The following is a 373108-nucleotide window of genomic DNA, read 5'->3' as shown; positions in this document are numbered from 1 at the left end:
TCGACGACGCCACCCTCTCCATGAGCGCCGCCTTCCAGCAGGCCACCCAGCGCCTCGTCGCCGCGGTCTTCGGCACCGCACCCGCCCAGTAGACGGGCAGGGGCCGGCGACGGGATGCGGCGTGCGAAGGGCGCCGACCAGGGAGAACGCCTTCCATGATTGCTGTGGGTAGTGATAGAACTACTTGACGTAATCATGGTGTGTCGATGGGGACACCCCTGACACCCCTCCCCCCGTCTCCCTGCGAAGGAGAACCACCGATGCGTTCGACCCGTGCGACGATGGCCGCCGGCGGCATGGCCCTGGCCGCCCTCCTGCTGACCGCACAGCCCGGCCTGGCCGCCGCCCCGCTCGGCACCCCCGGCGGCGGCTGCCTGGCCGAGGGGCAGATCGGCAGCTACCTGTCCAAGGAGGGCAGCGCGACGGCCACCTTCTCGGCCGAGTTCCTCGGCGAGCTGAAGCGGGCCGGGATCAGGTTCGAGGCGCTGGCCCCCATCGAGATGGCGGGCGGCGGCGCGACGGTCCGCATGCCGATCGGTGAGCGTTACGACAACATCGAGACGCCCAGCGGGCGCGTCTGCTACCCCGGCGGGTTCCGTTTCGTCCGCGCGGAGGCCGGGGTGACGTACGAGATCGACACCTTCTGGGTGTTGTTCGCGGCCACGGGCGACAGCAAGTTCCTCGCCACGCCGACCGTCAACGGGCGGCCCCGGCCCGGCGGCGAGCTGGCGATGGTCAACTTCAGCGTCCCGCAGGCCCTGATGCCCGGCAACTTCGTCCCGCACAACGGCGGCATCGGCCCGCGCAGGGTCATCCTGTCGATGGACCACGGCTGGGCGGCCGACCTCAACAGGGAGCTCGGCACCCGGTTCCACGGCGGCATGCACTGGGCCGACCTGGACATCGCCTGGCGGGGCGCGCCGAGCCGGCCGATCCCGTCGGGGAGCTCGCTCGGCATGCTGGGGCTGAAGGTCATGGGCGACGCCATCCGCAGCGGCGGCGCGGGGGCCGGCCTCCCCTTCCCGGGCGGCCTGTTCTAGCAGCGCCTTCCAGGCGGCCGTAGGGCCCCGCGTCACGCGGGCGCCCTACGGCCATGCCACGTACGGCCGGCCGCCCGGCGTCCCCCGCCGGGCCCCCGGCCGTCTCCGCATGCCGGAAACGCCTTCTCCGAATTTCTCGGACCAGCCCTTTCCGATCTCTTTACTCAACGTGATCAAGTCACTACGGTTGGCGCGTCATCGCAGGTCAGAGGCTCTAAACGCCTCTCCCCCCCCAGAAAGGTCGCAAGCTGTGCGTGCTCTAGTCAGCATCGCCCGGACGATCGCGGTCGGCGCCGTGGTGTTCGCCGTCGCACCGGCCGCCCCCGCCCAGGCGGGCCCGTTCCCGCCCCTCCCCGGCATCCCGGGGGCCCCGTCCGTCCAGCCCCCGAGCGCCTCGTGTTTCCGGTTCCCCTACTTCGGCCCGAAGGGTCACGCCGACTTCGACTTCGGCGCCGGCATCGTCCGGCTGTTCGACGAGCGCGGCGTGCGGATCGACGGCATCGCGCCCATCGAGGCCAAGCCCGGGAACAAGGGCATCTATATGCCCATCGGGTGGAAACAGGATCACATCGACCCGTGCAAGGGCGTCTACTACCCCGGCGGCTTCACCGTCGACGACGTCAAGAGCGGGCACTCCATCGCCATCCATGACATCTACCTGCGGCCGGACGGCGCCCACGCGCAGGTCGAGATCGACGGGCAGCCGCAGGGCGAGCAGCTCGTGGCGACGTACAGGCTGCACGAGTTCGTGGCCGGCGTGTCCACGCCGCGCCCGCTCGAAGGCGGCATCGGGCCGAAGCGCTGGCCGTTCTACGTCAGCGCGTACCTGAGCCGGACGGTCAAGGAGCTCACCGGCATCCCGCTGAACGAGGGCGACTACCTGGCCAACCTCGACGCGGTCGTCCAGTACGTCCCGTAACCCTCCCCGATCATCCCCGGGCCGCGGCTCCCCCGCGGCCCGGGCCCCGCTCGCGCGAAACGAGAGACAGATGCAACTGACCAGCGTTCGGAGCCGGTGGGCGTGGATCGCCGCCGGCGGCGCCGCCGTCGCCGTGCTGACGACCACGGTGCTGCTCGGCCCCACGATGCGGCCGGGCACCGCCACCAGCCACTGGGACGCCCCCGCCACCACCCTCGACAAACAGATCGACGCGACCGACCTGTACGCCTTCACCAGCCCGGAACGTCCCGACACGGTGACGATCGTGGCCAACTACATCCCCTTCCAGGCGCCGCACAAGCCGTACCAGTTCGACACCGACGCCCGCTACGAGGTGCACATCGACAACGCCGGCACGGGCAGGCCGGCCGTCACCTACCGCTGGACGTTCGCCAACAAGGGCCTGCCCGTGCCGTCCTTCCTGCGCAAGCGCGAGCACCAGGCCGGCCCGTTCGACAAGCTCGTCGAGCAGAGCTACACCCTGACCCGGCTGCGCGACGGCAAGGGGGAGACCCTCGTGCGCGACGGCTACGTGGCGCCCACCGACATGGGCCCGGCCACGCCGGACTATCCCGCGCTGCGGCGCAGAGCCGTCCGCGACCTGCCGGGCGGGGGCAAGGTCTTCACCGGCACCGCCGCCGACCCGTTCTACTCCGACAACCACGCCGTCAGCCTGCTCAGGTTCGGGCTGCCGTTCTTCCCGGTCAAGACCGGCGTGCCGATGAACGTCAGCGCCCTGGCCCTGCAGATCCCCAAGTCGGAGCTGGCGCTGGCGGGCGACCCGGCCCGCAACCCGGTGATCGGCGTCTGGACCACCGCCTCCCGCCGGTCCAGCGGCGTGCTCGGCTCCGGCTCCGACGGCTACAAGCAGGTGTCGCGGCTGGGCAACCCCAACTACAACGAAGTGATCATCCCGCTCAAGGAACGCGACCGCTTCAACGCGCTGCGCCCGGAGAACGACGAGTCCGGCGGCCTCGTCGTGCCGGCCACGCTCGACCCCGACCAGGCCAGGGTCGTCGCCCGGCAGGCCAAGGTGGCGGCGCCGCCGGCCCCCCGCAAGGACCTGGAGGCGATCTACCTCACCGGTCTGAGCGCCGACGGGCCGCTCAAGCTGGACCTCAACTCCCACCGGCTCAACGCCGACGCCTCCCGCCTCGCCAGGGCCGAGGAGCTGCGGCTCAACATGAGCACGCCCGTGACGGCCGCACCCGGCAGGTACGGCCTGCTCAAGGGCGACCACCAGGGCTACCCCAACGGCCGCCGCCTCGTCGACGACGTCGTGACCGTCAACCTCCGGATGCTGCTGGGCGAGCCGGCGGGCCGGGGCGCGCCCGGCCTGGTCGCCGAGGACAGCCCGGCGTTCCTGCTCAAGCCGGTCTCCGGCACCTTCCCCTACCTGGCGCTGCCCGTCACCGCCACCGGCTGAACCACCACCGAGGACATCCGATCAGATGAGTCGCGTACGGCGATTGCTGCCCCTGCTGGGATGCGTGCTGCTGGGCTGCGTCCTGCTGACCCTGTACGCCCCCGGCGGCCTCCTGCGCCGGGACGAGCCGCCGCCGGGCCCGGTGGGGTGGCCGCCGTACGACCTGGCCGGATCCATCGAGGCCGCCCAGCACCGGCTGCGCCGCAACCCGGACGACGCGGCGGTCTGGGCGAGCCTCGGCACCATGTACCTGGAGCAGGCCCGCCGCACCTCCGACGCCGCCTACTACGGCAAGGCCGGGGCGGCGCTGCGGCGCTCCCTGCGGCTGCCCACCGGGGACGGCAAACCGTACATCGACGCCGTGATCGGCATGGGCGCGCTGGCCAACGCCCGGCACGACTTCGCCGCCGCCGTCCGCTGGGCCGAACGGGCCCGCAGGGAGGCGCCGCACCGCTGGGCGCTGTACGGCGTGCTCGCCGACGCCTACCTGGAGCTCGGCCGGTACGAGCAGGCCGAGAGCACGATCCGGCGCATGCTCGACGGCCGGCCCGACCTGGCCTCCTTCACCCGCGCCGCCCGCCTGGAGCAGCTCCACGGCCGCATCGGGCCCGCCCGCGAGCTGCTGCGGCGCGCCTGCCTGATCGCCGGCGACCCCGCCGAGTACGCCTTCTGCCAGTGGCAGCTCGGCGAGCTGGCCTGGAACGACGGTGATCCGCGGGCCGCGCGCACCGCGTACACGCAGGCGCTGGCCGCCGATCCCGGGCACGTGCCGTCGCGGGCGGGCAAGGCCCGCGCCGAGGCCGCGCTCGGCCACGTCAAGCAGGCGTTGCGCGACTACGCCACCGCCGTCGCCGGCTCGCCGTCCTATGTCGTCGAGTACGGGGAGCTCCTGCAGCACCTCGGCCGCCGCGCCACGGCCCGGCGGCAGTACGCCGTCTTCACCGCCCAGCACAAGCTGCTGGCCGCCAAGGGCGACGTCGACCACCTGGCCCTGGGAACGTTCGAGGCCGACCACGGCGATCCGCGCTCCGCCGTGCGGCACCTGCGGGCGGAGTGGAAGCGGCGGCAGAGCGTGGAGGTGGCCGACGCGCTCGGCTGGGCGCTGCACCGGACCGGCCGGCACGCGGCGGCCGCCGCGTACGCCGCCCGCGCCGACCGGCTCGGCGGGCGCAACGCGCTGTTCGCCTACCACAGGGGGGAGATCGAGCGGGCGCTCGGGCACCGCGAGGCCGCCCGCGCCCATCTGAGCAGGGCGCTGGCCATCAACCCGCACTTCTCACCGATCAGAGCCGCCCGGGCCAGGAAACTGCTGGCGGCCACGCCATGATCACCACCCTGCTCGCCGCCGTCCTCGCCGCCGCCCCGCTCACCGCCGCCGTCCCCCTCGCCGCCGTCCCCCTCGCCGCCCCGCTCGCCATCCCGGTCGCCGTCCCGCTCGCGGTTCCGGTCGCCGCCCCGCGCGCTGCCTCGTACGGTGTCGCGCTCGCCGGCGCCGTGCCGGCGGCCGCGCATCCGCTGGGTGATTTCAGCGTCAACCGTTACGACGGGCTGACCGTCTTCCGCGACAGGGTCGAGCTCGTCGCCATCGTGGACAGCGCCGAGATCCCCACCCTGCAGCATCCGGTGCGCGGCTCCCTCGACGCCCACGCCCGGCGGGCCTGCGGCGCGTTGCGCGAGGCCGTCCGGGGTGAGGCCGGCGGCCGGCCGCTGGCCTGGCGGGCCACCGAGACCGCCTTCGGCTACCGGCCGGGGGACGCGGGGCTGCGTACCAGCAGGCTGACCTGCCGGCTGACCGCGCCGTTGCGGGTCGACCGGCCGCTCACCCTGACCTTCGCCAACGCCTACCGCGACGAGACCGCGGGCTGGCGGGAGATCACCGCGAAGGGGGACGGCGTACGCATCGGCTCCTCCACCGTGCCCGCGCACAGCCTGTCGGGCGAGCTGCGCGACTACCCGGCCGACCTGCTCAGCTCGCCGCTCGACGTGCGCAGCGCGCGGATCGAGGTGGAGCCCGGGAACGGGGGGACCGGGGCGGCGACGCCCGTTCCCGGCGTGGACGTCATCACCCGCTACACCGGCCTGCTGGCCGACCGGCTCAACGGGCTGATCGGCGCCGACCGGCTGACCGTGCCGCTCGGACTGCTCGCCCTGCTGCTGTCGCTGGTGCTGGGAGCCGTGCACGCCGCGATGCCCGGTCACGGCAAGACGGTGATGGCCGCGTACCTGGCCGGGCGGCGGCGCCCCTGGGACGTGCTCGCCGTCGCCGCCACGGTCACCGCCACGCACACGGTGGGGGTGCTGGTGCTCGGGGTGCTGGTCACGGTCATGACGTCGCTGGCGGGCGAGGCGGTGCTGGGCTGGCTGGGCGTGGTCAGCGGCCTGCTCATCGCCCTGATCGGCGCCACCCTCCTCCGCACAGCCCTCCGCCACCGCCACCGCCACCACCACCACGGACACGGCCCCCACCACGGACACGGGCATGGTCACGGTCACGGTCACGGTCATGACCACGGCCATTGGCATGGGCACGAACACGGGCACGGGCACGGGAATGAGGATGGGCGTGGGCAGGGCCATGCGGATGGGCAGCGGCGGCGGCGGTGGTCCGGTGGGGTGGTGGCGCTGGCCGTGGCCGGAGGGCTGGTGCCCAGCCCGTCCGCGCTGGTGGTGCTGCTCGGCGCGATGGCGCTCGGCCGCACCCTGTTCGGGGTCATGACCGTGGTCTGCTACGGGCTGGGCATGGCGCTGACGTTGCTGGGCGTGGCCTTCGTCCTGCGCAGGCTGGGCGGCCTCGCCCTGGCGGGCCGGCTGGGACGGCTGCGTCCGTACGGCGCGACCATGACCGCCACGCTCGTCCTGCTGGTCGGATCGGGCGTCACCCTGCGCGCGGTCGCCGCCCTGGCCTGACGCTTCCTCCCACCCTGGACGCCACGCCGCACATCGGTCCGGTATGTGCGATCATGACCGGAATGGACGCTCGTTTCCTTGGCATCACCGATCTCGTCGAGACCCCGCCCGTGGCGGTCGTGGTCGACGTCATGCGGGCCTTCACCGTGGCCGCCTGGGCCTTCGCGCGGGGGGCGGAGAAGATCGTCCTGGCCCCGTCGCTGGAGGAGGCCCTGGCGCTCAAGGCGCGCCATCCGGACTGGGTGACGCTCAAGGACGGCCCGCCCGCGCCCGGATTCGACGCGGTCAACTCGCCGGCCCTGCTGCGCTCCGCCGACCTCGGCGGGCGGACCGTGGTGCAGAAGACCACGGCGGGGACGGTCGGCGCGCTCGCGGTCAAGGAGGCGTCGCTGGTGCTGTGCGCCGGCTTCGTGGTGGCGGAGGCGACGGCCCGGCTCCTGCGGGAGCGCGGGAGTGACCGCGTCACGTTCGTGGTCACCGGCGAGGACGGGCGGGCCGAGGAAGACCTGGCGTGCGCCGAGTACATCGCGCGACGGGTCACCGAGCCCGGGGCGGATGCGGCCGGCTTCCTGCGCCGCGCCGCCGAGTCGCGGGCCGCGGCCGAGCTGGCGCAGGGGGTGCGTCAGGGGGCCCATCCCGATGACGTCGCACTCTGTCTCGAGGTGGACCGGTTCCCCTTCGCCATGGTGGCGACCTCGGAGGACGCACTCATGGTCCTGCGCCCGCACACCACCCCTTCCACCTGATCGCGGGCGACGGTCCGGGGTCTCGTACAGGTCGGGCAGGCCAGGTGAAGGCTTGGCCGGGTGATCCGGCCCAACCGTGTCCGAGCGGAAGCCGTCCATGCGCCGGGAGGTGCTGCGGGAGGGTCAGGCGTTCCTGCCGGACAGGCGGCCGGTGGGGCGCGTCGCCGGGGTTTCCGACTCGCGTCGGGTGAGCACCAGCGGGGCGTCCTCGGTGATGGCGACCGTGTGCTCCGAGTGGGCCGTTCGTGAGCCGTCCGCCGAGCGGATGGTCCAGCCGTCGGGGTCGTAGACGATCCGGTCGGTGGTGCGGGCGAGCCAGGGTTCGAGCGCGAGGGTCAGGCCCGGCCGGAGCATGAGGCCGCGCCCCGCCCGGCCCTTGTTCGCCACGTGGGGCCCCTCGTGCATGGTACGGCCGATGCCGTGCCCGCCGAACTCCGTGTTGACCGGGTAGCCGTAGTCGTGGGCCACCTCCCAGATGGCCGCCGAGATGTCGCCGAGGCGGTTGCCCGGGCGGGCCACCTCGATCGCCGCCTCCAGCGCTTCTTCGGTGGCGCGGATGATCCGCAGGTCCTCCTCGGCGGGGGTGCCGACGATGATCGTACGCGCCGAGTCGGCCACCCAGCCGTCGATGCCGACCGCGATGTCGGCGCTGAGCACGTCGCCGTCACGCAGGGTGTAGTCGTGCGGCAGGCCGTGCAGGACGGCGTCGTTGACCGACAGGCAGATCACGTTACGGAACGGGCCGCGCCCGAAGGACGGCGAGTAGTCCCAGTAGCACGACTCGGCCCCGCGCCGCTCGATCATGCCGCGCACGTGGTGCTCCAGGTCCAGGAGGTTGACGCCCACGTCGGCGATGCGGCCGACCTCGGTGAGCACCTCGGCGACGAAACGCCCGGTCACGTGCATGCGTTCGATCTCGGCGGGGGTCTTCAGCTCGATCATGAGTGCCTCGCATCACAGGATGTCGGTATATTTATACCGGTCACCCTAGCACTTGCCGGTATAATAATACCAACCTATCCTGAGGGCATGGTCCGCCAACCTCTCACCCCTGAGCAGATCGCCGCCGGCAGGCGGCTCGGCACCCTGCTGCGCCACGCGCGGGCGGGACGCGACCTGGCGGAGGTCGCGCACGCGGCCGGCATCTCGCCGGAGACCCTGCGCAAGATCGAGACCGGCCGGCTGCCCTCCCCCGGGTTCGGCACGATCGTCTCCCTCGGCGCGGCGCTCGACGTGCCGGTCGAGGAGCTGGCCGGCGCCTGGCGCGGCGACGACGCACCACTCGAAGCCGCCTCATAGCCGCCGGACTGCTGGGGGTCACCTCGCCCACGGCGACGTGGGAGTAGGCCGCGGTGGCCGCCGAGGTGATCACCGGGGGCAAGGCGGCGTATCGGGGGTCGCGGCTGGTGACGCGGTTGAAGGCCAAGAGCGTGGAGCTGGCCGCGATGGGCGAGACGCAGCTGGGTGAGGAGCAGGCCGAGGTGGTGCGGGGCTGTTGTTCCCCGGGACCGCGGCCCCGGTGGCCGGCAGCCCGGCGCTGATGCCGGACGCGGCCAGGGTGTGCCAGTGCAACAACGTGACCAAGGGGCAGATCAGGGCCTGCTGGGAGGCCGGGGCCAGGGACGTGGCCGCCGTGGCCACCGCCACCAGGGCCACCACCGGATGCGGCACCTGCCGCGACACGGTGGAAGGCATCGTCGGCCTGCTGCGCGAGGAGCTCGGGAACGGCGCGGTGCCCGGACAGGCGCAACCGTACGGCGAGTGGTCGCAGAGATCGGCCTAGCCGCGCGTTCCCGCCGTGGCGGGGGCGCGGCGGGAACGCGCGGCGGAAACGGCGGCCGGAACGCGGCCGGAACGCGGCCCCATGCGTGACCGGGCGTGACCGGGCCTCCCCCGTGCGGGAAATCCGGAACCGGCCGGAATGCGGCCCCAGGGGTGACCGGGCCTGCTCCCATGCCGGAAATTCGGTTGCGGCCCGTCAGGCGGGCCCGATGGGGTGGACCGTATGGGCGGGGCCAGGGAGCGGACACAAGAGGCGGCCACGGAGACCGGTGCGGCGGTCACGGCGCGACCGGCTCCCTGGCGCGCGGTGGCGGTGCTGGCGGCGCTGATGCTGGCCGCCTTCACCTTCAACACGGCGGAGAACCTGCCGGTCGGCCTCCTGGAGCTCATCGCGCAAGACCTGCGGGTGTCGTTGCCGGCCGTCGGCCTCCTGGTCACCGGGTACGCGGTGACGGTGGCCGTGGTGTCGTTGCCGCTCACGCACGCCGTACGCGCGGTGCCGCGCCGGCACGTGCTGGCCGGGCTGCTGGCCGCGCTCGTCGTGTCCAGCCTGGCGGCCGCCGTGGCCGGCGCGTACTGGTCGCTCCTGTCGGCGCGGTTGCTGACCGCGCTCGCCCAGGCGCTGTTCTGGGCCGTGATGGGGCCGGTCGCGGTGGGCCTGTTCCCGCCCGGGGTGCGCGGGCGGGTGGTCGGGGCGCTGTCCGTCGCCGGTTCGCTCGCCCTCGTCCTCGGCGTGCCCGCGGGCACCTGGCTGGGGCAGCGGAGCGACTGGCGGGTGCCCGTCGCCGTGCTCGCGGCCCTGGGGCTCGTCTGCCTGGTGACGATCGCCGTCCTGCTGCCGACCGCGCGGCCGGAAGAGGAGCCCGCGGCCTTCGCGGCGCGTCCCGACCGCCGCCGGTTCGCGACCGTGCTGGCCGCCGGGGCGCTGTCGGCGACGGGGGCGTTCGCGGGCTACACCTACATCGTGACGTTCCTGGGCGACGTGGGCGGCTTCCCGCCGGAAACGGTGAACGTGCTGTTCGCGGCCTTCGGCGTGGCGAGCGTGGCCGGGGTGAGCGTCACCGGAGTGTTCCTGGACCGGTTCCCGCGCGCCGCGTCCGCCGTCGCGGTGGCCACGCAGGCGGCGGGCATGCTCGGCCTGTACGCGGCCGGTTCCCATCCCGTGGCGGCGGTGGCGTTCCTGATGCTGATGGGAGGCGCGCTCGGCCCGGTCTTCATGGCCACCCAGAACGAGATGCTGCGCTGCGCGCCGGGGCGCACCGACATCGCGTTCGCGGCGAACTCCGGCGCCTACAACGCCGGCATGGCGGCGGGCGCCGCGCTCGGCGGCCTGGTCCTGCCGCTGGCCGGCGTGCGGGCCACCTTCCTCGCGGGCGGGCTGACGACCCTCGCGGCCTGTACGGTCCTGCTCGCCGGCGCCCGCCTCGCCCCTCACTGACGGCACGGCCGCCGGTCAGACGCCCGGCGGCCGGGGACGAGAGCGGCGACGAGGTGGAGCGGAGCACCAGGTTTGCCTGCCCGGAAAGTCCGAGGGAGCACTCGCCAAGAGCCGGCCCGGTTTTCCGGGAGCCCTCAGAGGGCCGGGACGGCCTCCGGCTGCGGCAGGCCGCGGGTCGTGACGAGGCGGGCGCTTCCGTCGGCCAGCCGGTAGGACAGGCCCACCACGGCCGTGCGCCCGGCGTCGACCTGCTCGGCGAGCACCCGGGAGCGGTCGAGGAGGAGGTCGACGGTGTGCCGGATGTGCTCGTCGATGATGTCGTCGTCCGAGGTGAGGCCGGCGGCGCGGGCGGCCAGGACGCTGGGCGTGACGCGTTCGATGACGTCGCGCACGTATCCGGTGGTGCCGACGCCGTCGGCCAGGGCGGCGCGGGTGGCCGCGACCGCGCCGCACGAGTCGTGGCCCAGCACGACGACCAGCGGGCAGTCCAGCACGCTCACGCCGTATTCGATGCTTCCCAGTACCTCGGGGCCGGCCACGTGGCCCGCGGTGCGGACGACGAACAGGTCTCCCAGGCCCCGGTCGAAGATGATCTCAGCGGCGAGGCGCGAGTCGGAGCAGCCGAAGAGCACGGCGAACGGGCGCTGACCGGGCGCGGTCTGGGCGCGGCGTTCGGCGTCCTGGTTCGGATGCTCCGGCTCACCTGCGACGAAGCGCTGGTTGCCGGCCAGCAGCAACTCGAAGGCGTCGGCGGGAGTCAGCAGCGAGGCATCAGTCATGATTGCAGGGTACGACGCGGCCCGGCTCGGCACCGTACGGCCCCCCGAAGCAGGCGCGGATGGAGCAAACCAGGACGAGCGTCCTCCTGACGCCTCAGGTCGTGGCGCGGGCGGTGAGGCGTTCCCAGTTGCGGTGGGCGATGTCGGCCTTCTGGTCGTCGGTGAAGGGGGCGTTCTCCAGGAAGGAGCGGGCGGCGCCGCCGCTGGTGTCGACGTAGGGGAAGCCGCCGGGGCGGAAGCCGTAGGTGAAGGGGTAGTCGGTGGAGTACAGCATCCGGTCGGTGCCCATGACCTCGGCGGTCCAGCGCAGGTAGCGGGGGCTGGTGGTGCCGCTGCCGGCGACCCAGAAGTTCTGCCGGAAGTAGTCGGCCAGCGGCCTGCGCAGGCCGCCGGCCTCGGCGAAGAACCCGGTGTGGTCGAGGTAGAACAGCACGACCTCGCCCCAGTGCCCGGCGATCACCTGGAGGCCGGGGAACCGGTCGAAGACGCCCGTGAAGATCATGCGCAGGTACTGGACGCCCAGGTCGTAGTACCAGCCGATCGCCGGCCCGGCCAGCGACGCGCCGATCGGGCCGAGGCCGGAGTAGTAGGCGTCGATCACCGGCTGGGCCGGCGTCTGGGGGTGGAAGTGCAGCGGCACGGCGAGCCGCTCGGCGGTGGCGTACAGCTCGTCGTTGTCCGGGTGGTCGGCGGGCTTGTCGCCGGTGCGGCCGTACAGCATGGCGCCGGGGAAGCCCAGCTCGCGCACCGCGCGCTCCAGCTCGGCCGCGGCCGCGGCCGGCGACTGGGTGGGGATCGCGGCGAAGGCCTGGAAACGGTCGGGGCGCGCGGCGACGATCTCGGCGAGCTGGTCGTTGGCCTCGCGGGCGACCGGGATCGCGTCGGCCTCCGGCAGGTCCTGCACGCCCGGCGACGACAGGGACAGCACGGCGACGTCGATGCCCTGATCGTCCATGTGGGCCAGCCGCCGCTCCCCCGTCTCGCGCAGGTTTCCGGCGATCGGGCCGTCCCCGAAACCGCGGGCGGGGATCTGCGGCGACCCCGCCCGCCGGTACGCCTCGTGCACGGCGGGCACGACGACGGTCTCTTCCACTCCGATGATCCGCAGCCGGTCGGTCATGGCGGCACTCCTCACCACACGGTGTTTCCAATGAAAGCACCGACACGCTATCACCGTTACTAGCGACGTCAACGTGATTTCGTTAACGCTGATAATTCACAGACCTGTGCAGGGCGGGATCCGGGTCCGCGTCTGCGGGGGAGTGCCTGCGGGAACCGGCCCACCCGGGGGGAAGGACCGTGTCCCCGAAGGCGTGGCGGCTAGGGTTCCACGCGGACCGTGCCCGCCGTGCCGTCGATGGTGATCAGCTGTCCGGTCCTGATCTGGTTCGTCGCGTCGCGGACGCAGATGACGGCGGGGATGCCGTACTCGCGGGCGACGGTGGGGCCGTGCGCCACCGGGGAGCCGGTCTCGGTCACCAGGCCGGCCGCGGTCATGAACAGCGGGGTCCATCCGGGGTCGGTGGTGGGCGCGACCAGGATCTCCCCCGGCTCGATGCGCGCGCCGGCCGGGTCGAGGATCACCCGCGCCCTGCCGGTCGCCCGCCCGGCGGCCCCGGACATGCCGGTGAGCACGCCGTCCCGGGCCGGCGGGGCGGGGGCGAGCGCCTCCACGTCGGTCCCGTCGGACAGCAGCGCGCCGGGGACGGCGCGCCGGCGCAGCTCCCGCTCGTGCTCCGCCCGCCGCCTCGCGGCCGGCTCCCGGTGGTCGGCCCGGTCGAGGGCGGCGGCGCGGGCCTCGTCCAGGGTCAGGAACATGATGTCGCCGGCGCGCTCCAGCCGGCCCCGGCCCGCCAGCTCCGCGCCCGCCAGCAGCAGTTGCCGCCGGCACGCCTGGATCACGGGCAGCCAGGCGAACTTCCCGATCTCCCGCAGCCCGGTGAGCTGCCGCGAGCGGCGCAGGAGGAAGGCCGCCAGCCGGCCACGGACGGGCCGCTTGCGCCGGGCCCGCCGCGACAGCGTCTCGACCATCCGCTCCGCCCTGGCCGCCGCCGCCTTGAACCGCAGGTCGGGCGCCTGCTGGGGGTCGTCGATGCGCAGGTAGTTGGCGATGGTGGCGAACAGCGGCGCCGGGTCCTCGTCCCAGCGCGGCACGCCGACGTCGATCTCGGCCGCCGCGCGCATGCCGTACGCGGCCAGGAAGCCGGTCATCCCGATGTCGGGGAGCTCGCCGGCGAAGTATCGGCCGGCCAGCTCCTCCGGCGAGGCGCCGAGGAAGAGGTCGCGGTGCTCGCGGGCCCTGACCGCCAGGTCCCAGAGCTTGAGGTCCATCTCGGTGGTCACGTTGTACGGCATGCCGCCCAGGACCGTGTCGAGCTCCTCGTCCGTGGCGACGCCCTTGAGCAGCGCGGCCGGAGCCGTACCGGCGATCATGCCCGCCGCCAGCGGCCACAGGATCCCGTGCATGTCGATGCTCATGACCGCCTTGTGGGAGTCCTCGACGACCCAGCGCACCCGTTCGGCGGCGGTGGCGGACTCGCCCGGCGGGGTGATCAGCCGCTTGATCTCGGCGACGCCGCGGCGGGCGCGGGCGCGGGCGCGCGCCGGGTCGGACAGGCTCGACACCACCCCGGCCAGCCCGGCGGGCACCATGCGCAGGGCGCCCTTGAGCGCGCTGCCGAGGCGGAAGGGCAGGCCGGGGCGCGGGGCGAACCTCGGGTCGTCGAGCAGACGCAGCACGGCGCCCTGCACCCTCGGCCCGTAGATCTCCAGCGAGGTCCCGATGCGCCCGCGCGTCACCCTGCTGCGGATGAAGTCGGTCGCGTCGAAGTAGATCCGGCCGCCGATGGGCACCAGCCGGGGCAGCGGGTCGCGCCGGTCGACCCTGGCCCCGGCGGCCTCGAACCACACGCGCCCGCCGGTCTTGAGCAGCGACACGCCCATCGGGGTGCACGGGCGCAGCATGCCCTGCATGTGGCCGAACTCCAGGTAGAGCCGCGTGTCGCCGGTGTCGGGCGGCAGCGGGAAGAGCGTGGTGACCGGCCGGGACTGCAGCAGCCACAACACGTCGTCGGCGTCGATCGCCCACTCGATGTCCTGCGGCGAGCCGAAGTGCCGCTGCAGCCGCAGCCCGGCCGCGCGCAGCCGTTCGAGCTGCTCCGCGCTCAGGCAGCCATCCGGGTTCGGTACGGCCGGCGCCCGCCCGCCGAGCACGTGGTGGTCGGGCACGACGGAGCCCTCGACGATGGCGGTGCCCAGGCCGGGGGCCGCGTCGACGACCATCTCCGTACGGCAGCCGGTGACCGGGTTGGCGGTGAACAGCACGCCGGCGGCGACCGGGTCGACCATCCGCTGCACCACCACGGCCATGGACGCCTCGCCGACGCCCGCCGCGGCGCGGTAGGCGACGGCGCGCTCGGTGAACAGGGAGTCCCAGCAGCGGCGCACCGCGTCGATCAGCTCGCCCGGGCCTTCGACGTTGAGGTAGGTGTCCTGCTGGCCGGCGAAGCTGGCCTCCGGCAGGTCCTCGGCGGTGGCGCTGGAGCGGACCGCCACCCGCCCGCCGCCGAGCCGATCGTACGCCTCGATCAGCTCCTTCTCGGGCAGCTCCCCCGACCGGTAGGACTCGACGGTCAGGCAGAAGCCGTCGGGGACGCGCTCCCCCGCCTTGATCAGCTCCCCGAGCCCGGCGGCCTTGCCGCCCACGAGGTCGAGCATGGAGCCGTCGATGTCGGACAGCCGGATCAGTCTCATCGCGCCTTCCTTACCGAAGCCGACACATTTCCCCACGATGCCGACCAGGCTTCCCGGCGCTCCTCCTCGGACGCTAGCACCGCCGAACCTCCCGCACCAGACCGGCCCCGCGCCCACCCGGGATGCTCCCGGCCGGGACGGGCGCGGCGTCAGCGGCCTGCCCGCGCGAGCGTCCTGTCCTCCAAGCGCGGGTAATCGGTGTAGCCGGCGCTGCCGTGCGTGTAGAGGTGGGCCTGGTCGATGGCGTTGAGCGGGGCATCCTGGGCGAAGCGGGCGGGCAGGTCGGGGTTGGCCAGGAAGGCCCTGCCGTAGGAGACCAGGTCGGCCCGCCCGGCTGCGAGAACCGCCTCGCCCGCGGCCTTGCCGGTGGCCGCGCGGTTCTCGCCGACGTTGGCGATGAGCGTCCCGTGCCAGCGGGGCCGCAGGTCGGCCAGAGCCGGGTAGCGGTCGTTGTCGGTGAGGTGCAGGTAGGCCAGACCCAGTCCGTCGATGGCGGTCGCCAGGGAGCGGTAGACGGGGCCGGGATCGGCCTCGGTCATGCCTGCCTGGGGATTGCCCGGCGAGAGCCGCAACGCCGTCCGGTGCGCGCCGATGGCGCCGGCGACCGCGTGCACCACTTCGAGGGGGAAGCGGATGCGGTCCTCGACGGAGCGGGGGCCGTACTCGTCGTCTCTGCGGTTGGTGTTGTCGGCGAGGAACTGGTGGATCAAATAGCTGTTGGCGCCGTGCAGCTCGACACCGTCGAACCCGGCGGCCATCGCGTTGCGCGCGGCGGAGACGTGGTCGTCGACGGCCTGGCGGATGTCGGCCCTGGTCATCGCGCGGGGCACGACGGGGTCGGCCTTGCCTCCGTCGCGTACGTGCACGGGGCCGGGCACCGGCACCGGGGAGGGGCCGGCGGGGATGTCGGCGGCCAGGCGGGACAGGGGGTGGCCGTGCCGCCCGCCGTGCATGAGCTGGGCGAAGATCCGGCCACCCGCGGCGTGCACGGCGTCGGTGACCCGGCGCCAGCCCCGGACGTGCGCGGCGGTCTCCAGGCCGGGCATCCGCCAGCCGGCCTGGCCGCGCCGGCTGGGCCAGATCCCCTCGGTGATGATCAGCCCGGCGCCGGCACGCTGCGCGTAGTAGTCGGCCACGATCGGCAGCGGGGTGCCGTCCTCGTGGGCGCGAAAGCGCGTCATGGGGGCCATCACGATGCGGTTGGGAAGGCGGAGGGTGCCGAGTGCGTACGGTGTGAGCAGGGTGTTCGTCATGTCGGTACGGTAAGAGTTGACATCAGTGTCAGATTCAAGTCGAGGCAGGACATGCGCATCGGGGAGCTGGCGCAGCGGACGGCGGTGAGCGAGCGGTCGCTGCGGTACTACGAGAAACAGGGGTTGCTGACGTCCGAGCGTACGCCGGGGGGCCATCGCGAATACGCCGAGAGCGCCGTGGACAGGGTGATCCGGATTCAGGAGCTGTTCGCGGCCGGGCTGTGCAGTGCGAAGATCGCCCAGCTGCTGCCGTGCCTGCGCGACACCGCCGACGGCGCGGCGCCGGAGACCGCGTCCCCGTGGCTGGTCGAGCAGCTGACCACGGAACGCGAGCGCATCGACCGGATGATCGGCGAACTGATCCGCTCCCGGAACGTCCTGGACGAGGTCATCGAGTCGGCCATCGGCTGAGGCGTCCGCGCAACCCGGGCTGCGGCCACTACCCCGCAGAAGAGGCTCCCGAGGAGATGCCGGCGGCGCTCGGACCGTTTCCGGCCTCCGCCGGGAGCCGGCCGCGGTGAGCAGGCTGTGCGTTCCCCGTAGCGCCACGCCCTTTCCAGGAGAGCCCCGTGCGGCTGTCACCTCCGCCGCCCTGCTCGTCCTCGTCGCGACCGGTCTGACCCGCACCGGCCCAGACCTCCGCTGAGAACCTCCGCTGAGAGCCCAGGTATCGCCGCGATGGACAGGAGTGGCATGGAGGAACGCCTCGAGCAGGCCAGGCTGGCCTATGAGCACGCCGTCTACGCCGGCGACTCCGGTGAGCTGGCGGCGGCCGAGCGGGAGCTGGACAGGGCCGAGCACCTGGCGGGACTCCCGGTCACGACGAGCCCTCTGGACAGGCACCTGGTCAGAGCGCGTCTTGAGCCGCCGGGCAGGCGCTCCAGGCACGCGCTTCCCATGGGGCTGACCAAATGGTTAATATACTGACCATGCGATCAGCCGAGGATGATCTGACGGCGCGGGCCCGGATCAGGAACGCCGCGCTGGAGTTGTTCGGCGCCGAAGGGGTCAGCCGGGTGAGCCTGCGGGCGGTGGCCGAGCGGGCCGGCGTCTCCCATGCCCTGGTGCTGCACCACTTCGCCACGAAGGAGGGCCTGCGCCAGGCGTGTGACGACTACGTCGTGAGCCTGGTGCGGGGCGGCCCCGAGGCCGACCTGGGCGACACGGCGGGGCTGGCGGCGATGCTGGAGGCGGGGGCGGCGGTGCGCCGTTACCTGGCGAGGGCGTTCCTGGACGGCACGCCGCAGGCGGCGGCGCTGTTCGACGAGATCGTCGCCTCCACCGGACAGTGGCTGGAGCAGGGCGTGCGCGAAGGCTGGGCACAGCCGAGCGAGGACCCGCAGGCCCGCGCCGCGATGTACGTGACCTACCTGCTGGCGCCGCTGGCCTTCGGCGAGCACCTGGCACGGGTCGTGGGCGCGGCGGACGTGCACGACATGGAGACGCTGCTGCGCTTCTCCCGCGCCGGCATCGAGATCTTCACCCATGGCGTGTTCGCCGACGAGCGCGCCCTGAACGCCTGGGACGCCGTCCGCCAGGAGCGCCGGTCACGGTGAAGGCACTCGCCTTCCCCTCCCCACGTTCGCGGCGCCTCCCCTCCCCACGTTCGCGGCGCCCTCTCTCCCCCGAAACCCTGGCCGTCGCGACAGCCCTCGCCGGGCGCGGCGCCTCGCAAGCGGCCGGAATCCTGGAGTCGTCATGAACGCCACCCCCTCCCTCGCCGACCTGTTCGCCGCCCGCGACCGCGACGCCTACCTCGCCGGCCTGGCAGGACAGGGACCGGTCAGCCGGGGCCGCTACTTCGACGGCACCCCCATCTGGATCGTCACCGGCCACCCCGAGAGCCTGACCGTGCTCACCGACGCGCGTTTCGGCAGCGACCCCGCCCGGCAGACGGCGATCGACGTGGCCGCCGTGGCCGGGCTGCCCGCCGACGTGGCGCCGTACCTGATGCGTACCTTGGGCGTCTACGACCCGCCGGACCACACGCGGCTGCGCCGGCTGGTGGCGCGCGGGTTCACCGCCCGCCGGGTGGAGCACCTGCGCCCCCGCATCCGGGAGATCACCGACCGGCTGCTGGACGGCCTGCCGCCGCGGTGCGACCTGCTGGCCGAGTTCGCCTGCCCGCTGCCGATCCAGGTCATCTGCGAGCTGCTCGGCGTGCCCGAGGGCGACCGGGCCGTCTGGCGCGGCTGGGCGGCCGAGCTGACCGCGCCCGACCTGGACCGCGTCGCGGCCGGCGCCCGGGGGCTGGTCGGCTACATGACCGCGCTGATCGGGGCCAAGCGGGCGCGAGGGGGCGACGACCTGATCTCGGCCCTCATCCGGGTACGCGAGGAGGACGGCGACCGGCTCACCGACGAGGAGCTGACCGCGTTGTCGATCAGCGTTCTCATCGCCGGCCACGAGACCACCGTCGGCCTCATCAGCCAGAGCGTGCGGCTGCTGCTCACGCGTCCGGAGCTGGCGGACTTCCTGCGTGCCGATCCGTCCCGGGTGCCGGCCGCGGTGGAGGAGTTCCTGCGCTGGACCGGCCCGGCCGAGATCGCCGTCATGCGCTACGCCCGGGCCCCGGTCGAGCTGGCCGGCGTTGCGATCGCGGCGGGCGAGGCGGTGCAGGTCGTCTACGCCGCCGCCAACCGCGACCCGCGCCGCTTCGACGCCCCCGGTCTGCTGGACCCGGCCCGGCCCGACAACGGTCACCTCGGTTTCGGGCACGGCATCCACTACTGCCTGGGCGCCGCCCTGGCACGGGCCGAGACCCAGATCGCGCTGGAGCGCCTGCTGAGCCGCTTCCCGCGCCTCGCCCTCGTGGTGGAGCCGGCCGAGCTCACCTGGCGGCCGGGGCCGCAACGCGCCCTCACGGCCCTGCCCGTCCAGCTCACCGCACCGGCCTGACCTGCGGGAGAACCACCGGCCCCCGGGCAGGTCCGGCGACCCAGGCAGGTTCCGGGCGGGCGGATCCGGGGCTGGCAGGTCCGGGGCTGGCAGGTCCTCCGGGACCTGGAGTCACCGGTCCGGGCGAGCGTCCGGTCCGGTACGCGCGCCGCCGCGCCGGAGGAGGCGGACCGCCAGGGCAGCCGCCACGAGCAGGGCGAGCGCGAGGACGATCCGGCCCGGGCCGACGGCCTCCAGCCACCGGACGACGGCGCCCTGGACGGCGGTGACCGCATCGACGACCAGGTCGCCGGGTGGGGCGCCGGTGAAGACGCGCAGCTCGTACCAGCCGTAGTAGGCGACGTACAGACCGGCCGGCACCAGCAGCGCGCCGCTGATCCGCGACACGTGACGCGACAGCGCCCGGGCCCGGGCCGCCACCGCCGACCGGGCCAGCGCCACCGCCAGCGACAGCACGACCACGACCAGGCCCATGCCGGCCCCGTACGCGACGAAGACCAGGAGGCCGCCCACCAGGCCGCCGGCCGCCAGTGAGGCCGAGGTCACCGCGAGGAACGGGCCGATGGTGCACGACAGGGAGGCCACCGCGTAGCTCAGCCCGTACCCGTACAGGGAGCCGAACGAGGCGACGGGCCGGCCCGTCGCCGGCGTGGGCACGCGGACCAGCAGCTCCCGGCCCGCCAGCAGCCACACCCCCAGCCCGCACAGAGCGACGCCGATCACGATCGTCACCCAGGGCAGGTACCGGCCGGCCGACGCCGCCAGCGGCGTCACCACCAGCCCGAACAGCCCGAACACCGTGACGAACCCCGCCGTCATGGCCGTCCCGAGCAGCACCGCCCGCCGCACCGGCCCGCGCGTCAGCACGCCGCCGCCGTCCGGCCGGTCGTCGGCGACGAGCATCGTGAGGTAGGCGGGCAGCAGCGCGAACCCGCACGGGTTGAACGCCGCCACCAGGCCCGCGGTCAGGGCCAGCGCCAGCGGCAGCTCACCGGTCATGCCCACCGCCCCGGGAACGCGTCACGGCGTGCGCAGCCTCGCGACACCTCACCGTGTGGGGAGCCTGGCGACGCCGCAGCGGGTGCGCGACCCGGCGACGCGTCACGAAGTGTGCAGCCTGGCGACGCGTCACGGTGTGCGCAGCCTGGCGACATGGCGGTCGAGGTCGTCGGCGCCGAGCGGCCCGGACGCCTTCTCCACCGATCCGTCCTTCTTCATGAACACGAACGTGGACTGGCTGCTGACCCCGAGCCGGGTCCACACCGCGCCCTTCTCGTCCGACACCTGGACGAAGCCGCCGGTCCCGGTGCGCCGTACGAAGTCCTTCATCGCCGCCTCCCCGTCCAGCCCGGCGACCCCGACGAACGCGACGTCCTGGTGCTTGGCGGCGGCCGCCTTGACGTTCGGGGCCTCCGACAGGCACTTGGGGCACCACGGCGCCCAGAACCAGAACACCACCGGCCTGCCCGCCAGGCTCGCGCCGTCGAACCGCTGCCCGTCCAGGGTGGCGGCGGTGAAGCGCAGCGCCTCGGGCACGCCCGCCCGGCCGGTGGCCGTCGCCTCGGGCGCGGCGCTCGCCGTCGTCCCGGTCGCCGTCGCCGGCGCGGGCGTCGGCACCGTCGGCGAAGCGGGCGCGGGGGCCGGCGACATCGCCGTCGCCCGCATGTCGCCGCTTCCCATCTCGCCGGCCGCGCCGCAGCCGGCGGCCAGCAATCCCGCCGCGACGGCGGCGGCGGTCACACGAATTCTCAGCACGTCGCGAGCATAGACACGAGCCGCGGGCCCGAATCTTACGAGCCGATGACGCCTCGCGGTCACCGCCACGCCGCCACCCCCGGGGCGGGATGAGGCCTCGTGGTCACCGTCGCGCCGCTCCCCCGGGGGCGAGCGCCGGCCGGGTGTGGCCCTGGACACATGCTTGCACTATGCAATAGATTGCCGGGGCGGCTCGAAGCGGCGAGTCGTCATGCAGGGACAGGGTCAGCGAGCGCGCTTCGGCGCCGGACCGGTTTGAGGACGGGCCGGTCGCATAAGGTGCCCCTGGGGTGCTCGCTCGCCCGCCCGGCCGTGATGTCCCCCTTGCCGGACGGGCGGCCCGCGTTCCACCGCTCACCGCCTCCTGCGGCAACCGGCCGTCGCCGTCGTGCTTCCCGGCATGGGGGCCACTCCCCTCCGCCCACCGTTCCCCGGGATCGGCGCGCGCGAGCGGCCGGGGCCTCGTCACGCGGCCGGGCATGGCAGCACACACGACGGACGGAAGCCGAACACGATGAACCAGCCCGGCAGCGCACCCTCCCGATCGCGGCGGCTGCGGACGTGGGAGCGGAGAACGGGTCCCGCGCTGCTCGGCGTCGGCCTGCTCTTCCTGGTCGCCTGGGCCCTGCCGATCGTGCTGCCCCAGCTCGACGACGGCACGGTGGCCTGGTGCGAACGGGTGCAGGCGGCGGCCTGGGCGACCTTCGCCGCCGACTACCTGATCAGGGTGTGGCTGGCCGAGCAGCGGCGGCACTTCGTCGTCACCCACCTCCCGTCGCTGCTGGTCGTGCTGCTGCCGCTGCTGCGCCCGCTGGCGGTGCTGCGCTCGCTGCTGCTGCTGACCGTGCTGATGCGCCGGGTCACGCTGCCGCTGCGGATGCGCGTCACCGTGTACGTCAGCGGCTGGGCCGTCTTCCTGGCCCTCGTCGGCGGCATCGCCGTGCTCGACGCCGAGCGGCGCTCTCCGGACCCCACCATCCTCACGCTGTCCGACGCCCTCTGGTGGTCGCTGACGACCATGACCACGGTCGGGTACGGCGACCTCTACCCCACCACCCTGGAGGGGCGGCTCATCGCGGCGACGCTGATGTTGTCGGGCATCGCCCTGCTCGGTGTCGTCACGGCCTCGATCGCCGCCTGGTTCGTCGAACGGTTCCAGCAGACCTCGGCGGCCGAGACCCGCAGCCAGGCCGACCTCCAGCTCGTCCTGACCGAGTTGCACGAGCTCCGCGCCCGGCTCGAAGAGATCTCCGAGCGGCACCCCGGGCTCCTGCGGCCGGGCGACGTGCCGCCGTCCGGCGGCTCTGCCGGAACGCCGCCAGGACCGTCCGGCGCGCCCGCGCCGTCCTCGGGCCCATGACCTGAGCGGCCCCGCCGGTGCGGAAACCCCTGAGGTGACGTTCGCGGGGGTTCAGCGGGCGGCGAAGGCGCGGAAGGCGTGGCTGGTGGCGAGGAGTTCGTCGTAGGCGCCCGTGGCCAGCACTCGCCCGTGCCCGAGCACGACGATGTGGCGGGCGGCACGGATGGTGGACAGCCGGTGCGCGATGACCAGCAGCGCGCAGGTCCGGGAGACGGCCGCGGTGGTCGCGGCGAGTGCCGCTTCGGCGGCCGGGTCGAGGTGCGCGGTGGGCTCGTCCATGAGCAGCAGGCGGGGCCGGGTGAGCAGCGCGCGGGCGACGGCCACGCGCTGGCGTTCGCCGCCGGACAGGCGGATCCCGCGCTCGCCGACCGGCGCGGCCAGCCCGCCGGGCAGGCGGTCGATCGTGTCCCGCAGGCCGGCCAGGTCGACGGCGCGCGCGACGCGGCTCTCGTCGGCGTCGGGGGCGGCGTAGGTGAGGTTGTCGAGCAGGGTGCCGTGGAGGAGGGGGGCGTCCTGCTCGACCAGGCCGATGCGGGACCGGCAGTCCTGGCGGGTGAGGCGGTCGGCCGGCACACCGTCGAACAGGATGACGCCCCTGTCGGGGTCGTAGAACCGGCTGATCAGCGCGAAGATCGTGGACTTGCCGGCGCCGGAGGGGCCCACCAGGGCGACATGGGTGCGCTGCGGGACGGTGAAGGACACGCCACGCAGCACCGGCCGGTCCTGGTAAGCGAACCAGACGTCCCGGAAGGCCAGCGCCGGCGGCTCCCCGGCGGAGGTGCACGGCGCCGGCGGTCGGCCGGCGAGGTGTCCGGGGCCCCGCGCCGGGTGCGGCTCGGGCGAGGTGTCGGTTTCGACGGGCAGGTTCAGCACCTCGTGGACGCGTTGCAGGGCGCCCTGCCCGCGGCGGAGCGTGGCGACGGCCTCGAACATGGTGCCGACGGGCATGACGAGATAGAGCGCGTACATCAGGACGGCCACGAGGTCGCCCAGCGTGGTGGCGCCGGTGGCGACCCGTACGCCGCCGATGAACAGCATCAGCAGGAAGGAGCCGTTGGCGGCCAGCTTCATCGCGGGCTGGACGGTCGAGACCAGTTTCGCGGCGCGGACGCCGGCGGCGCACGCGGCCTCGGCCGCCGCGCCGATCCTGGCGGCCTCCCGGGCCTCGGCGCGGCCGGCCCGTACGGTGCGGATCGCGGTCAGGGCGCGCTCCAGGTCCGCGCTCATCGCCCCGACGCTCGCCTGGCCGTGTTCCGCCGCCGTGCGGATGCCCGCCAGCAGGCCGCCCACCAGCGCGGCGGCCACCGCGATGACGGCGAGGATCAGCACGAACAGCACGGGGTCGAGCCAGACCATCAGGCCGATCGCCACCAGCGCGGTCAGGACGCTGGTGGTGAGGTCCACGACGGCGTGCGCGATCACCTCGCGGAGCCGGTCGGTGTCGGTGGTGGCGCGGGAGATGAGGTCCCCGGTGCGCCGGCGGTCGTACTCGGCCATGGGCAGCCGCAGCAGCCGCGCGATCATGGCGGTGCGTACGCGCAGGACGGCGCGTTCGGCCGTGCGGCCCATGAGGTAGGTCGCGAAGGCGTCCGCCGTGGCCTGCGTCGCGAACAGCGCGGCCAGGACGGCGAGGGTGCCGGCGAACGCGCGTCCCGCCCCGGCCGCGTCGATGGCGTTCTTGGCCAGGAGCGGCTGGAGCAGGCCGAGCCCGAGGCCGGCCAGGCTGAGCGCCACCGCCGCCGCGACGGCCGGCCGGTGCGTGCGCAGCAGGCGCAGCAGGTGGCGGGTCCGCGGGCGGTCCGGGAGGCCGGGCTGGAGGGTCACGGTGGGGCGGTGGTCTCGGTCAGGCCGGCGGCGTGCAGGCGTTCCAGCAGGGCGGCGACGTCGGCCGTGGCGGTGGGGGCGGCCCCGGGATGGGCGGTGACGAGCCGGCGGGCGGCCTCCGCGGGTGTCGCGCCGTCGAGCAGGGCCCGCACGACGAGGTAGGCGGTCGGGTTGAGCTGCCGGTAGCGGCCGGTGCGCTCGTCCAGCAGCACCGCGCCGTCCTCGACGGGCGTGCAGATGACCCCGCGGCGCAGCCGGAACCCGCCCGGCTCCGGCGGCGAGGGGGAGGAGGACGCGCGGCCCGCCGTGTCCTGGTGAGAAGACGGGCGTGCCGGGTCCGGCCGGGACGGCGGGCAGCGCGGCGTGTGCGGGTCGGGAGGCGGGGCGAGGCCGGTGGAGGCCTCAGCCGGCGGGGCGAGGCGGGCGGCTGTCTCGGCCGGCACAGCAGGCGGGGCGAGGCTCGGGGGCAGGGCGCGCAGCCAGTTCTCGACGGCGACCAGGCTCATCAGCTCCAGCAGGGCGCTGTCGGCGGGGGTGTGCAGGCAGGCCCGGCGCAGAGCCGCCGGATCGGCCAGGCCGAGCCCGGCCAGGCGGGAGTCGCCGGCCATCGCGATCAGCTCGTCGCGATGGCGGGCCAGCCCGTCGTAGAGGTCGGTGCCGAAGTCGGCCTTGGTGGTGCGGGCCAGGCAGGCGGCCGGCACCCGGCCGGTCATGGCCGCGACGGTGAGGGGTTTGCAGGCGCCGGGCCGGACGAGGTGGTCGATGCGGGTGGCCAGCACGGCGGTCATGACGTGGTCGTCGTAGTAGGGGACGTGCAGGGCGGCGCCGTGGGCGGCGGTGAGGTCGTGCAGCGGCCCGAAGCCGGCGGCGGAGATGCGCAGGTGGGTGATGACCTGGTGCTGGGAGCGCAGGGGGGCGAGCGGGCGGGCGGCCCGGGCGGCCCGGCCGAGCAGCCGGGCGGCGGTGGCAGCGGCCTCGCGGGTGACCCAGGACGGCAGGCGCGGCGCCACCTGCCAGCCCATCTCGGGCCCGCCCGGGGGCGGCGCGGACGCGGCGAGCAGGGCGGCCTGCGCGGCCAGCCAGGTGGGATAGTCGCGCCGGTCGGCCAGCGCGGCCAGGGTGGCGCGGCGGCTCCACCGTTCCAGGACCCGATGGTGGCGCAGGTGCCACCACAGTGCGGAGGGCCGGATGCGCGCCAGGTCGTGCAGGTAGCCGTGGGTGGGGGTGAGCAGCTCGTCGCCGCCGTGCCCGCCCAGGTGGAGGCGTGCGCCGTGCCCGGCCAGCAGGGCGGCGACGGCGGTCATGCGGTGCAGGGCGTGCAGGCCGAGCAGCGGCTCGTCCAGGCCGGTGACGGGGGTGGCGACGCCGGAGAACCAGCCGGGCAGCGTGCCGGGGGCGGCGACGAGGTGCTCGGCGTCCAGGTGCGCGGCGGCGCGGCGGGCCCACGGCTCGTCGTCGTGGTCGGGGTCGCGCTGGCCCATCCGGAAGGTGACCAGCCGGGCGCCACGGGCGCGGGCGGCGGCCTGGGCCAGGAAGCACAGTGGGGTGGAGTCCAGCCCGCCGGACAGGTCGGCGGCCACGGTCGCGCCGGCCGTCACGCGTACGTCCACGGCGCGCCGCAGCGCCTCGGCGAAGGCGGGCGCGGCCTGGGCCAGGGGCAGGTGCGCGGGCGGCGGCCGCCACCAGGGGCGCAGCCGCAGCGGGCCGTCGCCGTCGAGATAGGCGGCTTCACCCGCCGGTACGGGGTGCACGCCGCGCCACAGCGTGCCGGCCAGCTCCGCCGGAGGCCGCAGCGCCGGCAGGTGGAGGGCGAGGCGTTCGGCGTCGAGCTCGGCGCCAGCCGGGCGCAGCCGGGCCAGCAGGGCGGCCCGGTCCCCCACCACGGTCACGTCGCCGAGGCCGGTGTGGAACAGGCGGCGCAGCCCGGAGGCGGTGCCCTGGGCGCGCACCGCGCCGTCGGCGGTGAGGACGAGGTGGTAGCTGCCGGGGATGCGCTCGGCCAGCGCGTCGGCGTGGTCTCGATGCCGCAGGCGGCCCAGGTGGCGCGCCAGCTCGATGGAGGTGATCGCGCTGTGCCCGACGACGGCGGCCGCGGTCGTGCCCGCGCGGGCGCACACGGGCCGGCAGGTGGTGAAGCAGCCGACCAGGCAGGGGCGTCCGGAGGCGTGCCGCAGTGCCACGACCGCCCCCGGCAGCGTGGCCAGGGCGGCGGCCGGCCCGGCCGCCGCGGCGCTGTCGGGCAGCACCACGAACCAGTCCGCGCCGGCCGCCGCTTCGGGCGAGGACGCCGTCACGGCCGGTAGTAACGGCGCGGGAAGGGCCAGTCGCCTCCGTACATGGCATAGGCCTGGGTCTCTTCGGTGAAGTCGCCCAGCTCCCGGACCTCGGGCGGCTCGTAGCCGGCCGGGGCGGCGGTGGTGATGCGGTCGTGACTCATGGGGATTCCCTTCTGGAGGTTGAGGACGCGCATCTCCCACGCGTCCTGACCCTAGAAGCATCCCCAACAGGACTTATAACTTAAAGTAGCGATATAGTTACAGTAGGTAGCCATACATGTAAGATCCACCTTATAGGCTGCGGCTGACCGGCGCCGAGGGCCGCGTCCACGGCGGCGACCAGCGTGGCGCGGCCCGCCGTCCGCGAGCCCCGCGCATCCCGATCCCCGCACCGACGACCCCCTGGGAGTACCGTTCATGACCACCGTGATGCTGGTCCACGGCGCCTGGCACCGGCCGGGCACCTGGGCCAAGCTCGAGACCGAGCTGCGCTCGCTGGGCTACGACACGCTCGCCCCCGCGCTGCCGAGCTCCGGCGACCACCCCACCGCGGGCATGCACGACGACGCCGCCGTGCTGGCCGCCGAGCTGGCGGCGGCCGACGGGCCGGTCGTGCTGCTCGGGCACTCCTACGCGGGCATCCCGATGACCGAGGCCGCCGCCGGCGCGCGCGACGTCGTACGCCTGATCTACCTGGCCGCGTACATGCCGGACGAGGGACAGTCGCTCTACACCCTGCACGGCCTGCCCGAGACCGACGACACCGGCGGCCTGTACCCCCTCCTCGACGACCCCCGCACCTCCCTGTACGGCGACCTGCCCGACGACGAGGCCGAGCGGGAGCTGAGCCGCCTGGTCGGCCAGAGCAGGCTCTCCTTCACGGAGAAGGTCACCGCGGCCGCCTGGCGCGACATCCCCTCCACCTACGTCATCGCCGCGCAGGACCAGGCCCTCCCGCCCGCCCTCCAGGAGCGGATGGCGGCCCAGGCCGCCGAGGTCCGCCGCCTCCCCGGCGGCCACTCCCCGTTCCTGGCGCAGCCGCGCCGCCTGGCCACGCTCATCGACGAGATCGTGCGGCAGGTGTGACCACGCGGTCGAGCGCGGAGATAACGCCGGCCGCTCGCGCGGACTTCATGTCAGTTCCGAGCCCGACGCGTGCATGGCGCTGGTGCCGATGATGTTGAGGAGTTTGAGCCGGTCGGCGGCGGCGCTGCCGGGGGCGGCGGTGAAGGCGACGATGCGCAGGTCGCTGCCCGGGGCGGTGAGGATGTCGCAGTCGAGGGTGAGCGGGCCGGCGTCGGGGTGGTGGATGGTCGTGGTGTGGGGTTCGTGGACGCCTACGGCTCCGGTGTCCCACAGGTGCGCGAAGGTGGGGCTGACGGCCCGTAAGTCCTCGATCAAGGAGCGCAGGCCGGCATCGGCGGGGTAGCGGGCGGTCGCCGCCCGCAGATCGGCGACGACGGCCGTCTCGAACCGGCCCGCCTGCTCGGGAATGTGGCCGACCCCGGTGAAGATCCGCCAGGCGACGTTGCGCTCGCGTCTGGGCCAGGTGGACGCGTCCCCGCACAAGGCAGCCCACAACGGGTTCCACAGGATGATGTTCCAGCTCGCGTCGCACACGTTCAGCGCCGTGCCGTCGAGCTGGTCGAGCAGCCGCCGCACGCTCGGCGGGATGTGGGCCGGCACCTTTCCGGGGGCTGGTGGCGGCTGGCCCGCGAGGAGAAAGAGATGTTCGCGCTCGGCCTCCGACAGCCGCAGCGCGCGGGCCAGCGCGGACAGCACCTGCGCTGAAGGGGAGGTGGCCCGGCCCTGTTCCAGGCGGACGATGTAGTCCACCGACAGGCCGGCCAGCTGCGCCAGTTCCTCGCGCCGTAACCCGGCGGCCCGCCGTACCCCCTTGGCGGTCATTCCTAGTGCGGCGGGAGAGATACGGTCGCGCCAGCCGCGTAGCGCCTTGCCTAGTTCCCTGGATCCGCTCATATACCCGAGTATGTGGCTGCCACGGCATCTGAGACAGCCTGGTACTGACAGTCCATAGGCCGCACAGTGCACTTTCTGTCCCCTGGCGATGCGACGAGGGTGGAGACCAGCACCGATGCACTCGTTTCCACCGCATGAATCTCACCTGCAAAGGAGAAGTCCATGAAACGCATCGCCAAACGCGCGGGCCTGACCGCTCTGGCGTCCGTCGCGGTGACGGCCTCACTTGCCGTCGCCCTCCCGACGGCCGCGTACGCGATCAATGAGGTCCCGTGCGCCGGCCGGACCGACCTCGTGCGCGCCACAATCCACGCAACCGGCAGCTCGTCGGTCGACTACTGTTACGCCAACGCCGGAGAGGATATGTACGCCCTGAACATCTGGTGGGTCACCCGGATCTCGACCGGTAACAACCGCGTCCAGTGGTACGGGGACGGAAGGTGGCAGCCGGCTCAGCCGATCCCGAAGTGGACCGTGTTCACCTGGCCGAACCATCCCGGTGGGGTCCGCATCCAGGGGATCAGGATCGTCTGAACCGCCGGCGATATCGGGGCGGCGGTCCTGCCCGATCGCCGCTCCGGCCGGCAAGGCCCCGGGGCACAGCCCCGGCAGATGTTCGGCCGCGCAAACTTCGACCTTCTACGGGCCCGCGTCCTCCGCTGCTCCTGACCCCCGGCACGCTCTGTCACCGAGATCATCGCGAGTGAGCCAGAGCCCAGAATCTCCGCGCTCCACACACGCGCTAGATTCGCTCCATCCGGAACCGGGATCTTCACCCCCAGCAGGATGGACGGCATGCACCCCCTCATCGTCGCCTTGACCCTCGTCACCGCCGCGCCCGCCACGCTCCACGCCGCAGCCGAGCCCGATCCGATGGCGGGCCTGCGCGCGTTGCTCGCCCGCGGCGCCGGCGCGACGACCGAGTTCCACGGCCAGGTCTCCACCGACCTGTCCAAGGAGGTGGTGCTGAGCAACGGCAGGCGCACCTTCATCGGCAGCGGCATGGGGCTGCGCGGCACCGGCCGGGTCAAGCTGGGCCGGGCCGGGGTGATCGCCTCGGAGCACGTCCGGCAGCTCAGCGTGTCCAACAAGGAGCTGATGGAGGAGGCGGCGCCGGACGACCCCTACTTCGCCGGCGTGCTCCGCACGGTGGGGACGCTGCGCACGGTCAGCGTGGGCGGGCGGCAGTACCAGCTCGCGCCGGGCTCGAAGACCTGGGTGCGCACCGGCCGCGCCAGCGGCGCCGCCGCCGCGTACGGCGATCAGCTCGTCAACGTCCTGGAACCGGCCACGCTGCGCACGCTGCTGTCCCTCAAGAGCCGCAAGAGCGTCGGGCCGTGGACCACGGACCGCACCACGGGCCGCAGGCAGCGGATCCACACCCTGACCGGGACGATCACGCTCAAGGAGCTCCACCGCGTCTCCCCCAGCTTCCGCGAGGCCGCGGGGACGGCGGCCGTGGGGACGGCGGAGGTGACGTGGACGTACATGTACGACGACCGGGGGTGGCCGTACCGGGTCGGGTGGCGGTTCTACGCGCATCCCCGGCCCGCGGTCCCGGGGCTGGGGCACGACCGGATCCTGCGGGGGCACCTGGCCACGCAGTACCGGGGCTGGGACAAGCCGATGACCATCACCGCGCCCCGGGCCCGGCCGGGCCGGGGGCTGCCGGTGGACGACCTCGCCGACGTGCTGAGCGCCCCCGGACGCCGCCGATGAGGGGCCGCTGCCCCGCTGTCCCGCTCCTGTGACGCGTCCTCCGCCGCGAGAGCCCCGGCCCGCCGGCCGGGGGAGCCGGGAGCCCGGTTCCGGGTGGCCTCACCCGGGAGCGACGGCGCGGCGGACGGATTCGCGCAGCAGGGCGCGGCGCCGGTCGTGGACCTCGGAGGGCTCCTCCGCCGTGGCCGCGTAGACGTTGCTGACCGGCGACCAGGCCATGGACATGGCGATCACCATGGCCATCAGGTCGAACGGGTCGCCCTGGCGCACCCGGCCGGCGGTCTGGGCCTCGGCGATGGCGCGCAGCTTGGGGTCGTCGAGGCGGTCGTGCTCCTCCACCAGGTGGCCGGCCGGGCGGCGTTCGAGGCGGGCCCAGGTGGCCAGCCGGATGAGGTCGGGGCGGCGCAGGTATTCGTCGTAGAGGCGCACGGCCCAGTCGGCGAGGTCGTCCGCGTCGATGGGGACGACGTTGACGATCCGCTCCAGCGAGCTGAAGAAGATCGCGTCGAAGAGCTGCTCCTTGTTGCCGAAGTAGGCGTAGAGCTGGGCCTTGTTGGTGCCGGCGGCGGACACGACGCGCTCGATGCGCGCCCCGGCGATGCCGTGCCGGGCGAACTCGCGGGTGGCCACGTCGAGGATGCGCCGGTAGGTCGCGGCTCCGCGCGCGGTCTGGGGCTGATCCGCCATGAGGACGACGCTAGCAGACAGAACAGTTGGTTTGCCAAGCGGCCGGTGACGCCTTACGGTGAAACAGACCGAATAGTCTGTTTAAGGAGTGAAGCCGTGCGGACCACCACCGGATGGCAGGCGAACGCCGCGACGGCGACCCTGCGCCGCACTCGGCTGGAGCGGCGCGACCTGCGCCCCGACGACCTCGCGGTGCGGATCGACTTCTGCGGCGTCTGCCACAGCGACCTGCACGCGCTGCGCGACCACGGCGGCGCGGAAGGGCATCCCCTGGTGCCGGGGCACGAGTTCACCGGCGTGGTGACCGAGACCGGGCCCGCCGTCACCCGCTTCTCCCCCGGCGACCGGGTCGCGGTCGGCAACATCGTCGACTCCTGCGGCGAATGCGGCATGTGCCGGGCCGGTCAGGAGAACTTCTGTCACGCCTTCCCCACCCTGACCTACGGCGGCACGGACCGGCAGGACGGAACGCCCACTCTGGGCGGGTTCTCCCGCGAGTACGTCGTGCGCGACCGGTTCGCCTACCCGCTGCCCGCCGGCCTGGACCCGGCCGCCGCCGCTCCGCTGCTCTGCGCCGGCGTCACCGTCTGGGAGCCCCTGCACGCCCTGGGAGTGGGGCCGGGCAGCCGCGTCGCCGTGGCGGGGCTGGGCGGTCTGGGGCACCTGGCGGTCAAGATGGCCGTGGCCCTCGGCGCCACGACGACGGTCGTCAGCCGCTCGCCCGGCAAGGCCGGAGACGCGCGCCGGCTGGGCGCCCACGACTTCCTCCTGTCCGCCGACGCCGGGTGGCCGGCCCGGGCGCGCGACGGGTTCGACGTCGTCATCGACACCATCGCCGCGCCGCACGACCCCGGCCCGTACCTGCGGCTGGTCGCCATGGACGGCACGCTCAGCCTGCTCGGGCACCTCGGGCCGGTCACCGTGGAGACCACGGACCTGCTCGTGGGGCGCAAGAAGCTCAGCTCCGCGGGCAGCGGCGGCCGTCCCGCGACCGCCGCCATGCTGGACTTCTGCGCCCGTGAGGGCATCGCAGCCGAGGTCGAGGTGCTCCCCTCGGCGCGGGTGAACGAGGCCCTCGCCCGTCTGCGCCGCAACGACGTCCGCTACCGTTTCGTCCTCGACATGTCCGATCTGAGCTGAGGACGGCCACGGGCCCGGAGATCGCCATGCCCTGCGTCCCGCACGTCACCCCCTGACGGCCGGCCAAGAGACAGCGGTTGGCCGTGGAGGTGTCAGAACCGCGTGACGGGCCGCCGATGCCTCATGCTGGGCGTGTCCGCAGCACCGATTCCGTGAGGAGCCCCCTTGACCCGGTACGCCGTCGATCGCAGCCGCAACGTCCTGATCGCCTCCTGGAACACGGGGCTGGGGGACACCGCGGTGGTCGTAGCCGATCTTCCCGCCGGGATCTCCGACCACGACGCCCTGCACCTGGCCAGGACGCTGACCCAGCTCTCCGAAGCCTGCTGGCGCTGCTACACCCATCCGGCCAGCGCCGCCGACGACCATGAGCCCGGCTCCAAGGGCGAGCGCCGCCAGGAGGAGCGCGACGCCTTCGCGCGCGTCCCCGCCGCGTTGACGAGCCCCCACCTGCCCTCCGACGGCTACCTGGCCCACTCCGGCATCCGGGTCGAGGAGGCCGCCCACCAGGTCGGCCGCGCCCTGCACCCGCTGCGCGCCGCCGGGCCGGCCGCCCGCGTCATCGCCGACGTCGCCGCCGAGCTGGCCGCCGTCGAGCAGGCCGAGCTGGGCAACCTGACCGGGCGCGCCCGCCAGGCGGTCGCCCTGACCCGCGAGGACGCCTCCCCGGTGCAGGTGGCCCAGGCCAGCGACCTGCTGCATGACGACCCGTTCGGCCCCGAGGCGCTGTTCACCGAGATCGACCCGGCCGCGGCCGCCGTCGCCGCCGCGCACTGGCTGCACGCCGCGGCCACCGTCACCGCCGAGTACGCCGGCCTGCCCGTCACCCAGGTCGTCGCCGAGGCCGACACCATCGAGGCGCTCCCCCACGAGACGCCCACCCTCGTCCTGGAGTCGATGGCCGAGGGCGCCTCGCCCCGCCAGGCGGTGATGCCGCTGATCCGCGACGCCCTGCGGGTCGCCGAAGGCGAGATCCCCGGCCTCGCGGCGCTCCGGCAGCGCATCGCCGCCGCCGAGCGGCTGCTCGACAAGTGGCGGCAGGACCGGCCCGAGCTGGGCCCGGACGCCCTCGCCCTGCGGATCACGCCGCTCGACCCCGCCCGCCCCGCCCTCGACCTGCTGGAGGACCTGCTCAGCGGCATCCGGGGCTGCTGGCTGCTGTACGCCGAACACACCACCGACCTCGACGAGGACGGGGACCTCGACGAGGACCTTGACGAGGACCTTGACGAGGACCTTGACGACGAGGACGAGGAGGACTGGCAGGAGCGCCGCGTCGCCGCGTTCTTCACCGAGGTCCGCCAGGCGGCGGCCGCCGGCCGCGAACGCCTCCTGTGACGGCAGCCGCACCCTGCCGGCCCCCTGATCACCGTCGGGACGGGAGGATCACGTGCCGGCCGGCTCCGCGTGGAGCCTGACCAGTGATCCGGTGACGGGCTGGGGATTGCGGAGCAGGTTGAGTATCGGGCAGACCCGCTCGACCTCCTCGTGCAGCCTGGCCAGCTCCTCGTCCGAGGCGGGCGAGTCGATCAGCACCTCGTAGCGGAAGCTGTACGGGTGCACCGGGACGTCGTTGCCGCCCGGCTGCTGGGCCCTGGGGTCGTACTCGGCGCGGACGTCCACCTCGATCGCGTCCAGCGGCACCTCCAGCTCGGCCGCCTTGATGAGGAAGATGTGGGTGACGCAGCTCCCGAGCACGCCGGCCTGCAGCTCCGGCGAGCCGGGGCCGAGGTCGTAGCCGGCGAGGTCGGGGCGGCTGTCGCTGATCAGCTGGAAGTCCCTGATCCTGATGCGCCGGACGCCGCTGCGGCCCTCGGCGGTGACGTGGGCGTGCAGCGGGACCGGGCCGGCGCCGGGGGCCGCCCGGCGGGACAGCAGGGCCGTGCGCTTGTGGGACAGGTACTCGCGAAGGGTGGTCATGGTCACCTCAGGGTCACGTGGCCGAGCGGGGTGCCGAGCACGACGCGCAGCGCCGGCTCGGGCCCCGGGGAGACGTCGAGCCGGACGCCGAGCGCGGCCAGGTCGCGGCGCAGCGCGTCGGGGTCGGGGTGGACGGCGGAGAAGGAGGTCAGGCTCAGCAGCGGCAGGTCCCCGGCGGCGGGGTGCGGCGTGCCGCCCCAGTCGATGAGGAACGGCACCGGCCGCACCGCCGCCGGGTCGTCACGCCGGGTGAGCCGCCACTCCAGCAGGTGGCCCGACGGGGTGCGCCGCGACAGGGGCCGGACCTCGCCGGGGTCGTAGCCACGCTCGCGCGCCTGCCGTACGGCCTCGCCGAGGTCCGGCGGGCGCACCGCCCAGGCGACCGGCCGGGGCTCGGTCAGGGTCTCCAGGCCGAACGCCCTGGGCCGGACGGTGGCCCGCGGGTCGGGGCCGATGATCTCCAGGTAGGAGGTGGGGCCGAGGCGTACGAGGTGGTTGGCGGTGCCGCCGGGGTGGCTGCCGCCCGGCACCGGGCGGACCCCGGTGAGCCGCGCGAACTCCTCGACCCCGGCCGCGAGGTCGGGCACCGCGTAGACCAGGTGGTCGAGCAGGGGCTCGCTCATGCGCCGGCCTCCGGGGCGGGCTCGCCGAGCGACAGCATGAGGCGGTTGGCCCAGCTGAAGAACGCGGCGGCGTGGATGGCGTCGCTGATGGCCAGGTCGTCGAGCCCGGCCGCGCGCAGCGCGGCGATGTGCCCGGGGCCCAGCGCGGCCGGGGTGCCGGCGACCGCCACGGCGGCGTCGACGATCGCCCGCCACCTGGCGTCCTGCGGGGCGGTCACCCCCTCGTCGAGCAGCCGCCGCACGTCGTCGGGGCGTCTGGAGTGGTGGGCGGCGAAGCGCGCGTGCACGGAGGCGCAGAACACGCAGCCGTTGTGGCGGGAGGTGGCCGTGGCCGCCAGCTCCCGCTCGGCGCGCGGCAGGCCGCCGTCGGGGTGGTGGAAGATGTCCTGGTCGGTCTTGGTGCGGGCGTGCAGGATCTCCGGGTCGCGGGCGAGCAGCCGGAAGTACGGCGAGGCGGCGCGCGCCCGGTCCACCAGCGCCTCGCGGTGGGCGTCGGTCAGCTCGTCCTCGCTCAGGGGCGTCAGCCACGGCCGCCAGCCGAGACGGTCCAGGGTGAAGCCGGTCATGCCGTCGGTCCTTCCTGGGTGCGGCCGGTCGCGCCGTGACCGCTTTCGAGGCCGGTCACGCCGTGGGCGTCTTGGCGGGTGAAGCCGGTCATGCCGGGAGTCCTTCCTGGTTGAGCAGGCGCAGGCCCGAGATCACCCGTACCTGGAAGCTGAGGAACGCGACGAGCTGCGAGAGCGTGACGATGCCCGTGGTGCTCCAGCCCGCGCGGGCCAGGGCGGCCAGGTCGTCCCTGCCGGCCTCGCGGGGCCGGAAGACGAGCAGGTGGGCGTGCTCGAACGCGGCGGTGAGACGCGCGCCGAGCGCGGCGGGATCGCTCGCCCGGTAGCGCGGCCCCTCGACGCTCTCCGCCGCCAGGGCCCCGTCGTACACGCCGTACGGCCCGGTGGCGCGCCCGGCCTCCACCTCGGCCTCGACCGCCTTGAGCAGGCCGGGCGCGAGCTCGGCGAGGCGGCCGGCGTAGAAGCGGGCGACCGCCGCGTCACGGTGCAGGCCGGTGACGAAGGCCGCGACCGCGTCGCGTTCGACGAGCGTGACCTCGCCCTCGTCGTCGGGGCTGAACAGCGCGTCGTAGCCGCGCTGGGCGTGCTCGCGGGCGTCGGGCCGGCGGTCGCGCAGCCGGTCGAGCGGGGAGCCGGGGGTGATCCCGGCCAGGTGGTCGATGACGTCGGTGATCATGTCGTGCTCGCTTCCGTGGAGGGGAGCTGGCCGAGCGCGGGCGCGACCTCGGTCGCGAGCAGCTCGATGGAGCGCAGGACGAGCGGGTGGGGCGGATCGACGGAGTGGACCTGGAAGACCAGGTCGGTGGCGTGGCGCAGGGTGGGGTCGGCGGCCAGGCTCTCGATGACGTCCTGCGGCGTGCCCAGGTGCACGTCGAAGGCGGTGATCCGGCTGTCGAGGTCGCTGCCGGGCAGCTCGAACGGCAGCCGCCGCCGGCCGAGGCCGATCGCGGCGTGGCGCAGCGCCTCGGCGCGGCTGTCGGCCACGAACGCGGTCCGCGACGCCATGACGCGCGGCGCGACCCCGGGCGGCAGGTTCTCCAGGTACGCCTCGACGATCGGGAGCTGCAGGTCGGCCAGCGTCGCCGCCGGGCGTTCGGCGGGCCGCGGCTGGGTGCGCGACAACATCAGCCCGTGCCCGGCCCGCCCCGCCCTGGCCCCGCCGGCGACGGAGAACGTGGCCTCCCACACGGCGTCGAGCAGCCGGGGCGCGGGCGGGTAGAGCCGGTTGCCGCCGCCGAGGTCCTCCCCGGCCCAGGCGCGGCGCAGCACCCACAGGTGCTCGGCGTACAGGGCGGCGCGGTCGGCCGGGTCGTGGCCGAACGGCGCGAACGCCGACGGCGTGCCGCCCCCGCCGACGCCCACCTCCAGCCGCCCGCCGGTGAGCAGGTCGAGCACGGCGGTGTCCTCGGCCACCCGCAGCGGATGGTCGAGGGGCAGCGTGATGATGCCGGTGCCGAGCCGGATGCGGCCGGTCGTGGCGGCGACGTGGGCCAGGAACACCAGGGGCGCGGGCAGCCCGCCCTCCTCCCCGTCGAAGTGGTGCTGCGCCACCCACGCCGAGTCGAACCCGTACGCCTCGGCGTGCCGGATCTGCTCGGCGGCCAGCCGGTAGCGCTCGCCGGGAGGGACGTCGTCCAGCAGGCGGGTGAAGAAGCCCAGCCGGAAGGCGGGCCTCATCGCACCCGCTCCGGGATCGCGGCCAGCAGTTCGCGGGTGTAGTCGTGCCGGGGCTCGGTGAAGACCTGGCGGGTGGTTCCGGTTTCCACGATGCGTCCTTCGCTCATGACGGAGACGGTGTGCGAGATCTGGCGCACCACGGCCAGATCGTGCGAGATGAACAGGTAGGTGAGCCCCAGGTCGTGCTGGAGCCGTTCGAGCAGGTCGAGGATGCGCGCCTGCACGGTGACGTCGAGCGCCGAGACGGCCTCGTCCAGCACGAGCACCTCGGGCCCGGCGGCCAGCGCGCGGGCGATGGCGACGCGCTGCCGCTGCCCGCCGGACAGCTCGCGCGGCCGGCGCGTGAGCACGTCGCGCGGCAGCGCCACCCGGTCCAGCAGCTCGGCGACGCGGGCGCGGCGGGCGGCGCGGTCGCCCAGCCCGAAGTTGCGCAGCGGCTCCGCCACGATCTCCCCGATGCTCTGCCGCGGGTCGAGCGACCCGTACGGGTTCTGGTGGACGAGTTGCACGTGACGGCGGAAGTCTCGGCCGTCGGGTGCCCCCGCGATGGTGACCTTTCCCGAGGTGGGCCGGGCGAAGCGCACGATCATCCGGGCCGTGGTGGTCTTGCCGGAGCCGGACTCGCCCACGAGCGCGTGCGTGGTGCCGCGCGCCACCTCGAAGGAGACCCCGTCCACGGCCCGGAACGCGCGCCGCCCCACCCGGAACTCCTTGACCAGGTCGCGCACGGTGATCGCGGGCCGGGCCGCCGGGGGCGGGTCGCGGAACGGCCGGGCCGACAGGGCGGGGGCGTCGCCGAGGAGCCGCCGGGTGTAGCCGGCCTCGGGCGCGGCCAGCACTCCGGCGGTGGGCCCCTGCTCCACGACGCGGCCGTCCTTCATCACGACGAGCCGGTCGGACCGGCCCGCGGCCACCCCGAGGTCGTGGGTGACCAGCAGCATGGCGGTGCCGTACTCGGCGCGCAGGTCGTCGATGAGGTCGAGGACGCGGCGTTGCACGGTGACGTCGAGCGCGCTGGTCGGCTCGTCGGCGATGACCAGCTCCGGGCGCAGGGCGACGGCGATCGCGATGAGCACCCGCTGGCGCATGCCGCCGGACAGCTCGTGCGGGTACTGGCGGGCGCGCGTCTCCGGGTCGGGCAGGCCGACGCGGGCGAGCAGGTCGAGCACCCGGCCGCGGATCCTGCGGCGGTCGCGCTGCCCGTGCACGCGCAGCACCTCGCCGATCTGGGCGCCGACGGTCTTGACCGGGTCGAGCGAGTTGGCCGGGTCCTGCGGGACCAGGCCGATCCGGGCGCCGCGCACGGAGCGCAGGCGCCGGTCCGACCAGCCGGTCAGGTCGAGCCGCCGGCCGGGCGGGCCGAAGTGGATCGTGCCGGCGTCGACGGAGGCGTTGCCCGGCAGCAGCCCGATGATCGCGTGCGCGGTGGTGGTCTTGCCTGACCCGGACTCGCCGACGACGGCCACGACCTCGCCCGGCTCGACGGAGAGGGAGACGCCGTGCACCGCGCGCCGGCCGTCGTAGGAGACCGCCACGTCGCGCAGGTCGAGCAGGCTCATGGGCGGTCCTTCCCGATCGAGCGGCTGATGCGGCCGGCGGCCAGCACCACGGCGACCACCACGGCGCCGGGCAGGGTGGTCAGCCACCAGGAGGTGGCCAGGTAGTTGCGTCCTTCGGCGATGAGCAGGCCCCATTCGGGGGTGGGCGGCTCGGCGCCGTAGCCGAGGAAGCCGAGGGTGGAGATGGCCAGGATCGCCGCGCCGAACTGCAGCGCGGCCAGCGCGACGACGGGGCCGAGCGAGTTGGGCAGGATGTGCCGCCACAACACCGCCGGGAACCGGCCGCCGCTGCCGAACGCGGCTTCGACGTAGTCGGCGCGCCGGACGCGTACGACCTCGGCGCGGGCCAGCCGGGCGAAGGCCGCGACGGAGCCGGCGCCCACCGCGATCGCCACGTTCACCGTGCCGGGGCCGAGCAGGATGATCACGGTCAGCGCCAGCAGCAGGCCGGGCACCGACAGCAGCACGTCCACCAGCCGCATGACCGCCGCGTCGGCCACCCCGTCGGCGGCGCCGGCCAGCAGGCCCAGCAGCGTGCCCGCGACCAGGCCCACCGCCACGGCCACCAGCGCCCCCGACAGGGAGTGCACCGAGCCGTGCACCACCCGGGCGAAGACGTCGCGGCCGACGGCGTCGGTGCCGAACAGGTGCTCCGCGCCGGGCGGCCGCAGCTTGTCGGCGGGCACGCCCGCGATCGGGTCGTGACCGGTGAACGCGCCGGGCGCGACCGCCCAGAGCAGCACGAGCGCGACCACGGCCCAGGCGAGCCACGGCGCTCCCCGCATCCTGCGCCGTCCCGTCGTCATGGTCTTCACGCCGCCGCCTTCAGCCGGGGGTCGAGGATCGGGAACAGCACGTCCACGATCAGGCTGACCAGCACGAACACGGCCGCGGCGAGCACGACGACGGCCAGCATCACGGGCGTGTCCTGGGCGTTGACGGCCTGCTCGGTCAGCCGGCCGAGGCCGGCCCGGCCGAAGACGGTCTCGGTGACGACCGAGCCCGCGATCAGCTCGCCGAGCGTCAGCCCGGCCACGGTCAGCGTCGGCAGCACGGCGTTGCGGGCCACGTGCCGCCACAGGACCCACCATCGTGTGGCGCCCTTGGCCTCGACCACGGGGACGAACGGCTGGGCGTACACGTGGTCGATGGCGCGGGCGAGCACCTGGGCGATGGGCGCCGAGATCGGCACGGCCAGCGTCAGCACCGGCAGGACGAGCTGCTGCAGCTCGCTGCCGCCGATGACCGGCACCAGCTTCAGCCGGAACGAGAAGATCTGGATGAGCAGGATGCCGAGCCAGAACGCCGGGACGGAGATGAACAGCGACGGCACCGACAGCAGCGCGCCGCGCAGCCACGACGTCCTGCTGTAGCTCGCCGCGAAGGCGATCGCCACGGCGATCAGCACCGCCAGCAGGAACGCGGCCGAGGCCAGCCGGGCGGTCTCGGGCAGCGCCTCGGCCAGCCGCTCGACGACGGGCGCGCCGGTGTCGATCGAGTAGCCGAGACGCCCGGTCAGGAAGCCGGCCAGGGTGGAGACGTAGTCGGCGAGCGGCGAGCCGGCCGCGTAGTGGGCGCGGATCTCGGCGATCTGCTGGGGCGACAGGCCCAGCTCGGGGTTCTGGAACTTGATCAGGATCGAGTCGCCGGGCAGGAGCTGCAGCAGCACGTAGCTCGCGGTGAAGGCGGCCCACAACACGAGCGCCGCCTGTCCCGCCCGCGACAGCAGGTGCCGGGTCACGGCTGCGACTTCCACACCGAGTAGAACCAGGGCCGGGCGACCGCCTCGAAGGCCACGCCCCGCACGTGCGGCGCGGCGCCGTAGACCTGGGGCTCCTCGAACAGGGGGATGGCGTAGCCCCGGTCGATGACGTACCGCTGGATCTCGGCGACCTTGGCGTCGCGGGCGGCCGGGTCGGGCTCCGCGGACTGCTCCTCCACCAGCCGGTCCAGCTTCGCGTCGTCGGAGAGGATGACGTCGCGGTTGCGGCTGTGGAAGTGGCTCTTGATGACGTCCTGGTCGGCGCGGCCGACCATGCCGTGCTGGATGGCGGTCTTCTCGGCGTCCTTGATGTCCACGGCCTGGGTGCCGGCGTCGGCGGGGCGGATCTCCAGCTTCACGCCGATCTTCGTCCACTGCTGGGCGACGAGTTCGAGGGTCTGCTTCGACAGCGGCTGCGGCCCGGAGACGAAGACGCCGAGCTGGAGCCGCTTGCCGTCCTTGACCCGGACGCCGTCGGGGCCCGGGGTCCAGCCCGCCTTGTCGAGCAGCTCGCCGGCCTTGACCGGGTCGTGGGCGAGCCGCGCGGACAGGTCCACGTAGCCCTGGGCGAGGTGGCTGAGCACGGAGGTGGCGACCGGGTAGCTCTCGGTGAACAGGGTGTCGACGATCTCCTTGGCGTTCGTGCCCAGGCGCAGCGCGGTGCGGACGTCGGGGTCCTTGAGGAGGCTGTTGCCCGGCCGCAGGTAGAGGCCGTTGTTCACGCCCCGGGTGGGCTCGGCGTAGATCTGGAAGCCGGCGTCCTTGACGGTCTGCTCGTCGTAGGCCTGCACGTAGCGGACCATGTCGGCCTGGCCCGAGAGCAGCGCGCCGACGCGGACGTTGTCCTCCGGCGTGAAGATGATCTTGATCTCGTCGAGGTACGCCCGGCCCTGGTGCTTCGACGACGGCGGCGCCCAGTCGTAGTCCTCGCGGGCGGCCAGGTGGACCTCCTTGTCCACCACGTGCTTCTTGAGGATGAAGGGGCCGGAGCCGGCGATGTTCTCGATCCGGCACTGCTCCTCGTACGGCAGGGAGATGGTCTTCTTCGACACCAGCCCGGCGCCGATCACGGAGGTGCCCTGGAGGAAGCCCGGCGAGGACCGGTCGAAGTGGAAGCGCACGGTCCTGGCGTCGATGACCTCGCTGCGCTCGTAGTTGTTGACGAACTCGGCGACGGGCAGCTTGAGCCGGTCGTCGCCGCGGCCGTACACGTCGAAGTTGGCCGCCACGGCGGAGGCGTCGAGCGGGCTGCCGTCGCTGAAGGTGACGCCGTCGCGCAGGTGGAAGGTGAACTCGGTGGCGTCCTCGTTGATCTCCCACTTGGTGGCGATCCATGGCTCGATCTCGAGCGTCTCGGGGTTCTGCCAGGTCAGCTTGTCGGTGAGCTGGTTGAGGATGCCGCCGTTGGGATAGAAGCCGGCTGCGGGCAGGTAGAGGCAGGTCGGCGGCTGATGCTCCAGGTAGGTCAGCGTGCCGCCGTACACGGGCGCGCCGCCCGCCGTGGTGCCCGCGCCGGCTGTGCCGCCTGCGCTGTCACCGCCGCTGCCACCGCCACTGCCACCGCCACTGCCACCGCCGCCGCCACAGGCGCCGAGCAGGCCCACGACGGCGACCATGACGGCGGTGAACAGCGGCCTGGATGGAGACATGGGGGTGCTGCCTTTCATGAGCACTGACGACACAACCAGCATAACCTACCTAAATTGTAGAGATTTACCGCGGGGGTGCCCCCCGGGGCGAACGGAAGAGCCCGGCGCCCCCCTTGGCCGGGGGCGCCGGGCTCGACGCGCGAGGGGTCAGAGCTTGCGGATCGACACGGCGTTGTCGCCGACCCCGCCGCCCCGGGCGTAGACGCACAGGTAGCTGCGCACGACGGAGACGACGGTCCAGCCGGGCGGCGCCGACTGCACGCCGCAGATGACGAGGGTGCGGCCGGAGGGCAGGCCGTTGAGGTTCGTCAGGGTCTGCTGGTTGTTGAGCACCCCGTTGGGCGTCTTGCTGATCTCACAGTCGTAGGAGTAGGACAGCGCGGTGGCGTAGAACCCGGCCGGGGGCGGCGGCGTGATGCAGCCGGTCACCGTGCCGCCGGCGGAGGTGTCGGTCACATCCTTGATGGTCTTCGCGTTGTAGTAGATGGTGCCGGGCTGGCCGCACTGGTACCAGTCGAAATAGGCCGTCGGAATCCAGCCGGTGGGGATGGGGGCGTTCGCGCAGACGTTCTGACTGGGGCCGAGCATCTGCGCCGATGCTCCTGCCTGGGCGGGGGAAAGGCCCACGACGGCCGCCGCCGCGACGACGATGGCGATCAGCAGTCTTCTCATCGGCGCTCCTTGGATTAAGGGGTGTCGGATGGACATCACGGCTCATCGTGACAGGGCGCCTGTTTTCCAGAAATATGCTTTATTGCTCAATTCACGGCTGATTATTCCGGGTGTACGAATATGCAATTGCAGAAGGCCGTAACAAAGGAGGCCCGGTTCGCGATGAGACCGGGCCGATTTCTCCCGGCGCGCCGCACGTACCGCCGGTCAGCGCGGGGCGGTCAGGGTCGCCAGCCCCTCGCGGTAGGACGGGTAGGCCGGGGTCCAGCCCAGCTCGGCCTTGGCGCGCCCGGTGCTCAGCCGGATGCGGGTCGCGACCATGAGGGCGTACATGTACGGGGTCGCGCGCAGCAGCCAGGCCGGCATCCGCAGCGGGGCCGGTCCCCCGGCCGCGGCCGCCAGCGCCCGGACGTAGTCGTCGAAGCGGGCGGGCTCGTCGTCGGCGATGTTGTAGGCCCGCCCGGGCACGCCGCGTTCCAGGGCGGCGACCGTGGCCGAGGCGGCGTCCTCGATGTGGATGAGCGCGACGGTGCCCGCCGGGTCCGGCACGGGCAGCAGCCGTTTGCCGGCCAGGTCCATCAGCTTGCGGGTGCTCGGCTCCGGGCCGTAGAACATGCCGTAGCGCAGGGAGACGCCCTCGACGCCGGGGGCGGAGAAGACCTGCTCCTCGTTGGCGCGCATCGAGCGCATGTGGGGGTCGAAGGCGCCCTGCCCCGGCTCGGCGAACGGGCGGTCCTCGGTGACCGGCTCCTCGCCGTGGTCACGATAGCCGTAGCCGAGGAAGAACGACTGGGTGACGAACCTGCGGGCGCCCACGGCGCCGGCGGCCTCGACGAGGTGGGCGGTGCCGCGCTCGCGCAGCGCGTCGGTGGCGTAGAGGGCGCGATGGAAGAGCGGCAGGCCGGCGATCGCGGTGGCCTGGTGCACGACGGCGTCGGCCCGCACCCCGTCGAGGGCGCGCAGCAGGGCCTGCCGGTCCATGACGTCGGCGACCACCGGGACGGCGCCCAGCGTGGCGAGCCGGGCCGCGCCCGCGCCGGAGCGGGTCAGGCCCGTCACGGCGTGGCCGGCGGCGAGCAGGTGCCGGACCAGCACGGTGCCGAGGGTGCCGGTGGCGCCGGCGAGCAGCACGTTCACGCCCGCGCCCCCTCGTCCGCGCCGCGGCGGGCCGCGACGAGCGCGAGCACCCCGATGGCCAGCACCGGCCAGCCGCCGGTGACGGGGAAGTAGATGGCGCACAACGCCAGGCCGAGGAGCACCAGGTACCACCCCAACTGGGCGGGCAGCCGGCCCGTCGTGCGGACGATGTGGCGGGCCAGCGTGCCCAGGGCGAGCAGCGCGACGCCGGAGACCATGAACCAGACGCTGGCCTCGCGGGCGAAGTAGTCGGCCGCGCCGGTGTCGACGACGCTGCGCACGAACCCGTCGGCGGCGATGGCCGCCCACGCGTTGGGCTGGACGAAGGCCCAGCCGAAGTGCAGCACGGCGGTGGCGATGAGCAGCCGGGGGATCCAGCGGTTCAGGGTGGTCATGCGGGGTCCGCCTCCTCGTTCGGGGCCAGGCGCAGGGCCAGGTGGTAGATGTCGCGCAGCTCGGGCGCGGGGACAGGGGGAATGACCTGCTGGGCGCCGATGAGCACCAGGTAGAGCAGGTGGGCCATGGGGGTGACGTCGGGCTCGGGCCCGCCGAGGTCGCGCCACAGGACGCGCAGGTAGTCGATGCGCGTGCGGTCCACGCGCTCCTGCACGGCGCGCACACCGGCGTCCTGCTGGGCCCAGGCGCGCACGGCGCCCTCCAGGCCCTCGCTGCCCCGCTCGTCGTCCAGCACCAGGTCCACCAGGCGGTCCAGCCGGGCCCTGGCGGGCTCGCCGGTGCCCTCGACGGCGGAGATGAAGCGGGCGGTGTGCTCGGCCTCGAAGTGGGCGAGCAGGTCCTTCTTGAAGCCCGTCATGCCCTTGAAGTGGTGGTAGAAGGAGCCCTTGGTGAGGTCGAGCTCGCCGCACAGCCGCTCGATGGTCAGCGCCCGCGCGCCGTCCTCGGTCAGCACGCGCAGCCCGGTCTCCAGCCAGTCGCGTTTGGACGCCATGGCCGGTCAGCCGATCACCGGGACGGCGGGCCCCGGTGCTCCCGGGGGCGTGCCGGGGCCGTCGTCCCTGCCGCGTGGATGGTCTGTCGTCGTCATGGCGGTTCAGCTCCTTCGATCTTCCGCAAGCCGACCATACCGTACCTTATGGTATGGCCCTCCACCGGGGTCTCCCGGAGGTCGCGGCCTCGGCCGCGCCGGTCGGCGCGCTTCGGACGGGTGCGCCGCAGGTGGCCGGGCGCGGGCCGGGGGTGGATGATGGCAGGGTGGCCCTGCGGGCGGGCCGGGATGCATCTCCCGGGCAGGGGCCGCGCGATCCGCGCGACGAGTCCGGCCCGCCGGGCGAAGTTCTACGCCTCCTGCCCCGCCTGCCCTCCATCCACGAGCGGACGAGCGGGCGAGCGGGCCCGGCGCCGGCGGGCTTTGGCCTCCGAGTCCCTTGAGCCCCTTGCGCGACATGAGCGGACGGGTAAGGCTCTTCGTCGAGAGCCGGCGTGTGATCGCTCTCGAACTCCTCATCCCTTCCGTGAGGGCGACGAGTGATGGAGAACCTGAGTGACGTGCTGCGCCTGCGGCGTGAGCAGGCCGGCCTTACCCAGCAGGAGCTGGCCGCCCAGGCCGGGGTGAGCGTGGCCGTGATCCGCGACGTCGAGCAGGGGCGTACGCGGCGGCCACGCGCCGAGACCGTACGCCGCCTGTCGGACGTCCTTCCGCTCGCCGGGGCACGACCGGACGGCTCCCCCGGCGGCCGGGGGGCGTCCACGGTCTGGCTGCGGATCCTGGGCCCGCTGGAGGTGCGGGCGCGCGGGGCCGTCGTGCCGTTGCGCGGCGAGCGGCAGCGCTGCGTACTGGGGCTGCTGGCGCTGTCGGCCAACCAGGTGGTGCCGATGGAGTCCATCGCCGAGGCGCTGTGGGGGGACGCGGCCGGCGAGGGGCACATCAGGGCGGTGCACGGCCATGTCAGCAAGCTGCGCCGTGCCCTGCACCACCACGGGAGCCCGGCGCGGCGCCAGGAGCTCATCAGCTGCCGCCGGCACGGCTACCAGCTGTCCGTGGCGGACGGCGAGGTGGACACGCTGGCGTTCAGAGGTCTGCTCCGCCAGGCGCGCGAGCACCGTGACCGGGCCGAGCTGGACGCGGCGGCCGCGTCCTACGCGCAGGCGATCGAGTGGTGGCGGGACAGCCCGCTGCTGGACGTCCTGGCGCTGCGCGAGCATCCGAAGGTCTGCGCGTTGAGCGCGGAGCGGGTGACGGCCGTGCTCGAGTTCGCGGACGTGGCCGGCTCGCTCGGCCGGCACGATCTCGTGCTGCCGCCGCTGCGCGAGATCACGCAGGTGGAACGGCTGCACGAGCAGGCGCACGCGCGGTTGATGATCGCCCTTGCCGGGTGCGGACAGCAGGCCGCCGCGCTGGAGGTGTTCCGCGACATCAGCCGGCGGCTGGCCGACGACCTGGGGCTGTCCCCCGGTCCCGAGCTGGTGGAGGCGCAGCTCCACGTGCTCCGGCAGGAAACCCCGCTGACAGTACGGTCGCCGGGCGCGCCGGCGGGAGACGCCGACGGCCGGCCGGGATCGGCGCGAGGCCCGGCCGCCACGCGCGGGCCGGGCTCCGTACAGGATCCGGGCCCCGCACAGGATTCCGCGCAAGGGTCCGGTCCCGCGGCGCCGTCGCCGGGCGCCGGGGCGCCCGCCACGCCACGGGAGCTGCCCCCGGTGGTGCCGGGGTTCGTCGGGCGGTCGGAGCTGATCGAGGCGCTCGTACGCGACGTGGTCGCCGGCCGCCCGCAACCCGTCGTGATCTCCGGCTGCGGCGGCATCGGCAAGTCGGCGCTGGCGGTGAAGGCAGCCTGGGAGGCGGCCGGCCGGTTCCCCGACGGGCAGCTCTACCTCAACCTGCACGGCTCGACGCCGGACCTCGAACCCCTGCGCCCCCTGCAGTCCCTCGGCCGCCTCCTGCGATCGCTCGGCGTGGACCGCGCCGCCATCCCCCCGGACGTCGACGAGGCCGCCGCCCAGTTCCGCTCCCGCACCGCCGGCCGCCGCCTGCTGTTCGTCTTCGACAACGTGCTGGACGCCAGGCAGGTGCGCGCGCTGCTCCCGGCGAGCCCGACCTGCGGCGTCATCGTGACCAGCCGCAGGACGCTGGCCTCGCTGGAGGGCCGGGTCCCGTACGAGCTGGAGGTGCTGTCCGAGGAGGATTCGCGCACCCTGCTGACCCGCCACGCCAGAGGCGGCGTCGCGCCGCCGCCCGCCGACGCCGAGGCCCAGAGCGCCGTCGCGCGGCGGTGCGCCTACCTGCCCCTGGCGCTGTCGATCGCGGCCGCCCGGCTCTCGGTCCGGCCCGCGTGGACCTGGCGGATGCTGGCGGAGCGGCTGGCCGAGGAGGGGCGCCGGCTGACCGAGCTGGAACTGGAGGACCGCGCGGTCAGGGCCAGCTTCATGGTCGGCTACCGGGACCTCGACCCGGCGCAGGCCCGCATGTTCCGGGCCATGAGCCTGCTCAACGTGACGGAGCTCGGCGTGGAGACCGCCGCCGCCCTCGCCGGCGTCTCCCCCGCGACCGCGGAGGACCTGCTCGACCAGCTCACCGAGGCCCACCTGGTGCAGAGCGCCGCCCCGGGACGCTACTGCGTCCACGACCTCACCCGGCTGTTCGCCCGGGAGCTGTCCGGGGCGCACGACCCGCCCGAGGAGCGGCGCCGGGCCGTCGGGCGGGCGCTGCACACCTACCTGGCCGCCGCCAGGCACGCCAGCGGCCAGGTGATCCCCGTCGCCGTCTGGCGCACGACGCTGGGCCCGGCGACGGCGGTCGCGCGGCCGGCTTTCGCCGACCGCCACCAGGTGTACGCGTGGGTCGACGCGGAGGCCCCCCAGCTGCCGGCGGTGCTGGGCAGCGCGGCGGCGCTGGGCAGCGCGGCGGCGCTGGGCGCCGACGACCTGGTCACCGCCCTGTCGGCGGCGCTGTTCTTCCCGCTGTACGAGCGGGGGCGGTGGCGGGAGCTGCGGGAGATCAGCGAGGCGGGCGCCGCGGCCGCGGACCGCCTGGGCGAACCGCACCATCGGGCGGTGACGCACGGCGACCTCGGTTACGTGCTGGCCGACCTCGGCCGGCTCGACGAGGCGCTGGTCCACCTGAAGGTGTCGCTCGCGCAGCACCGGCTGACCGGCAACCGCCGGGGTGAGGCGGCCCAGCTCGACCGCCTGGGCGTGGTGCACAGCAGGCTGGGCCGGTACGCGGAGGCCATCGGCCATTTCCGCCTCTCGGTCGAGCTGGAGATCGGCCAGGGCAACCGGTACGGCGAGGCGATCACGCTGACCAACCTCGGGCTCACGTACCTGCGCGGCGGCGACCCGGAGGCGGCCGTGACGGCGTTCGGCGACGCCCTGGCCATCACCCGCGAGATCGAGGACCTGGTGGGCGCGGCCATCGCGCTGGGCTACATCGCCGAGACGCACCGGCGCATGGGGCACCACGAGGAGTCCGAGCGCTTCTTCCACATGGCGCTCGACGCCGACCGCGCGGCCGACGACCTCGGCAGTTGCACGGAGGCGAGCCACTGGTGGGGGCTGGGCCTGACCCGGCGCGCCCTCGGGGCGGAGCGGGGCGCCCGGGAGTGCCGGCGCAACGCCGCCGCGATCCTGCACGGCCTCGGGCTCATCGGCGCGGACGAGCGGTCCCGCATCGAGAGCAACCCCGACGCGGACACCCCGGAGGTCATCCTCCGGAACCTGTGACCGCCGCGCCGCCCTGTGACCGCCGCGCCGCCCGTACCGGCAAGCCCGCACCTCCGGCCATCTCGGCGTCATCGCCGCAGGTCACCGCCCGGGCGAGGTACGGGAATCGCCGCCACGGAACGGCCAGGGGCGCCGGACACGATGGAGGCGTCCGTTCGTGGTGTGCGCCGTCGAGGCGCGCGGGGCCCCGGACGGCGGTTCGCCCGGGGCCCCGTGCCGGAAGGAGAGCGAAACGATGATCGCGACGATCACGAGGATCAGCGACCGGCTGGTGGAGCGCGTCGTGCCGAAGACGGACGCGTCGGCGACCGCGGCCGCCTGCACCTGGAGGTATCTCTGCTGCACGATGGGCGGCCAGGTCGTCTACGGCAGGAGACTGTACGACCTCGTCCACGGCACGAACTGCGGCCCCTGCTATGTCGTCTCCAGCTGGTGCTAGCCACGGTCCCGTCCGCTGAGCGCTCGCCCGCCCCGTCCGGGCGGGCGGGCGCTCTTGACCTCCGTATCGGGGAGGTCCGATGGAGTACGTCGTCTTCGGCGGCCAATGCCTGATCGGCGCCGTCTTCGCGGTGTCGGCACTGTCCAAGATCCGCGCCCGCACGGCCCGTGACGAGTTCGTCCGGGTGACCGCGACCCTGCTCGCCGCCCTGCTGGGGCGCGCCGCCGGCGCGCGGACCGCCCGCCGGGTCGCGGCGATCGTGGTGGCGGCGGAGGCGGCCGTCCCGGTGTCGATCGCCGCGCGGGCCCTGCACCCCTCCGCCGCGGTCGCGGGCGCGGCCGTCGCCGTCGTGCTGCTCGGCGGGTTCAGCGCGGCCCTGGCCCGCGCGCTGCGGCGCGGGGTGCGCCCGCCGTGCCGCTGCTTCGGCGCGTCGCCGGCCCCCCTGGGAGCCCGCCACCTGGCCCGCAACCTCGTGCTGCTCGCCGTGGCCACGGCCGCCGGGCCGGCCGGCCTGGTGAGCGGAGCCGCCCGCCCGGAGCAGGCGCAGCCGGCGGGTCTGGCGCTGGCGGGCGGGGCGGGGCTGGTGCTGGCCGTGCTCGTCGCCCGCCTCGACGACCTGGTGGAACTGTTCGTGTCCCCGGCGGTGGCGGGTGCCGGGGACACGCCGAGAGGAGAGCGTCATGTCGTTCCTGGTCGCCGGGATGATCCTGGTGGGCGCGTTGTGCCTGCTCGATCTGCTGCTGACGCTGGGGGTGATCAGACGGCTGCGGGAACACGACGCTCACCTGCGGAGCCTGCTCCCCCGCGGTGACCGTCCCCCGGCGGGCCCTCCGGTCCCGGTCGCCAGGGGTGAGCGGGTCGGCGACTTCCTGGCCACCACCGTCGACGGCGAGCCGGTCTCCCGCGACCTGCTGACGGGCGAGACGCTGGTGGCCTTCTTCAGCCCCGGCTGCACGACGTGCAAGGGGAAGCTGCCGGAGTTCGCGGCGTACGTCCGCGACCTGCCGGGCGGGCGTGACCAGGTCATCGCCGTCGTGGCGGACGAGCGGGCGGAGATCGGCGAGATGAGCAGGACGCTCGCGCCGCTGGCCCGCGTGGTCGTGGAGGAGTTCGACGGCGAGCTGAGCCGGGCCTTCGGGGTGGACGCGTTTCCCGCGCACTTCGTGGTGGACGGCAGCGGCACGCTGCTGGCCACCGCCCCCGACCTCGCCCTGTTGCGGAGCGCGAGGAACGCGTGAGCCGGGACCCGGGCGCCCCCTCCGGCGGGCCGGCTGCCGGGCGCGCGTCGGCGGGCGCCCCGGCCGGACCTGCCGCCCGGCCGGGTGCCCGGCGCGCGTCCGCCGGCGGACCTGCTGACCGGCCGGACGCGCGGCGGGCGTCCGCCGGCGGACCTGCTGACCGGGCGGGTGCGCGGCGGGCGTTCGCGGGGGCCGCGGTCCGCGCCGTGGCGCTGACCTTCCGGGCGTCGCCCGGCCACGGCGCGGCCTACCTGGCGTGCACCGTGGCGGTCGCCATGGTCCCCGTCGCGGTGGCCTGGCTGACCAAGCTCGTGCTGGACCGCCTGACCTCCGGGGCGGGGTTGTCGTCCGCGCTGGTGGGCCTCGCGGTGGCGCTGGCCGCTGCCGGGGTGCTGCTCGGGATCGTGCCCCAGATCGTCCAGTACGTGCGCGCGGAGCTGGGCCGCCGGGCCGCGCTGCGCGCCCACGACGAGCTGTTCACGGCGGTCGAGCGGGTGGCGGGGGTGGCCAGGTTCGAGGACCCGCGCTTCCAGGACCGGCTGCGGCTGGCCCAGCAGAGCGCCTCCGCGCCCGCGCAGACCGCCGACTCCGTGCTGGAGGTGATGCGCGGGACGCTCACCCTGATCGGGTTCGTCGTGTCCCTGGCCGTGATCAGCCGGGAGTTCACCGTCATCGTGCTCGCCGCCGCGATCCCGACGGTGCTGCTGGAGCTGCGGCTGTCCCGCCGGCGCGCCGCCATGGTCTGGCGGATCGGGCCGATCGAACGCCGCCAGATGTTGTACGGCGACCTGCTCGCGAGCCCGGCGGCGGCCAAGGAGATCCGGCTGTTCGGGCTCGGCGCCTACCTCCGGGGCCGGATGCTGGCCGAGCGGCGCGCCGCCGACGCCGACCGCCGGCGTACGGACCGGCGCGAGGTCGTCGTCCAGGGAGCCCTGGCGGCCCTGTCGGCGGTCATCTCCGGCGGCGGCCTGGTCTGGGTCGTCGTCGCCGCCGGCCGGGGCCTGGTCACGGTCGGAGACGTCGCGATGTTCGTGGCCGCGGTCGCCGGCCTGCAAGGAGCGCTCGGCGGGCTGATCACCTCGATGGCCGGGGCGCACCACCAGGTGCTGCTGTTCGGCCACTACGTCGCGGTGGTGGACGCCGGCCCGGACCTGCCCCCGCCGGACCGCCCGGCGCCGCTGCCCGCGCTGCGGCGCGGCATCGAGCTGCGCGACGTCTGGTTCCGCTACAGCGACGACCATCCGTGGGCGCTGCGCGGCGTCAGCCTGTTCCTCCCCCACGGCGCGACGATCGGGCTGGTCGGGCAGAACGGCGCGGGCAAGAGCACCCTGGTCAAGCTGCTGTGCCGGTTCTACGACCCGACGCGGGGGGCGATCCTCTGGGACGGGGTGGACCTGCGCGACGTGCCCGTCGAGGAGCTGCGCCGGCGCATCGGCGCGGTGCTGCAGGACTTCGTGACCTACGACTTCAGCGCGGCCGACAACATCGCCATGGGCGATCTGCCGGCGCTCGGCGACCTGGAGCGGATCCGGGGCGCGGCCGTGCGCGCCGGCGTCGACGACACTCTGTCCCGGCTGCCGCGCGGCTACGGGACGCTGCTGACCCGGCTGTTCTTCGGCGACGCCGAGGAGGGCGATCCCGGTCACGGCGTGATGTTGTCGGGCGGGCAGTGGCAGCGGGTGGCGCTGGCGCGCGCGTTCCTCCGCGAGGAGCGGGACCTGATGATCCTCGACGAGCCGAACGCGGGCCTGGACCCCGAGGCCGAGCACGACGTGCACGAGCGGCTGCGCAGGATCCGGGCCGGCCGCACCAGCCTGCTCATCTCGCATCGGCTCGGCACGGTGCGGGACGCCGATCTCATCGTCGTCCTGTCCGGCGGGACGGTCGCCGAGCAGGGACGGCACGCCGACCTGCTCGCGGCGCGGGGCGCGTACGCCCGCCTGTTCACCCTCCAGGCGGCCGGTTACGCGGCGGAGGCCGGCGGGCGGGACGGGCCCGGGACGGCCGGCGGGCGGGACGGGCCCGGGACGGCCGGCGGGGAAGCCCCTGCCCCGCCCGGGGCCATGAGGGGAGTGAGCCGCCGGTGAGCGCCGCCGTGGCCGTGCTCGCCGTGGCGGGGTGCGCGCTCGGGGCGGCGGCCGGGATCGTCCTGCGGCTGCGCCGCCGCTATCTCGTCGTCACCGTGTCGGGCGTGAGCATGGAGCCGGCGTACCGGCACGGTGATCGGGTGCTGGTGCGGCGGGCGGCCCTGGCGGCGGTCCGGCCCGGCCAGGTGGTGCTGCTCGCCGGCGGTGTCACGGAGTTGTGGCCGGAGCTGGCGGCGGAGGCGCCGGACGTGGCCGGACGCTCCCCCGGCGACCGCCCGCGCCCGGAGGGGTCATCCCCGTCCGTGCCGCCTGTCGCGGAGGAGCCGTTCCGGATGATCAAGCGAGTCGCGGCCGTGCCGGGTGACCCGGTCCCCCGTGAGGTGCCCGCCCTGCGGGAGGCGCCCGGCGGCGTGGTGCCCCACGGGTGCCTGGTCGTGCTCGGGGACAACGCCGGCGCGTCGCGCGACTCGCGGCACTTCGGCTTCGCCCCGTCGCCGTGGCTGGTCGGCGTGGTGGTGCGGCGCGTCTCGCCAGGTGACGCCGCGGGCGCGACCCGGCCGGGCGCGCGGTCCGCCTGATCCGCGCGTCGCCGTCACGCGTCCGGGCGGCCGGGTTCCGCGGCCACGGCGCGCGGGTTGCCGGGCGTCCGGGCGGCGGTTCCGCGGCTACGGCGCGCGGGTTGCGGGACGGGTGGGCGGCGGTTCCGTGGCTACGGCGGGCGGGTTGTGGGGCGGGTGGGGACGGGTATGAGGGCTGTGGCCCCCCGGTTCCGCCTCACATGTCCATCGGGGGATCCGTGTCAGACAACAGCCAGAAGCAGCAGCAACTCGACCAGTACCGGGTGGATTCGGCCAACACCCGCTACACCACCGACCAGGGTGTGCGGATCGACGACACCGACAATGCGCTGTCGATCGGCGAGCGCGGCCCCACGATCCTGGAGGACTTCCACTTCCGGGAGAAGATCATGCGCTTCGACCACGAGCGCATCCCGGAGCGGGTGGTGCACGCGCGCGGCTCCGGCGCGCACGGCGTCTTCCAGGTCTACGAGTCGCTGGCCGAGTACACCTGCGCCGACTTCCTGTGCGACCCGTCGCTGGTGACGCCGGTGTTCGTGCGCTTCTCGACGGTGGCCGGCTCGCGCGGCTCGGCCGACACCGTACGCGACGTGCGCGGGTTCGCCACCAAGTTCTTCACCCGGCAGGGCAACTACGACCTGGTCGGCAACAACTTCCCGGTCTTCTTCGTCCAGGACGCCATCAAGTTCGCCGACTTCGTGCACTCGGTCAAACCGGAGCCGCACAACGAGATCCCCCAGGCGCAGTCGGCGCACGACACGCTGTGGGACTTCGTGCAGCTGCAGCCGGAGACGCTGCACACGATCATGTGGCTGATGTCGGACCGGGCGATCCCGCGCAGCTACCGCATGATGCAGGGGTTCGGCGTGCACACCTTCCGGCTGGTCAACGCCGAGGGCCGGGGCACGTTCGTGAAGTTCCACTGGCGGCCCAAGCTCGGCACCCACTCGCTGGTGTGGGACGAGGTGCTGCGCCTCCAGGGCAACGACCCCGACTTCAACCGGCGCGACCTGTGGGAGGCGATCGAGGCCGGCCACCATCCGGAGTGGGAGCTGGGGCTGCAGCTGGTGCCGGAGGAGGACGAGCACAAGTTCGGCTTCGACCTGCTCGACCCCACGAAGATCATTCCGGAGGAGGAGGTGCCGCTGCGGGCGGTGGGCAGGATGACGCTCAACCGCAACCCGGACAACTTCTTCGCCGAGACCGAGCAGATCGCCTTCTGCACCGCCAACGTGGTGCCGGGCATCGACTTCACCAACGACCCGCTGCTGCAGGGCCGCAACTTCTCCTACCTCGACACCCAGCTGCTGCGGCTGGGCGGGCCGAACTTCCAGCAGATCCCGATCAACCGCCCCCTCGCCCCGGTGCACAACGACAACCGCGACGGCTTCCACCAGCACATGATCCACACCAGCCACACCAACTACTCCAAGAACTCCATCAGCGGCGGCTGCCCCGCCACCGGAGTGCTGGCCGGCGACATGAACGGGGTGTTCCGCCACTACGCCGAACGGGTCGAGGGCGAGAAGATCCGCAAGCGCAGCCCCAGCTTCGGCGACCACTACAGCCAGGCCACGCTGTTCTGGAACAGCATGTCGGCCTGGGAGAAGGAGCACATCGTCAAGGCGTTCCTGTTCGAGCTGGGCCACGTGCAGCGCCGCTACATCAAGGAGCAGGTGGTCGAACGGCTGACGAACATCGATGACGGGCTGGCCGCGCACGTGGCGGCCGGGCTCGGCATGCCCGCGCCGGCGGCGAAGGGCGCCAACCACGGCAAGTCCTCCCCCGCGCTCAGCCAGGCCGGCCAGCCGGCCGGCCTGGAGACGCGCAAGATCGCGATCCTGGCCGGCGACGGCACCGACGCGGGCCGGCTCTACCCGGTGATGCAGGAGCTGGAGAGCGGCAAGGCCATCTGCGACGTGATCGCGCCGCACGAGGGCATGGCCGGCACGCTGGCCGTGGACAAGCAGATGAGCGCCGCCTCCTCGGTGCTGTACGACGCGGTGTTGTGCACCGGCGGCGAGGAGCTGACCCGCGACGGTCACGCCGTGCAGTTCGTCCGGGAGGCGTTCAAGCACGGCAAGGCCATCGGCGCGCTGCCGGACGGCGAGCCGCTGCTGCAGGCCGCCGGCCTGCCCGGCCGGCAGGGCGTGGTCGACTCCAGCGCGGGCGACGGCTTCACCGCGCAGTTCATCGCCGCGGTCCTCAAGCACCGCCACTACGACCGGGACGTGGCCGCCTTCCCCGCCTGAGACGCCCTTCCCCGCACCAGCGGTTCAGTCTTGTGCGGAGGATCCGGATCGTCGCCGGCGACGCGATCGAGCGTCGGCGGGCCGGTTCTGGCCTGCCCGTGCCTGCATGCGGCCGATCGGGCGGGCGGCAAAGAGCCGCAGGCCCGGTCTTGACCTTAACCGGATGATGACCTGCGGTATCTCCTGCCGTGGGTGATGTGTCCACCGCCCGCCGCACCGTCTTGTCTCCGGCCGGCGCGGCGGGCAGGCCGGAGCGCTCCGCCGGTGCCACCGCCACGACCACCGACACGACCACCGACACGACCATCGACCACCGACCACTTACTCGGGAAGGTTCACGATGCCTTACATCACGACCCGTGACGACGAGCAGATCTTCTTCTACGACTGGGGCAGCGGCGCGCCGGTGATCTTCATCCACGGCTGGCCGCTCAACGCCGACGCCTGGCACGACCAGATGAAGGCGGTCGCCGACAACGGCTACCGCGCCATCGCGCACGACCGCCGCGGCCACGGCCGCTCCAGCCAGCCCTTCGGCGGCTACGACTTCGACACCTTCGCCGACGACCTCAACGACCTCATCACCGCCCTGGACCTGCGCGAGGTCACGCTGGTGGCGCACTCCATGGGCGGCGGCGAGCTGGCCCGCTACATCGGCAGGCACGGCACGGACCGCCTGGCCAAGGCCGTGCTGCTGTCGGCGGTGCCGCCGCTGATGCTCAAGACGCCCGGCAACCCCGAGGGCACCCCGCAGGAGGTGTTCGACAAGATCAAGGCGGGCATCCTCGCCGAACGCTCCCAGTTCTGGAAGGACACCTCCGAGGGCTTCTTCGGCGCCAACCGGCCCGGCAACAAGGTGACGCAGGGCAACAGGGACGCCTTCTGGCTGATGGCCATGGCCGAGAACATCCAGGCCGGGGTGGCCTGCGTGGACGCCTTCTCCGCCACCGACTTCACCGAGGACCTCAAGAAGTTCGACATCCCCACCCTGATCGTGCACGGCGACGACGACCAGGTGGTGCCGATCGCGGCGTCCGCCGACAAGTCCGCCAAGATCATCCCGAACTGCACGTACAAGGTGTACAAGGGCGGCTCGCACGGCATCGCGCTGGTGCCCGGCGACAAGGAGAAGTTCAACGCCGACCTGCTGGAGTTCCTGCGCGGCTGACCGCTCCACCAGCCGGGGGCGGGCAGCACCGGCCCCGGAAACACAACACGATCACAGCGTCGGAAAGAGCATGACGGCAACACCACCGGCACGCCGGGCAGCCTGGCAGGCGTCCACCGTCACCGGCACCACCGCGGAGAGCCCGCAGACGCTCACCCTGCGGCCTGGTGGCCGGTGACGGCCACGATGCGCTCCAGGTGGCCCAGGCCGGTTCACCCGCTCGCCTCGCGCGTCGCCGGCATCGGCCGGACGCGGTACGGGCCCAGCCCCTGAAGGCCCGAATCCAGCACCACTCCGAGACGGTGTCGATACAGTTACAGCCTGAAATCTCACCTGCTCATCGGCTTCCTGCCGTAACGTCTGTGCTCTGAGCGGCGATGACGCCGGTAGGCGAGGGGGTGCGCATGGGGCTGTCGCGGGCAGAAACCGTCATGACCGTAGGCGTGTTAGTGGTGCTCGCCGGAGCCGGCGGATGCGGCGGCGCCGAATCCCCGTCCACCACGGACACGGTGACCGCCTCGTCATCCCCCAGCGGCGAGACCACTTCGGCGCAGCCCAAGCGGTCCGAGCAGGTCCGCACACCCGATCACCCGCCGGGCCACACGTCGGCCCCGTGCCTGAGCGGCGGCGGAGACCCGGTCAGCGTCCCGTGCCCATCGGTGAAGCGATCACGCACTCCCGGCCCCACCATCACGGCACCGCAGCCGTCGACGTCACCGCCGGCCAACTCGCCGTCGCCCCCGGTGAGCGAACCCGAGCCGGTACCTGAGGTGACCATGTCCGATCTGGCACCGGAGGTGACCATGTCCGATCTGGCACCGGAGGTGGCCGCGTCCGAGCCGGTACCGCAGGCGACCACCTCGCCATGACGGCCTTGCCGCCTGCGGACGATCCCGGTCCCGGCGAGCGGTCCCGGCCGGAGCCGCCCCGGCCGCTCGACGTGGTGGGGCTGATCACCCTGCTGCTCGCCACCTCCGGGGCCGTCCTGATCTACATGGGCTGGGCCTACCTCGACGGCTACCTGCGGCCGTTCTTCCTCAAGCCGACGGATTTGAACTACCGTCCGGACGAGTACGCGCTGTACGGGCTCAACCTGTTCTCCCCGGCGTTCCTGCCCTGGACGGCGGCCCTGCCGCTGCTGCTGGCCGCGGCCACCCGGCGCGCCGCCCTGCTGCCGCGGCTTCCTGCCCGGCTGCGCGCCCTGGCCGCCGCGGCCCGTACGCACCGCGTCGCGCGCCTGCTGGGCGACACCGCTCGGGTGGGCGCCGCCCTGACGGCGGCCGCCCTGGTCCTGGCCCTGGTCTCGCTGCACTTGCTGACCGTCAACACCTACCTGCTGCTGGCGCTGGTCATCGTCGGGCCGCTGCTGCTCACCTGGCCCGCACGCGGCACCCCGCTGGGCCGCATCGCCTTCGCCGCGGCCACCATCGTCGCCGTCTTCTGCCTGCTCTGGACGGCGGCCCTGTACGCCGCCGACCGGGGCGCCCGCTCGGCCCGCGCCCTCATCGCAGGCCTCGACGACCGCCCCCAGGTCGCCCTCTACACCGCGGACACCCTGGCCCTCAGAGCCCCCAACGTGGAGCGCGAGCCCTTCGCCGAAGGCGGATACAAGTACCGCTACATGGGCCTGCGCCTGCTGCTCGCGCGCGGCGACACCTACTACCTGGTCCCCGCCGTCACCCTCGCCGAATGGTCCGCCGGCAACGGCCGCACCGTCGTCGTGAAGGAAGAAGATGACATCCGCGTGGAAATCCTGCCGGGCACCCGCCCGGCCTGATCTCGCGAACGCTACGGACGGCCCGGTGCGGGCGCGCCGGGCCGGGGCCGCGAGGCGGGATGCTTCTCCATGGGAGGAGTGCGCGGTCAGGCCGTAGTCCGAGACCCGCATTTTCGGTTGCCGCAGCCGCGATAATCGAAGCATGCGCTTCCAGATCCTCGGCCCCACGATCGCGCTGGGGGAGGACGGCGAGCCCGTCACGCTCGGCGGTCCTCGGGCGCGGGCGCTGCTCACGTTGCTGGCCCTGCATGCCGGGCGCATCGTAAGCGGGGAGCAGCTGGTGGCGGGCATGTACGGCGCTCGCCCTCCGGAGGGCGTGTCCAACGCGCTGCAGTCGCAGGTGTCCAGACTGCGCCGAGCGCTGGGCAGGGACCTGGTGGAGTTCCACCCGGCTGGATACCGGCTGATCGCCGACCCGCAGGATGTGGACGCGGGGCGATTCGAGCAGCTTGCACGGGCGGGCGGGCAGGCGTTGGCCGGAGGTGACCCGGCTCGGGCGGCTACGCTGCTGCGGGAGGCGCTGGAGCTGTGGCGGAGTGCTCCGCTGGCCGATGCCCCGAATGCTGTGGCCGCCGCGACGGCGCTGGAGGAGCTGCGGCTGACTGCCGTCGAGGACCGGGTGCAGGCCGATCTGGACCTGGGCCGGCACCGGGAGCTGGTCGCCGAGCTGAGCCGCCTGATCGCCGATCACCCGTTGCGGGAGCGGCTGCGGGCCCAGCTCATGCGCGCGCTCTATGGCAGCGGCCGCCAGGTCGAGGCGCTGACCGTCTACGACGAGGCCAGGAAAATCCTGGACGAGGAGCTCGGCGTCGAGCCGGGTCCCGAGCTGGCCGCCGCGCACCTGGCCGTGCTGCGGGCCGACCCGGCGCTGGGCGCGTCCGCGCCACGCCCGGCCGTTCAACGGCACGGGCTGCGGGCACAGCTCACCAGCTTCGTCGGCCGCGCCGAGGAGCTCGCCCAGGTCAGAGCGAGCCTGCGCGCCGCCAGGCTGATCACGCTGATCGGCCCGGGCGGTGCGGGCAAGACACGGCTCGCGATCGAGGCGGCCGAGCAGGAGCCCGGGGACGTCTGCTTCGTGCCGCTCGCGCCGGTCGCCGACGACGCGGACGTGCCCAGCGCCGTGCTGGCCGCACTCGGCATCCGTGGCGCCCTGCGCACTCCGCCGACGGGGCCGGTCGTGGAGCCGGTCGCGCGGCTGGTCACCGTGCTCGCCGACCGCGAGCTCCTGCTGGTGCTGGACAACTGCGAACACCTCATCACGGCCACCGCCGACCTGGCCGACGTGCTCTTGGCCGCCTGCCCGGGGCTGCGGGTGCTGGCGACCGGCCGGGAAGCGCTCGGCATCACCGGCGAGGCGATCCTGCCGGTGGCACCGCTTCAGCTGCCACCGCCCGAGGCGGACGACCCGTTGGACTACCCGGCCGTCCGATTGTTCGCCGACCGGGCGGCGGCGGTCCAACGAGGCTTCGCCGTGGACGCGGGCAACGCGGCGCAGGTCGTGCGCATCTGCCGGGCGCTGGACGGGCTGCCGCTGGCCATCGAGCTGGCGGCGGCGCGGCTGCGTACGCTGTCCCTGCCGGATGTGGCGGCGCGGCTGGACGACCGGTTCCGGTTGCTGGCGCGCGGCAGTCGTACGGCGCTGCCCCGGCACCAGACGTTGCGCGCGGTCGTGGCGTGGAGCTGGGACCTGCTGGACGACGACGAGCAGCGGATGGCCAGGCGGCTGACCGTGTTCGTGGGCGGCGCGCGCCCCGAGGCGGCCGAGCGGGTGTGCGGCCTGCCGGAGGAAGTGCTGTTCTCGCTGGCGGAGAAATCGCTGGTGGAGTTCGTGGGCGGGCGTTACCGGATGCTGGAGACCATTCGGGCATTCTGCGCGGAGCGGCTGGCCGAGTCCGGCGAGGTGGAGGTGATGCGCGACGCTCATGTCGCGTACTACCTGGACCTGGTCGTCGCGGCCGACGCGCGGCTGCGAACCCGCGAGCAGCTGGAATGGCTGGCCAGATTGGACGAGGAGAGCGATGACCTCAGCGCGGCCCTGCGCTGGGCAACCGAATCGGGGCAGTTGCAGACGGCGCTGCGACTGCTGGCGCACAGCGCCTGTTACTGGTGGATGCGAGGCAACCGCACCGCCACCGCCGCTCTGGCCGACGCGCTGCTGACCAGGCTGGGCTCACACCGGTTCGACGGCATGCAGGAGGAGTACGTCATGTGCGTGCTCGTCACCGCCTGGGCCGGCGAGATCGACGACGAACTGCGCGCCCGGCTGCAGGAGGCCTGTGCACTACTTCCGCTGACGTACGTGCCACAGCGCATCGAGTTCCTGGCGATGTTGCTGTCGATGTTCACGGGACCGCCTGGGGACTTCGCGCGAGCATACGAAGAGGTCATGCGGGAGTCCGCCAGGCTTTCCCCCTGGCAGGAGGCGTTGGCCATGGCCGGCTCGGCGTTCGTACTTGACGGGCTCGGCGAGGTGGAGCAGGCCGTGGCCCATTTCGAGCGGAGCCTGACCGCGTTCAGGGCCATCGGTGAGCGCTGGGGCACCGTGCTGGTGCTGTCCGGGCTGGGCTCCCTGCACCAGAAGCAGGGCGACCACCGTAAGGCCCATGTCCTGGCCGGCGAATCGCTGGCGATCGCCCGCGAGCTGGGTGCCGGGACGGAGATCGCCGAGGCGCTGTGCCGGCGGGGTGATGCGCTGCTGAGCCTGGGCGACCCGGCGGGCGCAGGGGCTGACTACGAGCTGGCCGCCGAGTTGTCGCGCAGATGCGGCTCCATGGGCACGATGGCCTGGGCGTATCTAGGGATGGGGGAGGTGAAGCTGTCGTGCGGCGAGGTGGCGGAGGCCCGCGCCCTCCTCACCCGGGCCCGTGAGGAGTGCCCCGCACAGTGGTACAGCGCCGAGGACATCCGCACGCGCATTGACGCCACACTGAACGAGATCAGCCGGAGGATCAGCGAACCGTAGGCGTCCGTGTCGAGGTGCTCCCTCCGGTCTGCGGTGGTGACCGTCTGTAGGCGCGGCGCCGTCGGCCGGCGGCACGTACATTCCGGCCGCAGGCTGACACCGTATGTCGCCGGTAGGTACGTGGTAGGTGAGTGGTCAGCGCCCGAGCCCAAGCTCCAGGCATGACTGATCTCGCGAGACCGGCACATCACGCCGCGTCCCCGCCCGCTGTACAGAAGCCGCGGCTGTGGAAGCGGCCCTGGGTCGTGCCGCTGATGCTGGTGGTGCTCGGCTTCGTCGCGTTCTCCGTTCCGCCCTATACGTCACTCGATCCGGCCTTGTCTCGAGTGCCGCCGCCAGACGGTTTTCCGCTCTACTATCCCTTCCTGGCCGCGCACGTGCTGTTCTCCTCGGTGGCGTTGCTGACCTGCGGGTTGCAGATCTGGCCGTGGTTCCGGGAGCGCCACCCGGTCGCGCACCGCAGGATCGGACGCGTGTATATCTTCGGCGGAGTGCTACCGGGAGGCCTGGCCGGCTTTGTCGTGGGCGCGGCCACCCCGTACGGCGATGGCGCACGAGTCAGCAACATGCTGCTCGCGACGCTGTGGACCCTGTTCACCGTCACCGGCTATCGCATGGCCCGCCAGCACAGGTACGGCGATCACCGTCGGTGGATGCTACGCAGTTTCGCGCTGACCGCCTCGATCATCACCAACCGCATCTGGGGCCTGGTGCTGTTCCTCATCTTCCTGCCCGAGTTCGAGACGACCTACGGCGGGGACATGCAGGAGGTGATCAAGGCGTCCGCCGGCGTGACGACCTGGCTCGGCTGGACCGTCCCCTTGCTGATCGTGGAATGGTGGCTGGTGGAGCGCGGTCGCGCCCGGCGCCGGGCCGACGCCGGGCGGCGCTCTGGGCCGTCGGATCCGCCGATGACTCTGAAGCAGCAATGACCTCGGACAAGGTTTCGACCGAGGACACTTAAGCACCGTAGGGTACGAACCGGCGCACGAGCTGCGCATCTCCCAGCGCTATCGGCTGGTTGGTACGACAAACGCGTCGGCCGCGAAATCGTCTTGCAGGGCCCTCATATGCCGCGAAAGACGGCAGTTTCTTGCGCCCTTAGCGGCGATCTGGTTTTTACAACGCCTGCCTGCTCCACCTTGAAGAGCCTCAATCCGAGCCCCGCGCCGACCGGCGCATATTGGAGGTTGAAACTCATCGTGACGGATGATTCTGATCAGCGCGCCTCAGATTCCGACCGCGACCGCGTGGCCGCGGTGCTGGGCGAGGCCCTCGCCACCGGAAGGCTCACCAGTGTCGAGCACGCCGACCGCCTCGACAGCGCCTACAGGGCCAAGACGGTCGGTGAGCTCGTCCCCATCACCCGAGACCTACCTGACGTGGCCGCGTCCGGCGTCCCCGCCGCCATCGAGCAGCAGGTCATCGCCTCCCAGTTCAGCAAGGTCGTCCGCAAGGGCCGCTGGGTGGCCTCCCGCCATACCAGGCTGACCGCCAGGTTCGGGGCGGTCGTCATCGACCTGTCGGACGCGGTGCTGCCGGGACGCGAGATCACGATCGAAACGAGTGCCTGGTTCAGCAAGCTGATCGTGCGTGTCGCCGGCAACGCCAATGTGATTGACGAGGGCAGCTCGATCTTCGGCAAACGCAATGTAACGGGGGGTTACCAGGACGATGGCCCGCTTATCAGGGTCACCGGGTCGTCGGCCTTCTCCAAGGTCATCGTCACCCGCGGAAAGGACGACTGGAACCTACGCTAGGCGGCGGGAATCCTGCGGTCCTGGTCTGACCGGCCGCCGCCGATGCAGGATGCGCCGATGGCCTTATCGCAGCGCGATCAGCAGGGCGTTGTCCACGGCACGGCAGCGGAGCGAGCCATGGCCGCCCTACACCGCCGACCCACCCGCGACGTTGCCGCTGCGGTGAAGTAGGCGACCGAGGCCGGCCAGATCCACCCGGCGGGCGACCAGCCGGCAAGGTGGTAGACGAAGATCGCGGCGACCGACAACAGCAGCACGAACATGGGCCGGCGCCGCCGGAAGAGCACGAGCACAGCGAGAACCAGAGCGAGCTGGATCGCGCCGTCCCAGGGTGACTGCACGAACGTGGCGAGAGCGGCGGCGACGAACACCACCACGGTGATCGCGGCCAGCGTGAGATCGACGAGCTTGCCGAAGTGACGTACGTAAATCGGTGCGCGTACCGGCAACGATTCGCTCATGACCACCTCCGGGGGGCTTCGATGGCGAGCGCCACGCTATGCCCCGACAGGTGCAGCAGTCCTGCCCCTTTGCCACCAAACGGGGCGGGCGCGGGGAAGGTTTGGCGTACGAGTCGGGACCCCAGGAACGGCCACTGGCAGTTAATGATCTTGTTCAACGTGCGCCCACCGCACTTTCACCGGGCGTGTGGTCGCTGCTGCGCCGAGCCCTGGCCAACTTCGCCGTCGCCATCTGGCCGGCCTGGCGCGGATCATCAAACGCAAGCTCAAGAAGATCCAGTACCGGCCGCACCTGCTCACCGGCTGCCTGGCCCAGACCGGCCCCACCCTCGACACCCCGGCAAAACCATGACCGACTCTACGAATTCAACCGGTGTAGTGCGGCCACAGCTCGGTCAGGCGGTCTCAAGGAGTGACAGCCGCATGCTGACGAAGTCGAACGTGAAGGCCAGTGGTCTGAGGAACTCGTGCGAGATGTTGCCGAGCGAGTCGAATTTGCTGCGCTCCAGTGAGTGGTTCAGCGGCCCGGCGATGCCCGGCACGGTACGCCGGATCTTGCCGACACTCACTCGAGCACCGTGGACGAATGGATAGACGGTCTGGCCGAAGAACTGCCCGCGGTTGTCATAGTCGAGTTCGATGCCCAGATCGTGGGCGGTCGGTTCGGTGACCACCAGGCCGATGCCGGGGCCGCCGGTGTCGATGCTGCACACCTTGGGTCCGGTGCCGTTGACGCTGCCGGGGACGTACAGGAAGTGGTCGGGAGCCATCCAGAAGGGCACTTCAGTGGCTCCCTTCCGGCGTGCGGCGGTGTGGAAGGCGCGCCGCTGCGCCGGCGTCGGCCGCCGCACCACCATCTCGCCGCGCCCGTAGTCGAGTGTGGCGAGCACGTGGTGGAGCAGTGTGGTGCCGATGACCCCGGTCGGTTGCACGTCGGTGCCGGGCACCTTGGGCAGGGCGGCCTTGCCGTCGTTCCACATCACGGGGACGTTACGCAGCACCAGGCCGCCCAGGGCGAAGGAGCGGGCGACGCCGAAGTAGAAGGTGAGCTGGTTGCCGCCCTGGGGGAGTTTGGTCTCGGCCAGCACTTCGATGCCGGTGGACTCCGCGGTCTCCTGGCCGATGATCAGCGTCGCGCCGGTGTCGAAGAAGTAGCGCGCCCGGTGGCCGTTGCAGGAGGCCTCGACGACGGGGAGGGGGTCGAGGTGCAGGAACGGCACACGTGCGTTGTGCTCGCCGCTGGGCTGAAAGGGCCGCACGTTCTGCATGGCGGCGTACTGGGCGGCCTTGGGCTTCTGACCTGCGGCGCGCAGCAGCGGCAGGGCCCGTACGGGGTCGTTCTGGCGGACGTAGCAGTCGGCCAGCCGCGTCTTCGATTCGTTGTCGCCGGGCGCCAGTTCGATCGCACGGGTCAGGAACCGCTCGGTGTCGGCGTACCGGTTGGACAGCAGGGCGATGTACCCGCGCTGTGCGAGCGCGTGGGCGTGGTCGGGGTGCCGGGCGAGGATGCGCCTGTAGCCCGCGTCAGCGGCGGCGAACCGGCCCGCCCTGAACAACTGGTCCGGATCGGCACCGGCCGTCCTCTCGGCGTGTGCGGCATGGGGATCGGCGATGGCCGCGCCGAGCGGACCGGCCACGGCCAATGCAGCGGCAGCGGCGAGGACGGATCGGCGGCTCGGGGGGACGGAAGACGGCAGTTGCTCCGGCATGGTCATGGAGACTCCTTCACGGTGGGGACAGGTCAGGGCTGGGTGATGAGCTGCCGCTGCAGCCGGACGACGTCGGTGATCGGGTCCAGGTAGTTCCCGAGGGTCACCGTGACCCAGCCAAGGTCAGGGAAGATGTCAAGGTTGCTACGGTTGCCGGCGCCGGTGCCCGAGTGTCCGAACAGGCGGTGTCCACCGGCGATCGCCGCCCGGAACCCGTACCCGTAGAACTGGTGCTCGGCCCAGGCCGGCGGCGCGGTGTCGGCGGGCACCGGCACTTTGGCGCCGGTGGTCAGCGTGGCGAAGGCGCGGCTGAGCAGCGTGTCGGTGTCGCGGACCGCCACGGCGAACCGGAGCAGGTCCTCGGCCGTGGCGTAGGCGGCGTCCGCCGGACCGCCGAGGTAGCCGAAGTACGGGCTGGTGGTGAAGTCGATCCGCGCACCGGTCTCCCGGTCGGTGGTGTGGGGATGCGCGATGTCGTCGGCGGCCAGCACCTTCGGCTTGGGAAAGAAGCCGGAACGCGTCATGCCGGCGGCGGCCATGACGTGCTCGTGTACATAGTCGTAGTAGGAACCCTTGGACATGGCCGCCACGATGGCGCCGAGCACGGCGTATCCCGAGTCGCTGTAGCGATGCTCGATGCCGGGATCGGCGGCCTTCGATTCGGTGGCGCGGATGATGCCGAGGATGCCGTCCATCACCTCCGCTTCGCTGGTCCACCTCTGCACGCCTTGGGCGAACGCGTCCGTCCGGCTGTAGCCGCCCATGCCGCTGGTGTGGGTGAGCAGGTGGTGCACGGTGACAGCGTTGGCGACCTCCGGCGCGAACCCGTCCAGGTAGTCGCCGAGCTTGCCGTTCAACTTGACCTTGCGCTGCTCGACGAGCCGCATGACAGCGATCCCGGTGAGGCTTTTGGTCACCGATGCGATATTGAACCGGGTGCTGGCGTGATTGGGCACCGAGCGCGCGCGGTCGGTCAGACCGTAGGCGCGCAGCAGGACTGGTCTGTCCCGATATGCGAGCAGCACCACGCCGGAGAACCGGTCCTGCCCGGCGAGGTGGGCGAGGTAGCGGTCGAACTCCCCGCCGGGCCGCAGCCCTCGGGGAACGCGCCGATTTTCGCGCGACCCGGTCGTGGCGCCGGCCGGCGCCACGGAGGCGGTCGTCGAAGGCGTGGACGCCCCGCGGTCACCCCCATCACTGTTCCGTGGCAGATTGAGGTGGATCTAAGGCGGTATTAAGAGTTTCCGTAGATTCGGGGCGCGGAGCCGGTCTCAGGATCGGGGGTCGGGGACGGGACACAGGTCAGCCTGGGACGGCCGCGGCCCGAGCAGTGATCCCCAAGCACGGACAGCTGTCTCACCACGGCATCAACGGCGCATCCCGGTCTCGTGCTCCACACGCAACAGCTTTTCGGGATTGCGCACGTAGTAGAGCCCGGTGATGAGGCTGTCCTCGACCAGCGCCGCCAGGACGCCGTCGATCTTCCCGTCGATCCGAAAGATCAAGGCCGGGTAACCGTTCACCTGCACCGGCTCCAACGACGCCCCAGCACCGATCATGTCGAGGCCCGCGGTCAACCAGGGGCCCAGCTTGTCGGCTCCCACGATGGGCACCGGGATGGCCCGTTTGACCCCGCCGCCGTCACTCAGGACGACGACGTCCGGCGCGATGATGTCAAGCAGACCCTGCAGATCGCCCGTCTCGACCGCCCGCTGGAACGCCTTGAGCACGCGCCGGGTCTCGGCCTGGGAGACGACCCCGCGCGGCCGGCGTGCCGCGACGTGCGCCCGTGCCCGATGGGCGATCTGACGCACGGCCGCAGGGCTCTTGCCGACCGCTTCCGCGACATCGTCGTAGTCCAGAGCGAACACCTCACGCAGCACGAACACCGCCCGCTCGGTCGGTGCGAGCGTCTCCAGCACCAGCAGCATCGCCATCGAGACACTGTCGGCCAGCTCCACGTCCTCGGCCACGTCGGGCGCGGTCAGCAGCGGCTCGGGCAGCCAGGAACCGACGTAGGACTCCTTGCGCCCCGCCCAGCGTACGCAGCCTGGTCAGCGCCTGGCGGGTGACGATCCGCACCAGGTACGCACGCTGATCCCGTACCGCGCTGAGATCGGCGTCCGCCCACCGCAGCCAGGTCTCCTGCAGGACGTCCTCAGCATCGGCGGCAGAGCCGAGCAGCTCGTAGGCCGCCGTGAAGAGCAGGTTCCGGTGGGCGACGAACGCCTCGATAGCGGGCCCCGGACGGCGGTCCGCGCTCATACGTCAGTCATCCGAAACGCGTCGGCCATGGGGACCTCCTGTCTGCGCGCTCTTCATCGTGTCACCCACAAGACGCCGGACCTCACCATCCTGTGACACCGAGCCGGCCGTCACAGGGTTCGGGTTTCCGGCGTCTTATGCCATCCAGTGAGCAAACAGGAGGCCGACATGAAAGTTGTGGTGATAGGCGCCGGCTACGCGGGCGTGCTCGCGGCGAACCGGGTGGCGAGGAAGGTGAGGTCCGCCGAGGTCACGGTGATCAACCCCCGGCCTGACTTCGTGGAACGCGTACGGCTGCACCAGCAGATCGCGGGGACCGGCGCCGCCGCGACGCCCCTCACCTCCATGCTGCGTGCCGGGATCACGACGCGGACCGGCACCGCCGTCAAGATCGGTAACGGCGCTGTGGCTCTCGAAGACGGCACGCACGTCCCCTTCGACTACTCCTTCCTGGCCGTGGGCAGCGCAGCCATGCCGATGCCCGGAACGATCCCGGTGGGCACGTGGGAGGGTGCCGAACAGGCTCGCGCGGCGTTCGCCGAGCTGCCCGCGGGAGGCACCGTCACGGTCGTCGGGGGCGGCTCGACGGGCATCGAGACGGCGGCCGAGGTAGCCTGCGCCAGGCCGGACGTCCGGGTGCGGCTGGCCGGCTCCTCGGTCGCCGGGACCTTCTCCCACGGAGCGCGACGGCGAGTCCGCGCCGGGCTGGAGCGCCTGAAGGTCGACCTGGTGGACGACAAGGTCACGGAGGTGAGCGCGGGCACGGGGCGGTTCGGCGGCATCGTGCGCCTCCGGTCGGGAACGGCGTTCGCCTCTGACCTGACCCTGTGGGCGGTCATGGGGGGCGTCCCGGACCTTGCGGCACACAGCGGCCTTGACGTCGACACGGACGGGCGTGCCATCGTGGACGAGTTTCTGCGCAGCGTCAACGACGAACGCATCTTCGTGGTGGGCGACTGCGCGGCGGTGCCGAGAGCACGCATGGCCTGCCAGACTGCCCAACCGCAGGCCGCGTACGCGGCCGGAGCCCTTGCCCGGTTGATCGGCGGGCGCACGCCAGAGCCGTACTCCATGGGCTATCTCGCCCAGACGGTCAGCCTCGGACGCCAGGACGCGGTAAGCCAGTTCACCCACCTCGACGACACCCTCCGGCGGGCCTACGTCGCCGGACGCGCCGGGGTCGCGGTCAAGGAGGCGACGTGCCGCACCGCGAAGTACGTCGCCCGCACCGGCTTCGGCGTGTCGATACCGGGCCCGAAGTGACCATGGGCGCAGCCCCGCCGGCTGGTCATCCGTTGGTGGCTGTCACGGAGGACATCGTGACGGTGGACGCGGGCGCCGCGCCAGGTGCGGCTGACGGACCAGTGGCGCGGGTGCGGCGCAACCTGGTGGCATGATCGACCGCGCGATCTCCAGCAGGTCCGCGGGCAGCTCTGCCCGGGGAACATGGCCGGGCGCGTGTTCGCCCTCGCGGATCGACAAGCGTTCCACACCAGTCAGGAGGGACGAGACGACCGCTGCAGCAGGTGCTCGGCGATTCGCGGGGCTCGACCTGCACAGCGCCTCGATCGCCGGGTTCGCCTTCTGCGAGTGCAGGCTTCGTGCCGCTGCCGTGGCTGCAGAACATCGGCTCGGCCTGGCGCCCGGAACCGGCGGGCCGTCCCGACGACCAGATGATCAAACACGTGACGGCCCTGCGACTCCGCACCGCCGAACCGGGTCTCACCGCCGGAGCTTCCGCCATCGCCTCCTTCAACACGCACCTGATCAGATTCGGCCGGCGTGGACGGCTCTCAACAGCCGACCGGCGCGAGCTGAGCGCTGCACTGGAGCCTGTCACCGTGCAGATTGACTTGCCAGAAATTCTTAGTTTTGTGTGGTGTGCTGTGCGTACGTCCCCGACGTCTGTTGCGATTCGATGAACCGCGGGCGCTTGGTTGTCCTCTGTGCCCCGCCCAGGAAGGACCCCTTATGCGTCACCGGATCAGTACACAGATCGACATCCCCGCCGGCATCGATGACGTCTGGCATCACCTGATCGGCATCGAGGCGTACGCGCAGTGGAATCCGTTCATCGTCAGGGCCGGTGGTGACGTCGAGGTCGGTGGCAGGCTCGAAATGCGGATGGAGCCGCCGGGAGGCTCGGCGATGACCTTCCGCCCGCGCATCACCGAACTCACCCACATCGCCGTCCTGGAGTGGCTGGGCCATCTCGGCGTTCCCGGCGTCTTCGACGGACGCCACCGCTTCGAACTGCACGCCGTCGAATCCGGCACCCGGCTGATCCACAGTGAGACTTTCAGCGGCGTCCTCGTCCCGTTCTTGCGCCGCACCTTGGACGGGCCGACGCGCGCCGGATTCCTTGCGATGAACGAAGCCTTGGCGGAACGCGTGGCCAAGGCCTGACACCGGCGACTGCGAGGTGCGCCGCAGTCCTTAGGCCGTTCTTAGGCTCTGTGCGACAGATTTGGCGGATGCAGGTATTGATCGTCGACGACGAGCCGGCTCTGTGCGCATCGCTCGCCCGCTCGCTCCGGTTCGAGGGGTACACGGTCACGACAGTCGCGGACGGTGTGGAGGCGCTGCGCGTCCTGCCGGAGGTGCGGCCCGACCTGATGCTGGTGGACGTCGTGATGCCCCGCATGGACGGCGTGCGCTTGTGCCGTGAATTGCGAGAGAGCGGCGACCGTACGCCCGTCCTCATGCTCACCGCTCGTGACGCGGTTCAGGATCGGGTACGTGGACTCGACGCGGGCGCTGACGATTATCTCGCCAAGCCGTTCGCGTACGAGGAATTGCTGGCCCGGCTGCGCGCGCTGAGCCGGCGCACCAGCCCGGACGAGCTCAGCCCGGGCCCCCCGCTGCTCCTGGGAGACCTCCGCCTCGACCCGTCCACGTGGGCGGTTACTCGCGGAGACCGGGAGATCCTGCTGACGAGGACCGAGTTCGAGCTGCTCAAGCTGTTCATGCGACATCCCCGGCAGGTCCTTACGCGCGCTCAGTTGTACCGCGGCGTCTGGGGTTACGACATCGACGTCGGTACGAACTCCCTCGACGTCTACATCGGGTACCTGCGCCGCAAGCTGGAGGCGGGCGGAGAGCCCCGGATCCTGCGGACCGTGCGCGGCGTCGGCTACACGTTACGTTCCGGTGAGCCGTGACGCTGAGGAGCAGGCTCGCTCTGCTCGTCTGCGGCGCGATGGCCTTCACCGTGCTCTTGGCGTCGGTGGCCGCATGGGTGCTCATCGACCGGTCCCTGCGCGGCGACATCGACGCCCGGCTCCTGGAACGCGTCCCCACGATCGAGCAGCTCGCGCGGACGGCGAAGGCACAGCGGGCGGTCACGGCGCCCGGACCGCTGACGGCGCTGGAGAACGAGCCGATCGGGCTGCAACTGTTCGACCGCGACGGGCAAGCGCTCGTCCAGATCCCGCCGGGCGACGTGCCGCTCGTCATCGCGGAGGAGGAGCGCAAGCTGCTCACCGATGGCGGACGTCCCGCGTTGCACACGGTACGGGTCGACAGCCACGCCTACCGGATCATGACCGTGGCCCTCGGCACGGGCGGCATGGTGCGACTGCTGCAGCCGCTGGAGCACGTGGAACGGACGATGGCGCTGGTGGCGTGGCTGCTGGTGGGCGTCGCCGGGGTGGCGATCGTCGTCGTCGCCGGTCTCGGCTGGTGGACCACGCGCGCCGGGCTGCGGCCCGTGACCAGCCTGGCTGACGCGGCGGAGCAGGTAGCGCGGACGAAAGACCTCGGGCGGCGGCTCGACGTGCCGGGGCCGGAACGGGATGAGCTGACACGCCTGGCCGGCGCGCTGAACGAGATGCTCGCCGCACTGGACGAAGCCCGGGCCCAGCAGCGGCACCTCGTGGAGGACGCGGCGCACGAACTCCGCACCCCGCTCGCGACGCTGCGCAACGACGTGAGCCTGCTCCTGCGGGTCGAACAGGCCGGCCGCCCACTCGCCCTGGAAGAGCGGCTCCAGCTGCTCGACGCCATCGAATCCGAGACGGCGGCACTCGGCGAACTGGTCGGTGAGCTGGTCGATCTGGCCAGGGGAGAGTCGGAGCCCGAGCGGTGGTCGGAGACCGAACTGCGCGCCCTGGTGGAGGCCGCCGTGGAGCGGACGAGACGGGTCAACCCCGCGATCGCCGTCACGGTGCGCGGAGCTGCCATGGAGCGTCGCGTCAAGCCCGCGTCGCTGGGGCGCGCCGTCGCCAACTTGGTGCGCAACGCGATCCAAGTCTCCCCTGACAGAGGCTGTGTCCAGGTGGAGGTCGCGCAGGACGGCACGGATGCCGTCATCACGGTCATGGACCGCGGCCCCGGGATCGCCGCACACGAACAGAGGCGGATCTTCGACAGGTTCTACCGGGGCGAAGTCTCCCGGCATCGCCACGGATCCGGCCTCGGTCTCGCCATCGTCGCGCAGGCCGTTCAGGCGCACCGCGGTGAGGTGACGGTGGACAACCGTCGCGGAGGCGGCGCGCGCTTCACGATCCGGCGGAACAGTGATGGGGGTGACCGCGGGGCGTCCACGCCTTCGACGGTCCGCCCACCATTACCCCAGCCCCGGAGGGCCCGTGACGATCGGATCGAGGCAGCCGGCACCGTCCCGCCGTGCCGTACTCGCCGCTGCAGACCAGCACTGATCCGGCACCCGCAGGTTGCCCGGATCGCAGTCACGCCACCAGGAAAGAGGAAGCAGCATGAAACGGACAATGGCCAAGCTTGGAATCGCCACGCTGATCGCCTCAGCGAGCTTCTCCATCTCGACCGGAACCGCGAATGCCGTGGTCCAGGACGGTATCTGCGAGGCGCGTGAGCTCTGCGTCTACCGGCAGATCAACTACGACTGGGTATCGGATTTCAAGGCATCGGACACCGACTGGTCCAACAACACCTACCCCGATCACCCCAGCTACTCGCTGAACAACAGCGTCAGCTCAGTCTGGAACCGTAATCCGTGCAACGCGGTTCTCTATTCGGGATACGGCATGAGCGGGGTTGGGCTTTACGTCTACAGCGGAGAGAGAATGCCGGACCTCCGCAACACCTACCAAGGCGACTTCAACAATATCGCCAGCGGGCACTCGATCCACTGCACGTGACGACCATGCCACCGTGCCCCGGCTCAGCTGTGCGCCGGGGCACGGCCCCTGCAGGAAAGACTCCGAAATGAAGGCTCGGGCGTTTTTGGCATTGGCGATGCTGATGCTCGTCATGGCCGGCGGTTACGCACTGTGGAGTGTGGGCGACTCGGTGAGGAGTGAGCGCACCACCCCGATTTCAGTCACGCTACCGCTGGACGCCTACCAGCTCACCGGCCGGCGACAAGCCGAGTACGACCGGGCCAAAGGTCTGCTGATCCGTGCCTGCATGGCGAAAGCCGGATTCACCTGGGAATCGCCTACCGGACGAGTTCATGATCCCCATCGCCGCCGCTACGGGGTGATCGACTTGGAGAGCGCCAGCTCTCATGGGTATCACCCGCCGCCCGACCCGACGTCGGAGAGGATTGCCCGGATGCACCTCGCGGTGCTCCGAAACGAACAGGCGAGCCGGGTGTACTTCGGCACCGAAGACGCTCCGGAGGCGGGATGCGCGGCCCGGGCATCCAAGGAGCTCACCCGGGGCGCGGGCAGTCACATGGAAGGGTTGGTCTACAGCCTTTCCTTGCGGTCCTTCACGGCATCGAAAGCCCATCCCGTCGTCGTGGCGGCGCAGCGCGAGTGGAAGGACTGCATGCGTTCTCGGGGACACGCCTACTCCACTCCGGAGGAGGTGCTTGAGGATCCCGCATGGAATCTGAGCATGCCGGGCGCCAGCGCGGCGGAACGTGCGGTCGCCGTGGCCGATGTCGAGTGCAAACAGCGGGTCCGCTTGGTGGAGAGATGGTCAAGAGTCGAGGCGGAGATCCAGCGCGAATTGATCGCGGAGCACGCTGTCCCGCTGGAATCCGTAAGATCGGCACTCGATGCCTCCTTGAAGAACGCGCGGGAAGTGCTGGGGCGCGTGGCCGCGCCCGCCGCCCGGTTACGTCCGGTCGAGTGGTGGAGAACCACCCCTCATCGGCGCGTCGCCTTCAACGGGCAGGGGCGCCGCTGGCTGTATCCGCCCGGCACTTCGGCTCCCGCCGCGTCCCAGAAGGGTCGTGGACCGTGGTATTACGGTAACCACGCATGGGGAATCCACGGCGGCGTTTGCCGCCTCCTTGACGGATGCGGTTTCGATTCCTCCTTCTTCACCCCCGCCTACCTAATTCCCAGCGCGTTCGGCTCGACCTGGAGAGTGTGGACGGCGCCGCCCGGCACGTGACACCTCCACGGGTCCCCGACTACTGTGAATGCCTGGCTCGCGAACGGGCCAGGCATTCCTTCTAAACAGGGATGGTAATGCGGTCCCGCGTTCTGCGCACTCTCTGTGCAGCTGTCCTCATGGTGGCAGGCGGCTGCGCGGCCGATAGCGGCGAAGTGACGCTCATCGACGGTGATCCACGAATCTTGGTCAGGCGCGACAGATCCGGCATGGAGGCGCTGCTGCCTGCGACCCTGCATTACGACACACGCAGCAGATGCCTGGTATTACGCGGCGACAACCAGAACATCATCCCCATTTGGCCGAGCGGCACCAACCCCGTGAACCGCGCCGGCCGGCGGGGCGTGGAGTCCCCTGACGGCACTACGGTCTTGGAGGGCAATGACATCAAAGCCACGGGCGGCTTCCTCAGCAGGCAGGACGCCGCAGCGGACTGCTTGAGCGGCACCGGCCAAACGGCTGTGTTCGCGATCGCCTCGTTCGTTACCTCGTCAGGTTGATCATCTGCCGACACGAGCGCTTCCGGCCAGTGCGTATGAGCGGCGACAAGCGCCAGATGCAGCATTCCCTGATGGAGGCAGCGCTGTGGTATCCCGCCATTCACGTCGTCGTCGAGGATCTCTGAGCCTGGATGCAGGGCCGTGCAGGAGCGTGACCGGGGGTTCGGCAGGTCAGGCCGCGTGTGCTGGTGGAGGATGGCAGGTGGCGGTGAAGGCGTTCGTCCAGGCCTGCTGCCAGGACCAATGCTCGGGCAGGTGAAAGATCACCTGGCCGCGGCCGTGCCGGGCGATCCGAGCGGGAACGGCGATCAACTGGCGGCGCAGGGTCGCGCCGCGCGCTTTGGCATGGAAGGCCGAGGCCAGGCAGCCAGTGGCGCGCAGCAGGTTGTGGGTGAGGGCGGCCAGGGTGAGCCAGGCCGCGTTGGCCGCGAACGAGCCAGAGGGCATATGCGCCAGCGGCCCGTCGATCAGGTCGGCGTTGACCTGCTCTGGCACGGCGTGATCACGATGCTGTTCCTCGGCCTGGAGCATCGCATAGGGGCTGTCGGTGAAGGTCGGGTAGTAGCGCCAGGAGGCGAACAGTTCGTCTTGGCCGCGTCCGGCCTGCTCATTGAGCCGCTTGACCCGGCGGACGATCAGGCGGGCGGTGACAGCTTGGCCTTTCCTGCTGGTGAAGGCGATGTAGCGGGTCTCGGCGACCTCGGCGTCGGACACCCAGCCACTGGCTTGGGGTCGAAGATGGCGCGCGGATAGGCGATCGGTGTCCACGCGTCCTCGTCGATTGCTGCGATCGCGGCCTTGACCTTGGGATCCAGTTTTTGCGGTGACCGAGAAACGGGCCTCATGCCCGCGGCAGGCGGCGATCACCTGCGGGCCGTAGAAGGCGCTGTCCATCCGGACGATCAGGTGGCTCCGGCGCCCGCGTCCCGGGCATTTGGGGGAGCTGACCGCGCTCGTACCGGTCGAGCTCGTCGATGCGGTCCTGGAGGAAACCCGCGGCGTGCAGCGCCGTCTGCGCGCGCTGCCCTCGCGTGTCGGGGTCTACTTCCTGCTGGCGATGTGCCTGTTCCCTGAGGTCGGCTACCTACTGGCCTGGCAGAAGCTGACGGCCTCGCTGACCGCCCTGCCGGTCGTGACGCCCACCGCCAAAGCGCTGCGTGACCTGCGCCGCAGAGTCGGCAGCGCGCCGATGTGGCGCCTGTTCGAGGTGCTGAGCGGACCGCGGGCCCTGGTCGGCGCGGTCTTCGGCCCCACCGGCGAGGGCGAGAGCGGCCATGCCCGGCACCTGCTGCACCTGCTGACGCCCGACATGCTCGTGTCATGGGACAAGGGCTTCGACGGCAACGCCTTCCTAGCCCAGGTCAGCGCCACCGGCGCCCAGGTGCTCGGCCGGCTGCGCAGCAACCGGCGCACTCCCATCCTGGCCCCCTCACCGACGGCTCCCATCTCTCGCTGATCGGTAGCCTGAAGATCCGCGTCATCGAGGCCCGCATCACGGTGACCTGCACCGACGGCACCACCTTCACCGGCACCTACCGCCTGGTCACCACCTTGACCGACGCCCGCCGCCACCCCGCCGCCGCTCTGATCAGGCTCTATCTGCCGGCCTTGAAGGCGTGGCCTGGAGGGTGCCGTGCGACTGCCACGGCGGCAGGTCCAGATGACTTCCGCCGCCCGTGTCACGATGTCCATGCGCGCTGACCTACCGTTCCCGGCACCGGGGCGGGGCGGCGCTTGGCCGAGCGGGCGAGGGTCTGCCTGTCCGGGGCGGCCGGCCGCCGGGCCCAGGCGGGCACGGCGGGGGCGTCGTAGCCGTGCTCGCGGCATCAGGCCAGGCAGGAGGCCACGGCGGCGCGGCGGGCGTTCCAGGTGTTGACCGCCGCGCCGCCCCACAGCGTCTCCAGGGCCTCGCCGATCTCGTCGTCGCCCACCGCGGCGAGCGGGCGGTGCTCGCCGAGCCGGAGCGCGGTCCTGCCGACGCCGGCACCGCCAACGACTCCTGCCAGTCCCGAACACCGACTACGGGGCTGGGGCTGGGGCCGGCTCCGGGAGCGGCGGACCGGAACCCGGGGGACGCAGGAGAACCCGCCGCCCAGGAGGCGGAGCCCGCCGTCGTGACGCGGCGCCGCCCAGTTGTGTTTCAGTCAGTCACCTGCCGCCGGTTCGATGTCCAAGACCGCCTTGCCGGCGATGCGCCGGTTCAGCAATGCCTGGGCGGCCTCGGCGACGCGCTCCCACGGTCCGCGCCAGTCCACCTCCGGGGAAAGCCTCCCCGCGGCCACGAATTCCAGCAGGGTGGCCAGGTCGGGGCCGACCTCATGGACATCTCCGAACGTGCTCATCGTCTTGGACGGGCCGACGAAGAACAGTGAGTACGGCGCGAACACCGCCGGCTCGTTGGACGCCCAGCCGATGTTCTGCACCCCACCGCCCGGAGCGAGGAGTTCCCAGGCTGCGGCCAGCTGTGATCCGCCGACGTTGTCGAGGATGAGGTCGACCGGCCGGTCGATGCCCTCCAGGCCGACCACCACTTCATGGGCGCCCAGTTCGGCCAGGCCGCCGGCGCGGTCCGCCGATCCCACCGAAGCGATGACATGGGCACCGCCCATGGCCGCCAATTGGACGGCGTATCGGCCGACACCGCCGGCCGCGCCGGTGATCAGTACCCGTCGTCCCAGGACAGGCCGGGAGCGCAACGTGCGTAGTGCGGTTATGCCGGCCATCGGCAGCGCGGCAGCGTCGGCGAGGTCGACCTGGGCGGGGACTTCGGCCAGCGCGGTGGTGTCCACGGCCATTCGCTGGGCCCACGCGCCGGGGCCGAATACCGCGACTTTGGCGCCTACGGCTGGTCCGGTGCCGTCCGCTGCGGCACGTATGACAATGCCGGCGGCGTCATAGCCGTGGACGGTTCCGGCCGGACGCCGGCCGGCGAACGCCACTTCGCCTCGGTTGAGTGATATGTGCCGCACCTCGAGCACCGCTTGATGGGGGGCCGGGTGGGGTTCGGCGGCCGTCCCAAGACGCAGGGAGCCGGGGACGCCGGGATCGACGACGAGTGCGCGCATGTTCACGGAGAACTCCTCCATAGGCAACCAATCGGACTCTTAGTCCGGTTAGTCGGCACGGTAGCATATTCGGACTGGCAGTCCACATAGTGGGGAAAACACATGGCTCAACAGCGCACGGAACGTGTCGACGCGGTACGCAACCGCCGTGCGATCCTCCACGCGACCGAGCAGCTTCTGGCCGAAGGCGGCGGGGAGCATGTGTCGCTCGATCGCGTCGCCGCCCTCGCCGGAGTCGGGAAGGGCACCGTGTTCCGTCGTTTCGGCAGCCGTGCCGGACTGCTACAGGCGCTGCTGGAGGAAAGGTCACGCGGTCTACGCGACGCGATCACGAATGGCCCTCCCCCTCTGGGGCACGGAGGGCCTGTCCGCGAGCGGCTGCTCGCCTTCCTGGACGGGCTGGGCGCGATCGCCGAAGGCAACGCAGTGCTCCTGTCCGCGCACGAGCAAGCCTGCGCCGAGGACAAGTACGGCGACCCCAGCTACCAATTCTGGCACCGCCACCTCCGCACCCTGTTCGCCGAGGGAAGCCCCGATCTCGACGCCGATTTCCTGGCCCACGCCGTGCTCGCCGTTTTCGACGGCGAGCTGATCCGCCGGATGACGTCGCCCGACGACCCTCGCCGATTCACCCGCTCCATTCAGCAGATGGCCACGGCACTTCTCGACCGTGACTAATGCCATGACCGGAAACGATGGATCTGTCCAGTAGACGTACAGTCCCTAACCTGCAGAAAACAGGATCGCTCGAAGCTCGATTCACCCACCACGTCCGTGGGCGCGACGGGCGTACGCGCGGATGAAGGCGTGAACTCCGTCGGCCATGATCCGGCGGACCTTTTCCGGATCTGCCGTGGCGGGGACCGGCTGGCGTTCGTAGGCCAGCAGGACGGTCAGGGCGCTGAAGTGGTCGGCCGCCAGGCGTGGGTTGTCGGTGTCCAGGAGACCGGTGTCGGCGAAGTGGGCGAGGCGGTCCGCCAATTCCTGTGAGGCCGCTTCCGTCGCGAGGTCGTCCGTGGTCGTCGGCGTGTGCAGGCGTTGCTGGGCGACAAGGGCGAAGGCGGCGGCGTAGTCGGCGGAACCGACGATCGACGTGCCGAGGTCGATCGCGAATGCCGTGAGCGCCTTCTCCAGTTGCGGCACGGTCGTGATCTGGGCGTCTGTGGGGAGGTGCTCGTCCAGGGCCCGGCGGGTGGTGGCCAGCATCGAATCGGACGCGGCGGTGAGGATGGCCAGGAAGAGCCGCCGCTTGTCACCGAAGTAGTCGTACACGGTGCGCTTCGACACCTGGGCGCGCGCCGCGACGGCGTCCATGCTGACCCGTTCCACTCCTTGCTGCACGAACAGGTCCCGCGCGGCGGCGAGAATCGCCGTCCGCTTCTCCAGGGACCCTTCGCGCACCGGCTTCTCCGTGTTCATGTCCACCTCCACGGCCACCCTACACCGTGCAGTTTACATTGCTGCACTGCACGGTGTAGTGTGCGCTGCCTGGCTGCAACAGCAGCAGTAGACGGGCGCGTCGGCGCGCCACGCAGGACCCACCCAGTGAGAGGAACCAGCCATGCCCCAAGCGCCCGCCCTCATCGGCAACCTCGTCGCGTCCGCTCTCGGACGTCCAGCACACGTGCTGGACCTTCGCGAACCCGCCGCCGGCTTCATCGAACTGGACCTGCGCGCCGCCCCTCCGCCCGGCGGCTGGCACCCCGGTCACGAGGTCCAGTTCCGTGTCGCCCCCACCCTGGGCCGCCGCTATACCGTCCGGACAGTGAACGGCGCGGACGCCGAGCACATCGGCGTCCTCGTCGCTACCGAGGCCACCGGTCCCGGCACCGCCTGGATCCGCCGCCTGCGTGCCGGCGACCAGCTGACGGTGCTGGCCGGCCGGCATCGGCCGCCGAGAGAGAGCGGAACCCGCCGCCTCTACCTCGGTGACGGCTGCGCCCTCGGCACCCTCGACGCCCTCTCCCGGTACGGCGAAGCACCGATCGTGGCGGTCGAGGTGCCGGCGGACGCGGTCGCGGCCCTCGCCGACCGCTGGCCCCGCCACCGCTTCCTGCCCGCGGCACAAGCGCCGGGTGACGCGCTGCAGTCCTGGCTCGAACGCGCCATCACCGAAGGCGAACTGGCGGACGTCGACGCCGCGCTCCTGCTGGGACACGCCCGGTCCATCCAGCGCCAGCGACGACTTCTCATCGACAGTCAGATCCTGACGCGCCGCGCCATCACCACCAGGCCGTACTGGGCGAACGGCAAAGAGGGCCTCTAGCGCTCGGCGGCACGAGCACGACCCGGCGGAAGGCGACGAACGCGGCCCCCGGCAGTACCAGGCCCCGGCTGCGCCTTGACATGGCTCTTGTCGGCGCCGGTCTCCGCCGTTCAGAACCGTGAAGAAGGCCACAACGTCCGACATCCGCCCGGCCGACGCAACGGAGCGGCCAGGAAAGGATCCACCATGACCGAAACCCACCGTCACCTCCTCAAGCGCTCCGCCCTCGTCTCCGGCGCGAGCATCGCCGGCCCCGCCATCGCCTACTGGCTGCACCGCTACGGCTTCGACGTCACCGTCGTCGAGCAGGCGGGCACCGTCCGCGGCGGCGGTTACCCCATCGACATTCGCGGCACCGCCGTCGAGGCGGTCCGCCGCATGGGCCTGCTGCCCCAGTTGCAGAAGGTCCACGTCGACACCCGCCGCATCACCTTCCTCGACGCCGACGGCGGCACCGTCGCCGCGCTCCACCCCGAGAGCATGGCCATCGGCGCCGGCGACGACCTCGAAATACGGCGCGGCGACCTGACACAGATCCTCTACGACGCCGTCCGTGACTCCGTCGCGTTCGAGTTCAACGACTCCATAGCCACCCTGGACGACCGCTCCGACGGCATCGAGGTCACCTTCCGCAGCGGCACCCGGCGCACTTTCGACGTCGTCGTCGGGGCCGACGGGCTCCACTCCAACACCCGGCGGCTGATCCTCGGCCCCGAGGAGGGCTTCCACCACTACCTCGGAGCCTGTTTCGCCGGTTTCACCCTGCCCAACCACCTCGGCCTCACCTCCGAGGGCCTGCTGTGGAACGCCCCGGGCCGGTCCGCCGCCCTCTACGCCGTCGGCTCCGGCCAGAACGTGTTCGGGCTGCTCACCTTCAGGCGCTCCGATCCGCCTTTCGACGCCTTCCGCAACCCCGACGTGCAGCGTGCACTGCTCGCCGCCACCTTCCGGACGACCGCTGGGAACTGCCACGGATCGTCGCCGAGATGCGGGCCGCCGCCGACCTGTTCTTCGACGTCGTCAGCCAGATCCGGATGACGCGCTGGTCCGCGGGCCGGGTCGCGCTCGTCGGCGACGCCGCCTACGCGCCGTCCTTCCTGACGGGGCAGGGCACCAGCCTTGCCCTGGTCGGCGCCTACGTTCTTGCCGGCGAGCTGGCCGCCCACCCCGATCACGCCGAAGCGTTCAGTGCCTACGAGAGGGTGATGCGGCCGTACGTGACCCTCAACCAGGCGCTCGCGGGAGACGGCGACACGGAGCTCTTCCCCGCCACCGACCAGGCCCTCCAGCAGCGCAACGCCGCCCTGCGCACGCTCTCCACCCTCCCCGCCGACCGGGCGCACGCCGAGTACAGCGCTCTGACGCTTCCCGGCTACCCCTGACCCACGGTCCACTTCCAGACGCGCGACCTGGTTCATCATGGGCCGGGAGGGCGGGCGAGTTCCATGAGGCGGCGCCCGAGGAAAGGGGCCGCGGCCAGAGGCCATCGGCAAACAGGCGAGTTCGCCCACAGAACACGATGGCTCTTCCCTTCCCGCCTCTCCGCGCGCGAACGGCCCAACACGCCGCACGCCTCATCACCCGCACATCCCGGGGACCTGGGGATGCCGGGATGTGCCAGGAGCAGAAACGCACGCTTCAGGGCCGTCGGCATGCCCTCCCCTCCGCCGGACCTGCACATGCCCTGTCGGCAGCGCAGGGGAGGCCGGCACAGCGCTGTACGGCGCGAAGAAGATCACCGGTGGTAAACCTGGTCAATCCCTTGAATCTATCTTCGATGGAATCGTACGGGCAAAGCCCGTTCCTTCTTGGGATGGTGAAGGAGTGCAGTGAAAACCGGCCACCGCCTTTACCTTGTAGATTTCCTTTGGTCTTCATCCCAGGACATGATCAGCTGAGTGTGCCGCTTGACATAGATCTTGCCCTGCCGGGGAGGGGACACCGCGGCGTCGGCCGGATAGAGCAGGAAATGAGGATCCGTCCGCGCACGCCAGCCGGCATCCCATCCCAGGACGTGCTGGCGCAGGTCTTCGGCGAGCGCAGGTCCGGCGGGGCCGTGGCCGTGCGTGCCGAGCTCCAGCCGCCGCTCGCCGCTTCCGCTGTCGGCGTCCCGCAAGGTGAGATAGGCGAAGCTGTCCGGGGTGATGAGGACCGGGCAGGACCAGCGCAGCGCAAGGTCGACCAGGTCCGCGCCGCCTCGTTCGTGGTCGGCCCAGATCATGCCGAACCGGTCGTCGGTCGATGCCAGGAACAGGTGCATCGAGTCGAACGGTTCGCCGCGACCGACCGTGACGCCGGTCCACAGCTCGGTGCGCTCGCCGGTCAGTGCTCTTTCGAGCGCGTCGACGTCCAGCGAGGGCCCTGTTTCGCGGGTAAGGCGTACCGCGCCCTTGGCCAGCTCGGCCTCCTGATCCTGGAATGAGCCGGCGCCTTGGACGGGCACAAATCCGCATACCGTCGCCTCCACAGCGGCGAAGTGGTCGCCTTCCGGGACGAGGGTGAGAGCGCGGGTGACCGTGGCGAACCGCAGCGGGACGATCATGCGCCCGCCCGGGGCGAGCAGATCCCCCCACGGCACGTCCCAGACGCCGACCGTCACCACGATGGCGTCGAAACCGCCCTCGGGCGCGTGCGCGTGCGCCGCGTGCTCGGCATCACCCAGCACGACCTGGACGTGCCCGTAACCGGTCTCGGCCAGGAACCGCGCCGCCCGCTCGGTCACGAACGGGTCGATGTCGACGGTGACGACCCGCCCGCTGGGGCCGACGATCTCCGCCAGCAGCGCCGCGTTGTAGCCTCCGCTGCCCACCTCGAGTACCTGGGCTCCCGGGCGCAGGGCGGCGCTTTCCAGCATGGCGGCCTGCAGCCAGGGCGCGCTTATCGAACTCGTCGCCCGGCCGGCGGCATTGCGCTTGGTGATGACCACATCGTCGGCCGCGTAGGCCGCCTGCGCTGACGCCTCCGGCGCGAACCGCTCCCGGGGTACGGCGGCGAAGGCGGCCCGCACCGCGTCGGAGGTGATCCACCCCTGTTCGAGCAGGGTGGACACCATCGCGGTCCGTAGCTGTTCGGGCGTCTGAGCTGGTGCAACGTCGGCGGTCATCGGCCTACGGTATCCCCGCGCCCGTCATGCGGGCACGGGAACCGGCCGGTAGCATGAGGCGATCGCGGATGGGCGGGTGTGGCGCCTGGTGCCGACGGGAACGACCGTTGAACTTCGTGGCGGTAGGGATCGCCCTGGTTTGACAGCAGGATGCTTTCGTTGGGCCAGTCGGGCGTGACGATGTCGATGGACCATCCGTTGATGGCGGCCGTGTGCGGGCCACCACCCAGGAGTCCGGAGATCTGGATGGCAGTACCTGCGAGAGGGCCGGCGAGCCGGCCGATGGCGTCGGCGGCTTTGAGCAGTCAGCGCGGAATGGCGGAATTCGTGCAGGTCTCACCCCGCGCCGGGGCCGTGCAGCGCGGTGTGCTGGTCCAGCAGGGCGCGGGCCTGGCCGTAGGACAGGCGGGCCAGGCCGGTGTCGGGACAGACCTCGCGGGGGCTGACGACCTTGCCGGGGCCAGGACGTCGGTGGGGTGACCAAGACCGGGCCGCGGGTGCGGCCCTTGAGCGGGCGGGAGGCAGCAGCCGGGCGGCGCCGGCGTCCCAGCAGACGGTTTCCAGCACGAAGTCTTCGCGGGCCCGGCCGCGATGGGGGCCGACGTCAGAGCAACTGTGCCACGCGAGGACACAGCTGACGATGCACGCCCTGAACCCTTGACCTCAACATTAGTTGAGGTGTCAGAGTGGACGCAGAGCCCTCGGACCGGAAAGGAACACTGCCATGACCGAGAACCGCGTGATCATCTTCGAGAAGGCCGGCGCGGACCCGCAGGCCGATCTGTTGACGATCAACCACGGCGATGCCCGCACCCGTGTCCGCGCCGTAGCCGAGCCGGCCCAGCTGCTGGAGCTGGTGAGCAGCCTGGAGGTGGACGGGATCGACCGGCTGGAACTGTGCGGCGGGTTTGGCGCAGTCTGGCACGCCCGGGCGCGCGAGATCGTCGGCAACCGGGTCCCCGTGGGGGCGGTCTACTACGGCTTCGAGTCGCTGGCGGGCGTGGCCGCCTACAAGGCGCGCTTCGAGGCCGGCGAGGTGCTGGCCGAGGCGTTCCTCATCGTGCACGAGGGCGCCGACCCCCAAGTGGATCGAGTGACGGATGAGCGCGCGGACGGCGGGTCGACGACGCTCGTCGGCGTGCCCGACCTGGCCACCGCCGCCGAAGTGGCCGCCAAGATGGCGGATGAACTGCAGCTCATCGAGCTGTACGGGGCGCCGGGACCGGAGTCGGCCGCGCCGGTCATCGAGGCCGTGGCGGCCGCCGTGCCCGTCGGGTTCAGCTCCTACAGCCGGTAGGGCTCCCCGCTCGGGTCGGCGCGGCCAGCCCCCAAGCAGCTCTCTGTGATCACCGCTCCGTTCTGTCATCCGGCTTCGGCGCTGAAGCGACCGTTGGCACGTGCCTGGTCTCGTGGTGTGTCATCGTGGCAGGGACAGTTCCGTCTGCAAGACGTCGACATCCGGGAGTCCGCGCCGAGCGGCCTGCCTTTGACCTGGCCGTCCCTCATACGGCTCGTGCTTTCCCACAGGTATGGCCAAGGTGAGCCCAAAACCCGCAATTCGACGGTCTGATCGACAGCTCATCACCGGGCATACAGAGGCTCTACACGCTCCTTCGAGACCGGCAGCGCGAACAGGACTCGGCGCGTCAGCTCTGGCCCTCCTGACCCAGCACGCGACAGACGCCGGCCAGGAACGGGTTGCGGCCCTTGTCGATCCAGGCCCGGATGACCAGCTCGCGAGCGATCTCCAGCACCGGCACGCCGCGCGACCGTCCTGCGCATGCTGCGCGACCACGACCAGCACACCGCGAACTGACGGCCCGCCCGCGAGCAGGCCGTGCTGCTGCCCGTCGAGGCGGGCGCGCCGTCCGTCGCCGAGTTCGCCGCGGCCGGTGCGGGTTCACGTGCTCGGCCTGACGGTACCTCGACGGTGCAGGTTCGAGGTGATCGGAGCAGGCGCCTGCGACGGGGTTTTCACCGCGGCAGCTCGTCCGTCCACTCGGTGGTCACCGAGATGTACGAGCTGCTCATCATCGCGCCCCCTTCGGCGGTCAGCAACATGGTGGCGCGCGCCACCCGGGCGGTCTCGGGGTCGACGACCATCCTGATCTCCAGGCTCCCGGAGAGCGGGATCAGCAGCTCCTGCCCGCCCTCGACCGGCCCCGCGTTCCTGACCCCCGGCGTCGCGGCGAGGGCCTCGAATGCCGCCGAACGGACCTGCGCGGGCGTCGGCAGCTCCGTGATCAGGGTGATCAGCGGGGAGACGAGCTCGCCTTGCCGGTCGACAGACATCATGGCGCTGTCATGGCGGGGTAGCCCGGCGATGCGCTCCTTCAGCTCCTCCGGATCCGATGGAAGCCCTTCGAGCTCCTCGAAACCGATCTCGGCGCCCATGAGCCTGAACGGGACCGGGTCCTCGACGACGGCGCCGGGAGTGGCGTGCGGTGCGTTCCTGGACCAGCGGTGGCCGTCGCGGGTGGTCCAGCTCTCCTGCATCTGGGGGGCGTCCGGGCCCTGCCACGTACGCGTGACGTGCCAATAGGTCCCTGCGCCCTGGGGGATGTGCTCGGCGCTGGCCGCGGCCATGAGCAGGACCTCCTTGCCCGAGACCGGCGTGGCGGCGGGCGAAAGCACGCTGGTGACGATCACGGCCACGGCCGCTGCGGCGGCGACCGCCATGCTCAGCACCGGTAGGAGCCGGCCGCGGCGCCGGCGGGCGCGGCCCCGCGTCATCCTGTCCTGGAGACGTCCCCTGCTGCGGGCGATCGCCTCGGTGGAGGGTTCGGGCTTGGCCAGCAGGCTCGCGACGGCGTTCAGGTCATCCATGGGCGTTCTCCTTGTCGATGAGGGCGAGGATCTTGCTGCGGGCACGGCTGAGCCGGGAGCCCACGGTGCCGACGGCGATGCCGAGCGCCTGAGCCACCTCCTCGTAGCTGAGCTGGCCCAGGGCCACGAGCAGCAGCACGTCGCGCTCGCCACCGGACAGGGCGGCGAGCGCCTTGGCCAGGTGCGGCTGCATGCGCTCGGCCGCGACGGAGGTGACGACCCGGTCCTCGTGGCCTTCCACGACGGGCTCGGGCCCCAGCTTGGCCAGCGCCCTGTAGTGGCGGGTCTCCTTGCGGCGGTGCCTGGCGATCAGATTGGTGGCGATGCCGAACAGCCAGGGCCGCAGGTCTCCGCGTTCCGGTTCGTACCGCTCGCGCCGGTCGAAGGCCAGCAGGAACGTCTCGGCGGCGAGGTCCTCGGCGATCTGCGTGTCCAGGCGGCCGGCGACATACAGGTAGATGTCGCGGTAGTAGCGGTCGTGGACGGCGGTGAACAGGCCGGGGTCGCGCCGGTACCGGGCGGCGAGCTCGGCGTCGGTCACCTGTTCGCTCACTTCGGCGCTCACGTTGTCGTCTTCGGCATAAGGTCGGCCTTCCGGTCGGCGGTCACGATCACCCATCCTTCGCCGCAAGCCGGAATCGTCTTCCCGCGCGCATCCGAGAGGGAAAGGCTGGAGTGGCCGGCCAGGAGGAACCCCGTTGACGCCGTGTCCCGGTCGTGAAGCTGAGTGCCAGTCCACGATCCCGTCACCCAAGTGACGGGGACCGCTCTTCTCGAATCCCTGCTGACAAGTCCCGCTGCATGGGCCTGCACCTGCTGCTCGCGCGCGGCGACACCTACTGCCTGATCCCCGCCGTCACCCTCGCCGAACGGTCCGCCGGCAACGGCCGCACCGTCGTCGTGAAGGAAGAAGATGACATCCGCGTGGAAATCCTGCCGGGCACTTCGCTTCATGGGGCATGTCCTTCCTGGTTTGCGGGATGGTGCCTTGTACGACCTGGTTGTAGTGCTGGCGGGCGTTGTCCGGCACGCTTCTGCGGTCGGAACCGAACAACGCCCAGACAACGCGGCGAGGAGGCACGTGCTCTGGGGCCCACAGCACAGACGCGGGAGAGCGGGCACTGAACAATGGAGTCGGTCCGATCGATCGTGCCTAGGGGGTTCGGCATGCCACGTCCAGAGCGGGTGATCGATCCGGCGGACGGCGTGGTGGCGTGTTTCGCCGTCGAGTTACGCAAGCTGCGTCGCGAGGCGGGTAACCCGGGTTATCGGGAGCTGGCCCGGCGGGCGCATTACGCGGCGACGACGCTGGCCGAGGCGGCGGCGGGCAACCGGCTGCCGACGTTGCCATGGCGCTGGCCTATGTGCGGACTTGCGGCGGGGACGTGGCCGTGTGGGAGGCGCGCTGGCGGGCCGCGGTGGCCGAGTGGGACGCCCATGCCGCAGCCGGCCGATCGCCGTATCTGGGATTGGCGGCGTATGGGCCGAACGACGCCGACCGGTTCTTCGGCCGCGACCGGCTGATCACCGCGCTGGTCGAGCGGGTGGCCCGGCAGCGTCTCGTGGCGGTGGTGGGCGCCTCCGGCTCGGGCAAGTCGTCGCTGCTGCGCGCCGGGCTGATCCCCGCTCTGGCGGCCGGCGGCGACTTCTCCCTCCGGTTCACGCCGGGGGCCCATCCGCTACGGGAGTGCGCGGTGCGGTTGGGTGCGGAGCTGAGGGTGGCTCCCGGCGAGTTGGTCACCGACTTCGCCGCGCGGGAGGGCAGTCTCGGCCTGGCGTTGCGCCAGGTGCTGCTCACCCGCCCCGCCGGCACCGAGGGGGTGCCGATCGTCGATCAGTTCGAAGAGGTGTTCACCCTCTGCGCCGATGAGGACGAGCGTGAGACGTTTATCGCCGCCCTGCTGGCCGCCGCTCATGACTCTGGCTACCCGGTGCGGGTGGTGCTCGGCCTGCGGGCCGACTTCTATGCTCATTGCGCCCGCCCGCCGGCCCTGGTCGACGCTCTGCAGGACGCTCAGGTGCTGGTCGGACCGATGACCGCCGGCGAACTGGCCGAGGTGGTCACCGAGTCGGCCGCCCGGGCCTGGCTCGGTGCCGAAGGTACCGGTCCCCCACCGGCACCACCTGCCAGCCACCGTCCGCACACGCGCGCCCCCAGGGATCGTCCCTCGGCCGCGCACCGTAAACAGCAAGACCCTCCCTGGTGCGGAATGTGATCCGTCGCTTCCCTGCCCGCGAGCCTGCCTGGCCAGGCCACGGGCGGGGCTGCAACCCGCCCGCGATCGGCCGTGGCCGTGACGCTGGTGCCCGATCTCGGCCGGTTGTGTCTCCACGCATGCTAATTGGGCGGCTTCTGCCCGTGGAGAGAGCTCGTCGATCGCGCCGGTGGTTCCGTCCGGGAGGCAGCTTCGCACGGGCGTGTCGAAGCGGCCGGTCACCACGGAGAACACGGTCCAGCCGCACGCTGAACCTCATCGCACCTCCGGCTCCTATCCCCGCCGGACCTGCCCATACGTCCTGGTAAACCGCCTTTGGGCAAGGCTTGACGCGCTACGACCCCGAAACGGTCAGCCTGCACCGTGCGTGCGGTCCACCGGAGGATGGGTGGGAATGTGATTGTGCTGGATGCGCGCTCAGCGCTTCACCAGGGCTCCCGCGGGTCACGGACCTAAGCCGGGTGACAGGCATAGATCGCCTGCCGGCACCGTGTGTTACACAGCTACCAGCCTGCCGCAACTTGACATGGGCACCAGCAGAGAAGAGGGAATAAATCGCCCACAAAGGGGCGGCGAGCGACCCCCGCCCACCAGTCGATCATGAACTCGCCGGCCAGCCTCAACTCTTCTCGATAAGGACGCCGCTTCCGCTGCTCATCACACCCAGACTCGCGGGGAACCGCCCCTGAGCGGCGTCTCGCGGACTGAAAGGCACCCCCCTACAACAGCGGTGAGGGCCTGTCGCGGGGTCGAACCCTGGAATCCGAGTCAAGCCGTTCTCAGGCGCCAGGTCTCGATATGTGTGGGGGCGATTGTGCTCTGCGGATAGTAACCCCACTCCACGCACCTTAATCCGACGTTGAGCGGAGGCGGGTTGTCGCCGACCCACGCCGTGCGCCAAGCCTCAACACCGTAGGACACGTCGTACCCTTCCACACCATACTCGGCGATCAGACGGGTGCGGGGCGGCACGGTCGTCTTCAGCGTGACCCCGAGCTGGGTCTGGCGTTGCATCACGATGTTCTGGCTGACGTTGATCGTGAGAAAGGAGCTGACGTTGACGTTGACTCCGACGGTGTTCGAGACGGTGAAGGTGTTAGAAACCGACGATACGATTGTGTACTCAACCGGTTGATCAGTGTTGTTGTCGAGTTGCCGACCGTCACTGACGAGGAAACGCGGAGTGGCGGACAACAACGTGAACCGGTACGCCTCCCAGCGTGCCAAGCCGTAGTCCTTGTCGAGAAGTCGCCACTGGGTGATGTCGGCCGGGCAAACCACCTCGCCTGCGTGGGCCGCAGTGGGAGTCAGCGCTCCTAGGAGCAGGATGACGACCGAGGTGACGACTCCGAGCCGTGCGCCCAGTCGCCTCCCCGCGGCTAATCGTCTCCGTCCGGTCCGATCGCCCTTCGCTACGTACACATCGACCTCCTGACGGGTGCATTGATGGGCGGTCATGTTCATCATCATCAATCTTTATCGGATTGGCCAGGGCCCCGCCCGGCCGTCGCCGTCATGCCCCCGCCTCGTCGGCGACCAGGCCCCGCTCCACCACCTCGGCCCTGCGCGATCAAGACAGCTCGAGAGCCAGACTGAGGTATGGGACGGAAACGCCAGCGGCCCTCGCCACCGCGAGGCGCCATCTCTCGCTTGTCCGCGCGAGAGACGACGCGGATCGCTTCCCGGCTGCGGCCCACGCCACCAGCGGCCGCCTCGCCATCCCCGGGGCGTGTGACCAAACGTATCGAGTTGCCTGAGCGCTCTCGACGCCGAACCCGCGCCCTCGATGTCCGCTGGAACGTCCAAGCCTGGGCCGCCATCGCGACCGTGCTGGCCGGCCTCATGTCCATCCCGGCATTCGTCATCTCCATGAACGCTCTGAAGATCAGCGAGCAGCAGCGAGCCGACGCGCTGGCTCAGCGCGCCGAGGACAAACGCCAGCGCGAAGAAGAGCGGCGTGAGCAGGAGCGAAAGGAGCAGCAGCGCATCGCTTACGAAAGCGATGCCTTCATAAGGCGATTCACCGCTTGGTTCGGCAGCGCCAGCAGAACCCCGATCATCCGATTCAGGAATGCTAACGCAAGAGGCGGTCATATCTACCTTGAGGTCGCGCCGGGGACCAAAGGTCAGTATTACCGCTATGACGTCGCGCCATGTACTCAAGGGTCGCTGAAACTGCCCGACGTAGGCTCTGAGGGCCTCTTCCTGACAATCAGCGAGGCATGGCCAGGCAACGCCACGTGGGACGCGACCACGTCCAAACGCGTTGATATCGAGCGCATCCGCTGGCTGGAAAGAGATGACCCCACAGTGGTGAAGCAGCCCGGCAACTCCCCCGACCAACGGGAAGTCCAGGACTGTTTTTGATCAGCTACCTGCCTCCTCGGTGATCAGGCCGCGCTCTGAACGCTCGAACCTCCACCCGTTCCACGCCCCGTACGCGAAGGTGCCCACGGACAAGGACCCATACAAGAGCACCACCAACCCTTCCCTTGTGACAGGAACATCGGGTGGCGGGTACGAGCCGTGCATCAACCTGCTGAACCATTCCATGCGGTCCAGCTGCTCCACTCCGAATGCCGTCAGCCATATGCCACCAAGGGTCAGGGTGGTATATGTCATCCCGAAGCAGAACGCGATCACCACGTGTCGATAGAGGCGGCCCTTGGAATCCACCTCATTATTGGACCTCATTCGAGGTCATCCGGACAGACGCCTCCACCGCCCACGTGGGCCGCGCCGATCGTCAGCGAAACCGCCGACAGCTCCTCCCGCCCCGGCCTCGTCCCCCACCAGCTCCATCGCCTCCTGCTCGCTGACGTGGTGGCCGCAGTTCCCGCACACGTAGTCGCCGTGTTCCACCGGCTGATATGCAGGCCACCCTCACCTCCCTCATCGCGGTCCCGGGGACGCTGCTCGGGTCGTTACTGACCTATGCGTTCCAGCGCATGACGAGTCGGCGTACAGAACAGTTCACTCGCGACGAGCGCCTTCGCAAGAAACGCATCGCTATCTACGGCACTTTCGCGAGCGCCGTGCTCGACCTCCAGGAAAAGCATGCAGACCTATGGAAGCTCACGACTGGGAGTCTCAAGGCCGTGCAGGAGTGGCTGCCCAAGCCACAGAGGCCAAAGCCGCCAAGGACCGGAGCCGGACAGCGGCATACCCGGCCCTCGCCCAGGTCATTCTTGTCTCGGACGACGAGAAGCTGGAGGCCCTGGCCCGCCGATCGCACAGCCTCCTCAAGAGCCTGCACGATGTCCCGTCGTAAAAGGATCTACAGACGCGAATCGATGTCTTCGCCGAGGCTGTGGAGGAGTTCATCAAAGGTCGCATCGGCTCATGTGAGGTAAGGCGCTGTCGGGCACCGCGATCATAGGCCGCGCCGCACCATAATGGGTTATGGGACGGAAACCCCCGCGACGCTCCCCACTCCTGAGCAGGCCGCCTCGCGCCATCGTGCGCACCATCGTCCGCCCCCGGCCGCGCCGGCGTCTCAGCCGCAAACTCACATCCGTCCAGCTCTGGGCGGCCGTCGCGGGCATCATCGGCAGCCTCACGGCGGTGCCCGCGCTCATCATCTCCACGAACGCTCTCAAGATCAGCGAAAAGCAACTGGCCGACGCCCGACGACTCAAAGCCGAGACCGACCTAGCCACTCAGCGCGCCTTCGTCCAACGGGTATCGGTGGACACAGAGACCGCGCTTATCAATCGCGGACCGATCGTCATCAGCAACGGCAACACCACCTCGACATCCGTCGAGGTCTACCTCGGATACATCGATGATCCGGACACTCGCCAGAGCCCTGGGGAGTACCAGACGATAGTGCTCGCCGCGCCCGCGTGCAGTCGAGTGTCGTACCGCACCTCGTTCCTCACCGAGGAACAGTTCAAAGGCATCGACGCCGACAACGTGCAGTACAGCCTGGACCTCGCTGTCTTCAACCCCATCGACCAGCGCTGGTGGAGCGTGAGCGAGGCTCCCAGGCTGCTCCGGCAGGATGAAATGGCCGACTACCGCGAGAGGGGCTACACCTCATCCTTTCCTCATCCGCACAAGAGCACCGCTCTCCCGGGATGCGTCTGATCACCCCGCGCCCGCCTCTTCCGTCACCCGGTCCATCGCTTCCGCTTCATTGACGTGGCGGCCGCAGTTTCCACACAGGTAGTAGCCGGCCTGCGGCTCCCACTCCAACCTCCGCAGCCCACAACCAGGGCAGCGCGCGGCCGTGTGGCCGGGCTCGTCGTCCACCAGGCGCCGTGGGCGGGTCTCCCAGGCGAGCGCACACTCCACCGGTCCGAGCTCGACCGGCCGCTCGCCGTTCTGGACGCTCCACAGCACCGTGAGCCCGTCGAGGGCGAGCACCTGATCGAGCTCGTCCACCAGCCACGTCACCGACCTCGACCGCACCACCCCCGACCGGATGGCTGCCGTCGCGTGGCTGCTGCGGCAGGGAGTTGAACCAGTTTTCGGGTACGGCGGTCATCGGCACGCCGCCGTACCCGGCGTCGAACAATTCCAGCGGGCGAACAGTTCGATGTGCCCGCTGCGCAGAAGCGCATCGCCCGGCCGGAGGTCGTGCAGGCTGGCCAGGACGGTCTTGCCGTTGTAGGTGGCGAACTCCCCGGTGACGAGGCTGCGGCTCAAGTGCCAGGCCGTGGAGACGAAGCCGGAGCAGTCGGTCCGGTAGGCGCGGCCGGCGGAGTCGGCTGCCGACGCGGCCGGACGCTGTGCGATCTTCTGGCTCATGATCTTCCCCCTGAAAGGAATCGAGTCGTGCTGCGAAAGCAGCGGGGATGCCCGGCGCCTGGCGTTGTGCCAGCGGCGATCGGGCCGGCACGACCGGGTGTAGGGACGGCGGGAGTTGTCCGGCAGGGCTCGGCCGAGAAGGTGAACAACCCTGGGCAACCGGGCAGCGATGGGCCTGGATGAGGAGGAAGGGGAACGTATAGCGGAAGCCGGGCTGGTGGGCCGAAACAGGACCCGCTCCACGTCCGGGTCCACCTGGTGATCAGGACAGGTGGGCGGTCTTCTCCTCGGCGGTCAGCTCGCGCGTGACGCGTTGGTCGGCCATGACCAGTGGTTGCGATACCCGGCACCCAGACCTGGCATCGCCAGATCCGGATGGTCGCATCGCCGTGGTTCGTCACGACGACGTTCCCGGAAGACAGGCCAATGTCATCGACTGTGCCGCTGAAGCCGCGGCAGACCACGGAGAACACCTACGGGGGCGAGCCTTCGGGGGAGTTGCCGGGACGGAGGCCGCATCCTGGCCGGAGCACCACGCAATTTTTCATCGCCAAAAGCGATGTTTTCGCAGGTCAGATGCCATACATGAACATGTTGTTCGCGTTTGCGCAGGTCACCATCGGCCGTTAAGGATGATGGCCATGAGAGTTTTGATGACGGGGGCGACCGGGCACGTGGGCCGGCTCGTGGTCGACCGGCTGGTCCGCGCCGGCGCCGCCGTACGTGCGCTGAGCAGGAATCCCGACCGCGCCCGGTTCGGCGAGGGCGTCGAGGTGGTCCAGGGCGACCTCGCGCAACCACAGAGCCTCACCCCGGCGATGGACGGGGTCGACAGGATGTACCTCTTCCCTCACGCCGCGACCGCGCCGCAGGTGGTCGCCCTGGCCAAGCAGGCAGGGGTGCGCCGCATCGTCGTCCTGTCCTCCGGCGCGGTGACCGCGGGTTACGACACCGATTTCCATCTGCCGGTCGAGCAGGCGGTCGAGGCGTCCGGGCTGGAATGGACACATGTGCGGCCCGGCGAGTTCATGCTGAACAAGCTGTGGCTGTGGGGGCCGTCCATCCGGGCCGAGCGTGTCGTGCGCGAACCGCTGCCCGACCTGGCCTGGTACCCGGTGCACGAGCAGGACATCGCCGATGTGGCCGCCGCCGCGCTGCTCGAGGACGGGCATCAGGGCGCCGCCTACACCCTCAACGGGCCCGAGCTCATCAGCCGGCGTGCCCAGGTGGCGGCCATTGCCGAGGCCATCGGGCAGGACATACGCCTCGAGGTGGTGACCCCGGCACAGGCTCGGGAACTGTACCTGGCCCAGGGCGGGTTCGCCGCGGAGAACGCCGACTTCCTCACCGGCTTCGAGGACTACTCGGGCGAGGAAGCCGACCCCTCAGCGGCTGCGGAGTTCGATCCTGCCATGCTGGGGCCGATGCCGACCGCCGCGGATGTCACGGGCAAGCCGGCCCGCCCCTTCACCGAGTGGGCGCGCGACCACGCGCCTGACTTCATCTGACCGCCCTCACAAGCGATCAGGTGTCGTTGCACGGCCACGAGGGGTGGAGCGGACCCACCTCGATGGTGACCGTTCGTGCTGCCCGGCGGCGTTGCGGCGGGTGAAGCCGTTGCCCACCTTCGCCATCGTGCCCATCGGCCTCATCCGCATCGACGCCTGGCTGGCGGGCACCCCGCTGGCCAAACCAGGGTCTCATCGTTCGCCCGGTTACGACCGCACTAGATCATCGCCGTATTCGCCAACAGTGTCCATCTCGGACGCGACCCTCCGCCAGGAGAAATCCGACGGTCAACACTCTTCCTGCCCGACCTCGCCCGGGCCGAGTGCTCCCCCGACTACTACTCTGTGGAGATCACATCCAACCGGCCTCCGAGAGGGCGGACCCACTGTTGTCCCCGGGCGAACCGGTCAACGTCCAAGCGCACGCCGGTCATCGCTTCCACGGTCGCCAGCGCGGTCTCCCACTCAGGGTAAGGAGCGGGGGGTGTCACACCGGCCTGGTCGTCTGTCCGCTTCTGATCGGCAAGAGCGCGCAGAGCCCCCAGGTAAGAATCCAGAGCACGGGGATCTGGGCCCCAGCACCCTGAAGGCTCGGGATAAAGGATGTCCACCTCGGTGACGAGCTGCCCATCGGCCGCGTAGAACAACCTGTTCGCAGCGTTGATCAGATACCAGAAGCCCCACGCCTGCGCGTTCTCGGTCAGACGGGCCCATATGTCGGGACCGTCGATATAGACGTCGGCCGCCAGCACGATCACGCCGTGGTCGCTCTGTTCCAACACGGCATGTTCCGCCGGTTCCAGCACCGTTCGGAGAACCGCCGTGTTGGGGTCAGCGCCCAGCCGGCGAGCGACATCGGCGACCGTGAGGGGCTCCTCACGGCCTCGCACGACCATCCAGAACAGCGCGTTGGTGCTGCCATCCTTCACCCGTTCCAGATCCTTAAGGAGCTGTGTGTAGTAGTTGATCATCTCGGGCGTGACCGGGCTCATGCGTCTCCTCCTCGACAAGCGGGGCGACAGGATAGCGACCGATCACGACGTTTTCCGATCATGAGGAGGACCCCGACCCGCCCACCATCGCCACCAGGCATCTCTGTGGTGTCAAGCCCTGGATCTGGCTCACATCGGCGATGGCACGCTGTCATCTGCCCAGGGCCAGGTTCCTCCTGGGGTTGTTCCGCTCGAGCAGGGTGGCCATGGACCTTCAGAAGTGTTGGCCGCCCGCTCACCAGGAGGATTCCTGGCCGTGTACCAGGATGCTCGTGGCCATCCACCAGGAAAGCCTCATGTCCGTCCACAGGCATTCCGCATCTCGCAGGTCTCGCTCGTCATGGTGAATGTCCTCATGCTTGAAGGCGTCCTCGCCGAACCCGGGTGGGCCGCTCTGCTCACCTCGGTCGGCCTGCGCGGCCTGACCTCGCTGTTCTGGCTGCGCGTCCGTCCCACTCCACGGCGAGGTGCGTCTCGGCCTGAGCGTCAGGTTGGGCATTGGCACTCCCGGCTCGCCCGGCGGTGAATGACGGGCGAGCCGGACCGCTGACGTGCCTACCTCATGCTTCCCCCACCGTGACGATCATGCTGTGTACCGAGGCGAGTTCCTGCAGGCATGCCGCGTCGGCGGCGGTGGCGTGGCCTTCCGGGGAGGCGAACACGGCGTGCGGCTCCTTGCCCGGCACCCAGTGAAACAAACTAGTTTGTTGACATGCGTGAAGGGAGGGGGCTACAGTCTGCTAGAGAAACAGACCAGTTTGTTTATTTTCGTTGTGGAGGCATCCCATGCCCGCACCGCTCATGCTCGTCCGAGCCGACCGCCCCTCGCCCGGTTTCCTGAAGGGCGGCCCCAAGAAGCTGCTGATCGGCGGCGGGTGGGTCTCCGCCCGCTCCGGCGAGACCACCGAGACGATCGACCCGACGACCGAGGAGGCGTTGACCAGTGTCGCCGTGGCGGGTCCCGAGGATGTTGAGCTGGCCGTGGCTGCTGCTCGCCGTGCGTTCGAGGACCCGTCGTGGTCGGCCATCGCCCCCTACCAGCGCAGCCGGATCCTTCTGCAGATCGCCGATGTGATCGAGAACAACGCCGAGGAACTCGCCACCTTGGAGTCGCTCGACATGGGCGCGCCGCTTTCCCTGAGTCGCTGGTTCGTCGCGCACTCGGTGGAGGTCGTCCGTCACTACGCGGGCTGGCCCACCAAGATCTACGGGCAGACCGCTCCCTCAGAGCCCGGGCAGTTCCACTACACCATGCGCCAGCCGCTCGGAGTGGTCGCCGGCATCACCGGCTGGAACGGCCCTCTGCTCCAGGCCATCTGGAAGCTCGGCCCGGCGCTGGCCACCGGCAACACCCTCATCCTCAAGCCCGCCCCGCAGACCCCCCTGACCAACCTGAGGCTGGGTGAGCTGCTGCAGGCCACCGACCTGCCCGCCGGTGTCGTCAACATCCTCACCGGCGACGGCCGCACCACAGGCGAGTCCATCATCACCCACCCCGGTGTCGACAAGGTCTCCTTCACCGGATCCACGGCGGTCGGCAAGCACGTCCTGCGGGCCTCCACGGGGAATCTCAAGCGCGTCACCCTGGAGCTCGGGGGCAAGTCCCCGAACATCATCTTCGCCGACGCCGATCTCAAGGCGGCCGCCGCGGGCGCCGCCCTCGGATTCCTGGGCAACACCGGGCAGGGCTGCGTCGCGGGCACCCGGATCTTCGTCGAGGAATCCGTACGAGAGGAGTTCGGCCGCCTGCTCGCCGACGAACTGGCGACCTATACCATCGGTGACCCCTTCCACCCGGACACCCGCATGGGGCCCCTCGCCTCCCGGGACCACTACAACCGCGTCACCTCCTACTTCGAGATCGCCCGAGCGGAAGGAGCACGCTTGCGCCACGGCGGTGAACTGCCCGGCGACCCGGGCCTGTTCGTCCCGCCAACCGTCATCGACAATGTCACCAACGACATGCGCGTCGCGCGCGAGGAGATCTTCGGCCCTGTCGCCGTCCTGATGTCCTTCACCGACGAGGCCGGACTCCTGCGCCTGGCCAACGACTCCGACTACGGCCTTGCCGCCGCCGTGTGGACCACCGACCTCGCCCGCGCCCACCGCGTCGCCGCCGGCCTCCAGGCCGGCACTGTATGGATCAACACCTACGGGCAGATGACCGCCGGCACCGTCCCCTTCGGCGGCTACAAGCAGTCCGGCATCGGCCGCGAACACGGCACGGACGTCCTGGACGCGTTCACCGAAACGAAGACTGTCATGGTCCAGCTCTGATCACGCGCGCTCCGTCCGGCACCCTGCAGGTGCCGGACAAGGGAGAGCTTCGCAAGGGAAGGGACATATCGCCACGGCAGGAGCGCCCGCAGAACGAACCAGTTTGTTTACTATAGGGTCGCGAGAATGGGACAGATCACCAGCGCGGGCCAAGCCTCGCGGCGCCGTCTGCTCGATGCGGCCACGGCCGAGTTCGCCGCCTTCGGCATCGCCGGCGCGCGCATTGACCGCATCTCCGCCAACGCTCAGGTCAACAAGGCGCAGATCTACAAGTACTACCGCAGCAAAGACGAGCTCTTCGACGCCGTTTTCGCTGAGCACCTCGACATGATCGTCGAGACGGTCCCCATAACCGGCGACGATCTGGCCGGCTATGCCGTGCGCCTCTATGACGCCTATCTCGTCCATCCCGAACTCGTTCGGCTCGCCGCCTGGTCCCGTCTGGAACGCACCGCTACCGGCGATCTGTTCAGCTTCATGCCGGGGCACGATGCCGGGAAGCTCCAGTCGATCGCCGACGCGCAGGCCGCGGGCATGGTCGACGCGTCCATCGCCCCTGCCGATGTGCTCGCCATAGTCACCGCCATGTCGCTGACCTGGTCACCGGCCAGCGCCATATACACCGCCAGCAAGGACGAACCCCAGGCCGACCACGATCGGCGCCGCAGGGCGCTTGCCCGGGCCGTCGAACGAGCCTTCGCGCCCTGACCGCCCGGGCCATCGCTCCGGCTACCGGCTGCCCGGCACAGGGGCAAAGCGGAGGACCGGCCACGGCCACTCAGGCCAGACCCACCGGCCGTTCTGGCACACCCAGTACGCATGTCCGGGAATATCCCGGGGGATCGGCAGCCCATGGACGGCGACCTGACCTCCCTCGGGGTAGGTCTTCCCATCGGCCCAGCTGCAGTTCCCCGCGCCGCCGGTGGGGACGGTGATGCCGCCGTGGCGCGATGGGCTGCTCGGCAAACATTGACCGGTCGGTTCACTCGACTGCCGGGTTGACGGTTGCTCCTCATGCCGCCAACCGAAGGGTCCAGGCGCTGGACCCCTGGCCACGAGGTGTTTTCAGGTCTAGGCGTCGCCATTAGGCGATGTTCACCGATGCGGCCGCGGTGAGGAAGGGCGAGCCTGGACACGCGTCCTGCCAACAGCCCCCTTCCCGAGGAGAACGTCTTGAGACGCTTGTTACCCGCGGTCGCTCACGTTCTGATCGTGGTCCTGCTCACCGGCGTCGGGCTCGTGGCCGTCACATCGCCCGCGTGGGCCGAGCCGCCGCCCCCCGAGATCCCGCAGAACGCCAGCGAGGAGAACCTGAAGTACCAGCCCGCCATGGACTACGACGAGGACGGCTGCTACGCGTCGGTGGCCATCGGCAACAACATGGCCGTGGCCGAGGGCCTGTCGCTCGGCGGAGCTCTCAACGGCAACTGCCGCGACGAGTCGGACCTGCACAACAGCAACATGTACGCGCGCTCCCGCTGCAACAACGGGTGGTGCGCCCACATGTACGCGCTGTACTTCCAGAAGGACCAGACCACCCAGCCCGGCTGTAGCGTCTGCGGACACACCCACGACTGGGAGCACATCGTGGTCTGGGTCAAGGACGACAAAGTCGAGTGGGTCTCGGCCTCCGCCCATGGGAACTACGACATCAAGCCGGCCTCCGAGGTCGAGTTCGTGGACGGAACCCACCCGAAGATCGTCTACCACAAGGACGGCGGATCCACCCACGCCTTCCGCTTCGCCGACGCGCAGCAACCGCTCAACAACCACCTGGGGATATGGCATTTCCCTGACCTGATCAGCTGGAACGGCTACCCGTCCCCCGGGCATCGCGACGCGCTGACCTCGCACCGTTGGGGCAGTGCCACGTTGGAGATCAGGGACGACAAGTTCCCCGGAGGTCTCGAAAAGGCCATCCCCAAGGCCGGCGCCACCATTGTGTGCGACGACCCGCCGACCACCACCCCCTCCTGCCATACGGTCTATACGCCGAAGTTCACCTTCGACTACCACCTCGATGTCAACTCCCCCAACGACCCGCCCGACCGCCTGTCCCCGACCGTGCCCGGCAACCTTCGCGTGACCGCCGTCACCGCCGACAGCGTCTCCCTGGCGTGGAACGCCTCCACCGACAACGTGGGGGTCCGCGCCTACGAGATCTTCCGGGGGACCACCCGGCTCGGCTCGACCACCGCCACCACCTACACCGACAGGGGCCTGAACGCCGGCACCACCTACACCTACAGGGTCCGCGCTCAGGACATGGCAGGCAACAACTCCGGCGACAGCGCCCCCATCACGGCCACGACGACGCGCGCGGGCAACAAGGTCATCGGCTACTTCGTCCAGTGGGGCGTCTACGCGCGCAACTATCATGTCAAGAACATCGACACCAGCGGCTCGGCCGCCAAGCTGACGCACATCAACTACGCCTTCGGCAACGTGGTGAACGGGCAGTGCGTGCTCGGCGACGCCTACGCCGACTACGACCGCTTCTACACCGCGGCCGAGAGCGTGGACGGCGTGGCCGACTCCTGGGACGCCGGCGCGTTGCGCGGCAACTTCAACCAGCTGCGCAAGCTCAAGAGGAAGCACCCGCACCTGAAGGTGCTGTTCTCCATCGGCGGCTGGACCTGGTCGGGCGGCTTCGGCCAGGCCGCGCAGAACCCGGCCGCGTTCGCCGAGTCCTGCTACCGCATGGTCGAGGACCCGCGCTGGGCCGACGTGTTCGACGGCATCGACATCGACTGGGAGTACCCCAACGCCTGCGGCTACACCTGCGACACCAGCGGCCCGGCCGCGTTCAGGAACCTCGTGTCGGCGGTTCGCTCCCGCTTCGGTACCGGCGCCCTGGTGACCGCGGCGATCCCCGGCGCCCCCAACAAGATCGACGCGGCCGACTACGCCGGCGCGGCGCAGTACGTCAACTGGTACAACGTGATGAGCTACGACTACTTCGGGGCCTGGGACGCCCAGGGCCCGACCGCCCCGAACGCACCGCTCAACGATTACCCCGGCATCCCGGTCGCCGGCTTCTCCGCCGACGCCGCGATCCGGCAGCTCAAGCGCAACGGCGTCCCGGTGAGCAAGCTGCTGCTCGGCATGGCCTTCTACGGCCGCGGCTGGACCGGCGTCACCCAGGCCACCCCCGGTGGCACGGCCACCGGCCCAGGACCCGGCACCTACGAACCGGGCGTCGAGTACTACAAGGTCCTCAAGACCCGCTGTCCGTCCACCGGCACCATCGCGGGCACCGCGTACGCGTTCTGCGGCAACCAGTGGTGGAGCTACGACACGCCGGGGACGATCGGCGGCAAGATGACGTACTACCGGAACCAAGGCCTCGGCGGCGTGTTCCTGTGGGAGCTCGCCGGCGACACCGCCAACGGTGAGCTGATCACAGCCGTGAAGAACGGCGTGGCCTGACCCGAGTGCCGGCTCCCGCACCGCGGGAGCCGGCGTCTTACGCGCGCTGAACGTATACCGGGAGCTTGGAGCAACTCGCCGGAAGCGGGTGGAGTGCCGGCAGGGCTTGTCTGTTCCCGGACCGATCCGACCATCTGCGGCGCATTGTGCCATGGCACGAAACGGCGGGAGAGGTGATCGGCGCGGGCATCATCTGGTGATGAGGGCAGGTCCTGTTCGGTGACGGAGCTGTGGGAGACAGCGGCGGCCCAGGGTATGGCCGCTGGTTCTGCAGGCGGTGCGGCCGTACCGGTGATCTTCGCGACTGCCTCGGGACGGCCGGTCTCGGCGGCACGGCCCGCATACAGGACTGACCGCCATGGCCGCTCTCACCCGCTTCCGTCCCGTCCGAAGGTCTAGCAGCCGCTGCCGGGGGCCGCGATGACCCGCCCACGTTCGCCTGCCGGCACCTGCCCGGCGTCACCGTGATCTCGGTCGCCGGAGATCTGGACGCCACCGCCGCGGACCGGCTGGACGCCTTCATCAGCCACGCCCGCCGGCGTCCGGCCGGCCACATGGTGCTCGACCTGAGCGTACCGCTGCATGCGCCTGCTGCTCGCGCGCGGCGACACCTGCTGCCTGATCCCCGCCGTCACCCTCGCCGAACGGTCCGCCGGCAACGGCCGCACCGGCGTTTCGGTGGTGGGCAGGCCGGCCTGCCGTGCTCAAGGGAGGTTGCGGAAGACCCCGGAAGCCTTGCCGATCACGCCGGTGGCCAGGAGCGGGCCGCCGGGGACGGCGGACAGCGACGTGAGCTCGCCACCGGCCGGAACCCTCGTCCAGTGGCCGGCGGGATCGCGGTGGGCAAGGGCGGAGTCGATCCCGTTGACGTCCGTGGAGCCCAGAACCCAGTGGCCGCCCCTGCCGTCGGGCACGGGCGGGAGATCGCGGACCAGGCGCCCGGCCTTCGCGGACGTGCTCTCGCCGTGCCAGCCGGAGCCGGTCCGGAAGAGCAGGAACGACGACACCCCGATCTCCCCCGTGATCCAGAGGCCGGACGCGTCGGCGGTGATCGCGCACACCCGGGGGCGGTGCGGGCCGGGCGGGACATCGCCGGACGGGGACGGGGCCTTCGGCACGTACGGGCTCAGGTCGGCCCGGGTCCAGGCCCGTCCGTCGAAGTGATGCACGAAGGGACCGTCGGCGTCCAGGGCCCAGATGTCGGAGGCCGACCGGGCGCCGACCCGCAGGGTGCGGAAGGAGACCTCCGACTCCGACCAGGTCGCACCGTCGTAGCGCCAGGTCCTGCGGTCCCCGAAGATCCACACGTCGTCTCCGGCGACGGCCAGGGCCCAGGCCGTTTCGGGGGCCTTTCGGGCGATTGTCCAGGAGTGCCCATCCCAGTGCAGGACGGAGCCACCCGCCAGGGCCCACACGTTGGACGGGCCGGACGCGGCGACGGAGCCGACGTCACCGCGTTCGACGGGGAAGTCGCTTCTCGTCCAGCGGTCGCCGTCCCAGTGGAACGCCATGGGGCGGTGCGGGCCGTCGGCCATCGGCAGCCAGGCGGCGACGCCGAGGATGCGCCAGCCGAAGGCCCAGGCGTCGCGTTCACCGGTGGCGACGACCTGCCCGTAGGCGACCGACGGCTGCTTGGTCATCAGTTTCCAGCGGTCGTTCCCGTCCGCCCAGGGAGCGCTCCGCCACAGCCACAGGCCCGCGACGGTCACGGCCGCGCCGACCGCCCACCACGGCCACAGGCCGGTGGCGACCAGGTGCAGGGGCATGATGCGTAGCGTAAAGGCCGCCGGAATCGCGCGCGAGCCATCCGGTGACCGGGGCCGTTGCCGCACGTCCGGCGGCGACGTCAGCGGCTCTCGCGGCTGCCGATTCGGCTGAAGATGGCGCTCGACTCCTGATGGGCGGCACCGGCGTGCCCGGCTTCGCCGTTCCGGTGCTCCAGGCGGGCCAGGACGGCGAGGGTGCGGGCGCGCCACAGCGGCAGCTCCAGGGTGTCCCAGAGGGTGAGGGACGCGGAGAGCGCCTGCCTGGCCTCGGCCGTCGCGCCCTGCTCCAGGTGGAGCTCGCCGAGCGTGCGCAGCCCGAGCGCGCGGCCGAAGCGGTCGCCCTGGCCGGCGAAGACGCGCAGGCTCGCGTGGAGCGCCTGCTCGGCCTGCGGGAGGTCACCGACCCGGATCCGGATCTTGGCCAGCGACTGGTCGGCGTAGGCCACGCCGTGCGGGTCGGCCAGCGTGGTGAACAGGTGACGCGACTTCCGCGTCCTGGCCGCGGCCTGCGGGTATTCGCCCCTGGCCCGGTGGACGAGGCCGATGCTGCGCTGGAGCAGAGCCTCGCCGCGCCGATCGCCGATCTTCTGGTAGGCGGCCAGGGCCCGGCCGAGCAGCCACAGGGCCAGCTCGTCGTCGCCGCGCTCGCGTTCCACGAAGCCGAGCATGTACGTGGCGTGCGCGTTCCCGGCCACGTCGCCGAGGGCGGCGAAGATCGACGCCGCCTCCATCAGATCGGCCTGCCCTTCGGCGAACCACCCGCCCTCGGCACGCACGGTGCCCAGACCGGACAGCGCGGCCGCCAGGTGCCTCCGGTCGCCCAGGCGCCGGAAGGCGCGCCTGGCCTCCTCGTAGGCGGCCACGGACTCGGCGAAGCGGTCCTGGGCGAAGCGGATCCTGCCCAGCCCGAGCATCACCAGCCCCTCGCCCTCCAGGTCGCCGACCCGCCCGGCGGCCCCCGAGCGGCCGGACGGGACGCCCAGGTGGCGGGCGCCGCACAGGATGTCCTGGCGCAGCCGTACCAGAGCCGGACCGGGATCGAGGCCGAGCTCCCCGGCCAGCCGGGCCCGTGATCTCTCGAAGACGTCGAGGGCCTCGGCGACGCGGCCGGAGCGGTAGAGCGCGAGCATCAGCAGGCCGGCCAGCCGCTCGCGGGAGGGATCGGCCGCCGCCTCCTCGGCCAGCGCGCCGATGACCTGCCGGTGCCGTCCGAGCCGCAGCGACGCCTCGGCGTGCTCCTCGATCGCCTCGCGCCGCGCCTCCTCCAGCCTGACGCAGAGCGGGTCGCGGCCGGCCCCGACGGCCGCCTCGTCGAGCACCGGGCCGCGCCACAGGTCCAGAGCCTGGCCCAGCAGCGCGGCCTTCTCCTCGTCGTTCCCGCTGGCGTCCGCCCGCTGTTTCAGCACGGCGAAGCGGTGCGCGTCCACCGCCATGGGGTCGATGCGCAACTCGTAGCCCGAACCGGCGGCACGGACCTCCACCTCGCTCGCGGCGGCGCCGGCGAGCAGGCCGCGCAGCCGTGAGATGAGCACCTGGATCTGCCTGCGCCCGCCCTGCGGCGCCCCGTCGGGCCAGAACACCTCGGCCAGGCGCTGCGAGGAGACGACGCGATTGGCCGACAGGGCCAGCACGCCCAGCAGCAGCCGCTGCTGGCGCCTGGGCAGCACCACCGGCGCACCCGCCCACCGGAACTCGACCGGGCCGAGTAGACGAACGCCGTCGCTCGCTGAGTTGATCACGCGTCCATGATTGACCGGGGATCGAGCGATGTGGTCAACCGATATTCAACCGAGACGAATCTCGCGATTCCCCGGAAAAACTTGGCGCACCCGAGGTGTGAATGATGTGTTTTTGCGATGTATCTAATCCGGCGATGAGGCAAGTCACATTCCGCGATGGCGCACCGGCGTTCTGCCGCCCGCAAAAGCTCACGTGATATCCCTGGCCGCAGCCGGGCGCCGCAATTGTGGCGGTGAATATGGCGCCGCTTCGGCGGGCCAAGGTGCCGCCCTGCGTTTCCCGGTCGGCGGAAGCCTCTGACGTCTCTGGCAAACCGGTGGCAACAGCTCCCCCGTAATGTACGCGGGCATCCGCATCCCGCGCCGCGAGGAGAGCCCATGAAGCGATTAACCGTCATGACGGCGGTCACCGCAGCGATCCTGCCACTGCTGGCCGTCGTGCCCGCCCAGACGGCCAGCGCCGAGGCCACGTCGGAGACCGACCAGCCCGTCGGCCCCGGCCAGTACTTCGCCGACGGCAGGACGTTCGAGCTCAACGAGCTGGACACCGCCGCGGCCGTGATCGGCCGCAAGCACGCGGTCGCCGCCGTTGACGGCAGCCTCGCTCAGCCGAAGGCGGTGCCCGCCTCCAGAACGGACCTGTCGGTGTTCGGCCCGGGCTGGCAGGCCGAGTTCCTGGGCGGCACCACCAGCAGGAAACTGGAGATTCTCAGCGACGCCGCGCAGGTCACCGACCTCGACACGGGCGAGAAGACCCAGTACGCGTACAAGAGCGGCGCCGCCTTCCCCGACGGCGGCGAGGTGCGCCGCTACGAGGCCGCCGACGGCTCCAAGCTCACCGAGACCAGCCGGTGGGACGCGACAGCCGGCGTGCTGCGCACCACGGTCAGCGAGACGATCTCCACCGGCCTCGGGACCACGGAGGCGGGCGACGACGGGTTCACCGACGACGCCGGCAACCCGATCAGCTCGGCGGACCTCAACCAGGTCTACGTCTGGGAGAAGGCCGGGGCCTCCCCGAGCGACGCCTGGAGGGTGACGAGCGTCGGCACGAAGGCGTTCGGCACCTCGACCGTGCGATACGACGCCCAGGGCCGGGTCGCCACCGTCACCGAGCCCGCCGCGGGCGAGGAGCCGCAGAGCGTCCTGGCCTTCACCTACGCGACCTCCACCACCGCGACCGGGACGGCCTTCGGCGACTACGCGGGCCGGCTCAAGCAGATCACCCAGACCTCCGGCACCGGCACGCCGCAGAGCGTGGCCGCCTACGGCTACGACAGCGCCGGCCTGCTGCGCACCATGGCCGACCCGAGCCAGACCAGCACGCAGCCCTCGACCTACGCCTACGACGCGGCCGGGCGGCTGACCACCTTCGACTCGCGCCTCAGCGGCGGCTGGCAGCTCGCCTACACCGGCGACTCCGCGCTGCCCACCGCGAGCGCCGCCGCCGGCAACACCCTGCCGGGCGCCTCCGACAGCCCGCCGCCGTCGCTCGACCCGCCCGCTCCCGGCACCACCCCCGGCGGAGGCGAGGTCGCCGGCCCGCTGGCCTACCCGTCCAACTGCTGGGCCGCCGTGCACTGGATGTACTACAGCCGCCCCTGTGCGGCCTGGGCGGCCCACTACGGCTGGCACCGCCCGTACTGGAGGCAGCTGCCCACCAAGCGCTGGGTCGTCGGCATCCTGCACGACCACTGCACCAAGTCGCCGGACAAGCCGTCGGGGTTCAACTTCACCAGCGCCTGTGACATGCACGACTACGGCTACGGCGTGATCGGCAACAACCTCAAGCGGTGGTACTACCCGTACCACCTGGACTGGAGCCGCAAGTCCGACGTGGACAGCCTGTTCTACACCACCCTGCGCGACTGGACCTGCACCGCCTACAGCAAGATCAGGCGGCCTCTGTGCAGGAACCTCGCCTGGACCTACCGGCAGTTCGTCCGCAAGGGCCACCCCAGGAACGGCGCGAACGCGACCAGGGACTGACCCGATCCGGCGGACGCCCGCGGCCCGGCCGTCGTGGCGTCCGCCGCCTTCGTCGAACCCCGGCACCCCGGACGGAGAAGACAGTCATGAACCGACGCCCGATCCGCCGCCTCCTCTCTGTGGCGGCGATCCTGCTCCTCCCCCTGCTCCCCTCAGGGGCTCTCGCCGCCGACGCCACCACCCGGGCCGCGCAGGAGGGGCCGTGGGTGGAGCCCGGCCTGGGAGAGAAGCTGGCGGGCGGCGCCCGTCTCAGGGTGAACGTGGTGACCAGGGCGCGCGGGGACCTGCCGGCGGCGGCGAGCGCCGGCCCGGTGCTCCAGACGCTCTCCCGCCTGCCCGTGGTCACGCTGCGCGCCGACCAGGCGGCGCTGGAGCGGCTGGCCGGCCAGCCGGGCGTGGTCAGCGTGTCGGAGGACCGGCCGGCGCCGCCGGCGCTCGGCCGCAGCATCCCGCTGATCGGCGCCGACCGTACGCGCCAGGCGGGCCTGACCGGTGCGGGCAGCGTGGTGGCGGTGCTGGACACGGGCGTGGCGGTCAACCACCCCTTCCTCGGCGGCCGGGTCGTCGCCGAGGCCTGCTTCTCCCCCAGCGACCCCGACTACTCGGCCACCAGCCTGTGCCCCGACGGCTCGGACGAGCAGGAAGGGCCGGGATCGGCGGACTCCGAGAGCGGCCCGTGCGCGAACAGCGAGCTCAACTGCGACCACGGCACCCACGTGGCCGGCATCGTCGCCGGTGACGGCGAGGGCGTGGAGGCGGCCGAAGGCAGCGGCGTCGCGCCGGAGGCCGGCCTCGTGGCCGTCCAGATCTTCAGCAGGTTCGACACGGACGACTTCTGCGGGCCGGGCGCCTCGCCGTGCGTGCTCAGCTTCACCAGCGCCCAGCTGGCCGGGCTGGAGAAGGTGCTGCAGCTGAGGAGCGAGCTGCCCATCGTGGCGGCCAACCTGAGCCTGGGCGGCGGCAGGAACACCGCGGCCTGCGACAACGACACCCGCAAACCCGTCATCGACGGGCTGCGGGCCGCCGGGGTGGCCACGGTGATCGCGGCGGGCAACGACGGCTTCACCGACGCGATCAGCGCCCCGGCCTGCGTCTCCTCGGCCGTCGCCGTGGGCAGCACCACCGACGGGGACGCCGTCTCCGGCTTCAGCAACCGCAGCCCGCTCCTGGACCTGTTCGCCCCGGGCACGGACATCGTCTCGTCGGTGTCCGGCGACACCTACGACTCCATGAGCGGCACGTCCATGGCCGCGCCGCACGTCGCCGGCGCGTTCGCGGTGATGCGCCAGGCGTTCCCCGGCTCGGGCGTGGCCGAGCTGGAGTCGATGCTGAAGGACAGCGGCCGGAGCATCGCCCATCCCGGCGGGCCCACGCCGCGGATACAGCTCGACGACGCCGCCCTGGGCGCGGCCGTGCGGCCGGGGCCTGACCAGTTCTTCTCCTCGCGCGGCCGGATCCTGGACAACGTGCAGGTCAGCGCGAACTCGACCATGGCGGTACAGGTCGCGGGAACGGCCGGGCTGCCGGCCACGGGGTTGCGCGCTGTCGCGCTCAACGTGGCCGCCAAGGGCGATCTGTTCAACTCGGGCTCGGTGGCGGTGCACGCCTCGGACGAGCAGGAACCCTCCGGCAGCCCGCTCTTCTACGACGCCACGCGCTACGCCTCCACCCTGATCATCGCCAAGGCCGGCGCGGACGGGAGGATCAAGGTGGTGAACAGGAGCACCGGCCCCGTCCGGGTGACGCTCGACGTCCACGGACACACCCTCGCGCAGGCGGCCGGCGTGGTGGGCGGCGCCTACGTGCCGATCACGCCCGTACGGGTCGCGGACCGGACCGTCGTCCCGGCGCTGGGCAACCATGAGCTGGCCACGTCCGGCATGACCGGGCTTCCCGCCACCGGGGTGGACGCGGTCGCGCTCACCGTGATGCTGAAGAGCCCCTCAACCGGGACGATCCGGGTCTACGCCGCCGGGGACGTCTTCCCCGCCGACGCCAACGCCGACTACCCGGCCAACGTCCCGACGCAGTTCTTCACCATCGTCAAGCCCGGCGCCGGCGGGAAGATCAACCTGCACAACCTGGGCTTCGGGACGGTGGAGATCTCCGTCGACGTCATGGGCTACTTCTCCTCCGCCCAGCGGGGATCGCTCCTCAAGGCGATCGGGGCGTCGCCGGTCGCCCGGGGCCTCACCATCGCCGCCGGCGGCACGAAGGCGCTGAACATCACGGGGGTGGCCGGCATCCCCGCGTCCGGCGTCTCCGCGCTGGGCCTGGCCGTCGTCGCCAAGGGCGCGGCGAACGGGGTCGTCTCGGTCGTCCCGCTGGGCGGTCCGAGCACCGCGCGGGTGGTGGCGTACGCGGCGGGCAAGGACACGGCCGGCTTCACCATCGCCGCCGCGCGGCCGGACGGGACGGTCCTGCTGAAGAACGAGGGCACCGCGCAGGTGACCATCTCCGTGGACGCCTACGCCGCGCTCACCGCCCGATGATCACGACGCGCCCGGGCTCCGGGCGGCACAGGTGGAAGGGGTACCCATGCGGCTGATGCGGATGCCGGCCGGGCTGTTGCCGCTCATGGTGGTGGTGGTGCCGCAGGGCCCGGCGCGGGCCGCCGCGTGCCCGGCGACGCTCCCGCACCCCGACGGCCACGGGATCACCTGCGTCAACGTGACGGAGTCCGAGCAGCCCGACCGTTCGAAGCTGCGGGACGTCACGATGACCTCGACCATGATCTTCCAGCCGGCCGGCGGCGCCGCGGTCATCGACCCGCCGGCGTATCCGGTCACCGTCCGCGTCCACCTCCCGCCCGGCTACGACCCGGATCGCGGCACCCCCTACCGGACGCTCTATCTTCTCCACGGCGGCGGCGACACCTTCGACGCCTGGACCGCCAAGGGCGACGTGGTAGCCCGCCTGCGCGCCGCGTCCTTCGACGGCATCGTGGTGATGCCGACCGGCGGGCTGACCGGCTGGTACACGGACTGGGCAGGGCGTACGGACGGATATTTCGCGCCGAAGTGGGAGACGTACCACAACAGCCAGCTCGTCCCGTGGATCGACGCGAACTTCCACACCATCGCCGACCGGACGGGACGCTGGCTCGCGGGGCTGTCCATGGGAGGCTTCGGCGCCCTCAAGTACGCCGCCGCGCACCCCGGCCTCTACTCCGCCGTCGGCGCCTTCTCCCCGGGCATCGACCTGCGCGCCGCGCCCGCCCAGAAGACGATCTCCGACTCGATGTGGCAGTCCGGCGCGGCCATCCGGTGGCAGGACCCAGGCGAGTACCGGGTCAACAAGTACGAACCCGGGAGCATCTTCCCGGTCCCGGACCCCGGCGTGCAGCGCCGCTACCGCCTGGAGACCCTGTTCGGCCCGCGTACCGAGACGGTCTTCCACGGCGTGACGGCCGACGACTGGCCCGCCGCCAACCCCGCCGGCCTGGTCACCCAGGGCAGGTACGCCCCCTACAGCGGAAAACTGGCCCTGTACGCGGGCGCCTGCGACCGGATTCCCCACACCCCGGACGGCACCCGGCCCGCGCCGGCCGACTGCGGCTACGACACCACCGAGACCGACGGGGCCACGGGCGTCAGCGAGACGGTGCTCGGCGCCTACGCCGCCGAGTTCGACCGGACGCTGACGAGCCTGGGCGTCGAGCACCGCTACTGCTACACCAGAGCCGGGCACGACTGGCGCGCCTGGCAGGCCTACCTGTCCGACTTCCTCACGTACGCCTCCGGCGCCGCCCCGGCCCCCTGCCCGGCCCTCTGAGCCGCCCCGGCCCGCTGCCCGGCCCTCTGCCATCTGAGCCGGACCGGTCGTACAACCGGCCGGACGGCTCCCGCAACGATCCGCCGAGCGGCGCGCGTGAGCGCTCGGCCCCGACCGGCGAGGCGGGGAGCACGCGGAACCTTCCCGATGGTGTCAACGTCTTGATCCCCGCCGCGCGCGGGCCCGTCCGCCACGGCGAGCGGCGGACGCGGGGGCCCGGTCTACTGCACCGGCCAGGGGGTCGCGATGCGGACCCACGGCCGCCAGACGGTGCCGGTGGGCGACCGGTACTCCATCTGCTGGGCCCGGTCCGGGTAGCCGTACCCGGTCTCCAGGCGGTCGGCGCCGCCGCGTACCCCCCGCTTGTGCTCCTGGCCGGTGTAGACGGACTTCACCACGACGAGCGCCTTGGGGAACAGCTCCACGCTGAGGTCGTACAGGAAGACCTTGAGCCGGGCCTTGCACCCGTCGCACGGCCCGACGTTGCCGACCAGGAGCACCGTCACCCAGCGGGGCCGGTGGTCCCAGTCCCTGAGCACCTCGTTCGCCGCCGCCTCCCCGCGGTCCACCTCGGCCTGCCAGGCCTTCTCCTGGGCCGGTCCCCAGATCTGGGGAGGCGGCGGCAGCGGCTCCTGCTCCATGCGCAGGCGCTCGTACTCGCGGGCCCGCATGTCGGACGCCCCCGCCTCCATCGCCTCGCGCCAGGCCCGCTGCTGCTGGACCAGATGCTGCCGGTACGCGGCGTGATCCGCCTTCCAGGCGGTCATCCAGCGCCAGGCCTGCTCCAGGCTGACGACCTCGGAGTCGGCCAGGGAGACGTTCGCCTCCTGGTTGCCGACGTAGTACGGCCTGCGCGTGTTCCTGGCCCCGGACCCTGGGTCGACCAGCGCGTAACGCAGTTCCCTGCCGCCCACCTGGTAGCCGTCGTAGCCGCTGTACGGCTGGGTGCGGGCCACCAGCACGTGATCGAACAGGATGAGGATCTCGGTGAAGATCCCGACGTTGTCCTGCCTGATGCGCTGGTCGATGTCGCTCAGGCTCTGCACGATCGCCTCGTACTCGTTCATGGTGCCCCTCCAGGATCCGCCCCGGTTTCACCGTCAGCCGCGGCATCACCGGCGTCAAGCGTTCGTCCTGATGTGGCCATCCGCCGAATGTCGCGAACGGGTGCCCGGTCGCCCCGGCTTGTGGTGACACACCCCGCGTTCCTGGACGGATAGCGGCCCGGCGGTGTTTCGGGCCACGGCCGCCCCGGGCCTGCTCGCCTTCACCGGGACGATCGGGGCGGCCGAGCCGCACGCGCACGCCGCGGTGCAGGTCCTGCTGGTGACGGCCGGTGAGGTGATGCTGACCGACCGGCACGGCCGTCAGCTCCGCGCCGAGGCGGCGATCATCCCGGCCGGTGTCCGGCACGAACTGCACGCCGACCCCGGCGCTCGTGGCCTGCTGGCCTACCTCGACCCGGCCCATCCGGCCGGGCGCGCGGCCGGCGCCCGCGTCGCCGCAACCGGCGCCCCCGACACGGTGGGCACGTGGCAGGCCGCCGCCCGCCCGCCGCCGAACCCGACTACCCCACCGCCTACCTGGCCCAGCTCGCCGAACCTTTCGCGCCTCCGGCGCCTGCCAGGCCGAGCCCGCGGGGCATGAGCCCGCCCTCCCGGAGCAGGCGGTGCGGTGATCCGGCCCCACGCCGGCCTCCCGGGATCGGGCGGTTCGGCGATGGAGCCGGCCACGCAACGTCGCCGACCGTGAGCCACGGCGCGACGGCCAGGGCCGTGGGCGTGAGCCCGGCAACGTCGTGACCTCGCGGTGGAGGTGGGACTGGTCGACGTAGCCGCTCTCTGCGGCAACGCGGGCGGCGGCGTGGCCCGCCGCGAGTAGGCGGGCGGCGTGGTCGAAGCGCACCAGCCGGGCGGCGCGTTGGGGTGTGATGCCGAGCTGGGACCGGAAGCGGGACCACAGGCGCTTGCGGCTCCAGCCGACCTCGTCCGCACCCGATCACTGCGGGTGCGAGGCCCGCTCCGCCGGGCTGGGAAGGGGCGCCCGGCGGCAGGGTGCCCAGCCGGATGTTGCCTCTGGTCAAAGTGCCTGCCACGCACCCTTGGTCGTTGATTGTGTGTGCCGAATGAACGCGCGGTCCGGACAGACCCAGGGCAGCGCGCAGCGGTTCGTGATCCACGCCCGGGACTCGCACCTCGGCCCGCCCAGCACGTGACCGACCTCGACTGCCTACGATCCGTCCGGGCCGTGCCCGCTCGTGGCCACGCCGAAGCTCAGCCCGGACAGGTTGCACACCTCCAGGTGTCCCCTGGGGAAGTCGCGGCGCTCGTCGGGCTTGCCGATGCTCTTGACCTCGATCATGACGTCCCCCTCCGTCAGATCCAGTCTTCCACCGGGCATACCTCCTTGCAAGGCGTCTACCTGCGCAGATACCCCAGCCCTGGGCTGCCTTCGCGCATCGGGCAGGTACCAGGAGATCTGGAAGGACAACGCCGCGGCCGCGGCCGCGGTGAAGCAGGGAGGAGAGCCCCGGACCGCCCAGCACATCCCGATCACCGCCGGCGCCGGCAAGCGCGACGCCTACCGGCATCGGATCCCACCTCGGCCGCGACGCCACGGCTCCGCAGCCGAGTCTTCAGAAACTCCATCTCCGCCAGCGTCCCGGCCAAGCCGGTGTCAGCGAGAGCTCGTCGGCCAGTTCACAAGCCTGGGGAAGCGACACCTCCCAGACCTCCCGCAGAACCTTCAAGACCGGGACCAGGCTCGGCACCGGACCGACCACGCGCAAACGGCTCGGCCCATGTTCCGCCAGCAGGGCACTGCGGACATCCTCCGGCGCCTTGCCCTGGCCTGAGTGCTCGCTTCTTGGCGAGTGCCGTTTCGCCGGGTCAGGAGACCTGACGCTGCTGACGTGCGATCAGGTCTGGCCGGGGGAGGAACCGCGCAGCCTGGGGGACAGCATCACGCCGAGCAGTGCCATGAGTCCGGTGAGCACGAACGTGGCGAGCAGGGCGTCATGGGTGGAGCCGCCCCAATGCCGGGCGATCGCCAGGGCGGCGCCGCCCAGCCCGGCGAGCACGGCCGTGGCGAGGGTCTGGGCGAGTTGCAGAGCCGCGCTGACTTCGCCCTGCCGGTGCGCGGGTGTTTGCTCCAGAGTGCTGGTGGTGGAGGCGTTGAAGGCGCCGCCCATGCCGAGGCCACCGATCGCCCAGCCGACCACGGCCACGTACGCGGGAATGGCCGGCACCAGAATGGCCGATGCGACCAGGACGACACCGGCGAGCAGGATGCCGAATCCCAGCATGACGCCCCAGGTCCGGGCGCCCGGTCCGCGGTCGTCCAGTCTGGACTGCAGCGCGGACCCGATCACCCAGGTGATCGCGCCCGCTGACAGGCCGAGACCCGCCTCGGTGACGCTGAGCCCGCGCAGTTGCTGCAGGCCGAGGGGGAGGAATGCCTCGCTGCCGAAGTAGACGCCGCACAGGAGGGCGCGGATGACGACTCCGGCGGCGATGCCGGCGCGAGCGCTCAGGGTGCCCTCGGGCGTCACCCGGCGCAGGGCGGGCAGCGCGACGGCGAGGCCGGCGAGCACGAGCGCGGCCAGCAGGACGACGTTTGACAGCAGCAGGGCCTGCAACAGCAGGCCGGTGCCGACGGTGAGCTGAGCGGCGGCGACCGTCGGGCCCTTCCACCACGGCGTCGCCGGGGGCGGTGCGGGCGCGACCGCGACGGCCCGCCCACGGAGCGCGGGCAGGGTGAGCCCGGCGGCGACGGCGATGATGGGCAGCATGAGCAGGAACACGGCCTGCCAGCCGGCCTGATGCGCGAGGAGGCCGGCCAGGACCGGCCCGATCAGCGAGGGGGCGGTCCACGCCGAGGAGAGCAAGGCGAACATGCGGGCCCGCAGGCGTGCCGGGTACATCAGCCCGATCACGGTGTAGGCCATGGCCATGATCGCACCGACGCCGAGTCCCTGGACGAAGCGGCCGGCGAGGAACAGTGGCCAGGACGGGGCGGTGCCGGCCACGGCGCAGCCCAGGGCGAAGACCGCCAGGCCGATCGTCATCGGCCACCACGGCCCCGTTCTGTCAGCGGATCGACCGGCGATCACCGTGCCGATGATGTTGGCGAGCATGAGCGCCGACAGCCCCCAGCCGTAGGCGCCCAGGCCGTCCAGGTCGTGGGCGATCTCGGGCAGGACGGTCGCCACGCCGAGCGACTCGAAGGCCACTGAGCCCACGGACACGATCACACCCAGAGTGAGCGCGCGGTAGCGCCGGCCGAAAACACTCGCGGATGTCGCGGGCGCCTCGCCACCGGTGGCAGCCGGTGCGTCGGCCCTGCTGGCGTCTCGGGACACTCATCCTCCTCCATTGATATGTTCCGTTCTGGTACGGAACGTTATTGCCGAGCGTACCTATAATGCCTTGGGTGAGGAAGAGCGCAACCGGATCGCCGGCCCAGAGCGAAAGCGCCGAAGGCCGACGGAGCGGTGGAAGGCCACGCGACCAGCGCATCGACGCGGCGGTGCACCGCGCGGTCATGGACATCCTGAACGAGAAGGGTTATGCGAAGCTGACGATGGAGGAGGTCGCCGCCCGCGCCGACACGAGCAAGCCCGCTCTGCGCCGACGCTGGCGCTCGCGGCAGCATCTGGTCGTCGACGCGCTGGCCACCACCGTCGGCACCACCCCCACGCCCGACACCGGGTGCACGCACTGCGATCTCATCGCCGGAATCAGCACGCTCAGTCAGGCCTTCAACGGTCCCGTGGGGCGGCGTGCCCTACCGGCCCTGGTCGCAGACCTGGCCGACGACCAGGAACTCGCCTCGGAGTTCCTGGACCGATACTTCCACCCGCGCAGGGCCACCACCGCCCGGGCCCTGCGCCGGGGGATCGAACGCGGAGACATCCGCGCGGACGCCGACATCGACCTGCTGCTCGACATGCTGGGCTCGACCACGTACTACCGGCTGCTCTTCGGCCACCTCCCGATCACCCTCGAACTCGCGGAGGATGTCGTCAATGTGGTCCTCGCGGGCGTGGCCACCGGCCAGTGGCGCAGGGCGCACCGTTCGTGAATCCGGCCGGCCACGGCAGCGCTACGCGTACAGGAGCAGGCGTCAAGGCGGATGGGCTCAAGACGGCAGATGCCGCCGCGGGCGTAGGCGGGGTGGCGAGCGATGGTGCCGGGCTGCTGTGGCGTCGCGTTGCCGGTCAGGGCCTCCACGAGCCGGTCTCGTACGGCGCTCGGCTCGGCGATCCTCTCATCCAGGACCGCGCCCCTTCTGCTCACCGCTTCCGCACCGGGCGGGCAAGCCGGTCCCAGCGAGACTTCGCCACCGTCCAAGCAGGGCACGCCACGTTCACGATCCACCAGGCGATCTCACCCGGCTGGGCGACGCGGCTCAGGGCAGCCGCGCGGGCAGGCTCCGCGGGCTGACCTTCGCGACGATCAGCGCCGGGGCGGCGGACTCCTTCGCGTCGGCGAGCGCCTGGTCGAGCTCTGCCGCGGTGTCCACGGAGTAGGTGGTGCGGACGCCGAGGCTGTGGGCGAATTCGGGGAAATCCCATGGGTTGAGCACGACGTACGGCTTCGGCGCCGCGTTGGGGTCGTCGTAGTAGCTCGAGTCGATGATGTACTGCTCCAGGCCGTAGACGCCGTTGTCGATGACCAGGACGACGGGATTGCGACAGTAGTGCGCGAACGTGGACAGCGCCTGGGCGCTCGTGTGGAAGCCGCCGTCCCCGCAGATGACCAGGGGGCGCCGGCTCGACCCGAAGGACGCGCCCACCGCGGCGGCCACGGAATGGCCGATGGAGGCCCACACGGCACCGGACAGATATCCATCGCGGCCTTTGACCGGCAGGCTCGCGGCCGAGGCGCCGCCCAGGAAGGTGTCGGGTATCACGAGCCAGGAGTCGTCCAGCGCAGCGCCGACGCGGTCGAACACCTGGGCGTAGGTCAGCGGGCCCGAAGCGGGGGGCGGGGCCGGGTCGACGGCCGCAGGCACGGGCCGCGGCGCCTGCTTGGCCGCCTCGGCCACGAGCGCGGCCATCAGGGCGACGATGTCGGCGTCCTGCTTGTTCCCGTTCTTGATCTTCACCTTGCCGTCGTAGGCGGTGACGATGTCGTCGGTACGGTCGCGGATGAACCTGGCATAGCTGCCGGGGAAGACGCAGCCGAGCATCACGATCAGGTCCGCCTCCTGGACGGCGGCGGGCTGGGAGCCGGGCGGGGCGAAGATCCCGGCCCAGCCGTCTTCCGTTTCGGACAGCACCGACTTGGCCGGCACCTGGGCCGACCAGCGGATCCCGAGCTTGGCGATCAGGTCGGCCATCGTGTCGGCGAGCCCGTAGCGCTGGATCTCGATGCCCGCGATGAGCACCGGCTTCGCGGCGGCGCGGATGAGCCCGATGATCGTGGTGGCGAGTTGCTGCTCGGTGCCCGCCGCCGGGTTGGTGACGGGCAGCGACCCGTCGGGGGGCGTGCAGTCGGCCGTCCAGATGGCCCGGTTGATCTCTAGGTAGACCGGCCGTTTCCGCCTGATGGCCGTCGAGATCGCGTGGTCGGCCAGTGCGGGCACGTCGGCGGCCTGCTCGGCGCGGGCCGCGCTCGCGGTGACCAGCCGGTAGGCGTTGAGGTCACCGTCCGGCTGGCCGGTCGAGTGCGAGAACAGGACGTCGAGTTCCTTCAGGTTGGTCAGGTTGGCGGCGTTCGGGCCGCCGTTCACGACGACGACCGGACTGCGCTCGACGAACGCGCCGGCGATGGCGTTGATCATGCTGAGCACGCCGACGCCGTTGGCCACCGAGACGACGCCGAGACCCTTGGTACGCGCGTACCCGTCGGCCGCGTATCCCGCTTCGAGGTCGGTGGTGGTCACGACGGGTCTGATGTCGTGCGCGCTCACCGCGTCGAACAGCGGCGCACCGTATGCGGCGGGCACGCCGAACAGGGTGTCGACCTGGTGCTGGCTCAGTCGCTTGAGGATGTAGTCGGCGACGGTGAATGGCACGATGACGCTCCTCGACATGCCCGCCGTACGGCAGATCGGTCGGAAACAGGCAGGCACGGATTGTCCGGCCGCTGGGACGCCTACCCGGGGGCGCGGCCGGGCGAACGCGTGGAATCCGAGGCTTGACCTTACGTTTTCGCAGGTCAGAGGCTTTTGGCCAGCTCCTCGGGTAGGCGTACCAGTGGCCAAGCGTCTGATCATCGGAGCCGGGAATGCTGCTGGACGAGCGTGCTGTGAGCGCCCTCCCCCATCTGCCGACTGCGGATTTCACTTTCGATCCCCATCAGCCGGGCGCGTGCGTCGCGGGCCTGAGGCCCTACCGGGCGAAGTCCTACCGGCTCGACACTCAGGTGCTGGGAGACAAGCTCGTCGTCCACAACTATGGCCACGGCGGCGGAGGCATCACCCTGAGCTGGGGCTGTGCCGCCAAGGTGCGGGACATGGTGCTCAGGCACCGGACCCAGAACGACACCACCGATCGGGAGGTCGCGGTGATCGGCGCCGGTGTCATGGGGCTGACCGCCGCCACGCTGCTGCTCGACCTCGGGCTCAGGGTCACGATCTACTCCGACCGCACGCCGGTCGAGACCACGTCGTACAGGGCCGGCGGCCAATGGGCCGTGTCCCTCCTGGAGTATTCCAAGGACTTCGCCAAGGTGCAGGAGCTCCAGTACATCCTCAGGACCGCCTACACGATGTTCAAGGCCAGTATCGGCAAGGGCTTCGGCGTCTCCGAGGTCGACAACTACAGCGTCAACGCCACCTCGGGCATCGACGTGGTGCACGACCTCGTGCCGGGACTGCTGCCGCAGCGCGAATACCTGCAGCGGCTGCCGTTCGCGGGACACGACACCTCCGGTTACAGGTACCGGACGCTGCTCGTCGAACCGCCGATCTTCATCCCCAGGCTGGAACGCGACCTGAAAGCGCGCGGCGTCACGTTCGTGAACCGGAGATTCGTCAACAGCGCGGACGTGCTCACGTCCCTGACGCAGAAGACCGTCATCAACTGCACCGGGCTCGGCGCGAAGGACCTGTGGAACGACTCCGACATGATCCCGCTCAGAGGACAGCTCGCGATGTTGCGGCCACAGCCGAATCTGGAATATCTCTACGGCCAGAACGGGTACCTGTTCCCGCGCAACGACCATGTCGTCATCGGGGGCACCGTCGAGGAAACCTGCGATGAGACGTTCGATCCGGAGCGGTGCCGGAAGCTGGTGGAGTACATGGCCGGCGCGTTCGGTCAACGGCCGCCGGCGCCGATGCCGGAGTTCCACATCCACCACCCACGCAACGAACTTCTGGTCGATCCGAGGTTGTCGATCTCCTTGTGACCGGGGGCGGTACCCCGCCTCACCTGGTGCCGGCCACCTGGCGCGCGGGCTGTCGCTCGCCCCTTCACCCATGGCGGCACACGGCTCGACGAGTGAGTCTGCGCCGGAGGCGGGACCCTGCGCGATGCCGAAACTGTGACATGGGGGGCGTGGTCCTCCGAACCCGCTGTGCCGCGCGGGGCGCTGTGACAAACTCGCGTCACCGCAGCTCTCTCCTGACACGGGGGTGGCCCATATGAAATGTGGATATCGCCGTATATGTCGTGCATCGCTGATATGGCTGCTTATTTCGGCAGTGCTGGTCGGCTGCGGGCGCAAGGACAGAGACGCGGCGTCCGACCAGCCGGGCACCTCTCAGGACGAGTCCACATCCAGCCCCGAACCCAGCGACGACTCCGGCGGCGACGAGCCCGGGATCACCCTCGAGGTCCCGATCGAGGTGGGCGGCGACTCGGACAGCGGCAAGCAGAACAGCGGCTCGGACAGCGGCTCGGACAGCGGCTCGGACAGCGGCTCGGCCACCAGCGAGCAGGGCAGCGGATCCGAGCAGAAGTCCGAAGCGGAAGAACCGGAACCCGACCCCACCGAGGACGCGTTCCGATCCGTCAGGGCGGGCGATTGCCTGCCCATCTACCGCACTGGCTACGGCGACGACTGGAGCCAGCCGAAGCCACCCGAACCGGTCTCCTGCCGCGGCAACTATGGCGGTCTGTTCTATGTCACCCGGACCGGAGGCAGTGGCCTGATCTGCCCCAACGGCCTCGCCGAGGACTCATGGCGCTACTCCGCCAGGTCGGGACAGACCACGACACTCTGCCTCAAACGAATCTGGGTGAAGAACTACTGCGTACTCGCGATCGATTCCGGGAACCAGCGCCTGTCTTTCGGCCTGTCGACCGCCGTGGGCTGCGACGCCGACCGCGTGCCCAAGCCCTACAACCGGATCATGGTCGTCTCGGACGTCTACCGCGCCCCGGCGGACGCCCACGCCGGCCACTGCAAGAAGAACCCCTACGACACCCGCCCGTACTGGGTGGTCCTGGTGTCCGGCGGCGAGGACATGGTCTGCTTCACCTACCCGAACACCTGACGAACCGCCTGGTCCTGGCTAAGGACCTGCGGAGAGACAACTCGTAGCATCCCGGGTTCGCAGCCGATGGTCTGGTACTAGCGTGTCCGCGGAGGCGGCGAGGTGCCCGCGAGGCCACGGTGTCACAGGGCGTGGATGAGCTGGAGGCGGGCGCCGAACCGCCGGGACGGGTCCGCCGCGGGCGAACCCTGACCGGCACTACAGCAAGCTGTACCCCGCATTGGGCGGTGGGCAGGATTCTCCAGGTCAGGCGGGTTTTCCTAGGGTCTTCCGCATGAACGATCCCTACCGCATCGAACCCGACCACCGCCCGGCCGCCCCCAGGCGCCGATCGCACCGTCCCGTGCTGAAAGCGCTGCTCTGGGTGGTGTTCGTGGTGGGCGTGGCGGTGAACCTGGTCTCCAACATCGCGATGGGCGGCGACCTCACCGTGGTGGGCCTGGCGGGCGGGGTGGTCGGGCTGGCCGCCCTCATCGGCCAGGCCGTGCTCGTCCTCAACGGGCGCCGCTCGTGACGCCGGTGGTCACGCTGAACCGGGTGACGAAACGCTACGGCGACCTGGTGGCGCTCGACGACGTCACGCTGGCCTTCCCCCGGGGGAGGTTCGTGGCGGTGATGGGGCCGTCGGGCTCGGGCAAGAGCACGCTGCTGCAGTGCGCGGCGGCGCTCGACCGGCCGACGTCGGGCACGGTCGTGATGGGCGGCACCGACGTGGGCGGGCTGTCGGAGACCAGCCGCACCGAGCTGCGCAGGAAGCACGCGGGCTTCGTGTTCCAGTCGTACAACCTGCTGCCGGCGCTCAGCGTCCAGGACAACATCACCCTGCCGCTGCGGCTGGCGGGGGTGCGGCCCGACCTGGAGTGGCTGGGCGAGCTGGTGCACCGGGTCGGCCTGCGCGAGCGGCTGCACCACAAGCCCGCCGAGCTGTCGGGCGGGCAGCAGCAGCGGGCGGCGATCGTGCGCGCGCTGGCCGCGCGGCCCGACGTGGTGTTCGCCGACGAGCCCACGGGCGCGCTCGACCTGCACAGCGCCGGTCAGGTGCTGGACCTGCTGCGCGAGCTGGTCGACGAGCTGGGCCAGACCGTGGTCATGGTCACGCACGATCCGGTCGCGGCCACGCGGGCGCACGACACGCTCGTCATGGCCGACGGCAAGGTGATCGACGTGCTCGCCGCGCCGACGTCCGAGGAGCTCGCCGTACGGCTGACGCGCCTGGCCGGGGAGCCGGTCACATGATCAGGACCGCACTGGCGCTGGCCAGGGCCGGCGGGCTCGTCGTGGTCCTCGTGGCCGTGCTCGGCGGCATGGCGCTGGTGACCGCGACCGGGGTGATCGTGGACTCCGGCTTCCGGTCACAGCCGCCGCTGCGGCTGGCCGGCGCGGACGTGGTGGTCTCCGCGCGGCAGTCGATCCCGGTCGAGGAGGACCTGCCGGTGGCGCTGCCGGAGCGGGCGGGCGTGCCCGGCTCCCTGGTCGGCGCCGTCCGCGCGGTCCCCGGCGTGGCGTCCGCGATCGGCGACCTCAGCTTCCCCGCCGCCGTCGTCAACCGCACGAACACCCCCTCCGGCCCCACAACCCTCGGCTCAGCCACCCCCGGCACCCCCACCGCAGCCACCCCCGGCCGACCGGCGGCCGACGCGGCCGGCCAGGACGGGCCGTCGCCCGGGACGGCAGGCCCGGATGAGCCGTCGCCCGGGACGGCGGGGCACGGGTGGGCGTCGCTCGGGTTGAGCGGGCGGCTCACGGCGGGGCGGCCGCCCCGGGCCCCGGACGAGGTCGCACTGCGGGGTGGGCGGCTCGGTGCGCGGGTCCTGGTGGTGGCGGGCGGGCGGCCGGCGGCGTACCGGGTGACGGGGCTGGTGGACGCGCCCGGCCTCTACTTCTCCGACGCCACCGCCGCCGCGCTGGCGGGCCGGACGTCCGGCGCGCGGGCGGGCACCGTGGACCTGGTCGCCGCCCGCGCCGCCGCCGGCGTGACCCCCGGCGACCTGGCCCGCGCGCTGCGGCAGCGGCTCGGCGACCGGTACGAGATCGCGACCGGCCGCTACCGCGCCGACGCGGAGTCCCCGGGCGCGGCGGCCGGGCGTGGCCTGCTGCTGGCGCTGCCCGGCTCGATCGGCGGCATCAGCCTGCTGATCGTGGGGTTCGTGGTGGGGGGCGGGCTGGCGTTGTCGATCAACCGGCAGCGCCGCGACCTGGCCCTGCTGCGGGCGGCGGGCGCGACCCCGCGCCAGGTGCGCCGGGTGGTCGCCGTCCAGGGTCTCGCGGCCGCCGTCCCGGCGCTGGTCCCCGGCGCCGCGCTCGGCTACCTGCTGGCCGCCCGCTTCGGGGAGCTGCTGGTGGAGATCGGGGCGCTGCGGGCCGACCAGCCGCTGGTGTACGGGCCGCTGCCCGCGGTCGCCGCCGCACTGGCGCTGCTCGGGGGGGTGCGGGTGGCGTCGTGGGCCGCCTCGCTCCGGGTCTCGCGCATGCCGGTCGTCCCCGGGGTCGCCGGCCTCGGTGAGCCGTCACGGGCCCGGACGAACGCGGGCCTGCTGCTCATCCTGGCCTGCCTGGTGCTGTCGAGCGCGCCGCTGCTCGTACGGACCGAGGCCGCCGCCATCGGTCCGGCCACGGCGGCGCTGCTCGCGGTGATCGGCCTGGCGCTGGCCGGCCCGTGGCTGGTGCGGCGGGCGGCGGGCGCGCTGGCCCGCTCCCGCTGGGTGGCCCGCCTGCCCGGTCCCGGCTGGCTGGCCGTGCACAACTGTCACGGTCACGCGCTCAGGACGGCGGGCGAGATCGCGGCCCTCGGCATGGTGGTCACGCTGGGCCTCAGCGTCACGCTCACCCAGACCACGATCTCCGAGGCGCGGTCGCGGCAGACGTCCGCGGCCATGCGCGGGCTGGTCACCATCACCGCGCCGGGCCTGGGCGGCATCCCGCACGGCCTGCTGGACGAGGTGCGCCGGCTCACCCCGGCCGCCGGGATGGTGACGACCACGGTGGTGACCGGGCCGCTGGAGTTCGGCGACAATCCGCGGCTGATGGCGCGGCCCGCCCTGGGGCTGGGGCCGGACGCCGAGGGGCTGATCGACCTGGACGTCGTGGACGGCGGCCTGGGCGGGCTCACCGGCGCGGCGGTCGCGCTGGACGAGCGGGCGGGCCGGGTCGGCGAGCGCCTGGAGGTGATCATGGGGGACGGCGCGCGGGTCGAGGCCCGGGTGGTGGCCACCTACCGGCGCGGGCTCGGGTTCGGGCCGATCGTGGTCTCCCGCGACCTGGCCGCCGCGCACACCACGACCGGTCTGGACGGCGCGATCCTGGCCCGGCCCGCGGCGCTGGCCCCGCTGCTGGCCCGCTGGCCCGGCGCCGAGGTCACGGAGGTGACGGAGGGGCCGCAGGCGGGCGCGGCCTCGGCGCAGACGCTGGTGAACCTGGCGGTGCTGGCCGTGCTGCTGGCGTACGTGCTGGTGGCGGTGGCGAACCGGCTGGTGGCCACCACCACGGCGCGGCGCGGCGAGCTGGACGGGCTGCGGCGGCTGGGCGCGACCCCGCGCCAGCTCAGGCGCATGCTGCGCTGGGAGGCGGCGCTGATCGCGGCCGGGGCGTCGGGGTCGGGCATCGTGCTCGCCGCCGTGCCGCTGGGCATGCTCGGCCTCGGCTTCCTCTGGCGTCCGGTGCCGGCCGGGCCGTTGTGGCTGGTGCCCGCGTCCGTGCTGGTGGTGGGCTTGGTAGTGTGGCTGGCCGTTGAGCTGCCCGCCAGAAGGATCCTGTAATTCGTGCGGTTGAGACATCTATGGCGGTATGTCCGCTATCTCCTGCTCGACCTGCCGTCGGCCCTGGCGACGCTGGTCTTCGTGCCGCTGCTCGCGCTGGGGCTGGTGTCCACCGGGCTCGGCCTCGGACTCGTGATGCTGCCCCGCATGCTGCTGGGCCTGCGCCTGTGGGCCGAATGGCACCGGCGGCGGGCGGCGGCGCTCCTGGGCACCACGGTCTCCCCCCGGGAGGCGCGGCTGCGCCAGGGCATCCGCGCGCAGTGGCGGCAGCTCCTGGACGACCCCGAGACCCGGCGCGACCTGCGCTGGCTCTTCCGGCACATCGCCACGGGCCTGCCCGCCGGGCTGGTCGCGCTGGCGATCGCCGGCACGGCGGTGTCGTCCGTGGTCGCGGCGCCGCTGTGGTGGCTGTTCCCGGCCGACGAGCCGCTGACGCTGCTGGCCGTGCCGGTGACCGCGTGGTGGCAGGCGTTCGCGCTGGGCGTGCCGCAGCTCGCGGTGTCGGCGGCGCTGGGCCGGTGGGCGCTGCCGGGGCTGGCCCGGCTGCACGCCCGGGGTTGCCTGGCGGCGCTGGAACCGTCCCCGGCGGAACGGCTCGCCCGGCGCGTCGGCGAGCTGGCCGAGAGCCGGGCGGGCGTGCTGGACGCGCACGGCGCGGAGCTGCGCAGGATCGAACGCGACCTGCACGACGGCACGCAGGCCAGGCTCGTGGCCATCGCCATGCGGCTGGGCGTGGCCAGGGAGGCGCTCCCCGAGGACGGCGGGCTGCTGGCCCGGCTGATCAAGGAGGCCCATGAGGGCACGGAGGAGGCGATGGCCGAGTTGCGCCAGGTGATCCGCACCATGTATCCCCCGATCCTGGCCGACCGGGGGCTGAAGGGGGCGGTGTCGGCGGTGGCCGCCGGCGCGGGCGTGCCCGTCGAGGTGGACCTGGGCGAGCTGGGGCGGGTCCCGGCCGCGGTCGAGGCGGCCGCGTACTTCATCGTGGCCGAGACGATCACCAACGTCACCCGGCACAGCGGCGCGACGCGCGCCACCGTCCGGCTGTCCCGGCGGGACGACGTCCTGCTCATCGAGGTCGGCGACGACGGGCGCGGTGGTGTCGACGAGAGCCGCGGCACCGGGGTCACGGGCATCCGCAGGCGGGCCGCCGCCTTCGACGGCAGCGTACGGGTGCACAGCCCGGCCGGCGGGCCGACCGCCATCACCGTGGAGCTGCCGTGCGCGTCGTGATCGCCGAGGACAACGTCCTGCTCTCCGCCGGGCTCGAACTGCTCCTGGGCACCAAGGGCATCGAGGTCGCCGCCGTCGTCACCGACGGGCCCGCACTGGTGGACGCGGTCGAGGAGCACGGGCCCGACCTCGTGATCGCCGACGTGCGGCTGCCGCCGTCCTTCCGCGACGAGGGCGTCAAGGCGGCCCTGGCCGTGCGCCGGACCCGTCCCGGCCTGCCCGTCCTGGTCCTGTCGCAGTACGTCGAGCGCGTCTACGCCCGCGAGCTGCTCGCCGACGGCTCCGGCGCGGTGGGCTACCTGCTCAAGGACCGGGTCAGCCGGGTCGGGCAGTTCGTCGAGGACCTGCGCAGGGTCGCCGCGGGCGGCACCGTGATGGACCCCGAGGTGATCGCCCAGCTCATGGCGAGCGGCCGGGGGAACGCCCTCGACTCCCTCACGGCCCGGGAGCGGGAGGTGCTGTCGCTCATGGCACGGGGGCTCAGCAACGCGGAGCTGTCGCAGGAGCTGACGATCACCGACAACGCCGTGCACAAGCACGTCGGCAACATCTTCGCCAAGCTCGGCCTGCCCCACTCCGACGGCGGCCACCGCCGCGTGCTGGCCGTGCTCACCTTCCTGGACCACCGCTAGGCGGTCGGCCGCCTCCGGGCCGGAAAGGCCGTCCCTCTCCCCCGGCGGGGGCGACCTGCCGGCGAAGCCCGCACCCTCGGCCCCGACCCGGCGTCCGAGGCGAGAATGGCGGCATGGATGGAGCTGAGCGGGCCGGCCGGGTGGAACGGCTGCTGGACCTCGCCCCGGAGCGGGTCGCCGTCGTGCTGATCGACTTCCAGTGGGACTTCTGCGGGGCGCCCGGCGCGCGGCACCCGGGAAGGTCCGGCAACGCCGCCACGGCGATGCGGGCCAACGCGTTCGCGGCGCGGGCGGCGCGGTTCGGCGCGCGGGTGATCTACTCCCAGCAGGTGCTGGAGCTGGATCGGCTGACGCCACGGCAGCGGCGGTGGGAGGAGACGAGCCGGTTGTGCGTGGCGGGATCGGACGGCGCGAGGCTGTTCCCCGAGCCGGTGCCGGGCTCCCGGGTGGTGCGCAAATACCGGTTCGACGTCTGGCAGAGCCGCGAGTTCCTGGACACGCTGGCGGAGTGGGACATCGACGGCCTGGTGATCGGCGGGGTGGAGCTCCAGTGCTGCGTGCTGTACGCGGTGCTGGGGGTCGAGGAGCGCGGATTCCACTATGCGGTCCCGCAGGATCTGGTGTCGGGGATGGACGCGTGCGAGGCGACCTCCAACCCCGCGGTCCGCGACTACCTCCGGTTCACGCATCCGTCGCCGGACTCGGCGGACGAGCTGCTGGCCGGTTGGCGGCGCCGCGCGGCGTGACCCGGTGACGACGCTCCGAGCGCCTGCCACGCAGCGAGCCGCGGGCGCCGGACGCGGCGTGGGGCCGGGGCTACTGGTCGGTGGTGAGGGTCACCACGTATCCGGTGAATTTCAGGTCGCCCCGGTCGGGGTCCCATCCGTCGGCGGAGGTCGTCGGGGTGAGGACTCCGCCGACCGGGTGATGGATGTTCTCCCCGGGCAGGAGCTCCACGCGGGCGTGCACCGCGGAGATCCCGATGACCCGGGCTTCGACGCGGAGCGCGTCGGGGGACTCGTCGCTGTGGTGCTCCTCGCTCCAGTCGATCGTGGCGGCGGTCTCCTCGCCGAGGACCCGGGTCAGCCAGTCGCGGTCGGCCGGGTGGAGCGTCCAGGAGACGGTCGAGCCGATCTGGAAGGGCTCGCCGCAGCACTGCATCTGCCAGTCGTCGACCCAGACGTTCCCGTTCACCCCGCCCATCTTGCCAGGCGGGCCCGCCCCGCGCCGATCCCGACGGGACGTGGCGAGGCGCGCCCGCCCCGCGCGGGTTCCGAGGCGGGGTGACGACCCCGGCCCCATCGGCTCCCCCAAGACAAGGCGGGAGCCGGGGTGTGGTCAGCGGCCGATGGGGTGCCAGACGGTCTTGATCTCCAGGAAGGGGCGGATGCGGGTCAGCCCCGGGTCGGCGTCGTCCCAGTCGTCTGCGGGCAGGGGTCGCAGGACGCGCTTGAGCGTGGTGGCCGCCAGCTCCTCCAGATCGGCCACCAGGCCGCCCGCGCCCGCCAGGTCCAGGGCGTTGACGTCGGCGTGCCCGGCCAGCGGCGGCGCCAGCTCGGCCAGCCGGCCGGTCAGGATGTTGGCCACGCCGCCCGGCAGGTCGGAGGTGGCCAGCGCCTCGGCGAGCGTGACCGCGGGCAGCGGGGCGCGCTCGTCGGCGACCAGCACCGCCGTGTTCCCCGAAGTGATCACCGGGGCGAGCACCGAGACCAGCCCGAGCAGTGCGGAGCCGGTGGGCGCGAACACCGCCACCACGCCGGTCGGCTCGGGCTCGGACAGGTTGAGGTAGGGGCCCGAGACGGGGTTCGCGCCGCCCACCACCTGGCCGATCTTGTCGGCCCAGCCGGCGTAGTAGACCCAGCGGTCCACGGCGGCCGACACGATCTCCTGCGCCCGCGCCGCGGGCACGCCCTCGGCCGCGGCGACCTCGGCGGCGAACTGGTCGCGCCGCCCCTCCATCATCTCGGCGATCCGGTAGAGGATCTGTCCCCGGTTGTAGGCGGTCCGGCCGGACCAGCCGGGGAACGCCTTGCGCGCCGCCACCACGGCGTCGCGCGCGTCCTTGCGCGAGGCCAGGGCGGCGTTGGCGAGGTGGGTTCCGGCCGCCGACGTCACGGGGTAGGACCTCCCTGATTCCGAGCGCGGGAACGCGCCCCCGACATAGAGCTGCCCCGGTTCGGGCGGCGGCGGGCCGTTCCTGGCCTCGGGCTCACTGACGAGCCGGTCGAGGCGATCTGCGTACGTGGTCACTCCGCGAGGGCGACCCCGCGGATGCGGAAGGGTGCGGGCGGAGGGGGTCGGTGGTCAGGTGAGGTGGATGTAGTCCAGTTCGGCGTAGCCCGTGCCGCCGGCGAAGTGCGGGGAGCCCTTGGCCAGGCGGATCACGTTGTAGCCCGCCTTCAGCGTCACCGTGGTGCTGACCGTGGCGCCGAACTGGCCCCAGGCGGGGGTGGGCGGGTAGCTGACCGTGCTCCAGGCGCCCCCGTTGTACGCCAGCCCCTGCGTCGCCGTGGCCCCGGTGGCGTTGGCGTAGCCGATGGTCATCGTGTAGGCGCGGGCGCTGGGCACGTTCACCACGAAGTCGACGTAGCTGTCGGTGCGCGGCGTGCCGGAGTTGTCGATGCGGCCCACGTACCCGCCGCCCGACGCGCCGGCGGCGGTCAGCCGCTGGGCGCGGAAGACCGAGGCGTTCTCGGCCTCGTAACGCTGCTGGTAGGCCGGCACCCCACTGACCGGTTCGACGACGAGGCGGTAGGCGCTGGTGGCGACCATGTCAGGCACCTGCACGGTGAGCCGGCCGCCGCTGACGGTCCTGGTGGTGACGGAGACGGTGGTGGGTGCGGGGACGGCGGTGAAGCGGCCGCTGGACGGCGTGGACGAGAGCGTGACGCGGACGCTGGAGCCGAGCGCGCCCAGCCCGGTGAGGTCGACGGTGTTGGTGCCCGCCTCGTTGCCGAAGACGACGTCGACGATCCTGCGGGTGCCGTCGTAGGAGGCGAAGCCGTCGAGGCCGGTGCGCGTGGTGGAGGTGGTCGTGACCATGTTGCCGGCCATGTCGCCGTACCACTTGTAGAGCCACCACGTGCCGGTGGGCTGGTTGTTGCCGGTGACGAGGCCGTTCATGGTGCCATACTCGTACCAGAAGGCGCGGTGGGCGGACTCGACGCCGCCGCGTTCCAGCTCGGCCACGTAGTCGGCGACGCGGCCGGGGACGTCCACCTCGGCGGGGGCGGCGTACTCGTTGATGGAGATGCGGCGCGGGCTGATGCCCAGCGACGCCTCCAGGGCACGGTAGTCGGCCAGGTCTGCGGCGATCCGGGCGGGGTTCTGCAGCTCGTGCCAGCAGATGATGTCGGGCAGGGTGCCGGTGTTCCTGGCGTGGGTGAGGAACGACTGCATCCACGACCGGTCGTAGGTGGCGGTGCTCGGGCCGACGATCGGCGTGAGCGGGTCGAGCGCCCGGACCGCCCGGTACGTCCGCACCCACCCGTCGTTGAACGGGCCCGCGGCGGCGGTGTTCCAGGTGTAGTCGGGTTCGTTCCACAACTCCCAGCCCAGCACGTTGGTGACGCTGGTGGCCGCCAGCCGGGCGCGGACCATGGTGTCGACCTTGGCCAGCCAGTCGTTCCAGCTCACCCACCGGTAGGGGAAGTCGGGGTAGATGTCGGGCATCCGGATGAACTGGCCGGCCCCGACGCGGTCGGCCTGCGGGGCGACCAGCAGGGAGTCGCCGCCGGGCGGCTGGCCGTTGGGGCGCTGGCCGACGCCGGGGGCGGGCTGGGTGAGCGAGTTCACCTTGATCGGCAGCAGGGTGGAGTCGGCCGGGCGGGAGTTCTCCGCCAGGCCGTAGAGCCCGCCGGAGGCCGCGTGGGTGACCGGCCGGAACGGCCGCGCGACGTCGACGGTCAGCGTCGCCCCGGCCGCCGCACCCGCACCGGCCACGGCCAGGGATGCGGATGCGGCGGTCAGGTTCGGGCCGGCCGCCGCCGGCAGGGCGGTGGCCGTCACGGTGGCGACCGTGGTGGCCAGGGCTAAGGCGGCCATTCGGATGCGGGACATGGGCGTCACTCTCCTTCGGGGGGTGGGGGGAACGGCTCCTGCCGCGCGGACGGCGCCGTGCTCAGGAGACGGGGAGGAAGATCCGCATGCTGGCGGGCCCGCGCCGCGCCCACGCGTGGTACGGCCGCAGCGGCACGTCGAACCACCCGCCGTCGCCGTCGCCGGCCGGGCCGGCGGGATAGGGCCACGGCCGGTCGGGCCGGGCGGGCGTCCGGCCACGGACGACGGCGCCGCCGGGGACGTCGCGCGGGGCGGTGCCGGCGTCCACGACCAGGAAGTCGAGCGCGCCGGCGGCCGGCAGGTCGTGGGACTCCACGCAGAGCACCTCGGGCCCGCGCTCCACCGCCACGCACCCCCGTACGGCGTCGATGCGCGGGTCGGGCCAGGTGAAGCGGGGCGCCATCGGCAGGTCGAGGACGATCTCGTCGCCGGCGCGGAAGGCGCGCCGCACCCGCGCCAGGCCGGGCTCGACCGGCCGGGTGCGCCCGCCCTCGGTCAGCGTGGCGCCGGCGGCCCAGGCGGGCACGCGCAGGGAGAGCGTCCAGGGCTCGGGCGAGCCGGCGGCGATCCGGACGCGGACGGTCCCGCTCTCCGGGTAGGCGGTCTCGACGTCCACGGCCACCGGCCGCCCGCCGGGCAGCTCGGCGCGGATCTCGCAGGGGGCGTACTGGTGCAGCTGCAGGCCGTCGTCGTCGGTGGTGGCCAGGTAGGCGTGCAGGCCGGCGAGCGTGCGGGCGACGTTCGTCGGGCAGCAGGAGACGTCGAACCAGGCGGCCCTGGCGCCGGCCTCGGCGCGCGGGCTCACCTCGTCCGGGTCGGCGGGCCGGCCGGCGGCGCGCTGGTGGAGGGGGTTGGCGTAGAAGAAGGCCCGGCCGTCCGCGCTCGGGGAGGTGGCGATGACGTTGTACAGCGTGCGCTCGATGAGGTCGGTGTAGCGGACGTCGCCGGTGGCGAGGTGGAGCCGCCAGGAGACCATGATCGAGGCGACCCCGGCGCAGGTCTCGCAGTAGGCGCGGTCGGGGGGCAGCTCCCAGTCCTCGCCGAAGCCCTCGTCCTGGTGGCGCGAGCCCATGCCGCCGGTGAGGTAGGTGCGGCGGGCGACCGAGCGCTCCCACTGCCGTTCCACGGCGCGCAGCAGCTCGTCGTCGCGGTGCTCGACCGCGACGTCCACCGCCGCGGCGGCGAGGTAGAGCGCGCGCACGGCGTGGCCGCGCCACACGTCCGCCTCCCGGATCGGGATGTCGTCCTGGAAGTACGCGCGCCCCAGCGGGATGTCCTTCAGCGTGCCGTGGCCGCGGCGGTCGAGGAACAGGCGGGCCTGGTCGATGTAGCGCGGCTCCCCCAGGGCGCGGCCGAACTCGGCCAGGCCGACCTCGATCTCCGGATGGCCGCAGATCGCGGCGCGCCCCTCGGGGCCGAACGTGCGGCACACGTGGTCGGCGGCCCGGCGCGCGACGCGTACCAGGTCGTCCTCGCCGTGGGTGCGCAGCCGGGCCACGGCGGCCTGGAGCAGGTGGCCGGTGTTGTAGAGCTCGTGGCCGGACTCCAGGTCGCTGTAGCGCGGGGGCCGGCCGGGATGCCCGTAGCAGGTGTTGAGGTAGCCGTCGGGGTCCTGGGCGCGGGCGACGCGGGCGGTGAGCCGCTTGATGGCCGCCTCCGCCGCCGGGTCGCCGGTCCTGGCGCTCTCCCAGGCCAGGGCCTCCAGCAGCTTGTAGACCTCGGAGTCGGAGAACGACCAGCCGGGGCGGTCGGGCCCGGTGGCGCCGTCGGCGACCCGGTCGAAGTTGGCCAGCCAGCCGAGGCGCTCCATCCACGACTCGCAGTGGGCGAGCGTCGCCGTGGCGTTCACGGTCTGGCGGCTCCCCCAGAACCCGCCGGTGAGCGAGACCTGCGCGAGCCCGAGGGGGCGTGCCCGGCCGTGGGACGGCAGCACGGGGCTGGTCATGTGGTGCAACCTTTCTCTGAAGAGCTTCGGACGACGCCGTGCGGGTCCTGGACGTCGTCAGTCCTTAGTGGCGTCAGTCCTGGACGGCGTCAGTCCTTGACGGCGCCCGCGGTGACCCCGGCGGCGATGTAGCGCTGCGCGAGGACGAGCAGGACGGCGGCGGGCAGGGAGGCGATCACGGCGGTCGCCATGATCGAGTTCCACTGCGTGGTGTTGTTGCCGATGTAGCGGAAGATGCCGAGCGTGATCGGGATGACGTCGCTGTTGCGGTTGAGGGTCGAGGCGAAGATGAAGTCCGACCACGCCCACAGGAACGTGAAGAGCGAGACGGTAATCACGGAGTTGCGGCTGAGCGGCAGCACGATCGACCGGAACGTGCGCCAGGTGCTCGCCCCGTCGATCTGCGCCGCGGCCATGACCTCGGCGGGGATGCCCGCCATGAACGCCCGGAACAGCAGCACCCCGAACGGCACGGCCAGCGTCGAGTCGGCCACGATCAGGCCCGCGACGGTGTTGAGCAGCCCGAGCCTGATGTAGATCGCGTAGAAGCCCATGGCCATGACGACGGCCGGGATCATCTGCGCGGCCAGCAGCAGGAAGTCGATCGTCCGGGTGCCACGCGGGCGCAGCTTGGCCAGGGCGAACCCGGCGGGCAGGGACACGGCGAGCGTGAGCGCGACGGTGCCCAGGCCGATGAACAGGCTGGTGGCCAGGGCGGGCAGCTGCTGGCCGAGCGCGGCGGCGTACCCCTCGAAGGTGGGGTCCCACGGGAACCAGTGGGGCGGGTCGGCCCGCATGTCGCTCGTCCTGGTCAGCGAGACGTTGACCATCCAGTAGACCGGGAACAACATCACGGCCACGAGGCAGACGCCCAGCGCCGTCTTCCACCCCTTCATGCCCGGTCCTCCCCTCGTTGCAGGCGCACATGGACGAGCCCGGCGGCGAAGGCGATGAGGATGAGCAGGTTGCCGACGGCCGCCGCCGGGGAGAAGTCGGGCTGGCCGGTGCCGAACGCCTCGCGGTAGGACCAGATGGCCAGCGTGGTGGAGGCGTCGGCGGGGCCGCCCCTGGTCATGATCCAGATGATGTCGACGACCTTGAGCGTGTAGATCAGTCCCAGCAGCAGGGTGATCAGCGACACCGGGCGCAGCAGCGGGAACGTGATGCGGCGGAAGCGCTGCCAGGGGCCGGCCCCGTCGAGCCCGGCGGCCTCGTACAGGTCGGCGGGGATGTTCTGCAGGCCGGCGTAGAGGATCACCAGGTTGAACGGGACGCCGAGCCAGATGTTGGCGATGGTGACCGCGAGCAGCGAGGTGTCCGGTGAGGTCAGCCAGTTGATCTGGCCGATGCCGAACGCCTGGAGCGCCGCGTTGACGATGCCGTTCTCGCTGTTGAGCATCCACGACCAGGTGGAGGCCGAGACGATCAGCGGCAGCAGCCACGGCACGAGGAACATCGCGCGCAGCGCCGCCGACAGGCGGAAGTGGCGGTGGAAGAAGACCGCCAGGGCCAGCCCGATGGCGTACTGCGCGGCGATGGAGGCCAGCGTGAACACGGCCGTGCTGCGCAGCGCCCGCAGGAAGGTGTCGTCGGCCAGGATGTCCAGGTAGTTCTCCAGGCCGGTGAACTCGGGGTTGCCCTGCACGAACGCGCGCGGCGTGTAGTCGTGCACGCTCAGCTCGATGTTGCGGTAGAGCGGGTAGGAGTAGAAGACGACCAGATAGACGATGAGCGGGGCGAGGAAGGCGAAGGCCGTCCACCGCCGGGCCCGCCGCCGGGCCCGCCGCCGGGGCGGGGCCGCGTGCGCCGCGCCGCCCACCGCGACCGTCCCTGTGGTGCGAAGCGAGGTCATGACATCAGTCGCCGACGGCCTGCTTCGCCTGCGCCTGCGCCTGCTTGAGCGCGTCGGCGGGGCTGGCCGCCCCGCTCAGCGCCTTCTGCACCCCGGTCCACAGCGCCTCGGAGATCTTCGGGTAGTCGGTGCCGAGGTTGTCGCTGGTACGGCCCTTGGCGCTGCGCACGGCCTCCACCCACGGCTTCAGGCTCGGCTCCTTGGCCAGGATCGCCTGCTGCCCGTCGGCGGTGGAGGGGATGTAGTACGCGAACGTCGTGCCGGTCTCGACCAGGCCCTCGGGCGTGGTCATGCACTCCAGGACCTTCTTGGTGACGTCGTAGCGCCCGGTGTCCTTCTGCACGGGGACCGTGATGAACTCGCCGCCGGTCGGGGTCGGGGCGACGCCGCCGTCCTTGGCGGGGATCTGCACGACGCCGGTGGGGAAGTCCGCCCCGGCGGCGCTGTTGATCTGCCAGGTGCCGTTCTCGGCGAAGGCGAACTCGCCCGTCAGGAACTCCTCCCAGGTGGTGTTCTGGGAGTTGCTGATGACCGAGTTCGGCGCGAGGCCGTCCTTGAGCCAGGAGCTCCACAGCGTGAGCGCCTCGACGGCCTGCGGCGAGTCGAGCTGCGTGAGCTGCGCGCCGGCGCCCCAGAACCAGGGCAGGAACTGGAAGGAGCCCTCCTCGGTGCCGATGGCCGCGAACGTGATCGGCTTCTTGCCCGCGGCCTTGACCTTCTTCATGGCCGTGGTGAGCGAGGCCCAGTCCTTGATCGAGGCGGGGTCCACGCCGGCGTCGTCGAGGATCTTCTTGTTGTAGTAGAGGGCCAGGGTGTTGGCGCCGATCGGGATGCCGTACGTCTTGCCGTCCAGCTCGCCGGCGGCGACGAGGTTCTTGTCGAACCGGTTCACCTCCAGGCCGAAGTCGGACATCGCGCTCAGCATCCCGGCGTCGGCCAGGGTGGAGACGGCCGGGTTGTCGAGCAGGATCACGTCGGGGGCGTTGCCCTCCTGGCCGGCGAGCAGGGCCTGGTTGGTGAGCGCGGTCGTGTCGTAGGCGGTGCGCTGGATGGTGACGCCGGCCTGCCGGCCGCAGGCGTCCACCCGCTTGGCCCACGCGGAGGACGCGTCGTGCTGCGGGTAGGGGTCCCACCAGGTGTACGACCCGCCGGCGGAGGCGGAGGCGGTGCCGGAGGCGCCCTGGGGGGCGGAGGCGCAGGCGGTCAGTGCGGACAGCGCCAGGGCGGCGGTGGCGAGGACCGCCGTCCTCGTGGACATCGACGAACGGTTCATCGACTCCTCCTGTGTTAGCGCTCACATCAGGGACGTGGCGGGAGATGCGGGGGGTTGGGGGTCAGAGAGGGCGAGGCGCAGGGCGGGAGCACCCTGGCGTCAGGGGGAGCGGGTGCCCGGGGGCGCGGTGCTGCCCCGGGAGACCAGCTCGGGCGAGATGAAGCGCACCACGAACGGCTCGTTCCTGGCCACCGGTGACTCCACGCGCCGCACGAGCTGGCGCACGGCCATGGCGCCGAGGCGGTCGGGCGCGCTCTCGATGAACGAGTAGGGCAGGGAGAAGGTCGCGGCGAACTCCTCGGAGTAGCGCCCGATGACCGACAGGTCGCCGGGCACCCGCAGCCCCCGCTCGTAGGTGACCGAGGGCAGCGCCGCCGCGGCCGCCTCGTTGTTGATCAGCAGGCCGGTCGCCGCCGGGTAGGTGTCGAGCAGGTGGACGAGCAGCCGGCCCACCGCCGGCTGGCGGGACTCGCCGTAGACGGCGTGCAGGGTGAGGCCGAGCTGGCGGGCGCGTTCGAGCGCGGCGTCGCGCAGCCGCCACACGTACGCGCCGCCCCGCTCGACGACGTGCTCCGGCTGCGAGATCAGGATGAGCTCGCGGTGGCCGAGCCGGTGCAGGTGGTCCACCATCACCCGCCCGGCCTCCTCGAAGTCCAGGTCGAACACGTCGAGGCCGGAGCAGTCGCCGGGCAGCCCGACCAGCGCGCCCGGCTGCGGCGCGGCGCGCAGGATGGGCAGCCGGGCGTCGTCCTGGGCGATGTTCATCAGGACGACGCCGTCGACCATGCGGGAGTCGGTGACGCGGCGCAGGGCCCGCACCCCGTCGGCCTCGTTGACCAGCAGGGTGTCGTAACCGAGGTCGCGGGCGGTGTTCGTGACGCCCAGGATGTACTGCATCATCGCGGGCGCGAACTCGTCTTCGTGGAACTGGGCGAGCAGACCGAGGACCTTGGTCTGGGCGGTGGCGAGCGCGCGGGCGCCGGCGTTCGGCGTGTACGCGAGCGCCTCGGCGGCGGCCAGCACCCTGCGCCGCACCTCCTCCGAGATGGGCCGCTTGCCCGACAGCGCGTACGACGCCGTGCTGCGGCTCACCCCGGCCTCCCGGGCCACGTCTCCGATCGTCGCCACTCTCACCTCCAGATTGTCGAACCGGTTCGACGACTACGTTGGACCGCTCCCTCGCATCGTCGCCCCGGACTGCCTCTTCCAGGTAAATGATCAGGAGGCCGCCGCATCGGCGGCACGCCGTGGTCGCCGGAACGGGCGAACCGGTTCAACGATGTGGCTCGACTTTTACTCCCCGCACGCCGGGCGTCAAGAGCGGAGGCCACCGGCGATATCGGATCGTGACCTGCCGGAAACACGCGTGAGGCCGCCCATTGACGCGCCGGGCGCGGCTACGTAACCTACGCGAAACCCTCGGTTGCGTTGCCGCTCCGCTCCCTCAGCCTTGTTAGCGCTCACATCCCAGGGACTTCGCATGGCATTCCCGAGACTCACCAGGGCCTGGTGCGCCGGGCTCCTCCCGGCCGCCCTCGCCCTGTCGTTAACCACGGGGGTGGCGGCGGCCGCCGCCGATCCGGCTCCCGTGCTCGTCTACGAGTTCGACGCCGACGACGTCACCAGCGGCTCCGTCACCGACTCCTCCGGCAACGGCCTGCACGGCGAGCTGGTCAACGCCGCCACGGCGGCGCTGGTGGAGGGCGCGGCGGGCGGGCACGCGCTCAGCCTGCCCGGCGGCGCCCAGGACTCCGGCGGCGCCTACGTCCGGCTGCCGCTGGTCGCGATCAAGGACAGGACCGACCTGACCGTGTCGGCACGGGTGAAGTGGGACGGCACCACGGCCCCGTGGCAATGGATCTACGCGCTGGGCAAGGACAACTCCCGCTACCTGTTCAGCACCCCGTACAACGGGGACGGCCGGCTGCGCACGGCGGTCACCACGTCGGGCGGCGGCGCGGAGGCGCAGGTCACCGGCTACGCGCCACTGCCGGCGAGCGCCTGGAAGACGCTGACCGTCACCCTCGACACGGCGGCGGGACGCCTGACGACCTACCTCGACGGCGCCGCCGTCGCCTCCGCCCCCACGACGATCACGGCGGCGCAGCTCATCGACGCCTCGACGACGTCGGCCGGGTTCATCGGGCGCTCGTTCTACCCGGACCCGCTGTTCGACGGCGCGATCGACGACTTCCGCGTCTACGGCGCGGCGCTGAGCGCCGCCCAGGTGGCCGAGCTGGCCGGCGGCACCCCGCCGGCGCCGTCGGGCCTGAGCAGGGACGCCTTCGACGTGCGCACCACCATCGGCACCGCGCCCGCGCTGCCGCCCGCGGTCCGCGCCGCCTTCTCCGACGGCTACGACCGCGACGTGCCCGTCACCTGGCAGGCGGTGGCCCCGGAGAGGTACGCCGCCGCCGGGACGTTCACCGTCACCGGCACCGCCGCGGGCCGCCCGGTCACCGCCGAGGTCACGGTCATCCGCGAGGGGCAGCTCGTCATCGACCTGGCCGAGGACACCGGCGCCTTCCACGGCGGCGCGTCCGGCACCCTCTACGGCCTGTACGGGCCGGGGGTGCCGACGAACAACCTCATCGAGGGCATGCGGCTGCGCACGGTCTCGACCAAGGCCCAGGACGGCCCGCAGCACCCCGGCGCGGACGCCCTGGAGGTGGTCAAGCCGCTGGCCGACAGCACCGACGGCGACGTGTACATCTACATGACCGACATCCACCGGGGCTTCCCGTACCAGTGGCCGGGCAGCACGCCGGAGGAGAAGCTCGGCCTGTACAAGGAGAAGATCGCCAAGCAGGTGGACCAGGTCCGGCAACTCGACCCGGAATATCGCGACAACATCGTGTTCGTATCGTTCAACGAGCCCGAAGGCAACATGTTCGGCACCGGCGAGTGGAGCTACAACCGGGTGAGCTGGCTGAGCGACCCGCGCGACTACTTCCGGGCCTGGGACGACATTCACGCCCTCATCAAGGGCCGGCTGCCCGGCGCGCGCATCGCCGGCCCGAACACCAGCGTGCTCTACTCCCAGGTCAAGGGCTTCCTGGAGCACACCGTGGCGGCGGGCACCGTGCCCGACGTGATGACCTGGCACGAGCTCAGCCATCCCGAGCAGGTGCGCGCGAGCGTCAAGCGCTACCGCGAGATGGAGGCCGAGGTCTTCGCCGGCACCCGGTACGCGGGCACCGAGCTGCCGATCAACATCAACGAGTACGCCTTCAACTACCACACCTCCGTGCCCGGCCAGATGATCCAGTGGGTGTCGGCCATCGAGGAGTCGAAGGTGGACGCCGACATCGCCTACTGGAACATCGACGGCAACCTGTCCGACTCGGCCGTGCAGGCCAACCGGGGCAACGGCCAGTGGTGGCTGCTGCACGCCTACGGCCAGATGTCGGGGCGCACGGTCCGGGTCACGCCGCCGTACCCGGGGCAGAACTACACGATGCAGGGCGTCGCGACGCTCGACCGGGACAAGCGGCAGGCCCGCGCGATCTTCGGCGGCGCGAACGGCGCCGGGCACCTGCGCTTCGAGAACGTGCCCGCGAAGGTCTTCGGCGACACCGTGCACGCCTGGATCAGGGAGATCCCGTGGACGGGGCAGATCGGCGACTCGCCGCAGCCCGCGATCCTCGCCGAGCGCGACGTCGCCGTCGAGAACGGCGCCGTGGTCCTCGACTTCGGCTCCGGTGACCTGCCGCGCCTGGCGGAGTCCTCGGCGTACGAGATCGTGCTCTCCCCCGCCGGGACCGGCGCCGTGACCGCGCCCAAGACCACGCTGTGGGAGCGGTCGTACGAGGCGGAGGAGGCCAAGTACACCGGCGGCGGCTACAGCCGCAACGGCCCCGAGGGCTCGCCGTCGGACGTGTCGAAGTTCTACACCTCCGGCCGCTACAACGTGGGCGGGCTGCGCACCGGCTCCGACGGCGTGCTCGACTTCACCGTCGAGGTGCCGCGGGCCGGCCGCTACGACCTGAGCGTCTTCGCCAACTCGCTCAACACCTTCGACCGGGTGCGCGAGCAGGGCCCGACGAACGTCTTCGTCCGCGTGGACGGCGGGGCGGAGCAGGAGCTGTTCCTGCCGCTCGGCTACAAGTGGGTGGTGTGGGACCACGCCGACACCAGCGTGGAGCTGACGGCGGGCCGGCACGTCATCTCCCTGGCCGCGCGCAGCCTCGACGGGTCGAAGGCGACCAAGGGCGACGCGATCGTGGACCGGATCCGCCTGTCGCTGGCGAACCCGGCGGCGGCCGCCTCGGTGTACGAGGGTGAGCTGGCCGAGCTGCGCGGGGCCCGGGTCGCGTACGACGTCAAGGGCGCCCGCGTCTCCGGTGCGGGCGCGGCGGAGGTCGCGCGGGGCCGGTCGGTGACGTTCTGGGTGTACGCGGCCAGGGACGAGGCGGCCGTGCTGGACCTCGCGCTGTCCGGCCCCGGCAAGGCGAGGGTGGCCGTCAACGGCCTGGAGGTGCTGGACGACGCGCGGCGCGGCGACGCCACCGCGACGGTCTCGCTGTCCGGCGGCGTCAACAAGGTCACGGTCACCGGCCGCTCGGCCACGACCCTGGTCGACCGTCTCGACGTGCGCCCGGCGCCGGGCGCGCTGCCGGCGACCGTCCACGAGGCGGAGTCGGCCCGGCTGACGGGCGCGGCGACGGTCTCGCCGCTCTCCCTGGCCGGGGGCGGGGCGGCGGTGACCGGGGTCGGCGGCGCGCCGGGCGAGCCCGGCACGCTGACCTTCACGGTACGGGCGCCGCAGGCCGGCACGTACGCGATGCGGGTGCGCTACTCCAACCCCGAGCAGTCGCCCGCCACGCACTACAACCCGGACCCGCTGGCCCGGCACGCCGACATCGCGGTGAACGGCGCCGCGCCGCAGCGGGTGCTGTTCCCGCACACCTTCCACGAGAACAACTTCTGGGAGCTGACCGTGCCGGTGCAGCTCAGGAAGGGGGCGAACACGATCGGGTTCAGCAGCGCCGAGCTGCCGAACTTCGACGGCAAGACGTACGCGTCGGAGACGTTCCCCGGGGTGCTGCTGCGCTCCAGGCACGCCCCGGTCATCGACCGGATCACGCTCGCGCCCTACAACCGCTGACCGACCACCGCCCGCGCCCCATCTGTGGGGCGCGGGCGGCCCCGGTCAGCGGACGGAGGGCTTGACCAGCCCGGCCTCGTAGGACAGCACCACCGCCTGCGCGCGGCTCTGCAGGCCGAGCTTGCCCATGATGCGGTTGAGGTGTGTCTTGACGGTGCCCTCGCTGACCGATAATCGCTCGGAGATCTCCCTGTTGGACAGGGCCCGCCCGACCAGACGCAGCACCTCGATCTCGCGGGTGGTGAGGCAGTCGAGCGCCGCCGGTGGCGGGGTGCGCGGCGGGTCGGTGAAGGCCTCGATCAGCCGCCTGGTGGCCGTGGGCGAGAGCAGCACCTCGCCGCCGGCGGCGGTCTGGACGGCGGCGACGAGCCGCTGCGGCGGCGTGTCCTTGAGCAGGAAGCCGCTCGCGCCCAGACGCAGCGCGTTGTAGATGTACTCGTCGATGTCGAACGTGGTCAGGATGAGGACCTTGGGCACAGGCGGCGGGGCCGCCAGGATGAGCTCGGTGGCGCGCAGGCCGTTCATGCCCGGCATGCGGATGTCCATGAGGATCACGTCGGGCCTGGCGGAGGCGGCCAGCCGGACCGCCTCCTCGCCGTCGGCGGCCTCGCCCGCCACCCGCAGCCCCGCCGCGCGCAGCAGGGCCGCCAAGCCCGCGCGGATGAGCACCTGATCGTCGACCACGAGCACGCTGATCATCGGCTTGGATCACTCGACCTCGTCGGCTGGGGGCAGCGGCAGGGTCGCGAGCACCTCGAACCCGCCGTGGGGCGGCCGACGCGTGGTGATCGTTCCCCGATAGAGCCTGACACGTTCTGTCATACCGATCAACCCGTGCCCGCCGGAGGGCTCGGCACCGGCGCCGGGGCCGTGGTCGGTGACGCGGACCGTCAGCGAGGTGGCGGTATAGGTGAGGCGGACCTCGGTGCGGACGGGCCCCGCGTGCTTGAGCACGTTGGTCAGCGACTCCTGGACGATCCGGAAGGCGCACAGGTCGAGCCCCGGCGGCAGCGGGCGGGCCCGGCCCTCGACGCCCACCTCGACGGGCAGCCCCGCGCCGCGCATGCGCTCCGCCAAGGCGTGCACGTTGCGCAGGCCGGGGGCGGTGGTGTAGAGCGGCCCGTCCTCGTCGTTGGCCTCGATGCGCAGGATCGACAGCAGCCGCCGCAGCTCGTTGAGCGCTTCGTGGCTGGTCTCCTCGATCACGCCGAGCGCGGCCTGCGCCGTGGCGGGATCGGTGGCCGCCACGAAGCGGCCCAGCCCAGCCTGCACCGAGATCACCGACATGTGGTGGGCGACGATGTCGTGCAGTTCGCGGGCGATGCGCACGCGCTCGCGCGTGACGGCGCGCTGCGTGGCCGCCTCCTGCTCCTCGCGCAGCCGCCGCGTCAGCACCGCGAGCTGCCTGGTGCGCTCGACCAGCAGGCGCACGACGACACCGGCCGCCAGCGCGCAGGCCGCCAGCAGCACCGCCGAGCCCAGGGCCGAGCCCAGCACGACGTCAGGCTGGAGCGCCGACGCGTGGGTCCACACCGCCACCGTGATCACCGCGCCCGCCGCGTTCGCGGATAGCGGGCTGTGCACGGCGATCGTGAAGAGCATCAGCAGGAGGCCTACGGTGTTGAGGCCCACGTGGTACCCCAGGTGGTGGTAGGTGAACGAGGCGGCCGCGGCGGTCATCAGCACCGCCAGCGGCGCCCGCCTGCGTAGCGCCAGCGGCCCGTTGACCGCCGCGGTCAACATCATCGCCCGCGGGTCGGCCGGGCGCCCCATGTCCGGCCCGTACCAGTCCCACAGCCAGGTGCCGACGGTCAGGGCGAGCGCCACCGCACCGTCGAAGAGCAGGGGATGCAGCCGGGACAGCCGCCGGAGCAGTGACGCGGCGGTGAAAGGCATCCGCCACCCTAACCAGGCGGGTGAATCCCGCGCATCAACCCCAGGTTGTACTCCTGGGGTTGATGCGCGCCACCATGACAACGGCGCTCGACCATCCCGGTGGCCGGGGCGTACCGGCGCCGGTGGGCGCCGCCGTGACGGCGACGCGCGCCCGCGCCGCTCAGAAGGGCGAGTCGGACGGCAGCTCGGTGTAGCCGGCGAGGGTCTGGAGCTGCTCCTGGCTGAGCACGCCCGAGAAGGCCCAGACGTCGTCGATGGCCCCGGCCCAGTGCTCGCCCCACGCGCCCGCCGTCTTCGCGCGGCCGAGCTGGAGCGGGCCGGTGGCGTCGAAGCCGATCGTGTGCCAGCGGACCGACACCCGCTCCTCGGTCTCCTCCAGCCAGCCGTTGACGTACAGCCGCAGCACGTCGGCGAACGAGTCGTAGACGACGGCGACGTGGTCCCAGTCGAGCTGGTTGCGGTAGGCGGAGTGCTCCGCGCGCTGGGAGGCGGCGCCGGAGGCGTCCGACCCGGGCATCTCCACCTGCCAGCCGCCCGCGCCACCGGCGGCGGCGGGGTCGTAGCGGACCGTGAAGCCGCTGTTGACGGCGCCGGCCTGGGAGAAGACGGCCGCCTTGGCGGTGGGCGCGCCCGCCGCGGTCACCCAGCCCGCCACGGTGAAGCTGCGGCCGGTGGACACGACCGGCCCGGCGGTGGCGGCGTGGTCGCCGGCTCCGTCCAGGACCAGGGCGCCCGCCGGGGTGCCCAGCCAGCCCGCCGCCGGGTCCGCCCGAGCCTCGCCGGCCAGGGTGAGGTGGCGGCCGTGGCCGCTGCCGTCCCGGCCGTCGGTGTTGAGCGTCCAGCGGCCGGAGAGCACGGGGTGGCGGGTGAACAAATCAGCCGCCTCCTCGTCGCTGACCAGGCGGTCGAAGACCTGCACGTCGTCGATCTCGCCGGGGAAGAAGTTCTGTTTGACGCCGCCGTGGACAGCCCGGCCGATGGCCATCGGGCCGGTGGCGTTCCAGGTGACGGTGAAGGGCTTCTCCTCCTGCAGGACGCCGTTGACGTACAGGCGGGCCTTCCTGGCGACGGCGTCGTACACGCCGAGCAGGTGGGTCCACTCCCCCACCTCGGGCGGCGCGGCGGAGCGCACGCGGACGCCGCCCTGCACCGCGTCGGCGTTGGTCAGGCTGAAGGACCAGCGGTCGTCATCCTTGACGTATTGCAGGAAGAAGCCGCTGACCACGTTGCCGTCCTGGTTCACGACCGTGGCGAACTGGTCGGTGTTCGCCATGCGGACCCAGGCGCCGACGGAGTAGGTCTTGGAGGTGTCGATGACGGGGCCGGAGGTCTCGGCGTAGCCGGAGCTGCCGTCGCCACGCAGCGCGGTGCCGACCTGGCCGTCCACGCCCGTCGTGACGCCGCCGACGGTCCGGGTGGTGACCGGGGCCGTGCCGGGCCGGGTGAGCGCCGTCAGGCTGGTGGCGCCAGCGGGCTCGTCGAGGGGCCAGTGGGCACGCGGGGCGCTGCCGGCGCTGACGCGGAACAGGTAGGTGGTCGCCGCGCTGGTGTTGCCGGCGGAGTCGAGCGCCTTGACGTACAGGAAGTTGACCCCGGCCCTGGTGGGGGCCACCTGCACGGTGACCGGGCCGCCGGGGGCGGCGGGACGGTGCTCGCCGGCGGCGGTGGGCGTGGTGTTGACCCCGATCCAGTAGCGGTTCACGTCGCTCTGGGTGGTGCTGACGGAGAAGGAGCCGTAGCGGCCGACGCCGTCGTGCCAGGGATCGTCGGGATTGTCCGGGTCGGACGGCGGATAGTCGGCCGAGGTCAGCGCCGGCGCGGGCGGGGCAGTCGTGTCGTAGGAGAAGTAGCAGCCGGTGGCGTCGCCCGCCGAGCTCCACGGGCTCCACTGGTGGCCGTCCCAGGTGCGGACGATCCAGCTCAGCACCTTGTTCTGCGGGATGGTGGCGGGCGCGGTCACCTGGAAGGTGGAGCCGGTGGTCTTGGCGGCCGTCAGCGGCGCGGTCCAGATGCCGGTGTTGTTGTCCCACAGGATGCGGAACTGGGCCTGCAGCTTGGCGGCCGACCCGGAGTCGGGATCGGTCAGGACGGCGTACATGGTCGGCAGTAGGTTGACCGTGGGCGGCGAGGCGTAGACGCACGGCCCGCCGGGGCTCATGGACAGGTTCTTCATCAGGGGCTGCGGTGGCGGGGTGTTGTACTCAATGCGCAGGTTCGCATCGGCGGTGAACCGTTTCCACCAGGCCATCGTCGACTCGGAGTAGGCGCGCAGCCCGAAGTTGATGTTGGCGTCCTTGCGGCTCACCGCGGCCCGCACCACGTCGCGCAGTGCCGTGCCGCCGAACTCGACGGGCGTGCGGGAGCAGTAGGCGACGTCGCGCGAGGCCAGGTTCTTGACCCAGTTGTCGTCGGTGCTGTTCCAGGTCGAGGTGTTACCGAAGCCGCTGGCGTGCCAGAGCTGGACCACGGTGGGGTTGGAGCACTTGTAGGCGTGGGTCTCGTAGGCGACGAACTCCGCAGAGATCACGTGCTTGCCGGCGATCGAGCCGATCGGCATGCGGTAGAACAGCCGCTTCTTCTGATCCTTGACGCAGGCCCCGTCGTACTGCACGTCGCACAGGCCCACGCCCTCGGTGCCGGACCAGTTGTAGTATGTCGTGCCAGGGTAGCCGCTGGAGACCATCAGCCTGGCCGACTCGCCCACCGTCTTCCAAACCGGGTCGATGTAGACGGGGAAGTGGGTGTCGGGGGCGGTCAGCAGACCACGGTCGGGGGTGAGGGCCAGCTCACCCCGTCCCAGGCCGACGCCCACCCGCGCGACCCTGGACCCTTCGGCGGGCCCGGCCGCCGGCGCCTGCCCGGTCGCTCTCGCAGTGGCACTCGCCGACCCCGAGTCCCACATCAGCGGGGCGGGCGCCTCGAACACCGTGCTGCCGCTCGCCTCGTCGGTGGCGCGTAGCACGCCGCTCTCGTCGGCGGTCAGGGCCAGGTCCCGTGTCTGCGTCCCGAGCCGCAGGCGGGCCAGCGCGGGGTCGCGCGCCGCCTGCGGCGTCTTCACTACCAGCAGGTGGGCGAACCCGTCCACGTCTGCCCGCACGGTCAGGTCCACGCCGGGCAGCACCTCGGGGTAGGTGGCTGTGTCGCCCTGCACCACGGGTGCGGGCAGCCGTCCCGGCCATGACAGGCTGAGCGTGCGGCCCGCCCTGCCCATGGTCACGAACGGCTCGTTGCCGCCCTCGGACAGGCGCAGGTCCACCGTCGAGGCGACCGGGCCGAGCCCGCCGCCGGGTAAGCGGGTCAGCGCCGGGTCCGCGGGGGTCCAGGCGCCGTCCTTCCTGGTGCGGACGGGGCGCTGGTGCTGGACGAGTTCGAAGGAGCCCGACGGCAGGGCGCGCACCTCGCGCGACTCGCCGCGCAGTGCCAGCACTTCGACCGGCTGCCCGGACGAACGCGCCGCCTGCGACGCCTCCTGCTCGGTGACGGCGGTGCCAGCAGGCGGCTCCACGATCGTGCCAGCCGCCGCCGACGGCGGCCCTTGCAGGAAACACAGCACGAATAGGGCGGCGAGCGCGCTCGCCATCCTCCTCCGGGCTCTCCCACCGCGTAACGTTCCCATCCTGTCTGGCTCTCCGATCTGATGAGTTGCAGGTAGGGGTAGTGCCGTGAATGGCGCACCCGTGGTCCGGGGGACGGCGGACGCCCTGTTCACGACGCCCGCCATCGCGGGTTACGGGCAGTAACCCGGATCGGACGTCCGGCTGGGCCAGCCTGGACGGCCCGGCGGGAATGGAATGTGAGGCCCCACACATTTGCCATCCCGCGCCGCGTCGCGCAGGTATCGCTTTACCTGCTCGATGACTTCAGAGATGGAGAATGCGCAGGCAGCAGCGGCCATGATTCCCATGCCTTTGCACAGATACGCACCCGCTATCGCTGCGATCGCGTTGACCAACCGGCTGGCTCGCCAGTCACTGTTGAGCCAGTCGCTGATCTCTTTCACATCGCGCCGTGGCAGCACCACAGTGCAGCCCAAAGGTGTGCATCGGGCACCACCCCACTCCTTCTTGCCCTCCCACTCCACCGGGCCTCCGGACCTCTGGCATCCTGGGAATCGGAGGATTGGCATGGGAAGGGGCAGTCGGTCATCGCAACCGGGAGGCCCTGGTAGGTCCGGAATGCCTGGCAGATCCGGAATGCCAGCGTCTGCTTGCTGATCACCGATCTTGTCCTTGATGGCGCACCAGCCCGAGCAGACGCGGACCGGGCCGATGGGCGGCGGCTTGGGCGGACGATAGCCACCGCCGCCTCCCCCGCGCCAGCCGCCCCCGCCGCCACCGCCACCGCCGGTCCAGCCCCCGCCGCCGCCTCCTCCACCGCCGCCACGACGGGGCGGGTAGAAGTCCTTGTAGTTGTCCTCGCAGTTGGACGCGCTCACCCAGGCGAGCTCAGGACGGCCCCTGCCCGGACAGAGACCGCTGGGGTCGCTGCTGGTGACGGGGGTGTTGTTGGCGTAGCTGTAGCCATGCGCCTGCTGAGGATCGTCCAGCAGGAGCGGGTCGATGGAGATGAAGCGCCCCAGCGCGGGGTCGTACTGGCGAGCGCCGAGATGGGTCAGGCCCGTGCTGGGGTCCATGGTGCCGCCGACGAAGGTTTTCTCGTCCGGCCACGTCCCGGAGGGGGCGCCGCGCATGGCGCCGAATGGGGTGAAGCGGCGCTGAATGAGCGACTGTGTCACGGCGTCCGTGCTGATCTGGATCGTCCCCTGATGGTCCGGGGCAAGGAACCGCACCGACGACGGCGTACGCGTCGCCAGCGTCTCGCCGTTGTGCACGTAGTAGCGAGTGGTCTCGGGCTGCGCGGACCTGAGCCCCGAGGCCGGCGCCGGGGCGTGCAGCTCCATGCCCGGCAGGTACAGGGTACTGCCGTCGGAGTCGCGGCGGATGAGCCGCTCCCCGTTCCCGGTGTAGACGAAGGACGTCTCCGCATTGCCCTTCGCGACCTTGGTGAGGACGCCCTCGGCATCCCAGGTGAGGGTAGTGCTGGCCGTTCCCTCGGTACGGGTGATCAGGTTTCCCGCAGCGTCGTAGGAGAACGCCTCGGTGCTCGTCCCGTCACCGCCGGTACGCGTGACGGAGTTGAGCTGGTGACCCTGGCCCGCCGGACTGTTGGTGTAGGAGTGGGTGGTGGTGGCATGGCCGCCGACTCCGTGCAGGACCTCCTGGGTACGGCTGCCGGTCGCGTCGTAGGCGTAGCTGTGCCAGTACGGTGCCGGCCCGCCGACGATCGTGGTCGACGGGGCGGCCGAGCACTTGGGCGTGGCCTGGCTCCATGCCTGCTTGAGACGCTGGAGGTGGTCGTAGTTGAAGCATTGGGTGTCGGTGCCGGAGCGCGACACGTCAGAGATCGCGGTGATGCCGCCGGCCGGGTCGTAGGTGTAGGCGGCGTTGCGGTCCACGCCTGCCACGCCCTCCCGGTCGACGCGTGAGGTGGCCAGGCGCCGGGTGCCTGGTTCATACGTGCGGGTCTGCCACATCTTTCTGCCGCCGGTGGTCAGCTCGTACTGCAGTGGCTCGCCCGTCGCGGAGTACGCGGTCGCGTTGACGTAGGTGCCGAGGTTGCCGGACAGGCGGATGGCTCGCGACAGGTCGTCGTAGGTGGTCGTCACGTTCTCGGCGGGCAGGCCGCCGGCGGCCGGGTATCCTCGGGTTCGGACCGTGCCGTCCGGGTTGTAGGCGGTGGTGAACGTGTAGCTGCCGGCCAGTGTTCCCTCCGCCTCTGGGATGACGAGGGTGTACTTCACCGGGCGCCCCACGTGGTCGTAGGCGTCGATCCGTTCCGTGTACGGCCGTCCGCCCGAGTAGCGGGTCTGCGAGGTGAGGGCTCCCCGCTTCACGGTGTCGTACGTCCAGGCGGTGACCAGCGTGCCGGAGGAGGAACCTTCGCGGATCTCGATCGGGCGGCCGAGCGGGTCGTAGGCCTGGACGAGCGTGCGACCCCGGGCGTCGGTGATCTTGATCGGCCGGTCCAGGTCGTCGTAAGCCGTGACGGTGGTGCCGGTGTCCGGGTCGACGGCCTTGATCTTGCGGCCCCGCAGGTCGTAGGTGTACGACCAGGTGTTGCCCGCGGGGTCGCGCATCGTGGCCTGCTCGCCCCTGGGCGTGTAGGTGTAGGTAGTCGTCTGATGCGCGCCTGTCGGGGAGGCGCCCTCGTACTGGCGCAGGGCCGTCTTCCTGCCGCGGGCGTCGGTCACCGTGACGGTGGGGGTGGAGCCGTCCGGCGGGTCCACGGCCACCCAGTCACCGCCGTGGCTGGTGACGGTGCGCCACTTCTCCTGGACATCGTTGTTGCCGACGAGGAAGCGGCGCAGGGTCTCCCGGTTGAGGCCGTCGTAGGAGAACGTCATCTGCGATTCGACGTCACCCGGTGTCTCGACGCCGAAGAGGGTGGCCCGCGGCGCGCCGGTCGCGTAGTAGAGGTCGTGGACGCGGGCGAGGTTGCCGCGGCTGTCGTGGAAGGTGTCGGTGATGAGCCGTCCGCCGTCCGGCCCCTCGGTCTGCGTCTGGCGCGGGCGCATCAGCCCGTCGAACAGCTCGTAGGTCGTGCGCTGGTCGCCGGTGGGAGTCAGGGTCTTGGTGGTGACGGCGGCGATCTGTCCCTCGGTGACCTGGTAGGAGTGCTCGGTGTCGGGAGTGGCTGTGGTGGCGCGGCCGGGCAGCCAGACCTTGGTCAGGCGGCCGAGGCCGTCGTAGGCGAGATTGGTGGTGCGGTCGGCCGTGTCGGTCAGCGTGAGCGCATGGCCGTGGGCAGGGTCGAGGGTCTCGGTGGTGACGTGGGCGCTCGCCGCGTTTCCCGGCTGGGCGGGCGGGCCGGTGGTGGTGATCCCGGTGGTCAGCCCGGCCGTCTCCGTGTACGTGGTCGTAGTGGTGTGGCCTGCCGCGTCCGTGACCGTCCTGACCCGGCCGCGGTCGTCGTAGGTGGTGCGGGCGGTGGGCACGTACGTGGCGTTCGTGCCGTCGTGCGCGGCGATCTTCTCCACCCGGGTGACGTCGCCCCTGGTCGGCGTCGCGCCCCCGTCGTAGAAGGTGCGGACGTCGGAGACGATGCCGTCCGGCCGCTCGGGCGTGGCCGAGCAGCGGGCGGCGACCGTCTCGACGCGGGAGGGGAGGCTGCGGATCCACGCGGCGGCGTTGACCGCGTACGTCGTGCGGGTGCACAGGTCGTCGTCCTGGCGGGCGGTGTCGCCCTGGTCGTCGACCTGGGTGGGCAGGCCGGTCACGGTGTCGTGCGTGGTGTCGGTGCGCGTCTGCCGCCAGGCGCCGCCGTCCATGGCGCTCCAGGTGCGGGAGGTGGCCACGCCGGTGAGGACCGCGGCGGAGGTGCCCCAGGAGCGGGTGCGGACGGCGGTCCGGTGACGCCAGGGCGTGTTGACGGTCTTTTCGTGGACGGTTCCGTCCGGCTTGGTGTAGACGGTGTGTTTGAGCATGAACCCGGCCAGATCGTCGTGGTCGGTGTGCACGCCTCCCTCGCCGTCGGGGACGGTGACCTGCTTGGCGCCGCCGGCGGTGTTGAGCCGGTCGCCGTCCATGCCCCGCAGGTACAGGCCCTCCTCCAGGGTGAGCGGCGTGCCGTCCCCGCCGGTCAGCACCTGGACCTGCCCGTAGCCGCGCCACTGCGACCAGGTCTTCTCCTTGGTCCTGGTCAGGCCGTCGTCGTCGGCGAAGTGCCACGCCGCGCCGCCCAGGTAGCGGTATTCGGTGACCATGTCGGGCGAGCGGGCGGTGCGGTCGGCCCTGATCACCTTGGTGACGACGTACTTGTGGAACCAGTCGCGGGTCGGGCTCTCCTTGCCCGCGGGCTGCCAGATGGCGGGGAAGCAGCGTTTGGTGTTGGTTTCGGGGGCGGGCAGGGCGGTGAGGGCGCAGTCCTCGCCGGAGTACTGCACCTCGAGCTGCCCGCCGTACTCGTCGTAGACGGCGCCGAGCCGGTACTTGATGAACGGCGGGACGTCGTCGCCGACGCGATCCAGCCGGTTTCTGAGCTGGACGTGGTTGAAGGTGACCTCGGGCAGCGTCACGGGGGCGTCGGACGCCTTGCCCGTGTGCTTGATGCCCTGCAGGAGCAGCGCGCGGTCGACGTCGGCGTCGCCCCAGCCGTGCCGCAGGCTCCACGTGTCAACGTCGCGGTAGGTCCCGTCCGCCTGCCTGATCTGGGTGGTGACGGCGGTGAGCCGGTGGCGGGACCAGAACGTCGGGGCGATCAGCCCGGCCTTGGTGCACTCGGACGTGCAGTTCTGGTCCCACGGCACGTCGGGCCAGCGATCCGGGGAGGCGCCGATCTTGGCGGGGGCGCAGTCGAACGTCTGGGTCGGCAGGCAGCGCTCGGCGGTGCCGAACACCACCTTGGCCGGCGGCGGCGCGAACAGGTCGCCGGCACGCAGGCCGTACTCGATGCGGCTCAGCCGGCCGCCCCGGTCGTAGTCGGCGTCGCCGGTGAGGGAGACGTTGCGGCCGTAACGGTTGCCCTCCTTGTCGTAGTAGTACGCGATGGCGTTGCCGTGCGTGTCCACCACGTAGTCGAGGTTCCACCGCCAGACCTGCCGGCACGACGACTGGGCGAACCCGGCCGGGTCGTGGCAGGGCTCGCCGGAGTCGTCGCCGAAGACCGGCACCGTCCAGGCCGAGGCGGTCTCGGCCCGGCCGGAGGTCCAGCCGGGCAGCCGGTCGCGGCCGAAGAAGTACTGGGTGCCGTCGGTGCCGGTGGCCTTCCAGTACTCGCCGTCGTCGTCCCCGTTCTGCCCCCCGGTCAGCTTCTCGAAGCGGGTGCCGTCGTCGCCGCGCATGCGCCAGGTGCCGTCGGCGGCCTTGATCAGCTCGCCGCCCTTGCCGTTCCAGGTGACGGTGGCATTGTCGTAGGCCCAGCACTGGTCGCCGGGGTCGACGCCGTTGCTCTTGGGGGCCCCGTCGTCCGCGCACGGCTTGTAACTGCGCTCGACGTAGCCGGGCCACAGGTCGAAGCCCTCGCCCACCCAGGACGGCTGGTTGTTGGTGCTCGCGGTCCGGCCGTCCACCGAGGCCGCGGAGTAGCCGATGGCCAGCTCGGGGGTCAGCCCGCCGGGCACGGGCGGCACCCGCATCGGGTACGACCAGGTGAAGTCGCCGGAGTTGCCGCCGCCGTTCCAGGTCGCGGTCGGGGCCAGCGGGGTCGCCCGGTAGTCGCCGGCGGCGCTCGCGGGGGCGGCGACGGCGGCCAGCACCGCCGCACCGGCGGGGAGGTCGGCGGTGAGGCTGCGGGACTCGGCGTCGTTGCGCGCGGGGATCGGCGTGCCGGTCCGGCATCCGGGCGCGTCGGGGGTGGTCAGCACGCACCGGGGCATCGCGACCAGGCGGAGCCGGGAGCCGTACGAGCCGCCGTAGGCGTGCGTGAACGCTTCGTAGTCCACGCGCAGCTCGGCGGGCGCGGGGTTGTCGACCGCGAGCAGCAGCCCCGCGCCCGCCTTCGCGGCCGCCCCCCTGTCGAGCACGCGCACCCGGGCATTCCCCGTCGCCCGCACGGCGGCGGCGTCACCCGCGGCCGGCCAGCGGGGCCGGGGCGCGTCCTTGCCCGCCGCGGGGTCCGGGGTGCGCGGGCGGACAGGCACGCGTTCGCCCTGGACCTCACGCCGGTCGTCACTGACCTCGGGCGGCCCCTTGACGACGGCTTCCGACTGGACCGGCGGCACGTGGAGAAGGCTCATCACCATGACGGCCACCGTGATGACCGCTGTGACGGCCGATCTCACGGCCGTTGTCACCGCGGCTGACGACGCTTTGCCTGTCCGCACAGGACCTCCTCGGGCCGGCGAGCGAAGACGGGAGGGGATGACGGAGAGAAGAGAACAGCGGCAGCGGGACATGGCCCCACTGCGGCAAAACGGTAAGAGAGCCGACGGGACGGGGCGTCAACCCTCGATCAGATTTCCGCCTCCATCCGCGCGCGTACCTGGGCGCTCGCCTCAACCCTGGGGAGTAGGCGATGTCCAACCAGGGATAGAGCCGATCACGGTGTCCCATGCGCCGGGGCTCGTTCGTCATGAGGATGGGAACGTGGTGTCTCTGGGAGGTTCACGATGCAGTACGCACTTCTGATCTACGCCGAGCCCGGCTACCTGGAGGGGTTGCCGGCCGCCGAGCGGGAGGCGGTCCAGGCGGAGTACGCCGTGCTGGCCGAGGACGACCGCTGCGTCGGCGCGGCGCAGTTGCGGCCGGCGGAGACGGCGACGTGCGTGCGGATGGCCGGCGGCCGGACGTTGCTGACCGACGGCCCGTTCGCCGACACCAAGGAGGTGCTCGGCGGCTTCTGCCTGATCGAGGCGGCCGATCTGGACGAGGCGCTGGAGCTGGCGGAGCGCATCCCGGCGGTGCGGCTCGGCGGCACGGTGGAGGTCAGGCCGCTCGCGCCCGGCCCCGGGCAGGCCGGGCTCCGGAATGCCGAGCGCGGAAGTGCCGGGCGCGGGGAGACTGGGGCCGGAAAGGCCCGGCGCGGGGAGGACCGGCGCGGGGAGGACCAGCGCGGGGAGGACGGGCACGGGGAGGACGGGCACGGGGCGGTGGGGCGGCTCTGAGCGGGATGGAGGAGGTCTTCCGTGCGGAGTGGGGCCGGGTGGTGGCCACGCTGGTCGGGTTCCTCGGCGACTTCGACCGGGCCGAGGATGCCGCGCAGGAGGCGTTCGCGATCGCGGCGCGGCACTGGCCCGGCTCCGGCCTGCCGGACAAGCCGGGGGCGTGGCTGGTCACGACGGCCCGCAACCGGGCGATCGACCGGCTCCGCAGGGAGCGCACCCTGGCCGAGAAGATCCACCTGCTGGCGGCGCCGGAGGCCACCGTGGACGAGGTCGACGACACCGTGATCAAGGACGAACGGCTTGAGCTGATCTTCACCTGCTGCCATCCGGCGCTGCCGCTGGAAGGGCAGGTGGCGCTCACGCTCCGGGCGCTCGGCGGGCTGAGCACCGCCGAGATCGCGCGCGCGTTCCTCGTGCCCGAGGAGACCATGAAGCGCCGCCTGACCCGCGCCAAGGCCAAGATCAAGGCGACCGCGATCCCGTTCGCGGTCCCGGACGCGCGTCGGCTGCCCGAGCGGCTCGACGCGGTGCTGGCCGTGCTCTACCTGATCTTCAACGAGGGGTACGGCGGCCGCATCGACCTCGGCGCCGAGGCCATCCGCCTGGGGCGCGTGCTGGTCGCGCTGCTGCCCGCGCAGCCGGAGGCGTACGGGCTGCTGGCGCTGATGCTGATCCACCACGCGCGGCGGCGGGCGCGGTTCTCCGGCGCGGACGGCGAGGAGCTCGTGCTGCTCGACGACCAGGACCGCTCGCTCTGGGACCTGTCCCAGCTCGCCGAGGGGCGGGCGGTGCTCGACCGGGCGATCGCGCTGGGCGGGCGCGGCGCGTACGTCGTGCAGGCCGCCATCGCCTCGTTGCAGGCGCGCGAGCGGATCGACTGGCCGCAGGTCGCCGCGCTCTACCGGCGGCTGGCCGCTCTGACCGGCTCGCCGGTCGTCGCGCTCAACGGCGCCGCGGCGCTGGCCCAGGCCGGCGAGCCCGCCGCGGCGCTGCGCGCGGTGGACCGGCTCGACCCGGACCTGGACGGCTACCTCTACTTCCACTCCACGCGCGGCGAGCTGCTGCGGCGGCTCGGCCGGGCCGACGAGGCCCGGGCCGCCTACCGCCGCGCGCTCGGCCTGGCCGTCTCGGCCCCCGAGCGGCGCTTCCTCACCCGCCGCCTCGAACAGCTCTGAGCCCGGCCGGGCCGAGACAGGTCACCTTGAGCCCGGCCGGGCCGAGCCCGGTCACATCGAGCCCGGCCAGGCCGGGCCCGGCGGCCGAGGGTACCAGCGCGCCCGGGCCGAGGCGGGCGGTCAGGGCTCCAGGCCGGCCAGGTCGAGGCGGGACAGGCGGTCGGGGTCGGACAGGATGTCGATGGCGGCGATCCGGCCCTCCGAGACGGTGAAGCTCATGACGGAGATCAACCGGCCGTCGATGGTGTTGACCAGGCCGGCCAGGCCGTTGATGAGGGCCGGGTGGGCGGCGGCGCTGGTGGCCATGCGCTGGAAGGTGGCCAGCTGCCCGGCCACGGCCGCGACGCCGCGGATGACCTTCAGGCCGTTGGTGAGCACCCCGCCGTCGGCGCGCAGCACCACGTCGGGGTCGAGGATGGACACCAGCGCCTCGAAGTCGCCGCCGCGCGCGGCGGCCAGGAAGGCGTCCACCACCCGGCGCTGGTCGGCCGGGTCCGGGTCGGGGCTCGGGGCCGCGCCCCTGACCCGCTGGCGGGCCCGGCTGGCGAGCTTCTTGGCCGTGGCCGGGGTGCGGTCCACGATGGGCGCGATCTGCTCGAACGGCAGGCCGAACATGTCGTGCAGCACGAACGCCAGCCGTTCGGCCGGGCTCAGCGACTCCAGCACCACCAGCAGCGCCAGCCCCACCGAGTCGGCCAGCAACACCTCCTGCTCGGGATCGGCGGCGTCCACCCGGCTGACCACCGGGTCCGGCAGGCGATCCTCCAGCGACTCCTCGCGCCGGGTCTTGCGGGCGCGCAACAGGTCCAGGCAGACCCGGCCGACCACGGTGGTCAGCCAGCCGCCCAGGTTGTCGATGTCACCGGAGTCGGAGCGCGCCAGCCGCAGCCACGCCTCCTGGACCGCGTCCTCGGCCTCGCTCAGCGAGCCGAGCATGCGGTACGCGACCGCTCGCAGGTGGGGGCGGTGCCCTTCGAACTCAACGGCCAGCAGGTCGTGGGGGTTCACCATCGTTCCTCTCATCGGTGGACGTCATATCGCTGACGCAGCAAACCGGCGAAAGGTGACCGCGAACGCCTTCCGTCCTGACATGTCGTAGCTTTCATCGATTTCCGGCGAAAGCCTATGGGCAATCCGACGATCTCGCTTTATATTACGGCGCAGAGCAGCGTTACCCTCCTCACGTTCCAGCGAATGAGACCCGGCATCCGCCGAGGGACCCGAGCGTCCCGGCGATGCCGCACCCCACCCCCGCCGGACGCGGCGCCCTCTCCGAGATGGGACAGGCCATGCGGAAAATCTCGCTGTTATCCGTCTTGCTGACCGTCATCCTCGCCTTCCTGGTCGTACCGGCCCACGCGCGCGCGGAGGTGCCGCCGCAGGAGCCGGGCATCACCCTGCGCACCTACGACGTGCAGGTCGAGCTGTCCAAGCTCTGCACGCTCAAGCCGGGCCAGACCCCGAACGTGGACAAGCTGATGCCCACGATCGACTGGACCTCCGACGCCGACTTCGGCCTGACCGACATGTTCGTCACCGAGGCGGTCGGCAACATCCAGATCCCCGCCGCCGGCACGTACGAGTTCCGGCTCACCAGCGACGACGGCTCCCGGCTGCGCATCGGCGACACCGTCGTGATCACCAACGACGGCCGGCACGGGCCGGTCTCCGTGGACGGCACGATCACGCTGACCGCCGGCTACCACCCGCTGCGCGTCGACCACTTCGAGCACCTGTACGGCCAGCAGCTCAGGCTGGAGTGGCGGCCGCCGGGCGCCGCCGGCTTCACCGTCGTGCCGACCTCGGTGCTCAGCACGGACGCGGACGTCGTGAGGGTCACCGCCCCGGGCCGCAAGGAGTGCGAGAGCGGCGCCGACTCCCCTGGCGACGGCCTGCCGCTGAACGCCGTGCACCCCGACTTCACGCTCACCGACCTGCGGCCGGCCGGGTTCGAGCCGCAGGTGTCGGCGATGGACTGGCTGCTCGACGGCCGGCTGGCCATCGCCACCTGGGGCGGCTCGCAGACCCGGCTGGGCGAGGTCTACCTGCTCGGCAACGTCACCGGCCAGACCTCGCCCGAGCGGGTGACCACGAAGAGGATCGCGAGCGGGCTGCAGGAGCCCATGGGCATCACATACGTGGACGGCAAGCTCTACGTCTCGGAGAAGTCCCGCCTGGTGGAGCTGAACGACACCGACGGCGACGAGGTCGCCGACCATCTGCGGACCGTGGCGACCTGGCCGTTCGGCGGCAACTTCCACGAGTTCGCGTTCGGGCTGCTCTACCGCGACGGCCACTTCTACCTCAACCTCTCCGTGGCCATCGACTACGGCGGCGCCACCACCGACCCGCAGCCCGCGCCGGACCGGGGCACGACCGTCAAGGTCAGCAAGGCCACCGGCAAGATCGAGTACCTCGCGGGCGGCCTGCGCACCCCGAACGGGCTCGGCTGGGGCCCGTCGGACGAGCTGTTCGCGATGGACAACCAGGGCGGCTGGCTGCCGGCGTCGAAGCTGGTGCACGTCAAGAAGGACCGCTTCTTCAACCACCACACCAACCCGGACGGCCCGTTCGACGCCCATCCGGTCACGCCGCCGGCGGTGTGGCTGCCGCACAACGAGATCGCCAACTCCCCCAGCACGCCTCTGGTGCTGAAGCGCGGCAGGTTCGCGGGGCAGGTGCTGTTCGGCGACGTCACGTACGGCGGGATCCAGCGCGCCTACCTGGAGAAGGTCGGCGGCGAGTACCAGGGCGCGGTCTTCCGCTTCACCCAGGGGCTGGAGGCCGGGGTCAACCGGATCAGCCTGGGCCCCGACGGCGCGCTCTACGCGGGCGGCCTGGGCGCCGGCGGGAACTGGGGCCAGCCGGGCAAGCTCACCCACGGCCTGCAGAAGCTGACGCCCGGCGACGCCAAGGCGTTCGACATCCTGCGGATGCGGGCGGTGGAGGGCGGCTTCGAGCTGGAGTACACCCAGCCGCTGTCGGCGGAGACCGCCGCGTCGCTGGCCGCCAGGTATCAGGCCACCCAGTGGCGGTACGTCGCCGCCTCCACCTACGGCGGCCCCAAGGTGGACGAGGAGCCGCTGACCGTCACCTCCGCGAAACTGACCGCCGGCGGCCGGAAGGTCACGCTCAAGCTCGCGGGCCTGAAGGCGGGGCGGGTGGTGCACCTGCGCTCGCCGCGCCCGTTCAGCTCGGCGTCGGGGCAGCCGCTGTGGAGCACCGAGGCGTGGTACACGCTCAACACGCTGGCCGGCGGGCCGGTGACGGACAGCACGTACGAGGCGGAGAGCGCGGCCCACAGCGGCGGCGCCAAGCTCGGCACCGACCACCCGAGCCACTCGGGGAGCGGCTTCGTCGACGGCTACTGGAGCGCGGGCGCCGCCACCCGGTTCGCCGTGCGGGTCCCGGAGGCGGGCACGTACCACGTGGGCCTGCGGTACTCCAACGGCCCGCACCCGGCGCCCGGCGTGAAGTCGCTCAGCGTGTACGTCAACGGCGCCAAGGTCAGGCAGGTGCCGTTGCCCAGCACGGAGACGTGGGACCAGTGGGCCGTCCGGGTCGAGCCGCTGGCCCTGCGGGCGGGCGCGAACACCATCGCCTACGTCTATGACGCCGGCGACGCGGGCAACGTCAACCTGGACGCCATCACGGTGGCCGCGCGGCCGGTGCTGGAGGCCGAGCGCGCCGCGCTGCGCGGCGGCGCGAAGGTGAGCACGGAGCACCCGGGCCACACCGGCACGGGCTTCGTCGCCGGGTACACGGCCGAGGGCGCGAGCACCTCGTTCACGGTGCGCGCGGACTCCCCCGGCCGGCACAACGTCGGGCTCCGCTACGCGGCCCCGGCCGGCACGTCGGTGAGCGTGTACGTCAACGGGACCCGGGTCAGGCAGACCCGCCTGGCCGCCACCGGCGGGTGGGGCTCCTGGGCCGTCCAGACCGAGTCGCTCGACCTGAGGCGCGGCGCGAACCATGTCGCCTACCGGTACGACTCCGGCGACTCCGGGCAGGTCGCCCTCGACCACCTCACCGTGTCGAAGGCGGGGCGGATCGCGCTGTTCGACGGGTCGAGCCTGGCGGCGTGGGAGAAACGGGCGGGCGGCGCGGCGGCGTGGCCGGTCGCGAACGGCTCCATGGAGTCCTACGGCGGCGACATCCGCACCCGGCAGACGTTCGGCGACTTCAGGCTGCACGTCGAGTGGTACGAGCCGGACTACCCGCCGGAGGTGACCGGGCAGCAGCGCGGCAACAGCGGCGTCTTCCTCCAGGAGCGCTATGAGGTGCAGGTGCTGGAGTCGTACGGCGACACCACGCCGGCCGCCGACGAGGCGGGCGCGATCTACTCCAAGCGCGCGCCCGACCGCAACGTGGCCACCGCCCCCGGCACGTGGCAGACCTACGACATCACCTTCCGCGCGGCCCGCTACACCGACGCGGGCGTGAAGGCGGACGACGCGCGGGTGACGGTCGTCTGGAACGGCGTGGTGGTGCACGACGACGTGGCCATCGACGGCGGCACCGGCGACCACCTCCCGGAGAGCGCGGCGACGGGCGGGATCCGGCTGCAGGACCACGGCGATCCCGGCGAGAACCCCCGCTTCCGCGACATCTGGATCGAGCCCGTCTCCTGAATTCCGCGGCCCGGCCGGTCAGGGGCCGGCCGGGCCGATCGGCCTCACCCGGCGCGCCCGGCCGGGTGGGAGAGGGTGAGGCGCGTGGAGAGCCTGAGGTCGGCGCTGCTGTGGCCGGCCTCGACCAGGTAGGCGCCCGCGACCGGGCGCCAGCCGCCGTCCCAGCGCTGGAAGGCTCGTTCGGGGAGGTCGATCGTGACGGTCACGGCCTGGCCCGGCTCGGCGGCCACGGCCGCGAACCCGGCCAGCCGGCGCGGCGCCCGCGCCGGGGTGACGTAGACTTGGACGACCTCGCGGCCGGCGCGATCGCCGGTGTTGCGGACCGTGACGGTGACCTTCCGACCCTCGCCCGACAGCGACTCGTACGCCCACGTCGTGTAGCCGAGCCCGTGGCCGAAGGGGTAGAGGGGCCGCCGGCCGGCGCGCTCCCAGGCGCGGTAGCCGATGAGGACGTCCTCGGTGTAGGCCAGCCGGCCGCCGACCGGCGTCGTGCCGAGGACGGGGCAGTCCTCCGCGCGGGCCGGCCAGGTGGTGGGCAGCCGCCCGCCGGGCTCGGCGGCCCCGAGCAGGACGTCGGCGAGGGCGTGCCCGGCCTCCTGGCCGGGGAACCAGGCCAGGAGCACCGCCGCGACGCGACCGGCCCAGGGCAGCTCGACCGGGGAGCCCGCGTTCACCACGACGATCGTCCTGGGGTTGGCGGCGCTGACGCGGGTGACGAGCTCGTCCTGGCGGCCGGGCAGGGCCAGCGTGGCGCGGTCGAGTCCTTCCGACTCGACCTCCTCGGTGGTCCCGACGACGACGATCGCCACCTCGGACTCCGCCGCCGCGCGTTCGGCCCGTTCCAGCAGCGCGTCCTCGCCGTCGACCGGGTCGCCGTGGCCCAGGGTCAGGGAGACGTAGGGCTGGTCGGGGTGGAGGTCGATGGGGTGGTGGACCGTGATCTCGACGGTTTCGCCCGCGCGCAGGCGCAGGTGGTGGCGGTGCTCGGGCGGGGCGGTGGAGAGCAGGGCGAGGTCGGTGGTGCCGGGCTCGATGACGCCGCTCAGCACGGTGCCGCCGACGGTGAGCGTGTAGCGGCCGGTGCAGCGGACGGCGAGGCGGTGCTCCCCGTCCACGCCGGGGGTGAACCGGGCCGCGAGCTCGATCGCGGCCACCCGCGCGGGATCGACCGTGTCGGAGACGTCCGGCCAGATCGCCGCCCCGTCGGGCAGGGTCATGCTCAGCAGCGTCTCCCCCTGGTGGCCGAGGAACGTGGCGCCGATCCCGGCGGCGCCGGCGAGGTCCCGCCAGTGCGGGCCGGCCGCCGGCGGCAGCGTGCTCCTGGGGTCGGCGCCGATCTCGTACGTGATCCGCACGTCGTCGGGCAGCGCGGCGGTCAGGCCGTCCAGCGGCGAGACGACGTGCGGCGGGAAGACCCGGGCGCTGCCGCCGCCGAGCACGCGGGGGTCCCGGGCAGGCGCGCCGATCACGGCGACGCTGCGCAGGCGGGCGGCGTCCAGCGGGAGCAGCCCGCCGGGGTCGCTCGCGAGCACGAACGAGCGTACGGCGATCTCCCGCGCCAGCCGCTCCCCATCGATCACATCCGGCCGGCCGCCCTCCGACCCGTCCGGCCGGGAGTCCGCCGGCGGGCGGTCACCCGGTGCCGCCGGCCGGTCGTCCGGTGCCGCCGGGCGGTCGTGGTCCGGGGCGGGCGGGTGGGCGGCGGTCAGCGCGCCGACGCGGGCGGCCAGGCGGAGCACGCGGCGGGCCTGGTCGTCCACGACCTCGGGCGGCACCGCGCCGGAGCGGACGGCGGCGACCAGCCGCTCGCCCCAGGGGCTTCCCGCCGCGGGCATGGCCACGTCGAGCCCGCCACGCGCGGTGGCCTCGGTGCCGCGGGCGGCGAACCAGTCCGACACGACGCACCCGTCGAAGCCCCACTCGCCTTTCAGCACGCCTCGCTGCAACGCGGCGTGCTCGGTCATGGTCACGCCGTTGACCTTGTTGTACGCGGCCATCACCCCCCACACCCCGGCGGCCACGACGGCCTCGAAGGGCGCGAGGTACACCTCTCGCAGGGCGCGTTCGGAGACCACGACGTCCACGGTGAGGCGGTCGGTCTCGGCGTCGTTGGCCACGAAGTGCTTGACCACGGCGGCGACGCCGTGCTCCTGCACGCCTGCCACGTACGGCGCGGCGATCGCCCCCGTCAGCAGCGGGTCCTCGGAGAATGCCTCGAAGTGCCGGCCGCCGAGGGGGCTGCGGTGCAGGTTGACGGTGGGCGCGAGCAGCACGTCCACGCCCTTGCGGCGCGCCTCCTGCCCGAGCAGCCATCCGGCCAGGCGTGCCAGACCGGGGTCCCAGGTCGCGGCGAGCGCGGTCGGGCTGGGCAGGGTGATCGCGGGGTCGTCGGCGCTCCAGCGCGTGCCGCGCACGCCGACCGGCCCGTCGCTCATCACGATCGGCCGCAGGCCGATCTCCGGCACGGCGGGCAGCGACCACATGTCGCGCCCGGAGAGGATGCGCACCTTGGTCTCCAGGTCGAGCGCCGCCAGCGCCCCCTCGACGATCACGCCCTCCGCACCGCCCCGGCCCCCTTCGCCACCCGCGCCGCTCTCGCCCGCCTTGACGCCCTCCCCGCTCTCCCGGGCCGTGCGGCCCTCTGCCGTGTCCCGGACCGTGACGGCCGTCGTGACCTCGCGGTCCGTGACGGCCTGCGCGACCTCGCGGTCCGTGACGCCCTCGCCGGGCTCGTGGTCCTTGCGCACGCGGGTCACTCCTCGACGAGCTGCGGCACGGCGGGCGCGCGGCCGCAGGCGGTGGTGCGGATGTCGTCCGGCCAGGCCAGCGGGACGCCGAGGGTGCCGGAGAGCAGCCGCCGGAAGTCCTCCAGCAGCCGCGCGTCGGCGCGGATCTTGCGGGGCGGCAGGTCGCTCTGCAGCGCCTGGGCGACGAGCGCGCCGACGGCCTCCCCGATGCTCCATTCGGCCGGGTGCAGCCGGTACGCGCCGTTGGTGATGTGGGTGGTGCCGATGTTCTTGCCGGCCGGCAGCAGGTTGTCCACCCGCTGCGGCAGCAGCGCGCCGAGCGGGATCTGGAACGGGAAGCAGTCGATGTCCACGTAGGTGCGCCCGGCCGTGCTGGGGTGCAGGTCGATGCGGTACGAGCCGATGCCCACCGCGTCGTGGAAGACCTCCGACCCGGCCTCCGCCCCCCGGGCCTCGACGCCGATGTGCTGTTCGAGCACCGTGAACTCGGCCTTGATCCGCCGGGCCTCGCGGATGTACGGTGCCTTGGCCAGCCCGTCGGAGGTGCCCACGATGTCGGGGCGCAGCCGCAGGCCGGGGTAGCCGGTGCCGCCGTCCGGCCGGGGCGCCTCGGTCTGCATCCAGTACAGGAACGACAGCGACAACGAGCGGGCGCCGTCGAGCGCCGCCGCCGGGTCGGCGTCCGGGCCGGCGAAGGGCAGCTCCCAGTAGTCGATCTGCGGCCAGTTGACGAGGGTCACGTCGTGCTCGATGGTGCCGAGCCGGTGCTGGGAGGCGGCGACGATGCGCCGGTAGTGCCACAGGTCGTGGCGGCCCGGCAGGTGCCCGTCGGGCTGGAAGATGAAGCGTTCGCGCCGCGTCAGGTCGATGGGCTCGACGTCCACCCAGGAGAGCTGCGGCCCGGGCCAGAACGGGGAGACGTGGGTGCGCCAGTGCTCGTAGCGGGCGGGCTTGTCGATGGTGTGGTCCTCGCCGGGCCGGTGCTCGACGGGGAAGCACCAGGAGACGGCCTGCTGGTCCAGCGGGTCGGCGACGGCGGGGGCGTGCGGCTCGCCGGTGTCGCCGACGCCCTCGGCCCCGACGACGTGCTCGACGCCGGCCAGCGGCAGCAGGTCGCCCAGCTCGGTGGCGTCGATGACGTAGTCGGCGGCGACGGTCACCCGCGCGCCGTCGGTGAGCCGCAGGAAGGTCACGGCCTCGACCCGGTCACCCGTCACGTCCACGGCGACCGGCCGGTGCTCCGGCAGCACGGTCAGGCGGCCGGACGTGCGGTGCGGCGCGAGCAGCTCGTCGATCGCGGCGAGCGCCGCCCGCGGCTCGTGGCACAGCGGGCTGACGACGCCCAGCCCCGGGTTGAGCAACGGCTGTGCGGCCACCTCCGGGAGCAGCGGGTAGGCGCGGCGGTAGTAGTCGCGGATGGTGCGGCGCAGGCGGCGGTAGGTGGCCGAGGCGTACCTGGACTCGATCCACGGGTGCTCGTCCGGCGGGACGGCCTGGCTGGTGAGCTGGCCGCCGAGCCAGTCGGTCTCCTCGGTGAGGACCACCCGCAGGCCGAGTGTGGCGGCGGTGAGCGCGGCGGCGACGCCGCCCAGGCCGCCGCCGACGACGAGCACCGGGGTGCGCGTTTCAGACATGGATCACCCTTTCACGCCGCCCTCGGACAGGCCGGCGATGAAGCTGCGCTGGTTGAACAGGAAGACTGCGAGGATGGGCAGGATCACCAGGACGGATCCGGCCATGGCGGGCCCGTAGGCGACGTTGCCGCCGGTCAGGAAGCGGCTGAGCGCGAGCTGCACGGTCTGCGTCTCGGCGGAGCTGGTGACCACCAGCGGCCAGAGGAAGTCGTCCCAGACCGCGGTGAAGGCGAACACGGCGACGGTGGCGACCAGGGGCTTGGCCAGCGGCAGGTAGATCCGCCAGAAGACGGTCAGCTCGCTCGCGCCGTCGACCCGGCCGGCCTCGCCCAGCTCGTCGGCGAGGCCGAGGAAGAACTGGCGGGCCAGGAAGACGTTGAGCGGCCCGATCAGATGCGGGAGCGTGAGCCCGGCGAGCGTGTCGATCAGGCCGGCGCCGCCCTGGCCGAACAGGTCGTTGCCGCCGGCCAGCGGGATGCCCTTGGTGATGAGGAAGAGCGGGATCAGGGTCACCGCGACGGGCACCATCGTGGTGGAGACGATGGCCATGAAGATCAGGCCGCTGCCCCGGAACGGCAGTTTGGCGAAGGCGTACCCGGCCAGGAGGGCGAAGACGCAGTTCGCGACCACCACGACGAGCGCCACGACGGTGGAGTTGAGCATCGCGCGGCCGAGGTTGCCGTCGTCGAGGGCGACGGCGAAGTTGCCGAGCGTGGGCTGGGCGGGCAGCAGGCGGGGCTCCTGGGTGAAGACCTCCGCCTCCGGCTTGAACGCCATCGAGGCCATCCACCAGAAGGGCATCAGCACCAGGATCGTCGCGATGCCCAGGGCGATGAGGGTGCCGGGCTTCCTCGTTCCGGGCTGCTTCATGCCTGCTTGCTCCATGCCGGCTCGCTTCATGCCGGGCCGCTTCATGCCGGCTCGCTTCATGACCGCCTGCCGATCCCGCGCATGGACGCGTAGGAGAAGGCGAAGATCAGCGCGAACAGGACGAACGCCATCGCGCTGGCCGAGCCGAACTGGTTGTTCTGGAACGCCTCCTGGTAGATGAGGAAGTTCGTGGTGGTGGTGGAGCCGAGCGGGCCGCCGCCGGTGAGGATGAAGATCTCCGCGAACGACTGCGCCAGGTAGACGATGTTGACGGTGATGACGTAGACCATCACGGGCCGCAGGCCGGGCAGCGTGACGTGCCGGAAGCGGGCCCACGCGCCGGCGCCGTCGAGGGCGGCGGCCTCGTAGAGGGTCTTCGGGATGGCCTGCAGGCCGGCCAGGAACAGCACCATGTTGCCGCCCAGCGCCTTCCACACCCGCATCACGGCCACGGCGTGCAGCGCGGTGTCCTCGTCCAGCAGCCAGTCGTGCGGCTGCAGCCCGACGCCGGCGAGCAGGCTGTTGAACCAGCCGTCGGGCGAGTAGAGCCAGAGCCAGATGAGGCTGACCGCGGTCAGCGGGACGATCCTGGGCAGGAAGAGCCCGGCCCGCCACAGCCCGATGCCGCGCACCTTGCGGTTGGCGAGCAGGGCCAGGCCGAGCGCGATCCCGACGGCGAACGGCAGCACCTCGGCCACGAACTGGGCGGTGACCTTGAGCGACTGCAGGAAGGCGGCGGAGTCCGCCAGGGCCAGGTAGTTGTCGAGGCCGACGAACCGGGGCGCGCCGCGGTCGAGGGGGCTGTAGCCGGTCAGGCTCAGGTACAGCCCGTACAGCACGGGGAAGAGCTGGAAGACGGCCAGGTAGACGATGGCGGGGGCGGCGAAGGCGAGGCCGACGAGCCGCCTGCGCCGGCTGGGCCCGCTCGGGCCCGGCCGCCGGGGGCCGACCCGCGCGGCGGCGGGCCGCGCCAGGGTGATGACGCTCATGTCACTTGCCCGCCAGGAGGGGCGTCGCCTCGGCCGCCGCGGCGGCGAGGGCCTGCGCGGCCGGGGCCTTGCCGGCCAGGGCCTGCTCGATGTGCTTGTCGAGCACGTCGCGGACCTGCACCCAGGCGGGCACGTTGGGGCTGGCGACGTAGGCGGGCGCGGCCTCGATGAACGGCTTGAGCAGCGGCTGCTCGGCCGCGTAGGCGCCGGAGGCGGCGGACGCGCGCACCGGCAGGGCGCCGGCGGCCCGCGCGTAGCGCTCCGACACCTGCTTGGACAGCATGAATTCGATGAACTTCCAGGCCAGCTCCTGGTTCTTGGAGTCGGCGTTGAGGAAGAGGCCGGGGCCGGCGCCGCCGAACGTCTTGGCGGTGGCCGTGGCCAGCGGCGGCAGCACCCCGAGCCGGTCGGCCAGCTCGGGCCGCGCCTTGGCGATCTGGATCACCTGGCCGGAGGTGGCCATGACCATCGCGGCCTTGCCGGTGGCCAGCGGGTTCTGCGCGGCGGGCTGGTTGGCGAAGTCGGCGCCGAGCTGGTTGGCGACCGCGCCCTCCCCCTGGTAGAGGCGGGTGAAGTACTCCAGCGCGCGGGCGCCTTCCGGGCTGTTCCAGGCCGGCTTGTCACCGCCGGCGGTCAGGAGGGAGCCGCCCTCGGAGGCCAGCAGCGTCAGGAAGGTCTGCACGCGCTGGGTCTTGGCCGACTGCAGCAGCAGGCCGGCCCGGCTGACGGCGCCGCCTTCCTTGACGGTCAGCTTCCTGGCGGCCTCGTACGCCTCGGCCCAGGTCTTGGGCGGGGCGGCCGGGTCCAGGCCGGCGGCGGTCAGCAGGTCCTTGCGGTAGGCGATGAGCGTGCCCTGGCCGCTGAGCGGGATCATGTACTGGCCGCCGCCGACCTTGCCGCCCTCCAGGTAGGCCGCGAGGTCCTCGCGGTCGGCGGCCGGCAGCTTGGCGACCCGGTCGTCGAGCTTGGCGATGCGGCCCGTCCGTACGAAGCCGGCCGCCGCCGCGGGGCCGTGGCCGAACAGGTCGGGCGCGGTGCCGGCGGCGAGCGCGGCGTTGAGCTTCGGGGAGATCTGGCCCCAGTCCACGTAGGTGATCTCGACCTTGACGTTGTTGGCCTTCTCGAACTCGGGCACCAGCGTCTTGGTGACCAGGTCGATCTCGGGCGCGGAGTTGCCGGGGAACCACACGGTCAGGCCGCCGGACTTGCCGGAGGTCGCGCCGCCGCCGGTGCCGCAGGCGGCGGCGAGCAGCACGCCGGCGCAGGCCGCCGCGAGCGTCACGCGTCGCGTTGCCGGGATGGGCATGTCCTGGCCTCCTTTCTTTGAGCAGGGGGAAGAAGAGGCCGCGGGGTGGGGGCCGCGCGGCCGGGCGAAGAGGGGTGGGAGGAGGCCGCGCGGTGAAGGTCGCGCGGTCAGATGAAGAGCGGGTGGGAAGGGGCCCGCGGGCGGGTTCGGCGTGGCCGTGGCGGGGGCGGAGTCAGGCCCGGGGCGGGTCAGGTTCTGGGCGGGTCAGGTTCTGGGTGGGTCAGGCCTTGGGCGGGGCGATCGTGAGCTCGTCGAGCTGCTCGCAGGGCAGCAGGACGTGCCTGGCGGGGGTCGCGCCGGGATCGGCGAGCAGGTCGATGAGCAGTTTCACGGCCATGCGCCCCATCTCGTTGCGCGGGATGCGCAGCGAGCTCCAGCGGGGCGCGCCGACCGCGGGGAGGTTGACCAGGACCGCCGCCGACAGGTCGCCGGGCACGGTGAGCCCGCGCGCGTCGAGCAGCGCGGCGACCAGGGTGGCGATCTCGGCGCCTTCCAGCAGCAGCGCGGTCACCCCGGTCGCGAGCACGGCGTCGAGCCAGGGGTCGGTCACCTGGGCGGTGTCCACGACGTACATCAGCTCGGGCAGCCCGGCGGCGGCGCAGCCCGCGCGGTAGCCGGACTCCTTGTCCATGTGCACGTCGACCCGTTCGGTGGAGGTGACGTAGCCGATCCGGCGATGGCCGAGGGCGGCGAGCCTGCCGACGATGCCGGCGGTCGCCGTCGCGTAGTCGGCGCTGACCCAGGAGATCTCCGCGTCGGGCACGGTGCGGCGCCCTATGTGCACGAAGGGGTAGCCCTCGCCCGCCAGGCGGGCGAGGTCGGAGGCGTTGTGCTCGACACCGATGAGCACGCTGCCGTCGGCCAGCGCCAGCCGGTTGGCCCCGTCGCGGTAGATGTGCCGCCGCCCGTCGGCCGACTCGGTGGAGGCGAACAGGACGAGGTCGTAGCCGTCGGCGACGGCCTGCTGCTCGATGCCGATCAGGAACTCGTGGTAGAAGTCGAGCTGGTCGATGGGGAACATCGACTCGAAGGAATGCACGCCGATGAGCCGGTTGCCCTTGCCCTTGAGGCTGCGGGCCGCGGCGTTGGCGACGTAGCCGAGCCGGCGCACCGCGTCCTCGACGCGCCGGACCGTCTGCTCCGGGATGCCCGCCTCGCGTGCCCTCCCGTTGATGACGGCCGAGACCGTCGCCTGCGACACCCCTGCGAGCCGTGCCACGTCGGCCTGCCGCGGCATGCGCCTGCGGACGCCCGTCATAACGTTCTCCTGATTCGTATCAGCAATCGGATTCGGCCAGCGCGGGCCAGTGCTCCGGATGTGCCCTCGATCGTGGCGACGGCAGGGGCGGCTTGTCAAGTGCCCTGCCCATGATCTCCCTGAACTGCGGCGTTGACGGCAGACAATCTGCCGGTAACGGTTGACACGGGATCATCTCGGGGCTCACGATCTGCTGATACGAGCCGGCCGCCGAGCGCCCCTTCTGATACGTATCAGAAGAGTGGGTCCGGGCGCGGCCCGCTCCCCCACCCGCGTTCCCGGAAGGAAGGTGGCCTTGCGATGCCACGTCCCCTGTCGCGCACGCTGACCGCACTCGTGGCGGCGGTCGCGACCCTCCTGACCACCGCCACGACGGCGGCGCACGCGGCCGCGCTGAACGTCGTGCCGGTGCCGGCCACGACCCATCCGACCAGCTCGGGCGCGGGCTGGTGGACGCCGATCGCGCACCTGAACGGCGCCACGTACGTCACCTACCTCGACGCCGGCCTCCGCGTGGTGGTGGCCAGGCAGGGCGCCGACGGCGCGTGGACGTCGGCGGTCGTCGACACCGGCATCGCGGCCGACGCGGGGCACACCCAGCCGTCGATCGCCCTCGACGGAGACGGCTACATCCACGTCTTCTACGGCATGCACGACAACCCGATGCGCTACCGGCGCAGCGACCGGCCAGAGAGCGTCACCGGCGGCTGGACCGACCGCAGCGCCGAGATCGCCGCCGTCGCCCCGGAGAACGTGTTCACCTACCCCATCCCCGCCACGACGCCGAACGGCGACGTGTACCTGCTGATCCGCTCCCGGGGCCGGCACGGCGAGCTCTACCGCTGGCAGGACGCCGCCGACACGTGGTCGCTGGTCAGGCGTTTCGGCAGCGAGAGCGGCTACACCTTCTATCCCGATGCGATGGTCGCCGACGACGCCGGCGACCTGCACATCGCCTTCGAATGGGCCAAGGTGCAGCCGCGCCCCGAGCGGCACCTGGGCTCGTACGTGCGCTACAGCCCCGCCGACGACGCCTTCTACCAGGCCGGCGGCGCCCGGCAGGAGCTGCCGATCACCCGCGCCACCTCCGACGTGCACCAGCCGATGCGCGCCGCGGAGACCTGGGACGAGTGGGGCGTCCAGGGCGCGAAGCTCACCGTCGACGGGCAGAGGCGGCCGCTCATCGCCTTCGACTACTCTCTCGACGGCACCACTTCGGGGATGCGGCACCGCCTCTCCCGCCGGGACGGCGACCGGTGGGCGGTGACCACCATGTCCGCCGGCTACAGCCATCCGGACAAGCCCTGGATCACCCATTCCGGCGGCGTGACCCGCTACTACTTCCCTGACGCGGCGCAGAACGTGCGGTTGCGGGCCTCCCGCGACGGCGGGGCGACCTGGACGGACGAGCAGCAGCTCACCAGCGGGCGGCGGTACAAGAGCCTGGCGGGCCACACCTCCGGCGGCACCGACCGCCTCTACCTGAACGCGCTGTCGGCCGGCGAGCTGTACGTCGGCCTCTCCACGGGCGGGGAGACCCTGCTCGCCGACGACTTCGAGGACGGCGCCGCCCAGGGGTGGGCCCCGGCGGGCGGGAGCTGGTCGGTGGTGACCGACGGCACCGCGCGTTACCGGCAGGCGAGCCTGGCGGGCAACAACCTGGCCACGGCGGGGCAGAGCACGTGGAGCGACTACTCCGTGCGCGTCTCCGTCAAGCGGCTGAGCCACGGGGCCGCCCCGGCCGTCGGCATCAGCGCCCGCTACACCGGCGCCGGCGACCGGTACGGGTTCAACCACTCCGACGGGGTGCTGCACATCATGAAGCGGGTGGGCGGGGTGCCGACGGTGCTGGCGAGCAAGCCGTACCCGCTGGAGACCGGCCGGTCCTACACCTTCACCGCCACCCTCACCGGGCGGGCGCTGGCGTTCGCGGTCGACGGGGTGCAGGAGCTGACCGCCGTGGACGGCAGCCACACCGCCGGCGGGATCGCGCTGGCCACCTACAACGCCACCGCGTCCTTCGACGACGTCAGGGTGACGGCCGGGTGGTGAGCCCCGGACCTGCGCACCATCCCGGCCGAGCGCCCGAATTGTAGCTATTTGTCGGTTTTGCATAAGGTGCAGGCGTGGCATGCTGGCACGGACCCCGCGGAATCCAGGTCGAGGTGATCACCCTCGGCTCCGGGCAGCTCTTCAAGGTCACCCAGCGCACGAACGGCCGGAGATACCTGGTGGGCTACTGTGCCACCGTCGGGCAGCTCGCCCGGCACGTCGACCTCGCCGACCTGGTGGAGGTGCTCGCCTTCCCCGCCAAGAAGCGCCACCCCACCCCGGGCTGACCGGCCGGCCCTCCACCGCCCCACCGGCCAGCCCTGCCGATCAGCCCTGCCGATCAGCCCTGCCGATCAGCCCCGCCGGCCCCCGCCGGCCCCGCCGCGGATCGCCGGGCCGGCCCGGGCTCAGGCGGCGGGCGGGCGGGTGGCGGCCAGCCAGGCTCGCCAGCCGCCGTACCCGGTGATGTCCCGGCCCGCCGACGCCGCCTCCGCCGTGCAGCCGAAGCCCACCGCCCAGCGGCCGTCGGAGAGCTCGACCCGCCCCAGCGACATCGGGGCGGGCAGGCCCGCCAGGAACCGGCCGAGCGCCCCCTCCGGGACCAGCCAGATCTCGCCCTCGATCGGCGCGCCGCCCGCGCCGACCCGGGTCAGGCCCGGCTTCGGCGGGACGGTGTCGAGCACGTGCAGGGTGTAGGCGGAGGAGGTGCGCGCGGGCCCGTGCCACCGCGCGCCGAGCCGCCGCAGCTCGGGTTCGAGCGGCTGGCCGGCGAGGTGGGCGCCGACCACGAAGAGCTCGACGGCCGGCACGCCGCCGTCCGCGATCGCCGCCGGCCACGGCAGCGGCCCGGCCGGGAGCGGCGGGGCGCCGCCGGCGTACTCGGCCGGCGGGTCGGGCAGGCGCTCGATCCGGCGGGCCAGGTCGAGCGCGACCGCGTCGTGGAACGGGCGGGCCAGCACGGTGACGCCGAACTGGGCGATCCCCCGTTCCGGCCCCTCGTCGACCGTGCCGGCCGGCACCGCGACCGCGCACAGGTCGAACAGGTTGCAGAAGTTCGTGTACGTGCCGACCCGCGAGTTGACCGCCACCGGCTCTGCCGCCACCTCGGCCACGGTGGGGTGGCCGGGCGCGGTCGGCACGAGCAGCGCGTCGAAGCCGTCGAGCAGCCCCATGCACTCCTGCCGCAGCTCCTCCAGGCGGGCCAGGTCGCGCGCCAGCGCCGAGGCCGGCAGCGTGCCCGCCCGGCTGATGATCGCGCCGACCGTGGGATCGACCTCGCCGGGGTGGGCGTCCACGAACGCGCCGACGGCGGCGTGCCGCTCGGCGACGAGCGCGCCGTCGTAGAGCAGCCGGGCCGCCGCCAGGAACGGCTCGATCCGGATCGGCGCCACCACCGCCCCCGCCGCCCGCAGCCGCTCCGCGACCGCCGCGAACGCCTCGGCCCAGCCGGGGTCCATGGCCGGCAGATGGTCGGGCACGGCCACGCGGGCCGCCGCGGGCGCGGCGAGGGGGGCGTCGGCGGGCCAGGGTCGCGTCCCCGGCCCGCCCGCCATCGCGGCCATGGCGGCGTCGGCGGTGCCGAGGTCGCGCGCCATGATCGTGACCGCGTCGTACGAGCGGCAGGCCGGCACCACCCCGGACACGGAGACCGTGCCGAGGGTCGGCTTGATCCCGGCGATGCCCTGGTAGGCGGCGGGCACCCGGCCGGAGCCCGCGGTGTCGGTGCCGATCGCGAGGTCGGCCAGGCCGAGCGCCACCGCGACCGCCGAGCCCGAGCTCGAACCGCCCGACACGTGCGACGGCCGGCGCGCGTCGCGCACCCCGCCGTAGGGGCTGCGCTGCCCGACCAGGCCGGTCGCGAACTGGTCGAGGTTCGTCACGCCGACGACGGTCGCGCCCGCGGCCCGCAGCCGCGCCACCGCCGCCGCGTCGGCCGCCGCCGGGCCGGTCGCGAACGCGGGGCACGCGGCCGTGGTCGCGAAACCGGCCACGTCCACGTTGTTCTTGACGGCCAGCCGCAGCCCGGCGAGCGGCCCTGAGGCCCTGGCCAGCTCGGCCGCCACCGCGGCCTCGTCGCGGTGCGCGATGAACACCTCCGGCCGCCGCCCCCGCACCGCCTCCCGCTTCCCCGTCCGGACTCCGGTCCCGCAGGCGCTCATGCGAGCGGTCCCAGGACGACGAGGCAGTCGCCGGGGGCGACCTGGGTGCCGGTGGTGGCGTGGATCGCGGTCACGATCCCGGCGGCGGGCGCCGTCAGTGACGTCTCCATCTTCATGGCCTCGATCGCCACCAGCGTCTGTCCCTCCTCGACCACGTCGCCCACGGCGACCTCCACCTTCCACACGTTCGCCACGAACGGCGCGTCCAGCCGCGTGCCGCCCTCCGGCACGACGACCTCGGCGGGCGCGGCGGTCTCGACGGCCGCCGCCCGCTCGGCCCGGGTGAACTCGCCTGCCTCCTCCCAGGCCCGCCGCTCGGCGGCGAACGCGGCCGCCTGCCTGGCCCGGAAGGCGGCGATCGAATCGGCGTTCTCGGCGAGGAAGCGCTCGTGCTCGGCCAGCGAGAAGGACCCGTCGGCGGCGTCGATGGCCGTCCGGCCGGCCGCCAGGTCGGCCCGCAGGTCGAGCAGTTCCTCGGGCGAGACGGGATACCAGCGGATCCGGTCGAAGAACCGCAGCAGCCACGGGTCCTCGCCGGGCGCGGGATGGGTGCGCCACACCTGCGTCGTACGGCCGACGAACTGGTAGCCGCCGGGCCCCTCCATGCCGTACACGCACAGGTACGCGCCGCCGATGCCGACGGAGTTCTCCGCCGTCCAGGTGCGGGCCGGGTTGTACTTCGTCGTCACCAGCCGGTGCCGCGGGTCGAGCGGCGTCGCCACGGGAGCGCCCAGATAGACGTCACCCAGGCCGAGGACGAGATACTCGGCGTCGAACACCGTGCGGTAGACGTCGTCCACGCTGTCGAGCCCGTTGACGCGGCGGATGAACTCGATGTTCCACGGGCACCACGGGGCGTCGTCGCGCACGCCGGCCATGTACCGCTCGATGGCCTCCCTGGTGGCGGGGTCGTCCCAGCTCAGCGGGAGCCGTACGGTGCGGCTGGGCACGACCAGGTCGGCGGTGCGCGGCAGCGTGGCCTCCAGCTCCACGAGCAGGCCGAGCAGGCGGGGCACCGGCAGCACCCGCGGATCGACGTGCACCTGCAAGGAGCGGATGCCGGGCGTCAGGTCGAGCACGCCGGCCGGGGCCAGCTCTGCCACGGCCGTGTGCAGCGCGTGCACGCGGGCGCGCAGGGCCAGGTCGAGCACCAGGTCGCCGTACTCCACCAGGAGGTTGTCGTCGCCCTGCCGCCGGTAGGTCACCGCCGGCCCGCCGGTCCCGTCGAGCCGGCGCAGCACGCCGTCGTCGCGGTCCCCGCCGGGCACGAGCGCGGGCAGGTCGAGCGAGCGCGGCGGCCCGGCCGCGGCGGCCCGGATCGGGACGAACGAGACCGTGTCGCCGGGCCGGAGCTGGCCCAGCTTCCACCGCTCCCCCGACACCACGGTGACCGGGCAGACGAAGCCGCCGAGGCTGGGGCCGTCCGGGCCGAGCAGGATCGGGGTGTCGCCGGTGAAGTCGAGCGCCCCGACGGAGTAGGCGGTGTCGTGGATGTTGGAGGGGTGCAGGCCGGCCTCGCCGCCGTCGCGCCGGGCCCAGGCGGGCTTCGGGCCGATGAGGCGGACGCCGGTGCGCGCGGAGTTGAAGTGCACGCGGTAGCGGGTGGCGTAGAGCTGCGCGATGTCGGCGCGGGTGAAGAACTCCGGCGCGGCGTGCGGCCCCTCGGTGACGCCCAGCTCCCAGTGCGAGCCGAACCGGGGCCGCCGCTCGACGGGCACGGGCCCGGCGGGAACCGCGCCGGCAGGGGCGGCCCCGGATGGAGCGGCGCCCGCAGGAGCGGGGCTGGGCGGGACCTCAGGTAGGGGGCCCGTCCGCGCGTGCGTGCGGAGGACGTCGCCGGGGCGCAGGGCGCGGCCGCCGTGGCCGCCGAAGCGGCCCAGGGTGAAGGTGGCCGTGCTGCCGAGGTAGGGCGGCACGTCCAGGCCGCCGGCGAAGGCGACGTACGTGCGCAGCCCGGCGGTCGCGTCGCCGACCTGCAGCGTGGCCCCGGCCGGGACGCGGACCGGCTCCCACATCGGCACGGCGGCGCCGTCCACGGTGACGGGCGCGGGCGCCCCGGTGACGCACACGAGCGTGTCGTGGCTGACCGTCAGGGCCGGGCCGCTCGCCGTGCACTCCAGGCCGGCCGCGTTCTCGTCGTTGCCGAGCGCGAGGTTGGCCAGCCGCAGCGAGCGGTCGTCCATCGCGCCGCTCGGCGGCACGCCCACCTGCCAGTACCCGATCCGTCCCGTGGCGTCCTGGACGGTGGTCAGCAGGCCGGGGCGCACGACGGTGATCCGCGGCTCCGGGTCGCCGACGCCGGCCAGGGTGCCGGTGGTGTGCGCCGCGGCGCGGAACTCCGGCAGGCCGGCCGCGGCCCGCAGCAGGCCGAGGTTGACCTCGATGCCGTCGAGGCGGGTCGCGGCCAGGGCCCGCGCGAGGCGGTCCAGCGCCTCCTGCCGGTCACGGCCGGTGGCGATCACCTTGGCGAGCATCGGGTCGTAGGCGGTGGACACCTCGGTGCCGGTCTCGGCCCAGCCGTCCACCCTGACGCCCTCCCCGGACGGCAGCTCGACCCGGGTCAGCACGCCGGCGCTGGGCCGGAAGCCGGCGGCGGGGTCCTCGGCGTAGACGCGGGCCTCGACGGCGTGCCCGGACACCGGCACGGCGCCGGCGGCGAGGTGCGGCTTGAGGAAGGAGGAGTCGCCGGCGGCCAGGCGCAGCATCCACGCGACGAGGTCCACGCCGGTCACCTGCTCGGTGACCGGGTGCTCCACCTGGAGGCGGGCGTTGACCTCCAGGAAGGAGAACTCCTCGCGCTCGGCGTCGTAGACGAACTCGACGGTGCCGGCCGAGCGGTAGGCGATCGAGGCGGCCAGGTCGCGGGAGACGCGGTGGAGCCGTTCGCGCACGTGGGCGGGCAGGGCGGGCGCGGGGGCCTCCTCCACGACCTTCTGGTTGCGGCGTTGCAGCGAGCAGTCGCGGTCGCCGAGGGTGACGACGCCGCCGGCGCCGTCGCCGAAGAGCTGGACCTCGACGTGGCGGGCGCGCTCGACGTACCGCTCGGCGAAGACGCCGGCGGAGCCGAAGCTGCGCAGCGCCAGGCCGCTCACCCGGTCGTAGGCGGCCCGCAGCTCCTCGGGGGTGCGGCAGACGGTCATGCCGATGCCACCGCCGCCGCCGGTGGCCTTGAGCATGACGGGGTAGCCGATGGCCGCCACCTCGGCCACCGCGTGATCGGCGTCCGCCAGCAGGCCGGTGCCGGGGAAGACCGGCACGCCGGCCGCGACCGCCACCGCGCGGGCGGTGTGCTTGTCACCGAAGGTCCGCAGGTGCGCGGGGGTCGGGCCGACGAACGCCAGCCCGGCGCCCTCGACCAGCTCGGCGAAGCCGGCGTCCTCGGCGAGGAAGCCGTAGCCCGGGTGGATCGCGTCGGCGCCGCTCTCCTTGGCGGCGCGCAGGACGGCGTCCGCGTTGAGGTAGGAGTCCGCGGGCGGGGCGGGGCCGAGCAGGACGGCGTCGTCGGCGAGCCGGACGTGCGCGGCGGCGCGGTCGATCTCGGAGAACACCGCGACCGTGCGCAGGCCCAGCTCGCGGGCGGTGCGGATGATCCGGCAGGCGATCTCGCCGCGGTTGGCGATCAGCAGGGTACGCGGCTCAGGCACCGGCGTGCACCACCATCAGGGCCCGGCTCGGGTCGAAGCCGTTGCACGGGTTGTTGATCTGCGGGCAGTTGGAGACGACGACGAGGGTGTCCTTCTCGGCGCGCAGGGCGAGGGAGAGCCCGGGGGCCGAGATGCCGTCCACGATGCCGAGCGCGCCGTCGGGGTCCACGGGGACGTTCATGAACCAGTTGACGTTGGAGACCTGGTCGCGCTTGCCCATGCCGTGCTTCGACAGCTCGGCCAGGAAGTTGTCGGCGCAGGCGTGCTGGGCGTAGGTGTGGTGGCCGTAGCGCAGGGTGTTGGACTCGCGGGAGCAGGCGCCGCCGAGGGTGTCGTGCCGGCCGACCTCGTCGGCGACCACGGTCAGGAGCGGCTCGGACTCGTTGTCGCGCAGGACGCTGCCCGTGGTGAGGAAGATCGTCTCCTGTTCCTGCAGCGTGGCCTGGGCGCTGTAGGCGCGCCAGGGGCGGTGGGCGTCGTAGGCGAGGAAGTCGACGGCCTGGTTGCCGTCGAGGTCGACGATCGTCAGCACCTGGCCCCGCTCCAGCACCCGGGACCAGGGGGCGCGCGGCGGGACGATCTCCCGGTGCAGCTCGGGCCCGAAGGCGTCGGTCATCACAGTCCCCTGCCCTTGCGGTGGTCGGCGGTGTTCTCGAAGGCGCGCCGCCCCTCGGGCGTGGCGCTCCACTGGGGGTCCTCGGGCGTCGTCACCCGGTCCCGCCAGGCGAGGATCTCCAGCGGGGTGACGGTGTAGCCGGGGCGCGGGTCGAGCGGGTGGGCCGCGTTGGCGAGCAGGACGACGACCGGCAGCTCGGTACGCAGGGTGACGCTCGCGCCGGCGCCGGCCGAGCCCTGCCAGGCGGGCCTGCCCCCGGCGTCGATGCGCACGCCCTGGAAGAAGGAGATCGACGGGGGCAGGTCGCGCCGCTCCAGGCCGTTCTTCGCCCCGGCGAGGGCGAGCAGTTCCCGGCCCGCCGGGCTGGGGCCGTGGGGGGAGCCGTCGCCGTAGCGCCGCTCGTTCCTGGCCCGGGTGGAGGCGCCGTACAGGGTGTCGTGGTGGCCCGAGCCGTCGTGCAGCACGGTCGCCAGGACCCGGCCCTGGTCGCTGAGCAGCAGGTACGACGCGCCGGCGTACACCTGCCACTGCACCTTGACCGTGTCGGCGACGTTGAGCCGCTCCCACGGCCGGCCGGCGTGGTGGAGCAGCAGCGACGCGCAGGCGTCGCCGTCGGGGTCGGTGAGCCGGATCGCGGTGCCGGCCGCGAGGACGCGGTGGGCGTAGCCGCCGGCGGGGACGCGGTCGGCCCAGACGAGGTCGCCGGCGGCGACCCCCTCGGGCGGGTGCTCCCATCGGGAGGCCGGCACGGTCGGGGCGGTGTGGACCGCGGTGCCCTCCTGGGCGCGGGCGTGGGCGCGCGCGCCGGCGGTGGTGGCGGTTCCGTTCTGGACTGTGGTCACGACGCTCCTCGTAATTTCTGTCGCTTGACAGAAATGCTGGGCGGCATCGCGAACGGTCATGGGTCGGGCGGGTAAATCCGCTGTTAAGCACCGCTCACGGGGCTGACGGTGTCGATGTGATCCCGCCGGCCTGTGAGTTTTGCGTTACGGCGGATGAACGCCGGCGTCATGGGACGGAAACGACGGGCCCGTACATATCGGTCAACCGACAGAAATTCGAGCGCCCGGAGACCCATGGACGTCACCGCCACTCCCCCGCCTCCCACCGACGAAGCCGGCCTGCGCACCTTCGGCTACCGTCAGGAGCTGCACCGCAGCATGGGGAGGTACGCCTCCTTCGCCGCGGGGTTCTCCTTCATCTCCGTGCTGACCACGGTCTTCCAGTTCTTCGCCATCGGATACTCCTTCGGCGGCCCCGCCTTCTTCTGGACCTGGCCGGTCGTGCTGGCCGGGCAGCTCCTGGTCGCGCTCTGCTTCGCCGAGCTGGCCGCCCGCTACCCGATCTCCGGCTCCATCTACCAGTGGTCCACCCGGCTCAGCACGCCCACGTTCGGCTGGTTCGCCGGCTGGATCATGATCCTGGGGCAGATCGTGGTGATCGCCGCCGCGGCGCTCGCCCTTCAGGTGGTGCTGCCCGCGATCTGGCCGGGCTTCCAGCTCGTCGGCGGCGACCCCGCGCCCACCACGGCCACGGGGGCGGCCAACGCCGCCATCCTCGGCCTGGCGCTGCTCGCGCTCACCACGTTCGTGAACGTCATCGACAACCGCGTGCTGGCCCGGGTCAACAGCGTCGGCGTCACCACGGAGATCATCGGCGCGGTGCTCATCGTCGTGCTGCTGCTCACCCACGCCGAGAACGGCCCCGGCGTCACGTTCAGCACCGGCGGGCAGGGCGGGGCCATCGGGGCGCTGCTGGTCGGCGCGTTCACCGCGGCGTACGTGCTCATCGGGTTCGACAGCGCCGGGGAGCTGAGCGAGGAGACCCGCAACCCGCGCCGGGTGGCCCCGCGCACCATCCTGTCCGCGCTCACCGCGGCCGGGCTGCTCGGCGGCCTGATCATCTTCGCCGGCCTGCTCGCCGCGCCCAGCCTGACCGACGGGAGGCTGGCCGCCGAGGGCCTGTCGTACGTGCTCACCAGCAGCCTGGGCGACTGGGTGGGCAAGCTGCTGCTGGCCGACGTGGCGGTGGCGATCGCGGTGGCCACCATGGCGATCCAGACCGCCGCCACCCGGATGCTGTTCTCCATGGCGCGCGACGGGGTGATGCCCTGCTCCGGCGCGCTGTCCAGGGTCTCGCCCCGCACCGGCATGCCGACCGGCCCCGCGCTGGTCACCGGGGCGCTCGCGGCCGCGATCCTGCTGCTCAACTTCGCCTCGCCGGAGGCGTTCCTGGCCATCGGCACCACCTGCATCGTGCTGCTCTACCTGGCGTACGCGATGGTGACGGGCCCGCTGCTGGTGCAGCGCCTGCGCGGCGGCTGGCGGGGCGGCGCGCCGGCGGGCACGGCCGAGGACGGCAGCCCGCTGTTCAGCATGGGCCGCTGGGGCCTGCCGGTCAACGCGGTGGCCTTCTGCTACGGCGTGGGGATGACGGTCAACCTGGCCTGGCCGAGGGCCGAGGTGTACGCCCCGATCACCGGCCACTGGTTCTTCCAGTGGTTCACCCTGCTCTTCCTCGCGGCGGTCGTGGCCCTCGGCCTGGTCTACCGGCGGCTACGCCTGGCCGGGGTGGCCGGCGGGCCGGTGCCGGTCGGCAACACCGGCCAGGCGTAGCGCCGCGTCGGCCGTGGCGGCCGCCAGCGTCTCCATGGCGGTGGCGGCCGGCTCGCCCGGGGTGTCCCTGCGGATCAGGATGACGCCCTCGACCAGCGCGAACAGCAGGTCGGTGCGCAGCTCCCGGTCGGCGGGGGCCAGCGCCGCCCCGGCGGAGGTGGCGGCCAGCAGCGCGGCGTAGACGCCCTTGAGCTCGTCGCGCATCCGCCGGAACCCGGCGAACCGCTCGGTGCGCACCTCGGGCAGCAGATAGAGCGCGCCCAGGTTGTACGGCCCCGAGCACAGCAGCCGGGCGTCGCGATGGCACAACTCCCAGAGCCGCTGCTCGGGCGTGGCGCCGGTCAGGGCGCGGGCGGCCTCCAGCGAGGGCCGCACCGTGCTCTCCAGCAGCTCGGCGAGGATGTCCTCCTTGCCGCCGAAGTAGTGGTAGATCGACGCCTGCCTGATCCCGGCCCGCTCGGCCAGCGCCCTCGTCGTGGTGGCGGCGTAGCCGTGGGTGGTGAACAGCTCCGCCGCCGCGGCCAGGATCTCCTCGCGCGGGCTCAGCTCGCTGCGCGGCCGGGCCACGGCTCGCGGCCTGCCTACTCTTCGCGCGGTGGACGGGGCACTCACCTCACGATCGTCGCACATCCCGGCAGCGGCCCCGGCGGGTTCGCGGGTGGGATTCCGGTCGTGCCGTCCGCGATTCCCCGCGGCGTCCCGCGCAGGAGCCGCGGGCGGGGGCTCCGCTCGCCCCGCCCGCGGCTCCTGCCTCATGACGGGGCGGTCACCAGAGCCGGGTGCGGCCCATCCAGACGTTGCGGGCCTGGAAGCGGGTGTCACCCGAGGGCCCGGGCTGGGCGGCCCAGTCCGGGTCGTCCGGGCCGTCCAGGTCGGAGGCCCACGAGCCCATCTGGAGGTTGATGATGAGCCACTGCGGGATGCCGACCCAGTCCTTGCCGCGATGGGTGGCCACCCAGTGGCCGTCGAAGTAGTAGTCGCACATCACGTCGTTGCCCTCTTTGGAGAGCCAGACGCGGTACTTGGTGAACTCCTGGTTCGGGTTCGCGACGGGGACGCGCGTCCGGGTGACGAAGGCGCTGCCGTCCTTCACCTCGTCCTTGTGGCCGGTGGCGCTCTTGTTCCAGGTGTTGAAGAGGTTGGTGGAGTCGCCGACGTACTCGAGGATGTCGCTCTCCGGCGGCCAGTTCGGCTCGGTGCCGGTGGTCCAGAAGGCCGGCCAGACGCCCAGCCCGGTCTCCGTCTTGAACTCGCCCTCGATGTCGTACTCGGGGAACTGGTCGTTGATGATGATCTGCTCCTTGGCGTGGATGGCGCCGGAGCGGTACCAGAGCGGGGCGTGGGGCGCGTGCGCGCTCGTCCCGGCGGGCGCGGACAGCCGGGTGGCCGTCAGGGTGAGCACGCCGCCGGACAGGGAGATCTGGTCGGCCTGCATCAGGGCGGCGCCGTTGTGGGTGTCGGTGCCGTTGTTGACGTCGGCGTCGTTCTGCCTCTCCCAGGGGTAGAAGAGGTTCCACTCCCGGTTGAAGGCCGTCCAGCTGTCGAAGGACGACTTCTCGATGAGGTTCTCCCACGTCTCCTCGGCGCGGCGGGGGCGGGCGGCGGCCCGCGCCGCGCCGCCGGGGAGTGCCGCCATCCCCAGGGCGAGGCCGCCGGCGGCCGCGGCGGAGGTCAGGAGTCGACGCCTGTTCATGCCGTGCTCGGACATGCGTTCCTTTCGTCCCGCGTGAGGGGTAGGGGTGCAGGGCTTCGTGGACGGTGCCAGGCTCTGGCGGTGGCGCGGCGGGATCGCTCGACGGCGGGGCGGGCCTCATCCGGGACGCCGTCGATTGCCGGTCACGTGACGGACGGCCCTCGTGCAGGTAATGATCATGGTCAGGCGGCACCAGTATGCCTGACCGGACCATGATCCGCGAGAGGTGATCGACCACTGAGACCGCGCGTCAGCGGTCCGGGCGGGCGGGGGGCACGGCAGGAGGCACGACAGGAGGCACGACAGGGGGCACGGCAGGGGGCACGGCGCGCAGCAGGGCGCGCAGCAGGCGACCGGCGGTGCCGGCGGGCATCTGGCCCGGGGTGTTGACGATCTGGGCGGCGAGCCCGTCGACGAACGTGTGCAGGAGCGCGGCCCACAGCTCGACCTCGGGATCGGGATGCGGGAGCGCGGCCCGGTCCAGATCCTGGGCGGGCTCGTGGCCGCGCAGGAGGGCGACGGCCTGGCGGTGCAGCGCCCGCTGCTCGTTCCAGGTCACCGAGCCGCCCTCGGAGGGATGCTGCCGCTCCCATTCGACGATCGCCGACCACAGCGCGTACTCCTCGCGCCGTCCGGCGTCGAGCGGCAGCATCTCCTCCAGGATCGAGGCGACCCCCTCGACCGCCGAGCTCGCGGTGCGGGGCCGCCGGACGCGCGGCAGGACCCGCCGGCGCAGGGCGTCGGTGGTGGCCTCCACCACGTAGGACTGCAGCTCGTGCTGGTTGCGGAAGTAGTGCCGCAGGGACCCGGTGGACCAGCCGGCCTCGGCGGCCACCCCGCGCACGGTCACGCCGCCCAGCCCCTCGCGCAGGATCACCCGGATGGCCGCCGCGCCCAGTTCGGCCCGGCGCTGGTCATGATCGACGAGTCGTGGCACGCGCACAGATTAACACGGGTGTGCTAGCTTAACTAACACGCATGTGCTATTTCCGCTCGCGGGCTTCCGGAGGGAGACGCGTCATGTCCGTGGAAATCGTCGGGGCGGTGCTCGGGCTGGCCTTACTCGACACGCTCAGTCCCACCGTGATCGGGGTGACCCTCTATCTCCTGCTGGCCCGGCCGCGCCGCGTGGGGGCGCTGCTGGGGGTGTACCTCGGGTCGGTCGCGGTCGCCTACTTCGTGCTGGGCGCGCTGCTCATGCTGGGGCTGGGCGCGGTCGTGCCGCACATCGGCGACGGCGTGTGGCCGTGGGCGCAGGCCGGGGTCGGCGCGGCGCTCGTGGTGGCGAGCTTCGTCATCCCCGCCAAGGGCCCGGACCGCTCCCCCGTCGCGGCCCGCTCCTTCACCCCGGGCGCGATGGTGCTGCTGGGGCTGGGCACCTGGCTGTTCGAGTTCGCCACGGCCGTGCCGTACTTCGCGGCGATCGGCATCATGACCACGGCCGGCCTGCCGGTCGCGCAGTGGTCGCCGCTGCTCGGCGCGTACGTGGCCGTCATGGTCGCCCCGGGCGTCCTGCTCCTCGCCGCGTGGGCGGCGCTGGGCGAGCGGATGCGCGACCGGTTCGAACGGTGGCAGCGCGGGTTCTCCTCCGGCTCCCGCTCGGCGCTGCGCTGGATCATCGGGATCGCGGGGGTCCTGCTCCTCCTGGACGCGGCCCCCGACGAGATCACCATCACGTTGAGCGCGCTACCGCCCTTCACCTGATGCCAGGCCGCCCGCGATCCGGCCGGCGGACCTCGTGCCGGCGGCGGTAGTCGCGCGGAGAGAGGCCGGTGACGCGCTCGCGGCGACGGCCGGCACTGACCGCGCCGCCTCTCCCGGCCGCCGGACCGGGGCACGGCCGTCGCGCCGGGCGGAGGCCCGCCGGTCCGAAGCGTGCCCGCGGGGCCGGGGCCGCCGGTCCCAGGCGGACTCGCCGGGCCGGGACGCGGCCGACACGGAGGGTGTTCGGGCAGGTCGTCGCTCGGGTGATGAGGGGGCGGGTCTTAAGATCCCATTGTCCCCGCGCCGACGAGAGAGTAAGAACGTGATCACTGTGCCGGACCCCGCCCTCCTCGCCACGGTGGAAACCGCCGTCCCCGGCATCACCCGCACCCGGGCGAGCGACCGGCTCGGCATGGCCCACGACGCCTCGCACTACCTGCTCACCCCGCAGGCCGTGGTGGTGCCGGAGAACGCCGGGCAGGTGGCGGCGCTGCTGCGCACGGGGCTGCCGCTGACCTTCCGCTCCGGCGGCACCAGCCTGAGCGGGCAGGCGGTCAGCGCGCACCTCCTGGTCGACACCCGCCGCCACTTCCGCGCGATCGAGGTGCTGGACGGCGGGGCACGGGTGCGGGTGCAGCCCGGCGCGGTGCTGCGCCAGGTCAACGCCCGCCTGGCCGCGTACGGCCGCAAGCTCGGCCCCGACCCGGCCAGCGAGTCGGCGTGCACGATCGGCGGCGTGGTGGCCAACAACTCCAGCGGCATGACCTGCGGCACGCACGCCAACACGTACCAGACCCTGGAGTCGATGACGATCGTGCTGCCCAGCGGCACCGTCCTCGACACCGGCGCGCCCGACGCCGAGGAGCGGCTGCTGGCCCTCGAACCCGAGCTGGCGCGCGGCCTGCTCCGGCTGCGCGACCGCATCCGCGGCAACCCCGGCTCGGTGCGCCGCCTGCGGGCCCAGTTCGCGCTGAAGAACACCATGGGCTACGGCCTGAACAGCTTTCTCGACCACGACACGCCCGCGCAGATCCTCGCCCACCTGGTGATCGGCAGCGAGGGCACGCTCGGCTTCGTCGCCGAGGCGGTCTTCCGCACGGTGCCCGCGCACCGGCTGGCCGCCACCGGCCTGCTCGTCTTCCCCACCCTGCACGCGGCGATGGAGGCGATGCCGCAGCTCGTCGCGGCCGCCCCCGCCGCCGTCGAGCTGCTGGACGCCGAGTCCCTGCGGGTGGCACGCACCGACCCCAAGGCCGGCGACCTGCTGCACGCGCTCGACGTCACCGGCCACGCCGCGCTGCTGGTCGAGTGGCAGGAGTCCGACCCCGAGGCGCTGGCCGAGGCCGAGCGGGCGGCCGAGCGCGCGTTGGCCGGCCTGCATCTGGCGGTCCCGGCCCGGCTGAGCAGGGACGCGGGCGGCCGGGCGGCGTTGTGGCACATCCGCAAGGGCCTGTACGCCGCCGTCGCCGGCGCCCGCCCCAGCGGCACCACCGCGCTGCTGGAGGACGTCGCCGTCCCGGTGCCCGCCCTCGCCGGCCTGTGCGACGACCTCACCGCTCTGTTCGAGGCGCACCGCTACGAGCGCAGCGTCATCTTCGGCCACGCCAAGGACGGCAACCTGCACTTCATGCTCAACGAGCGCTTCGCCACCGAGCTGGCGCGCTACGCCGCCTTCACCGAGGACATGGTCGAGGCCGTCCTGTCCAGGGGCGGCACGCTCAAGGCCGAGCACGGCACCGGCCGGGTCATGGCGCCGTTCGTGCGCCGCCAGTACGGCGACGAGCTGTACGAGGTGATGCGCGAGGTCAAGCGCCTGTGCGACCCGGCGGGCACGCTCAACGCAGGCGTCGTGCTCACCGACCACGACGACGCCCACCTGCGCGACCTCAAGCCCGTCGTCACCGTCGAGCCCGAGGTGGACCGGTGCGTCGAGTGCGGCTACTGCGAGCCCGTCTGCCCCAGCCGCGACCTGACCACCACCCCGCGCCAGCGCATCGTGCTGCGCCGCGAGCTGGCCGCCGCCCACGCCGCCGGCGATCACGCCCTGGCCCGCGAGCTGGAGTCCGAGTACGCCTACGACGCCGTGGACACCTGCGCCGTGGACGGCATGTGCGCCACCGCCTGCCCCGTGCAGATCAACACCGGCGACCTGACCAAGCGCCTGCGCGCCGAACGCCACGGCCGCGCCGCCCAGGCCGGCTGGAAGAGCGCCGCCAGGCACTGGGACGGCGTCACCCGGGCGATGAGCCTGGCCCTCGACACCGCCGCCGCCACCCCGCCCGCCCTGCCGGAGGCCGCCGCCCGCGCCGCCCGCGCCCTCACCTCTGCCGAGGCCGTCCCCGAGTGGAGCCGCGACCTGCCGCGCGGCGGGATGCGCCGCCGCCCGGCGCCGAACGCCGACGCCGACGTGGTCTACCTCCCGTCCTGCCTGAACACCCTGTTCGCGCCCGCCGACGGCGGGACCGGGGTGATGATCGCGTTCGCCCGGCTGGTCGGGCGGGCGGGCCTGCGGCTGCGCGTGCCGGAGGAGATCGGCGGGCTGTGCTGCGGCACCCCGTGGTCGTCCAAGGGCTACACGGGCGGCCACGAGACGATGGCGGGCCGCGTTCGTGAGGCGCTGCTCAAGGCGACCGACGGCGGCCGGCTCCCGGTGGTCAGCGACGCCGCCTCCTGCACCGAGGGCTTCCACCGGCTCGCCGAGGACCGGTCCGGGCTGCGGGTGCTCGACGCGGTCGCCTACGCCTCCGAGTTCCTCCTGCCGCGCCTGACCGTGCGGCGCCGGCTGCCGTCGCTGGCGCTGCACCCGACCTGCTCCTCCACCCGTCTGGGCCTGGACGCGGCCCTCGCCCGCGTCGCGGAGGCCGTCGCGGAGCAGGTGGTGGTCCCCGACGACTGGCAGTGCTGCGCCTTCGCGGGCGACCGGGGCCTGCTGCACCCGGAGCTGACCGCCTCGGCCACCCGCGCCGAGGCCGCCGCCGTGCGGGCCGGCGACTTCGCCGCGCACGCCTCCGTCAACCGCACCTGCGAGCTGGGCATGACGCGCGCCACCGGCGAGCCGTACCGGCACCTGCTCGAACTCCTCGACCAGGCCACCGCCTGAGGACCGTCGCCTGAAAGCCCTCGTGCGCCGGCCGTTCAGTCGTCGCGCACCTGCGCGGCGGTGACGGCGACGGTGGTGACGATGTCGGCGACCGTGGCCCCTCTGGACAGGTCGTTGACCGGCTTGCGCAGCCCCTGGAGCACCGGCCCGACCGCGACGGCCCCGGCGCTGCGCTGGACGGCCTTGTAGAGGTTGTTGCCGGTGTTCAGGTCGGGCACGACGAAGACGGTGGCGTGCCCGGCCACCCGGCTGTCGGGCATCTTGGCGCGCGCCACGGTGGGGTCGACCGCGGCGTCGTACTGGATCGGCCCCTCCACCTGGAGGTCGGGGCGGCGCTCGCGGACCAGCTCGGTGGCGGCGCGGACCTTGTCGACGTCGGCCCCGGCGCCCGAGGCGCCCGTCGAGTACGACAGCATGGCAATTTTCGGGTCCACGCCGAACCGGGCCGCGGTGTGCGCCGAGGAGATCGCGATGTCGGCGAGCTGCTCGGCGGTCGGGTCGGGGTTGACCGCGCAGTCGCCGTACACCAGCACCCGGTCGGCCAGGCACATGAAGAACACGCTGGAGACCAGGCCCAGGCGCAGGATCTCGAACGCCGGCCTGATCGTGTGCGCGGTGGTGTGCGCCGCGCCCGAGACCATGCCGTCGGCCATGCCGGTGTGCACCATCAGCGTGCCGAAGTAGGACACGTCGGTGACGGTGTCGCGGGCCAGCTCGACCGTCATGCCCTTGTGCGCCCGCGCCTCGGCGTAGGCGCGGGCGAAGCGCTCGCGCAGCTCCTCGTCGAACGGGCTGAGCACCCGCGCCCCGTCGAGGTCCAGGCCGAGCTGGGCGGCGCGCGCCTTGACGCGCTCCTCGTCGCCGAGCAGCGTCAGCTCGGCCACGCCCCGCCGGAGCAGGATGTCGGCCGCGCGCAGGATGCGCGGCTCCTCGCCCTCGGGCAGCACGATGTGGCGGGCGCGGGCCCGGTCCAGCAGCTCGTACTCGAACATCAGCGGCGTGACCACGTCGGTCTTGGCGATGGCCAGCCGCTCCAGCAGCAGCCGGCCGTCCACGTGCGCGGCGAACAGCCGCAGCGCCGTGTCGATCTTGCCGCCGGCCTCGGGCGTGAAGCGGCCCTCCACGACCGACAGGCGGGTGGCGGTGTCGAACGTGTCGTGATCGGTGGCGATCACCGGCAGCGGGATGGCCATGCCGCGCAGCAGCCGGTCCACCGGGGCGGGCAGGTCGGTGCCGCCGGTGAGCACCACCGCCGACAGGGAGGGGAAGCCGGGCGAGGCATGGGCGGCGATCAGGCCGGGCAGCAGCGCGGCGGCCCGGTCGGACGGGATGATCACCGCCGCGCCCTCGGTGTAGCGGTCGAGGATGTTGGGCAGCGACATCGCGCCGACCAGCAGCGCGCTCGCCTCCCGGCCGAGCCCGTCGCGCTCGCCCAGGAAGAACGTGCCGTCACAGGCGTCGAGCAGGTCGGCCACCGTCGGCGCGCGCAGCGACGGGGTCTCGGGCAGCACGAACACCGGCGTCACGTGCGAGATCGGGAGCCGCTCGGCGGCCCGCGTCACCACGACCGCCAGCTCGTGCGCGTGATGCTGCGCCAGCTCCCTGGACGACAGCTCGACCGCGGCGGCGACCTGCGCCCCGCTCCGGCCCCGCGCGTTCACCACGTTGATCACCGGCGTGCCCAGGTCGGCGGCCAGGCGGGCGTTGTAGCCGAACTCGGTCGGCGCGCCCACGTCGGTGTAGTCGGTGCCGATCACCACGACCGCGTCGCACCGCCCGGCCAGCGCGCGGAAGCGGGCCACGACGTCCCCCGCCGCCCGCTCGGCGTCGGCGTGCACCTCGTCGTAGGTGACGCCCGCGCACGCCTCGTAGGGCAGGTCGAGCTGGAACCTGGCGCGGATGGTGTTGATGAGGGCGTCCTCGCGGCCCGCCCGCACCACGGGCCGGAACACCCCCACGGTCCCGACCTGCCGTGACAGCAGCTCGACCAGGCCCAGGGCGATGGCCCCCTTGTTGCTTCCCGCCTCACCGGCCGCTACGTACACCGCGCGTGTCATGTCCCTCATTGTCCCCGGCCCCGCCGTGGCCCCGCCGTGGCCCCCTGGGGCGGGGACGCGGAGCCGGTCCGGCCGGGCTCGGCTGACGGTGGTCAGCCCGGAGGAGCTGGAGGCCCGCCGGGACCGTCGCGCGCCGCGGCCATGACCAAGGGCGCGTTCCCGTTCACGACCCGCTGAGGGCCCGGGCGGGGGCCCGGGTTTCAGCCGGCGGGTGCGGTGGGGCGGGTCAGGCGGTCGTCGGCCTCGGCGAGGATGCGGCCGATCGGGGCGCAGGCGTCGCAGGACCACAACCGCACGGTGCCGTCCCCGTGCGCGGTGGCCCGCCGTACGGCGCCGTCCCCCTGGCCGGTCCCGGGGCGGAAGACGACGGCTTCGACGCTGGCGGCGAACCCCGTGACGGTCAGGGGCGTACCGGGCCGGCCGTCGCGCCAGAGTCGCAGAGTGTCGTCGTGCCCGCTCGTCCCCACCCACCGGCCGTCGGGGGCGAACGCCACCTGCCAGACCGCCCCCTGGTGCCCGCGCAGCACGAGCGGCGCGCCCCGGCCGGGGGCGGTGACGTCCCAGACGCGTACGGTGGCGTCGCTGCCGACGCTGGCCAGGCGGCGCCCGTCCGCGCTGAAGGTCACCGCCCACACCATGCCCTCGTGCCCGCGCAGGACGACGGGCTCGCCGAAGGCTTTCGTGTCGTAGAGGCGGACCTGCCCGTCCAGGCCGACGGTGGCCACGTACCTGCCGTCGGGGCTGTAGGCCACGTAGCGCAGCATCTCGGGGCTGACCCGGATCACGCGCGGCGGCCCCGCGCCGCCGACGGGCCAGACGCGCAGGGATCCGTCATTGCCGACACTGGCCACGTGCCGCCGGTCGGGGGCGAACGCCACCGCGCCGACCGGCTGGGTGTGCCCGCGCAGCACGCGGGGTCCGGCCGTGCCGGCGGTGTCCCAGATGCGCACGGTGCCGTCCCCGCTCCCGGTGGCCAGCAGCCGTCCGCCCGGGCCGAAGGCCAGCCCGTACACCTGGCCGGTGTGACCGCGCAGCACGACCGGGCGGTCCTCGTCGGACGCGTGGCCCGACACCTCCCAGACGCGGACGGTGGCGTCAGCACCGCCGCTGGCGAGCTTCGTCCCGTCGGGCGACAGGGCCAGGTTCCACACCTCGTCGCGGTGGCCGCGCAGGACGACGGGCGCGCCCATGCCGGTGGCGTCCCAGATCCGTACGGTGCCGTCGTCGCCGACGCTGACCAGGCGGCGGCCGTCGGCGCTGAACTCGGCGTTCCACACGACCCGGTCGTGCCCCCGCAGCACCAGCGCCTCGCCGCCGCCGGCCGGGCTGAAGACGCGGATCGAGCCGTCGTCGCCGGCGGCGGCCAGGCGGTGCCCGTCCCTGCTGAACGCGACCCCCTCCACGCTGCCCTCGTGCCCGTGCAGCATGACCGGCTCGGCGTCGCGGTCGTCCAGCGCCCACACCCTGGCGGTGCCGTCGATGCCGGCGCTGGCCAGCCTGGTGCCGTCGGCGGTGAAGGCCAGCCGTTTGCCCATGGCCGTGTGGCCCTTCAGCACGACCGGCTCCGCCCTTCCCCGCAGGTCCCAGAGGCGGATGAGGTGGTCCGCGCCGCCGGAGGCCACGTGCCGCCCGTCGGGGCTGTAGGCCACGCCCCAGACCGGGCCCCGGTGCGCCTTCCTGACGACGGGGGCGGCGCGGCCGGTCAGGGGCCACACGCGCAGGGTGCCGTCGTCGCCCGTCGAGGCGACCCCGGTCCCGTCGGGGGCGAAGGCGACCCCCCACACGGGCCCCTTGTGCCCGCGCAGCACGCGCGGAACCCGCGGGGCCGGGCCGCCCGCCAGGTCCCACACCCGTACGGTGCCGTCGAACCCGGCGGTGGCCAGGCGGCGGCCGTCGGGGCTGAACGCGGGGCTCCACGCCTCCCCCTCGTGCCCGCGCAGCACGACGGGCGGCCGCTCCGACAGGCCGCCCCGCCGCCAGCCCCACACCCGTACGAGACCGTCGGCGGTCGTCACGGCGACCCGGTCGCCGCTGGGCGAGAAGGCGACGCCGAGGGTGCGGCCGAAGCCCGGCACCGTGACGACCAGCCGGTCGTCGATCAGCGCCTGCCGCAGCGCCGTGTCCGCCTCCGCCGTGGGCCACGTCGCGTAGGCGCGCCTGGCCAGGCGCAGCCCGCGCTCGGGGTCGAGCGCCAGCTCGCCCCTGGCCTCGGCGGCGAGCTGGCGGGACACGGCGACGTCCCGGTGCTCGGCGACCTGCCTGGCCTGCGTCATGGTGACGCCGGCCAGGGTGCTGACCACGAGCACCACGGCGACCAGCCCGCCCGTCAGGAGCCGCGCCCGCCTGCGCCGCCGCAGGCGGGCGGCCGACTCCTCGTGCCGCGAGGCGTCGAGGAAGGCCCGTTCCAGGGCGTTGAGCCGGTCGCCCGGCCGGCCGTCCCAGGCGCTCAGGCGCGCCCCCCGGTACAGGAAGGCGTCGTCGCGGTCGTGCTGGTCCCACTCGGCGGCGGCCTCGGTGAGCCGGCGGTGGGCCAGGAGCAGCTCGCGGTCCTCCTCCAGCCAGCCGCGCAGCCGGGGCCAGCCGGGGATCAGCGCCTCGTGCGCGATCGTCACGGTGTCCTCGTCCACGGTGACCAGGCGGGCCGCGACCAGCGCGGCCAGGATGCGCGCGGTGCTCTCGTCCTCGGCCAGCTCGGTGCGGGCGGCGCGGCGGCGGGTGTCCTCGGTGCCCTCGCCGGGCACGATCAGGCGTGACAGCAGGTGCCGTACGAGCTCGCGCTCCGCCGGCCGCAGCGCCTGGTACACCCGCTCGGCGGTCTGGGCGACGGCGCCGCGCACCCCGCCGGCCGCCCGGTACGCCGCGACCGTGAGCGTGCCGCCGCGCCGCCGCCGCCAGGTCTCCAGCAGCGCGTGCGAGATCAGCGACAACGCCCCGGGGCGGCCCCGCGACTCGTCCACGACCAGCTCCACCAGCTCGCGCTCGACCTTCAGCCCGGCGCGCTCGGCCGGGACCCTGACCACGCGGCGCATCCCGTCCTCGTCCATCGGGCCGACCAGCACCTGCGCGTCCCGCAGCGCGGCCACCAGGCCGGCGTGGGCGGCGCAGGGGCGGTCGGGGGTGGGGCGGGCGGGGCGGCGAGTGCCTGGGCCATCGCGGTGCGCGCGGACGACGGGCCGGCGCGCAGCGCGTCGAGCACCGGCGCGGCGGCCACGTTCGCCGCGTTGGCCAGATGGACGGCCAGCTCCCGCAGCGGCCGCTCCCCCGGAGTCAGGAACGCCACCCGCCAGCTCCCGCCGCCGGGCGCCCGCTCCGCCCGCAGCGCCGGCAGCAGGCCCGCCCGGAGCAACGACGACTTGCCGACGCCCGAGGGCCCGAACACCGCCAGGAACGACGTGCGGTCCAGCCTGTCGCGCAGCTCCGACACCAGCGTCTCGCGTCCCACGAACAGCCGCGCGTCCTCCGTCCGGTAGGTCCGCAGCCCCAGGTACGGGGCTCCTTCGGGGCCGTCCCGCCCGCCAGGTCCCCCGGGTTCCGCGTGCCCGCCGGGCTCCCCGGGCCGGCCCTCCTGCCCGGCCGCCCCCTTGAGCAGCCCGTTCAGGGCGTGCCAGCGCTCCTCCCACTCCCGGCGGTCCCCGCCGCACGCCTCCACATAGGCGAGGGTGACCGCGAGGCTCGGCAGGACGGCGCCGCCGGCCGCCTCGGCGAGGGCCGTGACCGAGAAATGCGCGCGTTTGGCCAGCTCGCGATAACTCGGTTTACCCGCCTCGACGCGCAACTTCCTGAGCTCTGCGGCGAATCGGTGCAGCGGGTCCTTCTCCGGGTTCAGGTCGCGCTCGGGCCGCCCCATGCGCACACCTTATCCACGGGCCCGCCGCCCGGGCTCCGGCGCCGGCGAAGTTGTTTGTTCAGGAGTTCCGGCCCCGCTGAACAACCTCCGGCGGTGTTAAACCGGTGGGACGAGCTCCGGCCGGGCCTTTCGCGTGACACGGTATCCCGACTCGATCACCGGAGATATTCATGACTTCGCCGAATCGCCTGCATTTCTTGATCGATATTCGCCGCGAATGGCCGCCGACGCGCATCACCACGAGCGGCCACCGCGAAGATCGCGGGCGTCTCTCCTACCCCGGCCGGACAATGGCGGTCGCGCCGGTGCCCCCGCCCGTGCCCGTGGCCCTTTCCGGCGGGCCGCGCGGCGCTTTCCTGGCGCGCGTACGGGTCCGCGACCTCGGGGCGGTGACCGTGACCTCGCTGACGACGCGGACCGGCGCGCCGTACCGGATCGAGGGCGCACCGCACGGGCACGCACCCGACGGGCAGGCGGCGGACGGGCAGGCGGCGGACGGGCAGGCGGCGGGCGGGGGCGGCGAGCCGGCGGCGTACCAGCTGGTGCTGCAGACGAGGGGGCGGCTGCGGGTGGCGCACGCGGGCGGGCGGGCGGTGCTCGGCCCGTCCCGGCTGGCGCTGTACGACGCCTCGCTGCCGTTCCGGGCCGAGCCCGAGCCGGGCGGCGGCCCGGCCGCCTGCGTGCTGGTGGCCGTTCCCCGCGAGCTGATGCCCGTCCCGGCCCGCGCCGTGCGGCGGCTGCTGGGCGTGCCGCTCTCCGCCGAGACCGGGATCGGGGCGCTGGCGGCGGGCACGCTCGCGCGGATCGCCGACGACCTCGACCGTTATCGCCCGCCGGACGCCTTCCGGCTGTCCGGGCTGGTCGTGGACCTCCTGGCGGCGCTGGTCGCGCACGAGCTGGAGACCCGCTCGCCGGCGGCTCCCGGGCGCGCGGACGAGCTCCTGCTGCTGCGGGTGCAGTCGTTCATCCTGCGCCATCTCGGCGACCCCGACCTGTCGCCGCGCGGCATCGCCGCCGCCCACCACATCTCCCTCCGCTCCCTGCACCGGCTGTTCAGCGGGCACGGGGACAGCGTCTGCGGCTGGATCCGCCGCCGGCGGCTGGAGCGCTGCCGCCGGGACCTCGCCGACCCGCTGCTGGCGGGGCATCCGGTGCACGCCATCGCGGCGCGCTGGGGCCTGGGCAACCCGGCGCACTTCAGCCAGTTGTTCCGGGCCGCGTACGAGGTGAATCCCGGCGCCTATCGCGCCGCCGCCCTGCGTCCGCCCGGATCGGCCGTGCGGCACGCAGATGAAAGTCACCTGGCGCCCATCGATAACGACAGGTGAATCCGCCCCACGCCACCATGTCCATAGCCCGGCAGCGGAAAAGCGCTCGGGCCTTTCCCCGGCAATTGCCCAATCCCCCTTCGCGTACCAAGGAGAAGACATGACACCTCGGCTGATCCGTCTCATCGCGTCGGCGGCCGTGGCCGCGATGGCCATTCTGGCCGTGCCGGCCGGGCCCGCGTCGGCGGGCGCGCCGCCGTCCGGCACGCAGAAAGGCGAACCGGCCGTCGTCTATGAGGAGCGGCCGAGCGGCAAGGGCGTGAGTCTGCAGGCGGCGGACTGCCCGGCCGACAACATCTGCCTTTATGACGGCACGAACTACGGATATCCGCGCCTCCGCATTCACGTCTCCGTGTTGTACGACTGCGCGATGCTGGACCTGTCGCCCACGTTCCACGACCGGACCGAATCCACCCACAACAACACCAGGTTCGCGTTCGACCTGCTCAATCACCGGGCCGGCGCCACCGGCCACGGCAGTGACATCCTCGCCGGGCGGGCCGCCGCGCACCGCGCGTACACGAGCCATCTCCAGCACAACAACACGATCGACCACGTGGTGAGCCCCGGCTGCTGGTGACCGAGGAGCACCTCACGAGGACCCCGGCGGCATCCGCCGGGGTCCTGCCCGTCCGGCCGGGGGCAAAGGACGGGTGTGCCCGGTTCCGGTCAGCGCAGGGGGTCGAAGTCGGCGAGGGCGGCGGGCTGCTTGCCGGTGGTGATCTGCTCGGCGAGCAGCCGGCCCGTGATCGGGCCGTGGGCCAGCCCCCACATGCCGTGCCCGCCCGCCACGTACACGCCGGGGGCCTTCGTCGCGCCGATGAGCGGCCGCCCGTCCGGGGTGACGGGACGGGGGCCCACCCAGACGTCGGTGCGCTCCTCCCAGCGCACGCCCCGCAGCAGCGGCCGGGCGGAGGCGATGATGGCCTCCAGCCGGGCCGGGACCTGCGGCGCGTCCGGGTCGCGGAACTCCATGGTGCCCGCCACGCGCAGCCCGTCCCGGTACGGCGTGCACGCCACCCGCACGTCGGGCAGGTAGATCGGGCCGGGGACGGGGTGGTCCACCGGCACCGTGAAGGAGTAGCCGCGCCCGGCCCGCACCGGGACGCGCACGCCCCACTGGCCGGCCAGCCGGGGCAGCCACGCGCCGGTGGCCAGCACCACCGCGTCGGCGGACAGCATCGTGCCCTTGGACGAGCGCACGATGACCTTCCTGTCGTCGGTGCGCACGTCGGACACCTCGAAGGCGTAGATGGTCGCGCCCCGCTCCATGACGGCCTTGCCCAGGGCGTGCACGAAGGCGCCCGGGTCGACGTACCGCTGCCCGTCGATGCGCACGCCCGCGCCCAGCGCCTGGCCGGCGAGCGGGACCTGCTCGGCCAGCCGGCCGCCGTCGAGCACGGTGTGCTCGACGTGCTGCCCGGCCGCCTCCAGCCGGCGCAGCTCGCGCAGCAGGCCCTGGGCCTGGCGGGGCGTGCGGAACCCGGCGGTGATCGGCGCTGAGATGACCGGCGCGGACACGCCGTTGGCGGCGAGCACGTCGTACGCCTCCACGCACTCCTCGTTGAGCGGCAGGTTGGCGCGCACCGCGCGGGTCCACGACGACCAGCGGCAGTTGGCCGCGAACCGGAGCAGGAACGACCACAGCCCCGGGTCGAGCGTCGCCGGCACGTGCAGCGGCGCGGCCGGGTTGAGCAGCGAGCGCAGGCCGTAGCGCAGGACGGCGGGCTCGTTCAGCGGGATGGTCAGGGCCGGTGAGACCCATCCGGCGTTGCCCCAGGACGCGCCCGCGGCCACGCCGCCCCGGTCGACCACGTCGACCTTGACGCCGCGCTCCTGGAGGAACCACGCCGTCGACAGGCCCACGATGCCCGCGCCCACCACGACCACCGATCGCGGCCAGTTGCCGACCATGACCAACCTCCAACGGGGTACGAAATGCCGGTGTCGCCCTAGGATGGCCCCGCCCGGGCCCGGCGACGCTGTACGCGGCCCACAATCGCGCGCCCGCCGTTGTGGCCCCGCCACAACGCCCTGCGCCCACCCGTCCCGGGAGCGCGGGCGTCAGGGGCGGGGCTCGTCCTCCAGGGCGGCCAGCATGATGAGCATGCCCAGGCGCTTGCGGGGGGCGTCGAGGTGCAGTGGGGTCAGCTCGCCCATCTTGCGCAGCCGGTTGCGCACGGTATTCGGGTGCACCTCCAGCCGTTCGGCGGCCAGGGCGAGGTCGCCCTGGCTCTCCAGCCAGGCGCGCAACGTGGCCACGAAGCGGGTGCCGTGCCGGGCGTCGTGCCGCAGCAGCGTGGAGACGGGACCGCGGGCCGGGGTCCGCCCGGCCCGCGCGGCGGTGCGCAGCCGCCGCAGCAGGATGTCGTCCCAGGACTCGTCGTAGGCGGGCGGCGGGGCGCCGGGCCCGGCGCTCTCGTGCAGCGCCAGGCACTCGTCGGCCTCCTGGCGGCCCGCGGGCAGCTCGGTGACCTCGGCCGGCGCGCCGATCCCGGCCGTCACGCCGACCTGGGCGGGCAGTTCGGCGCGCAGCGCGGCGATCCACTGGCGGGCCGCCTGCGCCCCCTCGGCCGGCAGGATCGTGTACAGCGTGTCGCCGAGCAGCGCGCTGCGTCCGGGCCTGGACCAGCCGAACCCGGTGGTGGCCTGCTCGAAGGCCAGCAGCAGCGCGGCGTGACGCTCCCCGTCGGTGCGCGTGCGCACCGCGATGACCCGCATCTCCCGCGGCGACAGCCCCAGCCGGCTGATCATCGTCGTGGCGTCCGCGCTGCCCTCCAGGAGCCGGATGACGAGATCGGACTCCACCTGACGCTCCAGGTCGGCGCTGGCCCGCGAGCGCAGCAGGTGCAGCGCCACCGTGCGGGCGCCGTCGGCCAGCGCGCGGCGGTGCGCGCCCGTGAGCGGCCGGTCGCAGCTCACCCAGACCGAGCCGAGCAGCTCGTGACCGGCTCGCGCCCCGACCGCCATGCGCCCGGTCAGGCCGTGCTCGGGGTCGGCGGGGACGAAGACCGGCTCGTCCGTCGCCGCCAGGTGGGCGAAGACCTCCTGCCGCTGGAACAGCTCGCGCAGGCGGTCGGGGACCCGGCGCACGAGGATCGTCTCCAGGCGGGCCGGGTCGCCCGCCTGCTGGGAGCGGGAGTAGGCGAGCACCCGGGAGTGCCGGTCCTCGATGGTCACCGCGCCGCCGATGACGTCGGCCAGGCTGTCGGCCAGCGCGAACAGGTCGGTCGGGCCGCGTCCCGAGGCGGTCTCGCGGCTCTCCATCACCAGCCCGTACACCAGGCCGGCGAGCTGGCTCCACGAGACGGCGGGGTCGGCCAGCAGCACGGCCACCCCGTGCCGGTCACCGATCTCGGCGGCGTCCCGCTCGACGTCCGCCCCGCTCCCCGCCCTGCTCCCGGCCCCGGCACCGCCGCCCGGGCCCGGGCCGCTCCCGGCCTCGGGGGCGTTGCCGGGGCCGGGGCCGGGTTCGGGTTCGGGGAGGCGGACCAGGACCGCGGTGGCGCGGGCCGCTTCGGCCCAGCGCACCGCCTCGGCGACCGAGCCGGCGCCCATGGCCAGGAGCAGGTCGCCCGCGACGTGCCGGTCGGTGGCGTCCGGCACCGCCACGCTGCGCAGCCACGCCGAGCGCGGCGCGGAGCGGCCGCACAGCCGCACGCCGTAGCCGCCGAGCACGTTCACCAGGCGGTCCAATGTGATCATGGTCAGTCTCCGGTCGCGGAGGGGGCGGGACGAGGCCCGCCCCCTCACGGTGTCACGCGGCTTCGTGCCGCCGCTGGCAGTCGATGCAGGTGCGCGCCAGCGGCCGGACCTTGAGCCGTTCGAACGGGATCGCCGCCGAGCAGTGGGCGCACCGGCCGTACGTGCCGTCCACCAGTCTGTCGAAGGCCTGGGACAGCTCGGCGACGGCGCGCTCGGCGGTGGTGATCGAGACGAGCAGCTCCTGCCAGGTGCCGTCGGCGCCGCTGCTCTCCTGCTCCTGGACGCGCAGGCCCTCCAGGTGCCGCCGGCGCTGGTCGAGCTGCTCCTGGAGGTCCTGCCGCAGCGACTGGAGCTGCACGGTGCTGAGGTGCGAGGTGGTGCGGTCGTTCATGGTCTTGAAGCCCTTTCTGTATGACGGGACGTCCCTGTGGTGAGCGCGGGCCGTGGCCGGCGCGGACTGTGGTCAGTGCGACTGAGGTCAGCGCGACTGAGATGAGCGCCGGCTGTGCGTGAGCGCTGGCTGTGCGTGAGCGCTGGCGTGGTGAGCGGCTGTGGTGAGCGCCGGTCCGGTGAGCACCGGGGCGTCAGCGGGCGGACGGGACGAGGCCGGCGGCCAGGGCCGGACTCAGGCACAGCCGCATGAGGCCGCGTACGGTGGCGTGCTGCGGCTGGGGCGCGGCGCCGGCCGGCAGCCGCAGCGCGGCGCGCAGCCGGTGCAGGAGGAGTTCCTGGTGGGCGCCGCCGCCGGTGACGACCAGCCCCCGGGCGTCGGGCAGGCGGCGGGCCAGCCCCGCCGTCATGTCCACGACGCCCTCCAGCGCGTACGAGACCAGCCCCGTGCCGGTGGTCGCGCTGAGCCGGAGCGCGGCCGCGTCGACGACGGCGCCGTCACGTACGGCGACGGCCTCGACGATGCCCGCCCCGACGTCCAGCACCAGGCACGGCCGGGAGTCGAGGACGTTCAGCCCGACGCCGACGGCGGCGGCCAGCGGCTCGTCCACCAGCGTCACCTCGCACCCGGCGACCTCGGAGACCGCGGCGCGCACCGCTTTGCGGTCGCTCGGCGACGCCGAGAACGGCACCCCGGCCAGCACCCGCTCCGGTGGCCGGTCCTGGTACAGGCGGGTGTCCCGCAGCACCAGGCGCACCAGCCGCAGGCAGGCGCCCGGGTCGGCCACCATGCCGTGCCGGATGGGCCGCACCGGGTCCGCCCGGTCGGAGCCCCCGGCCGGCCGCCCGGCGACGGCCGAGGGCCGGTCGGCGATGGCGTGACCGCCCGTGGCCAGCGACCGGGTACGCGCGGTGCCCAGGTCGAGCGCCACGAAGCGCGGCCCGGCGCTCATCCCTCGCCTCCGCGCGCCGTGCGGCGGCCTCGGACGGGGCCGCGCGGGAGCGCGGACCGCGGATGGGCGCGAACTGTTCTGACAACGACCATGACGATGATCGGCTCCTAGCTGACGTCAAGGAAGGGCGGCATGGAGGACCACGCCAGGTAGCCGGCCCTCCTGCCACGGAAGACGGCGATCAGGGCCGCGCGGGCACGGCGGCCGGACCCGCGTCCGGGCCGGAGCCGGGACGCGGGCCGGTACGCGTGATCACGGAGCCCGGGTACGCCGTCAGGTCCCACGGCACGACCGGCCGCGGAACCCTGGGAGAGGACCCGCATAGGGGAACCCGCGAGGGCACCCCGGAACGGGCACATGAGCCGGGAGACCCCCGGAAGAGGCGGGACCCGAGAGCAGGTGCCCGGAAAGAACCCTCCGCGAAGAAGGTCCCCGGAAAGGGGGGAACGCGAAGAGGGAGGACGTCGGCTAGGCGAGCGGCGGGCTCCGCGAGCCCGCGGTGCGGTGGCCGAGCTGCTGCGGGTCGCGGAACGCGTCGGCGTCGGAACCCGGCGCGGCCGGCAGCGCGGGATGGGCGTGCTCGCTCTGGCGCTCACCGCGCAGCGGCGGCCACAACGACAGCACGTGGTGCTCGCGGGCGCTGTTGGCCTGGGGCGGCAGGCCGGACTGGTCGCCGTCTGACCCGCCCAGGCTCCAGACCGGGACGGAGGACGAGTCGTGGGGGAAGGTCTGCCCGCCGCCGCTCGCGCTCCCGGTGGCCCCGGTCAGCATCAGGGACAGCAGGACCAGGCCCATCACGCCGATGAACGTGATGGACCTGCGTGGTGTCGTCCACGGTCCCCTCATAGGGCCGACCATAGCCCAGACCGCAGGAAAAGGCATGCCCAGAGCGCCGCGCGCCGCCGCCGGGCGAGTCGCCGCCGGGCCGAATCCCGTTCACGGCGGGGTCATTGTCGGCTCACAACAGGCCAGCCCGTAAAGTGAGGACGCTTCTACTGTGACCTGGGAGAGTACGTCTTGCACGAGAAACTGTCGTCGATCTACGACAACGTCCTTCGCCGCAACCCCGGTGAGATCGAGTTCCACCAGGCGGTGCGCGAGGTTCTCGAAAGCATCGGCCCGGTTCTCGGCAAACACCCCGAATACGCCGAGTCGAAGATCATCGAGCGGGTCTGCGAGCCCGAGCGGCAGATCATCTTCCGGGTGCCGTGGGTGGACGACCAGGGGCAGGTGCAGATCAACCGGGGCTTCCGGGTCGAGTTCAACAGCGCGCTGGGCCCGTACAAGGGGGGTCTGCGCTTCCACCCGTCGGTCTATCTGGGGATCGTCAAGTTCCTGGGCTTCGAGCAGATCTTCAAGAACGGCCTGACGGGTCTGCCCATCGGCGGCGGCAAGGGCGGCTCCGACTTCGACCCCAAGGGCCGCTCCGACCGCGAGGTGATGAGCTTCTGCCAGAGCTTCATGACCGAGCTCTACCGGCACATCGGCGAGTACACCGACGTGCCGGCCGGTGACATCGGCGTCGGCGGGCGGGAGATCGGCTACCTGTTCGGCCAGTACAAGCGCATCACCAACCGCTACGAGTCGGGCGTGATCACCGGCAAGGGCCTGGCGTACGGCGGCGCGCAGGTGCGCACGGAGGCCACCGGCTACGGGTGCGCGTTCTTCGTGGAGGAGATGCTGAAGGCGCGCGGCACGTCGTTCGACGGCAAGCGCGTGGTCGTGTCCGGCTCGGGCAACGTGGCGATCTACACCATCGAGAAGATCGAGCAGCTCGGCGGCACCGTCGTGGCGTGCTCCGACTCCTCGGGCTACGTGCTCGACGAGAAGGGCATCGACCTGGCGCTGCTCAAGCAGGTCAAGCAGGACGAGCGCGGCCGGCTGGCCACGTACGCCGAGCGGCGGGGCGGGCACGCCTCCTTCGTGGCGGAGCGCAGCGTGTGGGAGGTCCCCTGCCAGGTGGCGATGCCGTCCGCCACGCAGAACGAGATCACCGGCCGCGACGCCGCGACCCTGGTCGAGAACGGCTGCGTCGCGGTGGGCGAGGGCGCCAACATGCCGACCACCCCCGAGGGCATCAAGGTGTTCCTCGACGCGGGCGTCGCGTTCGGGCCGGGCAAGGCGGCCAACGCGGGCGGCGTGGCGACCAGCGCGCTGGAGATGCAGCAGAACGCCAGCCGCGACTCGTGGACGTTCGAGTTCTCCGAGCGCCGGCTGCAGGACATCATGAGCGACATCCACGGCCGCTGCCTGCAGACCGCCGACGAGTACGGCATGCCGGGCAACTACGTGGCGGGCGCCAACATCGACGGCTTCCGCCGCGTGGCCGACGCGATGCTGGCCCTGGGCCTGATCTGACCGACGACCCCGATCCCTGCGACGGGCCCGTTCCGGAGTGACCGGGCCCGATCCAGGGGTGACGGACCCCGCCCAGGGCGGACCGAGCCCTTCGGGCAGGTGACGCCGGCGCTACGGCTACGGCCGCGGCCGCGGCGCGGTTCAGGCTGTGGGCTATGAGGCGGTTCAGGCTATGAGCAGGCGGAGACCGAGATCGGCCGCGTCGAGGCCGGCGAGGTCGCCGTTGCGCTCGGCCCACCGGCCGGAGTCGAGGTCGGCGCCGAGGCTGCGCACCGCCCGCCGCTCGGCCTCCGGCCCGACCCTCGTCCATACCGACATCGCACGGCGCACGCGATCCTCCAGGTACGCCGCCGGCCGCCGCCAGTACGCCTCGAACAGGCCGTCGGCGCAGTCCCACGGGATGGGCACCGGCTCGGCGCGGCCCCCGATCGCGTCGGCCATCCCGGCGAGCGAGGGAAACCCCGCCAGGACGGCGGCGAACTCCGGCAGGTAGTCGCGGGTGAGCCAGAACCGCTCCTGCCAGCCGGGCTCGTCGGTGTCGAACGTGAGCACCACCACGCGGCGGGCCACGCGCCGCATCTCGCGCAGCCCCGCCATCGGGTCCTCCCAGTGGTGGACGGTGGAGACGGCCATCGCGACGTCGAAGGACCGGTCCTCGAACGGCAGGCTCTCCGCGGCGGCGGCCAGGCACGGGGCCGCCCCGGCGGGCCGCTGCCTCCGCATCACCGCCGACGGCTCCACCGCGATCACGTCGCGATCGGCGGGCTCGTAGGAGCCCGTGCCGGCTCCGACGTTCAGCACCGTCCGCGCGTCCCCGAGCGCGTCCCAGATCTGGGCGGCGATGCGCGGCTCGGTACGCCGCGTCGCGGGGTAGGCGCTGCCGATCGCGTCGTACAGCCGTGCGCCGAGCATCTCCAGTTGCTCCTCAGGCGTCACCTTCAGTCCCTTCGCCCGTGCCTTGAGTTCCCTGTCGATGGCCGCCACCATGGCGTCGGCGCGATCGCGCCGCTCCAGCAGCAGGCCGCGCAGCCGGCGCAGGTGCGCGACCGCGTCGGTGGACGGGTCGCCGACCAGCTCCGCGACCTCCCGCAGCCCGAAGCCCAGCCGCCGGTAGGCCAGCACCTCCCGCAGCCGCTCCACGTCGCCCGCCGAATAGGCGCGGTATCCGGCCGAGGTCCGCGCCGACGGCCGGACGAGCCCGATCTCGTCATAGTGATGCAGCGTGCGGACGCTCACCCCGGCCATCCCGGCCACGCGTCCCACGGTCCAGCGATCCTCCACGCCAGGGACTATGCCGCCTGACGCCACGTGAGGGTCAAGCACCCCACTCGCAGCGAGTGACGAGTGCGGGCGACGAGTGCGGGCGACGAGTGCGGGCGACGAGTGCGGGCGACGAGGGTGGAAGGCGAGGGTGGACGGCATGCTTGTGGTCGTCGGTGGGGGGCAGGGGGGCGGGATGCAGGCTCCACCGTCACCCCATGTCGCCCTGCCCGTGATGCACCACCAGTGGACGCGGATGACGTTCATCCACTGGCGCTACCCCCCGGAGCAGGTGCAGGCGCTGCTTCCGGCCCGGCTCCAGGTCGAGACCTTCGACGGTTCGGCCTGGGTGGGGCTCACGCCGTTCCTCATGCGCGGCGTGCGGCTGCCCGGCGTGCCCGCGCTGCCGTGGCTGTCCACGTTCCCCGAGACGAACCTGCGGACGTACGTGCGGGACGCGCGCGGGCGTACCGGCATCTGGTTCCTGTCCCTGGACGCGGGACGGCTGCCCGCGGCGCTCGGCGGCCGAGGGGGCTACTGGCTGCCCTACTTCTGGTCGGACATGTCCGTGCACGTCAGGAACGGCCGCACCCGCTACCGGTCCCGCCGCCGCCTGCCGGGGCCGGCCGGGGCGCGGTGTGACGTGGACGTGGAGGCCGGGGTGCCGCTGCTGGAGCGCGAGCGCGACGAGCTGGCGCACTTCCTGACCGCCCGGTTCCGGCTGTTCAGCCTGGTGGCCGGCCGGCTGGCCGCCGCGATGGTGGAGCATCCGCCGTGGCCGCTGCACCACGCCCACCTCAACAGCCTGGACCAGGACGTGGTCCAGGCCGCCGGGCTGCCCGCCCCCGAGGGCCCGCCCGTCGTGCACGCCTCCCCGGGGGTGCCGGTGCGGGTCGGGATGTGGAGCTGGTGACGGCGGCCGGCGGGGGACGCCGGATGAGGGCGGGGAAGCGGGCGCTCAGTCGGCGCCGAAGGAGCCTTCGAGCCGGTGCCGGGAGCCCGGGTGCAGGAGGCGGGCCACGCTCACCAGGACGTCGCGGGACCAGGTGCGGCGGCGGACGAGCAGGCACGGCTCGTGGCGGCCGATGCGCAGCAGCCGGCGCTCGGCCGAGTCGGCGAGCACCGCCTCGACGACGTGCTCGCCGCGCGTGAGCGGCGCCACCTCGTTGAGGTAGGCGTGCGGGGTCTGCCGGGTGAAGTCGCGCTCCAGGTAGCGGGGCGCGGCGGCGGGGTTGACCAGGCGGTCTTCGAGCTGGATCGGGGTGTCGTCCTCGAAGTGCACGATGAGCGAGCGGAAGACGGTCGGCCCCGCCGCCGCGCGCAGCGCCGGGTCGGCGGCGTCGGAGGGCTCCTCGCGGACGTGGACGACCTCGGTGCGGTGGCGGTGCCCGTGCCGCCGCACGTCGTCGGCGATGTTCCTGACCTGCAGCAGGGCGGAGGCGGCCTTGGGGGCGGCGACGAACGTGCCCACGCCGGCCCGCCGCTCGATCAGGCCCTCGTGGGTCAGCTCGCGCAGCGCCCGGTTGATCGTCATGCGGGACAGGCCGAGCGCGCCGACGAGCTGGTGCTCCGACGGGAGCTGCTGGCCGTGCGCCCACCGCCCGGAGCGCACGCCGGCCGCGATGAGGATCTTGACCCGTTCGTACGCCGGCGCGGAGGCGGGGCCGACCTGCTGGAACTGGGCGGCGAGCTCGGACTCGACCACCGTGATGGGCACCATGGCCTGGCGATCCTCGGGGGTTGGGGGACGGCGGGACGGGGCGGGGGCCTCCGGAAGGGATGGCCCGAAGTTTATCTTCCTTCCCAGGGTAGCGAGCTGTATATACAGGACTGTACATTTCCCCCAACCCCTAATCCCCCGGAGCGCCTGACGCGCGAGAGGCGGACGCCATGCACCACGACCAACCCCCGGGCGCGGCCCCCGCCGTGGAGCGCCGGACGATCGACGTGATCCCCGACGCCGAGCGGCACGGCACGCCGCGCAGCCAGTTCACCCTCTGGTTCGGCGCCAACATGCAGATCACCGCGATCGTGGACGGCGCGCTCGCCGTCGTCTTCGGCGCCGACGCCCTCTGGGCGATCATCGCCCTGCTCATCGGCAACGTGCTGGGCGGCGTCGTGATGGCGCTGCACTCCGCGCAGGGCCCGCGGCTCGGCCTGCCCCAGATGATCTCCAGCCGGGCGCAGTTCGGCGTCTACGGCGCGGTCGTGCCGCTCGTGCTGGTCGTGCTGATGTACCTGGGCTTCGCCGCCACCGGCAGCGTGCTGGCCGGCCAGGCGCTCGGCCGCATCCTGCACGTGCCCGCGACCGCCGGCATCCTGATCTTCGGCCTGCTGACGGTGATCGTCGCGGTGACCGGCTACCGGCTCATCCACACCGTCGGCAGGATCGCGACCGTCGTCGGCGTGTGCGGCCTGGGCTACCTGCTGGTCGCCGTCTTCACCACGTACGACGTCGGCGCGGTCGTCGGCGTCAAGCCGTTCGAGGCGCCCACGTTCCTGCTGGCCGTGGGGCTCGGCGCGGCCTGGCAGCTCACGTTCGGCCCGTACGTCGCCGACTACTCCCGCTACCTGCCCCGCGGCACCAGCGAGCGCGCCACGTTCTGGAGCACGTTCGCGGGCAGCGTGATCGGCTCGCAGTGGGCGATGACGCTCGGCGCGCTCATCGCGGCCGTCTCCGGCGACGTGTTCGTCGGCGACCAGGTCGGCTTCGTCGGCGCGCTGGCCGGGCCCGCGGCCGTCGCCCTGCTGATCTACATCGTGATCGTGGTCGGCAAGCTGACCGTCAACACGCTCAACGCCTACGGCGGCTTCATGTGCCTGCTGACGACCGTGACCGCGTTCGACGGCCGCTCGCGCGTCTCGCCGGTGGCCCGCGCGCTCTACATCGTCGGCTTCACCGCCGTGTCGGTCGCGGTGGCGATGCTGGCCAGCGCCGACTTCCTGAACAACTTCAAGAACTTCGTGCTCGTGCTGCTCATGGTGTTCACGCCGTGGAGCGCCATCAACCTCACCGACTACTACCTGGTCTCCAAGGAGCGGGTGGACATCCCCGCCCTGTACGACCCGGCCGGCCGCTACGGCCGCTGGAACGCGCCCGCCCTGGTCTGCTACGCCTTCGGCGTGGTGGTCCAGATCCCGTTCCTGGCGCAGAAGCTCTACACCGGGCCGATCACCGAGCTGCTCGGCGGCGCCGACATCTCGTGGATCGTCGGCCTGCTGGCCACTGCCGCGCTCTACTACCCATGGGCCCGGCGCACCGCGAACCCGCCCGCCGAGATGATCTACCCCTCCACCGCGCTCTCACCGACCCGCTGATCGAAAGGAACCGACATCATGGAAGGCGCACGCCCCGTACGGGCCGCCCGCGGCAACGAGCTGACCGCCCTGGGCTGGCAGCAGGAGGCCGCGCTGCGGATGCTGCAGAACAACCTCGACCCCGAGGTGGCCGAGCATCCCGACGAGCTCGTGGTCTACGGCGGCACCGGCCGCGCCGCCCGCGACTGGCGCTCCTTCGACGCGATCGAGCGCACGCTGCGCACCCTCAAGGCCGACGAGACGATGCTCGTGCAGTCGGGCAGGCCGGTCGGCGTCATGACCACCCACGAGTGGGCGCCGCGCGTGCTGATCGCCAACTCCAACCTGGTCGGCGACTGGGCCACCTGGGAGGAGTTCCGGCGGCTGGAGGCGGCCGGGCTCACCATGTACGGCCAGATGACGGCCGGCTCGTGGATCTACATCGGCACGCAGGGCATCCTCCAGGGCACGTACGAGACCTTCGCCGCGGTCGCCGCCAAGCGGTTCGGCGGCTCGCTGGCCGGGACGATCACGCTCACCGCGGGCCTCGGCGGCATGGGCGGCGCCCAGCCGCTGGCCGTCACCATGAACGGCGGCGTGGCCATCTGCGTCGAGTGCGACCCGTCGCGCATCCGGCGCCGCCTGGAGCACGGCTACCTCGACGTGCAGGCCGACGACCCGGCGCACGCGCTGCGGCTGGCCACCGAGGCCAGGGACGCCCGCCGCCCGCTGTCGATCGGGCTGCTCGGCAACGCCGCCGAGGTGCTGCCCCGGCTGCTCGCCGAGGGCGCCCCGATCGACGTCGTGACCGACCAGACCAGCGCGCACGACCCGCTGGCGTACCTGCCGGCCGGGATGGCGTTCGAGGACATGGCGGCCGAGCGGGCCAAGGACCCGGCCGGCTTCACCGAGCGGGCGCGCGCGTCGATGGCGCGGCACGTCGAGGCGATGGTCGGGTTCATGGACGCCGGGGCGGAGGTGTTCGACTACGGCAACTCCATCAGGGGCGAGGCCAAGCTGGCCGGATACGCCAGGGCCTTCGACTTCCCCGGGTTCGTGCCGGCGTACATCAGGCCGCTGTTCTGCGAGGGCAAGGGCCCGTTCCGATGGGCGGCCCTGTCGGGCGACCCGGCCGACATCGCGGCCACCGACCGCGCGATCCTGGAGCTGTTCCCCGACAACGAGCCGCTGGCCCGCTGGATCCGCCTGGCCGGCGAGAAGGTGCACTTCCAGGGCCTGCCGGCGCGGATCTGCTGGCTGGGCTACGGCGAGCGCGACCGGGCGGGCGAGCGCTTCAACGACATGGTGGCCGCCGGTGAGCTGCGCGCCCCGATCGTGATCGGCCGCGACCACCTGGACTGCGGGTCGGTGGCCTCGCCGTACCGCGAGACCGAGGGCATGCTCGACGGCTCCGACGCGATCGCCGACTGGCCGCTGCTCAACGCCATGGTCAACGTGGCCTCGGGGGCCTCCTGGGTGTCGATCCACCACGGCGGCGGGGTCGGCATCGGCCGCTCGCTGCACGCCGGGCAGGTGACGGTGGCCGACGGCACGGCGCTGGCCGGGGAGAAGATCCGCCGGGTGCTCACCAACGACCCCGGCATGGGGGTCATCCGGCACGTCGACGCCGGGTACGAGCAGGCCGAGGAGGTCGCGCTGCGCAGCGGCGTGCGCGTGCCGATGAAGGAGGTCTGATGCCGTCGTCGTTCCAGGAGATGTGGGCGGAGCTGCTGCCGGTCGGCCGGCACGCCGGCTCCGGCGGCTACCGGCGCTTCGCCTGGACCGGGGCCGACGCCGAGTGCCGCGCCTGGTTCCGCGAGCAGGCGGCGGCGCGCGGCCTGACGTGCGAGACCGACCGCAACGGCAACCAGTGGGCCTGGCTCGGCGACCCGGCGGCGGGCGACGCGGTCGTGACCGGCTCGCACCTGGACTCGGTGCCGGACGGCGGCGCGTTCGACGGGCCGCTGGGCGTGGTGTCGGCGTTCGCCGCGCTCGACGGGCTGGCGGCGCGCGGCGCGCGGCCGTCCCGGCCGATCGCGGTGGTGAACTTCGGCGACGAGGAGGGCGCCCGCTTCGGGCTGGCCTGCGCCGGCTCCCGGCTGACCGCGGGCGTGCTCACCCCCGAGCGCGCCGCCGGGCTGCGGGACGCCGACGGGATCTCGCTGCCGGAGGCGATGGAGCGGGCCGGGCACGACCCGGGGGCGATCGGGCCGGACGACGAGCGGCTCGCGCGGGTCGGCGTCTTCGTCGAGCTCCACGTCGAGCAGGGGCGCCACCTGGCGGACACGGCCTCCCCGGTGGGCGTCGCGTCGTCGATCTGGCCGCACGGGCGCTGGCGGTTCGACTTCCGCGGCGTGGCCGACCACGCCGGCACCACCCGCATGGAGGACCGGCACGACCCGATGCCCGCCTACGCCGCCACCGTCCTGGCGGCGCGGGCGCGGGCCGCCGCGGCGGGCGCGCGGGCCACGTTCGGCAAGCTCAGCGTGGAGCCGAACGGCGTCAACGCCATCCCGAGCCTGGTGCGCGCCTGGCTGGACGCGCGCGCCGCCGGCCAGGACGTGCTCGACCGGCTCGTCGGCGAGATCGAGGGTGAGGCCCGCGAGCACGCCGCGCGCGACGGCGTGCGGGTGGAGCTCACCCGCGAGTCCTTCACGCCGGTCGTGGACTTCGCGCCGGCGCTGCGCGACGAGCTGGCCGGGCTGCTGGCCGCGCGCCGGCCGTACGAGGTGCCGGTGCTGCCGACGGGCGCCGGGCACGACGCCGGCATCCTGGCCGCGAAAGTGCCCACCGCCATGCTGTTCGTCCGCAACCCCACCGGCGTGTCCCACTCCCCCGCCGAGCACGCCCGCGAGGACGACTGCGTGGCGGGGGTCGAGGCGCTCACCGACGTCCTGGAGGAGCTGGCATGCCGGTGACGCCCACCGCCTACCACGCCGACACCGCCTACCACGCCGACACCGTCTACTACGCCGAGCACGCCTGGACGGGCGGCGCGGTGGCCTCCGGCGTCGTGATCGAGGTCGCCGGAGGCCGGGTCGCCGGCGTCCGCGCGGGAGCCGCCGCGCCCCCGCCCGGGGCGACGGTGCTGCCGGGGCTGACCCTCCCGGGGCTGGCCAACGCGCACTCGCACGCCTTCCACCGGGCCCTGCGCGGCAGCGCGCAGCGCGGCTCCGGCACGTTCTGGACCTGGCGCGACAGCATGTACGACGTGGCCGCCCGGCTCGACCCCGACACCTACCTGGAGCTGGCGCGGGCGGTCTACGCGGAGATGGCGCTGGCCGGGATCACCTGCGTCGGCGAGTTCCACTACCTGCACCACGCGCCGGGCGGGACCCCGTACGCCGGCCCGAACGCCATGGGCGAGGCCCTCGTCGAGGCGGCGGCCCAGGCCGGGATCAGGATCACGCTGCTGGACACGTGCTACCTGTCCGCCGGCTTCGGCGCGCCGCCGGAGCGGCACCAGCTCCGCTTCACCGACGGCGACGCGGACGCCTGGGCCGCGCGGGCCTCGGCGCTGAAGGAGCGCGGGCACGCCAGGATCGGCGCGGCCGTCCACTCGGTGCGCGCCGTGCCCGCCGGCCAGCTCGCCACCGTCGCGCGGTGGGCCGCCGAGCGGGAGGCGCCGCTGCACGTGCACCTGTCGGAGCAGCCCGCCGAGAACGAGGCGTGCCTGGCCGCCCACGGGTGCACGCCCACCCGGCTGCTGGCCGACCGGGGCGTGCTCGGCCCGCGCACCTCCGCCGTGCACGCCACCCACCTCACCGGCGACGACATCGGCCTGCTCGGCGGCTCGGCCACGACGATCTGCATGTGCCCGACCACCGAACGGGACCTGGCCGACGGCATCGGCCCGGCCTCCGCCCTGGCCGCCGCCGGGTCGCCGATCAGCCTGGGCAGCGACAGCCACGCCGTGATCGACCTGTTCGAGGAGGCGCGGGCGGTGGAGCTGGACGAGCGGCTGCGGACCCTGCGGCGCGGCCACTGGAGCGCCGCCGCGCTGCTGCGCGCCGCGACCTCCGACGGGCACGCCTCGCTCGGCTGGCCGGAGGCGGGCCGGATCGAGCCGGGCGCGCCGGCCGATCTCGTCACGGTCGCGCTCGACTCGGTCCGCACGGCCGGCCCGCCGGCCGCGCTCGGCGCGGAGACCGCGGTGTTCGCCGCCACGGCCGCCGACGTGCGGCACGTCGTGGTGGGCGGCCGGCCGGTGGTCCGCGACGGCGTCCATCTCCTGGTACGGGACGTGCCCGCGGCCCTGACCCGGGCCATCGCCCGCGTCACGGCCCTGTGACCGGGCGGCCCCCCTTCGAAGAAGCGGCCCGGTTGACGGGTGGCCCTGCTGACGGGCGGCCGTTGAAGAGGTGACCCCGCTGACGGGCCGCCTTGCGGAAAGACGGCCCCGTGGAAAGGAAGTGTTGTGTCCGTCGCCATCACCGGCATCGGCAGCCTGCTCACCAACGACCCCGAGCTGGGCACGATCGCCGACGCCGCGATCGTCTTCGAGCAGGGCCGGGTCGCCTGGGCCGGGCCCGCCTCCCGGGTCCCCGACGCCGACGAGCGCGTGGACGCGGGCGGGCGGGCCGCGATCCCCGGTTTCGTCGACTCCCACGCGCACCTGGTGTTCGCCGGGGACCGCACGGCGGAGTTCGACGCCCGCATGTCGGGCCTGCCGTACACGGCGGGCGGCATCCGCACCACCGTGGCCGCCACCCGCGCCGCCTCCGACGCCGAGCTGGAGGCGAACGTCGCACGGTACGTGGCCGAGGCGCTGCGCCAGGGGACGACGACGATCGAGTGCAAGTCCGGCTACGGGCTCACCGTCGCCGACGAGGCCCGCTCGCTGCGCATCGCGGCCGGCCACACCGACGAGGTGACCTACCTGGGGGCGCACGTGGCGCCGCCGGAGTACGCGGCGGACCCGGACGCGTACGTGGAGCTCGTGACCGGGCCCATGCTCGACGCCTGCGCGCCGCACGCGCGGTGGGTGGACGTCTTCTGCGAGCGGGGCGCCTTCGACGGCGACCAGGCCCGCGCGGTGCTCACGGCGGGGATGCGGGCGGGTTTGGCGCCCCGGGTGCACGCCAACCAGCTCGGCCACGGGCCGGGCGTGCGGCTGGCCGTGGAGCTGGGGGCCGCCTCGGCCGACCACTGCACGCATCTCGACGACGCCGACGTGGACGCGCTGGCCGGCGGTACGACGGTGGCGACGCTGCTGCCGGGGGCCGAGTTCTCCACGCGCGGCCCGTACCCGGACGCGCGCCGGCTGCTGGACGCCGGGGTGACGGTGGCGCTGTCCACCGACTGCAACCCGGGGTCGAGCTTCACCAGCTCGATGCCGTTCTGCGTGGCGCTCGCGGTGCGGGAGATGGGCATGACGCCGGAGGAGGCGGTGGTCGCCGCCACGCTGGGCGGGGCCAGGGCGCTGCGCCGCGAGGACGTGGGCCGCCTGTCCCCCGGCGCCCGCGCCGACCTGGTCCTGCTCGACGCGCCGAGCCACGTCCACCTGGCCTACCGCCCGGGCGTCCCCCTGGTCGCGGCCGTCTGGCGGAACGGCCTGCGCGCGACCCCGTGACCCCGGTTCAGCGGAACGCCCTCCGCGCGACCCCGTGACCCCGGGCTCAGCCGAAGGTGCTGAACGTCACCTCGGGGCGGTCGCGCTTGGTGAACAGCTCCCAGGCGGTGTCGGCGATCGCGTCCGGGTCGAGGGTGTGGTCGCCGACGCCGGCGGCGCGGGCCGGGTCGGAGGTGACGTACCGGTGGATGTCGCCCCGTTCGATCAGCCCGCCGATGGTCAGGGTGCCGGCGTAGACGCCCTGGCCGGACAGGGCGGCGTTCAGCGTCAGGGCGTAGTTGCGCAGGGCCGCCGAGGAGAGGGCCAGCGCGCCGAGCGGCGGCATCGGCATGACGGAGCTGAGCCCGCCGGCGAACAGCAGCCCGCCCTCGCCCCGCTCGATCATGCCGGGCAGCACCCTGCCGACGACCTCGACCGCCGAGTACGCCACCTCCATGGCCTCCATGACGTCCGCCGCGGTGGTCTCGGTGATGTCCTTGAGCGGGGCGGTCACGTCGGCGGCCCCGGGGCCGTAGTAGACGACGTCGATCGTGCCGAACCGCCCGGCGATCTCGTCGAGGGCGGCGCCGACGCCGTCGTCGTCGTGCACGTCGGCGGCGAGCGCGACGGCCTCGACCCCCGCCGCGGCCAGGGACGCCACGTAGCCGGCGTGGCGCTCGGCGGTACGGGACACCAGCGCCACGGCGTACCCCTCCCGTCCGAACCGGTGGGCGATGGACATGCCGAGGCCGGGTCCTGCGCCCAGGACGACGGCGGTCTTACGGGTGGTTGCGGGCATGGCGGCACCTTTCTAAATCGAGGGCTCCCTCAACTTGTCGGCTCGACTGTAACACGAACTTGAGGCATCCCTCGATTTCGTATGATGGAAGGCATGGCAGCCGGACCCAAGCCGCTGCGGGCGGATGCCGCGCGCAATCGTGACAAGCTCCTGATCGCGGCCACCGAGATCTTCGCCGAACGCGGCCTCGACGCCCCGCTCGAACACATCGCGCGCCGGGCCGGGGTCAGCATCGGCACCCTCTACAACCACTTCCCGACCCGCGAGGCGCTCCTCGCCGCGATCCTCCCCGAGCGGCTGGCCGCCCTCGACCGGATCTGCGCGGCGGCCCTGGCCGACCCCGACCCGTGGGCCGGGTTCGCCGGGTTCCTGGAGGGGCTGTTCACCTTGCAGGCCCAGGACCAGGCGCTCAACGACGCCCTGGTGCAGGGCTTCACCCTGGCGACCGACGTGAGCCAGGCCTGCCACGCCGGCTTCGTCCAGGCCGAGCGCGTGATCGAACGGGCCAAGGCCGCCGGCCGGCTGCGCGCCGACTTCAGCGCCCAGGACCTGGTCACCCTGGTGTGGGCGATGTCCCAGGTCATCCGCGAGGGCATGGACACCGCGCCGGACGCGTGGCGCCGCTGCCTGTCCTTCTTCCTCGACGGACTGCACGCCGGCGCGCCCCACTCCCTCCCCGGCGCCTTCCCCGCCCCGAGCTGAAGGCCCGGGGTCCGGCGGGGCCCACCGCGGACGGCCGCCACCGGGCTCGGGCCCCGACGGCCCAGCCGCACGCCCGATGAAACGTTCACCGCCCGACGTCCCGGAGCCCGAACATCGCCGCACGGATCACGCGGGCGCGCCCAGCCCTCAGGCCGGACCGTACGAGCAGCGGGAAACACACGGTCCCGGCCCGCCGTCGCCCGCTCCGCCGCCCGGACCGGGCCCCGGGCGGCGGGCGCCACGGCCGCTGACCGGCCTCCTGACGGCCGGCGACGATCCTTGACAGGACCGGGGACCGCCCTGACACTCGTCTGCGCTTTCCCCGCCGGACCGCCCTCGGCGCGGTTCCGCGGTGTTAGCGCTAACAGAATCACGATCTCCGGAGAACCGCAATGAGACGACTGACCTCGGCGTTCCTGGGCGTGCTCACCGCCATCGGGATCTTCCTCCTCCCCTCCGCCCCGGCCGCGGCGGCGGAGGTCAACCTGGCCCCGTCGGCCACCGCCTCCGCCTCCTACACCTCGCCCTGGGAGAGCGTCGCCGCGATCAACGACGGCATCGACCCGCCCCGCTCCAACGACACCGTCAACCGCCGCTGGGGCACCTGGCCGCAGACCGGCGCCCAGTGGGCCGAGCTGACCTGGGCCTCGGCGCAGACCCTGCGTTCGGCGCAGGTGTACTTCTTCGACGACGGCGGCGGCGTGCGCGTCCCCGCCTCCTGGCGGCTCCAGCGCTGGACCGGCAGCGCGTACGCCGACCTGCCGGGCACGTACCCCGTCGCCGCCGACGCCTACAACACGGTCACCTTCGCGCAGGTCAGCACCACCCGGCTGCGCGTGGTGCTGCAGAGCGGGCAGGCGTCCGTCGGCCTGCTGGAGGTCAAGGCCATCGGCGAGAACGGCCGGCAGAGCGGCTGGAACCCGCCGGGCAACCTGGTCACCCCGCTGAACGAGGTGTGGCAGCACCAGGAGAGCACCTACCCCAACCTGTACGGCTTCCGCAACTACGGCTGGGACCAGATCATGGCCAACCGGGGCTCGATCAACTACTGCGTGCGCTGGGACTCCGGCGCGACCGTGTCGGCCGCGCTGCGCGACCAGATCCACGCCGCCCTGGCCCGCCAGTTCAAGAAGTGGATGGACGTCATGAGGGGCCACAACAACTGGCCGTACGCGGACGTGCCGCTGAAGGTCGTGGGCTGGGCCGTGCGCGACCGCGCCCAGCTCCAGTGGAACGACAACTCGGTCGACATCTACGTCGGCGACATCCGGGAGAACGCGCCCCAGTGCGCCCAGGCGTGCGGCCGCTTCTTCAACCAGGGCGGCACCTACCCGAACTGCCCCGGCGGCGCCTCGCACCACTACGACATGTCGTTGTGGCTGACCGCCGGCATGGGCGGCGGCGCGGGCGGCGACTGGGGCCAGCGCCTGGGCAGCGAGTACTTCGTCAACTCGCTCAACGCCGACGACATCCACATCCTGCTGCACGAGATAGGGCACAGCTTCGGCCTGGACGACTTCTACGACTGGACGCCGACCGGGGTGTGCTGCTTCCTGATGAAGGCGGGCAGCGCCGCGCAGATCACGGAGTTCGACGCGTGGATGTTCCGCGACTGGTGGCGTCACCTGAAGAGCCGCTACGGCTACTAGGAGTGTCATGAAGAGCAGCCTGCTCGCCGCCGGCGCCGCCGTGCCGACGCTTCAGGGACGGCGAGGCGGAGACCAGACCCTCGTGGCCGAGGGCGCGCCGGCGCGGCATCGGCTGCCTGACCTGGTTTTGGAACGGCGCCAACGGCGCCCCCGTCCCGTCCTGCACCGCCGCCTGAGGAAGGGCCGGATGAAAGTTTCAGAGCGCACTGCAACTCCTGCCGCCTCGCGCCGGCCGGCCTGACCTGCGCGTACGGCCTCCCTCCTGGAGAGGCGCGCAGCCGGGGCTTCTCTTTCTCCGCCACCGTGTGCTTCACTCCAAGCGCACTTCGGGAAAGCGCTTACCGCTTTGCGGCAAGCGCTTTCCCCTCAGCGTTTCCGCAGGCCGGCCCGCGTGAACCGCACGGAGAAGAACGCGTTCCGCGTCCGAGACGAAGGTGAGACAGCATGAGACGAGCAGTGGCACTGCGGCTCTGGGCCGCGGCGGCCATCGCGGCCGCGGCCGGTGTGGCGTTGCCGCAGATGCAGGCGTCGGCGGCGGCCGGGAGCGCCACCGGCTACGCGACCGGCAACGGCGGGACCACCGGCGGCGCGGGCGGGCAGACGGTGCGGGCCACCACGGGCACCGCGATCCACGCGGCGCTGTGCAACCGGGCCGACAGCAGCACGCCGATCACCATCCAGGTCGAGGGGACCATCAACCACGGCAACACCGCCAAGGTGTCGGGCGAGAGCTGCAACACCGCCGCCGGCGTGATCGAGCTCAAGCAGATCAGCAACGTCACGATCATCGGGGTCGGCGGCGGCGCCGTCTTCGACCAGGTGGGCATCCACATCCGCGAGTCCAGCAACATCATCATCCAGAACGTCACCGTCAGGAACGTCAAGAAGTCGGGCTCGCCCACGTCGAACGGCGGCGACGCCATCTCGATGGAGAGCGACGTGCGCAACGTCTGGGTCGACCACGTGACGCTGGAGGCCTCGGGCGGGGAGTCGGAGGGCTTCGACGGGCTGTTCGACATGAAGGACAACACCCAGTACGTGACCCTGTCCTACAGCATCCTGCGCAACTCCGGCCGGGGCGGGCTCATCGGCTCCAGCGAGAGCGACCGCTCCAACGGCTTCATCACCTTCCACCACAACCTGTACGAGAACATCGACTCCCGCACGCCCCTGCTGCGCGGCGGCATCGCGCACATCTTCAACAACTCCTACGTCAGCCTCAACGAGTCCGGCATCAACTCCCGCGCCGGGGCCCGCGCCAAGGTGGAGAACAACCACTTCAGGAACTCCAAGGACGTCCTGGGCACCTTCTACACCAGCGAGGCCGGCTACTGGCAGGTCAGCGGCAACGTCTTCGACAACGTGACCTGGTCCCAGCCCGGCGAGGACAACAACCCGGCCGGCCCGAACCCGCAGTCCAACACCTCCGTCAGCATCCCGTACTCCTACCGTCTCGACGGGGCCTCCTGCGTGCCGGACATCGTGCGGCAGACGGCCGGCGCCAACAAGGGCATGCAGGTGTCGAACGGCAGCTGCTCGCCCCAGACGCCGACGCCCTCCCCCACGCCGACCGTCACCCCCACCCCGACGGTGAGCCCCACCCCGACGGTCACCCCCACGCCCGGCGGGAACAACCTCAGCCTCGGCGCCGGCTCCGACGGCTCCAGCAAGGCCGGTGGGACGAGCTACGGCAACGTGCGCGACGGCGACCTGAGCACGTACTGGTCGCCGGCCGGCTCGACCGGTGACATCTCGATCAAGTGGGGCTCGGCCACGACGGTGTCCAGGGTCGTCATCCGCGAGGCGGCGGGCTCGGCCGGCGCCATCGGCTCCTGGCAGGTCGTCAACGCCGGCACCGGCGCCGTCCTGGCCTCCGGCACCGGGGCGGGCGCGATCTCCTTCTCCCCGGTCGCGCTGAGCAAGGTCACCTTCCGGATCACCGGTTCGAGCGGCACCCCGAAGGTCGCCGAGTTCGAGACCTACGCCGGATAGCTCCGTCGCCCGCAAGCCCACCCGCCGCGAAAGGTCGCCGGCCTCTTCTCATGAGCGGGTGGGCTCAGGCGTCTCCGGGGCCGGCGCGACCTGCCTCCGGGTCGGCTCGCGGGCAGCCGCGGTCAGGTCGCGGGCCCGGGAACGGCGGTCCTGGTGTCGAGGCCCCTGGCGATCAGGCGCACGGCCAGGGCCAGGCTCTGCAGGGCCAGGGGCGCGTTCATGGCCAGGTAGAGCGGCGCGACGACCTCGGTCAGGCGGAACAGCACCAGGAGGCTCGCCGCCAGGGCCGACCCGGCCCCGAGCAGCCCCCACACCGACAGCCAGCGGGGCACGAGCCGCGAGCGGTGCAGGATCGCGAAGAGCAGGAGGTCGCCGAGGCTCAGCGAGATGATCAGCGCGGCGTGGTTGACCAGGTCGCGCGCCGCCCGCACCACCTCGCCCAGCACCTCGATCCGGGCCGCCTCCGCCGCGCCGGCCCGGGCGAACTCCTCGCCCAGCACCAGGAACAGCGGCAGCAGGATCACCCCGGCGAGATGGAAGGCCACCGCGATCAGCCTGAACCCGAGGAACCCCAGGCTGAGCGGCTCGCTCACCGCTTTCAACGCCGGATACAGGCACAGCGCGAAGCCCGCGTAGGCGGGGATCATGAGGAGCTGGGCCGCCGCGCCGATGATGACCTGGCCCGCGTGGGCGGGGACGAGGCCGAGGTAGTGCGGCTGTTCGAGGACGGGGACCACGCTCAGGACGCCGGCGAGCATCCCCACGATGACCAAGACGCCGGCGACCGAGGCCGCCCGCCTGGTTGCGTTCATGACCGTTTCCCCCTGGATGCCGGCGCGGCCCGGCCGCGCGTTGCCTTACACCTGTAAGGAGGAGGCTATCCTTACGGGCGTAAGGCCGCAAGAGCGACGCCAGAGGGGGAGGTCACGGCCCAGCCCGCGCCTCGGAGGAAGCCCGGCCGCCCTCCGGACCGGGCCGTGCCGCGGCGGCAGGCCGGCCGCCTTCGGGTCAGGCGGTGATCCGGGCCAGCACGATGCCGCCGACGATCAGGGCGAGCGCCGCCAGCCTGCCCACCGAGACGGGGTCGTCGTTGACGACGATCCCCAGGGTGATCGCGCCGGCGGCGCCGATGCCGGTGAAGACGGCGTACGCCGTGCCGACCGGCAGCGTGTTCATGGCCCGCGACAGCAGCCAGACCGCGACGCCCATCAGGACCAGGCAGACCAGCGTGGGCAGCGGCCTGGTGAAGTTCTGCGTCGGCTTGATGCTCTGCGACCAGGCCACCTCGACCAGCCCGGCCAGCAGCAGGATCAGCCAGCTCATCGGGCCGCCTCCTTCAGCGCCGCCGCCAGGGACTCCTCGTGCGCCTGGCGCAGGTGCGCCAGCGCCGGGTCGAGGCGGGCGTTGGCCAGCTCGGCGTGGATGAACGTGACGTCCTCGACCTGGAAGTGACCCTTGAAGAAGTCGCGCAGGTAGCGCTCCTGGTGGTCGTACGGCTCGCGCGGCGTGCCGGGGCCGTACGCGCCGCCGCGCGCGCCGGTCACCACGAACGAGCGCCCCCGCAGCGACATCTTGGGAAAGGTGATCTGGTCGAGCCAGGCCTTGAGCGACGAGGGGATCGAGTAGTTGTACATCGGCGCCCCGATGAGGATCACCTCGGCCGCGACCACCTCGTCGAGCAGCGGCTCCACCACGGCCCACGCCTCCCGCTGGGCGGGGGTGCGCACGGCCTCCCGGTAGCGGCCGATGTCGGTGATCCCGTGCTCCAGGACGTGGTCGCACAGCTCGGTCCAGGCCTCGCCGATGTGCGGCACGGGCTGCGCGGCCAGGTCGCGGTAGACGTAGCCGGCCCGGGGGTGGGCGGCCCGCCAGGTGTCGGCGTACAGGCGGGACAGCCTGCGCGAGAACGACGCCCGGCGGGCGCTGGAGTCAAGGTGCAGCAGCATGATCTCTCCTCAGCGAGATAAATGGACACAACGTCCGCTTCACTATAAGCGGACGAGATGTCCACATACAATGGGCGCATGGAGAGAGCCGACGCCGCGCGCAACCGCGCCCGCATCCTGGAGGCGGCAGCGCGGCTGTTCGCCGAGCGGTCCCCGCAGGACGTGACGATGGACGACATCGCCAGGGCGGCCGGGGTGGGCCGGGGCACGCTCTACCGCCGCTACCCCGACCGGGCCGCCATCGCCGTGGCGCTGCTCGACGAGCACGAGCGGGAGCTGCAGGAGCGCCTGCTGCGCGGCGAGCCGCCCCTGGGGCCGGGAGCGCCGCCCGCCGAGCGGCTGGCCGCCTTCTACGCCGCCATGGTGCGGCTGCTGGAGGATCACTCCCACCTGGTGCTCGGCTCGGAGGTGGGCCGCACCCGCTTCGAGACCGGCGCGTACGGCTTCTGGCGCGCCCACGTGCGCGTGCTGCTGGACGCCGCGGGCACGCCCGGCCCCGACGCGCTGGTCGACGTGCTGCTCGCGCCGCTGGCCCCCGAGGTCTACCGCTACCAGCGCACGGTGCTCGGCCTCACCCCCGCGCAGATCGCCGGGGCGCTGGCCGGGCTCACCAAGGTCCTGGGCTCCTGACCGGTGGCGGGAGCTGGGGCGTCGCGGGCATAGCATGGCCTGGTGGGATCGTTGTGGCCGGTGTGCCGTCCGGCTCGGGCTCGCGCGAGCGGCCCGCCCGCCCCGGCGGCACCGCCGCCCGGCGACGGGCGTCGTCACCGTTGACCGCCCGTCCGGCCGCCGCCAGGCGTCCCGCTCTCGTCCTTGATCCACCGCTGTGCCAGGAGTGCGCATGAGCGACCACCTCACCGCCGCCATGATCAGCCAGGCGGCCGACCGGTTGCGGCCGGTGGTCCGCCGCACCGCGCTGGAGCCCAACGAGCGGCTGTCCGGCCTGCTCGGCGGCGACGTGCTGCTCAAGCGCGAGGACGCGCAGGTCTGCCGCTCCTACAAGGTGCGCGGGGCGTTCAACCTCATCGCCTCCCTCACCGACGACGAGCGGCGGCGCGGCGTGGTCTGCGCCAGCGCCGGCAACCACGGCCAGGGCGTCGCGTTCGCCTGCGCGCGGCTGGGCATCAGCGGCCGCGTCTACGTCCCCTCCGCCACGCCGCGGCAGAAGCGCGAGCGCATCGCGGCGCTCGGCGGCGACCGGGTGGAGATCGTGGTCGCCGGCGGCACCTACGACGAGGCGAGCGGCGCCGCGCACCTCGACAGCGAGCGCACCGGCGCGGTCTACGTGCATCCGTTCGACGACGTCAGGACGATGGCGGGGCAGGGCACGGTCGGCCTGGAGATCCTGGCGCAGTGCGATCGGCCGCCGGGCACGGTGGTCGTCCCGGTCGGCGGCGGCGGCCTGATCAGCGGCATCGCCGTCTGGCTGCGCGAGCACTCCCCCGCCACCCGCATCGTCGGCGCCGAGCCCGCGGGCGCGGCCAGCATGGGCGCCGCCCTCGGCCACGGCGGGCCCCTCGCCCTGCCCGAGCTGGACACCTTCGTCGACGGCGCCGCCGTCGGGCGGGTGGGAGAGGCCACGTTCCCCCTGGTCAAGGAGCTGGTGGACGAGGTCGTCGCGGTCGACGAGGGCGCGGTGTGCACCGAGATGCTCGACCTCTACCAGACCGACGGCATCATCGCCGAGCCCGCGGGCGCACTCGCGGGCGCCGCCGCCCGCGAGTTCCTGCCCCACGCCTCCGCCGGGCCGGTGGTGTGCGTCGTGTCGGGCGGCAACAACGACGTCAGCCGCTACAACGAGGTGCTCGAACGCTCCCTGGTGCACATCGGGCTGCGGCACTACTTCCTGGTGACGTTCCCGCAGCGCCCCGGCGCGCTGCGCCACTTCCTCGACGAGGTGCTGGGCGAGGGCGAGGACATCATCGCCTTCGAGTACGTGAAGAAGAACAACCGCGAGACCGGCCCCGCGCTCGTCGGCATCGAGCTGGAGCGGGCCGGCGACCTCGACGACCTCCTGGTCCGGATGAAGGCCGGCCCGCTCACGGTCGAGCGCATCCCGCCGGGCTCGCCGCTGTTCACGTTCATCCTGTGACACCGGGCATCCTGTGACACCGGGCATCGCGTGACACCGGGCAGCCCGTGACACCGGGCATCGCGTGACACCGGGCAGCCCGTGACACCGGGCAGCCCGTGACGCCGGGGTGCGGCCGGGCCGCCGGCGGTGGTCAGTAGGTGGCGCGCCCGCCGCTGATGTCGTAGACGGCGCCGGTGGAGAAGCTGACCTTGTCGGAGGCGAGCCAGGCGATCAGCTCGGCCACCTCCTCGGGCTTCCCGACGCGGCGCATCGGGATGAGGCCGGTGATGTGGGCCAGCGCCTCGGGGCCGGTGTCGGCGTTCATCGGCGTCTCGATCACGGCGGGCGCGACGGCGTTGACCAGCACGCCGCTGGTGGCCAGCTCCTTGCCGAGCGATTTCGTCAGGCCGATGACGGCGGCCTTGCTGGCGGAGTACGGGGCCATGTTGGGGTTGCCGTCCTTGCCGGCCATGCTGGCGAGGTTGACGACGCGGCCCCAGCCGCGCTCGCGCATGCCGGGGACGAACGCGCGGCAGGTGTGGAAGGTGCCGTTGACGTTGACGTCGAAGGTGCGCCGCCAGCCGTCGAGCGGGATCTCCCACAGAGGCGCGTTGGGGCCGACGATGCCGGCGGAGTTGATCAGGATGTCCACGGGGCCGGCCTCGTCGGCGGCGGCCTGGACGGCGGCCGGGTCGGTGACGTCCACGACCAGGTCGGCGCCGTCGGCGATGTCGAGGGTGATCACCCTGACGCCGTCTGCCTCCAGGCGGATGGCGGCGGCCCTGCCCAGGCCGCTGACGCCGCCGGTGATGAGCGCGGTGCGGGACATGCGGGGTCCTTTCAGTGGGATTCGCGGGCTACCTGGTCGCCGCTGGAGCCGATGAGGAAGTCGAGGTCGGCGCCGGTGTCGGCCTGCCGCACGGTCTCGACGTAGAGGCGCTGCCAGCCGCGTGACGGGCGGGCGAACGCCGCGGTCATCTCCGGCGACGGCTCGCGGGCGGCCAGCTCGCCGGCGGGCACGTCGAGGTCGAGCCGCCTGGCCGGCACGTCGAGGACGACCCTGTCGCCGGTGCGCACCAGGCCGAGCGGCCCGCCGGCGGCGGCCTCGGGCGCGACGTGCAGCACGACGGTGCCGTACGCGGTGCCGCTCATGCGGCCGTCGCAGATGCGCACCATGTCGCGCACGCCCTGGGCGAGCAGCTTGGGCGGCAGCGGCAGGTTGGACACCTCCGGCATGCCGGGGTAGCCCTTGGGGCCGCAGCCGCGCAGGATGAGCACCGAGTCGGCGGTGACCTCCAGGTCGGGGTCGTCGAGGCGGGCGTGCAGGTCCTCGACCGAGTCGAACACGACGGCCGGGCCGCGGTGCCGGAGCAGGTGGGGCGAGGCGGCGGCGGGCTTGATGACGGCGCCGTCCGGGGCGAGGTTGCCGTACAGGACGGCGATGCCGGCGTCGCGCCGCAGCGGCTCGTCGCGGGTGCGGATGACCTCGGGGTCGTGGATCGCGGTCTCTTCCAGGTGGTCCACGAGCGGCCGGCCGGTGACGGTGAGCGCGGCCGGGTCGAGCAGGTCGCGCACCTGGTGCAGCACGGCGTGCAGGCCGCCGGCGCGGTGGAGGTCGTCCATCAGGTGGCGGCCGGCCGGCTGCAGGTCGGCCAGCAGGGGCACGCCGGAGCCGGTGCGGTCGAAGTCGTCCTGGGTCAGCTCGACGCCGAGCCGGCCGGCGATGGCCAGCAGGTGCACGACGGCGTTGGTGGAGCCGCCGAGCGCGGCCAGCGCGACGATGGCGTTGAGGAAGGAGCCGCGCGTCATGACGTCCGAGGGGCGGCGCCCGCCGGCGATCATCTCGACGACGAGGCGGCCGGTCTCGTGCGCGCCCTCCAGCAGGCGGCTGTCGGGGGCGGGGGTGCCGGCCAGGCCGGGCAGGGTCATGCCGAGCACCTCGGCCAGCAGGCCCATGGTGGAGGCGGTGCCCATCGTGTTGCAGTGGCCCTTGCTGCGGATCATCGACGACTCCGAGCGCAGGAACGCCTCGCCGCTGAGGGTGCCGGCGCGTACCTCCTCGCTGAGCTTCCACACGTCGGTGCCGCAGCCCAGCGGCACGCCGCGGAAGTGGCCGGTGAGCATCGGCCCGCCGGGCACCACCACGGCGGGCAGGTTCACCGAGGAGGCGGCCATGAGCAGCGCCGGGATGGTCTTGTCGCAGCCGCCCAGCAGCACCACGCCGTCGATCGGGTTGGCGCGCAGCATCTCCTCGATCGCCATCGCGGCCATGTTGCGCCAGAGCATCGCGGTGGGGCGCACGTTCGTCTCGCCGAGGGAGACCACCGGCAGGTTGAGCGGCACGCCGCCCGCCTCCCACACGCCGTGCTTGACGTGCTCGGCCACCTCGTTCAGGTGCAGGTTGCAGGGGGTCAGGTCGGAGGCGGTGTTGGCGATCGCGATGTGCGGGCGGCCGTCGAAGGCGCCGGACGGCAGGCCGCGGCGCATCCAGGCCCGGTGGATGTAGGCGTTGCGGTCGCTGCCGGCGTACCACTGAGCGCTCCGGCTCCTCGCCATGAGGCCACCACTCTTTCCAACTATTGGAACTTTGATTCGTCCTGCGAAACTCAGGGGAAGATTAGCTCATAAGCTTCCCCACGGGAATGGCCTCGGTCAGCAACTTCCGTTTTGCGGAACGGTGGTCTAACGTTCGGAACATGTCCGAGCTGACCGAGGAGCCGAGGCTCGTCGGGTCCGACCGCGTGCTGGCGGTGCTGGCCGAGCTGGCCCGCCACCCCGACGGGATCGGGCTGGAGGAGATGGCGCGCGCGGTGGCCAGCCCGAAGCCGACCGTGCACCGGGCGCTGGCCGCGCTGCGCCGCGCCGGCTTCGCCACGCAGCACGGCCATGGCCGCTACGTGCTGGGCGACGAGTTCCTGCGGATGGCCTTCGCCCACCACGAGGCCCGGCCGGACCACGTCCGGGTCGCCCCGGTGCTGAAGGCGCTGTGCGACCGGTACGGCGAGACCGTGCACTACGCCGTGCTGGACGGCCCCTCGGTCGTCTACCGCTCCAAGCTCGACCCGGCCGCCGGCGCGGTGCGGCTCACCTCGGTCGTCGGGGGCCGCAACCCGGCCCACTGCACCGCGGTCGGCAAGCTCCTGCTGGCCCACACCCTGCCCGACGAGGCGGCGGTGCGCGCGTGGGTGGGCGGCCGGGAGCTGGAACGTCCCACCGAACGCTCCATCACGACCGCCGAGGGCCTGCACGCAGAGCTGGCGCGCATCCGCGAGCGGGGCTACGCCCTCGACGACCAGGAGAACGAGCCGGGCGTCAACTGCCTGGCGGTCCCGGCCTACCTCAACTCGCCCACCACGCCCAGCGGCGCGATCAGCGTCAGCGGCCTGGCCTACCGCACCCCGCTGCGGGCGCTCATCGACGACGTGTCCGCCATCCACGCCATCGTCGCCGGGGAGGACCCTCCCTGACGCATGCCGTGGCCCGCCCTCCCCCGCCCTGACCGACCCCCTTGCGACCTTCCGGAGAGACACCCGTGCACCTCATGCGCATCGGCGCGCCCGGCGCCGAGAAGCCCGTCGTCCGCGTCGACGACAACCACTACATCGACGTCTCCGACGTCACCCCCGACTTCGACGAGCGGTTCTTCGCCGCCGGCGGCGTCTCGCTGCTCGCCGGGAAGGTCGCCACCGGCCGGCCCCGCGAGTTCGCCGGTGAGCGGATCGGCGCGCCGATCGCCCGGCCGCACCAGATCCTGTGCATCGGCCTGAACTACAGCGACCACGCCGCCGAGACCGGCCAGGCCGTGCCGGACGAGCCGATCCTGTTCACCAAGTCGCCCAACACGCTCGTCGGCCCGTACGACGACGTGCGCATCCCGCGCGGCGCCACCAAGACCGACTGGGAGGTGGAGCTGGGCATCGTCATCGGCCGCCGCACCTCCTACCTCGACTCGGTCGAGGAGGCCCGGGACGCGATCGCCGGCTACTGCGTGGTCAACGACGTCAGCGAGCGCGCCTTCCAGATGGAGCGCGGCGGCCAGTGGAGCAAGGGCAAGTCGGCCGAGACGTTCAACCCGGCCGGGCCCTGGCTGGTCACCCCCGACGAGATCGCCGACGTCAAGGACCTCGGCATGTGGCTGAACGTCAACGGCGTGCGCCGCCAGACCGGCACCACCAAGACGATGATCTTCGACCCGTACGTCATCGTGCGCCACCTGAGCCAGTTCATGGTCCTGGAGCCCGGCGACCTGATCAACACCGGCACCCCGCCCGGCGTCGGCATGGGCCACGACCCGCAGCTCTGGCTCCAGCCGGGCGACGTCGTGGAGCTGGGCATCGACGGCCTGGGCAGCCAGCGCCAGACCGTCGTCGGGCCCCGGTAGATGCGCGCCCTGGTCCTGACCGGCCCGGGCGCGGCCGAAGTCCAGGAGGTCGAGCCGCCCGCCGCCGGGCCCGGCGAGGTCGTGGTGGACGTCGAGCGGGTCGGCGTGTGCGGCACCGACGTGGAGCTGTTCACCGGCGAGATGAGCTACCTGCGCACCGGCCGCTCCCGGTACCCGCTGCGGCCCGGCCACGAGTGGTGCGGCCGCGTCACCGCGCTCGGCTCCGGCGTGCCGGGGGAATGGCTGGGGCGGCGCGTCACGGGCGACACCATGCTCGGCTGCGGCCGCTGCGACCGCTGCCGGGCCGGCCGCCACCACGTGTGCGCCGACCTGGCCGAGATCGGCATCAGCCGGGGCCGCCCCGGCGCGCTCGCCGAACGGCTCGCCGTGCCGGTGGCCGCCCTGCACGCGCTGCCCGGCGGCGTGGACCCCGCGCTCGGCGCGCTGGTGGAGCCCGGGGGCAACGCGCTGCGGGCCGTGCGGGCCGGCGGCGGGCGGACGGCTGCTGGTTCTGGGCACCGGCACGATCGGCCTGCTGGCGGCGCTGTTCGCCCGGGCCGCCGGCGCCGAGGTGCACGTGCTGGGCCGGGACGACGACGGGCTGCGCCTGGCCGGGCAACTTGGCCTCACCGACGCCTGGACCAGGGAGTCGCTGCCGTCCCTGCCGTGGGACGCCGTCATCGACGCCTCCAACGCGCCCGGGCTGCCCGCTCTCGCCCTCGACCTCGTCGAGCCCGGCGGGCGCGTGGTCTACATCGGGCTGGCCGGCACCCCGTCCACGATCGACACCCGCGAGCTGGTGCTCAAGGACGTCACGGCGGTCGGCGTGCTGGGCGGCTCGGCCGGCCTGGCGGGGGCCATCGCCGCGTACGCCGACGGCTCGGTGGACGCCCGGCCGCTGGTGGCGGCCACGATCGGGCTCGCCGAGACGGCCGGCGTGCTGGCCGGACGCCGCCCGGCGGGCGCGGGACCGGGCCCGAAGATCCACATCGACCCGTCCGTGTGATCCCGGGCCGGGCTCTGACGCCGCGCCGGGTGGGGTCGGCGTGGTGCCACGTCTCGTAGTCGCCCGCCGGTCCCGGCGAGGGATCAGACGCGTACGACCGCGGCGCGGGTGTGGCCGCGGCTCCCGCCGACCTCCACCTTGATCGCCTTCTTGGCCCTGCGCACGCCCCGGTCGCGTTCCCTGACCGACTTCACCGCCCAGGGCAGCCTGATCTTCACCTCGTCGGCGCTCCTGGACGGGTCGGAGACCGCGAGCCGCACCTGCCGGCCGTCGCGCCGCGCGAGCAGCGCGCACGGCCCGTCGGCGGTGAGCGGCCCGTGCGGGGTCTTGACCGTGCCCGCGCGCCAGAAGACGGCGGCGAGCAGGTCGCCGCGGGCGACGGCCTGGGCCGTGCCGGAGTTGGCGAGGATCTCGATCCCCTGGCCGTAGGCGGCGGTCTGCGCGGCGGAGGCGCCAGGCAGCACGGCGTAGGCGTAGCAGGCCTTGCGCGGGTCGACGCCGTGGTCGATCAGGATCGTTGTGTAGTGCCGGGTGACGGGGGTCTTGTCGCCTCCGGTGGTGGCGCCCTGGTCGATGTCGTGCCAGCGGCCGGTGCGCCGCTCGCGGATCACCTTCGCCTCGGCGCCGTCGAGCAGCGCGTACCCGGCGACCCCGCTCAGGTGGACCCACCCGTCACCCTGGCACAGCGGCGGGTGCGTGTCGTGGGTGTTGCGGTTCTCCACGATGGTCTCGATGCGGCGGCCGTCGGAGGCGGTGATGCCGGCGCCGAGGGCGATCACGGCGTCGTCGAGGAGGAACCACGCCTTCTTGGCCCGCAGCGAGGAGCCGCCGGCGACCAGCTTCATGGCCGCCGCGCCGTACTCGCCGTCGAGCGCGACCCCGCCGGCCCACGGGGTGGGCGGCATGCGGCGCCCGCCGCGCAGGTCGGCGCGCCTGCGGGTGTCCACCGTGGTGCCCGGCAGCCGGTACGGGTCGATCGTCGGCCACAGCTCGTCGTTCCAGTGGGTGAGGTCGTCGGTGTAGAGGTAGGTCATGCCGTCGCCGGTGTACCAGCCGTGCAGGTTCTCCCGGTTCATGGCCTCGGCCGCGCCGATCCGCTCAGAGCTCATCGCGATCGCGAAGGCCCAGGAGGGGCGGCGGTGCACGACCCGGTCCATGTCGGCGAAGACGTACGTGCCCGTGGTGCGCGGCCCGACCGGCACCGACGGGTCCGCCAGCAGGGCCCTGGCCTTGGCGATGCTCGCCAGCGGGGCGAGCGTCTCGTAGGGGACGGCCTGGTTGCGGGTGAGCCAGCCCTTCACCAGCGGCCGCCAGCGCCGGGCGTGCCGCTCGGGCGCGGCCTCGAGCAGGGTGAGGACGGCCTCGACGGTCTTCTGCCCGGCGTGGTGGTCGCGGTGGCCCTGCCGGGAGATGGCCCGGCCGCGCACGCAGTCCATCATCAGCCCGTCGAAGACGAACGGCACGAAGGAGCGATCCACGATGTCGTAGATCCGGCCGATGTCGCGGATCTCCCACGGCGACCCGGCGAGCATGGCGATCAGCTTGGCCACGCTCTCCAGGTAGTCCACGCCGTAGCTGCCGGTGTAGGGGAACACGTCGTGCTGGATGAACGACCCGTCGCGGTAGAAGCCGTCGCCGGGGCCGGAGGTGCGCCGCAGCAGGTCGGCGACCGCGTCCTTGGCCCGCCTGACCAGGCGCGCGTCGTGGGTGAGCAGCCCGCGCATGGCCACCGCCATGGCCTTGCCGGCCCGGTTGGCGCCGGTCTCGACCACGCCGGGGTGGCTGACGCGGCGCTCGGGGTCGGGGCACCAGCGGCGCAGCGGGCGCAGCCAGCGCCTGAGCCGGTCCCCGGGCAGGCCGTCGTAGAGCAGCGCGCAGGTGTCGGTCAGCGCGCGGGGCACGCCGATCTCCCACCAGAACCAGTTGCTGCCCCGCCGGTCGAGGTCCTCGTGGTAGGCGTGCTCGTACAGGAAGTCCAGCGCCCTGACCGCGGTCTCGGCGACCCGGTCGTCGCGGTGCATGGCGGTGCCGGGCGTGGCCCAGCCCAGCGCCAGCGTGCGCATGCGGTTGTAGGCGCGGTTGAAGTTGCCGGTGGTGGGGTCGTCCAGCGGCAGGTCGGGCCAGAGGCCGGGGCGGGCGGGGTCGGGGCTGAGCTTGCGCAGCACCGCGTGGGCCGAGCCCTCGATCGCCCGCGTCTTGTCGGCGTGGGCGGCGTCGTACGACGTGCCGGCCAGCAGGCTCACCCACCGTTCACGCGCCGCGTCGAAGGCGGCCTTGCCGACCGCCTCGGCCGGTCTTTCCCAGAGCGTGAGTCCGGCCACGGCCGCGGAGCCCAGCAGGGCGGTCCGCCGGCTGAGGGGGTGGGTCATGAACGCCTTTCCCGACAATCCTGCACCTATCAAACGAAACGATCATATGGCTACCCACAGATCCCCGCCTTCGTCCATCAATCAGGACTCCTGCCCCAAATGGCGCGGACCGCGGCCTCCCGGCGGCGTCACGAGCTGGTTTCGGAGGTTGACCCGGCCCGATCGCCCGCTTGCCGCCCTGCGCACCTCAGGTATCCGTACTGACCTCGGGCGGACGGCGTAACCCCACCCCTGTCATAGGAGGGCCCGCCCCCCGGGGGGGGGGGGCGGCCGCCCCCCCGCGCCGGCTCGCGCTGATCGGCCGGGGCGGGGGCGTCGTCAGGCGAGGCCGGCCTGCGTGAGGTGGAGCCGGGCGTAGCGGCCGTCGGCGGCCAGGAGCTCGTCGTGCGTGCCCTGCTCGACGACCCGGCCGCGGTCGAACACGACGATCCTGTCGGCCTGGCGCACCGTGGACAGCCGGTGGGCGACGACGAGCGTCGTACGCCCCCGCATGAGGCGGGCCAGCGCCTCCCTGACCAGCTCCTCCGACTCCGAATCGAGCGCGGAGGTGGCCTCGTCCAGCAGCAGGATGCGCGGGTCGCGGACGAGCGCGCGGGCGATGGCCAGGCGTTGCCGCTGCCCGCCGGACAGGCGCGCGCCCCGCTCCCCCACCACCGTGTCCCAGCCCTGCGGCTGCTCCTGCACGAACGCCCACGCGTTCGCGTCGCGCAACGCCTGCGCGATGCGCTCGTCGGGGACCTCCGGCAGGCCGTAGGCGATGTTCTCGCGGATGGTGCCCTCGAACAGCACCGACTCCTGCGGCACCACGGAGACGAAGCGGCGCGCGGTGCGCAGGTCCAGCTCCTGGATGTCGGCGCCGTCGAGCAGGATGCGCCCGCCGGTCGGGCGCAGGAAGCCGAGGACCAGGTTGAGCAGGGTCGACTTGCCCGAGCCGGACGAGCCGACGAACGCGACGGTCGTGCCCGGCGGGATGTCGAGGTCGATGCCGTGCAGGGCGGGCTCGTCCGCGCCCGGGTAGCGGTAGGACACGTTCTCCAGCCGGATGCCGCCGTCCACGGCGCCGACGACCCGCTTGCCCTCGTTCTGCTCCAGGTCGGGCTCCTCGATCACCTCGGCGACCGAGCGGACCGACTCCAGGCCGCGCGCGCCGACCGGGATGAGCATGAGCAACTGGGTGAGCCCGCCGGTGAGCAGCGCGAAGTAGCTCGACAGCAGCACCACCTCGCCCGGGGTGATCGGCAGCAGCCCGGTCAGGGAGAACATCGCGGCCAGCACCAGGCAGCAGACCCCCAGCAGTTGCATCGTCACCCAGGACAGGGAGGCGACGTGGCCGTTGAGCATGTCCAGGTGCAGGCCGGCCCGGCGCACGCCGTCGGCGCCGTAGGCGACCCGCGTGACCGCGGTCTCCTCCAGGCCGTGCGCGCGGGTGACGGGGATCAGCGAGGCCATCTCGCCGACCCGGGCGGCGAAGCCCTCCATCTCGCGCCGCAGGGCCTCGTTGCGGCGGCGCGACCGCCGGCCGAGCGCGGTGCGCAGCACGAGCGCGATCGGGACGGTGAGCGCGTACACGGGCAGGAACTGCGGCACGGCGATCGCGGTCATCGAGACCGCGCCGATCAGCACCATCGTGGACGACAGCAGCGGATGGGTCACCTGCTGGAGCATGAGCTCCACGTTCTCGACGTCGCGCACGACCTTGTTCTGCACGATCGAGGAGCTCATGCGGGTGTGGTAGCCGATCGACAGGCTCTGCAGCCGCGCGGCCAGCGCGTTGCGCAGGTCCGCGCCGATGTCGCGGACGACCGTCATGAAGTTGCGCGTGTAGAGGAGGTGGTTGGGATAGTTCTGCAACAGCAGGACGCCCGCCAGCGCGAACCACCACAGGACGGCGGTCGGCGACCCGCGCTCGGCGACGACGTCGATGATCGCCGCCGTGATGACGGGCAGGAACCAGAGCGGGATCTCCTTCAGCGCGAAGGCCAGCAGAGCCAGTGACATCCGGCCGGGCCGGCGGGCCAGCAGCCGGAGCACCGAGCGGGCCGGGTGGGCGCCGTCGATCAGAACAGAGACGTAGGACGGGGACTTCACCAGCGACGTGTCCTTTCTCGCCGTCACGTTCGGTCATGGGGTTGGACGTTCCGGCGGGATCATGCAACCACACCCCCTTCCGCCGCCCCGCGCGTGGGGCGGCCCCACGCGCGGGACGGCCCCGCGAACGATTTACATCGAAGTTTGATATAACTCTCGCGTGGCGTCTCACCCTGACGACCTCGATCTCGCCGGGCTCACCAGCGCGATCGAGGGCTTCAACGCGTACTTCATCCGGCTGCCGTCCGTCCGGCGGCTCAGCTTCTCGACGCTGTCGGTGCTGCACACCCTGCACCACCACGGCCCGATGCGGCTGACCGCCCTGACCGCGACGGAGCAGCTCAAGCAGCCCGCGCTGACCAGCCTGGTCGCCAAGCTGGAGCGGGAAGGGCTGGTCACGCGCCGCCCCGACCCGCGCGACGGGCGGGCCGTGCTGCTGTCGCTCACGCCGGAGGGCGAGCACATCGTGCGCTCCCGGCACGCCGACCGGACGGCGCGGCTGGCGCGGCTGGTCGAGCACCTCAGCGAGGAGGAGCGGGCGCAGCTCGCCGGATACACGCGGCTGCTGAACCGTCTGACCGAGATCGCCGCACATGTCGAAGGCTAGGAGGACGATCATGCCGACCCGCCCGTTCCCGCTCCAACCGGTGCCGCTGCACGTGCCCGACGAGGTGCTGGACGACCTGCGCCGCAGGCTGCGCGCCACGCGGTGGCCGCTGGACGTGGGCAACGACGACGGCCGCTACGGGGTGCGCCGCGCCTACCTGGAGGAGCTGGTCGCGTACTGGGCCGACGGGTTCGACTGGCGCGCCGCCGAGCGGGCGATCAACGCCTACGAGCACTACCGCGTGGACGTCGGCGGCGTGCCCGTGCACTTCATGCGCCGGCCGGGCGCCGGCCCCGACCCGGTGCCGCTGATCCTCAGCCACGGCTGGCCGTGGACGTTCTGGCACTGGTCCAAGGTGATCGACCCGCTCGCCGACCCGGCCGCGCACGGAGGCGACCCGGCCGAGTCGTTCGACGTGATCGTGCCCTCGCTGCCGGGCTTCGGGTTCTCCACGCCGCTGGCGCACCACCCGGACATGAACTTCTGGAAGATCGCCGACGTCTGGCACGAGCTGATGACCGGCGTGCTCGGCCACGACCGGTACGCCGCCGCGGGCTGCGACGTCGGCGCGCTGATCACGGGGCAGCTCGGCCACAAGTACGCCGACGAGCTGTACGCCCTGCACATCGGCTCGGCGCAGAAGCTGACCATGTTCAACGGCGACCGGGCGTGGGACTTCAGCGGCGGCGCGCCCATCCCGCCCGATCTGCCCGCCGACGTGCACGCCCGGTTCGTCGAGCTGGACCGGCGCTTCGCCGTGCACCTGGCCGCGCACATGCTGGCCCCGTCCACGCTCGGCTTCGGCCTGGCCGACTCGCCCGCCGGCATGCTGGCCTGGATCCTGGAGCGCTGGATGAAGTGGTCCGACAACGGCGGGGACATCGAGAGCGTCTTCACCAAGGACGACCTGCTCACCCACGCCACGATCTACTGGGCGGGCGGCGGCATCGACACCTCGATCCGCACCTACGCCAACAACAACCGCTACCCGTGGACGCCCTCGCACGACCGGTGGCCGGTGGTGGAGGCGCCCACGGGCATCACGTTCGTCGGCTACGAGAACCCGCCGGGCGTGACGACGGGCGAGCAGCGGGTGCGCGGCTTCCTGGAAGGTGACCGGGCCGCCTGGTACAACCACGTCAACATCACCGTCCACGACCGGGGCGGGCACTTCATCCCGTGGGAGATCCCCGGCGAATGGGTCGACGACCTGCGCCGCACCTTCAAGGGCCGCCGCTGAGCGGCCGCGAGCCGCTCACCGTCCGGGCGCGGGCGGGCCGGGCGCGGGCGGGCCGGGCGCGGGCGGGCCGGGCGCGGGCGGGCGTGGCGGTCGGCGGCAGGAGGTCGGGCATGCGGCTCCCTGTTCTCGCGACGAAAGGTGACGAACGGCCCGTCCACCTTAGGACGGCGCATTACGATCATCGAATGGATTTCCGCCTGCTGTGCGTGCACGCCCATCCGGACGACGAGGCGATCTGGACGGGCGGCACCCTGGCCAAGTACGCCGACCAGGGCGCCACGACCGCCGTGGTGACGTGCACCTGGGCGGCGGGCACGCGGCGTGCCGCCGAGCTGGAGCGTTCCCTGGACATCCTCGGCGCGGGCGCGCCCCGGCTGCTCGGTTACGCCGACGCGCGCAACGCCGCCTCCGCCCCCGGCGCGCCGCGTTTCGTGGACGCGCCGCTGGAGGAGACGGTGGGGCGGCTGGTCGCCCAGCTCAGACAGTTCCGGCCGGACGTCGTGCTCACCTACGACGCGTACGGCGGTTACGGCCACCCCGACCACGTCCACGCCCACCGGGTCACGCTGGCCGCGGTGGAGGCGTCCGGGTACGACCAGCTCTACCCCGAGGCGGGCGAGCCGTGGTGGCCGCGCGCCGTCTACCTGGCCACGTTCCCGCGCGAGCTGGTCGAGCAGCACTATGAGAGCCTCTTCGGCGCCCCTCCCGGGCCCGGGCAGGCGCTGATGGGCGTGCCCGCCGGCCGGATCGCCGTGCACCTGGACGTGGCGGCCTGGAAGGAGCGCAAGTGGGCGGCGATGCACGCGCACGAGTCGGAGGTCGGGCGCGGCGCCTCGATGACCCTGCTGACCTCACTCCCGGAGCCGGCCCGCACCCAGCTGCTGAGCAACGAGTGGTACCGCCGCCTGCCCTTCACCGAGGAGCGGCCGCTGTCCACGACCCTGGAGCCCTGACCTCATCGCGCGCCGCCGGGGGTCACGTGGCGGGAGAGGGCTCGGCGGGGCGGCGGGGGGCGGCGAGCCAGTCGGCCGCCTGCCGGAGGTGGCGTTCGGTCAGGCCCTTGCGCGGGCCGATGTCGATGATGCGGAACCGGTCGACGTTCTCGTGGGTCTTCAGGTAGAGCCGGTCGGCGCGTCCCAGGCCGTCGTCGAACCAGACGAACGGCCGCCGGTTCACCCAGTCGGCGACGGGCGGCGTCTTCGGGTGGACGAGGAGGGCGCCGGCTCCCGAGCCGACCGGGATCACGGGCAGCTCGGGCAGGCCGATCAGCGGGCCGATCGCCCGGTTGGCGTCGTCCTGCCAGGTGGTGGCCCACACCAGCTCCGCGCCCGTCTCGCGGGCGAGACGCAGCAGCATCGGCCCGTGCTCGGGGTTGAGCAGCACCGGGTAGGTGACGCCGTCGCAGACGGCGTCGACGCTCAGCCAGGACGGCCCCTGCCGGTGCCAGGGGTTGAGGACGCCGTCCACGTCCAGCAGGATCAGCGGGCGGAGGTCGTCGTCCACGTCGTTCACCCAACGTCGTATCGGCGGGCGTGCCGCGTCACCGCCCGGAGGGGCCCGGCGGTGCCATCGGCACGAGCATACGGGTGAGCACCGGCAGCGCTCAGCTCTTCACCTCGGTACGGCCGGGCCGGCGGGGCTAGTTTCGCGGGGCGTACATGATGACCGCGACGCCGGCCAGGCAGATCAGCGCGCCGATCACGTCCCACCGGTCGGGGCGGAAGCCGTCCACCACCATGCCCCAGGCCAGCGAGCCGGCCACGAAGACGCCACCGTAGGCCGCCAGGATGCGGCCGAAGTCGGGGTCGGGCTGGAAGGTGGCGACGAAGCCGTACGCGCCCAGCGCCACCACTCCCGCCCCGATCCACAACACGCCGCGCTGCTCGCGCCAGCCCTGCCAGACCAGCCAGGCGCCGCCGATCTCGGCGACGGCGGCCAGGACGAACAGGGCGATGGAGCGCAGCACGGTCATGCGGATCACCCTAGCCACCGGCGCACCGCTCCCCCGCGGCGTCATGTGGCCGATCAGGCCGGTCATCCCCGGCAGGTGAGGATCACCAGGGTCAGGATCGCGCTGACCAGCAGCACCATCGCCAGGACGGCGGCCACCTCCCAGCGGCTGACGGGCGCGGCGAAGCGCTGCGGGCCCTCCTGCGCGGCCCTGGCGTTGAAGTCCTCGAGCCGGTCGGCCAGGCGGGCCCCGCTGTCGCGCAGCTCCATCTCGATCGCCGCCAGGATGAGCCGTTCCTGCGGGGACAGGCCCTCCATGCCCCTCACCTCGCCTCCGGCCGGCCCTCGCGCGAGGACTTCACCGGCGTCAGGGCGGACGTCGTCTGTGCGTCGGTACGCGGTTCGTCAATGGTCACCGGAGTTCCCCCATTTGCCCCGTGGTGCTGGCGACGCTGCCGCTTGACGGTGTTTTCGCAGGTCAGCACCGTACGACGGACTTACCCTCTTCGCCGGGGCCTATGCTCTGCGTCACACTCCATCACCATAGGTATTCGCCCGTTTTACGACTAAAGGGAAGAACGTCCACCGGGGTGGCGCGGAGTGACGGCGGGAACCGGCGGCTGCTGCCGCGAAGTCCTCAGATAACCTCCTGAACGTCCAGTTTGGGAGGGAATGGGTTGTCGGGGGTTGTCGCGGCGTTCGCCGCTCTGGTGTCCGTCGCCGTGCTCGGCTACGTCATCGGCGTCATCGGCCTGCTGCGGGCCAGCGACGAGCTGGTGCTGTCGCGGCTGGCGTTCTTCGTGGCGACCCCGGCGCTGATGTTCGCCACCGTGTCGCGGGCCGACCTCGGGGCGCTGCTCTCGCCGGTGCTGCTGACCGAGGTGGTCGCGGTGGCGGTCACGCAGCTCGTGTTCGTGCTGGTGGCGAAGCTGGCCTGGCGGCGCGACACGCGGCAGGTCACGATCGGCGCGCTGGCCTCGTCCTACGTCAACGCCGGCAACCTCGGCGTGCCCATCTCGCTCTACGTGCTCGGCGACGCCGCGCTCGTCGCCCCCATCCTGCTCTTCCAGCTCCTGGTGCTGACCCCGGCCTCGTTCCTCATCCTCGACAAGGGCTCCCGCTCGCCGCGGGCGGCGCTGCTGCTGCCGCTGCGCAACCCGCTCACGGTCGCCTCGCTGCTCGGCCTCGCGCTCGCGCTCAGCGGCTTCTCGCTGCCGGTCGCGGTCATGCGCCCGATCGACCTGCTCGGCGGTGCGGCCGTGCCCGTCGCGCTGCTGGCGTACGGGCTGAGCCTGTACGGCTCGCGCCGCACGGCCCCCAGCCCCGAGGAGGACGGCATGCGCAAGGACATCTTCCTGGCCGTGGCGCTCAAGGCGTTCGTCCAGCCCGCGCTCGCGTACGTGGTCGCCCGCTTCCCCCTGGGCCTGGACGGCACCCAGCTCCTGGCGGCCACCCTGTTCGCCGCGCTGCCGACCGCCCAGAACATCTACGTCTACGCCGTCACCTACGACACCGGCAGGCGCCTGGCCCGCGGCACGATCCTGCTGACCACGGGGCTGTCCATCCCGATCATGACCGCCATCGGGGCCACGCTGGGGTGACGGCGCGGCCCATCAGGCGACTTTCCGGAACACGACGACCGCGCGGTAGCGGCTGTGATGCTCCCCCTCCGGCTCGGCCTCGGCGCTGATGACGTCCAGCTCGGTGCTCGCCCCGAAGAACGCCAGGGCCTGCGCCACGGCCGCCTCCCTGATCTCGTCCGGGGTCGCCCCGGTCACGGCGACACGCAGAGTCAGCGGGAACCTTCGCACGCTCATGATGATCTTCTCTCGCAGAAGGGGTGATCAATTCGAGCGTAACACCGGGGGCCGGAGCACGACCTGAATGACGGATCCGGACGGCAGGGGCCCGAAGCTCGCGCCGGCGCGAATGCCGCCCGCCGTTCAGTCGATGACCGCGATGGCCTCCACCTCGACCAGGTGGTCGGGGACGTCCAGCGCCGCGACGCCGATCAGCGTGGCCGGCGGCACCGGCGTGCCGCCCAGCTTCGCCGCCGCCCTGGCGATCCCCTCCAGGAACAGCGGCATCTTGTCGGCGGTCCAGTCCACGACGTACGCCGTCAGCTTCGCCACGTCGTCGAAGGAGGCGCCCGCCCCGGCCAGGGCGGTGGCCACGTTCAGGTAGCACCGCTCGACCTGGGCCGCGAGGTCGCCCGCGCCGACCGTGGCGCCGCCGGCGTCCCACGCGACCTGCCCGGCGACGAAGACCAGCTTCGACCCGGACGCGATCGCCACCTGCCGGTACACGTCGACCTCGGGCAGCCCGCCGGGGTTCACCAGGGTGATGGCCATGTCGATCATCCCTTTCGTCACACTCTCTGATGGTTACTCGGGAACTGTAGGAGAGTGTGCGCCGGCAGGGAAGAACGCACTTTTCCGTGACCGGGGAACCCGATGGTGACCGAGCAGCTCAACGGCACGGTCGCGCGACTTGAGGTCAAGTCGGCTTGAGGTTCTAGCGTGGCCGTACCGAATGATCCGTACCTTTTGCGAGGAGCACCGCGATGCGCCTGTCCACCAGCCTGCCCACCGACCACAGGGGCGTGCCCGACGCCGCCAAGGCCCGCCACCTGGAGCAGCTCGGCTACGACGCCGCCGGCATGCCCGACGTGATCATCGGGAACGGCGCCCCGGGCGCGGACCCCGCCCTCGTCCTGGCCGCCGCCGCGGCCGTGACCGAGCGGATCGGGCTGGAGTTCGGCGTGCTCACCCTGCCGCTGCGGCCCGTGGCACAGGTGGCGGCGATGGTGCAGACGTTGCAGCACCTGTCGGACGGCCGGGTGGTGCTCGGCGTGGGGATCGGCGGCTTCCCCGGCTCGCCGTACTGGCAGGCGGTCGGCGCGCCCGTGACCGGCCGGGGCGGCCACGCCGACGCGGCCCTGCGGGTGCTGCCGGGCCTCATCGCCGGCGAGCCCACCCGCGTGGGCGAGACCGAGGTCACTCTCGCGCCCGCCGCCGCCGTGCCGCCGATCCTGGTGGGCGGGAACTCCGAGGCGGCCATGCGCCGCGCGATCCGGTACGGGGACGGCTGGGCCCCCTCCCTCATCAGCCCCGCCGGGCTGGCGGCCAAGGTGGCACGGCTGCGCGAGCTGGCCGACGAGCTGGGCCGGCCGGCGCCCTCGGTGTCGGTGGGCGGCCACGCCATCCTCTCCGGTGACCGTGCCGCCCTCGACGCCTTCCTGTCCGCCCTGACCGGGATGCACGGCATGAGCGAGGAGGAGGCGCGCGAGATCCCGGTGACCGGCGGGGTGGAGCAGGTGGCCGAACGGCTGGCGGCGTACGCCGAGGCCGGGGCGGACGCGGTCGGGCTGGGCCTGGACGGCGCCGGCTGGATGGAACAGGCCGAGACCCTCGCCCTGGCCCACGCCCGGCTGGCCGGTTAGCCGAAGCGGCCCGTCAGGCCGGTGCGCCGAAGCGGCCCGTCAGGCCGGTGCGCCGAAGCGGCCCGTCAGGCCGCGCCCGACGCGGCGTCGCGAAGTCGGGAGGCGCTCCGCCACGGGCCGCCGGAAGGGCCCTCCACCTCGCGCAGGAAGTCGCGTACGGCGCCGGCGAAGGCGTCCGGGTCGTCGTCGTGCGCCCAGTGACCGCACCCCGGCAGCTCGCGCAGCACCGTGCCGGGCCTGCCGGCGGCCATCCGCCTGGCCATGGCCGTGGGCAGGACGGAGCTGTCCAGGCCGTGCACCAGCAGGGCCGGGCAGCGGGAGCCGAGCCAGTCGTCCCACCAGTCGCCGACGAGCGCCCGCTGGGAGGCCACCATGTCGTCGTAGCCGAACAGCAGCCCCCAGCCGTCGGGATGCTCGACGGCGCTCTCCAGGAAGTAGCCCGCGTCGGGTATGCCCTGCGCCTCGATCGCCCGGCGCAGCCCGGCGAGGGTGGCGGCGCGGCGGGGCCAGCCGCGCACGTCGAGAACGGGGTGCTCGATGTCGGGCGGCCGGTTGAGCGCGCCGCCCTCCTCGACGATCAGGGCGCGCACCAGGTCGGGGTGGCGGGCGGCGAGCCGGAAGGCGACGACCCCGCCCATCGAGTGCCCCAGCACGACGACCGGCCCCAGGTTCAGCCCGCGCAGGAACGCCGCCGCGTCGGCCACGTACGCGTCGGGACTGAAGTCGCCGTCACCGCGATCGCTGTGCCCGTGGCCGCGCTGCTCCAGGGCGATCAGCCGGTGGCGGGGAGCCAGCGCGGCGGCGAGCGGCGCGAAGGCCCTGGCCCGCCCGAAATGCCCGTGCAACGCCAGCACCGTCGTGCCGCCGCCGGGATCGCCGGCCCCTTGCGTCCCGGAGTCGAGCCAGGCCAGGCGCAGCCCCCGTACCGTCGTGAACCTTTCCGTCATCATCGTCATTCTCATAAGCATAACGATCGTCATGGAAACGGCGCGCGACAGTCGCACAGGTCTTCGAGGAGGCCGAGCGCTGGAATCAGCGGGAGCGACCTGGGGCTTCTTCGCCCGCCAGTGATCCGTGACGGCCCGGAACTCCTGTAGCCCGGCAAGCCGCCAACCAGTTGATCAGTGCGTACGGCGGCGGGCGCCAGGACTTCGGTGACCTTCGCGATGGCCTCAGCGCCGAGTTCATCGCGGCCGGGAGGATGCTTTGCCGCCCAGCCTGCTTGGAGTCCTGGGTGAGGTCGGCGCGGTGGTCGGTGGCCCGCTGGGCGAGGGTGCGGCGGGGGTTGCCGAGGACGCGTCCGACGTCGGGCAGCACTTTCGCGGTGATCTCCTGTTCTGGGCCCCGCCTCCACGTCACAGGCGTCGGCCGACAGTGAGGACGGCCGACCAATGGCGGGTGAGTCGTCCATCCGGGCGTGCGGCGAGGTGGCGGCGTATCTCCCGGTAGAGGTGTTCACGCTTGGCCGGCTCCATGGCGATGTGGCCGGAGAACGTGTTGAGCAGGGCGATGTATTCGTCTGCTGTGTAGCGCAGCGCCCATACGTAGAGCTGCGTTGCGGCCACGGTGAAGTGCCCGGAGGCCTCGAACTCGGCGGCCATGGGGTCGGGTTGGTCCTCAGGTGGTGGCGGGGGCCACGGACCGTCATGGCCTTCGCCGATCTCTTCATAGACCTTCTGGATCTCGGTGAAGAACGGGTCGAAGCCTGCCGGCATCGCGTGGTCGGCGTTCCATACGGCCAAGTGACCATCCGGGGCGAGCAGAGCCGCCGCCTTCGCGTACTTGACCTCCGGGTCCATCCATTTCCACGCCGTGGCCGCGTAGAGGAGGTCGAAGCAGGCTTCAGCCGGTGGCTGCCAGCCTTCGAATGACGACGTGATCACGGAAACACCGGAGAACTCGGTGAGGCGCTGCCGTGCTTCCATGGCCAGGGCATCGCCGAGTTCGACCGCGGTGATCTGGAAGCCCATCCGTGCCAAGGGCAGCGTGGCCTTCCCCGGGCCGCATCCGACTTCCAGCAGGTGCGCGGAGGGCGTGACCCCGGTGATCGCCAGCAGGTCGGAATACAACTCGTCCGGGTAGTTGGGGCGCGCGTCCTGATAGGAGGCAGCCGCTTTGTCGAAGGTGGCTCGAAGCCGAAGGTCGGGGGACATGATCCAATCCTGGCGGTGGCGCAACGCCACTGTCACCTGGATATCCTGCTCCCGACCCTGGGGGCTCCGCCGAGTCGGGGATTGAACTGGTTCGTGGCCCGCGCGACCCGCTGAAGGGTGGTTCAGCCGTGGGCGAGCCGCTCGAATCGCACACCGGTCAGCTCGGCCGACACCTCCCAGAGCTGGGCCGCGACCTCCTGCGAGCGGGCCGTCGCCGAGGGCGTGAGCCGCTGGAGGCGGGGCCCGATGAACTCGCCTCCCCGCACCTCGGGGGAGGTCGCGGCGTACAGCGAGGAGACCGCGCCGCGCTCTGGCGGCTTGAGGAACAGGCCCGCCAGTGGCCGCAACGGCCCCAGCTCGATGATGCCGGTGGCGGTGGAGCCCGGGTGGGTGGCCACGCTGATCAGGCCGGCCCCGGCCCGTTCCGCGCGCCGCTGCAGCTCGAAGGTGAAGAGCAGGTTGGCCAGCTTCGAGCGGGCGTACGCGCTCATCCGCCCGTAACCCCGATCGAGCCCGAGGTCGTCGAAGTCGATCCGGCCCGCCGCCTGCGCGTCGCTGGAGACGTTCACGACCCGGGCGCCGGGGGCCGCCAGCAGCAGCGGCAGCAGCAGCCCGGTGAGCGCGAAGTGTCCCAGGTGGTTGGTGCCGAACTGCAGCTCGAAGCCGTCCTTGGTCTGCTGCTTGGGGACCATGGCGACGCCGGCGTTGTTGACCAGCAGGTCCACCTTCTCGACGCCGGCGGCGAACTCCCGTACGGAGGCCAGGTCGGCCAGGTCGAGCCGCCCGTACTCGACCCGCGCGCCCGGCACCGCCCGCAGGACGTCCTCCACCGCGGCCGCGCCCTTGCCCGGGTTCCTGGCCGCTACGATGACGTGCGCGCCGTGCCGGGCCAGCTCGAGCGCGGTGGGCCGGCCGATGCCGGTGTTGGCGCCGGTCACGACCGCCGTCCGGCCCGTGAGGTCCGGCATCGAGGCGGGGGTCCAGGCCATCATCACTCCCAGGTACCGTTTCGTACGCGACGGGAACCCACTGTCCCAGGTTTTCGTACGCGACGGTAACTCACCTGTCCAGGCGCCGCCGGGCGTGCCCGTGCCGTTCCTCCCCGCGCGCCACCTTGAGCCGCTGCCGACCACGGGGGAGCCTCCTACGCGCCACCAGGCACGCCACAAGATCAACGCCGCTGGTGGGGCCTGGTGGCAACTTTCTTACCGGCGCCCGGGAAGGCTGCAGCCGCACAAGCGTAACCAGCCCGAACGGGCGCCGTCACCGAACCGGCACGAAGATCAACTCCGTACCGCCAATTTTCTGCACTCAGCCTCCTCGAAGGCCCATAGGGTGGACTCCCGGTGCGCGGGGCAGGCGGCCGGTTCCCGCTCGGAGCGCGGGCGGCCCCGGCGGCCGGGCAGGACCTCCGCAGCGAAAGGACCCACCGTGGCCAGGCAGCGCGACCCGCAGCGCCGTACCGAACTGCTCGACGCGATCGTCGCCTACCTGGCCGAGCACGGCATCGCCCAGCTCTCCCTGCGTCCCCTGGCCAAGGCGCTCGGCCACAGCACGTACGTGCTCACCCACCACTTCGCCGGCAAGGACGAGCTGATCGACGCCGTCCTCGCCCACCTCGACCGGCGGCAGAAGGAGCGCCTGGCCGCCCTGCCCGGCCCCGCCGAGGCGGGCGGCGGCCTCGGCGACGTGGTGCGCGCCTCCTGGGCCTGGCACATGAACGAGGACCTGCCCATGGTCCGGCTGCTGCACGAGATCGAGGGCCTGTCCGCCGCGGGCCGCCTGACCGGTCCGTACGTGCCCAAGATGCTCGGCGACCGCGCCGGGTTCGTGGCCGGCGTGCTGCGTGCCCACGGCGTGCCCGAGGAGGCGGCGCTGCGCAAGGCGACCCTGCTCAACGCCGCGTACGCGGGCCTGCAGATCGACTATCTGACCACAGGTGACAGGGAACGGGTCGAGGCCGCGCTGGACGAGCTGGCCGACACCGCCGACTCCTGGACCACCGCCCCCTGACCCGCCCCGCTGACCCGCCCCTGGTCGCGAGCGCGGACGGGGCGTCCCTCAGGTGAGCGGGGAGCCGACGCGGTGCAGGGTGCCGTCGGGATCGACGTAGGCGAACTCGCGCAGGCCGTACTCGGTGTCGGAGGGCTGCCCGAGCCGGCCCGTGACGCCGGCCGCCGCCCATTCGGCGTGCAGGGCGTCGGCGTCCGATACGTACAGGTAGACCGCCGCGGCCGTGCGGGCCGGATCGTGCTCGTCCCACTCGGTCAGGTGCAGCGACACGCTGCCCCGCTCGACGAAGCCGTAACGCGCCTCGCCCTCATAGGCCCGCACGGCGAAGCCGAGGCGGCGGTACCGGGCGAGCGCGGCCTGCAGGTCGCGCACCGGCACCACGGGCGCCACGTCCTCGAACACCACGTCATCAGCCATCATCAGCTCCTTCGCTCTCGTCCTACCACGGCGGTGGCGTGCGCGGGGGCGATCACGGCCGTGCGCCGGTCGTGCCGACGAGGTGGGCCAGCCGCCGGGCCTCCTGCACGAGCCGGCTCGACCCCTTGCGCGCCGCGACCGCCGCCACCTCGGGCAGCTCCGCCCGTACGCCGGCGATCCTGGCCGCCCGCGCCCCGGCCGCCAGCAGGTCGGCCATCCCGGCGCGGGGGCGTTCGCCCTCCTTCGGCAGCAGGCCGGGCAGCACCCGCGAGATCACCTCCCACACCGCCTCGTGCGCTCCGGCCTGGGTGGCGTCGTCGAGGACCCCGACCACCCGGTTCAGCTTGAGGAACTCGGCCGCGACCAGGCCCGAGATCACCTTCCCCAGCTGCTGCGCCGGCAGCTCGCCGCGCGCCGCCAGGACGAGGAAGGCGTCGGTGGCGGCGCCGCGCTCCAGCGGGTCGGCGTGCCCCATGCCGCAGGCCAGGACGCAGGCCGTGGCGGGGCCGAGCGGGCCGTCGCCGTGGGCCAGGGCCGTCAGCGCCCGTGTCTGCCCGTCCTTGGACTCCATCGCGGACGGCAGGTAGCCGACCAGGTGCGCCGCGGCCAGCTCGCGATGGGCCGGCAGGGCGAGCGGCCACCAGGTCAGCAGGTACGCGTGCCCGGCGCTCAGCTCGAACAGCGCCCGGATCTCCTCCGGCAGAGCGGAGCCGGGCGTGGGGATGGAGCCGGGCGCAGGAGTGGAGCCGGGCGCAGGAGTGGAGCCGGGCGCAGGCGGGGTGAGTTCGGCGTCGAGGCTGTGCCATGCGTCGTACCCGTAGCCGCGGTGGCGCTTGAGTGACACGCTCACCGCGGGATCGCCCATCCCGCCGTCACGCATCCACGCGGCGCACCTGCGACCCCCCTGCGACGTCAGCCGGCCCGCGCGCTCGACGTCGGACGGGGAGAAGCGGCGGGGCAGCCGGAGCAGGGCCTGGGCCAGGTCGGCGGGCAGCGCCGCGACGCCCTGCGACTCCAGCAGTTCGAGCCGGTCGAGCAGCACGGACGGGTCGAGCGCGCCGGTGCCGCAGGTGGGCGTGGCCAGCAGCACCGGACAGCCGCCGCCCGTCTCGTAGCGGGCCACCAGCTCTATCGCCCGGAGCTGGTAGAGGCGCTCGATCGCGCCCGCGGACCAGCGGCTCGGCCGCTCGGGCGCCTCCTGGGCCAGCCGCCTGCTGTCCTCGGGCGAGGCGAAGGCGATGAAGGCGCGGTGGACGGCGGTCACGAGATCCCAGTCGTCGGGGTGGGCGAGGTGGCCGTAGGTCCACGGGTCGAGCGTGGGCCGCCAGGCCCGCAGCACCTGGCGCAGGCGTTCGGGCTCCCGGTGCGACCAGGTGGCCAGGCCCGCCAGGAGGAGCTCGTAGGCGTGGGCGTCGAGCGGCCGGCGGAAGGCCGCGAGCGCCTTGGGCAGCTCTTCCGGCGAGGCGATGGGCGGCGGCATCGCCGGGCGCTCCCCCGCCGACAGGACGGGCACGGGGGGCGGCTCGGCCGCGGCGATGTCGCCGCCGTAGGCCGCCGCCACCTTCTCCCGCAGCTCCTCGGGCAGCTCCGCGGCCGCCTCCCGGACCGCCGCGCGGCCGGCGGGCCCCGCCTGCGGCGCGAGCTTGACGGCCAGCCGGACCGCCCGCTCCTGCAGCGCCAGCGTGTCCTGGGTGAGGATCGGCGACAACGACTCCAGCACGACGTCGGTGCGGGCCGCGTCGCGCAGCACCGCGTCGCCCGCCCACGACACGGCCGCGCGCAGCAGCTTCTTCTCCGGCCGGAACGTCAGCGCCGCGAGCGCCTCGGCGAACAGCTCCTCCTCCAGCCGGCCCGCCTCCTCCAGGCGGCGCAGCTGGGCCAGCGCCACGTCGGCCACCGCCACCGGGCCGGCGGCCAGCAGCGCGGTGTAGTCCTTGGCGTGCCCGGCCGACTCGTCGATGTCGGGGCCGAGCCGGTCGTGCAGGCCCGCCAGCTCGACCGGCGCGCCGGGGCCGTCGCGCAGCAGCCGCCGCACCAGGGAGCCGATGACGGCCGCCCGGTCGATCAGCCCCTCGTCGACCAGCCGCACCACCTTCTCGACGACCTGCCAGAGAGGGGCCTCGGCCAGTCCGTCGATGTCGAAGATGCGGGGGGCGTACGCGGCGAACAGCGGGTCGGCCGGGTCGGGGTGGTAGGGCAGGCGCTGCAGCCAGCCGATCCTGAACGCGTCGTCGCCGGGCGGCTCGATGCCGTTCTCGCGCACCAGCCGGGCCGCGACGTCCCAGTATCTCAGCTCGGGCAGGCGGGTCCTGGCGGCGATGCGGCGGGCCACGTCGGCCTGCCACTCCACCGGCCGCAGGCGCAGCAGCCCGACGATCCGGCCGGCATCGACCGACCAGGCGCTGCGCCAGGCGAACTCGCGCCTGAACAGCCACGCCGTCACGGCGGCCGCACCACCCAGGCAGGCCACGCCGGCCAGCAGCGGCGGCCGCACCTGCCGGGACCAGTCTCCCCAGCCGGGCTTTCGCGCCTCCTGCGCGAGGTGGCCGGGCAGGCGCGCCGCGACCTCCTTGCGCCCCTCCGCGTCGAGTTCGGTGAGGAAGCGGATCACGCCGCTCTCGTCGCCCGTGCCGAACAGCTTGAGCAAGTCGTCCCATGCGCTCACTTCGCCACCTCCGGCAGGACGGTGCGCGCCCGCGTGCGGGAGGGACGGGGAGATCGGGCGCGCGCACGCGCCGCCGCTGCGTTGATCATGGCGGGGACAGTAACGGGCCGCCACGACAATTCCCGGCCATCCCGTCACCGGGCAGGATCGGCTCGCCGCCAACCGTCATCTGCAGAGCTTCGGCCTGCCCATCGAGGCCCGCCCGCGCCACGCGTACGTCGCGGGCGACATCGCGCTGCTCATCGTGGACTGGTCGATGCGCGGCACCGCCCGCGACGGCAGCCGGGTGGACCTGAGCGGGACCGCCACCGACGTCGTACGGCGTGGCACGGACGGCCGCTGGCGCTACGTCATCGACAACCCGCACGGAACCGCCTGACCAGCGGCGGGGCGCGCCGGCGGCCTCGTCACGCCTGGTGGTGAACGGCCGCCGCCGCGCGTCCGCGTGGCCTGTCCGGGGGCCGGCGCCTACGGTGGAGTGAGGACGACGTCTGCGAGCGGGAAGGGACGACATGGTCTCCGCAACGGACCCGCCTGAGGCCGCCGCGCCCGCTCCGGCGGCGTGCCCGGTCATCGCGCTCGTGTCCTCGGCGGGCGGGCTCGCCGCGACCGGCCTGGTCCTGGAGGCGATGCCGCCCGACCTGGCCGCCGCGGTCATCGTGCTGCAGCACATCTCGCCCGACTACAGGAGCGTGCTGCCGGACATCCTGGCCAAGCGGACCGGGCTGCGGGTGACGGCGGCGCACGACGGGCAGCCGCTCCTCGCCGGGCAGGTGGCGGTCGCGCCGCCGGGGCGGCACCTGCTGGTGACCGGGGAACGCCTGCTGGCGCTGATCCCCTCCGGCCCGTTCCCGCCCTCGCGCCCGTCGGCGGACCTGCTGCTGGTCACCCTGGCCGTGGCGGCGGGACGCGACGTGGTGGCGGTCATCCTGTCCGGCCGGGGCAACGACGGCGCGACGGGGGCCGCGGCCGTCCACCGCTTCGGCGGCACCGTCGTCGCCACCGACGCCGACACCAGCAACCACTTCGACATGCCGCACGCCGCCATCATGCGCGACTCGGTCGTCGACCACGTCGTGCCCCTGAGCCGCGTGGGCCCCCTCCTCCTCGACCTCGTACACCCACGCCCGTCCAGCCCCGGCCGCCTCCACCACGAAACCCCCTGACCGCCTCCCGCCCGGCCGGCGGGGTGGCCGCCGCACTGCTCGGTCTCGGCCTCGCCGAGGCGGCCCGGCCGGTGGCGGCTCCCGGCGAGGACCAGGGCCGCCTCCAGGAACGGGAAGGCGGCCACGGCCATGGCGGCGTGTCCTTGTGCCGGCGGCCACACCTCTCAGGACCGGGCAGCCCGGCCGGCCGTGACGGGCCCCGCTCCATCCCCATCTTTAATGGCATCTTTGTGCCGTTAGTATGCTATGTTCTTAACGGGAAACCCGAACCATTAAGGACTGGTGTGATCATGGAATATCGGCAGTTGGGCGCGTCCGGCCTGAAGGTCCCCGCACTGAGCTTCGGCGCCGGCACCTTCGGCGGCAGGGGCGAGCTGTTCGGCGCGTGGGGTGACACCGGCGTGGCGGAGGCCAGGCGGCTCGTGGACGTGGCACTGGAGGCCGGCGTCACGATGTTCGACACCGCCGACGTCTACTCCGACGGCGCCTCCGAAGAGGTGCTCGGCCAGGCCGTCAAGGGCCGGCGTGACCAGGTGCTCCTGTCGACCAAGGCCGGGCTGCCCGTGGACGACGGCCCCAACGGCGCCGGCACCTCACGACCCCGCCTGATCAAAGCGGTGGACGACGCGCTGCGCCGCCTGGGCACCGACTACATCGACCTGTTCCAGCTGCACGCCTTCGACGCCGCCACCCCGGTCGAGGAGGTGCTGTCCACCCTCGGCGACCTGGTCACGGCCGGCAAGCTCCGGTACGTCGGTGTCTCCAACTTCTCCGGCTGGCAGCTCATGAAGTCCCTCGCCGCCGCCGACCGGCACGGCCACCCGCGCTACGTCGCCCACCAGGTCTACTACTCACTCGTCGGCCGCGACTACGAGTGGGAGCTGATGCCCCTCGGACTCGACCAGGGCGTCGGCGCGCTGGTGTGGAGCCCCCTCGGCTGGGGCCGCCTGACCGGCCGCATCCGGCGCGGCGTCCCCCTCCCCGAGGGCAGCCGCCTGCACCGCACCGCCGCCTACGGCCCGCCCGTCGACGACGAACGCCTCTACACCGTGGTCGACGTCCTCGACGAACTCGCCGAGGAGACCGGCAGGAGCGTCCCCCAGATCGCGCTCAACTGGCTGCTGCGCCGGCCCACCGTGGCCTCGGTCATCGTCGGGGCGCGCGACGAGCGGCAACTGCGCGAGAACCTGGGCGCCGTCGGCTGGTCCCTCACCGCCGGCCAGGTGGCCAGACTCGACGCCGCCAGCACCGTGACGGCCGCCTACCCCTACTACCCGTACCGGAGCCAGGAGGGCTTCGCCCGCGTCAACCCGCCCATCGAGCGCCTCGTCCACCAGAGCTGACCCGCCACGGCCGCACCTCCGGGACGGGCCCCGGTCCCGGAGGCGCAGCCGGCACGCAGCTAGGGCCGCCGGGCGGCCGTCTCGCGGACCCAGGGCAGCAACAACCGCTCGGCCAGCACCAGCGCGTAGAACAACCCGACACTCATCACCCCGAGCAACACGATCGCGGCGAACGCCAGCGCCGTGTCCGCGCTCCCTCCCTGCACGATCACGAACCCCAGCCCCGCGTCACCGGCACTGAACTCCCCGATCACCGCCCCCACCGAAGCCAGCGGCGCCGAGCGGATCGCCGACGCGATCACCGGCCGTACCGCGGCGGTGGCGTTCAGCCTGGTGCAGTCGGCCGACGGTCAGGTGGCGCCGCCGGCGGACATCGTGGCCGCCGCCCGCGACCACGACGCGCTGGTCATCGCCGACGGCTCCCAGGCGTGCGGGTGGCTGCCGGTCGACGTCTCGGGCATGGACGCGCTGGTCTGCGCGGCGTACAAGTGGCTGATGGCGCCGCGCGGAGCCGCGTTCGGCTACCTGTCGCCGCGCCTGCGCGAGCGCATGCGCCCGCTGGCCGCCAACTGGTACGCCGGCGCCGACGAGGGCGGCTCCTTCTACGGGCCGCCGCTGCGCCTGGCCGGCGACGCGCGCAGGTTCGACCTGTCGCCGGCCTGGTTCTCGTACGTCGGCGCCGCCCCCGCCATCGAGCTGCTGAACGAGATCGGCGTCGAGCGCGTCAGGGACCACGACGTCGCCCTCGCCAACCGCTTCAGGGCGGGCCTGGGGCTGGAGCCGTCCGACTCGGCGATCGTCGCGGTGGACGCGCCAGGCGAACGGCTGGCGGCGGCGGGGATCAGGGCGGCCGTACGGGCGGGCCGGGTGCGCGCCGCCTTCCACGTCTACACCACCGAAGACGACGTCGACCGCGCCCTCGACGCCTTGACCCGGCCCCGTTGACCCGGCCCCGTTGACCCAGCCCTGTTGACCTGGCCCCGTGGACCTGGCCCCGGGCTTGATCCCGGTCCTCGCCGTGGCCTCGCCATGGCCTCGCCGGAGCTCGCCGAGCAGGCGCGCGGACGCGGCGCCTCCCGCTGAGAGGAGGTCGGGGTCACGGGTTTGACAGCAGCTCGTCACCTCCCGTCACGTTCCGTAGTCACTCTGAACGGCGAAACACAACACGGAAACCATTGGCCCCCTCCGCAACCCGAAAGGTTGTCCCATGCGTCACTCGACCCGCATCACCGCCATCGCCCTCGCAGGCGCGTTCGCCCTCGCCACCCTCGCCGCCCCGGCGTCGGCGACGATCCTCCCGGCCGGCGTCGACACGGACGTCAGCGCGTTCAACGGCAACCGCTTCCCCGTCTGCGTGCCCGGCCTCAAGGCGGCCGGCGTCGGCGTGGCGGTGCCGATCGGCTCGTCGGAGCAGTCGGGCTGCATCCAGCGCTGACGCCCGCCACGCTCCCGGACCGTAAGCCGACGGCCCCGAACGTCGGCGGCCCCACGGCCCACGGTCCGCACGCGGCCCTCGTCTGAGGGCCGCCGGTGAAACCCCGCAGCGCGGCGTCCACCCGGCGCCAGGACCGGCGTGCAGTCCGGCACCCACGGCCGCCGCGCTGCGGTCATTCTCCCCTCCCGGGCCGCCTCCGGTCCCGCCCGCGTTTCGCCCGGGGCCCGGGACGGGCGCGGGCCATACTCGGAGGATGGAGCCGCTGACGGAGATCCTCCACCTGCCGCCCGGTTACCGGCACGCGGAGCAGACCGCCACGCTGGAGTGGGGCGAGGTGCGGGCGAGGCTGGCCGCCGCACCGCACTACTGGCTGGCCACCGTACGCGCCGACGGGCGCCCGCACGTCGTGCCCGTGGACGGCGTCTGGCTGGACGAGGCGCTCCACTTCGGCGGCAGCCTCGAGACCGTGCACGAGCGCAACCTGCGCCGGTCCGGCCTGGTCTCGGTGCACCTGGAGGACGCGGAATCGGCCGTCATCGCCGAGGGCCGGGCCGTACGCGTCCATCCCTCCCCCGAGCAGGCCCGCCACCTGGCGGAGGCGACCCGCGCCAAGTACGGCCACGGCCCCGACCCGGACGCCTACGCCTCCGGGTCGGGGCCCTGGCGCCGTCGCGGGTCTACGCCTGGAACGCCCTGCCCGAGGACGCCACCCGCTTCACCTGGCAGCGGCCTCGGACCCGATGACCCGGCCCGGCGCACCGCGGGCGGCCCGGATTGTCGGGGCGGCCGCGTAGGGTTCCCGCATGGCGATGCTCATCGGGCGGGAGCGACCTGCCGCGATCCTGCGCGGCGAGGTGGAGCGTGCGCTGATCAGCCATGGGTCGCTGGTGCTGGTGACGGGCGAGGCGGGCATCGGCAAGAGCACGCTGGTGGCGGATGCGGCGGAAGAGGCCGTCCGAGGGGGCGCCCGGCTGCTCGGCGGAGCCTGCTGGGAGGGCGAGGGCGCGCCGGGCTACTGGCCGTGGGTCCAGGTGGTGCGGCAGCTCTGCCCCGGGGCGACGCCGCAGAGCCTGGCGGGGGCGGACGCGGAGGCGTTCGAGCTCTACGACGCGGTGACGGGCCTGCTGGTGGCGGCCTCGCGGGAGCGTCCGGTGGTGGTCGTGCTCGAAGACCTGCACTGGGCCGACGCGGCGTCGCTGCGGCTGCTGGAGTTCGTGGTGCGGCACGCCTGGTTCGAGCGGCTGCTCGTGATCGGCACCTACCGCGACGCCGAGATCGACGGGCCCCTCAGCCTGCCCCTGGAGGCCAGGGCCGTCACGCTGACGCTGACCGGCCTCGACCGCGAGGGCGTGGGGCGGCTGGTGGCGCTCACGACGGGGATGACTCCCGGCGACGAGCTGGTCACGGAGATCCACCGGCGCACCGGCGGCAACCCGTTCTTCGTCGAGCAGACCGCCCGCCTGTGGCAGGGTGGCAGCCCCCTCGCCACGATCCCGCCGGGAGTGGGCGCGGCGGTCCACCGCCGGTTGTCCCGGCTGGGCGACGACGTTCTCGGCGTGCTGCGGATGGCCGCGGTGCTGGGCCGCGAGTTCACCGGGCGCTCCCTCATCACCGCCATGGACGCCCTCGCGCCCGGTCAGGCGGGGTGGGCCGAGGCGGTGCGCAAGGCTCTTGAGCAGGCGGCGTCGGCCAAGCTCGTCGTGTCGCGCGGGCCCGGGCGGCACGCGTTCGTGCACGACCTGGTGCGCGAGACCCTCTACGCCGAGCTGTCCGGGCCGCGCCGCGCCGCCCTGCACGCCGCCGCCCTCTCGGCCCTGGACACGGCCCTGCCCGCCACCCGCGCCCGTCACGCCTACCTCGCCGCCGTGCCCGAAGCCGCCGACCTGCTGGTCAGCGCCGCCAGGGACGCCGAGGGCCGGATGGCGGACGAGGAGGCCGCCGGGCACTACCGCCGCGCCCTGGAGCTCATCCCCGGCACCGACCCGCGCCGGCGGGCCTCGATCGGGCTCGACCTCGGCGTGGCGCAGCACCGCGCCGGCGACACCGCCGCCGGGGCGCGCACCCTGGACACGGCGATCGCGATCATCCGCCGGCTCGACGCCCCCGACCTGCTCGCGATCGCGGCGCTGAAGCTGCACGACCTCTCCCTCATCGCGCAGGGCCGCTGGACCGACTTCGTCCACGACGCCCACCGGCGCCTGATGCGCCGAGCCGCCCCGCCCTCCGGCCGGAAGGACGACGACCAGAGGCCGGACGAGCGAGGAGACAGCGGCCGGGAAGACCGCGCTCACGAAGACAGCGCTCACGAAGGCAGCGCTCATGAAGACAGCGCTCATGAAGACAGCGCCCATGAAGACAGCGCCCACGAAGGCAGCGGTCCACGAGACCGCGAGGACCACCGCTGGCGGGAAGACGGCGAGGGCCGGCCGGACGCCGTGGGGCGCGAGCTGAGTGAGGTGGCGGCCGACCTGGCCAGGCAGGGGGAGGACGACGAGGCGCTGGGATACAGCCTCATGTCCAGGCTGGGCACCATCTGGGGGCCGGACACCACCCGCGAGCGCCTGGCGATCATCAGCGAGCTGCAGGCGGTGGCGCGGCGCACCCGGGACGAGCAGCTCGATCTGACCGCCCGCACCTGGCGCATCGGCACCCTGCTGGAGCTGGGCGACCCCCGTTGCCGGGCCGAGCAGCGCGCGTTCGCCGAGCGGGCCGGGGAGTCGGAGCTGACCCTGTTCAGGCACGAGGCTGCCGTGCTGGAGGCCATGTTCGCCACCCTCACCGGCCGTTTCGACGAGGCCGACGCCGCCATCGAGGCCGCCTATGAGCTGGGCGAGCAGCCGGGCCTCGGCAGGGACGACCTGCGCTGGATGCAGCGCTGGTCGGCCGCGCTGCTGCGGGGCCGCTTCGACGTCGCCGACACCGTGCTCGCGGAGATGGAACACGCGGGCAGCCGGCACTTCCCGCTCTACCGGGCCGTGACGGAGGTGCGGCGCGGCGACGGGAGCGAGGCCGCCCTGCGTCACCTGGCGCACACCATGGCGGCGGGCGAGCGGTATCTGCGCTGGATGGCGCCGCTGTGGCTGAGATTCCAGGCGCAGGTGGCGGCCCGTACCAAGGACCCGGTGCTGTGCGAGCGCGCCCGTGCCGCGATCGCCCCGTACACCGGGCAGTGGGGCGTGACGGCCACCGTCGCCGTCGAGGGCCCGTACACCTACTGGACGGCGCTGCTGGACGCCGCGCAGGAGCGCTGGGACGCCGCGATCGACGGCTTCGCCTCGGCCTGCCGGTCGGCCGACCTCCTGGGCGCGCGGCCGTGGTCGGTCGAGTCCCGCGCCCGGCTGGCGGAGGCGCTGCAGGCCCGCGGCGACGACGCCTCCGAGCTGATCGAGCAGGTGGAGCGGGAGGCCGCGGAGCTCGGCATGCTGGTACGCCTGCCGCGCCCCGGCGCCAACGCCTTCCGCTTCGACGGCGAGGTCTGGACACTGACCTTCGCCGGCCGGACCGTGCACCTGCCCGACGCCAAGGGGCTGGCCGACCTGCACGTGCTGATCGGCCGGCCGGGGGCCGACGTGCCGGCGGTCGCGCTGCTCGACCCGGCGGGCGGCGAGGTCGTGCGGGCGGCGCGCGGCCTGGGCGGCGACGACGTGCTCGACGAGGAGGCCAGGGTGCGTTACCGGCGGCGGCTGGAGCTGCTCGACGAGGAGATCGACCGGGCGGTGGAGCTGGGCGACGACCGGCGGGCGGCCGGGTTCGACGCCGAGCGGCAGGCGCTGCTGGACGAGCTGCGCACGGCCACCGGGCTGGGCGGCCGGCCACGCCGCCTCGGAGACGAGGCCGAACGCGCCCGCAAGGCCGTCACCAACCGCATCCGCAACACGCTGCGCCAGCTCGACCAGCGCCACCCCGAACTGGCCGCCCACCTGCGCGCCTCGGTCTCCACCGGCACGACGTGCCGCTACCACCCGGCCACGGAGGTGCGCTGGTCCACCCACCCGTGACCCTGCGCCCGCCCCCCGCGACCGGGCCGGGCGGGTGAGGCGTCAGGGAGGGTGAGGGTTGTCAGCGGAGCTTGGCGAAGAAGGCGCAACCTGGCAAAGGGTGTGATGGTTCAGGGCTGTTCGAAGGCCGTGGCGTGTTCGGCGGCCCACTGGGCGAAGGTGCGGGCCGGGCGGCCCGTGACCCGTTCCACGGTCGGCCGCACGACGGCGCCGGCCTCCGGCGGGCGGGCGCCGAGCTGCACCCCGAACTCGATCAGGTCGTCGCTCACGCCGGCCGCCCGCATCAAGGCGCGGTATCCGGCCTCGTCCAGCTCCTCGAACCGCAGCTCCCGCCCGATCGCCGCCCCGAGCAGCCGCGTCCGCTGCTCGGGGGTGAGCGACTCGGGGCCGGTCAGCGCGTACGATCTCCCCGCGTGCCCCTCCCCGACCAGCGCCGCCACGGCCACGGCGGCGATGTCGGCCTCGTGCACCACGGCGCTGGGATGGTTGCCGAAGACGCGCACCACGCCCTCGTCCCTGATCGACTCCAGCCAGTCGTAGGCGTTGGCCATGAACTCGGCGCACCACACCTGCGTCCAGGCCGCGTTGGCCTCGCGCAGCGCCCGCTCGACCGAGGTCTCCTCCCACCCGGTCAGGACGCTGATGCGGGCGACGCCCGCCCGGGCCGCCAGCTCGACGATCTCGGGCCCGGTCTCCAGGTCGGCGCCGTCGTCGCCCCCGAACGTGATCAGGTGCAGGCCCGCCACGCCCTCCAGCGCCGGGACCAGGGTCCGGGGCGAGGTGAGGTCGCCGCAGGCCACCTCGACGCCGTCGGGCAGGCGGGCCGCCGCCGGGTTCCTGGTCAGCGCGCGTACGGGCAGGCCCCGTTCGACGAGTTGCGCCACGATCTGCCGCCCGACGGTCCCGGTGGCGCCGGTCACGAGAAACGTCATTCTTCTCTCCTTCGAGTACGTGTTCTCCGTCGTCTCGAAGAGGAGGCGCTACACGCGGAATAGCGCCCGCTATCCCGCGGGGTCTCAGGTGCGGTCGCCGCCGGTCAGGTAGTGCTGCACGGCGGGCCCGAGGTCCCGCACCAGGGTCTCCACGTCGGCGTCGGCCATCGGCGGGAAACGCAGGACGTAGCGGGTCAGCGCCAGGCCCAGGAGCTGGGTGGAGACGAGCCCGGCGCGGTAGGCGGCGTCGTCCGCCCCGGTGAGGCGGGCGACGAACGCGGCGATCTGCGTCTCGAAGACCTCCCGCATCCGCTCGGCGGCCATCGGGTTGGTGCTCGCGGAGCGGAGCAGCATGATCAGCACGTCGTCCGACAGTTCGCCTTCCCAGCGCGCCAGGAAGTGCCGCACGAGCAGCTCGCCCAGCCGGTCCGCCGGTGGCCGGTCGACCTCGGCGAGCCGCAGGTCCACGTCGACGGCGGCGCTGAACAGCCCGGCCTTGCTGCCGTAGTAGCGCATGACCATGGAGGGGTCGACGCCGACCAGGGAGGCGACCGCCCGGATCGTCATCGCCTCGTAGCCGCGCTCGATGAGCAGTTTCCTGGCGGCCGAGAGGATGGCGGTCCGGGTGGCTGCCGATCTCTCGGTGAAAGCCATGACAACGAGTGTAGGCCAACAGGCGTAGGAATATCACGGACACGCGGCCGTAACAACCCGGTAACGGCCTCTTCCCCTCCCTCATGTGACCGTTCACACTCAAGCAGATACTGTGACCGGTCACATCGAAGGGTCGAACCGCTATGAGGAGGACGAATGCCTGGTCAGCCGTGCTGGTGGCGGCTCTGGTCGCGGGCGTCGTGACGAGCCCGCCGGCCGCGGCTCCCGCCCGCGCCGCCGCCGCGTCGCGGCTCGTCGTGGATCTCGGGACGCCGACCGGCGCGCTCCGTTACGGCGCCACCGGCTTCCTGTACGGGCTCGGTGACGAGGGCATCCCCGACGAGACCATGCTGGCGGCGCTGAAACCCCAGGTCACGGCGCAGAAGGCGCCCGACGGCCGGCAACATCCGAACGGCGACGCGCTGAAGGTCGCGCCCATGTTCAAGCGGGCCGGCGGCCGCGACATCCAGATCTACATGCAGGACATCTACCGGCAGTGGCCGTACGAGAACCTCGGCCTGGCCGACTACCTGGCCAAGGTGGAGACGATGACACGCAAGGTGGTCGCGGACCCGTACCGCGCCTCCTACGTCTACGTGCCCTTCAACGAGCCCGACCAGATCTGGTACGCGGGGAACCTGCCCGCCTTCCTCGACGCGTACAAGACCGTCTACCAGCGCATCCGCTCGATCGATCCGGGCGCGCGCATCGCGGGCCCGAACTTCGCCTCCTACCGCTCGGCCGACCTGCGGGCGTTCCTGACCTTCGCCCGCGACAACCGCGTGCTGCCCGACGTCACCACCTGGCACGAGCTCGGCGACGACTTCTACACGAGCTGGCACACGCACTACGCCGACTACCGGGCCATGGAGGCGAGCCTCGGCGTCTCCCCGCGCCCGATCACGATCAACGAGTACGGCCGCGCCTCCGGCGACCTGGGCGTGCCGGGCAACCTGGTGCAGTTCGTGGCCAAGTTCGAGAACAGCAAGGTCGACGGCTGCCTGGCGTACTGGACGACGGCCGGCGGCCTCAACGACCTGGTGACCAGGAACAACCAGGCGACCGGCGGGTGGTGGCTCTACAAGTGGTACGGCGAGCTGACCGGCACCACGGTGGCCGTCACCCCGCCCGCGCCGGGCGGCTCCCTCCAGGGCCTGGCCGCCTACGACCCGGCCAAGAAGCAGGCCAGGGTGATCTTCGGCGGGAACAACCCGGCGTCCGGCACGTACGACACGGAGGTGGTCGTCACGGGCATCCCGGCCGCGCTGAGCGGCGCTGGAGGCACGGTGCACGCCACGGTGTGGGGCGTGGACGACTCGGGGCTGAACCCCTCCCCCGGCCCGTACCGGGTGGCCGAGGCGGACTTCCCGGTCTCGGGCGGGCAGATCACGATCCCGCTGGCCGGGCTGAAGGGATCGTCGGCGTACCACGTGATCGTGACCCCGGACAAGGACACCTCGCCCGCCGGCTCGCGGTACGAGGCGGAGTACGCGGCGCTGTCCGGCTCGGCCCGCGTCACGTACGGGCAGAACACCGGCTATTCGGGCACGTCCTTCACCGAGGGGTACGGCGGCAGCACCACCGCGGGCACGGCGTTCGTGGTGACGGCGGCCGGTGACGGCTACCACGACCTGGCGCTGCGTTACTCGGCGGGCCCGTTCGCGGGCGCGCCGGCCGGCCGGTCGGTGCGGCTGCGCCTCAACGGCTCCGACCTCACCGACCTCGCGCTGCCGGGGACCGCGGACTGGAACACGTGGAACACGGTGACCGCCCGGGTGTTCCTGACCGCCGGGATCAATCGGGTGGAGGTCAACGCGTACGCGGCCGACGACCGGGACGCGGTCAACCTGGACTATCTCGCCGTCACTCCGGCGTCCGGGGTGGTCACCGCGTACCAGGCCGAATCGCCCGCGAACACGCTGGGCGGCGCGGCCCGGGTCGGCGCCAACGCCGCGGCCTCCGGCGGGCAGTACGTGGGGTTCATCGGCGCGGGCGCGGCCAACACGCTGCGCTTCAACGGGGTGACGGTCCCGGCCGCGGGCCGCTACCGCATGGTCGTCACGTACGCCAACGGCGAGCTGGGCGAGGGCGCGGACAACTACAACACCAACATCGTGGACCGGTACGCCGACATCTCCGTCAACGGGGGCGCGGCCCGGCGTCACTACTTCCGCAACACGCTGGGCTGGTCGAACTTCCGTACGACGGTGGGGGACGTGGTGCTGGCGGCCGGGGCGAACACGATCACGTTCGCCAACGCCTCCACCGGCTACGCGCCGGACATCGACCGCATCCAGATCGCCGCCCCGCTCGCCTGAGCCACTCGCACGGACACGTGGACTCAAGCCCGCCCGCACGCGGCAGGGTGACTTTGAGCCACCAGGGGGCACGCCCGGCCGCTGGGCGTGCCCCCTGCGTTCCTGTCACCGGAAGCGGCCGGTCACCCCTCCTGCCCGGCCTCACACGATTGAGCAGTGCGGCCGGTCTTCCCCTCCCGGCCGGCCGCCCGCGATAACCAGTGGTGCACCGAGAGTAACCGTTCGTACACTGCGAATCACGGATCGGGTTCTAGAGGGCGAACGGCTTCTGGCGGGAGAGGGCAGGGTCGGGCGATGAGCGTAGTTCCGGAAGAGGCCGAGGGTGTCCGGGTGGCCGAGGGCGGCCGGGCCCCCGGAGGAGGGGCCGGTCGCTGCCTGGAGGCGGTGACCCGGCACGAGGAGCTGGTGCGGCTGCTGGCCGAGCAGTTCGCGCGGGCCGACGCGTCGCTGCGGGAGTTGCAGGCGCGGGCCGACAGGGCGGGCGGGGCGCGGCTGCCCCGGGCGACGTGCGCCGACATGCTGGCGGGGCGGCGCTTTCCGAAGAAGGCGGTGATGGTGGCGTTCCTGCGGGCGTCCCGCCACCCCGCCCCGGCCGGACACGACCGGACGGGCGCACGGGGCGGACGGGGCGGACGGCCCGGGCGAGATCCGGGGAACCGGCGGGCCGCTCACGGGGGACGACCCCGGATGGGCCGGCGGCGCGGCCACGCGGAACGAGCCCGGCTGGGCGGGCACACCGCGGGGACCCGGCGGAGCCGGATGGGCGGGCGCACCGGAACAGGCCGGCGGAACCGGATGGGCCGGCACACCGGAACAGGCCGGAACCGGATGGGCGGGCGTACCGGAGCCGGCCGGCGGGGCGGGTGAGGGCAGGGGCCCCGACGGGATGGGGTTCGGCGCCTCAGACCGCCGGGACGGCAGGGGGCGGCGGGCCGGCGCGAGGAGCGCGGGCCGGGGGCGGGCGGTCGCGGCCGCCGCGTTCGGCTCGCTCGCCGCGGGGGTGGCGCTCGGCGCGCTGGGCACCGTGGCGGCGCTGGGCGTGCTCGCCGGCGCGTGGGTGCCGGAGACGGCCAACCCCGCCGTCTCCCCCGCCCGGGCTCTCGTGGACGACGGGCGGGCGTTCGGGCCGGGCGGTTCGAGCCGGTTCACGGTCACCGTCGATCCGGACAACACCGGCGTACGCCTGATCCGCCGCCTCGACGCCGGCATCGGCATGCAGCGCGCCACCATCACGGTGAACGGCACCCCGGCGGGCGCGTGGCAACCGCTGCACACCGAGCACGTCTACCGGTGGAAGGACCAGAGCGTGGACATCCCGCCGTCCTTGAGCGCGGGCAAGCACTCGCTCACGATCGTGAACACGTTCGTCTCCTCCGACCAGGACTTCAACGAGTTCCTGTACGTCGTCCAGCACCAGGTCAACGGCGTCTGGTCCACCGCCGACACCCTCGACGTGGGCCCCGGGCACCCGGCCAGCGAGGCCGCGCACGGCTACCGCATCATCGGCCCGGAGACCTTCACCGGCGCGCAGACGTTCTCCTACCCGCCCTCCACCCCCTCCATCACGACAGACGGCGGCGACCGGCGCGGCATCTGACCCCGGCGCCATCCGGGTGAAACCTCCGGCCTCAGGGCAGCAGCAGTCCCCAGTACAGCGCCCACGGCACGAACACCGCGCCGCCCGCGATCAGCAGCCCGAGGCGGGTGCGCTCGCCGCGCGGGAGGGCCGCCCGCCGCCGGCGCAGCGCCGTCAGCACGGTGGCCACGACGGTCGTGACCGCCAGCGCCTGGAGCGCGAGCCAGATGAGCGGCCGGTCGCCTGCCAGCGGGCCGGGCGAGGCCAGCTTGCCGCCCGACATGACCACGGCGAACAGGTACGCGAACCCGCCTGCCGTCACCGCGAGCCCGCCCGCGCTGACCAGCCGGGCCGCCTTCACCACCGGCCCGGCCGGGCGCCGCCTGAGCCGCCGGACCAGGGCCGTCACCGGATACCCGGCGAACGCCACCAGGAACAGCACCAGCACCGCCAGCTGCGCTCCGGCCGACTCCCACCACGCGGTCGGCGGCACCCCGAAGGTGTCGCTCGCCTGCTCCGGGGCCGGCCCGGACACCTGCGCCACCGGCGCGCGCCCGGAGGTCGCCTGGCCCACCCACGTCCCGACCAGCTCCGCGTAGCCGGGAGCCAGGTCGGGCAGCCGGGTGACGCCGCCGTCGGGCGTCAGGTGGGCGGCGTGGTCGGCGCCGGGGAAGAACCGGAACGCGTACCGGCGGTTGCCGCCCTTCTCCAGGGCCTCGGCGAGGATGGGGGGCGTCTCCCTGGGCGGGGTGAGCAGGTCGTGCACGCCCCAGATGCCGAGCACCGGCTGCCGCACCCGCGCGAGGACCGGCTCCGGGTCGAAGAAGGGCTCGGGGAACAGCCCGCCGTCCGCGATCACCCGGTAGAGGTTGGGCTCGGCCCGCTCCACCAGCGACCCGCCCACGCCGGCCCTGCGCAGCCCGGCCGCCACGGCCCAGGCCTGCTGCCGCAGCGGGCTCAGCGCGTTGGCGCCGACGAGGACGACGAAGGCGATGTCACGGGAGCGGGAGGCGGCGATCGGCGCCACCCACCCGCCCTCGCTGAGCCCCCAGACGCCGACCTTGCCGGGGTCGACCCCGGCCTGCCGCCGCAGCGTCGCGACGGCTCCCAGGGCGTCCTCGGCGAGGGTCGCGTACGACCGCTCGAACATCGAGTACCCCTCGGAGCGCTTGTCGTAGACGAGCACGGACAACCCCTGCCGGGCGAAGGCCACGGCCTCGGCCAGCAGCTTCTGCCGGGGCGTGCCGGTGCCCGCGCCGTGCACCAGCACGATGCCCGGCCGTCCGGCGGGGGCGTCCGGCCGGCTGATCACGCTGCCGTGCAGGGTGAGGCCGCCCGCGCCGCGGAAGCTCACCTCGGTGGAGGCCAGGTCCCCGGGCAGCCCGGGCGGCCCGGGCGGCCCGGGCGGCCCGGGCTGCCCGGCAGTCCGGGTGAACGCGGCCGGCGCGACAGGCCGTACGGACCCGGCGGACACGGGCCAGGCCGACGCGGGCGGCGTGGCCGGCGCGGAGGACGCGGCCGACGCGGGGGGCGGGGCCGGCGCGATCAGCACGGCCAGCGCGGCCGACGCGGCGGCGAGGGCCGGGAGGATTCTCTTCATGATGCCGACAGTAGTCTGCAGAGAAACCTCGGCAAAGCGTTGTCTGCAGATGTCGTTCTGGAGGACTAGCCTGCTCCTCATGAAGGATGACGAGCCGTACGTACTCGACGACCCCGACCGGCTCAAGGCACTGGCCCACCCCATGCGCCGCCGCATGCTGACCCACCTCAACCTGCACGGCCCGGCCACCTCGACCACCCTGGGCGAGCTGTTCGGCGCCAAGACCGGCACGACCAGCTACCACCTGCGCCAGCTGGAGAAGTACGGCTTCATCGAGGAGATCCCCGAGCGGTCGTCGGGCCGCGAGCGCTGGTGGCGGCGCGCCGAGGTGCCCAGGGACGTCCGCCTGCCCACCCCCGACCAGCTCGCGCCGGGCGACCGGGCGGTGCTGGAGGAGTTCCACCGGGTCGGCTACGAGGAGGACCGCGCCCTGTTCGAGCGCTTCCCCGCCGCCTACCGGGCCGACCCGGGCTGGGCGAAGGGGTCGCGCGGGCTGGCCCGCATGACCAGGCAGGACCTGGACGCCTTCTACGAGGAGTACATCGCGCTGCTCCTGCGTTACAGCCGCCCTGCGGAGGAGGCCCCGCCGGACGCCCGCCCCGTCTACGTCCGCCTCTTCACCCTGCCCGCGGACGAGGGCTGAGGCCCGGGCGCCCGGCCGGACGTCACCGGCGTCTCCGCGAGCGCCCGGGCGCCGGGCGCGGGGGTCACCCCGGGGCCCGCGACCGCCCGGGCGTCGGGCGCGGGGGTCACCCCGGGGCGGGCGGCGCGCCGGCGCCCGGGCGCGGGGGCGTGGCGCAGGAGCGTAACGTTCGCACGGTGGCCGAACTGGCCGCCAGCAGGAGCCTCGCCCGGTCCTGCGGCAGCTCGTACCGCACGTCCAGCCACGACGCGAACCGGTAGGGCCGCTGCTCGAAGAGGTCGCCCAGCCGCTGCCGCAGCCGGGACAGCTCGGCGCGCACGGTGACCTTGCGCCGCCGGTCGCCGAACAGGTCCTCGGCCAGCTCCGCGGCGCTGAGCCCGGCCGGGTTCAGCGCCAGCAGGAGCAGGATCTCCGCGTGGCGCGGCGTCAGCCGGTGCTGCCAGGACCCGCTCGGGGCGACGACGGTGATCGTGGGGATGTCTCCGCTCAGGTTGAGCCGCACCGTCGTCGGCCGGTCCGGCTCGGGAGGGCCGACGCGGATGAGCCAGCCCTCGAACAACGGCTCCACCCTGCACAGGCCGAACGGCGCGATCCGCGCGTCCCCGCCGCTCAGCTCCTCGGGCAGGAGGACGCGGTCTCCCGGCCACATGCCCGTCACCGCGGCCACCCACCCGTGGCGGTCGGTCACCAGGGCGCATCCGCCCACCCGTGCGAGCACCGGTGCGGCGGCGGCGCGCAGGCGGGCCAGCCGGGACTGGTGCTCCTCCTTGAACGAGGCATTGGCCAGACTCGTCACGGCGTGGACGAGGGCGAGCGTGGACGGGTGCGCCGTCGCGGCAGGGCCGCTGACGTCCACGACGCCGAGGAACTGTCCGCTGACGGGGTCGTGCAGCGGAGCGGCGGTGCAGATCCACGGGTCGTGCCCCCGGACGAAGTGCTCGGCGGCGAAGATCTGGACGGGACGCTGCACGACCAGGCCGGTCCCGATCCCGTTCGTGCCGACGGCCGCCTCGTCCCAGACGGCCCCCTCGGCGAACCCCAGCGACTCGGCCTCTCTCCGGACGGCCGGGCTGCCCTCCTGCCACAACAGGCAGCCGTCCGCGTCGGTGATCACCATGATGTGCACACCGTCGTCGGAGATCGAGGTCAGGCCACCTCGCAGGACGTCCAGGACCTGGCCGATGCGGGACTGCCTGCGGCGCCACTCGACCTCTTCGCGGGGGGCGATCGGCAGGTCTCGCCCCCGCTCCGGATCGACGCCCAACCGGCGTACCCGGTTCCAGGATTCGGCGATGAGCGGACGGGGCGAGGCCACCGGCCGGTCGCCGGCGAGCACCGCGTCCCTGATCCGGCTCAGAAGGTGTGCGTGACGGCGATGGTCCGAGCCGACCGGAAGTGCACTTTCGAGTTCCATTCACTGCTCCCAACGGGATGACTCGATCGCGACGGAGTGCGACGTTCCTCTTGCGGTTCACGCTGGGCCTTGCAACGTTCTGCAACCCTTCCCAGCCACATGATAAATGACCCAGAATGATTCCCGATAAATGAAAGAGGGAATGCGCGGGGAAGGCCCGTGGTGATGTTCGACCAATCTCACTGGCTGCCTGGAGGCTGCTGTGCGAGTACTCGCGGTAGAAAGTGATGCCGAAGCCGCGGCGTCACTGGCTGATGGACTACGACGACATGGACACACCGTGGCCTGCGTGACCACGGGAGCGGCGGCACTGCGCGCAGCTCATGGCGCTGACCTGGTGCTGCTCGGCATCGAACTGTCCGATCTGGACGGCCTGAAGGTCTGCCACGACATCCGGGCCGGCGGCGACACGCCGATCATCGCCATCACGAATAACGACACCGAGTTGAATCGGGTGCTGTGCCTCCAATCCGGCTCGGACGATTGCCTGGCCAAGCCGTATCGTTTCCACGAGCTGCTGGCCCGTATCGAGGCGGTGATGCGGCGTTTCCGCCCGGGACGGCACACGACCACGGGCCGGGTCATCTCACGCGGATCCCTGCGCATTGATCCGGGGGCCCGGGAGATTTATCTGGACAATCGTCCGGTCCGGGTCACGCGCAAGGAGTTCGACCTCCTTCATCACCTGGCCGCCCGGCCCAGGACGGTGGTGTCCCGCAAGGAGATCATGTCGCAGGTGTGGAACGACCCGGCGACGACGTCGAGCCGTACCGTCGACACGCACGTCAGCAGCCTTCGCAACAAGCTCGGCCAGAAGAACTGGATCCGCACCGTGCGCGGCGTCGGTTTCCGATTCGAATATGAATAGCGAGTTTCCAGAGAGAAATCGCGCCGAATGGCCCGCGAGCAGGCGAGCTCGTGGGCCATTCGGGTGCCGGGAAGGGAATTGATGACCAGCAGGCGGATTTTCCCGGTTCCGGCTCCGCCCGAGCGGCCGGCCCTCCCGCCGGCCGCGGCGCGGCACTACCCCGCGGCGGAGGCGGCGCCGCCGGCCGCGCCCGAGGCGTGCGAGACGGCGGCGTCACCGCCGGTCGTGCCGGCGGCGTCACCGCCCATGGTGCCGGCGGCGGTGCGCAGGGGTTGCAGGGCGACACCCCACTCGATCATCTCGTCGAGCATCTCGTGCAGCGTCGGCTCCTGATGCTCACCCGGCGCGCACAACCCCGGCGCGGCCGGATCCTCCGGATCGACGATCTCGAAGTCGGTGAACGCCGACAGCGCCACCTGCGAACGCACGTTGGCCACCCGCAGCTCCACCAGAGCCAGCCGCAGATGCTCCACCGCCCGCGTCCCCGCATGCACCCCGTAACTGACGAACCCCGCCACCTTGTGATGCCACTCGGCGAACAGGAAGTCCACCGCGTTCTTCAACGCCCCCGGAACACTGTGGTTGTACTCCGGCGTCACGAACACGAACCCGTCGAACGACCCCACCACCGACGCCCACCGGCGCGTGTGCTCATGCTCATACGCCCCGAACAACGGCGGCACCGCCTCATCCAGCAGCGGCAGACCGAAATCCGCCAGATCCACCGCCTCGACCAGCACCTCCCCCGACTTCACCGCCGGATGCCGACCCGCCGCACCCACGACCCACTCCACCACCGACCCACTCTGCCGGCGCGGCCGCGTACTCCCATTGACCACTGCCAACCGGAGCATCACACACCTCCCATCACCTCGATTGCCCGAACCTTCCACACCCGCTAAAGTACAACGATCATAGTAACAAGTAAAGTGTATATTTTAACTGGAGGCGAGTGATGCAGAACCAGACCAGCACCGGCGACACAGTGACCACCCGCGCCCGCGGCGGGCGGGCCGACAAGCGGCAGGCGATCCTCGCGGGAGCGCTGACCGTCTTCGCCCGCGACGGCTACAGCCGCGCGAGCATCGACGCCATCTCGGCGTCGGCGGGCGTGTCCACCCGCACCATCTACAACCATTTCGAGGACAAGGCGCAGTTGTTCGAGGCCGTCATCCAGGACAGCGCGGCACGCGCGGCGGAGGCGCAGATCGCGCTCATCGAACGGCATCTGAACAAGATCATCGACTTGGAGACCGACCTCATCGAGTTCGGCAGAGACTGGACGGCGCCGATGCCCGCGTACGCCGACCACTTCGCGCTCGTCCGGCAGATCAACGCCGAGCTCGGGCACATCCCCCGCGCCGCCATCGACGCCTGGCAGGCCACCGGCCCGCTGCGGGTGCGCCACGAGCTGGCCCTGCGCATCGCGAAGTTCGCCGACCGGGGGCTGCTGCGGGTCGCCGACCCCGAGCGGGCGGCGCTCCACCTGCTGCTGCTGATCTCCAGCGACGTGCCCGCCTACGAAGGCGACGTGCTGACCGAGGAGCAGGCCGACGAGATGGTCACCTCCGGCGTCCGCGCCTTCCTGCACGGCTACGGCACGGCCGCGTAAGGCCCCCGCGGGCGGCACCGCCCGCGGGGGCCCGCGCCCGGCGGCCTCAGCCCAGCAGGCCGCCGCCGGTGGCGTCGACGAACGCGCCGGTGATCCAGCGCGCCTCCTCGGAGGCGAGGAAGGCGACGACGTCGGCGATGTCCCGCGTCTGACCGACCCGGTTGAACGCCGACTGCCTGGCCATCACCGCCACCGTCTCGGGGTCGGCGTAGGTCGGCCCGCCGTTGTCCGTGACGCCTGGCGCCACGGTGTTGATCGTGATGCCGCGCGGCGCGAGGTGCCGCGCGAGATGCCGGGCGAGCTGTTCGAGCGCGCCCTTGGTCATCGCGTACGGGACCACCGCCGGATTCCCGATGCGGGTCAGCCCCGACGAGATGTTGATGATCCGGCCGCCCTCGGCGAGGATCCGCAGCGCGCGCTGGACGATGAGGAAGGGCGCGGTGCTGTTGACCGCGAAGAGGTGCTCGAGCTGCGCGCGCGTGACCTCCTCCGGCTCGCCGGCGGCCAGCACCCCGGCGTTGTTCACCAGGATGTCGAGCGTCACCGAGCCGTGGTGCGCCCGCAACCCCGCCTCCAGCCCTTCGAAGAGCTCCTCGACGTCCCCGGGCATGCCCAGTTCCGCCCTGACCGCGAACGCGCTGCCGCCCGCCCGCTCGATCGAGGCGAGGGTCTGCTCGGCCGCCTCCTTGTTGCTCGCGTAGTGCACGGCGACCAGAGCGCCCTCACCCGCCAGCCGCAGGGCCGTCGCACGGCCGATGCCCCGGCTCGACCCGGTGACCAGTGCCGTCCTGCCGGCGAACCTGCCCCCGGTCATGGTGCTCCCCGTGAATGTGCTCATCGCGCTCCTCCCTGCGCCGATGCCCGTCGTGCCTGCGGGCCGGGGCCCTTCGGCCCTTCGCCCGCGCTCCACACCAGGTCGAAGGCGAAACGGCGGATGCGCCAGCCGCGCGTGGTGCGCACCGCCTCGGCCTCGTAGTGGCCGCCGATGTCGAAGTGGCCGCCCGGCTCCGCGCCCCGCCGCACGTGCACGGCGGTCAGGTGCGCCCGTACGCGGGCCCGGTCCCCGTCGATCTCGATGGCGTAGTTGCCGCTCATGTGGTGGGTCCGCTCGAACGTGCCGCGCGCCATCTCCTGGAACCGGGCGAGCCCGGCCATCCCCTTGTACTCGCCCATGGGGAAGACGAGCTGGACGTCCTCGGTGAAGACGGCGTCGAACCACGTGTCGTCGTCGCGGTCCCGGTCGAGGTGCGTGACGTAGCGGTCGCACAACGCGGCCAGCTCCGCCCGGTCACCGAGCTCCCGGACGCGGGCGCGCAGCGCCTCGACCTCGTCAAGGGTGATCGTGGACATTGCCTGATCCTTTCTGGCGGTCTTTCCTGGGCCTGCGGGGAACTCAGCGGGCGAGACGGCGGCGCGACCGGCCGTGCCGCCGTCGCCGTCTCGCCCCGTGCGGGTCAGCGCTCGCCGTTGCGCCAGGTGCGCGGGCCGGCGAAGCGCGGCGCGCGGTCCGGGCCGTGCCAGCGGGCCATGGCCCGGGCGGGGGTGCGCGGCCCGTCCGGCTCCGCGCGGGCCGCCCTGGCGAGCAGGACCGCGACGAGGGCCGCCAGGTCGTCCGCGCTGGGGTTGCCCTTCTCGACGCGCAGCAGCGGCGGCGTGTCCGGCCCGGTCATTGCGGCGGGTTGCCGTGCTTGCGGCGCGGCAGGTCGGCGTCCTTGGCGTGCAGCATGTCGAGCCCGCGGATCAGCACGGACCGCGTCTCGCGCGGGTCGATGACGTCGTCGACCAGCCCTCGCTCGGCGGCGTAGTACGGATGCACGAGCTCCCGCCGATACTCGTCGATCTTCCTGCGGCGCGTCTCCTCGGGGTCCTCGGCCCCCGCGATCTCCCGCCGGAAGACCACGGCCGCCGCGCCCTCCGCGCCCATCACGGCGATCTCGTTGGCGGGCCAGGCGAAGGCGAGGTCCGCGCCGATCGACCGGGAGTCCATCACGATGTACGCACCCCCGTACGCCTTGCGCAGCACCAGCGAGATCCGGGGCACGGTGGCGGCGCAGTAGGCGTACAGGAGCTTGGCGCCGTGCCGGATGATGCCGCCGTGCTCCTGCTCGACGCCGGGCAGGAAGCCGGGCACGTCGACCAGCGTGATCAGCGGGATGTTGAACGCGTCGCAGAACCGCACGAAGCGCGCCCCCTTCTCGCTGGCCTTGATGTCCAGCACGCCGGCCATGACGGCGGGCTGGTTGGCGACGACGCCCACGACCTGGCCGCCGAGCCTGGCCAGAGTGCAGACGATGTTGGGGGCCCAGGCGGCGTGCACCTCCATGTGCTCGCCGTCGTCCACGACCTCGCCGATCACCGCGCGGATGTCGTAGGCCCGGTTGACGTCGGCGGGCACGAGGTTCAGCAGGGCGTCGCCGGGCCGGTCCGCGGGGTCGTGGCCGGGCGCCGCCGGCGGCAGCTCGCGGTTGTTGGCGGGCAGCAGCGACAGCAGGTAGCGAACCTCGGCGAGGCAGGTCTCCTCGTCGTCGTACACGAAATGGGCCACGCCGGAGACCTCGGCGTGCACGTCGGCGCCGCCGAGCTCGTCGTGCGTGACGCGTTCGCCGGTGACCTGCCGCACCACGTCGGGGCCGGTGACGAAGGTCTGGGAGATGCCCCGGACGGCGAAGACGAAGTCGGTGAGCGCGGGCGAGTAGGCGGCGCCGCCGGCGCAGGGGCCGAGCATGACGCTGATCTGCGGGATCACGCCCGAGGCCCGGGTGTTGCGGTGGAAGATGCCGCCGTAACCCGCGAGCGCGCCGACCCCCTCCTGGATGCGGGCCCCGGCTCCGTCGTTGAGCGAGACGAGCGGGGCGCCCGCCGCCAGGGCCATGTCCATGAGTTTGTGGATCTTCTGGGCGTGCGCCTCGCCGAGCGCCCCGCCGAAGATCCGGAAGTCGTGGGCGTACACGAAGACGGTGCGCCCTTCGACGGTGCCCCACCCGGTGACCACCCCGTCGGTGTGGGGGCGCCTGGCCTCCAGGCCGAAGCCGCGGGCCTGGTGCCGCCGCAGCGGCTCGACCTCGGTGAAGCTCGCCTTGTCGAGGAGGAGTTCGATGCGTTCGCGGGCGGTCAGTTTGCCCTTGGCGTGCTGGCGCCCGGTGGCCTCGGGGTCGGGCCCTCGGCGGGCGAGCTCCTTCAGTTCGTTCAGCCGGTCCAGATGATCGATCATCTCGGTGGACGGCCCAGCGGCCGGCATGGCCCACTCCTTTCGTGTGTGCGGAGACCCGGCCATGCCGTGCCGGCGAGCACCGGGTCAGCCTCCGGTCTGTTCCTTGTCGGGGGTGGTGGTCACCGCCTCGGGGAGGTCGTCGGCGAGCTGTCCGTCGAGCGTCTCCCCGCGCAGGCGTACGGCCGCCATGACGGCGAGGCCGAGCAGGACGGCCACGCCGATCCCGGTGCTGATCCGCATCCCGGTCGTGAACGCCTGGCGGGCGGTGTCGAGCAGTTCGGCGCCGGTGGCGCCGGGCAGGTGCGCCGCGGCCGCGACCGCGCCGCCGAGCGTGCCCTGCGCGGAGTGCAGCAGGTCCGCGGGCAGGCCCTCGGGGAGCGCGCCGCCGACGCCACCGCGGTAGACGGCGGTGCCGATGCTGCCCAGCACCGCGATGCCGAGCGCGGCACCCATCTCGGCGCTGGTCTCCTGCACGCCGGACGCCGCGCCGGCCTTCTCCGCGGGGACGGAGTTGAGGATCATGGTGGTGCACAGCGACAGCGTGATGCCGAGCCCGATGAAGAGCAGCACGCCGCCTATGACGAGGAAGGCGATCCCGCCCCCGGCGTTGACCAGGGTGATGACCACCATCCCGAGGGCCGCCACCACCAGTCCGCCGACCATGACGCGGGCGGGCCTGAACCATCTGGTCAGCAGCGGCAGGAGCGCGATGCCGCCGACGCTGCCGAGCGTGATGGGGATGGTCGCCAGCCCCGCCTGGAACGGCGACAGGCCGGCGACGAGCTGCAGGTACTGGGCCATGAAGTAGTACGCGCCGAACATCGCGCCGAGGCCCAGCGTGATCACGACCGCCCCGACGGTGAACGAGCGGTTGGCGAACAGCCGCAGGTCCAGCAGCGGGTCGGCGAGCCTGCGCTGCCGCCGGACGAACACCACGCCCAGGCCGAGCCCGATCACCAGGACGACGGGCGACAGGGGGTCGAGGCCGGCCTCGCCGAGGTGCTGCAGCGAGAACACCACCGCCAGCATGGTCGCCACCAGCAGGGCGGCGCTGGTGAGGTCGAGCCTGCCGGGCGCGGGGTCGCGGTATTCCGGCAGCAGCGCCGGCCCGAGAGCGATCACCAGCAGCATGACCGGCACGCCCAGCAGGAACACCGAGCCCCACCAGAAGTACTCCAGCAGCACGCCGCCGACCGCCGGGCCGATGGCGTCGCCGACCATGATGCCGGACATGAAGACGCTGATGGCCAGCGTGCGCTGCTTGGGGTCGCGGAACATGTTGCGGATCAGCGACAGGGTGGACGGCATCACGGTGGAGCCGGCGACCCCCAGCAGGCCCCTGGCCACGATCAGCATCTCGGCGTTGGCCGAGAACGCGGCGAACACCGAGGCCGCCCCGAAGGCGGCGGCGCCGACGAGCAGCAGCCTGCGGCGGCCGATCCGGTCGCCCAGGGCCCCCATGGGGATGAGGAGCCCGGCCAGGACGAGCGGATAGATGTCGAGGATCCACAGCAGCTGGGCGCCGGTGGGTCTCAGCTCCGCGGTCAGCTTGGGGATCGCCAGGTTGAGAACGGTCAGGTCGAGGCTGAGCAGCAGCGCGGGCAGCACCAGGACGGCGAGCCCTAGCCAGGTTCTTCCGTCTGCTCGGGGAGGGATTGTCGACGCCATGTCACCGGCCTTCCTTCAGCGGGGCCCGCCGCCGGCACTCCGGCGGCGCACCCTAAAAGTACAACGCTCACTGCATCTTGTAAAGCGTTCATTGTATTTTTGGGGCATGACCCTGTCCGGCGGCATGTGCGGCTCACCCCAGGTGGACGGCGCCGGCGTTGAGACAGGAGAGCAGGGTCCTCGCCTGCACGTTGACGTAGTGCCCATGGGCCGTCAGCGAGTTGAGCTGGCCTTGCGTGACCCACTGGTAGCCCGGTGGCGGGACGAGCGGCGCCTCCCGCTCGCCGGCCTCGACGAACAGGTAACGGCTCTCGGCGTTCAGGAACCGGCCGCCCTCCTCCGAGTGCACCGCCTCGTAGCGGACGCGGTCCGGCCCGGCGGCCAGCACCACGTCGAGGAACGGCGGCCTGGCCCGGGCCGGCAGGTGCACCCAGTTCCCCGGCGTGCACTGCACTGTGGGGCCCAACTCCACCGCGTCCAGGAAGCCGGCCTCCGCCTTGGCGTTCACCAGGAGGTGCGGGACCCCGCCGATGCGCCGGAACACGAACGCGGCGACCGCCGTGCCGGTCGGCTCGATCAGCGGCTGCGACCACCCCCTCACCTCGCGGTTGCCGGCCTCCACGGAGACCGCCACGACCCGGAAGTAGCGGCCGTCCGGCCTGCCGAGCGAGAACGCGTCGTTGTCCCAGCCGTCCACGTCCCGCAGCGGGATGAGCCTGGCGTCGATCTCGCGGCGGGCCCGCTCGGCGGTGAACCACGACAACATCTGGGTGTCGGAGTGCAGCGCCCTGGAGTCGTTGACGGCCGTGGGAAAGCAGGCGATGACCGTACGGGCGTCCATGTTGACCACGTTGTCCCGGCGCAGCAACTCGCCGATCTTCGAAGACCGTGGGCAGCCTGATCGAGGCGGCGCGCAGCACGCCCTCGACGCCGGCGGCCAGCAGCAATGCCGGAAGCTGTGCCGGATGCTGTGCGGGAAAGTCGTGCCGGAAGAGGCCCTCCTCCGGCCATGGGGGTGGAGCCGGCGGAGGGCCTCGGTTCAGGACGCCCGCCGGAGGGTCCGGACGACCAGGGCGGAGTTGAAACCGCCGTGGCCGCGGGCGAGGACCAGCGCCGTGCGCACCCGGGCCGTACGGGGCCGGGAAGCGACCAGGTCCAGGCCGTAGCCGGGGTCGGGTTCGACGTTCACGGTGGGCGGGATCAGGCCGTCGCGCATGGCCAGGAAGGCGGCGGCGAGGTCCAGCGGGGCCGCGCCCGAGTACAGCCGCCCGGTCATCGTCTTGGGGGCGGTGACCGGGACGCCCCGGGCCCCGAACACCTCGCTGATCGCCGTGGCCTCCACCCGGTCGAGCTCGGGGATCGCCGCGGCGTCGGCGAAGACCACGTCCACGTCGCGCGGGTCGGCCCCCGCCTGGCCCAGGGCCAGCTCGATGGCCTTGCGCAGCCCGGGGGCGCGTCCCGTGCCGGGCTTGGAGTCGAACGTGGCCCCGTACCCGGCGATCTCGCCGTAGATCCGGGCGCCGCGCTCGCGCGCCGCCCGCTCGGCCTCCACGATGAGCAGCGCCCCGCCCTCGCCCGGCACGTGGCCGCGCGCCCGCGCGTCGAAGGGCAGGTACGCCCCGGCCGGCTCGTCGCTGGTGCTGAGCCGGCCGCCCGCCATCTGCGCCACCCAGCCCCACGGGCAGATCGAGGCGTCCACCGCGCCCGTGACGACGAGGCTGGTGCCCTTCCTGATCTGCCTGCTCGCCTGCGCCACCGCGTCGAGGCCGCCGGCCTGGTCGCTGACGACCACCCCGCTGGGCCCCTTCATGGCGTTGCGGATGGAGATCTGGCCGCTGTTGACGGCGTAGAACCAGGCGAAGGACTGGTACGCGCTGACGTACTGGCCGCCCTGGCTCCAGAGCTTGCGCAGCTCGCCCTGGCCGAACTCGAAGCCGCCCGACGAGGCGGCGGTGACCACGCCCATGTCGAACGCGGGCAGCTCCGCCGGGCGCACCGCGGCATCGGCCAGCGCCCAGTCCGCGGCGGCCAGCGCCGAGCAAGGGCGGGAGGGACACCTCCAAGCGCTTGCCGCACACCTCGACGACGATCGTCTCGTGGTCCGGCGCGGCCTCCGGCTGCACCACGGTGGTGAACGGCGCGATGTCGTTGACGAACTCCGTCTCTATCCAGCGGGTGTGGACCGTGAACGGACCGGGCGCGCCCGCCCGCTCCGGCGCGAAGGCCGGATCACCGACCACCTTCCGGTGAAACGGCAGGACCGTGGCCACGCCGCCGACCCGGAACTCCGCCAGGGCCCGCGCCGCCCGCCGCAGGGCCTGCTCGCGGGTGGCGCCGGTGACGATCAGCTTGGCCAGCAGGGAGTCCCAGGCGGGACCGATCGTGCTCCCGCTCTCCACTCCCGCGTCCAGCCGGACCCCGGGCCCCGCCGGCGGCGCGAACTCCGTCACGGTGCCGGGCATGGGGAGGAAGCCGCGGCCGGGGTCCTCGGCGTTGATCCGGAACTCGATGGAGTGGCCGCGCGGGCTCGGATCGCCGTAGCCCAGTTCCTCGCCCGCGGCGATGCGGAACTGCTCGCGGACCAGGTCGATGCCGGTGACCTCCTCGGTGACCGGATGCTCGACCTGCAGCCGCAGGTGAGGTGAATGTCAGAGGAGTGCAAAGTCCGGCGATTGCCGTCGATCCGCCGGCGCCTGTCCCGCGGCCGGGCGGGCCCGCCCGCGCCGCGCCGGCGCGGGCTCTCCGGGCGAACGGACCCACTGTTCACGGCGCTCCGGCCGGCGGCATCGGGGCCAGCCCTCCAGGCGTCCGGGCGCCGCCCGGCGGCGATGGCCGGCGGACGGGCGGCCGTCGCAGGGCGATCGCCGTGAGGCGTCACCGGTGGGCGCGGCAGTCAGGAGGCGGTCACCCGCGGAAGCCCTCGCCCCCGTCGCCGAGACGGTAGCCGACGCCGCGGACGGTGATGATCCAGTCGCCGCCGAGTTTGGCGCGCAGGCTGTAGACGTGCGTGTCGATGGTGCGCCCCGGTTGCGTCGACGGCTCGTCCCAGACCGCCGACATGAGCTCTTCCCTGGACACGACGCCGTCACCCCGGGACGCCAGGGCCCACAGCAGGTCGAACTCCTTGCGTGTCAGGCTGACGGGCTCGCCGCCGACGCGGACCTCCCGGGTCTCGGGATCGATGCGCAGCCCGGCACGGGTGAGCGCCGCCGGCGGCCGGGGGCGCGGCCTTGCCCGGCGCATCACGGCTTCGATGCGAGCGATGAGCTCCCGGAACCCGTACGGCTTCACCAGGCAGTCGTCCGACCCCGCCTTCAGCCCGAGCACGCACTCCAGCTCGTCGCGCTGGTCCGTGAACGCGATGATCGGCACGTCGCAGCGGGCGCGGATCTCGCGGCACACCGCCAGGGCGTCGCATCCGGAGAGACCGAGGTCGAGCAGCACCAGGTCAGCCCGATCACACGATCGCAGAGCGGCCTCACGCGTCTCCACGTGGTCGACGGCGTAGCCGACCCGCCGCAGGTCCCGCAGAACGGATTCGGCCGCGACCGCGTTGTCGTCAACCACCAGCACCCGCATAACTTTCCCCGTCGATGACGATCACCAGCACTGTCGTCAAGGCGGGGTGCGTCCACGACGGCCATTACCGCAGGAATCACGCGGCAAGGCGCCCGCACCGCCACTAACCGTTGCTCGGTCCCGGAAGTGAGAATAATGCGGCCCCGGGCCTTGCCACCCCATTCTGCCATCGGACGGCGATTTGCGGGCCGCGATATTGGCGGTGAATTATCCCGGCCGGAAGCAGGCGCGCGGGCGCGCTCCGCCCGCCGGTCAGCCGGGGCTGGAGCGGCCGTGCCGCCAGTAGCCGATGAAGGCGATCTGCTTCTTGTCGAGGTGGCGTTCGCCGACCAGGTGGCGGCGCACGCCGGTGGCCAGCCGCGACTCGCCGGCGATCCAGGCGTAGTCGGGGGCGCCCAGGCCGGGGGCCTGCCGGACGGCCTCCAGGGCGAGGGCTCCGGGGATGGTGCCGGAGCCGTCGCGCGGCAGCCACGTCACCCGCACGCCCTCGGGGCGGTCGACGTGCTCGCGGATGTCGGCGCTCTCCGGCACCTCCAGGAAGGCGTGCCCGGTGAGGCCGGCCGGGGCGGAGGACAGGATGGACAGGATCGCCGGCAGCGCGCTCTCGTCCCCCACCAGCAGCTGCCGGTCGGCGCCGTCCGGCGGCAGGTAGCTGTAGCCCTCCGCGAAGATGCCGGCCGGGTCGCCGGGGCGGGCCCGGGCGGCCCAGGCGGAGGCGGGCCCGTGGTCGCCGTGCAGGGCGAACTCGATGTCCAGCTCCTGCTCGTCCGGACGGTACGCGTACACCGTGTAGTTGCGCACCCACGGGCGCCGGGAGACGGGCTGAAGCATCGTCTGGGCCATCCAGGCGTCGTTGTTCAGGCTCGGGAGCCACAGCCGGTCCTGGCCGGCGCGGGGGAAGAAGAGCCGCACGCTGTGGTCGAGGCCGATGCCGGTGAACCCGGCCAGGGCCGGGCCGCCGAAGGTGAGCCGGCTGAACGACGGGCTGACCCGGACGTTGGCGCGGACCTCCAGCGGGATCACGCGCCGGTCGCCGGGCCGCTTGACCTTGGGGATCATGGCCGCGCCTCCAGCGGGATCACGCGCCGGTCGCCCGGCCGCTTGACCTTCGGGATCATGGCCGCGCCTCCGCGAGCCGCAGGCGCACGCCGTCGAGGAAGAGCTCCAGGCCGTAGGCGAAGCGCTCCTCGGGGTCGGCCCCGATCGTGCTGCTCACCGCGCGCGTCAGGTCCTCGTCCGCCAGTGTCGCCACGCGCCGCTCCCAGTCGCCGGCCGCCCGCTGCGCCTGCTCCTCGATCGTGTGGCCGAGCACGTAGTACAGAACCGCGAAGACGACCCAGCCGACCCGGTCGATCGGGAAGCCCGCGTCGGCCAGGATGCGCACGGCATGCTCGCCGCCGCGCACCGTGTTCGGCTCGGGCACGTGGGTGCCGGCGACCACGCGGGCGCCGTCCCGGTGGGCGAGCAGGGCGCGGCGCAGGCGGTGCGCCAGCTCCGTCAGTTGCGCGTCCCAGGGGCCGGGAGCCAGGGGGGTCTGGGTGAGCCCGCCGACGATCCGGTCGGCCATCGCGTCGAGCAGGGCCTCCTTGTTCTTGAAGTGCCAGTAGATGCCGCCGGCCTGAACCCCGAGCCGGGCGCCGAGCTTGCGCATGGTCAGCCCGTCGAGGCCGTCGGTGTCGAGCAGGTCCAGCGCTCCGGTCACCACGTCCGCACGTTTCAACTGCATGCGTGGAGTGTGACAGCCCACTTGAACACCGTTCAAGCCTGAACGGTGTTCAAGTGGTGCGAATCACAGCGGCGGCGTCACGGCCGGGCGGGCAGGGGCCGGGCAGGGGCCTGGCAGGGGCCCGGCAGAGGCCGGGCGTCACGGCCGGGCGGGCAGTACGGTGCGGGGCATCGGGACCAGGGTGACCGAACGCAGCTCCAGGACCTCACCGTCCGGGTAGGCGGCCGGCCGGACGTGCGGGGAGACGTAGACGGGCGCGTGCTCGCGCAGCGGCAGCAGCCTCAGCTCCAGCCCGTGCTCCAGGATCTCCTCGCGGAACCTGCGCAGCCCGATCTCCCAGACCTGGCCGTGCCAGAACTGGTCGGCCACGAGCCGGCCGCCGAGGTGGGCGCGGCCCACGTCGCCGGTCCAGTCCAGCCGCAGCAGCACCTCCCCGTCCCCCGCGAACGCCTCTTCCCCGACCGTGATCCGGTAGACGGCGGCGTGGTCGAAGTCGGCGTCCGTGGGCGCGGAGGCCCGCCCGGAGGCGGGGTCGATCACCGGCGGCCGGGCCGGCCCGGCCGCTTTGACGGCCTCGACCCGCACCCGCGGCGGCGGGCCCGCCGGGGCGGGCGGCTCGACCACGCCGAACACGCCGTCCACCCGCCCGCCGCGCGAAGCCCGCCCGAGCTCCTGGACGGCCGGCATGGGATCCACGGCAGTCGGACCGTGCCCCGGGTCGGCCGGCACGGGGTTCGAGGCGGCGGGCACGGGATCCGGGACGGCCGTCACGGGGTCCGGAGCGACGGGCATGGGGTCCGGGGCCGGGAAGATCCGTACGGCGGGGCTCTCGCCGTACACGATCAGGCGGTCGTCGTCGATGACGGCGGGCCCGTCGCTGAGCACGAGCCGGTCGGCGCCCCAGAGCCGCCCCCGGGTCGCGGTGAGCGCGCTGTCGTGGTCGAGCACCAGGACGGCGGCGCGCCCGCCGGACGGCCCGGTCACCCGGAGCAGGCAGCCCGTGCCCGGCGCCAGCCCGCTCACCACGACCTCGCCCCCGTCGCGCCGCACCGACGCGGGCCCCTCGACGTCCGCGACGGTCGCGGCGTCGAAGACCAGCTCGACGGGGATGCCGGCGGTCTGCGTGAACACGTGCACGGGCTCGCCGGCGTCGATCACGCACACCGGCTGCGCGGTCGCGGTCAGCAGCACGCTCTCCCCCACCGCGCGGGCGAGCGGCCAGACGAAGTACGCCCCCGAAGGCACGGTCACCGGCTCGCGTGGCACGACCAGCTCCCGCCCGCCCAGTTCGACGGCGAAGCGCACCCCCTCGTGGGCGGGCAGCGGCTCGGCGGGCTGGTGGTTGTTGACGAACAGGAACCCCGACCGCCCGTCGGAGCGCACCGCCCAGCGCAGCACCTCCCGGTCGGCGGTGTCCCGCGGCGCGTCCGGCGGGACGAACGGCGTCATGGTGGCCAGGTCCGGCCCATCGCAGGCCAGCCAGAGGTGCTGCAGGCGCAGGTGCCGGTAGGAGTCGCGGAACTGGCCGTACGCGCCGAGCGGGGCCTGGAAGTCGTAGTCGATCACCGGGCAGTCGTTGGGGTAGCCGGTGGCGTGCGACTCCTGCAGCGTGGACAGCTCGCCGATCCGCTGCGAGCCGCCGTGGTACATGTAGTAGCCCTGCCACACCGACCCGCTGCCCAGCTTCACCAGCGCCAGCGCGGCCACGTCGGCGGCCGTCACGACGGGCCGGCGGTGGTAGGAGGTGTACATCCCGCCGCCCAGCTCGCACGTGGCGAACGGGTAAAGCGCCAGCCGGCTCTCGTCGTCGTCGGCGGCGGCGTCCCCGGCGGGGCGCAGGTCCGCGCCGATCGAGTCGTCGTCCCTGCCCGGCCCGAAGAAGTAGTGGGTGCGGCTCTGCGCCGGCCGGCCGTCGTGCGCGGTGTCCCAGGCGGCCTCCGGGTAGCCGCCGAACAGCGGGATCAGCTCGCCGGGCGGAAGCCGGACGTGCCCCCAGCCGGTGGCGGTCCACAGCGGCGCGTCGATGCCGCACTCCTGCGCCATCCGCTTGAGGGTGAGGAGGTGGCCGGGCTGGTCCGGCAGCTCGTTCTCCACCTGCACGGCCACGACCGGCCCGCCGGCGGCGCGGGTGAGCCCGCGCAGCCGGGCACCGATCTGCGCGAACCACGGCCGGACGAGCCGCAGGTAGCGCGGGTCGTCGGTGCGGGGCACGCAGTCCTCGACCACCACCCAGTCGGGGAAGCCGCCGTTGCGGGACTCGCCGTGCGCCCACGGACCGATCCGCGCCACCACGTCCAGGCCCAGCCCGGCGCACGTCGTCACGAACCGCCGCAGGTCCCGGTCGCCGCTCCAGTCGAAGACGCCGCGCCGCTCCTCGTGCAGGTTCCAGAAGAGGTACGTGGCCACGACCGTCACTCCTCCGGCGCGCATCTTGAGCAGCTCTTCATGCCACTCCTCCGCCGGGTGACGGGCGTAGTGGAACTCCCCCGACACCGGGAACCAGGGCCTGCCCGCGCGGGACAGGTGACGCGAGTTGACCGTGATGGCGGCCGGTTCATCGGGCGGGTCGCCGAGCCGCAGATGCCCGTGAACGGGTGGAGGGATCACGCCCGGCACGCTCAGTCGCCGCACATCAGGACCTTTCTCTCGTCCGTCGCCTTCACCGCGCGATTGCCGCGATCAGCGTCAGGGCGGTACGCTACCGGCCGGCTTTCGACACGGCTCCGGTCGCCTCCCACGTACCGCGGTTGATGGTCAGCGGGCATGTGGTCGGGAGGGGGCGGTGCTGGTGGCGGGCAGGATTCCCTCGGCGCCCATCCGGCTGAGCGCCTCGTAGGCCAGGCCCAGCTGCTCCCGGGCGTCGGTCCGGGGGTTCTCCCTGCGCAGCCACTCGCCGTAGACCAGCCGCGCGCGGGCGAGCACGAGCCTGGCCTCGGTACGCCCGAGCCGCTCGATCGCCTCCCGATACCGGATCTCGGCGCGCTCGCCGAACGCGCCCGCCGCGCGGTGCAGGCCACCGGCAGCTCTTCATCAGCCCGCACACCGTGGAGTGGCACCTGCGCAAGGTCTTCGCCAAGCTCGGCATCGCCTCGCGCAGGCAGATCCGCCCCGCCCTCTCCGAGGACGGCACGCAGGCCACCGCCTGAGACCTGCCGCATTCCGGCTGCCCTTTGAGCTCCCGCGCGGGTTCGGGCGGATCACCGCCTGAGACATCCGCATCGTGGCCTATCATCGCCTTGTGACGATTGATTCTGGCGGGGGCCCGTGTGTCAGTGCGGACGTCGCCGCCGGCGTGCCCCCGGCGGCGGCGTTGTTCCACTCCCTGGCCGACGAGACGCGGCTGCGCATCGTGCAGCGCCTGGCGCGCGGCGAGGCCCGCGTGGTGGACCTGACCACCGAGCTCGGGCTGGCGCAGTCCACGGTCTCCAAGCACCTGGCCTGCCTGCGTGACTGCGGCCTGGTCGACTACCGCGCCGAAGGCCGCCAGTCCTTCTACAGCCTGACCCGGCCCGAGCTGATGGACCTGCTCACGTCCGCCGAGCACCTGCTGGCCGCCACCGGCCACGCCGTGGCGCTGCGCCCCCGGCCCGCTCCCGCGCCGCCCGGCCCGCCGGACCTGTCACAGGCCGCGCCGGGCGAGGTGGAAGCGGTGTCCTGAGCGCCGGCGGCGGCCCGGCCCGGTGCGGCGGCGGCCCCGTGCGGCGGCGGCCCGGTGCGGCGGCGGCCCGGTGCGGCGGCGTTTCAGCCGACGTGGACGATGGGGCGCCGGTCGGGGTCGGGCTCGGCCTGGCGGAGCACCTCCCTGGTCAGCGGCGGCACGTCACCGCCACCGAAGATCAGGTAGCGCAGCAGGGCGCCGATGGGGTTGCCCTCCGCCGCCCAGTGGAAGTAGACGTGCGGCGTCTTGCCGGTCTGGTCGCGCAGGTGCAGCAGCAGGGCGGCGATGGCGTTGGCGACCGTGGTGCTCTGCATGCGCAGGACGCGGAAGCCGTGGCGCTCTTCGCCCGTGACCCGCAGCTCGCCGGCGAACTCGGAGGCGTCGGGGATGGTGACCTCCAGGAAGATCGGCCCCTCGCTGGTGCGCAGCCGGTGCAGCTCCCACGCCTCGCGGGCCTTGTCGATGTACTCGCGGGGGTCGCGGGCGTGGGGTTCGTTGGCGATGAGGTAGATCTCGCCGGACTCGTTGATGAAGCGGCGGGCGCAGTCGTCGAGGCTGATGTGGGTCACGCGCAGCTCGGTGGAGCGGGTGGCCCGGGAGATGAGCGAGATCGCCACGATGGCCAGCACGAACAGCAGGGCGATCACCAGGCCGTCGGGCCGTTCGATGATGTTGGCGACGGTGGCGTAGGCGAAGATCAGGGTGACGACGCCGAAGAAGGCGGCGGCCCAGGTCTGGCGCCTGGTCCAGGCCGACAGCGTGACCGCGACGGCGGCCGACAGGATCAGGGCCAGGACGCCGGTGGCGTAGGCGCCGCCCTGGGCGTCCACCTCGGCGTCGAAGATCACGGTGATGAGGAACGCGATGCCGGTGAAGACCAGCACCATGGGGCGGACGGCGCGGGTCCAGTCGGGCGCCATGCCGTAGCGGGGCAGGTAGCGCGGCACGATGTTGAGCAGCCCGGCCAGGGCGGAGGCGCCGGCGAACCACAGGATGGCGATGGTCGACAGGTCGTAGGCGGTGCCGAACCAGTCGCCCAGGTAGAGGTGGGCGAGGTAGGCCAGGGCGCGGCCGTTGGCCGCGCCGCCCTCGGCGAACTCCGCGGCGGGGATGAGCACGGTGGTGGCGAAGCTGGAGGTGACCAGGAAGACGCTCATGATGAGCGCGGCGGTGGTCAGCAGCTTGCGCGCGCCCTTGATCCGCTCGGCGAGGTCGCCCTTGACCAGGGGCATCACGGCCACGCCGGTCTCGAAGCCGGACAGGCCCAGGGCCAGTTTCGGCATCACGTACAGCGAGACAGCGATCATCGCGATGGGGCTGGAGTGGTCGGCGCTGAGCGCGTTCTGCCAGCCGGTCACCTGCTCGGGGTGGGTGAGCACCCGCTGGACGGCGGTGGCCACGACGACCACGTTCAGCAGGAGGTAGACGGCGACCAGGACGACGGCCAGGGAGATGGCCTCGCTGAAGCCCGCCAGGAACACCCCGCCCAGCGCGGCGATGAGCGCCAGCGTGACCGGCACCTGCCAGCTCTCCCACGCCTTCGGGACGAACGGGTTGTGCAGGAGGTGCGCGGTGGCGTCGGCCGCCGACAGGGTGATGGTGACGATGAAGGCGGTGGCGACGAAGCCGAGCAGGAAGAGCACCAGGAGCTTGCCGCCCCAGCCGGGCAGCAGCCGCTCCAGCATCGACAGCGAGCCCAGCCCGTTGGGGCTCTGCCCGGCCACCGCCCGGTACGTCGGCAGCGCCCCCGCCAGGGTCAGCGCCACCAGCAGGAGCGTGGCCACCGGGCTGAGCGTGCCGGCGGCCAGGGCGGCGATGCCGGGCTGGTAGCCGAGGGTGGAGAAGTAGTCCACGCCCGTCAGGCACATCACCTGCCACCACGTGTGCCGGTGGCCCTGGTCCTCCTGCGCCGGGCGGGCCGCGGATCCTTCGGGGCTCTGCAGGCCCTTCAGCAGCCACCGCCGCAACGCCGTCGCCGGCATGGCCGCACGCTGGTCCACCTCGGTCACCGGGTCCCCTCCATCAAGAAACGTCAAAGACAAAGGGCACCCTAGTGAGGACGCACACCATATCCCCATGATCAGGGCGTCAAGAAAACGTCAATATTCCCGGCCCGCCCTTCGTCGCATCGTCCCCGGTCAGGCCACGCGGGCGCGGCCGTGCACCGGTGATACCGCTGCGACGGGAGGTGCCGCAGGGGCCGGGAGGGGCGCGCTGTCGCGGCTGGTCGTCCCGGTTCGGCACAATTGCTCCTGTGCGAGTGGGATTGCTGGGGCCGTTCGAGGTCCGGAACCGTGAGGGTGATGTCGTAGAGGTTCCGGGGGCCCGGCTGCGCGCGCTGCTCGCCGCCCTGGCCCTCGAACCCGGCCGGGTCGTCACCCGTTCGAGGCTGGTGGACTGGATCTGGGGGCACCAGCCCCCCGCGGACGAGGTGAACGCCCTTCAGGCGCTGGTGTCGCGGCTGCGCAGGGTGCTGCCGGACGGGGTGATCGAGGCCGACTCGGGCGGATACCGGCTGGCCGTGCCGCCCGACGCGGTGGACGTGCACCGGTTCGAGCAGGCGTTCACCCGGGCCCGCACCGCCGAGCCCGTCGAGCGGGCGGAGCTGCTGCGCTCGGCCCTGGTGTTGTGGCGCGGCACGCCCATGGAGGACATCGCGCTGCAGGACAGCGACGCGTTCGACGCCGCGATCGCGCGGCTGGAGGCCCTCCACGTCGCCGCGCTCGGCGACCGGGTGGACACCGACCTCGGTCTCGGCCGCGGTTCGGAGCTGATCCCCGAGCTGACCGAGCTCGTCGCCGCGTATCCGCTGCGCGAGGGGTTCGTGGCGGCCCTGATGCGGGCGCTGGCCGAGGCGGGGCGGGGCAACGAGGCGCTGACGGTGTTCCAGCGCACGCGCGAGCGGCTCGCCGAGGAACTGGGCGCCGATCCGTCGGCCGAGCTGTCCGCGCTGCACACCGCGCTGTTGCGGGGCGAGCTGGGCGAGCGGGCGGAGCACCGCAGGACGAACCTGCGCAGCGAGCTGACGAGCTTCGTCGGCGACGACGACGACATCGACGCGGTCGCCGGCCTGGCCATCAAGCACCGGCTGGTCACCATGACGGGCCCCGGCGGCTCCGGCAAGACGCGGCTGGCCACGGAGACCGCGCGCAGGATGCTCGCCGAGCTGCCGGACGGGGCGTGGCTGGTCGAGCTGGCCTCGATGCCGGCCGGCGGCGATCCCGCGCAGGCCGCGCTGACCGTGCTCGGCCTGCGCGACCAGGCCCTGCTCGACGGCGGCGGCGGGCGCGGCGGGGAGCCGATGGACCGGCTGGTCACCGCCCTGCGCGAGCGGGCGATCCTGCTGATCCTGGACAACTGCGAGCACGTGATCGAGGCGGCCGCGGCCTTCGCCGACCGGCTGCTGGGCGAGTGCCGCAGGCTGCGCGTGCTGGCCACGAGCAGGGAGCCGCTCGGCATCACCGGCGAGGTGTTGTGGCAGGTCGAGCCGCTCGCGCTGCCCCCGAGGGAGGCGGACCCGGCCCGGGCCGCGGCCTCCCCCGCGGTGCGGCTGCTGCGCGAGCGCGCCGCCCTGGTGCGCAAGGACCTCGGCTCCGACCCGCAGACGCTGTCCGCCATGGCGGGGATCTGCCGGGCCCTCGACGGGATACCGCTGGCGATCGAGCTGGCCGCGGCCCGGCTGCGCACGATGTCCGTCGATCAGCTCGCGCGCCGGCTCGACGACCGGTTCCGGCTGCTGACCAGCGGCAGCCGTACGGCGCTGCCCCGGCACAAGACGCTGCGCGCGGTCGTGGACTGGAGCTGGGACCTGCTGAGCGAGGCCGAACGCGGCGTGCTGCGGCGGTTCTCGGTGTTCTCCGGCGGGGCGAGCCTGGAGGCGGCGGAACGGGTCTGCGGCGACGACGGGACCGGCGGCGGCACGGGCGGCGGGATGTTCGCCGGGGAGCCGGTGCTCGACCTGCTCACGGCGTTGCTGGAGAAGTCGCTGCTGGTCGCCGACGGCGAGGAGGCGCCGCGTTACCGGATGCTCGACACGATCAGGGAGTACGCGGCGCACCGGCTCGCCGAGGCCGGGGAGACCGAGCGGGCGCGCCGGGCGCACCTGGCCTACTTCACCGAGCTGGCCGAGACGGCCGACCCGCACCTGCGCGGGGCCGGGCAGCTGGAGTGGCTGGCCACGCTCCGGGCCGAGCACGACAACATCGGCGCGGCCGTACGCGGGGCGATCGCCGAGGGGTGGGCCGAGGAGGCGATGCGGCTGGTCGGCGGCGCGGGCTGGTACTGGTACCTCAGCGGGCACCGCACCGAGGGCGCCGAGCTGAGCGTCGCGGCGACCTCGCTGCCCGGCGAGGTGTCCGACGAGGTGCGGGCGATGGCGTACGCCATCGTGAGCGTGTTCATGGTCTCGGGGCCGGGGCGCGACCAGCACCAGGCGCGGGAGTGGATCCACGAGGCGCACCGGCTCGCCGAGAGCGGCTACCGCAACCCGCTGCTCGGGCTCGTCAGGCCGCTGGAGGCGATGCTGCGGGACCCGACGGACTTCCTGTCCGCGTTCGAGCCGCTGCTCGCCGACGACGACCTGTGGGTACGCGCGCAGGCCAGGCTCACGCGGGGCCGCCTGCGGCTCACGCTCGGCGGCGACGAGACCGGCGTGGACGGCGACGCCGAGACGGCGCTGGCCGAGTTCCGCGAGCTGGGCGACCGGTGGGGGATGTCGATGGCGCTGACCTTCCTGGCCGACCGGCGCGCCATGCGCGGCGAGCTGGCCCGCGCGTGCGAGCACTACGAAGAGGCGGCCGTGGCGATGAGCGAGGTGGGCGCGACCGAGGACGCGGTCCTCGTGCGGGCCCGGCAGTCCCAGCTCTACTGGCTGCTCGGCGACGAGCGGGCCAGCACGTCCGCCATGGCCGAGGCCCAGCGGTACGCGGGCGCCGTCGCCTGGCCGGACACGGTGGCCGAGCTGGAGCTGTCGAAGGCGCAGCTGGCGCGCTGGCGCGGCGAGCCCGACCGGGCCCACCGGTACCTGGCCGCCGCCCGGGCGATCCTGGACACCGGGGAGCTGAGCGACATGGTCCTGGCCAGGGCCATGAACCTGAGCGGCTACCTCGCCGAGGATGTCGACCAGGCCCGCGCGGATCGCGCCGAGGCGCTCCGCGCGGCGGCGAAGACCATGTACCCGCCGCTGATCGCCGAGGTGCTGATCGGCGTCGCGGATCTCGCGCTGCGCCAGGGGCGCTTCGAGCAGGCCGTGCGGCTGCTCGCGGTGAGCGACGACGTGCGGGGCACGCCGGACCGCGCGCAGCCGGACGCCTCCGGGATCGCCGCCGAGGCACGCGATCGCCTCGGCGAGGCCGCGTTCGCCGAGGCGGCCCGCGCCGGCGGGCGGCACGACTGGCAGGAGCTGGCCGAGGCCGCCCTGACCCCCTGACCGCACCCACCCCGTGACCACACCCACTCCGTGATCACGACCGGCACGCCCCCCAGCGGGCGTGCCGGTCGCTCCCCATGACCACGGCAGCCGCTCGCGTCGCGGGCGTGCCGGCCGTTCTCGCATGTCCGCGCCGGCTGCTGCCGCCGCGAGCGCGGCAGGCCGGTCCTGACGCGTTCCCGAGGGCTCCGGCGCGCGACGCCCGAGCCCTTTTCGCGCGCTGACCGCCCGCTCCGGCGCCCCGCGCCGCGCCCTTTCCCGCCCCGGCGTACAGAGGTCGTCAATATTCACGCCGGGGCCGCATGAACCCCGTCAAGAACGACAAAACCCATCAAATCTGGGCGTTTGCTAGTGACGCAGGCGCCCGGCACGGGCGGCTGCGAACGTTCCGACGAATTGAGGAGTGGGGATGGCAGACGTCATCTTCGTCGCCCTGACGATCGCGATCTTCGTGGTCTTCGGGCTGGTCGTGAAGGCGGTGGAGCGGCTATGAGCGAGCCGACGACGGGGCCCGCCCGCCCGGTGCCCGCGGCCACGGCTACGGCTACGGCTACGGCTACGGTTGCGGCTGCGGCGGGCCGATGAGCGCCGTCAACGCCACCGGCCTCGTCCTGGTGGCCGGTCTTGTGATCTTCATGGTCGTGGCCCTGCTGTTCCCGGAGCGCTTCTGATGAGCACCACCGTCGCGGGGATGATCTTCATCGTCTCCCTGATCGCCGTGCTGGCCCTGGTGCACAAGCCGCTCGGCGACCACATGTACCGCGTCTACTCCGGCACCCGGCACAACCCCGTGGAGCGCGCCGTCTACCGGCTGCTCGGCGTGCGCGCCGACGCCGAGCAGAGCTGGGGCGTCTACGCGCGCAGCGTGCTGGCGTTCTCGGTGATCTCGCTCCTGGCCGTGTACGGCCTCCAGCGCGTGCAGGACAAGCTGCCGCTGAGCCTGGGCATGGAGCCGGTCACCGACCACATCGCCTGGAACACCGCGGTCAGCTTCGTCACCAACACCAACTGGCAGGCCTACCCGGGCGAGTCCACGATGGGCCACCTGGTCCAGATGGCCGCGCTGGCGGTGCAGAACTTCGTCTCGGCCGCGGCCGGCATGGCGGTGGCCGTCGCGCTGGTGCGCGGGTTCGCCAGGAGCAGGTCCGGCACGATCGGCAACTTCTGGGTGGACCTGGTCCGCGGCACCCTGCGCATCCTGCTGCCGCTCGCGTTCGCCGGCGCGCTCGTGCTGGTTGCGGGCGGGCTGGTGCAGAACTTCTCGGGCGTGCACGAGGTCACCACGCTGACCGGCGGCACCCAGTCGATCACCGGCGGGCCGGTCGCCTCCCAGGAGGCGATCAAGGAGCTGGGCACGAACGGCGGCGGCTTCTACAACGCCAACTCCTCCCACCCCTTCGAGAACGCCACGAGCTGGACGAACTGGTTCGAGATCCTCCTCATCCTGCTGATCCCGTTCGCGCTGCCGCGCACCTTCGGCCGGCTCGTCGGCCAGGTCCGGCAGGGCTACGCGATCCTCGCCGTGATGGGCGTGATCGCGCTGGCGAGCGTGCTGCTCACCAACGTCTTCGAGCTGTCGGGGGACGCGACCGTGCCGCAGGCGGCGGGCGCGGCCATGGAGGGCAAGGAGGTGCGCTTCGGCATCTCGAACTCGGCCACCTTCGCCGCCGCGACCACGCTGACCAGCACCGGCGCGGTCAACTCCGTCCACGACTCCTACACGCCGCTGGGCGGCATGATGACGCTGTTCAACATGATGCTCGGCGAGGTCGCCCCCGGCGGCGTCGGCGCGGGCCTGTACGGCATGCTGGTCCTCGCCGTCATCACCGTCTTCGTGGCGGGCCTGATGGTCGGCCGCACCCCCGAGTACCTGGGCAAGAAGATCGGCGCCCGCGAGATCAAGCTGGCCTCGCTGTACTTCCTGGTCACCCCGGCGCTGGTGCTGGCCGGCACCGCGGTCGCGATGGGCTCGCAGGAGCGGCGCGCCGCCATGCTGAACGCCGGCCCGCACGGCCTGTCGGAGATCCTGTACGCCTTCACCAGCGCCTCCAACAACAACGGCTCGGCCTTCGCCGGCCTCACCGTCAACACCCCCTGGTACGACGTGGCGCTCGGCCTGTGCATGATCCTCGGCCGGTTCCTGCCGATCATCCTGGTGCTGGCCCTGGCCGGATCGCTGGCCGGGCAGGCGCCGGTGCCCGAGGGCGCGGGCACGCTGCCGACCCACCGGCCGCAGTTCGTCGGCATGGTGGTCGGCGTCACGATCATCCTGGTCGCCCTGACCTTCCTCCCGGCCCTCGCGCTCGGCCCCATCGCAGAAGGACTGTCCTGACATGTCAACCCCCGTACTGGAGAAACCCGCGCCGCGGAAGGCGGACGGCCGGGTGGGCGGCGGCCTGCTCGACCCGAGGCAGCTGGCCGCCTCGTTCCCCGGCGCGCTGCGCAAGCTCAACCCGGCGACGCTGTGGCGCAACCCGGTGATGTTCGTCGTGGAGATCGGCGCGGTGTTCACGACCGTGCTGGCCGTCCTGGACCCGTCGTTCTTCGCCTGGGCCATCGTGGTCTGGCTGTGGCTGACCGTGATCTTCGCCAACCTGGCCGAGGCCGTGGCCGAGGGCCGCGGCAAGGCGCAGGCCGCCACGCTGCGCAAGGCCAAGACCGACACCCGGGCCCGCCGGCTCAGGAGCCGGCACGACCCCGATGGCTGGGACGTCGTCGGCGCCCCCGAGCTGTGCCAGGGCGACATCGTGATCGTCGAGGCCGGGGAGGTGATCCCGGGTGACGGCGACGTGGTCGAGGGCATCGCGAGCGTGGACGAGTCGGCCATCACCGGCGAGTCCGCCCCCGTCATCCGCGAGTCCGGCGGCGACCGCAGCGCCGTCACCGGCGGCACCAGGGTGCTGTCCGACCGGATCATCGTCAAGATCACGCAGAAGCCCGGGGAGAGCTTCGTCGACCGGATGATCGCCCTGGTCGAGGGCGCGAACCGGCAGAAGACGCCGAACGAGATCGCGCTCAACATCCTGCTGGCGGCGCTGACGGTCATCTTCCTGGTCGCCACCGTGACCATGCAGCCGCTGGCGATCTACGCCAAGCTCGTCAACCCGGGCGTGCCCGACTCCCCCGCGCTGGACGCCGACGGCGTCACCGGCGTCGTGCTGGTGTCCCTGCTGGTCTGCCTGATCCCCACCACGATCGGCGCGCTGCTGTCGGCGATCGGCATCGCCGGCATGGACCGCCTGGTGCAGCGCAACGTCCTGGCGATGTCCGGCAGGGCGGTCGAGGCGGCCGGCGACGTGTCCACGCTGCTGCTGGACAAGACCGGCACGATCACGCTGGGCAGCCGGCAGGCGGCGGAGTTCGTCCCGGTCGCCGGAGTGGGCGAGCGGGAGCTGGCCGAGGCGGCGCAGCTGTCCAGCCTGGCCGACGAGACGCCCGAGGGCCGCTCGATCGTGGTGTTCGCCAAGGAGCGCCACGGCCTGCGCGAGCGGGAGATCCACGGCGCGCGATGGGTGCCGTTCACCGCGCAGACCCGCATGTCCGGGGTCGACTTCGAGGGGCGGCAGGTGCGCAAGGGCGCCGCCACCGCCGTCATGAAGTGGGTGCGCGACGCGGGCGGCCACCCCACCGACGAGGTGGGCCACATCGTGGACGGCATCTCGGCCTCGGGCGGCACGCCGCTCGTCGTCGCCGAGAAGGGCCGCGTGCTGGGCGTGATCCACCTCAAGGACGTGGTCAAGGAGGGCATGCGGGAGCGCTTCGACGAGATGCGCCGCATGGGCATCCGCACCGTGATGATCACCGGCGACAACCCGCTGACCGCCAAGGCCATCGCGGACGAGGCCGGCGTGGACGACTTCCTGGCCGAGGCCACCCCCGAGGACAAGCTCGCCCTGATCAAGAGGGAGCAGGAGGGCGGCCGGCTGGTCGCGATGACCGGCGACGGCACCAACGACGCCCCCGCCCTGGCCCAGTCGGACGTGGGCGTGGCCATGAACACCGGCACCTCGGCCGCCAAGGAGGCCGGGAACATGGTGGACCTGGACTCCAACCCGACCAAGCTCATCGAGATCGTCGAGATCGGCAAGCAGCTCCTCATCACGCGCGGCGCGCTGACCACGTTCTCGATCGCCAACGACATCGCGAAATACTTCGCGATCATCCCGGCCCTGTTCGCCGCGGTCTACCCGGGCCTGGACGCGCTCAACGTCATGCGCCTGGCCGGCCCGCAGTCCGCGATCCTGGCAGCGGTGATCTTCAACGCGCTGGTCATCGTCGCGCTGATCCCGCTCGCGCTCAGGGGCGTCAGGTACCGGCCGTCCAGCGCCTCCAAGCTGCTCTCCCGCAACCTGTACGTCTACGGCCTGGGCGGCATCGCCGCCCCGTTCATCGGCATCAAGGTCATCGACCTGCTGATCCAGTTTCTTCCGGGGATGAGCTGAATGGAACGCCTGCCCAGCCGGCTGCGCCGGCACCTGGCCGCTCTCCGGGCGGTCGCCGTCCTGACCGTGCTGCTCGGCCTCGTCTACCCGCTGGCCGCCACCGGCGTCGCCCAGGCCCTGTTCGGCGAGCGCGCCGACGGCTCGGTCGTCGAGCGGGACGGCAGGGCCGTCGGCAGCTCGCTCATCGGCCAGTCCTTCACCGACGCCGACGGCGACCCGATCAGGAAGTACTTCCAGTCCCGCCCGTCCGCCGCCGGCGACGGTTACGACCCGACCTCCACCGGCGCGAGCAACCTCGGCCCCGAGGACGTCATCGACGTCCTGCCCGCAGGCTCGGACGAGGGCAGGCTGTCGCTGCTCACCCAGGTCTGCGCCCGCTCCAAGGCGGCCGGCGAGCTGGAGGGCGTCAGCGGCGCCCGCCCGTACTGCACCCCCGACGGGGTCGGCGCGGTGCTCAAGGTCTTCCCCGACCGCGCCGTCAGCGTCAACCAGGCCTGCCCCGCCGCCCCCTTCATCGCCTCCTACCAAGGGCTGAAGGTCGAATGCGCTCGGCCCGGCGAGGACTACGCGGCCGGCCGCACCGTCCCCGTCCGCGGCGACGTGACCACCGTGCCGGTGCCCGCCGACGCGGTAACGGCCGGCGGCTCCGGCCTCGACCCGCACATCTCCGTCGCCTACGCCGAGCTGCAGGCGCCCCGCGTCGCCAAGGAGCGCGGCCTGGCCCTTGACCGGGTGAAGGCCCTGATCGATGAGCACACCACGGGCCGCGCGCTCGGTTTCATGGGCGAGCCCGCCGTCAACGTGCTCGAACTCAACCTGGCACTCGACGGGAGGTGACGTGAGAGGGCGGCTACGGGTCTACCTCGGGGCGGCGCCCGGGGTGGGCAAGACGTACGCGATGCTCGGCGAGGGCCGGCGCGCCCGGGAGCGCGGCCGGGACGTGGTCGTGGGCTTCGTCGAGACCCACGGCCGCCCCCGCACCGCCGCCCTGCTGGAGGGCATGGAGGTCCTCCCGCGCAGGACGATCGTCTACCGGGGGGCCACCTTCACCGAACTCGACGTGGACGCGGTCATCGAGCGCGCGCCCAAGGTGGCGTTGATCGACGAGCTGGCCCACACCAACGTGCCCGGCTCGAAGAACGCCAAGCGCTGGCAGGACATCGACGAGATCCTGGATGCCGGCATCGACGTCATCTCCACGGTCAACATCCAGCACCTGGAGTCCGTCAACGACGTCGTCCAGGAGATCACCGGGGTGCCGCAGCGGGAGACCGTGCCCGACGAGGTGGTGCGGCGGGCCGGCCAGATCGAGCTGGTCGACATGTCGCCGGAGGCGCTGCGCCGCCGCCTGGCCCACGGCAACGTGTACGCGCCGGAGAAGGTCAGCGCGGCCCTGTCGAACTACTTCCGGGTCGGCAACCTCACCGCGCTGCGCGAGCTGGCCCTGCTCTGGGTGGCCGGCAAGGTGGACGACCAGCTCGACCGCTACCGGGCCGAGCACGGCATCGCCACGACGTGGGAGGCGCGCGAGCGGGTGGTGGTCGCGCTGACCGGCGGCCCCGAGGGCGAGACCCTGGTACGCCGGGCCGCCCGCATCGCGGCCCGGACCAAGGGCGCCGACCTGCTGGCCGTCCACGTCACCAGTTCCGACGGGCTGACCGGCGGCGACCCGGCCCGCCTGGCCCGCCAGCGCACGCTGGTGGAGAGCATGGGCGGCACCTACCACCAGGTGGTCGGCGACGACATCCCGCGCGCGCTGCTCGACTTCGCCCGCGGCGTCAACGCCACCCAGCTCGTGCTCGGCGCCTCCCGGCGCGGCAGGTTCGCGCAGATCCTCTCGCGCGGCGTCGGTGTGGAGACCACCTCCCGCTCCGGCTCCATCGACGTGCACCTGGTCACCCACGAGGAGGCCAAGCGGGGCCGCCGGCGGCCGGAGCGCGCCGGGGCCGCGCTGACCCGGGAGCGGCGGCTGGCCGGGTGGGCGGTGGCGGTGGCCGGCATGCCGGCGCTGACCGGCGTGCTGGCGCCGTTCCGCGACGTGATCTCGCTGCCCAGCGAGATCCTGCTGTTCCTGTGCCTGGTCGTCGGGGTGGCGCTGGTCGGCGGCATGTGGCCGGCGATCGTCGCGGCGGTGGGCGGGTCGCTGCTGCTCAACTGGTTCTTCACCCCGCCCCTCGGGCGGCTCACCATCGCCGACCCGGAGAACCTGCTCGCGCTGATCGTGTTCATCCTGGTCGCGGCGGCGGTGAGCACGATCGTGGACCTGGCGGCCCGGCGCACCCGCCAGGCGGCGCACGCCGGGGCGGAGGCCGAGGTGCTGTCCACGCTGGCCGGGCACGTGCTGCGCGGCGAGGCCGCGCTGCCCTCGCTGCTGGGCCGGCTGCGCGAGACGTTCGGCCTCGACGCGGTCACCCTGCTCGAACGTGCCGGCGAGCCCACCCCGGACGACCAGGCCGAGCCGGAGTCCTGGCGGATCATCGCCACCTCCGGCGCCGCCCCCTGCACCGCCCCCGCGGCCGGGGACACCGACGTCGTGATCGGCGACGGCCTGGTGCTCGCCGCCCGGGGACGGCTGCTGGACGCCGGCGACCGGCGGGTGCTGGAGGCGTTCGCCGCCGAGGCGGCCGTCGCGCTGCGCCAGCAGCGGCTGCAGGAGGAGGCCGAGCTGGCCAGGCCGCTGGCCGAGGCCGACCGGATGCGCACCGCGCTGCTCGCCGCCGTCAGCCACGACCTGCGCACGCCCCTGTCGGCCGCCAAGGCCGCCGTGGAGAGCCTGCGCAACCACGACATCACCTGGTCCGACGGGGACCGCGCCGAGCTGCTGGCCACCGCCGACGAGTCCCTGGCCAGGCTGGACCGCCTGGTGGAGAACCTGCTCGACATGAGCCGGCTGCAGGCCGGCGTGCTCGGCCTGGCGCTCCAGCCCGTCGCTCTGGAGGAGGTCGTGCCCCGCGCGATCGACGACCTCGGCGCTCTGCGGGAGCGCGTCGAGGGCGACATCTCCATCGAGCTGCCCGAGATCGTCGCCGACCCGGCCCTGCTGGAGCGCGTGCTGGTCAACCTGATGGCCAACGCCGTGCGCCACAGCCCGCCCGGCCGCACGGTGGTGATCACCGGCACCTGGCACGACGACGTGGTCGAGATCCGGGTGATCGACCGTGGTCCCGGCATCCCGCCGCAGGACCACGAGCGGGTCTTCCTGCCGTTCCAGCGGCTCGGCGACCGCGACAACGGCACCGGCGTGGGGCTGGGCCTGGCGCTCTCGCGCGGCCTGACCGAGGCGATGGGCGGCACGCTCACGCCCGAGGAGACACCTGGAGGAGGTCTCACGATGATCGTCAGCATGCCGGTCCGCACCAGGACGGCGGCGTCATGACCAAGATCCTCGTCGTGGACGACGAGCCGCAGATCCTGCGCGCGCTGCGCATCAACCTGGCCGCCCGCCACTACGAGGTCGCCGTGGCGCCCCACGCCCCGGACCCGCGCGCCGGGCCGGGCCCGTGGAGGTCGTGGAATGGTCAGGGCTCCGGGGGCACGCGGAGCGCTATCACGGCGATGTCGTCCAGGCCGCTGATCGGCAGGCCACTGACCATCTGGTCGCAGAACCGGTCCACCGGCTCGTCGGCGGCCGACTCCGCCAGGCGGCGCAGCCGTTCCAGGCCCTCGTCGAGGTGCTCGCCCGGCCGCTCGACGAGCCCGTCGGTGTAGAGCAGAACCGTGCTGCCCGGCGGCAGCGGCGCCACCTCCGACACGCGCGTCCCGGCGTACGGCAGGCCGAGCAGCGGGCTGAGGGCGCCGGTCAGGAAGCGGCCCCCGCCCTCGGGGGTGACCAGCAGGGGCGGCGGATGGCCGGCCACCGCGTACCGCAGCCGGTGGCCGGCGCCGAGCTGCTCCACCCGGGCGTACACGCAGGTGGCGGTGACGTCGCCGGACAGCGACTCCATCGCGACGTTGAGCCGGGCGAGGATCTCGCCCGGCGGTTCGCGGCGGTCCATCGCCAGCGCGCGCAGCATGTTGCGCAGCTGGCTCATCGCGACGGCGGCGCTCAGGTCGTGCCCGGACACGTCGCCGATCACCAGCACGGGGACGCCGTCGGGCAGGACGAAGGAGTCGTACCAGTCGCCGCCCACCTCCGCCGCGGCCGGGCTGGCGCGGTAGCGGGCGACGATCCGCAGGCCGGGCAGCCGGGGCGGCTCGGCCAGCAGGCTGTACTGCAGGGCGAGCGCGATCTGCTGGGTGCGCTGGTAGCGGATGGCCCTGCTGAGGGCGTCGTGCGCGTGGTCGAACATGCGGTTGAGCAGGGAGATGTCGGCCCGGCTGATCGCCGGGCGGTCCCCGCACGTCACCACGCAGACCACGGCGGGCACGGCCCCGTCGACCACGACCGGCAGGATCAGCGCGCTGTTGGCGTCGTTGCCCGTCAGCCACGGGCGGGTGCCGGCGGGCACCAGCTCCGGCGGCGGCGACCCGGCGGGGAACGTCTTCAGCAGGGGCCGGCGGCGGCGCACGGCCTTGACGAAGGCGTTGCCGGCGGAGAGCTGCTCCTCGCTGTAGGGCGGGAGCCGCCGCAGGCCGGGCCGCGCGGCGGTGGCCAGCCGTTCGATGATGAACGGGGCGCCGCCGTGCCGCTCGTCGGTCAGGTCGGTGACCAGATAGACGCCGCAGCCGTCGGCCAGTTCCGGCACGATCACGTCGGCCAGCGCGCCGAGCATCTCCTCCAGGCTCCTGAGCTGGGCGGTGGCGGTGGCGGCGCGGTCCAGCAGGCGCTGGCAGCGCTGCTCCTGCCACTGCCGCTCGATGTCGCTGGACAGGCCCACCCACTCCAGCACCTGGCCGTTCTCACAGATGGGCACCGCGCGGAGCTGGAAGTGCCGGTAGCCGCCGTCGACGGTGCGCAGCCGGTAGACGTGCTCCCACACCTCGCTGACCTCGGTGACCGCCCGCGACCAGGACTCGATCGTGCCCGGGCGGTCATCGGGGTGGACCATCCGCAACCAGCCCTGCCCCCGGCACTCCTCCCACGGCTGCCCGGTCACCCGCTCCCAGCTGGGGCTGGGCTCGGAGACGTAGCCCTCCCTGCTGGTGACCCAGAAGATGTCGGCGCTGACGCGCATCAGGCTCTCGTAGCGCCGCAGGATGCGGCGGCGCTGCTCGGACAGGGCCGCCACCCGGCGCGCGGCGGTGGTCTGCTCGGTCACCTCGACCACCACGACGAGCACGCCGTAGTCGCCGGGGCCGAAGACGATCCGCGACAGGCTGGAGGTGAAGTAGCGCTCCCGCGTGTCCGCGCCCCCTGCCAGGGGCACCGCCGGCTCGGCGGTGCCGGTCACCGGCTCGCCCGTGGCGTGCACCCGGTCGAAGTGCGCCCGGTGGTGCCGGCGCGCGAAGTCGGCGAACGCCTCCTCGATCGGCACCTCGCCCCGGGGGTCGCCGAACAGCGAGCGGTAGACGGCGTTGGTGTAGACCAGCCGGTGCTCCGGCCCCCGCGTCACCGCCACCCCGACCGGCGCCGGGTCGAGCACCTCGAACGCCAGTCCGCCGTCCCCCTGATCGCCGGCGTCCATCGTGACCTCCCCCCGATGGTCACAGTCATCGACAGGCTTACCCAGGCAGGCCGGGCGACAACACGACGACGGCCGCCGAATCCCCGCAGGTGGCCGGGGCCGGCGGGAGAAATTCCTTCAAAACCAGTAGGGAATATTGACTTTGGCCGGGCGCGGATCGTACGTTCTGGAGCAGGAGGTCACCCGGACCCGTGCCCCGCGGCGCCGCTTCCCCGATGGAGGACCACGTGACGAAGACCCTGCACCTCAACGCCTTCCTCATGGGCGTCGGACACCACGAGGCCGCCTGGCGCCATCCGCGCAGCGACCCGGCCAGGATCGCCGACATCCGCCACTACCAGGAGCTGGCCAGGATCGCCGAGCGCGGCAGGCTCGACTCGGTCTTCCTCGCCGACAGCGTGGCGCTGCCCGGCAAGGTGCGCCACAACGCGCTCGGCGGCCTCGAACCGCTGACGCTGCTGGCTGCCCTGGCCACGGTCACCGAGCGCATCGGGCTCATCGCCACGGTCTCGACGACGTACAACGAGCCCTTCCACGTGGCGCGCAAGTTCGCCTCGCTCGACCACATCAGCGGCGGCCGGGCGGGCTGGAACATCGTCACCTCCGCCGGCGAGGCCGAGGCCCGCAACTTCGGCGTCGAACGCCCCGCGCACGCCGACCGGTACGCCCGCGCCGCCGAGTTCCTGGACGTGGTCACCAAGCTCTGGGACAGCTGGGAGGACGACGCGATCCTGGCCGACAGCGCCGCCGGCCTGTACGCCGACACCGGCAGGATCCACGACATCGACCACGCCGGGCCGCACTTCTCCGTCAAGGGGCCGCTCAACACCTCGCGCCCGCCGCAGGGGCACCCGCTGCTGGTGCAGGCCGGGTCGTCGGAGGACGGCAAGGAGTTCGCCGCCCGTCACGCCGAGGCCGTCTTCACCGCCCAGCAGACGCTGGGCGAGGCCAGGGAGTTCTACGCCGACCTCAAACGGCGGCTGCCCGCGCACGGGCGGCGGCCGGAGGACCTGCTCGTCCTGCCCGGCATCTCCCCCGTCATCGGCTCGACCGAGCGGGAGGCGCGCGCCCTGGAGCGGGAGCTCGAAGAGCTCATCATCCCCGCGTACGGCCTGGCCCAGCTCTCCCACCTGACCGGTGTCGAGCTGACCGAGGAGCATCTGGACGGGCCGCTGCCCGAGGTGCCCGCCGAGACCGAGGGCGCGCAGAGCCGCCGCCGGCTCGTCGTCGACCTGGCCCGGCGCGAGCGGCTCACCGTCAGGGAGCTGCTGGCGCGGCTGGCGGGCGGGCGCGGGCACCGGGTCGTGGCGGGGACGCCCGAGCAGATCGCCGACCAGCTCCAGGAGTGGTTCTTCAACGGGGCCGCGGACGGGTTCAACATCATGCCGCCGCTGCTGCCCAGCGGGCTGGCCGACTTCGTGGACCACGTGGTGCCGGAGCTGCGGGACAGGGGGCTGTTCCGGTACGAGTACGAGGGCCGCACGCTGCGCGCCAACTACGGCCTGCGCCGCCCACCCTCCCGCTACGCCCGCACCGGCCCGGCCGCCCCGGCCCCGGAGCCCGTCGCCGTCCCCTGACCCCACGTCGCGATCGGCGGGTGCGGGTCAGGCGGGCGGGGCGGCGCGGAACGCGCGGCGGTAGCTGTCCGGCGGGACGCCGACGACCCGCCGGAACTGGCGCCGGAGCGTCGTGGCCGTGCCCATCCCGGTGGCCACGGCCACCGACTCGACGCTCTCGTCGGTGCTCTCCAGCAGCTCCTGCGCCCGGCGTACGCGCTGGATCAGCAGCCACTGCAGCGGCGTCTGACCGGTCACCTCCCGGAAGCGCCGCCCCAGGTGGCGCGGGCTCAGGTTCGCCCGCCGGGCCAGGTCGGCCACCGTCAGCGGCCGGTCCAGCCGCTCCCGGGCCCAGTCGAGCAGACCGGCGAGCAGGTGGTCGCCCGTGGCCTGCAGCGGCGTGGCCACGAACTGGGCCTGGCCGCCGGGCCGGTGCGGCGGCATGACGAGGCGGCGGGCGACCGCGTTGGCGACGGTGGCGCCGTGGTCGAGGTGGACCAGATGGAGGCAGAGGTCGACGGCGGCGGCCTTGCCCGCGGCGGTGAGCACGCTGCCGTTGTCGGTGTAGAGCACGTCCGGATCGACGATGGCCCGGGGGTGGCGGGCGCTCAGCTCCGCGGCGTGCGCCCAGTGGGTGGTGGCCCGCCGGCCGTCCAGCAGGCCCGCCGCGCCGAGGGCGAACGCCCCCGTGCACAGGGAGGCGACGCGGGCGCCGGCCTCGTGCGCCACCCGGACGGCCGCGATCAGCTCCGGGGGCGGCGGCTCGTCGACGTCCGCGCACGCGGGCACGATCACGGTGTCGGCGTCTGCCAGGCGCTCCAGGCCGTGCTCCGGTTCGAGGGTGAACGGGCCGACGCGCACGGGCCCCGGCCCGCAGAGCAGGATCTCGTACCAGTCTTCCGGACCGTCGGGCAGGGGGTTGCCGAAGATCTCGTACGCGACCGCCAGCTCGAAGTGCAGGAGATGGCCGGCGGCCGCCAGTGCCACGGTGTGCATGTCCGAAAGTGTATGGATGATGGCGTTCCAGACTCTCACGGCGGGGTGGCCCGCTCCGCCACAGTGGACACCGCGACACTTCGAGATCAGGAGCATCATGAGCACATCCCAGGCCGGGCCGGACAACGCGCCGGTTCAGGTGGCGGTTTACGGGGCCACGGGGCACACCGGGCGTTTCGTCGTCGCCGAGCTGCTCCGGCGTGGCTTCACCCCCATCGTCTCGGGCCGTGACGCGGCCCGGCTGGAGGCGCTGGCCAAGGAATGGGGCGAGGTCGTGGTGCGCCCCGCCACGGTGGACGACCCCGCCGCCCTGGACCGGGCGCTGGAGGGGGCGGCGGCGGTGATCAACGCCGCGGGGCCGTTCGCGGTGACGGCCGGCCCGGTGGTCGAGGCGGCCCTGCGGGCGGCGATCCCGTACGTGGACGTCGCGGCGGAGATCGAGGCCAACGCCGCGATGTTCGCCGGCTACGGGGAGGCGGCCAGGAAGGCGGGCACGCCCGTGGTGCCGGCGATGGCGTTCTACGGCGGGCTGGGCGACCTGCTGGTGACCGCGGCGCTGGGCGACCAGGCGGGCGGACCGGCCGCGGCGGACGTGGTGCACGTGGCGTACGGGCTGAGCGGCTGGCACCCCACGGCGGGCACCAGGACGGCCGGCCAGGTCTCCCACCAGCGCCGCTCCGGCCGCCGGGTCCGCTTCGCCAACGGCGCGCTGGAGTACCACGACGACCAGGTGCGGGAGCAGGACTGGCTCTTCCCCGAGCCGCTCGGCCGGCGCAGGGTGATCGCGGAGTTCACCATGGCGGACGTCGTCACCGTGCCCAGCCACGTGGCCGTGCCGGAGGTGCGCACCTACATGACCGTCGAGGCCGCCAGGGACCTGGCCGCGAGCGACACCCCGCCACCGGAGGCCGCCGACGCGTCGGGGCTCTCGGACCAGACGTTCGTCGTCGACGTCGTGGTCAGCGCGGGCGGCGCCGAGCGCCGGGCCACGGCACGCGGCCGCGACATCTACGCGATCAGCGCGCCCCTGGCGGTCGAGGCCGTGCAGCGCCTCCTGGACGGCCGGACCCGCGAGGCGGCCCCGGCCGGCGTGATCTCGGCGGGCGCCCTGTTCGACGCGGCGGACTTCCTCGCCTCCCTGGCCCCGCACCTCACGGTCGACCTCCCCGCCTGACCACACCGGCACAACCCGGGAACGACCACCGGCACAACCCGGGAGCGCCGGCACAGCCCGTGGGGTGGCCACGTCGGCACACCCCGGGGACGACCTCGATGGCACGGCCCGTGGCGTGACCCGGGCCGGCACGAGCCGAGCCTAGCCGGGCCGCGACTCAGCGGCCGCGACCGCGCCGAGTGCCGTCTCGATGCCGGGGACGCGCTCGTGCAGCCAGTCGCCGCCGCACTCGTACTCCCAGATCAGGGCCAGCAGCAGGTGGAGCAGCCGGTGCTCGGCCAGGCGGCGCGGCGCGTCGGCCGGGACGCCCGCCGGGAAGTACGCCTCCAGCATGGCGCGCCGCAGGCGGGCCGCGCCGAACTCCGCTCTGGCCAAATCGAGCCACGGCCCGGCCGCGCCGCAGTCGGCCCAGTCGATGACGCCCGCGATGCGGGACCCGGCCGACAGGACGTGCCGCGGATGCAGGTCGCCGTGCACGAACACGCAGGGCTGGCCCCAGCGGGCGCGGTCCAGCAGGACCTCCCGGCACCGGGACAGCAGCGGCGGGGTCAGGACGCCGGCGACCTGGAGCAGCCGATCGGCCGTCGCGGCGACCAGCCCGGCCCAGCTCCCCTCGCCGGCGTACGGGGGCGGGCCGGCCGACTCCTTGAAGAAGCCGGCCCCCTGGACGGGCAGGGCGTGCACGCCGCGCAGCAGCCGCCCCAGCCCGGCCGCCGCCTCGGCCGTGGTGACCCCCGCCCCGGCCGGCACGAACCGCGTCAGCAGGTACGGGACCTGCGCGTCCGCCTCCCCCGCGATCACCTCGGGCACCGGGACGCCCCGCGCCGCCATGGACCGCAGAGCCCACAGCTCCACCTCGACCTCGCGCGCGCCGGCGGCCTTGAAGACGGCGCGGACGCCGGGCTCCAGGGTCACCAGGGCGACGGTGTTGGCGGCGAAGCCGGGCAGCGGCTCGTACCCCGTCACGCGCCGCGACAGCAGGCGCCCGACCGTCTCGCCGTCGATCCGCGCGGCCTCGCTCATGCCCGCCGATCTCCTCTCGTACGGCACGGCCCGTTGGCGCGACCCGGGCCGACACGACCCAGACGGCCCGCACGGCCCGCACGGCCCGCACGGCCCGCACGCCGGCCTCCATGATCGGCCATGCGCGCCGCCGCGACCGTCACCACGGGGACTTCCCGGCGGGGCCGGGGAGCACGCTGATCTGCGGCACGCCGGTGCGGGGGTGGGGGCTCACCTCGGCGTCCACCTCGTACACCTCGGCGAGCAGGGCGGCGGTCAGCACCTGGGCGGGCGGCCCGTCGGCGACGACGCGGCCGGCGGCCATGACGCAGATGCGGTCGCAGAAGACGGCGGCCACGTTGAGGTCGTGCAGCGCGACCACGGCGGTCACGCCCAGGCCGCGCACCAGGCCGAGGACGTCGAGCTGGTGGCGCAGGTCGAGGTGGTTGGTGGGCTCGTCGAGCACCATCGTCCCAGCCTGCTGGGCCAGCGCGCGGGCGATCAGCACCCGCTGCTTCTCGCCCCCGGACAGCCGGTCGAACGGCGCCCGTTCCAGCGCGGTGACGTCGAGGGCGGTCAGCGCGGCCGTGACGATCCCGCGGTCCTCGGCGTCGTCGCCCTGGAAGGCCCGCTTGTACGGGCTGCGCCCCATGGCCACGACCTCGTACACGCTCAGGTCGAACTCCCCCGGCGTCTCCTGCATGACGGCGGCCAGCCGGCGCGCCAGCCGCCTGCCGCCCATCCGCCAGACGTCCTCGCCGTCCAGCAGCACCCGCCCCGAGGTGGGACGCCGGGCGCGGTAGAGGGTGCGGAGCAGGGTGGACTTGCCGGCGCCGTTGGGGCCGCAGAGCGCGACGACCTCACCGGGGGCCACCTCCAGGCTCACCTCGCGCACCAGGTCACGCCCACCGGCCCTGACTCCCACCCCTTCGAGACGGATCCTGCCGGGCATCATCGGCCTCCCCTGCGTCCTCGGGCTCCCCGCGTCACCGTGCGGTCCTGCGTCATCGGGCCTCCTCGCCCCGTAGGCCGGTCCTGCGTCATCGGGACGCCTCGCCCCGTCGGCCGGTCCTGCGTCATCGGGACGCCTTCCGGCGCATCAGCCACAGGAAGAACGGGCCGCCGACGAGCGCGGTCAGCACGCCGATCGGCACCTCCTCCGGCGCGATCACGGTGCGCGCGGCCAGGTCGGCGGCGATCAGGAAGGCCGCGCCCAGCAGGGCGACGACCGGGAGGGCGCGGCGGTGGTCGGCGCCGGCCAGCAGGCGCGCCACGTGCGGCAGCATCAGGCCGACGAACCCGATCGAGCCGCTGACCGCGACGATGGCGCCGATCACCAGCGCGACGAGCACGAACGACCAGGCGCGGAAGCGGTGCGCGTTCAGCCCCATCGAGGCGGCCGCCTCCTCCCCCGCCAGCAGCAGGTTGAGCGGGCGGGCGACGCCGAGCAGCGCCACCGTGCCGAGCAGCACCGCCGCCGCCGGGATCGGCACCAGCTCCCAGGTCGTGCCGCCGAACCCGCCCAGCATCCAGCGCATCGCCGACTCCGCCTTGCGCGGCTCGCCGGAGGTGACGATGAGGTAGCTGGCGACCGCCGAGAGCACCTCGGCGGTGGCCACCCCGGCCAGGACCAGCCGTACGGTGGTCATCCGCCCGCCCGAGCGAGCCAGGAAGTAGACCGTCGACAGGGCCGCGAGCGCCCCGGCGAAGGCCGCCAGGGGCAGCGAGAACGCGCCGAACAGCGACACGTGCAGGACCAGGACGAGCACCGCGCCGACGCTCGCCCCGGAGGAGACGCCGAGCAGCATCGGGTCGGCCAGCGGGTTGCGCACGAGCGCCTGCAGGGCCATCCCGCACACCGACAGCCCGGCCCCGACGATCCCGCACAGCAGCACGCGCGGCACGCGCACGTCCATCACGATCGTCTCCCTGACCGGCGGCCAGGTGGGCTCGACCAGGGCGGGGACGATCCGGTGCAGCACGATCCGCCACACGTCGCCCGCCGCCAGCCCGACGGAACCGGCGGCGATCCCGGCCGTGGCCGCCGCCAGCAGCGCGGCCCCGAGCAGGGCCAGCAACACCCCGTACGGCAGGCGCGTCCGGCGGGTCCGGCGTGCCTCTCGCGGCCGGCGCGCGTTGAGTGGCAGGCGGGCGTTGAGTGGCAGGCGGGCGTTGAATGGCAGGCGGGCGCGGCGGCGCGCCGCCGTGGCCCGGGCGCGCAGCCCGGTCACGAGAAGAGCTCGGGACGGAGCTGGCGGGCCAGCGACTCGACGCCTTCCGGCGCCCTGACGCCCAGCACGGTGGCCGACAGGGGCAGCACCGCGAACCGCTGCTCCTTGATCGCGGGCACGTCCTTGAGCGCGGGGTTGGCCAGCAGGAAGCGCTTCTTGTCCGCCGCCGTCCGGTCGCCGTAGTCGTAGATGACGATCACCTCCGGCGCGCGCTCGGCGACCTGCTCGAACGACACGTCGCCGAACGCCTTGTCCAGGTCGGCGAAGAGGTTGACGCCGCCGGCCCTGGTGATCATGTCGTTGCCGATGCCGGCGCCGCCGGCGGTGAAGGCGGTCTTGTCGCCGCTGTCGTAGACGAACACCTTGACCGGCCCCGCCTCGCCGCCCTCCCCGGCGCCGCCGCCCTCCCCGGCGCCGTCGAGCCGCCGCCGTACGCCGTCCAGCACGGCGCGCATCTCGGCGACGCGCGTCTCGGCCCGGCCGTTCACCCCGAAGATGCGGCCGATGGTGCGGATCTCCTCCTCCAGCAGGTCCATGGTCACCGGCCCCGACGGGCAGGCCTCCAGGTTGAGGTAGGTCTGGATGCCGGCCCTGGCCAGCGTCTCCCGCCCGCGCCCCTCCTTGGCGTCGAAGGCGCTGTCGAACCCGCCGTAGACGAAGTCGGGCTCGGCCGACAGCAGCGCCTCGTACGAGGGGTACTCCTCGGCCAGCACCTTGACGCTCTTGTACGCGGCCTCGTACCGGGCCGGGACACGGTCGTCGAGGAAGGCGGTGCCGGCCATCGACTTCTCCAGCCCGAGCGCCAGCATGATCTCGGTGACGTGCTGGTTCATGGTGACCGCCCGGCGCGGCGGCTGCCGGTAGGTGGTGGTCACCCCGCAGTTGACCACCGTGACGGGGAACCCCGCGACGGCGGCCGGCGGCGGCCCCTCCGCCGGGGCGCCCGGCGGGCCGCCTGGCGGGGCGGTGCCGCATCCGGCCGCCAGGAGCAGGACGGATGCCAAGAGCGGGAGGGTGCGCGAGCGTCGGCGCGTCATGAGCGGGACCTTTCCTGACCGGTACGACCAGGGCGGGATCACAGGAGAAGGCCCGCGTGCCGGGCAGCGGAAAGGGGTCACGCCGAACTGGCGGCATGGCCGTCGTCACCGTCCTCTCTTGGGGAGATCCGCCCCAATTCCCTGAGGAGGCGACCGCGTGAGTCTCCTGGCTCTCGGGTCGTCGCTCACCCCGGCCTTCCCGCCCGGGGGCAGTGGCCATGCGTTCGGGGCTCGCTCACCGATCACAGTGGCGGGACCGCGCCGGATTCACACCGGCTTCCTCGTTCCGCCGTCGCCTTCGTCCGGCATCGTCTCATACCCGGCCGGCGCGGAAGGCCGCCGGAAGCGGGGCTCCCGGCTCCGAGATCGCCCGCGCGGCTACCGGTCGGCCCAGCGCGATCCCGTTCGGCACAGCAACCACCGCACCGGCGGGTACGGTGGCTCCTTCGAGGGCCGGGCCCGGTTCGCCCTGGAGGTCGGCACGCAGTCCGGCAGCCCGGCAGCTCGGCCACGAGGTCGCCGCCCCGATCCAGTACCACCACGCCTGACCTTCTCGGGTTCCGGGCCCGCCGGCCGCGTGGGCGCGGGTCCGGAGCCCTCGGGGAGGTTTCGGCTTCGTCGGTCCTCAGGGTCCGGGCCGATAGCCGTCATCCGTGACGGCGGCGCGGGCGAATCAGCGGGCGGGTCCCGTACCGTGGGCCCGTCAGCGCACCACGTCATTCGCCTCCGTCCCCCGACAAGGAGACAGACATGCGCACGTCACCGAGAGGCCCCCGCCGGTTCGCCCTGCCCGTCGCGCTCGCGGCCGGCCTGCTCGCCGCCCCGGCCGCCCTCCCCTCCCCCGCGTCCGCGACCGCGACCGCGAACACCTCCGCGTCGATCTCCGCGTCGATGTCCGCCTCCGCGGCGTCGGCCGTGAGCGGGTCCACGGCGTCGGCCGCGAGCGGGTCCACGGCGGCCGCCATGAGCCTGACGCTGACCAGCCGCAGTTGCGAGCCGCTGGCCCGGCGCTTCCTCTGCTCCGTCTCCTTCACCGGCGGCGTCGCCCCGATCGCCATCCGCTGGTACGTCAACGGCGGCCTCGTGGCGGCGTTCAACGACCGGACCTTCGTCGGCATCGGCTGCCAGCCCGGCTTCAGCGTCGACATCCGGGCGGTGATCTCCGACGCGACCGGCGCCTCGGTCGAGTACCACACCTCGCCCATCTGCCGCTCCGGCACCCCCTGACGCCGGCACCGGGGCCGGCTCCCGCGTCAGGCCCAGCCGTGATGGCGGGCGTGCCCCGCCCGGCCCGCTCCTGAGCCGTCCCCGCGCGGGACGGGGTGGTCAGGCCAGGACGGGGAAGTTGGCGCGCAGCACGCCGCGCGGGTCGCGGGCCCGCTTGATCTCGCGCAGCCGGGCGAGATCCTGCTCGGAGAAGGCCGCCGCGGCCCGCTCCCCGCCGCCCAGCATCGTGTACGGCTTGCGCCCGCTGACCGCTCCGCCGAGCTCCTCGGCCAGGCGCCGCTGCCGGTCGCCCGCGGCCGCGCCCGCCTCCGGGGTGGGCGCGAAGCCCAGCAGGTAGAGCAGGTACGGCTCGGTCACGGGACCGCTCGGACCGGCGTCCGGCCGGGCGGCGGCCAGCGCCCCGCCCAGGTGCCTGACCTGCAGCCCGACCACGGGCTCCAGCGGCGAGTCGAGCAGCGTGCCGATGGCCGCCTCGTCGAGGCGGGTGAGCAGCTCGGCGCGGGAGCGGCCGGGCGACGGGTCGGTGGGCTCGGCGGTGATGCCGCCCAGCTCGGCCACGGGCACCGGCCCGCGCTTGTCGGCCATCACGTCGTCGATCTTGTCGAGCGCCGCGAGCAGGGCGCGCCCGTCGCCCTCCTCGCCGAGGAAGGCGACGTCCACGCCGACCATGGGCGGGGCCTGCGGGAACTGCATCCGGTTGAACCAGACGGCCAGCTCGTCCGGCGCCTCGGCGGTGATCTCCAGGAAGGCCTCGAACACCTCGCGGGTGCGGTGGCCGGGCCACAGCATGCGCCCCCCGTACAGGGCGGGCGCCGGGTACAGGTCGAACTCCATGGCGGTGACCAGCGCGAAGTCACCGCCGCCGCCGCGCAGCGCCCAGAACAGGTCGGGGTCGGACCCGGCGGTCACGGTGGCGGTCTCGCCATCGGCGCGCACCACCTCGAAGGAGCGCACGCTGTCGGCGGCGAACCCGTGCTTGCGGCCGAACCAGCTCAGGCCGCCGCCGAGGGTGTAGCCGGTCACGCTCACGACGGGGCTGCTGCCCGCCAGGCCGGTCAGCCCGAGCGGCCCGGCCTCGGCCAGCACCTCGCCCCACGTGACGCCGGCCCCCACCCGGGCCGTGCGCTCCTCGCGGCGCACCTCCACGCCGCCCAGCCGCCGGGTGCGCAGCAGGATGACGCCCTCGGTGTCGCCGGTGGCGCCGTGCCCGCTGGGCTGCGCGGCCACGGTCAGCCCCCGGGCGGACGCGAAGCGCGCCACGGCCGCCACGTCGCCGGCGTCGGCGGCCTCCACGACGGCGGCCACGGGCTGGCGCACCGACAGGTTCCACGGCTTGGCCGCCTGCTCGAACCCTTCGTCGCCGGGCAGCAGCACCCGGCCCGCCACCGCGCCGCGCAGGTCGGTGTTCGTCATGTCTGGTCAGCTCCTGTCATGTCAGCGACCCCCCTTTCGTGCGGGGTCACCGCTATGACGGATGCGCCGGAGAAGATGTGACCGGATCGCGGGAAATTTCTCCCACGTACGTCCGGCGGCCTTCCTGCGGGCGGTGGCCGGACGAGGCGTCACCAGGTGACGTGCAGGGCGGCGGGCCCCAGGTCCACCCCGTCGCGCACCCATTCCACCTTGTCGGCCGGGTCCGCGAGACGCAGGCCGGGCAGCCGCCGGGCCAGCGCGCCCAGCGCGGCCCCCACCTCCAGCCGGGCCAGCGGCGCGCCGAGGCAGTAGTGCACGCCGTGGCCGAACGCCAGGGACGGGCTGGAGCGCCGGCCCGGCAGGAGCGCGCCGGGGTCGGGGAAGTGCGCCGGGTCGTGGTGCGCGGCCTCCAGCCTGACCAGCACGAGGTCGCCCGCGCCGATCGGGGTCCCGGCCAGGTCGAGGCCGGTCTGGGCGTACCGGGGGAAGGGCTCGCCGGTCACCCCGGCCTGCAGCCGCAGCACCTCTTCGACGAGGGCGGCCCGCCCCGCGCCGTCCTCCCGTGCCAGAGCCGCCCAGGCGCCCCGCGCGCCGCCGGGGGCGCCGTCCGTCCCGGACAGCAGCCGGAGCACGGCGGCGGAGATGGCGTTGCGGGCCGAGAGGTGCCCGGCGGAGACGATGGTGGCGGCCATGGCGACGAGCTCCCCGTCGGAGAGCCGGCCGTCGCCGGCGTCCCGTACCGCGATCAGGGAGCTGAGCAGGTCGTCGCGGGGAGCCGCCCGCCTGGCCGCGACCAGCGTGGCGGCGTACGCGGTGAGGTCCTCCCACGCCCGGGCCGCCGCGGCCAGTTCGGCCTCGTCTCCGAACACGAAGTCCGCGCCGCCGCCGGAGCCCGCCAGGGCGCCGAAGCGCTCGCGGTCGCAGGCGTCCACGCCGAGCAGCTCGCCGATCACCGTGACCGACAGCGGCGCGGCCAGCCCGGCCACCACGTCGGCGGGCGGACCCGAGCGGGCGAGCGCGGCGGCGTGCTCGTCGGCGAGCCGCTCGACGCGCCCGCGCATCCCCTCCACCGCGCGCGGCCCGAACGCCTTCGACACCAGCCGCCGCAACCGGGCGTGCGCCTCGCCGTCCTGGAACAGGGTCTCGTTCCCCGGGTACGACGCGCCGGGCGGGACCAGGCCGAAACGGCGGTCGGACAGGACGGTCGCGACGGCGTCGTAGGAGGTGACGAGCCAGGCTGGGCGGCCGTCGGGCAGGCGCACCCGGGCGACGGGCGCTTCGGCGCGCAGCCGGGCGTACTGGGGCGGGGGCGTGAGCGGGTCGGGCCGGTCGAACGGCAGAGTCATCGGTTTCGGCACCTCTCGGGGTCGTTTCCGGTGGCGGTCGCCCACCTGCCGCCCAGTCAAGACGCTGACGTCGCGTCAAGGTCAAGCGGCGCGAAACCCGTTTGCGGCACCGGCCCTCCGCCCGGAAGGATCATGTCTTTGTGAGCAGTTCCGTCGATTCCGAGGTCCCCGCCGGTCCCGTCGCCGTCCCGGAGGTCGTCGCCGCGCTGGCGCGGGGCGAGCAGATCACGCCTGTGTGGCGCAACGAGCTGGGCGGGCTGACGTTCCGGCTCGGCGCGGCCCGTTACGCCAAGTGGGTCGCGGCGGGCACGCCCGAGATCGATCTGATCGCCGAGGCCGAGCGGCTGGCCTGGGCCGCGCGGTGGGCGAGCGTGCCGCCCGTGCTGGAGCACGGCGAGGACGCCGGCGGGGCGTGGCTGGTGACCCGGGCGGTGCCGGGCGTGTCCGCGGTGGACCCGCGCTGGGCCGCCGAGCCGGCCGTCGCGGCGCGGGCGATCGGCCGGGGGCTGCGCCTGCTGCACGAGGCCCTGCCCGTGGCGGAGTGCCCGTTCGAGTGGAGCGTGGCGCGGCGGCTGCGGCGCGCCGACGAGCGCATCGCCGCCGGCGAGGGGCCGGCCGACTGGGCGCCCGAGCACCGGCGCCTGGGTCTCGCCGAGGCCCGGGCGCGCATCGGCGCGCCGCCGCCGATCGACCGGGCGGTGGTCTGCCACGGCGACGCGTCCGTGCCGAACACGCTGCTGCACGACGACGGCACGTTCGCCGCGCACGTCGATCTCGGCTCGCTCGGCGTCGCCGACCGCTGGGCCGACCTCGCCGTCGCGGCGTGGAGCACGGTGGACGACTACGGGCCCGGCTACGACGGCCACGTGTACGAGGGGTACGGGATCGAGCCCGACGAGGAGCGCATCGCCTACTACCGGCTGCTCTGGGACCTGGCGTGAGCCCTCGCGCCACCCTCTCCCGGCCGGCCGCGCCCGGGTCGCTCCGGGGCCCGGTGCGGCGCGGCGCGGCCGGGGATCGGGTCAGGGGTCCGACGGGGTGATGTTGAAGTTGTCGCGGAAGACGTTGTCCGGGTCGTAGCGGCGCTTCAGCGCCCGCAGCCGCCGCAGCGTGGGACCGGGGTAGGCGTCGTGCACCCGTTCGGGGCGCAGGTCGGTCTCGAAGTTGATGTACGTGCCGTTGAAGTGCGGCAGCAGCTCGTCCCAGGCCGCGTCCAGCCCCCGCCGGCTGGAGCCGAAGGCGACGAGGCTGAAGTTCGCCGACCGGCCCGCGTACGCGGTGGCGTCGGGCGGGACGTCGGAGGCGACGCCGCCCACGGCCCTGACCTGGAAGAAGTACGTCAGCCCGGTGCCGATCAGCCGCCCGGCCGCCGCGGCCAGCTCCGGCGTGAGGTGGTCGGCCAGCGCCGCCCTGGTGACGGGCTCACCCTGCCCGTCGTGCGGGCGGTGCGGGACGTGCATGACCGACGCGTACGGCTGGACCTGGATGGAGTGGTCCAGGAGCGGGGCCGTCGCGGCGATCGGCTGCAGCCGGTCGATGATCGTCCGGGCGTCGCCGGAGTTGACGACGGCCATGATCTGGCCGATGAGCGGCCGGCCGGGGCTGGGCCGGCCGATGATGACGGAGCTGGTCAGGTCGCGGGGCGCGGCCTCCATGGCGGCGCCCCAGCGTTCGAGGAAGCCGGCCGTGTCGGTGACGTCCAGGACGAGCTGGGCGAACCCCACGTCCCCCACCTCGTCCACCTCGAACTCGAACGACGTGACGATGCCGAAGTTGGCCCCCGCCCCGCGCACGCCCCAGAACAGCTCGGCGTGCTCGGTCTCGTCGGCGCGCACGCGGGTGCCGTCGGCCAGCACCAGGTCCACGGCGCGGAGGCGGTCGATGGTCAGGCCGTGCTGGCGGACGAGCCAGCCGATGCCGCCCGCCGTGGCCAGGCCGCCGACGCCCACGCCGCCGTAGTCGCCGGAGCTGAGCGCCCAGCCGTGCGGGGCCAGCGCGGCGGCGACGTCGCTCCAGCGCGCGCCCGGCTCCACCCGCACGCGGCGGGCCGCCTTGTCGAGGATCTCGATGGCGTGCAGGCGTGACAGGTCGATGACGATGCCGCCGTGGTTGGTCGAACGGCCGCTGATGCCGTGCCCGCCGCTGCGGACCGACAGCTTCACCGGCTGCGTACGCGCGAAGCGCACGGCCTGCCCCACCTCCTCCGGCGTGCCGGGGCGCAGCACCAGCCCGGGGGATCCGCCGCGCATGTACGTGGAGCGCACGCGGGCGAACCCCGCGTCCCCGGGTTCGATCGCGGTGCCGGCGAGCGCGGCGGGGACGGCGTCGTAGTCGATGCCCTCCCGGCGGTGGCGGCGGACGAACAGGCTGGCCGGGGTCCGCTCCGCCACCTCTCCCCTGGCCGCCCGCAGCGCCGGGACCACCTCGACGGCGAAGCGCCGCAACGTCCCGGGGTCGTCCGTGGCCAGGATGAACGTGCTGAGGCCGTGGTCGCGGATCAGCGGGAGCAGGTCGTCGGCCCACCGCCGGGGCGGGCCGGTCAGGAAGCCTTCGGACTCGGGCGTGAAACGGCCGGTGATGCGCGCGGCGCGGCGGATCTCGCGCGGGTCGCGTCCCGCCGCCGTGGCCGCCTCGTCGATGAGCGCGGCGGCCCGCGCGAGCCCGTCCCCGGTGCCCGGGCCGGCCGGCACCCCGCCGGGGTCCGGGGCGAGGAGCACGCCGCCGGGGTCCGGGGCGAGCGGCGCGTCCCCGGTCGCCGGGACGAGGAGCACGCCGTCGGCCTTGCGTCCGGCCACGCGCAGGGCCTGCGCCCCGCCCGTGGTGGCGGTGATCCAGAGCGGGAGGTTGTGCGCCGGGGCCGGGCCGCGTTCCGCGCCGGTCAGGCGGTGGTGCTCGCCGTCGAAGCGCAGGGGCGAGCGTTCGGCCGCGGCCCAGACGCCGCGGATGACGTCGACGGTCTCGCTCAGCGTGCCGTCCGCCCCGTCGAGGACCAGCTCGACGCGGCCATCGGTGAGCAGGTCGAGGCTCGCCGCGGCCCGCGCCGTGACGGCCGGGTGGTCCGCCCCGGCCCCGTGGGCGCGGGCGTGGGTGGTGAGGCGGACGCGGGCGGTGCGGGCGGCGGCCCAGCTCAGGAGCGTCCACGGGTCGAGACCGCCGGGCACGTCCCGGAAGGAGACGAGGTCGTACCCGAGCTCCTCGCTCATCCGGGCCCGCTCGGCCAGCGCCCCGGCCCGCTCGCCGTCACGCGGCGTGAGCAGCACGCCGAACCGCAGCGGATGGCCGTGCTCCACGCTCATCGCCCCGCCCCGGAGACGCGCGCCGCGCGCTCCCGCGCCACCAGCTCCCGCACCCCGGGCGCGACCTGCTCGCCGAACGTGCGGATGGTGGCCGCGTCGTCGGCCATGAGGATGTAGCCGGAGAAGCCGTACTCCAGGGTCAGCGCCGCGAGCTGCTCGGCCCACTGCTCGGGCGGCCCGTCCAGGAACCGGTCGCCGCCCTGGCCGAACCGGCCGGTGACGTTGAACAGCCGGCGGATCGCGGCGGGCTCGCGCCCGGCCTCGACGGCCGCCGCGTCGATGGTGGCGTTGGCCTCGGCGATCTCGTCGAGGCTCTGGATGTACGGCAGCGAGGGCAGCCACCCGTCGGCCTTGGCCCCGGTCAGGCGGAGCATCTTCGGCTTGTACGCCCCCAGCCAGATGCCGATGTCGTGCGCCGGGGCGGGGCCGCGCTTGGCCCCCTCGACCCGGTAGTACGTCCCGTCCACCCGGAACCGCGACCGCTCGCCGGCGTCCCAGATGCCGCGGATGATGTCGATGGCCTCGCCGAGCGCGTCCACGGCCTGCCCGGGGGTCAGCCGCCTGCCGCCCATCGCCTCGATCGCGTCCCAGAAGCCGCCCGCGCCGAGCCCCAGCTCGAACCGGCCGCCGCTGAGCAGGTCGAGGCTGGCCGCCGCCCTGGCGAGCACGGCCGGCGGGCGCAGCGGGAGGTTGATGACGTTGCCGGACAGGCGGATGCGCTCGGTCCTGGCGGCGACGTAGGACAGCAGCGTCCACGTGTCCAGGAAGGCCGACTGGTAGGGGTGGTCCTGGAAGGTCGCCAGGTCCAGCCCTGCGGCCTCGGACTCCTGCGCCAGCGCGACGACCTCGTGGGGCGCGGCGTTGGCGGGGATGATGAAGGATCCGAAGATCAGGTCGTGCCCGTAGTCAGGCATCGTGCGCTCCTCTTCCGCCGGCAAGGCGATACGTTGTCCGGCAGACTATCTCCATGCCAGACGAGTTGCACAACAGCGCTTTGCGTCCGGGCATTCCCCGCGCATGCAAACGCTTGGGTCTCCCCTGAGGAGGCCGGGAGATGGCTCCGGAACGGAGGACGACGGCTCCGGGAGCGCGAGAGGCCGTCCTCTCCGGGCCACGGGAAGCCGTCCTCCGGTGAAGGGCGGGAAGGCGGTCCCTCTCGGAACGCGGGAAGGGCTGAGCCTCAGGCCCCGTCCGCGAGCAGTTCCTCGGCCACCTCGCACGGGTCCTTGGCGGGTTCGATGTCGCGCACGTCGCAGGCCACCCGCCACAACAGGGTCCGGAACGTCTCGCGCTCGCCCGCGTCGAGCGCCCCGAGCAGGCCGTCCTCCGCCTCGCGGACGCGCCGTTCGAGGTCGCGGAACGTGCGCAGCCCCTTGGCGGTGGCCACGATCCGGCGCTGGCGGCGGTCGGCCGGGTTGAGGCGGCGCTCGACCAGCCCGGCCTTGACCAGGTCGTCGATGAGGTAGGTCATGACGGTCCGGTCGATGCCCAGGTGCGCGGCCAGCGCGAGCTGCGTGGGATGGGCGCCGCCCGCCACCGCGGCGAGGGTCTGATAACCGCGCGGGCCGTGCGGCAGATCACCGATCACGGTGACGACGGACCCCTGGTAGGCCCGCAGCAGCACCCCGAGTGTCCACCCGAGATTTTCACCAAGCGCCCCACCGGCGCCGCCAGGCCCACCGGAGCCACCGGGACCGTCCGGCCTGCCTGAGCCGCCAGAGCGACCGGCGCCGCCAGGCCCACCGGACCCAACGGACCCACCGGATCGGCCGGAACCACCAGATCGGCCGGGCCGGCCCGAGCCGCCTGGGTCGCCGGGCCGCTCGGTGGTGCTCATGCACGCATCCTATCGCCGCCGGTGCCGGCGATCAGGTCGCGCCGTCGCCGCCGGGGATGACGAGCCGGTCGCCGCTGGGGGGTGACCAGGCCCGTCTCGTACGCCGGCACGACCGCCAGGTGAGGAGCATCGCCGTCCAGAGCGCCGGCACCGACGACCTGGCCGAGCTCTGGAAACGCGACCACCACTGACCGGCACGCCCCGGTCCGCTTTCCGGGACCGCCGTCTCCCGCGACCGCCCGCCTCTGCCCGGCCGCCGGCGCCCGTTTCCGTCCCGGCCCCGCCATCGAGTGGCGGGGCTATGACGCCAGGGTGGAGGTCGGGAAGCTGGTGAGGAGCTTCGTGCCGTCGGTGAGCACGATCGCGGGGGCGTCGTCGTCGCCGGCGGCGAGGACGAGTTCGTCGTCCCCGTCGCCGTCGTAGTCCCCCGCCGCCAGCGGCGCCACCTTGCCCGGCCCTTCGACGTGCCGCCCGGCGCCGAGACCGCCGGGGCCGCCCCGGAAGACCTTCGGCGCGCTGTACGCCCGCGGCGGCCCCTGCCGGCCCGCCCCGCCGAAGGCGAGGTCGTCGCGGCCGTCCCCGTCGAAGTCCCCGGCGACGGCCGCGCCCGCGGTGCCCCTGAACGCCGCCTGCCGGCCGTTGCGGTGGTAGACGGTGACCGTCTTGTCGACCGAGGGCGGTTCGGTCTCGTAGCCGGGCTCGTTGTTGCGGCTGCCGTCGTCGCCGACCGCGACGTCCCTGGCCCCGTCGCCGTCGAAGTCGCCGAACGCCGCCGACATGCCCGCGTTCAGCTTCCTGCCCGTCTTCGCCAGGCCGCCGGGGCCGGCCGCGAGCAGCCAGGGGGAGGTCTGCTCGCCGTCGTCGCCCTCGTGCACGAGCAGGCCGCCCCCGCGCCGCCCGCCGAGGTCGTCGGAGGTCATCCGCCAGAACTCCGACCCGGTCGGCGACGGCTGGACGGTGCGGCGGGCGGGGACGCCCTGGCGGGTGAAGGGGCCGTACAGGACCGTGAGATCCGCGGCGCTCGCGTCCGCCTGCGGCGGGCCGGACAGCGCCAGGTCGGCGTGGCCGTCGGTGTCGAAGTCGCCCGCGACCGCTCTGGAGTGCGCCGGTTCGCTCCCGGCGGCCGGACGTACGGGAGTCGGAGGCGTGCGCGCGGCGATGCCGGCCGGGCCGCCCCAGAGGAGGTGCGGGCCCTGTGGCGCGTCGTCCCCCGCCCGCGCGCCGTGGGCGACGACGTCGCCGAAGCCGTCACCGTCGAAGTCGCCCCTGATGCCGCCGCCGACCAGCCAGGAGGAGAACGTGCCGGGCGGCACCACCGTCCGCCTGCCGGGATCGAGCCCGCGGGACGAGCCGTACAGCACGGCGAGCTGCCGGCGCTCGGAGACGCCGACCTCGATGACCAGGTCCGCGTACCCGTCCGCGTTGACGTCGTCGATTCCCCGGCCGCCGCCCCGAGGTCCGGAGGACGGGGTGCGCCCCGGGGTGGAGGCGGCTGTGGAGGCGGGCTGCGACCCGGACGCGGACGGCTCGGGACCGCGCGACGGCCCCTCCTGGCCCGGCCCGCCGCCGCAGCCCGCGAGCATCAGGACCGGCAACGACCAGATCATCACCTTACGCCGCACCCCCAAAGCCTAGACCGGCACCCCGCCAGCCGGGACGGGCCGGGCAGGCGCGACGGCGGCAAGGACGGGGCCGGGCGGGCGCGGAGGCCGGGCGGAGGTGGAGGCCGGGCTGGAGGCGGGCGTGTTCGGCTGGCGGCGGCCGGGCTGGCAGAGCTGCTGCCGCACCACATCGGCAGGGCCGACTTCCGCGGCCCCGAGGGCAGCGGCGTGTACGCCCGCCATCCGCTGCGCGAACGCACCGGGCTGTTCCGGCCGGTCGGGCACCACATGCCGGTGGCCGAGGTGGTGCTGCCCGGCGGCCCGGCCGTCGAGGTGGTGGTCGTGCACCCGGTCGCGCCCGTGCCCCGGACGGTGCCGCGGTGGGAGGCGGGGATCGCCGCCCTGCCGCCCGCTTCCGGCGCGGGCCCGCCGCGGGTTCTGGCGGGTGACTTCAACGCCACCCTCGACCACGCGGTCTTCCGCCGCCTGCTCGACACGGGGTACACCGACGCGGCGGCCTCCACCGGGCAGGGCCTGACCCCGACGTGGCCGTACGGCCGCGCGCTGCCGCCGCTGGTGGCCATCGACCACGTGCTGACGGACGCCCGCGGCACGGCGGTCGGGGTGCGGGTGTTCGACGTGCCCGGCTCCGACCATCGGGCCCTCTTCGCCGACCTCCGCGTCAGGCCCTGACCCCTCGCCCCCGATCCAACGGCACGGCGACTTCCCCCCATGTGGCGACCACCCTTCAATTCTCGCCGCCGCATGCGCCACAACCATTTCCGCGAGAAGAGATAATCGCGTCATGTCCCCTTTGATGCTCCCATGACGCGAATATGAGACTCCTGCAAAAGTTTGTTTAAGCGGGACCGGGAATTTATGGTCTACGTGCTGACGGACACATTCTCACCAGGCGACGGGGGGTGGGCGGGAATTGTCGGTTTTGTTGCGAATGGCCACAGCGCGGAGAATCGCGGTCGGAGTGGTGATCGGGTGGGTGGCCCTGGCCGTGGCGGCCGTGCTCACCAGCGGCCCGCTCGACGACGTCCGCATCACCAGCGGCACCTCCATGCTGGCCAGAGGCGTCGAGTCCGCCCGCGTCCTCGACCTGCTGGCCAAGCAGGACGGCCGGGTGGTGCCGGCCCTGGTGATCTACGAACGGCCCGGGGGGCTGCTGCGGAAGGACCTGCGGGCGGCGCGGCGCGATCTGCGGCAGTTCGCCACCGTGCCCGACGTGCTCGGCACCGCCTCCGACCCGGTGCCCAGCGCCGACGGGGAGGCGCTGCAGGTCACCGTGCTGGTGTCCGGCAGGCCGGGCGTGATGGTCAGCCCGCTGGTCGAGCGGCTGCGCCAGATCGCCACCGAGGACAGGCCGCCCGGCCTGGTGAGCCACGTGAGCGGCGCCGGCGGGGCCGCGGCCGACTACGTCGACTCCTTCCGCCGGGTCGACGGCACCCTGCTGGCGCTGAGCGTGGGCGTGGTGCTGCTGGTCCTGCTCGCCGTCTACCGCAGCCCCGTGCTGTGGGTGATCCCCATGCTCGCCGTGGTGGTGGCCTACCTGTGCTCGGCCGCGGCGGTCTACGCGCTGGCCCGGTCCGGGCTGATGACGCTGCGCGCGGCCACGCCCGAGGTGTTCACCGTGCTGGTGTTCGGGGTGGCCACCGACTACGCGCTCCTGCTCGTGGCCCGCTACCGCGAGCGGCTGCGCGTGACGGCCGACGAGACGGCGGCGCTGAAGGGCGCGCTGTCGGGCGGGGTCCGCACGGTCGTCGCCTCGTCGCTCACGGTGGCGGGCGGCGTCGGCTGCCTCGTCGTGGCCGACACCAACGCGCTGCGCTCGATCGGCGCGGCGGCGGCCATCGGCATCCTGGTCACGATGGTGGTCATGGTGACGCTGCTGCCCGCGCTGATGCTGCTGGGCGGGCGGCGCGCGTTCTGGCCGAGCCTGCCGCGCCCGGGGCAGGAGGCGCGCGACGGGGTGTGGCGCGGCGTGGCGGGCTTCGTCGGCCAGCGGCCCCGCCTGGCCTGGGCCGGCTCGGCGCTGCTCCTGACCGTCCTGTGCATGGGGCTGACCACGCTCGACGCCTCGGGCATCCCGCCGTCGTCGCTGTTCACGATGCGCACGGACTCCGTGGCCGGCTACGACGCCCTGCGCCGGCACTACCCCGCCAGCGCCCCCGTGGTGGTCCTGGCCAGGCCCGACAGGAGCGCCGCCGTGGCCGAGGCCGTGCGCGGGGCCGAAGGGGTGGTGTCGGTGCGCTCGGGGCCGCCCGCGCCGTGGCGCACGTTCGACGTGGTCCTGGCCGCCGAGCCGAACACGCCGGAGGCCCAGCGCCTGGTGGAGCTGCTGCGCGGCACCGTGCGCGCCGTGGCCGGCGACGCGGCGCTGATCGGCGGGTTCACCTCCGAGCTGCTCGACGCCAAGGACGCCGCGCTCGACGACGCCTTCCTCGTCGTGCCGCTGATCCTGGCGGTCGTGGCGCTGATCCTGATCGTCCTGCTGCGCTCGCTGGTGGCGCCGCTGCTGCTGATGGGCACGGTGGTGCTGTCGTTCGCCGCCACGCTGGGGCTCTGCTCGGCGCTGTTCACCCAGTTCCTGGGCTATCCGGTGATGGACGTCTCCTTCGCCCTGTACGCGTTCGTCTTCCTCATCGCCTTCGGCATCGACTACAACATCTTCCTGATGGCCCGCGTCCGCGAGGAGGCGCTGCGCCTCGACACCCGTGAGGCGACCCTGCACGCGCTGCGCGCCACCGGCGGCGTGATCACGGCGGCGGGGGTGGTGCTGGCGGCGGCGTTCTTCGTGCTGACCGTGCTGCCGCTGGTCCCGATCGTCCAGCTCGGGCTGCTGGTGGCGATCGGGGTCGTCATCGACACGGTGATCGTGCGCTCGTTCCTCGTGCCGGCCCTCGCCCACCACATGGGGCGGTTCATCTGGTGGCCAGCGCGTGCAGCTGGGTGAGCTCCCGCCGCAGGAGGCCGAGCAGTTCCTCCGGGCGCGACACCCGGGGGTCGAACACCCCGGAGAAGGTCACGCTCTCCCCGACCGGCAGGATCACCACGATTCCGGCGAGCCCCGGCACCAGCCCCGGCACGATGAACACCTCGCCCTGGGCCCCGAGCTCCTTGGGCAGCGGCACGGTGGTCACGCTGAGCCTGCGGGGTGAGCCCTTCCCGAACAGCGGTGACATCAGCCGCAGCAGCGGCACGGCGAGCGCCGCCGGCAGGCCGTACAACTCGCGGCCGGACTGGCGGGCCTGCCCGATCCGCCCGATCGTGGTCTGCTCGGCGATCCGCGCCAGCCGGTCCAGGGCGGCGGGTTCGCCGCAGGGGAGGGTGACGGGCAGCAGGGCGGTGTGGTTGCCCAGCCCGGTGTGCCGGCGGTGCCCGTACAGCCCGACCGGCAACGCCACGACCAGCTCCCCCCGCCCCTTGCCCCGCCCTCTTCCCCGCCTCTTGTCCCGTTCCCCGCCGCGGGCGCGCCCGGCCGCGCCCAACCGCGGGTCCGCATCACCCTCCCGGTCGCCGGCGTCCGGGGCGGGCCAGGCGGACGGGTTCCAGGCGCGCAGGGCGCCGGTGACGAGGGTGAGGCCGATCTGGGCGATGCTGGCGCCCGTCGTACGCGCGATGTCGTGGAAGAGCGCCCGCTCCAGGTGGACCACCTGCAGCCGGAGATCCGGCGGGCCGCCGGGCCGGGCGGTGAACCAGCGGGGCGGCGCGGAGACCATCCGCCGCAGGTCGCCCAGCGCCCGCCGGGCGGGCCCCGGCGGCCCCAGGTACGCCCCGCCCGTCCCGGGCGCCGCGAGCGTGCCGGTGCCCAGCAGGGCGCGGGTGGCCATGACGAGCCCCATGCCGTCCTGGAACAGGTGGTGCGAGCGGTAGCAGAGCACGTGCTCCGCCCCGTCGTTGCCCTGCAGCACCATCAGGCTCCACAGGGGCCGCTCCCGCGAGAGCGGCCGCATGCGCATGGCGTCCATGACGGCCTGGTGGACGCCCACCCCGGCCGGCAGCCGGTGGAACTCGACGTGGTGGGCGGGGTCGAACCCGGGATCGGGCTCCCACCGCATCCGCAGCCCCTTCCCGGCCAGCCGGTAGGCCAGGGCGGGTGCGCGTACGCGCACCGCCTCCGCGACCATCCCGCACAGCGAGCCGGGGTCGGGGGCGGGCCCCGGCCGGCGGACGGCGACGCCGTTGTGCAGGCGGGAATCGCAGACCGCGCCCGCGCCGGCCCGGATCACATAATGGTCGCCGAATGTCAGGGGAACCGCATCGTCCTCGAATTCGCCATTCACGGACGGCCACGTTATCTTCCGGACTCCGCCGCTCGCAGGAATTCTCGCCGGGCGGGCCGCTATATTGGGGCGCCGGCGAAACATACGGAGTTCGGGGGGCGACGTGGAAATTCGACCGGTCGAGGCGCTGTTGTTGGGCTATTTCGGGCTCATGGCGCTCATCTCAGCCTTTTTCCACGAGCGCGTTCCGGAGGGCGCGACGCCGCCGCTCGCGTACGCGCCGGCCGCCCTCTTCCTGCTCGCCATGGCCTACGCCGGGCAGCGGCTCCCGGACCGCCGGGCCGTGTCGTTCGCCCGGTTCGCCGCGCCGCTGCTCGTGCTCCCCTTCGCCTACGGCGCGGCCGGCAGCCTGTCCCGCGTCCTGCACGGGCGGTTCCTGGACGACGACCTGCGCGCGTGGGAGCTGGGCCTGTTCGGGGTCTCGCCCAACGCCGCCGCCAACACGTTCGCCGTCCCGCCGCTGACCGAGCTGCTGACGCTCTGCTACTTCTCCTACTACGGCTGCTTCCTGCTGCCCGTGATCCTGTACGCGCGCGGCCGGGGGCCCCTGGCGGAGCGTTACCTGTTCACCACGATGACCGGGCTGCTCATCTGCTACCTCGGGTTCATCTCCCTGCCGGTGGTGGGCCCGGCGTCCGGGCCGTTCGCCGGCCACCGCCCCGACGGCTACCTGATCACGGCGCTGCAGAACCACATCATGGTCACCTTCGACCCGCCGGGCGCCTGTTTCCCCTCACCGCACGTGGCGGGCGCCTGGATCACCGTCTTGTGCCTGCGCCGCCACGTCTCCAGGAAAGCCGCCCGCCTGCTGACGGCGCTGGCCACGGGGCTGACGGTGGCCGTGGTGTACGACTGGTACCACTACCTCGTCGACGTCGCAGGCGGGCTGCTGGTGGCGCTGGCCGTGCACGCCGTCACGGAGCGGTGGGCGGCGCGGCGGGCGCGAACGGCGCGGACGGCGCGGCTGGCGCGGACGGCTCTGCCAGCGCGGCCTCGAACCCTCGTCTGAGCGTGGTGGCGGGCGCGAAGCCCAGCTCGCGCGCGGCGGCGTCGGGCGCGCAGGTCCAGTCCGGGCGGCGCAGCTCGCGGGCCTTGTCCCGGTTGAGCACCGGCACGCCGCCCCGCGCGACCAGCTCGGCCAGGGCCGCCACGGCGTGCACGGCCGTCACGGGCAGCGGCAGCACGAGCGGGTCCCGGCACCCGGCCGCCCTGGCCAGGGCGCGGCAGATGTCACCCCAGGCATAGGCGTTGCCGTCACTGATCGGGTAGACACCGGCCTGATCACGACCACCGGCCGCGGACAGGACGGGGCCGCGCCCGGCGACGGGGGGCGAGACGCCGCCGCGCTCGCCGGCAACGGGCAGGATGCCGCCGTGCTCGCCGGCGGGAGGCAGGACGGGGCCGCGTTCGGCGGCGGCGAGCAGGGCGGCGCACAGGTCGTCCACGTAGACCATGCCGTAGCGGCGGTGCCCGTAGCCGGGCTTGACGACCAGGCCGCGCCGGACCATCGGCAGGAGCGCCGGCAGCAGCGCGGCCTCGCCGGGGCCGTAGACGATGGCGGGCCGCAGGACGGCCGTGGGCACGAGGTGGGCGTGGCGCCGGGCGGCCTGCTCGCCGGCCCGTTTGCTGGCGCCGTACAGGGAGATCGCGGGGCCGGCCGCCAGGGAGGAGCACAGCACCAGGCGCGGCGGGCGGCGCAGGGCCGCCAGGGCGCCCGCCAGCCGGGCGACGCCGTCGCGGTTGACGGCCAGGAAGCCGGCGGCGGTGCGCGCCCGGAGCGTGGCGGCCAGGTGGATCACCCGGTCGGCGCCGCGCACCGCCTCCGTGATGCCCCGGCCGGTGGCCAGGTCGCCGTGCACCACCTCGACGCCCAGCTCGCGCAGCTCACGGGCGCGCGGGGAAGGCCGCGCCAGCGCGGTGACGGCGTCACCGCGCGCCAGGATCATGCGGGTCAGCCGCGCGCCGACGAACCCGGTCGCACCGGTGACCAGATAACGCGCCGTCACAGCGTCATCCCGTAGATGCGGTAGGTCTTGTCGTGGCTGCAGCCGATCCTGGCCAGGTAGCGGTTGATGTCGTGGTTGTCCTCCAGGGTCCAGCCGAGCTCCACCCCGCCGTGATATCCCCCGGCCACGAACGCCTCGAGGGCGCGGGAGAACAGGACGGCCTCGATGCCCTGCCTGCGCAGCTGGGGCACCACCCCGAACAGCACGCCGCGCGCCCGGTCGATGCGCCGGGCCGCCAGAGCCAGCCGGACCAGCCCGATCGGCAGGCCGAAGCGGGACAGGCGGCCGCGCGCGGCGGGCAGGGCCTGGTTGAGATCGGGCAGCGCGAAGGCGACCCCGACCGCCTCGCCCCCCACCTCGGCGATCTGGACGAGCCTGGGATCGAGGACCTTGCGCAGCCGGCGCGTGACGGCGGTGTATTCCGCCTCGGTCATCGGGGTGAACCCCCAGTTGCCCTGCCAGGCCAGGTCGAAGACGTGCTTGACCCGGCCGAGGTCGGCGTCGAGGCGGGCGGGGTCGAGGGGCCGCACGGTGAGCCGCGCGTGCCGCTCGGCCCGCCGCGCCACGCGCAGCAGGCGCTCCCCCGGCCCGGCGCCGCTCATCTGCCAGGCCCACAGGTCCTTGGCCTTGCCCAGCCCGTATGTCTCCAGCAGCGCCGGATAGTAGGCCGGGTTGTACGGCATCAGCACGCTCGGCGGCGTCCCGAACCCGTCGACCTGCACCCCGCACTCGTCGTTGGTGGTGAAGTTGACCGGCCCGAGCATGGTCTCCAGGCCGCGCCCGCGCAGCCACCGGGCGGCGGCGTCGAGCAGCTCGCGCGCGACCGAGGCGTCGTCGGCGCAGGCGAACTGGCCGAAGAACCCGTCGCGCGTCCCGTGGGCGGCGTTGTGACGCGGGTTGTGCACGGCGGCGACCCGGCCCATGACGCGCCCGCCCCGGCGCACGGTGAACAGCTCGGCCGCGCCGTAGGCGAAGAACGGGTTGCGCCGCCGGTCGAGCAGCCACCGGCACTCGCCGCGCAGCGGCGGCACGAAGTGGGGGTCGCGGCCGTGCAGCCGGTAGGGCAGCTCGACGAACTCGCGCAGCCCGCGCCGCCCCTCGGCGATCTCAGCCGTCGTAGGAGGTGAGGACGAGGCTCGCATTGTGCCCCCCGAAGGCGAAGGAGTTGGAGACGACGGCCCCGGGCGCGAGCGGGCGCGGGGCGCGCACCACGTCGATCTCGCACGCCGGGTCCTGCGCGTCGAGGTTGATGGTGGGGTGGATCAGGCGGTGGTGCAGGGTCAGCACCCCGGCCACGGCCTCGATCGCGCCGGCCGCGCCGATCGCGTGGCCGAGCACGCTCTTGGTCGAGGTCACCGGCACCCGGACGGGGCCGAACAGCCGGGTGATCACCTGGGCCTCGGTGACGTCGTTGAGCGGGGTGCCGCTGCCGTGGGCGTTGACGTGCGCGACATCACCGGTGGACACGCCCGCGTCGGCCAGCGCCTGCAGCATGCACCGCTCGGCGCCCGCGCCCTTGGGGTCGGGCGAGGTCAGGTGGTGGGCGTCGGAGGTGCGGCCGTAGCCGGCCAGCTCGGCGTAGACGCGGGCGCCGCGCCGCACGGCGTCCTCGAGGCGTTCGAGCACCACGAACGCGGCGCCCTCGGCCAGCACGAACCCGTCGCGGCCGGCGTCGAACGGGCGCGAGGCGCGCTCGGGGTCGGCGCGGCGCTGGGACAGCGCGCCGCAGCGGTGGAAGGCGAGCAGGATCGTGCGCGTGACGCAGGCCTCCGTGCCGCCGGCCACCACCAGGTCGGCGGAGCCGTCGCGGAGCAGCCGCAGCCCCTCTCCGATGGTGTGGCCGCCGGAGGCGCAGGCCGTGGAGACGGTCATGCTGGGGCCGAGGATCTGGTGGCGCATGCTGACGAACGCGGCGGCGGCGTTGGGCATCGTCCGCGGGATGTAGAGCGCGCCCGGCTGCTCGCCGCCCAGCAGGGTGGCCTCGCTGGTCTCCGAGCCGCTCAGCGCGGTGCCCGTGACGACCGCGCGGCGCTCGGGCGGGACCGGCGGCTCTCCCGCCCCGGCCGCCGCGTCGGCCAGCGCGTCGTCGGCCGCGCACACGGCCAGCAGCGTCGCGCGGTCCATCCGGCGCGCCTGCTTGCCCGTCACGTAGGGGGCGGTGTCGAAGCCGGGGACCTGGCAGGCGAAGCCGACCGGCAGGTCGGCGGCGTCGAAGGAGGTGATCGGGCGGGCGGTGGAGCGACCGGTGACCAGGGTGCGCCAGAACGTCTCGAGATCATTGCCGGCCGGGGTGCGCACGCCCAGGCCGGTGACGGCGACGCGGACCCGTCCGCGCATCAGCCGGCCCGGGGCCCGGCCAGGACCAGGGTGGCCACGTCGGCCAGGGTGCGGGCCTGCTTGGCGGTGTCGAGGTCGACGGCGAGCTGGAAGCGGTCCTCGCTGGCGGCGGCCAGCTCGGCCATGTCGAGGCTGTCGGCCTCCAGCTCCTCGCGCAGGTCGGTGTCGGGGGCGATGAGCGCCGGATCCACCGAGAGGATCCTGGCGCAGATGGCGCGCAGCTGGTGGAAGATCTCGTCTTCGGTCATGCGTACGTCCTCGTCTGCTGCTTGTCGGACTGCGGGGCTGGGGGGCACGAGTGTGCTCGATCCGGACCAGCGGCGATTACTCTACTATTACGATCAAGTACTGTCAGCTACGATCACCCGATGCGGAGTGAGTCGCCGGAATGCTTCGGACAGAGCCGGAAAGTGAGTGCCGCGCCGTGACGGACCCGTTCAGCAAGTGCCGGCTGCCAGAGGAGTTCGAGGCGCCGGCCAGGGCCGGCTGCTACCCCTTCTACCTGCCGGTGGAGGAGCGGCCGGGCGGGGGCGAGGTGGTGGTGGGGGGCCGTCGCGTGCTCATGGCGGGCTCCAACGACTACCTGGCCCTGTCCGGCGATCCCCGGGTGACCGAGGCCGCCGCGGAGGCGCTGCGCCGGCTGGGCGCGGGCAACTCGGGGTCACGCGCCCTCAACGGCACCCTGGAGCTGCACCGCACCCTGGAGGCGGAGCTGGCGGCGTTCCTCGGTCACGAGGCGGCGATGGTCGTCTCCACCGGCTACCAGGCCAACCTCACGCTCAGCGCGCTGTTCGGGCCGCGCGACGTCCTGTTCGCCGACCGGCACATCCACGCCTCGCTCATCGACGCCGCCCGGCTGGGGCAGGCTCCGATGCGGCGCTACCGGCACAACGACATGGGCCAGCTCGCCCGGCTGCTGGAGGAGGCCGACCCGGAGGCGGGGGCGATGGTGCTGACCGAGGGCATGTTCTCGGTCGGGGGCGACCTCAGCGACCTGCCGGGCATCGTCAAGCTCGCGGCGCGGCACGGGGCGCGGGTGGTGCTGGACAGCGCGCACGACGCCGGCCTGCTGGGGCCCGGGGGCCGGGGCGCGGCCGAGCACCACGGCCTGCAGCCGGCGGTCGACGTGCAGACGGTGACGTTCTCCAAGTGTTTCGGCACGCTGGGCGGGGCCGTCGCCGGGCCCCGGCACGTCGTGGAATACCTGCGCCACAGCGCGCGGCCGGCGCTGTTCTCGGCGTCGCTGCCGCCGTCGTGCACGGCCGCGGCACTGGCCGCCCTCGGCATCATCCGCGCCGAGCCGGAGCGCCGCCGCGCGGTCATGTCCGCCGCGGAGCGCCTGCGCTCGGGGCTGGTCGCGCTCGGGTTCGCGATCCCGCCCGGCGGCACGCCCACCGTCTCGCTGCGCATGGGGAACGCGCTGGCGTGCTGCCGGTTCTGGGCGGGGCTGCTGGAGGAGGGGGTGCTGGCCAACGTGATGCTGCCGCCGAGCGTGCCCGGGGAGTCGGCGCTGATCCGGCTGAGCGTCACGGCGGCGCACACGGGCGGGCAGGTGGACCGCATCCTGGGCGCGGTCGCGTCCGTCGCCGACCGCCTGGGCGCGGCCGAGGGCCGCTGAGTCCCGGCCGGGGAGCCGCCCGGCCGGGTCGTGGCACGGACCGCCGGGTGCGGCACCGCGCTGTGGCGGAGGCGGGCGGTCAGGTGCGGCGGCGGGCGCGGTAGGCGCTGGCCTTGGCGCGGTTCTGGCACGACAGGCCGCAGAAGCGCCGTGAGGCGTTCCTGGTGACGTCGAAGAAGACCAGCTCGCATCCCTCCGCCTCGCACGAGCGCAACCGCCGCCCCTGCCCGACCCCGATCACCATGGCCAGCGCCGTGCCGGCGTCGGCGGCCCAGGCGTCGGGCAGGTCCGCGCCGGGGGCGTGGAAGGCCAGGACCGGCGGATCGCCGTGCAGGTTCGGGACGGCGGCGTGGCGTACGAGCGCCCGGTTGAGCGCCGTGACGTCGCCGCCGGTGAAGGCGGGATGCAGCTCCGCGGCCACCTCGGCGAGCCGGTCGGCGTCGTCCCCGCTCAGGACGGGCCCGCCGGCGGCACCGGCCGGGGCGGGGGTGGGGGCGGGGGTGGGGGTCCAGCCGTGGGCGGTGATCGCCTGGTTCAGGGCGGCGCGGCGGTCGGCGGGCGGGGTGACCGGGCGGCCCCGGGCCTGGGTGACGTGCAGCTCGTTCACGAGCAGGACGGCAAGCTCCGCCCACCTCCCGACATAACTGTCTATTTGCGATTGACCAGTGATGCGCCATGCCTCTATCGTCACTGGCATAATTTATCTAGACAGTGAGGGGATTGCCATGAGCACACCGTCCAGGCTCGCCCGCCGCATGTGGCACCAGCTTGAGCCGATCCACGCCGTGCTGTATTTCTCGCCGCAGGCCTTCGCGGCGGCCGGCGCCCTGGGATACGACGTGGAGTCCCGCTGGCCCAGCTATTTCGCCTATCGCACGGCGCCGCTGGGGCGGGCGGGCGCCCGGCTGGCCACCGCCGTCTACTACAGCTTCAGCCCGGCCACGATCGCCGCGCACGTGCCGGGCGTGTGGGAGGTCGCAGCGCCGGAGCAGGTGCTGGCCACCCGCCTGGAGGCGATCGACCGGACCTACCGCGACCTGCTCGGCGACCGGCTGGCCGGGCCCGGCGTGGCCGAGGCGGCGGAGCTGGCCAGGGCGGCGGCCGAGAGCGTGACGGTGGGCGGCAGGCCGTTCGCGGCGGCCAACCTGGACCTGCCGTGGCCGGACGAGCCGCACCTGGTGTTGTGGCAGGCCGCCACGGTGCTGCGCGAGCACCGCGGCGACGGCCACGTGGCGGCGCTGGTGGCGGCGGAGCTGGACCCGTGCGAGGCGCTGGTGTCGTTCGCGGCGATCGGGGCCGCCCCGGTGGAGAACTTCGCCGGGCGCGGCTGGAGCGACCAGGAGTGGGCCGAGGCCAGGGAGCGGCTGGCCGCGCGCGGGCTGGTGGACGCCGACGGGCAGGCGACGGAGCGCGGGCGGGCGCTGCGCGACCAGGTGGAGCGGATGACCGACGACCTGGCCTTCGAGCCCTGGCGCCGGCTCGGCGATGAGCGGGCGGCGCGGCTGGGGCAGCTCGCGGCGCCGTTCCTGGGCGCGGTCTTCGAGGCCGGGCTGCTGCCGATGACCAGCACGCTGGGCATCACGACGGTGCAGCTCCCCGACTGAGCCCCGCATCCCGCCGTACCGGGCGGTGCGCGGCCCGGCGGCGGGCCGGCCGGCGGCGGGCCGGCCGGCGGCGGGCCGGCCGGCGGCGGGCTAGCGGCGGCCGTACTTCTTGTGGACCGCCTGCTTGCTGACCCCGATCGCGTCGGCGATCTGGGCCCAGGCGAGCCCGGCCACCCGGGCCCGCCGCACCTGGACCGCCTCCAGGCGCTCGATCTCACGGCGCAGCGCGGTGGCGGCGCGCAGTGCCAGCAGCGGATCGTCGTCCTGCGCCTGCCTCATGAGGGTCGCCAGGTCGTTCGTCATGGACTAAAGGTAATCCAGCAGCAGCGCGTCGATCTCCGCGGGACGTTCGAGCGCCGGAAGGTGCCCGGCCCATTCCAGCTCCAGCAGCCGCGCCTCGGGCAGCTCGTCGGCCAGGTGGCGGGCGCTGGCCCGGAAGTACGGCAGGTCGTGCCCGCCTGCCACGATCAGCGCCGGCACGTCGATGCCCTTGAGCGTGATCTCCCGCTCGATCTGCTCGGGCTCGGGGTCGGCGGCGAGCTGCACCTCGAAGGCGTGCCGCTGCATCGCGACCAGGCGCCGCCACGCCTCGTCCGTGGCCTCCGGGCCGAGCAGCGTGCGCGCGTTCAGCTCGGCGGCCCCCTGCACGTCGCCCGCCTCCAGCAGGCGCCCCTCCTCCTGCCAGTACGCCCGCACGTCCGGCGTGGGCTCCAGCGTGGAGACCGGGTTGAGCAGCACCAGCTTGCCCGCCAGCCCGGCGGCGGCCAGGTGCAGCGCCGCCGGCGTGCCGCCCGACGACGCGACGATCGCGGCCCGGCCGACGCCCAGCGCGGCCAGCACCTCGGCCACGTCGTCCCCGTCGCTGTAGGGCGCGTCGGCCTGGTACGGGGTGCGCCCGTACCCGCGGAAGTCCACCTTGATCACCCGGAACCGCCCGGACAGCGCCTCCCACTGCGCGTCCCACATGCCGGAGTCGGCCGCCGTCGAGTGCAGCAGCACCACGGGCTCGCCGGTGCCGCGCTCGTCGTACCAGATCGTCATCGGGCGTCCACCACCATGCGCACGCCCAGCCCGATGAGCACCACGCCGGAGATCTGCTCCAGCCGCCGCTTGACGGCCGGCCGGCCGAGCCACGCCTTGGCCTTGGCGACCGCCCAGATGAGCAGCCCGTACCAGAGCAGGTCCACCATCACCCACACCAGGGCCAGCGTCACGAGCGTCAGCGGCACGTTCTGGCCCGCGGGGACGAACTGCGGCAGGAACGACATCGCGAACACCGCCGCCTTGGGGTTGGCCAGGCAGGTGCCCAGCCCGGCCAGGTACGGCGCGCGCCGGCCGGGCACCACCTCCCCTTCCGGCAGGTCCGGGGCGCCCTTGCGGGCCTGCCACAACGCCTGGGCGCCCATCGCGAGCAGCAGCACGGCGCCGGTCACGCGCATGACGTCGTAGGCGACCTGGGAGGCGACCAGCAGGGCCGACAGGCCGAACGCGGCGGCCAGGCCCCACACCAGGATGCCGGTCTCGTTGCCCAGGGTGGCGGCCATCCCCGAGCCCCGGCCGGCGCGCAGGGTCTGGCGCAAGATGATGGCGGTGCTGACGCCTGGCACCATGGCCACCGCGATGCACGCGCCGATGAATCCGATGAGGTACATGCCGGGCATACTCCCAGATCACCCCGCATATCTCTCCTGGTTTTCACCCCGTGGGCGAGAGAGGGGATGTCAGCCGTACAGCTTGGCCAGCTCGGCGACCGCCTCGGCCATCATCGTGCGCAGCTCGGCCGGTTCGAGCACCTCGACGTCGGCGCCCATGCGCAGCAGCAGCCAGCGCGCGTGCGTGAGCGACTCCACCGGCAGCGTGAGCGTGAGCCAGCCCTCCGGATCGGGCTCGCCCGCGGCGGCCAGCGCGGCGCCGACGACGTCGGAGCCCATCGTGTACGCCAGCAGGTCGCCCCGCCCGGGCGCGAGCCTGATGACGACCTCGGCGGTGTACATCCGCTCGCGGAACTCCCGGGCGTACTGCCGCCAGAAGGCGCCCAGGTCGAACCCGTCGGGCGGGGAGAAGCTCCCGGGCAGGGTCTCCAGCGTCAGGATCCGCGCCACCCGGTACGTGCGCGGCGATCCGCCCGGCGGCGCCGCCACCAGGTACCAGGAGCCGCCCTTGAGCACCAGCCCATAGGGATGGATGACCCGGTCCACCTCCTGCTGCCCCCATCGCCGGTAGGTCATGTGCAGCGGCCGCCGGTCCCACACCGCCTCGGCCACCTCGCTCAGGTGCGGCACGTCGTCGCCCGAGCGGTACCAGCCCGGCACGTCGAGCAGGAAGCGCTCGCGCATGCGGGAGGCGTGCGAGCGCGGCTCGGGTGGCAGCGCGGCCAGCAGCTTCAGCTCCGCGGCGGCCGCCACCTCGGCCAGCCCCAGCTCGGCGGCGGGCCCCGGCAGCCCGGCCAGGAAGAGCCCGGACGCCTCCTCGGCCGTCAGCCCGTTGAGCCGGGTGCGGTAGCCGTCGAGGAGCTGGTATCCGCCCGCCGGCCCGCGGTCGGCGTAGACCGGCACCCCGGCCGCCGACAGGGCCTCGACGTCGCGGTAGACGGTGCGTACCGACACCTCCAGCTCGGCCGCCAGCTCGGGCGCTGTCATGCGGCCGCGCGTCTGCAGGAGCAGGAGCAGCGAGAGCAGGCGGCTGGCACGCATGTTCTTCATTGTATTGCGGACATATGTCGTGTTTGTATGAACACATGGAGCGTTTGCGGGCCATCATCGACACCTTGCGCAAACAGGACAGCGTGTCGGTCGCCGAGCTGGCCGCCGAGCACGGCGTCTCGGAGATGACGATCAGGCGCGACCTCGACGAGCTGGCCCAGCAGGGCGTGGTGCGCCGGGTCAGGGGCGGCGCGCTGTCGCTGCTGCTGCGCGGCGAGGAGCCGCCGTTCGGGGTGCGCGAACGGGAGGCGGTGGAGGCCAAGCGGCGCATCGGCGCGGAGGCCGCCGCCCTCATCGCCGACGGGGAGGCGGTGGTGCTCGACGGCGGCACGACCGCGCTGGAGGTGGCCCGCGCGCTGCTCGACCGGCGGGTGACCGTGCTGCCGCTGGCGCTGCAGGCGATGACGCTGCTGGCGGGCGCGCCGCGCGTCCGGCTGGTGCTGCCCGGCGGCGAGGTGCGCAAGGGCGAGCTGAACGTCATGGGCCCCCTCGCCGAGAACTCGATCAGGGCGCTGCGCTTCGACACGGCCGTGATCGGCTGCTGCGGCCTGTCCGCCGAGCACGGGCTGACCGCGCACGACCTGCCCGAGGTGGCGGTCAAGCAGGCGGCCATCGCCGCGGCGCGGCGGGTGGTCGTGGTGTGCGACTCGGGCAAGTTCTCCCATACGGCCTTCGGCGCGGTCTGCCCGATCACCCGCCTGGACGTGGTGGTGACCGACCCCGGCATCCCGCCGGAGGAGCGCGACGCCCTGGCGGCCGCCGAGGTGGCGGTCAGGGTGGCTGGGTGAGACGCGCACGGGTGGCCGTCCGCCTGCTGTTCTTCCTGTCCGGCGCGGCGATCGGCACCTGGACGGCGCGCATCCCCGCCATCAAGGAGCGCCTGGGACTCGGTGACGGCCTGCTCAGCCTCGCGCTGCTCGCGGTGGCGGCGGGGGCGGTCATCGGCATGGCGGCGGTGGGCAGGCTGGTCGACCGGTACGGCAGCGGCCGGGCCGTGGTCCCGGCGGCCCTGGCGCAGGGGGTGGCGCTGGTGCCGCCCGCGTACGCAAGGGCGGGAGTGGGAGCGGGGGCGGGGGTGGGGTGCAGGGTCCAGCGGGCCGCCCACGCCGCCAGCACCACGATCAGCGCGCCCACCGTCCAGAACGTGGCCGCCGCCGTCAGCTCGCGATGCGCGAACAGCTCGCCGGCCGCGGCCCCGGCGAACCCGCCCAGGCTGTAGACCGCGTGGAACGACGACATGATCGGCCGCCCGTACGCCCGTTCCACCTGCACGGCGCCGGCGTTCATGGCCACGTCGAGCACCCCGTGCACGGCGCCGAAGAGCAGCAGCGCCGCCGACAGCGTGACCAGGTCGGGCGTGCTGTCGGGGCCGGTGTTCATCGGGGCGATCGCCGAGCTGCCCGGCGCGCTGGCCATCCCGGCGCTGCTGGCCGCCTTCGTCGCCCTGACGGCGACGGCACTCCGCGTACGTTCCCCGGAACCCCTCCCCGGCTGAGCCTCCGGCCGCCGGGGGTGGGGGCGTCGTGGTCAGCCGAACTGCTGCCAGCCCAGCCTGATCACCATCGCCGCCACCACGACCAGCAGCACGATGCGGACGAAGGCCGCGCCGCGCTTGAGCGCCATCCGCGCCCCGAACTGGGCGCCGGCCACGTTGCACACCGCCATGCCCAGGCCCAGGGCCCAGTTCACGTGCCCCTGGAGACCGAACACCACCAGCGCGCCGACGTTCGTCCCGATGTTGATGAGCTTCGCCGAGGCCGAGGCGGAGACGAAGTCCAGCCCGAGGATGGTGGTGAAGGCGATGATGAGGAAGGTTCCCGTGCCCGGCCCCATGATGCCGTCGTAGAACGCGATCACGACGCCCGCCGTCGCCACGGCCGCGACCACCCGCCGCCGGGTGCGCAGGTGCGGCACGGGCATGGCGCCCATGTTCGGCCGCAGCGTCACGAACGCGGCCACGGCCAGCAGCACCACCATCACGGCCGGCCGCAACACCTCGGCCGAGATCGACGCGGCGGCCCACGCGCCCAGCCCGGCGCTCATCACGGCCAGCCCGGCGCCGGGCAGCGCCACCTGCTTGTCCAGCTTGGTGGAGCGCGCGTAGGCGACGGCGGCCGAGGTGGTGCCGAACACCGACGACAGCTTGTTGGTCGCCATCGCCTCGACCGTCGGGATGCCGGTCATGAGGATGGCCGGCAGTTGCAGCAGCCCGCCGCCGCCCACGACGGCGTCCACCCACCCGGCGCCGACCGCCGCGACGAGCAACACCAGGATGTGTTCCAGCGGCACAGCGCCACTCCCCCGATTCCCCCGATAACCGCCCAGAGTGTACAGGTCGGGATTTAGTCCCCTCCCGACCCCCCAACCCCATCAACCGTCACGGTGCCGGGGATGGCGGCGACGGCCAGGGGCGTCCCGGCAGCCGGGGACGGTCAGGAGGTCCGGGGAAGACGGGGACGGTCAGGGATGTCCGGGGAGGGTGGTGGGGGCGGTGGTCACGCGTTCTGCAGGACGTACTCGGCGACCTGGGCGTGGGTGGCGTACCAGACGCCTTCGTGCGCGTCGATGTGCTCGACCGGCTCGCTCAGCGCGGCCATGCGGGAGCGGTGGCCGATGACCTGCGCGTGCAGGAGTCGAAGGACAGGGCGACCGCGACCCGCGCGCCACCCGGCCAGGTCAAGGGGCGAAGGCTCCGGCCCGCGCGCACCCGCGCCACGTGACCTCGCCACGTCTGCTCGTCCCACTGCCAGGGCTGCTGTTCCGCCATGATGCGACGTCCTTTCATCCCGGGGTCAGCGGGCCGGGGTCAGGGTGCGTTTGCGGGAGGCGTAGATGTCGTCGATCAGGTGGTAGGTGCGCGCCTGCTCGGCCGTGAAGATGCGGTCGCGCTCGATGTCCTTCCTGATCTCCAGCACCCCCCGGCCGGTGTGCCGGGCCAGGATCTCCTCCTGCTGGTCGCGCATCCGCAGGATCTCCCTGGCGTGGATCTCCAGGTCGCTGCCCTGGCCGCGGCCGCCCTCGGCGTGCGGCTGGTGCAGCAGCACCCGCGCGTGCGGCAGCGCGGCGCGCTTGCCCTCGGCGCCGGCCGCGAGCAGCACCGCCGCCGCCGAGGCCGCCTCCCCGATGCAGACCGTGTGGATCTCCGGCCGCACGAACCGCATCGTGTCGTAGATGGCCGCCATCGCGGTGAACGAGCCGCCGGGCGAGTTGATGTAGAGGTGGATGTCCTGGTCGGGGTCGATCGACTCCAGCGTCAGCAGCTGCGCCATCACGTCGTTGGCCAGCGTGTCGTCGATCGGCGCCGCCAGGAAGACCACGCGGTCCTCGAACAGCTTGTTGTACGGGTTCATCTCCTTGATCCCGTAGGAGGTGCGCTCGGTGAACGAGGGCAGCACGTAACGGCCGCTCATGTCAGTTCATCCCCTCTGCGATGTGGTCGACGATGCCGTAGTCGAGCGCCTCCTGGGCCGTGAACCAGCGGTCACGGTCGGAGTCGGCCTGGATGCGCTCCAGCGGCTGCCCCGTGTGGTGGGCGATGATCTCGGCCAGCCGCCGCTTGGTGTAGATCATGTTCTCGGCCTGGATCTGGATGTCGGTGGCCGAGCCGCCGATGCCGCCCAGCGGCTGGTGCATCACGACGCGCGCGTTGGGCAGCGCGTAACGCTTGCCCTTCGTCCCGGCCGTCAGCAGCACCTGGCCCATCGAGGCGGCGAGCCCCATCGCCACCGTCTGCACGTCGCACGGAATGAACTGCATCATGTCGTAGAGCGCCATCCCGGCCTGCACGGAGCCGCCCGGGGAATTGATGTAAAGCGTTATGTCGCGCTTGGGGTCTTCGGCCGCGAGCAAAAGCAGCTCACCGCAGAGCCGGTTGCAAATCTCGTCGTCGACCTCCTGGCCGAGGACCACGATGCGCTCCTTGAGCAGCCGCCGGCCGAGCTGGTCGGGCCAGGCCGCGCGCTGTGTCTCCGTCATGGCGGCGCCTTTCTACGCGGGTATTGCCGCGAAAAACGCTAGTCCCGGGGGGCGGCGATCAGGGAATCTTTTCGCTGGGGGCACATTTCTCGTAAAGCGCATTACTCCGATAGCGAATTTTCATCGACATACAATCGCGGATGTGAGAAGGAACCTCCCCCGCCGGTGGGCGTGCCTCGTCCTGGGCGGGGCGCTGCTGATGCCGTACATGATGGTCGGGGTGCTCGTGTCGGGCCTGCTGCACGGCGAGTCGGCCAACCTGCTGCTGCCCGCCCAGGTCGGCGTGTTCGCGGCGGTGCTGCCCGTGGTGGCCGTGACCGGGCTGTTCCTGCCCGTGCGCGGGCTGGCGGTGAGCGCGGCGCAGGGGCTGCTCGGCGCGCGGGTGGAGACCCCGCCGCGGCAGGCGGGCCGGTCCTGGCAGGAGAGGCGGCGCACCGCCGCGTGGTTCACGCTGCACCTGGCCGTCGGCGGCGTCGTCAGCGGCTGCACGCTGGCGATCGTGCCGTTCACGCTGTTCACGCTGGCGCTGCCGGTGACCGGGCAGACCACGCCGGTGCTCGGCTTCGTCGTCACGCCCGGCTGGAACGCCGTGGCGTGGGCGGCATGCGGGCTGGTGCTGCTGGCGGCGCTGGTCGTCCTGGCGGCCGGGGCGGGCGCGCTGCTGGCCCGGCTGGCCCCCGTCCTGCTCGGCCCCACCCCCGCCGAGCGGCTGGCCGCCGCCGAGGAGCACGCCCGTACGCTGGCCGAGCGCAACCGCCTGGCCCGCGAGCTGCACGACTCGGTCGGCCACGCGCTCAGCGTCGTCACCCTTCAGGCCGCCGCCGCGGGCCGGGTGCTCGACCGCGACCCCGGCACGGCCAGGACCGCGCTGGCCGCCATCGAGCAGTCGGCCCGCTCCGCCCTCGACGACCTCGACCACGTCCTGGGCGTCCTGCGCGACGGCGAGGGCGGCGGCACGCGTCCCCAGGCGACGCTGGCCGATCTCGGGGAGCTGGTCGCCGCCTCGGGCGCGCAGGTGCGGCAGGAGGTGGGCGACCTGTCCGGGGTGCCCGCCGTGGTCTCCCGGGAGGCGTACCGCATCCTGCAGGAGGCCCTCACCAACGCCATCAGGCACGGCCGCGGCCCCATCCGCCTGGCCGCCGCCGTCGAGGGGGACGACCTGCGCCTGGAGGTCACCAGCGCCGGCCCGCCGGGCGGGCGCGCGGACGCCAGGGGCGGGGCGCGCGGGCGTAGTCACGGCGGCGGCCGGGGCGTGGCCGGGATGCGGGAGCGGGCCCGGCTGCTCCGCGGCGACCTGGAGGCCGGCCCCGCCGGGACCGGATGGCGGGTCGCGGCGCGCCTGCCGCTACGGTCGGGGTCATGACGCTGCGAGTCGTGATCGCCGACGACGAGGACCTCATCCGTACCGGCCTGCGCATCATCCTCGACGCCGAGCCGGACCTGACCGTCGTCGGCGAGGCCGCCGACGGCGCCGCGGTCGTGCCCGTGGTGCGCAGGGAGCGGCCCGACGTCGTGCTCATGGACGTACGCATGCCCGCGCTCGACGGCATCCGCGCCACCGAGCTGCTGCTCACCCTGGACGACCCGCCCAAGGTGCTGGTGGTGACCACGTTCGAGAACGACGACCACGTCTACGACGCGCTGCGCGCCGGGGCCAGCGGCTTCCTGCTCAAGCGGGCCAGGCCGGACGACCTGGTCAGGGCCGTCCGGCTGGTCGCGGCGGGCGAGTCGCTGCTGTTCCCCGCCGCGATCCGGACGCTGGCCGGCCGCCGGCCGCGCGGCGACGCCGCCCCCGTGCCCGGCATCGACCGGCTGACCGGGCGCGAGGGCGACGTGCTGCGGCTGATGACCCGGGGTCTGTCCAACCAGGAGATCGCCGCCGAGCTGGTCGTCAGCCAGGAGACGGTCAAGACGCACGTGGGCAACGTGCTGGCCAAGCTGGGAGCGCGTGACCGCACCCAGGCGGTGATCGCCGCGTACGAGTCGGGCTTCGTCTCCCCCCGGTAGCGCGGGCGTCCCCGTGGCGCGAACGCTCACGCGGCGGACGCCCGGGGCCGGGGCACCGGCCTCGGACCTCCGTCCGCCGGGCCTCGGAACGCCGGGCCTCGGGACGCCGGGCCCCGGGGTCGCGGGTCACGGGCGCAGGCCCGCCCGGGACAGGAGCTCGGCGGCCGGCAGCAGGGTGGCCTCCGTGGCGGTCAGCCCGGTGGCGGCCAGGGCCCGGTCCACCAGGTTCAGCCCCACCGCGTATCCCGCCATGTCCGGGATGCCGCGCGGCTCCTGCCCGAAGTTGCGCATCGCCCCGTCCCCCAGCACGTACGCCGAGGTGTGCCGCATCCCGGCCAGGTCGAAATCGGCCATGATCAGCTCGTGGGCCCGCTCGTACGCCTCCCCGGTCACCATCGACGACCACGGCCCCATCGCCGCCGGCCCCGACAGCTCCCGGACGAACGCCTCGGCCAGCCCCTCGGCGACCACGTGCTCGCCCACCGTCACGGTGACCGGGTTCCACTCGACGTTGGAGAAGCGCACGTGGTGGTGGAACTCGTGCACCGCCAGGTGCGCGATCCGCCCGATCACCTCCTCCGACGGCCAGGCCAGCAGGTACAGCCAGCCCGAGCCGCCGCCCATGCCGTAGTAGCCGCCGACCGTGCTCATCAGGTGCTCGTCGTCGGGGTTGCCCAGCACGAACATGACCTCCAGCCGGTCGGGCTGCCGGGCGCCGCTCAGCCGCTCGGAGGCGCGGGCCAGCTCGCGCCGCACCTGGCCGAGCACGTCCTGCTCGATCATGCGGCGGACGGCGGGCAGGTAGCGCGGGTCGTCGGCGTCGACGCGGAAGCCGCCGCCCCGGTGGTGGATGTCGGCGAGGTCGCCGGGCATCGGGATCGCCGCCCTCATCGGCGCCAGCATCTCCCGCAGCGCCTCGGCGCGCCGCTCGAGCGGCCGCTCCAGCAGGCCGGCCATGGCCGTCAGTGTGTCGTGAACGATGAATTCCATGCCGCGGACGCTAAAGCCTCACGTTACGTGAGGCTCAACCCGAATTACCCCGCCTCTCGCGCCCGACGCTCAGAGCTGCGGGCCGTCGCCCGGGTCCTCGCCCGGCGAGCGGCCCGGCGTGCTCTGCCCGCTGTCCGACGGCGACGGGGACTGCGAGGGCGAGGGCTGCGGGACCGGCGTCTCGGGCGTCGGCGGCGGCGTCGGCACGAACACCGTCGGCGGCAACTGCCGCGGCTGCGGCTCGCTGTCCTGCCGCCCGAACAGCAGCAGCAACAGGATCGCCGTCACCAGGACCAGCAGCAGCACCAGCGCCAGCGCCGCCAGCAGCACCCGCTTGCGCGTCTCGGTCGGCGGCAGCCGCCGCCGCGCGGGCCCCGGCAACGCCGGCGCCCGGTCCGTCAGCCAGTACGGCACGAAGTCCGGCCCGTGCGCCTCCCCGATGAACGTCCCGCCCACCATGACCGGGTCCAGGAAGCGCTCCGCCCCCGGCCGCCCCGGCGCGTACGGCACCGCCACCCACGGCGCCCGTCCCGCTTCGAAGGCCAGCACCTCGGGCGCGCCCTCCAGCAGCGCGCCCCGCGGCCTGCCGGGAAGCCCCAGCCAGCCGCGCACCCCGGCCCGCATCCCGGTCTCCCGCCCGCCGGCCTCCCGCACCGCCGAGACGAACCGGTCACGCGCCGCCGCGTCGTAGGCGGCGCCGCGCGTGAGCACCGCCAGCGACACGGCACGGCCGTCCGGCGCCTGGCCGAGGTAGACGAACCCGGCCGGCGCGGTGTGCAGGCGGGCCTGCACCAGGTAGGGCCCCAGCCGGGGCGGATCGCCGTACTGCAAGGGACTTGCCACGTTTGCCATGAAAGCACAGACGTGGCGTCGTGCACGTTTGCGGCGCGTTTGGTGGAATGGCGTCATGAGCGTCGCCGAAGAGTTGCCGGGCGGAAACGACGCGGCACTGCTGCGTCAGAGTCTCGACGAGGTCCGGCGTGTCATCGTCGGGCAGGACCACATGGTCGAAAGACTCCTGGTGGCCCTGCTCGCACGCGGGCACTGCCTGCTCGAAGGCGTCCCGGGCGTCGCCAAGACCCTCGCCGCCGCCACCCTGGCCACCGTCGTGGGCGGCACGTTCGCCCGCATCCAGTTCACCCCCGACCTCGTGCCGAGCGACATCGTCGGCACCCGCGTCTACCACCCCTCCAACGAGAAGTTCGACGTCGAGCTCGGCCCCGTGTTCGTCAACTTCCTGCTGGCCGACGAGATCAACCGCGCCCCCGCCAAGGTCCAGTCCGCGCTGCTGGAGGTCATGGCCGAACGCCAGGTCACCCTCGCCGGCGTCACCCACCCGCTGCCCAGGCCGTTCATCGTGCTGGCCACCCAGAACCCCATCGAGTCCGAGGGCGTCTACCCGCTGCCCGAGGTGCAGCGCGACCGCTTCCTGTTCCGCGTCCGCGTCCCCCACCCCAGCGCCCAGGAGGAGCTGGAGATCCTGCACCGCATGAGCGTCACCCCGCCCGTCCCCGAGCGGGTCCTCGACCCGGACAGACTGCTCGCCCTCCAGCAGCAGGCCGAGCAGGTCTCGGTGCACCAGCTCGTCGCCGACTACGTCGTACGCCTCGTCATGGCCACCCGCGCCCCCGCCGAGTACGGCCTGGCCGACCTCACCGACACCATCGAGATCGGCGTCAGCCCCCGCGCCACCCTCGGCCTGGTCGCGGCCGGCCGCGCCCTGGCCCTGCTGCGCGGCCGCGACTACCTGCTGCCCGACGACGTGCGCGACGTCGCCGTCGACGTCATGGGCCACCGCCTCATGCTCACCTTCGACGCCCTGGCCGACGGCGTCGACCCCGAGAACGTCGTCAAGCAGATCCTGCACGCCGTGCCCCCGCCCCTCGTCGTCTGGAACCAGAACCGTTGAGCCCCACCACCGCCGAACAGGCCCTGCGCCGGCTGGAGCTGACCGTCACCCGGCGGCTCGACGGCCTCCTGCACGGCGCCCACCGCGGCCTGCTGCCCGGCACCGGCAGCGAGGCCGGCGACAGCCGCCTCTACGTCCCCGGCGAGGACGACGTGCGCCGCATGGACTGGAACGTCACCGCCCGCACCACCGTCCCGCACGTCCGCGACCTCATCGCCGACCGCGAGCTGGAGACCTGGGCCCTGGCCGACCTGTCGCCCAGCATGGACTTCGGCACCGCCGACACCGACAAACGCGACCTCGTCGTGGCCGCCGTCGGGGCCATCGGCTTCCTGTCCAGCCGCATGGGCGACCGCTTCGGCGCCCTGGTCATCCACGACGAGTTCGTGCACCGCATGCCCGCCCGCACCGGCCGCCCCGCCCTGTACGGGCTGCTGCACTCCCTCATGGACGCCCCGCGCGGCAGCGTCGTGGACGACCCGCCCGACCTGGCCGAAGGCATCGAGATCCTCGCGGCCACCCGCAGGCGCCGCGGCGTCCGGCTCGTCGTCTCCGACTTCCTCGACGCCCGGCCCGACCTCGACCCCGACGCCGAACGCCCCTGGGAGCGCCCCATCAGGCGCCTGGCCGCCCGCCACCAGGTCCTGGCCGTCGAGATCATCGACCCCCGCGAGCTCGAACTGCCCGACGTGGGCCGCGTCGCGTTCGCCGACCCCGAGACCGGGAACGTACGCGAAGTGCACCTTTCGCCGAAAATCCGGCGCGCCTACGCGGAGGCGGCCGCCCTGCAGCGCGAGGGCACCCGCCAGGCCCTGCGCCGCGCCGGCATCGCCCACCTCGTCCTGCGCACCGACCGCGACTGGGTCTTCGACGTGGCACAGTTCGTGCTGCGCCAGCGCCGCATGAGCCACCTCGCCCACCGGAGGCCCACATGACCGAGCACGGCCCGGCGACCCCTCCCGGGGAGGATTCGTGACCTTTCTCGCCCCGGGCTGGCTGTGGCTGTTCGTGCTGGTGCTGCTCCTCGTGGCCGGCTACGTCGCGGCCATGTTCGCCCGCCGCCGCTACACGGTGCGCTTCACCAACCTCGCCCTGCTCGACCTCGTCGCCCCCGCCGGCCCCGGCTGGCGCCGCCACGTGGCCCCCGCCCTGTTCCTCGTCATGATGTCGTTCCTGGTCATCGGCGCCGCCAAGCCCGCCGACCAGGTGCGCGTCCCCCGCGACCGCGCCACCATCATGATCGCCCTGGACGTCTCGCTGTCCATGGACGCCGACGACGTCCAGCCCAACCGCATCACCGCCGCCAAGGCCGCCGCCCAGGCCTTCGCCACGGAGCTGCCCGACCGCTTCAACGTCGGCGTCGTCTCCTTCGCCCGTTCGGCCAACGTCGTGGTCTCCCCCACCACCGACCACCAGGCCGTCGTCACCGCCATCGGCAACCTCACCACCCGCCCCGGCACCGCGATCGGCGAGGCCGTCTTCAACGCCCTGGAATCGGTGCGCTCCTTCGACCAGCAGGCCGCCACCGACCCGCCGCCCGCCGCCATCGTCCTGCTCTCCGACGGCGACAACACCTCCGGCCGCTCCGTCAACGAGGCCATCGAGGCCGCCCAGCAGGCCCGCATACCGGTCTCCACCATCGCCTACGGCACCCAGGAAGGCACCGTCGACATCGACGGCCGGCCCGTGAACGTCCCGGTCAACAAGCAGACCCTGCAGTCCCTGTCCGACGGCACCAGCGGCCGCGCCTACAGCGCCGAGTCCGGCAGCGAGCTGCGCGAGGTCTACGAGCAGATCGGCACCTCACTCGGCTACAAGCTGGTCAACCAGGAGATCACCCAGTGGTTCATCGTGGCCGCCATCCTGGCCGGCCTGCTGGTGGCGGGCGCCGCGGTCCTGTTCGGTTCCCGGATCCCGTAACGTTTGGCGACGTGGCGCACTACTTCTCCGAGCGGCCGACGGCCGCCGGCCGGCCCGGCTCGGTCGATCTGGTCCTGCCCGACCTGCACCTGCGGCTGGAGACCGACAGCGGGGTGTTCTCGCCCGAGCGGGTCGACGTCGGCACGCGCGTGCTGCTGGAGAGCGTGCCGCCGCCGCCCCAGGAGGGCGACCTGCTCGACCTGGGCTGCGGGTACGGCCCGATCGCGCTGACCATGGCCTCCCGGGCGCCGGAGGCGACGGTGTGGGCCGTGGACGTGAACCGGCGCAGCCTGGAGCTGACCGAGCGGAACGCCCAGGCCGCCGGCCTTTACAAAGTAAGATCCGTACATGTCGATGAAGTGCCAGATGAAGTGAAATTTCGGGCCATCTGGTCGAATCCTGCGATCCGGATTGGGAAGCAGGCCCTGCACGAGATGCTCACCAGGTGGCTCACCCGGCTGACGCCCGACGGCGTGGCCTACCTGGTCGTCCAGAAACACCTCGGCTCCGACTCCCTGCAGCGCTGGCTCGGCGAGCAGGGCTGGCAGGCCTCCCGCGAGGCCAGCCGGGCCGCCTACCGCATCCTTAAGGTGACCCCATGAGAAGGCAACTGCGCCCCACCGACGTCAAACGGCTCAACCGCACCTGGCGCAGGAACACCGGCAACCGCCTCGGCCTGATCATCGAGTCGGTCACGGGGCCGTTCAACATCGGCTCGATCTTCCGCAGCGCCGCCGCGTTCGGGGTGGACCAGATCTGGCTGGCGGGCAACGCCACCCCGCCCACCAACCCCAAGGCGGGCAAGACCGCGCTGGGCACCGAGCGGCTGGTCACCTGGCACGAGGCGGTGCCGGCCACCGAGGCGGTCAAGGCGGCCAGGGAGGACGGCTACGCGGTGCTGGCCATCGAGCTGACCGCGGAGGCGGTGCCGCTGCACCGCGCCGGCCTCGACCGCGACGTGTGCCTGGTGGTCGGCAGCGAGGACCACGGCTGCTCCCCCGCGCTGCTCGACGCCGTGGACGGCGCCTGTTACATCCCGCAGGTCGGCCGGGTGGGCTCGTTCAACGTGGCGGTGGCCGCGGCCATCGCGCTGTCGGAGGCGCGCCGCCAGGAGTGGCAGAATCTCCCCGATTCGTAACCGAAGCGTTCACCTGGGAAGGGCATACTTCAGGACGTGCTGAGCCGTCGTTTCGCCTTCCTCGACCATCCGGGCCCGCTGGCCTTCGCACACCGCGGAGGAGCCGCGGAGGGCGCGGAGAACTCCGCCGCCGCGTTCGAGCGGGCGGTCGCGCTCGGCTACACCTATCTGGAGACCGACGCGCACGCCACCGCCGACGGCGTGCTGGTGGCCTTCCACGACCACACGCTCGACCGCGTGACCGACCGGCGGGGCCGCATCTCCGAACTGCCCTACGCGGAGGTCAGGCGGGCCCGCATCGGCGGGGTCCACGAGATCCCGCTGCTGGAGGACCTGCTCGGCACCTGGCCGGAGACGCGCTTCAACATCGACGTCAAGGAGTCGGCGGCCATCGCCCCGCTGGCCGAGGCGATCAGGCGGACCAACGCCTACGACCGCGTCTGCCTGACCTCCTTCTCCGACGAGCGCCTGATGCTGGCCAGGGCGGCGCTGGGCCGGGAGGTGTGCTCGGCGCTCGGCCCGCGCGGCGTGGCCGCGCTGCGGGCCGCCGCGGCGACCTCCGGTTACGGCCGGCTGCTGGCGCGCCTGTCGCGCGCCGGGGTGCCGTGCGCGCAGGTGCCGGTGGGCTTCCGCGGGCTGCGGGTGACCACACGGCACCTGGTCCGTACGGCGCACGCGATCGGCATGCAGGTGCACGTGTGGACGATCAACGATCCCGTGCGCATGGAGCAGCTGCTCGACCTGGGCGTGGACGGCATCATGACCGACAACGTCACCGGGCTGCGCGATGTGCTGCGCCGCCGCGGCCTGTGGCATCCGGACCGCCTGGCGGCGTGACGGCGTACGTTCCCGACGATTCCCCCGAGCCCCCGGGTTCCGCCCCAAGAGGAGCGATTCGACACCATGCCCGTACCCGCACCCCCCGCGGCCCTGGACGAGTCGCCGGCAGCGCGCCGGCGCGAGCAGCGCGGCTGGTACCTCTACGACTGGGCCAACTCCGCCTTCTACACCACGGTCATCTCCGTCTTCCTGGGCCCCTACCTCATCCCGGTCGCCAAGACCGCGGCCTGCGCGCGGGACTTCCCCTCGGTGGCCTCGGCCACCTGCGTGGACACCTTCGACGACCTGGCCGCCGCCAACCCCGGCCTGGGATACGTGGACGTGCTGGGGGCCGACATCAGGCCCGCCGCGTTCTTCGGCCTGATCACCACGGTCGCGGTGCTGCTGCAGATCGTGTTCCTGCCGATCGTGGGCGCGCTGGCCGACCACACCGGCCGCAAGAAGGAGCTGCTCGGCGGCTTCGCCTACGCCGGGGCGCTGGCCGCGATGGGGCTGTTCTTCGTGGAGGGCGACCGTTACCTGCTGGGCGGCGTGCTGTTCGTCGTGGCGAACCTGGCCTACGGCTCGGCCACCGTGGTCTATGACTCGTTCCTGCCGCAGATCTCCACCGCCGAGGAGCGCGACCGGGTCTCCTCGCGCGGCTGGGCCATCGGCTATCTGGGCGGCGGCCTGCTGCTGGCCCTCAACCTGGTGCTCTACCTGCAGCACGAGAGCCTGGGCATGAGCGAGGGCATGGCGGTGCGGGTGTGCATGATGTCGGCGGGCCTGTGGTGGGCCACGTTCACGATCTTCCCGCTGCTGCGGCTGCGCAACCGGCCGGTGCCCGCGCACGAGAGCACGGCGCTGCGCTCGGTCGGCGGCAGCTTCCGCCAGCTCGGCCGTACGCTGGCCGAGCTGCGGCTCTATCCGCTGACGCTGCTGTTCCTGGTGGCCTACCTGATCTACAACGACGGGGTGCAGACGGTCATCGGCAACAGCGCGGCGTTCGCCTCCGAGGCACTCAAGCTGGAGCAGACCGTGCAGATCACGGCGATCCTGATGGTGCAGTTCGTGGCGTTCTTCGGGGCGCTGGGGCTGGGCCGGCTCGCGCAGGTCTTCGGCACCAAGCGCACGGTGCTGGCCAGCCTGGTGGTGTGGACGGCGATCGTGACCATGGCCATGTTCGTGGCCGAGGGGCAGGCGCTGCAGTTCTACCTGATGGCCTTCGCGATCGCGATCGTGCTGGGCGGCACGCAGGCGTTGTCGCGCTCGCTGTTCTCGCTGGTGATCCCGCCGGGGCGGGAGGCGGAGTACTTCAGCCTGCTGCAGATCAGCGACAAGGGGTCGGCGTTCATCGGCTCGCTGACCATCACGATCGCGCTGCAGCTCACCAACAGTTACCGCATCGCCATCCTGTCCATGATCATCTTCTTTGTGATCGGGTTCGTGCTGCTCGCGCTGACGAACCTGCGCAAGGCCATCGCCGCGGCCGGGAACGAGGTCCCCGAGCGGGTCTGACCCCGCCCCGCCCCCACCACGCCGTGACCCCGCCCGGCCGGGGTCACGGGCGCAGGCGGGCCGCCCTGGACTCCAGGTAGCGCTGCTCGGCGATGCTGGCGGTGGCCTTCGCGGCCCGCCGGTAGTGCTCGTACGCCCCCGCCGTGTCGCCGGTCCGCTCCAGCAGATGCGCGCGTACGGACAGCAGCCGGTGATGCCCGGCCATCCGCTCGTCGCCGTCGAGGGTGGCCAGCAGGGCCAGCCCGGCCGGCGGCCCCTCGGTCTCGGCCAGCGCGATCGCCCGGTTGAGGGTGACCATCGGGTTGGGCGCGATCCGCTCCAGGATCAGGTAGAGCGCGTGGACCTGCGCCCAGTCGGTCTCCCCGGCCGTCGCCGCGTCGGCGTGGGTGGCGGCGATGGCGGCCTGCAGCTGGTACGGCCCCAGCTCCGGGCCGGCCAGCGACGCCTTGACCAGCGCGGTGCCCTCGTCGATGAGCGCGCGGTCCCACTTCGTGCGGTCCTGCTCGTCCAGCGGCACCAGGTCGCCGGTCTCCGTCGTGCGGGCGTCTCTGCGGGCGTCGGTCAGCAGCATCAGCGCGAGCAGCCCGGTCACCTCGCCGTCTTCGGGCAGTTGCGCGTGCACCATCCTGGCCAGCCGGATCGCCTCATGGGCCAGGTCGGGGCGGTGCAGCTCGCTGCCGGAGGAGGCGGTGTAGCCCTCGTTGAAGATCAGGTAGAGGACGTGCAGGACGACCCGCAGCCGCTCCTCGCGCTCGGCGCCCTCCGGCAGGCCGAACGAGCTGCCCGCGGCCTTGATGCGCTGCTTGGCCCGGCTGATCCTGGCCGCCATCGTGGCCTCGGGCACCAGGAACGCGCGGGCGATCTCGGCGGTGGTCAGGCCGCCGACCGCGCGCAGCGTCAGGGCGGTCTGGGAGGCCGCGGTCAGCGTCGGATGGCAGCACAGGAAGAGCAGGACGAGCGTGTCGTCGGTGTCGGGCACGTCCTCGGGCACCACGTCGGCGGCCGTGGCCGTCTCGCGCTCGCGGCGCGCGTGGTCGCTGCGCATCTGGTCGATGAGCCGCCGGGACGCGACGGTCATCAGCCAGCCGCGCGGGTTGTCCGGCACCCCCTCGGCCGGCCACTGCACGGCGGCGGCGAGCACGGCCTCCTGCACGGCGTCCTCGCACCCCTCGAACTGCCCGTGCCGGCGCACCAGCGCGCCGAGGACCTGCGGCGTGAGCTCACGCAGCAGGCCCTCGATGGATGGTGGCGCCGTCATGCCTCCAATTGTCCCTCAGAGAACATCACCTGCCGCACCTCGATCCCGAGGCCCTCGATCGCGCTGTCCGGGATCTGCGCCGCCAGCTCGATCGCCCGCTCCTTGCTCTCGCAGTCGACCAGGTAGAAGCCGCCCAGGTACTCCTTCGACTCCAGGAACGGGCCGTCGGTCACCACGGGCTGGCCGTTGCGCACGGCCACCACGGCCGCCTGCGACGGGTCGGCGAGCGCCTGCGTGAGGATGAACTCGCCGGACTCCTTGAGCGCCTCCATGAACCTGCCGTGGCCCTCGCCGATCGCGGCCCGCTCCTCGTCGGTGAGCGCGTCCAGGACGGCGGGGTTGATGTGCATGCTGATCAGGAACTTCATCTCGTACTCCTCGTGCTCGGCGGGCCCCGGCCGGGCCCTTCGACCGGTTGGTCGGAGCCGCCTTCACCGTCTTGACATGCCCGCCGGAAAAACTTTCGCACGCGTTCCGGCCGCCGCCGCTTTCGCGGCTCCCCGCGCGGTTGCGTCCCCGCCCATGTCAAGAATCCGGGGGCCGCTCCGACCAACCGGCAAAACCTCTGCCGTACAGGGAGTCTTCCGAAAATGCGTGTCAACCGGGCCTGGCTGGGACTGGCCGTCCTCGTCCTGCCGACCCTGCTCGTCGCGATGGACATCACGGCGTTGTTCCTCGCGCTCCCCCAGCTCAGCGCCGACCTGGGCGCCACCAACGTGCAGCAGTTGTGGATCAGTGACGGCTACGGCTTCATGGTGGCCGGGCTGGTCATCACGATGGGCACGCTGGGCGACCGGATCGGCCGCCGGCGGCTGCTGCTGATCGGCGGGGCGGCGTTCGCGGTGGTGTCGGTCCGTGGCCGCCTTCGCGACCGGGGCTCGGTGCCGCCGGAGCGGGCCGGGTCGGCGGCGTCGATGTCGGAGACCGGCAACTACCTGGGCGGCTCGCTCGGCGCCGCGCTGCTCGGCGTCGTGGCCGCGGTGGTCTACCAGAGCCGGATGTCCGCCTTCACCGGCTCGCCCGCCGCCGCGTCCGGCTCATCGGCCGTCGTCTCCGGCCCGCCGCCCGCCGGGACCGGTTCCCTGATCGGCTCCTCCGGCGCGCCGGCCGACCCCTCCGGCGCGCTGGCCGGGGTCTCCGACTCGCTGGCCGGTGCGATCGCCGCCGCCCCGGGCCTGCCCGCCGGCCAGGCGGCCACGCTGCTGCACGCCGCGAGGGAGGCGTTCACCGCCGGGGTGCACGTCACCGGCGCCGTCTCCACGGTCGTCTTCGCCGGGCTGGCCGTGCTGATCGTGGCCATGCGCCCGGCAGCCCCGCCCGCCCCCGCCGCCCGCCCTGACCACGAGGCCACGACCCGCCCCTGAGGCGGGGCGGTCAGCGGCCGGCTCGGATGCCCCAGCGGGCCACGCCGGGGCGTGGTAAGACCTCCGGCGCCCGCAGGGCACAGACAGCGCGTGCACGGTCGGCTACGGTGCGGGCATGCCGAAGGATGACGAAGCTCCCCCGGTGTGCGGCGCCTGCCTCGGGGAAGGCGGGCAGTGGATGGAGCTGAACGGGACGAAGGACAAGGAACGCACGTGGCTGCCGTGCCGCCCCTGCGACGGGACCGGCCGGGCGTGACCGACCCCATCACGTGCCCCGAATGCGAGGGCCTGCGCGGGCAGCGCTTCGGGCCGCTGTTCCTGGCGTGCACGTTCTGCCAAGGGCTCGGATGGGTGGGCGGCGGCAACGAGCCCGCCGGGCGCCGCCATCGGCCGCCCCCGCCGGCGCCGACCGCGTCGAACCATCCGGTGTGGGCCGATCCGGCGACGGCGAAGGCGTTCCCGTGCCGTCTGTGCCTGGGGTCGCGCCAGGTGGTGCACGTCGACGAGGAGGCGGGCACCCTGGAGGCGGCGCCGTGCGTCTGCGCCGACGAGCGGGACGACCCGTGACGCCGGCCGCCGGGCGCCCTCCATGTGCCGCGGCCCGGGCAGGCGCCGTTCCTAGTCCAGGCAGAACTCGTTGCCCTCCGGGTCGGTCATCACGATGAAGCCGGTGCTCAGCGGTGGTTCGGGCTCGTGGCGGCGCACCCTCTTGGCCCCGAGTGCGACGAGACGGTCGCACTCGGCCTCCAGCGCCGCCATCCGCTCCTCCCCCCGCAGCCCGGGAGCCGCGCGCACGTCGAGGTGGACGCGGTTCTTGGCGACCTTGTCCTCCGGCACCTGCTGGAAGAACAGCCGGGGGCCCTGCCCGTCCGGGTCCTCGATGGCCGACCTGGTGTTGCGCTGGTCCGCCGGCACGCCCGCCCGCGCGAGGAAGTCGTCCCAGGCGGCCAGCGGGTCGGCGCCCTCGGGCAGGTCGGCCCCCGGCGGGCCCGGATGCACGTAGCCCAGGACCTCGCGCCAGAAGGACGACAGCGCCCGCGGGTCGTGGGCGTCGAAGGTGATCTGAATGTGCCGGCTCATCGGGCGGCTCCGTTCGGTGCGGCGTGCGCGTGCAGGTAGAGGTCGCGCAGCAGGAAGACCTCGGACAGATGATGGATCAGCTCGCGGTGGATGTGCAGCACCAGGTCCGCCATCGGCGCGTCAGGGTAGGGCTCCTTCTCCCCGACCGGGACACGCAGCCCGGCCTCGCCGAGACCGGCCACCCCGGCCAGCCAGACGTCGACCTGGGTGTGGAGCTGGTCGAGTGCTCCGGCCGCGCTGCCGGCGTACTCCCAGGACTCGTACGACGCCGGCGGCGCGCCGAAGTGGGCCGCGTTGCGCGCGGCGAGCACGCCGACGATGACGTGGCCGAGCCGCCAGGCGATCGTGGTGAAGGGCGCGGGGACCGGCTCGGGGAAGGCGAAGTCGATCGTGTAGTCCCCGGAGCCGCCCTGAATCGGCGCCGTCGAGCTGCCGCGCGGCCGTACGCTCCAGGCGTCCGGCACCAGCGACCAGAAGTACTCCTCGTCGGTCAGGTCGGCCAGCCGGCCCCGGAGCACGTTCCAGTGGAACGCCCATTGCTCGCGCAGGGTGCGGTTCCAGTCGAATGCGTTTTCGTTCATGCGGCTACGCTGTCATGTCCTGCGGACAGGATCGGTCCGCTATCGGCGGCGGGATGGGGGCATGGGAGCGGCGAGCGGCGACGAGCGCGGCACGACGGAGCGGGTGCTCACCCTGCTCGGGCTGTTGCAGCAGCGGCGGGTCTGGACGGGGCCGGAGCTGGCCGACCGGCTCAAGGTCACCTCGCGCACGGTGCGGCGCGACGTCGAGCGGCTGCGTACGCTCGGCTACCCCGTGCACGCCGTCCAGGGCGTCGGCGGCGGCTACCAGCTCGGCCCGGGGCGGGACCTGCCGCCGCTGCTCCTCGACGACGAGGAGGCCATCGCCACCGCGGTCTCGCTGCTGGCCGGGGCGGGCGGCGCGGTGGCGGGCGCGGGCGACGCCGCGCTGCGGGCGCTGACCAAGCTCGACCGGGTGCTGCCCACCCGGCTGCGGCACGAGGTGCGGGCACTGTCCGGCTCGGTGGAGTCGTTCGGCGGTGGCCGCACGCCGGTCGACGCCGAGGTGCTCATGACGCTGGCCAGGGCGTGCCGCGACGAGGTCGAGGCCGGTTTCGGCTACCCGTCGGGGGGCGAGGTGCGGCGGCGCCGGGTGGAGCCGTACCGGCTGGTCGCCTCCGACCGGCGCTGGTACCTGTTCGCCTATGACCTCGACCGCGACGACTGGCGCACCTTCCGGGTGGACCGGATGACCGGGGTGTCCGCCCGGACCTGGCGCTTCCGGCCGCGGCCGGCGCCGGACGCGGCGGCGTACGTGCAGGAGAGCGTGGCGAGCCGGGTCTACCCGCACCAGGCGCGCTTCCTCGTGCACGCGCCGGCCGGGACCGTGCGGGCGCAGATCCCGGCGTCGGCGGCCGTCGTGCACGGGCGCGGGGAGGGGCGGTGCGAGGTGGTCAGCGGCGGCGGCGACCTCGACGTGGTGCTCGTGCACGTGCTGCTGCTGGGGCACGAGTTCGAGGTGCTCGACCCGCCCTGGCTGGGCGAGCGGTGCCGGGTGCTGGCGGCCCGGCTCCTGGCGGCCGGCGCGGCGGCCCCGCCGGGAGACGGCGGAGCGACCCGCGCGGCGGCCCCGCCGGACGCGGCGGACTGACCCGCGCGGCGGCCCGGCCGGCGGTGGCGGGGTGAGCGGGCGGCCGGGCGGTCAGAGGTCGGCGAGGAAGTCCAGGGCGATCGCCCAGGCGCGCTCGGCGGCCTCGGCGTCGTGGTCCGGCAGCTCGGGGTCGGTGAACAGGTGGCCCACGCCCGGATACCGGAAGACCTCCACGTCGGCCCGGGCCCGGCGCATCCGCAGGTACCAGGTGTTCAGCCAGTCGGCGGGCTCGTAGGTGTCGGGGTCGGCGACGTGCAGCTGGACGGGCAGGTCGTCGGCGGCCACGCCGTCGGCCATGTCGGACGTGCCGTGCATCAGCAGCAGCCCCCGGGACCGCTCGTCGCCGAGGGCGAGGTTCTGCGCGATCGCCGCGCCGAGGGAGAAGCCGGCGTAGACGAGGCGGTCCTCGGAGAGCGGGGCCGCCGCGGCCACGGCCCGCTTCAGCAGCTCGTCCCGGCCGATCTCCTCCTTGATCGCGATGCCCTCCTCGGGCGTGTCGACGACCCGGCCGTCGTACAGGTCGGGGACGTGCACGTCGTGCCCGGCCGCCCGCAGCCTGTCGGCGGCCTGGTGGACGGCGGGCCGCAGGCCGTACATGGAGTGCAAGAGGAGAATCCGCGCCATGCGCGCAGCTTAGCCACCCTGCGGGCGGGAGGCGTCACGCGGGCGGCGCGCCGTCCAGCGGCGCGCCTTCCAGCGGGCGGATCTCGCTGAACAGGGTGACCGTCACCCGGCGCGGCCACAACCGCGGCAGGCCGGGCAGGCGCAGCCGCCGCGAGGAGAACTCCGTCTCCAGGACGATCTTCAGGTACGGGTGCTCGCCCGGGATCTCGGCGTCCAGGACGGACACGGCCGAGCGCGTCTCCTGCTCGCCGAACCGCAACCACGCCTGCCCCTCGCGGTCCAGGTCCGCCGCCTCCCATCGCAGCTCGGGCGCGCCACCGGGCCGGGCGGACGACCCGTCAGGCCGCGCGGGCGAACCGCCGGTCCGCTCGGGCGGGCCGCCGGGATGTCCGGGCGGTGACAGCAGGAGCGTGAATCCCGCCAGCGCGCCGCTCGGGCGCAGGTAGAAGGCGCCGGTGACGTCGAGCGGCAGGCCGCGCTCCCGGCGCCTGCCGATGGACATCCTGGCCTCGGTGGCCTCCGTGGCGATCCGCCACGAACCAGGCTCGATGTGGGAGTGAATCGTCATGGCTCACCTCGCGGTGCGGAAGCTCGAAATGCGATCGGACATCCCTTATGACGGAATTCGCGGCCCGAATGTGACACCTCGGCGCGACGCCGTACGTGAAAACGCCGCCCCCGGGCCGGGAGCGGCGGTTCACGCGCGGGCCGGCGGCGGCGCGGTGGCGGACGGCGGAGCGGTGGCAGGCGCCTCCTGGCGGCGCGCGACCGGCAGCGCCGCAAGAGCCTGGTTCTGGTGGATCAGCGGCGCCGCAGGCAGCGCGATCCGCGCGAGCACCCGGGCGATCAGCCAGGTCTTGGCGGAGGCGCGCCTGCGGGGAGCCGGCGGTGGCTCCGGGGCCGGCCCATGGGCTCGGAGCGCCCGCCGCCGCCCGCGGCTCGCGCCGCCCGGCGGAAAGGGCCCTGCCGCGGGAACCGCGCCGGAACGCGACGCGGGCCCGCCCCCATGAAGGGGGCGGGCCCGGACATCACGACCGTGTCAGGTCAGGCGGCGACGATGTTCTCCGCCTGCGGACCCTTCTGACCCTGGACGATGTCGAACGACACCTTCTGGCCCTCGGTCAGCTCACGGTAGCCGCCGTTGGCGACGATGTTGGAGTAGTGGGCGAAGACGTCGGCGCCGCCGCCGTCCTGCGCGATGAAGCCGAAGCCCTTTTCAGAGTTGAACCACTTCACGGTTCCGGATGCCATGGCGATCTCCTTCGTAATACAGGGGAGCAATCCGCACCTCGCGGATTGCGTGTCGCCGCGATGAAAGCCCATCCGGAAATGACCGGAAACAAAACCGCACCTGGGAGTGAACTCTGCCCAGGTGCGCACAAAGTTTTATGGGTACAACAACTGCAACGTCATTCAGCCTACCACGTCCGCCCGGTGCACTGAACCGTCCGCCACCGGCGAGCACGTCAGGTGGTGAAATCTTGGCTCCGCGTTGGCTTCCGAGGCCCCCACATGAGAAATCGGTGGCCGGGCTCACCTTTTTCGGGTGGTTTCCGCCCTTTTCGCCGCCGCCCGTGACGCGGAGCCGAAAATCGGGGAGCGAATACCGGAATATCCGCAGGGACACCCCCGGAACGCCCAGCGCCGGAGACCGTGCCGGGCCGGTGGGCCCGTACGGTCTCCGGCGGTCCTGTCCGGTGACGCTGCCGAGGGTCAGAGCGCCAGGAGGTCGAACCCGCCGTTGGCGAGGTGCCCGGTGTTGGTGTCGTAGACGTGGACGGTGATGGTGTTGTGCCGCGAGCACGTCGAGGACGGGTTGCGGTAGGCGATGTGCGGCAGGCGGCGCGCGTCACGCGGCGTGAGCTGGATGAGCGCGTAGGGCGCGCTCACCGAGGAGTCGAGCTGGACGCAGTACCGGCCGGTGCTCGCCCGCCAGGACTTGACGACGTTCACGCCGTTGTTCAGGCTGCCGTCGGCATTGATGATGGCCGCGGCGCTGTCGTAGTACGTCGCCGCGCGCGTCTGCGCGGCACGGGATTCGGCGTGTGCGGGAGAGGCCGCTGCCGTGATGAGACCGGCGACCGTCAGCGCGAACGCGCCTGACACCGTACGACGGAGCATGAGGTTTTCCTTTCGATCGCATCCCGATAGGAAGCAAGACCGAAAGTAAGTCCGCATCTGCCGCGATGGCGCGCGCCACCCCGTCAAGAATGATCAAGAAAACTTGGCGGTTCCGAAGTGAACCCGTGACCGCCGCAGAATGTCCCCGGGCCCCGGCCCAGAACCGGGACCCGGTATCGCGGCCGGCCCCCGGTTCAGGGGTGGAACACGGCGCGGACGCAGCCCTCCCGCTTCTCCTTGAACAGCTCGTAGCCCTTCGGGCCGTCCTCCAGGCTCATGGGGTGGGTGAGCAGCGGTGAGGCGTCGATCTCGCCCCTGCTCATCCGGTCGAGGATCATCGGGATGTAGCGGTGGCCGTGCTGCTGGGCCCCGCGCAACGTGAGCCCCTTGTTCATCACCGCGCCCATCGGGAACTTGTCGACCAGGCCGAGATAGACGCCCAGGACGGAGACGGTGCCGCCCTTGCGGCAGGCGTGCACGGCCTGGCGCAGCGACAGGCCGCGGTCGGTCTGCAGCCGCAGGGCCTGCTTGGCGCGGTCGTAGGCGTACTGCGCGCCGGTGCCGTGGCTCTCCATGCCGACCGCCTCGATGCACACGTCCGGCCCGCGCCCGCCGGTCAGCTCCTTCAGCGCGTCCAGCACGTCCACCTCGCGGTAGTCGAGGGTCTCGGCGCCGAGCGCGGCGGTCATGGCCAGCCGTTCGGGGAACCGGTCGATGGCGATCACCCGGTCGGCGCCCAGGCGCAGCGAGGCCAGGGCGGCCATCTGGCCGACCCCGCCGCAGCCCCACACGGCCACCACGTCGCCCGGTCCGACCCCGCCCAGGTCCGCGCCCATCCAGCCGGTCGGCACGGCGTCGGAGGCGAAGACCGCGCTGGAGTCGGGGACGCCGTCGGGCACGGGGAAGGCGTTCACGTCCGCGTACGGGACCCGGACGTACTCGGCGTGGCTGCCCGCGAAGCCGCCCATGGCGTGCGAGTAGCCGAAGATGCCCGCGGTGGCGTGCCCGATGAGCGTCTCCAGGAAGCCGGGGTTGGGGTTGGTGTTGTCGCACAGCGACCACAGCCCCTCCCGGCAGTAGTGGCAGCGCCCGCAGCCGATGATCGAGCACACCGTCACCCGCTCGCCGGCCCGCCGTTCCCGCACGTCGGGGCCGACCTCGACGATCTCGCCCACGAACTCGTGGCCGAGCACGTCCCCGGCCATCATGGTGGGGACGTAGCCGTCCAGCAGGTGCAGGTCCGACCCGCACACCGAGCTGGCGGTGACCTTGACCAGGGCGTCCTGGCGGTTGAGCAGCCGCGGCTCGGGGACGTCCTCGACCGCGAGCTCGTTCACCCCGGTCCAGCACAGCGCCCTCATCGTGGTCCTCTCCTCGTCAGGTGCCGGAACGCCGGCGTGGCGGCCCGGCCGAGCATCGTGCGGTGGCCCTCCGGCTGCCCTTCCACGACGAGCACCTCGCCGGTCTCCACCAGTTGCTTGACCGCCCGTACCTCCTGCCTGGTCCTGCCGTCGGCGGCGCGGACCGCGATCTCGCTGCCCCGGCCGCCGGGGGCGCGGGTGACGCGCACCTCGTGCGTCTCGGCCAGCCGCGCCAGGGCGTCGGGCCGGTCCGGGCCGGTCAGCTCGCCGGGCTCGGCCTGGACGGTGACGGCGAACCAGGTGGCCGGTCCCGGCCGGGCGGCCCGCGCCTTCCTGACCGCCGCCGCCACGCCCGCCGCCACGCCCGCGGCTCCGGCGGCCAGCAGGAGCAGCCGCGTGCGCGTGCGCCGGCGCGAGGACGAGCGCGGGGACGAGCGCGGGGACGGTCGAGATGCCTTGCTGCATGTGGCTCGCATGCCTTCTGCGGCTGCCCGCGCCCGGCGCCGGCAAACGGCGCGACCGTCCGTACGGGGATCGGGCCACCCGTCCCCGCCCCCTCGCCATTGAAAATCTTTACGTGGAGAAGACCGATTTCGGGGGAGTAGTGAGGCCTGCGTACCGATGAGCTGGAGGTGCATGGTCGTGGAGGCGCATGTGGGCACGATCCGGGTGGGCGTGGAGGAGGAGTTCCATGTGGTCGAGCTCGGCACGCGGCGGCTGGCCGCCCGCGCCGACCTGGTGCTGGAGGCGCTGCCGCCGGCCAGCTTCACGCACGAGTTGCAACGCTCCATGGTGGAGTCCAACAGCGAGCCCTTCCTGGAGCTGGAGGAGCTGGCCAGGAACGTGTGCGGGCTGCGCCGGCGGCTGATCCGGCAGGCCGACGAGGTGGGGCTGGGCATCAACGCGGCGGGCAGCGCCCCGCTGGTCGAGATGGACGAGGTGAAGGTCTCCCCCGATCCCCGCTACGAGCAGATGCTCAGCGACTATCAGCAGCTCACGCGGGAGCAGCTCATCTGCGGGACGCACGTGCACGCGGAGGTGCGCGACCCCGACCTGGCCGTGGTGGTGGCGCACCGGCTGACGCCCTGGCTGCCGCCGCTGCTGGCGCTGTCGGTCAGCTCGCCGTACTGGGACGGCGAGGACACGGGGTACGCCAGCTTCCGCAGCCTGGTGTGGCAACGCTGGCCGACGGCGGGCCCCCTGGCGAGGTACGCCTCGGCCGCCGAGTACAAGGAGATGCTCGGCGAGCTCATCCGGTCGCAGGTGATCACCGACGCGGGCATGCTCTACTTCGACATCCGCCCCTCCCAGCACGTGCCCACGATCGAGCTGCGCATCTGCGACTCGTGCCCGCGCGTGGAGAGCGTCGTGCTGATCGCCGGGCTGTTCCGCGCCCTGGTGGCCAGGGAGATCGAGGCCGTGCGCCAGGGGGTGGAGCGCGAGGTGCACCTGGAGGCCGTGCGCGCGGCGACCTGGCAGGCGGCCCGCGCCGGGCTGGAGGGTGAGCTGATCGACCCGGTGAGCGGGGTGCCGCGGCCGGCGGCCGTGGTGGTCGGGCGGCTGGTGGAGGGCCTGCGCCCGCAGCTGGAGGAGTCGTCGGACTGGCCGCTCGTCTCCGCGCTGGCCGAGGAGGCGCTGGCCAGGGGCAGCTCGGCCGAGCGCCAGCGGCGCGCGTTCGCCCGCCGGGGCCGGCTGACCGACGTGGTGGACCTGCTGCTCGCCGAGACCCGGGCCTGCGAGTGGGACCGGCCCGCGGGCAGCTCCCCGTCCTGCCGCTCCGCGGCCTCCTGAGGGGGCGGCGACGATGTGCGGATTGAGCGGTGAGCTGCGTTTCGACGGCCGGGAGGCCGACCTCGGGGCCGTGGGCCGGATGACGGAGACGATGCACGACCGCGGGCCGGACGGCTCGGGCCTGTGGTCGCGGGGGCCGGTCGCGCTCGGCCACCGCCGCCTGAAGATCATCGACCTGTCGGAGAAGGCCGCGCAGCCGATGGTGGACACCGAGCTGGGCCTGGCGGTGGTGTTCAACGGCTGCCTCTACAACTACGGCGAGCTGCGGGAGGAGCTGCGCGGCGCGGGCTACCGGTTCTTCTCGGCCTCCGACACCGAGGTGCTGCTGAAGGCGTTCCACCGGTGGGGGCCGCGCTGCGTGGAGCGGTTCAAGGGCATGTTCGCCTTCGCCGTGTCCGAACGCGACACGGGCCGGCTCGTCCTGGGCCGCGACCGGCTCGGCATCAAGCCGATGTACCTGGCCGGGGACTCCCGCCGGCTGCGCTTCGCCTCGACGCTGCCCGCCCTGCTGGCCGGCGGCGAGGTGGACACCGGCATCGACCCGGTGGCGCTGCACCACTACATGACCTTCCACTCGCTGGTCCCCGGCGAGCGCACGATCCTGTCGGGAGTGCGCAAGCTGCCCCCGGCCACCGTACGGGTGATCGAGGCGGACGGCCGGAGCACCGAGCGCCGCTACTGGGACCCGCCGCACACCGAGCGCCCCGGCCTGGCCGCCGGCGAGTGGCGCGACGCCGTCCTGGACGCGCTGCGCACGGCGGTGCGCCGCCGGATGGTGGCGGACGTGCCGGTGGGCGTGCTGCTGTCGGGCGGGCTGGACTCCAGCCTGATCGTGGCGCTGCTGGCCGAGCAGGGGCAGGAGGGGCTGGCGACGTTCAGCATCGGCTTCGAGGCGGCCGGCGGCGAGCAGGGCGACGAGTTCGCCTACTCCGACCTGGTGGCCCGGCACTTCGGCACCGACCACCACCGCATCCGCATCCCGGACGCCCGCCTGCTGGAGGGGCTGGAGGACGCGGTGCGGGCGATGAGCGAGCCGATGGTCAGCCATGACTGCGTCGCCTTCTACCTGCTGTCGCAGGAGGTGGCCAGGCACGTCAAGGTGGTGCAGTCGGGCCAGGGGGCCGACGAGGTGTTCGCCGGCTACGGCTGGTTCCCGCCGCTGGCCGGGGTGGCGCGCGAGCGGGCCGCCGGCGTCTACGCCCGCGCGTTCTTCGACCGGCCCCACGAGGGGCTGGCCGCGATCGTCTCGCCCGGCCTGCTGCCCGGGCACGACGCCAGCGGCGACTTCGTCCGCGCCCACCTGGCCCGGCCGGGGGCGGGCACCGCGCTGGACGCCGTGCTGCGGCTGGAGACCACCGCCATGCTGGCCGACGACCCGGTCAAGCGGGTGGACAACATGACGATGGCGCACGGGCTGGAGGCGCGCACGCCCTTCCTCGACCACGAGCTGGTCGAGCTGGCCGCGACCTGCCCGGCGGAGCTGAAGCTGGCCCACGGCGGCAAGGGCGTGCTCAAGGACGCCGCCCGCCGCCTGCTGCCCGCCCGGGTCATCGACCGGCCCAAGGGCTATTTCCCGGTGCCCGCCGTCCGGCACGTGCACGGGGCCCTGCTCGATCTCGTACGCGACGCGCTGACCGGCCGCGCCGCCCGGGAGCGCGGCCTGTTCCGCCCGGAGTACGTGGACCGCCTGCTCGCCGACCCCGAGCGGGACAGGACGACGACCGGGGTGAACACGCTGTGGCAACTCGGGCTGCTGGAGCTGTGGCTGCAGGCCCACCGCGTATGACCGCCCCGATCATCGGCGGCCCGTCGCACCTGCCCGCCGCCGCGAGCCTGACCGCCTGGAGCTGCCTGGCCCCCGCCCTGGCCCCGGACAACGGCGCGGTGGCCTACGTCAGCGACCAGGACGGCTCGCCCCGGGTCTGGGTCCGGCCGCTGCGCGGCGCCGGCGGGGCGTGGGCGGCGGAGACCGGGGCGTGGGCGGCGGACTCCGGGGCATGGGTGGTGGACACCGGGCCGCAGCCCGCCGTCGACGTGAGCTGGGCGCCGACCGGGACGCGGCTGGCCGCGCTCGTCGCCCCCGGCGGCGGCGAGCACACGCAGGTGTGGACGGTCCAGCCGCACGGCGGCGACCTGCGGCTGCTGGCCGCGCCCGAGGGCGGCTCGGCCGCGCTGGTCCGCTGGACGGGCCGGGGCGAGACGCTCCTGGCGGCCGAGACGTCGCCGGACGGCGTCACCAGGGCCGTGCTCATCGACGCCGCCACCGGCGGGCGGCAGGTCATCGCGGCGGGCCGGCTGCTGCGGCCGGCCGCCGTCAGCAGGGACCACGCGTGGATGCTGCTGCGGCGCGGGCCGCGCGGCCACCGCCGGATGTACGAGGTCGAGCTGATCGCCGAGGCGCTGGGCGCGCACCTGCCGAGCGGGGAACGGCCGCTGCTGCCCGACCTGCCCGGCTCCACCGACGACGGCGCCCTCTCCCCCGACGGCCGGATCGCCTACCTGGTCTCCGACGCCGGCCGGGACCGGGCTGTGCTGCTGGCCGTACGGCAGGGCGCGGGGGCGGTCGTGCTGGCCGCGCGGCCGGACGCGGAGCTGGACCGGTTCGCGCTCAGCGTGGACGGCCGCCGCGGGCTGCTGGTGTGGAACGTGCACGGCCGCTCGGAGCTGGAGGTGATCGAGACCGGGTCCGGGGAGCTGCGGCCGCTCCCGCCGCCGCCCGCCGACGTGGTCACCTCGGCCCGGATCGGCTGGGACGGCACCATGGCCGCGCTGGCCGCCGAGAGCCCGGAGGAGCCCTCCCACGTGCTGCTGTGCGACCTGGACCGGGGCGGCTACCGGCACGCCGCGGGCATGGGCCGGCTCGACGGGGCGGCCGGGGCCGAGCTGGTGCGCTTCCCGGCCCGGGACGGCCTGGAGCTGGCGGCCTGGTTGTACCGCCCGCCGCACACGCAGGGGCCGGCGCCGTTCGTCGTCTACCTGCACGGCGGGCCGGAGGACCAGGAGCGCCCCACCTTCAACCCCCTCTTCCAGAACCTGCTGGCGGCCGGGATCGGGGTGTTCGCCCCGAACGTGCGCGGCTCCGGCGGGTACGGCCGCGCCTTCCGCCAGGCCGACGACCACGCGCTGCGCTTCCGCGCGGTGGACGACGTGGCCGACTGCGTGGCGGAGCTGGTCCGCCTCCGGGCGGCCGACCCGGGCCGGATCGCCTGCATGGGCTGGTCGTACGGCGGCTACCTCACCCTGGCCGCGCTCGTCACGTTCCCGCGCCTGTTCCGGGCCGGGGTGGTGGTGAGCGGCATCGCCGACTTCGAGACGTTCTTCGCGCGTACGGAGCCGTGGATCGCGGCGGCGGCGGTCGGCGAGTACGGCCATCCGGAGGCCGACAGGGAGCTGCTGCGCGCGCTGTCGCCGCTGCGCGCGTTCGACCGGCTGGCCGTGCCCCTCCTGGTGGTGCACGGGGCCCGCGACACCAACGTCCCGCTGTACGAGGCCGAGCAGATGGTGGACGCCGCCCGGGCCCGCGGCGTCCCCTGCGACCGTCTCGTCTTCCACGACGAGGGCCACGAGATCCGGCGCGTCGCGAACCGGATCAGCTTCGTGACCAAGGTCGTGGACTGGCTGGCCGCCGGCCCGCACTTCGCCACCCCCTGAGCGGCCCCGCGCCCTGAACCGCCCCGGGCGGGCCCCGTTCGGGTGGGCGCCGGCCGTTACGCGGGGAGCCTGGCCTTGAGCGCCGCGGACAGCACCGCCCGGCGCTCGGCGGCCGTCATCAGCCCCGCGCGCACCCACTCGTCCGCCGTGCGGGCCACCGCCGCCACGAACGCGCCCCGCCCGCGGAAGGGCGCCCGGGCCCAGAGCGCGTCCAGGAACGTCACCCCGTCCGCCCGCGCGCGGTTCGGCACGCCGGAGTCCGCCGTCCCGAAGGCGATCACCGGTTCGGCCCGGTGGAAGTAGGCGTGGTACCGGTCGGTGTCGCCGAGGTAGAACGGCACCAGCGGCAGCCCGTGCGTGGTGAAGGCCATCGGCCCGGTGGCGGTCATGGCCTTCGCGAGGTCGCCGGACAGGGGGAGGTCGCGGGAGAAGGAGAACTCCCGGTAGGTGGTCTCGTCGCTCTTGGCGACCATCGGCACCGGGCCGTAGGCGATGCTCTGGGTGGTGGGGACGTCCAGCGCCTTCTCCACCCGCAGGGAGTAGGGCATCGAGATGCTGATCCGGTCGCCGCGCCGCCAGTGCCGGTCGATCGTCACGTACTCGCCGGGGGTGGCGCGCACGCGCTGGTCGGTCCCGTTGACCAGCACCTTGAAGCCCTTCTCCGCCCAGTACGGCACGCGCAGCCGCACCGCCAGCCGGCCGGCGCCCTCGACGGTGAGCGTGGTCAGGCCGCGGGGGTCGGCGGGCGCGCCGGTCGCCTGCCTGATCGTGAAGCCCCGCTCCGGCCAGCGCAGCTCCGAGGCCAGGTAGAGGTTGACGTAGAGCGTGCGGTCGTCGGCGGACCTGAAGTAGATCGAGTCCTGGAACTTGGCGTGGCTCTCCAGCCCGGTGCCGCCGCAGCAGGTGCCCAGGTTGCCGTAGCTGCGGGCGGAGCCGGGGCGCATCGGGATGAAGTAGGTCAGCAGCGGGTCGGTGGCGCTGTCGGCGTCGCGGCGCGAGGCGAGGATCTGCCCGTGCAGGGCCCGCTCGTAGTACTGCATGTACTTGGGGTCGGCGGTGTGGAAGAACAGCGCCCTGCTCAGCTTCAGCAGGTTGTAGACAGGGCACGTCTCGGCGTTGTTGACGCCCAGGGTGCCGACGATGACGCCGCGGGCGCCGAAGAGCTCGCCGTTGTCGGCCGGCCCGGCGATGCCGCCGTCGGTGAAGACGCGGTGCGGCACGACCATGTCCCAGAAGTTCACGGCGGCGTCGTAGTAGCGGCGGTCCTGGCCGCGCTCGTAGAGGGACAGGTAGCCGAGGAACTGCGGGATGTGCTGGTTGGCGTGTTTCCTGTCGAGCGTGTCCTCGCCGCGGGCGGTGGCCGCGAGCAGCTCGGTGTTGTCGAAGCACTTGGCCGTCACCAGGTACTCCTCCTTGCCGCTGAGGGCGTAGAGGTCGGTCATGACGGCGTTCATGGCGTTGTACTCGCCCGCGATGTAGCTGCTCCACATGCGGTCGAGCTGCTGCCTGGGCAGGTGGCCGAGCCGGCTGTGGACCCAGTCGCCCATCTTCAGGACGATGTCGAGGGCCTGCCGGTTGCCGGTGTGCTCGTGGGCGTCGAGCAGGCCGCGCATGATCATGTGGCAGGTGTAGTAGGGGGCCCAGATCGCCGGGTACGTGGCGTACTGCTCCAGCAGGATGAACTGCGTCTCGGGGTAGGCGGCCAGGAAGCCGGGGTGGCTCGGGCCGGGGTGGCCGGTGGGTTCGGAGACCAGCCGCGCGTCCCGCCCCCGGCCGGAGGAGTCGGCCGCGCGGTCGCCGCTCTCCTCGTCGAAGCGGTACCACGCCACGTCGGCCGCGCCGGGGTCGCCGTCCGTGCCGCTCGCGAGGGCCGCGACCTCGGCCCCGCTCAGCGCGCGGCCGTAGATCCGGAACTCGTCCACCGAGGCCCTCAGGTACGCGTCGCCGTACTGCGACTTCCCGATCCAGTTGGCGTCGGTCGGGCCGAGGCTGGACGGTTTGAGGGTCATGGCGGTGTTGGCGCCCACCGGCGCGCCGTTCACGTAGAGGGTGCCGGTGCCTCCGGCCAGGGTGACCGCGACGTGCGTCCACTGCCCGGCGGGCAGCCGGCCGTCGCCGTCGATGCGCTGCTCGCCGCCGCCGCCGCTGGTGGTGATGGCGAACCTGGGCCCGGAGCCGGCGCTCACGGTCAGGAACATGGTGCGGCTCGTGCCGGTGCCGAAGTCGAAGATCCGGGACCAGGTGGTGATCGCGGCGGGGTTCAGCCAGACGGCGACGGTGAAGTCGTCCAGGCCGCTCACGATGCCGGCGGGCAGGGCGACGTACTGGGGGCCGTCGAGTCTCACCGCCCTGCCGGACCTTCCCGCCACCCTGGCGACCGGGACCGGCGGTGGCGCGGGCTCCCCGACCCTGGCGGCCAGCGCGTCCTGGCATTCGCCGAGCGCCTTGACCAGGTAGTCGGCCTTGTCCTTGAAGAAGGGGTCGCCGGATTCCGCGTACGCCAGGGCCAGCGCGCTGAGGAAGTGCCCGCTGAAGTGGCCGCGCAGGTTGCCCGTGGCGTCGTCCCATCCGCCGGGCGGCTGGGCCCCCAGCGTGTCCAGCCCGGCGTTGGCGCGGAAGTTGGCCAGGACGCGATCGGCGGGGAAGGCCCTGAGGAACGCCAGGATCCGGTCGCGCTTGGCGCTGAACAGGCTCTCGCCCAGGGTGACCTGGCTGTTGGCGAACGGCTTGACGATCCAGCTCTCGGGCTCCGGCGGCTGGTGCCGCGCCGGCGGCGGCGCTCCTTCGTGCCCGGTGCCGCCGGGCTCCGCCGCCCGGGCGGCCCCGGGCGGTAAGGAGAGAAGTGCGGACGGGGTCGCGACCGCCATCGCCGCCAACCGCAGCGCCTCGCGCCTGGGCATCATGTTCGGCATCCCACTGTCCTGTCCTGCTCGGGGCCGCCGGATGATAGCGCTAACATTCCGTACCGAGCCCTCCGGCGCTATGTGCTCGGTGACATTTCGCGAGTGTCGACGATCCCCTCCGACCCGTCAAGACCGCTTCCGCACGGGAGCCACCGGCGGCACGGAGCCGGTCGAGACGAGGACGCCGGCGGCCGTCGCGTACGTCGAGACGCGTGCCCCGATCGGGCGTCGAGGCGGACGACCGGCCGGGAGCCCGGCTCCTAGCGTGGGCCGGGTCCGTCGCGGTTGGCGGGCCGAGCTGGCCAGACAGGCCCACGCCGCGCGGCTGGAGCGCGAGCGGGAGGCGGCGCGGCGGGTGGAGCAGGAGCGCCTGCGCATCGCCAGGGATCTGCACGACCTGATGGCGCACACCGTCTCGGTGATCTCGCTGCACCCGGACGTGGCCAGGGAGTCGCTGCGCGACGCCCCCGAGGTGGCCGAGCGTTCGCTGGCGCCGTGCGCGGCGCGTGCAGCGACGTGGGCCGCCTGCTGACCAAGCTGGGCGCCCGCGACCGCTCCCAGCTCGTCGTCCTGGCCTACGAGACCGGCCTCCTCGTCCCCGGCTCCGGCGAGCCCCGCCTCCTCTGAGCCCCGTACCGGGAAGCCGGGCGCACCTCCCCACGGGACCGATCCGGGGAGCCGGAGGTGGGTCAGTGGGCGCCGGCGGCGCGCAGGAGGCCGGCGACCTCGGCCTGACCCTTGGCGATGGCGTGGGCGAGCGGGGTGACGCCGTCGCGGTCGGCGAGGTCGACGTCGGCCCCCGCGTCGATGAGCAGCCGGACGATCTCCTGGTACGGCCGGCCGCCGTCCCCGAGGATGACGGCCTCCAGCAGCCCGGTCCAGCCGAGGTCGTTGACGTGGTCGACGTCGATGCCGGTCTTCAGCACCTCGCGGACGTAGTCCACGTGGCCGCGCTCGCAGGCCGGGATGAGGGAGACGCCTCCGTACCGGTTGCGCAGGGTCAGGTCGGGCCCGGCGGGCAGGAGGGCCCTGAGCATCTCGACGCTCCCCGTGACCCCGGTCACCAGCCAGGGGGTGTCCCGCCGGGTGTCCTGGGCGTTGACGTCCGCCCCGGCCGCGACCAGCACCCTGGCGACCTCGACATGGTCGGCCGCCGCGGCGAGCAGCAGAGCGGTACGCCGTTGCCCGTCACGGGCCTCGACGTCCGCCCCCGCGCCGAGCGCGTCCCTGACGGCGGCGGCGTCACCTCGCGCGGCGCTCGCCAGCAGCTCTTCGTTGAGCACAGCCTCTCCTCTCACCCTCGGGCCGCCACAGGCGGCGAGCACCGAGCCGGCCACCGTCCCGGCGACCGATCCGGCCACCGGGCGCAGCACGGATCCGCCCGCCGCACGCAGCACGGCGCCGGCCACCGAGCCGAACACGGCGCCCAGGACGGCCCGGCGCCTCGGCCGCTCGGTCATCGGAGCCGGCCGGCGACCGCCTTGAGGCCGGCCTGGGCGATGGCCTCGTCGATGTCGCCGCTGGGCGCCCCGCCGACGCCGATGCCCGCGATCGGGGCGCCACCGGAGGCGACGGGAACCCCGCCGCCGAGGAAGAGGGTACCCGGGATGTCGGCGATGGTCGGACCGTCACCCGTCAGGCCCTTGCCCAGCTCGCCGGTCGTTCTGCCGAAGGAGACGGCGGTGAACGCCTTGCGCCTGGCCGACTCCTCGGTCTGCGGGCCCGCGCCGTCGCCCTTCACCACCAGCCTGGTCGCCCCGGACCGGTCGACGATCACGACGGTGACGCGCTGCTTCCGCTTGCCGGCCTCGCGCATCGCGGCGTCGGCGATCCGCAGGGCGGCGTCGGCGGAGAGCACCCCGGTCTGCACGACCGCCTCCCCGTCCTGAACCGCCGCACCCCTGACGGACGCGGGAGCCGGCACGGACCCGGCCGACGCGGCGGACACAGCAGCCGGGGCGGACAGCCGGGCGGGCGCGGCCTGGGCGGCGGTGGCGCCGAAGGCCGCGCCGAGGGTGGTGGCCACGATGGCGAGGCCGGAGCCGGCCGCGATCAGGCGGGCACGGGCGCGAGAGGTACGGGCACGAGAGGTACGGGGGGCACGGGTACGGGCGGGGCCGTTCATTGTCTCTCCAGGTCGTCAGGGGCGAATCGGGCTTTCGAAGCCTCTCAGCCACGCCGCGCCCCGCCATCGCGCACACGAACGATCCCCCGCCGTCAAGAGGTTGAGCCTGCGATCAACCGATCGGTTGACGCGCGGCCGCCCGAGCCCGTCGCTCTCCCACCAGCGCATAAAGTCGGGACAGAAACGGACAGGGAGGACGATGAGGGAGCGCATCTGGCTCAACTGGGCCATGCACGTGGGGTTCTACGTCCTGCTCGCCGCCTCGGCCCTGAGACTGGTGTCCCGGCACGGCATGGGGCCGCAGACGGTGACGTCCCTGGCCGTCTGCGGCCTGCTCGCCACGGTGTACGCGGCCGGCATCGTCTTCTGGGACCGCCTCGGGGACGGACGGCCCGGGCACGGGCGACTCCCCCGGACAGGACACGGGCGACCCGGAGACGGGCGACCCGGAGACGGGCGGCCCAGGGAGGGGCGGCTTGCCCGGCCCGGAGACGGACGACTCGGGCGCGGGCGGCCCAGGGAGGGGCGGCTTGCCCGGCCCGGAGACGGACGACTCGGGCGCGGGCGGCCCATCCGGCCCGGGCGCGGGCGGGTCGTCTGGCTCGGCTGTGTGGTGGCGATCTGGCTCGGGCTGGTGGTGCTCGCGCCGTCGTTCAGCTGGTGCGCGGTCCCCCTGCTCTTCCTGTGCCTGCGGCTGCTGGACGCGCGCGGCGTCGCCGTGGCCGCCGCCGCGCTCACCCTGGTCGTGATCGCGGCCCAGCTCAAGATCGCCCAGGAGATCGACCTCAGCCTGATCCTCGCGCCGATCGGCATCGCCTCCATGACGGCCGTGGTCTTCGGCGAGCTCCAGCGCGAGAGCGCCGCCCGGCAACTGCTCATCGACGACCTGATCAACGCCAGGGAGACGCTGGCGGAGTCGCGGCACCGTACCGGGGTCCTGGAGGAGCGGGAGCGGCTGGCCAGGGAGATCCACGACACGCTGGCGCAGGGGCTGACCAGCATGGGCATCCTCCTCCAGGCCGCCGGCCGGGGATGGGACTCCGACCCCGCGCTCGCCCGCTCCCACGTGCGGCGGGCCGCCGCGGCGGCCGCGGAGAACCTCGACGAGGCCCGCCGGTTCGTCCGCGGCCTCCAGCCTCCCGGCCTGGTGGACGCCTCCCTCCCCGAGGCACTGTCCCGCCTCTGCGCGGACGCGAACACGCACACGGGCGCGAACACGCACACGGACACGCACACGGGCGCGAACACGGGCGCGAACACGGGCGCGGGCGGCGACGGCGGGCCCCGGGTGCGCTTCAGGGCGGTGGGCGAGGCGTACCCGCTGGCGGCGGACGTGCAGGCGGCGCTGCTCCGGGTCGCCCAGGGGGCGCTGGCCAACGTACGCGACCACGCCGGCCCCGCGACCGCCACCGTGACGCTGTCCTATCTGGACGACGAGGTCACGCTGGACGTCTTCGACGACGGCGCGGGGTTCGACCGCCCCTCCCCCGCCCCCGGACGCGGGTACGGGCTGCGGGCGATGCGCGACCGGCTGGCCGCGGTGGGCGGCGTCCTGGTGGTGGAGAGCGCGCTCGGCGAGGGCACGGCCGTCGCGGCCAGGGTCCCCACGGGACCGCGCCACGAGCGGTCTCCCGCCCCGCGGGAGCGGAACGAGGTGGGCACGCGATGAGGCTGTTCCTGGTGGACGACCATCCGGTGGTCCGGGCGGGCCTGGTGGCGCTGCTCGGCGGCGAGGACGACATGGAGATCGTCGGCGAGGCCGCCGGCGGGGAGGAGGCGCTGCGCGCGATCGCGGCGTGCGAGCCGGACGTCGTGCTCATGGATCTGCAGCTCGGCGACGGCATGGACGGCGTGGAGGCCACCCGGCGCGTCCGGGGGCTGCCGGCGCCGCCCCAGGTCCTGGTGCTGACGACGTACGAGAGCGACGCCGACGTCATGCGCGCCATCGACGCCGGGGCCATCGGCTACCTGCTCAAGGTGTGCCCGCCGGAGGAGCTGTTCCAGGGCATCCGCACCGCGGCGGCGGGCCAGACCGTGCTGTCGGCCAGTGTGGCGACCAGGATGGTGCGGCGGCTGCGCGACCCCGGCCCGGCGCTGAGCGCGCGCGAGGTGGAGATCCTGGAGCTGCTGGCGAGCGGCGCGGGCAACCGGGAGATCGCCAAGCGGCTCTTCATCACGGAGGCGACGGTGAAGACCCATCTGGTGCACATCTACGGCAAACTCGGCGTGGACACGCGCACCGCCGCCGTCACCGCGGCCGTCGAACGCCGCCTCATCAGGCTCCCCTGAGCAGCGCCGGCCGATCTTCGCGTGGCCGGGTTGCTCTCCGGCTCCGGCGTAACCGCAGTACGGACGCCTGATCGACGATCATATGAAGAACCGAGGCCTCCAGCGCGATTGGATCACCCCGCGACTGGGAATCCCATCACGGTACCAAGCGTTAGACACCGTGGGAGACAGACCCCCCACGCAAGGGGGCCCTGTAGGAGGCATTTAAACATGGGCGAGCGCGCGCTTCGTGGCACCCGGCTCGGGGCAACCAGCTACGAGAACGACCGTAACACGGATCTGGCCCCACGCCAGGAGGTGTCCTACACCTGTCCCAAGGGCCATCGCTTCGAGGTTCCGCTTGCCGCCGAGGCTGAAATCCCCGCGACCTGGGAGTGCCGCATGTGCGGTGCTACGGCGGTGCGCGTGGACGGCGAGCAGCCGGAGTCGAAGAAGACCAAGCCCCCACGGACACACTGGGACATGCTTCTGGAGCGGCGGTCCATAGAGGATCTTGAGGAGGTGCTCAACGAGCGGCTCGCGGTACTGCGGGCACAGCGTCGTAAGAGCGCCTGACCTCCTCTCACGGTGGAACCCCCCGGGCCGAGCGCCCGGGGGGTTCTTCTTGCTGTGACCACACCGCCTGCTGCTGCTGCACCACGCCGGCCGGCCGCTGCGGGCTCGCGACAGGCGGGCCGCCAGGAGCCGGCGTGGCAGGCGCGCCACCACCGGTCGCGGTGGCGGGCGGGCCCGGTCAGGAGGGGTCGCGGTCCTCCCTGATGACCTCGCCGTGCACCACCTTGCCGCCCTGCGGCGCCTCCGCCCGGCCGCCGCCGTACGCCGCGTCCGTGCCGGGGAAGCCGCCGGCCGCCGGCGGGAAGAGGTTCGCGTACGGCGAGGCGGCGGCCATCTTCTTGATCCGCCGCTCGAAGATCCACGCGCCCAGCCGGCGCATCATCGGCCGGGTGAACGGCAGCAGGCACAGGAACCCGAAGATGTCGGAGAAGAACCCCGGCGTCAGCAACAGGGTGCCGCCCACCAGGATGATGCCGCCGTCGGCCAGCTCCCGCTCGGGCATGCGGCCCGACTGCAACGCCCCCTGCAACGCCCGCCAGGCCCGGCGCCCCTCGCGGCGCACCAGCCAGGCGCCCAGCAGGCTGTCGGCGATGAGCAGGGCGACGGTGGCGGGCCCGCCGATCACCGACCCGACCTGGATGAGCAGCCAGATCTCCAGGACGGGGATGAGCAGGAAGGCCAGGAACAGCAGCAGCCGCATCGTTTCCTCGATTCGCACACGCGCGTTACAGCAGACATAACGCCCGGAACCCGCCCCGCGTTCCGCCCCGGCGGCAAATCAGGGACACCCCTGACCCCGCCCGAACGGCCCTGCCGCCCGCCCGCACCGCCCCCGCATCGGCGGGCGCGGGCCCCTGGCGGTACGCGGTCAGTGGCGGTCCGGGCCCCTGAGGCGCTTGGGCAGCCCTGTGACGCCCCACAGCCCGATCCGCCACAGCGCCTCGGACATCACCTTGCCGCTCATCTTGCTCTTGCCCACCGTCCGCTCCACGAACGTGATGGGCACCTCCACCACCCGAAGCCCGTGCCGGGCGGTGCGCAGGGTCAGGTCGACCTGGAAGCAGTAGCCCTGCGACTCCACCCCGGACAGGCCCACCTTCTCCAGCGTGGCGGCCCGGTAGGCGCGGAAGCCGGCGGTGGCGTCGCGTACGGGCAGGCCCAGCATCACCCGCGTGTAGACGTTGGCGCCCTTGGACAGCAGCTCGCGCCGCTGCGGCCAGTTGACGACCTTGCCGCCGGGCACGTAGCGCGAGCCGATCGCCAGGTCGGCGCCGTCGGCCAGCGCCTCCAGCAGCTTGGGCAGCTCCTCGGGCTGGTGGGAGCCGTCGGCGTCCATCTCGACCAGGACGTCGTAGCCCGCGTCGAGCCCCCAGCGGAACCCGGCGATGTAGGCGGCGCCGAGCCCCTGCTTGCCCGGCCGGTGCAGCACGTGCACGTGGTCGTCGCCGGCGGCGAGCCCGTCGGCGACCTCGCCGGTGCCGTCGGGGCTGTTGTCGTCGGCCACCAGCACGTGCGCGTCCGGCACGGCCGCGCGCACCCGCTCGACGATCGCCGCCAGGTTGTCACGCTCGTTGTAGGTCGGTACGACGACGAGCACCCGGCCGAGAGTCTCCATCATCCGTCGTTCCTCATCCGATCGCCGCGCCGCCTGCCACGCCATGCGGCGACTCCGGCGGCCGCCGCTCCCATCACCATCAATGCCCATTCGGGAATCGCGCCCACCTTGGTGGCGATCGTCTCCTTCGTGCGTACGGGCACCTTGACCACGTTCATGTCAGCGACAAGCTCGCGGGTCTGCCAGGAGACCTTACCGTCAGGTGTGACATATGCGGAGATCCCGGTCGTAGCGGCGGTGACGACGGCCCTGTTGTGCTCGACGGCGCGCAGCTTCGACATGGCCAGCTGCTGGGACGGGAGGTTGGACAGGGCGTAGGAGGCGTTGTTGGTCTGCACGACCAGCGGCGTGCCGCCGGCGCGCACGGTCTCGCGCACGGTGTCGTCGTAGGCGACCTCGTAGCAGTTGACCGCGCCGACGGTGACCGGGCCCATCTTGAGGTCGCCGGGCTTGTCGCCCGGCACGGACTGCCTGCCGACCAGGCCGGCCCGCTCCCACAGCGCCAGCACGATCTCCTTGAACGGGGTGTACTCCCCGAACGGCACCAGCCGCTGCTTGTCGTAGTAGTCGCCGGCCCCGGTGACCGGGTCCCACACGAGGCTGCGGGTGGCGCGCTCCTCGGCGCCGATCGCGACCACGGCCCCGACCAGGGTGGGCACCCCGACGTCCTGCACGGAGTCGTGGATGATCCGGCGGGCGTACTCGTCGCGGTAGGGGTCGATGTCGGTGGAGTTCTCCGGCAGGACGACGATGTCGGGCTTGGGGAGCTTGCCGTCGCGTACGGCCTGGGCCAGCCGTTTGGTCTCGTTGGCGTGGTTGCGCAGGACGACGGCGGGCTCGTCGCCGAGGGCGTACATGCCCCGGCCGGGCACGTTGCCCTGCACGATGCCGACGTTGACCGTGCGGCCCTCGTCGCCCTGCCCGGGCACGGCCGACCCCAGCAGCGGCACGGCCAGCGCCACCGCCGCCGGCACGGCCCTGGCCACGACGGCGGCCCGCCCGGCCGCCACCCCGGCCCGCCCGGCCCGCCCGCCGGCCCGCCTGGTCAGCACGGTCAGCACCGCCTGGGCCAGCGACGCGCCGGACAGCACGACGGCGAACGACACCAGCGGCGCGCCGCCCAGCGCGGCGTACGGCGTGAAGAGCGACTCGCCCTGGCTGAAGGCGGCGCGCGCCCAGGGGAACCCGCCGATGGGCACCAGGCTGCGGGCCCACTCCATGAGCACCCACAGCCCGCCGAACCACAGGGGCCAGAGCGGCAGCCGGAACACGAGCGCGGCCAGGGCGGCCATGGCGGCGTAGAAGAGGCTCTCGGTGACGACCAGCATGGCCCAGACGTCGTCGCCGATGGTGCGGACCCAGGCGAGGGTGGGCACCAGGAACACCACGGCGGACAGGAACCCGAGCCAGGCGGCCCGCCTGGGGCGGGTGCCGTGCAGCGACCCGGCGATGAGCCCGATGCCCAGCGGCGCGCACCACCACCAGTCGAGCGGCGGGAACGCGGTGTAGAGCGCCAGCCCGCCGAGCACGCCCGCGACGGCCCGCGCCACGAGCGCCCATCGCCCGCCGCGCCCCGCCGCACCGGTCACGCCCGCGACCTGCGGCGGCTCGGACCCCTCGGACCTCACCTCCGGCCGCTCCGGCCCCTGCGGCTGCGGCGGCACGGCGGCCCCGGCCGCCGGCCGCGCGGCCCTCTCGGGCCCGGCCTCCGGCGGCTCGACGTCCTCGGCCACCGGTCCCTGCGGCTGCGGCGGCGCCGCGACCCCGGCGGAGACAGCGGGGGACGCCTCGGGTGCGGCGGCGCCGCTCTGCGGTGGGCCGCCGCCGTCGGACGGCGGCTCACCGGGCACGCCTGCCCCGCCCGACCGGCCCGCATCGGGCCCGGGCGCGGACGCCAGGCCCGTTTTGTCGTGAACCACTCCGGGGTCTCCTCGCCACTTCGCAACGCATTGCTTGCGAAAACGCTACCGCCCCCCGGCCGCGCTCAGGTCGGCACACCGCCCGAAGATCGAAACTTGGGAAGAGGCGGCAGGGTGATCCCGTAGACGGAACGGGACCACCCGGCGCGATGGCGGTCCTGAAAGCACGGGAGCGGGAAGAGGGCCCGGAAACCCTTCGGACCGGACCCGTCTCGTCGGCGGCGAGCGCGGAATTCCGTTGTCTACTGGGCTCCCGGACCCGTCCCGGGTCCAACCCCCCGCCCGGTTGGGGTGCCCCGACTCGACGGACCGACGGCCCTGCACCTGGCTGTGTGGACGAAGTCACGCTCCGTCACGGACGCAGGATCCGGCGATGTCAGAGACGGCCAACCGGCCAAGTCCCGTGCTGGACTGCGCAGCAAACTACCGACTCCACCTCAGATGTCAACCGTGTCCCGATCGGCGGCGACCTCAAGTCTCCGCAGGCAGGCCCGGTGGGGCGGGTGGCCGCGAAGCAGGTCAGAGCCCGCCCGCGGGCGCCGGAGAGCGCCTCGGCAGGCCCTGCAGCGCCTGCGAAAGAGGCCGCTCGTGGACGACCCCGAGCCGCTGTGTCGCACGCGTGAGAGCAACATACAGGTCGCTCGGCCCTCGTGGCGACTGGGCGGCGATGAGGTCGGGCTCGGCGACGATGACCGAGTCGAACTCCAGGCCCTTGGCGTCGGCCACGCCCATGACGGCCACGGGCGCGTCGAGGGCTTCGGCCCCCTTGGCCCGGCCGGCCCCGGGCGAGACGACCGCGGCGCCGGGGACGGCGGCGGCCACCTCCGCCCCGAGGCCGGGCAGCAGCGCGTCGGGCACGACCACGGCGACCTTGCCGCCCTCGCCGGCCTCGGCCCTGGCCAGCCCGGGCAGCGCCGACAGCGGCGCGGCCCACGGCCGCGCGCCCAGCTCGCGGACCGAGGTGGGGGCCTGCAGCGCGGGGTCGATGGTGGCCAGGACGCGGGCGGCCACCGCCATCAGCTCGACCGGCGTGCGGTAGTTGACGGTCAGCCGCTCCTGGCGCCAGCGCCCGGCCACGTACGGGTCGAGCACCTCCTCCCAGGAGCGCGCGCCCGCCGCCGAGCCGGTCTGGGCGATGTCGCCGACGATCGTCATCGACCGGGTCGGGCAGCGCCGCATGACGGCCCGCCAGGCCATCGGCGACAGCTCCTGGGCCTCGTCCACGATCACGTGCCCGTAGGCCCAGGTGCGGTCGGCGGCGGCGCGCTCGGCGGTGGTGAGGTAGGGGCCCTCGCCGCGCTGGCGTTCGGCCAGCCGCTCGGCCTCCATGACGTCGGACAGGCCGGTCAGCTCCAGCACCTCGCGGGCGTAGGCCAGCTCGGCCTCGCGCCGGCTCTCCTCGGACTGGCGGGCCGCGGCCAGCTCCTCCTCGGCCTGCAGCGCGCTGGCGCGCAGCACCTGCTCGTCGATGTCGCCGAGCAGCTCGGCGGCCTCGTCGAGGAGCGGCACGTCGGACTCGGTCCACTCCCCGCCCTCCCGCCTGAGCAGGGCGCGCTCCTGCGGGGTCAGGGCGGAGGCGGCGTAGCCGAGGCGTTCGGCGGAGCCGTACAGGCCGAGCAGGAGGCGCTGGGGCGTCAGGTAGGGCCACAGCCGGTTGAGCGCGGCCTTGACGACCGGCTCGGTGCGCAGATCCTCGCGCAGGTCGGCCAGCTCCTCATCGTCGATCAGCCCCTTGCCGATCTTGCGGGCCTGCTGCCTGGCCAGTGCGGTCAGCAGCGACCGCACGAACACCGCGCGGGCCTGGTTGTGCGGGCGGCGCGAGCGGGTGGCCTTGTTCCTGGCCGACTCCAGCATGTTGCGGTCGATGGTGAGCGTCAGGCGCCCGACGGTCAGGTCGATGGGCTTGCGCGGCACGCGCTGCCGGTCGCGCACGGCCTTGGCGATCACCTCGGCCATGCGCGCGTCGCCCTTGATCGCGGCCACCTCGGGCCTGTCCCTGGCGGTGGCCGTCACGCCGGGGTAGAGCTCGCCGACCGTGGACAGCAGCACGTCGGTCTCGCCGAGCGAGGGCAGGACCTGCTCGATGTAGCGCAGGAAGGTGAGGTTGGGGCCGAGGATGAGCACGCCGCGGCGTTCGAGGCGCTCGCGGTGGGTGTAGAGCAGGTAGGCGGCCCGGTGCAGCGCGACGACGGTCTTGCCGGTGCCGGGGCCGCCCTGGACGACCAGCACGCCGTTGAGGTCGCTGCGGATGACGCGGTCCTGCTCGGACTGGATGGTGGCGACGATGTCGCGCATGCGGCCGGTGCGCTTCTCGTCGAGCGCGGCCAGCAGCGCGGCCTCGCCGTTGAGCGTGGCGCGGTCGTCGTCGGTGAGCGAGTCGAGGTCGAGCAGGTCGTCGTCGACGCCCACCACCGTGCGGCCCTTGGTCTGCAGGTGACGGCGCCGGGTGACGCCCATGGGGGCGGTGGGGGTGGCGCGGTAGAACGGCTGGGCCACCGGCGCCCGCCAGTCGATGAGCAGGCGGAGCTGCTCGTCGTCGGTCAGGCCGAGCTTGCCGATGTACAGCCGGCCCTCCTCGACGTGATCCAGCCGTCCGAAAACCAGGCCGCGCTCGACCGCCCAGAGCCGCGCGAGGCGGGTGGCGTACATCTCGGCGAACGTGTCGCGCTCGGACCTGTTCTGCATCGTGCCGACGGCGCCCGTGGCCAGCACCTCCTTGAGCTGCCGCTGGGTGCGCTCGCGCAGCGTGTCGAGGCGGTCGTAGAGGCGGGTGACGTACGCCTGCTCCTTGGCGAGCTCGGTTTGACGAGTTGCCGCCTGACCATTAATGTGGTTAATGGGACACTCCGGGCCATTCTGCTTGTTGTTACGACAAACGACGACATTAGCATGCCTGTCGAGGCACTCCCATCACTTTCCCCCTTCGCGTCGGATCACGTCTTCGCCGCGCCCCTTGACCCTCGCCGCGGCCTCTCCTATCGTCATCTTTAGTTAGGAAAGTTTCCTAACTAGGACGGAGAAGACACCGTGCGCGGTCCGGTACCGGGGACGCCCAGTCTGCTACGCGCCATCAACGATCGCGCCGCCCTGCGGGTCCTGCTGGAGCGGGGCCCGCTGACCCGCCCCCAGATCGGCGCGCTCACCGGGCTGTCCAAGCCTACGGCCTCCCAGCTCCTCGTCCGGCTCCAGCAGGCGGGCCTGGTCGTGCTGGACGGCGTCAGGGAGGGGCTGCCGGGGCGCACGGCGGAGGTCTACCGGATCAACCCGGCCGCCGCGTACGTCGCCGCGATCGACGTCACACCCGCCAGGATCGAGGTCAAGGTGGCCGACCTCACCGGCACGGTCGTGGGCGAGCACGCGCTGGCCACCCCGCGACGGCCGCGCGGCGGCCTGGTGGACCGGCTGGCCGCCGCGCTGCGCGGCGCGGAGCCGCCGGCCGGCCTGCGCCGGGTCGTCATCGGCGTGCAGGCGGCGATCGACCCCGCCACCGGCAGGCTCGGGTACGCCGCCGCCGACGACGTGCCCGGCTGGCAGATCCCCGACCTGGTGCCCGCGCTCAGCGACGGCCTGGGCGTGCCCGTGGACGTGGAGAACAACGTCAACCTGGTCGCCGTGGCCGAGCGGGCGCACGGCGCGGCGCGCGGCTGCGAGGACTTCGTGCTGCTCTGGGCCGACCAGGGCATCGGCTCGGCCATCGTGCTGGGCGGGCGCATGCACCGGGGGGCCACGGGCGGGGCGGGCGAGGTGGGGTACATGCCCACGCCCGGCGCGCCGACGGCCCGCGACATGGGCTGGGACATGGGCTGGGACGTGGGCCGCGACATCGGTCACGACATCGGCCGCGACACGGCTCGCGGGCCCGGCCGGGACGCTGCGGGCGACACAGCCCGCGGCTCCGGCCGTGACACGGATCACGGCTCCGGCCGGGATTCCGACCGCGGCTCGGGACGGGATTCCGATCTCGACTCGGGCCGCTACGCGGGCGGCCACGGCTATCAGGCGCTGACCGGCGGGCAGGCGGTGCTGGGCGTGCTGCGCTCGTACGGCGTGCGCGGGGCCGACTTCCGGCGGGCCGTCGCCAACGCCGTGCGGGCGGCGGCGGGCGACGGGCGGAAGGCCGACGACGCCCGCGCGGGGCTGCGCGAGGTCGCCGCCCGGCTGGCCGTGGGACTGGCCGCGATCACCTCTGTCGTGGACCCCGCGCTGATCGTGCTGACCGGCGGCGTCGCGCTGGCGGGCGGCGAGACTTTGCGCGCGCTGGTCGAGCGGGAGTTGCACGAGCTGACCATCCCCCGGCCGCCGGTGCGGCTGTCGAGCGTCGGGGGCAACCCCGTCCTGGCCGGCGGCCTCGACCTCGCGCTCACGACCGTCCGCGAGGAGGTCTTCGGTTCCACCGTGCCGTCATGACCGGCTTGGCAGGACCGGTGGCGGGACCGGGTGGCGGGGCGGATCGTCAGGCGGCGGGCCCTCGGAGCCGGTGGCGGTGTCGGGGGCGGGGCGGATCGTCAGGCGGCGGGGCCGTCGGAGCCGGCGGCGGTGTCGGTGGCGGCGTCCAGGTCGGGGGCGACGGCGGGCGGACGGTGCTCGTAGGGGGTGCTCAGCACGACCGTGGTGCGGGTCGAGACGTTCGCCGAGGCCCTGATCTGCTGCAGCAGGTCTTCCAGCGCCACCGGCGAGGCCACCCGCACCTTGAGGATGTAGCTCTCGTCGCCGGCCACGCTGTGGCACGCCTCGATGGCCGCCAGGTGGGCCAGCCGCTCGGGCGCGTCGTCGGGCGCGGCCGGGTCGATCGGCTTGATCGACACGAACGCGGTCAGCGGCAGGCCCACCGCGTCATGGTCGATGATCGCGGCGTAGCCGCGCACGACCCCCCGTTTCTCCAGCCGGCGCACGCGCTGGTGCACGGCGGAGACGGAGAGCCCGGTCTCCCTGGCCAGGTCCGTGAAGCTCATGCGGCCGTCGCGGGCCAGCAGCGTGACGATACGGCGGTCGATCTCCTCCATCGGTCAAAGGTAGCCGGTCGTGGTCACGACATGGTCCCGACCGGGGAGGCGCCCCTGCGCATCGCGTGCTCGACCAGGGTGATGAGCACCTCCCTGCCGGAGTCCTTGCGGCGGGCGTCGCAGCGCACGATCGGGATGTCCGGCTCCAGGCCGATCGCCGAGCGCACCTCGCCGACGGTGAAGGGCGAGACGCCGTCGAAGCAGTTGAGCGCCACGATGAACGGCTGCTCCCGCTTCTCGAAGTAGTCGACCGAGGGGAAGCAGTCGTCCAGGCGGCGCGTGTCGGCCAGCACCACCGCGCCCAGCGCGCCCATGGCCAGCTCGTCCCAGACGAACCAGAACCGCTCCTGGCCCGGGGTGCCGAACAGGTAGAGCATGTAGTCGTTGCGGATCGTGATGCGGCCGAAGTCCATCGCGACGGTGGTGGTGAGCTTGCGCTCGACGCCGGACAGGTCGTCGACGTAGGTGCCCGCCTGGGTGAGCGCCTCTTCCGTGCGCAGGGGCCGGGTCTCCGACACGGCGCCGACCATGGTGGTCTTGCCCGCGCCGAATCCTCCGGCGATAAGGATCTTGATCGCTGTCGGCAGCCGCCAGCGGTCTATACGACCGAATTCCATCCAGCACCGCCCGTACCTATCCCGCGCATGCGCGACCCCGCCCCTGAGGTGCCGTGGTCAGTGGCACCTGTCAAGGTCGACCCGAGGAGGTTGATCCACATGCCTGGCATCGAGACACCCTAGCAACGCCACATTTTCCACTCAAGCCGCAAACTTTTACAAGAAACAAAATGTCACGGTTTGTCGCTTGAAGCCACGTTTTTCGCGGGCCTAACAGGGCAAGAGTCAAGATTGTCTGTCATGGATTCAGACGAACCCGTTACGCGACCGGCCCGCAGTCCGAAATGCCGGCGAAACCGGCGCTGAAACCGAGTTGTCTGTGCAGGTAAACGGCCGTGCGCGGACTGTGCTCGCGTACGGGATCGATGAGGGACACGGCCTCGCGCGCCAGCGCCTCCATCGTCGCGGTCACCTCGGCGCGCTCCACGCCCAGGCCCAGCACGTTCAGGTCGCCCCAGCTCATGTCCCGGCGGTAGGAGGCCACGTCGCCGAGCAGGTGCAGGTAGCGCTGCACCTGCCGGCTGACGGCGCGCAGCTCCCCCAGGTGGGCCTTGGTCCAGTCGTCGGCACTGTAGATCCAGTGCGACAGGTCCACGAAGCACGAGCCGCGGCTGTCGGCGTTGCCGACGTAGCGCGAGAGCGTGGGCGAGGCGTGCGTGTCGCGCCACACCCAGGCCGTGGCCATGCCCTCCAGCGTGGCGGCGAGCTGGTCGAGCCAGATCTCCCGCAGGTCCTCGAACTCCCGCACGGTGTCCAGCTCGTCGCGCAGGTCGGCCAGGAAGCGGGTCGCCGCCGTGCGCGGCACGGCTCCCTCGGCGACGGACACGCACTCCCGCGCCAGCCGGTCCACCTGCTCGCGGCTGGTGACGGCCCGCTCGACCAGCCTCTCCACGGCCAGCACCCACAGGGCGGCCCGGTTGCCCACCTTGAGCCGGTCGGCGCGCGCCCAGGGGGCGCTGAAGGCGGTGGTGAGGGTCAGCGCGCCGAACAGGTCGGCGCCGAAGGCCGTGGCGGGGAACAGGCCGGTGTACATCTGCGCGCACAACCGCAGGTCCCTGCCGCACTCGGCGGCCAGCGCGCACGTCCTGCCGAGCTCGAACGCCTCGTCCAGCTCGCCGCCGGGCATCCTAGGGCCGCTCGATCGGCTCGCGGACCATCGGCGACGACCCCCCAAACCCGGAGATAGACCTATGGGGGAATTGTTTCATGATCAAGTACTCCCGATCAAGGTATCGGCAGCGTGACCGATCGGCCTGTCTCCGCTGGCCATCGACGACACCTCCGCGCCTCCTCCGTGCCTCCTCCGTGCCTCCTCCGTGCCTCCTCCGTGCCTCAGACGGGACGCCCGGCGAGCTTGGCGGCCAGCGCCACCCGGGAGCTGATGCCGAGCTTGGTGTAGATCTTCCCGATGTGGTACTCGACGGTCTTGACGCTGATGAGCAGCTCCCTGGCGATCTGCCGGTTCGTCAGGCCGCCGGCCACCAGCGTGGCCGTGCTGAGCTCCTGCGGGGTGAGGCCGAGCCGCACGGTCGCGGGCGGCTCCAGCCCGCACGCCTCCAGCTCGCGGGCGCACCGCTCCACCAGCGGGCGCGCCCCCAGCCGCTCGAAGATCACGCGGGCCGCGCCGAGCCGTTCGGCCGCCGCCCTGCGCCGCCCCGTACGCCGCAGCAGCCGGCCCAGGTCCAGCAGCACCCGCGCCTCCTCCAGCGGGCACACACCGCCCTCGACCAGCGCCAGCGCGTGCCGGAACCGCTCCTCGGCCCCGGCCTGCACGTTCCTGGCCGCCAGCAGCAGCCCGCCCAGCCTGATCCGCTCCGCCGTGCGCCACGCCCCGCCGGCCGCCGCCCCGCCCCTGGCATGGCCGGCCAGGGTGCGCTCGGCCTCCTCCAGCCGCCCGTCGGCGACCAGCGCCTCGATGCGGACGGGCCGCGGGTCGGGCACGAAGCCCTCCCACGCCTCGCCCGCACCGTCCGGCAGGTCGCCCGCGCCGAGCAGCGCCAGCGCCAGGTCCGCCTGCCGCTCCCCCATCGCGTGCCGCATGCCGCGAGCCAGCGTGCCCGCCGCCGTGGCGTGGGCGAGGGCCCGCTCGTGGTCCCCCCTGGCGGCCAGCGGCGCCACGCACGCGGCCGCCAGGAACGGCAGCAGCCACCGCTGCCCGAGCGCCGTCGCCTCGGCCAGGGCCCGCTCCGCGGTGGCGGCGGCCTCGTCCCAGCGGGCCAGGCCGTGCCCGGCGACGGCCAGCAGCGCGGTGGCCAGCAGCCGGTGGTGCGGCAGCCCCGCCGTCTCCGCGGCGCTCACCGCCCGCCTGAGCACGGCGCACGCCCGGCCCGCCTCGTCGCGCGCCAGGAGCGTCACGGCCTCGGCGAGGCCGCCGGGCGGCGCGCCGGGGTCGGGCTCCCCGCCCAGCGCCAGCACGTCGTACGGCCTGGCGACCGGCCCCCGGATGGGCTGCCCGATCGCCAGCCGCGCCCAGCTCGCCGCCTCCTCGCAGTCCCCCGTGACCAGGCACAGCCAGGCCAGCTGCTCCGCCACGTCGGCGGCGAACCCGGGCTCGTGGTGCCGCCACGCCTCGGTCAGCAGCTCGGACGCCTCGTCGAAGCGGCCGGCGGCCAGCGCGAGCCGTCCCAGCACGTACCGGCGGACCGGGCGCGGGTCGGCGTTGCGCGCGGTGGCGAGCTCGGCCGCCCGAAGCACGTCGCCCCCGATGAGGACGTGCTCCAGGACGGCCGTGCGCAGCTCGTCGCGGCGCGCCGCCGACTCGGTGAGCCCGGCGGCCTGCTCCAGGTGGGCGGCGGCCTCCCGCCACAGCCCGTGTTGCGCGGCCTTGGCGGCGAACCCGGCCAGCTCCTCGGCCAGCGCCTCGTCCGGCCCGCTCGCCGCGGCGGCACGGTGCCGCAGCGCCGCGCCGCCGTCCTCGCTCAGCCGCGCCGCGGCCAGGTGCAGCCGCGCCCGCGTGCCCGCGCCGATGCCGTCGTAGGCGGCGGCCCTGGCCAGCGGGTCGGGGAAGCCGACCAGCCGGCCGGGCAGCTCGCGCGGCGCAGGCCGCGACGAGCCGCCGCGTCTCGGGAGCGCAGCCGCTCAGCCGGCGGGCGAAGGGCCGCGCGTACGTGGCCGGCGCGGGCAGGCGCATGCCGGGGTCGTCCAGGACCTCGGCGGGCAGCGCGGCGAGGAGGGCGCGGGCGTGCAGCGGGTTCCCCTGGGTGTGCTCCCACAACCGCACGGCCCCCGCCCCGCTGAGCCCGCCCCCGGCCCCGGCCAGGGCCCCCCGGCCCGCCCCGCGCGGGGGGGCCGGCCCCCCCCCGCCACAGCCCGTGTTGCGCGGCCTTGGCGGCGAACCCGGCCAGCTCCTCGGCCAGCGCCTCGTCCGGCCCGCTCGC

321 protein-coding genes, 7 pseudogenes and 1 riboswitch are annotated in these 373108 nt (G+C 73.1%); of the genes and pseudogenes, 154 read left to right on the top strand and 174 right to left on the bottom strand.

Annotation, left to right across the window (positions count from 1 at the left end; translation table 11 throughout):
• Positions 1-260: 260 nt before the first annotated feature.
• The 6 genes from IO39_RS21980 to IO39_RS21955 all read left to right on the top strand — a co-directional run bounded on the left by IO39_RS21980 (position 261) and on the right by IO39_RS21955 (position 7059).
• Positions 261-1040 (top strand): hypothetical protein, encoded by a 780-nt coding sequence (locus IO39_RS21980; RefSeq protein WP_157548741.1) that lies wholly within the window; start codon positions 261-263, stop codon positions 1038-1040.
• Positions 1041-1290: 250 nt separating this feature from the next.
• A complete protein-coding gene (locus IO39_RS21975; protein WP_157548740.1) occupies positions 1291-1959 on the top strand; it encodes a hypothetical protein in 669 nt (222 codons plus the stop codon).
• 70 nt (positions 1960-2029) lie between these two features.
• Positions 2030-3406 carry a DUF4331 domain-containing protein gene (locus IO39_RS21970; protein ID WP_052423195.1) on the top strand — a complete coding sequence of 459 codons (1377 nt, stop codon included), beginning with the start codon at positions 2030-2032 and terminating at the stop codon, positions 3404-3406.
• Between the two features lie 25 nt (positions 3407-3431).
• Positions 3432-4733, top strand: coding sequence for a tetratricopeptide repeat protein (locus IO39_RS21965; protein ID WP_084773244.1), 1302 nt, complete (start codon positions 3432-3434; stop codon positions 4731-4733).
• Positions 4730-6313, top strand: coding sequence for a HoxN/HupN/NixA family nickel/cobalt transporter (locus IO39_RS21960; protein ID WP_052423193.1), 1584 nt, complete (start codon positions 4730-4732; stop codon positions 6311-6313). The genes IO39_RS21965 and IO39_RS21960 overlap by 4 nt, the downstream gene beginning before the upstream one ends.
• 62 nt (positions 6314-6375) lie before the next feature.
• Positions 6376-7059, top strand: a complete 684-nt coding sequence (locus IO39_RS21955; protein ID WP_043626057.1) for a 2-phosphosulfolactate phosphatase — start codon at positions 6376-6378, stop codon at positions 7057-7059.
• A gap of 123 nt (positions 7060-7182) precedes the next feature.
• Here IO39_RS21955 and map read toward each other — a convergent pair whose 3' ends face one another.
• Positions 7183-8001, bottom strand: coding sequence for a type I methionyl aminopeptidase (gene map, locus IO39_RS21950; RefSeq protein WP_043626056.1), 819 nt, complete (start codon positions 7999-8001; stop codon positions 7183-7185).
• 87 nt (positions 8002-8088) lie between these two features.
• Here map and IO39_RS21945 point away from each other — a divergent pair, with 87 nt between their 5' ends.
• From IO39_RS21945 to IO39_RS21930, 3 genes are all read left to right on the top strand, one after another.
• Positions 8089-8358, top strand: coding sequence for a helix-turn-helix transcriptional regulator (locus tag IO39_RS21945; RefSeq protein ID WP_043626052.1), 270 nt, complete (start codon positions 8089-8091; stop codon positions 8356-8358).
• 196 nt (positions 8359-8554) lie between these two features.
• Entirely contained in the window at positions 8555-8842 is a 288-nt protein-coding gene (locus IO39_RS57900; RefSeq protein ID WP_245642116.1) for a (2Fe-2S)-binding protein, read from the top strand.
• Positions 8843-9064: 222 nt separating this feature from the next.
• A complete protein-coding gene (locus IO39_RS21930) occupies positions 9065-10279 on the top strand; it encodes an MFS transporter (RefSeq protein ID WP_211267102.1) in 1215 nt (404 codons plus the stop codon).
• 134 nt (positions 10280-10413) lie between these two features.
• On the opposite strand, the gene IO39_RS21925 is transcribed toward IO39_RS21930, so the two are convergent.
• The 4 genes from IO39_RS21925 to IO39_RS21910 all read right to left on the bottom strand — a co-directional run bounded on the left by IO39_RS21925 (position 10414) and on the right by IO39_RS21910 (position 16064).
• Positions 10414-11058, bottom strand: coding sequence for a carbonic anhydrase (locus tag IO39_RS21925; protein WP_043626044.1), 645 nt, complete (start codon positions 11056-11058; stop codon positions 10414-10416).
• Between the two features lie 94 nt (positions 11059-11152).
• Positions 11153-12178: an amidohydrolase family protein gene (locus IO39_RS21920; RefSeq protein ID WP_043626040.1), complete on the bottom strand. Its 1026-nt coding sequence runs from the start codon at positions 12176-12178 to the stop codon at positions 11153-11155.
• A gap of 200 nt (positions 12179-12378) precedes the next feature.
• Positions 12379-14811 (bottom strand): PEP/pyruvate-binding domain-containing protein, encoded by a 2433-nt coding sequence (locus IO39_RS21915; RefSeq protein ID WP_043626037.1) that lies wholly within the window; start codon positions 14809-14811, stop codon positions 12379-12381.
• Between the two features lie 149 nt (positions 14812-14960).
• A complete protein-coding gene (locus IO39_RS21910) occupies positions 14961-16064 on the bottom strand; it encodes an alkene reductase (protein WP_043626034.1) in 1104 nt (367 codons plus the stop codon).
• A gap of 51 nt (positions 16065-16115) precedes the next feature.
• Here IO39_RS21910 and IO39_RS21905 point away from each other — a divergent pair, with 51 nt between their 5' ends.
• The 4 genes from IO39_RS21905 (at position 16116) to IO39_RS21890 (ending at position 18962) form a co-directional block, all read left to right on the top strand.
• Entirely contained in the window at positions 16116-16475 is a 360-nt protein-coding gene (locus IO39_RS21905) for a MerR family transcriptional regulator (RefSeq protein ID WP_043626031.1), read from the top strand.
• Between the two features lie 282 nt (positions 16476-16757).
• On the top strand, positions 16758-16991 hold the full coding sequence (locus IO39_RS21900; protein ID WP_043626028.1) for a hypothetical protein: 234 nt from the start codon (positions 16758-16760) through the stop codon (positions 16989-16991).
• Positions 16992-16993: 2 nt separating this feature from the next.
• Positions 16994-17620 (top strand): TetR/AcrR family transcriptional regulator, encoded by a 627-nt coding sequence (locus IO39_RS58975; RefSeq protein WP_043626025.1) that lies wholly within the window; start codon positions 16994-16996, stop codon positions 17618-17620.
• Between the two features lie 142 nt (positions 17621-17762).
• Entirely contained in the window at positions 17763-18962 is a 1200-nt protein-coding gene (locus IO39_RS21890) for a cytochrome P450 family protein (RefSeq protein ID WP_052423192.1), read from the top strand.
• A 111-nt stretch (positions 18963-19073) separates the two neighbouring features.
• Here IO39_RS21890 and IO39_RS21885 read toward each other — a convergent pair whose 3' ends face one another.
• The gene (locus tag IO39_RS21885) at positions 19074-19961 is read right to left on the bottom strand and encodes a cytochrome c biogenesis CcdA family protein (RefSeq protein WP_043626316.1); all 888 of its coding nucleotides are present in this window, start codon (positions 19959-19961) and stop codon (positions 19074-19076) included.
• A gap of 129 nt (positions 19962-20090) precedes the next feature.
• Positions 20091-20717 carry a TlpA family protein disulfide reductase gene (locus IO39_RS21880; protein WP_157548738.1) on the bottom strand — a complete coding sequence of 209 codons (627 nt, stop codon included), beginning with the start codon at positions 20715-20717 and terminating at the stop codon, positions 20091-20093.
• A 514-nt stretch (positions 20718-21231) separates the two neighbouring features.
• Here IO39_RS21880 and IO39_RS21875 point away from each other — a divergent pair.
• Positions 21232-22077 carry a potassium channel family protein gene (locus IO39_RS21875; RefSeq protein ID WP_052423190.1) on the top strand — a complete coding sequence of 282 codons (846 nt, stop codon included), beginning with the start codon at positions 21232-21234 and terminating at the stop codon, positions 22075-22077.
• A gap of 51 nt (positions 22078-22128) precedes the next feature.
• On the opposite strand, the gene IO39_RS21870 is transcribed toward IO39_RS21875, so the two are convergent.
• Genes IO39_RS21870 through IO39_RS21860 form a run of 3 tightly spaced genes read right to left on the bottom strand, consistent with a single transcriptional unit; the run spans position 22129 to position 26338 of the window.
• Positions 22129-23901: an ABC transporter ATP-binding protein gene (locus IO39_RS21870; RefSeq protein WP_052423189.1), complete on the bottom strand. Its 1773-nt coding sequence runs from the start codon at positions 23899-23901 to the stop codon at positions 22129-22131.
• Entirely contained in the window at positions 23898-26195 is a 2298-nt protein-coding gene (locus IO39_RS21865) for a lasso peptide biosynthesis PqqD family chaperone (protein ID WP_052423188.1), read from the bottom strand. The genes IO39_RS21870 and IO39_RS21865 overlap by 4 nt, the downstream gene beginning before the upstream one ends.
• Positions 26192-26338: a lasso RiPP family leader peptide-containing protein gene (locus IO39_RS21860; RefSeq protein WP_169789091.1), complete on the bottom strand. Its 147-nt coding sequence runs from the start codon at positions 26336-26338 to the stop codon at positions 26192-26194. Before IO39_RS21860 ends, IO39_RS21865 begins: the two co-directional genes overlap by 4 nt.
• 256 nt (positions 26339-26594) lie before the next feature.
• Here IO39_RS21860 and IO39_RS21855 point away from each other — a divergent pair, with 256 nt between their 5' ends.
• On the top strand, positions 26595-27263 hold the full coding sequence (locus IO39_RS21855) for an alpha/beta hydrolase (RefSeq protein ID WP_043626018.1): 669 nt from the start codon (positions 26595-26597) through the stop codon (positions 27261-27263).
• Between the two features lie 45 nt (positions 27264-27308).
• Here the strand turns inward: IO39_RS21855 and IO39_RS21850 are convergent, their stop codons facing one another.
• Complete coding sequence (locus IO39_RS21850; RefSeq protein ID WP_043626016.1) at positions 27309-28157, bottom strand: helix-turn-helix transcriptional regulator; 849 nt, start codon at positions 28155-28157, stop codon at positions 27309-27311.
• Positions 28158-28319: 162 nt separating this feature from the next.
• Here IO39_RS21850 and IO39_RS21845 point away from each other — a divergent pair, with 162 nt between their 5' ends.
• Together IO39_RS21845 and IO39_RS21840 are read left to right on the top strand one after the other, a co-directional pair.
• Entirely contained in the window at positions 28320-28691 is a 372-nt protein-coding gene (locus tag IO39_RS21845) for a beta/gamma crystallin domain-containing protein (protein ID WP_043626010.1), read from the top strand.
• 261 nt (positions 28692-28952) lie between these two features.
• Positions 28953-29876, top strand: coding sequence for a hypothetical protein (locus IO39_RS21840; protein ID WP_157548736.1), 924 nt, complete (start codon positions 28953-28955; stop codon positions 29874-29876).
• A gap of 99 nt (positions 29877-29975) precedes the next feature.
• On the opposite strand, the gene IO39_RS21835 is transcribed toward IO39_RS21840, so the two are convergent.
• A complete protein-coding gene (locus tag IO39_RS21835; RefSeq protein WP_043626005.1) occupies positions 29976-30563 on the bottom strand; it encodes a TetR/AcrR family transcriptional regulator in 588 nt (195 codons plus the stop codon).
• Positions 30564-30659: 96 nt separating this feature from the next.
• Here IO39_RS21835 and IO39_RS21830 point away from each other — a divergent pair, with 96 nt between their 5' ends.
• Together IO39_RS21830 and IO39_RS21825 are read left to right on the top strand one after the other, a co-directional pair.
• Complete coding sequence (locus tag IO39_RS21830) at positions 30660-31703, top strand: NAD(P)-dependent alcohol dehydrogenase (RefSeq protein WP_043626003.1); 1044 nt, start codon at positions 30660-30662, stop codon at positions 31701-31703.
• A 165-nt stretch (positions 31704-31868) separates the two neighbouring features.
• Positions 31869-33041: a hypothetical protein gene (locus IO39_RS21825; protein WP_211267100.1), complete on the top strand. Its 1173-nt coding sequence runs from the start codon at positions 31869-31871 to the stop codon at positions 33039-33041.
• A gap of 48 nt (positions 33042-33089) precedes the next feature.
• Here the strand turns inward: IO39_RS21825 and IO39_RS21820 are convergent, their stop codons facing one another.
• From IO39_RS21820 to IO39_RS21760, 13 genes are all read right to left on the bottom strand, one after another.
• Complete coding sequence (locus tag IO39_RS21820) at positions 33090-33623, bottom strand: OsmC family protein (RefSeq protein WP_043625999.1); 534 nt, start codon at positions 33621-33623, stop codon at positions 33090-33092.
• Between the two features lie 2 nt (positions 33624-33625).
• Positions 33626-34246 carry a VOC family protein gene (locus IO39_RS21815; protein WP_043625996.1) on the bottom strand — a complete coding sequence of 207 codons (621 nt, stop codon included), beginning with the start codon at positions 34244-34246 and terminating at the stop codon, positions 33626-33628.
• Positions 34243-34812 carry an alkylhydroperoxidase domain protein gene (locus IO39_RS21810; RefSeq protein ID WP_043625993.1) on the bottom strand — a complete coding sequence of 190 codons (570 nt, stop codon included), beginning with the start codon at positions 34810-34812 and terminating at the stop codon, positions 34243-34245. The genes IO39_RS21815 and IO39_RS21810 overlap by 4 nt, the downstream gene beginning before the upstream one ends.
• Positions 34813-34900: 88 nt before the next feature.
• Entirely contained in the window at positions 34901-35488 is a 588-nt protein-coding gene (locus tag IO39_RS21805) for a CMD domain protein (RefSeq protein ID WP_043625990.1), read from the bottom strand.
• Entirely contained in the window at positions 35485-36489 is a 1005-nt protein-coding gene (locus IO39_RS21800; protein ID WP_043625987.1) for a putative FMN-dependent luciferase-like monooxygenase, read from the bottom strand. Before IO39_RS21800 ends, IO39_RS21805 begins: the two co-directional genes overlap by 4 nt.
• The gene (locus IO39_RS21795; RefSeq protein ID WP_043625984.1) at positions 36486-38048 is read right to left on the bottom strand and encodes a dipeptide ABC transporter ATP-binding protein; all 1563 of its coding nucleotides are present in this window, start codon (positions 38046-38048) and stop codon (positions 36486-36488) included. Before IO39_RS21795 ends, IO39_RS21800 begins: the two co-directional genes overlap by 4 nt.
• Entirely contained in the window at positions 38045-38854 is an 810-nt protein-coding gene (locus tag IO39_RS21790; protein WP_084773264.1) for an ABC transporter permease, read from the bottom strand. Before IO39_RS21790 ends, IO39_RS21795 begins: the two co-directional genes overlap by 4 nt.
• A 5-nt stretch (positions 38855-38859) precedes the next feature.
• Positions 38860-39804, bottom strand: a complete 945-nt coding sequence (locus tag IO39_RS21785) for an ABC transporter permease (protein WP_245642115.1) — start codon at positions 39802-39804, stop codon at positions 38860-38862.
• Positions 39786-41459 (bottom strand): TIGR04028 family ABC transporter substrate-binding protein, encoded by a 1674-nt coding sequence (locus IO39_RS21780; RefSeq protein WP_157548734.1) that lies wholly within the window; start codon positions 41457-41459, stop codon positions 39786-39788. The genes IO39_RS21785 and IO39_RS21780 overlap by 19 nt, the downstream gene beginning before the upstream one ends.
• A 147-nt stretch (positions 41460-41606) precedes the next feature.
• On the bottom strand, positions 41607-42131 hold the full coding sequence (locus tag IO39_RS21775) for a hypothetical protein (protein ID WP_043625977.1): 525 nt from the start codon (positions 42129-42131) through the stop codon (positions 41607-41609).
• Positions 42132-42338: 207 nt separating this feature from the next.
• Positions 42339-43268 carry an NAD-dependent epimerase/dehydratase family protein gene (locus IO39_RS21770; protein WP_043625974.1) on the bottom strand — a complete coding sequence of 310 codons (930 nt, stop codon included), beginning with the start codon at positions 43266-43268 and terminating at the stop codon, positions 42339-42341.
• On the bottom strand, positions 43265-43663 hold the full coding sequence (locus IO39_RS21765; RefSeq protein ID WP_052423187.1) for a DUF6463 family protein: 399 nt from the start codon (positions 43661-43663) through the stop codon (positions 43265-43267). Before IO39_RS21765 ends, IO39_RS21770 begins: the two co-directional genes overlap by 4 nt.
• A complete protein-coding gene (locus IO39_RS21760; protein WP_043625971.1) occupies positions 43660-44217 on the bottom strand; it encodes a TetR/AcrR family transcriptional regulator in 558 nt (185 codons plus the stop codon). Before IO39_RS21760 ends, IO39_RS21765 begins: the two co-directional genes overlap by 4 nt.
• 539 nt (positions 44218-44756) lie before the next feature.
• Between IO39_RS21760 and IO39_RS21755 the strand changes: the two genes are divergently transcribed.
• The 12 genes from IO39_RS21755 to IO39_RS21695 all read left to right on the top strand — a co-directional run bounded on the left by IO39_RS21755 (position 44757) and on the right by IO39_RS21695 (position 62209).
• Positions 44757-47948 carry a BTAD domain-containing putative transcriptional regulator gene (locus tag IO39_RS21755; protein ID WP_043625968.1) on the top strand — a complete coding sequence of 1064 codons (3192 nt, stop codon included), beginning with the start codon at positions 44757-44759 and terminating at the stop codon, positions 47946-47948.
• 235 nt (positions 47949-48183) lie between these two features.
• Positions 48184-48387, top strand: a complete 204-nt coding sequence (locus IO39_RS21750) for a hypothetical protein (RefSeq protein WP_043625966.1) — start codon at positions 48184-48186, stop codon at positions 48385-48387.
• Positions 48388-48466: 79 nt separating this feature from the next.
• A complete protein-coding gene (locus tag IO39_RS57885) occupies positions 48467-49198 on the top strand; it encodes a MauE/DoxX family redox-associated membrane protein (RefSeq protein ID WP_052423186.1) in 732 nt (243 codons plus the stop codon).
• Complete coding sequence (locus IO39_RS21740; protein WP_245642122.1) at positions 49089-49625, top strand: TlpA disulfide reductase family protein; 537 nt, start codon at positions 49089-49091, stop codon at positions 49623-49625. Before IO39_RS57885 ends, IO39_RS21740 begins: the two co-directional genes overlap by 110 nt.
• Positions 49626-49831: 206 nt before the next feature.
• Positions 49832-51712: an ABC transporter ATP-binding protein gene (locus IO39_RS21735; protein ID WP_063765322.1), complete on the top strand. Its 1881-nt coding sequence runs from the start codon at positions 49832-49834 to the stop codon at positions 51710-51712.
• The gene (locus IO39_RS21730; protein ID WP_052423184.1) at positions 51709-52290 is read left to right on the top strand and encodes a S26 family signal peptidase; all 582 of its coding nucleotides are present in this window, start codon (positions 51709-51711) and stop codon (positions 52288-52290) included. Before IO39_RS21735 ends, IO39_RS21730 begins: the two co-directional genes overlap by 4 nt.
• A 200-nt stretch (positions 52291-52490) precedes the next feature.
• A complete protein-coding gene (locus IO39_RS21725) occupies positions 52491-54542 on the top strand; it encodes a catalase (RefSeq protein ID WP_043625964.1) in 2052 nt (683 codons plus the stop codon).
• Positions 54543-54882: 340 nt separating this feature from the next.
• Positions 54883-55710: an alpha/beta fold hydrolase gene (locus IO39_RS21720; RefSeq protein ID WP_043625962.1), complete on the top strand. Its 828-nt coding sequence runs from the start codon at positions 54883-54885 to the stop codon at positions 55708-55710.
• An 865-nt stretch (positions 55711-56575) separates the two neighbouring features.
• Positions 56576-57487, top strand: coding sequence for a hypothetical protein (locus tag IO39_RS21710; protein ID WP_157548732.1), 912 nt, complete (start codon positions 56576-56578; stop codon positions 57485-57487).
• Between the two features lie 142 nt (positions 57488-57629).
• Positions 57630-60449, top strand: coding sequence for an AfsR/SARP family transcriptional regulator (locus tag IO39_RS21705; protein WP_043625953.1), 2820 nt, complete (start codon positions 57630-57632; stop codon positions 60447-60449).
• Positions 60450-60610: 161 nt separating this feature from the next.
• Positions 60611-61381, top strand: a complete 771-nt coding sequence (locus IO39_RS21700; protein ID WP_052423183.1) for a DUF2306 domain-containing protein — start codon at positions 60611-60613, stop codon at positions 61379-61381.
• A 258-nt stretch (positions 61382-61639) separates the two neighbouring features.
• The gene (locus IO39_RS21695) at positions 61640-62209 is read left to right on the top strand and encodes a DUF1707 SHOCT-like domain-containing protein (protein WP_245642112.1); all 570 of its coding nucleotides are present in this window, start codon (positions 61640-61642) and stop codon (positions 62207-62209) included.
• Positions 62210-62286: 77 nt separating this feature from the next.
• On the opposite strand, the gene IO39_RS21690 is transcribed toward IO39_RS21695, so the two are convergent.
• Complete coding sequence (locus IO39_RS21690) at positions 62287-62670, bottom strand: hypothetical protein (protein WP_157548730.1); 384 nt, start codon at positions 62668-62670, stop codon at positions 62287-62289.
• Between the two features lie 187 nt (positions 62671-62857).
• Between IO39_RS21690 and IO39_RS54635 the strand changes: the two genes are divergently transcribed.
• Positions 62858-63022 (top strand): hypothetical protein, encoded by a 165-nt coding sequence (locus IO39_RS54635; protein ID WP_157548728.1) that lies wholly within the window; start codon positions 62858-62860, stop codon positions 63020-63022.
• Between the two features lie 43 nt (positions 63023-63065).
• On the opposite strand, the gene IO39_RS21685 is transcribed toward IO39_RS54635, so the two are convergent.
• The 3 genes and pseudogenes from IO39_RS21685 to IO39_RS21675 all read right to left on the bottom strand — a co-directional run bounded on the left by IO39_RS21685 (position 63066) and on the right by IO39_RS21675 (position 66644).
• Positions 63066-64385, bottom strand: a complete 1320-nt coding sequence (locus IO39_RS21685; RefSeq protein WP_084773238.1) for a retropepsin-like aspartic protease — start codon at positions 64383-64385, stop codon at positions 63066-63068.
• A gap of 26 nt (positions 64386-64411) precedes the next feature.
• On the bottom strand, positions 64412-65530 hold the full coding sequence (locus IO39_RS21680) for a serine hydrolase domain-containing protein (RefSeq protein ID WP_052423180.1): 1119 nt from the start codon (positions 65528-65530) through the stop codon (positions 64412-64414).
• 216 nt (positions 65531-65746) lie between these two features.
• Positions 65747-66644, bottom strand: a pseudogene (locus tag IO39_RS21675) (RNA polymerase sigma-70 factor).
• A 168-nt stretch (positions 66645-66812) separates the two neighbouring features.
• Between IO39_RS21675 and IO39_RS21670 the strand changes: the two are divergent.
• From IO39_RS21670 to IO39_RS21640, 8 genes are all read left to right on the top strand, one after another.
• Positions 66813-67907, top strand: coding sequence for an NAD(P)/FAD-dependent oxidoreductase (locus IO39_RS21670; RefSeq protein ID WP_043625947.1), 1095 nt, complete (start codon positions 66813-66815; stop codon positions 67905-67907).
• 338 nt (positions 67908-68245) lie between these two features.
• On the top strand, positions 68246-68566 hold the full coding sequence (locus IO39_RS54630) for a hypothetical protein (protein ID WP_157548726.1): 321 nt from the start codon (positions 68246-68248) through the stop codon (positions 68564-68566).
• A 49-nt stretch (positions 68567-68615) separates the two neighbouring features.
• On the top strand, positions 68616-69050 hold the full coding sequence (locus IO39_RS21665; protein WP_043625945.1) for an SRPBCC domain-containing protein: 435 nt from the start codon (positions 68616-68618) through the stop codon (positions 69048-69050).
• A gap of 68 nt (positions 69051-69118) precedes the next feature.
• Positions 69119-69805 (top strand): response regulator transcription factor, encoded by a 687-nt coding sequence (locus IO39_RS21660; RefSeq protein ID WP_043625942.1) that lies wholly within the window; start codon positions 69119-69121, stop codon positions 69803-69805.
• Positions 69802-71475 (top strand): HAMP domain-containing sensor histidine kinase, encoded by a 1674-nt coding sequence (locus tag IO39_RS21655; protein WP_043625940.1) that lies wholly within the window; start codon positions 69802-69804, stop codon positions 71473-71475. Before IO39_RS21660 ends, IO39_RS21655 begins: the two co-directional genes overlap by 4 nt.
• Positions 71444-71761 (top strand): peptidase inhibitor family I36 protein, encoded by a 318-nt coding sequence (locus IO39_RS21650; protein ID WP_043625936.1) that lies wholly within the window; start codon positions 71444-71446, stop codon positions 71759-71761. The genes IO39_RS21655 and IO39_RS21650 overlap by 32 nt, the downstream gene beginning before the upstream one ends.
• A 67-nt stretch (positions 71762-71828) precedes the next feature.
• Entirely contained in the window at positions 71829-72968 is a 1140-nt protein-coding gene (locus IO39_RS21645; RefSeq protein WP_043625933.1) for a hypothetical protein, read from the top strand.
• 155 nt (positions 72969-73123) lie between these two features.
• Positions 73124-73468 carry a hypothetical protein gene (locus IO39_RS21640; RefSeq protein ID WP_157548723.1) on the top strand — a complete coding sequence of 115 codons (345 nt, stop codon included), beginning with the start codon at positions 73124-73126 and terminating at the stop codon, positions 73466-73468.
• 171 nt (positions 73469-73639) lie between these two features.
• Here the strand turns inward: IO39_RS21640 and IO39_RS21635 are convergent, their stop codons facing one another.
• Positions 73640-74371, bottom strand: a complete 732-nt coding sequence (locus IO39_RS21635; protein WP_439331479.1) for a transposase — start codon at positions 74369-74371, stop codon at positions 73640-73642.
• Positions 74372-74402: 31 nt separating this feature from the next.
• Between IO39_RS21635 and IO39_RS21630 the strand changes: the two genes are divergently transcribed.
• Positions 74403-74924 (top strand): transposase domain-containing protein, encoded by a 522-nt coding sequence (locus IO39_RS21630; protein WP_052423179.1) that lies wholly within the window; start codon positions 74403-74405, stop codon positions 74922-74924.
• Positions 74925-75612: 688 nt separating this feature from the next.
• Here the strand turns inward: IO39_RS21630 and IO39_RS21625 are convergent.
• Complete coding sequence (locus tag IO39_RS21625; RefSeq protein ID WP_211267106.1) at positions 75613-76533, bottom strand: zinc-binding dehydrogenase; 921 nt, start codon at positions 76531-76533, stop codon at positions 75613-75615.
• Between the two features lie 102 nt (positions 76534-76635).
• Here IO39_RS21625 and IO39_RS21620 point away from each other — a divergent pair, with 102 nt between their 5' ends.
• Positions 76636-77211 (top strand): TetR/AcrR family transcriptional regulator, encoded by a 576-nt coding sequence (locus IO39_RS21620; protein ID WP_084773228.1) that lies wholly within the window; start codon positions 76636-76638, stop codon positions 77209-77211.
• A gap of 81 nt (positions 77212-77292) precedes the next feature.
• Here IO39_RS21620 and IO39_RS21615 read toward each other — a convergent pair whose 3' ends face one another.
• Positions 77293-77952 carry a TetR/AcrR family transcriptional regulator gene (locus IO39_RS21615; protein WP_043626262.1) on the bottom strand — a complete coding sequence of 220 codons (660 nt, stop codon included), beginning with the start codon at positions 77950-77952 and terminating at the stop codon, positions 77293-77295.
• Between the two features lie 142 nt (positions 77953-78094).
• On the opposite strand from IO39_RS21615, the gene IO39_RS21610 reads away from it, so the two are divergent.
• From IO39_RS21610 to IO39_RS56795, 3 genes are all read left to right on the top strand, one after another.
• Positions 78095-78799: an SIP domain-containing protein gene (locus tag IO39_RS21610; protein WP_043625926.1), complete on the top strand. Its 705-nt coding sequence runs from the start codon at positions 78095-78097 to the stop codon at positions 78797-78799.
• Between the two features lie 186 nt (positions 78800-78985).
• The gene (locus IO39_RS21605) at positions 78986-79837 is read left to right on the top strand and encodes an FAD-dependent monooxygenase (RefSeq protein WP_211267099.1); all 852 of its coding nucleotides are present in this window, start codon (positions 78986-78988) and stop codon (positions 79835-79837) included.
• Positions 79786-80181 (top strand): FAD-dependent monooxygenase, encoded by a 396-nt coding sequence (locus IO39_RS56795; RefSeq protein WP_211267098.1) that lies wholly within the window; start codon positions 79786-79788, stop codon positions 80179-80181. The genes IO39_RS21605 and IO39_RS56795 overlap by 52 nt, the downstream gene beginning before the upstream one ends.
• A gap of 467 nt (positions 80182-80648) precedes the next feature.
• On the opposite strand, the gene fxlM is transcribed toward IO39_RS56795, so the two are convergent.
• Both fxlM and IO39_RS52830 read right to left on the bottom strand, forming a co-directional pair.
• On the bottom strand, positions 80649-81902 hold the full coding sequence (fxlM, locus tag IO39_RS21600; protein WP_043625923.1) for a methyltransferase, FxLD system: 1254 nt from the start codon (positions 81900-81902) through the stop codon (positions 80649-80651).
• A gap of 336 nt (positions 81903-82238) precedes the next feature.
• Positions 82239-82469 (bottom strand): hypothetical protein, encoded by a 231-nt coding sequence (locus IO39_RS52830; RefSeq protein ID WP_211267097.1) that lies wholly within the window; start codon positions 82467-82469, stop codon positions 82239-82241.
• Positions 82470-82626: 157 nt separating this feature from the next.
• On the opposite strand from IO39_RS52830, the gene IO39_RS50845 reads away from it, so the two are divergent.
• Positions 82627-83199, top strand: coding sequence for a DUF6506 family protein (locus IO39_RS50845; protein WP_052423177.1), 573 nt, complete (start codon positions 82627-82629; stop codon positions 83197-83199).
• Between the two features lie 677 nt (positions 83200-83876).
• On the opposite strand, the gene IO39_RS21585 is transcribed toward IO39_RS50845, so the two are convergent.
• From IO39_RS21585 to IO39_RS21575, 3 genes are read right to left on the bottom strand one after another with little or no spacing between them, the layout of a single operon-like run.
• Positions 83877-84728 (bottom strand): CU044_5270 family protein, encoded by an 852-nt coding sequence (locus IO39_RS21585; RefSeq protein WP_043625917.1) that lies wholly within the window; start codon positions 84726-84728, stop codon positions 83877-83879.
• Complete coding sequence (locus tag IO39_RS21580) at positions 84721-85293, bottom strand: RNA polymerase sigma factor (RefSeq protein ID WP_043625914.1); 573 nt, start codon at positions 85291-85293, stop codon at positions 84721-84723. Before IO39_RS21580 ends, IO39_RS21585 begins: the two co-directional genes overlap by 8 nt.
• On the bottom strand, positions 85290-85682 hold the full coding sequence (locus IO39_RS21575; RefSeq protein WP_043625911.1) for a hypothetical protein: 393 nt from the start codon (positions 85680-85682) through the stop codon (positions 85290-85292). The genes IO39_RS21580 and IO39_RS21575 overlap by 4 nt, the downstream gene beginning before the upstream one ends.
• Positions 85683-86077: 395 nt before the next feature.
• Here IO39_RS21575 and IO39_RS21570 point away from each other — a divergent pair, with 395 nt between their 5' ends.
• Complete coding sequence (locus IO39_RS21570) at positions 86078-86944, top strand: nSTAND1 domain-containing NTPase (RefSeq protein ID WP_043625909.1); 867 nt, start codon at positions 86078-86080, stop codon at positions 86942-86944.
• A gap of 768 nt (positions 86945-87712) precedes the next feature.
• Here IO39_RS21570 and IO39_RS21565 read toward each other — a convergent pair.
• Positions 87713-88402: a hypothetical protein gene (locus IO39_RS21565; RefSeq protein ID WP_157548720.1), complete on the bottom strand. Its 690-nt coding sequence runs from the start codon at positions 88400-88402 to the stop codon at positions 87713-87715.
• 273 nt (positions 88403-88675) lie between these two features.
• Here IO39_RS21565 and IO39_RS21560 point away from each other — a divergent pair, with 273 nt between their 5' ends.
• On the top strand, positions 88676-89311 hold the full coding sequence (locus IO39_RS21560) for a hypothetical protein (RefSeq protein ID WP_157548717.1): 636 nt from the start codon (positions 88676-88678) through the stop codon (positions 89309-89311).
• Between the two features lie 1092 nt (positions 89312-90403).
• Positions 90404-91033: a hypothetical protein gene (locus IO39_RS21550; protein WP_043625900.1), complete on the top strand. Its 630-nt coding sequence runs from the start codon at positions 90404-90406 to the stop codon at positions 91031-91033.
• Here IO39_RS21550 and IO39_RS21545 read toward each other — a convergent pair whose 3' ends face one another.
• Both IO39_RS21545 and IO39_RS21540 read right to left on the bottom strand, forming a co-directional pair.
• Entirely contained in the window at positions 91034-91360 is a 327-nt protein-coding gene (locus IO39_RS21545) for a TFIIB-type zinc ribbon-containing protein (RefSeq protein WP_043625897.1), read from the bottom strand. It abuts the gene before it with no gap.
• Between the two features lie 69 nt (positions 91361-91429).
• Positions 91430-91696 carry a hypothetical protein gene (locus IO39_RS21540; RefSeq protein WP_043625894.1) on the bottom strand — a complete coding sequence of 89 codons (267 nt, stop codon included), beginning with the start codon at positions 91694-91696 and terminating at the stop codon, positions 91430-91432.
• Between the two features lie 641 nt (positions 91697-92337).
• Between IO39_RS21540 and IO39_RS21530 the strand changes: the two genes are divergently transcribed.
• Complete coding sequence (locus IO39_RS21530) at positions 92338-93204, top strand: NAD(P)H-binding protein (RefSeq protein ID WP_043625888.1); 867 nt, start codon at positions 92338-92340, stop codon at positions 93202-93204.
• Positions 93205-93542: 338 nt separating this feature from the next.
• Here IO39_RS21530 and IO39_RS21525 read toward each other — a convergent pair whose 3' ends face one another.
• Both IO39_RS21525 and IO39_RS58970 read right to left on the bottom strand, forming a co-directional pair.
• Entirely contained in the window at positions 93543-94196 is a 654-nt protein-coding gene (locus IO39_RS21525) for a hypothetical protein (protein ID WP_043625885.1), read from the bottom strand.
• 560 nt (positions 94197-94756) lie between these two features.
• The gene (locus IO39_RS58970; RefSeq protein ID WP_281200109.1) at positions 94757-94882 is read right to left on the bottom strand and encodes a hypothetical protein; all 126 of its coding nucleotides are present in this window, start codon (positions 94880-94882) and stop codon (positions 94757-94759) included.
• A gap of 100 nt (positions 94883-94982) precedes the next feature.
• On the opposite strand from IO39_RS58970, the gene IO39_RS21515 reads away from it, so the two are divergent.
• The 3 genes from IO39_RS21515 (at position 94983) to IO39_RS21505 (ending at position 99902) form a co-directional block, all read left to right on the top strand.
• Positions 94983-96473 (top strand): aldehyde dehydrogenase family protein, encoded by a 1491-nt coding sequence (locus IO39_RS21515; protein ID WP_043625878.1) that lies wholly within the window; start codon positions 94983-94985, stop codon positions 96471-96473.
• A gap of 126 nt (positions 96474-96599) precedes the next feature.
• Positions 96600-97181: a TetR/AcrR family transcriptional regulator gene (locus tag IO39_RS21510; protein WP_043625876.1), complete on the top strand. Its 582-nt coding sequence runs from the start codon at positions 96600-96602 to the stop codon at positions 97179-97181.
• Between the two features lie 465 nt (positions 97182-97646).
• Positions 97647-99902, top strand: coding sequence for a glycosyl hydrolase family 18 protein (locus IO39_RS21505; protein ID WP_245642110.1), 2256 nt, complete (start codon positions 97647-97649; stop codon positions 99900-99902).
• A gap of 704 nt (positions 99903-100606) precedes the next feature.
• On the opposite strand, the gene IO39_RS21495 is transcribed toward IO39_RS21505, so the two are convergent.
• Together IO39_RS21495 and IO39_RS21490 are read right to left on the bottom strand one after the other, a co-directional pair.
• Positions 100607-101668: a beta propeller repeat protein gene (locus IO39_RS21495; protein ID WP_043625870.1), complete on the bottom strand. Its 1062-nt coding sequence runs from the start codon at positions 101666-101668 to the stop codon at positions 100607-100609.
• 80 nt (positions 101669-101748) lie between these two features.
• Positions 101749-103407 carry an AfsR/SARP family transcriptional regulator gene (locus IO39_RS21490; RefSeq protein WP_084773224.1) on the bottom strand — a complete coding sequence of 553 codons (1659 nt, stop codon included), beginning with the start codon at positions 103405-103407 and terminating at the stop codon, positions 101749-101751.
• 378 nt (positions 103408-103785) lie between these two features.
• On the opposite strand from IO39_RS21490, the gene IO39_RS21485 reads away from it, so the two are divergent.
• The 3 genes from IO39_RS21485 (at position 103786) to IO39_RS50835 (ending at position 109170) form a co-directional block, all read left to right on the top strand.
• The gene (locus tag IO39_RS21485) at positions 103786-105396 is read left to right on the top strand and encodes a phospholipase A2 (RefSeq protein WP_084773222.1); all 1611 of its coding nucleotides are present in this window, start codon (positions 103786-103788) and stop codon (positions 105394-105396) included.
• A gap of 86 nt (positions 105397-105482) precedes the next feature.
• Complete coding sequence (locus IO39_RS56790) at positions 105483-107888, top strand: S8 family peptidase (protein WP_211267096.1); 2406 nt, start codon at positions 105483-105485, stop codon at positions 107886-107888.
• Positions 107889-107934: 46 nt separating this feature from the next.
• Complete coding sequence (locus IO39_RS50835; RefSeq protein ID WP_052423175.1) at positions 107935-109170, top strand: alpha/beta hydrolase; 1236 nt, start codon at positions 107935-107937, stop codon at positions 109168-109170.
• Between the two features lie 221 nt (positions 109171-109391).
• Here IO39_RS50835 and IO39_RS21470 read toward each other — a convergent pair whose 3' ends face one another.
• Complete coding sequence (locus tag IO39_RS21470; RefSeq protein WP_043625862.1) at positions 109392-110237, bottom strand: hypothetical protein; 846 nt, start codon at positions 110235-110237, stop codon at positions 109392-109394.
• 163 nt (positions 110238-110400) lie between these two features.
• Between IO39_RS21470 and IO39_RS54625 the strand changes: the two genes are divergently transcribed.
• Positions 110401-110817 carry a cupin domain-containing protein gene (locus tag IO39_RS54625; RefSeq protein WP_052423174.1) on the top strand — a complete coding sequence of 139 codons (417 nt, stop codon included), beginning with the start codon at positions 110401-110403 and terminating at the stop codon, positions 110815-110817.
• A 186-nt stretch (positions 110818-111003) separates the two neighbouring features.
• Here IO39_RS54625 and IO39_RS57880 read toward each other — a convergent pair.
• The 3 genes and pseudogenes from IO39_RS57880 to IO39_RS21460 form a co-directional block, all read right to left on the bottom strand.
• Positions 111004-111102, bottom strand: a pseudogene (locus IO39_RS57880) (AraC family transcriptional regulator); the annotation flags it as partial.
• A gap of 297 nt (positions 111103-111399) precedes the next feature.
• Positions 111400-111570: a cupin domain-containing protein gene (locus tag IO39_RS57875; RefSeq protein WP_245642108.1), complete on the bottom strand. Its 171-nt coding sequence runs from the start codon at positions 111568-111570 to the stop codon at positions 111400-111402.
• Positions 111571-112087: 517 nt separating this feature from the next.
• Positions 112088-113416, bottom strand: coding sequence for an MFS transporter (locus IO39_RS21460; RefSeq protein ID WP_211267095.1), 1329 nt, complete (start codon positions 113414-113416; stop codon positions 112088-112090).
• A gap of 185 nt (positions 113417-113601) precedes the next feature.
• Here IO39_RS21460 and IO39_RS21455 point away from each other — a divergent pair, with 185 nt between their 5' ends.
• Positions 113602-114252: a TetR/AcrR family transcriptional regulator gene (locus IO39_RS21455; protein ID WP_211267094.1), complete on the top strand. Its 651-nt coding sequence runs from the start codon at positions 113602-113604 to the stop codon at positions 114250-114252.
• A 327-nt stretch (positions 114253-114579) separates the two neighbouring features.
• Here the strand turns inward: IO39_RS21455 and IO39_RS21445 are convergent, their stop codons facing one another.
• Entirely contained in the window at positions 114580-116190 is a 1611-nt protein-coding gene (locus tag IO39_RS21445) for a thiamine pyrophosphate-binding protein (RefSeq protein ID WP_169789090.1), read from the bottom strand.
• Positions 116191-116402: 212 nt separating this feature from the next.
• On the opposite strand from IO39_RS21445, the gene IO39_RS21440 reads away from it, so the two are divergent.
• The 8 genes from IO39_RS21440 (at position 116403) to IO39_RS21405 (ending at position 124983) form a co-directional block, all read left to right on the top strand.
• Positions 116403-117527 carry an FAD-dependent oxidoreductase gene (locus tag IO39_RS21440; RefSeq protein WP_043625852.1) on the top strand — a complete coding sequence of 375 codons (1125 nt, stop codon included), beginning with the start codon at positions 116403-116405 and terminating at the stop codon, positions 117525-117527.
• A 295-nt stretch (positions 117528-117822) separates the two neighbouring features.
• Positions 117823-118617 carry a hypothetical protein gene (locus IO39_RS21435; protein ID WP_052423173.1) on the top strand — a complete coding sequence of 265 codons (795 nt, stop codon included), beginning with the start codon at positions 117823-117825 and terminating at the stop codon, positions 118615-118617.
• Positions 118618-118891: 274 nt separating this feature from the next.
• Positions 118892-119131, top strand: a complete 240-nt coding sequence (locus tag IO39_RS21430) for a hypothetical protein (RefSeq protein WP_043625849.1) — start codon at positions 118892-118894, stop codon at positions 119129-119131.
• Positions 119132-119154: 23 nt separating this feature from the next.
• Positions 119155-119853 carry an ABC transporter ATP-binding protein gene (locus IO39_RS21425; RefSeq protein WP_342671431.1) on the top strand — a complete coding sequence of 233 codons (699 nt, stop codon included), beginning with the start codon at positions 119155-119157 and terminating at the stop codon, positions 119851-119853.
• Positions 119850-122372, top strand: coding sequence for an ABC transporter permease (locus IO39_RS21420; RefSeq protein WP_043625843.1), 2523 nt, complete (start codon positions 119850-119852; stop codon positions 122370-122372). The genes IO39_RS21425 and IO39_RS21420 overlap by 4 nt, the downstream gene beginning before the upstream one ends.
• A gap of 9 nt (positions 122373-122381) precedes the next feature.
• Positions 122382-123605, top strand: a complete 1224-nt coding sequence (locus IO39_RS21415; protein WP_245642107.1) for a sensor histidine kinase — start codon at positions 122382-122384, stop codon at positions 123603-123605.
• Positions 123593-124237: a response regulator gene (locus IO39_RS21410; RefSeq protein ID WP_043625837.1), complete on the top strand. Its 645-nt coding sequence runs from the start codon at positions 123593-123595 to the stop codon at positions 124235-124237. The genes IO39_RS21415 and IO39_RS21410 overlap by 13 nt, the downstream gene beginning before the upstream one ends.
• 113 nt (positions 124238-124350) lie before the next feature.
• Positions 124351-124983, top strand: coding sequence for a cysteine hydrolase family protein (locus IO39_RS21405; RefSeq protein ID WP_084773216.1), 633 nt, complete (start codon positions 124351-124353; stop codon positions 124981-124983).
• Between the two features lie 70 nt (positions 124984-125053).
• Here IO39_RS21405 and IO39_RS21400 read toward each other — a convergent pair whose 3' ends face one another.
• The 8 genes from IO39_RS21400 to IO39_RS21365 form a co-directional block, all read right to left on the bottom strand.
• Positions 125054-125431 carry a DUF6578 domain-containing protein gene (locus IO39_RS21400; protein WP_157548714.1) on the bottom strand — a complete coding sequence of 126 codons (378 nt, stop codon included), beginning with the start codon at positions 125429-125431 and terminating at the stop codon, positions 125054-125056.
• Between the two features lie 144 nt (positions 125432-125575).
• A complete protein-coding gene (locus IO39_RS21395; RefSeq protein ID WP_084773214.1) occupies positions 125576-126487 on the bottom strand; it encodes an aldehyde dehydrogenase family protein in 912 nt (303 codons plus the stop codon).
• A gap of 54 nt (positions 126488-126541) precedes the next feature.
• Positions 126542-128296: a CBM35 domain-containing protein gene (locus tag IO39_RS21390; RefSeq protein ID WP_084773212.1), complete on the bottom strand. Its 1755-nt coding sequence runs from the start codon at positions 128294-128296 to the stop codon at positions 126542-126544.
• Between the two features lie 61 nt (positions 128297-128357).
• A complete protein-coding gene (locus tag IO39_RS21385) occupies positions 128358-130241 on the bottom strand; it encodes a glycoside hydrolase family 127 protein (protein WP_043625826.1) in 1884 nt (627 codons plus the stop codon).
• An 89-nt stretch (positions 130242-130330) separates the two neighbouring features.
• Positions 130331-131137 (bottom strand): carbohydrate ABC transporter permease, encoded by an 807-nt coding sequence (locus tag IO39_RS21380; RefSeq protein WP_043625824.1) that lies wholly within the window; start codon positions 131135-131137, stop codon positions 130331-130333.
• Positions 131134-132093 (bottom strand): carbohydrate ABC transporter permease, encoded by a 960-nt coding sequence (locus IO39_RS21375; RefSeq protein WP_052423172.1) that lies wholly within the window; start codon positions 132091-132093, stop codon positions 131134-131136. Before IO39_RS21375 ends, IO39_RS21380 begins: the two co-directional genes overlap by 4 nt.
• A gap of 4 nt (positions 132094-132097) precedes the next feature.
• A complete protein-coding gene (locus tag IO39_RS21370; RefSeq protein WP_084773210.1) occupies positions 132098-133366 on the bottom strand; it encodes a sugar ABC transporter substrate-binding protein in 1269 nt (422 codons plus the stop codon).
• Between the two features lie 99 nt (positions 133367-133465).
• Complete coding sequence (locus IO39_RS21365; RefSeq protein WP_043625817.1) at positions 133466-134494, bottom strand: LacI family DNA-binding transcriptional regulator; 1029 nt, start codon at positions 134492-134494, stop codon at positions 133466-133468.
• Between the two features lie 352 nt (positions 134495-134846).
• Between IO39_RS21365 and IO39_RS21360 the strand changes: the two genes are divergently transcribed.
• Entirely contained in the window at positions 134847-138473 is a 3627-nt protein-coding gene (locus IO39_RS21360) for a LamG-like jellyroll fold domain-containing protein (protein ID WP_052423171.1), read from the top strand.
• A gap of 45 nt (positions 138474-138518) precedes the next feature.
• On the opposite strand, the gene IO39_RS21355 is transcribed toward IO39_RS21360, so the two are convergent.
• The 4 genes from IO39_RS21355 to IO39_RS21340 all read right to left on the bottom strand — a co-directional run bounded on the left by IO39_RS21355 (position 138519) and on the right by IO39_RS21340 (position 150108).
• Positions 138519-139172 carry a response regulator gene (locus tag IO39_RS21355; RefSeq protein WP_052423170.1) on the bottom strand — a complete coding sequence of 218 codons (654 nt, stop codon included), beginning with the start codon at positions 139170-139172 and terminating at the stop codon, positions 138519-138521.
• A gap of 9 nt (positions 139173-139181) precedes the next feature.
• Positions 139182-140369, bottom strand: a complete 1188-nt coding sequence (locus IO39_RS21350) for a sensor histidine kinase (RefSeq protein WP_052423168.1) — start codon at positions 140367-140369, stop codon at positions 139182-139184.
• Between the two features lie 160 nt (positions 140370-140529).
• A complete protein-coding gene (locus IO39_RS21345) occupies positions 140530-143949 on the bottom strand; it encodes a LamG-like jellyroll fold domain-containing protein (RefSeq protein ID WP_052423166.1) in 3420 nt (1139 codons plus the stop codon).
• Between the two features lie 147 nt (positions 143950-144096).
• Complete coding sequence (locus tag IO39_RS21340) at positions 144097-150108, bottom strand: RHS repeat domain-containing protein (protein ID WP_157548711.1); 6012 nt, start codon at positions 150106-150108, stop codon at positions 144097-144099.
• A 366-nt stretch (positions 150109-150474) separates the two neighbouring features.
• Between IO39_RS21340 and IO39_RS21335 the strand changes: the two genes are divergently transcribed.
• A complete protein-coding gene (locus IO39_RS21335; protein WP_063765320.1) occupies positions 150475-150969 on the top strand; it encodes a YciI family protein in 495 nt (164 codons plus the stop codon).
• Between the two features lie 5 nt (positions 150970-150974).
• Complete coding sequence (locus IO39_RS21330) at positions 150975-152144, top strand: RNA polymerase sigma factor (protein ID WP_043625815.1); 1170 nt, start codon at positions 150975-150977, stop codon at positions 152142-152144.
• Positions 152145-152264: 120 nt separating this feature from the next.
• On the opposite strand, the gene sigJ is transcribed toward IO39_RS21330, so the two are convergent.
• A complete protein-coding gene (gene sigJ / locus IO39_RS21325; protein ID WP_043626216.1) occupies positions 152265-153152 on the bottom strand; it encodes an RNA polymerase sigma factor SigJ in 888 nt (295 codons plus the stop codon).
• Between the two features lie 227 nt (positions 153153-153379).
• Here sigJ and IO39_RS21320 point away from each other — a divergent pair, with 227 nt between their 5' ends.
• Complete coding sequence (locus tag IO39_RS21320; RefSeq protein WP_211267093.1) at positions 153380-156775, top strand: 3-keto-alpha-glucoside-1,2-lyase-like domain-containing protein; 3396 nt, start codon at positions 153380-153382, stop codon at positions 156773-156775.
• 44 nt (positions 156776-156819) lie between these two features.
• Here IO39_RS21320 and IO39_RS21315 read toward each other — a convergent pair whose 3' ends face one another.
• The 6 genes from IO39_RS21315 to IO39_RS21290 form a co-directional block, all read right to left on the bottom strand.
• Positions 156820-159522, bottom strand: coding sequence for a beta-glucosidase family protein (locus IO39_RS21315; RefSeq protein ID WP_245642106.1), 2703 nt, complete (start codon positions 159520-159522; stop codon positions 156820-156822).
• Between the two features lie 5 nt (positions 159523-159527).
• Positions 159528-161156, bottom strand: a complete 1629-nt coding sequence (locus tag IO39_RS21310; protein WP_043625812.1) for an FAD-dependent oxidoreductase — start codon at positions 161154-161156, stop codon at positions 159528-159530.
• Positions 161157-161159: 3 nt separating this feature from the next.
• Positions 161160-162026, bottom strand: coding sequence for a carbohydrate ABC transporter permease (locus tag IO39_RS21305; protein WP_043625808.1), 867 nt, complete (start codon positions 162024-162026; stop codon positions 161160-161162).
• A 56-nt stretch (positions 162027-162082) separates the two neighbouring features.
• Positions 162083-163015 (bottom strand): carbohydrate ABC transporter permease, encoded by a 933-nt coding sequence (locus IO39_RS21300; RefSeq protein ID WP_043625805.1) that lies wholly within the window; start codon positions 163013-163015, stop codon positions 162083-162085.
• A gap of 1 nt (position 163016) precedes the next feature.
• On the bottom strand, positions 163017-164321 hold the full coding sequence (locus tag IO39_RS21295) for an ABC transporter substrate-binding protein (protein ID WP_157548709.1): 1305 nt from the start codon (positions 164319-164321) through the stop codon (positions 163017-163019).
• Between the two features lie 220 nt (positions 164322-164541).
• Positions 164542-165579 carry a LacI family DNA-binding transcriptional regulator gene (locus IO39_RS21290; protein ID WP_043625799.1) on the bottom strand — a complete coding sequence of 346 codons (1038 nt, stop codon included), beginning with the start codon at positions 165577-165579 and terminating at the stop codon, positions 164542-164544.
• Between the two features lie 300 nt (positions 165580-165879).
• Here IO39_RS21290 and IO39_RS50830 point away from each other — a divergent pair, with 300 nt between their 5' ends.
• The gene (locus tag IO39_RS50830) at positions 165880-167631 is read left to right on the top strand and encodes a BNR-4 repeat-containing protein (protein WP_052423162.1); all 1752 of its coding nucleotides are present in this window, start codon (positions 165880-165882) and stop codon (positions 167629-167631) included.
• 74 nt (positions 167632-167705) lie between these two features.
• The gene (locus tag IO39_RS54620; protein WP_157548705.1) at positions 167706-167918 is read left to right on the top strand and encodes a transposase; all 213 of its coding nucleotides are present in this window, start codon (positions 167706-167708) and stop codon (positions 167916-167918) included.
• A gap of 120 nt (positions 167919-168038) precedes the next feature.
• Here IO39_RS54620 and atzF read toward each other — a convergent pair whose 3' ends face one another.
• Genes atzF through IO39_RS21265 form a run of 4 tightly spaced genes read right to left on the bottom strand, consistent with a single transcriptional unit; the run spans position 168039 to position 174892 of the window.
• Positions 168039-169790, bottom strand: coding sequence for an allophanate hydrolase (gene atzF / locus IO39_RS21280; RefSeq protein WP_084773206.1), 1752 nt, complete (start codon positions 169788-169790; stop codon positions 168039-168041).
• Positions 169787-173434, bottom strand: coding sequence for an urea carboxylase (gene uca / locus IO39_RS21275; protein ID WP_043625797.1), 3648 nt, complete (start codon positions 173432-173434; stop codon positions 169787-169789). The genes atzF and uca overlap by 4 nt, the downstream gene beginning before the upstream one ends.
• Entirely contained in the window at positions 173427-174050 is a 624-nt protein-coding gene (locus IO39_RS21270) for an urea amidolyase associated protein UAAP2 (RefSeq protein ID WP_043625794.1), read from the bottom strand. The genes uca and IO39_RS21270 overlap by 8 nt, the downstream gene beginning before the upstream one ends.
• Positions 174050-174892 carry an urea amidolyase associated protein UAAP1 gene (locus tag IO39_RS21265; RefSeq protein WP_043625791.1) on the bottom strand — a complete coding sequence of 281 codons (843 nt, stop codon included), beginning with the start codon at positions 174890-174892 and terminating at the stop codon, positions 174050-174052. The genes IO39_RS21270 and IO39_RS21265 overlap by 1 nt, the downstream gene beginning before the upstream one ends.
• Positions 174893-175126: 234 nt before the next feature.
• On the opposite strand from IO39_RS21265, the gene IO39_RS21260 reads away from it, so the two are divergent.
• Positions 175127-176665, top strand: a complete 1539-nt coding sequence (locus IO39_RS21260) for an amino acid permease (RefSeq protein ID WP_052423160.1) — start codon at positions 175127-175129, stop codon at positions 176663-176665.
• Here IO39_RS21260 and IO39_RS21255 read toward each other — a convergent pair.
• The 3 genes from IO39_RS21255 to IO39_RS21245 all read right to left on the bottom strand — a co-directional run bounded on the left by IO39_RS21255 (position 176606) and on the right by IO39_RS21245 (position 179295).
• Positions 176606-177277, bottom strand: coding sequence for a TetR/AcrR family transcriptional regulator (locus IO39_RS21255; protein WP_043625787.1), 672 nt, complete (start codon positions 177275-177277; stop codon positions 176606-176608). The genes IO39_RS21260 and IO39_RS21255 overlap by 60 nt on opposite strands.
• Before the next feature lie 154 nt (positions 177278-177431).
• The gene (locus IO39_RS21250; protein ID WP_052423157.1) at positions 177432-178373 is read right to left on the bottom strand and encodes a glycoside hydrolase family 16 protein; all 942 of its coding nucleotides are present in this window, start codon (positions 178371-178373) and stop codon (positions 177432-177434) included.
• 235 nt (positions 178374-178608) lie between these two features.
• Complete coding sequence (locus IO39_RS21245) at positions 178609-179295, bottom strand: TetR/AcrR family transcriptional regulator (protein ID WP_169789089.1); 687 nt, start codon at positions 179293-179295, stop codon at positions 178609-178611.
• Between the two features lie 83 nt (positions 179296-179378).
• Between IO39_RS21245 and IO39_RS21240 the strand changes: the two genes are divergently transcribed.
• Both IO39_RS21240 and IO39_RS21235 read left to right on the top strand, forming a co-directional pair.
• On the top strand, positions 179379-180062 hold the full coding sequence (locus IO39_RS21240; RefSeq protein WP_043625784.1) for a GAP family protein: 684 nt from the start codon (positions 179379-179381) through the stop codon (positions 180060-180062).
• A gap of 322 nt (positions 180063-180384) precedes the next feature.
• Entirely contained in the window at positions 180385-183162 is a 2778-nt protein-coding gene (locus IO39_RS21235; protein ID WP_211267092.1) for an FAD-binding and (Fe-S)-binding domain-containing protein, read from the top strand.
• A 35-nt stretch (positions 183163-183197) separates the two neighbouring features.
• On the opposite strand, the gene pta is transcribed toward IO39_RS21235, so the two are convergent.
• The 3 genes from pta to IO39_RS52805 all read right to left on the bottom strand — a co-directional run bounded on the left by pta (position 183198) and on the right by IO39_RS52805 (position 189066).
• Positions 183198-185219 carry a phosphate acetyltransferase gene (gene pta, locus IO39_RS21230; RefSeq protein WP_043625781.1) on the bottom strand — a complete coding sequence of 674 codons (2022 nt, stop codon included), beginning with the start codon at positions 185217-185219 and terminating at the stop codon, positions 183198-183200.
• A 200-nt stretch (positions 185220-185419) separates the two neighbouring features.
• Positions 185420-188302, bottom strand: a complete 2883-nt coding sequence (locus tag IO39_RS21225) for a WD40 repeat domain-containing protein (RefSeq protein WP_052423155.1) — start codon at positions 188300-188302, stop codon at positions 185420-185422.
• Positions 188206-189066, bottom strand: coding sequence for a helix-turn-helix domain-containing protein (locus IO39_RS52805; protein ID WP_052423154.1), 861 nt, complete (start codon positions 189064-189066; stop codon positions 188206-188208). Before IO39_RS52805 ends, IO39_RS21225 begins: the two co-directional genes overlap by 97 nt.
• 197 nt (positions 189067-189263) lie before the next feature.
• On the opposite strand from IO39_RS52805, the gene IO39_RS21220 reads away from it, so the two are divergent.
• Together IO39_RS21220 and IO39_RS21215 are read left to right on the top strand one after the other, a co-directional pair.
• The gene (locus IO39_RS21220; RefSeq protein WP_169789088.1) at positions 189264-190394 is read left to right on the top strand and encodes a helix-turn-helix domain-containing protein; all 1131 of its coding nucleotides are present in this window, start codon (positions 189264-189266) and stop codon (positions 190392-190394) included.
• Positions 190395-190494: 100 nt separating this feature from the next.
• Positions 190495-190974, top strand: a complete 480-nt coding sequence (locus tag IO39_RS21215; protein ID WP_043625778.1) for a peptidase inhibitor family I36 protein — start codon at positions 190495-190497, stop codon at positions 190972-190974.
• Positions 190975-191063: 89 nt separating this feature from the next.
• Here the strand turns inward: IO39_RS21215 and IO39_RS21210 are convergent, their stop codons facing one another.
• The 5 genes from IO39_RS21210 to IO39_RS21190 form a co-directional block, all read right to left on the bottom strand.
• Positions 191064-192308, bottom strand: a complete 1245-nt coding sequence (locus IO39_RS21210; protein WP_043625775.1) for an NAD(P)/FAD-dependent oxidoreductase — start codon at positions 192306-192308, stop codon at positions 191064-191066.
• A 150-nt stretch (positions 192309-192458) separates the two neighbouring features.
• A complete protein-coding gene (locus tag IO39_RS21205) occupies positions 192459-194099 on the bottom strand; it encodes a PucR family transcriptional regulator (RefSeq protein WP_043625772.1) in 1641 nt (546 codons plus the stop codon).
• A 52-nt stretch (positions 194100-194151) separates the two neighbouring features.
• Positions 194152-194490: a TraR/DksA family transcriptional regulator gene (locus IO39_RS21200; protein ID WP_043625769.1), complete on the bottom strand. Its 339-nt coding sequence runs from the start codon at positions 194488-194490 to the stop codon at positions 194152-194154.
• Between the two features lie 193 nt (positions 194491-194683).
• Complete coding sequence (locus IO39_RS21195) at positions 194684-195442, bottom strand: rod shape-determining protein (protein ID WP_043625766.1); 759 nt, start codon at positions 195440-195442, stop codon at positions 194684-194686.
• 468 nt (positions 195443-195910) lie between these two features.
• Positions 195911-196288 (bottom strand): hypothetical protein, encoded by a 378-nt coding sequence (locus IO39_RS21190; protein ID WP_157548699.1) that lies wholly within the window; start codon positions 196286-196288, stop codon positions 195911-195913.
• A gap of 171 nt (positions 196289-196459) precedes the next feature.
• Between IO39_RS21190 and gdhA the strand changes: the two genes are divergently transcribed.
• On the top strand, positions 196460-197800 hold the full coding sequence (gene gdhA / locus IO39_RS21185) for an NADP-specific glutamate dehydrogenase (RefSeq protein ID WP_211267091.1): 1341 nt from the start codon (positions 196460-196462) through the stop codon (positions 197798-197800).
• A 165-nt stretch (positions 197801-197965) separates the two neighbouring features.
• Here gdhA and IO39_RS21180 read toward each other — a convergent pair whose 3' ends face one another.
• Positions 197966-199081 (bottom strand): MerR family transcriptional regulator, encoded by a 1116-nt coding sequence (locus IO39_RS21180; RefSeq protein WP_211267090.1) that lies wholly within the window; start codon positions 199079-199081, stop codon positions 197966-197968.
• Between the two features lie 139 nt (positions 199082-199220).
• On the opposite strand from IO39_RS21180, the gene IO39_RS21175 reads away from it, so the two are divergent.
• Complete coding sequence (locus tag IO39_RS21175; protein WP_211267089.1) at positions 199221-199973, top strand: YqjF family protein; 753 nt, start codon at positions 199221-199223, stop codon at positions 199971-199973.
• 45 nt (positions 199974-200018) lie between these two features.
• Here IO39_RS21175 and hutC read toward each other — a convergent pair whose 3' ends face one another.
• Positions 200019-200780 carry a histidine utilization transcriptional repressor HutC gene (gene hutC / locus IO39_RS21170; RefSeq protein ID WP_043625758.1) on the bottom strand — a complete coding sequence of 254 codons (762 nt, stop codon included), beginning with the start codon at positions 200778-200780 and terminating at the stop codon, positions 200019-200021.
• A 170-nt stretch (positions 200781-200950) separates the two neighbouring features.
• Between hutC and IO39_RS21165 the strand changes: the two genes are divergently transcribed.
• The 5 genes from IO39_RS21165 (at position 200951) to hutI (ending at position 207929) form a co-directional block, all read left to right on the top strand.
• Positions 200951-202378 carry a purine-cytosine permease family protein gene (locus IO39_RS21165; protein WP_043625755.1) on the top strand — a complete coding sequence of 476 codons (1428 nt, stop codon included), beginning with the start codon at positions 200951-200953 and terminating at the stop codon, positions 202376-202378.
• Positions 202379-202396: 18 nt separating this feature from the next.
• A complete protein-coding gene (gene hutU / locus IO39_RS21160) occupies positions 202397-204052 on the top strand; it encodes a urocanate hydratase (protein ID WP_043625752.1) in 1656 nt (551 codons plus the stop codon).
• Positions 204052-205275, top strand: a complete 1224-nt coding sequence (locus IO39_RS21155) for an allantoate amidohydrolase (protein ID WP_052423152.1) — start codon at positions 204052-204054, stop codon at positions 205273-205275. The genes hutU and IO39_RS21155 overlap by 1 nt, the downstream gene beginning before the upstream one ends.
• Positions 205266-206648, top strand: coding sequence for a formimidoylglutamate deiminase (locus IO39_RS21150; RefSeq protein ID WP_052423151.1), 1383 nt, complete (start codon positions 205266-205268; stop codon positions 206646-206648). Before IO39_RS21155 ends, IO39_RS21150 begins: the two co-directional genes overlap by 10 nt.
• 126 nt (positions 206649-206774) lie before the next feature.
• Positions 206775-207929, top strand: coding sequence for an imidazolonepropionase (hutI, locus tag IO39_RS21145; RefSeq protein ID WP_211267088.1), 1155 nt, complete (start codon positions 206775-206777; stop codon positions 207927-207929).
• 46 nt (positions 207930-207975) lie between these two features.
• On the opposite strand, the gene IO39_RS21140 is transcribed toward hutI, so the two are convergent.
• The gene (locus IO39_RS21140) at positions 207976-208707 is read right to left on the bottom strand and encodes an SDR family NAD(P)-dependent oxidoreductase (RefSeq protein ID WP_043625750.1); all 732 of its coding nucleotides are present in this window, start codon (positions 208705-208707) and stop codon (positions 207976-207978) included.
• 93 nt (positions 208708-208800) lie between these two features.
• Between IO39_RS21140 and IO39_RS21135 the strand changes: the two genes are divergently transcribed.
• From IO39_RS21135 to IO39_RS21125, 3 genes are all read left to right on the top strand, one after another.
• Entirely contained in the window at positions 208801-209409 is a 609-nt protein-coding gene (locus IO39_RS21135) for a TetR/AcrR family transcriptional regulator (protein WP_043626178.1), read from the top strand.
• 392 nt (positions 209410-209801) lie between these two features.
• Positions 209802-211058, top strand: a complete 1257-nt coding sequence (locus IO39_RS21130) for a hypothetical protein (RefSeq protein ID WP_211267087.1) — start codon at positions 209802-209804, stop codon at positions 211056-211058.
• Positions 211059-211502: 444 nt separating this feature from the next.
• Complete coding sequence (locus IO39_RS21125) at positions 211503-213050, top strand: pectate lyase family protein (RefSeq protein WP_043625748.1); 1548 nt, start codon at positions 211503-211505, stop codon at positions 213048-213050.
• A gap of 122 nt (positions 213051-213172) precedes the next feature.
• On the opposite strand, the gene IO39_RS21120 is transcribed toward IO39_RS21125, so the two are convergent.
• The 3 genes from IO39_RS21120 to IO39_RS21110 form a co-directional block, all read right to left on the bottom strand.
• On the bottom strand, positions 213173-213862 hold the full coding sequence (locus IO39_RS21120) for a DUF4386 domain-containing protein (protein ID WP_043625745.1): 690 nt from the start codon (positions 213860-213862) through the stop codon (positions 213173-213175).
• Positions 213863-214058: 196 nt separating this feature from the next.
• Positions 214059-214373, bottom strand: a complete 315-nt coding sequence (locus IO39_RS21115) for a DMT family transporter (RefSeq protein ID WP_043625742.1) — start codon at positions 214371-214373, stop codon at positions 214059-214061.
• Complete coding sequence (locus IO39_RS21110) at positions 214370-214996, bottom strand: FMN-dependent NADH-azoreductase (RefSeq protein WP_043625740.1); 627 nt, start codon at positions 214994-214996, stop codon at positions 214370-214372. The genes IO39_RS21115 and IO39_RS21110 overlap by 4 nt, the downstream gene beginning before the upstream one ends.
• Positions 214997-215074: 78 nt before the next feature.
• Between IO39_RS21110 and IO39_RS21105 the strand changes: the two genes are divergently transcribed.
• Both IO39_RS21105 and ilvA read left to right on the top strand, forming a co-directional pair.
• Complete coding sequence (locus IO39_RS21105; protein ID WP_084773201.1) at positions 215075-215626, top strand: TetR/AcrR family transcriptional regulator; 552 nt, start codon at positions 215075-215077, stop codon at positions 215624-215626.
• Positions 215627-215837: 211 nt separating this feature from the next.
• Entirely contained in the window at positions 215838-217088 is a 1251-nt protein-coding gene (gene ilvA / locus IO39_RS21100; RefSeq protein ID WP_043625734.1) for a threonine ammonia-lyase IlvA, read from the top strand.
• 133 nt (positions 217089-217221) lie between these two features.
• On the opposite strand, the gene IO39_RS21095 is transcribed toward ilvA, so the two are convergent.
• Together IO39_RS21095 and IO39_RS21090 are read right to left on the bottom strand one after the other, a co-directional pair.
• Positions 217222-217899: an SDR family NAD(P)-dependent oxidoreductase gene (locus tag IO39_RS21095; protein ID WP_043625731.1), complete on the bottom strand. Its 678-nt coding sequence runs from the start codon at positions 217897-217899 to the stop codon at positions 217222-217224.
• A gap of 11 nt (positions 217900-217910) precedes the next feature.
• Positions 217911-219626 (bottom strand): IlvD/Edd family dehydratase, encoded by a 1716-nt coding sequence (locus tag IO39_RS21090; RefSeq protein WP_043625728.1) that lies wholly within the window; start codon positions 219624-219626, stop codon positions 217911-217913.
• Positions 219627-219766: 140 nt separating this feature from the next.
• Here IO39_RS21090 and IO39_RS21085 point away from each other — a divergent pair, with 140 nt between their 5' ends.
• The 4 genes and pseudogenes from IO39_RS21085 (at position 219767) to IO39_RS57860 (ending at position 222457) form a co-directional block, all read left to right on the top strand.
• A complete protein-coding gene (locus IO39_RS21085; RefSeq protein ID WP_043625725.1) occupies positions 219767-220537 on the top strand; it encodes an IclR family transcriptional regulator in 771 nt (256 codons plus the stop codon).
• Positions 220538-220602: 65 nt separating this feature from the next.
• The gene (locus IO39_RS21080; protein WP_043625723.1) at positions 220603-221451 is read left to right on the top strand and encodes a fumarylacetoacetate hydrolase family protein; all 849 of its coding nucleotides are present in this window, start codon (positions 220603-220605) and stop codon (positions 221449-221451) included.
• Positions 221452-221808: pseudogene (locus IO39_RS57865) on the top strand (alcohol dehydrogenase catalytic domain-containing protein); the annotation flags it as partial.
• A gap of 220 nt (positions 221809-222028) precedes the next feature.
• Positions 222029-222457, top strand: coding sequence for a zinc-binding dehydrogenase (locus IO39_RS57860; protein WP_245642105.1), 429 nt, complete (start codon positions 222029-222031; stop codon positions 222455-222457).
• An 83-nt stretch (positions 222458-222540) separates the two neighbouring features.
• Here the strand turns inward: IO39_RS57860 and IO39_RS21070 are convergent, their stop codons facing one another.
• Both IO39_RS21070 and IO39_RS21065 read right to left on the bottom strand, forming a co-directional pair.
• On the bottom strand, positions 222541-224826 hold the full coding sequence (locus IO39_RS21070) for a polysaccharide lyase 8 family protein (RefSeq protein WP_043625720.1): 2286 nt from the start codon (positions 224824-224826) through the stop codon (positions 222541-222543).
• A 318-nt stretch (positions 224827-225144) separates the two neighbouring features.
• The gene (locus IO39_RS21065) at positions 225145-226941 is read right to left on the bottom strand and encodes an ABC transporter ATP-binding protein (RefSeq protein ID WP_211267086.1); all 1797 of its coding nucleotides are present in this window, start codon (positions 226939-226941) and stop codon (positions 225145-225147) included.
• Between the two features lie 133 nt (positions 226942-227074).
• On the opposite strand from IO39_RS21065, the gene IO39_RS21060 reads away from it, so the two are divergent.
• On the top strand, positions 227075-227521 hold the full coding sequence (locus IO39_RS21060; protein WP_043625717.1) for a MarR family winged helix-turn-helix transcriptional regulator: 447 nt from the start codon (positions 227075-227077) through the stop codon (positions 227519-227521).
• A gap of 10 nt (positions 227522-227531) precedes the next feature.
• The gene (locus tag IO39_RS21055) at positions 227532-228761 is read left to right on the top strand and encodes an epoxide hydrolase family protein (protein ID WP_043625714.1); all 1230 of its coding nucleotides are present in this window, start codon (positions 227532-227534) and stop codon (positions 228759-228761) included.
• Here the strand turns inward: IO39_RS21055 and IO39_RS58965 are convergent.
• Positions 228745-228873: a hypothetical protein gene (locus IO39_RS58965; RefSeq protein ID WP_281200106.1), complete on the bottom strand. Its 129-nt coding sequence runs from the start codon at positions 228871-228873 to the stop codon at positions 228745-228747. The genes IO39_RS21055 and IO39_RS58965 overlap by 17 nt on opposite strands.
• 73 nt (positions 228874-228946) lie before the next feature.
• Here IO39_RS58965 and IO39_RS21050 point away from each other — a divergent pair, with 73 nt between their 5' ends.
• Positions 228947-229714: a PIG-L family deacetylase gene (locus tag IO39_RS21050; protein WP_052423150.1), complete on the top strand. Its 768-nt coding sequence runs from the start codon at positions 228947-228949 to the stop codon at positions 229712-229714.
• A gap of 22 nt (positions 229715-229736) precedes the next feature.
• Here the strand turns inward: IO39_RS21050 and IO39_RS21045 are convergent, their stop codons facing one another.
• From IO39_RS21045 to IO39_RS21035, 3 genes are all read right to left on the bottom strand, one after another.
• Positions 229737-230264, bottom strand: coding sequence for an HAD domain-containing protein (locus IO39_RS21045; RefSeq protein ID WP_043626171.1), 528 nt, complete (start codon positions 230262-230264; stop codon positions 229737-229739).
• A gap of 136 nt (positions 230265-230400) precedes the next feature.
• Complete coding sequence (locus IO39_RS21040; protein ID WP_043625711.1) at positions 230401-230733, bottom strand: YnfA family protein; 333 nt, start codon at positions 230731-230733, stop codon at positions 230401-230403.
• A gap of 62 nt (positions 230734-230795) precedes the next feature.
• Complete coding sequence (locus IO39_RS21035) at positions 230796-231029, bottom strand: DUF3040 domain-containing protein (protein WP_043625708.1); 234 nt, start codon at positions 231027-231029, stop codon at positions 230796-230798.
• Positions 231030-231388: 359 nt separating this feature from the next.
• Between IO39_RS21035 and IO39_RS21030 the strand changes: the two genes are divergently transcribed.
• Positions 231389-232312: an AEC family transporter gene (locus IO39_RS21030; protein WP_043625706.1), complete on the top strand. Its 924-nt coding sequence runs from the start codon at positions 231389-231391 to the stop codon at positions 232310-232312.
• A 12-nt stretch (positions 232313-232324) separates the two neighbouring features.
• Here IO39_RS21030 and IO39_RS52800 read toward each other — a convergent pair whose 3' ends face one another.
• Together IO39_RS52800 and IO39_RS21025 are read right to left on the bottom strand one after the other, a co-directional pair.
• The gene (locus IO39_RS52800) at positions 232325-232528 is read right to left on the bottom strand and encodes a hypothetical protein (protein WP_084773199.1); all 204 of its coding nucleotides are present in this window, start codon (positions 232526-232528) and stop codon (positions 232325-232327) included.
• Positions 232529-232654: 126 nt separating this feature from the next.
• On the bottom strand, positions 232655-233062 hold the full coding sequence (locus tag IO39_RS21025; protein ID WP_043626169.1) for a RidA family protein: 408 nt from the start codon (positions 233060-233062) through the stop codon (positions 232655-232657).
• A 212-nt stretch (positions 233063-233274) separates the two neighbouring features.
• Here IO39_RS21025 and IO39_RS21020 point away from each other — a divergent pair, with 212 nt between their 5' ends.
• A complete protein-coding gene (locus IO39_RS21020; RefSeq protein ID WP_043625703.1) occupies positions 233275-234153 on the top strand; it encodes an LLM class flavin-dependent oxidoreductase in 879 nt (292 codons plus the stop codon).
• A 65-nt stretch (positions 234154-234218) separates the two neighbouring features.
• Here the strand turns inward: IO39_RS21020 and IO39_RS21015 are convergent, their stop codons facing one another.
• The 3 genes from IO39_RS21015 to IO39_RS21005 all read right to left on the bottom strand — a co-directional run bounded on the left by IO39_RS21015 (position 234219) and on the right by IO39_RS21005 (position 237295).
• Positions 234219-235109 (bottom strand): alpha/beta fold hydrolase, encoded by an 891-nt coding sequence (locus IO39_RS21015; RefSeq protein WP_245642104.1) that lies wholly within the window; start codon positions 235107-235109, stop codon positions 234219-234221.
• A gap of 399 nt (positions 235110-235508) precedes the next feature.
• A complete protein-coding gene (locus IO39_RS21010; protein ID WP_245642103.1) occupies positions 235509-236342 on the bottom strand; it encodes a class I SAM-dependent methyltransferase in 834 nt (277 codons plus the stop codon).
• Positions 236343-236428: 86 nt separating this feature from the next.
• On the bottom strand, positions 236429-237295 hold the full coding sequence (locus IO39_RS21005; RefSeq protein ID WP_211267085.1) for an oxidoreductase: 867 nt from the start codon (positions 237293-237295) through the stop codon (positions 236429-236431).
• Positions 237296-237737: 442 nt separating this feature from the next.
• On the opposite strand from IO39_RS21005, the gene IO39_RS21000 reads away from it, so the two are divergent.
• Positions 237738-238319: a TetR/AcrR family transcriptional regulator gene (locus IO39_RS21000; RefSeq protein ID WP_043625697.1), complete on the top strand. Its 582-nt coding sequence runs from the start codon at positions 237738-237740 to the stop codon at positions 238317-238319.
• A 48-nt stretch (positions 238320-238367) separates the two neighbouring features.
• Here IO39_RS21000 and IO39_RS20995 read toward each other — a convergent pair whose 3' ends face one another.
• Positions 238368-238736, bottom strand: a complete 369-nt coding sequence (locus tag IO39_RS20995; protein ID WP_052423202.1) for a bleomycin resistance protein — start codon at positions 238734-238736, stop codon at positions 238368-238370.
• A 52-nt stretch (positions 238737-238788) separates the two neighbouring features.
• Positions 238789-241401 carry a DUF7825 domain-containing protein gene (locus tag IO39_RS20990; protein ID WP_157548693.1) on the bottom strand — a complete coding sequence of 871 codons (2613 nt, stop codon included), beginning with the start codon at positions 241399-241401 and terminating at the stop codon, positions 238789-238791.
• Between the two features lie 244 nt (positions 241402-241645).
• On the opposite strand from IO39_RS20990, the gene IO39_RS58960 reads away from it, so the two are divergent.
• The 3 genes from IO39_RS58960 (at position 241646) to IO39_RS20975 (ending at position 243910) form a co-directional block, all read left to right on the top strand.
• On the top strand, positions 241646-241780 hold the full coding sequence (locus IO39_RS58960; protein WP_281200105.1) for a Cif family virulence factor: 135 nt from the start codon (positions 241646-241648) through the stop codon (positions 241778-241780).
• A gap of 133 nt (positions 241781-241913) precedes the next feature.
• Positions 241914-242567, top strand: a complete 654-nt coding sequence (locus tag IO39_RS20980) for a chemotaxis protein CheB (protein ID WP_052423148.1) — start codon at positions 241914-241916, stop codon at positions 242565-242567.
• Between the two features lie 290 nt (positions 242568-242857).
• Positions 242858-243910 (top strand): aldo/keto reductase, encoded by a 1053-nt coding sequence (locus tag IO39_RS20975; RefSeq protein WP_043626157.1) that lies wholly within the window; start codon positions 242858-242860, stop codon positions 243908-243910.
• A 59-nt stretch (positions 243911-243969) separates the two neighbouring features.
• On the opposite strand, the gene IO39_RS57855 is transcribed toward IO39_RS20975, so the two are convergent.
• Positions 243970-244212, bottom strand: a complete 243-nt coding sequence (locus IO39_RS57855; RefSeq protein ID WP_052423147.1) for an ABC transporter permease family protein — start codon at positions 244210-244212, stop codon at positions 243970-243972.
• Positions 244213-244228: 16 nt separating this feature from the next.
• Between IO39_RS57855 and IO39_RS20970 the strand changes: the two genes are divergently transcribed.
• The 4 genes and pseudogenes from IO39_RS20970 to IO39_RS56780 all read left to right on the top strand — a co-directional run bounded on the left by IO39_RS20970 (position 244229) and on the right by IO39_RS56780 (position 249343).
• A complete protein-coding gene (locus IO39_RS20970) occupies positions 244229-244855 on the top strand; it encodes an aminotransferase class V-fold PLP-dependent enzyme (protein WP_052423146.1) in 627 nt (208 codons plus the stop codon).
• A gap of 262 nt (positions 244856-245117) precedes the next feature.
• Positions 245118-245345: a hypothetical protein gene (locus IO39_RS20965; protein ID WP_043625691.1), complete on the top strand. Its 228-nt coding sequence runs from the start codon at positions 245118-245120 to the stop codon at positions 245343-245345.
• A 253-nt stretch (positions 245346-245598) separates the two neighbouring features.
• Positions 245599-245952 (top strand): annotated as a pseudogene (locus IO39_RS56785) (pyridoxamine 5'-phosphate oxidase family protein); the annotation flags it as partial.
• Positions 245953-246148: 196 nt separating this feature from the next.
• Positions 246149-249343, top strand: a complete 3195-nt coding sequence (locus tag IO39_RS56780) for an ATP-binding protein (RefSeq protein ID WP_052423145.1) — start codon at positions 246149-246151, stop codon at positions 249341-249343.
• A gap of 110 nt (positions 249344-249453) precedes the next feature.
• On the opposite strand, the gene IO39_RS20950 is transcribed toward IO39_RS56780, so the two are convergent.
• Positions 249454-250275 (bottom strand): NAD(P)H-binding protein, encoded by an 822-nt coding sequence (locus IO39_RS20950; RefSeq protein WP_043625688.1) that lies wholly within the window; start codon positions 250273-250275, stop codon positions 249454-249456.
• 84 nt (positions 250276-250359) lie between these two features.
• Positions 250360-250929, bottom strand: coding sequence for a TetR/AcrR family transcriptional regulator (locus IO39_RS20945; protein ID WP_043625686.1), 570 nt, complete (start codon positions 250927-250929; stop codon positions 250360-250362).
• Positions 250930-251072: 143 nt separating this feature from the next.
• Between IO39_RS20945 and IO39_RS20940 the strand changes: the two genes are divergently transcribed.
• From IO39_RS20940 to IO39_RS20930, 3 genes are all read left to right on the top strand, one after another.
• Entirely contained in the window at positions 251073-253247 is a 2175-nt protein-coding gene (locus IO39_RS20940) for a carbohydrate-binding protein (RefSeq protein WP_043625684.1), read from the top strand.
• A gap of 294 nt (positions 253248-253541) precedes the next feature.
• Positions 253542-254114 carry a hypothetical protein gene (locus tag IO39_RS20935; protein WP_157548690.1) on the top strand — a complete coding sequence of 191 codons (573 nt, stop codon included), beginning with the start codon at positions 253542-253544 and terminating at the stop codon, positions 254112-254114.
• Positions 254115-254133: 19 nt separating this feature from the next.
• Positions 254134-254844, top strand: a complete 711-nt coding sequence (locus tag IO39_RS20930) for a hypothetical protein (RefSeq protein ID WP_043625679.1) — start codon at positions 254134-254136, stop codon at positions 254842-254844.
• Positions 254845-254875: 31 nt separating this feature from the next.
• On the opposite strand, the gene IO39_RS20925 is transcribed toward IO39_RS20930, so the two are convergent.
• Positions 254876-256423 (bottom strand): alpha/beta hydrolase family protein, encoded by a 1548-nt coding sequence (locus IO39_RS20925; RefSeq protein ID WP_052423144.1) that lies wholly within the window; start codon positions 256421-256423, stop codon positions 254876-254878.
• Positions 256424-256502: 79 nt separating this feature from the next.
• Here IO39_RS20925 and IO39_RS20920 point away from each other — a divergent pair, with 79 nt between their 5' ends.
• Positions 256503-257066 (top strand): ArsR/SmtB family transcription factor, encoded by a 564-nt coding sequence (locus IO39_RS20920; RefSeq protein ID WP_043625676.1) that lies wholly within the window; start codon positions 256503-256505, stop codon positions 257064-257066.
• Positions 257067-257172: 106 nt separating this feature from the next.
• Here the strand turns inward: IO39_RS20920 and IO39_RS20915 are convergent, their stop codons facing one another.
• Entirely contained in the window at positions 257173-258480 is a 1308-nt protein-coding gene (locus IO39_RS20915) for a helix-turn-helix domain-containing protein (protein ID WP_052423143.1), read from the bottom strand.
• A 202-nt stretch (positions 258481-258682) separates the two neighbouring features.
• Here IO39_RS20915 and IO39_RS20910 point away from each other — a divergent pair, with 202 nt between their 5' ends.
• Complete coding sequence (locus IO39_RS20910; RefSeq protein WP_052423142.1) at positions 258683-259348, top strand: response regulator transcription factor; 666 nt, start codon at positions 258683-258685, stop codon at positions 259346-259348.
• A gap of 155 nt (positions 259349-259503) precedes the next feature.
• Here IO39_RS20910 and IO39_RS20905 read toward each other — a convergent pair whose 3' ends face one another.
• Entirely contained in the window at positions 259504-260202 is a 699-nt protein-coding gene (locus IO39_RS20905; RefSeq protein WP_084773192.1) for an NADPH-dependent FMN reductase, read from the bottom strand.
• Positions 260203-260303: 101 nt separating this feature from the next.
• Between IO39_RS20905 and IO39_RS20900 the strand changes: the two genes are divergently transcribed.
• Entirely contained in the window at positions 260304-260960 is a 657-nt protein-coding gene (locus IO39_RS20900; RefSeq protein WP_052423141.1) for a TetR/AcrR family transcriptional regulator, read from the top strand.
• Positions 260961-261006: 46 nt separating this feature from the next.
• On the opposite strand, the gene IO39_RS20895 is transcribed toward IO39_RS20900, so the two are convergent.
• The 13 genes and pseudogenes from IO39_RS20895 to IO39_RS54610 all read right to left on the bottom strand — a co-directional run bounded on the left by IO39_RS20895 (position 261007) and on the right by IO39_RS54610 (position 274066).
• Positions 261007-261798: an SDR family oxidoreductase gene (locus tag IO39_RS20895; RefSeq protein ID WP_084773189.1), complete on the bottom strand. Its 792-nt coding sequence runs from the start codon at positions 261796-261798 to the stop codon at positions 261007-261009.
• A complete protein-coding gene (locus IO39_RS20890; protein ID WP_052423140.1) occupies positions 261795-262310 on the bottom strand; it encodes a nuclear transport factor 2 family protein in 516 nt (171 codons plus the stop codon). Before IO39_RS20890 ends, IO39_RS20895 begins: the two co-directional genes overlap by 4 nt.
• A gap of 104 nt (positions 262311-262414) precedes the next feature.
• Positions 262415-262630 (bottom strand): acyl-CoA carboxylase epsilon subunit, encoded by a 216-nt coding sequence (locus IO39_RS20885; protein WP_043626124.1) that lies wholly within the window; start codon positions 262628-262630, stop codon positions 262415-262417.
• Positions 262627-264198, bottom strand: coding sequence for an acyl-CoA carboxylase subunit beta (locus IO39_RS20880; protein WP_052423139.1), 1572 nt, complete (start codon positions 264196-264198; stop codon positions 262627-262629). The genes IO39_RS20885 and IO39_RS20880 overlap by 4 nt, the downstream gene beginning before the upstream one ends.
• Positions 264199-264255: 57 nt before the next feature.
• The gene (locus tag IO39_RS20875) at positions 264256-265839 is read right to left on the bottom strand and encodes an MFS transporter (protein WP_084773187.1); all 1584 of its coding nucleotides are present in this window, start codon (positions 265837-265839) and stop codon (positions 264256-264258) included.
• 133 nt (positions 265840-265972) lie between these two features.
• Positions 265973-266707 (bottom strand): NDP-hexose 2,3-dehydratase family protein, encoded by a 735-nt coding sequence (locus tag IO39_RS20870; protein ID WP_052423138.1) that lies wholly within the window; start codon positions 266705-266707, stop codon positions 265973-265975.
• A 171-nt stretch (positions 266708-266878) separates the two neighbouring features.
• Entirely contained in the window at positions 266879-267835 is a 957-nt protein-coding gene (locus IO39_RS20865) for a beta-ketoacyl synthase N-terminal-like domain-containing protein (RefSeq protein WP_342671429.1), read from the bottom strand.
• A gap of 1 nt (position 267836) precedes the next feature.
• A pseudogene (locus IO39_RS52785) lies at positions 267837-268472 on the bottom strand (ATP-binding protein); the annotation flags it as partial.
• Between the two features lie 271 nt (positions 268473-268743).
• Positions 268744-269418, bottom strand: coding sequence for a response regulator transcription factor (locus tag IO39_RS20850; RefSeq protein ID WP_052423137.1), 675 nt, complete (start codon positions 269416-269418; stop codon positions 268744-268746).
• A gap of 252 nt (positions 269419-269670) precedes the next feature.
• Complete coding sequence (locus tag IO39_RS20845) at positions 269671-270477, bottom strand: siderophore-interacting protein (protein WP_043625668.1); 807 nt, start codon at positions 270475-270477, stop codon at positions 269671-269673.
• 55 nt (positions 270478-270532) lie between these two features.
• Positions 270533-271144, bottom strand: a complete 612-nt coding sequence (locus IO39_RS20840) for a TetR/AcrR family transcriptional regulator (protein ID WP_043625664.1) — start codon at positions 271142-271144, stop codon at positions 270533-270535.
• A 138-nt stretch (positions 271145-271282) separates the two neighbouring features.
• Positions 271283-273751, bottom strand: a complete 2469-nt coding sequence (locus IO39_RS20835; protein ID WP_245642102.1) for a beta-galactosidase — start codon at positions 273749-273751, stop codon at positions 271283-271285.
• 147 nt (positions 273752-273898) lie between these two features.
• Complete coding sequence (locus IO39_RS54610; protein ID WP_157548687.1) at positions 273899-274066, bottom strand: hypothetical protein; 168 nt, start codon at positions 274064-274066, stop codon at positions 273899-273901.
• A gap of 107 nt (positions 274067-274173) precedes the next feature.
• Here IO39_RS54610 and IO39_RS58955 point away from each other — a divergent pair, with 107 nt between their 5' ends.
• Both IO39_RS58955 and IO39_RS20830 read left to right on the top strand, forming a co-directional pair.
• A complete protein-coding gene (locus IO39_RS58955; protein ID WP_084773183.1) occupies positions 274174-274290 on the top strand; it encodes a hypothetical protein in 117 nt (38 codons plus the stop codon).
• A gap of 98 nt (positions 274291-274388) precedes the next feature.
• Positions 274389-274802: an ArsR/SmtB family transcription factor gene (locus IO39_RS20830; RefSeq protein ID WP_369332889.1), complete on the top strand. Its 414-nt coding sequence runs from the start codon at positions 274389-274391 to the stop codon at positions 274800-274802.
• An 83-nt stretch (positions 274803-274885) separates the two neighbouring features.
• Here the strand turns inward: IO39_RS20830 and IO39_RS20825 are convergent, their stop codons facing one another.
• Positions 274886-276811 carry an APC family permease gene (locus tag IO39_RS20825; RefSeq protein WP_245642101.1) on the bottom strand — a complete coding sequence of 642 codons (1926 nt, stop codon included), beginning with the start codon at positions 276809-276811 and terminating at the stop codon, positions 274886-274888.
• A gap of 245 nt (positions 276812-277056) precedes the next feature.
• Between IO39_RS20825 and IO39_RS20820 the strand changes: the two genes are divergently transcribed.
• From IO39_RS20820 to IO39_RS20800, 6 genes are all read left to right on the top strand, one after another.
• The gene (locus tag IO39_RS20820; RefSeq protein ID WP_043625659.1) at positions 277057-280230 is read left to right on the top strand and encodes an AfsR/SARP family transcriptional regulator; all 3174 of its coding nucleotides are present in this window, start codon (positions 277057-277059) and stop codon (positions 280228-280230) included.
• 581 nt (positions 280231-280811) lie between these two features.
• Positions 280812-280901, top strand: a complete 90-nt coding sequence (gene kdpF, locus IO39_RS50815) for a K(+)-transporting ATPase subunit F (protein WP_052423135.1) — start codon at positions 280812-280814, stop codon at positions 280899-280901.
• Positions 280901-282562 (top strand): potassium-transporting ATPase subunit KdpA, encoded by a 1662-nt coding sequence (gene kdpA / locus IO39_RS20815; RefSeq protein ID WP_043625658.1) that lies wholly within the window; start codon positions 280901-280903, stop codon positions 282560-282562. Before kdpF ends, kdpA begins: the two co-directional genes overlap by 1 nt.
• Position 282563: 1 nt before the next feature.
• Entirely contained in the window at positions 282564-284672 is a 2109-nt protein-coding gene (gene kdpB / locus IO39_RS20810) for a potassium-transporting ATPase subunit KdpB (RefSeq protein WP_043625656.1), read from the top strand.
• Positions 284673-285509 carry a potassium-transporting ATPase subunit C gene (locus IO39_RS59440; RefSeq protein WP_043625654.1) on the top strand — a complete coding sequence of 279 codons (837 nt, stop codon included), beginning with the start codon at positions 284673-284675 and terminating at the stop codon, positions 285507-285509.
• 1 nt (position 285510) lies between these two features.
• Entirely contained in the window at positions 285511-288048 is a 2538-nt protein-coding gene (locus IO39_RS20800) for a DUF4118 domain-containing protein (protein WP_043625652.1), read from the top strand.
• Positions 288049-288190: 142 nt separating this feature from the next.
• On the opposite strand, the gene IO39_RS20795 is transcribed toward IO39_RS20800, so the two are convergent.
• A complete protein-coding gene (locus tag IO39_RS20795; RefSeq protein ID WP_052423134.1) occupies positions 288191-290236 on the bottom strand; it encodes a SpoIIE family protein phosphatase in 2046 nt (681 codons plus the stop codon).
• Between the two features lie 227 nt (positions 290237-290463).
• Here IO39_RS20795 and IO39_RS20790 point away from each other — a divergent pair, with 227 nt between their 5' ends.
• Entirely contained in the window at positions 290464-291813 is a 1350-nt protein-coding gene (locus IO39_RS20790; protein ID WP_281200103.1) for an LLM class flavin-dependent oxidoreductase, read from the top strand.
• Positions 291814-291840: 27 nt separating this feature from the next.
• Here the strand turns inward: IO39_RS20790 and IO39_RS20785 are convergent, their stop codons facing one another.
• On the bottom strand, positions 291841-292788 hold the full coding sequence (locus IO39_RS20785; protein WP_043625647.1) for a helix-turn-helix domain-containing protein: 948 nt from the start codon (positions 292786-292788) through the stop codon (positions 291841-291843).
• Between the two features lie 97 nt (positions 292789-292885).
• On the opposite strand from IO39_RS20785, the gene IO39_RS20780 reads away from it, so the two are divergent.
• Positions 292886-293962, top strand: coding sequence for a saccharopine dehydrogenase family protein (locus IO39_RS20780; RefSeq protein ID WP_052423133.1), 1077 nt, complete (start codon positions 292886-292888; stop codon positions 293960-293962).
• Positions 293963-294103: 141 nt separating this feature from the next.
• Here IO39_RS20780 and IO39_RS58940 read toward each other — a convergent pair whose 3' ends face one another.
• The 4 genes from IO39_RS58940 to IO39_RS20760 form a co-directional block, all read right to left on the bottom strand.
• Positions 294104-294985 (bottom strand): phosphotransferase family protein, encoded by an 882-nt coding sequence (locus tag IO39_RS58940; RefSeq protein WP_043625644.1) that lies wholly within the window; start codon positions 294983-294985, stop codon positions 294104-294106.
• A gap of 139 nt (positions 294986-295124) precedes the next feature.
• Positions 295125-295916 (bottom strand): ABC transporter ATP-binding protein, encoded by a 792-nt coding sequence (locus IO39_RS20770; protein ID WP_157548684.1) that lies wholly within the window; start codon positions 295914-295916, stop codon positions 295125-295127.
• Positions 295917-296040: 124 nt separating this feature from the next.
• Positions 296041-297195 carry a FecCD family ABC transporter permease gene (locus tag IO39_RS20765; RefSeq protein ID WP_342671428.1) on the bottom strand — a complete coding sequence of 385 codons (1155 nt, stop codon included), beginning with the start codon at positions 297193-297195 and terminating at the stop codon, positions 296041-296043.
• The gene (locus tag IO39_RS20760) at positions 297192-298199 is read right to left on the bottom strand and encodes an ABC transporter substrate-binding protein (RefSeq protein WP_245642100.1); all 1008 of its coding nucleotides are present in this window, start codon (positions 298197-298199) and stop codon (positions 297192-297194) included. The genes IO39_RS20765 and IO39_RS20760 overlap by 4 nt, the downstream gene beginning before the upstream one ends.
• A 177-nt stretch (positions 298200-298376) precedes the next feature.
• Positions 298377-298553: riboswitch (cobalamin riboswitch) on the bottom strand.
• Positions 298554-298982: 429 nt separating this feature from the next.
• Here IO39_RS20760 and IO39_RS54600 point away from each other — a divergent pair.
• Positions 298983-299459 (top strand): hypothetical protein, encoded by a 477-nt coding sequence (locus IO39_RS54600; RefSeq protein WP_157548681.1) that lies wholly within the window; start codon positions 298983-298985, stop codon positions 299457-299459.
• A gap of 99 nt (positions 299460-299558) precedes the next feature.
• Here the strand turns inward: IO39_RS54600 and IO39_RS20745 are convergent, their stop codons facing one another.
• Both IO39_RS20745 and IO39_RS20740 read right to left on the bottom strand, forming a co-directional pair.
• Positions 299559-300872, bottom strand: coding sequence for an FAD-binding oxidoreductase (locus IO39_RS20745; protein ID WP_043625632.1), 1314 nt, complete (start codon positions 300870-300872; stop codon positions 299559-299561).
• Positions 300873-301021: 149 nt separating this feature from the next.
• Complete coding sequence (locus tag IO39_RS20740) at positions 301022-302218, bottom strand: cytochrome P450 (protein WP_043625629.1); 1197 nt, start codon at positions 302216-302218, stop codon at positions 301022-301024.
• A gap of 140 nt (positions 302219-302358) precedes the next feature.
• Here IO39_RS20740 and IO39_RS20735 point away from each other — a divergent pair, with 140 nt between their 5' ends.
• Positions 302359-303159 carry an aminoglycoside 3'-phosphotransferase gene (locus IO39_RS20735; protein ID WP_043625627.1) on the top strand — a complete coding sequence of 267 codons (801 nt, stop codon included), beginning with the start codon at positions 302359-302361 and terminating at the stop codon, positions 303157-303159.
• An 81-nt stretch (positions 303160-303240) separates the two neighbouring features.
• On the opposite strand, the gene IO39_RS20730 is transcribed toward IO39_RS20735, so the two are convergent.
• The 3 genes and pseudogenes from IO39_RS20730 to IO39_RS20720 form a co-directional block, all read right to left on the bottom strand.
• A complete protein-coding gene (locus IO39_RS20730) occupies positions 303241-305514 on the bottom strand; it encodes an LLM class flavin-dependent oxidoreductase (protein WP_043625624.1) in 2274 nt (757 codons plus the stop codon).
• A 23-nt stretch (positions 305515-305537) separates the two neighbouring features.
• A pseudogene (locus IO39_RS20725) lies at positions 305538-306428 on the bottom strand (LLM class flavin-dependent oxidoreductase); the annotation flags it as partial.
• Between the two features lie 266 nt (positions 306429-306694).
• Positions 306695-307138, bottom strand: coding sequence for a MarR family winged helix-turn-helix transcriptional regulator (locus tag IO39_RS20720; protein ID WP_043625618.1), 444 nt, complete (start codon positions 307136-307138; stop codon positions 306695-306697).
• A gap of 269 nt (positions 307139-307407) precedes the next feature.
• Between IO39_RS20720 and IO39_RS58935 the strand changes: the two genes are divergently transcribed.
• Entirely contained in the window at positions 307408-307542 is a 135-nt protein-coding gene (locus IO39_RS58935; protein ID WP_281200101.1) for a hypothetical protein, read from the top strand.
• A 108-nt stretch (positions 307543-307650) separates the two neighbouring features.
• Here the strand turns inward: IO39_RS58935 and IO39_RS50810 are convergent, their stop codons facing one another.
• Entirely contained in the window at positions 307651-308973 is a 1323-nt protein-coding gene (locus IO39_RS50810; protein ID WP_157548678.1) for an FG-GAP-like repeat-containing protein, read from the bottom strand.
• Here IO39_RS50810 and IO39_RS59435 point away from each other — a divergent pair.
• Both IO39_RS59435 and IO39_RS20705 read left to right on the top strand, forming a co-directional pair.
• Positions 308857-309645 (top strand): endonuclease/exonuclease/phosphatase family protein, encoded by a 789-nt coding sequence (locus IO39_RS59435; RefSeq protein ID WP_342671435.1) that lies wholly within the window; start codon positions 308857-308859, stop codon positions 309643-309645. The genes IO39_RS50810 and IO39_RS59435 overlap by 117 nt on opposite strands.
• Before the next feature lie 289 nt (positions 309646-309934).
• On the top strand, positions 309935-311914 hold the full coding sequence (locus IO39_RS20705; RefSeq protein WP_084773176.1) for an MMPL family transporter: 1980 nt from the start codon (positions 309935-309937) through the stop codon (positions 311912-311914).
• Here IO39_RS20705 and IO39_RS20700 read toward each other — a convergent pair.
• Positions 311883-313244, bottom strand: coding sequence for a wax ester/triacylglycerol synthase domain-containing protein (locus IO39_RS20700; RefSeq protein WP_169789087.1), 1362 nt, complete (start codon positions 313242-313244; stop codon positions 311883-311885). The two genes, IO39_RS20705 and IO39_RS20700, sit on opposite strands and share 32 nt — an antisense overlap.
• 103 nt (positions 313245-313347) lie before the next feature.
• Between IO39_RS20700 and IO39_RS20695 the strand changes: the two genes are divergently transcribed.
• On the top strand, positions 313348-314253 hold the full coding sequence (locus IO39_RS20695) for a phosphatase PAP2 family protein (protein ID WP_157548675.1): 906 nt from the start codon (positions 313348-313350) through the stop codon (positions 314251-314253).
• Here the strand turns inward: IO39_RS20695 and IO39_RS20690 are convergent.
• Genes IO39_RS20690 through IO39_RS20675 form a run of 4 tightly spaced genes read right to left on the bottom strand, consistent with a single transcriptional unit; the run spans position 314159 to position 317835 of the window.
• Positions 314159-315250 (bottom strand): NAD-dependent epimerase/dehydratase family protein, encoded by a 1092-nt coding sequence (locus tag IO39_RS20690; RefSeq protein WP_052423128.1) that lies wholly within the window; start codon positions 315248-315250, stop codon positions 314159-314161. The genes IO39_RS20695 and IO39_RS20690 overlap by 95 nt on opposite strands.
• Positions 315247-316392 (bottom strand): hypothetical protein, encoded by a 1146-nt coding sequence (locus IO39_RS20685; protein ID WP_043625606.1) that lies wholly within the window; start codon positions 316390-316392, stop codon positions 315247-315249. Before IO39_RS20685 ends, IO39_RS20690 begins: the two co-directional genes overlap by 4 nt.
• Positions 316358-317587, bottom strand: a complete 1230-nt coding sequence (locus IO39_RS20680; protein WP_043625604.1) for a beta-ketoacyl-[acyl-carrier-protein] synthase family protein — start codon at positions 317585-317587, stop codon at positions 316358-316360. Before IO39_RS20680 ends, IO39_RS20685 begins: the two co-directional genes overlap by 35 nt.
• Positions 317587-317835 (bottom strand): acyl carrier protein, encoded by a 249-nt coding sequence (locus IO39_RS20675; protein WP_043625602.1) that lies wholly within the window; start codon positions 317833-317835, stop codon positions 317587-317589. Before IO39_RS20675 ends, IO39_RS20680 begins: the two co-directional genes overlap by 1 nt.
• A gap of 176 nt (positions 317836-318011) precedes the next feature.
• Between IO39_RS20675 and IO39_RS20670 the strand changes: the two genes are divergently transcribed.
• On the top strand, positions 318012-319205 hold the full coding sequence (locus IO39_RS20670) for an aminotransferase class I/II-fold pyridoxal phosphate-dependent enzyme (RefSeq protein WP_052423127.1): 1194 nt from the start codon (positions 318012-318014) through the stop codon (positions 319203-319205).
• Between the two features lie 79 nt (positions 319206-319284).
• Here the strand turns inward: IO39_RS20670 and IO39_RS20665 are convergent, their stop codons facing one another.
• Positions 319285-319812 carry a CGNR zinc finger domain-containing protein gene (locus IO39_RS20665; RefSeq protein ID WP_043625600.1) on the bottom strand — a complete coding sequence of 176 codons (528 nt, stop codon included), beginning with the start codon at positions 319810-319812 and terminating at the stop codon, positions 319285-319287.
• 118 nt (positions 319813-319930) lie between these two features.
• Between IO39_RS20665 and IO39_RS20660 the strand changes: the two genes are divergently transcribed.
• Positions 319931-320809 (top strand): SCO6745 family protein, encoded by an 879-nt coding sequence (locus tag IO39_RS20660; RefSeq protein WP_043625598.1) that lies wholly within the window; start codon positions 319931-319933, stop codon positions 320807-320809.
• A 90-nt stretch (positions 320810-320899) separates the two neighbouring features.
• On the opposite strand, the gene IO39_RS20655 is transcribed toward IO39_RS20660, so the two are convergent.
• The 4 genes from IO39_RS20655 to IO39_RS20640 all read right to left on the bottom strand — a co-directional run bounded on the left by IO39_RS20655 (position 320900) and on the right by IO39_RS20640 (position 323502).
• Positions 320900-321112 (bottom strand): hypothetical protein, encoded by a 213-nt coding sequence (locus IO39_RS20655; RefSeq protein ID WP_043625594.1) that lies wholly within the window; start codon positions 321110-321112, stop codon positions 320900-320902.
• Positions 321113-321115: 3 nt separating this feature from the next.
• On the bottom strand, positions 321116-321850 hold the full coding sequence (locus IO39_RS20650) for an alpha/beta fold hydrolase (RefSeq protein ID WP_043625591.1): 735 nt from the start codon (positions 321848-321850) through the stop codon (positions 321116-321118).
• A complete protein-coding gene (locus IO39_RS20645; protein WP_211267084.1) occupies positions 321847-322461 on the bottom strand; it encodes a LysE family translocator in 615 nt (204 codons plus the stop codon). Before IO39_RS20645 ends, IO39_RS20650 begins: the two co-directional genes overlap by 4 nt.
• A gap of 69 nt (positions 322462-322530) precedes the next feature.
• Entirely contained in the window at positions 322531-323502 is a 972-nt protein-coding gene (locus IO39_RS20640) for a helix-turn-helix transcriptional regulator (RefSeq protein WP_043625585.1), read from the bottom strand.
• Positions 323503-323546: 44 nt separating this feature from the next.
• Here IO39_RS20640 and IO39_RS20635 point away from each other — a divergent pair, with 44 nt between their 5' ends.
• Genes IO39_RS20635 through IO39_RS59425 form a run of 3 tightly spaced genes read left to right on the top strand, consistent with a single transcriptional unit; the run spans position 323547 to position 325006 of the window.
• Entirely contained in the window at positions 323547-324299 is a 753-nt protein-coding gene (locus IO39_RS20635) for a DeoR/GlpR family DNA-binding transcription regulator (protein ID WP_043625582.1), read from the top strand.
• On the top strand, positions 324194-324730 hold the full coding sequence (locus IO39_RS59430) for an MFS transporter (protein WP_342671434.1): 537 nt from the start codon (positions 324194-324196) through the stop codon (positions 324728-324730). The genes IO39_RS20635 and IO39_RS59430 overlap by 106 nt, the downstream gene beginning before the upstream one ends.
• 18 nt (positions 324731-324748) lie before the next feature.
• Positions 324749-325006 carry a hypothetical protein gene (locus IO39_RS59425; RefSeq protein ID WP_342671427.1) on the top strand — a complete coding sequence of 86 codons (258 nt, stop codon included), beginning with the start codon at positions 324749-324751 and terminating at the stop codon, positions 325004-325006.
• 32 nt (positions 325007-325038) lie between these two features.
• Here IO39_RS59425 and IO39_RS20625 read toward each other — a convergent pair whose 3' ends face one another.
• The 4 genes from IO39_RS20625 to IO39_RS20615 all read right to left on the bottom strand — a co-directional run bounded on the left by IO39_RS20625 (position 325039) and on the right by IO39_RS20615 (position 327486).
• Entirely contained in the window at positions 325039-325800 is a 762-nt protein-coding gene (locus IO39_RS20625) for a sulfite exporter TauE/SafE family protein (RefSeq protein WP_043625578.1), read from the bottom strand.
• Between the two features lie 295 nt (positions 325801-326095).
• On the bottom strand, positions 326096-326278 hold the full coding sequence (locus tag IO39_RS52775; protein ID WP_084773172.1) for a hypothetical protein: 183 nt from the start codon (positions 326276-326278) through the stop codon (positions 326096-326098).
• A gap of 25 nt (positions 326279-326303) precedes the next feature.
• On the bottom strand, positions 326304-326921 hold the full coding sequence (locus tag IO39_RS20620; RefSeq protein WP_043625573.1) for an ATP-dependent Clp protease proteolytic subunit: 618 nt from the start codon (positions 326919-326921) through the stop codon (positions 326304-326306).
• A 1-nt stretch (position 326922) separates the two neighbouring features.
• Positions 326923-327486, bottom strand: a complete 564-nt coding sequence (locus tag IO39_RS20615) for a ClpP family protease (RefSeq protein ID WP_043625570.1) — start codon at positions 327484-327486, stop codon at positions 326923-326925.
• 142 nt (positions 327487-327628) lie between these two features.
• Between IO39_RS20615 and IO39_RS20610 the strand changes: the two genes are divergently transcribed.
• Positions 327629-328849, top strand: coding sequence for a sensor histidine kinase (locus IO39_RS20610; RefSeq protein WP_043625567.1), 1221 nt, complete (start codon positions 327629-327631; stop codon positions 328847-328849).
• Positions 328846-329493, top strand: coding sequence for a response regulator transcription factor (locus tag IO39_RS20605; protein ID WP_043626082.1), 648 nt, complete (start codon positions 328846-328848; stop codon positions 329491-329493). Before IO39_RS20610 ends, IO39_RS20605 begins: the two co-directional genes overlap by 4 nt.
• A 126-nt stretch (positions 329494-329619) precedes the next feature.
• Here the strand turns inward: IO39_RS20605 and IO39_RS20600 are convergent, their stop codons facing one another.
• Both IO39_RS20600 and IO39_RS20595 read right to left on the bottom strand, forming a co-directional pair.
• A complete protein-coding gene (locus tag IO39_RS20600) occupies positions 329620-330483 on the bottom strand; it encodes a DUF2268 domain-containing putative Zn-dependent protease (RefSeq protein WP_043625563.1) in 864 nt (287 codons plus the stop codon).
• 69 nt (positions 330484-330552) lie between these two features.
• Positions 330553-331335, bottom strand: coding sequence for a hypothetical protein (locus IO39_RS20595; RefSeq protein ID WP_043625560.1), 783 nt, complete (start codon positions 331333-331335; stop codon positions 330553-330555).
• 55 nt (positions 331336-331390) lie between these two features.
• Between IO39_RS20595 and IO39_RS20590 the strand changes: the two genes are divergently transcribed.
• The 7 genes from IO39_RS20590 (at position 331391) to IO39_RS20560 (ending at position 337787) form a co-directional block, all read left to right on the top strand.
• Positions 331391-332392, top strand: coding sequence for an AAA family ATPase (locus IO39_RS20590; RefSeq protein ID WP_043625558.1), 1002 nt, complete (start codon positions 331391-331393; stop codon positions 332390-332392).
• Positions 332389-333327 carry a DUF58 domain-containing protein gene (locus IO39_RS20585; protein WP_084773168.1) on the top strand — a complete coding sequence of 313 codons (939 nt, stop codon included), beginning with the start codon at positions 332389-332391 and terminating at the stop codon, positions 333325-333327. Before IO39_RS20590 ends, IO39_RS20585 begins: the two co-directional genes overlap by 4 nt.
• Positions 333328-333364: 37 nt before the next feature.
• Positions 333365-334312, top strand: coding sequence for a VWA domain-containing protein (locus IO39_RS20580; protein WP_043625556.1), 948 nt, complete (start codon positions 333365-333367; stop codon positions 334310-334312).
• A gap of 11 nt (positions 334313-334323) precedes the next feature.
• Positions 334324-334914, top strand: a complete 591-nt coding sequence (locus IO39_RS20575; RefSeq protein WP_043625553.1) for a class I SAM-dependent methyltransferase — start codon at positions 334324-334326, stop codon at positions 334912-334914.
• On the top strand, positions 334911-335450 hold the full coding sequence (locus tag IO39_RS20570) for a TrmH family RNA methyltransferase (protein WP_043625550.1): 540 nt from the start codon (positions 334911-334913) through the stop codon (positions 335448-335450). Before IO39_RS20575 ends, IO39_RS20570 begins: the two co-directional genes overlap by 4 nt.
• A 39-nt stretch (positions 335451-335489) precedes the next feature.
• Positions 335490-336287: a glycerophosphodiester phosphodiesterase family protein gene (locus IO39_RS20565; protein ID WP_169789092.1), complete on the top strand. Its 798-nt coding sequence runs from the start codon at positions 335490-335492 to the stop codon at positions 336285-336287.
• A 66-nt stretch (positions 336288-336353) separates the two neighbouring features.
• A complete protein-coding gene (locus IO39_RS20560) occupies positions 336354-337787 on the top strand; it encodes an MFS transporter (RefSeq protein WP_043625544.1) in 1434 nt (477 codons plus the stop codon).
• 43 nt (positions 337788-337830) lie between these two features.
• Here the strand turns inward: IO39_RS20560 and IO39_RS20555 are convergent, their stop codons facing one another.
• Together IO39_RS20555 and IO39_RS20550 are read right to left on the bottom strand one after the other, a co-directional pair.
• Entirely contained in the window at positions 337831-339045 is a 1215-nt protein-coding gene (locus IO39_RS20555) for an RNA polymerase sigma factor (protein ID WP_043625541.1), read from the bottom strand.
• On the bottom strand, positions 339042-339413 hold the full coding sequence (locus IO39_RS20550) for a YciI family protein (protein WP_043625538.1): 372 nt from the start codon (positions 339411-339413) through the stop codon (positions 339042-339044). Before IO39_RS20550 ends, IO39_RS20555 begins: the two co-directional genes overlap by 4 nt.
• A 222-nt stretch (positions 339414-339635) precedes the next feature.
• Here IO39_RS20550 and IO39_RS57845 point away from each other — a divergent pair.
• The 3 genes and pseudogenes from IO39_RS57845 to IO39_RS20540 all read left to right on the top strand — a co-directional run.
• Positions 339636-339929 (top strand): annotated as a pseudogene (locus tag IO39_RS57845) (MFS transporter); the annotation flags it as partial.
• A 595-nt stretch (positions 339930-340524) separates the two neighbouring features.
• The gene (locus IO39_RS54590) at positions 340525-340665 is read left to right on the top strand and encodes a hypothetical protein (RefSeq protein WP_157548672.1); all 141 of its coding nucleotides are present in this window, start codon (positions 340525-340527) and stop codon (positions 340663-340665) included.
• Positions 340662-340976 (top strand): hypothetical protein, encoded by a 315-nt coding sequence (locus tag IO39_RS20540; protein WP_157548669.1) that lies wholly within the window; start codon positions 340662-340664, stop codon positions 340974-340976. Before IO39_RS54590 ends, IO39_RS20540 begins: the two co-directional genes overlap by 4 nt.
• Positions 340977-341027: 51 nt before the next feature.
• On the opposite strand, the gene IO39_RS20535 is transcribed toward IO39_RS20540, so the two are convergent.
• Both IO39_RS20535 and IO39_RS20530 read right to left on the bottom strand, forming a co-directional pair.
• Positions 341028-341489, bottom strand: a complete 462-nt coding sequence (locus IO39_RS20535) for a VOC family protein (RefSeq protein ID WP_043625529.1) — start codon at positions 341487-341489, stop codon at positions 341028-341030.
• Positions 341486-342070, bottom strand: coding sequence for a DinB family protein (locus tag IO39_RS20530; RefSeq protein ID WP_043625526.1), 585 nt, complete (start codon positions 342068-342070; stop codon positions 341486-341488). The genes IO39_RS20535 and IO39_RS20530 overlap by 4 nt, the downstream gene beginning before the upstream one ends.
• A 61-nt stretch (positions 342071-342131) precedes the next feature.
• Here IO39_RS20530 and IO39_RS20525 point away from each other — a divergent pair, with 61 nt between their 5' ends.
• A complete protein-coding gene (locus IO39_RS20525; RefSeq protein ID WP_052423125.1) occupies positions 342132-343157 on the top strand; it encodes a helix-turn-helix transcriptional regulator in 1026 nt (341 codons plus the stop codon).
• Positions 343158-343208: 51 nt separating this feature from the next.
• Here IO39_RS20525 and IO39_RS20520 read toward each other — a convergent pair whose 3' ends face one another.
• The 7 genes from IO39_RS20520 to IO39_RS20495 form a co-directional block, all read right to left on the bottom strand.
• Positions 343209-343781 (bottom strand): dienelactone hydrolase family protein, encoded by a 573-nt coding sequence (locus tag IO39_RS20520; protein WP_043625524.1) that lies wholly within the window; start codon positions 343779-343781, stop codon positions 343209-343211.
• A 34-nt stretch (positions 343782-343815) separates the two neighbouring features.
• Positions 343816-344349: a hypothetical protein gene (locus IO39_RS20515; protein ID WP_043625521.1), complete on the bottom strand. Its 534-nt coding sequence runs from the start codon at positions 344347-344349 to the stop codon at positions 343816-343818.
• A gap of 129 nt (positions 344350-344478) precedes the next feature.
• Positions 344479-344619, bottom strand: coding sequence for a hypothetical protein (locus IO39_RS54585; RefSeq protein WP_157548666.1), 141 nt, complete (start codon positions 344617-344619; stop codon positions 344479-344481).
• A gap of 206 nt (positions 344620-344825) precedes the next feature.
• Complete coding sequence (locus IO39_RS20510) at positions 344826-345032, bottom strand: cold-shock protein (protein ID WP_043625518.1); 207 nt, start codon at positions 345030-345032, stop codon at positions 344826-344828.
• A 462-nt stretch (positions 345033-345494) separates the two neighbouring features.
• A complete protein-coding gene (locus IO39_RS20505; RefSeq protein ID WP_043625514.1) occupies positions 345495-345902 on the bottom strand; it encodes a hypothetical protein in 408 nt (135 codons plus the stop codon).
• Between the two features lie 194 nt (positions 345903-346096).
• Positions 346097-347263: a zinc-dependent alcohol dehydrogenase gene (locus tag IO39_RS20500; RefSeq protein ID WP_043625510.1), complete on the bottom strand. Its 1167-nt coding sequence runs from the start codon at positions 347261-347263 to the stop codon at positions 346097-346099.
• A complete protein-coding gene (locus IO39_RS20495; RefSeq protein WP_157548663.1) occupies positions 347260-347739 on the bottom strand; it encodes a hypothetical protein in 480 nt (159 codons plus the stop codon). Before IO39_RS20495 ends, IO39_RS20500 begins: the two co-directional genes overlap by 4 nt.
• A gap of 166 nt (positions 347740-347905) precedes the next feature.
• Between IO39_RS20495 and IO39_RS20490 the strand changes: the two genes are divergently transcribed.
• The 3 genes from IO39_RS20490 to IO39_RS20480 are packed head-to-tail and all read left to right on the top strand — an operon-like array spanning position 347906 to position 352705.
• Positions 347906-349054, top strand: a complete 1149-nt coding sequence (locus IO39_RS20490) for a carboxylate-amine ligase (protein WP_245642098.1) — start codon at positions 347906-347908, stop codon at positions 349052-349054.
• Positions 349055-349067: 13 nt separating this feature from the next.
• Complete coding sequence (locus IO39_RS20485; protein WP_043625501.1) at positions 349068-350840, top strand: N-acetylglutaminylglutamine amidotransferase; 1773 nt, start codon at positions 349068-349070, stop codon at positions 350838-350840.
• Positions 350837-352705, top strand: coding sequence for a S9 family peptidase (locus IO39_RS20480; RefSeq protein ID WP_052423124.1), 1869 nt, complete (start codon positions 350837-350839; stop codon positions 352703-352705). Before IO39_RS20485 ends, IO39_RS20480 begins: the two co-directional genes overlap by 4 nt.
• 56 nt (positions 352706-352761) lie before the next feature.
• On the opposite strand, the gene IO39_RS20475 is transcribed toward IO39_RS20480, so the two are convergent.
• The gene (locus tag IO39_RS20475; RefSeq protein ID WP_043625498.1) at positions 352762-355617 is read right to left on the bottom strand and encodes a beta-L-arabinofuranosidase domain-containing protein; all 2856 of its coding nucleotides are present in this window, start codon (positions 355615-355617) and stop codon (positions 352762-352764) included.
• Positions 355618-355873: 256 nt separating this feature from the next.
• Here IO39_RS20475 and IO39_RS59885 point away from each other — a divergent pair, with 256 nt between their 5' ends.
• Entirely contained in the window at positions 355874-356140 is a 267-nt protein-coding gene (locus IO39_RS59885; RefSeq protein WP_052423123.1) for a histidine kinase, read from the top strand.
• Positions 356141-356297: 157 nt separating this feature from the next.
• Here the strand turns inward: IO39_RS59885 and IO39_RS20465 are convergent, their stop codons facing one another.
• Positions 356298-357068 (bottom strand): ankyrin repeat domain-containing protein, encoded by a 771-nt coding sequence (locus IO39_RS20465; RefSeq protein ID WP_084773164.1) that lies wholly within the window; start codon positions 357066-357068, stop codon positions 356298-356300.
• Positions 357065-357634 (bottom strand): GlcG/HbpS family heme-binding protein, encoded by a 570-nt coding sequence (locus IO39_RS20460; RefSeq protein WP_245642096.1) that lies wholly within the window; start codon positions 357632-357634, stop codon positions 357065-357067. The genes IO39_RS20465 and IO39_RS20460 overlap by 4 nt, the downstream gene beginning before the upstream one ends.
• Before the next feature lie 298 nt (positions 357635-357932).
• On the opposite strand from IO39_RS20460, the gene IO39_RS20455 reads away from it, so the two are divergent.
• From IO39_RS20455 to IO39_RS20445, 3 genes are all read left to right on the top strand, one after another.
• Positions 357933-359402, top strand: coding sequence for a sensor histidine kinase (locus IO39_RS20455; RefSeq protein ID WP_245642094.1), 1470 nt, complete (start codon positions 357933-357935; stop codon positions 359400-359402).
• A complete protein-coding gene (locus IO39_RS20450) occupies positions 359399-360022 on the top strand; it encodes a response regulator (RefSeq protein WP_043625495.1) in 624 nt (207 codons plus the stop codon). The genes IO39_RS20455 and IO39_RS20450 overlap by 4 nt, the downstream gene beginning before the upstream one ends.
• A gap of 210 nt (positions 360023-360232) precedes the next feature.
• A complete protein-coding gene (locus IO39_RS20445) occupies positions 360233-360577 on the top strand; it encodes an RNA polymerase-binding protein RbpA (RefSeq protein ID WP_043625492.1) in 345 nt (114 codons plus the stop codon).
• 178 nt (positions 360578-360755) lie between these two features.
• Here IO39_RS20445 and IO39_RS20440 read toward each other — a convergent pair whose 3' ends face one another.
• The 4 genes from IO39_RS20440 to IO39_RS20425 form a co-directional block, all read right to left on the bottom strand.
• Positions 360756-361295, bottom strand: a complete 540-nt coding sequence (locus IO39_RS20440; RefSeq protein WP_245642093.1) for an FxsA family protein — start codon at positions 361293-361295, stop codon at positions 360756-360758.
• Between the two features lie 150 nt (positions 361296-361445).
• Entirely contained in the window at positions 361446-362195 is a 750-nt protein-coding gene (locus IO39_RS20435; RefSeq protein ID WP_043625485.1) for a polyprenol monophosphomannose synthase, read from the bottom strand.
• On the bottom strand, positions 362192-364111 hold the full coding sequence (lnt, locus tag IO39_RS20430; protein ID WP_245642091.1) for an apolipoprotein N-acyltransferase: 1920 nt from the start codon (positions 364109-364111) through the stop codon (positions 362192-362194). The genes IO39_RS20435 and lnt overlap by 4 nt, the downstream gene beginning before the upstream one ends.
• A 519-nt stretch (positions 364112-364630) precedes the next feature.
• Positions 364631-366940, bottom strand: coding sequence for an ATP-binding domain-containing protein (locus IO39_RS20425; RefSeq protein ID WP_043625483.1), 2310 nt, complete (start codon positions 366938-366940; stop codon positions 364631-364633).
• Positions 366941-367138: 198 nt separating this feature from the next.
• Here IO39_RS20425 and IO39_RS57835 point away from each other — a divergent pair, with 198 nt between their 5' ends.
• Complete coding sequence (locus IO39_RS57835; protein ID WP_043625481.1) at positions 367139-368518, top strand: ROK family transcriptional regulator; 1380 nt, start codon at positions 367139-367141, stop codon at positions 368516-368518.
• Positions 368519-368616: 98 nt separating this feature from the next.
• Here the strand turns inward: IO39_RS57835 and IO39_RS20415 are convergent, their stop codons facing one another.
• The 4 genes from IO39_RS20415 to IO39_RS20400 all read right to left on the bottom strand — a co-directional run bounded on the left by IO39_RS20415 (position 368617) and on the right by IO39_RS20400 (position 372425).
• Positions 368617-369114: an Lrp/AsnC family transcriptional regulator gene (locus IO39_RS20415; RefSeq protein ID WP_043625479.1), complete on the bottom strand. Its 498-nt coding sequence runs from the start codon at positions 369112-369114 to the stop codon at positions 368617-368619.
• 23 nt (positions 369115-369137) lie between these two features.
• Positions 369138-369731, bottom strand: coding sequence for a GTP-binding protein (locus IO39_RS20410; RefSeq protein ID WP_043625477.1), 594 nt, complete (start codon positions 369729-369731; stop codon positions 369138-369140).
• A 259-nt stretch (positions 369732-369990) separates the two neighbouring features.
• The gene (locus IO39_RS20405; RefSeq protein WP_043625475.1) at positions 369991-370857 is read right to left on the bottom strand and encodes a terpene synthase family protein; all 867 of its coding nucleotides are present in this window, start codon (positions 370855-370857) and stop codon (positions 369991-369993) included.
• Between the two features lie 206 nt (positions 370858-371063).
• Complete coding sequence (locus IO39_RS20400) at positions 371064-372425, bottom strand: helix-turn-helix domain-containing protein (RefSeq protein ID WP_043625473.1); 1362 nt, start codon at positions 372423-372425, stop codon at positions 371064-371066.
• Between the last annotated feature and the right edge of the window lie 683 nt (positions 372426-373108).

The sequence above is a fragment of the Nonomuraea candida genome (assembly GCF_000725485.1).
GTDB classification, from domain to species: Bacteria; Actinomycetota; Actinomycetes; order Streptosporangiales; family Streptosporangiaceae; genus Nonomuraea; species Nonomuraea candida.
Note: the sequence above shows the minus strand (reverse complement) of the source record. Positions and strands in the feature narration are given on the sequence as shown.

Bases quoted from the DNA above. Each gene is read 5' to 3' on its own strand.
- kdpA (WP_043625658.1), top strand. From the start codon at position 280,901: ATGAGCACCACCGTCGCGGGGATGATCTTCATCGTCTCCCTGATCGCC.
- IO39_RS21175 (WP_211267089.1), top strand. From the start codon at position 199,221: ATGCTTGTGGTCGTCGGTGGGGGGCAGGGGGGCGGGATGCAGGCTCCA.
- IO39_RS21360 (WP_052423171.1), top strand. From the start codon at position 134,847: ATGGCATTCCCGAGACTCACCAGGGCCTGGTGCGCCGGGCTCCTCCCG.
- IO39_RS20435 (WP_043625485.1), bottom strand. From the start codon at position 362,195: ATGATGGAGACTCTCGGCCGGGTGCTCGTCGTCGTACCGACCTACAAC.
- IO39_RS20785 (WP_043625647.1), bottom strand. From the start codon at position 292,788: ATGCACACCGTGGCACTGGCGGCCGCCGGCCATCTCCTGCACTTCGAG.
- IO39_RS21135 (WP_043626178.1), top strand. From the start codon at position 208,801: ATGGCAGCCGGACCCAAGCCGCTGCGGGCGGATGCCGCGCGCAATCGT.
- IO39_RS20915 (WP_052423143.1), bottom strand. From the start codon at position 258,480: ATGGAACTCGAAAGTGCACTTCCGGTCGGCTCGGACCATCGCCGTCAC.
- IO39_RS20445 (WP_043625492.1), top strand. From the start codon at position 360,233: ATGGGCGAGCGCGCGCTTCGTGGCACCCGGCTCGGGGCAACCAGCTAC.
- IO39_RS21485 (WP_084773222.1), top strand. From the start codon at position 103,786: ATGAAGCGATTAACCGTCATGACGGCGGTCACCGCAGCGATCCTGCCA.
- IO39_RS21620 (WP_084773228.1), top strand. From the start codon at position 76,636: ATGGCTCAACAGCGCACGGAACGTGTCGACGCGGTACGCAACCGCCGT.
- IO39_RS21625 (WP_211267106.1), bottom strand. From the start codon at position 76,533: ATGCGCGCACTCGTCGTCGATCCCGGCGTCCCCGGCTCCCTGCGTCTT.
- IO39_RS20680 (WP_043625604.1), bottom strand. From the start codon at position 317,587: ATGCGCGGACGGGTCCGCGTCGCCGTCACCGGCCTGGGCGTGCGCACC.
- IO39_RS20880 (WP_052423139.1), bottom strand. From the start codon at position 264,198: ATGCCGGCCGCTGGGCCGTCCACCGAGATGATCGATCATCTGGACCGG.
- IO39_RS21755 (WP_043625968.1), top strand. From the start codon at position 44,757: ATGGAGAACCTGAGTGACGTGCTGCGCCTGCGGCGTGAGCAGGCCGGC.
- IO39_RS52800 (WP_084773199.1), bottom strand. From the start codon at position 232,528: ATGAGCGTGCGAAGGTTCCCGCTGACTCTGCGTGTCGCCGTGACCGGG.
- IO39_RS20675 (WP_043625602.1), bottom strand. From the start codon at position 317,835: ATGACCGAAGACGAGATCTTCCACCAGCTGCGCGCCATCTGCGCCAGG.
- IO39_RS21835 (WP_043626005.1), bottom strand. From the start codon at position 30,563: ATGGCGGATCAGCCCCAGACCGCGCGCGGAGCCGCGACCTACCGGCGC.
- IO39_RS56790 (WP_211267096.1), top strand. From the start codon at position 105,483: ATGAACCGACGCCCGATCCGCCGCCTCCTCTCTGTGGCGGCGATCCTG.
- IO39_RS21270 (WP_043625794.1), bottom strand. From the start codon at position 174,050: ATGACCGACGCCTTCGGGCCCGAGCTGCACCGGGAGATCGTCCCGCCG.
- IO39_RS57875 (WP_245642108.1), bottom strand. From the start codon at position 111,570: ATGCCCGGTGGAAGACTGGATCTGACGGAGGGGGACGTCATGATCGAG.
- IO39_RS21510 (WP_043625876.1), top strand. From the start codon at position 96,600: ATGGGACAGATCACCAGCGCGGGCCAAGCCTCGCGGCGCCGTCTGCTC.
- IO39_RS20465 (WP_084773164.1), bottom strand. From the start codon at position 357,068: ATGACCGAGCGGCCGAGGCGCCGGGCCGTCCTGGGCGCCGTGTTCGGC.
- IO39_RS21140 (WP_043625750.1), bottom strand. From the start codon at position 208,707: ATGCCCGCAACCACCCGTAAGACCGCCGTCGTCCTGGGCGCAGGACCC.
- IO39_RS59425 (WP_342671427.1), top strand. From the start codon at position 324,749: ATGATCGGCCGCCCGTACGCCCGTTCCACCTGCACGGCGCCGGCGTTC.
- IO39_RS21795 (WP_043625984.1), bottom strand. From the start codon at position 38,048: ATGAGCCTGCTCGACCTGCGCGACGTGGCGGTCTCCTACGACGGCCGG.
- IO39_RS21685 (WP_084773238.1), bottom strand. From the start codon at position 64,385: ATGACCATGCCGGAGCAACTGCCGTCTTCCGTCCCCCCGAGCCGCCGA.
- IO39_RS20980 (WP_052423148.1), top strand. From the start codon at position 241,914: ATGGTCTCCGCAACGGACCCGCCTGAGGCCGCCGCGCCCGCTCCGGCG.
- IO39_RS21970 (WP_052423195.1), top strand. From the start codon at position 2,030: ATGCAACTGACCAGCGTTCGGAGCCGGTGGGCGTGGATCGCCGCCGGC.
- IO39_RS58935 (WP_281200101.1), top strand. From the start codon at position 307,408: ATGACGAGCCGGTCGCCGCTGGGGGGTGACCAGGCCCGTCTCGTACGC.
- IO39_RS21300 (WP_043625805.1), bottom strand. From the start codon at position 163,015: ATGAGCGTCATCACCCTGGCGCGGCCCGCCGCCGCGCGGGTCGGCCCC.
- IO39_RS21805 (WP_043625990.1), bottom strand. From the start codon at position 35,488: ATGATCACCGACGTCATCGACCACCTGGCCGGGATCACCCCCGGCTCC.
- IO39_RS20620 (WP_043625573.1), bottom strand. From the start codon at position 326,921: ATGAGCGGCCGTTACGTGCTGCCCTCGTTCACCGAGCGCACCTCCTAC.
- IO39_RS20410 (WP_043625477.1), bottom strand. From the start codon at position 369,731: ATGGAATTCGGTCGTATAGACCGCTGGCGGCTGCCGACAGCGATCAAG.
- IO39_RS20595 (WP_043625560.1), bottom strand. From the start codon at position 331,335: ATGGCAAACGTGGCAAGTCCCTTGCAGTACGGCGATCCGCCCCGGCTG.
- IO39_RS20905 (WP_084773192.1), bottom strand. From the start codon at position 260,202: ATGCTCCGGTTGGCAGTGGTCAATGGGAGTACGCGGCCGCGCCGGCAG.
- IO39_RS21150 (WP_052423151.1), top strand. From the start codon at position 205,266: ATGCCGGTGACGCCCACCGCCTACCACGCCGACACCGCCTACCACGCC.
- IO39_RS21740 (WP_245642122.1), top strand. From the start codon at position 49,089: ATGATCCTGGTGGGCGCGTTGTGCCTGCTCGATCTGCTGCTGACGCTG.
- IO39_RS20535 (WP_043625529.1), bottom strand. From the start codon at position 341,489: ATGAGCCGGCACATTCAGATCACCTTCGACGCCCACGACCCGCGGGCG.
- IO39_RS21690 (WP_157548730.1), bottom strand. From the start codon at position 62,670: ATGAGCGAATCGTTGCCGGTACGCGCACCGATTTACGTACGTCACTTC.
- IO39_RS21720 (WP_043625962.1), top strand. From the start codon at position 54,883: ATGCCTTACATCACGACCCGTGACGACGAGCAGATCTTCTTCTACGAC.
- IO39_RS20875 (WP_084773187.1), bottom strand. From the start codon at position 265,839: ATGGCGTCGACAATCCCTCCCCGAGCAGACGGAAGAACCTGGCTAGGG.
- IO39_RS21240 (WP_043625784.1), top strand. From the start codon at position 179,379: ATGTCCGTGGAAATCGTCGGGGCGGTGCTCGGGCTGGCCTTACTCGAC.
- IO39_RS21210 (WP_043625775.1), bottom strand. From the start codon at position 192,308: ATGGTCGGCAACTGGCCGCGATCGGTGGTCGTGGTGGGCGCGGGCATC.
- IO39_RS21440 (WP_043625852.1), top strand. From the start codon at position 116,403: ATGCTGCTGGACGAGCGTGCTGTGAGCGCCCTCCCCCATCTGCCGACT.
- IO39_RS20505 (WP_043625514.1), bottom strand. From the start codon at position 345,902: ATGCTCCGTCGTACGGTGTCAGGCGCGTTCGCGCTGACGGTCGCCGGT.
- IO39_RS21380 (WP_043625824.1), bottom strand. From the start codon at position 131,137: ATGAAGGGGTGGAAGACGGCGCTGGGCGTCTGCCTCGTGGCCGTGATG.
- map (WP_043626056.1), bottom strand. From the start codon at position 8,001: ATGATCGAGCTGAAGACCCCCGCCGAGATCGAACGCATGCACGTGACC.
- IO39_RS52805 (WP_052423154.1), bottom strand. From the start codon at position 189,066: ATGGGGCGGCCCGAGCGCGACCTGAACCCGGAGAAGGACCCGCTGCAC.
- IO39_RS20925 (WP_052423144.1), bottom strand. From the start codon at position 256,423: ATGAAGAGAATCCTCCCGGCCCTCGCCGCCGCGTCGGCCGCGCTGGCC.
- IO39_RS20640 (WP_043625585.1), bottom strand. From the start codon at position 323,502: ATGCGTGCCAGCCGCCTGCTCTCGCTGCTCCTGCTCCTGCAGACGCGC.
- IO39_RS20530 (WP_043625526.1), bottom strand. From the start codon at position 342,070: ATGAACGAAAACGCATTCGACTGGAACCGCACCCTGCGCGAGCAATGG.
- IO39_RS20405 (WP_043625475.1), bottom strand. From the start codon at position 370,857: ATGCCCGGCGGCGAGCTGGACGAGGCGTTCGAGCTCGGCAGGACGTGC.
- IO39_RS21840 (WP_157548736.1), top strand. From the start codon at position 28,953: ATGCACCCCCTCATCGTCGCCTTGACCCTCGTCACCGCCGCGCCCGCC.
- IO39_RS21015 (WP_245642104.1), bottom strand. From the start codon at position 235,109: ATGACGATGATGACGGAAAGGTTCACGACGGTACGGGGGCTGCGCCTG.
- kdpB (WP_043625656.1), top strand. From the start codon at position 282,564: ATGTCAACCCCCGTACTGGAGAAACCCGCGCCGCGGAAGGCGGACGGC.
- IO39_RS21820 (WP_043625999.1), bottom strand. From the start codon at position 33,623: ATGACCACCCTTCGCGAGTACCTGTCCCACAAGCGCACGGCCCTGCTG.
- IO39_RS21020 (WP_043625703.1), top strand. From the start codon at position 233,275: ATGCGCCTGTCCACCAGCCTGCCCACCGACCACAGGGGCGTGCCCGAC.
- IO39_RS21110 (WP_043625740.1), bottom strand. From the start codon at position 214,996: ATGCTGCTGCACCTTGACTCCAGCGCCCGCCGGGCGTCGTTCTCGCGC.
- IO39_RS20685 (WP_043625606.1), bottom strand. From the start codon at position 316,392: ATGCGAGCCTCGTCCTCACCTCCTACGACGGCTGAGATCGCCGAGGGG.
- IO39_RS20740 (WP_043625629.1), bottom strand. From the start codon at position 302,218: ATGACTCTGCCGTTCGACCGGCCCGACCCGCTCACGCCCCCGCCCCAG.
- IO39_RS20795 (WP_052423134.1), bottom strand. From the start codon at position 290,236: ATGGACGCCGGCGATCAGGGGGACGGCGGACTGGCGTTCGAGGTGCTC.
- IO39_RS56795 (WP_211267098.1), top strand. From the start codon at position 79,786: ATGCGGGCCGCCGCCGACCTGTTCTTCGACGTCGTCAGCCAGATCCGG.
- IO39_RS20475 (WP_043625498.1), bottom strand. From the start codon at position 355,617: ATGCCGAACATGATGCCCAGGCGCGAGGCGCTGCGGTTGGCGGCGATG.
- IO39_RS21370 (WP_084773210.1), bottom strand. From the start codon at position 133,366: ATGAACCGTTCGTCGATGTCCACGAGGACGGCGGTCCTCGCCACCGCC.
- kdpF (WP_052423135.1), top strand. From the start codon at position 280,812: ATGAGCGCCGTCAACGCCACCGGCCTCGTCCTGGTGGCCGGTCTTGTG.
- IO39_RS21390 (WP_084773212.1), bottom strand. From the start codon at position 128,296: ATGTCCCGCATCCGAATGGCCGCCTTAGCCCTGGCCACCACGGTCGCC.
- IO39_RS20930 (WP_043625679.1), top strand. From the start codon at position 254,134: ATGGGGTTCGGCGCCTCAGACCGCCGGGACGGCAGGGGGCGGCGGGCC.
- IO39_RS20900 (WP_052423141.1), top strand. From the start codon at position 260,304: ATGCAGAACCAGACCAGCACCGGCGACACAGTGACCACCCGCGCCCGC.
- IO39_RS20975 (WP_043626157.1), top strand. From the start codon at position 242,858: ATGGAATATCGGCAGTTGGGCGCGTCCGGCCTGAAGGTCCCCGCACTG.
- IO39_RS21350 (WP_052423168.1), bottom strand. From the start codon at position 140,369: ATGCCTTTCACCGCCGCGTCACTGCTCCGGCGGCTGTCCCGGCTGCAT.
- hutC (WP_043625758.1), bottom strand. From the start codon at position 200,780: ATGGTGCCCATCACGGTGGTCGAGTCCGAGCTCGCCGCCCAGTTCCAG.
- IO39_RS20850 (WP_052423137.1), bottom strand. From the start codon at position 269,418: ATGCGGGTGCTGGTGGTTGACGACAACGCGGTCGCGGCCGAATCCGTT.
- IO39_RS20615 (WP_043625570.1), bottom strand. From the start codon at position 327,486: ATGACGGAGACACAGCGCGCGGCCTGGCCCGACCAGCTCGGCCGGCGG.
- IO39_RS21915 (WP_043626037.1), bottom strand. From the start codon at position 14,811: ATGAGACTGATCCGGCTGTCCGACATCGACGGCTCCATGCTCGACCTC.
- IO39_RS21290 (WP_043625799.1), bottom strand. From the start codon at position 165,579: ATGACGGGCGTCCGCAGGCGCATGCCGCGGCAGGCCGACGTGGCACGG.
- IO39_RS21420 (WP_043625843.1), top strand. From the start codon at position 119,850: ATGATCAGGACCGCACTGGCGCTGGCCAGGGCCGGCGGGCTCGTCGTG.
- IO39_RS20660 (WP_043625598.1), top strand. From the start codon at position 319,931: ATGAGCACACCGTCCAGGCTCGCCCGCCGCATGTGGCACCAGCTTGAG.
- IO39_RS21815 (WP_043625996.1), bottom strand. From the start codon at position 34,246: ATGAGCGAGCCCCTGCTCGACCACCTGGTCTACGCGGTGCCCGACCTC.
- IO39_RS21700 (WP_052423183.1), top strand. From the start codon at position 60,611: ATGACTGATCTCGCGAGACCGGCACATCACGCCGCGTCCCCGCCCGCT.
- IO39_RS21165 (WP_043625755.1), top strand. From the start codon at position 200,951: ATGCACCACGACCAACCCCCGGGCGCGGCCCCCGCCGTGGAGCGCCGG.
- IO39_RS20555 (WP_043625541.1), bottom strand. From the start codon at position 339,045: ATGACGGCGCCACCATCCATCGAGGGCCTGCTGCGTGAGCTCACGCCG.
- IO39_RS21320 (WP_211267093.1), top strand. From the start codon at position 153,380: ATGCCGCACCCCACCCCCGCCGGACGCGGCGCCCTCTCCGAGATGGGA.
- IO39_RS21905 (WP_043626031.1), top strand. From the start codon at position 16,116: ATGCGCATCGGGGAGCTGGCGCAGCGGACGGCGGTGAGCGAGCGGTCG.
- IO39_RS21470 (WP_043625862.1), bottom strand. From the start codon at position 110,237: ATGAACGAGTACGAGGCGATCGTGCAGAGCCTGAGCGACATCGACCAG.
- IO39_RS21945 (WP_043626052.1), top strand. From the start codon at position 8,089: ATGGTCCGCCAACCTCTCACCCCTGAGCAGATCGCCGCCGGCAGGCGG.
- IO39_RS21525 (WP_043625885.1), bottom strand. From the start codon at position 94,196: ATGAGCCCGGTCACGCCCGAGATGATCAACTACTACACACAGCTCCTT.
- IO39_RS21340 (WP_157548711.1), bottom strand. From the start codon at position 150,108: ATGGTGATGAGCCTTCTCCACGTGCCGCCGGTCCAGTCGGAAGCCGTC.
- IO39_RS21790 (WP_084773264.1), bottom strand. From the start codon at position 38,854: ATGACGACGGGACGGCGCAGGATGCGGGGAGCGCCGTGGCTCGCCTGG.
- IO39_RS21725 (WP_043625964.1), top strand. From the start codon at position 52,491: ATGTCCATCGGGGGATCCGTGTCAGACAACAGCCAGAAGCAGCAGCAA.
- IO39_RS52775 (WP_084773172.1), bottom strand. From the start codon at position 326,278: ATGGCGGAACAGCAGCCCTGGCAGTGGGACGAGCAGACGTGGCGAGGT.
- IO39_RS20570 (WP_043625550.1), top strand. From the start codon at position 334,911: ATGAGAAGGCAACTGCGCCCCACCGACGTCAAACGGCTCAACCGCACC.
- pta (WP_043625781.1), bottom strand. From the start codon at position 185,219: ATGACACGCGCGGTGTACGTAGCGGCCGGTGAGGCGGGAAGCAACAAG.
- atzF (WP_084773206.1), bottom strand. From the start codon at position 169,790: ATGAGCGCCTGCGGGACCGGAGTCCGGACGGGGAAGCGGGAGGCGGTG.
- IO39_RS20510 (WP_043625518.1), bottom strand. From the start codon at position 345,032: ATGGCATCCGGAACCGTGAAGTGGTTCAACTCTGAAAAGGGCTTCGGC.
- IO39_RS21130 (WP_211267087.1), top strand. From the start codon at position 209,802: ATGAGACGACTGACCTCGGCGTTCCTGGGCGTGCTCACCGCCATCGGG.
- IO39_RS21330 (WP_043625815.1), top strand. From the start codon at position 150,975: ATGGAGGAGGTCTTCCGTGCGGAGTGGGGCCGGGTGGTGGCCACGCTG.
- IO39_RS20645 (WP_211267084.1), bottom strand. From the start codon at position 322,461: ATGTACCTCATCGGATTCATCGGCGCGTGCATCGCGGTGGCCATGGTG.
- IO39_RS20885 (WP_043626124.1), bottom strand. From the start codon at position 262,630: ATGACCGGGCCGGACACGCCGCCGCTGCTGCGCGTCGAGAAGGGCAAC.
- IO39_RS20995 (WP_052423202.1), bottom strand. From the start codon at position 238,736: ATGGCTGATGACGTGGTGTTCGAGGACGTGGCGCCCGTGGTGCCGGTG.
- ilvA (WP_043625734.1), top strand. From the start codon at position 215,838: ATGAGCGACCACCTCACCGCCGCCATGATCAGCCAGGCGGCCGACCGG.
- IO39_RS21850 (WP_043626016.1), bottom strand. From the start codon at position 28,157: ATGAGCGGATCCAGGGAACTAGGCAAGGCGCTACGCGGCTGGCGCGAC.
- IO39_RS21565 (WP_157548720.1), bottom strand. From the start codon at position 88,402: ATGACCGCCCATCAATGCACCCGTCAGGAGGTCGATGTGTACGTAGCG.
- IO39_RS21530 (WP_043625888.1), top strand. From the start codon at position 92,338: ATGAGAGTTTTGATGACGGGGGCGACCGGGCACGTGGGCCGGCTCGTG.
- IO39_RS21205 (WP_043625772.1), bottom strand. From the start codon at position 194,099: ATGATCACATTGGACCGCCTGGTGAACGTGCTCGGCGGCTACGGCGTG.
- IO39_RS21095 (WP_043625731.1), bottom strand. From the start codon at position 217,899: ATGTCCCGCACCGCGCTCATCACCGGCGGCGTCAGCGGCCTGGGCAGG.
- IO39_RS21005 (WP_211267085.1), bottom strand. From the start codon at position 237,295: ATGGCCTGGACCCCCGCCTCGATGCCGGACCTCACGGGCCGGACGGCG.
- IO39_RS21605 (WP_211267099.1), top strand. From the start codon at position 78,986: ATGACCGAAACCCACCGTCACCTCCTCAAGCGCTCCGCCCTCGTCTCC.
- IO39_RS21260 (WP_052423160.1), top strand. From the start codon at position 175,127: ATGGACGTCACCGCCACTCCCCCGCCTCCCACCGACGAAGCCGGCCTG.
- IO39_RS20650 (WP_043625591.1), bottom strand. From the start codon at position 321,850: ATGACGATCTGGTACGACGAGCGCGGCACCGGCGAGCCCGTGGTGCTG.
- IO39_RS21800 (WP_043625987.1), bottom strand. From the start codon at position 36,489: ATGAGGCCCGCCTTCCGGCTGGGCTTCTTCACCCGCCTGCTGGACGAC.
- IO39_RS20840 (WP_043625664.1), bottom strand. From the start codon at position 271,144: ATGCAGTTGAAACGTGCGGACGTGGTGACCGGAGCGCTGGACCTGCTC.
- hutU (WP_043625752.1), top strand. From the start codon at position 202,397: ATGGAAGGCGCACGCCCCGTACGGGCCGCCCGCGGCAACGAGCTGACC.
- IO39_RS20895 (WP_084773189.1), bottom strand. From the start codon at position 261,798: ATGAGCACATTCACGGGGAGCACCATGACCGGGGGCAGGTTCGCCGGC.
- IO39_RS20845 (WP_043625668.1), bottom strand. From the start codon at position 270,477: ATGATCCCCAAGGTCAAGCGGCCCGGCGACCGGCGCGTGATCCCGCTG.
- IO39_RS50835 (WP_052423175.1), top strand. From the start codon at position 107,935: ATGCGGCTGATGCGGATGCCGGCCGGGCTGTTGCCGCTCATGGTGGTG.
- IO39_RS21570 (WP_043625909.1), top strand. From the start codon at position 86,078: ATGGCGCTGGCCTATGTGCGGACTTGCGGCGGGGACGTGGCCGTGTGG.
- IO39_RS20935 (WP_157548690.1), top strand. From the start codon at position 253,542: ATGAGCGTAGTTCCGGAAGAGGCCGAGGGTGTCCGGGTGGCCGAGGGC.
- IO39_RS20515 (WP_043625521.1), bottom strand. From the start codon at position 344,349: ATGACGATTCACTCCCACATCGAGCCTGGTTCGTGGCGGATCGCCACG.
- IO39_RS21775 (WP_043625977.1), bottom strand. From the start codon at position 42,131: ATGAGAAGACTGCTGATCGCCATCGTCGTCGCGGCGGCGGCCGTCGTG.
- IO39_RS21120 (WP_043625745.1), bottom strand. From the start codon at position 213,862: ATGAACGCAACCAGGCGGGCGGCCTCGGTCGCCGGCGTCTTGGTCATC.
- IO39_RS20965 (WP_043625691.1), top strand. From the start codon at position 245,118: ATGCGTCACTCGACCCGCATCACCGCCATCGCCCTCGCAGGCGCGTTC.
- IO39_RS21105 (WP_084773201.1), top strand. From the start codon at position 215,075: ATGGAGAGAGCCGACGCCGCGCGCAACCGCGCCCGCATCCTGGAGGCG.
- IO39_RS21405 (WP_084773216.1), top strand. From the start codon at position 124,351: ATGGATGGAGCTGAGCGGGCCGGCCGGGTGGAACGGCTGCTGGACCTC.
- IO39_RS21670 (WP_043625947.1), top strand. From the start codon at position 66,813: ATGAAAGTTGTGGTGATAGGCGCCGGCTACGCGGGCGTGCTCGCGGCG.
- IO39_RS20415 (WP_043625479.1), bottom strand. From the start codon at position 369,114: ATGGAGGAGATCGACCGCCGTATCGTCACGCTGCTGGCCCGCGACGGC.
- IO39_RS20605 (WP_043626082.1), top strand. From the start codon at position 328,846: ATGACGCTGCGAGTCGTGATCGCCGACGACGAGGACCTCATCCGTACC.
- IO39_RS21040 (WP_043625711.1), bottom strand. From the start codon at position 230,733: ATGACCGTGCTGCGCTCCATCGCCCTGTTCGTCCTGGCCGCCGTCGCC.
- IO39_RS20745 (WP_043625632.1), bottom strand. From the start codon at position 300,872: ATGACGAACACCGACCTGCGCGGCGCGGTGGCGGGCCGGGTGCTGCTG.
- IO39_RS20455 (WP_245642094.1), top strand. From the start codon at position 357,933: ATGAGGGAGCGCATCTGGCTCAACTGGGCCATGCACGTGGGGTTCTAC.
- IO39_RS20480 (WP_052423124.1), top strand. From the start codon at position 350,837: ATGACCGCCCCGATCATCGGCGGCCCGTCGCACCTGCCCGCCGCCGCG.
- IO39_RS21335 (WP_063765320.1), top strand. From the start codon at position 150,475: ATGCAGTACGCACTTCTGATCTACGCCGAGCCCGGCTACCTGGAGGGG.
- IO39_RS21515 (WP_043625878.1), top strand. From the start codon at position 94,983: ATGCCCGCACCGCTCATGCTCGTCCGAGCCGACCGCCCCTCGCCCGGT.
- IO39_RS21920 (WP_043626040.1), bottom strand. From the start codon at position 12,178: ATGACCGACCGGCTGCGGATCATCGGAGTGGAAGAGACCGTCGTCGTG.
- IO39_RS20890 (WP_052423140.1), bottom strand. From the start codon at position 262,310: ATGTCCACGATCACCCTTGACGAGGTCGAGGCGCTGCGCGCCCGCGTC.
- IO39_RS21955 (WP_043626057.1), top strand. From the start codon at position 6,376: ATGGACGCTCGTTTCCTTGGCATCACCGATCTCGTCGAGACCCCGCCC.
- IO39_RS21050 (WP_052423150.1), top strand. From the start codon at position 228,947: ATGGATTTCCGCCTGCTGTGCGTGCACGCCCATCCGGACGACGAGGCG.
- IO39_RS21575 (WP_043625911.1), bottom strand. From the start codon at position 85,682: ATGAAGCGAAGTGCCCGGCAGGATTTCCACGCGGATGTCATCTTCTTC.
- IO39_RS21250 (WP_052423157.1), bottom strand. From the start codon at position 178,373: ATGTCCGAGCACGGCATGAACAGGCGTCGACTCCTGACCTCCGCCGCG.
- IO39_RS21705 (WP_043625953.1), top strand. From the start codon at position 57,630: ATGCGCTTCCAGATCCTCGGCCCCACGATCGCGCTGGGGGAGGACGGC.
- IO39_RS58975 (WP_043626025.1), top strand. From the start codon at position 16,994: ATGCGATCAGCCGAGGATGATCTGACGGCGCGGGCCCGGATCAGGAAC.
- IO39_RS21810 (WP_043625993.1), bottom strand. From the start codon at position 34,812: ATGACCGGCTTCACCCTGGACCGTCTCGGCTGGCGGCCGTGGCTGACG.
- IO39_RS21710 (WP_157548732.1), top strand. From the start codon at position 56,576: ATGACGGCCTTGCCGCCTGCGGACGATCCCGGTCCCGGCGAGCGGTCC.
- IO39_RS20525 (WP_052423125.1), top strand. From the start codon at position 342,132: ATGGGAGCGGCGAGCGGCGACGAGCGCGGCACGACGGAGCGGGTGCTC.
- IO39_RS21965 (WP_084773244.1), top strand. From the start codon at position 3,432: ATGAGTCGCGTACGGCGATTGCTGCCCCTGCTGGGATGCGTGCTGCTG.
- IO39_RS21875 (WP_052423190.1), top strand. From the start codon at position 21,232: ATGAACCAGCCCGGCAGCGCACCCTCCCGATCGCGGCGGCTGCGGACG.
- IO39_RS21860 (WP_169789091.1), bottom strand. From the start codon at position 26,338: ATGAGTCACGACCGCATCACCACCGCCGCCCCGGCCGGCTACGAGCCG.
- IO39_RS21035 (WP_043625708.1), bottom strand. From the start codon at position 231,029: ATGGAGGGCCTGTCCCCGCAGGAACGGCTCATCCTGGCGGCGATCGAG.
- IO39_RS58940 (WP_043625644.1), bottom strand. From the start codon at position 294,985: ATGAGCGAGGCCGCGCGGATCGACGGCGAGACGGTCGGGCGCCTGCTG.
- IO39_RS21355 (WP_052423170.1), bottom strand. From the start codon at position 139,172: ATGATCAGCGTGCTCGTGGTCGACGATCAGGTGCTCATCCGCGCGGGC.
- IO39_RS21585 (WP_043625917.1), bottom strand. From the start codon at position 84,728: ATGGATGACCTGAACGCCGTCGCGAGCCTGCTGGCCAAGCCCGAACCC.
- IO39_RS21155 (WP_052423152.1), top strand. From the start codon at position 204,052: ATGCCGTCGTCGTTCCAGGAGATGTGGGCGGAGCTGCTGCCGGTCGGC.
- IO39_RS20450 (WP_043625495.1), top strand. From the start codon at position 359,399: ATGAGGCTGTTCCTGGTGGACGACCATCCGGTGGTCCGGGCGGGCCTG.
- IO39_RS21305 (WP_043625808.1), bottom strand. From the start codon at position 162,026: ATGAAGCAGCCCGGAACGAGGAAGCCCGGCACCCTCATCGCCCTGGGC.
- IO39_RS20945 (WP_043625686.1), bottom strand. From the start codon at position 250,929: ATGGCTTTCACCGAGAGATCGGCAGCCACCCGGACCGCCATCCTCTCG.
- IO39_RS20485 (WP_043625501.1), top strand. From the start codon at position 349,068: ATGTGCGGATTGAGCGGTGAGCTGCGTTTCGACGGCCGGGAGGCCGAC.
- IO39_RS21125 (WP_043625748.1), top strand. From the start codon at position 211,503: ATGAGACGAGCAGTGGCACTGCGGCTCTGGGCCGCGGCGGCCATCGCG.
- IO39_RS21760 (WP_043625971.1), bottom strand. From the start codon at position 44,217: ATGGCGTCCAAACGCGACTGGCTGGAGACCGGGCTGCGCGTGCTGACC.
- IO39_RS54590 (WP_157548672.1), top strand. From the start codon at position 340,525: ATGCCGAAGGATGACGAAGCTCCCCCGGTGTGCGGCGCCTGCCTCGGG.
- IO39_RS21070 (WP_043625720.1), bottom strand. From the start codon at position 224,826: ATGACCCACCCCCTCAGCCGGCGGACCGCCCTGCTGGGCTCCGCGGCC.
- IO39_RS20495 (WP_157548663.1), bottom strand. From the start codon at position 347,739: ATGCGAGCCACATGCAGCAAGGCATCTCGACCGTCCCCGCGCTCGTCC.
- IO39_RS20560 (WP_043625544.1), top strand. From the start codon at position 336,354: ATGCCCGTACCCGCACCCCCCGCGGCCCTGGACGAGTCGCCGGCAGCG.
- IO39_RS20550 (WP_043625538.1), bottom strand. From the start codon at position 339,413: ATGAAGTTCCTGATCAGCATGCACATCAACCCCGCCGTCCTGGACGCG.
- IO39_RS21910 (WP_043626034.1), bottom strand. From the start codon at position 16,064: ATGACGAACACCCTGCTCACACCGTACGCACTCGGCACCCTCCGCCTT.
- IO39_RS20950 (WP_043625688.1), bottom strand. From the start codon at position 250,275: ATGACGTTTCTCGTGACCGGCGCCACCGGGACCGTCGGGCGGCAGATC.
- IO39_RS20940 (WP_043625684.1), top strand. From the start codon at position 251,073: ATGAGGAGGACGAATGCCTGGTCAGCCGTGCTGGTGGCGGCTCTGGTC.
- IO39_RS20635 (WP_043625582.1), top strand. From the start codon at position 323,547: ATGGAGCGTTTGCGGGCCATCATCGACACCTTGCGCAAACAGGACAGC.
- IO39_RS20500 (WP_043625510.1), bottom strand. From the start codon at position 347,263: ATGAGGGCGCTGTGCTGGACCGGGGTGAACGAGCTCGCGGTCGAGGAC.
- IO39_RS21495 (WP_043625870.1), bottom strand. From the start codon at position 101,668: ATGCCCCTGCACCTGGTCGCCACCGGCCTGTGGCCGTGGTGGGCGGTC.
- IO39_RS21115 (WP_043625742.1), bottom strand. From the start codon at position 214,373: ATGAGCTGGCTGATCCTGCTGCTGGCCGGGCTGGTCGAGGTGGCCTGG.
- IO39_RS50845 (WP_052423177.1), top strand. From the start codon at position 82,627: ATGACCGAGAACCGCGTGATCATCTTCGAGAAGGCCGGCGCGGACCCG.
- IO39_RS20920 (WP_043625676.1), top strand. From the start codon at position 256,503: ATGAAGGATGACGAGCCGTACGTACTCGACGACCCCGACCGGCTCAAG.
- IO39_RS57885 (WP_052423186.1), top strand. From the start codon at position 48,467: ATGGAGTACGTCGTCTTCGGCGGCCAATGCCTGATCGGCGCCGTCTTC.
- IO39_RS21215 (WP_043625778.1), top strand. From the start codon at position 190,495: ATGACACCTCGGCTGATCCGTCTCATCGCGTCGGCGGCCGTGGCCGCG.
- IO39_RS21925 (WP_043626044.1), bottom strand. From the start codon at position 11,058: ATGACTGATGCCTCGCTGCTGACTCCCGCCGACGCCTTCGAGTTGCTG.
- IO39_RS20590 (WP_043625558.1), top strand. From the start codon at position 331,391: ATGAGCGTCGCCGAAGAGTTGCCGGGCGGAAACGACGCGGCACTGCTG.
- IO39_RS21540 (WP_043625894.1), bottom strand. From the start codon at position 91,696: ATGAGCCAGAAGATCGCACAGCGTCCGGCCGCGTCGGCAGCCGACTCC.
- IO39_RS21615 (WP_043626262.1), bottom strand. From the start codon at position 77,952: ATGAACACGGAGAAGCCGGTGCGCGAAGGGTCCCTGGAGAAGCGGACG.
- IO39_RS20770 (WP_157548684.1), bottom strand. From the start codon at position 295,916: ATGCCCGGCAGGATCCGTCTCGAAGGGGTGGGAGTCAGGGCCGGTGGG.
- IO39_RS21025 (WP_043626169.1), bottom strand. From the start codon at position 233,062: ATGGCCATCACCCTGGTGAACCCCGGCGGGCTGCCCGAGGTCGACGTG.
- IO39_RS21310 (WP_043625812.1), bottom strand. From the start codon at position 161,156: ATGTCTGAAACGCGCACCCCGGTGCTCGTCGTCGGCGGCGGCCTGGGC.
- IO39_RS21765 (WP_052423187.1), bottom strand. From the start codon at position 43,663: ATGACCACCCTGAACCGCTGGATCCCCCGGCTGCTCATCGCCACCGCC.
- IO39_RS20780 (WP_052423133.1), top strand. From the start codon at position 292,886: ATGAGCACATCCCAGGCCGGGCCGGACAACGCGCCGGTTCAGGTGGCG.
- IO39_RS20655 (WP_043625594.1), bottom strand. From the start codon at position 321,112: ATGACGAACGACCTGGCGACCCTCATGAGGCAGGCGCAGGACGACGAT.
- IO39_RS21980 (WP_157548741.1), top strand. From the start codon at position 261: ATGCGTTCGACCCGTGCGACGATGGCCGCCGGCGGCATGGCCCTGGCC.
- IO39_RS20520 (WP_043625524.1), bottom strand. From the start codon at position 343,781: ATGGCGCGGATTCTCCTCTTGCACTCCATGTACGGCCTGCGGCCCGCC.
- IO39_RS21645 (WP_043625933.1), top strand. From the start codon at position 71,829: ATGAAGGCTCGGGCGTTTTTGGCATTGGCGATGCTGATGCTCGTCATG.
- IO39_RS21200 (WP_043625769.1), bottom strand. From the start codon at position 194,490: ATGAACGACCGCACCACCTCGCACCTCAGCACCGTGCAGCTCCAGTCG.
- IO39_RS21885 (WP_043626316.1), bottom strand. From the start codon at position 19,961: ATGACCGGTGAGCTGCCGCTGGCGCTGGCCCTGACCGCGGGCCTGGTG.
- IO39_RS21855 (WP_043626018.1), top strand. From the start codon at position 26,595: ATGACCACCGTGATGCTGGTCCACGGCGCCTGGCACCGGCCGGGCACC.
- IO39_RS21890 (WP_052423192.1), top strand. From the start codon at position 17,763: ATGAACGCCACCCCCTCCCTCGCCGACCTGTTCGCCGCCCGCGACCGC.
- IO39_RS21930 (WP_211267102.1), top strand. From the start codon at position 9,065: ATGGGCGGGGCCAGGGAGCGGACACAAGAGGCGGCCACGGAGACCGGT.
- IO39_RS20730 (WP_043625624.1), bottom strand. From the start codon at position 305,514: ATGAGCGTGGAGCACGGCCATCCGCTGCGGTTCGGCGTGCTGCTCACG.
- IO39_RS21085 (WP_043625725.1), top strand. From the start codon at position 219,767: ATGTCCGAGCTGACCGAGGAGCCGAGGCTCGTCGGGTCCGACCGCGTG.
- IO39_RS21665 (WP_043625945.1), top strand. From the start codon at position 68,616: ATGCGTCACCGGATCAGTACACAGATCGACATCCCCGCCGGCATCGAT.
- IO39_RS58965 (WP_281200106.1), bottom strand. From the start codon at position 228,873: ATGCCCGACCTCCTGCCGCCGACCGCCACGCCCGCCCGCGCCCGGCCC.
- IO39_RS21385 (WP_043625826.1), bottom strand. From the start codon at position 130,241: ATGACCAGCCCCGTGCTGCCGTCCCACGGCCGGGCACGCCCCCTCGGG.
- IO39_RS20600 (WP_043625563.1), bottom strand. From the start codon at position 330,483: ATGGAATTCATCGTTCACGACACACTGACGGCCATGGCCGGCCTGCTG.
- IO39_RS21090 (WP_043625728.1), bottom strand. From the start codon at position 219,626: ATGGCGAGGAGCCGGAGCGCTCAGTGGTACGCCGGCAGCGACCGCAAC.
- IO39_RS21190 (WP_157548699.1), bottom strand. From the start codon at position 196,288: ATGAGGGGACCGTGGACGACACCACGCAGGTCCATCACGTTCATCGGC.
- IO39_RS21780 (WP_157548734.1), bottom strand. From the start codon at position 41,459: ATGTCTCCATCCAGGCCGCTGTTCACCGCCGTCATGGTCGCCGTCGTG.
- IO39_RS21055 (WP_043625714.1), top strand. From the start codon at position 227,532: ATGCCGACCCGCCCGTTCCCGCTCCAACCGGTGCCGCTGCACGTGCCC.
- IO39_RS21195 (WP_043625766.1), bottom strand. From the start codon at position 195,442: ATGAGCGCCGGGCCGCGCTTCGTGGCGCTCGACCTGGGCACCGCGCGT.
- IO39_RS21900 (WP_043626028.1), top strand. From the start codon at position 16,758: ATGGAGGAACGCCTCGAGCAGGCCAGGCTGGCCTATGAGCACGCCGTC.
- fxlM (WP_043625923.1), bottom strand. From the start codon at position 81,902: ATGACCGCCGACGTTGCACCAGCTCAGACGCCCGAACAGCTACGGACC.
- IO39_RS50830 (WP_052423162.1), top strand. From the start codon at position 165,880: ATGCCACGTCCCCTGTCGCGCACGCTGACCGCACTCGTGGCGGCGGTC.
- IO39_RS54600 (WP_157548681.1), top strand. From the start codon at position 298,983: ATGCGCACGTCACCGAGAGGCCCCCGCCGGTTCGCCCTGCCCGTCGCG.
- IO39_RS21845 (WP_043626010.1), top strand. From the start codon at position 28,320: ATGAAACGCATCGCCAAACGCGCGGGCCTGACCGCTCTGGCGTCCGTC.
- IO39_RS59440 (WP_043625654.1), top strand. From the start codon at position 284,673: ATGGAACGCCTGCCCAGCCGGCTGCGCCGGCACCTGGCCGCTCTCCGG.
- IO39_RS21660 (WP_043625942.1), top strand. From the start codon at position 69,119: ATGCAGGTATTGATCGTCGACGACGAGCCGGCTCTGTGCGCATCGCTC.
- IO39_RS21750 (WP_043625966.1), top strand. From the start codon at position 48,184: ATGATCGCGACGATCACGAGGATCAGCGACCGGCTGGTGGAGCGCGTC.
- IO39_RS21610 (WP_043625926.1), top strand. From the start codon at position 78,095: ATGCCCCAAGCGCCCGCCCTCATCGGCAACCTCGTCGCGTCCGCTCTC.
- IO39_RS21375 (WP_052423172.1), bottom strand. From the start codon at position 132,093: ATGACCTCGCTTCGCACCACAGGGACGGTCGCGGTGGGCGGCGCGGCG.
- IO39_RS21430 (WP_043625849.1), top strand. From the start codon at position 118,892: ATGAACGATCCCTACCGCATCGAACCCGACCACCGCCCGGCCGCCCCC.
- IO39_RS21295 (WP_157548709.1), bottom strand. From the start codon at position 164,321: ATGCCCATCCCGGCAACGCGACGCGTGACGCTCGCGGCGGCCTGCGCC.
- IO39_RS56780 (WP_052423145.1), top strand. From the start codon at position 246,149: ATGGCGATGCTCATCGGGCGGGAGCGACCTGCCGCGATCCTGCGCGGC.
- IO39_RS21345 (WP_052423166.1), bottom strand. From the start codon at position 143,949: ATGGCGAGCGCGCTCGCCGCCCTATTCGTGCTGTGTTTCCTGCAAGGG.
- IO39_RS21960 (WP_052423193.1), top strand. From the start codon at position 4,730: ATGATCACCACCCTGCTCGCCGCCGTCCTCGCCGCCGCCCCGCTCACC.